The organism is Caballeronia sp. Sq4a (assembly GCF_023170545.1).
Lineage (GTDB): Bacteria > Pseudomonadota > Gammaproteobacteria > Burkholderiales > Burkholderiaceae > Caballeronia.
Genome location: NZ_CP084253.1, coordinates 57,672 through 519,044, shown reverse-complemented (window position 1 = coordinate 519,044; position 461,373 = coordinate 57,672). Strand labels below are relative to the sequence as shown.

Annotated in this window: 375 protein-coding genes and 15 pseudogenes (1 of these 390 cut by a window edge); 212 read left to right on the top strand and 178 right to left on the bottom strand. The window is 63.4% G+C overall.

Features of this window, described 5'->3' with window-relative positions:
• Positions 1-52 precede the first annotated feature (52 nt).
• From LDZ24_RS26780 to LDZ24_RS26760, 5 genes and pseudogenes are all read right to left on the bottom strand, one after another.
• The gene (locus LDZ24_RS26780; protein ID WP_248324802.1) at positions 53-721 is read right to left on the bottom strand and encodes an RraA family protein; all 669 of its coding nucleotides are present in this window, start codon (positions 719-721) and stop codon (positions 53-55) included.
• Positions 721-1,758 (bottom strand): amidohydrolase family protein, encoded by a 1,038-nt coding sequence (locus LDZ24_RS26775; RefSeq protein ID WP_248324380.1) that lies wholly within the window; start codon positions 1,756-1,758, stop codon positions 721-723. The genes LDZ24_RS26780 and LDZ24_RS26775 overlap by 1 nt, the downstream gene beginning before the upstream one ends.
• Positions 1,759-1,797: 39 nt before the next feature.
• Positions 1,798-3,094, bottom strand: a pseudogene (locus LDZ24_RS26770) (MFS transporter).
• A 250-nt stretch (positions 3,095-3,344) separates the two neighbouring features.
• Complete coding sequence (locus tag LDZ24_RS26765; RefSeq protein ID WP_248324379.1) at positions 3,345-4,238, bottom strand: LysR family transcriptional regulator; 894 nt, start codon at positions 4,236-4,238, stop codon at positions 3,345-3,347.
• 116 nt (positions 4,239-4,354) lie between these two features.
• Positions 4,355-4,657: a hypothetical protein gene (locus LDZ24_RS26760; RefSeq protein ID WP_248324378.1), complete on the bottom strand. Its 303-nt coding sequence runs from the start codon at positions 4,655-4,657 to the stop codon at positions 4,355-4,357.
• Between the two features lie 239 nt (positions 4,658-4,896).
• Here LDZ24_RS26760 and LDZ24_RS26755 point away from each other — a divergent pair, with 239 nt between their 5' ends.
• Complete coding sequence (locus LDZ24_RS26755) at positions 4,897-5,118, top strand: YdcH family protein (RefSeq protein ID WP_248324377.1); 222 nt, start codon at positions 4,897-4,899, stop codon at positions 5,116-5,118.
• Between the two features lie 40 nt (positions 5,119-5,158).
• On the top strand, positions 5,159-6,295 hold the full coding sequence (gene ppk2, locus LDZ24_RS26750) for a polyphosphate kinase 2 (protein WP_371747515.1): 1,137 nt from the start codon (positions 5,159-5,161) through the stop codon (positions 6,293-6,295).
• Here ppk2 (LDZ24_RS26750) and LDZ24_RS26745 read toward each other — a convergent pair.
• Entirely contained in the window at positions 6,292-7,176 is an 885-nt protein-coding gene (locus tag LDZ24_RS26745; RefSeq protein WP_248324375.1) for a LysR substrate-binding domain-containing protein, read from the bottom strand. The two genes, ppk2 (LDZ24_RS26750) and LDZ24_RS26745, sit on opposite strands and share 4 nt — an antisense overlap.
• A gap of 81 nt (positions 7,177-7,257) precedes the next feature.
• Here LDZ24_RS26745 and LDZ24_RS26740 point away from each other — a divergent pair, with 81 nt between their 5' ends.
• The gene (locus LDZ24_RS26740; RefSeq protein ID WP_248324374.1) at positions 7,258-8,025 is read left to right on the top strand and encodes a sulfite exporter TauE/SafE family protein; all 768 of its coding nucleotides are present in this window, start codon (positions 7,258-7,260) and stop codon (positions 8,023-8,025) included.
• Between the two features lie 130 nt (positions 8,026-8,155).
• Here LDZ24_RS26740 and LDZ24_RS26735 read toward each other — a convergent pair whose 3' ends face one another.
• Both LDZ24_RS26735 and LDZ24_RS26730 read right to left on the bottom strand, forming a co-directional pair.
• Positions 8,156-8,506: a hypothetical protein gene (locus tag LDZ24_RS26735; protein ID WP_248324373.1), complete on the bottom strand. Its 351-nt coding sequence runs from the start codon at positions 8,504-8,506 to the stop codon at positions 8,156-8,158.
• 358 nt (positions 8,507-8,864) lie between these two features.
• Positions 8,865-9,068 carry a cold-shock protein gene (locus tag LDZ24_RS26730; protein WP_008347993.1) on the bottom strand — a complete coding sequence of 68 codons (204 nt, stop codon included), beginning with the start codon at positions 9,066-9,068 and terminating at the stop codon, positions 8,865-8,867.
• Positions 9,069-9,364: 296 nt separating this feature from the next.
• Between LDZ24_RS26730 and LDZ24_RS26725 the strand changes: the two genes are divergently transcribed.
• The 3 genes from LDZ24_RS26725 (at position 9,365) to LDZ24_RS26715 (ending at position 11,225) form a co-directional block, all read left to right on the top strand.
• Positions 9,365-10,219 carry an oxidoreductase gene (locus LDZ24_RS26725; protein ID WP_248324372.1) on the top strand — a complete coding sequence of 285 codons (855 nt, stop codon included), beginning with the start codon at positions 9,365-9,367 and terminating at the stop codon, positions 10,217-10,219.
• 9 nt (positions 10,220-10,228) lie between these two features.
• On the top strand, positions 10,229-10,786 hold the full coding sequence (locus LDZ24_RS26720) for a M48 family metallopeptidase (RefSeq protein WP_248324371.1): 558 nt from the start codon (positions 10,229-10,231) through the stop codon (positions 10,784-10,786).
• 154 nt (positions 10,787-10,940) lie between these two features.
• Positions 10,941-11,225, top strand: a complete 285-nt coding sequence (locus LDZ24_RS26715; protein ID WP_236572379.1) for a response regulator — start codon at positions 10,941-10,943, stop codon at positions 11,223-11,225.
• 20 nt (positions 11,226-11,245) lie between these two features.
• On the opposite strand, the gene LDZ24_RS26710 is transcribed toward LDZ24_RS26715, so the two are convergent.
• The 3 genes from LDZ24_RS26710 to LDZ24_RS26700 all read right to left on the bottom strand — a co-directional run bounded on the left by LDZ24_RS26710 (position 11,246) and on the right by LDZ24_RS26700 (position 15,169).
• Positions 11,246-11,503 (bottom strand): hypothetical protein, encoded by a 258-nt coding sequence (locus LDZ24_RS26710; protein ID WP_248324370.1) that lies wholly within the window; start codon positions 11,501-11,503, stop codon positions 11,246-11,248.
• A gap of 54 nt (positions 11,504-11,557) precedes the next feature.
• A complete protein-coding gene (locus LDZ24_RS26705) occupies positions 11,558-12,658 on the bottom strand; it encodes a glycosyltransferase (protein WP_248324369.1) in 1,101 nt (366 codons plus the stop codon).
• A 579-nt stretch (positions 12,659-13,237) separates the two neighbouring features.
• Entirely contained in the window at positions 13,238-15,169 is a 1,932-nt protein-coding gene (locus LDZ24_RS26700) for a methyl-accepting chemotaxis protein (protein WP_248324368.1), read from the bottom strand.
• A gap of 411 nt (positions 15,170-15,580) precedes the next feature.
• On the opposite strand from LDZ24_RS26700, the gene LDZ24_RS26695 reads away from it, so the two are divergent.
• Entirely contained in the window at positions 15,581-16,870 is a 1,290-nt protein-coding gene (locus LDZ24_RS26695; protein ID WP_248324367.1) for an MFS transporter, read from the top strand.
• A 49-nt stretch (positions 16,871-16,919) separates the two neighbouring features.
• Here LDZ24_RS26695 and LDZ24_RS26690 read toward each other — a convergent pair whose 3' ends face one another.
• A complete protein-coding gene (locus LDZ24_RS26690) occupies positions 16,920-17,927 on the bottom strand; it encodes a LacI family DNA-binding transcriptional regulator (protein WP_248324366.1) in 1,008 nt (335 codons plus the stop codon).
• A 180-nt stretch (positions 17,928-18,107) separates the two neighbouring features.
• On the opposite strand from LDZ24_RS26690, the gene LDZ24_RS26685 reads away from it, so the two are divergent.
• The 4 genes from LDZ24_RS26685 (at position 18,108) to LDZ24_RS26670 (ending at position 22,525) form a co-directional block, all read left to right on the top strand.
• Positions 18,108-18,938, top strand: coding sequence for an NAD(P)-dependent oxidoreductase (locus LDZ24_RS26685; RefSeq protein WP_248324365.1), 831 nt, complete (start codon positions 18,108-18,110; stop codon positions 18,936-18,938).
• Positions 18,935-19,843 carry an SMP-30/gluconolactonase/LRE family protein gene (locus LDZ24_RS26680; RefSeq protein ID WP_248324364.1) on the top strand — a complete coding sequence of 303 codons (909 nt, stop codon included), beginning with the start codon at positions 18,935-18,937 and terminating at the stop codon, positions 19,841-19,843. Before LDZ24_RS26685 ends, LDZ24_RS26680 begins: the two co-directional genes overlap by 4 nt.
• 157 nt (positions 19,844-20,000) lie before the next feature.
• The gene (locus LDZ24_RS26675; RefSeq protein ID WP_175946086.1) at positions 20,001-21,344 is read left to right on the top strand and encodes an MFS transporter; all 1,344 of its coding nucleotides are present in this window, start codon (positions 20,001-20,003) and stop codon (positions 21,342-21,344) included.
• A 203-nt stretch (positions 21,345-21,547) separates the two neighbouring features.
• Positions 21,548-22,525 (top strand): aldo/keto reductase, encoded by a 978-nt coding sequence (locus tag LDZ24_RS26670; RefSeq protein WP_248324363.1) that lies wholly within the window; start codon positions 21,548-21,550, stop codon positions 22,523-22,525.
• A gap of 36 nt (positions 22,526-22,561) precedes the next feature.
• Here LDZ24_RS26670 and LDZ24_RS26665 read toward each other — a convergent pair whose 3' ends face one another.
• The 5 genes from LDZ24_RS26665 to LDZ24_RS26645 form a co-directional block, all read right to left on the bottom strand.
• Positions 22,562-23,917 carry a TAXI family TRAP transporter solute-binding subunit gene (locus LDZ24_RS26665; RefSeq protein ID WP_248324362.1) on the bottom strand — a complete coding sequence of 452 codons (1,356 nt, stop codon included), beginning with the start codon at positions 23,915-23,917 and terminating at the stop codon, positions 22,562-22,564.
• A 137-nt stretch (positions 23,918-24,054) separates the two neighbouring features.
• Positions 24,055-24,942, bottom strand: coding sequence for a hypothetical protein (locus tag LDZ24_RS26660; RefSeq protein WP_248324361.1), 888 nt, complete (start codon positions 24,940-24,942; stop codon positions 24,055-24,057).
• A 536-nt stretch (positions 24,943-25,478) separates the two neighbouring features.
• Positions 25,479-25,916, bottom strand: a complete 438-nt coding sequence (locus tag LDZ24_RS26655) for a hypothetical protein (protein ID WP_248324360.1) — start codon at positions 25,914-25,916, stop codon at positions 25,479-25,481.
• A gap of 153 nt (positions 25,917-26,069) precedes the next feature.
• Positions 26,070-26,993, bottom strand: coding sequence for a DNA-3-methyladenine glycosylase (locus LDZ24_RS26650; RefSeq protein WP_248324359.1), 924 nt, complete (start codon positions 26,991-26,993; stop codon positions 26,070-26,072).
• 267 nt (positions 26,994-27,260) lie between these two features.
• The gene (locus LDZ24_RS26645) at positions 27,261-28,004 is read right to left on the bottom strand and encodes a GntR family transcriptional regulator (protein ID WP_248324358.1); all 744 of its coding nucleotides are present in this window, start codon (positions 28,002-28,004) and stop codon (positions 27,261-27,263) included.
• Positions 28,005-28,168: 164 nt separating this feature from the next.
• On the opposite strand from LDZ24_RS26645, the gene LDZ24_RS26640 reads away from it, so the two are divergent.
• The 7 genes from LDZ24_RS26640 to LDZ24_RS26610 all read left to right on the top strand — a co-directional run bounded on the left by LDZ24_RS26640 (position 28,169) and on the right by LDZ24_RS26610 (position 38,239).
• A complete protein-coding gene (locus LDZ24_RS26640; RefSeq protein ID WP_248324357.1) occupies positions 28,169-29,389 on the top strand; it encodes an alanine--glyoxylate aminotransferase family protein in 1,221 nt (406 codons plus the stop codon).
• 38 nt (positions 29,390-29,427) lie between these two features.
• A complete protein-coding gene (locus LDZ24_RS26635; protein WP_248324356.1) occupies positions 29,428-30,177 on the top strand; it encodes a 2-keto-4-pentenoate hydratase in 750 nt (249 codons plus the stop codon).
• 73 nt (positions 30,178-30,250) lie between these two features.
• Positions 30,251-33,292, top strand: coding sequence for an FAD-binding and (Fe-S)-binding domain-containing protein (locus LDZ24_RS26630; RefSeq protein ID WP_248324355.1), 3,042 nt, complete (start codon positions 30,251-30,253; stop codon positions 33,290-33,292).
• A gap of 252 nt (positions 33,293-33,544) precedes the next feature.
• On the top strand, positions 33,545-34,834 hold the full coding sequence (locus LDZ24_RS26625) for an MFS transporter (protein ID WP_248324354.1): 1,290 nt from the start codon (positions 33,545-33,547) through the stop codon (positions 34,832-34,834).
• A gap of 71 nt (positions 34,835-34,905) precedes the next feature.
• Positions 34,906-35,688: an enoyl-CoA hydratase/isomerase family protein gene (locus LDZ24_RS26620; protein WP_248324800.1), complete on the top strand. Its 783-nt coding sequence runs from the start codon at positions 34,906-34,908 to the stop codon at positions 35,686-35,688.
• 79 nt (positions 35,689-35,767) lie between these two features.
• Positions 35,768-36,955: a CaiB/BaiF CoA-transferase family protein gene (locus tag LDZ24_RS26615; protein ID WP_248324353.1), complete on the top strand. Its 1,188-nt coding sequence runs from the start codon at positions 35,768-35,770 to the stop codon at positions 36,953-36,955.
• Positions 36,956-37,090: 135 nt separating this feature from the next.
• Positions 37,091-38,239: a DSD1 family PLP-dependent enzyme gene (locus tag LDZ24_RS26610; RefSeq protein WP_248324352.1), complete on the top strand. Its 1,149-nt coding sequence runs from the start codon at positions 37,091-37,093 to the stop codon at positions 38,237-38,239.
• On the opposite strand, the gene LDZ24_RS26605 is transcribed toward LDZ24_RS26610, so the two are convergent.
• The 4 genes from LDZ24_RS26605 to LDZ24_RS26590 form a co-directional block, all read right to left on the bottom strand.
• Entirely contained in the window at positions 38,236-39,264 is a 1,029-nt protein-coding gene (locus LDZ24_RS26605) for an aromatic acid exporter family protein (RefSeq protein WP_248324351.1), read from the bottom strand. The two genes, LDZ24_RS26610 and LDZ24_RS26605, sit on opposite strands and share 4 nt — an antisense overlap.
• 53 nt (positions 39,265-39,317) lie before the next feature.
• The gene (locus tag LDZ24_RS26600; RefSeq protein ID WP_248324350.1) at positions 39,318-39,956 is read right to left on the bottom strand and encodes a LysE family translocator; all 639 of its coding nucleotides are present in this window, start codon (positions 39,954-39,956) and stop codon (positions 39,318-39,320) included.
• A gap of 59 nt (positions 39,957-40,015) precedes the next feature.
• Positions 40,016-41,596: a diguanylate cyclase gene (locus LDZ24_RS26595; protein WP_248324349.1), complete on the bottom strand. Its 1,581-nt coding sequence runs from the start codon at positions 41,594-41,596 to the stop codon at positions 40,016-40,018.
• 240 nt (positions 41,597-41,836) lie between these two features.
• Positions 41,837-42,715, bottom strand: coding sequence for a hypothetical protein (locus LDZ24_RS26590; RefSeq protein ID WP_248324348.1), 879 nt, complete (start codon positions 42,713-42,715; stop codon positions 41,837-41,839).
• A 973-nt stretch (positions 42,716-43,688) separates the two neighbouring features.
• On the opposite strand from LDZ24_RS26590, the gene LDZ24_RS26585 reads away from it, so the two are divergent.
• Genes LDZ24_RS26585 through LDZ24_RS26570 form a run of 4 tightly spaced genes read left to right on the top strand, consistent with a single transcriptional unit; the run spans position 43,689 to position 47,815 of the window.
• Entirely contained in the window at positions 43,689-44,783 is a 1,095-nt protein-coding gene (locus tag LDZ24_RS26585; RefSeq protein WP_248324798.1) for an efflux RND transporter periplasmic adaptor subunit, read from the top strand.
• 1 nt (position 44,784) lies between these two features.
• Entirely contained in the window at positions 44,785-45,477 is a 693-nt protein-coding gene (locus tag LDZ24_RS26580) for an ABC transporter ATP-binding protein (protein ID WP_248324347.1), read from the top strand.
• 4 nt (positions 45,478-45,481) lie between these two features.
• Entirely contained in the window at positions 45,482-46,636 is a 1,155-nt protein-coding gene (locus LDZ24_RS26575) for an ABC transporter permease (RefSeq protein ID WP_248324346.1), read from the top strand.
• Positions 46,637-46,648: 12 nt separating this feature from the next.
• Complete coding sequence (locus LDZ24_RS26570; protein WP_248324345.1) at positions 46,649-47,815, top strand: ABC transporter permease; 1,167 nt, start codon at positions 46,649-46,651, stop codon at positions 47,813-47,815.
• Here the strand turns inward: LDZ24_RS26570 and LDZ24_RS26565 are convergent.
• A complete protein-coding gene (locus LDZ24_RS26565) occupies positions 47,812-48,486 on the bottom strand; it encodes a DUF2278 family protein (RefSeq protein ID WP_248324344.1) in 675 nt (224 codons plus the stop codon). The two genes, LDZ24_RS26570 and LDZ24_RS26565, sit on opposite strands and share 4 nt — an antisense overlap.
• A gap of 249 nt (positions 48,487-48,735) precedes the next feature.
• Between LDZ24_RS26565 and LDZ24_RS26560 the strand changes: the two genes are divergently transcribed.
• Together LDZ24_RS26560 and LDZ24_RS26555 are read left to right on the top strand one after the other, a co-directional pair.
• Positions 48,736-51,066 carry a TonB-dependent receptor gene (locus tag LDZ24_RS26560; RefSeq protein ID WP_248324343.1) on the top strand — a complete coding sequence of 777 codons (2,331 nt, stop codon included), beginning with the start codon at positions 48,736-48,738 and terminating at the stop codon, positions 51,064-51,066.
• 85 nt (positions 51,067-51,151) lie between these two features.
• Positions 51,152-51,451 carry a hypothetical protein gene (locus tag LDZ24_RS26555; protein WP_248324342.1) on the top strand — a complete coding sequence of 100 codons (300 nt, stop codon included), beginning with the start codon at positions 51,152-51,154 and terminating at the stop codon, positions 51,449-51,451.
• A 7-nt stretch (positions 51,452-51,458) separates the two neighbouring features.
• Here LDZ24_RS26555 and LDZ24_RS26550 read toward each other — a convergent pair whose 3' ends face one another.
• Genes LDZ24_RS26550 through LDZ24_RS26530 form a run of 5 tightly spaced genes read right to left on the bottom strand, consistent with a single transcriptional unit; the run spans position 51,459 to position 57,573 of the window.
• Positions 51,459-53,936 (bottom strand): glycoside hydrolase family 2 protein, encoded by a 2,478-nt coding sequence (locus tag LDZ24_RS26550; protein WP_248324341.1) that lies wholly within the window; start codon positions 53,934-53,936, stop codon positions 51,459-51,461.
• A 58-nt stretch (positions 53,937-53,994) separates the two neighbouring features.
• Positions 53,995-54,987 (bottom strand): DUF1839 family protein, encoded by a 993-nt coding sequence (locus LDZ24_RS26545; RefSeq protein ID WP_248324340.1) that lies wholly within the window; start codon positions 54,985-54,987, stop codon positions 53,995-53,997.
• Positions 54,984-56,057: an amino acid--[acyl-carrier-protein] ligase gene (locus tag LDZ24_RS26540; RefSeq protein ID WP_248324339.1), complete on the bottom strand. Its 1,074-nt coding sequence runs from the start codon at positions 56,055-56,057 to the stop codon at positions 54,984-54,986. The genes LDZ24_RS26545 and LDZ24_RS26540 overlap by 4 nt, the downstream gene beginning before the upstream one ends.
• A 2-nt stretch (positions 56,058-56,059) precedes the next feature.
• The gene (locus tag LDZ24_RS26535; protein ID WP_248324338.1) at positions 56,060-57,325 is read right to left on the bottom strand and encodes an acyl-CoA dehydrogenase family protein; all 1,266 of its coding nucleotides are present in this window, start codon (positions 57,323-57,325) and stop codon (positions 56,060-56,062) included.
• Positions 57,322-57,573, bottom strand: a complete 252-nt coding sequence (locus LDZ24_RS26530) for an acyl carrier protein (protein ID WP_206470911.1) — start codon at positions 57,571-57,573, stop codon at positions 57,322-57,324. Before LDZ24_RS26530 ends, LDZ24_RS26535 begins: the two co-directional genes overlap by 4 nt.
• 236 nt (positions 57,574-57,809) lie before the next feature.
• Here LDZ24_RS26530 and LDZ24_RS28230 point away from each other — a divergent pair, with 236 nt between their 5' ends.
• Complete coding sequence (locus tag LDZ24_RS28230) at positions 57,810-58,352, top strand: hypothetical protein (protein ID WP_371747499.1); 543 nt, start codon at positions 57,810-57,812, stop codon at positions 58,350-58,352.
• A 22-nt stretch (positions 58,353-58,374) separates the two neighbouring features.
• Here LDZ24_RS28230 and LDZ24_RS26520 read toward each other — a convergent pair whose 3' ends face one another.
• A complete protein-coding gene (locus tag LDZ24_RS26520) occupies positions 58,375-58,788 on the bottom strand; it encodes a hypothetical protein (RefSeq protein ID WP_248324337.1) in 414 nt (137 codons plus the stop codon).
• A 462-nt stretch (positions 58,789-59,250) separates the two neighbouring features.
• Between LDZ24_RS26520 and LDZ24_RS26515 the strand changes: the two genes are divergently transcribed.
• Together LDZ24_RS26515 and LDZ24_RS26510 are read left to right on the top strand one after the other, a co-directional pair.
• Positions 59,251-60,006, top strand: coding sequence for a FadR/GntR family transcriptional regulator (locus LDZ24_RS26515; protein ID WP_248324336.1), 756 nt, complete (start codon positions 59,251-59,253; stop codon positions 60,004-60,006).
• Between the two features lie 134 nt (positions 60,007-60,140).
• Positions 60,141-60,692 (top strand): hypothetical protein, encoded by a 552-nt coding sequence (locus LDZ24_RS26510; RefSeq protein ID WP_248324335.1) that lies wholly within the window; start codon positions 60,141-60,143, stop codon positions 60,690-60,692.
• 18 nt (positions 60,693-60,710) lie between these two features.
• On the opposite strand, the gene LDZ24_RS26505 is transcribed toward LDZ24_RS26510, so the two are convergent.
• Together LDZ24_RS26505 and LDZ24_RS26500 are read right to left on the bottom strand one after the other, a co-directional pair.
• On the bottom strand, positions 60,711-61,961 hold the full coding sequence (locus LDZ24_RS26505) for an amidohydrolase family protein (RefSeq protein WP_248324334.1): 1,251 nt from the start codon (positions 61,959-61,961) through the stop codon (positions 60,711-60,713).
• Positions 61,962-61,994: 33 nt separating this feature from the next.
• Positions 61,995-63,413, bottom strand: coding sequence for an MFS transporter (locus tag LDZ24_RS26500; protein WP_248324333.1), 1,419 nt, complete (start codon positions 63,411-63,413; stop codon positions 61,995-61,997).
• A 100-nt stretch (positions 63,414-63,513) separates the two neighbouring features.
• Here LDZ24_RS26500 and LDZ24_RS26495 point away from each other — a divergent pair, with 100 nt between their 5' ends.
• Together LDZ24_RS26495 and LDZ24_RS26490 are read left to right on the top strand one after the other, a co-directional pair.
• The gene (locus LDZ24_RS26495) at positions 63,514-64,509 is read left to right on the top strand and encodes a LysR family transcriptional regulator (protein WP_248324332.1); all 996 of its coding nucleotides are present in this window, start codon (positions 63,514-63,516) and stop codon (positions 64,507-64,509) included.
• A gap of 168 nt (positions 64,510-64,677) precedes the next feature.
• On the top strand, positions 64,678-65,424 hold the full coding sequence (locus tag LDZ24_RS26490) for a glucose 1-dehydrogenase (protein WP_248324331.1): 747 nt from the start codon (positions 64,678-64,680) through the stop codon (positions 65,422-65,424).
• 84 nt (positions 65,425-65,508) lie between these two features.
• On the opposite strand, the gene prpF is transcribed toward LDZ24_RS26490, so the two are convergent.
• The 4 genes from prpF to prpB form a co-directional block, all read right to left on the bottom strand.
• On the bottom strand, positions 65,509-66,711 hold the full coding sequence (gene prpF / locus LDZ24_RS26485) for a 2-methylaconitate cis-trans isomerase PrpF (protein WP_248324330.1): 1,203 nt from the start codon (positions 66,709-66,711) through the stop codon (positions 65,509-65,511).
• 31 nt (positions 66,712-66,742) lie between these two features.
• Positions 66,743-69,340 (bottom strand): Fe/S-dependent 2-methylisocitrate dehydratase AcnD, encoded by a 2,598-nt coding sequence (gene acnD / locus LDZ24_RS26480; protein ID WP_248324329.1) that lies wholly within the window; start codon positions 69,338-69,340, stop codon positions 66,743-66,745.
• Positions 69,341-69,510: 170 nt separating this feature from the next.
• Positions 69,511-70,680, bottom strand: coding sequence for a 2-methylcitrate synthase (gene prpC / locus LDZ24_RS26475; RefSeq protein WP_248324328.1), 1,170 nt, complete (start codon positions 70,678-70,680; stop codon positions 69,511-69,513).
• Between the two features lie 24 nt (positions 70,681-70,704).
• Complete coding sequence (gene prpB, locus LDZ24_RS26470) at positions 70,705-71,583, bottom strand: methylisocitrate lyase (protein WP_284506636.1); 879 nt, start codon at positions 71,581-71,583, stop codon at positions 70,705-70,707.
• 205 nt (positions 71,584-71,788) lie between these two features.
• On the opposite strand from prpB, the gene prpR reads away from it, so the two are divergent.
• A complete protein-coding gene (gene prpR / locus LDZ24_RS26465; RefSeq protein WP_248324326.1) occupies positions 71,789-73,735 on the top strand; it encodes a propionate catabolism operon regulatory protein PrpR in 1,947 nt (648 codons plus the stop codon).
• Between the two features lie 30 nt (positions 73,736-73,765).
• On the opposite strand, the gene LDZ24_RS26460 is transcribed toward prpR, so the two are convergent.
• The 4 genes from LDZ24_RS26460 to LDZ24_RS26445 all read right to left on the bottom strand — a co-directional run bounded on the left by LDZ24_RS26460 (position 73,766) and on the right by LDZ24_RS26445 (position 76,709).
• Entirely contained in the window at positions 73,766-74,320 is a 555-nt protein-coding gene (locus LDZ24_RS26460) for a YdcF family protein (RefSeq protein ID WP_248324325.1), read from the bottom strand.
• A 103-nt stretch (positions 74,321-74,423) separates the two neighbouring features.
• Positions 74,424-75,065 carry a dual specificity protein phosphatase family protein gene (locus tag LDZ24_RS26455; RefSeq protein ID WP_248324324.1) on the bottom strand — a complete coding sequence of 214 codons (642 nt, stop codon included), beginning with the start codon at positions 75,063-75,065 and terminating at the stop codon, positions 74,424-74,426.
• Positions 75,058-75,567: a hypothetical protein gene (locus LDZ24_RS26450; protein ID WP_248324323.1), complete on the bottom strand. Its 510-nt coding sequence runs from the start codon at positions 75,565-75,567 to the stop codon at positions 75,058-75,060. Before LDZ24_RS26450 ends, LDZ24_RS26455 begins: the two co-directional genes overlap by 8 nt.
• Positions 75,564-76,709 (bottom strand): glycosyltransferase, encoded by a 1,146-nt coding sequence (locus tag LDZ24_RS26445; protein ID WP_248324322.1) that lies wholly within the window; start codon positions 76,707-76,709, stop codon positions 75,564-75,566. Before LDZ24_RS26445 ends, LDZ24_RS26450 begins: the two co-directional genes overlap by 4 nt.
• A gap of 325 nt (positions 76,710-77,034) precedes the next feature.
• Here LDZ24_RS26445 and LDZ24_RS26440 point away from each other — a divergent pair, with 325 nt between their 5' ends.
• The 14 genes from LDZ24_RS26440 to LDZ24_RS26375 all read left to right on the top strand — a co-directional run bounded on the left by LDZ24_RS26440 (position 77,035) and on the right by LDZ24_RS26375 (position 94,793).
• A complete protein-coding gene (locus LDZ24_RS26440; RefSeq protein ID WP_248324321.1) occupies positions 77,035-78,642 on the top strand; it encodes an ABC transporter substrate-binding protein in 1,608 nt (535 codons plus the stop codon).
• 10 nt (positions 78,643-78,652) lie between these two features.
• Positions 78,653-79,642 (top strand): ABC transporter permease, encoded by a 990-nt coding sequence (locus LDZ24_RS26435; protein ID WP_248324320.1) that lies wholly within the window; start codon positions 78,653-78,655, stop codon positions 79,640-79,642.
• Between the two features lie 24 nt (positions 79,643-79,666).
• On the top strand, positions 79,667-80,623 hold the full coding sequence (locus LDZ24_RS26430) for an ABC transporter permease (protein WP_248324319.1): 957 nt from the start codon (positions 79,667-79,669) through the stop codon (positions 80,621-80,623).
• Complete coding sequence (locus LDZ24_RS26425; protein ID WP_248324318.1) at positions 80,620-82,317, top strand: ABC transporter ATP-binding protein; 1,698 nt, start codon at positions 80,620-80,622, stop codon at positions 82,315-82,317. The genes LDZ24_RS26430 and LDZ24_RS26425 overlap by 4 nt, the downstream gene beginning before the upstream one ends.
• A 33-nt stretch (positions 82,318-82,350) precedes the next feature.
• On the top strand, positions 82,351-83,574 hold the full coding sequence (locus LDZ24_RS26420) for an acyl-CoA dehydrogenase family protein (RefSeq protein WP_248324317.1): 1,224 nt from the start codon (positions 82,351-82,353) through the stop codon (positions 83,572-83,574).
• A gap of 38 nt (positions 83,575-83,612) precedes the next feature.
• Positions 83,613-84,971 (top strand): LLM class flavin-dependent oxidoreductase, encoded by a 1,359-nt coding sequence (locus tag LDZ24_RS26415; protein ID WP_248324316.1) that lies wholly within the window; start codon positions 83,613-83,615, stop codon positions 84,969-84,971.
• Between the two features lie 139 nt (positions 84,972-85,110).
• The gene (gene deoC, locus LDZ24_RS26410) at positions 85,111-86,118 is read left to right on the top strand and encodes a deoxyribose-phosphate aldolase (protein ID WP_248324315.1); all 1,008 of its coding nucleotides are present in this window, start codon (positions 85,111-85,113) and stop codon (positions 86,116-86,118) included.
• A gap of 26 nt (positions 86,119-86,144) precedes the next feature.
• Complete coding sequence (locus tag LDZ24_RS26405) at positions 86,145-88,535, top strand: aldehyde dehydrogenase family protein (RefSeq protein WP_248324314.1); 2,391 nt, start codon at positions 86,145-86,147, stop codon at positions 88,533-88,535.
• Between the two features lie 75 nt (positions 88,536-88,610).
• Positions 88,611-89,084, top strand: a complete 474-nt coding sequence (locus tag LDZ24_RS26400; RefSeq protein ID WP_248324313.1) for an RbsD/FucU family protein — start codon at positions 88,611-88,613, stop codon at positions 89,082-89,084.
• Positions 89,081-90,016 (top strand): ribokinase, encoded by a 936-nt coding sequence (rbsK, locus tag LDZ24_RS26395; RefSeq protein ID WP_248324312.1) that lies wholly within the window; start codon positions 89,081-89,083, stop codon positions 90,014-90,016. The genes LDZ24_RS26400 and rbsK overlap by 4 nt, the downstream gene beginning before the upstream one ends.
• Entirely contained in the window at positions 90,013-91,056 is a 1,044-nt protein-coding gene (locus LDZ24_RS26390; protein WP_248324311.1) for an ABC transporter permease, read from the top strand. Before rbsK ends, LDZ24_RS26390 begins: the two co-directional genes overlap by 4 nt.
• Before the next feature lie 66 nt (positions 91,057-91,122).
• Positions 91,123-92,127, top strand: a complete 1,005-nt coding sequence (locus LDZ24_RS26385) for an autoinducer 2 ABC transporter substrate-binding protein (RefSeq protein WP_175945355.1) — start codon at positions 91,123-91,125, stop codon at positions 92,125-92,127.
• A gap of 78 nt (positions 92,128-92,205) precedes the next feature.
• On the top strand, positions 92,206-93,735 hold the full coding sequence (locus tag LDZ24_RS26380; protein ID WP_248324310.1) for a sugar ABC transporter ATP-binding protein: 1,530 nt from the start codon (positions 92,206-92,208) through the stop codon (positions 93,733-93,735).
• Complete coding sequence (locus tag LDZ24_RS26375; protein WP_371747498.1) at positions 93,732-94,793, top strand: ABC transporter permease; 1,062 nt, start codon at positions 93,732-93,734, stop codon at positions 94,791-94,793. Before LDZ24_RS26380 ends, LDZ24_RS26375 begins: the two co-directional genes overlap by 4 nt.
• Before the next feature lie 43 nt (positions 94,794-94,836).
• Here the strand turns inward: LDZ24_RS26375 and LDZ24_RS26370 are convergent, their stop codons facing one another.
• The 6 genes from LDZ24_RS26370 to LDZ24_RS26345 all read right to left on the bottom strand — a co-directional run bounded on the left by LDZ24_RS26370 (position 94,837) and on the right by LDZ24_RS26345 (position 100,072).
• Positions 94,837-95,565: a DeoR/GlpR family DNA-binding transcription regulator gene (locus LDZ24_RS26370; RefSeq protein ID WP_206470872.1), complete on the bottom strand. Its 729-nt coding sequence runs from the start codon at positions 95,563-95,565 to the stop codon at positions 94,837-94,839.
• Between the two features lie 131 nt (positions 95,566-95,696).
• Positions 95,697-96,125 (bottom strand): hypothetical protein, encoded by a 429-nt coding sequence (locus tag LDZ24_RS26365; protein WP_248324309.1) that lies wholly within the window; start codon positions 96,123-96,125, stop codon positions 95,697-95,699.
• Between the two features lie 109 nt (positions 96,126-96,234).
• Complete coding sequence (locus LDZ24_RS26360) at positions 96,235-97,065, bottom strand: alpha/beta fold hydrolase (protein WP_248324794.1); 831 nt, start codon at positions 97,063-97,065, stop codon at positions 96,235-96,237.
• Between the two features lie 87 nt (positions 97,066-97,152).
• Positions 97,153-98,415 (bottom strand): LysR family transcriptional regulator, encoded by a 1,263-nt coding sequence (locus tag LDZ24_RS26355; RefSeq protein WP_248324308.1) that lies wholly within the window; start codon positions 98,413-98,415, stop codon positions 97,153-97,155.
• 59 nt (positions 98,416-98,474) lie between these two features.
• The gene (locus LDZ24_RS26350; protein ID WP_248324307.1) at positions 98,475-99,314 is read right to left on the bottom strand and encodes a siderophore-interacting protein; all 840 of its coding nucleotides are present in this window, start codon (positions 99,312-99,314) and stop codon (positions 98,475-98,477) included.
• Positions 99,311-100,072 carry a PadR family transcriptional regulator gene (locus LDZ24_RS26345; RefSeq protein WP_248324306.1) on the bottom strand — a complete coding sequence of 254 codons (762 nt, stop codon included), beginning with the start codon at positions 100,070-100,072 and terminating at the stop codon, positions 99,311-99,313. Before LDZ24_RS26345 ends, LDZ24_RS26350 begins: the two co-directional genes overlap by 4 nt.
• A gap of 231 nt (positions 100,073-100,303) precedes the next feature.
• Between LDZ24_RS26345 and LDZ24_RS26340 the strand changes: the two genes are divergently transcribed.
• The 3 genes from LDZ24_RS26340 to LDZ24_RS26330 all read left to right on the top strand — a co-directional run bounded on the left by LDZ24_RS26340 (position 100,304) and on the right by LDZ24_RS26330 (position 103,703).
• Entirely contained in the window at positions 100,304-101,467 is a 1,164-nt protein-coding gene (locus tag LDZ24_RS26340) for an MFS transporter (protein WP_248324305.1), read from the top strand.
• A 108-nt stretch (positions 101,468-101,575) separates the two neighbouring features.
• Positions 101,576-103,312 (top strand): histidine kinase famiy protein, encoded by a 1,737-nt coding sequence (locus LDZ24_RS26335; RefSeq protein WP_248324304.1) that lies wholly within the window; start codon positions 101,576-101,578, stop codon positions 103,310-103,312.
• Positions 103,302-103,703, top strand: coding sequence for a response regulator (locus LDZ24_RS26330; RefSeq protein WP_248324303.1), 402 nt, complete (start codon positions 103,302-103,304; stop codon positions 103,701-103,703). Before LDZ24_RS26335 ends, LDZ24_RS26330 begins: the two co-directional genes overlap by 11 nt.
• A gap of 54 nt (positions 103,704-103,757) precedes the next feature.
• Here LDZ24_RS26330 and LDZ24_RS26325 read toward each other — a convergent pair whose 3' ends face one another.
• Both LDZ24_RS26325 and LDZ24_RS26320 read right to left on the bottom strand, forming a co-directional pair.
• Positions 103,758-105,119: an SLC13 family permease gene (locus LDZ24_RS26325; RefSeq protein WP_248324302.1), complete on the bottom strand. Its 1,362-nt coding sequence runs from the start codon at positions 105,117-105,119 to the stop codon at positions 103,758-103,760.
• Positions 105,116-106,150, bottom strand: a complete 1,035-nt coding sequence (locus LDZ24_RS26320) for an amino acid ABC transporter substrate-binding protein (RefSeq protein WP_248324301.1) — start codon at positions 106,148-106,150, stop codon at positions 105,116-105,118. The genes LDZ24_RS26325 and LDZ24_RS26320 overlap by 4 nt, the downstream gene beginning before the upstream one ends.
• Before the next feature lie 293 nt (positions 106,151-106,443).
• Between LDZ24_RS26320 and LDZ24_RS26315 the strand changes: the two genes are divergently transcribed.
• The 11 genes from LDZ24_RS26315 to LDZ24_RS26265 all read left to right on the top strand — a co-directional run bounded on the left by LDZ24_RS26315 (position 106,444) and on the right by LDZ24_RS26265 (position 119,200).
• Positions 106,444-108,942, top strand: a complete 2,499-nt coding sequence (locus LDZ24_RS26315; protein WP_248324300.1) for a glycogen/starch/alpha-glucan phosphorylase — start codon at positions 106,444-106,446, stop codon at positions 108,940-108,942.
• 25 nt (positions 108,943-108,967) lie between these two features.
• Positions 108,968-111,031, top strand: coding sequence for a glycogen-debranching protein (locus LDZ24_RS26310; protein WP_248324793.1), 2,064 nt, complete (start codon positions 108,968-108,970; stop codon positions 111,029-111,031).
• Between the two features lie 92 nt (positions 111,032-111,123).
• On the top strand, positions 111,124-112,713 hold the full coding sequence (locus LDZ24_RS26305; protein WP_248324299.1) for a TrkA C-terminal domain-containing protein: 1,590 nt from the start codon (positions 111,124-111,126) through the stop codon (positions 112,711-112,713).
• Between the two features lie 22 nt (positions 112,714-112,735).
• A complete protein-coding gene (locus LDZ24_RS26300) occupies positions 112,736-113,731 on the top strand; it encodes a 2-hydroxyacid dehydrogenase (RefSeq protein ID WP_248324298.1) in 996 nt (331 codons plus the stop codon).
• A 5-nt stretch (positions 113,732-113,736) separates the two neighbouring features.
• Complete coding sequence (locus LDZ24_RS26295; RefSeq protein ID WP_248324297.1) at positions 113,737-114,429, top strand: hypothetical protein; 693 nt, start codon at positions 113,737-113,739, stop codon at positions 114,427-114,429.
• 472 nt (positions 114,430-114,901) lie between these two features.
• A complete protein-coding gene (locus LDZ24_RS26290) occupies positions 114,902-116,134 on the top strand; it encodes a DUF3300 domain-containing protein (RefSeq protein WP_248324296.1) in 1,233 nt (410 codons plus the stop codon).
• Positions 116,135-116,143: 9 nt separating this feature from the next.
• The gene (locus LDZ24_RS26285) at positions 116,144-117,076 is read left to right on the top strand and encodes a DUF2950 domain-containing protein (protein ID WP_248324295.1); all 933 of its coding nucleotides are present in this window, start codon (positions 116,144-116,146) and stop codon (positions 117,074-117,076) included.
• Positions 117,077-117,133: 57 nt separating this feature from the next.
• The gene (locus LDZ24_RS26280; RefSeq protein WP_248324294.1) at positions 117,134-117,607 is read left to right on the top strand and encodes a glycine zipper family protein; all 474 of its coding nucleotides are present in this window, start codon (positions 117,134-117,136) and stop codon (positions 117,605-117,607) included.
• A 43-nt stretch (positions 117,608-117,650) separates the two neighbouring features.
• Positions 117,651-118,238 carry a hypothetical protein gene (locus LDZ24_RS26275; RefSeq protein ID WP_248324293.1) on the top strand — a complete coding sequence of 196 codons (588 nt, stop codon included), beginning with the start codon at positions 117,651-117,653 and terminating at the stop codon, positions 118,236-118,238.
• 37 nt (positions 118,239-118,275) lie between these two features.
• The gene (locus LDZ24_RS26270; protein ID WP_248324292.1) at positions 118,276-118,788 is read left to right on the top strand and encodes a hypothetical protein; all 513 of its coding nucleotides are present in this window, start codon (positions 118,276-118,278) and stop codon (positions 118,786-118,788) included.
• Positions 118,789-118,801: 13 nt separating this feature from the next.
• Complete coding sequence (locus LDZ24_RS26265; protein WP_371747497.1) at positions 118,802-119,200, top strand: RT0821/Lpp0805 family surface protein; 399 nt, start codon at positions 118,802-118,804, stop codon at positions 119,198-119,200.
• Between the two features lie 21 nt (positions 119,201-119,221).
• Here the strand turns inward: LDZ24_RS26265 and LDZ24_RS26260 are convergent, their stop codons facing one another.
• The gene (locus LDZ24_RS26260; RefSeq protein WP_248324790.1) at positions 119,222-120,136 is read right to left on the bottom strand and encodes a hypothetical protein; all 915 of its coding nucleotides are present in this window, start codon (positions 120,134-120,136) and stop codon (positions 119,222-119,224) included.
• A gap of 305 nt (positions 120,137-120,441) precedes the next feature.
• Here LDZ24_RS26260 and LDZ24_RS26255 point away from each other — a divergent pair, with 305 nt between their 5' ends.
• From LDZ24_RS26255 to LDZ24_RS28225, 6 genes are all read left to right on the top strand, one after another.
• On the top strand, positions 120,442-120,654 hold the full coding sequence (locus LDZ24_RS26255) for a DUF2964 family protein (protein ID WP_248324291.1): 213 nt from the start codon (positions 120,442-120,444) through the stop codon (positions 120,652-120,654).
• 99 nt (positions 120,655-120,753) lie between these two features.
• Entirely contained in the window at positions 120,754-121,011 is a 258-nt protein-coding gene (locus LDZ24_RS26250; RefSeq protein WP_248324290.1) for an RNA-binding protein, read from the top strand.
• Positions 121,012-121,082: 71 nt separating this feature from the next.
• The gene (gene ppk2 / locus LDZ24_RS26245) at positions 121,083-121,901 is read left to right on the top strand and encodes a polyphosphate kinase 2 (protein WP_248324289.1); all 819 of its coding nucleotides are present in this window, start codon (positions 121,083-121,085) and stop codon (positions 121,899-121,901) included.
• Between the two features lie 48 nt (positions 121,902-121,949).
• The gene (locus tag LDZ24_RS26240) at positions 121,950-123,656 is read left to right on the top strand and encodes a SulP family inorganic anion transporter (RefSeq protein ID WP_248324288.1); all 1,707 of its coding nucleotides are present in this window, start codon (positions 121,950-121,952) and stop codon (positions 123,654-123,656) included.
• A gap of 99 nt (positions 123,657-123,755) precedes the next feature.
• Complete coding sequence (locus LDZ24_RS26235) at positions 123,756-124,694, top strand: phosphate acetyltransferase (RefSeq protein WP_248324287.1); 939 nt, start codon at positions 123,756-123,758, stop codon at positions 124,692-124,694.
• A 4-nt stretch (positions 124,695-124,698) separates the two neighbouring features.
• Positions 124,699-124,965: a hypothetical protein gene (locus LDZ24_RS28225; RefSeq protein ID WP_350029445.1), complete on the top strand. Its 267-nt coding sequence runs from the start codon at positions 124,699-124,701 to the stop codon at positions 124,963-124,965.
• 44 nt (positions 124,966-125,009) lie between these two features.
• On the opposite strand, the gene LDZ24_RS26225 is transcribed toward LDZ24_RS28225, so the two are convergent.
• Entirely contained in the window at positions 125,010-125,600 is a 591-nt protein-coding gene (locus LDZ24_RS26225; protein ID WP_248324788.1) for a YSC84-related protein, read from the bottom strand.
• A gap of 430 nt (positions 125,601-126,030) precedes the next feature.
• Here LDZ24_RS26225 and LDZ24_RS26220 point away from each other — a divergent pair, with 430 nt between their 5' ends.
• Both LDZ24_RS26220 and LDZ24_RS26215 read left to right on the top strand, forming a co-directional pair.
• Positions 126,031-127,131, top strand: coding sequence for an AI-2E family transporter (locus tag LDZ24_RS26220; protein ID WP_248324286.1), 1,101 nt, complete (start codon positions 126,031-126,033; stop codon positions 127,129-127,131).
• 201 nt (positions 127,132-127,332) lie between these two features.
• The gene (locus LDZ24_RS26215) at positions 127,333-128,391 is read left to right on the top strand and encodes a 3-keto-5-aminohexanoate cleavage protein (protein ID WP_248324285.1); all 1,059 of its coding nucleotides are present in this window, start codon (positions 127,333-127,335) and stop codon (positions 128,389-128,391) included.
• A gap of 57 nt (positions 128,392-128,448) precedes the next feature.
• On the opposite strand, the gene LDZ24_RS26210 is transcribed toward LDZ24_RS26215, so the two are convergent.
• A complete protein-coding gene (locus LDZ24_RS26210) occupies positions 128,449-129,450 on the bottom strand; it encodes an AraC family transcriptional regulator (RefSeq protein ID WP_248324284.1) in 1,002 nt (333 codons plus the stop codon).
• Between the two features lie 266 nt (positions 129,451-129,716).
• Here LDZ24_RS26210 and LDZ24_RS26205 point away from each other — a divergent pair, with 266 nt between their 5' ends.
• The 10 genes from LDZ24_RS26205 (at position 129,717) to LDZ24_RS26160 (ending at position 140,949) form a co-directional block, all read left to right on the top strand.
• Positions 129,717-131,045, top strand: coding sequence for an MFS transporter (locus LDZ24_RS26205; protein ID WP_248324283.1), 1,329 nt, complete (start codon positions 129,717-129,719; stop codon positions 131,043-131,045).
• Between the two features lie 60 nt (positions 131,046-131,105).
• The gene (locus tag LDZ24_RS26200; RefSeq protein ID WP_248324282.1) at positions 131,106-132,086 is read left to right on the top strand and encodes a quinone oxidoreductase; all 981 of its coding nucleotides are present in this window, start codon (positions 131,106-131,108) and stop codon (positions 132,084-132,086) included.
• A 10-nt stretch (positions 132,087-132,096) separates the two neighbouring features.
• Positions 132,097-132,945, top strand: coding sequence for a TauD/TfdA family dioxygenase (locus LDZ24_RS26195; protein ID WP_248324281.1), 849 nt, complete (start codon positions 132,097-132,099; stop codon positions 132,943-132,945).
• 18 nt (positions 132,946-132,963) lie between these two features.
• Entirely contained in the window at positions 132,964-133,524 is a 561-nt protein-coding gene (locus tag LDZ24_RS26190; RefSeq protein WP_248324280.1) for an alpha/beta hydrolase, read from the top strand.
• Positions 133,525-133,624: 100 nt separating this feature from the next.
• A complete protein-coding gene (locus LDZ24_RS26185) occupies positions 133,625-135,253 on the top strand; it encodes a 3-(methylthio)propionyl-CoA ligase (RefSeq protein ID WP_248324279.1) in 1,629 nt (542 codons plus the stop codon).
• 82 nt (positions 135,254-135,335) lie between these two features.
• On the top strand, positions 135,336-136,481 hold the full coding sequence (locus LDZ24_RS26180) for a porin (protein ID WP_248324278.1): 1,146 nt from the start codon (positions 135,336-135,338) through the stop codon (positions 136,479-136,481).
• Between the two features lie 30 nt (positions 136,482-136,511).
• Positions 136,512-136,889 (top strand): BON domain-containing protein, encoded by a 378-nt coding sequence (locus LDZ24_RS26175; protein ID WP_248324277.1) that lies wholly within the window; start codon positions 136,512-136,514, stop codon positions 136,887-136,889.
• 44 nt (positions 136,890-136,933) lie between these two features.
• Positions 136,934-138,736, top strand: coding sequence for an acyl-CoA dehydrogenase (locus tag LDZ24_RS26170; protein ID WP_248324276.1), 1,803 nt, complete (start codon positions 136,934-136,936; stop codon positions 138,734-138,736).
• A 16-nt stretch (positions 138,737-138,752) separates the two neighbouring features.
• On the top strand, positions 138,753-139,946 hold the full coding sequence (locus tag LDZ24_RS26165) for an acetyl-CoA C-acyltransferase family protein (RefSeq protein ID WP_248324275.1): 1,194 nt from the start codon (positions 138,753-138,755) through the stop codon (positions 139,944-139,946).
• A gap of 169 nt (positions 139,947-140,115) precedes the next feature.
• On the top strand, positions 140,116-140,949 hold the full coding sequence (locus tag LDZ24_RS26160) for a class II glutamine amidotransferase (protein ID WP_248324274.1): 834 nt from the start codon (positions 140,116-140,118) through the stop codon (positions 140,947-140,949).
• A gap of 55 nt (positions 140,950-141,004) precedes the next feature.
• On the opposite strand, the gene LDZ24_RS26155 is transcribed toward LDZ24_RS26160, so the two are convergent.
• On the bottom strand, positions 141,005-142,573 hold the full coding sequence (locus tag LDZ24_RS26155; protein WP_248324273.1) for an acetolactate synthase large subunit: 1,569 nt from the start codon (positions 142,571-142,573) through the stop codon (positions 141,005-141,007).
• Between the two features lie 388 nt (positions 142,574-142,961).
• On the opposite strand from LDZ24_RS26155, the gene LDZ24_RS26150 reads away from it, so the two are divergent.
• From LDZ24_RS26150 to LDZ24_RS26115, 8 genes are all read left to right on the top strand, one after another.
• Positions 142,962-143,756, top strand: a complete 795-nt coding sequence (locus tag LDZ24_RS26150; RefSeq protein ID WP_248324272.1) for a triacylglycerol lipase — start codon at positions 142,962-142,964, stop codon at positions 143,754-143,756.
• A 52-nt stretch (positions 143,757-143,808) separates the two neighbouring features.
• Positions 143,809-144,303: a phasin family protein gene (locus LDZ24_RS26145; protein WP_248324271.1), complete on the top strand. Its 495-nt coding sequence runs from the start codon at positions 143,809-143,811 to the stop codon at positions 144,301-144,303.
• Positions 144,304-144,374: 71 nt separating this feature from the next.
• Positions 144,375-145,970: a wax ester/triacylglycerol synthase family O-acyltransferase gene (locus LDZ24_RS26140; RefSeq protein ID WP_248324270.1), complete on the top strand. Its 1,596-nt coding sequence runs from the start codon at positions 144,375-144,377 to the stop codon at positions 145,968-145,970.
• Positions 145,971-146,162: 192 nt separating this feature from the next.
• Positions 146,163-147,524 (top strand): MFS transporter, encoded by a 1,362-nt coding sequence (locus LDZ24_RS26135; protein ID WP_248324269.1) that lies wholly within the window; start codon positions 146,163-146,165, stop codon positions 147,522-147,524.
• A 27-nt stretch (positions 147,525-147,551) separates the two neighbouring features.
• On the top strand, positions 147,552-148,166 hold the full coding sequence (locus tag LDZ24_RS26130; protein ID WP_248324268.1) for a hypothetical protein: 615 nt from the start codon (positions 147,552-147,554) through the stop codon (positions 148,164-148,166).
• Positions 148,167-148,209: 43 nt separating this feature from the next.
• Entirely contained in the window at positions 148,210-148,716 is a 507-nt protein-coding gene (locus LDZ24_RS26125; protein WP_248324267.1) for an MOSC domain-containing protein, read from the top strand.
• 440 nt (positions 148,717-149,156) lie between these two features.
• The gene (locus LDZ24_RS26120) at positions 149,157-149,993 is read left to right on the top strand and encodes an alpha/beta fold hydrolase (protein ID WP_248324266.1); all 837 of its coding nucleotides are present in this window, start codon (positions 149,157-149,159) and stop codon (positions 149,991-149,993) included.
• 436 nt (positions 149,994-150,429) lie between these two features.
• A complete protein-coding gene (locus LDZ24_RS26115; RefSeq protein ID WP_248324265.1) occupies positions 150,430-152,136 on the top strand; it encodes an AMP-binding protein in 1,707 nt (568 codons plus the stop codon).
• Between the two features lie 57 nt (positions 152,137-152,193).
• Here LDZ24_RS26115 and LDZ24_RS26110 read toward each other — a convergent pair whose 3' ends face one another.
• The 6 genes from LDZ24_RS26110 to LDZ24_RS26085 all read right to left on the bottom strand — a co-directional run bounded on the left by LDZ24_RS26110 (position 152,194) and on the right by LDZ24_RS26085 (position 161,695).
• The gene (locus LDZ24_RS26110; RefSeq protein ID WP_248324264.1) at positions 152,194-153,252 is read right to left on the bottom strand and encodes an NAD(P)-dependent alcohol dehydrogenase; all 1,059 of its coding nucleotides are present in this window, start codon (positions 153,250-153,252) and stop codon (positions 152,194-152,196) included.
• 42 nt (positions 153,253-153,294) lie between these two features.
• Positions 153,295-154,758 (bottom strand): acyl-CoA reductase, encoded by a 1,464-nt coding sequence (locus LDZ24_RS26105; RefSeq protein WP_248324263.1) that lies wholly within the window; start codon positions 154,756-154,758, stop codon positions 153,295-153,297.
• A gap of 10 nt (positions 154,759-154,768) precedes the next feature.
• Complete coding sequence (locus tag LDZ24_RS26100) at positions 154,769-156,214, bottom strand: hypothetical protein (RefSeq protein WP_284506630.1); 1,446 nt, start codon at positions 156,212-156,214, stop codon at positions 154,769-154,771.
• Positions 156,215-156,791: 577 nt separating this feature from the next.
• Entirely contained in the window at positions 156,792-157,925 is a 1,134-nt protein-coding gene (locus LDZ24_RS26095) for a formylglycine-generating enzyme family protein (protein WP_248324262.1), read from the bottom strand.
• A 56-nt stretch (positions 157,926-157,981) separates the two neighbouring features.
• Complete coding sequence (locus tag LDZ24_RS26090) at positions 157,982-159,649, bottom strand: sulfatase-like hydrolase/transferase (protein ID WP_248324261.1); 1,668 nt, start codon at positions 159,647-159,649, stop codon at positions 157,982-157,984.
• Between the two features lie 243 nt (positions 159,650-159,892).
• Complete coding sequence (locus LDZ24_RS26085; protein ID WP_248324260.1) at positions 159,893-161,695, bottom strand: acyl-CoA dehydrogenase; 1,803 nt, start codon at positions 161,693-161,695, stop codon at positions 159,893-159,895.
• 224 nt (positions 161,696-161,919) lie between these two features.
• Between LDZ24_RS26085 and LDZ24_RS26080 the strand changes: the two genes are divergently transcribed.
• Complete coding sequence (locus LDZ24_RS26080) at positions 161,920-162,606, top strand: helix-turn-helix domain-containing protein (RefSeq protein ID WP_248324259.1); 687 nt, start codon at positions 161,920-161,922, stop codon at positions 162,604-162,606.
• 222 nt (positions 162,607-162,828) lie between these two features.
• Positions 162,829-163,188: a BON domain-containing protein gene (locus LDZ24_RS26075; RefSeq protein ID WP_248324258.1), complete on the top strand. Its 360-nt coding sequence runs from the start codon at positions 162,829-162,831 to the stop codon at positions 163,186-163,188.
• A gap of 92 nt (positions 163,189-163,280) precedes the next feature.
• Here LDZ24_RS26075 and LDZ24_RS26070 read toward each other — a convergent pair whose 3' ends face one another.
• From LDZ24_RS26070 to LDZ24_RS26055, 4 genes and pseudogenes are all read right to left on the bottom strand, one after another.
• Positions 163,281-164,726: a tyrosinase family protein gene (locus LDZ24_RS26070; protein ID WP_248324257.1), complete on the bottom strand. Its 1,446-nt coding sequence runs from the start codon at positions 164,724-164,726 to the stop codon at positions 163,281-163,283.
• A 394-nt stretch (positions 164,727-165,120) separates the two neighbouring features.
• Positions 165,121-165,813 carry a hypothetical protein gene (locus tag LDZ24_RS26065; protein ID WP_248324256.1) on the bottom strand — a complete coding sequence of 231 codons (693 nt, stop codon included), beginning with the start codon at positions 165,811-165,813 and terminating at the stop codon, positions 165,121-165,123.
• Positions 165,791-167,818, bottom strand: a complete 2,028-nt coding sequence (locus tag LDZ24_RS26060) for an alkaline phosphatase family protein (RefSeq protein WP_248324785.1) — start codon at positions 167,816-167,818, stop codon at positions 165,791-165,793. The genes LDZ24_RS26065 and LDZ24_RS26060 overlap by 23 nt, the downstream gene beginning before the upstream one ends.
• Before the next feature lie 454 nt (positions 167,819-168,272).
• Positions 168,273-168,422 (bottom strand): annotated as a pseudogene (locus LDZ24_RS26055) (aliphatic nitrilase); the annotation flags it as partial.
• Between the two features lie 328 nt (positions 168,423-168,750).
• Between LDZ24_RS26055 and LDZ24_RS26050 the strand changes: the two are divergent.
• Together LDZ24_RS26050 and LDZ24_RS26045 are read left to right on the top strand one after the other, a co-directional pair.
• Complete coding sequence (locus tag LDZ24_RS26050) at positions 168,751-170,064, top strand: MFS transporter (protein ID WP_248324255.1); 1,314 nt, start codon at positions 168,751-168,753, stop codon at positions 170,062-170,064.
• A 31-nt stretch (positions 170,065-170,095) separates the two neighbouring features.
• Positions 170,096-171,601 carry a M81 family metallopeptidase gene (locus LDZ24_RS26045; protein WP_248324254.1) on the top strand — a complete coding sequence of 502 codons (1,506 nt, stop codon included), beginning with the start codon at positions 170,096-170,098 and terminating at the stop codon, positions 171,599-171,601.
• A 424-nt stretch (positions 171,602-172,025) separates the two neighbouring features.
• Here the strand turns inward: LDZ24_RS26045 and LDZ24_RS26040 are convergent, their stop codons facing one another.
• Positions 172,026-172,922, bottom strand: a complete 897-nt coding sequence (locus LDZ24_RS26040) for a LysR family transcriptional regulator (RefSeq protein WP_248324253.1) — start codon at positions 172,920-172,922, stop codon at positions 172,026-172,028.
• Between the two features lie 108 nt (positions 172,923-173,030).
• Here LDZ24_RS26040 and LDZ24_RS26035 point away from each other — a divergent pair, with 108 nt between their 5' ends.
• The gene (locus tag LDZ24_RS26035) at positions 173,031-173,738 is read left to right on the top strand and encodes an SDR family NAD(P)-dependent oxidoreductase (RefSeq protein WP_248324252.1); all 708 of its coding nucleotides are present in this window, start codon (positions 173,031-173,033) and stop codon (positions 173,736-173,738) included.
• Between the two features lie 1,688 nt (positions 173,739-175,426).
• Here the strand turns inward: LDZ24_RS26035 and LDZ24_RS26030 are convergent.
• The 3 genes from LDZ24_RS26030 to LDZ24_RS26020 all read right to left on the bottom strand — a co-directional run bounded on the left by LDZ24_RS26030 (position 175,427) and on the right by LDZ24_RS26020 (position 178,343).
• Positions 175,427-176,005, bottom strand: coding sequence for a hypothetical protein (locus tag LDZ24_RS26030; RefSeq protein ID WP_248324251.1), 579 nt, complete (start codon positions 176,003-176,005; stop codon positions 175,427-175,429).
• A 286-nt stretch (positions 176,006-176,291) separates the two neighbouring features.
• A complete protein-coding gene (locus LDZ24_RS26025) occupies positions 176,292-176,543 on the bottom strand; it encodes a hypothetical protein (RefSeq protein WP_248324761.1) in 252 nt (83 codons plus the stop codon).
• A gap of 138 nt (positions 176,544-176,681) precedes the next feature.
• Positions 176,682-178,343, bottom strand: a complete 1,662-nt coding sequence (locus LDZ24_RS26020) for a carboxylesterase/lipase family protein (protein WP_248324783.1) — start codon at positions 178,341-178,343, stop codon at positions 176,682-176,684.
• Positions 178,344-178,698: 355 nt separating this feature from the next.
• Between LDZ24_RS26020 and LDZ24_RS26015 the strand changes: the two genes are divergently transcribed.
• Positions 178,699-178,914, top strand: a complete 216-nt coding sequence (locus tag LDZ24_RS26015; RefSeq protein WP_248324759.1) for a hypothetical protein — start codon at positions 178,699-178,701, stop codon at positions 178,912-178,914.
• Between the two features lie 114 nt (positions 178,915-179,028).
• Here the strand turns inward: LDZ24_RS26015 and LDZ24_RS26010 are convergent, their stop codons facing one another.
• From LDZ24_RS26010 to LDZ24_RS25995, 4 genes are all read right to left on the bottom strand, one after another.
• The gene (locus LDZ24_RS26010; RefSeq protein ID WP_248324757.1) at positions 179,029-179,544 is read right to left on the bottom strand and encodes a flavin reductase; all 516 of its coding nucleotides are present in this window, start codon (positions 179,542-179,544) and stop codon (positions 179,029-179,031) included.
• A gap of 28 nt (positions 179,545-179,572) precedes the next feature.
• Positions 179,573-180,763, bottom strand: a complete 1,191-nt coding sequence (locus LDZ24_RS26005; protein WP_248324755.1) for an acyl-CoA dehydrogenase family protein — start codon at positions 180,761-180,763, stop codon at positions 179,573-179,575.
• 32 nt (positions 180,764-180,795) lie between these two features.
• Positions 180,796-182,148: an MFS transporter gene (locus LDZ24_RS26000; protein WP_371747514.1), complete on the bottom strand. Its 1,353-nt coding sequence runs from the start codon at positions 182,146-182,148 to the stop codon at positions 180,796-180,798.
• 765 nt (positions 182,149-182,913) lie between these two features.
• The gene (locus tag LDZ24_RS25995; RefSeq protein WP_248324781.1) at positions 182,914-183,822 is read right to left on the bottom strand and encodes a LysR family transcriptional regulator; all 909 of its coding nucleotides are present in this window, start codon (positions 183,820-183,822) and stop codon (positions 182,914-182,916) included.
• An 88-nt stretch (positions 183,823-183,910) separates the two neighbouring features.
• Here LDZ24_RS25995 and LDZ24_RS25990 point away from each other — a divergent pair, with 88 nt between their 5' ends.
• The 17 genes and pseudogenes from LDZ24_RS25990 (at position 183,911) to LDZ24_RS25910 (ending at position 200,819) form a co-directional block, all read left to right on the top strand.
• The gene (locus LDZ24_RS25990) at positions 183,911-185,533 is read left to right on the top strand and encodes an ATP-dependent acyl-CoA ligase (protein ID WP_248324752.1); all 1,623 of its coding nucleotides are present in this window, start codon (positions 183,911-183,913) and stop codon (positions 185,531-185,533) included.
• Positions 185,534-185,643: 110 nt separating this feature from the next.
• On the top strand, positions 185,644-186,999 hold the full coding sequence (locus tag LDZ24_RS25985) for an MFS transporter (RefSeq protein WP_248324750.1): 1,356 nt from the start codon (positions 185,644-185,646) through the stop codon (positions 186,997-186,999).
• A gap of 24 nt (positions 187,000-187,023) precedes the next feature.
• Positions 187,024-188,190 (top strand): thiolase family protein, encoded by a 1,167-nt coding sequence (locus tag LDZ24_RS25980; RefSeq protein WP_248324748.1) that lies wholly within the window; start codon positions 187,024-187,026, stop codon positions 188,188-188,190.
• A complete protein-coding gene (locus tag LDZ24_RS25975; protein ID WP_248324746.1) occupies positions 188,187-188,492 on the top strand; it encodes a Zn-ribbon domain-containing OB-fold protein in 306 nt (101 codons plus the stop codon). Before LDZ24_RS25980 ends, LDZ24_RS25975 begins: the two co-directional genes overlap by 4 nt.
• Positions 188,493-188,605: 113 nt before the next feature.
• Positions 188,606-190,095 (top strand): annotated as a pseudogene (locus LDZ24_RS25970) (2-hydroxymuconic semialdehyde dehydrogenase).
• Positions 190,092-190,517 (top strand): RidA family protein, encoded by a 426-nt coding sequence (locus LDZ24_RS25965; protein WP_248324745.1) that lies wholly within the window; start codon positions 190,092-190,094, stop codon positions 190,515-190,517. Before LDZ24_RS25970 ends, LDZ24_RS25965 begins: the two are co-directional and overlap by 4 nt.
• Positions 190,518-190,565: 48 nt before the next feature.
• Entirely contained in the window at positions 190,566-191,099 is a 534-nt protein-coding gene (locus tag LDZ24_RS25960; protein WP_248324743.1) for a 3-hydroxyanthranilate 3,4-dioxygenase, read from the top strand.
• Between the two features lie 25 nt (positions 191,100-191,124).
• The gene (locus LDZ24_RS25955; RefSeq protein ID WP_248324741.1) at positions 191,125-192,159 is read left to right on the top strand and encodes an amidohydrolase family protein; all 1,035 of its coding nucleotides are present in this window, start codon (positions 191,125-191,127) and stop codon (positions 192,157-192,159) included.
• On the top strand, positions 192,149-192,862 hold the full coding sequence (locus LDZ24_RS25950) for an SDR family NAD(P)-dependent oxidoreductase (RefSeq protein ID WP_248324739.1): 714 nt from the start codon (positions 192,149-192,151) through the stop codon (positions 192,860-192,862). Before LDZ24_RS25955 ends, LDZ24_RS25950 begins: the two co-directional genes overlap by 11 nt.
• Before the next feature lie 52 nt (positions 192,863-192,914).
• Positions 192,915-194,153, top strand: a complete 1,239-nt coding sequence (locus LDZ24_RS25945) for a dienelactone hydrolase family protein (RefSeq protein ID WP_248324738.1) — start codon at positions 192,915-192,917, stop codon at positions 194,151-194,153.
• 127 nt (positions 194,154-194,280) lie between these two features.
• A pseudogene (locus tag LDZ24_RS28220) lies at positions 194,281-195,383 on the top strand (porin).
• 113 nt (positions 195,384-195,496) lie between these two features.
• The gene (trpC, locus tag LDZ24_RS25935; RefSeq protein WP_248324737.1) at positions 195,497-196,282 is read left to right on the top strand and encodes an indole-3-glycerol phosphate synthase TrpC; all 786 of its coding nucleotides are present in this window, start codon (positions 195,497-195,499) and stop codon (positions 196,280-196,282) included.
• A gap of 59 nt (positions 196,283-196,341) precedes the next feature.
• Positions 196,342-197,139 (top strand): 2-keto-4-pentenoate hydratase, encoded by a 798-nt coding sequence (gene mhpD, locus LDZ24_RS25930; protein WP_305854740.1) that lies wholly within the window; start codon positions 196,342-196,344, stop codon positions 197,137-197,139.
• A complete protein-coding gene (locus LDZ24_RS25925) occupies positions 197,136-197,903 on the top strand; it encodes a 2-keto-4-pentenoate hydratase (protein WP_248324735.1) in 768 nt (255 codons plus the stop codon). The genes mhpD and LDZ24_RS25925 overlap by 4 nt, the downstream gene beginning before the upstream one ends.
• A gap of 48 nt (positions 197,904-197,951) precedes the next feature.
• Positions 197,952-198,914, top strand: coding sequence for an acetaldehyde dehydrogenase (acetylating) (locus LDZ24_RS25920; RefSeq protein WP_248324734.1), 963 nt, complete (start codon positions 197,952-197,954; stop codon positions 198,912-198,914).
• Positions 198,911-199,974: pseudogene (gene dmpG / locus LDZ24_RS25915) on the top strand (4-hydroxy-2-oxovalerate aldolase). Before LDZ24_RS25920 ends, dmpG begins: the two are co-directional and overlap by 4 nt.
• 26 nt (positions 199,975-200,000) lie before the next feature.
• Positions 200,001-200,819 carry an MBL fold metallo-hydrolase gene (locus LDZ24_RS25910; RefSeq protein WP_248324732.1) on the top strand — a complete coding sequence of 273 codons (819 nt, stop codon included), beginning with the start codon at positions 200,001-200,003 and terminating at the stop codon, positions 200,817-200,819.
• Positions 200,820-200,848: 29 nt separating this feature from the next.
• On the opposite strand, the gene LDZ24_RS25905 is transcribed toward LDZ24_RS25910, so the two are convergent.
• From LDZ24_RS25905 to LDZ24_RS25865, 9 genes are all read right to left on the bottom strand, one after another.
• Positions 200,849-202,429 carry an IS66 family transposase gene (locus LDZ24_RS25905; protein WP_248320381.1) on the bottom strand — a complete coding sequence of 527 codons (1,581 nt, stop codon included), beginning with the start codon at positions 202,427-202,429 and terminating at the stop codon, positions 200,849-200,851.
• Between the two features lie 30 nt (positions 202,430-202,459).
• Positions 202,460-202,813 (bottom strand): IS66 family insertion sequence element accessory protein TnpB, encoded by a 354-nt coding sequence (gene tnpB / locus LDZ24_RS25900; protein WP_045463971.1) that lies wholly within the window; start codon positions 202,811-202,813, stop codon positions 202,460-202,462.
• Positions 202,789-203,313 carry a transposase gene (locus LDZ24_RS25895; protein ID WP_248320380.1) on the bottom strand — a complete coding sequence of 175 codons (525 nt, stop codon included), beginning with the start codon at positions 203,311-203,313 and terminating at the stop codon, positions 202,789-202,791. Before LDZ24_RS25895 ends, tnpB begins: the two co-directional genes overlap by 25 nt.
• 617 nt (positions 203,314-203,930) lie before the next feature.
• Positions 203,931-204,245 (bottom strand): hypothetical protein, encoded by a 315-nt coding sequence (locus LDZ24_RS25890; RefSeq protein WP_248324730.1) that lies wholly within the window; start codon positions 204,243-204,245, stop codon positions 203,931-203,933.
• Positions 204,246-204,658: 413 nt separating this feature from the next.
• The gene (locus LDZ24_RS25885; RefSeq protein ID WP_248324728.1) at positions 204,659-205,927 is read right to left on the bottom strand and encodes an MFS transporter; all 1,269 of its coding nucleotides are present in this window, start codon (positions 205,925-205,927) and stop codon (positions 204,659-204,661) included.
• Positions 205,928-206,011: 84 nt separating this feature from the next.
• Positions 206,012-206,923: a LysR substrate-binding domain-containing protein gene (locus tag LDZ24_RS25880; protein ID WP_248324726.1), complete on the bottom strand. Its 912-nt coding sequence runs from the start codon at positions 206,921-206,923 to the stop codon at positions 206,012-206,014.
• Positions 206,924-207,150: 227 nt separating this feature from the next.
• Complete coding sequence (locus LDZ24_RS25875; RefSeq protein ID WP_248324725.1) at positions 207,151-208,851, bottom strand: tannase/feruloyl esterase family alpha/beta hydrolase; 1,701 nt, start codon at positions 208,849-208,851, stop codon at positions 207,151-207,153.
• A 530-nt stretch (positions 208,852-209,381) separates the two neighbouring features.
• Positions 209,382-210,176: an alpha/beta fold hydrolase gene (locus LDZ24_RS25870; protein WP_248324723.1), complete on the bottom strand. Its 795-nt coding sequence runs from the start codon at positions 210,174-210,176 to the stop codon at positions 209,382-209,384.
• Positions 210,177-210,246: 70 nt separating this feature from the next.
• The gene (locus LDZ24_RS25865; protein WP_248324721.1) at positions 210,247-210,579 is read right to left on the bottom strand and encodes a DUF4148 domain-containing protein; all 333 of its coding nucleotides are present in this window, start codon (positions 210,577-210,579) and stop codon (positions 210,247-210,249) included.
• A gap of 429 nt (positions 210,580-211,008) precedes the next feature.
• Here LDZ24_RS25865 and LDZ24_RS25860 point away from each other — a divergent pair, with 429 nt between their 5' ends.
• From LDZ24_RS25860 to LDZ24_RS25835, 5 genes and pseudogenes are all read left to right on the top strand, one after another.
• Positions 211,009-211,395 (top strand): response regulator transcription factor, encoded by a 387-nt coding sequence (locus LDZ24_RS25860; protein WP_371747509.1) that lies wholly within the window; start codon positions 211,009-211,011, stop codon positions 211,393-211,395.
• Between the two features lie 39 nt (positions 211,396-211,434).
• Positions 211,435-212,973 carry a sensor histidine kinase gene (locus LDZ24_RS25855; protein ID WP_248324719.1) on the top strand — a complete coding sequence of 513 codons (1,539 nt, stop codon included), beginning with the start codon at positions 211,435-211,437 and terminating at the stop codon, positions 212,971-212,973.
• The gene (locus tag LDZ24_RS25850; RefSeq protein WP_248324718.1) at positions 212,954-213,598 is read left to right on the top strand and encodes a response regulator transcription factor; all 645 of its coding nucleotides are present in this window, start codon (positions 212,954-212,956) and stop codon (positions 213,596-213,598) included. Before LDZ24_RS25855 ends, LDZ24_RS25850 begins: the two co-directional genes overlap by 20 nt.
• A gap of 1,348 nt (positions 213,599-214,946) precedes the next feature.
• Positions 214,947-215,315, top strand: coding sequence for a hypothetical protein (locus LDZ24_RS25840; RefSeq protein ID WP_248324717.1), 369 nt, complete (start codon positions 214,947-214,949; stop codon positions 215,313-215,315).
• Positions 215,316-215,458: 143 nt separating this feature from the next.
• A pseudogene (locus LDZ24_RS25835) lies at positions 215,459-215,724 on the top strand (transposase); the annotation flags it as partial.
• Here LDZ24_RS25835 and LDZ24_RS25830 read toward each other — a convergent pair.
• Positions 215,724-215,921: pseudogene (locus LDZ24_RS25830) on the bottom strand (acyl-CoA dehydrogenase family protein); the annotation flags it as partial. The pseudogenes LDZ24_RS25835 and LDZ24_RS25830 overlap by 1 nt on opposite strands.
• An 18-nt stretch (positions 215,922-215,939) precedes the next feature.
• Positions 215,940-216,686: pseudogene (locus tag LDZ24_RS25825) on the bottom strand (acetyl-CoA C-acyltransferase); the annotation flags it as partial.
• A 366-nt stretch (positions 216,687-217,052) separates the two neighbouring features.
• Here LDZ24_RS25825 and LDZ24_RS25820 point away from each other — a divergent pair.
• The gene (locus LDZ24_RS25820; RefSeq protein WP_248324716.1) at positions 217,053-218,807 is read left to right on the top strand and encodes an MOSC and FAD-binding oxidoreductase domain-containing protein; all 1,755 of its coding nucleotides are present in this window, start codon (positions 217,053-217,055) and stop codon (positions 218,805-218,807) included.
• A gap of 177 nt (positions 218,808-218,984) precedes the next feature.
• Here the strand turns inward: LDZ24_RS25820 and LDZ24_RS25815 are convergent, their stop codons facing one another.
• Entirely contained in the window at positions 218,985-219,632 is a 648-nt protein-coding gene (locus LDZ24_RS25815; protein ID WP_248324715.1) for a cysteine hydrolase, read from the bottom strand.
• Between the two features lie 484 nt (positions 219,633-220,116).
• Positions 220,117-220,320: a hypothetical protein gene (locus tag LDZ24_RS25810; protein WP_248324714.1), complete on the bottom strand. Its 204-nt coding sequence runs from the start codon at positions 220,318-220,320 to the stop codon at positions 220,117-220,119.
• A gap of 370 nt (positions 220,321-220,690) precedes the next feature.
• Here LDZ24_RS25810 and LDZ24_RS25805 point away from each other — a divergent pair, with 370 nt between their 5' ends.
• The 3 genes from LDZ24_RS25805 to LDZ24_RS25795 all read left to right on the top strand — a co-directional run bounded on the left by LDZ24_RS25805 (position 220,691) and on the right by LDZ24_RS25795 (position 222,868).
• Positions 220,691-221,605, top strand: coding sequence for a MerR family transcriptional regulator (locus LDZ24_RS25805; protein WP_248324713.1), 915 nt, complete (start codon positions 220,691-220,693; stop codon positions 221,603-221,605).
• Positions 221,606-221,633: 28 nt separating this feature from the next.
• Entirely contained in the window at positions 221,634-222,368 is a 735-nt protein-coding gene (locus LDZ24_RS25800; protein WP_248324712.1) for a DUF4397 domain-containing protein, read from the top strand.
• Positions 222,369-222,613: 245 nt separating this feature from the next.
• Positions 222,614-222,868 (top strand): DUF378 domain-containing protein, encoded by a 255-nt coding sequence (locus LDZ24_RS25795; RefSeq protein WP_248324711.1) that lies wholly within the window; start codon positions 222,614-222,616, stop codon positions 222,866-222,868.
• Positions 222,869-223,004: 136 nt separating this feature from the next.
• Here LDZ24_RS25795 and LDZ24_RS25790 read toward each other — a convergent pair whose 3' ends face one another.
• The 3 genes from LDZ24_RS25790 to LDZ24_RS25780 form a co-directional block, all read right to left on the bottom strand.
• Entirely contained in the window at positions 223,005-223,466 is a 462-nt protein-coding gene (locus LDZ24_RS25790; RefSeq protein WP_248324710.1) for a MarR family winged helix-turn-helix transcriptional regulator, read from the bottom strand.
• A gap of 71 nt (positions 223,467-223,537) precedes the next feature.
• Positions 223,538-224,419, bottom strand: a complete 882-nt coding sequence (locus LDZ24_RS25785) for an NmrA family NAD(P)-binding protein (RefSeq protein ID WP_248324709.1) — start codon at positions 224,417-224,419, stop codon at positions 223,538-223,540.
• Between the two features lie 442 nt (positions 224,420-224,861).
• Entirely contained in the window at positions 224,862-225,830 is a 969-nt protein-coding gene (locus LDZ24_RS25780) for a LysR family transcriptional regulator (protein ID WP_248324708.1), read from the bottom strand.
• Positions 225,831-225,964: 134 nt separating this feature from the next.
• On the opposite strand from LDZ24_RS25780, the gene LDZ24_RS25775 reads away from it, so the two are divergent.
• From LDZ24_RS25775 to LDZ24_RS25750, 6 genes and pseudogenes are all read left to right on the top strand, one after another.
• Complete coding sequence (locus LDZ24_RS25775; protein ID WP_248324707.1) at positions 225,965-226,906, top strand: hydroxymethylglutaryl-CoA lyase; 942 nt, start codon at positions 225,965-225,967, stop codon at positions 226,904-226,906.
• 10 nt (positions 226,907-226,916) lie between these two features.
• Entirely contained in the window at positions 226,917-228,068 is a 1,152-nt protein-coding gene (locus LDZ24_RS25770) for a CaiB/BaiF CoA-transferase family protein (RefSeq protein WP_248324778.1), read from the top strand.
• 38 nt (positions 228,069-228,106) lie between these two features.
• Positions 228,107-229,182 (top strand): annotated as a pseudogene (hppD, locus tag LDZ24_RS25765) (4-hydroxyphenylpyruvate dioxygenase).
• 86 nt (positions 229,183-229,268) lie between these two features.
• The gene (locus LDZ24_RS25760; RefSeq protein ID WP_248324706.1) at positions 229,269-230,708 is read left to right on the top strand and encodes an MFS transporter; all 1,440 of its coding nucleotides are present in this window, start codon (positions 229,269-229,271) and stop codon (positions 230,706-230,708) included.
• 50 nt (positions 230,709-230,758) lie between these two features.
• The gene (locus LDZ24_RS25755) at positions 230,759-232,732 is read left to right on the top strand and encodes an aconitase family protein (protein ID WP_248324705.1); all 1,974 of its coding nucleotides are present in this window, start codon (positions 230,759-230,761) and stop codon (positions 232,730-232,732) included.
• Positions 232,733-232,911: 179 nt separating this feature from the next.
• Positions 232,912-233,025 (top strand): annotated as a pseudogene (locus LDZ24_RS25750) (homogentisate 1,2-dioxygenase); the annotation flags it as partial.
• A gap of 273 nt (positions 233,026-233,298) precedes the next feature.
• Here LDZ24_RS25750 and LDZ24_RS25745 read toward each other — a convergent pair.
• Positions 233,299-233,952, bottom strand: coding sequence for a transcriptional regulator (locus LDZ24_RS25745; RefSeq protein WP_248324704.1), 654 nt, complete (start codon positions 233,950-233,952; stop codon positions 233,299-233,301).
• A gap of 51 nt (positions 233,953-234,003) precedes the next feature.
• A complete protein-coding gene (locus LDZ24_RS25740) occupies positions 234,004-234,990 on the bottom strand; it encodes an ornithine cyclodeaminase family protein (protein WP_248324703.1) in 987 nt (328 codons plus the stop codon).
• A 165-nt stretch (positions 234,991-235,155) separates the two neighbouring features.
• On the opposite strand from LDZ24_RS25740, the gene LDZ24_RS25735 reads away from it, so the two are divergent.
• On the top strand, positions 235,156-235,938 hold the full coding sequence (locus LDZ24_RS25735) for an ABC transporter substrate-binding protein (protein WP_248324702.1): 783 nt from the start codon (positions 235,156-235,158) through the stop codon (positions 235,936-235,938).
• A 21-nt stretch (positions 235,939-235,959) separates the two neighbouring features.
• Positions 235,960-237,201: an FAD-binding oxidoreductase gene (locus tag LDZ24_RS25730; protein ID WP_248324701.1), complete on the top strand. Its 1,242-nt coding sequence runs from the start codon at positions 235,960-235,962 to the stop codon at positions 237,199-237,201.
• Here LDZ24_RS25730 and LDZ24_RS25725 read toward each other — a convergent pair.
• The 3 genes from LDZ24_RS25725 to LDZ24_RS25715 form a co-directional block, all read right to left on the bottom strand.
• Positions 237,198-237,626, bottom strand: coding sequence for a helix-turn-helix domain-containing protein (locus tag LDZ24_RS25725; protein ID WP_248324700.1), 429 nt, complete (start codon positions 237,624-237,626; stop codon positions 237,198-237,200). The two genes, LDZ24_RS25730 and LDZ24_RS25725, sit on opposite strands and share 4 nt — an antisense overlap.
• Positions 237,627-237,816: 190 nt before the next feature.
• Entirely contained in the window at positions 237,817-238,116 is a 300-nt protein-coding gene (locus LDZ24_RS25720) for a hypothetical protein (RefSeq protein ID WP_248324699.1), read from the bottom strand.
• Positions 238,113-238,442, bottom strand: coding sequence for a helix-turn-helix transcriptional regulator (locus tag LDZ24_RS25715; protein ID WP_248324698.1), 330 nt, complete (start codon positions 238,440-238,442; stop codon positions 238,113-238,115). The genes LDZ24_RS25720 and LDZ24_RS25715 overlap by 4 nt, the downstream gene beginning before the upstream one ends.
• 87 nt (positions 238,443-238,529) lie before the next feature.
• Here LDZ24_RS25715 and LDZ24_RS25710 point away from each other — a divergent pair, with 87 nt between their 5' ends.
• From LDZ24_RS25710 to pelG, 19 genes and pseudogenes are all read left to right on the top strand, one after another.
• Complete coding sequence (locus tag LDZ24_RS25710) at positions 238,530-239,627, top strand: NADH:flavin oxidoreductase/NADH oxidase (protein WP_248324697.1); 1,098 nt, start codon at positions 238,530-238,532, stop codon at positions 239,625-239,627.
• 718 nt (positions 239,628-240,345) lie between these two features.
• Positions 240,346-241,683, top strand: coding sequence for an NRAMP family divalent metal transporter (locus tag LDZ24_RS25700; protein ID WP_248324696.1), 1,338 nt, complete (start codon positions 240,346-240,348; stop codon positions 241,681-241,683).
• 557 nt (positions 241,684-242,240) lie between these two features.
• Positions 242,241-243,711: pseudogene (locus LDZ24_RS25695) on the top strand (argininosuccinate lyase).
• A 482-nt stretch (positions 243,712-244,193) separates the two neighbouring features.
• A pseudogene (locus LDZ24_RS28215) lies at positions 244,194-244,262 on the top strand (hypothetical protein); the annotation flags it as partial.
• A gap of 217 nt (positions 244,263-244,479) precedes the next feature.
• Entirely contained in the window at positions 244,480-245,898 is a 1,419-nt protein-coding gene (locus tag LDZ24_RS25690; RefSeq protein ID WP_248324695.1) for a hypothetical protein, read from the top strand.
• Between the two features lie 1,311 nt (positions 245,899-247,209).
• Positions 247,210-252,030 carry an autotransporter outer membrane beta-barrel domain-containing protein gene (locus tag LDZ24_RS25685; RefSeq protein ID WP_248324694.1) on the top strand — a complete coding sequence of 1,607 codons (4,821 nt, stop codon included), beginning with the start codon at positions 247,210-247,212 and terminating at the stop codon, positions 252,028-252,030.
• Positions 252,031-252,244: 214 nt separating this feature from the next.
• Entirely contained in the window at positions 252,245-253,555 is a 1,311-nt protein-coding gene (locus tag LDZ24_RS25680; RefSeq protein ID WP_248324693.1) for an SGNH/GDSL hydrolase family protein, read from the top strand.
• Between the two features lie 265 nt (positions 253,556-253,820).
• Positions 253,821-254,699, top strand: coding sequence for an NmrA family NAD(P)-binding protein (locus tag LDZ24_RS25675; RefSeq protein WP_248324692.1), 879 nt, complete (start codon positions 253,821-253,823; stop codon positions 254,697-254,699).
• A gap of 123 nt (positions 254,700-254,822) precedes the next feature.
• A complete protein-coding gene (locus LDZ24_RS25670; RefSeq protein WP_248324691.1) occupies positions 254,823-255,107 on the top strand; it encodes a hypothetical protein in 285 nt (94 codons plus the stop codon).
• A gap of 464 nt (positions 255,108-255,571) precedes the next feature.
• Positions 255,572-259,699: a chemotaxis protein CheB gene (locus LDZ24_RS25665; protein WP_248324690.1), complete on the top strand. Its 4,128-nt coding sequence runs from the start codon at positions 255,572-255,574 to the stop codon at positions 259,697-259,699.
• A 198-nt stretch (positions 259,700-259,897) separates the two neighbouring features.
• Positions 259,898-260,077 carry a CsbD family protein gene (locus tag LDZ24_RS25660; RefSeq protein ID WP_248324689.1) on the top strand — a complete coding sequence of 60 codons (180 nt, stop codon included), beginning with the start codon at positions 259,898-259,900 and terminating at the stop codon, positions 260,075-260,077.
• Between the two features lie 161 nt (positions 260,078-260,238).
• Positions 260,239-260,622 carry a response regulator gene (locus LDZ24_RS25655; RefSeq protein WP_248324688.1) on the top strand — a complete coding sequence of 128 codons (384 nt, stop codon included), beginning with the start codon at positions 260,239-260,241 and terminating at the stop codon, positions 260,620-260,622.
• A gap of 166 nt (positions 260,623-260,788) precedes the next feature.
• Complete coding sequence (locus LDZ24_RS25650; RefSeq protein WP_248324687.1) at positions 260,789-263,743, top strand: bifunctional glycoside hydrolase 114/ polysaccharide deacetylase family protein; 2,955 nt, start codon at positions 260,789-260,791, stop codon at positions 263,741-263,743.
• A complete protein-coding gene (locus LDZ24_RS25645) occupies positions 263,718-268,163 on the top strand; it encodes a tetratricopeptide repeat protein (RefSeq protein ID WP_248324686.1) in 4,446 nt (1,481 codons plus the stop codon). Before LDZ24_RS25650 ends, LDZ24_RS25645 begins: the two co-directional genes overlap by 26 nt.
• Before the next feature lie 46 nt (positions 268,164-268,209).
• Positions 268,210-268,755 carry a penicillin-binding protein activator LpoB gene (locus LDZ24_RS25640; RefSeq protein ID WP_248324685.1) on the top strand — a complete coding sequence of 182 codons (546 nt, stop codon included), beginning with the start codon at positions 268,210-268,212 and terminating at the stop codon, positions 268,753-268,755.
• A gap of 4 nt (positions 268,756-268,759) precedes the next feature.
• Positions 268,760-270,217 carry a PelD GGDEF domain-containing protein gene (locus LDZ24_RS25635; RefSeq protein WP_248324684.1) on the top strand — a complete coding sequence of 486 codons (1,458 nt, stop codon included), beginning with the start codon at positions 268,760-268,762 and terminating at the stop codon, positions 270,215-270,217.
• 73 nt (positions 270,218-270,290) lie between these two features.
• A complete protein-coding gene (locus tag LDZ24_RS25630) occupies positions 270,291-271,259 on the top strand; it encodes a lipopolysaccharide N-acetylglucosaminyl transferase (RefSeq protein ID WP_371747513.1) in 969 nt (322 codons plus the stop codon).
• Entirely contained in the window at positions 271,256-272,836 is a 1,581-nt protein-coding gene (gene pelF / locus LDZ24_RS25625; protein WP_248324682.1) for a GT4 family glycosyltransferase PelF, read from the top strand. Before LDZ24_RS25630 ends, pelF begins: the two co-directional genes overlap by 4 nt.
• 16 nt (positions 272,837-272,852) lie before the next feature.
• Positions 272,853-274,223: an exopolysaccharide Pel transporter PelG gene (gene pelG / locus LDZ24_RS25620; protein WP_206470830.1), complete on the top strand. Its 1,371-nt coding sequence runs from the start codon at positions 272,853-272,855 to the stop codon at positions 274,221-274,223.
• Between the two features lie 6 nt (positions 274,224-274,229).
• On the opposite strand, the gene LDZ24_RS25615 is transcribed toward pelG, so the two are convergent.
• Entirely contained in the window at positions 274,230-275,153 is a 924-nt protein-coding gene (locus LDZ24_RS25615; protein ID WP_206470829.1) for a LysR family transcriptional regulator, read from the bottom strand.
• A gap of 114 nt (positions 275,154-275,267) precedes the next feature.
• Between LDZ24_RS25615 and LDZ24_RS25610 the strand changes: the two genes are divergently transcribed.
• From LDZ24_RS25610 to LDZ24_RS25600, 3 genes are all read left to right on the top strand, one after another.
• Positions 275,268-276,011: an SDR family oxidoreductase gene (locus LDZ24_RS25610; protein WP_248324681.1), complete on the top strand. Its 744-nt coding sequence runs from the start codon at positions 275,268-275,270 to the stop codon at positions 276,009-276,011.
• A 207-nt stretch (positions 276,012-276,218) separates the two neighbouring features.
• Complete coding sequence (locus LDZ24_RS25605) at positions 276,219-276,671, top strand: DUF2231 domain-containing protein (RefSeq protein WP_175945446.1); 453 nt, start codon at positions 276,219-276,221, stop codon at positions 276,669-276,671.
• A 25-nt stretch (positions 276,672-276,696) separates the two neighbouring features.
• Positions 276,697-277,983, top strand: a complete 1,287-nt coding sequence (locus tag LDZ24_RS25600) for a sorbosone dehydrogenase family protein (RefSeq protein WP_371747512.1) — start codon at positions 276,697-276,699, stop codon at positions 277,981-277,983.
• Between the two features lie 95 nt (positions 277,984-278,078).
• Here the strand turns inward: LDZ24_RS25600 and LDZ24_RS25595 are convergent, their stop codons facing one another.
• Entirely contained in the window at positions 278,079-278,270 is a 192-nt protein-coding gene (locus tag LDZ24_RS25595; protein WP_248324680.1) for a hypothetical protein, read from the bottom strand.
• Between the two features lie 655 nt (positions 278,271-278,925).
• Here LDZ24_RS25595 and LDZ24_RS25590 point away from each other — a divergent pair.
• The 4 genes from LDZ24_RS25590 to LDZ24_RS25575 all read left to right on the top strand — a co-directional run bounded on the left by LDZ24_RS25590 (position 278,926) and on the right by LDZ24_RS25575 (position 283,979).
• Positions 278,926-280,668 carry a hypothetical protein gene (locus LDZ24_RS25590; protein WP_248324679.1) on the top strand — a complete coding sequence of 581 codons (1,743 nt, stop codon included), beginning with the start codon at positions 278,926-278,928 and terminating at the stop codon, positions 280,666-280,668.
• Between the two features lie 190 nt (positions 280,669-280,858).
• Complete coding sequence (locus LDZ24_RS25585) at positions 280,859-281,920, top strand: sugar-transfer associated ATP-grasp domain-containing protein (RefSeq protein ID WP_248324678.1); 1,062 nt, start codon at positions 280,859-280,861, stop codon at positions 281,918-281,920.
• A 101-nt stretch (positions 281,921-282,021) separates the two neighbouring features.
• Positions 282,022-283,323, top strand: a complete 1,302-nt coding sequence (gene otnK / locus LDZ24_RS25580) for a 3-oxo-tetronate kinase (RefSeq protein WP_248324677.1) — start codon at positions 282,022-282,024, stop codon at positions 283,321-283,323.
• Entirely contained in the window at positions 283,320-283,979 is a 660-nt protein-coding gene (locus LDZ24_RS25575) for an aldolase (RefSeq protein WP_248324676.1), read from the top strand. The genes otnK and LDZ24_RS25575 overlap by 4 nt, the downstream gene beginning before the upstream one ends.
• 16 nt (positions 283,980-283,995) lie before the next feature.
• Here LDZ24_RS25575 and LDZ24_RS25570 read toward each other — a convergent pair whose 3' ends face one another.
• The gene (locus LDZ24_RS25570; RefSeq protein WP_248324675.1) at positions 283,996-286,989 is read right to left on the bottom strand and encodes a response regulator; all 2,994 of its coding nucleotides are present in this window, start codon (positions 286,987-286,989) and stop codon (positions 283,996-283,998) included.
• A 260-nt stretch (positions 286,990-287,249) separates the two neighbouring features.
• Between LDZ24_RS25570 and LDZ24_RS25565 the strand changes: the two genes are divergently transcribed.
• Both LDZ24_RS25565 and poxB read left to right on the top strand, forming a co-directional pair.
• On the top strand, positions 287,250-288,320 hold the full coding sequence (locus LDZ24_RS25565; protein WP_248324674.1) for an SDR family oxidoreductase: 1,071 nt from the start codon (positions 287,250-287,252) through the stop codon (positions 288,318-288,320).
• An 82-nt stretch (positions 288,321-288,402) separates the two neighbouring features.
• Entirely contained in the window at positions 288,403-290,124 is a 1,722-nt protein-coding gene (gene poxB / locus LDZ24_RS25560; RefSeq protein WP_248324673.1) for a ubiquinone-dependent pyruvate dehydrogenase, read from the top strand.
• Positions 290,125-290,183: 59 nt separating this feature from the next.
• Here the strand turns inward: poxB and LDZ24_RS25555 are convergent, their stop codons facing one another.
• Together LDZ24_RS25555 and LDZ24_RS25550 are read right to left on the bottom strand one after the other, a co-directional pair.
• The gene (locus LDZ24_RS25555) at positions 290,184-291,551 is read right to left on the bottom strand and encodes a tyrosinase family protein (protein WP_248324672.1); all 1,368 of its coding nucleotides are present in this window, start codon (positions 291,549-291,551) and stop codon (positions 290,184-290,186) included.
• 434 nt (positions 291,552-291,985) lie between these two features.
• Positions 291,986-292,783 carry a PilZ domain-containing protein gene (locus LDZ24_RS25550; protein WP_248324671.1) on the bottom strand — a complete coding sequence of 266 codons (798 nt, stop codon included), beginning with the start codon at positions 292,781-292,783 and terminating at the stop codon, positions 291,986-291,988.
• Positions 292,784-293,161: 378 nt separating this feature from the next.
• On the opposite strand from LDZ24_RS25550, the gene LDZ24_RS25545 reads away from it, so the two are divergent.
• The 3 genes from LDZ24_RS25545 to LDZ24_RS25535 all read left to right on the top strand — a co-directional run bounded on the left by LDZ24_RS25545 (position 293,162) and on the right by LDZ24_RS25535 (position 295,995).
• Positions 293,162-294,907: a methyl-accepting chemotaxis protein gene (locus LDZ24_RS25545; RefSeq protein ID WP_248324670.1), complete on the top strand. Its 1,746-nt coding sequence runs from the start codon at positions 293,162-293,164 to the stop codon at positions 294,905-294,907.
• A 132-nt stretch (positions 294,908-295,039) separates the two neighbouring features.
• Entirely contained in the window at positions 295,040-295,267 is a 228-nt protein-coding gene (locus LDZ24_RS25540) for a hypothetical protein (RefSeq protein ID WP_248324669.1), read from the top strand.
• A gap of 47 nt (positions 295,268-295,314) precedes the next feature.
• Positions 295,315-295,995: a dihydrofolate reductase family protein gene (locus LDZ24_RS25535; protein ID WP_248324668.1), complete on the top strand. Its 681-nt coding sequence runs from the start codon at positions 295,315-295,317 to the stop codon at positions 295,993-295,995.
• 17 nt (positions 295,996-296,012) lie between these two features.
• On the opposite strand, the gene LDZ24_RS25530 is transcribed toward LDZ24_RS25535, so the two are convergent.
• From LDZ24_RS25530 to LDZ24_RS25520, 3 genes are read right to left on the bottom strand one after another with little or no spacing between them, the layout of a single operon-like run.
• The gene (locus tag LDZ24_RS25530) at positions 296,013-296,921 is read right to left on the bottom strand and encodes a transglutaminase family protein (protein WP_248324667.1); all 909 of its coding nucleotides are present in this window, start codon (positions 296,919-296,921) and stop codon (positions 296,013-296,015) included.
• Complete coding sequence (locus LDZ24_RS25525; protein ID WP_248324666.1) at positions 296,921-299,503, bottom strand: circularly permuted type 2 ATP-grasp protein; 2,583 nt, start codon at positions 299,501-299,503, stop codon at positions 296,921-296,923. The genes LDZ24_RS25530 and LDZ24_RS25525 overlap by 1 nt, the downstream gene beginning before the upstream one ends.
• A gap of 37 nt (positions 299,504-299,540) precedes the next feature.
• Positions 299,541-303,023, bottom strand: a complete 3,483-nt coding sequence (locus LDZ24_RS25520; protein WP_248324665.1) for a DUF2126 domain-containing protein — start codon at positions 303,021-303,023, stop codon at positions 299,541-299,543.
• Positions 303,024-303,148: 125 nt separating this feature from the next.
• Here LDZ24_RS25520 and LDZ24_RS25515 point away from each other — a divergent pair, with 125 nt between their 5' ends.
• Positions 303,149-304,210, top strand: a complete 1,062-nt coding sequence (locus LDZ24_RS25515; RefSeq protein ID WP_248324664.1) for a putative zinc-binding metallopeptidase — start codon at positions 303,149-303,151, stop codon at positions 304,208-304,210.
• Positions 304,211-304,219: 9 nt separating this feature from the next.
• Here LDZ24_RS25515 and LDZ24_RS25510 read toward each other — a convergent pair whose 3' ends face one another.
• A complete protein-coding gene (locus tag LDZ24_RS25510; protein ID WP_248324663.1) occupies positions 304,220-305,302 on the bottom strand; it encodes an alpha-E domain-containing protein in 1,083 nt (360 codons plus the stop codon).
• A gap of 43 nt (positions 305,303-305,345) precedes the next feature.
• Positions 305,346-306,818, bottom strand: coding sequence for a circularly permuted type 2 ATP-grasp protein (locus LDZ24_RS25505; protein ID WP_248324662.1), 1,473 nt, complete (start codon positions 306,816-306,818; stop codon positions 305,346-305,348).
• Positions 306,819-307,253: 435 nt separating this feature from the next.
• On the opposite strand from LDZ24_RS25505, the gene LDZ24_RS25500 reads away from it, so the two are divergent.
• The 3 genes and pseudogenes from LDZ24_RS25500 (at position 307,254) to LDZ24_RS25490 (ending at position 310,193) form a co-directional block, all read left to right on the top strand.
• Entirely contained in the window at positions 307,254-307,958 is a 705-nt protein-coding gene (locus LDZ24_RS25500; protein WP_248324661.1) for a YceH family protein, read from the top strand.
• Positions 307,955-308,671: pseudogene (gene mnmD / locus LDZ24_RS25495) on the top strand (tRNA (5-methylaminomethyl-2-thiouridine)(34)-methyltransferase MnmD); the annotation flags it as partial. The gene LDZ24_RS25500 and the pseudogene mnmD, both read left to right, overlap by 4 nt.
• 55 nt (positions 308,672-308,726) lie before the next feature.
• Positions 308,727-310,193 (top strand): amidase, encoded by a 1,467-nt coding sequence (locus LDZ24_RS25490; protein WP_248324660.1) that lies wholly within the window; start codon positions 308,727-308,729, stop codon positions 310,191-310,193.
• 25 nt (positions 310,194-310,218) lie between these two features.
• Here LDZ24_RS25490 and LDZ24_RS25485 read toward each other — a convergent pair whose 3' ends face one another.
• The gene (locus LDZ24_RS25485; protein ID WP_248324659.1) at positions 310,219-310,647 is read right to left on the bottom strand and encodes a DUF3331 domain-containing protein; all 429 of its coding nucleotides are present in this window, start codon (positions 310,645-310,647) and stop codon (positions 310,219-310,221) included.
• A 321-nt stretch (positions 310,648-310,968) separates the two neighbouring features.
• Here LDZ24_RS25485 and LDZ24_RS25480 point away from each other — a divergent pair, with 321 nt between their 5' ends.
• Positions 310,969-311,238 carry a DUF1488 family protein gene (locus LDZ24_RS25480; protein ID WP_175945490.1) on the top strand — a complete coding sequence of 90 codons (270 nt, stop codon included), beginning with the start codon at positions 310,969-310,971 and terminating at the stop codon, positions 311,236-311,238.
• Positions 311,239-311,262: 24 nt separating this feature from the next.
• Here the strand turns inward: LDZ24_RS25480 and LDZ24_RS25475 are convergent, their stop codons facing one another.
• From LDZ24_RS25475 to LDZ24_RS25425, 11 genes are all read right to left on the bottom strand, one after another.
• A complete protein-coding gene (locus tag LDZ24_RS25475; RefSeq protein WP_248324658.1) occupies positions 311,263-312,555 on the bottom strand; it encodes a cytochrome c in 1,293 nt (430 codons plus the stop codon).
• Between the two features lie 11 nt (positions 312,556-312,566).
• Positions 312,567-314,807 carry a xanthine dehydrogenase family protein molybdopterin-binding subunit gene (locus tag LDZ24_RS25470; protein WP_248324657.1) on the bottom strand — a complete coding sequence of 747 codons (2,241 nt, stop codon included), beginning with the start codon at positions 314,805-314,807 and terminating at the stop codon, positions 312,567-312,569.
• A 1-nt stretch (position 314,808) separates the two neighbouring features.
• Entirely contained in the window at positions 314,809-315,264 is a 456-nt protein-coding gene (locus LDZ24_RS25465) for a (2Fe-2S)-binding protein (protein WP_175945496.1), read from the bottom strand.
• Between the two features lie 336 nt (positions 315,265-315,600).
• On the bottom strand, positions 315,601-315,972 hold the full coding sequence (locus LDZ24_RS25460) for a hypothetical protein (protein ID WP_248324656.1): 372 nt from the start codon (positions 315,970-315,972) through the stop codon (positions 315,601-315,603).
• A gap of 17 nt (positions 315,973-315,989) precedes the next feature.
• Entirely contained in the window at positions 315,990-317,081 is a 1,092-nt protein-coding gene (locus tag LDZ24_RS25455) for an alcohol dehydrogenase catalytic domain-containing protein (RefSeq protein WP_248324655.1), read from the bottom strand.
• 35 nt (positions 317,082-317,116) lie between these two features.
• Positions 317,117-318,151, bottom strand: a complete 1,035-nt coding sequence (locus LDZ24_RS25450; protein WP_175945501.1) for an NAD(P)-dependent alcohol dehydrogenase — start codon at positions 318,149-318,151, stop codon at positions 317,117-317,119.
• A 67-nt stretch (positions 318,152-318,218) separates the two neighbouring features.
• Positions 318,219-318,965 carry an SDR family oxidoreductase gene (locus LDZ24_RS25445; RefSeq protein WP_248324654.1) on the bottom strand — a complete coding sequence of 249 codons (747 nt, stop codon included), beginning with the start codon at positions 318,963-318,965 and terminating at the stop codon, positions 318,219-318,221.
• A gap of 7 nt (positions 318,966-318,972) precedes the next feature.
• Positions 318,973-319,953 (bottom strand): sugar-binding transcriptional regulator, encoded by a 981-nt coding sequence (locus LDZ24_RS25440; protein WP_248324653.1) that lies wholly within the window; start codon positions 319,951-319,953, stop codon positions 318,973-318,975.
• A 35-nt stretch (positions 319,954-319,988) separates the two neighbouring features.
• On the bottom strand, positions 319,989-320,870 hold the full coding sequence (locus tag LDZ24_RS25435; RefSeq protein ID WP_248324652.1) for a carbohydrate ABC transporter permease: 882 nt from the start codon (positions 320,868-320,870) through the stop codon (positions 319,989-319,991).
• Entirely contained in the window at positions 320,867-321,808 is a 942-nt protein-coding gene (locus LDZ24_RS25430) for a carbohydrate ABC transporter permease (protein ID WP_248324651.1), read from the bottom strand. The genes LDZ24_RS25435 and LDZ24_RS25430 overlap by 4 nt, the downstream gene beginning before the upstream one ends.
• A 29-nt stretch (positions 321,809-321,837) precedes the next feature.
• Positions 321,838-323,208: a sugar ABC transporter substrate-binding protein gene (locus tag LDZ24_RS25425; RefSeq protein WP_206470805.1), complete on the bottom strand. Its 1,371-nt coding sequence runs from the start codon at positions 323,206-323,208 to the stop codon at positions 321,838-321,840.
• Positions 323,209-323,477: 269 nt separating this feature from the next.
• Between LDZ24_RS25425 and LDZ24_RS25420 the strand changes: the two genes are divergently transcribed.
• Positions 323,478-324,599, top strand: a complete 1,122-nt coding sequence (locus LDZ24_RS25420; RefSeq protein WP_248324650.1) for an ABC transporter ATP-binding protein — start codon at positions 323,478-323,480, stop codon at positions 324,597-324,599.
• Between the two features lie 321 nt (positions 324,600-324,920).
• Positions 324,921-325,787: an EAL domain-containing protein gene (locus LDZ24_RS25415; RefSeq protein WP_248324649.1), complete on the top strand. Its 867-nt coding sequence runs from the start codon at positions 324,921-324,923 to the stop codon at positions 325,785-325,787.
• Positions 325,788-325,840: 53 nt separating this feature from the next.
• Here the strand turns inward: LDZ24_RS25415 and LDZ24_RS25410 are convergent, their stop codons facing one another.
• The 5 genes from LDZ24_RS25410 to LDZ24_RS25390 all read right to left on the bottom strand — a co-directional run bounded on the left by LDZ24_RS25410 (position 325,841) and on the right by LDZ24_RS25390 (position 330,890).
• On the bottom strand, positions 325,841-326,137 hold the full coding sequence (locus tag LDZ24_RS25410; protein WP_248324648.1) for a DUF4148 domain-containing protein: 297 nt from the start codon (positions 326,135-326,137) through the stop codon (positions 325,841-325,843).
• 88 nt (positions 326,138-326,225) lie between these two features.
• Entirely contained in the window at positions 326,226-326,669 is a 444-nt protein-coding gene (locus tag LDZ24_RS25405) for a MarR family winged helix-turn-helix transcriptional regulator (RefSeq protein WP_248324647.1), read from the bottom strand.
• A gap of 94 nt (positions 326,670-326,763) precedes the next feature.
• Complete coding sequence (locus LDZ24_RS25400) at positions 326,764-328,830, bottom strand: bifunctional diguanylate cyclase/phosphodiesterase (RefSeq protein WP_248324646.1); 2,067 nt, start codon at positions 328,828-328,830, stop codon at positions 326,764-326,766.
• Between the two features lie 117 nt (positions 328,831-328,947).
• On the bottom strand, positions 328,948-330,219 hold the full coding sequence (cls, locus tag LDZ24_RS25395; RefSeq protein WP_248324645.1) for a cardiolipin synthase: 1,272 nt from the start codon (positions 330,217-330,219) through the stop codon (positions 328,948-328,950).
• 68 nt (positions 330,220-330,287) lie between these two features.
• Entirely contained in the window at positions 330,288-330,890 is a 603-nt protein-coding gene (locus LDZ24_RS25390; protein WP_248324644.1) for a DUF4410 domain-containing protein, read from the bottom strand.
• Between the two features lie 296 nt (positions 330,891-331,186).
• Here LDZ24_RS25390 and LDZ24_RS25385 point away from each other — a divergent pair, with 296 nt between their 5' ends.
• Complete coding sequence (locus LDZ24_RS25385) at positions 331,187-331,975, top strand: SDR family NAD(P)-dependent oxidoreductase (protein ID WP_248324643.1); 789 nt, start codon at positions 331,187-331,189, stop codon at positions 331,973-331,975.
• On the opposite strand, the gene LDZ24_RS25380 is transcribed toward LDZ24_RS25385, so the two are convergent.
• From LDZ24_RS25380 to LDZ24_RS25370, 3 genes are all read right to left on the bottom strand, one after another.
• Entirely contained in the window at positions 331,972-333,405 is a 1,434-nt protein-coding gene (locus LDZ24_RS25380; RefSeq protein ID WP_248324642.1) for a UdgX family uracil-DNA binding protein, read from the bottom strand. The genes LDZ24_RS25385 and LDZ24_RS25380 overlap by 4 nt on opposite strands.
• A gap of 2 nt (positions 333,406-333,407) precedes the next feature.
• Entirely contained in the window at positions 333,408-334,619 is a 1,212-nt protein-coding gene (locus LDZ24_RS25375; RefSeq protein ID WP_175945527.1) for a putative DNA modification/repair radical SAM protein, read from the bottom strand.
• Positions 334,620-334,713: 94 nt separating this feature from the next.
• On the bottom strand, positions 334,714-334,992 hold the full coding sequence (locus tag LDZ24_RS25370; protein ID WP_248324774.1) for a DUF3140 domain-containing protein: 279 nt from the start codon (positions 334,990-334,992) through the stop codon (positions 334,714-334,716).
• 257 nt (positions 334,993-335,249) lie between these two features.
• On the opposite strand from LDZ24_RS25370, the gene LDZ24_RS25365 reads away from it, so the two are divergent.
• The 3 genes from LDZ24_RS25365 to LDZ24_RS25355 all read left to right on the top strand — a co-directional run bounded on the left by LDZ24_RS25365 (position 335,250) and on the right by LDZ24_RS25355 (position 336,594).
• The gene (locus LDZ24_RS25365; RefSeq protein WP_248324641.1) at positions 335,250-335,471 is read left to right on the top strand and encodes a hypothetical protein; all 222 of its coding nucleotides are present in this window, start codon (positions 335,250-335,252) and stop codon (positions 335,469-335,471) included.
• 144 nt (positions 335,472-335,615) lie between these two features.
• Positions 335,616-335,939, top strand: coding sequence for a hypothetical protein (locus LDZ24_RS25360; protein ID WP_206470796.1), 324 nt, complete (start codon positions 335,616-335,618; stop codon positions 335,937-335,939).
• 358 nt (positions 335,940-336,297) lie between these two features.
• A complete protein-coding gene (locus LDZ24_RS25355; RefSeq protein WP_248324640.1) occupies positions 336,298-336,594 on the top strand; it encodes a hypothetical protein in 297 nt (98 codons plus the stop codon).
• A gap of 71 nt (positions 336,595-336,665) precedes the next feature.
• Here LDZ24_RS25355 and LDZ24_RS25350 read toward each other — a convergent pair whose 3' ends face one another.
• Together LDZ24_RS25350 and LDZ24_RS25345 are read right to left on the bottom strand one after the other, a co-directional pair.
• A complete protein-coding gene (locus LDZ24_RS25350) occupies positions 336,666-337,580 on the bottom strand; it encodes an aldose 1-epimerase (protein ID WP_248324639.1) in 915 nt (304 codons plus the stop codon).
• A 41-nt stretch (positions 337,581-337,621) separates the two neighbouring features.
• On the bottom strand, positions 337,622-338,422 hold the full coding sequence (locus LDZ24_RS25345; protein WP_248324638.1) for a phytanoyl-CoA dioxygenase family protein: 801 nt from the start codon (positions 338,420-338,422) through the stop codon (positions 337,622-337,624).
• A 191-nt stretch (positions 338,423-338,613) separates the two neighbouring features.
• Between LDZ24_RS25345 and LDZ24_RS25340 the strand changes: the two genes are divergently transcribed.
• The 5 genes from LDZ24_RS25340 to LDZ24_RS25320 all read left to right on the top strand — a co-directional run bounded on the left by LDZ24_RS25340 (position 338,614) and on the right by LDZ24_RS25320 (position 344,437).
• Entirely contained in the window at positions 338,614-339,717 is a 1,104-nt protein-coding gene (locus LDZ24_RS25340; RefSeq protein WP_244140237.1) for a LacI family DNA-binding transcriptional regulator, read from the top strand.
• Positions 339,718-339,836: 119 nt separating this feature from the next.
• The gene (locus LDZ24_RS25335; protein ID WP_248324637.1) at positions 339,837-340,844 is read left to right on the top strand and encodes an ABC transporter substrate-binding protein; all 1,008 of its coding nucleotides are present in this window, start codon (positions 339,837-339,839) and stop codon (positions 340,842-340,844) included.
• Positions 340,845-340,912: 68 nt separating this feature from the next.
• Complete coding sequence (locus tag LDZ24_RS25330; protein WP_248324636.1) at positions 340,913-342,475, top strand: sugar ABC transporter ATP-binding protein; 1,563 nt, start codon at positions 340,913-340,915, stop codon at positions 342,473-342,475.
• Entirely contained in the window at positions 342,472-343,479 is a 1,008-nt protein-coding gene (locus LDZ24_RS25325; RefSeq protein ID WP_248324635.1) for an ABC transporter permease, read from the top strand. Before LDZ24_RS25330 ends, LDZ24_RS25325 begins: the two co-directional genes overlap by 4 nt.
• Position 343,480: 1 nt before the next feature.
• A complete protein-coding gene (locus LDZ24_RS25320) occupies positions 343,481-344,437 on the top strand; it encodes an ABC transporter permease (RefSeq protein WP_248324634.1) in 957 nt (318 codons plus the stop codon).
• Between the two features lie 31 nt (positions 344,438-344,468).
• Here the strand turns inward: LDZ24_RS25320 and LDZ24_RS25315 are convergent, their stop codons facing one another.
• Positions 344,469-344,957, bottom strand: a complete 489-nt coding sequence (locus tag LDZ24_RS25315; protein ID WP_248324633.1) for a low affinity iron permease family protein — start codon at positions 344,955-344,957, stop codon at positions 344,469-344,471.
• 81 nt (positions 344,958-345,038) lie between these two features.
• Positions 345,039-345,953, bottom strand: coding sequence for a tetratricopeptide repeat protein (locus tag LDZ24_RS25310; RefSeq protein WP_248324632.1), 915 nt, complete (start codon positions 345,951-345,953; stop codon positions 345,039-345,041).
• Between the two features lie 558 nt (positions 345,954-346,511).
• On the opposite strand from LDZ24_RS25310, the gene LDZ24_RS25305 reads away from it, so the two are divergent.
• Complete coding sequence (locus LDZ24_RS25305; protein ID WP_248324631.1) at positions 346,512-351,380, top strand: response regulator; 4,869 nt, start codon at positions 346,512-346,514, stop codon at positions 351,378-351,380.
• A gap of 1 nt (position 351,381) precedes the next feature.
• Here LDZ24_RS25305 and LDZ24_RS25300 read toward each other — a convergent pair whose 3' ends face one another.
• Positions 351,382-353,178 carry a phosphodiesterase gene (locus LDZ24_RS25300; protein ID WP_248324630.1) on the bottom strand — a complete coding sequence of 599 codons (1,797 nt, stop codon included), beginning with the start codon at positions 353,176-353,178 and terminating at the stop codon, positions 351,382-351,384.
• A gap of 118 nt (positions 353,179-353,296) precedes the next feature.
• Positions 353,297-354,415, bottom strand: coding sequence for a 3-deoxy-7-phosphoheptulonate synthase (locus LDZ24_RS25295; protein ID WP_248324629.1), 1,119 nt, complete (start codon positions 354,413-354,415; stop codon positions 353,297-353,299).
• Positions 354,416-354,582: 167 nt separating this feature from the next.
• Here LDZ24_RS25295 and LDZ24_RS25290 point away from each other — a divergent pair, with 167 nt between their 5' ends.
• From LDZ24_RS25290 to LDZ24_RS25275, 4 genes are all read left to right on the top strand, one after another.
• Positions 354,583-355,257 carry an HAD family hydrolase gene (locus LDZ24_RS25290; protein WP_248324628.1) on the top strand — a complete coding sequence of 225 codons (675 nt, stop codon included), beginning with the start codon at positions 354,583-354,585 and terminating at the stop codon, positions 355,255-355,257.
• 75 nt (positions 355,258-355,332) lie between these two features.
• Entirely contained in the window at positions 355,333-355,725 is a 393-nt protein-coding gene (locus LDZ24_RS25285) for a hypothetical protein (protein ID WP_248324627.1), read from the top strand.
• Complete coding sequence (locus tag LDZ24_RS25280) at positions 355,722-356,624, top strand: DMT family transporter (RefSeq protein ID WP_248324626.1); 903 nt, start codon at positions 355,722-355,724, stop codon at positions 356,622-356,624. The genes LDZ24_RS25285 and LDZ24_RS25280 overlap by 4 nt, the downstream gene beginning before the upstream one ends.
• A 208-nt stretch (positions 356,625-356,832) precedes the next feature.
• Entirely contained in the window at positions 356,833-356,994 is a 162-nt protein-coding gene (locus tag LDZ24_RS25275) for a hypothetical protein (protein ID WP_175945321.1), read from the top strand.
• A 67-nt stretch (positions 356,995-357,061) separates the two neighbouring features.
• On the opposite strand, the gene LDZ24_RS25270 is transcribed toward LDZ24_RS25275, so the two are convergent.
• The 6 genes from LDZ24_RS25270 to LDZ24_RS25245 all read right to left on the bottom strand — a co-directional run bounded on the left by LDZ24_RS25270 (position 357,062) and on the right by LDZ24_RS25245 (position 363,722).
• On the bottom strand, positions 357,062-357,679 hold the full coding sequence (locus LDZ24_RS25270) for a hypothetical protein (protein ID WP_248324625.1): 618 nt from the start codon (positions 357,677-357,679) through the stop codon (positions 357,062-357,064).
• Positions 357,680-357,735: 56 nt separating this feature from the next.
• Complete coding sequence (locus LDZ24_RS25265; RefSeq protein WP_248324624.1) at positions 357,736-358,872, bottom strand: porin; 1,137 nt, start codon at positions 358,870-358,872, stop codon at positions 357,736-357,738.
• 174 nt (positions 358,873-359,046) lie between these two features.
• A complete protein-coding gene (locus tag LDZ24_RS25260) occupies positions 359,047-360,555 on the bottom strand; it encodes an ATP-binding cassette domain-containing protein (protein WP_248324623.1) in 1,509 nt (502 codons plus the stop codon).
• The gene (locus LDZ24_RS25255) at positions 360,552-361,487 is read right to left on the bottom strand and encodes a branched-chain amino acid ABC transporter permease (RefSeq protein WP_248324622.1); all 936 of its coding nucleotides are present in this window, start codon (positions 361,485-361,487) and stop codon (positions 360,552-360,554) included. Before LDZ24_RS25255 ends, LDZ24_RS25260 begins: the two co-directional genes overlap by 4 nt.
• 14 nt (positions 361,488-361,501) lie before the next feature.
• On the bottom strand, positions 361,502-362,377 hold the full coding sequence (locus tag LDZ24_RS25250; RefSeq protein WP_248324621.1) for a branched-chain amino acid ABC transporter permease: 876 nt from the start codon (positions 362,375-362,377) through the stop codon (positions 361,502-361,504).
• Between the two features lie 85 nt (positions 362,378-362,462).
• Complete coding sequence (locus tag LDZ24_RS25245) at positions 362,463-363,722, bottom strand: ABC transporter substrate-binding protein (RefSeq protein ID WP_248324620.1); 1,260 nt, start codon at positions 363,720-363,722, stop codon at positions 362,463-362,465.
• Between the two features lie 274 nt (positions 363,723-363,996).
• Between LDZ24_RS25245 and LDZ24_RS25240 the strand changes: the two genes are divergently transcribed.
• From LDZ24_RS25240 to LDZ24_RS25210, 7 genes are all read left to right on the top strand, one after another.
• A complete protein-coding gene (locus LDZ24_RS25240; protein ID WP_248324619.1) occupies positions 363,997-364,623 on the top strand; it encodes a glutathione S-transferase family protein in 627 nt (208 codons plus the stop codon).
• Between the two features lie 29 nt (positions 364,624-364,652).
• Positions 364,653-365,288, top strand: a complete 636-nt coding sequence (locus LDZ24_RS25235; protein ID WP_248324618.1) for a glutathione S-transferase family protein — start codon at positions 364,653-364,655, stop codon at positions 365,286-365,288.
• Positions 365,289-365,319: 31 nt separating this feature from the next.
• Positions 365,320-366,963, top strand: a complete 1,644-nt coding sequence (locus LDZ24_RS25230) for an acyl-CoA synthetase (RefSeq protein WP_248324617.1) — start codon at positions 365,320-365,322, stop codon at positions 366,961-366,963.
• Between the two features lie 13 nt (positions 366,964-366,976).
• Complete coding sequence (locus tag LDZ24_RS25225; protein WP_248324616.1) at positions 366,977-367,762, top strand: enoyl-CoA hydratase; 786 nt, start codon at positions 366,977-366,979, stop codon at positions 367,760-367,762.
• Between the two features lie 244 nt (positions 367,763-368,006).
• The gene (locus LDZ24_RS25220; RefSeq protein ID WP_175945578.1) at positions 368,007-369,401 is read left to right on the top strand and encodes an OFA family MFS transporter; all 1,395 of its coding nucleotides are present in this window, start codon (positions 368,007-368,009) and stop codon (positions 369,399-369,401) included.
• Between the two features lie 38 nt (positions 369,402-369,439).
• On the top strand, positions 369,440-369,568 hold the full coding sequence (locus LDZ24_RS25215) for an oxalate:formate antiporter (protein ID WP_159834252.1): 129 nt from the start codon (positions 369,440-369,442) through the stop codon (positions 369,566-369,568).
• Positions 369,569-369,956: 388 nt separating this feature from the next.
• The gene (locus tag LDZ24_RS25210) at positions 369,957-370,262 is read left to right on the top strand and encodes a high-potential iron-sulfur protein (RefSeq protein ID WP_206470772.1); all 306 of its coding nucleotides are present in this window, start codon (positions 369,957-369,959) and stop codon (positions 370,260-370,262) included.
• 18 nt (positions 370,263-370,280) lie between these two features.
• On the opposite strand, the gene LDZ24_RS25205 is transcribed toward LDZ24_RS25210, so the two are convergent.
• Positions 370,281-370,739 (bottom strand): DUF4019 domain-containing protein, encoded by a 459-nt coding sequence (locus LDZ24_RS25205; protein ID WP_241270126.1) that lies wholly within the window; start codon positions 370,737-370,739, stop codon positions 370,281-370,283.
• A 157-nt stretch (positions 370,740-370,896) separates the two neighbouring features.
• Here LDZ24_RS25205 and LDZ24_RS25200 point away from each other — a divergent pair, with 157 nt between their 5' ends.
• Complete coding sequence (locus tag LDZ24_RS25200; protein WP_248324615.1) at positions 370,897-371,769, top strand: endonuclease/exonuclease/phosphatase family protein; 873 nt, start codon at positions 370,897-370,899, stop codon at positions 371,767-371,769.
• Between the two features lie 6 nt (positions 371,770-371,775).
• On the opposite strand, the gene LDZ24_RS25195 is transcribed toward LDZ24_RS25200, so the two are convergent.
• Together LDZ24_RS25195 and LDZ24_RS25190 are read right to left on the bottom strand one after the other, a co-directional pair.
• On the bottom strand, positions 371,776-372,969 hold the full coding sequence (locus LDZ24_RS25195) for a M20 aminoacylase family protein (protein ID WP_248324614.1): 1,194 nt from the start codon (positions 372,967-372,969) through the stop codon (positions 371,776-371,778).
• Positions 372,970-373,063: 94 nt separating this feature from the next.
• Entirely contained in the window at positions 373,064-373,960 is an 897-nt protein-coding gene (locus LDZ24_RS25190) for a LysR substrate-binding domain-containing protein (protein ID WP_248324613.1), read from the bottom strand.
• Positions 373,961-374,167: 207 nt separating this feature from the next.
• Here LDZ24_RS25190 and LDZ24_RS25185 point away from each other — a divergent pair, with 207 nt between their 5' ends.
• On the top strand, positions 374,168-375,484 hold the full coding sequence (locus LDZ24_RS25185) for an MFS transporter (RefSeq protein ID WP_248324612.1): 1,317 nt from the start codon (positions 374,168-374,170) through the stop codon (positions 375,482-375,484).
• Positions 375,485-375,714: 230 nt separating this feature from the next.
• On the opposite strand, the gene LDZ24_RS25180 is transcribed toward LDZ24_RS25185, so the two are convergent.
• Complete coding sequence (locus tag LDZ24_RS25180) at positions 375,715-376,401, bottom strand: nitroreductase (protein ID WP_248324611.1); 687 nt, start codon at positions 376,399-376,401, stop codon at positions 375,715-375,717.
• 369 nt (positions 376,402-376,770) lie between these two features.
• Between LDZ24_RS25180 and LDZ24_RS25175 the strand changes: the two genes are divergently transcribed.
• From LDZ24_RS25175 to LDZ24_RS25160, 4 genes are all read left to right on the top strand, one after another.
• On the top strand, positions 376,771-377,373 hold the full coding sequence (locus LDZ24_RS25175) for a (2Fe-2S)-binding protein (protein WP_248324610.1): 603 nt from the start codon (positions 376,771-376,773) through the stop codon (positions 377,371-377,373).
• A gap of 10 nt (positions 377,374-377,383) precedes the next feature.
• Complete coding sequence (locus LDZ24_RS25170; protein ID WP_248324609.1) at positions 377,384-378,388, top strand: xanthine dehydrogenase family protein subunit M; 1,005 nt, start codon at positions 377,384-377,386, stop codon at positions 378,386-378,388.
• Positions 378,389-378,418: 30 nt separating this feature from the next.
• The gene (locus LDZ24_RS25165; protein ID WP_248324608.1) at positions 378,419-380,656 is read left to right on the top strand and encodes a xanthine dehydrogenase family protein molybdopterin-binding subunit; all 2,238 of its coding nucleotides are present in this window, start codon (positions 378,419-378,421) and stop codon (positions 380,654-380,656) included.
• A 189-nt stretch (positions 380,657-380,845) separates the two neighbouring features.
• Positions 380,846-383,020 carry a malate synthase G gene (locus tag LDZ24_RS25160; RefSeq protein ID WP_248324607.1) on the top strand — a complete coding sequence of 725 codons (2,175 nt, stop codon included), beginning with the start codon at positions 380,846-380,848 and terminating at the stop codon, positions 383,018-383,020.
• 51 nt (positions 383,021-383,071) lie between these two features.
• On the opposite strand, the gene LDZ24_RS25155 is transcribed toward LDZ24_RS25160, so the two are convergent.
• From LDZ24_RS25155 to LDZ24_RS25135, 5 genes are all read right to left on the bottom strand, one after another.
• Positions 383,072-383,257 carry a 4-oxalocrotonate tautomerase gene (locus LDZ24_RS25155; protein ID WP_175945609.1) on the bottom strand — a complete coding sequence of 62 codons (186 nt, stop codon included), beginning with the start codon at positions 383,255-383,257 and terminating at the stop codon, positions 383,072-383,074.
• A gap of 23 nt (positions 383,258-383,280) precedes the next feature.
• Positions 383,281-384,057 (bottom strand): class II aldolase/adducin family protein, encoded by a 777-nt coding sequence (locus tag LDZ24_RS25150; protein WP_248324606.1) that lies wholly within the window; start codon positions 384,055-384,057, stop codon positions 383,281-383,283.
• Positions 384,058-384,206: 149 nt separating this feature from the next.
• Complete coding sequence (locus LDZ24_RS25145; RefSeq protein WP_248324605.1) at positions 384,207-385,088, bottom strand: urea transporter; 882 nt, start codon at positions 385,086-385,088, stop codon at positions 384,207-384,209.
• A 139-nt stretch (positions 385,089-385,227) separates the two neighbouring features.
• Positions 385,228-385,431, bottom strand: a complete 204-nt coding sequence (locus LDZ24_RS25140; protein ID WP_248324604.1) for a hypothetical protein — start codon at positions 385,429-385,431, stop codon at positions 385,228-385,230.
• A gap of 105 nt (positions 385,432-385,536) precedes the next feature.
• A complete protein-coding gene (locus LDZ24_RS25135) occupies positions 385,537-386,676 on the bottom strand; it encodes an iron-containing alcohol dehydrogenase (protein ID WP_248324603.1) in 1,140 nt (379 codons plus the stop codon).
• A gap of 113 nt (positions 386,677-386,789) precedes the next feature.
• Here LDZ24_RS25135 and LDZ24_RS25130 point away from each other — a divergent pair, with 113 nt between their 5' ends.
• Both LDZ24_RS25130 and LDZ24_RS25125 read left to right on the top strand, forming a co-directional pair.
• Positions 386,790-387,728 (top strand): LysR family transcriptional regulator, encoded by a 939-nt coding sequence (locus tag LDZ24_RS25130; RefSeq protein ID WP_248324602.1) that lies wholly within the window; start codon positions 386,790-386,792, stop codon positions 387,726-387,728.
• A 266-nt stretch (positions 387,729-387,994) separates the two neighbouring features.
• Positions 387,995-390,469 carry a PAS domain S-box protein gene (locus LDZ24_RS25125; RefSeq protein ID WP_248324601.1) on the top strand — a complete coding sequence of 825 codons (2,475 nt, stop codon included), beginning with the start codon at positions 387,995-387,997 and terminating at the stop codon, positions 390,467-390,469.
• Between the two features lie 16 nt (positions 390,470-390,485).
• Here the strand turns inward: LDZ24_RS25125 and LDZ24_RS25120 are convergent, their stop codons facing one another.
• Entirely contained in the window at positions 390,486-391,259 is a 774-nt protein-coding gene (locus LDZ24_RS25120) for a DeoR/GlpR family DNA-binding transcription regulator (RefSeq protein ID WP_248324600.1), read from the bottom strand.
• Positions 391,260-391,547: 288 nt separating this feature from the next.
• On the opposite strand from LDZ24_RS25120, the gene LDZ24_RS25115 reads away from it, so the two are divergent.
• The 4 genes from LDZ24_RS25115 to LDZ24_RS25100 all read left to right on the top strand — a co-directional run bounded on the left by LDZ24_RS25115 (position 391,548) and on the right by LDZ24_RS25100 (position 396,881).
• Positions 391,548-392,555, top strand: a complete 1,008-nt coding sequence (locus LDZ24_RS25115) for a 2-keto-3-deoxygluconate permease (protein ID WP_248324599.1) — start codon at positions 391,548-391,550, stop codon at positions 392,553-392,555.
• Positions 392,552-393,868 (top strand): four-carbon acid sugar kinase family protein, encoded by a 1,317-nt coding sequence (locus LDZ24_RS25110; protein WP_248324598.1) that lies wholly within the window; start codon positions 392,552-392,554, stop codon positions 393,866-393,868. The genes LDZ24_RS25115 and LDZ24_RS25110 overlap by 4 nt, the downstream gene beginning before the upstream one ends.
• Before the next feature lie 34 nt (positions 393,869-393,902).
• The gene (gene pdxA, locus LDZ24_RS25105; protein ID WP_248324597.1) at positions 393,903-394,904 is read left to right on the top strand and encodes a 4-hydroxythreonine-4-phosphate dehydrogenase PdxA; all 1,002 of its coding nucleotides are present in this window, start codon (positions 393,903-393,905) and stop codon (positions 394,902-394,904) included.
• Positions 394,905-395,501: 597 nt separating this feature from the next.
• Complete coding sequence (locus LDZ24_RS25100) at positions 395,502-396,881, top strand: CoA transferase (protein ID WP_248324596.1); 1,380 nt, start codon at positions 395,502-395,504, stop codon at positions 396,879-396,881.
• 360 nt (positions 396,882-397,241) lie between these two features.
• On the opposite strand, the gene LDZ24_RS25095 is transcribed toward LDZ24_RS25100, so the two are convergent.
• From LDZ24_RS25095 to LDZ24_RS25075, 5 genes and pseudogenes are all read right to left on the bottom strand, one after another.
• The gene (locus LDZ24_RS25095; protein ID WP_248324595.1) at positions 397,242-397,622 is read right to left on the bottom strand and encodes a DUF1801 domain-containing protein; all 381 of its coding nucleotides are present in this window, start codon (positions 397,620-397,622) and stop codon (positions 397,242-397,244) included.
• 42 nt (positions 397,623-397,664) lie between these two features.
• A complete protein-coding gene (locus LDZ24_RS25090) occupies positions 397,665-399,374 on the bottom strand; it encodes a PQQ-binding-like beta-propeller repeat protein (RefSeq protein WP_248324594.1) in 1,710 nt (569 codons plus the stop codon).
• Positions 399,375-399,732: 358 nt separating this feature from the next.
• Positions 399,733-402,327 (bottom strand): annotated as a pseudogene (locus tag LDZ24_RS25085) (glucose/quinate/shikimate family membrane-bound PQQ-dependent dehydrogenase).
• A 150-nt stretch (positions 402,328-402,477) separates the two neighbouring features.
• Positions 402,478-402,801, bottom strand: a complete 324-nt coding sequence (locus LDZ24_RS25080) for a hypothetical protein (protein ID WP_248324593.1) — start codon at positions 402,799-402,801, stop codon at positions 402,478-402,480.
• A gap of 54 nt (positions 402,802-402,855) precedes the next feature.
• A complete protein-coding gene (locus tag LDZ24_RS25075) occupies positions 402,856-403,104 on the bottom strand; it encodes a hypothetical protein (RefSeq protein WP_248324592.1) in 249 nt (82 codons plus the stop codon).
• Between the two features lie 136 nt (positions 403,105-403,240).
• On the opposite strand from LDZ24_RS25075, the gene LDZ24_RS25070 reads away from it, so the two are divergent.
• Entirely contained in the window at positions 403,241-403,621 is a 381-nt protein-coding gene (locus tag LDZ24_RS25070; protein ID WP_248324591.1) for a hypothetical protein, read from the top strand.
• A 22-nt stretch (positions 403,622-403,643) separates the two neighbouring features.
• Here LDZ24_RS25070 and LDZ24_RS25065 read toward each other — a convergent pair whose 3' ends face one another.
• Together LDZ24_RS25065 and LDZ24_RS25060 are read right to left on the bottom strand one after the other, a co-directional pair.
• Positions 403,644-404,840, bottom strand: coding sequence for an amino acid aminotransferase (locus tag LDZ24_RS25065; RefSeq protein ID WP_248324590.1), 1,197 nt, complete (start codon positions 404,838-404,840; stop codon positions 403,644-403,646).
• A 22-nt stretch (positions 404,841-404,862) separates the two neighbouring features.
• Positions 404,863-406,257 (bottom strand): amino acid permease, encoded by a 1,395-nt coding sequence (locus tag LDZ24_RS25060; protein ID WP_248324589.1) that lies wholly within the window; start codon positions 406,255-406,257, stop codon positions 404,863-404,865.
• A 293-nt stretch (positions 406,258-406,550) separates the two neighbouring features.
• On the opposite strand from LDZ24_RS25060, the gene LDZ24_RS25055 reads away from it, so the two are divergent.
• Together LDZ24_RS25055 and LDZ24_RS25050 are read left to right on the top strand one after the other, a co-directional pair.
• Positions 406,551-406,847, top strand: coding sequence for a hypothetical protein (locus LDZ24_RS25055; RefSeq protein ID WP_248324588.1), 297 nt, complete (start codon positions 406,551-406,553; stop codon positions 406,845-406,847).
• 44 nt (positions 406,848-406,891) lie between these two features.
• Positions 406,892-407,050, top strand: coding sequence for a hypothetical protein (locus LDZ24_RS25050; RefSeq protein WP_248324587.1), 159 nt, complete (start codon positions 406,892-406,894; stop codon positions 407,048-407,050).
• Between the two features lie 21 nt (positions 407,051-407,071).
• Here LDZ24_RS25050 and aroQ read toward each other — a convergent pair whose 3' ends face one another.
• Positions 407,072-407,509, bottom strand: a complete 438-nt coding sequence (gene aroQ, locus LDZ24_RS25045) for a type II 3-dehydroquinate dehydratase (protein ID WP_206470746.1) — start codon at positions 407,507-407,509, stop codon at positions 407,072-407,074.
• 219 nt (positions 407,510-407,728) lie between these two features.
• Here aroQ and LDZ24_RS25040 point away from each other — a divergent pair, with 219 nt between their 5' ends.
• Positions 407,729-409,294 (top strand): sensor domain-containing diguanylate cyclase, encoded by a 1,566-nt coding sequence (locus LDZ24_RS25040; protein ID WP_248324586.1) that lies wholly within the window; start codon positions 407,729-407,731, stop codon positions 409,292-409,294.
• Positions 409,295-409,306: 12 nt separating this feature from the next.
• Here the strand turns inward: LDZ24_RS25040 and LDZ24_RS25035 are convergent, their stop codons facing one another.
• The 13 genes from LDZ24_RS25035 to pssA all read right to left on the bottom strand — a co-directional run bounded on the left by LDZ24_RS25035 (position 409,307) and on the right by pssA (position 428,552).
• The gene (locus LDZ24_RS25035) at positions 409,307-412,603 is read right to left on the bottom strand and encodes an ATP-binding protein (protein ID WP_248324585.1); all 3,297 of its coding nucleotides are present in this window, start codon (positions 412,601-412,603) and stop codon (positions 409,307-409,309) included.
• Positions 412,603-413,268 (bottom strand): response regulator transcription factor, encoded by a 666-nt coding sequence (locus tag LDZ24_RS25030; RefSeq protein ID WP_248324584.1) that lies wholly within the window; start codon positions 413,266-413,268, stop codon positions 412,603-412,605. The genes LDZ24_RS25035 and LDZ24_RS25030 overlap by 1 nt, the downstream gene beginning before the upstream one ends.
• 217 nt (positions 413,269-413,485) lie before the next feature.
• Positions 413,486-413,914, bottom strand: a complete 429-nt coding sequence (locus LDZ24_RS25025) for a hypothetical protein (RefSeq protein ID WP_248324583.1) — start codon at positions 413,912-413,914, stop codon at positions 413,486-413,488.
• Between the two features lie 484 nt (positions 413,915-414,398).
• A complete protein-coding gene (locus tag LDZ24_RS25020) occupies positions 414,399-416,159 on the bottom strand; it encodes a methyltransferase domain-containing protein (protein ID WP_248324582.1) in 1,761 nt (586 codons plus the stop codon).
• Positions 416,160-416,166: 7 nt separating this feature from the next.
• Entirely contained in the window at positions 416,167-418,044 is a 1,878-nt protein-coding gene (locus LDZ24_RS25015; protein ID WP_248324581.1) for a peptide transporter, read from the bottom strand.
• 69 nt (positions 418,045-418,113) lie between these two features.
• Positions 418,114-421,080, bottom strand: a complete 2,967-nt coding sequence (locus LDZ24_RS28080) for a filamentous hemagglutinin N-terminal domain-containing protein (protein ID WP_305854739.1) — start codon at positions 421,078-421,080, stop codon at positions 418,114-418,116.
• Between the two features lie 496 nt (positions 421,081-421,576).
• Positions 421,577-422,260 carry a response regulator transcription factor gene (locus LDZ24_RS25000; protein WP_248324580.1) on the bottom strand — a complete coding sequence of 228 codons (684 nt, stop codon included), beginning with the start codon at positions 422,258-422,260 and terminating at the stop codon, positions 421,577-421,579.
• A gap of 67 nt (positions 422,261-422,327) precedes the next feature.
• Positions 422,328-423,005 (bottom strand): response regulator transcription factor, encoded by a 678-nt coding sequence (locus LDZ24_RS24995; RefSeq protein WP_248324579.1) that lies wholly within the window; start codon positions 423,003-423,005, stop codon positions 422,328-422,330.
• 445 nt (positions 423,006-423,450) lie between these two features.
• Positions 423,451-425,790, bottom strand: coding sequence for an EAL domain-containing protein (locus LDZ24_RS24990; RefSeq protein WP_248324578.1), 2,340 nt, complete (start codon positions 425,788-425,790; stop codon positions 423,451-423,453).
• Between the two features lies 1 nt (position 425,791).
• On the bottom strand, positions 425,792-426,403 hold the full coding sequence (locus LDZ24_RS24985; protein WP_248324577.1) for a methylamine utilization protein: 612 nt from the start codon (positions 426,401-426,403) through the stop codon (positions 425,792-425,794).
• Positions 426,400-426,840: a group 1 truncated hemoglobin gene (locus LDZ24_RS24980; RefSeq protein WP_248324576.1), complete on the bottom strand. Its 441-nt coding sequence runs from the start codon at positions 426,838-426,840 to the stop codon at positions 426,400-426,402. The genes LDZ24_RS24985 and LDZ24_RS24980 overlap by 4 nt, the downstream gene beginning before the upstream one ends.
• On the bottom strand, positions 426,840-427,769 hold the full coding sequence (locus LDZ24_RS24975; RefSeq protein WP_248324575.1) for a DUF3034 family protein: 930 nt from the start codon (positions 427,767-427,769) through the stop codon (positions 426,840-426,842). Before LDZ24_RS24975 ends, LDZ24_RS24980 begins: the two co-directional genes overlap by 1 nt.
• 174 nt (positions 427,770-427,943) lie before the next feature.
• Positions 427,944-428,552: a CDP-diacylglycerol--serine O-phosphatidyltransferase gene (gene pssA / locus LDZ24_RS24970; RefSeq protein WP_248324574.1), complete on the bottom strand. Its 609-nt coding sequence runs from the start codon at positions 428,550-428,552 to the stop codon at positions 427,944-427,946.
• A gap of 167 nt (positions 428,553-428,719) precedes the next feature.
• Here pssA and LDZ24_RS24965 point away from each other — a divergent pair.
• Together LDZ24_RS24965 and LDZ24_RS24960 are read left to right on the top strand one after the other, a co-directional pair.
• Positions 428,720-429,289, top strand: a pseudogene (locus LDZ24_RS24965) (MerR family transcriptional regulator).
• Positions 429,286-430,839 (top strand): MFS transporter, encoded by a 1,554-nt coding sequence (locus LDZ24_RS24960; protein WP_248324573.1) that lies wholly within the window; start codon positions 429,286-429,288, stop codon positions 430,837-430,839. The pseudogene LDZ24_RS24965 and the gene LDZ24_RS24960 overlap by 4 nt, the downstream one beginning before the upstream one ends.
• 13 nt (positions 430,840-430,852) lie before the next feature.
• Here LDZ24_RS24960 and LDZ24_RS24955 read toward each other — a convergent pair whose 3' ends face one another.
• From LDZ24_RS24955 to LDZ24_RS24930, 6 genes are all read right to left on the bottom strand, one after another.
• Positions 430,853-431,194, bottom strand: a complete 342-nt coding sequence (locus tag LDZ24_RS24955; RefSeq protein WP_248324572.1) for a GFA family protein — start codon at positions 431,192-431,194, stop codon at positions 430,853-430,855.
• Complete coding sequence (locus LDZ24_RS24950; protein WP_248324571.1) at positions 431,191-431,604, bottom strand: ester cyclase; 414 nt, start codon at positions 431,602-431,604, stop codon at positions 431,191-431,193. The genes LDZ24_RS24955 and LDZ24_RS24950 overlap by 4 nt, the downstream gene beginning before the upstream one ends.
• Before the next feature lie 75 nt (positions 431,605-431,679).
• Positions 431,680-433,599: a DNA-binding protein gene (locus tag LDZ24_RS24945; RefSeq protein WP_248324570.1), complete on the bottom strand. Its 1,920-nt coding sequence runs from the start codon at positions 433,597-433,599 to the stop codon at positions 431,680-431,682.
• A 105-nt stretch (positions 433,600-433,704) separates the two neighbouring features.
• On the bottom strand, positions 433,705-434,739 hold the full coding sequence (locus tag LDZ24_RS24940) for a YhcG family protein (RefSeq protein WP_248324569.1): 1,035 nt from the start codon (positions 434,737-434,739) through the stop codon (positions 433,705-433,707).
• Between the two features lie 149 nt (positions 434,740-434,888).
• Positions 434,889-435,314, bottom strand: coding sequence for an NUDIX domain-containing protein (locus LDZ24_RS24935; RefSeq protein WP_248324568.1), 426 nt, complete (start codon positions 435,312-435,314; stop codon positions 434,889-434,891).
• Positions 435,315-435,490: 176 nt separating this feature from the next.
• Positions 435,491-436,108 carry a DJ-1/PfpI family protein gene (locus LDZ24_RS24930; RefSeq protein ID WP_248324567.1) on the bottom strand — a complete coding sequence of 206 codons (618 nt, stop codon included), beginning with the start codon at positions 436,106-436,108 and terminating at the stop codon, positions 435,491-435,493.
• 553 nt (positions 436,109-436,661) lie between these two features.
• Between LDZ24_RS24930 and LDZ24_RS24925 the strand changes: the two genes are divergently transcribed.
• The 7 genes from LDZ24_RS24925 to LDZ24_RS24895 all read left to right on the top strand — a co-directional run bounded on the left by LDZ24_RS24925 (position 436,662) and on the right by LDZ24_RS24895 (position 446,334).
• Entirely contained in the window at positions 436,662-438,908 is a 2,247-nt protein-coding gene (locus LDZ24_RS24925) for a polysaccharide biosynthesis tyrosine autokinase (protein ID WP_248324566.1), read from the top strand.
• A 91-nt stretch (positions 438,909-438,999) separates the two neighbouring features.
• On the top strand, positions 439,000-440,277 hold the full coding sequence (gene tviB, locus LDZ24_RS24920; RefSeq protein WP_248324565.1) for a Vi polysaccharide biosynthesis UDP-N-acetylglucosamine C-6 dehydrogenase TviB: 1,278 nt from the start codon (positions 439,000-439,002) through the stop codon (positions 440,275-440,277).
• A 20-nt stretch (positions 440,278-440,297) separates the two neighbouring features.
• Positions 440,298-441,401: an SDR family oxidoreductase gene (locus LDZ24_RS24915; RefSeq protein WP_248324564.1), complete on the top strand. Its 1,104-nt coding sequence runs from the start codon at positions 440,298-440,300 to the stop codon at positions 441,399-441,401.
• Between the two features lie 85 nt (positions 441,402-441,486).
• Positions 441,487-442,782, top strand: coding sequence for a murein biosynthesis integral membrane protein MurJ (murJ, locus tag LDZ24_RS24910; protein WP_248324563.1), 1,296 nt, complete (start codon positions 441,487-441,489; stop codon positions 442,780-442,782).
• Entirely contained in the window at positions 442,779-443,969 is a 1,191-nt protein-coding gene (locus tag LDZ24_RS24905; protein WP_248324562.1) for a glycosyltransferase family 4 protein, read from the top strand. Before murJ ends, LDZ24_RS24905 begins: the two co-directional genes overlap by 4 nt.
• Positions 443,966-445,141 carry a glycosyltransferase family 4 protein gene (locus tag LDZ24_RS24900; RefSeq protein WP_248324561.1) on the top strand — a complete coding sequence of 392 codons (1,176 nt, stop codon included), beginning with the start codon at positions 443,966-443,968 and terminating at the stop codon, positions 445,139-445,141. Before LDZ24_RS24905 ends, LDZ24_RS24900 begins: the two co-directional genes overlap by 4 nt.
• Positions 445,138-446,334 carry a glycosyltransferase gene (locus LDZ24_RS24895; protein WP_248324560.1) on the top strand — a complete coding sequence of 399 codons (1,197 nt, stop codon included), beginning with the start codon at positions 445,138-445,140 and terminating at the stop codon, positions 446,332-446,334. The genes LDZ24_RS24900 and LDZ24_RS24895 overlap by 4 nt, the downstream gene beginning before the upstream one ends.
• A gap of 119 nt (positions 446,335-446,453) precedes the next feature.
• Here LDZ24_RS24895 and LDZ24_RS24890 read toward each other — a convergent pair whose 3' ends face one another.
• From LDZ24_RS24890 to LDZ24_RS24880, 3 genes are all read right to left on the bottom strand, one after another.
• Positions 446,454-446,684, bottom strand: a complete 231-nt coding sequence (locus LDZ24_RS24890) for a hypothetical protein (RefSeq protein ID WP_248324559.1) — start codon at positions 446,682-446,684, stop codon at positions 446,454-446,456.
• Between the two features lie 199 nt (positions 446,685-446,883).
• Positions 446,884-447,972 (bottom strand): hypothetical protein, encoded by a 1,089-nt coding sequence (locus LDZ24_RS24885; RefSeq protein WP_248324558.1) that lies wholly within the window; start codon positions 447,970-447,972, stop codon positions 446,884-446,886.
• Positions 447,973-448,578: 606 nt separating this feature from the next.
• Positions 448,579-449,763 carry a GNAT family N-acetyltransferase gene (locus LDZ24_RS24880; protein WP_248324557.1) on the bottom strand — a complete coding sequence of 395 codons (1,185 nt, stop codon included), beginning with the start codon at positions 449,761-449,763 and terminating at the stop codon, positions 448,579-448,581.
• A gap of 390 nt (positions 449,764-450,153) precedes the next feature.
• Here LDZ24_RS24880 and LDZ24_RS24875 point away from each other — a divergent pair, with 390 nt between their 5' ends.
• On the top strand, positions 450,154-451,278 hold the full coding sequence (locus LDZ24_RS24875) for a GNAT family N-acetyltransferase (protein WP_248324556.1): 1,125 nt from the start codon (positions 450,154-450,156) through the stop codon (positions 451,276-451,278).
• Positions 451,279-451,351: 73 nt separating this feature from the next.
• On the opposite strand, the gene LDZ24_RS24870 is transcribed toward LDZ24_RS24875, so the two are convergent.
• Entirely contained in the window at positions 451,352-452,434 is a 1,083-nt protein-coding gene (locus LDZ24_RS24870) for an EpsG family protein (protein WP_248324555.1), read from the bottom strand.
• A 91-nt stretch (positions 452,435-452,525) separates the two neighbouring features.
• Positions 452,526-453,527: a right-handed parallel beta-helix repeat-containing protein gene (locus LDZ24_RS24865; protein ID WP_248324554.1), complete on the bottom strand. Its 1,002-nt coding sequence runs from the start codon at positions 453,525-453,527 to the stop codon at positions 452,526-452,528.
• A 141-nt stretch (positions 453,528-453,668) separates the two neighbouring features.
• On the opposite strand from LDZ24_RS24865, the gene LDZ24_RS24860 reads away from it, so the two are divergent.
• Positions 453,669-454,235: a serine O-acetyltransferase gene (locus tag LDZ24_RS24860; protein WP_248324553.1), complete on the top strand. Its 567-nt coding sequence runs from the start codon at positions 453,669-453,671 to the stop codon at positions 454,233-454,235.
• A gap of 394 nt (positions 454,236-454,629) precedes the next feature.
• Positions 454,630-455,757 (top strand): glycosyltransferase, encoded by a 1,128-nt coding sequence (locus tag LDZ24_RS24855; RefSeq protein ID WP_248324552.1) that lies wholly within the window; start codon positions 454,630-454,632, stop codon positions 455,755-455,757.
• Between the two features lie 19 nt (positions 455,758-455,776).
• Here the strand turns inward: LDZ24_RS24855 and LDZ24_RS24850 are convergent, their stop codons facing one another.
• Positions 455,777-456,796 carry a polysaccharide deacetylase family protein gene (locus tag LDZ24_RS24850; RefSeq protein WP_248324551.1) on the bottom strand — a complete coding sequence of 340 codons (1,020 nt, stop codon included), beginning with the start codon at positions 456,794-456,796 and terminating at the stop codon, positions 455,777-455,779.
• Positions 456,797-456,835: 39 nt separating this feature from the next.
• Positions 456,836-458,017 carry a hypothetical protein gene (locus LDZ24_RS24845; RefSeq protein WP_248324550.1) on the bottom strand — a complete coding sequence of 394 codons (1,182 nt, stop codon included), beginning with the start codon at positions 458,015-458,017 and terminating at the stop codon, positions 456,836-456,838.
• A 247-nt stretch (positions 458,018-458,264) separates the two neighbouring features.
• On the opposite strand from LDZ24_RS24845, the gene bluB reads away from it, so the two are divergent.
• Complete coding sequence (bluB, locus tag LDZ24_RS24840) at positions 458,265-458,912, top strand: 5,6-dimethylbenzimidazole synthase (RefSeq protein ID WP_248324549.1); 648 nt, start codon at positions 458,265-458,267, stop codon at positions 458,910-458,912.
• A gap of 4 nt (positions 458,913-458,916) precedes the next feature.
• Here bluB and LDZ24_RS24835 read toward each other — a convergent pair whose 3' ends face one another.
• The 3 genes from LDZ24_RS24835 to LDZ24_RS24825 all read right to left on the bottom strand — a co-directional run.
• The gene (locus LDZ24_RS24835) at positions 458,917-460,131 is read right to left on the bottom strand and encodes a YeeE/YedE family protein (protein ID WP_248324548.1); all 1,215 of its coding nucleotides are present in this window, start codon (positions 460,129-460,131) and stop codon (positions 458,917-458,919) included.
• An 88-nt stretch (positions 460,132-460,219) separates the two neighbouring features.
• Positions 460,220-461,305, bottom strand: a complete 1,086-nt coding sequence (locus LDZ24_RS24830) for a carotenoid 1,2-hydratase (protein ID WP_248324772.1) — start codon at positions 461,303-461,305, stop codon at positions 460,220-460,222.
• A 26-nt stretch (positions 461,306-461,331) separates the two neighbouring features.
• Positions 461,332-461,373 carry the final stretch of an FtsX-like permease family protein gene (locus LDZ24_RS24825; RefSeq protein WP_248324547.1) on the bottom strand. It continues 2,520 nt past the right edge of the window, so 42 of the gene's 2,562 nt are visible here — the last part of the coding sequence; the start codon falls outside the window, past its right edge; its stop codon occupies positions 461,332-461,334.

The window sequence follows — 461,373 nt, the reverse complement described above, 5'->3', positions numbered from 1 at the left end:
GAACCGGGCGCTTTTACTGATTGACTTCCGATATGTATGCGCAATCACGCGGCTAGACTTTCATCGCCCGCTCGATCTGGCCGTTCACCCACGACCGGTCGAACGCGCCCTCGCAGATGGAACGCAACGCCTGCGCTTCCTTGATCCCTTGCGCACGAGCGCCTTCGAGCACGTCTTGCGCGTCGGCTTGGGCGATGGCGAGCACGCCGTCTTCATTGCCGACGACGATATCGCCCGGATGCACCACCATGCCGCCGACGGTGACAGACACATTGATCTCGCCGGGGCCGTTCTTGTACGGCCCGCGATGCGTGACGCCGCGCGCGTACACCGGAAAGTCGCGGGCGCGCAGCGAAGCGACATCGCGTATCGCGCCGTCGATCACGAGACCTCTCACGCCGATACTTTCCGCGTAGCTCGCCATGATGTCGCCCATGAGCGCCTGATGCAGGTCGCCTCCGCCATCGATCACGAGCACGTCGCCGGGGCGGCAGAAATCGAAAGCGGCATGAATCGCGAGGTTGTCGCCGGGACGCGTGCGCACGGTCACCGCCGTACCCGCCATGACGCGCGGCCGATGGTAAGGCGCGAGGCCCACTGTCCCCGACGCGCGCGCCATGTTGTCCGACAGGAGCGATACGGCAAGCGACGCGAGCGCGTCGAGCAACTCGGCGCTCGCTTGCGGCGCGGACGGATTGTGCCGCCATCCGGGACGATTCATCATGCGACTCCTTGAATGGATGTGTGCTGTTCGAGCCGGGCGGCGAGGCGCGGATACACGGCGCGCGCATTGCCTTCGAAGATGCGTTGTCTGTCGTCGTCGCTGAGCCAGCGAATGCCGTCGATATAGCGGCGCGTATCGTCGAAGTGATGGCCCGTCTCGGGATCGATGCCTTGCACCGCGCCGATGGTTTCGGAAGCGAAGAGAATGTTCTTCGCGGGTATCACGCGCGCGAGCAGTTCGGCGCCGGGCTGGTGATAGACGCAGGTATCGAAGAACACGTTGTTGAGCAGGTAGTCGGACAGAAGCGGGCGCTTCATGTCCTGCGCGAGCCCGCGATAGCGTCCCCAGTGATACGGCACCGCGCCGCCGCCGTGCGGAATGATGAGCTTGAGCGTGGGGAAATCGGCGAACAAGTCTGCGGTGAGTAGCTGCATGAAGACGGACGTATCGCCGTTGATGTAGTGCGCGCCCGTTGCATGGAAGTTCGGGTTGCACGACGAAGACACGTGAATCATCGCGGGCACGTCCAGTTCCACGAGCGCTTCGTAGAGCGGATACCAATAACGGTCCGTCATCGGCGGACCGGACCAGTGACCGCCCGACGGGTCCGGATTGAGATTGCAGCCGATAAAGCCCAGCTCTTCGACACAGCGCCGCAATTCGGGAATGCAGTTCCTCGGATCGACGCCCGGTGCTTGCGGCAACTGACACACGCCGACGAAATGCTGCGGAAACAACGACACGACGCGATGAATCAGGTCATTGCATTCGCTCGACCATGCCGCGTTGGCCTCTGCATCGCCCAGGTGATGGCCCATGCCGGCGGCGCGCGGAGAGAAGATCGTCAAGTCGATGCCGCGCTCCTGTTGCACTCTGAGCTGCGCATTGCCGATGGTCTCGCGGATCTGATCGTCGCTGATACGCGGGCGGGGCGGCACCGGCGTGCCGTCGGCGAGCGCCTGTATCTGGCGCGTTCGCCACGCCTCGTGTTCCGGCGGCGAAGTGGTGTAGTGACCGTGACAGTCGATAATCATGGATGGCTCGTGTAAGTGTCGTGGAATCGAAACGAATGCTCAGGCGCTGCGGCGCGCGTCGTCGGTGCGTTCTTCTAGCGCTGCATCGTCGGACGGACGCACGCGCATGACGAGCGCGATGATCGTCGCGACGACCAGGAACGCGGCGATGGTCACGAGCGCGAGCTTGAAGTTGCCCGTCGCGTTGCGCACGAGCCCGATGCTCCACGGTCCCACGAGCCCGCCGAACTGCGCGATGGTGTTGATGAGCGCAATCGTCGCGGCGCCGGCCGCGCCGGTGCGAAACGAGGCAGCGAGGCTCCAGAAGAGCGGATTGCCCGCATAGATGAAAAGACCGGTCACGCACAGCAGCACATAGGCGATGACGGGCGAGGGCGCGTAGGCGCTCGCGGCGATCGCCACCGCGCTCATGCCATAGACGAAGGCGAGGTGCTTCTTGCGAATCACCCGTGCGGTCCGAGCTGCGGCTGATGATGAAGGTGCCGAGCACGCCTAAGAGCGGCGGCGCCGCCGAGAGAAAGCCCACTTCGATGTTCGTGAGATGGCCGAGTCCCTTGACGATCTGCGGCAGCCACAGAAAGAGCCCGTAGATGCCGACGAGCGCGCACCCGAAGAGGCATGCAAGACTCCACACGCGGATATCGCCGGCTACGCGCCACATCGACACATGCGCGTCGCCGCCGCGCTGCTTGCGTTCCGCCTGAAGCGTGCTTTCGAGCCATTGCTTCTCTTCGGCCGTGAGCCAGTTGGCATCGGCAGGGCGCTCCTGCATCGCCTTCAGCGTGACGAAACCGAGCAGGATGGCGGGCACGCCTTCGCAGATGAACATCCATTGCCAGCCCGCGAGGCCGAGCAGGCCGTTGGCATAGGTCATGAGCGCCGTCGAGATGGGACCGCCCAATACCGCCGAGAAAGAGCCCGCGATGATATAGCCGCCCACCGCGCGCGCCCGGTAGCGCTCGGGAAACCACTTCGTCAGATAGACGGCCACGCCCGGCAGAAAGCCCGCTTCCATGACGCCGAGCAGAAAGCGCACGGTATAGAAGCTCGTGTCGTTGAAGACGAAGGCCGTCGCCGCCGCGACCGCGCCCCACGTGATGAGAATGCGCGCGATCCATCTTCGCGCGCCGACGCGATGCAAGAGCAGATTGCTCGGCACTTCGAGGAGCATGTAGCCCACGAAGAACACGCTGCCCGCGAAGCCGAATACGGCGGGGCTGAAGTTGAGCGCGTGATTCATGTCGAGCGCTGCGAAGCCGATGTTGATGCGATCGAGATAGTTGAAGAACATCATCGCGAAGAGCAAGGGCATGAGGCGGCGGTACACCTTGTGCATCGTCGCGGATGCGGTCGCGGACTCGATCTCGGAAGCAGGCGCGCGTGTCATCGTCGTCTCCATGCGCCGGCTTCTTGGCCGACGTCGTTCGATGGCTGTTTGATAACTGTTCGATGATCCGAAGCGAGTGCTTCTGCGCTTCGGCCACGAACGGTCATCATAGGGACGCGACAGGTCCGCCGTCCAAGACGGAATCCGCATGCTTCCATAGGCTTTTGCTTATAGCGGCCGCAAGCGCTGCCGCGTTGGGTCAGCGTGGCGTGTCGGCAAGAGGAAGGCACGCAAGAAACGCCTGCACATGCGGCGAGGCGTCAGTGCTTCGAAAGGTCGCCGTGAGCGACGTGACCTGCGCCGCGCCCGGTCCCGCGAGATGCCGATAGACGACGTCGGAGCGGCCGTGCAGCGCCACCGATTCGCCTACATACGTGACGCCGAGTCCCGCGGCGACGAGCGCAATGGCGGTCTGTATTTCGTAGGCCTCATGCGCGACGTTGGGCGTGGCGCCCGCATCGCGATACAGCGAAGCGATGAAGCGCGGAAAATGCGCGGCGGGATGCTTCGGATAAACGATGAGCGGCGTCTGCGCGAGCTCGTCGATGCGAACCGTGTCGCGTTTCGCGAGCGGATGATCGGACGCGAGCACAGCCATCACGCGTTCCTGCAACAGCGTGCGCGTCGCGCAGCCGGGCCGGTCCGGCGCCTGTCTGCCGATGCCGATATGGATGCGCGCATCGCGGAAGGCATCGGCTTGTTCTTCGGTCAACATTTCGAAGAGCTTCAGCTCGACTTTCGGATACGCTGCGTGAAATGCCTTGAGCGCCGGCGGCAGCACGCTATACATGGCCGAACGGGTAAAGCCGATTGCAAGCCAGCCGAGCGTGCCGGCGTCGATCGCGCGCACGCCGAGCGTCGCCTGCTCGCAGCGTTCGAGAATCTGCCGTGCTTCCGTATAGAAATAGCTGCCCGCTTCCGTGAGACGCAAGGGCCGGCTGCCGCGGTCCACCAACTGGCTGCCGAGACGTTCTTCGAGCGAACGGATCTGTTGTGATAGCGCGGGCTGCGCAATGTGGAGGCGTTCTGCCGCCCGGCTGAAGTTGAGCTCTTCAGCGAGCACGATAAAGCACTGCAATCCCCGGAGGTTCATTCATGCGCTCCTGGCCGCCGGCACGTTCGCGTTCGGAGCCGACCGGGGGCGTCCGCCCGATCGGCGGAACATGATAACGAAGCGCACCGGCTCCGCGCAAAGCGGAGCCGTCTGTACTATTTGCCGCTGCCCGCAGCTGCGCCTGCGCGAGCGGCGGCGCCAGTGTTCGCGGCCGCATTCGACGGATTCTGGCCGTTGACGCCGTTCGCCGTGTTGCCGTAAGTGCTTCCGGTGGAGGTCGAATTGGAATTCGAATACGCGGGCGCCGATTTCGCCGGTTTCGGCTGAAGCGTCTGATTGATGACGCCGATCTGTCCGAGCTTGTGGGCAGCGGAATTGTCTGCCTGCGAAGCGGTGGCAAAAACGAGGCCGCCAGCGCCGATCGCGAACGCGACGACGGAGGTAAGGGTTGTCTTCATGATGTCTCCCTGCGGGAACGCGTGGTCCCGAACGACTATTGTGCGCGGCGGATCGGTCGGCGGGCAGGAGGGTTTTCGCCTACGGCTCGCATGCGGTCTTTCTCTGCCGCATTAGGGATGCGGCGATATTACGCAGCATGGAAGCGGCCGGCGAGCGGCGAAACAGCAGCGCCAATCGGTAAGATGTACTACGTAGTGTTGAATGACGTTCTCGTCCGTACCGCATGGAGAATCGCAGCATGTTTCCCGAATACCGTGACCTGATATCCCGCCTCAAGACCGAAGACGCGCACTTTGCGAAGCTCTTCGACCGGCACAATGCGCTCGATCATGAAATCCGCAACATGGAGACCGGCGTCACGCCGGCCGATCCCTTTGCAGTCGAAGCCTTGAAGAAAGAGAAGCTGCTGCTGAAAGACAAGCTGTACGTCGTATTGCGTAAGGCCGCCGAAGCGGCTTGACGAGACGGCTTCTCGCACGCGCCGCCGCATACGCTGCGGCATTAGGGAGAAAAGGACTTTGAAAAACGCAAGACCAACCGGGGCGCCCGCAGGCCCGACTTCTCGACGCGAACCCCACGAACAGGACGGCGACGTGAGCGTTGCCGAAGCGTCCGAGGCTATTCTCAAGCAGGAAACGCAGGACGCAGTGGATGCGGCCAATGAACTCATCACGAGCGGCATGGCGGACGTGCTCGCGTATGCCGCCTCGAACAGCGAAAGCACCGAAACGCGCATCGACACGCTCAAAGCCATCATAGGCGGCCTGTCTCCGGACGAGGCGGCCACCTTGCGCGCGTATCTGTTCGAGGCTACATCGCTCGTGGGAGCGCCGGCATCGCGCAGGCAGCGTCAGGACGAAGAACTGTCGGCGGGCTGGCGTCACGGGGAATATCCGTACAAGCATCTGATGTCGCGTCAGGCGTACGAGAAGCAGAAGTACCGGCTTCAGGTCGAATTACTGAAGCTGCAGGCGTGGGTGAAAGAGACGGGTCAACGCGTCGTGATCCTGTTCGAAGGGCGCGATGCGGCCGGCAAGGGCGGCGCCATCAAACGTTTCATGGAGCATCTGAATCCGCGCGGCGCGCGCGTCGTGGCGCTGGAGAAGCCTTCGGAACGCGAACGAGGGCAATGGTATTTCCAGCGCTATGTCGAACACCTTCCGACTGCCGGCGAGATCGTGCTGTTCGACCGTTCGTGGTACAACCGCGCAGGCGTCGAGCGCGTGATGGGCTTCTGCACGAATCAGGAGTACGACGCCTTCATGCAGCAGGTGCCGGCATTCGAGCGGCACCTCACGCAAAGCGGCGTGCATATCATCAAGTTCTGGTTCTCCGTGAGCCGCGCGGAACAACGCCGCCGTTTCAAGGAGCGCGAAGTGCATCCGCTCAAGCAATGGAAGCTCAGTCCCGTGGACCTCGCTTCGCTCGACAAGTGGGACGACTACACCGCCGCGAAGGAAGCCATGTTCGCGCATACCGACACAGCCGATACGCCGTGGACCGTCGTGCGCTCTGATTGCAAGAAGCGCGCGCGCCTCAACGCCATGCGCTATGTGCTGCATCGGCTGCCGTATGCGAATCGCGATATCAGGACCATCGGTCCGGTCGATCCGCTGATCGTCGGGCGGGCGTTCTAGGCCGCAGCCTCGATCAGTTGATGCGCGAGCAGACTCGCATGAGGCGTCAGCGCATCGAAAGCGCGCGCGCAGAGCAGCAGGCGGCGCGTGGCCCAAGGCTCCGATAGCGGCACGATCGCGAGACCGGGCCGCCGCAACGCCTGCGCCGATACATCCGAAAGAATCGCGATGCCGATGTCCGCTTCGACCAGCATGCCGACGTTGTCGAGGCTGCGCATGTGAATGCGGTAGTCCAGTTGCTTGCCGAGCCGCGACGCGCGTTCGGCAAGATGCATCTCCAGCGCGGCATCCGCGAGTCCGACGTACGCTTCGCTCACGATATCCGCAAATGCCGCGGCGGATTGCTGCGCCACGCGATGCGAGCAGTGCGCGACCACAACGAGTTGATCCTGCGCGATCACATGCGTCTGCAAGCTGGCGAGGTCGGTGATATCGGCCACGATGCCCAGGTCCGCGCGGCCTTCGGCGAGTGCCTGCACGATATCGACGCTCGGCCGTTCATCGAGGTCGATGGAGAGATCGGGATGCGCCGCGAGAAAGCGCGCGAGTTGCATGGGCAGGAAGGCGGCGAGGGCAGCCGTATTCGACAGCAGTTTGATGCGGCCTTTGAGACCGGTTGCGTAATGACGCAGCTCGCCCCGCATCTGTTCGACCTGAGCCAGAATCACGCGGGCATGCCGCACGAACGCTTCGCCCGCGGCGGTCGCCTGCACGCCCCGGCGATTGCGTTCGAGAAGCGGCGCGCCGAGCGCCGCTTCCATGCCGGCAATGCGTTCACTCGCCGATGCCAGCGCAAGATGCATGGCCTGCGCGCCGGCCGTGATGCTGCCGCGCTCCAGCACGGTCAGAAAAAGCCGCATGTCGGTAAGGTCGAAGCGCATGCCGTGCCTTCGGTCGCGCCGAAGCCTCGCATTGGAATTGCCAGATTGTAAGCGCGCAGGCCGCCCGCTACGATCTGCCGCATGGAACCTCTTATCGTTGTGACAGGCGCGGGTTTCCTCGCGGGCGCGATGAATGCGCTGGCGGGCGGCGGCTCGTTCGTGAGCCTGCCCGCGCTCATTGCAGCGGGCTTGCCCCCGGTTCAGGCGAACGCTTCGTCGACCGTGGCGCTCTTTCCCGGCGGCGTGGTCAGCGCGTGGGCGTACCGCGACGGCTTGAGCCCGGTCGGCCCGGTGTCGCTTCGCGCGATGCTTGTCATCACCGTGATCGGCGGGCTGATCGGCGCGGCCTTGCTGCTCCGCACGTCGTCATCCACGTTCTCGTTCTTGTTGCCGTGGCTCATGCTATGCGCGAGTCTCGCGCTCGCATTCGGCCGCACGCTTGGCGAAGCGTTGCGGCGAAGGTGGCGCATCGGCGCGCCATCGGTTCTCGCGATTCAGTTGGCGCTCGGCATCTATGGCGGCTATTTTGGCGGCGCGGTCGGCATCATGATGATGGCCGTCTGGGGCTTGCTCGACGCGCGCGATCTCAAGAGCCTGAACGCGCCGCGCACGTTGCTCGTCAGCGCAGCGAACTCGGTCGCGGTGGTGACGTTCGCACTGGCGCACGCGGTGCGCTGGCCGGAGACCGTTGCGATGCTCGTCGCGGCCATCGCGGGCGGATACAGCGGCGCGCAGCTGGGGCGTCGCGCGCCGCCTGGCGCCATTCGGGCCGTGACGCTGCTGCTGAGCGCAGGCATCACCATCGCCTTCTTCGTGCGAACGTATGGGCCGATGCTGTCGCATCGATGAAACATCATGATCGCCGCTCTGTTAGAAACGATTGGCGTGCTGTCCGTGCTCGCGAGCGTGGCCGCGAAGATCGCGTGGGCGCGCGACCGTGCCGATCAAACGCCGCAGACAGATCAGCCGGGCGCGCCGCTCATTGAAGCGGACTTGCATAAGGCGGCAAGCCAAGCGCCTTCGCCGCCGATTCATACGCGCGGACGAAGCGGGGGTCGTCGGCCGCTTCGCGCGCCATCCACGCGCCGAGCTCTTCGCTGCAAGCGGCCTGCGCGATGGAGTCGAAACATGCCGACTTCTCGGACATCATGCTCGCTGCCCAATAAAAGCCGAAGAGCGTTCGCTTCTCTGCGGGAGCCATACGGATTGCGTCGGGATCGGCGCCGGAAAACCAGTGCGCGAGTTTCATCTTGAGCGTGGCATCGGTCTCGTGAGCGTCATAGGAGAACAGATAACCGCCGCCTGATTGAGCCGTATGAAAGTCGTCCATCACGACCGCGCTAACGAAACGGGCCGCGCGCGCATTCAGGGCAAACGATTGCGCGTGTGCGCTAGCGAACACACACCAGAGCATGATGAGCAACGCATGAACGGTGTACCGTGGCCAGACACGGCGCTTTTCTAGGCTGCTTCGCGGATTCACGCCAATGAAGATCCAGGAATGTCGCTGCTTTTTCTCGCAGCTTTGAATGTGATGCGTGAATTCTACTGACTTATTGCCCTTGCCGCGATGCTGTTGAAGCGGCGTCATCGCCAAGAGAAAGAAGCTACAGAGCAAAGCTACAGTGCAAAAATAACAAACGGCCCCGAAGGGCCGTTGTGCGCCGAGGCAGCCTGCTATAACTGATTTACAGCGGCTGGATCGTCGAAGCTTGCTTGCCCTTCGGGCCTTGCTTGACTTCGAAGCTCACCTTCTGGTTTTCCTGAAGCGACTTGAAACCCTTGGACTGGATTTCGGAGAAATGTGCAAACAGGTCCTCACCGCCGTCATCCGGCGTAATGAAACCAAAACCCTTTGCATCGTTGAACCACTTGACGGTACCTGTTGCCATTTTTCCAACCCTAAGAGACGAATTTCGTTGAAGATGCGCCCGTGATGTCGAGCGAATACATTTTTACCATGACTCGTGTTTTTGGTCCAATACGCGTTTCTGCTAAGCATGTGGACTTACGCACGTCACAATAAACAAAATTACTTGGCCTCTCTCAGACGTCGGTTTAATTTGCCGCTTTTAGTTCGAGAAGCATGAGATGTGTCCATTACGCCGTACAGCGGCAGCGTCGCGAGCACGTTCACGGCATTGCGCTCAGAATGACTGACATACCGCTATCTTTCACGGAGAAGCTAATGTCGGCATCAAGCAGCGATTCACCCGTGTGGTTCATCACAGGGTGCTCGACGGGCTTCGGCCGCGAGCTTGCCACGGCCGTTATCGATCGCGGATGGCGGGCGGTGGTCGCCGCGCGCGATCCGAAGAGCGTCGAGGATCTGATCGAACGCGCGCAGGGCCGCGCGCTTCCCGTGCAACTGGACGTGACCCGCGCGGACCACATTGCGGCCGCCGTCGCTGCGGCGCATGAATCGTTCGGCCATATCGACGTGCTCGTGAACAACGCCGGCTTCGGTTATCTCGCTGCGGTGGAAGAAGGCGAGGACGACGAAGTGCGCGCCATGTTCGAAGCGAACTTCTTCGGCGCGGCGGCGATGATCCGCGCGGTCCTGCCACGCATGCGCGAGCGCCGCGCGGGGCATATCGTCAACATCACGTCGGTGGGCGGTCTCGTCGGCAATCCGGGCAGCGGCTATTACGCCGCGACGAAGTTCGCGCTGGAGGGGCTCGGCGAGGCGCTGGCACGCGAAACGGAAGGGCTCGGCATCAAGGTCACGGCAGTGGAACCGGGACCGTTCCGCACGGACTGGGCGGGGCGCTCGTTGCGTCAGACGCGCAAGCCGATCGACGATTACGCCGATGTCGCAGGCCGTCGTCGCGCGGGCATCGCGCAGACGAGCGGCAAGCAGCCGGGCGACCCGGTCCGCGCCGCGCAAGTCATCATCGAAGCGGTGCAATCCGCCGAGCCGCCCGCGCATCTGGTGCTCGGCAATGCCGGCATGGAGCTCGTGCGCACCAAACTCACGCGGCTCGCGCGTGACCTCGACGCTTGGCAGGCGCGCAGCGCGTGGAGCGACAACCCAGTGGAATGACATTGCGACATGGATCGGGCGCAGCAACTGGCATCGCGGCTCGTCGCGCAGTATGCGCAGGCGCTGGGCATCGCGACGCCCGGCGTCCGGTTCGTGGAGACGTCGTGCGGGCCGTGCTATGACGCCTTGTTTGATCGCATCGAAATCGATTCACGCACGCTCGGGTTGCCCGAGCCCGCGCTTCGCCTCGTTCTCGCGCACGAAGTCGCGCACGCGACGCAACGCGCCGCGTTGCTCGCGGACTTCGTGGCGACCCTGTTCGGCGTGAGCTTGATCTTCGCGGTGCCATGCGTCCTGTTCGCGGCGTTGCCGGACGGTGAGCTTTGGCGCGTGTCCGTTCCCGGTGCAGGCTTCGCGCTGATCGTGTTAGCGTCACGCAAAGCAAGGCGCGCACGTGCCGACGCGCGCGCGGCGAGATTGGAACGAGATGCGGATGCCAAGGCCACGCGCCTTTGCGGCTCGCAAGCGACGCTCGACGCGCTGAATGTGATGGTCACCCGCGGCTATATCGACGCCACTCGGCTTCACGCCCTGCAGCATCAGCTTCCACTCTCACGGCCTGAATAGAGGCCGAGAAAATGGCTCGGTTCTTGCGTGCGTTCATTGCCTGACGCCTCGGCCTCAAGCGCGACGCGAACCCACGCCTTCCGGATGACCGATCATGTATGTCCTGTTTGTAGAAGATGACGCCCGTCTTTGCGATGCATTCAGAGACCTCGCCGTGTCTCTCGGACACGTCGCGCATGTGGCCTACGACGGTCATCAGGCGATGCTGCTCGCGGCGGAAAACCGCTACGACACCATCTTCATCGACATCGGCTTGCCGGATGTGGACGGCCGCGACCTGTGCCGGCGATTGCGCGCGGCGGGACCGAGCCAGCTTGCGTGCGTCGTGGCGGTCACCGGCGACGATCGCCACAGGAACGAACTGCACGAGCATTTCGACGGCTATTTCCTGAAGCCTTTCACCGCCGACGGTTTTCGCGCGGTGCTCGACGCCTGCTGAACGCGCGAACACACTGACGTTCAGACGTCCAGATCGTCGGCCTTCTTGCGCTCGCGGCGTTCTTCGTTCGCGCGGCGCGCGCGCAGGCGTTGCCGCGACAACTCGGCAATGACTTCGCCCGTCGATGCGCCCGCCGGAATCTCGTTGCGTATGACCTTGGGAACCATGGGCAAGCCCATGCGTTGCCTGCGCAGCGCGCGGGCGATGGCGGTGCGGCATGTTTGTCCGTGACAGTCCCATTCGTCGCGGATTCTTTCGCAATAGGGGCACTTTTCCATGCGTGCAGTTTACTGCGAAACGCGGGAAGCTCGCCCGCGCTGCCTCGCGCGACCTCAAACGCGTGAACGTTCGGTGATGCGCAGCCGTTCTCTGCGAAGCGGCCGCCGCTCCCGCTGATGACGATCGAGGCTGCGCCTCAGGACTTTCTTCACGAGCGACTTGAGGAAGTGAATCGATCGGTCCGTGCGCACGTTGAGGTCGAAAGGCTTGAGTTCGACCACTGTGCGTCCGTTGCGTTCGGCAAGCCTTGCGCGCGTGCTTCGATGATCGGCCGCCATGGCGGACAGGATTTCCGACGCCTCGCGAAACGATGCGCGATCGACTCGCGCGCAGACGTGGCAGGCGCGCTGGAAGACCTTGTCGAACACGGCGAGCCAGAAATCGTCCATCTCGCCGCCGTCGCAGCGCGCGAGCGCCTCGACGCCGTTCACCTGCAGATCGCGCATATCGTGCAGCGTGGCTTTCTGCGTGATGCTGCCGAACCGTCTGCGATAGCCGATCAGCGGCTCTGCAATGCGGTAAATGCGATTCGCGAGCAGGTACAAGGACGGCATGAGCGCCATGTCTTCGTAATGGCGGCCGACGGGAAACTGAGTGGTCTTGAACAGGTCCGTGCGATACACGCGCGCCCAGACGAACGTGTGGAAGGTATCGGCGAAATGCAGTCGCGCATCGCGATCCACCGCATGATCGCCGCCTTCCGTGTCGCTCACCAGGACGAGTTCGTCCAGCTGGCGCCCCTCGTCGTCGATGATGCTCACGTTGTACTCGACCATGTCGTACTTACCTTCCGCGAGGCGCGGAATGATGGCCTCGGTGAATCCTTTGAGGTAGATGTCGTCGCCGTCCAGGAATCCGACGTAGGGCGTCTTCACCGCGGCGAGACCCAGATTGCGGGCGGCGCTGACGCCGGCGTTCTGCTGCCGGATGAGCTCGATATGCGCGCCGCCGTCGCGCTCGATCATCAGTTGGACTGCGGAGTTGGTCTCGTCATGAGACCCGTCGTCGACGACGATGATGCGCATCGCGTCGATGTGTGGCTGGCTCAGTAGCGACTCGAGCGCTTCTTCGATGTACCCCTCGACGTTATAGGCTGCAACCACGATGGTGAGCAGCGGACTTGTGTCTGACCCAGGGTCACGCTCGAAAGACATAGGGACGCTCCGTCTAAATCGGGTTGAAGGAAGCGCCGCCGAAAGGGCGACGCCGTGGCGCGAAACGTCGCGCTCCCCGGACGAATCTTGTGGTCGGTCGCATCGCAGACATTGGCGTGGCATGCCGCTGACAAGCGGCACGTTGCTGGTTGCGATGTCTAGTTATACATGTTGGCGGGCCCGGCCGCATGTCGAGGCAGTGGTCGACCGGGTGGATGCCTTTGCATCGAAGCGCATGCCCCGATGTGATGCACATCATGTCAACCGCGCCACGCAATAGAGCACCTTCGCTGCGGTGGGTTCCCCGAATGAGCCCGAGATCACGCCGATGCGTCGATTCACTGGCTCCTAGCATCCTAGCCGTTCTAAAAGAAGGATGCGCGGTCGTCGTTTAAATACTAGGTTGCCTCCCGCAGGTCAAGTTCGCGCCGGGTATGGCTCGAGGACGAGGGAGCAAGGACAGTGCCAAGGCGGGGGGCAGAAGACGGAGGCGCGGGGACGCTCTAAACACTGGCCTGCGAAGGCGTTAAACAAGCGACGTGAGCCGCTTGCTTACAGTGGTTCGAAGTCACGCGTTCGTCACACGCGAAACATGCTGACTGCGTGTGCCAGCCGCTCGGCGTGCTCGCGCAGCTCGGCGGTCGAATGTTCCGCTTCGCCGACGAGCGACGCGTTCTGCTGCGTCGCCTCGCCGATCTGCATCACGGCCGTGTTCACCTGCTCGATACCGCTAGCCTGCTCGCGCGAGGCGACACCGATCTCGCCGACGATCGCATTCACGCGCGCCACCTGATCGACGATGCCGCGCATGGTGCCGCTCGCTTCCTCCGCAATCCTGAAGCCGTGCGAAACCTTGGTCGCGGACTCCGAGATCAACGCTTCGATTTCCTTGACCGCGCCCGCACTGCGTTGAGCCAGCGCGCGCACTTCCGATGCGACGACCGCGAAGCCCTTGCCGTGTTCGCCCGCACGCGCCGCCTCGACGGCTGCGTTGAGCGCAAGAATGTTCGTCTGGAATGCGATGCTTTCGATCGTCGCGGTGATGTCGGCGATGCGTCGCGAGGATGCATCGATCTCGCTCATCGTCTCGACGACGCGCGCCACGGCCTCGCCGCCCGCGCGTGCCGCGTCGGATGCGGATGCCACCAGCGTGCCCGCCTGCTCGGTGTTCGCTGCGTTCTGCTGAACGGTCGATGTGATCTGTTCCATGCTCGCCGCGGTCTCCTCGACGCTCGATGCCTGCGTCGCGATGCGCGATGCGATGTCGCTGCTGCCGGACGCGATGCGCGCGGTGCCGTCCGTCATATCGGCGGATGCGCTGCGCACTTGCGCGACGATGCCCGCGAGCCCTTGCGATACGCCGTCGATCGCGCGCATCAGACGCCCGATGTCGTCCTGGCGCGCCGTGTCGATGCGCACGGTGAGATCGCCCGCGGCGATGCGTTCGGAAGCGCGCGTCACTTCGTCGATAGGCGCGCCAACGAGCCTGGAGACGGCATAGAGCAGCGCGGCGACGAGCGCGGCGATCACGACGAGGCCCAGCAACAGGAAGCGATTGCGGCTTGCGCGAATGCCGGAGAGCAATTCATCGCGATAAGCGATGCCGCCGATCATCCAGTTCCATTCCGGCACCGTCGTGAAGACGATCTCCTTGGCGCCGCCGTGAACATGCGCGTCGGCGCCGGGGATGTCGGCGGCATCGAACGCGAGCTGGCCTTCGCGGGTTTCGAGCATGTGCGCGAACGGTGCGACGCGCTCATCCGCGACTTGTCCTTCGTTGCCGGGATGCACGAGCAGCTTGCCGCGGTTCGGCCCGTTCGACGCATCGACGACGAAGTGATAGCCGCTCTCGCCAACCGTCAACTTGCGGATGTCGTTCTGGAGCGCGGTCATTTCTGCCGTCACGTCGACGCCCACGAAAAGCGCGCCGATCACGCGGCCTGTCGCATCCTTCACGGGCTTGTATTCGGTGATGTATTGCTTGCCGAAGAGCGTAGCCATGCCGATATAGCTTTTCCCGGCCAGCACCGGGCCGTAAGCGGGGCCCTTGCGGTCGAGCATCGTGCCCACGGCGCGCGATCCGTCCTGCTTCTTGAGCGACGTGGTCACGCGGACGAAGTCGTCTCCCGTGCGGGCGAAGATCGTCGCGATTGCGCCGCTTTCATCCAGAAATGCATCAGGCAGGGAGAAGTCGCCGTTCAAGGGCTTGTCGCCCGCGCTCAGGAGCGGCGTCGCTGTGCCGGCGACCTCGACCGTATGCGTGTCGTCGAGCGTGAATTCGTTAGGCAGACGATGCGAAAAGATGGTCATGAAGCGCGTGACTTCCGCGCTCACTGCCGCGTCGTACAGGCGGATCATCGTCACGATCGAGCGATTGTCGCTTTCCACGCGGGCGAGCGCGTGGGCGTCGACTTGCTCGCCCGCGGAACGCGTGACGGCAAGCGTGAAACAGGCGACGACGATAGCGGCGAGCGTGCACGCGAGGACGGCGAACTGGGTCCCGGCGTTCATGCGGGCGAGACGTTGGAAGAGCATAGGTGCCTAGATCTTGGGAAGGTGTCCGGTGTTTATCGGCAAAAACTGGACGTTTCTTTAGCGAATCGGGTTTTTTCTTCCATCGCCGTCCGCGCTCTTCCGCCGGCATCTTGCATGCGGCATGCGGCGCGCAAAACACCAGTGAGCCGCGTCCGCGAGAAAAACGATTAACAGAGACTTGTCGTAGCGGCCCCACGTCCGACCGCGTACGGGACTGGTTAGGGTAAGTCCCGGGGTAGGCGTTACCCGTGCGATCGCTATATCCTTCGAAAAACGTTTTCCAAGAAAGCGCAGCGCGGCAGTCTCGCCGACGCATGCAAACGGCGCCCGTCGCCTTCACGAACTGACACGCGGCACGACGAGCGCCGCCGCGTACCGGAGACATTCATGCAAACAGCCGTCGTCGGCGTCGCACGCACTGCCAGCAGGTATCGGTGGATCGTGTGCGCATTGCTCTTCTTCGCGACCGTGATCAACTACATGGACCGGCAGATCCTGGGTCTGCTCGCGCCTCTGCTTCAGCATGACATCGGCTGGACGCAGATACAGTACGGACGCATCGTCATCGCGTTCTCGGCGTTCTACGCGGTCGGGCTGTTGTGCTTCGGGCGTATCGTCGACTGGCTGGGCACTCGCCTGTCGTACGCGCTGGCGATGTTCGTCTGGAGTCTGGCCGCGATGCTGCATGCGGCGGTCGGTTCGGTGATGGGATTCGCGATGGTTCGCGCGCTGCTCGGCATCGGCGAGGGCGGCAACTTCCCGGCAGCGATCAAGACGACGGCCGAATGGTTTCCGCGCCACGAGCGCGCGCTCGCCACTGGCATTTTTAATTCAGGCGCGAATATCGGCGCGGTGTTCGCGCCCGCCATCATTCCGGCGCTCGCGGTGGCGATGGGCTGGCGCGCGGCATTCGTGATCGTCGGCGCCATCGGCCTCGTATGGCTCGTGGTCTGGTTCTTCATGTATCGCCAGCCGGATAGCCGCACGCACGACGACGACCTTTCGCACGAAAAGGACGAAGCGGAAGCGGCGGACGCAGGCCATGCGAAGGCGGGCGCGCCCGGCTTCAAGGTGCTGATCCGCAAGCGCGAAACGTGGGCGTTCCTCATCGGCAAGTTCCTGACGGACCCGGTGTGGTGGTTCTACCTGTTCTGGCTGCCGAAGTGGCTCAACGAATCGCGCGGCATGGACATGCAGCACATCGGCCTGCCGCTCGTCATCATCTATGCGATCACCACGGTGGGCAGTATCGGCGGCGGCTGGATCTCATCGGCGCTGCTGCGCGCGGGCTGGAGCGTGAATGCAGCACGCAAAACCGCCATGTTGATTTGTGCATGCTGTGTACTGCCGATTGCATTCGTTTCGCAGGTGCACGATCTGTGGCTCGCGGTGGCGATCGTCGGACTCGCGGCGGCGGCGCATCAGGGATGGTCGGCGAATCTCTTCACGACGGCTTCGGACTTGTTCCCGCGTCGCGCGGTGGGGGCCGTGGTCGGTATCGGCGGCATGGCAGGGTCGATCGGCGGCGTGTTGTTCTCGGAAGTGATCGGTCAGGTATTGCAGCGCACCGGTCAGTACTGGGCGCTCTTTGCGATCGGCGCGCTGGCTTACCTCGTCGCGTTCGCCGTCATGCATGTACTGACGCCGAAGATGGCGCCCGCCAGACTCGACGCCTGAGCGCATCGTGCGACGCATCGTGAACGACATCGCCACGATGCGTCGCGTGTCACTCGGTCGTCGTGGCCGCGGCCGGAGCCGTCGATTCGCGCACGATCAAGCGCGGCTCGAACATGGAGTTGCCGGGGTCCGGATGGCCGGCGAGCGCGTCGATCAGCTTCTGCATCGCGAGTTCGCCCATCTTCTCGCTCTGGATATCGACGGTGGTAAGTCCGGGCGCGGCGTATGCGCCGTACGGCACGTTATCGATGCCCGTGACCGAGACGTCCTGAGGCACGCGAATGCCGAGCGTCGCGGCTTCCTTCATGAAGCCGAGCGCGATCAGGTCGTTGTAGCAGATGACCGCTTGGGGGCGTTTCGGCCCGAGCATGACGCGCGAGCAGGCGTGTTCGCCGGCAAGCGAGGTCGGAGCGTGGGCGTCGTGGACATCGAGTTCGAGTCCTGCCTCTTGAAGACACTCGCGCACGCCGCGAATCCGTTCATCGTTGATGCGCGCCTGGCCGAAGCCGAGGTATGCAATATGCCGATGCCCGAGATTGAGCAGATGCCGCGCGAGCATATGCGAGGCGAGGCGGTTGTCGATGCCGACGCTCGGAATGGGCAAGGCCTCGGCATTGCGCAGGAGCACGACCGGCTTGTCGAGATCGAGCATCCAGCGCGCGTCTTCGTCGGAGAGGCGCGAGCTGACGATCAGGCCGTCCACGCGCTGCGACAACGCCTCGATGAGCGGACGCTCGCGCGCCTGGCTTTCGTCGATATCGACGAGCAGCAGCGTGTAGTCGTGTCTCAGCGCAATGCGATTCGCGCCTTTGACGACGTTCGTGAAATGCGGATTGCTGATGTCGAGGATGGTGAGACCGATGGTGCGCGTGCGGCCGGTGATCATCGAGCGCGCGAGCGGGTTGGACCGGTAGCCGAGCGAGTCGATCGCGGCTCTGAGCCGCGCTTCCACGGGCGCGGAGAAGCGCTGCGCGCCGTTCATGTATTTGGATACCGTCGCGACCGACACGCCCGCTGCGGCGGCAACATCGCGAATGGTCGGAGAGGTCTTCTTCATGTGGGTAACGTTTTCGTGCGTTTTCCAAGTTTCCGGATTGTCGCAGAAAACTCGAACGTAGAATGGTGTTTTGAATACCGCATGCAACACGCCGGCTGAGCGCGGACGGGCGCTTGCCCGGCGCAACGGGGCCGAAAAACGTTTTACCGCATTGCATTCAATCTTAGTAGAGGAGTTTCGATGAACAACACCAACGCAACGGGGAAACCCTTCAGGCGTCTGCTGCTGACCGGTGCTGCCGGCAATCTCGGCCGTCAGATGCGGGGCGCGCTTGCACAGTGGGCCGACGTCGTGCGCGCATCCGATATCGCCCCGCTCGACGATGCCGCAGCGCATGAAGAAGTCAGCTCGGTCGATCTCGCGGACCGCGACGCGGTCATGCGCCTCGTGGAAGGCGTGGATGCGATCGTGCATCTCGGCGGCATATCGGTCGAAGCGCCTTTCGACGACCTGATCGAGGCGAACATTCGCGGCACGTATAACATCTATGAAGCCGCGCGCCGTCATGGCGTAAAGCGCGTCGTATTCGCAAGCTCGAATCACGCGATCGGCTTCCATCCGGTGACGGAAGTGCTCGACGCCGACGCGCCGCAGCGCCCCGACAGCCTCTATGGCGTGACGAAGTGCTTCGGCGAGTCGCTGTCGCGTTATTACTTCGACCGCTTCGGCATCGAGACGGTGTGCCTGCGCATCGGCTCTTCGTTCGAGGAACCCAAGAATCCGCGCATGCTGGTCACGTACCTCAGTTATCGGGATTTCATCGAACTGGTGCGTTGTTCGCTATTCACCAATCGCGTCGGACACACCATCGTGTATGGCGCATCCAACAATCCGCTGAAGTGGTGGGACAACACGAAGGCGGCTTTCCTCGGGTTCAATCCGCAAGACAGTTCGGCCGAGTTCAATGACCGCTTCCCGGTCACCGCGCCGACAGCCGAGCGTGACGATCCCGCGCAGCAGTTTCAGGGCGGCGCGTTCGTTCTCGGCGAGCCGATGGAGCGCAGCCAATGAGCGCTGCGCCGCGCGTCGAGCGGCTGGAGGCGGCTGGGCGCGCGACGGTCGGGGAGTGTCCGGTCTGGCATGCAAAAGACAGCGCGTTGTATTTTGTAGACATCCCGGACCGGCGCATCGTGCGGCTGCACGTCGACAGCGGGCGGCGCGCCGACTGGACGCTTCCCGAGCAGATCGCGTGTTTTGCATTCAATGCCGCGGGCGCGATCGTCGCCGGCATGGAAAGCGGGCTGCACGCGGTGGCGCTGGAGCATGCAGGCGAAGCTCGGGTTGCGCGCCTTGCCGCGCCCCGTTTCGCCGCGCCTGGCATGCGTTTCAACGATGGGCGTTGCGACCGGCAAGGGCGTTTCTGGGCGGGCACGATGGTGCAGGACATGTCGCTCGCCAGTCCGGCGGGCGCGCTCTATCGCTATGGCGCTGACGGCGTGTTGTCCGAGCCGGTCGTCGATGGTCTCGTCACGCAGAACGGCCTCGCGTTCTCGCCGGACGGCGCCACGATGTACCTGTCCGACTCCCACCCGACGCGGCGCCTGATCTGGGCATTCGAGTACGACGTCGCCACCGGCACGCCGCGCAATCGCCGGGTGTTCGCCGATCTGCATCACCACGCGGGGCGTCCCGACGGCGCCGCTCTCGACGCAGACGGCTGTTACTGGACGTGCGCCAACGATGCGGGCCGCCTGCTGCGCTTCACGCCAGAGGGCAAGCTGGACCGTTCGATCGCATTGCCCGCGGTCAAGCCGGCGATGTGCGCATTCGGCGGCGGCGATCTCGGGACCCTCTACGTCACGTCGATTCGCCCATCCGTCAACGCGACCGACGACGACGGTTGCCTCTTCGCTTTGCGCCCCGGTGTGCAAGGATTACCGGAACCGGAGTACGCCGGTATGTTACCGGTCGCATAAATGCCATGAAAACGCGGCAATCGACCCCCGCGAAGCGTGTGGTCGCTTACCGCAGCACAGGCTAAACACCAGTTCTGTACTTCCTCCGTAAAGAGTAGGCTGGCAAGTCGTAACCTAAATCAACGACCATCCGCTTGCCCATTCGGAGGAGAACTTGATGGACCTTGAAACTCGCACCATGAAGCACGTGATGGTACGGCTCGTTCCGTTCCTGATCGTGTGTTACTTCGTTGCCTATCTGGATCGCGTCAACGTCGGCTTCGCTGCATTGCAGATGAACAAGGCGCTCGGCTTCTCGGCGAGCGCCTTCGGCTTCGGCGCGGGCATCTTCTTCATCGCTTACTTCTTTTTCGAAGTCCCGTCCAATCTCTTGCTCGAACGCTTCGGCGCGCGGCGGTGGATCGCCCGCATCATGTTCACATGGGGCATTCTGGCGGCGGCGATGGCGTATATCCCGCACATCGCGCAAGCGACCGGCTTGTCCAATGCGTACGTGTTTTATGGCTTGCGCATTCTGCTGGGCGTCGCCGAGGCTGGCTTCTTCCCCGGCATCATCTTCTTGCTCACGCTGTGGTTCCCGGCGAAGTATCGCGGACGCGTGGTGGGATACTTCATGGCTGCGATTCCGCTCTCCACGGTGATCGGCGGACCGATTTCCGGGGCGCTTCTGCAACTGGACGGTCTCCATGGCATGGCGGGCTGGCAGTGGCTCTATCTGATCGAGGCCTTGCCCGCGCTGCTGCTCGCGTTCGTCGTGTACTTCTATTTGACGGACAAGCCTGCGGATGCGCACTGGCTCGCCGACGACGAGCGTCAGTGGCTCGTGGACCGGCAGGCGCACGAGCGCGCGCATCGCGAGGCAGTGCATTCGTTCAGCGTCAAAGAGGCGCTCTTCAACCGTCGCGTGCTGGCCATTGCGTTGATCTATTTCGGCGCCAATGCAACCAACTATGGTTTGAGCTTCTTCCTGCCGCAAATCGTCAAGGCATTCGGTTTGAGCAACGTACAGACCGGCTTCGTGACATCGCTGCCGTATGCAGTCGGCGTCATCAGCATGGTGCTGTGGGGACGTCATTCGGACCGCAAGCTCGAAAGACGCTGGCACGTCGCGATCGCGCTCCTGGTCGCCGCAGGAGGCATTGCAGCGTCGGCCGGACTCGATAACCCGGTGCTGAAGATGATTGCGTTGTCGATCGCGGGCTTCGGCATCTTCGGCTGCCTGCCGGTCATCTGGACCTTGCCTGCCGCGTTTCTTTCCGGCGCGGCGGCTGCGGGCGGCATCGCGGCCATCAATTCACTCGGCAATCTGGCGGGCTTTTTCGGTCCGTATGTGATGGGCTGGATCAAGGACAGCACGGGCGGCTTCGGCGCGGGCCTGCTGTGTCTGTCGGGAGCGGGGCTGATCGGTGTGGCGGCGGTGTTGCTGCTGCATCACGATACGGCGCTCGAAACCATATCGGGCCCGCAGGACATGGAAGAAGGGGAGCCGGTGAGGTCCTGATTCAATACCGTTTCTAATCTGCGTAGTTCCGAGTGCCCGCCACCGCGCGGGCACTTTTCCTTGTGCGAATGACTCACTCCTTTGCGTGGACGACAAGGTCGCGGCCAGCAGCGCATTGCAACCTGCGCTAATGTCATTGTCTTGGCCTCACACGCGATGACGCCATCTTTCGAAACTCATTCGACTGCAAGGAGAATGTCTCAATGGACTATGTGAAACTCGGTACAACCGGTCTGGAAGTATCGCGCCTGTGCCTTGGCTGCATGACGTTCGGTATCCCCGAACGCGGCACGCATCCCTGGACGCTGGATGAAGAGAAAAGCCGTCCCATCATCCAGCAAGCGCTCGATGCAGGCATTAATTTCTTCGACACTGCGAATACCTATTCGGACGGGACGTCGGAAGAAATCGTCGGACGCGCGTTGCGCGAAATGACGACGCGCGATGACATCGTGATTGCGACCAAGGTATTCAATCGCATGCGGCCGGGCCCCAATGGCGCGGGGCTGTCGCGCAAGGCGATCATGAACGAGATCGACAACAGCTTGCGACGGCTCGGGACCGATTACGTGGATCTCTATCAGATCCATCGCTGGGACTACACGACGCCGATCGAAGAGACGCTCGAAGCATTGCACGATGTCGTGAAGGCGGGCAAGGCGCGCTATATCGGCGCATCGTCCATGTATGCGTGGCAGTTCAGCAAAGCACTCTATACGTCGCGTGCCAATGGCTGGACTGAGTTCAAGACCATGCAGAATCATTTGAACCTTCTCTATCGCGAGGAGGAACGCGAGATGTTGCCGCTATGCGCGGATCAGGGCATCGGTGTGCTGCCGTGGAGTCCGCTTGCACGAGGACGTCTCACGCGCGATTGGGATGCGACCTCAGAGCGTCAGCAAACGGATACGTTCGGCAGCACGCTTTATCAAACGCATGATGCAGATCGCGCGGTGGTCGAGGCAGTGGCAGCCGTCGCTAAGGCACGCAATGTTCCGCGCGCTCAGGTCGCGCTGGCCTGGGTAGCGCAGAAAGCGCCGGTGACCGCGCCGATCATCGGCGCCTCGAAGCCTCATCATGTGAGCGATGCGGTCGCAGCGTTGTCGCTGAACTTGACGCCCGAAGAGATCGCGCAATTGGAAGCACCGTATGTGCCGCACGCGGTGGCGGGCTTCAAGTGATGCGTTGATCGCGGCTCAGGCGATGCGCGGCCAGCGTCAGACGGTCTGCTTGTCTCGTCTGCCCGCAGTACTCAACCGCGAGCGCACGAAGCCGATGTGCTCGCGAAGCACATAGAGCGCATCCGTATAGGCGAGCGGCAACTTCAGCGTATCGAGTGAAGCTTCGATGTCGTCCAGTTCCACAAGCAGCGCGCGCCGTTCGTCATCGCTCGAAAGATGCATCGCGCCGCGTTCCACTGCGATGAGTGCGCCGTAATAGCGATAGATGCGCGATCGCACGCGCCACCGATACAACGCCGGCACGATCCGAAGCGCCGGAAAAATCAACACGGCCACGGGCAGCAGCAACACGAGCGCGCGATCGGCCACGTTCGCCAGCCAGAACGGCAGCGCGCGATAGAGGAAGCTCTTGCCGGAGCGGTAATAGCGGCTCGCGTCCTCACTGATCGGAAACTCGTGCGCGACCGGGCTCGGAAACTGACCCGCGCGCTGCAATAGTCCCGCCTTGCCGTGCACTTCCTGCGCCGCTTCGATCAACAAGTCGGACAGCGCCGGATGCAGGCTCGTGCGAGCCACCAGTTCGACGGTTGGGCTGATCAGATGCACGGCTTGCGGCGGAATGCGCCGGCCGAGATCGAGGACGCCGGGCGGCAATTCGATCTGGTTGAGATAGGGAAAGAGGCGGGTATAGGCGTCCGCTTCGTTGAAGTCCATCAACGAGATGCCGGGCACTTTGAAGAGGCGCAGCATCAACGTGCGCGTCGCGGAATCGCCGCTCAGAAACACTGCGTCGGCCTCTTTGCTGACGAGCTGCGTGGCAGCCTGAAGTCCATCGGTCGATAGCAATTGCGTGCTGCCACCGGGCGTGATGCCGTTCGCTTCGAGCAATTTCAGCGACAACGTCCGCGTGCCGCTGCCTTCGCGTCCGATAGCCACACGCTTGCCTTCGAGTTGCGAGAGCAGCGTCAGGCCCTTGCCGCGATAGAACACGACCAAGGGCACGTAAGCCACGCTTCCGAGCGACATCAGCGACGACGCTTGTTCCGGCGTGGCGATGCCCCCTTGCACGAGTCCGAGATCGACGTGAGCCTTCGGATCGAGCAGGCGTTCGACGTTCTGCACCGAGCCGTCGGACGGCAGCACCTTCAGCGCGACGCCGTTACGTGCCAACAGCTTCGCGTACTCCCCGGCGATCTGATACAGCGAACTATCGGGCGGCCCCGCCGTGATGGTGATGGATCGCGGTGGCGCGGGATTGACGAGCCACACGACTAGCGCAATGGCGAGAGCGGATGCGAGGACCAGCGGCCCGACTGACCAGGTGAGGTCGTGGAGGACTCGCCTCGCATGATCGCGCGCGAAGTGCGAGCGTGGCATGCGAGGCCGCGTCATCGGCGGACCGCCTTTGCATTTTGCATACCGCGGAAGCCTTCACGCATGTCGAGTCCGTTCGAAAGCTGCGTTGACTCGCAGTGTACCGCCAGGCGCGCCCGCGACGGCAGTGGCTTGCTTGCGATTGCATTTTGCGTTCAGGCCCAGTGCGCCGGAATCCACACGGTCCCGACCCAGTGGCCCGGAACCCAGACGGCGGGACGCGGCGCGGGCGCGGCATACACCGCGACCGGCTGGGGCGGCGGCGGGGGCGCAGCGACAACGACCGTCGCGGGCGAAGGAGGCGGAGCGACCACCACCGTGGACGAGGGCGGCGGCACCGCGACGACCGTCGTGCCGCCGGTGACGGTGCCGCCTGACACGACCGTCGCGCTGTGCGTGCCCGTGGTGGCGGTGACGGTGCTCGACGTGACAACGACGCCCTGCGCGACGCTCGTCGCGCTGCCCGCATGAGTGACCGTGCCGCCGTTCGATGTGTCGATCGTGCCCGAGCGGTTGCATGTGTAGCCGGCGCAAGTCGTCGATGCGCTGTGCGTGGATGTGTTCCCGTTCGGTCCCGTTATCGCGCCCGAAGACGAGTACTGGCCCGGCGCGCTACGCGTCACCGTATCCGCGGTCGTTGCGGTTTTGCCGTTCGGGCCGGTCACGTTGCCGGTATGCGAGCATGAACCGCCCGCGCACGTGGTGTCGCCAGCGTGTTGCATGGACCGTCCATAGGGGCCGTAGGCCGTGCCCGAGTTCGAGAACTGGCCGGGGGCCGTGCGCGTCACCGTGCCGGAATTCGTCGCGACGTTGCCCCACGGGTTCATGACGCCGCCCGCATGGGAACAGCTTCCACCGCCGCACGCGCCCACGTGCGCCCCGCTATAGGCGCCGCGGCCGGTATATGCCGTGCCGCCGCGCGCCCAGCCCGCGAACGCCGAACCGCTCGAGAGCGCGAGCGCTGTCGTCGCGACGGCGATCAGCAGCCGGCGCAAGCCCGCCTTCGAAGAGAGTGAGCCAGCGAGATTGAATTTTTCGTTCACGGTAGTTCTCCTCGATGAGTCGGCCACTTGACGTTGCGTGTGGCGACGTGGTGACTATAGGAAAACGCCCGGGCAATGTCCCGCGCAAACTTGTTTCATGCGATGTCATCCGTTGCTACGGTCAATGCGGAGGCCGTTTGCATGCTGGCGCAGGGTGGCTTACGGCAAGTCCTGCGACAACCCGTTTAATGCGCGCGGCTATCGCACGAGGAACGCATACAGAATGCAGCGTAGGGGGTTCTCTCGCAGATGCGGGCGTTGACGTGACGCTCCCGATGACATCAGCGCCTGGCGAATTTATCTGCAGGAGAGTAGGTCGGCATCTGCGCACATATGCGCGGGGGAGTGTCAGCGCGTCGTCCTAACTGTTTATGGCGCCGCGTACGAGGGACAACGCAGGAGACACCAGTTCGACGCGCGGCCGTTCGAAATGGTGCTTCTCGTGGCGTGGCGGCGGCATGCGCCCAGCGTTCATGGATGTCGGTTAGCACATACGGCAACCCTCAACATGCTCGGCGCATCAACCGCAGGTTTCGTCAATCTTTGCCGTAGGACGGCGGCTGCGGATTGTGGGCCGGATTCGTATCCAGTTTGGTAACGTCGATGATGGCGTCGCTGAATTCTGCTTTGAGCCGCAAGAGATCGGCCTCCAGCGAATCGGCTAGCGCTTTGTCGTATATCTCGTCGCCATGCACGTAGAGTGTAAAGGCTTCGAGATACTTCGCTTTTTTAGCGGGATTCTCGATCGTTTCGCGCGTCCATCGATAGAGCGGATAGTGCTGCGTGCCTTCGCGTTCGGCTTCTGCGACGTAATCGGCGAAGGCGTCGAATTGGCACTTCAACACCGCGTCGTGCTTATTCAGCAGCGCATTCAGCGCCGACAGCGCAGCGTCTTCTGGTTCTTTGCGCACCAGTTGCGCGTAGTACGGGCTGAGGCGAATGCGCACCTGGTACTGCCACGTTTCGTCGTTCATGGGCTTCTCCTGTCGCGCGTCAAGCAGACTATACGCCTGCATAGCGTTCCGGTTCGCCGACGAGCGGCCGAACGTGGCTGTCGTCGCTCTACGGTGAGTTGCATGCGGTATGCAAGCGTCCGGCATGCGGCATTCAAAAGACTTCACGCAAAATCACCCGCCCTTGGCGCGCCCGGCTTGCATGGCAACGCCGTTCCATAGATGCATCGCGGCGTAGGCACGCCACGGGCGCCAGCGATCGGTGAAGGCTCTTTGTTGAACCGATGTCGTGAGCGACGGCTCGTGCCGCGCGATCGCCTGCATGAGCACGAGGTCGGCATCGGGCCACGCGTCGGGATCGCGTAGCGCCCGCATGGCAACATAGCCGACCGTCCACGGTCCGATGCCGGGCATCGCGAGCAGATCGCGTTTCAGTTGCTCGCGATCGATTCCCGGCGTGTCGATGGGTAGTGCGCCCGTCGCCACGGCTTGCGCAAACCGCTGCACGGTCTCGACGCGTTTGCCCGGCATGCCGATCTGGCCGAGCTCGGCGGCCGCGAGTTCCGCCGGCGTCGGGAACCGCCAGGCCGTGCCTTCATGCGCATGACCGTCGATACGCCGCCCGGCGCGCTGAACAATCCGCGCCATGATCGTCGATGCGCCTTTCACGCTCACCTGCTGGCCGACGATGGTTCGTACGACGAGCTCGAAGCCCGACCAGGCGCCCGGAACACGCAAGCCGGGCGCGGCTTCGACGAGCGGCGCGAGCAGCGGATCGCGCGCGAGCGACCGACCGATAGCGCGCGGATCAGCGGCGACGTCGAACATGCGCGACAGCGGCTCCGCGAGTTCGTCGGCGTGCCGATGAACATCGCCCTGGACCGTTACCACCAGACGATGCTTACGCTCATGCGGCCTCACCTCGACGATTCCATCGTCGCCGCGCCATTCGATCGCGCGACGATACACGCCGCCCTCGACCGTCTCCACGCCTGCCGATGCTCGTCCGCCGATGAAGGCGCACAAGCGAGTCCAGTCGAAAGGCCGGATGATAGGTAGTTCGATGACAGTGGCAGCGGCGCTTTGGGTCGATTGCATGCTGAATGCCGAATGAAGAATGCCGGAGATGGGGCTTTGGGCGTTGTCGAGGTGGACAGGGGTCCCGAGTACGGCGGAATCGAACGAGCACCATCGGAGCGTCCCTGTGCGCTTCGCACGGATGCGCATGAGCGGCATGCACGAGACATTGAATGCGCTCGATTAGCGCTGCGCCTCGTCGAGAAAACGCACCTTCGGCCTGCGGGCGGTCTTCGGCGGATCTGGACTCGACGCCGCAGCGAAGCATCTATCTCCACTTGGCATTCATCATGCGTCTTTTTCGCGGCGCTTCGCCGGAACAGCAGGCTTGACTGTCGTGAGCGTGCGTTCAGCAAGCACCGCATCGCGCTTGCCTAACAGATGGCGACGCAGAATCGCGGCCATGCGGGGGCCGTCGCGCGTTTCCAGCGCAGCAATCATCTCCTCGTGCTCGCGAATGGCGCTGTCCCACTTCGGCGTCTGAAAGTTGGAGCGAAATCGCAGCGCCTGCAAACGACGATTGATCGACACGTAGGTTTGCCGCAGCGCAGTGTTTCGCGCGGCCTCGTTGATCTTGTCGTGAATGGCCCGGTTCCGTGCGTAATAGCCGGAGAGATCGTTTTGCGCGCGACATTGAACCATCTCTTCATGCAGCGCCTTGATGTCCGCAATCTCGGCAGGCGTGATGCGTTCGCAAGCCAGTTCGCCGGAGAACGCTTCGAGCCCGCTCATTAGTTCGAACATCTCTCGAATTTCGAGGTCGCTCATCTGCGCTACAGAGGCGCCTCGGTTGGGCGCTATCTCGATCAGCCCTTCGGCCGCCAGTACCTTGAGTGCTTCACGCAGCGGTGTGCGCGAGATGCCCAGCGTCTCGCAGAGCTTGCGCTCGTTGAGCTTGACGCCCGGCGCAAGCGAGCCCTCGACGATGAAACTGCGCAGGTTGTCCACGACGGTGTCGTGGAGCCGTAGCCGTTCTAGCTTGGGCAGCAAAGCGGATGGCAAGCGGGCTTCCGGTAGATCCAGGTTTTGCATTCAATACCTCGAAATTCGTTTCGGCAATTCTAGCTCACCAATTGCCCGAAAAACCGCTAACGGGTTATCCCTAGGCCATTTGGCCTAATAAATCCTTTGCCGGCGCGAGTCACTGCGTTAGAGTATTTTGCATGCAAAATTCAATTTCTTGAGGATGCGCACTGATGCTGACGCTCGACTTCCATCCCGCTGGCCGTCACTTTTTGCAGATTCCAGGGCCTAGTCCCGTACCCGATCGCATTCTGCGTGCAATGAGCTACCCGACCATCGACCATCGCGGTCCGGAGTTCGGCGCGCTCGGCCTGAAGGTGCTGGACGGCATCAAGCGGATCTTCAAAACGACGCAACCGGTGGTGATCTATCCGGCGTCGGGAACGGGCGCGTGGGAAGCGGCGCTCTCCAATACGCTGAGTCCGGGCGATGCCGTCCTTATGTACGAGACCGGCCACTTCGCAAGCCTATGGAAGAAGATGGCCGAGAAGCTCGGCCTCGAACCTGAGTTTCTTGGGTTGCCGGGCATCGAAGGCTGGCGTCGCGGCGTGCAGCCCGACATGATCGAGAAGCGTCTGCGCGAAGACATGCAGCATGCGATCAAGGCCGTCTGCGTCGTCCACAACGAGACGTCGACCGGCGTGACCTCCGACATCGCCGCAGTGCGCCGCGCGATGGATGCCGCCGGCCATCCCGCGTTGCTACTCGTGGACACCATCTCGGGCCTTGCATCCGCCGATTACCGCCATGACGAGTGGGGCGTCGACGTTACGGTGTCGGGCTCGCAGAAGGGCCTGATGCTTCCGCCGGGCATCAGCTTCAACGCGGTCTCGCAGAAGGCGCTGGAAGCATCGAACGAGGCGAAGCTGCCGCGCGCGTTCTGGGACTGGAAAGAGATCATCGAGATGAACAAGCAGGGCTATTGGCCCTACACGCCGAACACGAACCTGCTTTACGGCCTCCTGGAAGCGCTCGACATGATTCTCGGGGAAGGACTCGACAATGTGTTCGCGCGTCATCAGCGGCTTGCCGCGGCGTGCCGTTCGGCGGTCACGGCGTGGGGACTCGAAATTCAATGTGCCGATCCCGCCGTCTACTCGCCGGTGCTCACGGGCGTGATGATGCCGGAAGGCGTCGATGCCGACTCTGTGCGCAAGCTCATCTATGAACATTTCGACATGTCGCTGGGCACGGGCCTCGGCAAGCTGAAGGGTCGCATGTTTCGCATCGGGCATCTGGGCGACTGCAACGATCTCACGCTGATGGCCGCGCTCACGGGCTGCGAAATGGGACTGAAGCTCGCGGGCGTGCCACTGAAAGACAGCGGCGTGGCCGCAGCGATGAACCATCTGACGAGCCATATTGCAAAGCCCGAACTGAAGGTGGCCGCGTGAGCGCCCGGTTCGACGCTGAAGCTGCTGCCCGGCTTTTCATGCAAGCGAAGGCACACCGCGCGAAGCTCGACACCTTGCCCGAAGGCGCGCGACCTTCCACCGCGGACGAAGCCTACGCTGTGCAAGAGGCGACGTTGCGCGCGCTCGGAGCAAGCGCCGGGGATGCCGGTCATGCGGGGGTGATCGGCGGCTGGAAGGTCGGTGCGAAGTCGGCAGACGGTCCCATTCAGGGTGCGCTCCTGCCGGCCGACGGCGTGCATCGCTCGGGCGCGCGCCTTTCGATGCAGGCATTCGGCAAGGCCGCGCTGGAACTCGAAGTGGCGTTCACGTTCAAGCGGCGCTTCGAAGCGGGTAGTGGTCCCTATGACGACGCGCAAGTGCTGGCGGCTATCGATTGCATTCATTCGGCAATCGAAGTCGTCGCGAGCCGCTTCGCCGCATGGCCCGATGTCGACAAGCTCTGGCAACTCGCGGATTTGCAGAACCACGGCGCGTTGGTGCTCGGCGAAGGCGTGCCCTATGACGAGTCGTTCCCCTTCGTATCGCCGACGATGACCTTTACGTACGACGGCCGGCCGCTCTTCGACGCGACCCCTGCGAATCCCGCAGGCGACCCACGGCGGTTGCTGGCCTGGACCATCAATCATGCGGTGTCCCGCGGCCTCGCGGTCGAGAATGGCGTAGCGATCACGGCCGGTTCTTATAGCGGCATGGCGTTCCCCGACGGACCAGGCACAGCGATCGGCGCAATCGACGGTCTTCCTCCGGTTCAACTGCATTTCGAATGAAGCATTAGGCATTAGGCATTAGGCATTAGGCATTCCGCATTCGAAAGTCAACGGCCCTTCAGCGATAGCGACGATGCTCAACTCAACCACCGACCGTCTAGTCAAGCCGATACATCTTGTGCCCGCGTCTGCGCGAGCGCGGGTTGGCTCGGCGCCTACGCCTTTGCAGGCCCGCTTGCAGCGCGAGTTGAAGGGAGATGTGCTGTTCGACCGCGCCTCGCGCGGGCGCTATGCGACCGATGCATCGATCTACCAGATCATGCCGCTCGGCGTCGCGGTTCCGCGAGATCAGGAAGATCTTCGCGTAGCGCTCGACATCGCGCGTGCACAGGGCGCGAGCGTCCTCGCACGCGGCGCGGGTACCAGCCAATGCGGACAAACCGTCGGCGAGGCGCTCGTCATCGACACGACGAAGTGGCTGAACAATATCGTCCATTTCGACAAAGACGCACGCACGGTGACGGTGGAGCCGGGCGTCGTGCTCGATCATCTGAATGCCTGGCTCAAACCGCATGGCCTGTGGTTTCCGGTCGACGTATCGACGAGCGCGCAATGCACGATAGGCGGCATGGCCGGCAACAACTCATGCGGCTCGCGCTCGATGGAATACGGCATCATGGTGCACAACGTCGACGCGATCGACGCGATCCTCGCTGACGGACATGAAGCGCGTTTCGGCAGGCTATCCGCGATGCAATTCGATGCACGCATGCGCGATCTAGTGGATGGCGTGCGCAGCATCGCTATGCGCGAACGCGATGAACTGCGCGAGCGCGTTCCCAAGGTACTGAGACGCGTGGCCGGCTACAACCTCGATCTGTTCGATTGCCAGAGCCCGCTGCCTTTCAGCGACGGTGAGCCGAACCTCGCCAACTTGCTGGTCGGTTCCGAGGGCACGCTTGCATTCAGTCGGCAATTGACGCTCAAGCTTTCGCCGATTCCCGCGCATAAGACGCTCGGCGTCGTCAACTTCCCGAGCTTCTACGATGCGATGGACATGACGCAGCACATCGTGAAGCTCGGGCCAGTTGCAGTCGAACTCGTCGATCGCACGATGATCGATCTCGCGATGTCCAACCCGTCGTTCCGTCCGGTCGTCGAGAAGGCGCTGGTCGGCAATCCCGAGGCAGTGCTACTCGTGGAATTTGCAGGCGCCGATCGCGACACGCAGTTGATGAAGCTCGCGCAGTTGGTCGAGTTAATGGGCGATCTGGGCTTGCCCGGATCGGTCGTGCAGATGCCTGAAGCCGGCCCGCAAAAGGCGCTATGGGAAGTGCGCAAGGCGGGGCTCAACATCATGATGAGCATGAAGGGCGATGGCAAGCCGGTGTCCTTTATCGAGGATTGCGCGGTCCCGCTCGAACATCTCGCGCAATACACCAGCCGTCTGACTGAGGTGTTCAGAAAGCACGGCACGGAGGGCACATGGTATGCACATGCAAGCGTCGGTACGTTGCATGTGCGGCCCATTCTCGATATGCGGCGCGACGGCGCGCTGAAGATGCGCGCGATAGCGAAAGAGGCCGCAGCGATGGTGCGCGAATACAAGGGCGCTTATTCAGGCGAACATGGCGATGGCCTCTGCCGTGGTGAATGGGTCGCGTGGCAATACGGGCCGCGCATCAATGAAGCGTTTCGCGACATCAAGCGGCTTTTCGATCCGGATAACCGCATGAGCCCGGACCGCATCGTCGCGCCGCCGAAGATGGACGATGCCACGCTATTCAGGTTTCCGCCGTCGTATCGCGAGCGAGAGACTACGCCGCAGCTCGACTGGTCTGCATGGAACGTGACGCGCGATCCGGCAACGGGCATCGAAGGCATTGCCGGCTCGGGTGGCGACCTCACGGGCGGCCTCGCGAAAGCCGTCGAGATGTGCAATAACAACGGCCATTGCCGCAAGTTTGATGCGGGGACGATGTGCCCGAGTTACCGCATCACGAAGGACGAGCAGCATGTCACGCGAGGTCGCGCCAATACGCTTCGTCTTGCGCTCTCCGGTCAACTCGGCGAGGCCGAAGAAGGGCTCGCGAGTCAGGAAGTCAAAGAGGCGCTCGACCTCTGCGTTTCCTGCAAGGGATGCAAGCGGGACTGTCCGACAGGCGTCGATATGGCGCGCATGAAGATCGAAGCGCGTGCGGCATGGACGGCGCGTCACGGTCTGCGCCTGCGCGAAAGACTCATTGCTTACCTTCCGCGCTACGCGCCTTTTGCGAGCCGCATGCCGTGGCTCGGCAACGCCCTCGAAAGGAACATGCCAAGCACTGCGCGCTGGCTGAAGCTCAAGCTAGGACTCGCGCCACAACGCGCGTTTCCCCGAATCAAGAAGCCATTTCTCGACGCAGCGGCGAGCAAACGGGTCGCATCGGCGACCAAGGAAGTGCTGCTCTTCGTCGATACGTTCAACAACTACATGGAGCCGGAGAATGCTCGCGCCGCGCAGCGGGTGCTGCAAGCGGCTGGCTATACGGTGCATCTGAACACGAAAGCAGGCGAGCGACCGATTTGCTGCGGGCGGACTTTCCTTGCCGCGGGACTCGTCGATGAGGCGAAAGCCGAAGCGCGCCGGACGCTCGATACGCTGCTGCCATACGTAGAACGGGGCGTGGCCATCGTCGGGCTGGAGCCGTCTTGCATATTGTCCTTGCGCGACGAGTTTCTCGGTTACGGATACGGCGATGCGGCTAGTAAGGTATCCGAAGCATCGTTCCTGTTCGAAGAGTTCCTCGTTCGGGAACGTGCCGCCGGACGCTTCGAGCTTGCGCTGAAGGCGCTCGACAAGCCCAGGGCGCTGCTGCACGGTCATTGCCATCAGAAGGCATTCGACGCCGTGCGCCCAGTCGAAGCCGTGCTTGCGTGGATCCCGCAGCTGAACGTCACGACTATCGAGTCGTCATGCTGTGGCATGGCCGGTAGCTTCGGCTACGAGGCGGAACACTACGAAGCATCGCAAGCCATGGCGGAATTGTCGCTCTTGCCGGCGGTGCGGCAGGCACGCGACGCGCAAGACGCCATCGTCGTGGCCGACGGTACGAGTTGCAGACATCAGATCAGCGATGGCGCACAGACCGAAGCGTGGCATGTGGCCCGTGTTCTCGAGCGTGCCCTCGCATGAATCATAGCGAGCGAAGTAGAGCGTAGAGACAAGCGATTCATTCATCGACACCATGACAGCGGACACTTCATCGATCCGCGAACAGGAGACGAAGCCATGAAACCATCGTACAAACCGCACAGTCGCCGTTCACGCCGACGAGCGCCATAAGCACGCGCCAGTCTTTCGTCCTAAGCAACAAGACGCTGTTCCGTAAGTCGTGACAGGCGCCGTCGTGCGCCCGGCTCACGCACGCGACCACTCAAGGAGACGATGATGTTCCGTCGAGCCACCACGCGCGTTCTATTGCTGCTATGCGCGATGTATTTCATCACTTATATCGACCGCGTGAACGTCAGTACCGCTGCCAGTCAGTTCGGCGCGGAACTTGGTCTTTCGCATACACAGATCGGATTCGTGTTCTCCGCTTTCGCGTATCCCTATCTGGTGTTTCAAATCATCGGTGGATGGGTGGGCGACCGCTTCGGGCCGCGCCGAACGCTCACAGTCTGCGCCATTATCTGGGCGGGGGCGACGGTGCTGACAGGCATGGCTGGCGGCTTCCTTTCGCTGATCGTCGCTCGCGTTCTTCTCGGCCTGGGCGAAGGCGCTACCTTTCCGACCGCAACGCGCGCGATGTCCAACTGGATGCCGGCCGATCAGCGCGGTTTTGCACAAGGTATTACGCATGCAGCATCCCGCATCGGGAATGCAGTCGCGCCACCGCTGATCGTATGGCTGATGCTCGCGACGAGCTGGCGCGGCGCGTTCATCATCACCGGCATCATCAGCTTTCTGTGGGCGCTCGCATGGGTGTTCTACTTCCGCGACAACCCGCGCGATCATCCCCGCATCACCGACAGCGAATGCCAGACGCTTGCCACTTACTCAGGCGTGAAGGAACGCAAGGCCGTGCCGTGGCGCACGTTGCTCGGTCGCATGGCGCCCGTGACCGCCGTTTATTTCTGCTATGGCTGGGTCCTCTGGCTGTTCCTCGGCTGGATCCCTCAGTACTTCCTGCACAACTATCACATGCAGCTCGGCAAGTCCGCGCTATTCGCGTCGGGCGTGTTCTTCGCGGGCGTGCTGGGTGACTGGCTCGGCGGCTCTCTGACGGATCGCATCCTGCGCAAGAGCGGGAACGTGAGACTAGCACGCAACATGATGGTCGGCGTATGCATGCTGCTGACGCTGCTATCGCTTGCTCCGATCATGCTGGTGTCGAATCTCTCCATAACGCTCGTAGCGCTGTGCCTGTCGGCGGGATTCTTCTTCAACGAAATGACGATCGGCCCGATGTGGTCAGTGCCGATGGATATCGCGCCGAAGCATTCGGGCACGGCCGCTGGCATTATGAATTCGGGATCGGCGCTGGCGGCCATCGTCAGCCCGGTCGTCGGCGGATGGATCATCGATCGCACCGGCAACTGGAACCTCCCGTTCACGGTCTCGATGATCCTGATGGCGGCCGGCATCATTCTCTCGTTCGCCATGCGCCCCGACCGCACGCTGGAAGTAGAAGATGAAAAGAACGAGACAGCGCATGCGAGGAAGTTCGTGTGACTTGCCGGGTGGGCCGTTCCGACGGTGAGTCGGCGGCCCAAAGTGCATGCAACATTCAATCAGGAGGCAAAGTGGCGGAAGCATCCATCGTGACGACGCGCGACGGCGATATCGCGACGGTCATCATCGACCGGCCCGAGAAGCTCAACGCAATGACCAAGCACTTGTGGCAATCGCTGGGTGAAACCATCGAGGCGCTGTCCCGAGACGATGCGCTGCGCTGCATTGTCCTGCGCGGCGCGGGTGAAAAGGCATTCTCACCGGGCAACGATATCGCTGAATTCCGCACCGACCGGTCCAACGTGGAGCAGGCGCGGGCTTATGGCGCGATCATGCATCGAACGCTCGGGGCGTTGAGGAACTGTCGTCACCCGCTGATTGCGATGATTCACGGCATATGCGTCGGAGGCGGTCTCGAGATCGCGGCGATGTGCGATCTGCGCATCTGCGGCGAGTCGAGCCGCTTCGGAGTGCCCATCAAGAACCTGGGCCTGGTGATGGCTCATGCGGAAATGGAGGGGCTTGTTCAGTTGGCGGGGCCCGCGGTCGCGCTGGAGATCTTGCTCGAAGGACGAATTTTCGGCGCGAGCGAGGCTCTCGCGAAAAGACTGGTGACACGCATCGTTCCGGATGGCGACGTGACATCGCATACGTATGAAACGGCGCGCCGCATTGCCGATGGCGCGCCGCTCGTCGCGCGCTGGCATAAACGATTCGTCCGTCGCGTGATGGATCCGACACCGCTCAGCGACGACGACCGTGACGAAGGGTTCGCCTGTTTCGGCACCGACGATTTCCGCACGGGATACGAGGCGTTCTTGAGCAAAACCAAACCTGAATTCAAGGGGCGTTGAGATGGCATACGAAATACCAAACGACGCGTCTAAGCGGACGACGGAATCGGCAGGGACGGGGAAGGGACCGTTAGCGGGCATGCGGGTGATCGAGCTCGCGCACATCATGTCAGGCCCGATCTGCGGGATGATGCTCGCCGACATGGGCGCGGAAGTCATCAAGGTGGAAAAGATCCCGAACGGCGACGATTGTCGGCGGTTCGCGCCGATTCTCGCGAGCGGCGAATCGGCATCGTTCATGATCGTGAACCGGAACAAGCGAGGCATCGCGCTCAACCTGAAGACCGAGGGCGGCAAGGAGGTGCTCAAGACGATGCTCGCGACCGCCGACGTCGTCACTGAAAACTATCGGCGCGGCACGATGGAAAAACTCGGCATGGGCTATGAAGCGCTACGCGCCGTCAACCCGGGTCTCATCTACTGCGCGATCTCGGGTTATGGTCGCAGTGGGCCGATGGCGGACAAAGGAGGCTTCGATCTCATCGCGCAAGGCATGAGTGGCCTGATGAGCATGACCGGCGAGCCGGGGCAGGCGCCAATCAAGGCGGGATCCCCTGTCACTGACATCAACGCTGGCATTCTCGCCGCGCTCGGCATCAGCGCGGCCTATGCGCGAAAACAGGTCACCGGCCTGGGGCAAATGGTCGATACGTCGCTCTTCGAAGCCGGGTTGCAGCAGATGTACTGGGCCTTCGCCAACTACTTCGCGGACGGGACGGTGCTGCCGAAGGCAGGCTCGGCCAACCCGACGAGCGCGCCTTATCAGGCTTTCCGCACACGCGACGGATGGGTGAACATCGGCGCGGCCAACCAGAGCAACTACGAGCGATTGGTCGGAGTACTGAACATTGGCGGATTGGATCAAGACGAGCGTTTTCAGACCAACGCCGGACGGCTCAAGCATCGGGAAGCACTCGTCGAAATTCTCACTGCACGCCTCGTCGAGCGGACCACGGACGAGTGGCTCGCCGCATTCGACGCAATCGGCTTGCCGAGCGGACCGGTGCTCAGCGTTCCCGAGGCGTCGTCACATGAGCAAGCCTTGGCGCGGGGCATGATTGTCGAGACGGAGCATCCGCTTGCGGGCCGTATGCGAGGCATCGGCTTGCCGATCCACTTCTCCGATTCTTCTACTCAGTCGTCGCGTCCCGCACCGCTCCTTGGTCAGCATACGTCCGAACTGCTCCATGAGTATGGTTTCGACGACGAGCGTATCCAGGCGCTGAAAGATGAAGGAGCCATTCTGGAGACCGAAGTCGCGGCGTGAGTCTTTGGCCGCTTCGCGTTCCGCATGGGGCACTTTGTCTGCGGCACTTTGCATGCGGCATTTTGCGTGCCGCATCCGTCCGAGCGGCGTGTCACGCGATAAGATGACTCTTCCTCACCTCACGTGCCCGCACCCATGACGCTCGCTCCACCGCCCGCAGCCCGCATCGGCGACACGCTCGCCGAGGTCGCGACGCCTTCTCTCGTGCTGGACCTAGACGCTTTCGACTCGAATCTCGCGCAGATGAACTCGTTGGCGGCACGACACGGCGTCGCGTTGCGCCCGCACGCAAAGGCGCACAAGTCCAGCGCCATTGCGCGACGTCAGACGGACGCTGGCGCGGTCGGCGTTTGCTGCCAGAAGTTGTCGGAGGCGTACCCGTTCGCAGCGGCCGGCATCCCGAGCATCCACATTAGTAACGAGTTCGTCGGGGCGGACAAGGTGTCGATGGCCGTCGAACTGGCATCGCACGTAAGGCTGTCGGTCTGCGTCGACGCATTGGCGCAAGTCACCGCGCTCGGAGACGCGGCGGCACGCGCGGGCGTCCACATCGACGTATTGGTCGAAGTCGATGCGGGCCAGCATCGATGCGGCGTAACCACCGACGATGCGCTGATGTCGCTCGCCGATGCGATCGCCGCGCAAAAGGCGCTCTGTTTCTCCGGTATTCAGGCCTACCACGGTGGCGCCCAGCATATTGTCGACTGGCAGGCCCGCAAGACCGCAGCGGGTCGTGCCGCTGAGCGCGCCGCGCATTTTGCATGCACGTTGGAGGCACGTGGCATCCAATGTACCGTCATCACCGGTGGCGGAACCGGCACTGTCGAGTTCGATGCAGCCAGTGGCGTCTATACCGAATTGCAGCCCGGGTCCTACCTGTTCATGGACGGCGACTACGGTGCGCTGACATGGAGCGACGCACAGCGCTGGAGGCAAAGTCTCTTCGTATTGTCGACGATCATGAGTGCCGCGCGGCCCGGCATCGCCGTGTGCGATGTAGGACTCAAAGGACTGGCGGTGGACTCGGGACTACCGCGCAGCGTGCAAGCGCTCGATGCGTCCGACGAGCGCATCTTCACCTACATTGCCGCGAACGACGAGCACGGCATGCTGGACGTACAGCTTGCGCGATACGACGACACGGAAGTGCTGCTAGGCAAACGCATTCTATTGCCGCCAGGCCATTGCGATCCGACGGTGAATCTCTACGATGAATTTGTGTGCCATCGCAACGGACGAGTCGTCGATGTGTGGCCGATAGATGCGCGGGGACTGTCGCGCTAACGCGTCCTTGGATGGTCGCTTGGATAGATGGCCGTGGTTAGCGCGTCGAGGTCCGTCACGATGAGGCCGACGACGAAGTAGGCGACGTCCCGCCCCGCGTCATCCGCCCGATTGTCCTCGAGCGCCTTTTTGAGTTGGCGCATGCACTCGCGCACGCGCTCCAGCTTCGACGGGTCCTGCTTCCTGTCGTTGAGGGCGTCCGCGAGTGCTGCGAACGGGGCCTGCAGCGCGCGGCGGATCTCCCGAAAATGCATTCTGTATTCATCCGGCTGCCCATTCGACAGCGCCTTCCCAAGAAACAGCGCGTCACTATGTAGTCGACGCAGAAACGGCGCGGCCTTGTCGATTGCATCCGAACGATGACTACGCAAAGGCACGATGATGTGCTCGCGCTCGGCTTCGTGAAGCGCATCGTCGAGGGCCTGCTGCGCCTGCACACTGAGAGCTTCGAGACGGGCGGCCCTGTCTTCGTCGGCTTGTCCTGAGAGTTGTAGGTCGATGAGTTGACGAAGGCTTTCCAGGGTATCGGCGACCCGTCGATGAGCGGTGAGGAGCGCGCGATTCGGCCAGATCGCCGAAACGATGAATGCCGCCGTCACGCCAATAAGAATCTCGAGTACGCGATGCAACGGCCGCTGAAAGGGCGGTCCGGAGCCCGCCGGTATCAAGACGACAATCACGAGAGTCACACAGGCGAGCCGCATGGCCGGACGCTTCGCGGTCAGAGCGGCGAGCGGTATCAGCGCGACCGCGAACACATCAAGCGGCGCAGCGCCCCGCTGAATCGCCATCACGCCGATCACACCCGCCACGCCGCCGATGCAGGCCCCGATGACTTGATCGCGTGCGGTGCCGAGGGCTTGCGTGAGACTCGGTTGAGTGACGACGACCAGAGTCGTAATCAGCGCCCAATAGCCTTCTGGAAGCGCGGCCAGGCGAGCGCCCGCATAGCTGATTGTGCACGCGACGAGCGTACGCACGAAACGGCGCGCTTCCGGTACACCGAAGGACAGCCAGGTGGGCATATTGGTATTCCGAATTCGTTATCGTTGTGTCGGAATTCTGAATGCAATCTAGCTCAGAGGCCGTCCTTTCCAGCAGCAACGATGAGTCGCAAGCCGAGCGTTGCGACCATCGTTGCCGCGATGCGGTCAATCCACCCTTTCGCGCGCAGGTACACATCACGCGGCCGACGGCTCGAGAAGCAGAGGGCGACGACCGTGTACCAGCCGAACTCAATGCAAAATACAAACGACGGCAGCACGAAGTAACACCAGAGCGGCGGATGCTGCGGCAGGAGTGCCGCGAAGATACTGCCGTACCAGATTGCGGTCTTCGGGTTGCTTAGCTGGGTAGTCAGGCCGAGCAAGAACGAGCGGCGCAGACTGCCGGTGACTTGTGCGCCGCGAGTCTGCATCGATAGCGGCTGCGAGGCGCCGCGCCATATGCGCAGCGCGATGTACACGAGATAGAGTCCGCCGGCTATCTTCAACGCGACATAGAGCCATTCGACGGCGAACAGCAGCGTGTAGAGACCCGCTAGCGCGATACCGGCGAATGCGATACCGCCCAGGCCCATGCCGAACGCCGTGGCGAGGCCGTCGGCCCGCGAAAGACTGATCGCGTTGCGCGCGACCATGACGAAGCTCGGTCCGGGAATCATCGCGCCGAGAAGAATCGCCAGCAGGATCGCGGATATGACCGCTGACGTTGTCATTGGGTGGCTCCTTCGTATGCAAAATGCCGCCGTGTTCGCGTAAGCCAGGTTAAATGTGCTCAAGCGTTGCCGCTCGCCATGCTGTTTTCGTGAACCGCCCGATTGCGGCCGGCGCCTTTCGCGCGATAAAGCGCGGCATCGGCGCTGTTGAGCAGCTTGAGCGCATCGTCGCCTTGTCGCGGATGAACCGTTGCACATCCGATGCTGATGGTGAGTACGCCCTTCAGCGACCTGCTGTTCGGAATTTCGAGGGCCTCTACGTTGGCGCGCAGGCGCTCTGCGAAGACGACGGCCGCGGGCGCGGAGGTGCCGGGAAGGACGATCACGAACTCCTCTCCACCGTAGCGCGCGACGATATCGCCGGGCCGCTGGACGGCATTCTGCATGCAATCGGCAACAGCCACCAGTGCATCGTCGCCCATCGCGTGACCGTAGGTGTCGTTATAGAACTTGAAGTGATCGACGTCGATGAAGAGCGCCGAGATCGGATAGTCGGCGCGGCGCGCGCGACGCCATTCGTCGCCGAGACGTCGATCGAGCGCGCGACGGTTGCTCAGGCCCGTCAGCGAATCCGTGCCCGCGAGCCGCTGCAGCTTCTCGAGCGCGATGGCGCGCGAACGCAGCGAAATCGCGAGCAGCCAGGAGATGGCGATAAAGCCGCCGCCGAACGTCAGTGTCAGGCCGCCGATGACCGTGCTGCGTTCCCGCCAGCCCGCAAGTACGTCGTTCTCCGCGGGTGCGACCGCGGCGATCAGGTTCGTACCCGGCACGCGTACGAAGGTGTACAGGCGGCGCACGCCATCGAGTGGAGAGGTGGAAATGTACGAGCCGGAGCTTTCCTGCTTCATCGAGGCGAACGTCGGCGATGCCGATACGTTATTCGCTCCGTCGCGAGGCAACGGCGGCTTGCGGGCGAGCATGAGACCGTCGCGTTGCACAATGAATACCGATCCGGAGCGTCCAACGTTCACGCGCGACAGCAGGGAATCGAAGTAACTAACGTTCATCGTAATGACCGCGACGCCTGCGAACGAGCCGTCGGGCGCGTTGATACGCCGGCTCAACGCGAGAGAACGTTGACCGCCGCGCAACCGGGAGCGATACGGCCCGGAGATGTATAGCCCGACGTCCGGTCGCTCGACGTGGACCTTGAAGTAGTCGCGGTCGTTGAAGAGGAGATCGGCATGTCTGGAAGGATCGCGTTCGTCGACAATGCGCCCTTGGGCATCCATCACGAAGGCGCCGCCGATGTAGCTCACGGCCGTCGCGCCGTCGAAGAGGACCAGCCGGCGCAGTTCCGGAGACAGGCCGGACACGACTGGATTTTGCATGCCACTCACGATCGTGCGCAACGACAGGTCGCTCGATTCGATATTGCGTGCAATGTCCGCGCTCAGTGTGGCGACCACGTTCGACGATGCCTGATGCGCGTTCTCCAGCGCCTGTGCACGACCTTGCCATAAAGCGGCGAACGAGAGCACGGCCATCGAAAGCGCCACTGCCGTGCCAATCGCGCCCGCGAGGAGCGGGAACTGCGAGAAGACATCGGCTATGCGCATCCATGCATGAGTATTGCGGCGAAAGAGCCGTCGCCGGACGGCCCGGCCGCTCTGGCGTACGGCCCTGATTCTACGGCGCATTCATCTCTCCGTGACGCGAGCGTGTTTCCGATCGATCCGCGACGTGCGTTCCTTGCGTTCGGGATGTTCGGGCGCAGCACTCCTACGTATGCCGGTCACGAGCGAACCTACGCGCTCGTATTCCTCGATTGTAGATGGGTGCCGGTGCGTTTCGACCTTGGTTCGGTGTTTTGCATGCACTTCGAGAAGTGAAGCTAACAGCCGCCGGCGCTTGCAGAAGTTTTGTCCGCGGGCGGTCGCCTATTTGACGAGACGCAGACGCCTTGTTATGACCGTGCCGTCGTTCCGGTCCACCAGCCACAGCGCATCGATGCGACCGTGCAATGTCGATGTCCTCCTCGTGATGTCCGTGGGCTCTTCGTCGGTCGGCTCACTGTGTTCCGTTCGGTCCGAGAGATAAGGTGGTTCCAGTGAGCAGACGACCACGATCGCGAAATCATCACTGCCGCGCGATGCGTCGAACGTCGGTACGACGGCCCGCCCCCGCACGGTAGTCTTGGTGCGCGCACCGGTTTCGAGCTGGATCGTGTCGATGGTTTGAACGAAGCCCTTCGCCTTGGCTTCGGGCGCGATCACCAGTTTGCGTCCGCTTTGTCCGTGGACTTCCCGTTTCAGGAGGATGGCGTCCGGCTGATCAGGTGCGGCAAGCGATACATCGACCGACAGCAGCTTCTTCTTGGATTCAAAACGCACGCCGTAGGCAGCAGGAATAACGAATACAAAAGTTCTGTCGGAACGCGATGCGTCGTCGATCGACGGCCGGGCGCCACTCGGGCTCTCCGGCCGGTGCCCTGCCGCCACGAAGGGCCGGGACAGAAAGCTGCGAACACGACTGGTAATGGACGGGTTCGACGTTGCCGCTTGCTGTCCGGACGAGGTCGCCGCCGACAACGCATCTCGCACATGCTCTGGATCGTCGCCGGCGAAATGAGGCGGCAGCGATTCGGCCGAAAGAATGCCGGCGGCGGTAGCGCTCGGGGCGCTCGCGGAAAGACCCGCGCTTGCAACGTTTCCTTGCGCTGCGCTGAGCGCTGCCTGCGCATGCAAAGCGATCGAGAGGCAGAGCGCCGTGCTAGCGGCGCACGCCACGGTGTTGCGGCCTGATAGTGGGAAAAACACGTACTTACCCCTGGCAAACGTCGCCGAGTCACGGAGAAGCGGCTATCTTAAAATAAAAGCAGGGGAATCGGCCGAGCCGGTTGCATTTCGCGTTTTGCATGCAACGGAGCAGGGGCGAAACGGGCGTCTATGTGCTCCACGGTGCGTTGCAAGCCTCCGCTGCGCGGGGAGTGAAGCGGGCGACCGCGGTGCGCATCTTATTGCGGACAAGGAACGGTGCGGCGCCTTCGACGGTCTGCGGGCGTCTGATATCTTGCTGTAGGCCGGTGACTAACTGCAGTCTGGCCTCGGGCGTCGAACAGCTGCATTCGCCTAGACGAAGCTAGTCATCACGCCGCTGCACTGGCGCCAGCCCCACCGCGCTCGATGAACGCGCACACTGCGGCCGACGCTTGCGCAGTCATTGCGTCACCGCCGAGATCGCGGGCGTACAACGATCTGTCCGCCGTCGCGGCTTCGATCGCAGTCATCGCGCACCGTGCCGCTTCTTATTCACGCAGACAAGCGACCGGATTGTGCCGAGCATTCGGATGCCGAGCCGTGAATGGCAGACCGCCGCAAGCGCGGCGGCGAGGTTGCTCAGGCTTGGGCACAGATGGAGCGCTGGCATATCCCATCTGCCGTCCAACTTCACGATGCCGCACCATGCGACGGTGAATGCGATCGCTTGCGCGTTGCATGCAGAATGCCACGCGATGTCCCCCGATCGCAAAGCCAATGAGAAGCCGCCAGCGCGAAGCGTAAGCACCTGTAAGCTCCGGCGCTATACTGAGCATCCCTTCACCGCAACACGCGCCGGACCGCTGCCTCGAGCAGCCATCTCGCTGGCACTCAACGGCGCTTACGTCAGAAATTGGCTGAACACGACCTAGAAAAATTAAGAATCGATCGGACGACGGGTCCGGGCGCCGTGGCGCCGCGGAGGCGGCGCAATTGGCTGCGCTACGCGGGTGTCCTGGTCCTCGTCCTCGCGATGATCGGCGTCGGTCTTCGGCTCGCTGGGCCGCAGACTGTCGAGACGACCACCGTTACATCCGTGTACCCATCGCAGAGCTATACCATTTTGAATGCAACCGGCTATGTGGTGCCGCAGCGGAAGGCGGCGGTGGCATCCAAGGCGCAAGGGCGGGTCGAATGGCTCGGCGTACTCGAGGGGACGCCGGTGAAGGAAGGGCAGGTCATTGCGCGGCTCGAGAGCGCGGATGTGGCCGCGGCGCTGGCTCAGGCGCAGGCGCAAGTGAAAGTCGCTCAGGCGAATCTGCAGTTGCAGCGCGCCGAACTCGAAAACGCATCGGCTAATCTGAAGCGTTCACTCGTACTCGCTCCACACGGCGCAATCTCCGCTTCGCAATACGACGCCGACCGCTCTCGTTTCGATAAGGCGAAAGCTTCGATCAACAGCGAACAAGCGGCCATTCAGTCTGCGCAGGCGAATGCGCGCGCGGCTCAGGTCGCCGTCGATCAGACGGTGATCCGCGCGCCGTTCGATGGCGTCGTGATCGAGAAACACGCTAACGTCGGCGACAACATCACGCCGTTCTCGTCAGCATCGGACAGCAAAGGCGCGGTCGTTACGATCGCAGACATGAAGACGCTGGAAGTCGAAGCCGATGTGGCGGAGTCGAACATCGGGCATATCGCCGTCGATCAGCCTTGCGAGATTCAACTCGACGCGCTGCCGGATACGCGTTTTGCGGGCCGCGTATCGCGCATCGTGCCGACCGTCGATCGATGGAAAGCCACCGTGCTCGTGAAGGTGCGTTTCGTTGAGCGCGATGAGCGCGTCCTTCCCGACATGAGCGCGAAAGTCGCCTTTCTCTCGAAGCCAGTCCCTGCGGCGCAGAAGAAAGCCGTCGTGGCCGTGCAGCCGGCCGCTGTCGTCACACGCGAGGGCAGAAACGTGGTGTATGTGGTCGACAACGATAAGGTGCGCGAAGTGCCAGTGGCAACAGGCGAGCGCATCGGCGACCTGTTGGCCGTGTCAGGCGTCAAGCCTGGCGATACGCTCGTGCTCGCGCCCGGCGACAAGATCAAGAACGGCGCGAGCGTCACCGTGGCGAAGAAATAGCGTGAGCACGGCGCCCCTGATTCAGATCAGCCACGTCGCGAAGTCGTACCGGCGCGGCGTGCAAACGGTACCCGTGCTGACCGACATCACCTTGTCCATCACCGAGGGTGACTTTGTCGCGCTGATGGGGCCGTCAGGTTCGGGCAAGAGCACGTTGCTCAATCTCATTGCCGGCATCGACCGGCCGGATAGCGGCGAGTTGCGCGTCGGCGGGCTCGACATTACCCGCTTGCCCGAGGCGGCGCTCGCGGAGTGGCGCGCATCGAATGTCGGCTTCATCTTCCAGTTCTATAACCTGATGCCGGTGCTCTCCGCCTTCGAGAACGTCGAGCTTCCGCTGATGCTCACGCGCCTTTCGCGTGCAGAGCGGCGCGAGCGTGTCGCGATGGTGCTCGACATGGTGAACATGAGCGAGCGCATGAGCCATTATCCGTCGGAGCTATCGGGCGGGCAGCAGCAACGCGTCGCGATCGCGCGTGCGGTCGTGACCGATCCGAAGCTGATCGTCGCTGACGAACCGACCGGTGACCTCGACCGCACGTCCGCGTCCGAAGTGCTGACCATGTTGCAGCGTCTGAACGATCGCCTCGGCAAGACGATCATCATGGTGACGCACGACGCGCATGCGGCGAACGCAGCGAGAAAGCTCGTGCATCTGGAGAAGGGTGAACTCATCGATGCCGAGGCGCGCTGACACAATGTATGCGCTCAAGCTGATTCTTCGCAATGCGACGCGCCATCGATTGCGTACCGCGTTGACTGTCCTCGGCTTGACCATTGCCGTGCTCGCGTATGGTTTGCTCTATACGGTCGTCGATGCATGGTATGCCGGTGCGGCGGCTGCTTCCAACGCGAGGCTCGTCACGCGCAATGCAATATCTCTCGTATTCCCGCTGCCGCTCGCCTATGAGAACCGCATTCGCGGCGTCGAGGGCGTCACGATGGTTGCGCGTTCGAACTGGTTCGGCGGCATCTACCGGGACCCGAAGAATTTCTTTGCGCAGTTCGCCGTATCCGACAACTACCTCGACCTTTACCCAGAGTTCGTCATAACGCCACAAGCGCGCGCCGACTACCGTCGCGATCGCAAAGGCTGTCTCATCGGACGTCAGCTTGCGACGCAATACGGCTTCAAAGTGGGCGATGTCATTCCCCTTAAGGGCACCATCTATCCGGGCACGTGGGACTTCGTTGTGCGCGGCATCATGGAAGGGCGCGACGAATCCACCATTACGCGGCAACTCGTTTTTCACTGGGAATATCTCAACGAAACGATTCGAAAGACCACGAAGCGCAACGTCGATCAGGTGGGCGTCTACGTCGTCGGCATCGACGATCCGGATAAGGGCGCGACGGTTTCGCGTAACATCGATGCGGTTTTCAAAAACTCGCTCGCGGAGACATTGACCGAAACGGAGCAGGCTTTCCAGCTTGGTTTCGTCGCGATGTCGAATCAGATTATCGCGGCGATACGCGTAGTGTCCTATGTAGTTATCCTTATTATCATGGCCGTGATGGCGAACGCCATGGCGATGAGTGCGCGCGAACGTACAGTCGAGTATGCGACGCTCAAGGCGCTCGGGTTCGGACCCGCGTTTCTGTCGGCACTGGTGTTCGGTGAATCGCTCGCGATCTGTGCCATCGGCGGCGGCATCGGCATTCTCGCCACTCCGCCCGCTGCGGTGGTCTTCCAGCATGCAACCGGCGGCGTGTTTCCTGTCTTCAAGGTGTCGCATGAAACCATCTTGTTGCAGGCCGCATGCGCATTCGTGATTGCGCTTTCTGCGGCGATCGTGCCGGCGGTGCAGGCCAGCCGCGTGCGTATCGTCGAAGGCCTGCGGGCGATTGGTTGAGGACATACGGCGATGGCTATTCCTGTCACGTATGTCGCACGCAACTTATGGGCGCGTCGTCTTACGACGCTTCTGACCGCTAGCGGCCTCGCGCTCGTCGTGTTCGTTTTTGCCACCGTGCTCATGCTCGATGCGGGCCTGAAGAAAACGCTCGTCTCGACAGGAGAGCGCGATAACGTGGTGGTGATCCGCAAGGGCGCGGAGACGGAGATACAGAGTTCCGTCGATCGCGCGCAAGCGAACGTGATGGCAATGCATCCGTCGGTCGCAATGAATGGCGATGGTCAGCCTCTGGCATCGAAAGAGACTGTCGTGCTGATCTCTCTCATCAAGCTCGGGGCGAATACGCCTGCCAACGTGGTGATACGCGGCGTTTCGCCAATGGGTCTCGAATTGCGCCCGCAGGTGAAGCTGTCGGCAGGCCGCATGTTCAGGCGTGGATCGTCGGAGATCATAGTCGGCAGCAATATCACGAAGGGCTTCGCTGGTACACGCATCGGCGATCACTTGCGCTTTGCGCAACGGGACTGGACGGTGGTCGGTCATTTCGATGCAGGCGGCAGCGGCTTCGACTCGGAGATTTGGGGCGATGTGGACCAACTCATGCAGTCCTTTCGCCGAACGAGCTACTCGTCGATGGTCGTGCGCCTCGTTCGCAGCGACGCGCTCGAACGCTTCAGGACCGATATCGACACGGACCCGCGCCTCGCGGACGAAGCCAAGCGCGAGCAAGTCTTTTATGGCGATCAGTCGAAGGCTCTGTCGACGTTCATCAACATACTCGGCTTCACTCTCTCCATCATCTTTTCAATTGCAGCGATGATTGGGGCAATGATCACGATGTATGCGTCGGTCGCCAACCGCGTGGCCGAGATTGGAACCCTGCGTGCGCTCGGCTTCAAGCGATTCGACGTGCTGCTCGCGTTCTTGCTGGAGGCGCTGTTGCTCGGCCTCGTAGGCGGCATGGCGGGCCTATGCTGCGCTTCTTTGATGCAGTTCGCCTCCTTCTCCACAACGAACTTTCAGACGTTCTCCGACCTCTCGTTCCGTTTCATGCTCACGCCTTCGGTGGTATTGCAGACTGTCGTCTTCTCGCTCGTCATGGGCATCGTGGGCGGCTTTCTGCCGGCGCTCAGGGCATCGCGAATGGATATCGTCGATGCGTTGAGAGCGCATTAAACGGGCTTAGAGGGATTACCGTTCTCGTCGGTCTCAGTCGCCTGCGTCGCGAACCGTACGAAAAGGGCAAACGTCTCACCGCCTGCGAAACGGATAAACAGCGCTCCGTCACCGTTGATGCGGTTGTCGTCCGCGAATTTGCCTGAGTTGCCCTGCATCATATGAATGTCGTGCACGCCGCGGCCAAGCGAGAAGGCGAGCGGCTCGCGTGTCGCGTAGTCGTCGAACTTGTCACCGACGGCGAGCACCACCGCTTGCTTATCGTTCTTCGCGCGCTGTATCTGTCCGTCGAGAAGGGCGGACATCGTGCTGCCGTTACCATCGGCGGCGATGGGCCTCATTTGATCCAGCGGGAAGAGATGATCGCGTAGATAGTCGAGTCCCTCACCTTGCTTGCCTGTCGCGAGCGGGGTGAAACCGTGCGGTCCCGACATCCGTTCGGATATGCCGAGCTTCGTCTCGTTCGTGTATTGGTTACTGCTGTAGGCGAGCACTTCGCTGCCTTCGACGGAACGGATATTGACCGCAACGCGATACGGAGTCTCCGCCGCGTCGACAAGAATCTCGTAATGCGGTGAATTGCCGTTAGGGTTCTCTTTCCCATCGGTAATGCGTCCGACGAGGGCGCCGTACACATACTTTGATGTTGCGGGGCGGAAGCGTTCGATCATTGCGGTCCTTGCATTGTCGGCTGAGACAGCTCTACTCAAGTCATCGCAGCTCACCAAACCGGCGTACGACGATTCATGTTCGCATGCTGCATCCGTAGACATGCGCACGAAGCCGCGCTGCCGCCTTCGGGAGAGATTCCCGGCGCGATCGGGAAAAAGTCCCGGCGCGCGCACCCTTCGTCATGCGACTCTTTCGAAGTCAGAACAGCTCACGTGTATCTTGACAAAATAATATGACGGGAGACGACGATGAGGAGCAATTCCTGCACCCTTAGGCAGGCGCGTTCGCCTACGCGCCGCGCGAGATATAAGGTGGCAATCGGCGGCGCGCTGGCGAGCATGACTGCGGGGGCATGGGCGCAAGCGGCGAGCGCGCCCGACGCGGCATCCACTGCGAACACGGAATTGCCGACCATCGTGGTCGTCGGAACTACGCCGCTGGTGGGCGTCGGCACTCCGCTGGAAAAGGTGCCTGCTAATGTCCAGACCATCAAGGGCAGTGAATTGCAAGCGCAACATTCGTCCACCACCTCGACCATAACGGACTACATGCAGAGAAACGTGACGAGCGTGGACACCAACGACGCACAAGGCAACGCTTCGCAAACCGACATTCTCTATCGCGGATTCACTGCTTCGCCTTTGCTGGGCACGCCGCAAGGCCTGTCGGTATTTCTCGACGGCGTGCGAGTGAATGAACCGTTCGGCGATGTGGTCAACTGGGACCTGATTCCGCAAGCGGCCATTCAGACGATGCAGATCATCCCGGGCTCGAACCCGACGTTCGGACTCAATACGCTCGGTGGTGCGGTGGCCGTCACGACGAAGAACGGCCGTAGTAATCCTGGGGGAAACATTGATGTAAGCGGCGGATCTTGGGGAAGAAAAGCGGCGCAGATCGAACAGGGCGGTGTCATTGGCCATCACCTCGACTATTACTTCACGGCCAACATCACGAATGACAACGGCTGGGCCGAGCACAATTCGAGCCGCTTGCGTCAGGCATTCGGGAAACTCCGTTACACCGATGGGGATACCACCGTTTCGATGTCGATAGGCGGCGCCGACAATACACTCAACGGATCGCAAACCATCCCCAGATCGTTTCTCGACAACTTTCGCCAGGCGTACACATATCCCGACACGAACGAGAACCAACTCGGCTATATCACGATCAATGCCGAGCACTATCTCTCGCCCAATGTGCAACTGAGTGGAAACGTCTATTACCGGCACTATCGCAACAAGAACACGAGCAGCAATGTCAACGACGCCTATAACCCGGTGACGGCCGGCGGCGATAACGATATCGACCTCGTACAGGCCACCAACCAGCAATCCGTCGTACTGACCGACAGTTATGGCGCGAGCCTCCAACTTACGCTGCTGAACAAGCTATTCGGCAACGACAACCAACTCGTGCTCGGGGCGGCAGGCGACTTCGCCAACACGCACTTCACGCAGGCGACGCAGCCGGCGGAATTCACGGACACTCGCGCGACGCTTGGCACAGGCCCGTTCGTTTCCGCCACGAACGCGAGGACGCGCAACGAGAACTGGGGCATCTATTTCGAGAACACCTTCTCTTTCACCGAGCAATGGTCGATGACGCTGGCGGGACGATACAACTGGTCCAAAGCGACTATCGGCGATGAGAGCGGCGTGCAACCTCTGCTCGACGGAAATCACACGTTCTCGCGTTTCAACCCTGCTATTGGCTTCAATTGGAATCCGACGCCGTGGCTTACTGCGTACGCCACCTATAACGAAGGCATGCGCTCGCCCACTGCCATCGAACTCGCTTGCGCGGACCCGAACGCACCATGCTCTCTACCGAATGACTTCATTGCAGACCCGGACCTCAAGCCGGTGATCTCGCGTACATTCGAAATCGGTGCGCGCGGCCGCATCGGCAACGCGACGAGCTGGAGCGCTGCGGCATACAGCACGACGCTGTCCGATGATATTCAGTTCGTCAGCAGTCAAGGCGCAACGAGCACGCTCGGGTATTTCCAGAACGTGGGCAAGACGCGTCGCCAGGGCTTCGAGCTCGCAGGCCGAACGCAATGGGGGCCACTGGGCGTCGGCGCGAGCTATAGCTATGTCGACGCGACCTATCGTTCGACGTGGGTCGAGCATAGTCCCAGCAACTCGAGCGCCGACGGTAACGGCAACATTACCGTACATTCGGGCGACCGCATTCCCGGCATTCCGTCTAATACCGTGAAGCTTCGTGTCGACTACTCTCCGGTCTCGCAATGGAATGTCGGTAGCAACCTGACTTACCGTAGCAATATTTTTTCGCGCGGGGACGAGAACAATCAGGATGTGAATGGCAGCGTCGCAGGCTACTTCTTGATAGACCTCGACACGACTTATAACGTGACCAAGCAGTTACAGGTCTACGCAACTGTGAAGAACCTTCTGAACAAGCGCTATGCGAGCTTTGCCATTCTCGGAGAGAACGCTTTTAATGGACCTAACCATACATTCAGTGGAACGGATACGACGAATGAACAATTCCTGGGCGTGGGCGCGCCGCGTGGCGTCTGGGTAGGGCTTCGCTACGCATGGAAGTAAGGTGTAACGCGCTTGGTCGCTGCCTAATAGTGGCGGCCGTAGTGAGCCGTGCTATTGTGAGGAGGTCCAAACGTAATCAACCCGCATGCGCAGCCATCTGATCAATGGCGCAGCCAGATCGGCGCTCGATGCGCAGATCCTGGACTTCGTGTCGAAACACGCGACCTGCTTGCCGGGGCGGCGCGCGCGCATGCGAGTCGGAATCAAGAACGAATCAGGGGCGCTCTATCGAATCATTGCAGCGGAAGGCGTGATCGAGATGATTCGTATCGACAAGTTTCTTCTGCGCATGGGGTGCACGGAGGAATTCACAGACTCATTAGATGCATTATATGGCGTTCCTCAACGTGTCGACCAGGAGAAGCCCCGTAAAGCAGCAGAATAGCAACGCCTCACGCTCTATACGACGCACCCGCAGTCCCGTTCAATGCGATGACTTCGCCTTCCGGCTTCGAAGAAACGTCCGGGCGACGCGCGACAAGCGGAACGCGTCGCGTGCTTCCGGGCGCGAGATGAAACCAGTCGACTTCCGCATAGTAGTTTGGATCGTCGACATGGACCCAGCGTGCGAGTCTCGTGCTGCTGATGTCGAGGCACCATCCCGCCGCATGCTTCTCAACGGTCACGCCGAGGCCAGGATCGCGGCGGTCTGCAACGCCGAGATCGGGAAAATGAAAAGCCTCTGACAATACTTCACCTGTGGCGACGTCGCTTAGAACGACATGAGTCGCATCGTGTGCGCGTGGGCCGAAGCGATAGGCATAGGTCGTATCGAAGAACGCACCCAAGAGAGCATTCGAGTTGATTCGCTCGACGCCGCGAGCGGGCAACGTGATCTCGCACGAACCGCCCGCCACTTTGATCGCGCCATCGCGCAGGCAACTCAGCATCACACGGGCGCGAATGTCGTGCGCCGTTTCGTTCACGAGATGAAGATCGAGCCCGTCGAGGCCTTCGTCGGTGACCAGAACTTGCACCGGCTGAAGCACGCGAGCGAGTCCATGCAGAGGACTTTTCGGAACGCCGTGGACATCGATGATTCCCCATCCCGCACCGGGCCGCACGTCCAGAAGATTCCACACGATGCCACCGGCACAGGACGAGCCTTTGCGTCGCCATTCGGAAAAGACTGCGCCCATTACGTCGGCGACGACGGCGCGCGACAACGTTAGATACCGCTCAGGATCTTCATACCGCAAACGCGCCACGTCGACGCCGTAGACGGTGCGCAAGTAGTGCTCACGCACGTCGTCGAAGTCCCAGGCAGCGCCCGGATCGCGCGGCACGCCGGCTTTCCAACGTGGCTCATGCGGCCGCGAGGCGTTCGACGCGAGCCGCAGCGCGGCGTTATCCGGAACATTGGCAAAGGCGAGGCATTCGCTTGCGAAGCGCACTTCAGCACGGCGCGCATCGTCGAACGAGCGCTGATATGCGCCGACGCCGTAGTAGTGCGTGATGCCGCCGCGCGTGCCGAACGGCATCGACGACGTATCGCCGGGCGCGGCGCTCGGAGAGTTCACAACGTATGGCACGTCGGGACGCATTGCTGCGACGATCGAGGGCAATTGCTCAGTGAAGAGCGGTTGCTGATAGGCGTCGAACGGAAGCCCGAGCATGGCGGCTTGCTGATGCACTTCGCTTCCGCCGCATAGTACGGCAAGCGACGCAAAGCGCCGCGTGCGCGCGAGGAACTGCTCGGCTTCCTGCTGCACGGCGCGCTGAAAGCGCTCGTCAGTCGGGTAATCGAAATTGGCGAAGGCAAAGTCTTGCCAGACCAGAATGCCGTATTCGTCGGCAAGCTCGTAAAACGTGTCCGATTCATAAAGCGTGGTGCCGCTCACGCGAATGATATTCAGACCCGCGCGACGACATGCGTCGAAGATCGATGCAAGCTTCTCTCGCGATGCCTCCAGAGCAACGATATCGGCAGATGTCCAGCACGCCCCGCGCGCGAAGACCGGCACACCATTCACGACCAGTTGGAAGCCGGCTTTATCCGCACCCCGGTCCACTTCGATCGTGCGAAAGCCGATCTCGCCCAAAGAGACGACGCCTGCCGATGCGCCGATGAGCTGCACGGCATAGCGTGCAGGTTGTCCGTGAGTATGGGGCCACCATAAGCGCGCTTGTGGCACGCGTACGTGGCCCGTCAACGTGTGCGCATCCTTCCACACCAGCGTAGTCGACGCCTCGCCACATTGCAGGCGCATATCATCCGGTGCTTGCGCGTGAAAGAAGCGCACCGTTACATCGAGGACGCCATCGCCGTGTTCTACACGCGACGCTAGATCGACGCGATCAATCGATTCAGGCGACTCGCCGATCAACTCTATGGGGCGCCAGGGTCCGGCAGGTTGCACTGGCGGACACCATCCCGGCATATGGCCGAGCAGGGTCGTACGTATGTTGCGCAGCGTCGCGGGTTGCGCGAGCCTCGGACGCCACCGAGCTCGCCCGCGTTTCGCCGCAAGTGCAGGCGTAATAGACCTGAAGCAAAGGTGAAGCGTGGTCGTTCCCGTGAATTCGTAGTCGATTTCATGCGTGATGAACATCGAGTCCGACTCCAATAGCTTGCAGTCGTCTATCCAGACTTCGGCTATCGTGGCGAGTCCATTGAAGCGCACGCGTCGTTTTCCTTCGGCGTGCAGCGTCAGACGATACCAATGGTCCGAGAGCGCGAATGGTTGAGCGAGTGCTTCGTCGTCCACGCCTGCTGCGCGATGCGCGGAAGCAACCGTGCCGGGCACTTGCGCATCGAGCCACTTGATGCAGGCGTCGAGCGCCATGGGAGTCGCATATGCGCCGGCAGGCGTGCTGGCGCATTGCCACCCTGCGTCCAGGCGGCGAGGCGCGAGCGGGGAGCCATTCATATCACAACCTTCGGGGATGAATGAGAATCCTGTGCCGCGTCGAGGCGCGGCACAGGTTCTAAAGAAGAAGCAAGGCGAGCGGCTCGATGACCTTTTCGTACGCCGCTTCGAGTGAGTCGAGGCAGTCGTTGCATGAGTCCGGACGCGAACGCATACGTGCCCGCGCAAGCCGGAACTGCATGACCATCGCTTCGCTGGCAATCGCCTGTGCGTTGCTCCGAATGTCCTCTGGCACAGTGACGCCGTTCGCACTCAGCCAGGTCAGATATTTCGATAGCAATTCGAAATTCGAACCTAGCTGACGCATGACGTTGAACGTGTACAGATGGTAATAGGCGACGTCGCGTTCGAGGAGTCTCTGCAAATGCTGGGGGAATTCAGTGCGCCATTGCGTGATGGGATTCACGCCCGGCCGATCTACGAGACGCAGCTTGAGTAGTTCAAGCGAACGTTGCACCAATGCTCGACCCTGGAGCGGCGCCCTGGCGCGCTTGACGAATTCGACGTATGGAAATAACGCAAGCACATCGCTCGCGAGATTTGGCATCAATCGAAAGACGCCGTCATAGTCCTCGCCCGATAGCGCGAAATAGCCTGCGTTATGGAAATACGTGAGGCGTTTTGCTTGAGCGTCGATCGAGTCGATTGCGATGGTCGTCTTCGAGTGCGTCTGACGATAAGCGGTGGCGCGCGTATCGGGCAGATAATGCGCGTCCACTTCGGCGACCACTACATGCCCGCGTTTCGTCTGCTCGCAGACGTGTGCTTCGAGCGTATCGTAGATGGCGAGCTCTTGCGCTTGCAGGCCGTAAAGCCTGCCGATATCGTCGAGAGAGAACTTGGGAAACGTGAACTGGTCTCCCTCGAACGCTTGCGTCACCGTGAAGCCGAGCGCAGCATGCGGATCACAGCCGAAGTGATGCAGTAGCTCGATCCACAAATCGACATAGCAATTGGTTTCGAGCCAGACGCGCTCGCCGCGATGCAATGCATGGCGGCTTGCTTCGTCGTCCGCGCCAGTCAACGCTTCTGCAGGCGAGCGCGCGTTCATGCGTCTTGACCCATGTTGGCAAGGCCATTGGAGATGATCGGCGCTGCATCGCCCCAAAGCAACTCACGCACGGGCGCAGGCCACGCCTTGACATCGAGACCGTGATGGCGGAACAGGGCCAGCGTCGTGCGCTCCATGCCGAAGCCGACGCATGCCGTATGCGCGACGGCGTCGTCTGCCTGGCGAATGTTCCAGAGCTCGCCGAAGTGTTCCATGTGATAGTTGAACGACAGGCATGCGGTTGGACGATCGGGCGTCGCGACCGGAACGAGCAGTTCGAACTTCAATTGCTGCGCGCGCTGGCTATCCGCGACGATCTTGCCGCCGCGCCCGAAGAAAGGATCGTTGGCGAGATCGATTTCAAAGGGCAACTGCAAGAGATTCACGAGCAGCGAGCCGCGTTCGATCCACTTCTGGCGGAACGCCATCACCTGTTCGGGACTGCCGACGCGAATATATTCACGCATGCGGAACATCTGCATGCGGCCCGGATCGATGGACGGCTCATGACGGAAGCAGTAGGAGAATGCGTCGAACGTTGCGCCGTCCTCTGCGAGGTTTCCGCGTTTGGCAACGAGCGGATAGATCGGATAGCAGGCGGCCGGAGTAAGTACGAGGCGAGTGGGTTTTTGCTGGTCCATCCATTCGTCGGAGCGTTCTTCCTCTTCGCCGATATGAACGATCTTTTCGAGCGCTTCCAGCAGGCGATGATGCCCGCGATCACTGCCCTGGAACGAATGAATCGTACCGGCGAGATTCGGAAAGCTCTTCAGATACTCGCTGTCTTCGAAGTCGCGGCGGCGCATGGCGGGCGGAAAACGCAGCACTTCTGCGTGCTGGTCCGCGCCCAGCAACGTAATGGCCTGATTCAGGCGTTCGACGATATCTTCAAAAATCGCACTGCGGCCATAGAGTCCGTCTTCGCCAGTATCGATAAGAATGCCCGCTTCGATCAGGCGGTCCCGCAACGTGACGTCCGACTTGTCGTAGTGTGTTTGCGTCGCGTTCGATTGTGTTTGCGCGGTTGCTTCAGCCGGCACCAGCGCGGCTTGTTCCGTCGGCATGTTCATGGTTACAGGTCCCCGGTTGCGGCGCGCTGCGCGAGCAGCAGATTCGCCGTGTTCAATTCAATGCGGTCGTTGCTGATCATGAGCGGCGCGGAATGCAGGTCGCGCAAATGCCGCCCCACGCTGAAAGGCGTGTCGTTTTTATAGCCGGCCATTCCACAGATCATCAGCGTCTCTTGCACTACATGCACAGCCGATTGTGAAATCGAGAGCTTGAGCATGTTGAGGTCCGATGCAAGACCGATGGATGCGGTGAGCGGCGCATCGATGTCGTCTGCATGGCTTGCCTGACGTATCACGCGTTGACGCTGCGACGCTTCGACCGCCGCGAGCGATTCACGCAGGCGCGCCTGCATCATGCGAATGAGCGTGACGGCCTGTGCGAGCCGCGACGCCGACGGCGGCAAGGCGCCCGGCTTGCCACGCGCCTGATTGCGAAAGAATTGATGCGCGCGATTCACTGCATCCGCTGCAATGCCGATCCATACTGACGACCACAGCGTATGCGATACGGGCAGCATGCTTTCGTCGGCGATCTTCGAAAACGGTACTGGGAGAATCTGCTCTGCAGTCCCGCTTGCGACGAGGCGATGGCCTTCGCTGCATGTGCCGCGCATGCCGAGCGTGTCCCATGTGCCGCGCTGTTCGAGCGTACACGTCTCGCGCGGCGCGACAATCAATACCTGATCAGAGGGCGGGGCATCGGGATGACGGCGTGCGGTAACGAGAATGCAGTCGGCGTACTTGCCATATGAGATCGTCGGCGCGAGCTTCTCGATCGTGAACGCGCCATCGACGAGATCGACCGCGCACGCGCTCGTTCGCATGTTGCCGCCGATCGTCTCCTCGGAGGTCGCGGAGGCGAGCAGCAATTGCTCGCTCACCATGCGCGTGAGGAAATCGCGCTGCCATTGCACATTCGCGCCGTGATCGACGATACAGATCACCTGGCTCTGATGCATCGCATAGATCATGGCGGCGGACGCGCAGCCTTGCGCGATCGTTTCGCACAGGCGAGCGACGCCTGAAAGCGAGAGGCCGTCGCCACCATGAATCACGGGCACCATGGCGGAGAAAAGCCGTTCGTCACGCATCGCGGCGACGGCCTCTGCGGGAAAGCGCGCTTCTTTGTCGACGGCGCTCGCGTGTGTCGCCGCAATCGCGGCGACGCGACGCGCGGCTTCGAGCAACTCAGTCTCGCTACGGGCGCCTGCGCTGCGATCGAGTTCGGCCAATTGCGACGCTTCGGCTTCCTGCGCGGCGGCGTTCATGCTGCCGCCTGCTGACGACGAAGTTCCTCCACGGCGGCCGCGAGCGAATCCACGCTGGAAAAGAGCCGGCGCGTAAGCATGTGGTCCGGGATTTCGACGCCGAACTCATCTTCGATCGCAAGCATCACGTGAACCGTGGCAAGCGAAGAAAGACCGGCGGCATAAAGATCGTCGCTGTCGGAAAGAGTATCGATGGGCACGTCGAGGCGTGCGGATTCGGAAAGGATGCGGCGCAATTCAGTTTTCATTATGTCTGGTCCCTTGTACCTGGCCAACGGTGCGACCGGCCAGTTAGGCGCTCAAGGGCATTCCCCTCAACGAACGCCATTTACGTTATTCAAACCGGGGCGTACGGGCGGCGGTGTATTCGCTCAGTGAACGACATTCGATCCACTGAACCCTCGCACTCGCCATCGAGGTTGTTTGATCGTATTTAACGGATTCCGCGGGGTGTACGTCCGTGCGATGGCGCACGGTGCCTTCGATGAGCGATGTCTTCGTCCTTGCGAAAGCGCTGTCTGTAATCAAACAGAAAGTCAGCGGTCCAAAGGGCGTTAATCGGCAGCATGCTTTGCATACGGACGAGGGGAACGAGCACGAAACCTGCTGTAAGTCTCTCGGCGGTTCGGACGGCGGCTCGTCGGCGAGCGAATTCGAGCTCGCCACCGGCTCAGTCTTCTATCGCGAATTGCATACTGTGTGCTGCGTGCCGCATAAAGAATGCAAAGAATCGACAGAGCAGGCGCGTGACAATCAACCTCGACAAACGGAGCAAACGATGAGAACGAGCAGACTGGCAGGGCTGATCGCGTTGGCGGCCAGCATAGCGCTGGCCTCGGGCAGCGCGATGGCGCAGGCGGGCGGCAATGGCAACGGCGGCTCGGGCGGCGGCAACGCGCACGGGGCGGCGACCGCCGGGCCGACGGTGGGCGGAGACAATACGTCCGCACCGGGAAGCACGCACAAGGGCGGCTTCCATTTCAAGCACAAGAAGAAGGCGAAACCTGCGGATACGACGCCGCAGTAGCCGCCGCATCGAGCGCGGCGGGTCAGACCGCCGCGCTTTCGGCGTCGATATCGTCGGTGCCGAGACGCGAGAAGATGTCGCACACGGCACGCATCTCCGCTTCGTCACGAATGCTGACGATGACTCGCGTCACCGTGCCGAGGCTTTCAGCGTGGCCGGCCGCATCGCGATCACGAAAGTCCGGAAGAATATCGGCGGATGGCGATTCAGCGCCGATCGCGTCGTATTCGAAATACGGCGCATAACCGGCATGTTCGGCGGTGATCCACTGCGTGGGCGAACTGGCGCTGAGCGCGATCGACATCTGGATTTCCGCGAGGGGCTCCACGCAGGCCACGCGGATACGGTCGCCCGCAATGCCTTCAGCGCGCAGGTCTTCCAATGCTTCGTCCAGCTTGCGCGGGCCGCAGAACGCCCCGGTTACTTCACGCATCATTGCTCGTCTCCTTGCCGTCCCGTATTGCTGATGCATCGCCCGCCAGTTCGTACGAGGGGATGCGGACTTCCGGCCACCCGCGATCGCGCTAGTTCGCGCCTGAATGTTGAATGCAATACGCCGCGGCGGCCGAAATCCGCATCCTTCGATAGCTCGCGCGTGCGCGGAAGATGGCGAATCCAACGGATGCGGACATGGGATTCACGAGCCCCGAGAGGAAGCAAACAAAAGATGTGCGGTAGGGTCGGGAGCACATGGCGTTCACTTCATGCAGTACGTGAACTCTACGCCCCAACTTTCGGCATTTCAATGCGTAGTTTCAGGCATCCATTACCGTCGTAACGATTGCACTTTGCATACAAGCGGCGCGTCGGACGGCGCATGGCTGGTGTGCAATAGTCATCGTACAAGCGGGTCTGCGCCCTATAATGGGCCATTGGCCTTTCTACGACCGGTTCACTCATGTCTCCTGCACTCGCGCCTGGCGCGCTTCGCCGTTCCCGCAATCTGACCGAGGAGGTCGTCGCCGAACTGTCCGAGCGGATTCGCAGCGGGACGCTTCAGCCCGGCGACAAGCTGCCCACTGAATCCGAGATCATGGCGCAGCTCGGCGTGAGCCGTACCGTCGTGCGCGAATCGATTTCGCGGCTGCAGGCGGCGCGGCTCGTGCAGACGCGGCATGGCATCGGTACCTTCGTGCTGGAGGCGGGCGACCACGACCGATTCCAGATCGAAGCCGCCGGCGACCTGACGATCCGCGACGTGATGGCGATCCTCGAACTGCGCATCAGTCTCGAAGCGGAGGCCGCGGGGTTGGCGGCGATGCGCCGCACCGACGAGAACCTCGCGCAGATGCGTCGCGCGCTGGATGAGTTCGAACGGCACATCGCTTCCCGCACGGAAAACGCGGTTGCAGCGGACGTCGCATTCCATCTCGAACTGGCGAAGGCAACCGGCAACCGCTACTTCCACAGCATCCTGAGCCAGCTCGGCAATACGATCATTCCGCGCACGCGAGTGAATTCGGCCGCGCTCGCGCACAATGATCCGGGCAGTTACCTCGACCGCGTGAATCGGGAGCACGAGGATATCTACGATGCCATCGAGCGTCGCGATCCGGAGGCGGCGCGCGCCGCGATGCGCATGCACCTCTCGAACAGCCGCGAGCGGCTGCGGCGCGCGCAAGAGGCGTCGGCGAAGACTTCAGACGCAGGCTGACACCGATACTCCGGCTTTCCTGTCTGTAAGGCGAGGCTCTTGCTGTGCGCGTTTTGCATGCTGCGTGCCGCATGCATGCGTCTGCATGCAAAACGCAAAGCATCGACCGAACCCTATCGAAAGGAGAAGCACGGATGCACTGGATCGACCCTGACTGTTTGCCGCAAACACGCGGCACGGTCACGCGATTTCTGCTCAATCCCCACGGCGAGCTGGACGGATTCGTTCTGGACGACTCGCGGCAAGTTCATTTCCCGCCGCATCTGTCGAAGCAATTGGCGCGCAACGTGAAGATCGGCGATGCCGTCACCGTGCGCGGCATCAAGCCGCGTGGCGCGGACATGATCGCGGCCGTCGCCGTCATGACGAAGGCGGGCCGCACTATCCTCGACGAAGGCCCGGACTCGGACGGCAAGCATCATCCGCCCGAAGTCGAAATGCGCCAGATGGAAGCGTCGGGCGAAGTGCTGCTCTCGCTCCACGGTCCGAAAGGCGAGCTGCGCGGCGCCCTGCTCGACGATGGCACGTCGCTGCGCATGCCGCCGCACGCGGCCGAGGCGCTGTCGGACTATCTGACGCCGGGCGCCCACGTGCATGCGTGGGGATATGGCGTGAAGAACCGGCTCGGCCGGACCATCGAAGTCGACGAGATCGCTCATCTCGTCGACGAAGACGCCGGGAAATAAGCGCCTGGGCGCGAGGCGTCAGCGCGCTTCGAGTTCGTCGAACTGGATCTCGCCACCCTTCATGACCAACGGTATGCGCTCGCCCTGTCCCAGCATGCAGGAAATGTCTTCGAGCGGGTTGCCGTCGATCACGATCATGTCTGCCCACGCGCCGGGCGCGATGCAGCCGAGCTTCCCGGGCAGGCCGAGCACTTCGGCGGCCGTCGTCGTGGCGGCCGCGAGCGCCGCCGCATTGCCGAGCACGTCGGATCGAATGCGAAATTCATCGCTTTGCAGCCGCTGCGAAGGTCCGAGCAAGTCCGAGCCGAACCCCATCTTCACGCCTGCCTCGCGATAGATTTCGAGCGATCGCAGACCCGCCTCGCGCACATCCTCGATCTTCGCGACGCTTTCCTCGCCGAGTCCGTACTGCGCGCCCTCTGACGCCAACGCTTCGTAGGTCACGAGCGTCGGCACCACGTAGGCGCCGTGTTCGGCCATCAGCTTCGCGGTGGGCGCATCGATCAGGTTGCCGTGCTCGATCGTGCGCACGCCCCAGCGCACGACTCGCGCGATGGCATCCGCCGTGTACGCGTGCGCCATCACATACGTATTGCGGGCGCGCGCTTCCTCGACGATGGCGCGCACTTCATCCTCCGCATAGCCGTATGCGCCGACAGGATCGGTAGGCGATGCCACGCCGCCCGACGCCATGATCTTCAGATGATCGGCGCCCATCTGCAATTCCTCGCGCGCCGCGCGGCGCACCTCGTCCACGCCGTCCGCGACGCGCGCGAGCGCGCCCACGCGCACGCAGCATCCGCACGGCGCGCTGTCGCCCATGTAGTCGGACCGGGCGCGCATATCGCCGTGGCCGCCGGTCTGGCTGAGCGCGCGTCCGGCGACGAACAAGCGCGGGCCCACGGCCAGACCGCTTTCGACCGCGAGCTTGTGCGGGTGGCCCGCGCCGCCGGCATCGCGCACGGTGGTAAAGCCGCGCCGCAACATGCCGCGCATGATCGGCACCGAGCGCAGCGTGACGAGCACATTGGGCATATGCACCTGTTGCGACAGATTTAATTGCACGGCCACGACATGCACGTGCAGGTCGATGAGCCCCGGCATGAGCGTCTTGCCCTTGAGATCGATGACGCGCGACGACGCGCTCTTCAGCGGCTTGTCCGATATCTCCTTGACGACGCCGTTCTCGACGAGGACATGATGCCCGTCGAGCACTTCGGCTCGCGCGGGATCGAGCAGGGCGGCGTTCTGGAAAAGGATGCTTTGCACGGGTGAGTCTCCGGGGAAAACTTGCATTCGGCGTTATGTATTCAACTCTACGTATTCAATACTTGGCGGCGTGCGTGACGGATGCACGTCTTCCGCCTCGCCCGCTGCGATGTCTTCGAGCGAGCGTCCTCGCGTCGGCACGCCCATCACCACGACCGCCAGCGCGCCGAGCAGCAGCACGACGGTCGTCGCGCCGAACACGCCCGCAAAGCCGGAGATGGGATACAGATAGCCGACCAGAATCGGCGAGACGATTGCGCCGATCCGGCCGATGGCCGACGCCGTGCCCGCGCCGGTCGTCCGCACGGCGGTCGGAAAGACTTCGGCCGTGTATGCATAGACGCCGGCATACGTGCCGTTCATGAAGAACGACAGGCAGATGCCCGCCAGCATGATCTCGCCGTTGGTGCTCGCGAACGCCATGCCGAGCGCGCAGGCGCCGCCGCACAGCATGTACGAGGCGATCGTCGCTTGCCGGCCGATGCGTTCGTTCAACCATGCCGCCGTGAAGTAGCCCGGCACTTGCGCGACGTACATCGCGAGCGAATAACCGAAGCTGCGCGTGATGCTCATGCCGTGCTGCACCAGCAGGCCGGGAATCCATGTGAAGAACGCGTAATAGCTGAACGTGATGGAGAGCCACATCAGCCAGGTCATGACGGTGATGCGCGCCTGCCGTCCTGCCCACAGCGCGCGGAAGTTCGCGACGAGCGCGCCGGTGGGCGCGGGCGGCGCGCCGGTCGGACCGACGGCTGCGGCGGCGGGCAGCGCGATGCCTTGCCGCGCGAAATCTGCTTCGATGTCGGCGAGCACGCGGTCGGCGTCGTCGTGACGCTTGCGGCTTTCGAGCCAGCGCGGCGACTCGGGCAGCGAGCGGCGCCACCACAAGAGCATGACCACGGGAAGCGCCGTGATGAAGAGCACGGTGCGCCAGCCCGAGGGAAACGCCGGAACGACGAAATAGCCTAGCAGCGCGGCCGCGACGAAGCCGAACGAAAAGAAGCCGGCGAGCGCGCCCGTGAAGACACCGCGATAGCGTTTCGCGACGAACTCCGCGAGATACGGCGCGATGATCGCGCTTTCCGCGCCCGTGCCCATGCCAGCGACGATGCGCGAGGCGAGGAACGTGGGCCACGAATCGGTCATCGCGCTGACGACCGACGCGACGCTGTAAAGCAGCAGTGCATACATCATCACCTTGCGCCGGCCGATCAGATCGCCGAGCGTGCCGGCGAACAGCGCGCCGAAGAAGTAGCCGATGAAGTTGCCGCTGCCGAGTACGCCCGTCTGCACGCTGGTCAGCGCCCAGTCGTGCCGCAGCACCGGGAGGACGAACGCGACCGCTGCGGCGTCCATGGCATCGAAGGCATAGCCGAAGCCGCCCATCATCAGAAGGCGCCAATGAAAGCGTCCGAAAGGAAGACGTTCGATGCGCGCGGATACATTCGACACAGGGTTCTCCAGGCAGGCGACGATCCGCTCATTCTATGGCGCGTGCATCTTCAACCATATTTATAATCGTGATCCTGTCCATTGACGAGCTGAATGGTTCATGAGCTTCCGTACGCTTGACCTGAACTTGCTGAAAGTATTCGAAGCGTTGATGACCGAAGGGGCGGTCACGCGCGCAGCCACCAAGCTGTCGCTCACGCAGCCGGCCGTCAGCAACGCGCTCGGCCGCTTGCGCGAGGCCTTTGGCGACCCGCTATTCGTGCGCCACGGCGCGGGCGTCGCGCCGACTCAGCGCGCGATGGCCTTGTGGGGGCCGATTGGGGAGTCGCTCGCCCGCATCCGCGGCGCGCTCGACGAGCAGACCTTCCTTCCATCGCTCGCCGACGTGAACTTCAGCCTGTCGATGTCCGACTACGTCGCGGGCATCGTCATGCCGCAACTCATCACGCGCTTCGGCAAGACTGCGCCCGGCGTGCGCTTTCATACGGTGCCGAACATCCTGCTCGATGCGCCCGCGCTGCTGGAGGGCAATCGCGTGGATTATCTGATCGGCGTCTATGTGAACGAAACGCTGCCGCCGGCGCATATCCGTTCGCGGTCGTTATGGACCGTGGATTATGGATGCATCATGCGGCGTGATCACCCGCTCGCCGAAGCGGGCAAACTGACGACGCGACGCTTCCTGAACGCGCGTCACGTCGATGTCAGCCTCGCGGGGCAGACGCAGCCTACGTTCGATACCTTTCTCGCGTCACGTGGACTCCGGCGCAACCTCGTCGCGACGGTGAACCATTACACCGTGGCGTGCGACATGATCCGCGCGAGCGATCTGATCGGCGTACTGCCGAGCGATCTGTGCGAACGGGCGGCGGCAAGCGGCGAACTAATCAGCGTGCGCGCGCCGCTGGAGGCGCCGGATCGCGTCATCAGCCTCTTCTGGCATCAGCGCAACGAAACACTGCCGGCGCACCGTTGGCTGCGCGAGCAACTGGTCGATATGTTTGCCGCGCCGCAACTGGCGGCGCCCGCAAGCGGCGGACGGCGCAAGACATCGGCGAGACGAAACGGGCGGACTTCCGCACGCCCGGTTGTCTGATGTCTTCGGTCTTTTGCATGCATTGTTCATTATTGCCAGCCAGTCAATTCGTTTCCGGCCGCTTTATCGTCATGCGCGAGATGTCTACATTGGCGACGTGGCGCTTCGACGCGGTGAGCCGAACGCCAAGTCCATCTTCGCGGTATTCAATATTCCAAGGAAATGATCATGAGCAAGCTCGCAGGCAAAGTGGCCGTCGTCACGGGTGCATCGAAGGGTATCGGCGCTGCCATCGCCAAGGCGCTCGCGGCGGAAGGCGCATCGGTGGTGGTGAACTACGCAAGCAGCCGGAATGGCGCGGACGCTGTCGTGGCCGATATCGTCGCGGCTAACGGCAAGGCCATCGCCGTCGGCGGCGACGTGTCGAATGCAGCGGACGCCAAAGGCATCGTGAATGCGGCGGTGGAAACGTATGGCCGCCTCGATATCGTCGTGAATAACTCGGGCATCTATGAGTTCTCGCCGATCGAGGAAATCACCGAAGAGCATTTCCATAAGCAGTTCAATGTGAACGTGCTCGGCGTGCTACTCGTGACGCAGGCCGCTTCGAAGCATCTGGGCGAAGGCGCGAGCATCATCAACGTGAGTTCGGTCGTGAGCCGTATCACTCCGCCCGCGAGCGCGGTTTATAGCGGCACGAAAGGCGCCGTCGATGCAATCACGGGCGTGCTGGCGCGCGAGCTCGGCCCGAGAAAGATCCGCGTGAACTCGATCAATCCCGGCATGGTGGCGACCGAAGGCACGCATACGGCGGGCATCATCGGCTCGGAGATGGAAACGGGCATCGTCGCTCAGACGCCGCTCGGCCGGCTCGGGAATCCGGACGATATCGCGTCGGTCGCGGTGTTCCTCGCATCGGACGATGCGCGCTGGCTGACGGGCGAGAGCATCATCGCGAGCGGCGGGCTGCGCTAACACCGCGTCTCGCGCTTCTCCATAGGGAGCAGCGAATCGGCGGCGCAGCGAGCCTTGCGATGGATCGCGCGCCGCCTCAAGTGGCTACTCGGCCACGCTATCCCGAGAGTCGGGCACGCGCACGAAGCCTTCGAAAAGCACCCGCGCGCTGCGGCTCATGATGGCTTTCTTCACTGACCATTCACCGTTCGCTTCGACCGCTTCCGCGCCGACGCGCAACGTCCCGGACGGATGACCGAAGCGCACCGACTGACGCGCGCCGCCGCCCGCCGCGAGATTGACGAGCGTGCCGGGAATCGCGGCGGCCGTGCCGATGGCGACGGCAGCGGTGCCCATCATCGCGTGATGTAGCTTGCCCATCGACAACGCACGCACGAGGACATCGATATCTTCCGCGCCGATGCGCTTGCCGCTCGACGCAAAATAGTCCGCCGGACGCGCGACGAACGCGATCTTGGGCGTGTGCTGGTGTTGAGCGATCTCATCGAGGCTCTTGATAAGCCCCATGCGCAGCGCGCCGTATGCGCGAATGGTTTCGAAGCGCGTCAATGCCGCATTGTCGCCGTTGATCGCGTCCTGAAGCTCGGTGCCCTTATAGCCGATGTCTTCCGCATTCACGAAGATGGTCGGAATGCCCGCGTTGATCATCGTCGCCTTGAAGGTGCCGATGCCTGGCACTTCGAGATCATCGACGATATTGCCTGTGGGGAACATCGCGCCTTGCGCGCCTTCTTCCTCCGCTGCGGGATCGACGAATTCGAGCTGTATTTCCGCGGCCGGAAACGTTACGCCGTCCAGTGCGAAGTCGCCTGTCTCCTGCACGGCGCCCTTGGTGATCGGCACATGCGCGATGATCGTCTTGCCGATGTTCGCCTGCCAGATACGCACGATCGCGATGCCGTTGTCCGGCACGCGCTCAGCATCGATAAGGCCGCTCGCGATGGCAAACGGTCCGACCGCCGCCGAGAGATTGCCGCAGTTGCCGCTCCAGTCGACGAACGGCTTGTCGATGGAGACCTGCCCGAAGAGATAGTCGACATCGTGATCGGGCCGCGTGCTCTTCGACACGATGACGGTCTTGCTCGTGCTCGACGTCGCGCCGCCCATGCCGTCGATCTGCTTGCCGTACGGGTCGGGGCTGCCGATGACGCGCAACAGCAGCGCATCGCGCGCGGGTCCCGCCACGCGCGCCGCTTCGGGCAGATCGTTCAGGCGAAAGAAGACGCCCTTGCTAGTGCCGCCGCGCATGTAGGTCGCGGGGATCTTGATCTGAGGTGCGTAAGCCATGTGATTCCTTTGTTGGATGCAGCGTGCGCGATCAGGCCGCTGCCTTCGCCGATTCGAGGAAGTCCTGAGCGAAGCGTTGCAACACGCCGCCGGCTTCGTAGATCGAGACCTCTTCCGCGGTATCGAGGCGGCACGTGACCGGCACTTCCACGCGCTCGCCATTCTTGCGATGGATGACGAGCGTGAGATCCGCGCGCGGCGTGCGCTCGCCGATCACGTCATAGGTCTCGGTGCCGTCTATGCCGAATGTCTGCCGATTCATGCCCGGCTTGAACTCGAGCGGCAACACGCCCATGCCGATCAGATTCGTGCGATGGATGCGCTCGAAGCCTTCGGCGACGATCGCCTCGACGCCCGCGAGCCTCACGCCCTTCGCGGCCCAGTCGCGCGACGAGCCTTGCCCGTAATCCGCACCTGCGATGATGATGAGCGGCTGCTTGCGTTCCATATACGTTTCGATGGCTTCCCACATGCGCGTCACCTTGCCTTCAGGTTCGATGCGCGCAAGCGAGCCTTTCTTCACTTCACCATTCACGACTGCCATCTCGTTGACGAGCGTGGGGTTCGCAAACGTCGCGCGCAACGCCGTCAGATGATCGCCGCGATGCGTCGCGTATGAATTGAAGTCCTCTTCGGGCAAGCCCATTTTTGCGAGGTATTCACCGGCCGCGCTGGTTGCGAGGATGGCATTGGACGGCGAGAGATGGTCCGTCGTGATGTTGTCGCCGAGCACCGCGAGCGGGCGCATGCCCTTGAGCGTACGTTCGCCCGCGAGCGCGCCTTCCCAATAGGGCGGACGGCGGATATAGGTGCTTTGCGGGCGCCAGTCATAGAGCGGGCTGATTGACTCATTGCTCGCGGCGTTCAGCGCGAACATCGGCTCGTAGATCTTGCGGAACTGCTCGGGCTTCACGCTCTGTCTGACGATATTGTCGATCTCTTCATCGCTCGGCCAGATGTCCTTGAGATAGACAGGCTGGCCGTCCTTGCCGATACCGAGCGCATCGCGTTCGATATCGACGCGTATGGTCCCCGCAATGGCATAAGCGACGACGAGCGGCGGCGACGCGAGAAACGCCTGCTTCGCATACGGATGAATACGTCCGTCGAAATTGCGATTGCCGGAGAGCACGGCGGTGGCGTACAGATCGCGATCGACGATCTCTTGCTGAATGACGGGATCGAGCGCGCCGGACATGCCGTTGCACGTCGTACATGCGAACGCGACGATGCCGAAGCCGAGTTGTTCGAGTTCCGGCAACAGGCCGGCTCTGTGCAGATACAGTTCGACCACTTTCGAACCGGGCGCGAGCGACGACTTCACCCACGGCTTGCGCGTGAGCCCTTGCGCATTCGCATTGCGCGCGAGCAGCGCGGCTGCAATCACGTTGCGTGGATTGCTCGTGTTCGTGCAGCTCGTGATCGCCGCGATGATGACCGCGCCATCCGGCATCTGGCCGGGCGTGTTCACCCATTCACGCGCGATGCCACGGGCCGCGAGCTCGGAAACCGGCAAGCGTCGATGCGGATTCGACGGACCGGCCATGTTGCGCACGACGGTGGAGAGATCGAAGCGCAGCACGCGTTCATATTGCGCATGCGCGAGCGAATCGGCCCAGAGGCCAGTGGTTTTTGCGTATTGCTCGACGAGACTCACTTGCTTCTCGTCGCGGCCGGTCAGGCGCAGATAGTCGATGGTGCGCTCGTCGATATAGAACATCGCCGCGGTCGCGCCGTATTCGGGCGCCATGTTCGAGATCGTCGCGCGGTCGCCGAGCGTGAGGCTCGATGCGCCTTCGCCATAGAACTCGAGGTATGCGCCGACCACTTTCTCCTTGCGAAGGAACTCGGTCAGCGCGAGCACGATATCGGTGGCCGTGATGCCCGGCTGGCGCATGCCGCTCAACTCGACCCCGACGATATCCGGCAGCCGCATCCACGACGCGCGGCCGAGCATGACGTTCTCGGCTTCGAGGCCGCCCACGCCAATAGCGATGACGCCGAGCGCATCGACGTGAGGCGTGTGACTGTCGGTGCCGACGAGCGTATCCGGATACGCGAGCCCATCGACCGCGTGAATCACAGGCGACATCCGCTCCAGATTGATCTGGTGCATGATGCCGTTGCCCGGCGGAATCACTTCAACATTTTTGAATGCCTTCTTGGTCCAGTTGATGAAATCGAAGCGATCCTCGTTGCGCCGGTCTTCGATGGCGCGGTTCTTCGCGAACGCATCCGGATCGAAGCCGCCGCATTCCACTGCGAGCGAATGATCGACAATCAACTGCACGGGCACGACCGGATTCACTTGCGCGGGATCGCCGCCCTGGTCCGCGATGGCATCGCGCAAGCCCGCGAGATCAACGAGCGCCGTCTGCCCGAGAATGTCGTGACAGACGACGCGCGCGGGAAACCACGGAAAATCGCGTTCGCGCTTTCTTTCGATGAGTTGCATCAGCGATGCATCGAGGATCGCCGGATCGCAGCGGCGAACCAGATTTTCGGCGAGCACGCGCGATGTGTAGGGCAGCGTGTCATACGCTCCCGGCGCGAGGGCTTCGACGGCTGCGCGCGCATCGAAGTAGTCGAGCGAGAAGCCGGGGAGGGGTTTGCGGTTTGCGCTATTCATTGCGGTGTCTCGGTCATTGCATGGTCTTTAGCATGCCACGCTCGAAGGGTCATGCAAAAGGGCGACCCTTCATTCGAACATTCAGGCTATTGTAGGCGCCGCCAGCGCCCGACTCGGTGAAGGCATCACCGAATCGAGCGCCGGGCTGAGACGGGGCGTTCAGCGAAGCATCACGAACGCTTTGCCAGTGGGACGAATTCGAGGTTCTCCGGTCCCGTGTAATTGGCGCTCGGCCGGATGATCTTGTTGTCGATGCGCTGCTCGATGATGTGCGCGCTCCAGCCCGACGTACGCGAGATGACGAAGAGCGGCGTGAACATGGCGGTCGGCACGCCCATCATGTGATACGACACCGCGCTGAACCAGTCGAGATTCGGGAACATCTTCTTCGCGTCCCACATGACGGTTTCCAGGCGTTCCGCGATATCGAAGAGCTTGGTGTTGCCCGCTTCTTTCGACAGCGACTTCGCCACTTCCTTGATGACCTTGTTGCGCGGATCGGAGATCGTATAAACCGGATGCCCGAAGCCGATCACGACTTCCTTGTTCTCGACGCGACGCTTGATGTCGGCTTCCGCTTCGTCGGGTGTCTCGTAGCGCGATTGAATCTCGAATGCGACTTCGTTCGCGCCGCCGTGCTTCGGACCGCGCAGCGCGCCGATTGCGCCGGTGATCGCCGAATACATATCCGAGCCCGTGCCCGCGATCACGCGACCCGTGAACGTCGAGGCGTTGAACTCGTGTTCGGCATACAGGTTGAGCGAGACATGCATCGCCTGCACCCACGACTGCGACGGCTCCACGCCATGCAGCAGGTGCAGAAAGTGGCCGCCGATAGAGTCGTCATCGGTTTCGACTTCGATGCGCTTGCCATTGTGCGAGTAGTGGTACCAGTAAAGCAGCATCGAGCCGAGCGAGGCCATCAGCTTGTCGGCGATATCTCTCGCGCCCGCGATGTTGTGATCTTCTTTCTCCGGCAAAATCGTGCCGAGCACGGAGACGCCGGTGCGCATGACGTCCATTGGATGCGCGGAGGCGGGAATCCATTCGAGCGCGGCCTTCAGGTTCGCGGGCAAGCCGCGCAGCGCCTTCAGCTTCGTCTTGTACGCCTTGAGTTCCGCGACGTTCGGCAGCTTGCCATGCACGAGCAGATACGCGATCTCTTCGAACTCGGACGTGGTCGCCACATCCAGAATGTCGTAGCCGCGATAGTGCAGGTCGTTGCCGGTCTTGCCGACGGTGCACAGCGCGGTATTGCCCGCTGTCACGCCCGACAGCGCGACGGATTTCTTCGGCTTGAATGCGCCTGCGGTTGCAGTGCTGTTATCGGCTTCGCTCATCGTGTTCGTCTCCTTCCCAAAGGGTTATTTCTTCGCAGCAAAGAGCTGGTCGAGTTTATCTTCGTAGGCGTGATAGCCCAGGTATTTATACAGGTCGGCACGCGTCTGCATGGTTTCGACTGCGGCCTTTTGCGTGCCATCGCGCTTCACGGTCTCATAGAAGTTGAGCGCGGCGGCGTTCATCGCGCGATATGCGCCGCAACAGTACAGCGCGATATCGACATTCGCTTCCTTCAGTTCGTCGACGGTGAAGAACGGCGTCGAGCCGAATTCGGTGAGATTGGCGAGAATGGGCACGCGCACGGCCGCCTTGAAGCGGCGATAGTCGTCGAGCGTCTTCATCGCTTCGGGGAAGATCATATCCGCGCCCGCTTCGACATACGCCACCGCGCGTTCGATCGCCGCATCGATGCCTTCGGCGGCCGCCGCGTCGGTGCGCGCCATGATGACGAACGCGTCGTCGGTGCGTGCATCGACCGCGGCCTTCACGCGATCCACCATTTCGCCGGTCGGCACGACTTCCTTGCCCGGCCGATGACCGCAGCGCTTTTGCCCGACCTGATCTTCGATATGCACCGCCGCCACGCCCGCCTTGATGAACGAGCGGATCGTGCGCGCAATGTTGAAGGCGCCGCCCCAACCCGTATCGATGTCGACCAAGAGCGGCAGCGACGACGCGTCGGTGATGCGGCGCGCATCGATCAGCACGTCTTCCATCGTGCTGATGCCGAGGTCGGGCATGCCGAGCGAGTTGGCGGCCACGCCGCCGCCCGACAAATAGAGGGCTTTGAAGCCGACCGCTTCTGCCATCTTCGCGGCGTAGGCGGTGATCGCGCCGACGACCTGCAATGGCGATTCTTCCTCGACGGCTCGGCGGAACCGCGCCCCTGCGCTTTTTGGCATTTGGTATTCAGAACTCACATTCGTCTCCTGCTGAAGGTGCGTCCTTAAAGCAACTATCTTGCCAGGCCGTTACAAGCCCGTAACTCCTTGATTTTTCACGGCCAGCCCGGATGACTCTTGCGCAATGGTTTCGGCTGTGAATTGACGATTCCAAAAGTGAAATCGTGGTGCATACTGCATGCTCCCACCCGGCATTCAAAACACCATGCAAACCGAAACCACGTCTCGTCCTCGCATCTGGGCGGTGGGGATCAGCCGGCTAAGGGCCTTGTTCATCGATCTCGCGGGCGCGTACGAAAATCGGGCCGAGCTCGAAGTCGTGCCGCTCGCCTATGAAGATGCCGCGCGCAGCATCGAATCCGCGCGCGATGGGCGGCCGGATGTCGTCGTGGCGGGCGGCTCCAACGGTGCTTATCTCAAGAGCCGGGTGTCGGTGCCGGTGGTCGTCATCAGCCCGACCGGCTTCGATGTGATGCACGCGCTGACGAAGGCGCGACGCGAGGGCGCGAGCGTCGCGCTCGTCACGCACGGCGACACGCCCGATGAGATTCGCCGCTTCCTGGCCGCCTACGGCATCGAGGTGATCTGCGAGTCGTACCGGTCGGCGCAGGACGCGGAGAGCCTCGTGCTGGACCTGCGCGACCGCGGCGTCGACGTGGTAGTCGGCCCGGGGCTCGTCGCGGACCTCGCGGCCGAAGCGGGCATGAGTTCCGTGTTTCTCTATTCGCGCACGTCCGTCGTCGCGGCGTTCGAGACCGCGCTCGAAGTCGCGCAGGCGATGCGTGGCGAGGCCGCCCGCCGTAATCGCCTGGACAATCTGTTGCAGCATCTTCGCGATGGCGTCGTCGCGGTCGATGCAGAAGGGCGCATCGAAGCGATGAATCGTCAACTCGCCGCCGCGCTTGGCATTTTAGATGCATCGCGGGTGGTCGGCCGGGCGCTCTTGGATGTCGCGCCCGAACTGCAAGGCGTGTTGCCGGCTGCCGACGGCGACGTGTTCGGCGCGGTGCGCGGCGTGAGCTACGCGATTCATCGCGGACCGCTCGCGAGCGGCGGCGCATCGGACGGCACCATCTTCACGTTCCAGGAATCGCGAGCGGTCGAGAGGCTCGACAGAAGCCTCCGATCGCGGCGAGGCGCGCAGGAGTTCGTCGCGCGCTATCGGCTGGAGGACGTCGTCGGCGAGTCGGAAGGCATCGAGCGGGTCAGGGCGCTCGTGCGCCGCTACGCGAAGTCCGATGCAACCGTGTTGATTCTCGGCGAGAGCGGCACGGGCAAGGAAATGGTCGCGCAAAGCATGCATCGCCTGAGCCGTCGCAAAGACTTCCCGTTCGTCGCGATGAACTGCGGCGCGTTTCCCGAGGCGCTGCTCGAAAGCGAACTGTTCGGCTACGAGGAAGGCGCGTTCACGGGCGCGCGCAAGGGCGGCAAGGCGGGCCTCATCGAGGCGGCGCATCGCGGAACGCTCTTTCTCGACGAAATCGGCGAGATGCCGCCTTCGCTGCAAAGCCGCTTGCTGCGGGTGCTGCAAGAGAGAGAGGTCATGCGTCTCGGATCGACGGAGCCGACGCGCGTCGACATCCGCGTGATCGCGGCGACGCATCGCACGCTCGTCGAAGGCGTCGCGGACGGCTCGTTTCGCGCCGACCTTTTCTATCGCATCAATATTCTGAGCCTGGCGTTGCCGCCGTTGCGCGCGCGCGCGTCGGACATCGTGCCGTTGGCCATCGAGCTGTTGATGCAGGCGGCGGGGCGCGACAAGGCGCTGGCGCTGCGCGTGCGCAGCCGCGAAGCGGCGGCGCGTGTTGTCGCGCCGCTCGAACAGGCGTTGACGCGTCACGCGTGGCCCGGCAATGTACGCGAGTTGCAGAACATCGTGGAACGGATTGCCGTCGAGATATCCGACATGCCGCTCGACGGGGATCGCCCCGTCGCGTTGACGCCCGACGATCTGCAAGTGATCGCGCCCGAGCTGTTCCCCGCGCAAGCCGAGGCTGCGGCGAATCCGTCGCTTCGCGACATGAGCCGCTCCGTCGAAGCGGATCAGATCCGCGCAACGCTCGCTGCGTTCAATGGCGATCGCGACGCGGTCTGCAAGGCGCTCGGCATCAGCAAGACGACGTTGTGGCGCAGGCTCAATGCGAAGCGGTGAAGCGCGGGAGCACGTCGCACTTCGGGCTCCTCAGTGACCGCGATCCCGAAGCAATCCGCGGATGAACCACACCGGCCGAATCGATACCGGCTGCGCGTCCGGATCGAGCGCGAGGCGAACGAAATAGACCGCGAACGCAGGCACTTCGCGCCAACTCGAATACACATCCATCGCTCGAAAGCGACGCGGATAGGCGCCGAGCACGATGTGAGCGCCCGCCTTTTCGAACGCAAGCCGCGCTCGCGGCAGGTGGTAGTACTGCGTGATGAGCATGACGCGATGCATGCCGCGCTCACGCATGAAGGCCGTCGCGTTTCGAGCCGATGCGAGCGTGTTGTCGCCTCGATTGTCGAGCACGATCGCGCCGTCCGCGACGCCACGCTCGCGCAGCCACGCGCGCATCGCCTGAGCTTCGTCGAGACCGGGCCCGTCGATACTGCCGCTCACGAAGAGCACCGGACACTGCCCCGCGCGATGACATTGCAATGCCGCTTCGAGGTGCGGCCGCAGAATCGAGGCGGGCGTCCCGTTCCGGTTCAGAGCATTGCCGAACACGACCGCCACATCCGCACTTTCCTGCGGCATGGCGAGGCCGCTCACGCAAATGCACACGGCCGCCAGCATCCAGCAGCCCAGTACCGCGATGCCGATGCGCCCAGCCCATCGAACGAGCCCCGATAACGTCACCTCAGCCCCGCCGCGGCGTTGCGCCTACTTGCCGCCTCAGCCAGTCGACATCGACCTGTTCGAGGTATCGCTTGATATTGCCCCAGACGGGATGAAAGCCGTAGCCGCCATTGAGCAATTCGTCTTCCGCGGCCTCTTTGCTCCATCCCTGATAGACCACGCGATACAGCGCGGACACGAGTCCCGTGCGATCCGCGCCGTGCTGACAATGAATCAAAACCGGCCCCTCGCGATCCACGTCGCGCAGCGCCCTGAGCGCGGCGATCATGTCTTCATCGCGGATATCCCACGTATTCATCGGGATGCGCTGCAACGCGATGCCGCTTCCGGCGAGCAGGTCCTCGTCCGAATGAAACGAGCGAAAGCTCACGATCTTGCGGATGCCGAGCGCGCGCAATTGCGGCAAATCGCTCTCCGAAATCTGCGCGCTGCGATACAGCGAAGGCGTGATGCGATGCAGGTTTTCGATGCGCGTGAACAGCATCGGCTCCGCCCAGTTCAGCGGCCGTGGGGCTGGGGTCAACTTCGCTGGCGTCAACTTCGCTGGCGTCGGTGCGAGGGCGCCGGTCGCCATCGATGCGACGACACTCGACACGACCGTCACGCCTGCCGCATAGAACAGCGCGTTGAAGACCCTACGCATCGCGCGTCGCTTCGGTAGTCGTATCCGCTCGTCGCGATACGAAGAACAGCACGCACGCCGCCGCGCTCATCGTCCAGTAATCCGTCGGCGCGAACGCGACCCAATGCTTGTGCCAGGGCACATGAAGCGGATCGAAACGCGTTAGTCCATATGCCGGATTGAGCACGAACCACAGGAAGTCTTCGATGAGCCAGAAGGCCATGATGCAGGCGACGATGCGCGCCTCGATGCGCCATGACCATCGGGCGAAGAAGATCGCGGGCATGTGAAAGCACAGCGCCATGAACGGAAAGACCCAGGCGTGATAGCCGGTCATCGGGCGGCCGCCCCAAAAGATATCGAGCAGCCAGTGATGTTCGATGCGCCACGTCGGCAGATTCGCGGCCCAGCCCGCGCTGCCTTCGATCTGAATCTCGACGTTGGCGAAGAAGAAGCCCAACAGCGCGACCCATGCGACGAGCGCGAGCGTGCGTACGCCCGGCAACCAGCGACACGCCTTCATGCCGCCTCCGAAGCCGCAGACGACAACGCATGCAGCACCGTGTCCAGCACGAACCGTCCGGCGTGCGGCCGCGCGAGCGGCGCGATCCGGCGGCGCATGTCGTCGAGTTGCGAAGGATCGCGCAAAAGACCACGAACGCGATATTCGAGCCCGACTGCATCGACGGCCTTGAGCGCGACGCCCTGTTCGAGCAGGAAGTCGGCGTTGCGTTCTTCCTGGCCGGGAATCGGCGCATTTAGGATCATCGGCAGATGCATCGCAAGACACTCGGAGGTCGTCAGTCCGCCGGGCTTCGTGATGACGAGGTCCGAGCAGGCCATCAGGCGTTCGACGCTGGGCGTGAAGCCGGACGCGTGGAGCCGTCCCGGATAGCTGCCGCTCAGTTCCTGCAACGCCCGCAGCATCGCCTCGTTCCGGCCGGCAAGGGCAATCAGCTGGAAGTCGCCGTCCATGCGCAGCAGGCGCGCGGCGAGCGTATCGAGCGCGCCCAGGCCCGCGCCGCCGGACATCATCAGAAGCGTGCGCCGTTCGGGATCGAGACCGACTTCGGCAGCGCATGCCGCGCGGTCCAGCTTCTCGCTGAACGCAGGCATGACGGGAATGCCGCCCACATGAATCGACGCCGCCGGCACGCCGCGCGCGGCCATGCGCCACGCCACTTCGTCGTTAGCGGCGAAATAGCCCTGCATGCCCGGCACCACCCACAGGCGATGAAGATCGAAGTCCGTGACCTGCACCCACACCGGCGTGCGCAGATTCCCTCGCCGACGCTCACGCGACAACAATTCCGCAGGCAGAAAATGCGTGCAGACGATGGCATCGGCTTGATGCCGCTCGATCTCTGCTTGCAACGCTCGGCAGTTCAGGCGCTCGACGGCGCGTCGCAGCCGCTCGCCGAACGATCGCGGCGACGCATGATCGGTCTTCTGGTAGAGATAGCTCCACAACGCCGGCTGATGCGCCACCAGCTTGATGTAGAAATCGGCGTAGAGCGCCTTGAAGCTCGCGGGCACGTAGTCCATGACATCGAGATGCACGGCTTCGACGCCCGCCGGATGGACCGCCGCATACGCGCACAGCGCCTCGGCGGCGCGCACGTGTCCTGCGCCAGCGCTGACGCTCAGAATAAGGAGCTTCGGCATGGGAAACAACTCAGATGGATTTCGTCAGGATGACGTTGCAATTTCGACCGGGGATCATAGCGGTAATGAGGCGTCGCATACCGTGGCGCATCGATTTTCACAATTGGTCGGTGCCGGCCTGGACTTCCACCTCCGGCAGCATGCTTCTTCGCAAATCTCCCGCCGCCTGCTTTGCATATGCCGAACGCTTGGTTTGCGTTCGGCGGCTGCCGTTCTATGGTGTCGGCTTGCGCGGATCACGCGGCGGCGCAGCATTCGCACCGCAGGCGGCGGTTCGTCGCGATCCCCTCCAACCGACGAACGCAACGCACGAGAACGGCATCGCATGACAGGCATCAACCGACGACACTTCCTTCTTTCCACGGGCGCCACGCTGGCGTCGGCAAGCCTCTCCTCGCTGTCTTTCGCACAGAGCAAGGACGCCGGGGCGCCGCGGCGCGGCGGCACGCTCAACATGCTGATCAATCCCGAGCCGCCGGTGCTGGTGTCGATCTTTCAGACAACCGGCCCCGCGCTCGTGGCGAGCTCCAAGGTGCTCGAAGGTCTGCTCGCCTATGACTTCGATCTGAAGCCCAAGCCGCAGCTTGCGACCGCATGGAACGTGGCCGACGACGGCCTCAAGTACACGTTCACGCTGCGCGAGAACGTCAAGTGGCACGACGGCCAGCCGTTCACGTCGGCGGACGTCGCGTTCTCGATCGACCTGCTGAAGTCGGTGCATCCGCGTGGCCGCAGCACGTTTGCGAACGTCACGCGAGTCTCGACGCCCGATGCGCGCACGGCCGTCATCGAACTGGCGAAGCCCGCGCCGTACCTGCTGAAGGCGCTGTCGGCGGGCGAGTCGCCTATCGTGCCGAAGCACCTGTACGCATCCGGCGATCCGCTCTCGAATCCGCACAACAACGCGCCCATCGGCACGGGGCCGTTTCGCTTCAAGTCGTGGACGCGCGGGGCGAACATCGTCTACGAGCGCAACCCGGATTACTGGGACGCGGGCAAGCCCTACATCGATTCGCTCGTTCTAAAAGTGATTCCCGATGCGGCCGCGCGCTCGGCCGCGTTCGAAACCGGCGCGCTCGATCTGGGCGGAGAAAATCCGGTGCCGCTCACCGACTTGCCGCGTCTCACGCAACTGCCACAACTCGTGACGGAGACGCGCGGCTATCGCTTTCTCGAACCGCTGTCGGAAATCGACTTCAATCTCGATCACCCGATTCTGAAGGACCTGCGCGTGCGGCAGGCAATCGCGCATGCGATCAACCCGCAGATCGTGCAGAAGACGATCGCGTACGGATACGCCGACCTCTCGCCCACGCCGATCACGCCGGGCTCGCCGTATCACGATGCGAAGCTCGCGCCGTATGCGTTCGATACCGCCGCCGCCGAAAAGCTGCTCGACGCGGCGGGTTATCCGCGCAAAAACGGCGGCCCGCGCTTCCAGCTCACGCACGACTTCCTGCCCTACGGCGACATGTACCGGCGTCAGGCGGACTATGTGAAATCGGCGCTCGCGCGCGTGGGCATCGACGTGACGGTGCGCTCGCAGGACTTGCCGTCGTTCCTTAAGCGCGTGTATGCGGACCGCCAGTTCGACTTCACGAGCATCGGCGTCAATACGCTGTTCGATCCGAGCGTGGGCGTGCAGCGGCTCTACTGGTCGAAGAACATCCGGCCCGGCGTGCCGTTTTCCAATGCGCCGCATTACAGCAATCCCGACGTGGACCGGCTGCTCGAATCGGCATCGACCGAGGCGGACGACAGCAAACGCGTCGCGCTCTTTCAGCAGTTTCAGCAGATCGTCTATCGCGACCTGCCGATCCTGAATCTCGTCGCGCCGCGCATGGTGACGCTCGCGAACCGGCGCGTGCGCAATCACACGGTATCGGCGCAGGGTCTCGAAGGCAATTTCGCCGACGTGTATCTGAGCGCGTGAGGGCAAGCGCATGAACCGAGGGAACCGACGCGCGCGCCTCGCCGCGATCGCCCGACGCACCGCATGGCAGGCGGTGCCGACGGTGCTGGCCATCGTGATCCTGAACTTCTTTCTGCTGAAGCTGATGCCGGGCGACGCCGCCGACGTGCTCGCGGGCGAATCCGGCTCCGCGACGGCGGAAACGCTCGCCGCGCTGCGAGCGAAGTTCGGGCTGGACCAGCCGCTTCTGCATCAACTCGGCGCGTACCTGTCGCATCTCGCGCATTTCAGTCTCGGCTACTCGCCGCGATACGACGCGCCGGTGATGCAGCTGATTCTCTCCCGCTTGCCGAACACGCTGATCCTGATGGGCAGCGCGCTCGCGTTCGCGATCGTCGCGGGCGTCGTGCTCGGCGCGATCATGGCGCACTGGGCGGGCAAATGGCCCGACCGCGTGCTGTCGGTGCTCGCGTTGCTGCTCTATTCGACGCCGGGCTTCTGGATCGGCCTGCTCGCGATCATCTTGTTCTCGGTGCGACTCGGCTGGCTGCCGAGCGGCGGCGACGTCACCGTGGGCGCGAATCTGCACGGCCTCGCGTATGTGGCCGATGTGGCGAAACACGCGCTGCTGCCGGCCGCGACGCTCGGCACGTTCTTCGTGGCGATCTACGCCCGTCTCACGCGCGCCGCGATGCTGGAAGTGCAGCGTCAGGATTTCGTGCGCACCGCGCATGCGAAGGGGCTGCATCCTTTGCGGGTGAGCGTGCGTCATGTGCTGCGCAACGCGCTGATGCCGCTCACGACGATGGTCGGCATCCACTTCGGCACGCTGCTCGGCGGCGCGGCCGTCACAGAGACGGTCTTCAGCTGGCCGGGCCTCGGCCGCCTCGCGCTCGATGCCGTCATGGCACGCGATTTCAGCGTGCTGCTGGGCGTACTGCTGCTGTCGTCGCTGCTCGTGATGGCCGCCAATCTCGTGATCGATCTGCTGCAGGCGTGGCTCGATCCGCGCATCGCCTAATCCTCTTTTTCCTTCGGCTCAAGCATGGCAACCGACTCTTCCGAACTCGTCACGGCGCAAACATCCGCCGGGTCCGCCTGGCGGCGTCAACTCGCAGGCGCGGTGTTCGGCGCGCGCCGCGCGCAGGCCGCCACGCCACGCGCCACGCGCGGCGTGTGGCGCGCGTTGCTGCGCAATCCGTCGGCGCTCGCGGGCATCGTGCTGCTCGTCGCGCTGCTGGCGCTCGCGCTCGCCGCGCCGCATCTGTTCCCCGGCGATCCGCTCGACATGGTCGCGCCGCCGTTCGAGTGGCCCGGCGCCGATCCGCTCTACACGCTCGGCACCGACTCGCTCGGGCGCGACGTGGCGGCGGGCATCGCGCACGGCACGCGCGTGTCGCTTGTGATCGGCGCGTCGGCGGCCGGCATCGGGCTCGTCATCGGCACGCTCGTCGGCGCGCTCGGCGGCTTCTTCGGAGGCGTCATCGACGATCTGCTCGCGCGCGTCACCGAGGTCTTCCAGACGGTGCCGTCGTTTCTGCTGGTGATCGTCATCGTCGCCATCGGCAAGCCGAGCGTGACGGTCATCGCGCTCGCCATCGGCATCGCGTCGTGGCCGACGGTCGCGCGCATCGTACGCGCCGAGTTCCGCACGCTTCGTCAGGCCGATTTCGTGCTCGCGGCGCGCAGTCAGGGCTTCTCCGATGCGCGCATCATCTTCGGCGAAATCCTGCCGAACGCGCTGCCGCCGGTGATCGTCACGGCCTCCGTGATGGTCGCAAGCGCGATTCTCATCGAATCGTCGCTGTCGTTCCTCGGCATGGGCGATCCGAACGTCGTCAGCTGGGGCGGCATGATCGGCGCGGGGCGCGATTCGCTGCGCACCGCCTGGTATCTGACGGCGCTGCCGGGCGCGGCCATCGTGACCGCGGTGCTCGCGCTGAATCTTCTCGGCGACGGCCTGAACGACGCGCTCAACCCTCGTTTGCGGGAGCGCGCATGAGCGACGCCAAGCTGCTGCAAGTGCGCGACTTGCGCGTGAACTTCGGCGCGCATCAGGCGGTGCGCGGCGTCGATTTCGACATCGCGCAAGGCGAGACGCTCGCGCTCGTCGGCGAATCGGGCTGCGGCAAGTCCGCGACGGCGCTCTCGCTGATGCGGCTCGTGCCGGCGCCGGGCATCGTCACGGGCAGCGTGCGCTTCGCCGGCCGCGAGTTGCTGACGCTCGCGCCGCGCGAGATGCGCGGGATTCGCGGCGCGCAGATCTCGATGATCTTTCAGGAGCCGATGACCTCGCTGAATCCGGTGCTGTCCATCGGCGCGCAGATTGCCGAGACGTTGCGCCAGCACGAAGCGCTGTCAAAGCAGGCGGCGCTGCGCCGTGCCGTCGAACTGCTCGACCTCGTGCATGTGCCCGAACCGCAGCGGCGCGTGTCGGATTATCCGCATGAACTGTCGGGCGGCCAGCGTCAGCGCGTGATGATCGCGATGGCGGTGGCGTGCCGACCGCACCTTTTGATCGCCGACGAGCCGACCACCGCGCTCGACGTGACGATTCAGGCGCGCATTCTGGAACTGCTCGACGAACTCAAGCGCGAATTGTCGATGTCGCTTCTGCTCATCACGCACGATCTGGGCGTGGTCGCGCAACACGCGGATCGCGTCGCCGTGATGCTGGGCGGCGAGAAGGTGGAAGAGGCGCGCGTGGAGACGCTTTTCGCTGCGCCGGCTCATGCCTACACGCGCGGTCTCTTGGGCGCGTCGCTGAATCTGTCGGGAGAGATTCACTATCGGGACTGGACGCTGCCCGAGATTCGCCACGGCAGCCGCGAGGACGGCGACGCCGCGTTCAACGTGACGCCGCTCGCGCCGCGCACATTCGAGGCAGCGACGCCTCCCGCCGATGCGCCGCTCCTGTCGGTGGACCGGCTCACGGTGGACTATGCGCATCGGCACGGCAAGGGCACGCTGCGCGCGGTGGACGGCGTGTCGTTCGACATCGCGGCCGGGGAGACCGTCGGCCTCGTCGGCGAATCCGGTTGCGGCAAGTCGACGCTTTCTCGCGCGATTCTGCGGCTCGCGCCCATCACCGGTGGCTCGATCCGTCTCCAAGGCACCGACCTCGTGCCGCTTACCGAACGTGCGCTGCGCCCGCATCGGCGACGCGTGCAGATGGTGTTTCAGGACCCGTATGCGTCGCTCAATCCGCGCCGCACCGTCGGCGAGATTCTCGATACGGTGATGGCGGTGAATGGCATCGGCGGCGATCGGCGCACGCGGCGCGCCCGCGCTTTGGCCATGCTCGATCGCGTCGGCCTGCCCGCCGCCGCGCTCGCTCGCTATCCGCACGAGTTTTCCGGCGGACAGCGGCAGCGCATCGGCATCGCCCGCGCGCTGGTGCTCGAACCGGCGCTCCTGATCTGCGACGAACCGGTGTCCGCGCTCGACGTGTCCATTCAGGCGCAGATCCTCAATCTGCTCGTCGAGCTGAAGCGCGACCTGGGGCTCGCGTATCTCTTCATCTCGCACGATCTCTCCGTGGTGCGCTATATCGCCGACCGCGTGCATGTGATGCACGGCGGCAGGATCGTCGAGAGCGGCGACCATCGCGACATCTGGCGCGCGCCGCGGCACGCCTACACGCGCGCGCTGCTCGATGCGATTCCCGCAGGGCGCCCGAACGCGCGCGCGGCCTGACCTCTCTGCAAGATTCACCAACAAGGAAGAAAGATGTCGACACTCGCACGCATCCGCACAGAGCCGGATCACGCATTGCAGGACGCGCTCGATGCGCTGCCGGCGCTCGCCCGGGAAATCGGCGAAGAAGCCGCCGCCCGCGAGGCGCGCCGCGAGTTGCCATTCGAAGCGTTCGCGCGCTTTCGGGCCTCCGGCTTAGGCAAGCTGCGTCTGCCGGTGGAGTGGGGCGGTCTCGGCGGCTCGCTCGAAGACGTGTTCCATGTCATCTCGACGCTCGCCGCGCATGAAAGCAACGTGGCTCATGCGCTGCGCATCCACTTCGACCAGACCGAGGCGTTGCTGCTTTCGCCGCGCACGCCGTTCAACGCGTTGCAGATCGAGCGCATCGTCGATGGCGCGATCTTCGGCGGCGCTTCGACCGAAGCGGGCACGTCGCGTCCGGGAGAGATCACGACGCAACTCACGCGCGACGGCGACCACTACCGCCTGAGCGGGCGCAAGTACTACGCGACGGGCACGGCCTTCGCGGACTACGCGCGGCTCAATGTGCAGGATGATCGCGGCGAACCGGTCGTCGCGATCGTGCCGGTGCGGCGCGAAGGTCTGCACGTGCTCGACGACTGGGACGGCATGGGTCAGCGCATGACGGCAAGCGGCAGTCTCGTGTTCGATTCCTTGCGCGTGCAGGCCGACGAAGTCGCGCCGCGCAATCTGACGACGCTTGCCGGCCGCCACACGGGCGCGCTGCGGCAGCTGCATCTGGTGGCGGTCGCGGCGGGCATCGTGCGCAACGTGCTCGCCGATGCCAAACGCTACGTGGTGCAACACGGACGCCCCGCGCTGCATAGTCCCGCGCCGACCGCGCGCGAGGATGCGTTCATTCAACAGGTCGTGGGCGATCTGTCGTCGCACAGTCATGCAATCGATGCTCTCGTGCGCGAGAACGCCCGCGCGCTCGACCGCTCGTCGCGCGCGGTGCGCGACGGCGACGCGCGTGCCGATGCGCTCGTGCTCGAAGGCGCGCTCGTCACCGCGCGCACGCAGCTCGTCGTGAGCAAGCTCGCGTTGCATGCGGCGGAGCGCATGTTCGAAGCGGGCGGGGCGTCGGCGACGTCGCGCGCGCACAACTTCGACCGCCACTGGCGCAATCTGCGCACCATCTTCAGCCACAACCCGCTGCTGCATAAATCGCGGGTGATCGGCGATTACGAACTGAACGGCGTGACCACGCACCTGACCGAAGGGCGCGTGTTCTGAGCGCCGCGGCCATCATCATCGAAACGGAGTGACCAGTCATGAGCGCATCTCTTCCGCGCCAGTTGCATCTCAACATCAACGCGCTGCATTCGGGCTTCGTGCCGTCGGCGTGGCGCGTGGCACAGGCCGATCCGCGCGCGTTCATCGACGTGAATCATTACGTGCGGCTCGCGCAGACCGCCGAGCGCGCCTGCCTCGACGCGATCTTTCTGGCAGACAACGCGGCGATCTCCGATCAGCTCGACATGCGTCCGATCACCGCGCTCGAACCGACGATGCTGCTCACGAGCGTGGCCGCCGCGACCACGCATATCGGACTGATCGCGACCGCGTCGACGAGCTATAACGAGCCGTACAACATCGCGCGCCGGTTCGCGACGCTCGATCTGATCAGCGGCGGGCGCGCCGGCTGGAACATCGTGACGACGGCCGATCTGCCGTCCGCGCGCAACTTCGGTCTCGACGCGGTGCCGCAGCACGCGGAACGCTATGCCCGCGCCGATGAGTTCGCGACGCTCGTGAAATCGCTCTGGAATAGCTGGGAAGACGATGCGCTGGTGGCGGACAAGGCCAGCGGGCGTTTCGTCGATCTGGACAAGCTGCATCCGGCGCAGCATCGCGGGCGCTTCTTCGGCGTGCAGGGCGCGCTCAACCTGCCGCGTTCGGCGCAAGGGCATCCGGTGCTGGTGCAGGCGGGCGCATCGGGCGATGGACGCGAACTGGCCGCGCGTCACGCGGAGGCCGTGTTCTCGGCTTCGCAGTCTTTCGACGAATCGCGCGCTTACCGAGCCGATCTCAACGAGCGGGCGGCGCGCCACGGACGCGGCCCGAACGCCGTGAAGGTGCTCGCCGGGCTGACCACAATCATCGGCGCGACGGAAAGCGAGGCACTGCGCCGTCGCGATGAACTCGTCGATCTGATCCCTTGGCGCTACAGCCTCAACCGCCTTGCCGGAACGCTCGGCGTGCCCGTCGAATCGCTGCAACTCGATGCTCGCCTGCCCGCCGATCTGCCGCTGCCCAACGACGGCAACGGCAATCACACGTTCTTCAACGCGACGCTCGCGCAGGCGCGCACGCACGGCTATACGGTGCGCGAACTGGTGCGTGCGCTGGCGGGCGGCGGCGGGCATCGCGTGATCGTCGGCACGCCCGAACAGGTAGCCGACGACATCACGCACTGGTTCGAAAACGGCGCGGCCGACGGTTTCAATCTGATGCCGGACGTGCTGCCCGATGGTCTGGAAGCGTTCACCGAAGGCGTCGTGCCGATCCTTCAGCGCCGCGGCATCTTCCGTCGCGCTTACGAGGGCACGACGCTGCGCGGACACTTGGGACTCGCGATACCGGCGGGCCGGGGCGCGCCTGCGGTGGAGCCCGAAGCGCGGGCGGCCTGACGTCGACAAAAGGCGGTACGCCGAAGCCGCCCATCTCCGCACTTTCCCTATGTTACGATCGTAACAACGTTGCGATAGACTGAGATCAATCTATCAAAAAGCTGTTGTGCGTTGCGCAAGCGCACAGCCTACCGATCTCATGCTGGAAACCGCATCGAAGTCCATCGTCGCGTGGCCCGGAACCGCTCACCCGGCCACGCGCGCGCGCAATCCCGGCGTCCCTTTCGACCTCGCATGGCTCGAAGGACTGCGCGTCAATCAATCGGCGGTCGCGCGCCGGGCAGCGAGCTTCGGCCTGCGTCGCTCCGTCAAGAAAGACGCGCAGGCGGCGTGGCTCTTGAAGGCGATCACCTGCATCGACCTCACGACGCTAAGCGGCGACGACACCACCGCGCGCGTGCAACGGCTCTGCGCCAAGGCGCGCCGCCCGCTGCGCGAGGACTTGCTCGACGCGCTCGGCATGTCGGATCAGCCGATCACGACAGGCGCCGTGTGCGTCTATCACCGCTTCGTCAAGACGGCGGTTGACGCGCTCGCCGATAGCGGCATTCCGGTCGCCGCCGTGTCCACCGGATTCCCCGCCGGCCTGAATCCGCATGCGCTCAAGCTGCGCGAGATCGAAGCATCGGTGGCGGACGGCGCGAAGGAGATCGACATCGTCGTGACGCGCGAGCACGTGCTGACCGGAAACTGGCAAGCGCTCTACAACGAGATGCGCGACTTCCGCGCGGCTTGCGGCGACGCGCACGTCAAGGCGATTCTCGGCACCGGCGACATCCGCACGCTCTCCAACGTTGCAAAGGCTTCGATGATCTGCATGATGGCCGGCGCCGATTTCATCAAGACATCCACGGGCAAGGAAGGCGTCAATGCGACGCTCGACGTGTCGCTCGTGATGGTGCGCATGATTCGCGAATATCTGGCGCGCACGGGGATCGCGATCGGCTTCAAGCCGGCGGGCGGCGTGTCGACCGCGAAATCGGTGCTGAACTATCAGATTCTCATGAAGGAGGAACTCGGGCGCGAATGGCTCGAAGCGGACTTGTTTCGCATTGGCGCGTCCAGCCTGCTTGCCGATATCGAGCGGCAACTCGAACATCACGTGAGCGGGCGCTATTCGGCGTTCAACCGCCATCCGGTCGCCTGAACCAGCCCAATACAGACACAAGCCTCATGAGCGTAGCCCACTACTTTTCTTCGATGGAATACGGACCCGCACCGGAAGACGATCGCGCCGTGCGCGCATGGCTCGATCAACACGCCGGACGCTTCGGCCATTTCATCGACGGCGCATGGCGAGACGGCGGGGACGAACATCGCTTCGATTCGCGCGAGCCGGCGACGGGCCGCGTGCTCGCGTCGATTGCGCAAGGATCGAGCGGCGACGTGGATGCCGCCGTGCAAGCCGCGCACGATGCGCTGGAAGCATGGCAAGGCATCGGCGGTGCGGGCCGCGCGCGGCACCTGTACGCACTGTCGCGCATGGTGCAAAGGCATAGCCGCCTCTTCGCCGTTCTCGAATCGCTCGATAACGGCAAGCCGATTCGCGAATCGCGCGACATCGACATCCCTCTCGTCGCAAGGCATTTTCTGCATCACGCGGGCTGGGCGCAATTGCAGGATCGCGAGTTCGCGGACTGGGCGCCGCTCGGCGTGATCGGGCAAATCGTGCCGTGGAATTTTCCGCTGCTGATGCTCGCGTGGAAGATCGCGCCGGCGCTCGCGCTCGGCAATTGCGTCGTGCTCAAGCCCGCGGAATACACGTCGCTCACGGCGTTGCTGTTCGCGGAACTCGCGCACCGCGCCGGCTTGCCCAAGGGCGTGCTCAACGTCGTGACCGGCGATGGCCGCACGGGCGCGGCGCTCGTCGAGCATCCGCACGTCGCGAAGATCGCGTTCACCGGATCGACCGAAGTCGGCCGCCAGATTCGCTCGACGACAGCGGGCTCGGGCAAATCGCTCACGCTGGAACTGGGCGGCAAGTCGCCGTTCATCGTGTTCGACGACGCCGATATCGACTCGGCTGTGGAAGGCGTCGTCGATGCGATCTGGTTCAATCAAGGCCAGGTGTGCTGCGCGGGTTCGCGTTTGCTCGTGCAGGAAGGCATCGAAGCACGCTTTATCGACAAGCTCAAGCGCCGCATAGAAACGCTGCGCGTCGGGCCGTCGCTGGACAAGGGCGTCGACATGAGCGCCATCGTCGATGACGTGCAACTCGAACGCATCCGCGCGCTCGTGGCGAAGGGCGAAAGCGAAGGATGCGAGATTCATCAGCCCTCGCGTCTCGCGTTGCCCGAAGGCGGGGCGTTCTTCGCGCCGACGCTGGTGACCAACGTCGCGCCGGCATCGACGCTTGCGCAAGAAGAAATCTTCGGGCCCGTGCTCGTCTCGATGAGCTTTCGCACGCCCGACGAAGCCGTCGCCCTGGCGAACAACACGCGCTATGGCCTCGCCGCGAGCGTCTGGAGCGAGAACATCAGCCGCGCGCTGGACGTCGCGCCGCGCCTGCAGTGCGGTGTCGTATGGATCAACGCGACGAATCTGTTCGATGCGGCAGTGGGCTTCGGCGGCTATCGCGAGTCCGGTTTCGGGCGGGAAGGCGGACGCGAGGGCATATACGAATATCTCAAGCCGCGCGCATGGTCCAAGCTGCCGATGCGCTCCGACACGCAAGCGCCGCCCGTCGAGCCGGACTCGCTGATGGAGTCGGCTAATGTCAGCGCGATCGACCGCACGGCGAAGCTCTTCATCGGCGGCAAGCAGACGCGGCCGGATAGCGGTTACTCGCGGCTCGTTCGCTCGCCTGCGGGCGAGATCGTCGGCGAAGTGGCCGAGGGCAATCGCAAGGACATTCGCAATGCTGTGGCGGCGGCGCGCGGCATGACGAAATGGGCGGCAGCGAGCGCGCACAACCGCGCGCAGGTGCTGTATTACCTCGCGGAGAATCTGAGCGCGCGAGCGGAGGAATTCGCGCGCCAACTCGTGACGCGCGCGGGTTCCGGCGAACGCGATGCGAAGCGCGAAGTCGAGGCGTCGATTGCCCGCTTGTTCACGTACGCAGCGTGGGCCGACAAGTTCGACGGCGCGGTGCATGCGCCGCCGTTGCATGGCGTCGCGCTGGCGATGCACGAGCCGGTCGGCGTGATCGGCGTCATCTGTCCGGACGAAGCGCCGTTGCTCGGTTTCGTCTCGCTGATCGCGCCCGCGCTCGCGCTGGGCAATACGGTCGTGGCGGTGCCGAGCATGACGTGCCCGCTCATGGCGACAGATTTCTATCAGGTCGCGGATACGTCCGACGTGCCGGGCGGCGCGCTCAACATCGTGACCGGCGACGCGCGCTCGCTTGGCGAAACGCTCGCCCAGCACGATGACGTCGACGCGCTCTGGTGCTTCAATGGCGCGGCGCTTTCGGCGATGGCCGAGCGCGAATCGGTCGGCAATCTGAAGCGAACCTTTGTCGATCACGGACGACTGTTCGACTGGCATGATGCATCGAGTGAAGGTTTGCCCTTCTTGCGCCAAGCCGTGCAAGTCAAGAATATCTGGGTGCCGTATGGAGATTGATTTGCGGCACTCGTAATCCGAGGTTCAACGGCGCAGATCCGAAAACAGGACGCGCCATGCATGGAGGAGACGCTCTTGCTGAAGAACATTGACCCGCTTCTGAACGCCGACATTCTCTACGCGCTCGCCGCGATGGGACACGGCGATGAAGTCGTCATTTGCGACGCGAACTTTCCCGGCGATTCGGTCGCGCGCCAGACGGTGCTCGGCAAGCTCTTGCGGATCGACGGCGCGAATGCGCCGCGCGTCGTGCGCGCGGTGTTGTCGGTGATGCCGCTGGACACGTTCGTGGACGATCCCGCAGGCCGCATGGAAGTCGTCGGCGACGCGACCGCGTTACCCGCCGTGCAGCGCGAAGCGCAACGCGAAGTCGATCACGCGGAAGCCCGCGAAGTGGCGTTCGCGCCGATCGAACGCTTCGCGTTCTATGAACGCGCGAAGAAGGCGTATTGCGTCATCCGCACGGGCGAGACGCGCGGCTACGGCTGTTTCATCTTCAAGAAAGGCGTGCAGCTCGCGCCGGATGCGCCGCAAGGGGACGCGCCATGAGCGGCAGCGTCGTCATCCTCGGCATCTATGTGACGGACCTCGCTTTTCGCGCGCAGCGCATGCCCTTGCTTGGCGAAACGGTGGCGGGCTCCGCGTTTGCGATGGGACCGGGCGGCAAGGGTTCGAATCAGGCCGTGGCCGCCGCTCGCGCGGGCGCGGACGTCGTCTTCTGCACGCGCATCGGCAACGATGTGTTCGGCAAGATCGCGCAAGCCACGTGGGCGGCCGAAGGCATCACATCGCGCGCCAGCGTGATAGACGATATCGCGACCGGCGCCGCGCATATCTATGTGGACGAGAACACCGGCGGCAACGCGATCATCGTCGCGGCGGGCGCGGCCGGCACGCTCGGCCCCGATGACGTGGATGCGATCGAAGCGGACATCGCGAAGGCAGCCGTCTTTGTCACGCAACTGGAGCAGCCGGTTCCGGCCGCGAAACGCGGGCTCGAACTGGCCCGGAAGCATGGCGTGACGACCGTCTTCAACCCGGCGCCTGCGCTCGCGCTCGACGACGATATCTATCCGCTTTGCGACTACATCACGCCGAATGAAACCGAGGCGGCGGCGTTGACCGGAGTCGCCGTGAAGTCTGTCGACGATGCGCGTCGCGCGGCTAATGTTCTGTTGAGCAAGGGCGCGCGCGCGGCGATCATCACGTTGGGCGAGGCGGGCGCGCTTTTGCATAGCGCGAACGAATCGGTGCTGGTTCCTGCGTTCGAATGCGGGCGCGTGGTCGAAACGGCCGGCGCGGGCGATGGCTTCACCGGTGGTTTCGCGGCGGCGCTCGCGCGCGGCGACAGCGCGCTCGATGCGGTCCGCTTCGGATGCGCGTTGGCGAGCATCTCGGTCACGCGGCCAGGCACCGCGCCCTCGATGCCTCGCCTCGACGAAATCAATGCATTGTTGAGCGAAAGGAGCGTGACGCAATGAAGGCGTCGAAGTGGCTCGCTGACCGGCAGTTCAACTTTCTGATCGGCGTGAATCTGCTGGTCGTGATCGTCGCGACATGGCTTTCGCACGGCCAGTTTCTCGACATCGACAATCTTCAGTCGATGGGCGGCCAATTGCCCGAACTCGGCTTGCTCGCGCTCGGCATCATGTTGTCGATGGTCTCGGGCAATGGCGGCATCGACCTCTCGGGCGTCGGCCTCGCGAACCTCTCGGGCATGGTCGCGGCGATGGCTCTGCCGCATATCGTCTCCGCCGACGATTCGCCCGCGCTCTATACGGCCGTGTTCGTCGGCATCGTTGTTGCGATGGGCGTGGTCGGTGGCCTGCTGAATGGCGTGGTCATTGCCAAGCTCAGGCTGACGCCGATTCTCTGCACGCTCGGCACGCAGTTGCTCTTCACGGGCATTGCCGTCGTGTTGAGCAACGGCGCATCGGTGCGAGTCGAATATGTCGATCCGCTCTCGAACATCGGCAATGGCACGTTTCTTCAGGTGCCCATTTCGCTGTGGATCTTCATTGCGGCGGTGCTCGGGCTCGGCTGGGTGCTCAAGCGCACGCCGTTCGGCCTGCGGCTTTACCTCATGGGCACGAATCCCAAAGCCGCCTTCTATGCGGGCATTCCGCGCGCGCGCATGCTGATTCTGACTTACGGCATGTGCGGCGTGCTCGCATCGCTGGCGGGTCTCATCAGCGCAACGCATACGTCCAGCGCGAAGTGGGATTACGGCAACTCTTATCTCTTGATCGCGATCCTGATCGCGGTGATGGGCGGCGTGAATCCGGCGGGCGGCTATGGACGCATTGTCTGCGTGTTTCTCGCGGCAACGGTCCTGCAATTCCTGTCGAGTCTCTTCAATCTGCTCGGCGTCTCCCAGTTTTTCGGCGATTGCGCGTGGGGCTTCCTGCTGCTCGCGTCGCTCGCCTTCGCGGGTGGCGAACGCGTGCGCGCGATCTTCGGCATCGGCGGCGCCAGGCCCACATCCAAGATTCCACCGCCGCCAGCATCGACGGGACGTTGACCACTCGCTGTGTGATTGCTTCAAAAGACCATCGAACGACATTCCAAACATAAAGGAGACAACACGATGAAGCTCAAGACTTTCGGCACCGCGCTGACCGCCATTGCGCTCGCTGCCGGCGCGGTCATGGCCGCCCAGGCCGCGACGAACGAAACCATCGTCACGGTCGTCAAGGTGACCGGCATCAACTGGTTCAATCGCATGGACGACGGCGTGAAAGAGTTCGGCAAGGCGAACCCGAACATCAACGTCTATCAGACCGGACCCGGCCGCGCCGACGCCGCGCAGCAATTGAAGATCATCGAGGACTTGATCGCGAAGAAAGTCACTGCGATTGCAGTGGTTCCGTACGATCCGCCGACGCTCGAACCCGCGCTCAAGAAGGCGATGGATCGCGGCATCAAGGTGGTCACGCATGAAGCCGACAACGCAAAGAACACGATGGTCGATATCGAAGCGTTCGACAACACGGCATACGGCGCGGGCCTGAACGAACGTCTCGCGAAGTGCATGGGGCAGCAGGGCAAGTGGGCGGTGCTGGTCGGCTCGCTCGGCAGCCGCTCGCAGGTGCAATGGGCGGACGGCGGCATCGGCAACGCAAAGGCGAAGTATCCGAAGATGGATCTCGTCGAGCCGAAGCTCGAAACGAATAACGACGGCGAGCGCGCGTATCAGGTCGCGAAGGAAGTGCTGCGCAAGCATCCGGATCTGACCGGTTTTCAGGGCTCGTCGTCACTGGATGTGATCGGCATCGGGCGCGCGGTGGAAGAGGCCGGCAAGGTCGGCAAGATCTGCGTGTACGGCACGGGTCTGCCCACCGAAGCGGGCAAGTTCCTCGAAAGCGGCGCCATCAACGGCATCGCATTCTGGGACCCGAAGCTCGCCGGCATCGCGATGAACAAGGTGGCGCAGATGCTCGTCGACGGCAAGACGGTGGAGAACGGCGCGGACCTCGGCATTACCGGCTATAACAAGGTCACGGTGAGCAAAGGGCCGGGCAAGGGCGTGATCGTTCGCGGCACCGGCTGGGTGGACGTGGACAAGACGAACTACAAGCAATACCCGTTCTGATGCGACTGATGTGATGTTCGCGGCGCACAGCGTTCGACGTTCGACGTTCGACGCGCGCGCCGCCCGAATCCATACGCCATGACCCAAGAGACACCGCTCCTCGAAGTCGTCGATATCCATAAACGCTTTACCGGCGTCTATGCGCTGCGTGGCGTGAGCCTCGCGTTTCAGCGCGGGCAGATCTATCACCTGCTCGGCGAAAACGGCTGTGGCAAGAGCACGCTCATCAAGATCATCTCGGGCGCGCAGCCGCCGGACGAAGGCGAGCTCGTGATCGAAGGCGCGCGTCATGCGCGGCTCTCGCCGCTCGAAGCATTGTCGGCCGGCATCGAGACCGTGTATCAGGACTTGTCGCTCCTGCCGAACATGAGCGTGGCCGAGAACGTCGCGCTGACTTCCGAGCTCGCGGAGCACGCGGGCAAGCTCGCGCGCACGTTCGACCGGCGCGCGCTCGCGACGACCGCCGCACGCGCGCTCGAAGCCGTGGGTTTGCCGGGCGATGCGGAGTTCCAGAAGACGCTGATCGAACAATTGCCGCTGGCGACGCGCCAACTCGTCGCCATCGCGCGCGCCATTGCGAGTGAAGCGAAGTTCGTCATCATGGACGAGCCCACGACCTCGCTCACGCAGAAAGAGGTCGACAACCTGATCGCGGTGCTTGCGAGACTGCGCGCGCAAGGCGTGGCCGTGCTGTTCGTGAGCCACAAGCTCGACGAGTGCTACGCGATCGGTGGCGAAGTCATCGTGCTGCGCGATGGTCAGAAGATGGCTCAAGGACCGATCGAGCACTACACGAAGGCGCAGATCAGCGAGCTCATGACGGGCAAGCATCTTTCGACCGACCGTTACCGCGAAGAAGGCGAGGCGCGTGCGTCGAACGTCGTGCTCGATGTAAAGGAACTCGGCCGCAAGGGTCAGTTTGCCGACGTATCGTTCGCTCTGCATGAAGGCGAGATACTCGGCGTGACGGGACTGCTGGACTCGGGCCGCAATGAACTGGCGCGCGCGCTCGCGGGCGTGGCGCCTGCGGACAGCGGCGTCGTGACGCTCGACGGCATGCGTGTTCGCCTGCAATCGCCCGCGGATGCCAGAACGCAACGCATCGGCTATGTGCCGGAAGACCGCCTGAACGAAGGGCTTTTTCTCGACAAGCCCATCCGCGATAACGTCGTGACCGCGATGATTGCGAGCCTGCGCGACCGCATCGGGCAAATCGATCGCAAGCGCGCGCAGGCGCTAGCCGAGCGCACCGTCAAGGATCTGCAAATCGCCACGCCCGATGTCGACAAGCCAGTGCAGTCGCTTTCCGGCGGCAACCAGCAGCGCGTGCTGATCGGCCGCTGGCTCGCGATCAATCCACGCGTGTTGATTCTGCATGGGCCGACAGTCGGCGTCGATGTAGGCTCGAAGGACATCATTTACCGCATCATGCAGCGGCTGTCGAAGGAGGGCATCGGCATCATTCTCATCAGCGATGATCTGCCCGAACTGCTGCAAAACTGCGATCGCATTCTGATGATGAAGAAAGGCCGCGTCGCCGGCGAATATCGCGCCGATCGTCTGACCGAGGCCGATCTGTATCACGCGCTACTTTCTGAGGCAGCATGAGCATGAGCGAATCCATCCGCGGCGCCGCAAGCGAGACCGTGCCGCAAGCCGTGAGCAATGTCGCGCCGCGCGTGCGCAAGGGCAGTCTCTACGCGCAGTTGATGCGCAAGCCGGAGTGGTTCACCGTCGGGCTGATTCTCGTCACGTGCCTGATCGTGGGTAGCCTCAACCCGCGCTTCTTCCAGTTCGCGACGCTCTTCGACATGCTGCATTCCGCGACCACGGTGTCGCTGTTTGCGCTCGGGACGCTCGTCGTGCTCGCGTCGGGCGGGATCGACGTATCGTTCACCGCCATCGCTGCGTTGACGATGTATTCGATCACCAAGGCGGTGTTCGCATGGTGGCCCGAATGTCCGTTCGCGCTGATCGTGTTGACGGGCGCATTGGGCGGCGTGCTGCTCGGCGTGGTCAACGGCATGCTCGTGCATCGGCTGAAAGCGCCTTCGCTGATCGTCACCATCGGCACGCAATACCTGTTTCGCGGCTTGTTGCTGACCTTCGTCGGCACGCAGTTCTTCATGAACATTCCGCACAGCATGGATGTGTTCGGCCGCTTGCCGCTTTTCTATTACCACACGGCGGACGGCTTGCGCGCGGTCCTTCCTGTGTCGGTGCTGGCGCTCGTGATCGCGGCGATCGTTACATGGTGGCTCCTGAATCGAACGATGATGGGCCGCGGCGTCTATGCGATGGGCGGCAGTCTCGCCATTGCGGAACGGCTCGGCTATAACCTGCGCGCGATCCACTTATTCGTATTCGGCTACACGGGTTTGCTCGCCGGCGTAGCGGGCATTCTGCATGTATCGACGAACCGGCTCGCCAATCCGTTCGATCTCGTCGGCACGGAGCTCGATGTCATCGCTGCGGTGATTCTCGGCGGCGCGCGCATTACCGGCGGCACGGGAACGGTGACGGGCACGCTGCTCGGCGTGGTGCTCGTCACGCTCATCAATAGCGTGCTGATTCTCGTGGGCGTGCCGAGTACGTGGCAGAAGGTCATCATCGGCGCATTCATTCTCATCGCAGGAACGCTCTTCGCATTGGGTCGCAGGCAGTAGCGCAACGCGCGGCGCATTTGGACTTACGGGACTTACGCTTCTGCTATTCGCGTGAGTCCGTGCGCCGTTGCCCTTCCTCGGTGATGACGGAGTCGAAGTCGGAGATCTGCGAGAAGCGCACCGCTTTCACCTTGCCGAACTTACTCGCATCGACCACAAGATGCCGTTCGACGGAGCTCGCCATGGCCGCCTGCTTGATGGCGACTTCATGAAAGTTCCAGCACGTCACGCCCCGTACTTCATCGACACCGCCGGCCGACATGAATGCCTTATTGATTCCCATGCGCCTAAGCGTTTCGACGCTTTCATCGCTGGCGAATGATTCCGACGAAGGCACGTACACGCCGCCAAGCAAAATCATGCGTATGTTGGGCTTGCGGCGCAGAATCTCCGCGACGTTGAGCGAATAACACACCACGGTCAGATGCATCTCAGCGGGAATCTGCCGTGCTAGTGTCGTCAACGTCGTGCCGCAGTCGATGAACACAGTCTCGTTGTTCGTGAGCAGGCGGGCGGCATGACTCGACGCAATGGCTTTCGCTTGCGCGAAGTGATCCTTCTCTTCGTCGATGGTATAGCCCGCTGCATTCGGCAAGTCCGCCGCGCTCACGATATAGCCGCCCAGGTAAGTGAACTGCCCGGGGTTGGCCGCAACGTCTCTGCGCACCGTCATTTCGGAGACACCGAGAAGCGCGGCGGCATCGCGCAGACGCATCACGTTTTGTTTTTCTAATGCGCTCGAGAGCGTGCGGAGGCGGTCGATCTTGGCCATCGTTTTGCAGTGCTTTCCACGCGTCGCCGAATGTGAGTTTCTGGTCTTACGTTGATAAGATTATAACAACGCAAGGCGCGTCGAATGCGCGCCTCGCGTGAGTTCACGGGTAAATACGGAGCGCGTGCCGCTTATGCGCCTTCGTTCTCTTCGAGCATCACTGCGAGCGTGCCGGCTTCGCTTTGCACGCCGGCATCGAGGTCGATTTCATTGGGCGTCATCTTTGCAATGGCGCGTAAGAGGCGCGGCGAAAATGTTGCGCCGAACAGCGCGATGGCGTCATCGCGGCGCCGGTCGTCGGCATGCGCGAGCGAGCGCAGTTCGCTGAGCGGAAGTCCGACGAACAAGTCGAGCGGATACGGCGGAGCAGCAAGTGCGGCCGCCGCGGCCGTTGCCGCCGTCGCGCCCGGAGCGCGCACGCGCAAGCCCGGTTGCAAATGTTCCGCGAGTTCCATCGTGATGTCGTAGTCCGCCTCGAATTCGAGGGATGTTCGCGCTTCGCTCTGCAGGAACGGCGCAACGGTTTCCAGACGAGCGAGTTCTTCATCGGTAAGCAGCATGGCATTTCTCCTTCGATAAACGCAGACAAGGTTTCCTTTATCGGACACTTAGCTAAATGCTTGCCCGGTAGCCGAACGAACCCCGAACGCCTCTGGCGGAAAAATTGACTCACGCAGTGCGCTGTGCATCGAAGAAGGCTGCGATGGCTTCATTCACTGCTTCGGCTGCGTCGCGGTGAGGCGAATGACGGCAGCCCGGCAGTTTGACGAGATGAGCGTGAGGAACCGCTGCCTTGATCTTGTCGATCTGCTGCATGGACGCGTATTCGTCGTCGTAGCCTTGAATGGCGAGCAGCGGCCGGCGGATGGATTCGAGCGTCGTCGTAATGTCCCAATGAAGGAACGCGGGATCCAGCCATGCGTCGTTCCAACCATAGAAAGCGGAATCCACGTTCTGATGGTAGGGCTCAAGCCGCGAGCGCAAGGCGCCGCTCTCATAAGCGCTTCGTGCCTGAGTGATCGCCTGAACGGTCATCGGCTCGACGAACACATGCGGGGCCAGCACCGCGACCCCCGCCAACGACTCGGGATAAGCACTTGCATAAAGCAAGGCGATCGACCCGCCGTCGCTATGCCCGATGATCCACATGCGTGCGCGCTCGCTCTCGTTTATGCCGATTGCATCCAGCAGCGCAGGCAGCACGACCTGCGCTTGATGATGCAGAAAATCGCCCGCCCAGTGCTCGTCTGCGCGACGCGGCGTCGAACGTCCATAACCCGGACGCGAATACACGAGTCCGCGGCAACCGAGGCGATCACATAGCGACTGCGGCCAGTCTTTCCATAACGCAATGGAACCCAGTCCTTCGTGCAGAAATACCGCAATAGGCGCGTCTTTGAGTTCGGGGTTGAGCCATTGATATTCGATGGATAGCGGATACAGGCTACCGGTCACCTGAGCATATTGGATAGCGTCGATAGCGCTTGTGGGGTCATTCATGGCTTGAAGTTTCGCGCGAAGAATCACTCATTGAGTTTCAAGAGTACCAGACGAGTAATGGATGAAACGGTCGGCAGCATCGCCGCATCATGCCGTATGTTTCGATATCTTCGCGACGCCCGCCGAATGCGCGAGTTGATCGACAGTCAGGCGAATCGCGTCGATCAGCGCGCGGGCGGCCGGAGAAGGCGTGCTGCCCGCGCGTAACGTAAGCCCGATATCGCGCCGTGTGTTCTGCATCGCGATGTCCAGCACGACGAGCTGCCTCGACTCGCATTCATAGAACAACTGCTGGGCCGATACGACCGCGAGCATGTCGGTGTGCGTGAGCAAGCCACGGATCACGGCAAGGTCGGCGGTCTCGACCGTCGGCATCGGCGGTTTGAGCCTGAGCCGCTTGAATTGCGCCTCGAACATGCCGCGTGCGGGCGCGTGACTACGCGGCAAGACCCATTGCGCGGCGCTCAACTCTTTCAGTGTCAAAGCCTTGGCCTTAGCCAGCGGATGATCGCGCCGCGCGATGACCACCATGTCCTCCGACATCAGGCGCTCGTTGGTCAATCCGCTCGATGCATCGTTCGGCCTGAGCGCGCCCAGAACGAAGTCGATATCGCCCGCTCTCAAGCCGGCCACGAGCGGTTCGTAGGCGCTCTCATCCGTGGCGATGCGTACGCCCGGATACTGCGAGGCCACGCGCGCGATCGCCCCCGGAAGAATCAGCGTCCGGCCGAGCGGCAGCGCGCCGACGGTCACATAGCCTTGAATGGTGCCGCGCAGAGCCGCGATATCGTCCGGGATGTGGCGCAGTTCGTTGAGCGCGCGACGTACGTGCAGCACGAACGTCTCGCCTTCGCTCGTGAGCAACAGGCCGCGCGGGCTGCGATAAAACAATTGCATACCTGCGCCCGTTTCCATGATGCGGATCGCGCTGCTGACTGCGGGCTGACTGATGCCGAGCGTCTGCGCGGCGCTCGGCATGTGCCGATGACGCGCCAATGCCGAGAATAGCTGTAACCGCCGCGTATTCAGCAGGAACGCAGGCAACGCGTTGCCGTTAGCCGAGCGTCGCCGTGACTGCCGTGCGGTGCACCATTGACCCAGCGCTTCGAGCTCCGCGAAGATCCGTTCGCAACGGAGAAGAACGGCGCGACCTGCAGGTGTCGGCAACATGCCCGACGGGCGACGTTCGAACAGCGTCTCGCCTACGGCTGCTTCCAGTTCCTGCAAGGAGCGCGTGACAGCGGACTGCGCGCGAAAAAGGGCGGCGGCCGCGCGCGTCGCGCTGCCCGTCTGCGCCACGAGCCTGAACGCGCGCAGATAAGCGAGGTTGAGCAGTTCGCGGTTATCCATGGCTATGCTGAAAGAGTTATAGCCATCAGTTTAGTTTATCGGCACGCCGGGACGCGAGTTCAGTCTTCGATCGTGCCATGCACGCCTTGCTCGCCGCGCTTCCAATAGGCGGAGGCGCGAATGCGGCGCTTGTCGATGCCTCGCTCATTGCACAACAGCTGGCGCACTGCGCGCATGAGCGCAGCCTCGCCCGCGGCCCACACGTATCCCTCGCCGTCGGGAAGATACGTTCCGCGCAACGCGAGCAAGAGATCGCCGCCCGCGTACGCGGACTCGCTGCGGTAGCACCACTGCACATACAGATTGGCGCGTGTATCGAATTCGATTCGCGCGGAGGGATCGGCGACTTCGAGCAGCGCCGCCACGCGCGTGCCGGCCGGAAGCTCCTCCAGGCGACGGGCGATGGCGGGCAGCGCGGTCTCGTCGCCTACCAGCAGATGCCAGTCGAACCGCGTCGGAATGACGAACGAGCCGCGCGGCCCGCCGATGCCGAGGTAGTCCCCCGGCGCGGCCTTCGCGGCCCACGCGGTCGCCGGGCCGGCGTCGTGAAGCGCGAATTCAATATCCAATTCGCGCGCCGCCCGGTCGAAGCGCCGAGGCGTGAAGTCGCGGGCAATGGGTCGCGGCTTGGCGGGATCGAACACGGGACCGTCCGGGCCGGCCTCCGGCACCACCGGCATGCTTCCGCCCGGCTGCGGAAAGAAGACCTTCACGTGGTCGTCGAAAGAGGCGCTCTCGAAGTCTGCGAGCGCCTCGCCCGTCAGGGTGATGCATACAAAATGCGGATTAATCGGCCTGACTCGCTTGACCTGAAGCAAGCGGAATTTCAGCGGGTGACGCACGCGCGTGACTTCCAGTTCGGAGCGGCCTTGTTGTGCTTCGACGAGTGAATGGCTCATTCTGTCGTTCCTTTTGCCTGTTTCGGCGCATTGTCTTGTTCGATGTCGGCCGTCGCGCGTTCAAGAATCGCGGCGATGCGGCGCTGCTCTTGCGGCGATGCATCGGTGCGCAGGAGTAGCGCCCGCTTCAGGGCGCGTCGCGCTGCGATGAGTTCGGGCACCCAGCCGCCGTCGCCGGCATCCTCGTCGGCCTGCTCGCCCGCGTAGGCACGCCGTACCAGGTCCATCTTGCGTGCAAAATGCAAAAGCTTCGCGAGCATCAGATCGACCCGTTCGCGATTCGCCGCGAGATATTCACTGCCCGCATCCGACAGCGCGTAGCGCTTGCGGTTGCCTTCCATCTCGACCGTCGCATAGCCCAGTTCTTCCAGATACGTCAGCGCGGGATACACCATGCCGGGGCTTGGCGCATAGAAACCGTTGGAGCGATCCGCCAGCGCCTTGATGAGCTCGTAACCGTGGCGCGGCGCCTCGGCCAGCATGGCGAGCAGCAAGAGTTGCAGGTCTTCGGACGAGAATTTGCGGCCGCGCGGCATGCCGCCCATGTCGTCGGGACCCCCGCCGAAACCGCCCGCACCACCGGGGCCGCCCGCGCCGAAGCCGCCGCCAAAGCGCCCGCCGCCGCTGTGCCGATGACGTCCGATCATCTCCCAGCCGCGCCACGCAAGGCGATCGAGGCGGTCCAGCGCATCGAACGGAAGACCGGAACCGAAGCCGCGCGAATCGTCGCGCTTGCCGTGAAAGCAACGTGATCTCATGACACACTCCCTTTATGTCGTAAAACATATCTAAAGATATATATCGTAAGAGTCTCTGTCAAGGCGTTCTTTTTCGCACCGGAACGTGGCGAGGGGAGCGCTCGCGGCATGAGGCGTCCTTGAAGCCGGTATTCAAAAGACAGCATCCATCCGCCGGCACGCGAAAAGTTCGGTGCGTGCACGGAGCGTGCTAAAGCACCCGCATCCTTCGACAAATAGACCCACCTCTGCATGCCGGCTTATCTCGCACTGGCACTGGTATTCATGATCAACATGGCGGGCACGACGTTGCCTACCGCGATCTATCACGACTATCAGACGACCTACGGCTTCAGTCCCGCGACCATCACGGTCATCTTCGCGGCCTACGCGATCGGCGTGCTCGGCGCGCTGTTGGCGATGGGCAGCTGGTCCGATCAACTCGGGCGCAAGCGCATGCTCAAGGCGGGCCTTGCTGCCGCCGCCGTCTCTGCGCTGATTTTTGTATTTGCCGACGGCCTCCTCATGCTCTTGCTCGGTCGTCTCGTCTCGGGCATCTCGGCGGGCATCTTCACGTCGACGGCGACGGTCGCGGTGATCGAATCAAGTCCGTCCGACTCGCGCTCGAAGGCGATGCTCGCTGCAACGTCGTCGAACATGCTCGGGCTCGGCTTGGGACCTGTCCTCAGTGGAGCGCTTGTCGAGTTCGCGTCCTGGCCCATGCGTCTTTCGTACCTCGCGCATATCGCATTGCTGGTGCTCGCCTTCCTATTGCTACGCGCCGCGCCTGAAACGGTGCGCGTGGCGGATCACCCGAAATTGCATATGCAACGCATCTCGCTCCCGCGTGAGGTGCGTGCTGCGTTCGTGCCGGCAGCGTTGTCTGGATTTGCGGGCTTCGTCGTTGTCGGATTCTTTACCGCCGTTTCGCCGCAACTCATGCGCAACGTGCTCGGATATCACAGCGGCTTGCTGATTGGCCTGGCTGTGTCTTTTATCTTTCTCTGCTCGGCGATCGGTCAGGCGGTCGAGAAACGTATCCCGCAAAGATGGCGACAACCTGCTGGTTCGGTCGCGCTTGTCGTCGGTCTCGCGCTGCTTGCGCTATGCGCATGGCAGCGTTCGTCCACCGCCTTTGTCATCGGGACGATGCTATGCGGACTCGGGCAGGGCATCAGCTTTCGTGCTGCACTCGGCGAGCTATCCAATCGCAGTCCGGCCGAGCGCAAGGCGGAAGTGACCGCGGCGTTCTTCGTCGTGCTGTATGTGGCGATATCGCTGCCCGTCATAGCGATAGGCGTCGCGGTGCAACGTATCGGCATCACACCCGCGACGATCACGTTCGCCGCGATCACGGTCGTTATCGTGCTTATTTCGCTCGCGTGGCTGCACCGCGTCGAGAAGGCGCAGTCATAGCAAGGAACGAGTCTGCATCGAGTAAAGGGTACTATCCGAAGGTTGCCGGCATCCCCTCGATGCATCTTCCGCGATGGGGCCAACATCACACACACTGGCGAATAAGATATGGCAAAGGGCAGCGACAAAGACGAAGTTTTGAGCAAGCACGGCGATGAACAGGGAGATGGCCAGAGCATCGGCCGGCCGGCAGACGGCGAACTGGAAGGCAGCGCTTATTCACCGTTAGGCAATCCCGGGATCAAGCACTGGCAGGCAAGCCAGATTTCCCGCCCTGGACTGGACGACCGCAGCAATATCTTCTTCGCTGCCGTCGAAATGACGCGAATGCCGATGGTCGTATCCGACCCGAATCAACCGGACAACCCTGTCGTTTTCGCCAACCGCGCGTTTCTCGACCTGACCGAGTACACCGAGGAGCAGGTTCTCGGACGCAACTGCCGATTCCTGCAGGGCGCGGAAACCGATGCGCGCGCTGTGGAAGAAATCCGTAACGCCCTGCGTGAGCAGCGGGCAGTCGCAGTGGACGTGCTGAACTACAAGGCGAGCGGCAAGCCCTTCTGGAATGCGTTATTTATCGGCCCCGTGTTCAATAAGGATGGGAAACTACTCTACTATTTCTCATCGCAGATGGACATTACTCGCCGCCGGATCTCGGAGCAGTCCTTCCTGCAGGCGCAGAAGATGGAGGCCATCGGGCAACTGACCGCGGGGCTCGCGCACGACTTCAACAACCTGCTGCAGATCATCACGGGGAATTTGGAACTGGCCGCAGCGTCTCTGCACGACAGGCAGGCAACCCGCGAAGCAATCGGGCGCGCCATGTCGGCGGGAGAGAAGGCGGGCAAACTCACTCAGCAACTACTCACGTTCGCTCGCAAGCAACGCCTGGAACCCAAACAACTCAATCTGAATACGCTGGTGGTCGAGTTCAGTGAGATGTTAGTCAGAACGCTCGGCGACAAGATCGACCTGCACCTCGATCTGAAGCCCGGCTTGCCGGCTTGCACCCTCGATGCCACGCATATGGAAATGGCATTGCTGAATGTGCTCATCAATGCTCGCGACGCGATGCCGAAGGGTGGGAGAGTCACGGTCGCCACCTCGGTCATCAATGACGCTGAGCGAATCGAGGCGCATAACCTGACGCCCGGAATCTATGTCGTGATCTGCGTGATCGATCATGGAGAAGGCATGACGCCGGACGTCGTGAGACGGGCCACCGAGCCGTTCTTCACGACCAAAGGGCCGGGCACGGGTCTTGGACTCGCAATGGTTCATGGCTTCGTACAACAGTCGCATGGCCGACTCGAAATAGACAGCACGCCCGGACAGGGAACGACCATACGCATGATCTTCCCGGTGGTCAGTCAGGCGGAAACCGATGTCAGCCAGAAAGGCGACAAATCTCTGAACTGGAGCACCGAAGCCATTCTCGGCAAGCATACGGTGCTGGTCGTGGACGACAACCGCGACGTTCGGGAACTCGCGTATGGCCATTTGAAGAATCTCGGCTATCGCGTATTGTCCGCGCAGAGCGGCGAGGAAGCACTGAAAGTCATCGAGCGATATGGCGATGTCGATTTGCTTTTCACTGACATCATCATGCCGGGAGGAATGAATGGGTTGCAGCTCGTGGAGCGAGTCAGAGAGCGACAACCGGATATCGCCGTGTTGCTCGCGACGGGCTATATGGATCAGCTTCCCGCCGCGAACGTGTCCGCAGCGCCCATCACCACGCTCACGAAGCCTTATCGGGTGAGCGACCTGGCCGAGCACGTGCGCGCCTCGCTCGAGAAGAAGTTTCCGTCGCAGGCAGCTGATGGTTTTCGCCATGAAGGATGAGACCCGAACAAGGCACGTACTGATTGTCGATGACGAGGTCGCGATCGCCTATGTTTTTCAGCGCTACTTCGAGTTGCGCGGATTCCGTGTTTCTGCGGCCTACGATGGAAACGCCGCGCTTGCCATTAGTCAGAGCGAGACCATCGACGCACTCGTCACTGACTTTCGTATGCCGGGGATGAACGGGCAAGAGCTTATCGAGCGTCTCAGGCAGACGGCCCCGCATCTGCCTGCGATCATCGTATCCGGGTTCGGTAGCGAGATTAGCGGACGTCCGGCTGGAGTGCGCGTTATCGGCAAGCCAGTCGAGCCGGCCTATCTCGTCGAGTGCGTCAGAGAAATGATCGCTGATGCAGACACCGTGCAGTGGTTGAACAACCCGAAAGATTGATGGAAAGAAGAAGCCCAGCGTAGCAGCGTGAGTTCAGCAATCGTTCATACGAAGTCAACGCAGTATCTTCGACAGGACCATCACATAAGCCGCTGTCACCGCGAGTTGACACAGCGTGACGGGCAAGCCATAGCGCAGGAAGCGGGCGAACGTGACCGGGCGTCCTTCGTTCGCGCAGACACCCGCGGCGACGATGTTCGCCGCCGACCCGATCAGCGTGGCGTTCCCCCCGAGCGTCGCGCCATACATCATGCCGACGAATACGGGTATCACTGTTTGGGGCCACTGTGTGAATTGATCGGCCATCGCCGCTTCAGGGACGAATTCGGCAGTCACAAGATAGGCTTTCAACATCACGATGGAAGCTGCCGCAACCGGGACGTTGGCCAATAACGACGACAGCAGGCCGATGCCGCTAATCATCGCGAGCGTGACGAGCGTCAGATTGGTCCCGAACCATTCATGAAGCCTGAGCGCCATCACCTGAAGCAGGCCGGTTTTGACCATTGCTTGCACGAGACAAAAGATGCACGCGAGAAACACGAGCGTTTTCCAGTCGACGTCGCGCAGCACGCGATCGGTCGGCTCGATCTTGAACGCATAGGCCACGAGAAGCGCGAGCGCGCTCGCGATCACGGCGACGGCTGGCGGAACGATGCGCGTCGGCAGTTCCTCGCCCAGGATGAATAGCAGCATCATCAGCGCGAGCACGACAAGGGACAGCGCTGCATAAACCGGCCTTTGCAACCTCGCATGTTGGACGCGCTTCGGCACGGGCCTGACGACGCCCCATATGTCCCGCATGATAAGCGGCAACAACGGAATGACCGCGACGATGGACAGCAGGCCGCCGAGACTCGCGTACCTGAGGTACTCGCCGAAGGTCATGCCGATAGAACTGCCGACAAGAAACGTGGCGGGGTCGCCGACGAGCGTCAGCAGCCCCGCAGCATTGCTGAGCATGGCGGTGAGAATAAGCGGCGACGCAATGTCCACATCCAATGCACGGGCCACGCGAACGATGATTGGTGCGAGCAGGATCACTGTCGTCGCGTTCGGCAAAAGGGCGCACAACGGCGCGACCACCACGATCAGCAGTAGCAGGAAGCGCTTGCCGCTTCCCGCGGTGGCCCGTAGATAGATGTCGCCGATCACGTCGAAGAGGCCAGTGGTCGCCAGAATACGCGCCACGACCATGCCGCCGAAGAGCAGGCTGATAGGGCCCGCCGAGGTTCGCGCGGTGGCGAGCAAGTCCTGTTCGTCGAGAATGCGCAGCGCAATGAGTATGCTGGCCCCGACGAGCGCCGCCACGGTCATGTCGATGACATTAAAGGCGATCACGAGTATGACCGCCGAGAAGACCCCGACGACGAGATAGATCTGCCAGTCGCTCACGATGCGTTCTTCCCTCTTCATTGCATCGGCGGGGCGTACATCAGGCCGCCGCGCGTCCATGAGTCATTGAGTCCTCGCTTCATCTGCAGAGGACTTGCACTGCCCAGATTGCGATCGAACATTTCTCCGTAGTTACCGGCACTGTTCAGCGCTCTTGCTGTCCAGCCGGGCTTTAGGCCGAGCATGGTCGTCACTGCTGCATCCGGAACCAGCGCGCGAGCCACGCGCGGATCGCGCATGCGTTCGACATGATTGGCGCGCGTCACGCCGAGTTCTTCGGCAGCGATCAACGTGAAAAGAACCCAACGCACGACGGTAAGCCACGCGCTATCGTCGTCTCGCACGACAGGGCCGAGCGGCTCCCTCGATATGCGTTCGGGAAGAATGACAACCGACGATGCCCCGCCCGGCGCGCGAGCTTGTAGGGCAGCGAGTAGCGACGCGTCCCCCGTGGACGCACTGCATTGGCCCTCGAGGAACGCGCGCTCTAGCGCATCCACCGATCCGACGACGAGCGGCTTGATATCCAGCGCATTCGCTTCGGCATACGTGGAAAGATTGCCCTCGCTCGACGTGTCGCGCAGCACGCATACGGTCGCGCCATTCAGGGACGAGGACGCGCGTATGGGGTTCTTCGTCCACACCATGAACGCCTGTGCGTCGTAGAAGAGAACGCCTGCGAACTGCACGCCGAGCGTCCCCTCGCGAAGCAAGGTCCAGGTCGTATTGCGCGCGAGCAGGTCGATGCGGCGCGTTCGAAGTGCGGGAAAGCGTGCGGACGTCCTGAGAGGAACGAATGCGACCTTGTCAGGATCGCCGAGGGCGGCGGCAGCCACGGCACGGCAGAAGTCGGCATCCATTCCCGTCCAGCGCCCGGACGCATCCTGAGCCGAGAAGCCGGCTATGCCTTCGCTCACGCCGCACCGCAGTGCGCCTCTCGCCTCGATCTGAGCGAGCGTCTCTGAACCGGCGGCCAGGGATGCGGCCGGCAACGCGAGCATGAGGAGGGCTGCGAGGACGACCGCGCAGATGCTTTCGGCAGCTCTTTTCATTGACTTCCCGGTTGAAGAACCGAATGCGTGGCCGGTCCGTTAGACATGGCGCACGGAACAATGCATCGCGCATTTGTCGTTAGGCCGTGAATACGTTTTAGGCGAATCAGTGTTCGTTTCAAGGCGCCTTTTCCTGAGAGTGTGGCCTTGCTCTCTGACGTCATTGAGAGAGATGTTGTAAGTGAATGAATAGTCTTCGTGGAGAAAGTGGAGCGTGAAAGCGCCAGAGTTCAAGCGCTTGAAATTTGTAGCTCCTAACATATCCTTGCAACGTATCGAATGACGAGGCGACCATGAACGATGCTCCTGTCCTAGACGCAGCCTCCCGTCGCGCGTCAGCGACGAATGAGCTCGCCGATAATCCGTTGCAGCACGACATCGTAAGGAACCTGATTTGTCGTCAGGCGCGCTACCCGGACATCGCTACTCGCCAAGACTGGTACATGGCGCTCGCGTTCAGCGTGAGAGACCGAATGCTGGCGCGCTGGGCCGCATCGATGAAAATCTATGCGGCGAAAGACGTGAAGGTCGCGTGTTATCTGTCGGCTGAATTCCTGATCGGTCCGCAACTCGGCAATAACCTGCTGAATCTGGCCATGCAGGACGAGGCTCGCAATGCGTTGAATGCGCTCGGCCAAGACCTCGACGCCCTGCTTGCGGTCGAAGAAGAACCGGGCCTCGGTAATGGCGGACTGGGGCGCCTCGCTGCCTGCTACATGGACTCGCTCGCTACTCTCGAGATACCCGCGATCGGTTATGGCATTCGCTACGAGTTCGGCATCTTCGATCAGCAGATCCGCGATGGCTGGCAGGTCGAGGTCACGGACAAGTGGCTCGAGAAGGGCAGTCCATGGGAAATCGCGCGGCCGGACGTGTGCTATTACGTCGGCTTTGGAGGACAAACGACACAGCGCACCGACGATCAGGGCCGTCTTTGCATCGAGTGGAAACCGGCGCAGCAGGTCAAGGGCGTGGCATGCGATTTCCCGGTGCAAGGCTACCGCGTGGACACCTGCAACGTGCTTCGGCTGTGGAAGAGCGAGGCAGTCGAGTCATTCGACTTTCAAGACTTCAACGCCGGCCAATATTACGAGGCGGTGCAGGAGAAAGTCTTGTCGGAAACGTTATCCAAGGTGCTATATCCGAACGACGAACCGGAAATAGGCAAGCGACTGCGACTCGCGCAGCAGTACTTCTTTGTATCGTGCTCGCTGCAGGACATGTTGCGGCTAATGACAATCAAAGGGACGTCGGTACACCATTTCGCCGATCTTTTCGCTGCCCAACTGAACGATACGCACCCGTCCATAGCGGTAGCCGAATTAATGCGTCTGCTTCTCGACGTGCACGGCCTGCCGTGGGACGAAGCGTGGGACATCACACGGCGCACGTTCGCCTATACCAATCACACCCTGTTGCCCGAAGCGCTCGAAACGTGGGGCCTGCCGCTCTTCCAGAGCATGCTGCCGCGCGCGCTCGAAATCATCTATGAAATAAACAGCCGTTTCCTGGAAGATGTACGGCGCGCCTTTCCGGGCGACGATGCCCGCGTGGCGCGCATGTCGCTCATCGACGAGGCCGGCGACAGAAAGGTGCGCATGGCGCACCTCGCCACGGTCGGTAGTCATGCAGTGAACGGCGTCGCAGCACTGCATTCGGATCTACTCAAGCAGACGGTGATGCGGGACTTCGCCGACATGTTTCCCGAACGGTTCTGCAACGTGACCAACGGCGTGACGCCGCGCCGCTTCTTGATGTTGAGCAATCCCGGACTGACACGTCTGCTCGACACGACCATCGGCGACGGATGGGCCACTGATCTATCGAGGCTCGATGCGCTGACAGCGCTCGCGGATGATCGCGGGTTCCATGACGCGTGGCGTTCCGTGCGGCGCGAGAACAAAGCGGCGCTCGCGGAGCGCATCAGGGATGCCACTGGAATCGTCGTCGATCCCGACGCGCTCTTCGACATACAGGTCAAGCGAATCCATGAATACAAGCGCCAGCATTTGAATGCGCTGTATATAGTGAGCTTGTACCGTCGCTTGTGCGCGAACCCGGACATTCCCTGTGCGCCGCGCTGCTTTATCTTCGGCGGAAAGGCTGCTCCCGGTTATGCGATGGCCAAACTCATTATCCGTTTGATCACGGGCATTGCGGATGTCGTCAACAACGACGCCGCGATCAGGGGGCGGCTGAAAGTCGTTTTCTATCCGGATTTCAATGTCAAGAACGGGCACTGGATCTATCCGGCGGCCGACCTCTCCGAGCAGATTTCGACGGCGGGAAAAGAGGCGTCGGGCACCGGCAACATGAAGTTCATGATGAACGGGGCGCTGACAATAGGCACGCTGGATGGCGCCAACGTGGAGATTCGCGAGGAAGCGGGCGCCGAGAACTTTTTTCTCTTTGGACTCACTGCTCAACAGGTCGAGCAGGCAAAGCGCGAAGGATACCGGCCCGCTCAATACATGGAGTCGAATGAAGTTTTGCGCGATGCAGTCGAAGACATCGCGCAAGGGCGCTTTTCGGGCGGCGACAAGAATGTATTTCGGCCGCTGGTCGACAACCTCGTGCAATTTGACCCGTTCCTCGTATTGGCCGACTTCGCGGATTACTGCGCATGCCAGGAACGCGTAAGCGAAACATGGGCAGATGTGCAGCAATGGACTCGCATGTCGATCATGAACACCGCGCATTCGGGCAAGTTCTCGTCAGACCGCGCGATCAGCGAATACTGCAAGCGCATCTGGAAAACGTCGGCAGTGAGGATCGACCTTGCTCAGAGCTAACGTCGACAGCGCGCACAGCTATCGTGTGCAGCCGGGTTCGCGGTTTCCTATCGGCGCGACAGTCGCAGAGGGCGGCGTCAACTTTTGCCTGTTCTGCCGGCACGCGACAGGCATGGAGCTGTTGCTCTACGCTTCGACGGAAAGCACCGAGCCGTTCCGGATTGTCTCGCTCGCGCCCGAGGTGAACCGGACGTTCTATTTCTGGCATGTCTTTGTCGAAGATCTACCGGTTCACTGTTGCTACACGTGGCGTGCCTGCGGTCCACATGGCGTACCCCAAATGGATGACGCTGCCGCCAGCCGCAAGGAACTGCTCGATATACACGCGCGGGCGGTCAGCGAGCGTTTCTGGAACCGCCAGCAGGCTTCGGAGGCGCAAGGCGCGCCACACGCATCGTTGAGAGCCATCGTCACGGAACCTCTCGAAACGCGGGACGACGTCGACATTCGCACGCTGGACGATGCCATCATCTATGAGTTGCATGTAGGCGGCTTCACGCGGCATCCGTCGAGCGGTGTCCGATGTCCCGGTACGTTCGCCGGCGTGATCGAGAAAATCCCTTATCTGAAGGAGTTGGGCGTCACGCATGTCGAGTTGCTTCCGGTCATGGCATTCGACGAGCAGGACGTTCCGCCTTCCGCAGCCGCAAAAGGACTCACGAATTTCTGGGGCTACAGCACGCATAGCTTCTATAGTCCGCATTCGCGCTATTGCGTGGAAGCGGCACGAGCGCCGCAGGAATTTCGCGCGCTCATCGACGCCATGCACGCGGCGGGCATTCGCGTGCTGCTGGACGTCGTGTTCAATCACACTGCGGAGGCCGGTGCAAACGGTCCCGTCATCAACTTCAAGGTGCTCGCGAACGATATCTTCTATCACGTCGATCCAGCCGATGGCGGCCGTTACCGCGACTATACGGGCTGTGGCAACACGATCAACTGCAATCATCCGCTGGTGTGCGCGTTCATTCTGCGATGTCTGGAGTATTGGGTACGCGACCTCGGTGTCGATGGTTTCCGGTTCGATCTCGCGAGCGTCTTCACGCGCGGCGAGGGCGGCGGGCTAATGCGCAACCCGCCGTTGCCTTGGGCGATAGAATCGTCGGAAATGCTCTCGCGCGTGCCGCTGATTGCCGAAGCATGGGACGCGGGCGGCCTCTATCACGTAGGCGCGTTTCCGGGGATGGCGTGGGCCGAATGGAATGGACGCTACCGCGACGTGATTCGACGCTTCGTGCGCGGCGACCCCGGGCTCATCGGGCAAGTATGTACGTGCATGGCGGGAAGCGCGGATCTCTACCAGGCGGATGGCAGGCTGCCCGCCAACAGCATCAACTTCGTCACCTGTCACGACGGCTTCACGTTACTCGATCTCGTGAGCTATAACGCGAAGCACAATGAGGCAAACGGCGAAGACAACCGCGACGGCACCAACGATAACCTCTCGTGGAATTGCGGCGCGGAAGGCGAGACGCACGATCACGCGGTCATCGGTCTGCGTCTCAAGCAGGCGCGCAACTTCATGGCGATCCTGCTTTTGAGCCAGGGCGTACCGATGATTCTCGCGGGCGATGAAGTCCTGCGCAGCCAGCGAGGCAATAACAACGCGTTCTGCCAGGACAATGAGCTGTCGTGGCTTGACTGGCGTACCTCGCGCGATGCGCTCGACATGTTGCGCTTCGTGCGCGAATTCATCGCACTGCGCAAGCGGCACGCGAGCCTGCGCCGCCGACGCTTCTTGACGGGGCGGCCTGCGAACGGCGACGTTTATCCCGACGTTGCATGGCACGGCGAGCGACTGGGCGAGCCGCCGTGGCATGACCCCGCCGCACGTCTCGTCGCCTTCACGCTTGCCGCGCAAGCACCGGGCGAAGCCATGTTGCACATCATCATGAACATGAACGACGACGCGCGTATCGTCGCGGTGCCTGTCCTCGACAAGCAAACTTGGCGGCGCATCGTCGATACATCGCTTGCATCGCCGCTCGATATTGTTTCGGATACCGTAACAGCGAAGGCGGAATCGGATGCCTGCCATGTCGCGCCACGTAGCGTGGTCGTCCTAGAATCGCACCGAAACGCAACTTGACCGTGCTCGTCAATACCGCTGGACTGCTTCAGACAAACCGCCTTTAATGATTCTGTATCGCTGCGTTGCCTGATTCATTAACGGGAGGCCGCATGGACGCAGTCAGAACGTTTCTCGAAAGCCAGTCGCTCTTCGCATTGTTTCTCACGATCGCACTCGGCTATCTCATCGGCGAGATCACGATCAAAGGCGTCGCGCTCGGCTCGGGGGCCGTGCTGTTTGTCGGACTCGCCATCGGCGCCTTTGCGCCAAAGTCGGCGCCGCCGGCCTTGCTCGGCACGCTCGGCTTGCTGCTGTTTCTATACGGCATCGGCATTCAGTACGGCGCGCAGTTCTTCAGAGGGCTCACGAGCCGCGAAGGGGCGAAGGCGAACGCGGCCGCTTGCCTCGGCGTCATTGCGGCCGGTCTCGTCTCATGCGCTTTTATCCGCTTCGGCATCACGCTCGCTGATGCGTTGGGCATGTTCGCAGGCAGCGGGACCAGCACGGCAAGTCTTCAGGTCGCCATTGCTTCGATGAAGAGCAATGATGCGGCCGTGGGCTATAGCGTCGCTTATCCGTTCGGCGTGGCCGGTCCCATTCTCTTTCTCTATGCGCTTAACGTATTGCTGAAAGTCTCGATTCCGAAGCCGCCAGCGAAGGTACTCGAAACGGCAGAGATCGCGCTAAAGAACGCGAGCTTCTTCGGGCTGCGCCTATCGGAACTATTGAGCCGCTTGCCGCTGGGCGTGTCGATTGCGGCGGTGCGGCGCGCGCATCGTAATCAGTTGCCCGCCGACGACTTCATCGTGCAGTCCGACGACGTGCTGCTTGTCACCGCCACGGACAAGCGCTTGCTCGACGAGGCCACGGCATTATGTGGCGAGTCGCAGCCAGGACGCATCGCGAGCGATCGCGAAGACATCGACTATATGCGGGTGTTCGCATCGAATTCGGCGGTGGTCGGCATGCCGCTCGGCAAGCTGCGATTTCCCGGCGGCGTGAACTGTTCGATCGCGCATGTGCGCCGGGGCGACGCCGATTTACTCTCGACGCCCGATCTCATTCTCGAAGCAGGGGACCGCGTGGGCGTGCTCGTGAATCGCGCGCATCGCGCGACGATTCGGGCGTTCTTCGGCGATTCGATCAAGGGCACAGCGGACCTCAGCTTCATTTGCCTTGGAATCGGCGCAGCGGCGGGGCTGCTGCTAGGGGCCGTTCCGTTGCGGTTTCCCGGCCTCGGCAGCTTCAGCCTCGGTCTCGCTGCGTTGCTGCTGCTCGCGCTGTGCCTTGGCAAAGCAAGGCGCAACGGACCGTTCGTGTGGGTCATGCCGCTATCGGCGAATCTGGTTCTGCGCAATCTCGGGCTCACGATCTTTCTTGCGCAGGTCGGAATTTCATGCGGGCCGAAGTTCGTGGCGACCGTGGGCACAGCGGGGCCGCTGCTGCTTCTTTATGGCGTGATCACGCTGCTCGTGCTCGTGGGCGTAACGGCCGCGTCGTGCCTATGGCTATTCAAGCTGCCCTTCGATACCTCGGCCGGCGTCGTATGCGGCGCGACCGGTAATCCTGCCATTCTCGCGTTCGCCAATCGTATCGCGCCCACGGATCAGCCCGACGTCATGTACGCGATGATTTTCCCGTCGATGACCATCGTCAAAGTGCTGTTCGTGCAGATCGCAATCTCGCTGGCTAGCGGCTAGCTCTCGTATCGGAGATGAAATCATGGACGTGGCGATATTCAGTTCGACGCGTTATGAGCGCGAGTTTCTGGACCAGGCGAACGAATCCGCGCACCACAGGCTCAAATACCTCGACGTGTCGCTGAATCGCGATACGGTCGGGGAGGCTGCGGGATTCGGCGCGGTGTGCATCTTCGTGAATGACAAGGCAGACGCCGCCGTTCTGGAGGCGCTGAAAAGCGGCGGCACCGGATTGCTCGCGCTGCGCTGCACGGGCTTCAACAACGTCGACCTCGAAGCCGCCGCGCGGCTCGGGCTGAAGGTCGTTCGCGTCGTGACGTATTCGCCGAACTCAGTCGCCGAACATGCCGTCGCGCTGTTGCTCGCGATCAATCGAAAGGTGCATCGCGCCTACAACCGTACGCGCGATTCCAATTTCTCTCTCGACGGACTCATCGGCTTCGATCTGTGCGGCAAGACGGTGGCCGTCGTGGGCACCGGTAAGATCGGCTGCGTCTTTGCGAAGATCATGCTCGGCTTCGGCTGTACTGTCATCGGCTACGATCCGTATCCCTCGCAAGAATTCGAGGCGATGGGCCTGCGTTATGCGCAGCCAGGTGAGATCGGGGAAAAGGCCGATGTCATTTCACTGCACTGTCCGCTGACGCCTGCGACGCATCACATCATCAATGCGGACACGCTTCAGCGTGCCAAGCGCGGCGCCTTGCTCATCAATACGAGCCGGGGCGCGCTTATCGACACGGGGGCCGTGATCGAAGCACTCAAAAGCGGGCAACTAGGCGGACTCGCGATCGACGTGTATGAGCAGGAGGCGGACTTATTCTTCCGCGATCTGTCCAATGAAATCATTCCGGACGACATCATTCAGCGGCTCATCTCATTCCCCAATGTGATCGTGACCGGGCATCAGGCGTATTTGACACGCGAGGCGCTATCGACTATCTGTGAGACCACGCTCGCGAGCATCACCGCGTTCGAGCATAACGAACCGCTCGTGAACGAAGTCAAGACCGGGTGATATTCATGCTGCCGGACACCACCGCCGACGCCGCACTCGTCGAACCGCGCGGCAACACGCGAGCGCCCGTGCTGGACACGGTCGACCGCGTTTCCGAACTATGTTTCGGATTGTTCATGGCGCTGACGTTCGTCGGTACGGTGTCGGCAGCGACGAGCGGCGAAGATGCCGGCCGCAAGATGCTGTACACGGCCCTCGGCTGCAATCTTGCTTGGGGGCTCGCGGATGCCGTCATGTATCTGATGCGCACGCTCGTGAACCGAGGGCGGCGGCGCACGCTCGCGTTTGCGATCAGGCGCGAACTCGACGCGGCAGAGGGCGTGCGAGAACTGCGCGCGAGACTACCGCCGTTTCTCGCGCCATTCTTCACGGACGCCGAGCTCGAATCGATTCGCAGCCGGATCGCTCGATACGATGCGCTCCCTGAGCGTCCCTCGCTGGAGCGCGACGATATTCTTGCCGCGCTCGGCATCTTCATCCTTATCGTGCTGTCCACGTTTCCGGTCGCCGCTCCGTTCGTCATCATCCGGCATGTTCCCACTGCGTTGCTCGTGTCACGTGCGCTGACGCTCGTCATGCTATTCGGATGCGGCGTTGCTTTGGGATCCTATGCTGGATGGGGCGCGCTGAAAGCGGGGTTGGCGATGGTGACGTTGGGCGTGCTTCTGACGATGGCGATCATCGCGCTGGGCGGGTAAGTCAGATCGATCGGTCAGCCGATGAATGCATCTAAATGACCGCGCCCGAGTCTTGAATTCGCCAAAGGGTTCGCATATCTTTCAATCACTATCTCGTGCTCATGGCCGCGCTCTTTAGCGCGTTGCGCTACAAGCGGCGAAACCAAAGTAACGAATGACGACGCTGCTTTGCTCGTGTATTTCCTTGCGGATCACCTCGTTTTCCAGAGTGCCCGACGCCACGCGATTCATCTATGACCAGAAGAAGGCGGAAGCCGCGAAGTAACGTGACGCAGCTATTGCCGCCGCCCATCATGACTCGGCTCAATAAGGTATTCAAACGCCCTTAAGCTTTTCTTAAGCAAGAGTGAATGAGTTTGTCTCACTGTCTTGAACGATCGGTGAAAGACCCAATGCGCTGCGGGGTACAGCTTGCGCTTTGGGCGAATGGGTAGAACAGGCGAGAGACGGCCACCTCGGTGGTAAGACAACAATGCCCAAGTTCATCAACGTGCTTCTGGTCGTGTCGGCGCTCGCAGGTGGCACGCATGCGCTCGCTCAGGCGCCGGCGGCAAGCGTCCCGCCGCCCGCGGCAATGAGTGCCGCGGATCTGGACAAGCTCGTCGGTCCCATCGCGCTCTATCCCGACGACCTCGTTGCGATCATTCTTCCCGCTTCGACGTATCCGGTCGAAGTGGTGCAGGCCGACCGGTTTCTCGAACGCAGAAAGACGGACAAGAATCTTCCGGTCGATGAACGCTGGCAAGACTCGGTGAAGGCGCTGCTCAACTATCCCGAGATCGTGAAGAAGATGAGCTCGGATCTCGACTGGACGGTTGCGCTCGGCGAAGCAGTCGTGGCGGATCAGAACGCCGTCTTGCAAGCCGTGCAGCGTTTTCGCCGGCAAACTCAGTCGGTCGGCAACTTAAAGAGCGACGACAAGCAGACGGTCGTGGTCGAGAAGGAAGTGATCAAGATCGTGCCGTCTAACCCGGAAGTCATCTATGTACCGCAGTACAACCCGTCCACAGTGGTCGTGAGCAGTCCGACGCCGGTCTATACGTACGCTCCGGCGCCTTACCCCGTCTACTACTATCCGTATGCACCCGGCGCGGCCTTCGCCACCGGCATGATCTGGGGCGCGGCCATCACCGCGGCGTGGAACGGCGGACGGTACGAGGCCAACTATAACGGCGGCAATAACACCATCAACATCAACCGCGAACAGAACGCCAATCGAGCCGACGTGCAGAACAACCTGAGCAATCGCGCGGCGAACCGGTCGGGATCGGGTGCAACGCAACAGTCGAGCACATGGCGCTCCGAGAAGAAGCCGGGACAGGTCTCCGGCACGGGCGGACGGTCCTCGATGCAGCGCGTGGGCGACGCGCCTTCGCGTGGAAGCGGAGCAGGCGCGGGTTTCGGCGGGGCCGGCGGCACCGAGCGCGCGTCCGCACGCACGCAACCCGCCATGCAGAACACGCCTCGCGCGCAGGGCGCGTCGAACTTTCAGGCGCGCGGGGGCGATGCATTCAGCGGCTATGGCTCGGGCCAAAGCGCCCGCGCGGACAGCGCGCGCGGGGCCGCGAGCCGGCAGTCGATGGCAGGCGGCCAGGGCGGTCGCAACTTCCAGGGCGGCGGTGGCGGCTTTGGTGGTGGCGGAGGCGGTGGCTTCTCAGGAGGCGGCGGTCGCAGCTTCGGCGGCGGCCGCGGGGGTCGTCGCTAGGGGATGCCTATGAACACTCATCGAACCGATGGCCGGTTGACTCGTCTCGTCATTGCGTTTGCGACAGTCGCGATGTTGCTCGCGCCCGCGACGCTCTTCGCAGCGACCGACCAGCAGACCTTCGCGACACCCGAGGAAGCGGTGAGCGCACTCGTGCAGGCGCTCAAATCGGACGATGACGCCGCGCTCATCGGCATCTTCGGCAGCGCGCACAAGCGACTCGTCGTGACATCCGACGAAGCCGAGAATCGCCAGTTGCGCGCCAATGCGCTCGCCGAATTCGAGGCGTTTCACCGGCTCGAAGAGGCTTCGCCCGACCGCCGCATTCTCGTGATCGGCGACGATGCGTGGCCAATGCCCATTCCGCTCGTTCGAGAGAACGGCGTCTGGCGCTTCGCCACGGAAGAAGGCGAGCAGGAGGTGCTGGACCGGCGTATCGGCGCGAACGAGCGCGAGGCGATCAAGGTGCTGCGCGCGTATCTCGATGCGCAGCGCGAGTACGCTTCCCAAGATCGCATGGGGGACGGCGTGTTGCAGTACGCGCGCAAGCTCGGCAGTTCGCCCGGCAAGCGCGACGGACTCTATTGGCCGGCGGATGCGAGTCGGGGCGAAGAACAAAGTCCCTTCGGTCCGTTGATCGCCGCGAGCTCGACCTATTTCACGGACCGTCACGCGGGCGACCCGTATCACGGCTACCACTTTCGCATTCTCACGCGGCAAGGCAAGAACGCGCCGGGAGGCGCTTTCAGCTACATCATCAATGGACGCATGCTGGCCGGCTTCGCGATGGTGGCGTACCCGGCGCAATACGGCGAGAGCGGCGTCATGACATTCATTGTCAATAACAACGGCGTGGTGTATCAGAAGAACCGGGGCCCGTCTGCGCAACCGCTGACGGAATTCGATCCGGACCCGACGTGGACGCGCGTGAACGAACCGTGACGGAGGGCTCGCTGCGTCGCGATGCAGGCTGAAAGTCTGACAATTGAAGGAGTCCATATGAACGCACTGTGTTTGCGCGCGCTCTGCGCCATTGTGATCGCCTCGCTCGCCCTGGAAGCTCTTGCGCAAAGCAAGCCAATCGCGTATCCGTCGAAAGGACAAAGCGCGCAACAACAACAGAAGGATGACGGCGCGTGCTACAGCTGGGCGAAGAGCAACACGGGTATCGACCCCGCGACCGCATCGACGGCGCCGCCGCCGCAATCGGGCCCGGCTGTCGGCGGCGGCGAGCGCGTGGCCGGCGCGGCGCGCGGCGCGGCCGGTGGCGCGGTGATCGGCGCGATCGCGGGCGATGCCGGCAAGGGCGCGGCCATCGGCGCGACAGCCGGCACCATGGCGGGCGGCGTGAGGGCCCGTCAGAACCGGCGCGCGCAGCAGGCCAACGCGCAAGCGCAGAGCCAGGGCGCCATGGATACCTATAACCGCGCGTGGGCCGCATGCATGCAGGGGCGCGGCTATTCGATCCAGTAGCGTTAGCGAGGTTTCTTGCGTCAATCGAATGAGGAGTGTCGAAATGAAGCGTGTCAGTCTGGTCGTCATCTCGTGCCTTGTCCTTTTCACAACCGCATTCGCAGCCGAGCCGCAAACCGACGCGACCATTACGCGGGACGCAAACAGCGCTACCGTGCAAGGCGTGTCGAAAGTGACCGCGACCATCGTCGGCATCGACCGGGCCACGCGCACCGTGACGCTCAAGACAGCGGCCGGCAAGGTGATGGAACTGGAAGTGACCAACGAGGCGCGCAATTTCGACCAGCTTGCGGTGGGCGATCTCGTGACCACGCAGTATCGTGAATCGCTGACGCTGAGTCTCGTCGACAAGAAGACGTCGCCATCGGCGTCCGAGAAGGCGACGGCCGAACGCGCGCCCGTGGGCGCGAAGCCGGGTGGGGAGATAGGCCGCGAAGTGACGATCATCGCCGACGTCGTGGCAGTGGACCGGCATGCGAAGACCGTCACGCTGCGCGGACCGCGAGGCGATACGGTCGATCTGCATGTGGAGGACCCGGACCGGCTCAAGCGCGTGAAGAAGGGCGATCAGGTGAAGGCCGTCTATACGGAGGCGCTCGCGATATCCGTGGAACCGGCCGCGAAGAAATAGGGTGCAGCGCGCGACCATGGATTATCCGGGCATAGCCATGCCAGAACGCATCGCAGTGGCGTTATCACGCGGCGCATGCATCGCCGTGCTTGCGCTCGCAGGCTGCGCGCAGCCGGAGCAGCACGTCGAGCCGGGTATGGATCAGCAGGCTATCGTCGCGCGGCTGGGAACGCCGAAGGAAACGTATGATTTGCCGGGTGGCGGCAAGCGGCTCATGTGGCCCACGCAGCCGATGGGCAGCACTACCACGGCCGTCGATGTCGATGCATCGGGCAAGGTGGTGAGCGTCCGGCAAGTGCTTCAGGACAACGAGTTCTACCGCGCGGAAGTAGGCAAATGGACGCGCGATGACGTATTGATGAACTTCGGCCGCCCGTTCGAGACGGCGCACTACAAACGAATGAATCGCGACGTGTGGTCGTATCGGTACATGGAGAACAACATCGATCATATGCTGTTCCACTTTTATTTCGACGAACAAGGCGTGCTGCGCCAAACGCAGAAGCAGCCCGACCCGAAGTACGATCCGAGCCAACGCAACGTGTTATGAACGACACCGAACCATGATCCGGCTATCGCGCGGTCTCGCATACACGGTCGCCAAATGCAGCGTCGCGGCGACGCTCTCGATGTCCTGCGCCTGCGCGTTCGCCAACAATCTGAACTTCCTGCGCGACACGCCGATCAGCTATATGAAGCCCGCTGACCGCCAGGCGCTCAACCGTGCCGCCCAGCATGCGCTCGACACGCAGAAGGACGGGCAGTCGGTTCCCTGGAACAATGAAGGCACGGGCAATCCGGTTCACATCGAAGGCACCGTCACGCCGCGCGACACCACGCAAAGCGGCGGCGAAACGTGCCGCAGCGTGACGCTCGTTGCTGTCGCGAAGGGGCAGACGCAGAGCTGGACACCGGTCGCCTGCAAGAAGGCAAGCGGCGAATGGCGTATCAAGAAGCGGTGAAGGCCGCATGTGGCGACAGAGTCAGAAGCTAACAGCGAATCCAAAGGACACGCCATGCACGTTGTGTCCGAAGACATACCGCACCATGGCGCGCGTGCGCGTGATGACGATCGGGTACTTGCTGCTGTCGAGTTCCAGCCCTACGCCGAGCGAGGTGAGGTCGTTGAAGCCGAGCGCGCCGGCGCTGTCGCCGAAGTAATGCGAGTACGCGGTTTCGAGCACGTAGCGAAGCGGCCTGTCTAACGCGCTCAGGCCGGTCGGCGCGCGCCAGCGAGCCCACAGGCTGAATTGCTGCGCGGTCGCGGATCCCTGCACGGCGTCGGACGACGAGCCGAAGCTGCGTAGATAGATATCGGTCGCGCGCAGTTCCACGTCGACTTCGTAATGCTCGCGATAGTGCTCGAGATCGAGCATCAGCGACCCGCCGACGCCATAGGCGTTGAGCACGCCGTCTTCGAGGAATTGCAGGTTCGCGTCGGCCACATGGTTGAAGACGGTCTGCGCGATGCGCAGGTCGCTCGCCACGCGGCCCACCATGCCGTTCACGATCGGCCGCAGGCGCAGTTCATCGGTAATCGGAAAGTCCCAGCCGATGCCCACCGTCGTGCTCGCCGTGTTCCATTTGGTCGGCACAGGACGTTCCTGATTGCCGTCGGTGGCGATGAAGGTCGGATCGTAGCGGCTATAAGCGACCGTGCCTTCGAGATAGAGCGGAAACGACCTGCTGATGGTGAAGCCGCCGCCGAATTGCGTCTGACCGAATCCCGGGTTGCCGGTGGTGCCGCTATTGATGGAGAGCGAGCTCGTGGTCACGTCGGGCACGGCCGTGTACGACATGATGGCGAGCACGGCGTCCGCGTACTGCTTGACGTTCGCGCCGACGAACGTGCGGCCCGGCGCCTGCGGTGGCGTGTTCTGAGCCTGTGCGTGATCCATCGCTATCAAGAGAACGAGCGAGAGCAACGAAGCCACGAATCCATGCAATCGGCCGTGCTTCAGAATCGCGTTCGGCATGTTCGGCCTCTGTTGAGATGCACGGCTGTCCAAGTCGTACCTGCATCCTTTCGCGCCGCCGGTGGCGCTCGCAGGACCGGCGCAGTGGCTCGATTTCAGTGGCAATACGCTAGCAATTTAGTCCAACGCGCCGAACGCGCCAAGCGGATTGCAGCAAGTGTGTCCACAGGACCACTCAGAATTTCCTAAACTGAAGTATCCGATGCATGGCAACCGCGGAGGCATGGATGAGACGAACCGAGGTTCGAAGCGTGTGTGCCGCAATCGGCGTTTTCATCTGGCTGGGCGGACTGTATGCCACGATTCACGGTCTTCTGTATGACACCACATCCGAATTCCGCTATGGCATGCTGGCGCTCGCATTGGGCATCGTCATATTCGTGAGCGCGCTCAATCCGCTCGCGCAGCGCAAATCTAAGGCGCGGGACGAACGCGGTTGATTCGTTAAGCACATCACGCAGCCGACGCGCGACACGACCAGGCACGCGGCTCGTCGAACTCACCTGGCTCTAACCGGTGCATTGAGGGAGGACATCGCGATGAGTGATCTCTGGCTAGGCAATGTCGAACCGAACACGACGGACGATGAAATTCGCGATTTTCTCTGCAAGTACGGGTTTCCTGCGTTCGACGCGATAGAGCGCGTTCCCGGCACCGGCGAACGTCCCGCTGCGGTCGTGAGCTTTCACTCGCTCGAGCCGCACATGTTGCGCACGCTCCAGCCGCGCGTCCACAACATGTTCTGGAAGGACCGCACGCTCGTGGCGCAGGTCATGCCCGAGCGCAACGAAACGTGAAGCACGCGTGCGTCGCTTGAAACGAGCGCCACGCATGACTACAGCTCGAGAACCAATGAGGAGCCAACGCGATGGAAGACAAGGTTGCCGGGGAATCGGAAGGCGCGCGCTCGGGAAATCGTCTGAGCGGAAAGCAGTACGAGAAGGAACTGGCGCGCCTGCATGTGGAACTCGTGAGACTACAGCAGTGGACCGTGCATACCGGCGCGAAAATATGCGTGGTGTTCGAGGGACGCGACGGCGCGGGCAAGGGAGGCACCATCAAGGCACTCACGGAGCGCGTGAGTCCGCGCATCTTTCGCGTGATCGCGCTGCCGGCGCCCACGGAGCGCGAGAAAACGCAGATGTACTTTCAGCGGTATATCCCGCACCTTCCCGCCGCAGGCGAAATCGCGCTATTCGACCGTAGCTGGTACAACCGTGCGGGGGTGGAGCGCGTGATGGGGTTCTGCACGCCCGAGCAAGTGCAGACCTTCTTGAAGGGCGTGCCGCTCGTCGAGCGCGCGATCATCGACTCCGGAGTGATCCTGCTGAAGTACTGGCTCGAAGTGAGCGAAGAAGAGCAGACCCGCCGCCTCGAAGCGCGCATCCACGATGAGCGCAAGATCTGGAAACTCTCGCCGATGGACCTGCGGTCCTATAGCCGCTGGTACGACTATTCGCGCGCGCGTGACGACATGTTCGCTGCCACCGATACCGACGATGCACCGTGGTACGTGGTGCGTTCGGACGACAAGCGGCGCGCGCGACTCAATCTCATCAGTCACCTGCTCGATAACTTCCCTTACACCGTGCTTCCCCGCGAAAAGGTGAAGCTGCCGAAAAGGCAGAAGCCGGAGGGCTATCGCGAGAGCGATCATCCGCTCAGGTACGTGCCCGAGCGGTTCTGACGCCTGTTTCCGTCGACGCCGCACCGCCCGCCCACCGAGGGAGTCGTCATGCCGGAACGCGCATCCGCCGCTCGCGCCACCCGCGCCGGGATGATCCCCGAGTGGCTGTCGCGCTACGACAGGCAGTGGGCGCATGCCGACGTGATCGCGGGCGCGACGGCTGCGGCTGTCGTCATTCCGAAGGCGCTCGCTTACGCGACGATCGCAGGCTTGCCCGTGCAAGTGGGCCTCTACACAGCGTGCGTGCCGATGCTCATCTACGCGCTCACGGGCGCGTCGCGCGTGCTGAGCGTCAGCACGACCACCACGCTGGCGATTCTTGCGGGCGATACGCTCGGCATGATGAGCAATGCCGGCGACCCGCAGATGCTCGCGACCCTGAACGCCACGCTGACCGCTCTCGTCGGCGGCATGCTCATGGCGGCGGCCGTGTTGCGAATGGGCTTCGTCGCGGACTTCATTTCCGAGCCTGTGCTCGTGGGATTCAAGGCAGGCGTGGCCATCGTGATCGTCGTGGATCAGTTGCCGAAGCTATTCGGCATTCATTTCCCGAAGGAATCGTTCTTTCACAACGTGGCGTCGTTGATCGGCAACCTCCCGCACGCGTCGCCGGTCACGATGGCGCTCGCGTTCATCAGCATCGCCGCGTTGATCGCGCTGGAGCGCTGCGTGCCGCGCGCGCCTGCGCCGCTCATCGTCGTGGGGGCGGCGATTGCGGCCGTCGCCGTCTTTGGCTTGCGCTCGCGCGGCGTGGAAACCGTGGGCGCGGTTCCCGCAGGACTGCCCTCGTGGGTGAAGCCGGACCCGGCGCTTGCGCTTGCGCTGTGGCCGCACGCACTGGGCATTGCGCTGATGAGTTTCACCGAAAGCATTGCGGCGGGCCGCGCGTTCGCGCGCAACGACGAGCCGCCACCCAACGCCAACCGCGAACTCTTCGCGACAGGTATCGCGAATGTCGGAAGCGCGCTCTTCGGAGGCATGGTAGCTGGAGGCGGCACGAGCCAGACCGCCGTCAACCGCCAAGCCGGCGCACGCACGCAATGCGCGCAGATCGTCACGGCACTCATCGCGCTAGCCGTCATGCTGATATTCGCGCCGCTGATGGCGTTGATGCCGCACGCAACGCTTGCCGCAGTCGTCGTGTATTACTCGATCGGCCTTTTCAGCGTGGCCGAATTTCGGGCGATCCTGAGAGTGCGCAAGACCGAGTTCGTCTGGGCGCTCACTGCATGCGTGGGCGTCGTGTTGCTGGGAACGCTCGCGGGCATTGTCGTCGCCATCGTGGTCTCGCTGCTGATGCTCGCGCATCAGGTGTCGAATCCGCCGCTGTACGTGCTCAAGCGCATACCCGGCACCAACGTATTCCGGCCGGCATCGGCGCGACATCCCGACGACGAAACGTTTCCCGGCATGCTCCTGCTTCGTCCCGAAGGACGAATCTTCTTCGTCAACGCGCAGCGCGTGGCCGACAAAATTCGTCCGATCGTTCAGGAATCCGATGCAAACATCGTCGTGCTGGATCTGAGCCGTGTTTTCGACCTCGAATACACCGCCCTCAAGATGCTGGCGGAAGCCGAACAACGCCTGAGCGCAAACGGCACCGTGCTATGGCTCGCGGGCTTGAATCCGAGCGTGCTCGACAGCGTGCGACGTTCGCCGCTCGGCGAGTCGTTGGGCGAGGCACGCATGTTCTACAACCTGGAGCATGTCGTCGCCAGATATCGCGAGACCGTTGCAACGAGCGAGTCGCGTTGACCGTCGGCATGGCGGCATCGTTGGGCGTCATCGGGATCGCCTTAAAGGTCACGTCATGAGCGCGCCTGCGCTCCCTTGAAATTCCTGCTGGAGGCATTCATGGAGCATACGCATGAGAAGTATCAACGGCTGATCGAGATTTGCACGACGCTGCCGCCGCTTGCCACTGCGGTCGTGCATCCGTGCGACCGGACGTCGCTCGAAGGCGCGGTGAAGGCGGCCGAAATGGGGCTGATCGCGCCGCAACTGTTCGGGCCGAGCGACCGTATCCACGAGATAGCCTGCGAGTGCGGGCTCGACATCTCGCGCTATCCGCTAGTCGACGCGCCGCACAGCCACGCGGCCGCGCAGCTGGCGGTGGACAGCGTGCGCGAAGCGCGCGTCGAAGCGCTCATGAAAGGCAGCCTGCACACCGACGAAGTCATGGCGGCGGTCGTAAAGCGCGAAGGCGGCCTGCGCACCGCGCGGCGCGTGAGCCACTGCTTCATCATGGACGTCCCGGGGCATCAGAACGCGCTCATCATCAGCGATGCGGCGATCAACATCGCGCCGACGCTCGCGGATAAAGTCGACATCGTGCAGAACGCAATCGATCTGGGCCATGCATTGCGCCTCGAGGAAGTGCGCGTGGCGATTCTCTCGGCGATGGAAACGGTGAACCCGAAAGTGCCGTCCACCATCGAAGCGGCGGCGCTCTGCAAGATGGTGGACCGGCATCAGATCACGGGTGCGCTCGTCGACGGGCCGCTCGCGCTCGATAATGCCATTGATCTCGAAGCCGCGCACACGAAGAAGATCGACTCGCCGGTCGCGGGGCGCGCGAACGTGCTTATCGTGCCGGATCTCGAAGCGGGCAACATGCTCGCGAAAAGCCTGTCGTTTCTCGCGGGCGCGGATGCGGCGGGCATCGTGCTCGGGGCGCGCGTGCCGATCATCCTGACGAGTCGCGCCGATTCGCTGCAATCGCGGCTGGCTTCGTGCGCGATCGCCTCGCTGGTCGCGGCCAAGCGCCGCGAAGAACTGCACGTGACGGGGTGAAAAGATGGCCGACGTCATTCTGGTTCTGAACGCGGGTTCATCGAGCATCAAGTTCAGCGCATTCGACGCGCAAAGCCCCGATCTCGCGCTCGTTTCGCGCGGGCAAGCGGAAGGGCTCTTCGGCTCGCCGCGCTTCGCCGCGTTCGACGCGCGCGGAGAAACACGCATCAGCACGGCGACGAGCAAAGTCGGCGCGTGGGTGATCCCCACGAACGAAGAACTGATGATCGCGCGTCACGCGCGCAGCGTGATGGATCGCGCATCCCGTTGATGCGGGCGCTGCGCGATCTCATGCTCGTAGGAAGCGACGCGGACTTATTCGTCCAGTCGGCTTATTTTCGTGCCCTGAAGCGAGGCATCCGCCATCAGGCCGGCGTTCGTCAATACGATCGCGTTCACCGGTTTGGTGGCGGTGGTGGTATCGATCGTGCCGTTCGCGCCCATCTTGAGAAGCGCCACCGATGCATCCGCTCCCGCCGACCAGCCCTTGGAGTTGCGGAAGTTGTCGAGCGCCTCCTGCGTCATGAAGAGGAAGATGAGCGCCTTCGATTGCGCGCCGGCCTGCAGGCCGAACGAGCCCGAAGTCGTGCTGTAGTAGCCGACTGTGTGGCCGCCTACGCGAAGCGCGCCCTTGCCGTATTGCGCGCCGACCACGAGGCCGGCCTGAAGTACCGACGGAAACACGAGTACGCCGCGGGCCTTGCCGACGAGTTCCCGCGACCCGGGTACGCTGGCATAGAGCCGCTGGATGGTGCTGTCCACATCGGCGTCGATGGAGCGCCGCTGGTCGGCGGCACCCGCCGCTTGCTCGGTGCCCGCGTTTCTGTTCGTGGTGCAGCCAGTCAGTGCGAGGCAACTCAGCGCCAGGACGGCGGAAGATGCCGTCACGAGAATTCGTCTTTGCATCATGGTTTCCACCGTTTGGCTAACGAAGCGTTGAATTGAGACACGGGGTGCAAGGAAAGTTATAGCACATGGACCCGGAAGCGCGACCCTCGCTTGTCCCTACGGCGCGTTGAGTTGTGCTGCGGATGCCATGCGCGTGTCATAAGCCGTTTTCTCCGCGCCAAACGATTCCCGATTACAACGTGGCACGTCCCGTCGCTGCATTGCACTGGATTTGTTTGAGAAGTCGGATTGTCCGTCCTAGACTTGGACGGGGAACGCTTTTCTCAGCGCCTCTGCGGGTGCACGTCGTATCCGCGTCGTGCGATCAGTGGTCGCATCTTGTCGGACCGGCGCTGTGTTCGCGAGCCGGCGCGCTCATAGTCGATGGTCCCGGCAACCGTGGTCAGCCGTGCGTCACGCTCCGCGGCAAGCCGCGAGGAGGCACGAAATGCTCACTCCCGTTACCGAACGCACGCTCTCGCGCGAGTTACTCGATGTCCTGATTCGCGCAGGTCTCGTCGCCGTTCTCGCCGTCTTCTGCTTTCGCGTCTTCGTGCCATTTCTAAATCTCATGGTCTGGGCGCTCATCCTGGCTGTCACGCTGTATCCGCTACAGGTCAAGCTTCGCGGTCCGCTCGGGGGCAGGAACGGGCTCATCGCGTCGCTCATCATCCTCGTCGCGTTCGCTGTGATTCTGGTGCCGACGTACCTGCTCGGCGTGGCAATAGCGAATTCGATGGACCACGCGATGTCCATCATCCGGAGCGGCACGCTGCATATTCCGCCGCCGGCCGAATCGGTGGCCGCATGGCCGTTCGTGGGCCGACACGTCTATGACTTCTGGGCGCAAGCATCGACCGATATCACCGTTCTCGCACAGAAGTTCACGCCTCAGTTGAAGCAAGCGGGGCTCGCGGTGCTCGGCACGATTACCGGTCTCGGTGCGGGACTCGTCGTGTTCTTCCTGGCCTTGATCGTCGCTGGCATATTCATGGCGCACGGCGAGAAAGGCTATCAGAGCGCAGTGTTGATCGCATCGCGGATCTCAGGACCGGAGAACGGACGACAGATCGCCGATCTGTCCACGGCCACGATCCGCGCCGTCGCGCAGGGCGTGGTCGGCATCGCGTTCATTCAGATGTTGTTGATCGGCATCGCGTTCATCGTGATGGACATTCCCGGTGCCGGTCTGCTCGCGCTGGCCGTGCTGCTCATCGGAATCATGCAGCTTCCCGCGACCTTCATCACGCTGCCGGTCATCGTCTATGTCGTGCTGACCGAGGGCTTCAGCGCGGCGACGATTGCTTTCGCGATCTACGTCTTCATAGCGGGGCTCGCCGATAACGTGCTCAAGCCTCTGCTGCTGGGCCGTGGCGTGGCAGTGCCCATGCCCGTGGTTCTGATCGGCGCGCTGGGCGGCATGGTGACGGGCGGGGTGATCGGACTCTTTATCGGCCCGGTCATGCTCGCGGTGGCGTACAAGCTTTTCTGGCGGTGGGTGAAGGACCAGCCGGAACGCGAGTCGATCGTGCAGAAGGAAAAGGTTTGACCGGGGCGAAGTCTTTGCGAAGAATGCGTGAACGTCGGTGTAAACGCTGACTGGCACCGAAGCCTAAATTCTTGGCGCGCCGGCCTAAATCCCATTCTCGGGCAGCCTGTAACTTAGTCGCGCGGGTTCGTTCGCCGCGTGCGACACCGGCGAACGCTCCAATCCTTTCCCGGCTTGCAGCCTGTCCTTTGAGACCACGCCATGAACTTCCTCGACGGTTCCCTCTACACTGAAAATCAGCCGCCCCTCGTCATCACAGCCGCGCCGTATGCGCCGGCATGGGTGCCTTCCGACTTCCCGGAAGACATTCCCGTCACGATGGACGAGCAGATTCAAAAAGCGGTGGATTGCTATAACGCCGGCGCCACCGTGCTTCATCTGCACGTGCGCGAACTCGACGGCAAGGGCAGCAAGCGGCTGTCCAAGTTCAACGAACTCATCGCCGGCGTGCGCAACGCAGTGCCCGACATGATCATCCAGGTCGGCGGGTCGATCAGCTTCGCGCCGGAATCCGAAGGCGCCGCAGCGAAATGGCTGAGCGACGACACGCGCCATATGCTGGCCGAACTCGATCCCAAGCCCGATCAGGTCACGGTCACCATCAACACCTCGCAAATGAACGTGGTCGAGCATTGGGAAGACGACGACGTCAAGGGAACCTCGATGGAGGACCCCGAAGTGTATAACGCATATAAAGAAATGACCGTGCCGGCGCAGCCGGGATGGGCCGAGGAGCACATTCGCCGCCTCAACGCGGCGGGCATTCAGAGCGCGTTTCAGTGCTACAACATCAACAGCTTCGAGTCCGTCGAGCGATTGATCCGGCGCGGCGTGTACAAAGGCCCGCTCGTCATGAACTGGGTGGCCATCGGTGGCGGCATGGACGCGCCGAACATCTATAACCTCGCGAACTTCCTGCGCGCGACGCCCGATGGCGCGGTGCTGACCGTGGAAAGCTCGATGCGCAACGTGCTGCCGATCAACATGATGGGCATTGCCATGGGCCTGCACGTTCGCTGTGGCACCGAAGACAACCTGTGGAATCAGTCGCGCACGCGAAAGATGAGTTCCGTCGAACAGATCGAGCAACTGGTGCGCATCTCGCGCGAATTCGGCCGCGATATCGCCACCGCCGATGAAGCGCGAGCCATCAACAAGATCGGCGTGTTCTATGACACGGTCGAGGAAACCTTGGTCGCGAACGGTTTCGCGCCCAACCGCAACGGCGGCACGCAGGGCTTCTTGCGCAAGGCCGTCTGACGGCGCGGTATCGCGAAGTACCGATATCGACTCCGCGCATAGAGCAGCCGGCGCCGATCAACGCCGCCGGCTGCTCCGCCAGTCGCGCGGCGTCATGCCGAAGCGCGAGGTGAACCAGTTCGTGAACGATCCTTGCTGGTTATAGCCCAGTAGCGCGGCGACGCGTCCTATCGGATAGCGCGGGTTGCTCATGTAGCGCACCGCGAGTTCGCGGCGCACTTCATCGACGAGTTCGGAGAAGCTGGTGCTCGCCATCTCGAGCTGGCGCTGCATCGTGCGCACGCTCAGTCCCAGTTGCCGCGCAACGGGTTCGACCGTGCCTTGTTCGAGCGGCAAGAGCAGGTATATCGCCTTGCGCACTTCCAGCGTGATGGAATCGCCCTGCGCTTGCTTGAGCGGCGCGGCGAGACTCTCGGCGTAGCGGACGAGCTCCGGGTCGGCGGCAGGATTCGGGTAGTCGAGATCCGTTGCGGCGCATACAAAGCCGTTGAAGTCGCTTCCAAATTCCATAGGACAACCAAAGAACCGTCGGTGGTACGTGAGGTCGGCGGGGCCGGCGTGCGTGAAATGGACGGTGCGCGGTTTCCAGTGCGCGCCTAAGAGAGCGCTCGAATGGCGCGCGAGCACGCCGAGTGCGAGTTCGATTGCCTGGTTGGTCGGCGTGCCCGGCGCAACGACGAGTTCCTCGCGGATCGTGACCGTCGCGCCGGCGTCCTCCACGTAGATCGCGAGCGCTTCGTTGAGCAGGTGCCGATATTCGGCCGCGGCAAGCAACACCTCGCGCAGCGTGCGCTTATGGGCGAGCAGCAGGTTGACCACGCCTGTGCCGAACTTGTGCCGCGTTTCGGCCATTTGCAATGCAAACGTGGGACACGACGCGGCGTCTGCCGTCAGTTCGAGTAGCCGGCAGCAGGCGGCAGCTGAAACGCGACTGTCCGGATTCGCGAGCGCGGAAGGATCGATGCCGACGCGCTGCGCCATATCGACCGCGCTGATGCCGAGCCGCCGCGTGACTTCGAAATAACCGCTCATCGCGATCGACCGGAGCATCGTCTCCATGGCTTTCCTTCGGTGCGTGTATGCGTTGCCGCTTGCCGCCCGCGCCGCTCATCGGTGTTTTCACGGAGTGGCACGGAAACACAAAAACATGGCGCTCAGCACGAAATTGTAGTTTGCCGTTCCCGTATCGTGCAATGACGGCGCGGTTGTAATCAGATAGCTTCGTAAGCGGCTGTGCATGCGCGAGGCGGTGAACGACTTCACCGACGAACCCTTGCCGCTAGTGAAGACGACCGGTAACCAGCCAGACGTGAAGGAGACAAACAATGCTTGTTCAGCATGCGCAGCCCGCGACGGGCGATGTTGCGGTATCGGAAGCGGACGTGCCCGGCTATGCCTGGGTCGTGTTCGCATTGACGGTCGGATTGCTGCTGTCCGATTACATGTCGAGGCAGGTCCTGAACGCGGTATTCCCGCTACTCAAGGCGAACTGGGCGTTGACCGACACGCGCCTCGGGTCGCTCAGCAGCGTGGTCGCGTTGATGGTCGGCGTGCTGACCTTTCCGCTATCGGTGCTCGCGGATCGTTGGGGGCGTGTGAAAAGCATTCTTCTGATGGCGGCGATCTGGAGCTTCGCGACGCTCGGCTGCGCGCTCGCCACCAACTATGGCGAGATGCTGGTCGCGCGTGCATTCGTCGGTATCGGCGAGGCGGCCTACGGCAGCGTCGGCATCGCGGTCGTGCTGAGCATCTTCCCGGCACGGCTACGCGCGACGCTGACCGGCGCGTTCATGGCAGGGGGCGCGTTCGGCTCGGTGCTGGGCATGGCGCTCGGTGGCGCGGTGGCGGCTCATCTCGGCTGGCGCCCGGCGTTCGGCGTCATGGCCGCGCTGGGTCTCGTGCTCGTCGTCGTGTACCGGTTCGTCGTGACCGAAAAACGGCTGGCACCGCTTCAGCCCGCGAGCGTGAGCGTGAACCGCGGCCCGCGCGAAGTCGGCATGCGCCTCAGTCTGCGCGCTTTGTTGAAGGGACTGTTCTCCACGAAGTCGGTGGTGTGTGCCTATATCGGCAGCGGCATTCATCTGCTCGTTCCCGCCGCGATGTGGGCATGGATGCCGAGCTTCCTCAACCGCTATTACGGCATGCCGGTCGGCAAGGCCGCGATGAGCGCAGCCGCATTCGTTCTGGTGACCGGCCTCGGCATGGTGGTGTGCGGGAATCTGGCCGACCGCTTGAGCAAGCATTCGCGAGAAACCAAGTGGGCCGCCGCAATCGCCTTTTGCGTGACATGTGCCGCGTTGCTCGCTATCGGTTTGCGCATGCCGGCCGGGCCCATGCAACTCATCGTGATCGGCGCTGGCATGTTCCTGAGCGCAGGCGCAAGCGGTCCGGCCGGCGCGATGGTCGCCAATCTCACGCCGCCGTCGATCCACGCATCGGCATTCGCGACGCTCACGCTGGCGAACAACCTGTTGGGCCTCGCGCCCGCCGCGATTCTCACCGGCGTCATCGCCGACCGGATCGGCTTGCTGGGCGCGTTGCAACTCGTGCCGTTCGCGCCGCTCGTCGCCGGAATTGCGTTCTACATCGGCAAGCGCAACTACGCCGGTGATCTGGATCGCCTGAACACGCTGCGCGAGCAGGCCGTGCGTTGAACGCGCCTGCATCGACGGCCAAATTGATTGAGCAGTTACGTAATCGAGAGGAGATTGAACATGGCTAAAGCGATTCGCTTCCATGAAACCGGCGGTCCCGAAGTCTTGCGCTACGAAACGGTCGCAGTAGGCGATCCGGGTCCGGGACAGGTCCGTTTGCGTCATGAGGCCGTGGGGCTGAACTTCGCCGACACCTATTTTCGCAGTGGTCTTTATCCGGTGCCGCTGCCTTCGGGTATGGGCGTCGAAGCCGCGGGCGTGGTCGAAGCTGTCGGCGCGGGCGTGGAGAACGTCGCGCCCGGCGACCGCGTGACCTACACAGGCTTCATCAATACGCTCGGCGCCTATAGCACGGAGCGTTTGATCGCCGCTGCGCCGCTCATCAAACTGCCCGCTGCGATCTCGTTCGAAACCGCTGCCGGCATGACCATGCGCGGTCTGACGAGCGCGTACCTGATGCGCCGTATCTACGACTTCAAGGCCGGCGACACGATTCTGCTGCATGCGGCGGCGGGCGGTGTCGGCCTGATCGTGTCGCAATGGGCGAAGCTGCTCGGACTCACCGTGATCGGCACCGTATCGACGGAAGCGAAGGGCGAAGTGGCGCGCGCGCATGGCTGCGATCACGTGATCGACTACAGCCGGGAAGACGTCGCGGCGCGAGTGCGCGAACTGACTGACGGAGTCGGCGTGAACGTGGTGTTCGATAGCGTCGGCAAGGACACATTCGACGCGTCGCTCAATTCGTTGAAGCGCCGCGGCCTCATGGTCTGTGTCGGCACGGCATCCGGTCCGGTCCCGCCCTTCAATCCGCAGATACTCGCGATGAAGGGCTCGCTCTATCTGACCCGCCCCGCGCTCGCCGATTACATCGCCGATGAAGCAGAGAAAAACGAACTCGCCGCCGAACTCTTCGCGCATGTGGCCGCGGGGCGTATCGATATCCAGGTGAATCAGCGCTATGCGCTCGAAGACGCGGTGCAAGCTCACCGCGATCTCGAATCGCGCAAGACGACCGGTTCATCGGTGTTCATCATCTAAGGAGGCCATGATGCGAATCGAACCTCTCACATGTGCAATCGGTGCGGAACTGTTCGGCGTCGATCTGGCCGACGGCATTCACGACGACGGACTCTTCAGCGAGATCAGAGCGGCGCTGTTGAAGCATCGCGTGCTGTTTCTGCGCGAACAGGACATCACGCGCGCCGAGCATGTTGCGTTTGCGCGCCGCTTCGGTGAACTGGAAGATCATCCGGTGGCAGGCAGCGACCCCGAGTATCCCGGGCTCGTGCGCATCTACAAGACACCCGATCAGCCGAACGACCGGTATGAGAACGCATGGCACGCGGACGCAACGTGGCGCGAGGCGCCGCAATTCGGCGCGGTGCTTCGTTGCGTGGAATGTCCGCCCGTCGGAGGCGACACGATGTGGGCGAACATGGCGCTCGCGTACGAGAACCTGCCCGCGCACATCAAGACGCAGATTGCCGACCTGCGCGCGCGTCATAGCATCGAGGCGAGCTTCGGCGCTGCAATGCCGACGGAAAAGCGCCATGCACTCAAGGCGCAGTTCCCGGATGCCGAACATCCCGTTGTGCGCACGCACCCCGAGACCGGAGAGAAGATTCTGTTCGTGAATGCCTTCACGACGCATTTCACCAACTATCACACGCCCGATCGCGTGCGCTTCGGCCAGGACGCCAATCCGGGCGCAGGCGACCTGCTGCGCTATCTGATCAGTCAGGCATACATCCCCGAGTATCAGGTGCGCTGGCGCTGGCAGAAGAACAGCGTGGCCATCTGGGACAACCGGAGCACGCAGCACTATGCGGTCATGGACTATCCGCCGTGTCATCGCAAGATGGAGCGCGCGGGAATCATCGGCGACAAGCCTTATTGATAACAAAAAGGCCGCTTCATGAATTCACCTACGATGCCGACCGTTGTCATGGTGCCGGGCTTGCGCGGTCATGTCGCCGAACACTGGCAAACGTTGCTGCAAAAAGAATTGCCCAAGTCCGCCTGCGTGCCGCCGCTCGAACACGACACGCTCAGTTGCGCGGCGCGCGTGGCGGCGCTCGATGCAACGCTCGCGAAGATAGACGGTCCCGTGATTCTCGTCGCGCATAGCGCGGGCGTGATGATCACCGTACATTGGGCGCAGCATCGCCGGCGCGAGATCCACGGTGCGGTGCTGGCCGCCCCGGCCGATCTCGAGACGCCGCTGCCCGCTGGCTATCCGACGCTCGAAGCGTTGGCGCAAAACGGCTGGCTTCCGATTCCGCGCGGGACGCTGCCGTTTCCGAGCATCGTCGCCGCGAGCCGCAATGACCCGCTTGCGCGCTTCGAGCGCGTGTCCGGGATGGCGAAGGACTGGGGCAGCCGACTCGTCGATCTCGGCGACGTGGGACACCTGAACCCCGCGTCGGGCTTCGGCGAATGGAAGATGGCGCACCGTCTCATTCAGGAACTCGTGTGAACGGATGCGGGCAGTCTGCACCGCATGCCGCGTAGTGTCATAACCCGTTGAAAGCGCGCGCCGGAACGTCAGCCGTGATGCGCCATCAGGAGAACGAATCATGCAAGGCTTGATGATGCAGCAACCGCTGCTGGTCGCTTCGCTGCTCACCCATGCCGAACGGCATCACGGTGCCCGGGAAATCGTGTCCCGGCGAGTGGAAGGGGACATTCACCGCTACACGTATCGGGATCTCGCGCAACGCGCGCGCCGCATGGCCAACGCGCTGGCCGCGCTCGGTATTCAGCCGGGTGATCGGGTGGCCACGCTGGCGTGGAACGGCTACCGGCACATGGAACTGTATTTCGCGGCCTCCGGCTCGGGTGCCGTGTTGCACACGCTGAACCCTCGGCTCCACATCGACCAGCTGGCCTACATCATCGATCATGCGCAAGACCGCGTCGTGTTCTTCGACATGACGTTCATGCCGCTCATCGAATCGGTCGCGTCGCGCGTCAAGAGTCCGAAGGTGTTCGTCGCGATGACGGACCGCGCGCACATGCCACAGACGCACGGTCTGTCCACCATGCTGATGTGCTACGAGGATCTGATCGACGCAAGCAGCGACGCATTCGACTGGCCGCTCCTCGATGAGAACAGCGCGTCGTCGCTCTGCTACACATCGGGGACCACGGGGCATCCGAAAGGCGTGCTGTACAGCCACCGCTCGACCCTGTTGCATACCTTCGCCGCCGCGCTGCCGGATTCGCTCAATTGCTCGGCGCGTGACTCGATACTGCCCGTGGTGCCAATGTTCCACGTCAACGCATGGGGCTTGCCGTATATCGCCTGCATGGTGGGCGCGAAGCTGGTATTCCCCGGGGCCGCCCTCGACGGCGCGTCGCTCTATGAACTGATCGAAAGCGAGCAGGTCACGCTGTCCGCTGGCGTGCCGACCGTGTGGCAGGGGCTGCTCGCGCATGTCGACGAAACGAAGGGCAGCTTCTCGTCGATGCGACGCACGGTGATCGGCGGAGCACCGTGTCCGACGGCGATGGCTACCGCCTTTCAAGAGCGTTATCAGGTGGACGTGCTGCATGCGTGGGGCATGACCGAACTGAGTCCGCTCGGCACCGTATGCAGCTTCAAGGCGCATCAAGTCGCGCTGCCAGACGCTGACCGCTACGCGCTTCAGGCGAAGCAGGGCCGCGCGGTGTTCGGCATCGACATGAAGATCGTCGGTCCACAAGGGTCGGAACTGCCGTGGGACGGCCGCAGCGCCGGCGATCTCATGGTGCGCGGCCCGTGGGTCACGCGCCAGTACTTCGGCAGCGACGATGCCTCGCCGCTATCCGACGGCTGGTTCCCGACCGGAGACATCGCGAAGATCGACCCCGACGGGTTCATGCAGATCACGGACCGCAGCAAGGACGTCATCAAATCGGGCGGCGAATGGATCAGCTCGGCCGAGATCGAAAACATCGCCTGTCTGCACCCGGACGTGACGACTGCGGTGTGCATCGGCGCGAGGCATCCGAAGTGGGACGAGCGGCCGTTGCTGCTCGTCGTGAAGAAGCCGGATAGCGCGGTGACCGAACACGAGCTGCTCCGTTTCTTCGACGGACGCTTGGCCAAGTGGTGCATGCCGGACGCGGTGGTCTTCATCGATTCGGTGCCGCACGGCGCTACCGGCAAGGTCCTTAAACATCGACTACGCGATCAATTCACGGACTACTTCGTGCCGGGCTGACACCGGCCCGCATCGACGCAGATTCGTTCCGGCACTACTCACACAAGACCGCTCGCATGCGGCACATCGTTGGAGACACGCAATGAAATTGAAGTTGAGCGGCGCCGCGGCGCTGCTGATGTTCGCGACTGCGGCGCACCCGCAATCGTCGGTCACGCTGTATGGCGTGCTCGACAGCGGGCTGCTTTATCAAAGCACGTCAGCGGCGACGTTCCTGCCGACCGCGCGCAACATGGGGCATGTGTATCAACTCAAGGACGGCGGCATCTACGCGAGCTTCTGGGGCCTGAAGGGCAGCGAAGACCTCGGCGGCGGCTACAAGATCAACTTCAAGCTGCAAGGCTCGTTCAACAGCGCGAACGGCCGCACGGGGCTGCCCGATACTCCCGGCACGACAGCGATCTTCAACCAGTACGCGACTATCGGCGCATCGGGGCCGTTCGGCACATTCGACGCCGGCCGGCAGATCATCCCGATGATCTACGCGATGGCGGAAACCGACGTGCGCGGCGCGCAGTACTTCGGCAGCATTCTGACCGCGTGGCTGGGCGTGAATCAGGCTGCGGGCTGGCCCGGCACGAGCACGAATGCGCCCATCGGCGCGCTGTATGACAGCAACGCGCTCGTCTACACGACGCCGAAATTCTACGGCGCATCGCTTGCGCTGGAATACGCGCCGGGCGGCGTCGCGGGCCAGTTTCAGGGCGGCACGCGCGAATCGGCCGTGCTCAAGTATTCGAATTACGGCCTCAACCTGTCCGCCGTCTACTACAACGGACACGACACCAATCCGTATCCCATCAACTATCCGGCTGCGCCCGCCATCACGCCGACCGGACAGGACAACAACCGCTTCTATTACTTCGGCGCGATGTACACCATCGACGGCGTGTCGATTTCCGCGTCTTACGGCATCGGCAAGAACCCGTCCAGAAGCAACACCGTGAACTTCGAGATGGCATCCGGTGGTCTCGGCTATCAGTTCCACTCGCGTTTCAAGGTGACATCCGGTTTCTACTACCTGAAGGACCGGAACAATTCGGCTAACCATTCCAGCGAATTCTCACTGGGAGCCGAATACAGCGTATCTCCCCGAACCCGGGCGTACGCGCAAGTCGGTTATGTCGACAACAAGGGCACCATGAACCAGACGATCATTTACGGCGCACCGGTGGCGCCGGGCGTCTCTACCACGGCCGCGATGGTCGGCATTCGCCATGTGTTCTGAACGCGCCACCCTAAACGACGGGAGAAACCCATGAAGCATGTCCGCGCCCTACAAGTCGCTGTGGCGTCATTGATCGCAATAACGTCCGCGAGCGTCTGGTCTCAGACTAACAATGCATCCGGCGCACAGGCCGCCTCAGCGACGGCGGCTTCCGCCAGCGCAGCGCCCGAAACCGGCAGAAAGGCGAATCGCGCGCTGCGCAGAAAGGTGTATGCGGCAATCGGCAAGCACAAGGAGATCAGTGCCGGTGATCTCAGCGTCATCGCGAAAGACGGCGCCGTGACGCTCGGCGGCACGGTCACGGACGCGCAGCAGATCAAAGAGGTCGAGGACATCGCGAAGGCGGTTCCCGGCGTGACGTCGGTGACCAACAAGCTGACCGTGAGAAAGCCGCTTGGCGGCATGTAGTCGTCCTAACGAACATCACTTTGCAACACCTGGACTAAACGAATATGACTTACGCCGCACCATTGAACGAGATGCTCTTTACGATGACCGAGCTTGCGGGCCTCGACGATATCGCCACCTTGCCCGGCTTCGAAGATGCAGATCACGATACGGCCCGAGGCGTGCTCGAAGAATGCGCGAGGCTGTGCAACGAGGTCTGGGCGCCGCTCAACGCAGAAGGCGACCGCAATCCGAGCACATGGAAGGACGGCGCGGTCGAATCGACTCGGGGCTTTCGGCAAGCCTTCGGCCACTTCGTCGAAGGCGGATGGCAAGGCGTGCATCATCCGCAAGAATATGGCGGACAGGGGCTGCCGAAGCTGATCGCAGCCGCGTGCACCGAGATGCTGAACGCGTCGAACCTGTCGCTCGCGCTGTGCCCGCTGCTGACCGATGGCGCGATCGAAGCGCTGCTTATCGCGGGCAGCGATGAACAGAAGTCGACCTACTTGCCCAAGCTCGTCTCGGGCCAGTGGACCGGCACCATGAATCTCACCGAACCGCAAGCGGGGTCCGACCTCGCGCTGTTGCGCACGCGGGCGCAGCGGCAGAGCGACGGCACGTACCGCATCTTCGGCACGAAGACCTTCATTACGTGGGGCGAGCACGACATGGCCGAGAACATCGTGCATCTCGTGCTTGCCCGCACGCCCGAGGCGCCGGCAGGCGTGAAGGGCATCTCGCTCTTCATCGTGCCCAAGCGGCTCGTCAACGCGGATGGTTCCTGCGGCGAGCGCAATGACGTGACGTGCGTCTCGATCGAACACAAGCTCGGCATCAAAGCGAGCCCGACCGCCGTGCTTCAGTTCGGCGATCACGGCGGCGCGACAGGCTTTCTGGTGGGCGAGGAAAACCGTGGCCTCGAATACATGTTCGTCATGATGAACGCGGCTCGCTTCGGCGTGGGCGTGCAGGGCATCGGCGTGTCGGAGCGCGCGTATCAGAAGGCCGTTGCCTACGCGAAAGAGCGCGTGCAGGGCCGCCCCGTCGACGGATCGTCGAGCGAGCCGGTGCAGATCATCGCGCATCCGGACGTGCGCCGGATGCTCTTGACGATGCGCGCGCTGACGGAAGGCGCCCGCTCGCTCGCCTACGTCGCGGCGGCGCATGCCGACCGGGCTCACGCACATGCGGACGCGAAGGTGCGTGAAGCGAACCAGGCGATCTATGAGTTTCTGGTGCCTATCGTGAAGGGGTGGAGCACGGAGATGGCGCTCGAAGTGACGAGCCTCGGCATTCAGGTTCATGGCGGCATGGGCTTCATCGAGGAGACTGGCGCTGCCCAGTACTACCGCGACGCGCGCATCCTCCCGATCTACGAAGGCACGACCGCCATTCAGGCGAACGACCTGATCGGTCGCAAGACGCTGCGCGACAAAGGCGCGGTGGCGATGCGTCTTCTCGCCCGCATCGAAGAAACCATCGTGACGTTACAGAGTCACGCGTCTTTCAACACGAGCGCGGCGTTCCAGTCGATGCACGCGCATCTTCTCGCGGGCCACGACGCGCTTGCGCGTTCGGTGTGCTTCGTCGTCGACAACGCGCGCCGCGAACCGAACGCCGTGTTCGCGGGAAGCGTGCCGTACTTGCAGCTGGCGGGCATCGTGCTCTGCGGCTGGCAACTTGCGCGCTCATTGATCGCCGCCACGGACAAACAAGAAAGCGACCCTGCTTTCCATGACACGAGAATCGCCACGGCGCATGCCTATGCGACACACGTGCTGCCGCGAGCGATCGCACTCGAAGCGGCCGTTGTCGCCGGGCTCGACGTCGAAGGCGTTCCCGCGTTGCAGGGTGAACAGTTCTAGTTCGAAGGAGTGAACAATGCGAAGGGATGTCGTCGTGGTCAGCGGTGCGCGCACCGCAATCGGAAAGTTTGGTGGCAGTCTCAAGGACCAGCCGCCCACGGCGCTAGGCGCGCACGTCGTGCGCAACGTGCTGGCCAAAACCGGCCTGCCCGCGCAGGACGTGGGTCGGGTCGTGTTCGGCAACGTCATCGCTACCGAGCCTAGAGACCTGTATCTGGCGCGTGTCGCCGCGCTGGACGCCGGCCTCGCCGAGCACACGCCCGCGATGACCGTCAACCGTCTATGCGGCTCCGGACTGGAAGCGATCATCTGCGCGGCGCAGGCCATTTCGCTGGGCGATACCGACGTCGCGATCGGCGGCGGCGCCGAGAACATGAGTCGCGCGCCCTACCTTGCGACGGACGCTCGCTTCGGCGCGCGCATGGGAGACAGCCGGCTCATCGACATGATGCTCGGCGCGTTGCACGACCCGTTCCACTCGATCCACATGGGCATGACCGCGGAGAACGTCGCGCGCAAGTACGGCATCACGCGCGAGCAGCAGGATGCGCTCGCGCTGGAGTCGCATCGGCGGGCGGCGCGCGCGATAACCGAGGGCCGCTTCGCAGGCCAGATCGCTGCAATCGCCACGCACGTCAAGGGCAAAAGCACCGTCTTCGATACCGACGAACACGTGCGCCACGACCTCCGGCAAGGCGAGCTTGCCGGCTTGCGTCCCGCGTTCCTGAAAGATGGCGGAACGGTGACGGCGGGCAACGCCTCCGGAATCAACGACGCGGCCGCTGCGATTCTGATGATGGACGCGCAGACGGCGAAAGCGCGCGAGATTCGGCCGCTGGCACGTCTCGTTTCGTATGCGCACGCGGGTGTCGATCCGCAGTACATGGGCATCGGTCCGGTGCCCGCGACACGCGCGGCGCTCAAGCGCGCCGGTCTGCACGCGACCGATCTCGACGTGATCGAATCGAACGAGGCATTTGCGGCTCAGGCGTGCGCGGTGACGAAGCTGCTGGAACTCGACGCGCGAAAGGTCAACCCGAACGGATCGGGCATATCGCTCGGGCACCCGATCGGCGCGACGGGCGCGGTCATCACCGTCAAGGCGCTTCACGAACTGGAGCGCATCAACGGACGCTACGCGCTCGTGACGATGTGCATCGGAGGCGGGCAGGGCATCGCGGCGATCTTCGAGAATCTTCGGAGGGCTTAAGCCGTCGCGAGTGTCTGGCTGAGTGCCAGGCACGGCACCTATCCTCAGGCGAAGGCAGCGCGCGAACAATCGGTGTATCGTCGATTCTGCCGGCGCGGCTCGAACTGATCGTCCGGCCCGCTGCGGCAGACTTCGGCCGCCGACTCACGCCCCTTCCACAGGAAAGATCATGTGCCGCTGGCTCGCCTATTCGGGCAATCCGCTTCAGCTCGAAACCGTGCTCTTCAACGCGAAACATTCGCTCATCGACCAGAGCCTGCATGCGCGGCTCGGCCAGACCACCACCAACGGCGACGGCTTCGGGATCGGATGGTACGGACATCCGACCGACATTCCCTTTCGCTATCGTTGCATTCAGCCGGCGTGGAGCGATCGCAACCTGCGCGAAGCCGCGCGCGCCATCCACGCACCGCTGTTCGTCGCGCACGTGCGCGCGGCGACCGGCACGCCGTCGCAGGAAACCAACTGTCATCCGTTCCGTTACGGCCGGTGGCTCTTCGTGCACAACGGCCTCGTGCGCAACTACCCGGTGTTGCGCCGCGATCTGATGGTGGCGGTCGCGCCCGAGCTGTTTCCGTCGATCGAAGGATCGACCGATTCGGAAGTGCTGTTCTTTCTCGCGCTCACGTTCGGCCTGGCGCATGCGCCTGTCACCGCGCTCAAGCGGATGGTGGCATTCGTCGAGGACACCGCCCGCCGCCACGGCGTAGCCGACCCGCTGAACATGACCGTCTGCGCGACCGACGGCGAGCAAATCGTGGCCGTCCGCTATTCGAGCGAGCGGCAGTCGCGCTCGCTCTTTCACAACACGTCGTTCCGTCACTTGCACGCGTTGTATCCCGACGATCCGCGCATCGCGATGGCCGGAGAGGATGCTTTCCTCGTCGTGTCCGAGCCGCTCGCCGATTTGCCCGGATGGTGGCAGGAGATTCCGGAGAGCACCGTGGTCGTCGCGCAGGGCGGCGAAGTCGAGCAGTTTCCGTTCGAGCCGCAAGCGGCCTGAGTCGTGCGTCCGGACGCGCGGTTCAACGGCTGATCACTTTGCGACTTCGCGCGCCTCAAATGCAAAGCTCGATCAGGAACGGGCCGGGACGTCGCACGGCCATCGCGAAGAGTTCGTTGAAGCGCGCCATGTCGCTCGCTCGGTCCGCTTCCACGCCCATGCCGCCGGCGATCTTCACCCAGTCGAGATCCGGATTGCCGATGTCCAGTATGTCCATCGCCGTCTTGCCCGCCGTCGCGCCCACGCTGGCGAGCTCGTGCTGGAGGATGGCGTAGCGGCGATTCGCGAGCAGCACCACGGTGACGTCGAGCTTTTCGCGCGCCATGCTCCACAGGGCTTGCGGCGTATACATCGCCGAACCGTCCGCCTGAAGCGCAATCACGCGCCGGCCCTTCGCGGCGACTGCCGCGCCCAGCGCGAGCGGGAGGCCATCGCCGATGGCGCCGCCCGTTAGCTGAAGCCAGTCGTGCGGCGCGGCGTGAACCGTCCCGGGATAGAAGGCGTGTCCGAAGCTCACGCTTTCGTCGACGACGATGGCCTCTTCCGGCATCAACGCGCTCAAGGTTTGCGCCACGGCCTGAGAACTTATCGCGCCTGTGCCGACGCGCGGCGTGGCCGAAGCGAACGCGGGAACGCGCACGGCCGGCGCCTTCAGCGCGTCGGCGAGACGCGCGAGCGCGTCGGGCAGATCGTCCTCGGGGCGCGCGAGGACGTGGATCGCCGCATCGTCCGGAAAGGGACGCGCAGGCTTGCCCGGATAGGCGAAGAAGTTGGCGGGCGCAGGCGTGCCCACCAGGACCACCTGACGAATGCTCGAGAGCCGGGCGCGTGCGGCATCGCCGGAGTAGGGCATGCGCTCGATCGGAAAGCGCCCGCGGCCACGCGGCACGCGTGCGTTGAAGGTCGTCGACATGAGCTGCGCGCCCGTCGCGGCCGCGATGCGATGGGCACAGGCCAACGCGTGTTCTTCGAGCGCCGCGCCGGCGAGCAGCAGCAACGACGGCTGATCCTGCCGCAACACACGCGCGATGCGCTCGATCTCGTCCGGCGACACGCTCGCCGCGCGATCGGGTTCGAGCGGCGCGGCAATCACGCCGCCGCTGTCCCAGCAGACATCCGACGGCAAGATCAGACTGGCGACTCCGCCGGGCGCGGCGCGGGCCGCCTGCACCGCGGCGGCGGCGGCCGCGCCGACGGCATCGGCCTGTTCGACGGTTCGGGTCCACACCGAGACGGGGCGCGCCCACGCTTCTGCGTCGGTGGTGAGCGGCGCGTCGTACTGACGGTGATGCGTCGCCTGATCGCCGATGAGGTTGACCACCGGCGTCTGCGCGCGCCGCGCGTTGTGCAGGTTCGCGAGACCGTTCGCGAGGCCCGGACCGCAGTGCAGCAGCGTGGCGGCCGGCTTGCCCGCGATGCGCGCATACCCGTCCGCCGCGCCGGTCACGACGCCTTCGAACAGGCCGAGCACGCAACGCATGGCGGGAATGCGATCCAGCGCCGCGACGAAATGCATCTCGCTCGTTCCCGGATTGGCGAAGCAGGTATCGACGCCGCAGGCCAGCAGCGTCCTGACGAGACTCTCGGCGCCGTTGATGGTGCTACACGCTTCGGACGTTGTCATGGGTCGTTCCGGAAAAGGGGGCTTGCGGCTCTGATCCGCACTGACCCGAAAGTATGAGCAACGAAGCTCGCGCGCGATTCCGGATTCGGGCGTCGGCCAGAGCCCGCAAAGCCGGGCCATTGCCATGACGAGCGTTGCGACTTCGGCGGCGCGTTCCGCGTTTCGCTGACGCGGCCGGCCTCGCATGGCATCGGCTAAAACGATCGCCCCGCGCGACGAGGCGCGCGATACCCCTATCTTCGAGGGGGTGTGCGCGCTGCGATTCCTGCCTATTCTCGACGCACTTTCCGCCTGTTGATCGCCGTCACGCACGGCGACGCTGCGCTTCGGCATGCAACAGACCGTTCGACATGCGCGGCGGCAACCCTCAATCAAACAAGGAATGCTCATGGATTCCCCGTCCGACCCTTCAGCGCCGCCGTCGAGATTTCTTCTGATGCTCGAATCCCGCGCGATCTGCGAGCTCGGCGCCTTTTACGCGGCCGTCCCGTTCCTCCAATTCGCGCCGACCGGCGACGGGCATCCGGTCCTCGTGCTGCCCGGCTTCGGCGCGAGCGACTTCTCGACCCGGCTCCTGCGGATGTTCCTGCGCAATCGCGGCTATCACGCGCTCGGCTGGACGCTCGGCGCGAATCTCGGCCCGCGCTCCGGCGTCGAAGACAACATGCGCGCGCAACTCGCCGACATCGCCGAGCGTGCCGGCCGCAAAGTCAGCGTGATCGGCTGGAGTCTCGGCGGCGTGTTCGCGCGGGAGCTTGCCCGCCATGCGCCGCAACTCGTGCGCAGCGTCATCACATTGGGCAGTCCGTTCGCGGGCGAGCCGAGAGCCAATCACGGCTGGCGCTGCTACGAGCACTTAAGCGGGCGCAAAGCCGACGACTGGCCGCAACGCGAACTCATGAAAGAGCCGCCGCCCGTGCCGAGCACGGCGATCTACAGCCGCAGCGACGGCGTCGTGGCATGGCAGGGCTGCCTCGAACGCGTGAGCGCGACCTCCGAGAACATCGAGGTCGAAAGCAGCCATTGCGGTCTCGGTCACCATCCCGCGGTGCTGTACGCAATCGCGGACCGACTCGCGCAGCCGGAAGGCCAGTGGCGGCCCTTCGACCGCGAGGCCGGCTGGCGGCGTTTCGTGTACGGCGACCCGGCTCGTGGGGACGGCCAGCGGCCTGCCGCCGCCTGAGTTCCCGCATTCAAAGCGTTCCACACCTGTACAACCCGCTCGAGGAGGATGCATGGCAAGCACGACGACGCAGGACCCTACGCCGCAAACCGAACAGCCGGCGTTTCCGCCGGGCCTGATCGCCTATGGCAATTTCATCGAACGCCTCCGGGCGCGCTATCTCAACTGGTCGGCGATGGCCGAATCGCATCGCAAGGATATCGACGCGCTGCTTCAGGCGAACCGCGATGCCTACGACGGCTTCCATGCCATCGTCGAGCGGCGCAACGCGCTGCTGCTCGAAGAACTGGCGCAATGGACCGAACTCATCAACGGCCTGACGGGTCCGCAGGCAATCGCACAGCGCGCCGAGATCGGGCAGAAGTCGCTCGCGCGGGCCATGCAGGGGATACGCGAGCTGATCGAGCTGGAAGGGTCCGTGCGCAACAGGACCTGGAAGGTGCTGCAAGACCGTGTGCAGGAAAGGGTCACGAATCTGCAAGGATCGTTGCAGCCGTCGGAAGCGCAGCAGCAGTCGCAAACGTCGCAGACGTCGCAAATGTCGTAATGGCCATCGGCAGGCGTACCCGGAGCGAGAGCGATCCGGGTCACGGAGTGCCATCGGCATCAGAAAACTATATGAATACGAGAGACACGGTAATGGACCATCTGAGCAGCACGGACGCTTCGTATCTGCATCTGGAGACACCCGAGACGCCGACGCATATCGGCAGTCTGATGCTTTTCGAGCTTCCGGACGGCTATAACGGCGATTTTTTCGAGGACGTCAAAGCGGTGCTCGCCAAGCGCCTGCATCTGTGCAGCCTGTTTCACCGGAAGCTCGCGCAAATGCCGTTCGAACTGGCCGATCCCATCTGGGTGGAAGACGACGATGTCGATATCGACTATCACGTTCGCAGTCTCACGTTGCGTCGGCCGGGCACCATGGCGCAACTGGAGCAGCTGGTCGCCCGGCTGCATTCGTCGCTCCTGGATCGCAGCCGGCCGTTGTGGGAAGCGTATGTGATCGACGGCCTGGAAAACGGCCAGATCGCGTATTACACGAAGGTGCATCACAGCACCATCGACGGCAAGGCCGCCGTGGAAATGGGCAAGGTGCTGTACGACGTTTCTCCGGTGATCCGCGAGGTGCCGCCCGCGCGCCGCACGCGCCGCAGCCACGCGAACCCGCTCGGCGTCATTGAACTGTTGCAGGCCGCTGTCTCCAACACCACGAAGATGTACAGCGACATCGGCGCGTTGCTGCCGACGGCTTTCATGGCGCTCGGCACCGCGACGCAGGCGGTCGCTTCGCGCAAGCTGACCGAGGACAAGCGCAGCCTCGACCTCGGGATCGCGCCGAAGACCATTTTCAATGCGTCGATCACCAATCAGCGTTCGTTCACCACCATGTCCTTGCCGTTCGAGGAGATGAAGTCGCTCAGCAAGGCGGTGGGCGGCACGGTGAACACGCTCGTCATGGCCATGTGCAGCGGCGCGTTGCGGCGCTTTCTGGCCGAGCGCAACTTGCTGCCCGACAGCTCGTTGATCGCGATGGTGCCGGTCAGCCTGCGCAGCGACGACGACCGGTCCATGAACAATCAGGTGTCCGCGGTTCGCGTCGATCTCGCGACCGACATTGCCGACCGCGCCGAGCGCTTCAAGGCGATCCACGCGTCGTCGGAGTCGGCGAAGGCCATCGTCCGCGAATTGAAGCCGGTGCTCGGCGCGCAGGTGCCGGTCTTCGGCGCGCCGTGGCTGATGACGGGCATGGCTTCGCTCTTCGGGCGAACCGATTTGCAGAGCCGCTTGCCGAGCGTCGCCAATGTGCTGATTTCGAACGTTCCCGGCCTGCCGACCACGCTTTATATGGCCGGCGCCCGCATGGTGCATTACTACCCGGTGGCGATTCCGTATCACGGGCTCGCGGTGAACATCACCGTGCAAAGCTACGCCGGGTCGATGGAATTCGGCATCACGGCGTGCAGGCATGTGCTGTCGCAGGAAGAGTCGCAGGAACTCATCGGGCATCTCGTCGCGGAACTGGAGGCGATTCGCCGACTGAAACCCGCAGAGACGCAGGCCGTTGCGACCGAGCCCGCCGTCATGCAGGAAGAGGTGGCATCGGCAAATGAAGCGCCCGCGCCAGTGGACGCGCCCGTCCGACGCGCGCCCGGCCGAAAGCGCGCGCAGAGTCTCGCGGCAACGGAACCGTCGCAAGCCGCATCGAAATGATGTTCGCGACGCGGCGCGCGTGCGTGTCCCGCGGATGCGCATGACGCCTGCATGCACCGCTAGATAGACGGCGGTGCATGCGAGCGACGCATCGAGGCATGACGCAATTCAGGCACGCGTTTAATACATCGAAGTACGAAGCATTATCCTTCTACGCAAACCAGAACATATCAACATGTGAGGAGCAGCTTCATGAGCCAGTTGAACGAACCGGCCGCGCTGTCAGGCGGGGCTATGGTGCAGGAGGAGAGCGCGGCTTATCGCAAGGTGATCGGACGCCTGATGCCGTTTCTGCTCATCGCGTTCATGATCAACGCGATCGACCGGGTGAACATATCGTTCGCGAAGCTGGGCATGGCGCACGACATCGGCCTGAGCGACGCCGCCTATGGCCTGAGCGCAGCCGTGTTCTATCTGGGATATGTGCTGTTCGAAGTCCCGGCCAATCTCTATCTGCAACGTGCCGGCGCGCGGGCCACGCTCACGCGCATCATGATCCTGTGGGGCGCGGTCACGATGCTGACCGCGTTCGTGAAGAGCCCGAATCAGCTCATCGCGATGCGCTTTCTGCTCGGCGTCGCGGAGGCAGGCTTTCTCTCCGGCATGATCCTGTATCTCAGCTACTGGTTTCCGTCCGCGTTGCGCGGGCGCATTACCGCTGCGTTTCTGATGTCGGGCGTGGTGGCGGGCATCCTCAGCGGACCGTTCGCTGGCTGGATCATGACGCATGTCGGCCACGACGCGTGGCTGCGCGACTGGCAAGCGCTCTTCGTCGTCGAAGGCATGCCCGCGGTCGTCATGGGCGTCGTCGCGTGGTTCTGGCTGACGGACCGGCCCGCCCGCGCGCAGTGGCTCACTGACGCGCAGAAGCAGGTGATCGCCGCGGCGCTGGCCGCAGAGCATCAGCAAGCGGCGGGACACGCATCGTTCGCGCAGGTGCTGCGCAACCCGATCGTCTACGTGATGGGACTCGTGTACTTCTGCATCTACGGCGGATCCAACACGGTTTCCTACTGGATGCCGACGCTGATCCGCAGCATGGGCATCGATAATCTGAGCACGATCGGGGCGTTAGCCAGCCTGCCCTATGTAGTGGCGCTCGCCGGCATGTACCTTCTCGGGCGCAGTTCCGATCGCCGTCAGGAAAGGCGCTGGCATCTCGCGCTGACCATGTGCGCCGGGGCCGGCTGCTTCATCGCGCTGGGCTTCGCGCGCGGCCATCTGGCGTTGTCCATCGCGCTGATGAGCGTCGGCTGCGCGGCGGCACTGTCGGCAATCTCGCTCTTCTGGACGATCCCGCCGGCCTTGCTCAAACCGGGCGGCGCGGCGGGCGGCATCGCGATGATCAGCAGCATCGGCACGACGGCGGGCATCGTCAGTCCTGCGGCGGTCGGCGCGATACAGTCCGCGACGGGAAGCCTGTACGTGGCTTTCGACGTGATGGCGTTCGGTCTGATCGGCGGGGCGCTCGTGCTGTTGGTCGCATTGCGGCGCGCTTCGGCTCCGGCCACGCTTGCCGTCGCGCCAACCGGCAGTCAACGCGAATCCGCATGATGGCTGGCGCCGCGCGCCCCGCATCTCATGGGCACGCGGCGTGCTCCGTGCCTCCAGCCTCAACATCGAAAGCGAAGTGGCATGAACATCGTCTGTGTGGCTTGGGGGTCGTTGCTATGGAATCTAAAAGGGTTCCCCATCGACGGAGAATGGCGCGAGGGCGGTGCGCTGCTTCCGCTGGAGTTCGCGCGTCATTCGGACGGCGAGATCGTGAGTCTGGTCGTCCTGGAATCGGGACCGTTGCAACCCACATTTTGGGCACGGGTCGCTCTCGACTCCCTCGACGCCGCGCGCGAGGCGTTGCGCGCGCGCGAGGATGTCCGCGCCAATGTAGTCGAATGGATCGGGAGCATTCCCGCGCCTCATGGCATGGCGTATCCGCAATCGCATGCCATCGCGTCATGGCTCGAACGCAACGGGGCCGACGCCGTGATCTGGACGGCGCTGCCGCCCAAATCGCGCGAGGTCAACGGCCGCATGCCGAGTGTCGATGAAGCGGTGACCTACCTCCAATCGCTCGGCGAAGAAGAACGCATCCGCGCCGAAGCCTATGTCCGGCAATCGCCCGCCGGCATCCGGACGCCGTTTCGCGAGCGCTTCGAGGACGCGTTCGGCTGGACGCCGACCAGCGCCGATAGCTGAACCGCGCGAGAATGGCCCACTGCCGCGCTGCGCTCATTCACCGATGCCGCTCAATCCCGATTCCCCGCTGACTCGCCTCATGCTCGCGCCGGTTCGCTCGGGCCATGTAGTCTGGATCGGCCTGCGCGCGGCGCGGCGCGCGCCGCTCGTGGAAGTGCGCTCGGTTCGCGCATCGACGAACGAAGGGCTCGAAGGCGATCACTACAGCCGCACGCGCGGCAACCGACAAGTCACGCTGATCGCAGCCGAAAGTCTGCGGGCGATTGCGAGCCATCTCGGGCGCGAGCACGTCTCGCCACTGGATCTTCGGCGCAACATCGTCACCGAGGGCATCAACCTGAACGCGCTGAAGGACCGGCAGGTCCGCATCGGCGGCGCGGTTCTTCTGGTGACGGGTGAATGTCATCCCTGTTCGCGGATGGAAGAAACGTTCGGTGTCGGCGGATACAACGCGGTGCGAGGTTTCGGAGGCGTCACGGCTCGCGTCGTGGAAGAGGGCGTCATCGAGACCGGCAGTCTGGTCGAGCCGGTCGGTACTACGCAACTGTGACGCGCAACGGCGGACGACGGCAGGCATCTCATCGGCCGCGCATAGCGGACTCACCGCAAGACGTTCGTCAACCGGCTTACTGCTGGTGCACGACAGGCGCAGCAATCATGCAGATATCGCTGAATCAGTGAACACTCGCACCGGCTTCGCGCACGGCGGCGTCATCGTGCGCAACGCGCCGCGCCGTTCATTCGGCTAAGCGTTGAGCATCGCATCGTCCCCAACTCTGTTATCCGGACACCTTCGTTGCAAGGCACGTCGCACCAGTGCAACAATGCATTGCATCCGCCGCTCTTCCACCAAGATGCCGGCGTCCGTACTCTCCCCACATCGCGTTGCGTACTTCGTCGTACCAGCCGCCACTCACGGTAGCGGTTGTCATATTGGCGCCGGAAAATGATCGCCGGCTCATGCTCTATAACGTCAAAAAGGAAACGACCATGCCGTACGTCACAACGAAAGACAACGTCGAAATCTTCTACAAGGACTGGGGTCCGAAGGATGCGCAGCCGATCGTCTTCCATCACGGCTGGCCGTTGTCTTCCGACGACTGGGACGCGCAGATGCTCTTCTTCGTGCAGAAGGGTTATCGCGTGATCGCTCATGACCGGCGCGGTCATGGCCGCTCGACGCAGGTCTCGGAAGGGCACGACATGGACCACTACGCGGCGGACGCCTTTGCCGTCGTCGAGGCGCTCGACCTGCGCAATGCGGTGCATATCGGCCATTCGACGGGCGGCGGCGAAGTGGCGCGCTATGTGGCAAAGCACGGCGAACCGGCGGGGCGCGTGGCCAAGGCCGTGCTCGTCAGCGCCGTGCCGCCGCTCATGCTCAAGACCGAAGCGAATCCCGAAGGTCTGCCGCTCGACGTGTTCGACGGCTTTCGGAAGGCGCTCGCCGACAACCGCGCGCAGTTTTTCGTCGATGTTCCCGCAGGCCCGTTCTACGGATTCAATCGTCCGGGCGCGACCGCGCATCAGGGCGTGATCCAGAACTGGTGGCGCCAGGGCATGATGGGCAGCGCCAAGGCGCACTACGACGGCATCAAGGCGTTCTCCGAGACGGACCAGACGGAAGACTTGCAATCCATCTCCGTGCCGACGCTCGTGCTGCACGGCGAAGATGATCAGATCGTGCCCATCGCCGATGCCGCGCTCAAGTCCATCAAGCTGCTCAAGAACGGCACGCTGAAGACGTACCCCGGCTTCTCGCACGGCATGCTGACGGTCAACGCGGAAACGCTCAACGCCGACCTGCTCGCGTTCATTCAGTCCTGAGCGACAGGTTCAGGCGACCCATGCCGGGCTCGCGCAAGCGAGCCTGCGCTGCACGCGGCGGCGCGCGGCTCCGTGAGGAGTCCGCGGCTGCCGCGTTCGTCATTCAGGCACCGCTGCGTGCCACCGCGCCCCGGCCGCCGGGCGCATGTTCCCGAATACAATCCGAGTCCGAGCTCGCCCTAAGCTGCGCCGCTCCCGCTTAAGCACGCGCTTCATCCATTTCCGCTGCCGCGTCCCCCCTATTTACGGGTGGGCGACGCAGAACGGTATCAGCGTATTGTTGTGTCAGCTCGCGTACGACGGCGGCGCGCCCGCGACGGCATTGCGCCGGCACCGTTGCAGCGAGCGAGCGTCAGCCTTCGGCCGAGGCGGCACGCGCGGCAGACGCCCACCAAGCCCGGACGCGGCACATCATCAAAAAATAATGGGAGACATCATGAGCGGTACGAATTCGGGAACTCTGGTTCATCGCTTTCTGCACTGGGAGCAAGCGCAACCCGACGCGATCTATCTGACCGAACCGACGCCGGACGGACACGTCGTCGACTACACGTGGAAGGACGTCGGCGACGAGGCGCGGCGCATGGCCGGCTGGCTGCGCTCGTTACAGTTGCCGCCAGGCAGCTCCATCTCCATCGTCGGCAAGAACAGCGCGCACTGGATCATCGCGGATCTGGCCATCTGGCTCGCCGGGCACGTTTCGGTGCCGCTCTATCCCACGATCAATCCCGATACCGCCCAATACGTCTTCGAGCATTGCAACGTGCGCATGGTATTCGTCGGCAAGCTCGACGGCGTAACCGACGCATGGAACGCCATCCGCAAGGTGGTTCCCGCGAACGCGCGGCTCGTCGGACTGCCGATGTCGCCGCCCACGCCCGATGCGTCGTGGTGGAGCGATATCGTCGCCGACACCGCGCCGCTCGAAGACGTGCATCTGCCTTCGCCCGACGAACTCGCGACGATCATCTACACCTCGGGCAGCACCGGGCGTCCGAAGGGCGTCATGCACAGCTTCGGCACCATCTACGCCTACGCCACGCGTTCGGGCGACTTCGGCGGCTACACGCCGGCCGACCGCGTGCTCTCTTATCTGCCGCTCGCCCACACGGCGGAGCGTTCCTTCGTCGAGTCCAATTCGCTGTGCCGCGGCTTTCGCGTGTTCTTCAACGACAGCCTCGCCACGTTCGCGCAGGACTTGCTGCGGGCGCGGCCCACGGTCTTTATCTCCATGCCGCGCCTGTGGACCAAGTTCTATCAGGGCATCTGCGCGAAACTGCCGCAAGAGCAACAGGCGGTGCTGCATACGGACACGCCCGAAGCCGCCGCGCTCAAGCGCCGGATTCTGACCATGCTCGGCCTCGACGCCACGCGGCTCGCGTTCACCGGCTCCGCGCCGCTGCCGGAGCAGATCACGAACTGGTATCGCGCGCTCGGGCTCGAACTGCTGGACGTCTACGGCATGACGGAGAACTTCTCGTATTCGCACTACAGCCGCCCGGGCCTCGTGCGCCTCGGCTATTCCGGTCAGGCGATGCCCGACGTCGAATGCAAGATCGCCGAAAACGGCGAGATTCTGCTCAAGTCGCCCACGATGATGCTCGGATACTATCGCCAGCCCGAACTGACCGCCGAGAGTTTCACGGAAGACGGCTTCTTCAAGACGGGCGATCGCGGCGAGCTCGACGAGATCGGCCGGCTGAAGATCACCGGTCGCGTGAAGGAGATCTTCAAGACGAGCAAGGGCAAATACGTGGCCCCGGCGCCGATCGAAAACCGGCTGAGTCATCCGAAGGTGGAAGCGGTCTGCGTCACGGGACCGGCGTTCGCGCAACCGTTCGCGCTCATGATGCTGTCGGCGGCGGCACAGGGCGACCTCGACGCCCCGGCGACGCGCGAAGCGTTGCGCGCGGAACTGAGCGCGTTGCTGGACAACGTGAATGCGACGCTGGAAGACCATGAGAAACTGGACTTCATCGTGGTGGTCAAGGATTCGTGGCGGATCGACAGCGGCCTGCTCACGCCGACGATGAAGATCAGGCGCGGCAGTATCGAGGAGCGTTACCTGTCGGCTGCCCGCGCGTGGGCCGAACTCGGGCAATCGGTCATTCTCGAAGACGAAGTGCTGCAAGCGCAACACTGACGCTGCGGGAGCGTCGCCCGGAACGCCGCGCGCTTCTGAAAGCGCGCGGCGTTTTGCTTATCGAAGCGCGTCCTTCATCGAGGCCATGTCGATCACGAAGCGATATTTCACGTCGTTCGCGAGCATGCGCCTGAACGCCGTGTTGATCTCACCGACGCTCACCATCTCGCAGTCCGGCACCACCTGATGCTCCGCGCAGAAGTCCAGCAACTGCTGCGTGGCAGCCAGACCGCCCATCAGGGAGCCGGCAATCGAGCGATTGTTGATCATCAGCAACGCGCCGTGAATGGGCGCGAGCGGCTCCAGTGCGCCGACCAGCGCCAGCACGCCGTTGCGGCCGAGCAGCATGAGATACGGGTTGACGTCGTGCTGCTTAGGGATCGTGTCCAGCACGAGATCGAAGCGGCTCGCCGCCGCCTTCATGGCTTCGGCGTCTTTCGCGACCAGAACGTGTTGTGCGCCGAGCGCATGCGCGTCGCTCATCTTTCCCGGCGATGTCGTGATGACGGTGACTTCCGCGCCGAGCGCGACGGCGAGCTTCACCGCCAGGTGCCCGAGCCCGCCGAGACCGGCCACCGCGACTTTCGAGCCCGGTCCGACGCCGTGCTTGCGAAGCGGCGTCCATACGGTGATGCCGGCGCACAGAAGCGGCCCGGCGAAACGCAGGTCGAGCGCCTCCGGCACGCGCAACACGAACTTCTCGCGCACCACGATGTGTTCCGAATAGCCGCCGTACGTGTCTTCGCCCGTGTGCCGGTCGCGGCCGTTATACGTGAGCGTCGGACCGTGCGCGCAGCTTTGCTCCTCGCCTTCGGAGCAGGGCGCGCAATGTTGGCAGCTATCGACGAGACAGCCCACCGCCACGCGGTCGCCCACCTTGTACTGCCGCACGTCCGAACCGACCGCCGTCACATGGCCGACGATCTCGTGGCCCGGCACGAGCGGATAGCGCGAGCTGCCCCAGTCGTTGTGGACATAGTGCGCGTCCGTGTGGCAGATGCCGCAATAAGCAATGGCGATGGCGACGTCGTCCGGGCGCAGTTCGCGCCGTTCGATACTGAGCGGAGTGAAATCGGCGTGAGCTTCGGGTACGCCGAAAGCGGTGCATGATGTCATGGAGTCCTCGGTGGTTGGATTGTTGATGCGCGCGCGCGGCGCTCAGAGATCGATCGACGGCCGCATCCACGGCGCGGGCGTCGCATCGGGCGATGCAATCTGGTGGGAAATCCACTTGCCCATGCGACGCATCGGCTCGATGGCGTCTTGCGGCGCCTGCCACTTCATCGCCGCTGCGTAGCCGAGCGAAACGATGCGCTGCGCCCCGTAAAGCGGCAGCACGTTCTTCAGCGCGTCCTTGATGCTTTCCGGATAGACGCCGACGGTTTGCGTGTAGGCGTCGACCGCGTCCATCACTTCGTCGAGCGAATCGACGGGAACGAGGTTCGCCGTGCGGTCGTCGAGACTCGCGGCGAACGGCACCGCTTCGGGAAGCTGCGAGCAGATGATCGCGCCTTCGCCATCGGCGCCGCCGATCACGCGATACCACTCGTCGTCGACGCGCAGCGCGTCCACGTGCGCCTTGAGCTGCCGGTCGTAATGCCGCGGCTTCGTCGAGAGCGTGTTCGGAAGTCGGGCGAGGGCGTCGTAGACGTATCGGCCGAAGGTGTTGAGCCGTTGCAGGCCCGCCGCGTCGGTGCCGCTTTGCACGTACACGACGCGCGCGCACACGCAGCCTTTCTGGTTCAGCGCGCCGATATCGCTCGCGAGCCGCAGCGCCGCTTCCTGCATCGCGCGCTCGTCGTCGAACGTCTCGCGGCCGATGATGCTCGCGCTGCGCTTCGGGTCGAGCGAAATGAGTTCGAGGCCCGGCTGGATATAGCGCGTGACGTGCCGCAGCGACGCGAATCCGCCCCACGCGACGATCTTCTCGATGTTGTGCGGCTGATAGAGCCGCGCCTCGAACGCCTCGTCGCCGCCCTTCCAGTACGCGACGCTCAGGTGACGCGTGAGCGGATGATCGGGCGCCATGTCGACCATCGTGCGCGCGATGGCGAGCGCGGTGAACGGATCGTTCGACGGCGCCTTGATGATCGCGTCGCTGCGCAAGACCATGTTGCGCAGAATCGTGATGAGCGACAGCGGCACCGCGTTGCCCGCGACGATATGCAGCGTGCGCGCGCCGAAGCAACGGGTTTCGAGCTCGGTGCCGTCGAGCAGGCGCTCTCTCACCCAGCCTTCGAGATAGCGAATGCCCACGGTTTTCTCGACCATCTCCGTGATGAACTCGCGGCCGAGCAGGTTCCTGAGACCTATGTACGCGCCCTTGACGATGCTCGGCGTCACGGGCGCGGTCAGATACGAGAGCTCGCAGGCTTCCTGAAGGTAAGGGTTCTTCGCGAAGTCGAGACGCTCGCCGAGGGCTTGCGCATAGTCGAGGATGTCCTCGAAGCGCAGCGCGTACAGGTCGGCGAGGCGCGCGGGGTTGGAAAGCGGCAGCGCGTCGGCGTAGCGGTGGGCGTCGGGCGTGAGGAACGCGAGATCGCCGCCGCGCCCGCCCACTTCGATCAGATTGTCGGTGATGACTTCGCCGCGAATGATCATCGGGGCGATGGGCATGGACATGTGCATGGCTTCAGTTCTCGAGACGGTTCAGAAAATCCATGGCTTCCTGATGCGAGCTTTCGGTCGCCGCGCAGGTGATCTTGTCGTCGCCGCCGTTTTTCTCGCTGTATCGCTGGATCGGCCCCACGACGTAACGCGCGGGCCGCCCGCACGCGCACGGCTCGTCCCAGTCGATCGTGATTTCATCGCCGGTGATGAAGCCGCCCCAGCGCGCATCGGCGCCCAGATCGAAGAAGGCGGCGCGCCCGGTCACGCGTCCGGCGCGCGGCAGCGGCCGGCTCGTCTCGGGATCGAGCAGATACGGAATGACGGTCGGCGCGAAGTGAAAGTGGCCGTGCTCGCAGCGCGCGTGCGAGCCGCCGACGATCTCGGACATCGCATAGGTCTCGTTCAGGTGCTTTGCGCCCGTGAAGCGCAGCACGTCCTCGCGCCAGCCAGCGGGCGGCGTCACGCCTTTCGCGCCGCCGGTCGTCGTGATGTACGAATCGGCATGGAACACGGCTTCGAGTCCGCGTTCCAGACCGGCCTTCGCCATGGCGTGCAGCAGGTTCCACGTCGCGCCGATGAACACGCGCTGGCCGCGCAAGTCCGACGCCATCTGCTCGAAAAAGCGCGCGAGGTGCCCCGGCATGTCGGCCTGAAGCTGGTCGAATGCTTTCTTCTTCGCCATCAGTTCCGGACTGATTGAGAGGCGGTCGAGCGTGCCTTTCGCCTGATGAGCGCGAATCTTCGCGCCGAGATGCAGCACATCCGAGGACAGCGTGGCGGGATAGGCGCAGTGAAAATGCGCTTCGTCGGGCAAGAGCGCCGGAATCAGGAACTCGTTGGCGCGGACGTGCGACAGATAGCCGTGCCGATAGTACGGATAGACCGTGTGCAGTTGCGGCGAAGGCGTATCGGGACCGGCCGTATTCCAGACGATCATGCGGCGCAGGGCCGCCGTCTTCTCCCATTCCCGCGTGCTGTTCGGCAGAAACGACAGCGTGCCCGACGTGCCGGACGTATGGCTGATGCGAAACTGTGGCACCGCGCGATCCATGGTTGCGAACCAGTCGTCGAGGCCGGTGCAGCGGCTCACGTCGGCGGCGGCGATGGCCTCGGCCAGTTCGGGCGTGACGAGCTTGCCGATCCACCGGTTGATCTGCGCGAACTGCTTTTTCTCCAGCAGCGACGGCGGATACGACTTGTACATCGTGTGTTCGAAGAGCAGCGGCACGATGTCGTCGAACTCATCGACGCTTTCGATGCCTTCGCCGTCCGCCAGCTTCTTGAGCGTCGGGACGCGGTCGCGCAGGTCGGCGAAGCGCTGTTGCAAAGCCGCGAGTTGGAGTGCATCCACTTCGGCGCGCGGCATGTGGTTCCAGCGCTGATGCGAATAGTCAGCGAGTGCGGCGGGCGCGTTGAGAAGCAGGGACACCTTGCTTTTTAGAGATGTGTCTTCGGTTGGCAGAGTCATGTCGAGAATGGATTCGGGCGGCAGCAATGACGGAAAGGCGGCGCGCGGACGCGCGCCGCTCTGATGGTCGTGCCAGACAAGTATCTGCGCGCGAACGTCAGCGGGATTCCGGATTCGCCTTACCGCGAGCGCCCGAGCCGACGCGCCTGTGCGACGGCGATGCGTCGTGCATTCGGAATTTTGCTGAGGCGGGGTTGTGGCGCGCGGTTAGAAGAAAGCCGAAGTCGAGTCGGGGGACAGATGTTTTGCTGTCGCCCGACGGCGAACGCCGGTCGTTGCGGACATTAACGCGAATGATCAATTCGGATGCCGAATGACTTACACGGCGCTGCACCCGAAGGTCCCGGCCAGCGCGGTCGTGCTTCAAGGGGCAGAAAGCAAATGCGCTGCTGCTAATAGAGCGCCGAGGGCCAGAACCCTTGCGCTCGCCCGACCGCGACCGCGGGCGGTCCCGGACTCGGCTCGGATCGGCGTTTCGGAAAGATAAAGACATGCGCCGCGCCTGACGCTCGCCGCCGACGTCCCGCGCCGTTCCGACTCCAAATCCGGCCAGCATAAGCGCGGCCGGATCCTGCCATCAACGGCTATTCGCCCGCTCCGCGTTCCACTCGCTTTGGTCCATCGCCAGGCGGAAACCGAGGTGCGACATGCCGTTCATCGGATCGGTGCCGCGCCGTGCGCTCACGCGGTAGCTCTGGCAATACGTTTCGCTGCACAGAAACGAGCCGCCGCGCGTCACGCGTTCAGGCGCGTAGGCGGTGGGGCCGTTCTCCGGATCGAAACTCTGCGAGGGTCCAGCCGGATTGCTCACGATACCGCCGCGAGCCGCCTCGATGCGAAACGCGTCCGCGCGATACCAGTCCGCGACCCACTGCCACACGTTGCCCGCCATGTCGAAGAGGCCATAGCCGTTCGCCGGAAAACTGCCGACCGGCGACGTGCCGACCTGCACCTTCTCGTGCGCGTCCGGCAGATTGACGGGAAAGACGTGGGCGCTGTCGTTCCAGGTGTTGGCCATCTGCCGGCCGCCCGGCGCGAATTCCGCGCCCCACGCGAAGTCCGCCTGTTGCAAGCCGCCACGCGCGGCGTACTCCCATTCGGCCTCCGTCGGCAGCCGCTTGTGCGCCCAGCGCGCATAGGCGAGCGCGTCCTCGTACGACACCTGCACGACCGGATGATTTTCCTTGCCGGCGATGCTGCTGTCCGGCCCGGTCGGATGCCGCCAGTTCGCGCCGGGCACGAACTTCCACCAGCGCGTGTAGTCGTTGAGCGGCACCGGGGCGTCGGTGCCGGTGAAGACGAGGGCGCCGGGGACCAGCGTGCTCTCGGGCGGCCGAGAAGTGCCCGGCGGCAACTGCACTTGCAGATCTTCCCAGCGAGGCTTGCGCTCGGCCGTGGTCACATAGCCGGTCGCCGCGACGAAGCGCGCGAATTCGGCATTCGTCACGTCGTGTCGATCGATCCAGTATCCGCCGAGCTTGACCGTGTGCGCCGGGCCTTCGTTCGGCAGGGCGTGCGGGTGAGCGCTGCCCATCGTGAACGTGCCGCCCGGTATCCACACCATGTCGTTCGGGCCGCTGCGGCCGTCGCCGACGGTGAGCGCCGCCGGCTCGCGCCGCTCGTATTCGTAGTACGCGAGAGCGGAGCCCGCCAGCGCGACGGCAAGCGCGACGACGCCCGCACAGCGCCGTTGTCGAATCGTGAGCTTCATGTCGAGTCTCGTTCAGGCCGTGGCGCCCGCCTTCGCGCGAACGCGGGCGCCGCGGATTACTTCAGCGAAATCTGGTGCCGCGGCGGATATTTCTTGAGCACGTCGCGATACCGCTGCATCTCCATCACGAGCGGCACCGAAACCGGAATGTGCCGGACAGCAATGGACTCCTCTTCTTTCGGGTCGCTGTACAGGTTGAAGACGAGCCCGGCCCACGCCGACTGCATCGTGCCGGAAAAGCCGCCGTTGTAGCCTTGCCGCGTGACGGAATCGCCCACTTGCATCTTCTGCATCAGCTTGAATTCGTCGACGCGCACCGCCGAGAGTTCGTCGTTCCAGAAGTAGAAGATGCTACGCCGGTTCGACACGCCTTTGTCGGCGAGCAGGAACGAAGTCTGATCGATGCCGTCGATATAGCTGCTCGCCGGCACGAGCTTCGACACAGCCGCGCCGGGCTGACCGGCGAGCGCCACCGACGTGTTGAAGATGTCCGCGAAATCGAACAGGCCGTCCGAGCGGCGCGGCTCGATCATGCCTTTCCAGTAGACGAAGAACGGCGAGCGCACGCCACCTTCCCAGGTCGACCCCTTGCCGCCGCGAAACATCGTGCGTCCGGCGGGCTGCACTTCCTGTTCGGGCCCGTTGTCGGAGGCGAAGAAGATGATGGTGTTCTCCAGCTCGCCATTGGCTTCTAGCGTGTCGATCATCTTCTTGAAGATGTCGTTCACCTCGACGATGCAGTCGCCGTAGTTCGTGCGCGCCGCCGAACGGCCGCGGTAGTAGTCGTTCGGATAATTGTCGAAGTGACAGGCGCGCGGCGCGTAATAGAGAAAGAAGGGCTTCGCGGCGTCCTTCTGCCGGTCGAGGAACGCGACCGTGTAGTCCAGCCACTTCTGGTCGAGATCCTTGATGGTGTCCGTGTTGATCTCGTAAAGGTTTTCGATCTTGCCGCCCTTCACCGCATGAACGTCGCTCTTGTTGAACGGCAGGTTCAGGACATAGCGATACCGCTCCGGACTAAGCGCGACCTCGGGGTTGTACTGCGGATCGCGCCATTCCGTGTACATGTCGGAGACGGAGAGGAACCCGCGGAAGTCGTCGAAGCCGACGTTCTGCGGCTGCGAACCTTCGTTCTCGCCGATATGCCACTTGCCGACCGCCTGGGTCGTATAGCCCGCACGCGACAGCAGTTCGGGCAGGGTGGTGAGTCCCGCCAGTCCGCCGGGCTGACCGTACATCGGCGGCACCTGAATGCCGTGATGCGCCATGTTCTGGCCGGTCATGATGGTGGCGCGCGTGGGCGAGCAGCTCGGCTGCGAATACGCCGAACTCAGAATGAGACTTTGCTTCGCGATGCGGTCGACGTCCGGCGTCGCGTTGCCCACGGCGTCGCCGCCGCCGTTGAAGCCGAAGTCGCTGTAGCCGACGTCGTCGAGCAGAAAGACGACGATGTTCGGCCGCTTGCCGGTCTTGCCGCGCAGCGCCGCGAGCTTTTGCGCTGCCTCGTCGGCCTGATCGGCGTGCTCGACGACGGGCTCCATGTTGTCCGCGATCTTCGTGGCGCGGCGCGCGAGATACTGGTTCGGCTGGTTGTAGCCGGGCAGGTTCTCGACCCGCGTGGGCTGCGTGATGGAAGGGCTGACGGATGGCGCCGCGAGCGTCTGGCTCGCCGCGATGACGGCCGCCGACGCGGCCAGCAGCAGAGCCGGGATGAAACGTTTCATGCTGTCTCCGATGGTTGTGTGCCCGCCGGACGGGCGGCGAGTCAGTGCCGGCGAGCGCGGCGCGCGACGCGCTGGCAAGCCGATGCCGCAAGCCCGACGCGCGATGTTCGCGTCGCTGCTGGCGCCGGCGATGCGGCACGTTGCGAGAATAGCAATGCTGAACAATGCGCCGCCCCCCTCCGAAATGGGGGGCGGCGCGTGCAGTGCTTGCGGGGCCTACGCTGCGAGCGAAAGCGCCTTCGCTCAGAACTGCTCGTCCCGCAGCGCGAGCACGCCGTCGTCGCCCCGCGCGCTGAGAATCGCGATTTCGAGCGTCAGGGCGCGCGGCAGAATATGCGTCGCGTAGAAGTGCGCGGTCGCCTCCTTCGCGCCGTAGAAGAGCGGATCGCCCGCTTCCAGCGCCGCTGCGGCCATGAGCGCGCGCGCCATCTGCCAGCCGCACAGCACGGTGCCGGACAGCATCAGATAAGGCACGCTGCCCGCGAAGACCGCGTTCGGATCCGACTTCGCATGCGTCAACATGAAGTCGATGGCGCGCGCGAGCGCGGCGCGGCCCGCATCGAGATGGTCGTGCATCGCCGCGAACGCCGGTCGAATGCCGAACGCCGGATGCGCGCGCAGTTCACTGAGCGTCCGGTCGATGCGCGCGAGCATCTGCGTGGCGACCGCGCCGCGATCGCGCAGCGTCTTGCGGCCGAGCAGATCATTCGCCTGAATGGCCGTGGTGCCTTCGTAGATCGGCAGAATGCGCGCGTCGCGATAGTACTGCGCCGCGCCAGTCTCTTCGATGAAGCCCATGCCGCCGTGCACCTGAATGCCGATGCTCGTCACTTCCACCGACAGCTCCGTGCTGTAGCCCTTGACGATCGGCACGAGATATTCGTAAATCGCGCGGTGTTCGGCGCGCACGGCGTCATCGGCATGGTGCTGCGCGATATCGTGATGCGAAGCCGCTGCGTAGGCGAGGGCGCGCGCGCCTTCCGTGAGCGCGCGCATGGTGGCGAGCATGCGCTTCACGTCCGGATGGCGGATGATCGGAACCGCCCGCTCCGACGAGCCGTCCACCGGGCGGCTTTGCACGCGTTCCTTCGCATACGCGGCGGCCTTCTGGTAAGCCCGGTCCGCCATGCCGATTCCCTGCAGGCCGACAGCGAAGCGCGCCGCGTTCATCATCACGAACATGTATTCGAGGCCGCGATTTTTGTCGCCGATGAGAAAGCCCGTCGCGCCGCCGCCGTCGCCGAATTGCAGCACCGCTGTCGGGCTCGCGCGGATGCCGAGCTTGTGTTCGAGCGAGACGCAGTGCACGTCGTTGCGCTTGCCGAGCGAGCCGTCCGCGTTCGGCAGGACCTTCGGCACGAGAAAAAGCGAGATGCCCTTGATGCCCTCGGGCGCGTCCGGCGTGCGGGCCAGCACGAGATGGACGATATTCGACGCCATGTCGTGCTCGCCCCATGTGATGAAAATCTTGGTGCCGAAGATTCGATACGCGCCGTCGTCCGTCGGTTCGGCCCGCGCGCGCAGCAGGGCGAGATCGGAGCCGGCTTGCGGCTCAGTCAGGTTCATGGTGCCGGTCCACTCGCCGCTGATGAGCTTCGGCAGATACCGCGTTTTCTGCTCGGCCGAGCCCGCGAGCAACAAGGCGTCGATGGCGCCGTCGGTCAGCGACGGGCAGGTGCCGAACGACAGGTTGGCCGCCATCAGCATTTCGAGGCACGGCGCAGCGATCAACTTGGGCAGCCCCTGACCGCCGAACTCCACCGGATGCATCAAGCCTTGCCAGCCGCCTCGCACGAATTGGGCGAAGGCCTCGGCGAACCCCGGCGACGCGCTCACCTCGCCGTCGCGCCAGATTGGAGGCTGACGGTCGCCCGCCGCGTTCAAAGGCGCAAGCACTTCGCCGCACAGCCTCGCGCCTTCTTCGAGAATGGCCTGCGCCGTGTCGCACGTGGCATCGGCGCAACCCGGCAGCGCGACGACCGTATCGAGTCCGGCGAGCTCGGTCATCACGAACATCATGTCGCGGATGGGCGGGGTGTAGCTCATGGTTCTTCCTGAGTGGTCTGAGTGCATGACGACGCCGGCCTTCACGCTTCTGATGGCGGCGGACGACGACTCCGCGGCCGTGCCGGTTGTGACCGGCATGGTGGCGCATGTGACCGACGCTGCCGCCCCTCGAAACGAGGGGTGAGCGCGCCCCGGCGGCTGCTTATAGTCGAGGCGGACATGTCGCGGACCGCAGCGCGCGGCCGCCATCATCGGGAGAAGGGATGCATCGAACGGATTGTCCGGTGGCAATGGCCGAGCACGACTGCGTGGTCCGCGTGAAGCGGCCGCGCGGCCTTCGGAAGGCGCCGCGGCAGGCTCGCTCCGTGGCGCTCGTCACGGCGTTGAAGCAGACCGGCCGCAGCATTCTGGAAAACGAGGGACGCGAAGCGCTGACGGCGCTGCGCGTGGCGGAAAGCGCGGGCGTCGCGATCAGTTCGCTGTACGAATACTTTCCGACGATGGATGCGCTGATCGGCGCCGTGTTCGACGACTACCGCAACGAATCGCGCGATGCGCTGCTCGCGGGCATCGCCGCATTGCCGCCCAGCGCGACGCTGTTCGACGGCATCCTGCTGACGCTGACGGTCGGGCTCGGCGTGCATCGCAAGAAGATGCTGCTCGATCCGGCCTTCAACGTGCGCTCGATCCACTACGACGAACTCGTGCGGCTCGATCTCGTCAAGGCGGAGGAAATCTGGCATCCGGGCGCGACGCCGGCATTGATGGCGCGCTTCCAGTCGGAAATCCGCGTGCGCGATGCGGAAAAGGCGCGGTTCATGGTGCTTCACACGCTGCTTGCGCTGCCCCGCGCGATGGTGCTCGAACGGCCCGACTATCTCGCCGCGCCGGACACGCCGTATCTGCTCGCACGAATGATTCATGCGCTGCTCACGACCGAATCGCGGTAAGGCGCGGCCTTCCGTCCCGCGCTCGCCAGTCGCGCCCCCTATTCACGAGGGGGGCGGGACATCGGACAATGCGCCTATCCTTGCGGTGCAAAGAGGATTGCGGGCGACGGCGTTTCGCGATCCGAATGAATTCGAGTTCGACAGCGGACGGGCGTTGCAGGTCCAGCGCTGAAGAACATTTGCCGCGCCTGCATCGACTGGCGCGGTCATTTCAGGGGAAACATGTTGAAGAATTTGAAGCAATACCTCCTTCTTCCGGTGTTGTGCGCGACGGTCGCGCTGGCGCATGCGCAAGCCGCGAGCGACGTTCCCGCGAGCGCGGACGCCGCCTCCGCCGCTCGTCAGCAAGACAAGACCGCGGATCGCGCGCTGCGCAAGGACGTCATCCGCTCGCTCACCCGCACGAAGGGGCTCAACACCGCGCGCATCACGGTGCGAGTGAAAAACGGCGTCGTGATGCTGCAAGGGTCGGTCGCGGACCAATCGGAGATCGACTTGGCCACGCGCGCGGCGTCGAACACGCCGGGCGTCGCGTCGGTCAAGAACAGCCTCACCATTCAGGGGCCGATGGGTAGCGAGTAGGCCGGGGCGCTCGGGTGACGAGAAGCGCGAGCACAAAGAAAAAAGCCCGTCGCAATGCGACGGGCTTCTTCGCTTAGATGCCGCCAGCAGCGTCAGTCGGCAGTCGTCGCGAGTTCGAGGCGCAGTTCGTTCATCGACATCACGACGCCCGTCGGCGAATTGTCGCCATTCACGCGCACGAGCGAGACGACGACCTGCTTCAGTTCCGCGGGCGTCAGGCCGCGCAGCGCATCGTTGGCAGGCAGCATCAGCGTGCCGCCGGCATGGTGCATGGCCGCTGAGACTTCGAACGGTCCGATCGTTCCGACGAAGCGGGCTTGCGCGCTCGGATCGGCGTCTCCGGCAGACGGCAAGTTGACGTACACGTTATAAAAGTAGCCGCCTTGCTTGCCGAGCGACGTGACCGTGACGGTGTCGAGCACGATCTTCGCGAACTTGGCCTGGCCGGGCGCTGCCTGGGCGTTCGGGTTGGCGTTCGTGGCCGCGGGAGTGGTCAACGGCGATGTGACCGCGGTTTGCAGAGCCGTCACATCCGACGATGCCAGCGAGACCGCCGCGCTCACCGAATGCTCGTTGAGCTTCAGATTCGCCACGCCGCCGAGCGAGCGGCGGCCGTTGCCGATGGAGCGGGGCCCCGTCGCGCTGAAGTTGCCGATGGCCGGACGCGTGCGGATCGGCGGAATCTGCGCCTGCACGCGGATGATTCTGCCCACCTGCGCGCTCGGCGGCATGGACGACGGCAACGAGTTGTTCGCGTACGAATAGCCCAGCAGCGAAGGCTGGTAGGTCTTCGACTTCGCTATCGTGAGTCCGGACGCATACGTGAACGAGCCGCTCCAGTACGAATCCGTCGGCGACGGATAATTGGTTCGCGCGAGGCCCGCCCATCCGTCGAACAGGCGGTCGACGTTTGCATGATGCAGGTAGAAGATCGGATCGGTCGGCGACTGCATGTCGGCCATCCATCCACCGATAATGTCGTGCACCGGATTGTGCGGCGCATTTTCGAACGACGCTTCGTACGAGTTACTGGTGCCGCGCTGGAAGTTATTGACCTGCGTCGAAAACGGCGCCATGGTCAGCGCGTTATAGACGTTCGAGTTCGCGCGGCCGGACACGTATAACGGATTACCGGTCGCGCTATCGAGAAACTCGCTCGGAATGGTCGGGTGCGCGTAGTAATCCCAATAAGGCAACGTGAGCGAGCTGTCTCCGCTAACGGTTCGCAGTTGCTGTTCGAAGTAATAGAGATAGCCGCGGTGCCATGCGAAGAAGTACGGCTTCATGTGCGGGCAGTAATTCACGTGCACATTCACCCAGTAGTTCCACGAAGTGGGCTTGCTGGCGTCGGTGACGGCCTTCATCAGCTTGATGGCATTCAGAAAAGACGCATATTGCGGCGTCGTTTTGAACGTTTGCCATTCCACCCGGACGTGGCCCGTGGTAGCGGTCATGCCGGGAATGGGAAGCGACATTAACGCCGCTGCGGACGCGGAGCTTTTCAGGAAAGTCCGGCGGCTATAGGGGTTCTTTGCCATATTGATTCTCCTACGGCTAAATCGATGTTTTGTGCGCGGGGACGCGTTAGGGCCGTGTGCACCGGCAGATGCACAGGCGAAGTCATGAGTGCGGTATCTGACCGACCGGACATACGATACCCGTCATCGCGCGCGCGGTGCGCCGCAGTTGCCGCCCGAATGTGGCACGGCGCACACTATGCGGTTCTGCAAAGCCCCGCGTGAAGGGCATTTGTAGGAAAGAGCCCGAGGAGGGTGCAATCCGACCGGTCGGTCGCGAAAGCGCGCCGCGGCTCTCGCGCAACACTTTGTACGTGTGCGCTCCGGTAAATCCCCGGCTGACTGAGAGGTGAGTGGCGCGCCGGCCCGCTCTGCGCTTGTATTGGTTCTATTGAGCGGCGGGCCTTAGGCGCGTTCAGTCGTTGTCAAGCTCGGCGTTCGCATCATTGCGCACGAAGCCGGCATCGTGTAATTGGAAGGTATCGCGCGGCAGACGTTCACGGTCGACCGCCGTCACCCGCCAGACGACGCCCTGCGCACTGGACCAGATCACGAGCGGCAAACGGTCCTTCTCGCTCCAGCAGACGCGATGCGTCTCGCCCGCCTGCTCGATCCCATACCACCGGCAGCTCGCCAAAGGCGCGTCGGTGTTCGGCGGCGCCTCGGCCGGCACGATGCGGTACGCGCCGACCGGATGCCGCAATCCGTGCGAGAGATCGAACCAGTCCGAGAAGCGCCCGAGACGCACCAGGTTGTTCCGGTCGATGCGCGTCGTGATGCGCTTGTCGTAGTCGACGACGATCATCTGATAATCCGTCGGGTCCGACGCGTCGCGAATGACGTACGTATCGACGGCATCGTCGGTGCGGCGGCGCAGGCGCGACTCGCCGTCGCGCCAGACCTGCATCGTGTGGAGCCCGTCGCGCGCCGCATACTTCACCGTGAAGTGAAGCGTCGGCGGCTCGCCTTGCGCGGAAAACGCGGACTCGAACGTCGGCGCATGGACCTTCTTCGGCGAGCCGTGCGCGGGAGAACAGATCAGGAGCGCGCCGCACAGCGATGCGAGCATCGCCGCGCGGCCGCGCTTAATGGCGAATGGCCTTGGCATAGTCGAAGTAGCGATAAGTCTTGTTGTCCACGGTCAGATCCTTGACCGCGAGGTTGATCGTGTAGGTGCCCTGCGCAAGCGACGTGTCGGCGGTGGCGCCGGTCGGGTCCGTGGGCAGTTCGAAGCGCAAGCCCGTCGCGACCGAAGGCGGCGTGACCACCGACGCCGCGACGCTCGGCGTCGCGCTGCTCGCGGCAGTCTTGAGCGATTCGTTGATGATGCGCCCGTCGGCCTGCGGCATCGAAAGACCGAGCAGGTAGGCTACCGTCGGCGCGACATCGACGTTGCCGGTCGGCGTGCTGACGACCGTCGACGGCTTGAACGACGGACCGTTCGCAATGAGCGTGTTGTGCACGTCGTTGATGCCGAAGCTGCCGTGCATGCCGCGCTGTCCGCCCACGCTCTCGAACTCGATGCCCGGCATGCCCTGAACGCTCGTCTGGTCGTCCCACGTGAAGCTCGCGACGACGTCCGGCTGGCCGTTGTTCTGGCGCTGGGCGTTTTCGAGGTTGACCATCGACATCGGCAGGGTGCCCGGCAGGTTGCCGTAGCGGCTATCGACGAAAATCGCGCCGAACTCTTCGCGCTGTTGCAGCACTTGCACGAGCTTGCGGATGGTGGCGGGATCGTGGCCCGGCACGTAGAAGTAGTCGGAGCCGCCGTTCGCCGCAATGACGATGCCGTTCGCCGGCAAGCTGCCGACGGCCGGCACCTTGAAGCTCGCGACGGGCGCGGGCAGGTTCGCGCTGATCGCCTGATACTTCGTGTTGGCCGCGCCGCACAGCGTGCCGGTTGTATCGTTCTTCACGGGCACGGTGGGCGTGCCGTTCGCCGTCAGACCGTACATGGCCGAGGTGACGCAGCCGGAGCCGTCGTAGGCGTTGAAGCCGCGGAAGGTGAGGAGGTCGGCCGAGCGCACGTCGCCGGAGAACGAGTAGCCGTTCGCGTTGACGGCGCCCAGCGCGGCGGCGTCGCTGCCGCTCGTCGAGCCGTTGACGGGGCTGCCCGAAGGCGGCGTCGCGGACGGCGTGATCGCGCGCAGCGGATACAGCGCGAGCGGACCCGACACCGTCGAATGCCCGTGGTCCGACACGACGACGATGTTCGTCGTCTCGTAGAGATTGTTGGCTTTCAGGCCTGCGATCAGCTCGCCGAGCCGCGCGTCTTGCGAACGCAGGCCGGCCTTCATGTTCGACGTGCCGGGGCCATAGCCGTGCTCGACGTTATCCGGCGTGCGGAACCAGATGAGCGACAGCATGGGCTGCTTCTTCGGCAGGATGTACTGCGTGAAGACGGACATCATGTACTTGTTGGCCGCGTCTTCCGGCGCGCCTTGCGTCGTGTCGGCGCTGTCGCGCGCGGCGACCGTGAGCTTGCCCGCCGGGTCGTAGGCCGTCGTGTTGAACGTGACGTAGCCGGCGCGCGCGGTCGGATCGCCGTTGCTGGACGCGAGCGTGACCGCGTCGTTGCCGGAATAGCCGAACACCGTGTTCTTCGGCACGGCGATGTTCGCGGCCTGCAGCTCGGACACGAGGCTGCGCGGCTGCACGGTGTTTTCGTCGAGGAAGTAACCGCCCTGATTCAGATTCTGGATGTATGCCGCGCCGGACTTGCCGATGGCGGCCGTCACCATGCCGGCGGCCTGCGCGGTGGCGAACAGGCTTTTCACGAGCAGCAACTGGCCGCTGTAGTAGTTATTGAGCGTGGTCAGGACTTGATAGTCTTCGGTGAACACCGGATCGACGTAATCCTGACTCCCGCCCGAAGCCGACTTGCCGACGGGAATGGTGTTCGACGCGCCTTGCGGCGGTGTCCAGAACGTGTTGCCGTAGAAGCCGCTCGTCTTCGGGAACGAGCCCGTCGCGAACGACGAGCCGTTCATCATCGTGAAGGTCGGATACGTCGAGTGATTGTCGGTGAAGTTGACGCCGGCCTGACGGAGCGCGTAGAGGTTCGGCGTATCGGCCTGAGTGACCGAGTCGGGGCGCAGTCCATCCCACACCATGATGACGGTGCGCGTTGCCTGCGGAGGGTTCGGATGCGACGCGTCATGTCCGCCGCAACCGAGTAGAGACACACTGCCCACCAGGGCCATTGACCAGAAACGCAGGCTCGCCATTCGATTCACTCCGTTAGTCTTAGACATCGTTTAGAGGAGCGAGGCTAAAGACGCCGGATTACAAGGAAGTGACAAAGCTTGCGATTGTGGGATTTCGGCGCTGAGTGGATTACTAAAGCCGTACGTTTGGATGGACGTCGGGTGGACAGAGGGGCTAATAAGGTTGAGACCGTGCTGGTGCACCTGGAGCGATGATGGATGCCGTGGAGAACGTGGCATTCTGCGAAGCTGCCGTGCGCAATGGGCTCTCGCGGAGTACGGTTGTATGAATGGTGCTGTAAGGCTGGCTTTATGCCGATGGCTTTGAGATGCCTATTCACGCTACCGAAGCGCGATGGTCTTAGGCGACGGATTCGCTTCCCAGCGCCGGCGCCGACAGCGTCGCGCGTTCATGCACGTGAGCCATCGGCGTGCGGTCGATCATCAGACTGAGCAGTTCGGGACGGTTGTAATGGCCGGCTGCGTCCATCAGCATCTTGCGGCGGTCGATCTTGCGCTCTTTCCCGCCTGACCGACGCGAGTTGCCTGGCGACTTCCAAGCGCAGCTTCCCGACGTAGACCCTGGCGACTCCCTGTTCAACGGCGGCTGCTGAGCCCGGGCGATGACCGGATCATCTGCACCGTCCCGCCGCGATCATCATCGTTGGCCAGTCTCCGACCGTCGTGCTGATCGGTCTCGCGCGTGAACCGGGCGTCCGATTCGAAACCTTGCGTTGCTCGAAAGACAACGACATGTGAACTTAGTTGCTCTTGCTCGCACGGCTGCATGCGTCGACTATGGTCTCACCCGACGAGGGAAGACCCAATAGGAGACGCGGATGTCGACCATTCAGATGTTGCGCGACGGCCAGGCCGTTTCGGCGCTCTATAGCAGAATCAATTGGCGGCTTTTACCGCTGCTCATCGCGTGCTACATGTTCGCGTATCTGGATCGCGTGAACGTAGGGTTCGCGAAGCTTCAGATGCAAAGCGACCTCGGCTTTTCCGATGCCGCATACGGCGTAGGCGCTGGGATCTTCTTCATCGGCTACGTGCTGTTCGAGATTCCAAGCAACCTGATGCTGCCGAAGCTCGGGGCGCGCCTCACGTTCAGTCGCATTCTGGTTCTCTGGGGCGTGACGTCGGCATGCATGCTGTTCGTGCGCAGCGTGCCCGCGTTTTACGCAATGCGTTTTCTGCTCGGCGTGTTCGAAGCGGGCTTCGCACCGGGCATGATCTATTACCTGTCGCGCTGGTATGGACCGACGCGCATGGCCCGCGCCATTGCGATCGTGTTCGTCGCGGGGCCGCTCGGCGGCGTGATCGGAGGGCCGCTTTCGGCGTGGCTGATTTCATCGCTCTCGGGCGTCGGCGGACTGGCCGGCTGGCAGTGGATGTTTCTCGTCGAAGGCCTGCCGTGTATCGCGCTCGGCGCGCTCGTGTGGTTCGTGCTCGCTGATCGTCCGTCTGATGCGCGCTGGCTCACGCAGGACGAACAACGTGTCGTCGAAGCGGAAGTCGACGCGCACGCAAGTTCTGAGCATCGCATCGAATCGTTTCGCGAGGTGCTGCGCAATCCGCGCGTCTATCTGCTCGCACTCGCGTACTTCTGCATCATCTTTTCGATCTACGCGATCAGTTTCTGGCTGCCGACGCTGCTCAAGGAACAGGGCGTGAACGACACGATCCGCCTCGGCTGGTTCGTGGCGATTCCGTATCTGGCCGCCGCGATCGCCATGTATGCAGCCGGCCGCCGCTCCGACAAGCTGGGCGAGCGGCGCTATCACAGCGCACTTCCGGAGCTTGCCGCTGCCGCGTTGTTGGTCGCGACGCCTTACGCGTCCGGGCATCTCTTCGCGACCCTCACGCTGCTCACCCTCGCCACCGCCTGCATGTGGATGGCCTACACGGTCTTCTGGGCGATCCCGTCGGAAACCATCGCGGGTCCCGCGGCGGCGGGAGGCATCGCGTTCATCAATACGATCGGGCTTTCCGGCGGGTTCTGGGGGCCGGCGGCGCTCGGCTGGGTGAAAGCCGCGACCGGCAGCACGAACGGCGGACTGCTCCTGATGGCAGGCATGGCTGCGCTTTCATGCGTGCTGATTCTTGCCAACAAGCGAACGGTCGCGAGCGCAAGAATGCGCGCAGCCTGACTCTCTATCGACAGATACACGGACCACGGACATGAAGATCTTGATCGCAGGATTTCAGCACGAAACGAACACCTTCGCGCCGACGAAGGCAAGCTACCAGAGCTTCATTCAGGGCGAAGGTTTCCCGCCGATGGCGCACGGCGCCGAAGTGCTCGCGCTGCGTGACGTGAATGTGCCGATCGGCGGCTTCATCAAGTGGGCAGAGGCGCAAGGCCACGAATTGATCCCGGTGATCTGGGCTGGCGCGAGCGCATCGGCGCAGGTGACGGAGGACGCGTATGAACGCATCGCGGGCGCCATCGTCGAGCAGGTGAAAAAAGGCGGCTTCGATGCAATCTATCTCGATCTGCACGGCGCGATGGTGACCGAGCATCTCGATGACGGCGAAGGCGAATTGCTTGCGCGCGTGCGGCGCATCGTGGGCGACGACATGCCGCTCGTTGTGTCGCTCGACCTGCATGCGAACGTCACAGCAAGCATGCTGGAACTCGCTGATGCGCTCGTCGCGTATCGCACGTATCCACACGTCGATATGGCCGAGACCGGGTTGCGCGCAGCGCATCTCCTCGCGCAGCGCGTCGCGCACGGCAGGCCGTTCAAACGCGCGATGCGACGCGTGCCGTTCCTGATTCCGGTGAACGGTATGTGTACGCTGGTGGAGCCGGCGCGCGGCATGTACGGTGCGATCGAGGCGCTGGAAAAGACGGTGGTGTCGCTATCGTTCGCGCCCGGCTTTCCGGCATCGGATTTCGTCGCGTGCGGTCCGGCGATCTGGGGATATGCGCTCGATCAGGCAAGCGCGGAGCACGCGGTCGATGCGTTGTACACGCGGATCACCCACGACGAAGCGCGTTGGGGCGTGTCTTTCCTTTCGCCTGACGAAGCCGTCCTGGAAGCCATCGCCGCCGGCCGCGCTGCGACAAAGCCCGTTGTCATCGCGGATACGCAGGACAATCCCGGCGTCGGCGGTGATTCGAACACGATGGGCATGGTGCGCGCACTGTTGCGTCACCGTGCGCGCGACGCGGCCGTAGGCGTCATCTGGGACGAGCAGGCAGCGCGGGCGGCGCATCGCGCAGGCGTGGGCGCGCGCATCAGACTCGCGCTCGGCGGCGGCTCGAATGTACCGGGCGATTCACCGGTCGAAGGCGAGTTCGAGGTCGAGTCTGTGTCGGATGGACGATTTCGTTTCGACGGCCCGATGCTTCAAGGCATGAAAGGCGAACTCGGGCCGACCGCGTGCCTGCGCATCGAAGGATTACGCATCGTGGTAAGCAGCATCAAGATGCAGGTGTTCGACCGAAATCTGTTTCGCGTCGCGGGCATCGAGCCGGAGCATATGAAAATCGTCGTGGTCAAGAGCTCGGTGCATTTTCGCGCCGACTTCGAGCCGATTACCGCGCGCATTCTCGTTGCAAAAGCTCCCGGCCCGATGGCCGCCGATCCTGCGGATCTGCCCTGGCGCCATCTGGATGCACGCATGCGCTTGCGACCGAAAGGGCCGACGCTCGAGGCGCTGCGTGCATCGGCTGCATGATGGTGTTTGGGTTTGCGGCTCGACGCGATCATGAAAGGGACGAGCGGTAGTCAGTCTTTGCATGATGCGGGAAGCCTTTGCAGGTTTTCAGCTTGCCGTTTCTCGGCAGCTTGACCGAAGAGGCCGCGAGTCGGCATAGGGCGCGATCGGATCGTCGGCGTCGTGCATTGCGAGCTGGCCGATGGCTGTCCTGCAAGCGATGGCACGGAATGACGGTTCCACTCCAATGAAAACGGCGACTGCGCGACCGGCTGCAACAGGTCGCCTAGAGCCGACCGCAGCCGGTGGCACGCGGCCATGAAGCGTCAGTCGATGCGCCATCGCTCGGACGTTTCGACGTAATGTTCGCCCTCGAGTGCAGCGGTTGAGGGCCGAGATCGACTGGCCGGGGCAAGGCGATGGTAGGCCAACAGGCCATCGCCTGTCATGCGTTGAAAAGCGCCTCACTTTCCTTGAATGAATCGATCAAGTGCTGCGTAACCACCCTTAGCGTCGGCACGTTACGGTCCTGCCTGCGTATGAGAAGCCACATATCTCGCGGGGGAGGCAGCGGCCCTAGAGCGGACAACCGCAGCCCAGACAGACTTCGCCCTAGATAATGGGGCAGCAAAGCTAAACCCGCGCCGTCCCGAGCCGCAATAGCTTGCAGTATGTGATTTTCAGCGCGGAATGAAACGCGACAGTGAGGGAAATGCTGCGACAACCAGCTCGTGCCGGGCATGTCGGCGCTTTCCTCGTTGAAACTCACGAAAACCGGCGGCTCTCCTCGTTCGACTCGTTCACACTGCGCGGTTGTGCCATAGAAGCCGAACGACATGAGGCCGAGTGACTTGGCGATCAGGTCCGCGTCGGCAAGGCGACCCACGCGCACCGCGATATCTGCTTTGTGACGATCGAGACTGACCGAACGAAGGTTCGTCGCAAGATCGATATCGATACCGGGGTAGGACTCGGTGAGGCGGGTAAGGCGGGCAAGTATGAAGCCCTGCGTCAGCGCGGGCGGTGCATTGATACGCACCAGGCCTCGAAGGCTGCCGTCTCCATCGCTCGCCTCGGCATGCTTCATTCTCTGCGCTGCAGCTTCCATCTCCGCTGCAGCCTGCAACGTATTTCTTCCCGCAGGAGTCAGTACGTATCCTTCTGGCCTGCGCTCGACCAGCTTCTGACCCGTGCTCTCCTCGAGAGACTGAACACGGCGGGCGACCGTTGCATGATTAACGCGCAGTGCGCGTGCCGTAGCAGACAGGCTTCCGTAGCGTCCAAGCGCCAGAAAAATCCTGATGTCCTGCCAGTCGAGTTCTGTGCGTTTTTTATCAGTCATTGCGCAAGGATAGCGACTCCCCGTTCACGAAGTCCAGCGCTAACCTCCTGTCCATACCACGAGATGCCAACGGCATCCCAAGTTCAGTCAACAGCCAGGAGAAATACCATGAGTCAGAAGAAAGTAGCCATTGTCACCGGCGCTTCCCAAGGTATGGGCGAGGGGATCGTCAAGGCTTTTCGCGCGCGCGGCTACGGCGTGGTTGCGACGTCGCGCTCCATTCAGCCCTCAGCCGACCCGGACCTTGTGACCGTCGCGGGCGACATCGGTGACCCGGAGACCGGCAAGCGTGTGGTCGCTGCAGCGCTGGACCGCTTTGGCCGAATCGACACGCTGGTGAACAACGCCGGCATTTTTATCGGCAAGGCATTCACTGAATACACCGAAGAAGATTATCGTCTCAAGCTAAAGACCAACCTCGACGGTTTCTTTTTCACGACCCAGCAAGTCATTCCGGTGATGTTGAAACAGGGCAGCGGACACGTTGTCCAGATCACTGCCTCGACGGCGGAGTTTGCGAGCTCTCGCTCTCCCGCTTTCCTCGCGATGCTGACCAAGGGCGGGATGAATTCCGCCACCAAGAGCATGGCGATCGAGTACGCCACACGCGGCATTCGCGTGAACGCAGTGGCGCCGGGCGTCATCCGCACGCCCATGCACGATCCGAGCATGGTGGAAAAGCTGGCTGCCTTTCACCCCATGAACAAGCTAGGCGAGGTCGAAGATATTGTTCGAGCGGTGCTCTACCTCGAGGACGCAGCCTTCTCGACCGGCGAGATTCTCCACGTCGATGGCGGCCTTATCGCAGGGCGCTGAACTTAAGGGAGGCGCGCAATCAGCGCCTCCCTTTCTCTTGGAGAACCGTATGCCGATTGTGAATATTCTCGTGACTCGTGAAGGCACACTCCCTCACGAGGAACGTACGATCCGTGAGCAGAAAGCCGCAGTCTCTGCAGCGCTCTCTCTTTCAAGCGATGGCACTCCATCGACCCGTCCACGGTGCACCGAGCCGCGCACTAGTCGGGCAACCTTCGTCGAGTCACTGAGTGGGAGCGCTGCGAGCGAGCCTACGTCGGCGAACCGGCCTTTGGGACGAAAGCCAAGCTTTGGGCTGGGATCACTCACGCCGAAGTCACAGGCGGGCCTCGATCATTCATCGCAGGGGCGCGACGCACTTCGGCTAACTGACATGCTCGGCGACATATGATCGACCGCTTGCCTTGCATACCGAGTAGCGGCCGGTCCTCCCCATTGGTGCCCGCAGCGAATCGCCGAGCATTCAATAGTGGATCGTAAGTGGCTCCGGGTAGTCGAGCGGGTAAGCTGACTCAATGCCCCACGCTTCAGCCGTGTAAGGTGGGGGACCGGAGTGACCTCCCGGGTAGGTATAACAGGAGCCCGCGCCCGAACTCGAATGAACGACTATGGTCGTGGTCGGGCCGTCGGGCGCGAGATAGAGGGTTAGCTTCGCGCCATTCCTGACCAGAGTGGAAGGCCTCAGCACTGGCCAGGCATTGACGATCGCGGGGGGGCCGCTACAGTCTGCGGTTGGAAAGGAGAATCCGCCTGCCGACCAAGCGTACTCCGACGCATGTTGCCGGCCATGTTCGTCGAAGGGTCGATAAACGCCTACGAACGTCCGCGCTCCTCCGACTGTCAGAACCACGCCTTTGCCGACGCTATCGATTGCGAGCGGGCCGACCGCATTGCCCCTGGCGTCGAGAACCTTGAGGACATCGTGCCCGTGCCGTCGGCCGTCGCCATGGACACCGTCTCCGTCGTGGTCACTGCCGGCGAATGCTGGCGTGGCGATGAACAGGAGCGTAACGACAGAAAGCAATTTGCACATCTCGGTCTCCCGTCAATGGGACTCTTGCGAGCTACCGGACGGTCAGCGGCTCAGGGAAGTGCTCGGTGAGCGAGAAGCTGCTCTCGGGCGTCCAGCCTTCCTCTCGACCAACGGGCATGATGCTTATGCACGAGCCGTCGACATACCGCGTGGAGCGTACCGACGGTGCTAAGTCGGACGAAAATGAGTCGGGCGCTATGTAAAGCGTCGCTTCGCCGCCCTGCCGCGAAACGGCTACAGGGCGTAGGTTGCCGGCTGGCTCTCCCCGTACGAAAGGCGGGCCGCTGCAGTCGCTCGTTCGGAAGGAGAACGCGTAAGACACATCGCCCCAGACGTACTGCGACGCGACGGTATGGCCGTTCGCATCGCTCGCCCGGTGAATCGGTACGAATACAATGGCCCCGTTCACCGTCAGAACCACACCCGGGGACGAGTTGCCGAAGAAGTCAGTGTGACCGGACGTTAAGGTGCCTACGAAACTTCCGCGCGCATCGACAACTCTCAGAGAGCGATGCTCACCTTCATGCCGTGTACCTACATCGTCGGCAGATCCGCGGCCGCTCCACATCGAGGCAAGGGCCACTACAATCACCGCAGTCTTGACTGTAGCTTTCACGAGAGACTCCTTCGCGTACTCGCAGTCCTGTCATCGCGTTCAATAGTGGACGGTGAGCGGCTCAAGGAAATACTGAGTTAGTGAATAAGCAAACCCAGTCATCCAGACCCCTCCCACGCCTGGAAGGTCATAGGCGCTGCATCGATCTTTAGCGTCGGAGTAGGACCTGAGGTCGACCGAAGCCGTGTCAGTATCCGAAGCAATGTAGGCTGTCACATCGGTGCCGCGTCGTACGACTTCTAGCGGTCTTAGCACGGCGAAGGTGTCGATGATCACCGGGGGCCCGCTGCAATCAGTTGTTGAGTACCACGGTTTTCCTTCCGCCCACGCATATTGAGTGGACGAGACGTGACCGCCGCTATCCGTCATCCGCCTTATGGGGACAACGACATTCGCGCCGTTGACAGTGATGAGAGCACCACTCGAGAAACTCGAGAATGGAGCATCAACGAGTGGTCCGACCACAATGCCCCTGCTGTCGAATACCCGCAGCTTTCGAGGACCATCGTGGCGATCGCGGTCGCTCTCACCGACTCCACCGTCGTGCGCAAATGTCTTCGACGGGACAGTCAGCAAGACAAGCAAGACACAAGAGAGCTTTCGCAGGTCGAGTTTCATGGTGTCGGATCGTACAACGCTGATCGCTTGATCAACCTGCTGTGTCGTCTGATCGAGAGTCGCCAGGCATGTGCACGAGACTAGCTGTTGCTCTCGACACAGAGGGCCTGCGGGGAAGGCTATCTGTTAAGAATATAGGATGCGCGCGACGACTAAGCAAACGGCGAATGTCGGCGAGCCGAGGCAGTCTTGAACAAAGTAATGCGCAACGAAAGTGCTAGTTATCCGGCGCGTCCGGCGAATGCATCGGCGACTTATGTCCCTATCGGCGAATTCGAAACGCGGTCTAACGCAGTGACCTCACGAGGTCAATCATTCTGAAGAAGTTTCGGTGTCGGCCATGAAGCGTCATTAGCACAGTCAAATTTGATCTGATTTCCAGGCGTCGCTTCCGCCTGCGGAAACAGCCGAACGCGTCGAGTTGCACCAGCATGCGCGCGCCCGTGTCCTCGGCGATCTGGATCGTGACGCCGGACAACTCGTATTGATCTGCATAAAGTGCGGGCACCGCATCCGCCGTACCGCGTTCAGCAAACACTGCGCACTCCGCTCCGACAGCAAAAAAGGGGCAGCAGCGCGCCGCTCACGCTCGAGTTGATCGGCGACCTCGCTTTAGATCACGAGGGTCGATGGCAGCCGCGCATAGCGACCTCATCGGCCCAGTCATGCGGATCAATTACTGATACTGCCGATTTACCGTTTGATTTGCGTCATTAAGCGGCTCAACAAGATCGAGTTGCGCTTTCAACGGATTCGGCTGGTTCACCTGCAAGGTGCCTGCTGCATTGAACTCCAATTGGTTGTCGAGTGCAATGTTGTATGCCGGCCAGTTTGTTAGACCTGCGTTAGACGGATTTCCCGTTTTTGCGAACGCAGTCCAGTAGGCGATCATGTTACGCGCCACCTGTTCGTCTTGACTCGTGACAGCTGTCCCGTAGATAGAGGAAAGGGTATCAAATACGTACGGAATCTCGGCACCATGCGTGGCGCCGGCGACGCTATTTTTGATCGACTGAGCGACATACGAGAAGCGATAGAGATACGTCGGCGCGCCGTTGGACGTAAAGATTCGGGCGACAAAGCGTGCGGGCTCATCCATCGTAATGACACGAGAAATTTGGCTCTCAATGGACGCCACAGAGGCGGTGCCGGTCGGATCGAACGCCGCAGCGGCAGCGCTCAAGTTTTGAGGACCGAAGATCGCGTACGCCTGCTCCTTCGTCGTAATGCCTTGAGTCGAAAATCCGAGGTCGGCACTGTTCACCCCAATCATGAGCGGGATCTTCGCAAAGTGTCCCGCCTTGTACTGATTCTCCGGTTCGTCAACCACAAGTTTACCGTCGATGACCGCGCCGCCTGAGAACGTGGCCAGGCTATGCGATGTATTCAACGTTGAGGTGTCCAACCCGCCGAGAACTTGATCTGCCGAGAGGGCACGTAGGGCGTCCAGCGAACTGGCATCACTCCCGTTGATTCCCAGTCCACTGGCGAATGAAGCACCCTGTTCTTCAGCCGACGCCCCAACCGTCTTGGCGTTACGCGTGAGCGTACGGCCATAGTACTGGTTGACGCGTCCATTGCCGGACTCATTGATCGCCTTCGCAAACAGTCCTGATGCCAACGGCGATGTCAGCAGGTTGTGGATAGCTTCACCTCCAGCCGATTCCCCGAATATCGTGACGTTCGTGGGGTCGCCGCCGAAATTGGAGATGTTACGCTGCACCCATTTCAAGGCGGCGATCTGGTCCATATAACCGTAATTAGCCAACGTTTCGCCGGACTGGGCAGCGGCCGCGGTGAGTGCAGGATGTGCAAAGAAGCCGAAGCGGCCGAGCCGGTAATTCACAGTGACGATAACGACGCCTTCTTTGGCGAACTGTGTGCCGTCATATTTCGGCATCGATGTTCCGCCAACGACGTAGGCACCGCCGTAGATCCAGACCATCACAGGCAAGTTCTTGCCAGTGCTGTTTTGCGGGCGCCAGACGTTGAGGTACAGACAATCTTCCGACGGGGCGACCGTCAGTGCGGAATTCGGGCCGCTCGTTTGCATGCAGTCATGAACAAAAGACGTGGCCTGCCGCACACCGCTCCATGCAGAGACGGGCTGGGGCGGGCGCCAGCGCAAGCTCCCGACGGGAGGAGCCGCAAAGGGAATACCCTTGTACGCCACCACGCCGTTAGCCGCCACGCCCTGCACGGCACCATCGGCCGTCATCGCGATTGTGGGATCGGCGGAATTCGAAGAGCCGCCACCTCCACAAGCAGACAGCGCCGCAGCGAGAATGGGGAAGGTAAGCAATGCGGGCAAGCGCATCGATGTGTCTTGCTTTAGCATAGCCTGTTCGATTTTTGCTGGAGCTTTACGTCTCTGTGTAGTCATGATGCCATCGTCCCCTCTATGATCCCGGATACCTTACCGCCATGACCCGTTGCTGCGGCGGGCTCTGCGGCGCAGAGCGGAATCGAGTATCGAAGAGTGAGTTTCTGCCGTCAAATTCAGGACATTAATGGGCTATATGAATTGCTTTCATACGGTCCGATAGTAAGGAATGCGACGTAACGTGCCTTGTAATCGAGCCCATAAGCTCGGCAAGGCGTACTGTGAGAGCTTTCCCGCCCGCATCATTCGCAGCACGTAACGCACGTAAACGAGCGGGCGTCCCGTCATCCGACAGGACGCCCGCGTAGGCGTGATTGAACTCAGTGGTTATTCCCCGTTGTGCGATGAACAGCTTTATGAATTCATCGGACTGACTAGGCATGCCTTTCTCGACACTCTGGCGGTAGAGAATTACAGCTCCAGGCACCTAAATGACATCGGCGAACCCTTGAAAGATGATGAGCTTGCCGCCATGCGTCGCGAATGCGGAGAGGTGAGGATAGGACGCATTATCTGCGAAGTCTAGGGTGTCGTGCATCACATCAACGGCCGCGCAAGCCGCCGATGTCCTTCAACGGCGCGACATCTCACAGCGCCGCTTATCCGCTTGCACCTATAAGAAGCGGGCAGACTTGCATGATCACGCTGCCTCGCAGGAAGCGGGGCGGGGGAGCCGATGAAACTGCCGCCCGAAATACACGAGACCATCGCCGTCGTTGCGCGAGCCAATGTGCTCGACCTGCACGAAAAGCACCGAATGCGAACCGACCTTCTTACTGTCGACGATACGGCCTTCAAGACTTGCGATCGCGTCATCGAGCACGGGAAGTTCCAGTGCGCCCGGCCGCGAGCCGCAGCGGGCGAAGCGTTCGTCCATCGAGCATCCATCCATGCCCGCAAAAACGCGCGCCAGTTCCTGCGCGTGCGCGCCCAGCACGTTGATGCACGCTCGACCATTATTGAGCAGCACGTCGTGAACATAGCTCGCCTGATTGATGCAGATGAGCATGGTCGGCGGCGTGTCGGTCACCGAGCATACGGCGCTCGCCGTGATACCGCAGCGTCCGTGCGGGCCGTCAGTGGTGATGACATTGACGGCCGCGCCGAGCGAGGCCATTGCGTTGCGAAACTGTGTGCGCGCTTGATCGTTCGTCATGGCTGTTGTCCTTTCGACGTTTGCAAGTTCAGGGATAAGGCGTGACCGGCGGAATGCCGACGAAGATCGCGCCTGATGCGTCGTAATTGCCTTCGCCGAGGAAGGCGTGTTGCGTGACGACGATCGAATCGCGCACCAGACGCTGCATCCGGTTCTCGCGATAGATCGCGCCGACGCCCGCCATCTTGTACGCCTGCATCACGATATCGGCGCAGGTGTGGGCCGCGTGCGTCGCCGACAGACGCAACAGGTTGGCTTCTGCGGGCAGCACCGGATCGCCCGCGAGCACCGTGCGCCACGATGCTTCCGCGGACTCGAAGAAGAATGCCCGCGCGCTGCGCAGTTGTGCTTCCGCCTGCGCGAGCCCCGATCGATAGTACGCGCGATCGGCAAGACGGGGCGCACCCGTCGTGGTCTTCGTTACTCCGGACATCCCTGCCAGCAGGTCGAGGGCGGCGCGCGCCAGGCCAAGGTTCACTGCCGCATGCACCTGCGCCTGGTAGGCGATGGCGGGATACCGATACAACGGTTCATCGATCAGCGGCGCGCCCCCGCGCACGAAGGTCCATTGTTCCTCGACGTACTTATCCTTCAGACGCAGATCGTGGCTGCCCGTGCCTTGCATACCGACCACATTCCAGTTATCGACAATCTCGACGTCGCCCGCCGGAAAGACCGCAGTGAACGGCTTGCCGGCGTTCTTGTCGTCAGCGCCGGCAGGCACCCCACCGATTCCGACGCCGATCCAGTCCGCCCCCTTGCAACCGCTCGCGAAGCGCCACTGCCCCGACACGAGGAAGCCGCCCGGCACTCGTTCGGCTTTCTGCAGCGGATACAGGCCGCCCGCGAAGACCTGATCGGGACCGGTCGCATAGATCTGCGCCTGCGTTTCGACTGGCAATGATGCGAGGTACGTGCTAGCGGAGCCGAACGCTGCGACCCATGCAGTCGACCCGTCCGCTATCGCAATGCGTTCGAGGATCTCAAGAAAGCGCGCGGGCGGAAGCGGCTCTCCGCCGAAACGCTTAGGAGTGCTCGAACGGAAAATTCCCGCGCGCTTCATCTTAGCTACCATATCGCGCGGCACATGCGACAGGGCGTCGAACTCGTCGCGGCGGCGCTCGACTTCTTCGATCAGCGCGTCGAGCGACAACGGTCCTGCATGCTCGGGATAGTCGTTTAACGAATCGATGATTGCGTCGCTTTGAAGGGCTTGCATAGGTGATACCTCTCGGTCGATGTATGCGGATGTCATTCGGGCTGCCGACGTGCAGCGACGCGCATCGCTTTGGGAAACGTCTCCCGTGCGAGCAACGTAGCGACGACCGTAATGAGCCCCAGTGCGCCCAGATAGATGGCGACCGGCACGGCGCTGCGATAGTGGGCGAGCAGCATGGTGGCGATCATTGGAGAAAGGCCACCACCTAGTACGGAAGACACTTCCCGGCCGATGCCAAGTCCAGAGAAACGCAAACGCACTGGCAACATTTCGCTGATGAACGCGGGTTGAGCGCCCTGAAGAATGCCCAGCGTGATGCTGTTGGCAAGGACGAGCGCCGCAACCACCTTCCAGTACTCGCCTGTGCCGAGCAGGGCGAAGTAGGGCCATCCGACAAGCACGATGGCGACCGCCCCCGCGAGATAAACCGGCTTGCGCCCAACTTTGTCGGTCGCCCAGCCAAAGAATAGCGAAACGGGGACCATCAGCAGCATCGAAATGCACAGGCCGCTCAGGATCCAGCTCGACTTGATGCCGAGAAACTGCCCGTATGCGATCGAAAACGCGAAGAAGAGGTAGGACGCCGCGCCCTCGCCGAAGCGCAGGCCAAAGACGGTGAGCACTTCGCGCGGACATTGGCGCAGCACCTCGATGACAGGCATCCGGCTTTCGTGGCGCGTGGCTTTTGCTTCGGCGAATGCGGCGCTTTCGCCGACCGAGCGGCGCATCCACAGGCCAAGGACAACGAGTGCGACGCTAGCGAGAAACGGAAGGCGCCATCCCCAGCTCTGGAAGTCGCCCGCCGGCAAGTTCTGCACGAGCAGGAACGCAGCGGTGGACAGAACGAAGCCCAGTGCCGCGCCGCAGGGGCTCCATGCCGAGAGCGCGCCGCGCTTCGATTGCGGCGCGTTCTCGTGAATCAATAAGATGCTGCCGCTCCATTCGCCTCCGGCCGCGAGTCCCTGAAGAGTACGCAAAAGGACCAGCATGATTGGCGCCGCAATGCCGACTTGCTGATACGTTGGCAAGACGCCCATCAAAGCGGTTGCGGTGCCCATCGTGAGCAATGTAAGCATCATCACGACTTTGCGACCGTATCGGTCACCGATATGTCCGCATAACATTCCGCCTATAGGTCGAGCGATAAAACCAACCGTGAAGCCACCGAATGCAGCGATGGTGCCCGTCAATGGGTCGGTGCCAACCGGAAAGAACAGCTTGCCGAAGACAAGTGCGGCGGCGGTGCCGTACAAGAAGAAGTCATACCACTCGAGAATTTGGCCGAGTACTGCCGTAGTGACGGCACGGCGCACGTTGCTCGCAGGACGGGCGGATCGAGTTTGAACGAGCGTACCTAGATCAGGATTCAGAGCTTCAGGGTTCATGGTGGAGGGAAACATGAGGTGATAGTTCCCGCTTCCCTGAGGCTCAAGAAGCGGCGCGGGTCGTACCGATGCGATGGGCCCACGATATGAGCCAGGACAGGGCTCGGTCAAATTCGGGACAAAAATACCCGCTATGAATCTGATGCATAAGCTTTCGGTGTCGTAGGTACTAACCCGTGATTTGTCGTGGGTTTCATCGCGCTTTTTGCCCGTTTTTTCGCTTCTTGGCCGTAAGGCACGAGCGGACACGCAGTGAGTGGCGCTTCATTTGCCGTACTGCCGTGAATACGCACGTATGAGACTTGCCTTCGTGACTTCTTACGGCTGTTCGCGGTTGCGGGCGCAACACACGCATAAGCCGCGGCGCCCCTGTGCGGCATTGTCGAGATCGCTTCAACCGGACTTGAACCTAGCGCTGCTAGAACCGAGCGGCGTTATTGAGCGCAGCCCTTGCGGCTGAGGGTTCCCTGATTGCGCTCCAGAGCGGCTCTATCTTGAGTGACGACTCGCTCGCGCGAAAGAGGCTCGGCCGAACGAAGGGCTTAATGTTCGGATACCACGCTTGCGCGGCTTGCCGACGCACTTCCGCCATTGCCCTACGCGTTCTCCCATTCGCCAATGGCGGCTTCAAGCACGCTATTGGGGTTGCGCTCGGAAGCCGCTGCGTTCGGTTGCTGAGCGCAATCGGGCTGAACGCCGCGACTGTTCGGCGGTTCACCGAGCAAAGTTGAAGCTAAAGCACGAGAGGAATGAGTGAGCGCGCGCTTAGTCGCGATGCAGCGTATCGATGACCAATTCGCGGAACCAACGGATCCCTTCGTCATTGTCGAAGTTGCGATGCCAATGGACGGTGGATTCGATGTCAGGGATTTCCGCCGGCATTGGATAGATCATGAAGTGGCCGGTCTCATTGAACATTTGGGCGGCTCCACGGTGAAGCGTCACCATCCAGTTCGTGCGCTGCAAAATGTGCGGAACTACCGTGAAATGCGGCACGCGCAATGCAATCCGCCGATGTAGACCTTGACTGCGCAAGACCTCGTCGATCGTCAGATGGCTACTGTCACTCGTCGTCACGGTGACATGTAAGAACTCCAGAAATTTTTGTCTCGATAGCGTTCGAACTGGCAACCCAGGGCGCTTGCGCGTCATGCAGACGAACTGATCGCGGAACAGCAGCGCGTGGTTCGTGACCGGCATCAGCGACGGAAGATTACCTATGGCGAGATCGATCTGGCCGAGTCGCATTTTTTCCTCTACGTCGCGCACCGGTATCTGCTCGGTCGACAGACGGACGTGAGGTGCTACGCGCTGAAGTCTTTCGCAGATAGGCGGCAGAAAGACATGTTCACCGATATCAGACATCGACAAGCGAAATTCACGCGTGGTCGTCGAAGGATCGAATTGTTCGCTTTCGCGCAGCGCTTCGCGAATGGAGGCAATGGCGCTGCCAAGAGGCACCGCCAGTCTCTCAGCAGTAGGGGTCGGAAGCATGCCGTCCGGCGTGCGCACAAACAGCGGATCATCGAACAACGACCGCAGGCGCCCCAGCGAATAGCTGATCGTTGGCTGCGACAACTCGAGTCTTTGCCCAGCACGCGTGAGACTGCGCTCTTCGAGGATCGCCTGGAAGACGCGTAGCAAGTTCAAATCGACCTGATGGAAATTGACCATGTCGATATGGGGTAAAAAATTGATTGATTTGACCGATATGCTATCGGATTCTAGAGTGGGATCCAACATTGAAAGAGGTCCCAAGCTCATGGAATTGACAGAAACAGTCGTCGAACAGCGCGCAGAGCAGCCGAGGCTCTTTTCATCACGCACGTTGCCGGCCTTGCTTGCAGCGCGCGCGGCGCGAAGCGGTAACCAACCTCTCTTTTCTGATGGATCGACGGTATGGAGCGGTGCCGATGCCCTCGAGATCGCATCGCGCCGCGCCGGTTCACTGGCCGCGCATGGCGTGAAGCGGGGCGATCACGTCGCGCTGCTCTGCGGGAACCGGATGGAGTTCATGGAGATGGTCCTAGGCTGCGGATGGCTTGGAGCTGTCGTCGTTCCGATCAACACGGCCTCGCGCGGCCCGCAGCTCGAACATATCCTTCGTAACAGCGGCGCGCGCTTGCTCGTCGCCGAAGCGCATCTCGTCGATGTTGTTCATGCGCTCTCCGCGAACGACCTTCCGCTGCAGCGCATCTGGATCATCGACGAACCTACGGCAGACTCTCATTCCCCTGCGTACGAGACGATTGCGCTTCCACCGGCGGCGGAACCTATCGCAGCGGGCGAAATCGGAGACGGAGATCCGTTTGCGGTGCTTTACACGTCTGGCACCTCGGGTTTATCCAAAGGCGTTATCTGCCCACACGCCCAGTTCTACTGGTGGGGACGTAACACAGGCGGTGGTCTTGGCGTGGTCGCGGGCGACGTGCTGTACACCTGCTTGCCGCTCTTTCATACCAACGCGCTGAACAGCTTCTTTCAGGCGTTGGTGAACGATGCACATCTCATTGTTGGCCGGCGTTTCTCGGCGAGCGGCTTTTTCGACGCGCTGGTGAACACGCAAGCGACCGTTACCTACGTTCTCGGTGCAATGGTGCCGATCTTGTTAGGGCGGCCAGTAACGGCCAACGAGCGACGCCATAAAGTGCGCGTCGCGCTTGCGCCGGGCGTGCCGGGGCATTTCCAGAAAGAGTTCACCGACCGCTGCGGCATCGCATTGATCGACGGATACGGCTCGACGGAAACCAACTCAGTGATGGGCGGCGACGTCAGCGCTCACCGCCCTGGATACATGGGCAAGCTGAATCGGGGCTTCGATGCACGAGTCGTAGATGAACATGACCAACCGGTGGCGGACGGCGAGCCTGGCGAACTGATCCTGCGTGCCGATGAGCCGTTCTCCTTCGCGAGCGGCTACCTGGGCATGGCGGGCGAGACGGTCAAGGCGTGGCGCAATCTATGGTTCCACTCGGGCGACCGTGTGATCAGGGAATCCGATGGCTATTACCGATTCGTTGATCGCCAGAAGGACGCCATTCGCCGGCGCGGCGAAAACATCTCTTCGTACGAAGTCGAACAAGTGTTGTTGAGCCACCCTTCGGTCGAGACCGCTGCGGTCTTCGCCGTCAAGTCGACGCTCGCCGAAGACGAAGTGATGGCCGTAATCGGCCTGCGCGATGGCGAGGCGTTAGAACCGCTCGATCTGGTCCGCTATTGCGAACCGCGACTGCCTTACTTCGCCGTACCCCGTTATCTCGACTTCGAACAAGAACTGCCGAAGACGGAGAACGGCAAGATCCAGAAGTTCAAATTGCGCGAGACCGGCGTCACGGCGACGACATGGGATCTCGAAACTTCCGGATATCGGCTCAAACGTCGATGAAGTGACTGCGGACTGTTCACGGAGGCCTTCGAGAAGCTCCGGAACGGGACGACCTGCGCAACGCATGCCAAGCGAGAAAGCAACATCGAGTACATCCGACGGATGTACACATGGAGACTCTGATGACCAGCACGCGAACGTTTCCTGCAGCAATCACGCCGCCCCAGGAGGCAACCCAGCCTCTGGCCGCCCTCGTCGATGAACGTTCCCTGAGGCGCATCGTATTCGCGTCCGTCGCGGGCAACGCGCTGGAATGGTACGACTTCTTCCTGTACAGCACTGCGGCTGCGCTCGTATTCGGTGATCTGTTCTTCCCGAAAGGAGGCGACCCGCTTATCGGTACGCTTGCGGCATTCGCGGGCTTTGCCGTCGGCTTTGCCGCGCGTCCATTCGGTGGCGCCATCTTTGGCCACATCGGCGATCGCTATGGCCGCAAGAGCGCTCTGGTGTGGACGTTATCGATGATGGGCGGCGCGACGTTTCTGATTGGCTTCTTGCCGACTTACTCGCAAGTCGGACTGTGGGCGCCAGCGTTGCTGATGCTTCTGCGAATCGTGCAAGGCATTGCGGCCGGTGGCGAATGGGGCGGGGCCGTACTGATGATCAGCGAATCGGCACCGCCGGAAAAGCGCGGCTTCTATGCATCGATGAGCCAGATCGGCGTCGGCGGCGGCTTCGTGCTGTCTGCTAGTGTGTTCTTCCTCGTCCAGATGCTGCCCAAAGAAGCGCTCCTGACGTGGGGCTGGCGCATTCCTTTCCTGCTTTCGATCGCCATCTTCGGTGTAGGCGTCTACGTTCGGTCGAGACTGCCCGAAAGCACAGAGTTCGCCAAGGCCGAGGCTGCCGGAAGAAAAGCGCGCATGCCGGTTCTCGACGTGATTCGCAGATTCCCGAAGCGAATCCTGATGGCGATGGGGCTGCGCGTTGCGGAGAACGGCACGTCGTACATTGTCATCGCCTTTTCTCTCGTGTACGGCAAATTCATCGGCGTGCCCAATCAGATCATGCTGGCCGGTGTGATCGTGTCGATGGCTGTGGAACTGGTCACGCTGATCCTGTGGGGCCGGCTGTCAGACCGTATAGGTCGCAAGCCCGTGTACATGATGGGCGCGGTGGGCGTCGTCATCGTTGCGCTTCCGTTTTTCTGGCTTCTCGATACCAAGATTCCGGCACTCATTTGGCTCGCATTCTTGCTGGGCAATGCTGTCTGCCACGGCGCCATGCTCGGCACGCAACCCGCGCTGATGGGCGAACTATTCAGCACGGAGGTCCGTTACTCGGGCATGGCCCTCGGACACGAGGTCTCCGCGGTCTTTGCCGGCGGCTTGTCACCGATGCTGGCGACGGCACTGCTCGCTCACTATCACGCAGCATGGCCGGTTGCCTTGCTCATGGCTGGGCTCGGCATGATCACCGTGATCTCACTGCTCTTCACACACGAGACGGTTGCCCGTCGCGAGCATTGATCGTCAGGCCCAAGGAAATTAAAGATGACACTCGATACACGCGACGAAGCATTGCTGACAGCCGGCGTGGAAGTGCCGTACCGGCGACAGGCGACGTCGGAGTCCACAGGCGACTTGCTGGCCCGCGCGTTCGCCGCCGCCCTCGACGAATCGGGATTCTCGGCAAAGGACGTCGATGGGCTCGGCGTAGCGTCTTTTACGCTGGCTCCCGACCATGCCATCGATCTAGCCTGGCGGCTGGGGCTCAGTCCACGCTGGTGCATGGACGATTGTCACGGTGGAGCAAGCGCCATCAACATGCTGCAACACGCGATACGCGCAATCCAGCATGGCGATGCGAACGTCATTGCGCTCGTGTCCGGCGATCGGTTCGAGCCGGCTGACTTCAAACGCCTGGTCGACCACTACAACGTGACGACGCGCAACTGGTTGCGGCCGCTGGAGTTCGGCGGGCCGAACGGACTGTTCGCGATGCTCACGCAGCGTCACGCGAAGCATTACAACCTCACCCGCCGCGACTACGGAGCGCTTTGCGTGGCGCAACGCGCGTGGGCGGGAATGAACCCGAGCGCAGTCTACAGAACGCCGCTGACAATCGACGAGTATTTAGAAGCACCAATGATCGCCGATCCGTTGGGCCGATTCGATTGCGTACCCGTGGTCAGCGGGGCGAACGCAGTGATCATCGCCCGCGCCGATCTCGTGCGTCGCGCCCGAAACGTTCGTGTGCGCGCGCTGCAATGCCGTTACAACAGCGATCATCAAACAGGGGACGGCACACAGACTGCATTGGCCTCGATCGCCGGCGATTTATGGCGGCAGGCGAGTGTCACGCCGGACGACATCGACATGGTCTCGGCCTACGACGACTACCCCGTAATGGCGATTGCACAACTGGCCGATCTCGGCTTCGCGCCCGACGGCGATCTTCGCGCGATGATCGCGCGCATCGAATCGCGTGATCTGCCAGTGAATACATCGGGTGGTCAGCTGTCCGCGGGACAAGCAGGCGCCGCAGGCGGCATGCATGGTCTCGTGGAGGCGCTGACCCAGTTGCGCGGGCGTGCGGGCGAGAGGCAGGTGCCGAATGCGCGACTAGCGGTCGTGAGTGGCTATGGAATGGTCGAGTATCGCTATGGCATGTGCGCGAATGCCGTGGTGCTCGAAGCGGTCGAGCGAGGTGTGCAATGACACTCAAAGTCTTCCAATGCGAACAGTGCGGTTCAACCGTGTTCCCTGCGCGCTATCTCTGCTTTGAATGCGGTGGCGCCGAGTGGCGCGAGCGAGTGGCCGAACGCGGCAGTGTCGACGAATTGACAACCGTGCGCCGTCGCGTCGGTGCACAAGATGGCGGGGACGTAGTTATTGCGAGCGTGACTACGGATGCAGGTCCGATCGTCATCGCGCGACTCAAGGGCGTCGTGCGCGCTGGCGAGACCGTCAGGCTTGCAATCGACGAACAGAACCGCGTTCTTGCCTTGCCGATCGCCTGACCGACGCGGCAATCGTTCGTGGAACGACGCGGGCAGAGCGTGGTAGGGGTCAGGGTCCATGCAGCTTCGAAGAAGTGCACGGAAAGGCAAATTCAATCGAGCAGGAGAAGGGTGTGACATCTCAATTGGCTTCAACGTCGCGCGACCGGCAACTGTTGCGCCATTACATCAACGGTGAGTTCGTCGCGAACGGCACGACCTTTCCGAACCTGAGTCCGGTCGATGGTCGCAAGCTAGCCGATGTTTGCGAAGCAGACGCCGCGCTGGTCGATAGCGCCGTATGTGCGGCTCACGCGGCTCAGAAGGCTGGCTGGCGGGACACCACGCCTGCCCAACGGGCCGCATGGCTGCATAAGATCGCAGACGGCATCGAAGCCCGCTTCGATGAGTTCGTGGCCGCCGAAGTCGCCGATACCGGTCGACCCGTCGCGCAGGCTCGCACCCTCGACATCGCACGCGGCATTGCCAATTTCCGGACCTTTGCGGATCTTATCCGCACTGCAGGCGGTGAATTCTTCGAGACGCACGCGGCGGACGGCAGTGAGTTGATCAACTATGTAACGCGCAAGCCACTCGGCGTGATCGGCATCATATCGCCGTGGAATCTGCCTCTCTTGTTGTTCACCTGGAAGGTGGCGCCGGCGCTGGCCATGGGCAACTGCGTCGTTGCCAAGCCTTCCGAGGAGACGCCAAGCTCTGCAACGTTGCTCGCCGAGATCATGCACGATGTCGGCTTGCCGCCCGGCGTCTTCAATCTCATTCATGGGCACGGTCAGAACGCGGCTGGCGAATTCCTGACGCGTCATCGCGATATCAGTGCAATTACCTTCACAGGCGAGTCGCGCACCGGCAGCGCGATTTGAAGGCCGTTGCGGACGGCGTGAAGGAAGTGTCGTTCGAACTGGGCGGCAAGAACGCGGCCGTCGTATTCGCGGACGCGGACTTCGATGCGGCGGTCGCGGGTGTTCTCAAATCCAGCTTCACGAATGCGGGCCAGGTTTGCCTCTGTAGCGAGCGGGTGTATGTGGAGCGGCCAATCTTCGAGCGCTTCGTCGCGGCGCTCAAGGAACAGGCGGAAGCACTGCGCGTCGGTGCGCCGGACGATCCTGCTACCACGATGGGACCGCTCATTTCGCGCGGCCATCGCGACAAGGTGCTCTCGTATTTCCGCCTTGCCGTCGAAGAAGGAGCGACTGTCGTGACCGGCGGCGCTGCACCGAGTTTTGGCGACGCGCGGGACGAAGGTGCCTTCGTGATGCCGACTATCTGGACGGGCTTGCCCGATTCCGCGCGATGCGTACGAGAAGAGGTGTTCGGACCCGTCTGCCACATCGCGCCGTTCGATAGCGAAGACGAGGTTGTGAAACGCGTCAATGACAGCGCGTATGGCCTTGCCGCAAGCATCTGGACGACACAGCTTGCGCGTGGACATCGGGTCGCAAAGCAGATCGAGACGGGGATCGTATGGGTCAATGCCTGGTTCGTGCGCGACCTGCGCACGCCGTTCGGCGGCGCCAAGCTGTCGGGGCTCGGACGTGAGGGCGGCCGCCATTCGCTCGACTTTTATTCCGAATTGACGAACGTCTGCGTGAGGATCGCATGAATCAGACCATTGAGGGGCGCGTAGTGCCGGGCAAGGCGACGCCGCGGGGGCGCTTTCCGCACATCACGCGAGCCGGTGACTTCCTGTTCGTATCGGGGACCAGTTCTCGACGTCCGGACAACACGATCGATGGCGCATTCGCTGATGAATTCGGCACTGCCGCGCTCGATATCCGTCGACAGACGCGCGCGGTGATCGAAAACATGCGCGACATACTCAAGAGCGTGGGCGCGGACCTTTCGAACCTCGTCGAAATATCTGCCTTCCTCGTGAACATGAGCGATTTTCGTGGCTACAACGAGGTGTATGCGGAATATTTCGACGAGACAGGTCCAGCCCGAACGACTGTCGCCGTTCACCAGTTGCCGCATCCACATCTGCTTGTCGAGATGAAGGCCGTCGCTTATTTGCCGGTACGTTGAAAAACAAACCGCACGCATGACATATCGATTCCTTTGAGTGAGACAAGCATGCTGAGTTACGGAAAGCCGTTCAATTTCGAACGTTGGATCGACGAGCACGCGCACCTTCTGAAGCCGCCGGTGGGCAACCAGCAGGTATGGCAAGACAGTGACTTTATCGTCACGGTGGTGGGCGGGCCGAACTATCGAACCGATTACCACGACGATCCACTCGAAGAGTTCTTCTATCAGCTGCGCGGCAACGCATACCTCAATTTGTGGATCGACGGCAAACGCGAGCGCGTTGAGCTGAATGAGGGCGATGTGTTCTTGTTACCGCCGCACGTACGCCATTCACCGCAGCGACCGGAGCCGGGTAGCGCGTGCCTTGTGATAGAGCGTCAACGCCCGGAAGGCACACTGGACGGGTTCGAGTGGTATTGCGATGCATGCGGAGAGCGCGTTCATCGCGTCGAGCTGCAACTCAAGAACATTGTCAACGACCTGCCGCCGCTCTTCGACGCTTTTTACGCATCGGAAGACAAGCGTCGCTGTCCACGTTGCGGCGTCGTTCATCCGGGCAAGCAAGGCCGAACCGATTAACCGAACCTGCCGAAAGCGAATCAACATGACAGTTCGAATTGACATGCATTCCCACTTCTTTCCGCGCATTTCGCAAAACGAAGCAAGGGCGCTTGACCCACACCATGCACCATGGCTCAGGATCGGGGCCGACGGGGAAACCGGGATGATCATGACAGGCGAGCGTGACTTTCGACCCGTCTATCGCGCTTTGTGGGACCCCGCCACGCGGATTGCCGAAATGGACAGATGCGGCGTGGACATTCAGCTCATGTGCGCGACACCCGTGATGTTCGGGTATCGATACGACGCGGTAGCGGCGCATGAATGGGCCATGCGAATGAACGATCGCGCGCTGGATTTTTGCTCGCACGCGCCGCAGCGCCTGATGCCGCTGGCTCAAGTGCCGCTGCAGGACGTGGAACTCGCATGCCGCGAAGCTACGCGCGCACACCGTGCCGGTCATCGGGGCGTGCAGATCGGCAATCACCTCGGCCCGCGCGATCTCGACGACGAGCACCTGGTGACGTTCCTCACGCATTGCGCTAACGACGATATACCGGTGCTGGTGCATCCCTGGGACATGATGACGGACGGGCGCATGAAGAAGTGGATGTTGCCCTGGCTCGTCGCCATGCCGGCTGAAACTCAGTTAAGCATAGTGTCGCTGATTCTCTCGGGCGCGTTCGAACGCATCCCCAAAACGCTCAAGCTTTGCTTCGCCCACGGCGGCGGCAGTTTCGCGTTCTTGTTGGGGCGCGTGCAGAACGCGTGGGAGCAACGAGACATCGTTCGAGAGAATTGCCCGAATCCACCAGCTTCGTACGTCGATCGATTCTATGTCGATAGTGCGGTCTTCAGCGATGGCGCACTGCGCTTACTCGTCGAGACGATGGGCGAAGACCGTGTGTTGCTCGGCTCCGACTATCCGTTTCCGCTCGGCGAAAAGAGGGTTGGCGACCTGGTCTCGAATCACCCGCAACTAAGCGACGCAGCGAAGGAGAAGATTCTCGGCGTCAATTCCCAACGTTTTTTCAATCTGGCGCGTCCGTCCGGTTCAGGAGGTTGTGATGCAAATTGAAGGCTGCGTGGCATTCGTGACAGGCGCCGACCGTGGGCTCGGTGCGGGACTGGTCGAAGCGTTGCTGAAGCGAGGCGCGAGCAAGGTCTATGCGGGCGTCAAGGAGATGGGAGGCGTTGCTGATGGCGATCCGCGCGTCGTACCGGTTGAAGTAGACATCACGAACATCGGACAGGTGGCGAGGGCGGCGTCGAACGCCAAAGACACCACGCTACTCATCAACAACGCAGGGCTGAACCGAACCCAGCGGGTATTAGAGGCCGATGACGCAGAAGCGGCACGCGCCGAGATGGAAGTGAATTACTTCGGGACGTTGAACATGATGCGCGCATTTTCGCCCGCGCTCAAATCGGACGGCGGCGCCATCATCAATGTTCTCTCGATACTCGCACGCGTCGCCCTGCCTTCAATGGCGTCGCTAAGTGCATCGAAGGCTGCGGCCCTTCGCATGACGGAGGGCGCGCGAGCCGAACTCGCGCCGCATCGCGTGCGGGTTATTTCTGTCCTTCCCGGACCGATCGACACGGAAATGAGCCGGAACGTCCCGCCCCCGAAAATCCCGGTCGGAGAAGCAGTCGACGCCGTGCTTGCAGCATTGGAAGGCGACGCGGACGAGGTCTACATGGGAACGATGGCACAGGAAATCGCTCGTGGACTGGCCGCGGATCGTCAGGCCCTGCACGCGCGCCTTTTGACGCTCTGAGGACTCTCGGGAGCCGCAATCACGTTGTATTGAGTAACGAACGAGGAAGATCATGAACGGTGAATACATTGGCATTGACGCTGGAAACGGCCAAACCTTCTGTGCATATCTCGCGCGGCCCCGGCAAGGTTCGGGACCTGGCTTGATCCTGTTGCAGGAGATTTTTGGCATCAACGCCTACATGATGGATATGGCGGATCGATTCGCCGAAGAAGGCTACGTCGTGCTGGTGCCTGATCTGTTCTGGCGCATGAAGCCTGGCGTCAATCTCGGCTACACCGGCGAGGACTTCGCCACGGCGCTGCGATATAACAACGAGTTCGATGTCGATCTCGCGATGAGGGACATCTCGTCGACAATCAAGAGCCTCCGTTCGCTCGAGCAACACGTTGGAAAAGTCGGCGCGGTGGGCTATTGTCTAGGCGGCAAACTCGCGATGCTGGCTGCCGCCCGCACCGATCTCGACTGCGCCGTGAGTTACTACGGTGTGGGGCTCGATGCGTATCTGGAAGACGTTTCGTCGATCCGATGCCCGATGGTTTTTCATTTCGCCGGGGAAGACGCACTTTGTCCTGAGGCAACACGCGAGACGATCCAGTCGGCACTCTTTAAGGTACCTGGAGTCGAACAGTACGTGTATCCAGGGTGTGACCACGCTTTTGCGACTCCGCAACGTGAACACTTCGACAAGCCGGCCGCGATGATGGCTTATTCGCGCACTATCGCGCTGTTGCGCAAAGTGCTCGGTCCCATCTATGACCTGAATTCTCTCTGGGAACTGCACTGCTACCACGAGTTCGATTCGCGCGATATCGATGCGATCTTGCCAACCATGGTGGCCGCGCCGTATGTCAATCACGTGCCGACCATGACGGGCGGAGTAGGCTACAAGGATCTGAAACGGTTCTACAAGTATCACTTCGTTCACGCCAATCCGGCGGACACGCATTTCATTCCAGTCTCGCGCACCATCGGCGCGGACCGCATCGTCGATGAGTTCATTTTCTGCGCCACTCACGATCGCGAGATTGACTGGATGCTTCCCGGGCTAGCGCCGACCGGCAAGTACATCGAGATTCCGATGCTCGCCGTGATCTGCTTCCGAGGCGACAAGCTCTATAACGAGCACATCTACTGGGATCAGGCGTCGGTCCTGGTACAGATTGGCGTTCTCGATCCCACAGGGCTGCCGGTCGCCGGAATTCAGACCGCCAAGAAAATGATCGATGAGACCCTGCCAAGCAACGCGCTCATGAGGAACTGGGAGTCGAGCGCAGGAAAGCCGATCTGAGGGATAAACCAGTGGACCGTACGTAACGGCAATAGCGGAACTGTCACGGCTCAATCCAACAGCAAGAAGTCTTGCTCCAGTGCAGAGCACCAACCCAAAAGGCGTCGTCATGAGGCTAAAGTTAGGTATGCTTGTCGTGTCGTTCTGTGCGTCTGCGACCGCGTTAGCTCAGAGCTCGGTAACCTTGTACGGGATCATCTCGAACGGGCTCGGTTACTTCAGCAACCAGGGCGGGCATAGCAACTGGACGATGATCAGCGGCGCCAACCAGAATAATCGCGTTGGATTCAAGATAGGCGAAGATCTGGGCGGCGGCTTATCCGCGGTTGGAACGCTCGAGAACGGCTTCGATAGTAACAGCGGCAAGCTTGGGCAAGGCGGGCGAATGTTCGGCCGGCAGGCGTTTGTCGGATTGTCGAGTTCGACTTACGGGACGCTCACTGTCGGTCGACAGTACGACATGCTATGGGACTACCTGGACCGTATCGAACCACAGGCGATGGGCCCGGGCCTCGGTGTCAGCGTAGGTAGCAACGACAACATCGAAGGCAATTTTCGGTACAGCAACTCGGTCAAATATGCGAGCCCAGTATGGGGCGGATTTGGGTTCGAGGCGCTATATGCGTTCAGCAACAAGGCGGGCAGTTTCCAGCAGAACCGCGCATTCAGCGCCGGGCTCAATTACGCCCTTACCAGTCAGCGATATTCGCTCGTCTATTTAGAATCGACCACCCCGGAACTGCGAATCCGAGCGGTGCGGTATCGGACGATTATGCTGGTGCGCCCTTTCAACTGTTCCATACCAGTCCTCTCAGCAACTCGGTCGGCGTACGCAAACAGCGCGTAGCCGCCGGTGGGGCAGAGTATAACTTCGAGAAGTTCAGCCTGGGAGGCATCGTCTCTGATGTCCGGTACAACTATCTCGACAACACAAGTCTGCATCTCGACAATCTCAGCGTGGTCGGTCAGTACAGAGTGACGCCGGCCTTCTTTTTGTCCGCTGCATATCTCTATACCCACGGCGCTTACGGGGGCGTATCGTCCAACCCGCACTGGAACCAGGGGCAGGTGAGTGTGGAGTACTTCCTTTCCAAGAGAACGGATGTATTTGCGTTCGCCAACTATATTCGTGCGTCAGGATCGAACGCACCAGCCGTCCTGTTCTTGTCCTCTCCATCGAGTACAAAGGAACAAGTGGCCGTAGTGGCCGGGATTCGTCACAAGTTCTGAAAGGCCGGATGCGGTCTGACGCCGACTTGCCGTTCCACTAACGAGTCGCACGCGTTGGACGTAGCACAAACCAATAACGTGATGTTGGAAGGACGAAGGCTTCGGATATCGGCATGAGCACCATTCTAGAAAGAATTGTTCAACTCAAAACTCAGGAGGTCAGGCTGGCTGGCGAGCGCATGCCGCTTCCCGAACTGCAGAAGATCGCGACGACCGGAGATGTCAGAGATTTCGCCGGTGCGTTGCGCGCGAAGACTAGCGCGGGGCTGCCTGGCGTCATAGCCGAGGTGAAAAAGGCCAGCCCGGCGCAAGGCGTTCTGCGGCCGGACTTCGATCCTGGCAGCATCGCGCGCTCATACGAGCGGGCGGGGGCGGCATGCCTCTCGGTACTGACGGATCGGGAGTTCTTCGGCGGAAGCGCATCCGATCTTCGTGCCGCGCGTTCGGCCACACGCCTTCCCGTGCTTAGGAAGGACTTTATCGTCGACGCGTACCAGGTCTGGGAGGCGCGTGCTATGGGCGCCGATTGCATTCTCCTCATCGCAGCGCTGCTCGATGTTCACGCGATGAAGGAGCTCGAAAGCGTTGCATCCGACCTTGGGGTGGCGGTGATCGTCGAGGTGCACGACGCTGCGGAGTTGGAAACGGCGCTTGCGCTGAAGACGCCTCTCATCGGTGTGAATAACCGCGATCTCACAACGTTCGAGACGTCCGTTGCGACAACCATTGCACTTCGTCACCTGATACCCGAGGACAGAACCGTCATCTCGGAGTCCGGCATTCGATCCCGAGACGATGTGCAGACGCTACGTTCAGTCGGGGTGAACAATTTTCTCGTTGGGGAAGCACTGATTCGAGCCGAGGATCCCGGGGCGGCGCTTGAGAGCATGTTCTTTTAGGTCGTGTCCCCATCGCAGCAATGACGTTCGTTGTCGACTTTGGAGAGATTAGGAAGCTTATGGACACTCAACAGGCTGCGGCCGCGCTGCGCGATGCAGCAATGATAGGTGAGTGTATCGCGCCACTGCGTGAGACCTATGAACAAATGAGCATCGACGATGCTTACGCGATCCAGCGTATCAATACTGATCATCATCTTGCCAACGGTCGCCGCCTCGTAGGGTGCAAGATTGGCTTGACCTCGCTGACTGTGCAGAAGCAACTCGGAGTCGATCAGCCCGACTTTGGCATGTTGTTCGACCACATGGGCTATGGCGACGGAGAACCCATTCCCGCAGTGATTCTCCACCAACCGAAGATCGAGGCGGAGATCGCTTTCGTCATGGGCCGAGATCTCGAAGTGCCGAATCCGGGCCACGTCGACCTTCTGAATGCGATCGAATACGCATTGCCAGCACTCGAAATCGTCGGTAGTCGCATCGCCGACTGGAATATCCGCATTACCGATACGATCGCTGACAACGCATCGTCGGGTGCGTACGTGCTAGGCAGCGCGCCGCGCAAGCTATCGAGTTTCGACTTGCGTCTTTGCGGGATGTCGATGGAACGGCAGGGCGGTCTCGTATCCGTAGGTGCCGGAGCGGCATGCCTGGGAAACCCGCTCAATGCTGCCGTCTGGCTAGCCCGAACGATGACTGCGCGTGGCACGCCCTTGAAGGCGGGCGACCTGGTTCTATCAGGCGCATTAGGGCCTATGGTCGGCGTCAACCCGGGCGACGCCTTCGAGGCACGGATAAACGGTCTCGGTTCCGTGCGCGCACTTTTCGATCACGACGTGAGTAAGGCACATCAATGAGCAATGTTTTGGAATATGCAATGCTGCTCGATGAGGCGGCAGTGAATGCGACAGAAGTTTCGCAGTTCGACCCTGAAGGGCGTCTGTCGCTTGATACGGCGTATGCCATTCAGGCCGCGTCCATCCAACGGCGCATCGAACGAGGCCAGCGGCGCGTAGGTGTGAAGATGGGCTTCACCAGCCGCGCCAAGATGGCTCAGATGGGCTTGTCGGACGTGATCTGGGGGCGTTTGACGGCCGACATGCAAATTGAGGAGGGCACGGCAATCGACTTCTCGCGCTTTGTGCATCCGCGCGTTGAACCGGAGATCGCTTTCATCTTGAAGCGACCGCTTGAAGGCGACGTGACTGGCCCACAAGCGTTGGCCGCAGTCGAAGCTATCGCTCCCGCGCTTGAGATCATCGACTCGCGATACAAGGACTTTAAGTTCTCACTGCCAGAAGTAATAGCGGACAACGCGTCGTCTAGCGGCTTCGTAATCGGTGCCTGGCATGACCCGCACATCGATTTTTCGAACCTTGGTCTAACCCTGAACATCGATGGGCGCGTCGTACAAGTCGGATCAACGGCTGCATTGCTTGGTCATCCGCTCCGTTCACTGGTAGCCGCGGCGCGTGTTTCCGCTCGAGCGGGAGAGCCGCTGCAAGCGGGGTGGATTGTGATGGCCGGCGGCGCGACTCCGGCTGAATGGATCAGGCCCGGACAACATGTTTCGGTCGACATGGAACAACTGGGATGCGCGAGTTTCAACGTCAAAGACTGAAGTAACGCCCTGTGTTGCTTTTGCGACCATTCACATTTGGAGTCACACATGAACGACAAGGTAAAAGTCGCCATTATCGGGCCTGGCAACATCGGAACCGATCTAATGATAAAGGTGATGCGTAATAGCAGACACCTGCAGATGGCTGCTATGGTCGGCGTCGATCCGAGGTCTGAAGGATTGGCTCGTGCGGCACGTATGAATGTAGCGACGACCGCGGAAGGCGTCGACGGTCTCTTGAAACTCGATGTGTTCAAGGAAATCGACATCGTATTCGATGCGACGTCAGCAGGGGCGCACAGACGCCACAATAACATATTGCAGGCTCATGGTATCCAGGTGATCGACCTGACTCCTGCCGCGATCGGCCCGTATGTGATTCCCGCGATCAATCTCGAAGACGAGAACGCGACGAATATGAATATGGTCACATGCGGCGGTCAGGCCACTATTCCTATCGTCGCTGCGGTCTCGCGTGTTGCCAAGGTCCACTATGCGGAGATCGTTGCATCCATCTCCAGCCGATCGGCAGGGCCAGGCACGCGCGCTAATATCGACGAATTCACGGAAACGACACGCGCTGCGATCGAAGCGTTGGGAGGTGCGGCACGCGGTAAAGCCATCATCGTGCTGAATCCGGCAGAGCCGCCGTTGATGATGCGTGACACCGTTTTCGTCTTGTCCGAACAAGCCAATAAGGCAGTCATTGAGGCAAGCATCGCTGAGATGGTGCGAAAGGTACAGATGTACGTTCCAGGATACCGCCTCAAGCAGGCGGTGCAGTTCGACGAAATCCCTCCGGACACGCCGCTCAACGTGCCGGGGCTTGGATTGAAGCACGGTCTCAAGACATCGGTGTTTCTCGAGGTGGAAGGCGCAGCGCACTATTTGCCTTCGTATGCAGGCAATCTCGACATCATGACGTCGGCTGCACTCGCCTGCGGTGACATGATGGCAGAGCGCCGGATCGCCGCTGGCATCGCGCGCGGTTACAAGGAGACGACGCAATGACTTCTGTTAGCAAAACACTCTACATTTCCGACGTTACCCTGCGCGATGGAAGCCACGCAATCCGTCATCAATACAGCATTGCGCACGTCAAATCGATCGCTGCGGCGCTCGACGACGCCGGGGTCGACAGCATCGAGGTTGCCCACGGTGACGGTATCGAAGGATCGAGTTTCAACTATGGATTCGGCGCCCACAGCGACGTCGAGTGGATTGCCGCCGCAGCCGAAAGCGTCAAGACTGCGAAAATCGCCACACTGCTGATCCCAGGCATCGGCACCACTCACGATCTGCGCCATGCCTTCGACGCAGGTGCGCGCGTGGTACGCGTCGCGACGCATTGCACCGAAGCCGATGTATCGCGCCAGCACCTCGAGTTTGCTCGCGAACTTGGAATGGACGCGGTCGGCTTCCTCATGATGAGCCATATGACGACGCCCGAGAAGCTCGCCGAACAGGCCAAGCTGATGGAAAGTTTCGGCGCGACGTGCGTGTACGTCGTCGATTCTGGGGGTGCGCTAGGCATGAACGATGTCAGAGATCGGTTTCGCGCATTCAAGGATGTGCTCAACGCCAGTACGCAAACTGGGATGCATGCGCATCACAATCTAAGTCTCGGCGTAGCGAATTCGCTGGTTGCCGTGGAAGAGGGGTGTGATCGCATCGATGCGAGTCTGGCCGGATGGGCGCCGGCGCGGGCAACGCCCCACTAGAAGTTTTTGTTGCAGCGGCCGAGCGACAGGGTTGGAATCATGGCTGCGATCTATACCGGCTCATGGACGCTGCCGATGATCTCGTCCGACCGCTGCAGGATCGGCCGGTACGTGTGGATCGCGAAACGCTTGCGCTCGGCTATGCCGGCGTCTATTCCAGCTTCTTGCGTCATGCCGAACTCGCGGCCGACAAGTACGGCCTGAAGACCGTCGACATTCTCGTCGAATTGGGCAGACGCAAAATGGTGGGCGGTCAAGAAGACATGATTGTCGATGTCGCACTGGATCTGCTCAAGAACAGGTCACGGCAACCAGTGCGTCAAGCGTTGTCCGCGAACGAAGCAGCGTGACTGTCGTGGCGGCGTCTCTGCCGCCAATGACTTTCATCACCTCTTCACAGCGCGGCATTGATCTACCACCCCCTTTGCGTTGCGTCATCATGCACAGTCTATTGGCTTCCCATCAGCATCAGCCGCTCGTATATCAACTTCGAATAGGGGATGTCAAAGTCACTGTGATCGCTGAATCAGTGGCACCCCTGTTGCGATGGCAGGAGATTTATCCTGACGCAACGGAGCAATCGATATCGGCATCCCGAGCGTCTTCTGATCCCAATCTGTACGACGTCGGCAGCGGGCGGCTCGTCATCGCGATACAGGCTTTCCTCGTTGAAAGCCAGGGTATGAGGTTGATGGTGGATACGTGTGTCGGAGATTGCAAGAATAGAGCGCGGCCCGAGTTCAATCACGCGAGGTTCGGCTGGCTGGATCGGCTCGAGGCCGCGGGCGTCGGCGTCGACGATATTGATCTGGTGCTGGCCACGCATTTGCACGTTGACCACGTGGGGTGCAACACGTACTACGAAGACGGTAGATGGCGACCTACTTTCCCGAAGGCGCGCTACCTTTTCGTTAAAGAAGAGTTTGATTTCTGGACGAGCGAATCGGCCAAGTCGCCACTCGAACGAACGGGAGACTACATCGGAGACAGCATTCTGCCGCTGTTTGAGGCGGGGCAGGCCGATATGATCGGTCATCGACATGTCATCAATTCGTCGATTCACTTGATTCCACTTCCGGGGCATACGCCAGGTCACGTCGGAGTTTGCATCGAAAGCGGTGGTCGGCGGGCAGTCATATCTGGCGATCTATTCGTAAGCGATCCACGAACGACGCCGCTCAGAGTAAGGTGGTAGAGCGCCGTGATACGTGATAGCGAAGTGGGTCAGCGGAGATCTGCGGGCATCTTCCAGGGAAGCAGCGCGTCGTAGTCGTCGACGGTCTTCGCCAGCGGAAGGCGCTGGAATAACCAGTGGAGGTAACGATAAGGATCGATGCCGCCGGCTTTGCACGTTTCGATGAGGCTGTAGAGGTTTGCACTAGCGTTTGCCCCTGCAACCGTGTCGCTAAAAAGCCATGAACGGCGCCCAACGACGAAGGGGCGAATCGCGTTCTCACAAGGGTTGTTCGAGATAGGCCAACTGCCGTTCTCGACATAGCGGATCAGCTTCGGCCACTGCTCGCGTAGATAGGTCAGTGCCTTTCCAAGCAGACTTTTTGGCACGATGCCGGGCGACTGCGCGAGCGCCAAGGCGTAGATGGCGTCGAGGATGCGCGTGCTGTATCGCCGTCGCAATCGCTGTCGTCGCTCAGGCTTCCATTTCTTAGAGCGGGCCTCTGCAGCGAACAGCTTGCCGATCAGCGTGATGAAGCGTGTCGCGAGCAGATCGGGCGAACGGGCGACTTTGGGCACGTTGTCCTCCGCTTTGATGAAGTACCGCCTCAGGTGCGCCCAACATCCGAGGTGCACGAGGTCGTAGCGTTGAGCGATGTCGTTGTAGGGCTCGTAGCCGTCAGTTACTAGAACGGCGCCCTTGCGGATGCCCGTGAACAGCTTGTCGGCCAGCTTGGCGCCGCGTCCAGGTGTATAGCTGAAGCAGCGGATAGGGACGCCCGAGCCGGTCATCTGCGCCCAGAGGTAGCTCTTCGTTTGTGGTTTTCTCCCTTTCTCTTTCAGTACCTGGAACGTTGTTTCGTCGCAGTAGATCAGCTCTGCCTCGAGCAACGCATCGCGCATCAAGTTGATCACGGGCTGGGTCGCGAGGCCAACGCGAACCATGCTGGCGGCGATCGTGTTCGACGAGATGTCACCGCCGAAGCGACACAGCAAACCAGCCTGACGATACAGCGGCATGCCGAACTGATACTTGCCGGTGGCGATCCATGCAAGCGCTGATTCGCTGAACAGTCCGCGCGCGATGATGCGCGGCGGCGCCGGCGTGACCTTGATGCCGAGGTCACAGCATGGGCACGCATATTTGATGCGCTGGTGTTGGATCACCCGAAGCTGCTCGGGGATCACATCGAGCTGCTCACTGATCTCCGCGCCTATCTCGACGAGCGCGTGCCCATCGTTCGTGCAGAAGCGTTCGGCTTCGGGCAGTTCGTGTCGCACGACCTCGCGCGGCAGATTCGGATCAAGCGGCTTGCGATGACCGCGCTTCTTGCGCTTGTGCGCGGCGACCGTCGTCTCCGGCGTGTCTTCCTGCGCGGGCGCGCTGTTCGCGCCGAGCGTCTCGGCTTCGTTGAACAAGCTAGGTTGATCAGAATCTCGTGCTTCACTCTTCGCGCCGAACAGTTCGCGACGATAGGCTCGAAGGCGCTCCTCAGCGAGATCGCGCTCGGCCGTCACGAGCCGCAAGGCGCCGCGTAATGCCTCCTGTTGCTCTCGCAATGCACGTGCAGCATCGCGCTCGGCAAGCAACGCCTTCAGTTCCTCGGCGGTGATCGTGACGTTGATCGGCATGGCGGTTAGACCTGCACGCCGCCTCACTGTTCAGCTCACGCGATGATATTCCTGCTTGGGATGCCGTCGAATCGCGGTGATGTCATCGCCGTCGAGTAGCGCGTGCAGCACGTTGGTGGTCATCGTCACGATCTCAGCCTTGTTGTCGGGCCAGATGAAGTGGCTTCTCTCCAATCGCTTTATGAGAAGCCAGAAACCACTGCCATCCCAGCCAAGGATTTTTATCCGATCGCGACGCCGGTTTCCGAAGATGTATAGGGAAGTGTCCATCGGATTCAGGCGCATCGACTGCTCGACGAGAATCGACAGGCTATTCATGCCGTAGCGGAAATCAACGGGATCGCGGTGCAGATAGACCTTCAGATCGTCGTCGAACCGGAACACGGCATCCTCCCCAGAATCTGAACCATGGTCGTCAATTCGTCGATGGTCGCGATTGCCCCGCCAAGTTCAAGCTCGACGCCGTTCGACAGACGCACATGCAAGGCAAGTGTCATCGATGGCGGTGTGGACGGTTGTGTCGGCGACGCTGAAACGACCGACACGAACGCAGACGGCTTTACCGCGACCGGGACGGGTTGGTGCGACCCTGGCAGATCGACGGCCACGTCATTAATCGACTTGTCGGGCTGAGGCGGGTTGTATTCGTCGTTGCCATTATGCTGCGACGCTGGCGAAATGCCATTCTCGCGCTCCACCAGGTACTTCGCGATCCACTTGCGCAGCAGATTGGCGTTGATGCCGTGCTGCTGAGCCAGACCGGCGACTGATACTCCGGGACGAAGTGCTGCTTCAATCAAGGCGCGTTTACTTTTTTCGTCATAGCGGCGACGGCCATCGCTGCTGCGACGCACTACTGCCAACTCTGAGTCCATGCCAGTCATAGGTGTCCACCTCCAAGATAGGTGGACACCTATGGTCCTCGCTACTGTCGCTCACTGCCAGACGTCGAAGATGGACCGCTTACATCTATTCCACACTCCCTTTCAATGCGAAAACCCAGACTGGAACACTAGGTTCTGTGTAGATCCTGTCCAGTCTCGCCAATCGAGACGCGCGTTCTTCGAAACCCACGCTGACACCGAAAGCATAATCATGCCCGCGCACTTTCCTTACCCATGTGCTGGTTCTATCCATCGCACTGGTAACGGTGCTTATGAGTTTCGATTCATCAGCGTTGACGAGATTTTGAATATTCTCTAGCAGTAGAAGGTTTCCAGAAGGCTAAGCGACTGTTGACCGGCCGACACCGACGGTTCATACAGTCGGCGGACACCCATAGTTACCCGCCCGCCCGGCATTGGCACAACTGGACTTCACCGCATGTTGAAGTGGCCTGGAATCCTGACAGAGCCGTCTTTCGGCGCATTCGGCGAGTTTGTCGACAACGAATGGCGTTCATCACGAAGTACTCAATCGGTGGGCGCAACCGAAATCGTGTTTAGTGTGCGCTTCTCCGCAGGCTTGGGCACCGGGCCTACGAGATGCTCGTGCACTTGCTTTAGTCGTCCAGCGGCATGCCTGCAACGAGGGCGACACCGTTCGCAACCTGCGTGCCGACAGCTCCAGCTACCTGTTGGATCGTCCGGTATCCTGTTGGCATCCAATAGAGCCAAGTATCCTCGTGGACGTTGAAGCTAGCGTCTCCCACGCTGACCGTTCCGGATACCCATTCCGCTCCGCCTAAAAAGTTGAACGCCATCCGCGCCGCGTCAGACTTTGATCGAACACCCGTGATGTGAATTGTTACTGGCACTCCGTTCGGATCGATTTGAAGTCCGAGTTGAGTTGCGCGAATAGCAAAAGCAGACATCATCGCGCTGCGGATCCACGGGGTTACCAAGAATCCGTTTGCGTCGATCTTCGGACTCTGTATTCCGCGTGCGATCTGAACTCTTGTCTGTGCGTTTCCGGACCGCTCCGTCTCAACGCTAGGAACCGTTGTCAAGCATCCGGAGAGAAGGATTGCGAACGCAAGGGCAGTTATTGTTTTTGTGCGGAAGGTCATGCTTTTGGCGGAGAATGGTCGTCTACCATCGCGATAACGGCCTGCACGACTATAACTTGAGCCTTTGTGCAGGTCCGGCTAGTTTGAGGCGAAGCTTCACGCATTTCGTCGAAAGCGCCGTGCTCTCGTGTGAGTCGCTCACGTGTTACCTGCGACGCCCGCATTACGCCGGACGGGGCATTGCGTCGTTCTAGGCGGTAGAGGCGGTCCGTTCCGCCCCATTACGAGGCCACAAGCGAAGCCTCGCCGACCGCCCGGTCATCGATCGGAAAATGCAGCAGCGCCGCAACGAGTCCCGCAACGGCCGTGGCGCCCCAGATCAGCGAGTAAGAGCCGGTCGTGTCGAAGACATAACCGCCGAGCCATGCGCCGAGAAACGATCCGAGCTGATGACTCAGAAACACGACGCCGAACAGCGTCCCGAGATGCCGCGTGCCGAACACCCTCGCGATCAGCCCGTTGGTGAGCGGCACCGTGCCGAGCCACGTCAGCCCCATGACCGCGGCGAAGATCACGACGGACACGCTTGTCGTCGGCAACAGGACGAAGAGAGCGATCGCGCCCCCGCGAATCAGATAGAGCCACGCGAGCACGTAATGTTGCCGCCAGCGTCCGCCGATCCACCCGCATCCCCAACTGCCGATCATGTTGAAGAAGCCGATCAGCGCGAGCGCCGTCGCGCCGAGCCCGACCGGCATGTGACAGAGCAGCAGATAGCCCGGCAGATGCGTGGCGATGAACGCAAGCTGAAATCCGCATGTGAAAAAGCCGAGCGTCAGCAGCCGATAGCCGCGATGACGCAACGCATACCCCAACGTCTCGCGCAACGGCATCGGGCGCGATTCGTTCAAGCCAGATACCGGCACCGCCATCGACGCGTTGCTCCGGCGGCTCGCGCGATGCAGCACGATGCCGAGCGGCGCAGCAAGAAGCAGCAGGAAGGCGAGGGCATATAACGACGCCGCCACGCCCGCATGCACACGGACTTCCTGCGCGAACGGCACCATCAGCACTTGCCCCAACGATCCGCCCGCGCTCGCGAGGCCCATCGCGACGCTGCGGGCTTGCGGCGACGCGACGCGTCCGACCGTCGCGAGCACGACGCCGAAGCTCGTGCAACTGATGCCGATGCCAACGAGCAATCCGAGCCCGAGGACCAGCATCCATCCGGAAGTCGCGGCGGCCGCCAGCGCGAGGCCCGCTGCGAACGTGGCCGCGCCCATCGCGACGACGGGGGCGGCGCCGTATCGGTCGGCGGCGGCCCCGGCGAACGGCTGAGCGAAGCCCCAGACGAGGTTGTGTAGCGCGATGGCGAAAGCGATCAGCGTGACGGGCAAGCCGCGATCGAAGGAGAACGGCCCGATGAAAAGCCCGAAGGTCTGGCGCACGCCCATCGCGGCGCTCAGTATCAGCGCGGCGGCGCCGATGAGCGCCCAAGTTGTGACCCGGCTCGTGCTCGTAGTGTTCGCAGTGCTTGGCAGTGACGGCATGGCGCAAATCCTCCTTGCGGCCATCGTCGCAAACGAACGCCCGTGCCGACAAACGAAAACTTTTCGCGGGCGGATGAGCGCAGTTCAACCGTCGCCGTTGCTATTGACGAACTCCGCCGCCTGCTCGGTCAGCCAGTCGCGAAACGCGGCGGTGTCCGCGCGGGCGCTGGCTTGCGGCGTCTCGCAGAGCCAGTAAGCGGTTTGCGTCTGGACGCTCGTCGCCGAGGCTTCCACGAGCGTGCCCGCCGCCAGTTCGCGATCGACGAGCGGACGACGGCCGACGACCACGCCGAGCCCGGCCGCCGCGGCATCGAAGGCGAGTTGAACGGTATCGAAACGCAGGCCGGCCTGCAGATCGAGGCCGTCGATGCCCGCGCCGTCCATCCACGCCTGCCAGTCCTCGCTCGCCGTATCGACATGAATGAGCGCGGCGCGCGCCAGATCAGGCACGCCGTCCGCGCCCGTCAGCCAAGCGCGATACGACGGACTGCACAAGGGCACGAGCCGCTCGCCGAATAGACGCTGCCACGATGCGCCATCCACGGGACCACGCGAGAGGCGCAGGCCGAAATCGAAGCCATCGACGGGAAAGCCCGCCTGACGGCGTGATGTGTCTATCGTGATGTCGATGTCGGGCCAGCGCGCGCGGAAATCCGCGAGGCGCGGGACGAGCCAGCGCGCGGCAAGCGTCGGCGCACACGTGACGGCGATCGTGCGGCGCTTATGTTTGCCGGGCAGCGTCTGCGTGCCGATCGCAATAAGCGAGAATGCTTCGGCGATGTACGGCAGATAATGTTCGCCCGCGGCGCTCAGCGACAGTCCGCGCGGCTCGCGGATGAACAACTCGACGCCGAGCATGTCTTCCAGCGCGCCGATGCCGTGACTCACCGCGCCAGGTGTCACGTTGAGTTCGGCGGCGGCGAGCTTGAAACTGCGATGTCGCGCAGCGGCTTCGAAGAGACGGAGGGCATTGAGCGGTGGCAGGCGCTGGGGCATGTCGGCGTATGGGATCGACGGCGTGTGCGTCTATATTGCCATCGTTAGGGCGCCGCTTGTCGCCGCGCTCTAAGCAGCTAGCGAGCGCCGCCAGCAACAACTCCGTCGGACTCTCGTCGATCGAGGCGAATGCCTCGACCTTCGGCGGACCAAGAGAGCGTCGGGAACGGGCATTCGAGCGCGATCGAAATGCACCTCCTTGCCCGCGTCCGACGGCGCTGGGGTGCTCAATGCACACACCGAAACGAAGCAGCGTCATTGACGTCGCCGCCTTCGTAGCGGGCCCACTTCGGATAGTCGCATAGCGGTCGCGTGCGGCCCGGAACGCCGGCCGTATCCCTTGTCACTTGCGCGACTGGCGCCTTGTCTCGCTCGACCCATTCGGCGAGCGCCGACAAAGAATCCCAAGTGGCATTGAAGGTACTGCTGGCAGCGTGTCCCATGCCGGGAATCTCGTAGAAACGCACGAACGAATCGACGCGATCATCGCCAAATCGCGCTTGCAGCCGCCGATAGTACAACTCCGTGGCGCGGGTGCTGACGAGTACATCGGATTGTCCGTGAACGAGCAGGAGCTTGCCGCCACGCCGCCGGAACGCTGAGATATCAGTGCTGGCGTCGAGTTGCTGACTCAGATCGCTGATGCGGTTGGCCCACACGCCCGGTTGTTCCGGGTCGAGCGACAGAGAATGGAAGTTCGGATCGCGCGTGACCGAATATTTGATCCACTGGTCGGTGAGAACGCTGATGTACGGCGCCGTGAGCGGCATCGGATCGGCCGGCTGCGATGTTCCGAATGCAAGGAACGTGACCACCGGCTCGACCGGCGAAGTGCGGGTCGTGATTCCGAGGTCGGCGCCCCACACGTTGTAGCCGGGATAGTAGGTTTCGCCACTAGCCGGTCGAAAGCGCAGCAGCGTTGGGGTATTAATTGTCTTCAACGCCTCGATCTGCGCGTCGGACAGGCAATGGTCGCCGCTGTCCGCGCCCTTGGGGCAGCGCAGCGGCGCACCGTTGAGCGTAGCGACCGACGGATCGAATCGCTCATTGCATTGCCGCTGGTCGCTGATCAAGCCGTCGGCCACGCCGTCGAGCGCATCGCATGCCTGCATCGCCGCGTCGTACACGGCCTGGCGTTTCGCCACCGACAGATACGCGCCCGGTTTCGCCAGGGCGCGGCTCATGCGCTGCCCTCCGAGCAGGGCGGCAGCATCGTCCCATGCCGGGTACCATGCGATGGCACCGTCCCAGTCTGACGGCCAGCGCTGAATGGCCGTCACTGCTTCGCGCCCGCCAGTCGAGCCCCCGGCAAAATAGGCCTCGCGGGGCAAATGCGCATAGCGGGCTTTGATGATCGCCAAAGCCGCGTCGTGGGTCTTCTTCAGCGCGTCGCCGCCGAAATTTTTCACCGCCTCGTCGTTCGCACCGAAGCGTCCGTCCTGAGAGCCCAACGCGTTGGCCTGATGGCCGGAGTCGCTGGCGAACGTCGCGTAGCCGCGACCAAGCGGCACAGCTGCATCGACGGGACCATTGGGTACGTTGCCTGCCACATTGGGGATAGTGCCGTCGAATCCGCCGCCGCCGAACATCAAGACCTTGCCGTTCCACTGGGCGGGAAGCGCGACTTTGAACTGGATGTCGGGCGCGAACCTGTCGACCGGCGATATCTTGCCTGTCACTTCACAGTAGTCCGGTAACGCGCTTGCACCGCTTCCGCTCGCGGTGACCGGCTTGACCGCAGTTACGCTCGCTCCGGATGTGGGCTCGCCAATTTCCGAAGCCGGCACCACGAAGCCCTGAAGACGTTGGCAGGCGGCTTCGTGTCCCGCTGGCGGCGTCGCACCGATGCTGTATGCCGAAACCGCGGAAGTGACGACAGCCGCGATCACGCGCGCGGCCCTCGCAATGCACCACTGACCTGTTGCCATAACGTCTCCTTATAGATAGCGCCTAACGTGGGCGTGGCTTGTTTAGCAGTAACGGCATTAGCCGCGAACTGGCTTGACCCGTGAAGCGCGACCGACGCATGCCACCAGTCGAAGCCATTCGATAGTAGTGGCGACATCTGGGCAGCGCGAGGTCAGATTCGGACTCGAAAAGGTGCTACGAGGACAATTTCTGCATGCTCGTCGCGAACGAGCGCGGCTAGCGATCCTGGCAAGTTCTGGCAGAACGGCGCGGAGGCGATGATCCCCGATGTCGCGCAAGGCAAGCGCTTCGCCGTCGGTGCCGGCGTGGGGCACTAGGCGGCCAGACCGCGCTGGCGATGGCCGTCAAGGGCAGCGTCAATGCGACCGTGCGGGCGCTTCGTCTAGCTGGTAAGCCCGACGACTCGCGATCGCAACGGAAGCCCAGCTAACGTCAGAAAGCACTCATCCGCATGGCCGGACGCTGACGCGGGACCGGCCATCTTCTTTCTGTCACGCGCGCGCATAACGAGAAGAATCAGTGGCCACCGCTACAGCTGCGCATGCCGCGCCGCATCCTCGATGACCGCAGCGACCTCTCGCGGACGCGACTCATACACGGCATGACTTGCGCCCGGAATCACGGTCATGTGGCTATGCGCACGCGCGTAATACCAGCGCTCGAGATCGGGATTGATGATCTTGTCATCCCCCGCGACGATGCCCCAGCTCGGTTTCGACGTCCACGCCGCAGCCGTCAACGGCGTCGAGAAAACATTCGCCGCGGTCAGCATCTGGGCATGCGATTCGAACCTGGCTTTCGCCGGGGCCAGGTCGGCCGCGAAGTATTTGGGAAACACCGCCGGATCGAGGAACGTGTAGCCGTCCGCGGTCTTCTCGATCGCGCCGGATTGCTTCGACGTGTAGCTCGGCATGCCTTTGCCGAGCGCGCTCTCATTCTCCCCCACGGCAGGCGCATGCGCCGCGACATAAACCAGTCCGACGACGTTCGAATGCGCGCCGGCTTCCGTGATGACCGAGCCGCCATAGCTATGCCCGACGAGTATCGTCGGCCCGTGCTGCAAGTCGAGCACGCGGCGGGTGGCCGCCACATCGTCCGCCAGCGATGTCAACGGTTCCTGCACCAGACTGACGTGATATCCGTCTTTCACGAGGATGTCGTAGACCGGCTTCCATCCGGAACCATCGACCCACGCGCCGTGGACCAAAACGATATTTTTGACTGGCGCGGGTTTGGGCGCTGAAACAGGCGTAGCGGCGAGCGAAGAAGCGGCGAAACCAGTAGCGAGCGCGAGCGCCACGGCTGCATGCGGAAGAACTTTCACGAGAGTCTCCATCAACGGATACGAGAGGTTGGACATGCTCCGGCCGGGCGCGAGACCCGGCCGAGACGAATCAACTTCCGAAGTAGGGCGTGCAGAAACCCGCCGGTCCGACGCACGTCGATGTCATCGACACGCGTGCCGGGCCGCCCGACGACGTGCGCTGCTGCGCGCCGCCATAAGCGGTGCTCGCCTGTTCAGCGGCGACCTTCGCTTCGGCGGCCTGGATGTCGTCGGGATAGTGCGGATCGCTCGCAAGCGCCGGGTTGTATCCCGCCTGCTCGACGCGCACCAGATCTGCACGGACATCCGCCCGGGTGACTGGATCGCTGGACTGCGCAAAGCTCAGAGCGGGCGCGGCGAGGGCACTGGCGGCAACGGCGAGGCAAACGACGAGCTTCTTCATGATTGATACTCCCTGGTTGAGTTGAACGAGTCGAATAAGGCGTTGAAGTGCCTGAAACGTACGAGGCGATGCTTCGAGCGGCTGACCGTGTCGTCGATGCAGCCGTGAGTGAAATGTAGTCGCGTGTGGCCTGCCGCCCCATCGTACGAAGGCGCGCAACCGGCCATGCAGGCGTTGGCTCCGCGTGACCTTTCGGATGGCCGCGCATGGCATTCAGACGGCGCGCGGATGACGCGCATCGACCGTACGTTCAGCGGCAGTATCCCGGGGCATGATGCCCTCATACCAACGTATGACCCGCCCCCCGTCGCAGCGAAAAGCTATACGCACATATGATGTGCGGCAGCCGGGATGCTCGCTAAGATGGCATTACACGAGCAGGACCGCATGCGCGGCTTGCGCTGACATCACATGATAGAGGACATGCACTTGGCCGCCCCTCCACTGGTCTCAGTCATCGACGACGACGAATCCGTTCGCGCCGCCACGTCGAGCCTGGTGCGCTCGCTCGGATGGGAAGTGCATCTTTACCCGTCTGCGGAATCGTTTCTGGAATCCGGGCATTTCGACGAAGTTGCGTGCATCATTAGCGACGTGCAGATGCCAGGCATGACCGGCTTGCAGTTGCAGCAGCGGCTGCGCGAACTGGGTCTCGCCTTGCCCATCATCTTCATCACCGCGTTCGCATCGGATGCGGTACGCAGGCAGGCGCTCGACGGCGGCGCGCTGTGCTTCCTCGGCAAGCCGGTGGATGGCGCGGTCGTACTAGAATGCCTGAGCACATTGCAGCAACGGTTCGATTCCGATGCCCGGTAAGCGCACGCATTCGTCAAGTCAACGCCCACTCGACTGCCCATGCACACACCGCTTGATCCGACCGATTCCCGCAACCAATCGAACGAGCCGGCCGGCATCGTGCGGTCCGATGCGCGCATCGCATGGACGCTCGCCGGTGTGCTCGCGCTCGCCGTCTTTCTGATCGATGCGCTCACGCCGCTCGACATAGCGATCGCCGTGTTTTACGTCGTCGTCGTGCTGCTCGTTGCATCGTCGGGCGGGCGCAAGGCAACGGTCCGCGCGGCGTGGGGCTGCGTGATCCTGACGCTCGCGGGCTTCGTCCTCTCTCACGACGACTCGGTGTCTACCGGGGCCATCGCCCGTTGCGCGGTAAGCCTGCTCGCGATCGCGACCACCTCCTGGCTGGCGTTGAGAAATCAGACCGCGACGGCCAATCTGCGCGAGCAGGTCGAGGAGCGCAAGCAGGCGGAACGCGCGCTCGCGCGCACCGAGGCGTTTCTCGTCGATGCGCAGCGCCTGAGCCGCACGGCGAGCATCGCGACGCGCTTGCCCGAAGGGACGATGTGGTGGTCCGACGAGGCGTATCGCATCTTCGACTACACGCGCGACGTGACTCCATCGATCGATGCCATCCTCGCGCGCACGCACCCCGACGATCTCGCGCTCGTGCGCGGCGCTTACGAAGCCGAGCAGGGCGGCGCGCCGGTCATCGACGTGCAGCATCGGCTGACGATGCCCGATGGCGGCATCAAGCATGTGCATTACGTCGCGCATGTGGTGCAGCGGACCGGTGAACTGGAATATGTCGGCGCGCTCATGGACATCACCGAGACGAAGCTCGCGCAAGAGGCGCTGGCGCGGTCGACGGCGGAACTGGCGCACGTAACCCGCGTGTCGATGCTCGGTGAGCTTGCCGCATCGATCGCGCATGAAACCACGCAGCCGATCGCGGCCATCGTGACCTGCGGCGATGCGTCGTTGCGCTGGCTGAACCGGCCGCAACCGGATCTCGCGGAGGCGAAACAGTCGATCGCGCAAATGATCCGCGATGCGAAGCGCGCGAGCGACGTGATCCGGCGCATCCGCGCGATGGCGAAGAAGCACGAAGGCTCCGCCGCGGTGCTGGCGCTGAACGAAACCGTCGAAGAGGCGCTCGAACTGGTGCGCAGCGAACTCGAACGTCACGGCGTGGCGGTGGGCGTGCAGCTCGCGCAGCCATCGCCTGTGGTGTGCTGCGATCGCGTGCAGTTGCAGCAGGTGCTCATCAACGTCATCATGAACGGCGCGCAGGCGATGGCCGGGCAGCAGGCGGCGCGGCGCCTGAGCATCACCACGCGCATGTTCGATGAACATCACGCGCAGGTCATCGTCGAGGATTCGGGACCGGGCATCAGTAACGAGAGCGCGGGCCGCATTTTCGACGCTTTCTTCACGACGAAGCACGACGGCATGGGCATGGGCTTGTCGATCTGCCGCTCGATCGTCGAGGCGCACGCGGGCCGCATCTGGGCAGAGAAGGGTGCGGAGGGTGGCGCGTCGTTGCAGTTCATCTTGCCCGTCGATAGGGGGACATGTCATGAGCAGCAGGCCGGATGATGCCGCGAGCAATGCGATGGTCTACGTCGTCGACGATGACGACTCCATGCGCGAGGCCGTCGCCATGTTATTGCGCTCGGTGGGACTCGCGGTGCAGACGTTCCCTTCGGCGCAGGAGTTCCTTGCGTGCGAGATGCAGGACGTGCCGAGCTGTCTGATCCTCGACGTGCGCCTGAAAGGGCAAAGCGGACTCGCGGTGCAGGAGCAGATTGCGGCGAGCGAACTGGGCTTGCCGATCGTCTTCATGACCGCGCACGGCGATATCGCGATGACGGTCAAAGCGATGAAGGCAGGCGCGCAGGATTTTCTTGCGAAGCCGTTCAGAGACCAGGACATGCTCGATGCCGTCGCGAACGCGCTGGCTCTGGATGAGAAACGGCGAACGTCGAGCCGCTCCGTCGCGACTCTGCGGGCGTGCTACGAATCGCTGACGCCGCGAGAACGCCAAGTGATGGCGTTCGTCGTGGCGGGGCTCATGAACAAGCAGATCGCGTCGGAAATGGACCTGAGCGAAATCACGGTGAAGATTCATCGCGGACAGGCGATGAAGAAAATGCAGGCGCGCTCGCTTGCGGATCTGGTTCGCAAGGCAGAGGCGTTGGGGGTTGGTGCGGAGCGGGGTTGAGGGCCGATGATTGCTTGGCCGGCTACGGGGCTTTTAGATCAGGCCCGCTGCGCCAATCGACTCGATAGCGGTTGGCCAGCCGCTCGACTTGCCGTCGACTCATGCCCAGGCGTTCGGCGGCACGCCCTGGCTTGAGTTGGCGCTCGGGAACGGACTGAATCACCTTGAGTCAGTCCAGTTCGCGCATCGACATCGTGATGGTCCCAGTCGAGTTCATGGTCCGTGCTCCAGAAACGCTTGTCTGGCCACGAACCTACGGCAAAGTGCGACATCTCTACTTAGCAGAAACACGACATTTGAACTTGGGACCTACAACCGGAAATGTGCTAATTGATATTATGTAAAACGGAAGAGATCGTTTGCGTCAAGGGTGGCGGTGGGTGCAGAGAGCCCGTTAGTGACGCGTCGCGCACGCTCCAAGTCACCTACGGGCGATCGCCAGAATGCCGTCGCCCCCGGGGCCGACCGAGAACGGAATGCGCGTAAGCGGTCGTCACTTCTTCCCGGCGCTGCCGCCAAGTTCCTCGACTTGCGACAGATGCACAAGGTTCCAAGGCATGCCGGGATTTCGATACATTCGTTCTTTCAGGCGAGGATAATCGCAAACGTCGTGGGAGAGCGGGCGCGAGCCCGCACAACGGGACGAACTCCTAACCCGTCACCTTGTCGAACTAATGCCGCCGGAGTTGACCTCATGACGCCCGTTCGTTCGATAGTTGCCCTCGCCATAATGACTGCGGGCTGCGCCACATGGCCGGTAGCGAATGACCAGATGGCCCAGCGAATTCCCGCCGAGTCTAATGCCTACAGCCCGCGTCCCAACGACGGTGCGGCGACCGGCGAAGCGACCGCAAAGCCACCGAGACTAAGCGTTGGCGTGAGTTATTACGATACGCAACTGTTCTTGCCTTGGTTCCTCACTTACTTCATCAACGCGGTCAACGACCCCTAGCCTGCAGCGGTTTTTATTGACCCGCTAGGTCGATCGGCAGCACGCCGACGCGGACGCCGCTCATCCGCAGTCGCCGGCACCCGCGGTTCGCTTCGGCGGTAGCGCCACCGCAGCGAACCGGCGACGCAGACACATCAGTTCGTGCGGCTCGTGTGTCCGATTCCGGTGTGCCAAAATCTCTGCGACCTGCGTTTGGGGCCAAATGAGCGTCCAAGCTGCGCACCGATTGGTCATGATTTGTGCTACAAGCGACCGATAAGGCCGCGCAAGATGTTGACCCGCAGCATCGGAGGCGGCGCGAGCTCCGGTTGAAGTATCGCGTTTCCTCATTCAATTGGGATGGGACTCCGGATTGAAGCATTCTTGCTTCGAGTAAACAGCACCAAGGAGGCGGTTATGAACGACGATCGTCGACCAGCGCGGCTGCGCGCCCCGCTTGTTGGTTTGGTCGGTGTTGCTGCGCTAAGCTTTGCCACGGCAGCCACCGCAGACAGTCAGGCACTGAAAAAGTTTGGCCAGATAACCGTGATTAACCAAACGCTTCAGCCGAAACCGGTCAAGTCGGCGCCCGCCGCTGCGCCTGCGCCGCCTGCGAATAACAATCCCAATGCGTCGAACACTGCGACGCCGAACCCAAATATCAGCCCGAACCGCGGCGCCGCCCCGTCGTATGACTGGAACAAGATCAACGCGGCGAATGCAGCGAACGCAGCGGCTGCCGCCCGCGTCAACGCGATCCCTGGCGCACCTCCGGTCAAGAAATAACGGTTCGTTCGCGGCACAGTTAGAACGACGCCTCAACGACAAAGCTCCTGAACGCAAGTGCGAACAGGGGCAGACGCGGGATTGACCTGCTCCCCGCGTTTAGTACGGTGACGGTGTAGAGTCGGTTCCAGAGAGGAACGGCAATGAAGAAGCGCTTCACCGAACAACAAATCATCGGCATCTTGAAGGCAGCCGAGGCTGGCCTGAAGCCGGCGGAACTGTGCCGCAAGTACCGCATCTCAGAAGCGACCTACTACAACTTGAAAGCGAAGTTCGGCGGGATGACCGTCTCCGAAGCGCAGCGCCTGAAGGAACGCGAGCAGGAGGCCGATTCGATGCTCGACAACGCCGCGTTGAAGGACCTGTTAGGTCGAAAGTAGCAAGCCCGCAGGCAAAGCGCCAAGCGGTTCCGGGGCCGCCGTACTCTTTCGGCCAGTGATTCGCGAGCCAGCCCTTCTCGTTGAGAATGGCATGCCATTCGACCATTTCGTCGCGCGTGAGGCGCACGCCATTGCGCGCCGTCTCGGTAAGCCGCGCGGGCAGCTTTTCATTTAGAAAGCGTATGACGCTTGCGCGAAATGCTTCGTCTTCGGGAGTGAAGTTCAGATCCTCGAATCGCTTTCCTCAATAGATTTCGAAGAGACCAGCGGCGCCCATGCCGCCGGCCATGCACATCGTGACGACCGCGTATTTCTTGGCGCGCCGCCGTCCTTCGATGACCACGTGCCCGACGAGGCGCGAGCCTGTCATACCGAACGGGTGCCCGATTGATATCGCGCCGCCGTTCACGTTGAGACGATCGTGCGGAATCTCGAGCTTCTTCTGGCAGTAGATCGCCTGCGACGCGAACGCTTCGTTCAACTCCCACAAACCGATGTCGTCGACTCTCAGGCCGTGACGCGCGAGCAGCTTCGGCACGGCGAGCATCGGACCGATGCCCATTTCATCCGGCTCACAGCCGGCCACCGCGAAGCCGCGAAACGCACCGAGCGGCGCGAGGTTCGCGCGTTCGGCGGCCTTCGCTTCCATCAACACGCAAGCCGATGCTCCATCCGCGTTCTGCGATGCGTTGCCCGCGGTGATGAACTTGTCCGGTCTTTTGACGGGTACCGGATTCGCAAGCGCGTCGTAGGTCGTGCCGGGGCGGTTGCAGGTGTCGGCGGATACCGTCACTTCGCGATAGCTGACGAGCTTCGTTTCCTTGTCGGTGACGGACATCGTCGTCGTAACGGGCACGATTTCATCGGCGTATCGGCCCGCGCGCTGGGCTTCGGCCGTGCGCCGCTGGCTTTCCACGGAAAAGCGGTCCTGCGCCTCGCGGCTGATGCCGTAACGCTTTGCGACGATATCGGCGGTATCGATCATTGCCATTTACTTAAACGCCTCAACCAAATGGCCAGGCACCATGTACGTCATCGGTTGCTTATCAAGTTCTCGGGACTTCCTCAAGCTTACTAAGCAACTGTTGGAGAAACCCGGTGCCCGCGCATACCGCCAATTGCGCAGGCAGCAGAGAGGCGCGCCGGCAGCTGCCGGCGCCAAGCGGCTGCGACGCACGAGGAAGCGCGAGCGGTGCCGCAGCGTTCGCGAATAGCGGCTCAGTGTCCAGAAAAGCGCTCTCCACACTTGTCCGTACTATCATTCACGCTGAAAGACGGACCCGAGATCGTGGCTCAGCGAATCGGGCTTCACTCCGCGCGGGCAAGTGCCGTGCGAACACATCGAGCGGTGACGACCATGGCGCGACTACTATCGGTGAATGTCGGGCTTCCGCGCGACATCGAGTGGAAGGGCCGCACGGTGCATACCGGCATCTGGAAAGAACCGGTGCGCGGCCGATGCCGCGTCGGACGGCTGAACCTTGATGGCGACGGCCAGGGCGATCTCGCGGGCCACGGCGGCGAGCAGCGCGCCGTCTTCGTCTACCAGATCGAATCGTCGCGCTACTGGCAGACGGAGCTGAAACGCAACGACCTTGCCTGCGGACAGTTCGGCGAAAATTTCACCATCGAAGGACTGCCCGATTCCGATGTGTGCATCGGCGACCGCTATCGGATCGGCAGCGCGCTGTTCGAGGTCACGCAGCCCCGCGTGACCTGCTATCGCGTCGGCATCCGCATGAACGAACCGCGGATGCCCGCCCTGCTCACATCGAGCGGACGACCCGGCTTCTACTTGCGCGTGCTGCAGGAAGGCGACGTGGGCGCGGGCGACGAGATCGTGAAGATCGGCGAAGCCGAAGAACGCATGAGCGTCGCGCAAGTCAATGCGCTGCTTTACTCGGCTCACCATCCACGCGATCAGCTGGAGCGAGCGTTACGGATCGAAGCGCTGTCGCCGGGGTGGCGGCGGTCTTTCGAGGCGCTTCTGAAAGACGGCGCGAAGGGTGGAAATCCCGGGCTCGCGGCGGCAGCGGCAGCGAATGCCGCCGCACCGGGTTTCCGGCCACTCAAGGTCTCCGCACTCAAACCGGAATCCGCCGACGTGCTCTCGATCAGCTTTACAAGCGCGGATGGTGAGCCGCTGCGCCCCGCTCTGCCAGGGCAATACCTGGTGTTGCGTCTGCAGCGAACGGCCGGCGGACCGCCGCTTTACCGCAGCTATTCGATCTCAGGCGGGCCTTCGCCGGAGAGCTACCGGATCAGCGTGAAGATCGAGCCGGATGGCGCAGCCGGGTCCTATCTCCAGCAACACGTGCGCGTGGGCGATACGATCAACGTCAGCGCGCCGCGCGGCAGCTTCGTTCTGCAGCCGGGCGACGGACCCGTCGTGCTGCTCAGCGCGGGCATCGGCGCGACGCCGGTTCTTTCGATGCTGCATGCGCTGTCGACGGCGCGCTCGACGCGGCCGGTCTTGTGGATGCACACCGCGCGCGATGGGCAGCATCATCCGTTCGCCGCCGAAGTTCGCGCTCTGGTGTCTACGCTCGCGCACGGACGAAGCCACGTCTGTTACAGCAAGCCCGCCGCGGGCGACCGCGAGGGCGTGGATTTCGATGCGACGGGGCGCCTGTCGCAAGCGGTTCTGAGCGTGGCCGGTATCACGCGCGACGCGGACATCTATCTCTGCGGACCGTCGCGCTTCATGGAGGATATGAAAGCGGCGCTCGCCGGCCTAGGCATCGCGCCGGAACGGATTCACGCCGAAATCTTCAACGGCGGGGAACCGCTGAATCCGGGCATCGTCGGCGCCGCGAAACGCAGTCCCCATTTGCCGAAAGACGATGCCGACACGGGGCCGCTGGTGTCGTTCGCGAAGAGCGGCATTGCCGCGCACTGGAATCGCTCGGTCTACCAGAGCGTTCTCGAACTGGCGGAAGCCTGCGACGTTCCCGTGCGGTGGTCGTGCCGCACGGGTGTCTGTCACAACTGCGAAAGCGGTCTGGTGTCGGGCACGGTGGCCTATGAGCCGGAGCCGCTCGACCGACCCGCCGAAGGCAACCTGCTGATCTGCTGCGCGCAGCCGGTTCGGGACATCGTCGTCGATCTCTGAGCTGGAGGCTGTTCGACCCACACGACGGAAGACTGCTAGTAGATTCAGCGCATACCAGTCGTTGCTCGACCCAGCACATTAGGATCACCGACCGATTCAGGAGTTGATGAACCATGAGGGTCGCAAGACGCCGTTCAGGCCGACAGGGTATTCGACTGACAATCGGGCTTGCTGGCGTCACTCCATCGAAGACACTGCTTCGTCTGTAGTCATCACACCGTGGGCAAGAAACGCGTAGTTGACCATCGCCGCCTTGTAGCCGTCTCCCCAAACAGGATGACGCGGTCCGGCCGTTGCATCGCTAACGACATACACCTGGAATCCCTGTTCGAGCAGATCACGAAGATGTGACTCCACGCACATGTTGGCAAGCATGCCTCCCAGTATTACTTTCCTGACGCCTCGCTTGCGCAGTTGAAGGACGAGATCGTTGGTTTGCGGTCCGAAGACCTTATGCGGACTCGCAACAACCGTCTCTCCGTCGTTGATGTAAGGCTTGAATTCGTCGAGCCAGTCGGCTCCGGAGCCTTCGAAACCTTCTAGATTGAGCTGACCGCTACGCGCGAACGTCCCGCTCGCGAATTCGTCCGACTCCAACGGCCCGTTGAAGCACCATGCGCGGTCCGTCGTAAAGAAGTAATGTGGCGATATAAAAACCGAAATCTTCGCGGACTTCGCCGCCTTGAAGATTCGCAGCATGTTCTCGACCGTTCTGTTCTCCGTCACGCTTGCTCCCACCGCGCCCCAATTCTTGCCATTCTTGCTCAACACATCGACCTGCGGGTCGATGAAAACCACGGCTGTCTCAGTTCGATCAAAGGACACTTCGGCCTCCAATAAAGTGCACGATGGCGCAGCAACTCTCCTCGCTCCAAGCCTGCCCGATCAGATTAGAAAACGAAAAGTTGAAAAGCAACGACCGTCCGGCAGATTGCGTTGCGCATGCAAGGCTCTCGCGCACGAGCGCTGGGCGACGGGGCGCTTGAAGCGCTTCGCCTGTTCAGCGCCACGTGCATGCCATTAACAAGCTAATGATTAAGACGACAATGCGACAGGGTGAATTGCGGGCTGAGCCGTTGCAAAGTGTCGCTGACGCCGGCCGGAACGTCTGCGCTGCGATACGACGATGCCGAGTTCACATCACCTCATTATGGGCGACAGTCGAAGGATGAGAGAACACCGGAGACTCTAGCGCGCGGTCGAGCGGGTCCAGTGCGCGACGAAGTTCGCTTAACCGTCTTGCAGTCGGCCGGCTGTGGTCTGAGCAGACAATCGCGAGTTGGATGACTTCGTGTCTTACCTATTCCGCTCACGATGACCAATGTCCACCAGCTTCGCGCCGCAAGCGCTTCCCCGCCTTTTTGCTAACGTAGTCGTGATTCCCTTCGAAGATCGGGCGCGCCACGGCAGCGAGCAGTTTCATCCAGCCACGGCCGGTGCGCACGCGCCAGGCGTATCGGTCGGCGGTGTGTTCATCGCTCGATGAGAACGCCCAGCGCGCGAGCCATTCCACGTGGCCGCTCGTCACGCTTTCGAGCAATGGAGCGGCTTGACCCGCGTGCCGCCCATAAGGAAGCGCACGCGATACGGCAGGCGCCGCCTGACCACGTAACGATGCAATTCGCCCACGCCATCTAGACCCGCCGTGTCTCGACGCGCGATGCCAGTTATGTGTTATGCGGCAACTCGCCAGTCCGCATCGACCAACAATAGTGCCTCAATGTGTGTAGTGAATAGGATTTGAATAACGCTGGGAAAGTGCATTCATACACCGACATTCGGCGCTGTCGCAGGCTTTTGGCTGCGAGAAGCACCGCCATGCGTAAAGTCCTTGACATCCTCTGTCCGCTGACTAACCTTTGCATAAGACACGCGCGACAGCCATGAACTCCTCGAACGACGAAACCTTGCCAATCCGCACGATCTGCGCGCTCACGGGAATCAACCCGATGACACTGCGCACCTGGGAGCGACGGTATGACCTGATTCAACCCGCGCGCACCGCAAGCGGACACCGGCTATACACGCACCGCCACGTCGAGCAGATTCGCCGCGTGCTCGCGCTGATTGAGCGCGGCGTACCGATCAGCCAGGTGCGGGAGCATATCGACGCCGAGCGGGCGATGCCTCGCGCTGGCGCCCTCGTGCGAAGGCCATGGCGGGAATACTTCGACGGCATGGTTCAGGCCTGTACGCGCTTCGACGAGCCGGAGCTGGACCGCGTGTACGACGAAGCGCTGAATCTCTACCCGATCGAGCAGGTGACGCGTCAACTGCTACTGCCGCTGCTCGCCCATCTCGGCGAACGCTGGAGAGATGTGCCGGGCGGAATTGCCGAGGAACATTTTTTCGCGACGTATCTGCGCAGCAAACTCGGCGCGCGATTGCAACGCCGGGCAGTCTATGCCCGAGGGCCCCGTCTGCTTGTCGCATGTGCGCCCGGAGAGCAGCACGAGATCGGCTTGTTGCTGTTCGCGATCGAGGCGCAGCAGGCGGGCATGCGCGCCATCGTGCTCGGTGCCAACATGCCGCTCGAAGAGTTGGCGGGGGCGGCAATGCGTGCTTGCTGCGACGCCGTGGTGATCTCCTCGTCGCTCGAGCCGGCCGAGGGTTTGATCGAACGCTCGTTGCGCAGCCTGGTCACGCAAATCAGCGTGCCAGTATTCTTCGGCGGCCCGACCGCCGTGCGCCACCGGCAATCGATCGCGTCGACGGGTAGCATTCCGGTTGGTACCGACCTCGAGGATGGCGTGCGGCTGATCGCGGCCACGCTCGCCGAACGACGCTGCGAAGCTTAATTTTAACGTCGTCATTTAGGAGTCCATCATGGACGCTTATCGCAAGTTGTTCGTCGCCCTCTTTACGATATCGGCGCTGCTCACGGGCTGCGGCGGGAGTGACAGCGGGTCGCCCAGCGCGTCGCTGCGCGTAGCCCACTTCGCGCCCGACGTGCCTGCAGTGGACGTTTTTCTCAAGGCACCAGGGGCTGCGAACTCGACAAGCAATCGGCTGCTCCAGAATGTGACTTTCCCAGCGGCGACGGCTTACTCGAGAGAGAACGCAGGCACCTACGACGTGTCGGTCGCATTGGCAGGCACGCTCACCGGCGTGCTGAACCTCAACGGCGCCAACCTCGCCGCAGGCTCCAGCACCAGCGTGTTCGCCACCGGCTTGCTCAGCGGCACCGGCACACAGGCGCTTGCCTTGCACGCCTATGCCGACGACCGCACGCCCGTGAGCGGCAAGGCGAAGGTACGGGTGATCCATCTGTCGCCCGACGCGCCGGCCGTTGACGTCGTGGTGCTGGCCGGCGGCGCAATTGCCGCACGGCCGGTGACCAACCTCGCCTACCCGAACGCCGCGCCCACGCCGCTGATGCTCGATCCGGGCACCTACACGCTGGCCGTCGTGCCGACCGGGACGACTACACCGGTGCTGCCAAGCGCCGCCGGCGTGCCGGTGACGCTGGCCGCCGGGGATGTGGACACCATCGTCGCTATTGGCGCGCTCGCGGTGCCGGGCGCGCAGCCGTTCCAGCTGAAGGTGCTCGACGACCGCTAGGCACGTGGAAAACACTGGCAAGGACCAACCACTGTTGGCCCCTAACGCGGGCGAGCGCCGCTCAGACCGCGTCCGATCGAAGTCCATATGACCACCGAAGCCAGCTACGGCGCGGGACAGGCAGTCAACTATCCAAACTTTTTTGCGGGACGCCTGGGCGGCCGATGAAGTGGCAGCCCAGGCGAGAGGTCAACGCCGAAGACGGCGCATTCACACAAGCACTTTTGTCAACATGGAGCTCAGTTATGCCAACTGCCACCTCAGAAGGAACCGTCAGTGTTCGTCGCAGCCCAGTAGACTGGCTGGCGGGCGCACTCGTCGTCATCGGCGCGCTGAATTGGGGCCTCGTCGGGCTCATGAAGCTGGACCTCGTCGCGGCGATTTTTGGCGCGGGATCTCCGGGCGCACGCATTGTTTACGTACTCGTGGGACTTGCAGCGGTATATTCGTTGGTCCGGGCGTTCATGCCGGCGCGCGAGCATCGCCTTGTGCATCACTGAACGGCGCGCCGCGCGGGTCGTGGACGCGCGGCACATCTTTCCAGAGGCGACGCGGACAAGGCGGATTCATAGCCCTTCCCTCGAATGCCCACTGGTTTCACGACCTCATGTCGTGGCCGCAAATGCATCTAAAGGCTCAGTCTTCCGACGAACGCATCGACACGTCGCCCACGACCACCCCTCTCAACCCCTCCCGCAACGCCGTGACATTGTCTACGCCGTTCAGTTGCTCGAACTTCCGTTGCGCTTCCTGCCAGAGAGGGGCCGCCCTTTCGTGCAGGCGTCGTCCTTCCTCGGTGAGCTCGATGAGGCGGCTTCGGCCGTCCGTGGGCGACGGCTTGATCGTGACGTAGCCGTCGCGTTCCAGAAAGCCAACCATTTTCCCCATCGCCGTTCGCTCGATATCGAGCCGTTCGGCAAGCGCGTTGACCGGCGTGCTTCCCACCTCGTTCAAGGCGACCAAAGTGAGGAACTGCGTGATGCGCAAACCAGCGGGCTCGAGATGGCTATCGTAGAGGCGGGAAATCTGCCTGCTCGCCTTCCTCACGGCGAAGCAGTTGCATTGATCGATTCCAAGCGGCTGGTTGACCGGCAACATCTGTTTCACTCCTGATTTCGATCACGAGACTGCACAATACTGAGCTGACCAGCTCCGCGTGAGCCGCCAGTTTACGCGAATGCGGCGCGATTCTTGGCGATAAACTCGTGGACAGAAAGCGGTGGCTTTCCGGTGATCCTCTCGATGACATCGTTGGTGCCGGAGAAGATTCCGTCGCGGTAGTTCTGGGCTACCTCGACCAGATGCTGCGTGAGAAAAGGCGGAAACTTGTAAAGTGTTTCCATCTTCGTTCGGAATTCCTCAATGGATGTGGGCGCATATTCGATGCGTGTGCCAAGCACCTCGCTCATCGCGGCGGCGATCTCCACATGGTTCATCTCCACCGGTCCGTGGAGCGTGTATGTCTTGCCCTCGTGACCTTCAGGCTTGCAGAGCAGATGCGCAATGACCCGTCCCTGATCATCTGTGGCGATGGGCGCGTGACGTCCGTTGCCAAAGGGAAATTCGATCTTCTTCGTGGCCCAGATTTCCTTCGCAAAGTGCGGATAGACGAGCCAATCGGCAAAGAATGTGGGGCGCAAATGCGTCGTCGCGACGCCTGACCAATCGAAGACCCGCTCGGAAATCCAGTGATCCTGTGCTGCATGGCTCGCGGACTCACGCCTTGCGGAAATCTGCGACATGTTGACGATTGCCTTGACGCCCGCTTCCTTCGCTGCCTGTGCAAAATAAGCCGCGGCTCCGATGATTCCTGGCGCGATCGGATGAAGGAAATAGGCCGATCGGATTCCTTCCATCGCTGCCCGAATGTCGTCGATGTCGGTGAAATCTCCAATCGCAACATCAACACCGCGCTGCCTCAGGGCGGCCGCTCGGTCGTCGTCTGTACGCACATAAGCCCGCACGCGTCTGCCCATTCTGAGCAGTTCGTTAATGGCGGTACCTCCTGTCCGTCCAGTCGCACCGCTTACAAGAATTTCAGCTTGGGTCATCGCTTCAGTCCGTTCGGTCACTTAGGAGCATATGCTCCATTGACATCCATATTATGAGCATATGCTCCTATCGTCAAGGCGTTTTTTGTTCTTGGTGTTTCCAGTGCATCTAGCGCCCAAAAGCGTCACAGTTCCGAGCTCGCTGGCTGCAACATGTCGCTGCCGGCTAGCAAACGCACTCTGACCGCGCAAGGTCGCCCGATTCTCGGCGGTCCGACCGCAATGCGACGTGGACAACCGCCACTGTTCGATCTGCGACGCGCGTTTTTTCGCCACGTCGCCTCATCAGGGACTGCTAGGCGGAAAGGTCGTGACACAGTCGGCAGCGGACGGATACGGACACGTGCAGCGGTCGCTCGAACGACGGCACAAGGCGGCCGGCCCTAGCCGACGTTAAGCCGACGTCGGTGACAACTCGACCTGTGCGTGCCTTACTTGACCCCTAACTGTCATTGGCCAACTGGAGACGTCCGCGACCCATCGAATCCTTCACCAACTGACCGTCGCTCCGGGGTTGGACCTGCTTCGAAAGATAATCGACGATGCGTTGCGCGGGAGGCTGCAGCGCTTCGAAATCCTTGAAGCACACGACGAACTGACGTTGCACCCATGAATCGGTGAGAGGGATGATCTTGATTGCAAGCACCGGTTTATATGTCTCGGCCACTTCCACCGGCACGACGCTTATGCCGAGGCCGGCCGCCACCACGCGAAAAGCCGCATCGAAGCTGGACACGATCACTCGATAAGAGACGGTTCTGCCTACGCTCGCAGCCGCCCGCCGCAGCATCGTATGGACAGCCGTGGACGGCAGCAGGCCGACGTGCTCATGTTCCAGCGTCTGCTTAAAGCTGAGCGACGCCTCTTTTGCGAGCGGATGATCCTTATGAACCGCCAACGCGAGCCGGTCCTTACGGTACGGCCGGTAATCGAGCCCCTGAAGGTCGACGTTATCCCAGCACACGCCGACGCTCGCCGCTCCTTCGCGGAGTTGCCGCACGAGATCGAACGATAGCCGCTCTTCGACATCGACCCTGATGTTCTGATACTCGGGCTCGCGCATGAAAGAGGCGATGTCGTCGAGCAGCGCCTCCGCAATGGCCGAAGCCGACGCACACACGCTTACGCGACCCTTCAGCCCGCCGCCGAACGCGATAACGTCGCTCGCAATCCGCTCCATCGTGAACAGTACGTTGCGGCCATGCTCCAGGAGCGCGTTGCCGGCCGCCGTGGGCTGTACGCCGCGCCGCGAGCGCAACAGCAGCGGAACGCCAAGCTCACTCTCCAGTTGCGCAATTCGCTTGCTGATCGCGGAAGGCTCGATATGCGCCTCCTCCGCCGCGCGCGCGATGTTGCGGTGATCACACACGGCCACGAACAATCGCAGCGTTTTCAGATCGATGTCGCGCATGCAGGTCTCCGCGCTGTGACATTCCCGTTGGGAAGCCTGACGCTTCCAAAATACCGCTTCATGGATCATCAGGCACGTCTTAACTTATCACAACGCCGACGACCTACGATCGGCAACGATAACGGAGACAGCACATGCCCACGTTCCCCGCGAACGTCGCCATCCGGGAAGTCGGTTTGCGCGACGGTCTGCAAAGCATCCGGAGCATTGTTCCTACCGAACGAAAGATCGAATGGATCGACGACGCATACGCCGCCGGTCAGCGGGAGATCGAAGTCGGCTCGTACGTTCCAGCCCGGCTTTTGCCCCAACTCGCCGATACCGCGGAACTCGTCGTTCACGCAAAAACGCTGCCGGGCCTGGTCGTCTCGGTGCTCGTGCCGAACCTGCGAGGTGCCGAGCGCGCGATCGAAACCCGCGCCGATGTATTGCTCGTGCCGCTTTCCGCGAGCCACGAACACAGTCTGGCGAACCTGCGCAAAACGCCCGATGAAGTTATCGCCGAAGTGGCGCGCATCCGCGCGGCTCGCGACGCGTCCGGTTCGAAAACGTTGATCGAAGGCGGTATCGGCACGGCTTTCGGCTGCACCATCCAGGGTCGCGTCGAGCAAAGCGAAGTGCTCCGCTGCATGCAGGCGCTGCTCGATGCGGGCGCCGACCGCGTCAGCATCGCCGATACGGTCGGCTATGCCGGTCCTGCCGCCGTGCGCGAGTTGTTTGAGAAGGCGCGCAAGATCGCCGGCGAACGCTTCTGGTGCGGCCATTTCCACGACACGCGCGGCCTCGCGCTCACCAACGTCTACGCGGCGCTTGAAGCTGGCGTCGCGCGCTTCGACGCGAGCCTCGCTGGCATCGGCGGCTGTCCGCATGCGCCGGGCGCGAGCGGCAACGCATCGAGCGAAGACCTTGCCTTCATGCTCGCCGACATGGGCATCGAAACCGGTATCGACATTCCCGCATTGCTGACGTTGCGCGCGAAAGTTGCGGGCTGGCTCGAAGGCGAATCGCTGCACGGCGCGCTGTGGCTCGCGGGTCTCCCCAAAACCTTCGCTGCTCCGGCTGCGCTCGACGCTTGAGGTCAACATGATGAATACTCCCGCAAGACTTCCCTTAGACGGCGTGCGCGTCATCGAATTCACGCACATGGTCATGGGGCCGACGTGCGGCATGATCCTCGCGGATCTTGGCGCCGAAGTGATCAAGATAGAGCCGCCCGGCGGCGACAAGACCCGCAAGCTGCCGGGTCTCGGCATCGGGTTCTTTCGCTCGTTCAATCGCAACAAGAAGAGCGTCGTGCTCGACATCAACACGGTGGAGGGCAAGGAAGCCGCGATCGAACTGATTGGCACGTGCGACGCGATGCTCGAGAATTTTCGACCGGGCCTGATGGCGAAACTCGGCCTCGACTACGACACGCTGTCGAAGCGCTATCCCGGTTTGATCTACGTGTCGCACAAGGGCTTTCTGCCGGGACCGTACGAGAAGCGTCTCGCGCTCGACGAGGTCGTGCAGATGATGGGCGGTCTTTCCTACATGACGGGTCCGGTCGGCCGGCCGCTGCGCGCGGGAACTTCGGTCAACGACATCATGGGCGGCATGTTCGGCGCGATCGGCGTGCTGGCCGCGCTGCGCGAACGCGAGCAGACCGGGCGCGGCCAGGAAGTGCAGAGCGCGCTCTTCGAGAACTGCGTGTTTCTCTCGGCCCAGCACATGCAGCAATACGCGATGACGCGCGAAGCACCGCCGCCGATGCCCTCGCGTGTATCGGCGTGGAGCGTCTACGACGTCTTCACGCTCGCCGATGGCGAGCAGCTTTTCATCGGCGCCGTCAGCGACAAGCAGTTCGTCACGCTATGCGACGTCCTCGATCGCCCCGACCTGCCGGCCGAGCCGCGTTTCCAGACGAACGCGCTGCGCGTTGCGATCCGCTCCGAACTGCTCGAAGTGCTCGGCGCAATCCTCAAGGAGCATCGCGTTGAAGAGCTATCGCCGAAGCTCGAAGCGGCCGGCATTCCTTATGCGCCGATCGTGCGGCCCGAGCAACTGTTCGACGATCCGCATCTGAAGACGAGCGGCGGGCTCGCGCCGATGGAGACGGATGATGGCAGCGTGACCGAAGTCGTGCTCCTGCCGCTGACCATGGGCGGTCGTCGTCCCGGCGTGCGCCATGCGCTCGCGCGAGTCGGCGAGCATACGCACGAAGTGCTGGCGCGCCTCAAGAGTCGGGTGATCGCATGAATTTCGCCGCCATTGCATCGAATAACGGAGCGAATCAAATGGAATCTCTTTTCGACAACCCGATGGGTCTCATGGGATTCGAATTCGTCGAATTCGCGTCGCCCACGCCGAATACGCTCGAACCCGTGTTCGAGAAGCTCGGCTTCACGCTGGTCGCGCATCACCGATCCAAGGACGTCGTGCTGTACCGGCAAGGCGGGATCAATTTCATCGTGAATCGCGAGCCGAAAAGCCCAGCTGCTTACTTTGCGGCCGAGCACGGACCGTCCGCGTGCGGCCTCGCGTTTCGCGTCAAGGATGCCCATGCCGCTTTCGCGCGCGCCATCGACCTCGGCGCGCAGCCTCTTGAGATGCCAACCGGCCCAATGGAGTTGCGCCTGCCCGCCATCAGAGGAATCGGCGGCGCGCCGCTCTATCTCATCGACCGCTTCGAAGACGGCGAGTCGATCTACGACATCGACTTCAAATTCCTCGAAGGCGTCGACCGGCGGCCCGAGGGTTATGGACTGAAGCTCATCGATCATTTGACCCATAACGTCTATCGCGGACGCATGGCTTTCTGGGCCGGCTACTACGAGAAGCTCTTTAACTTCCGCGAGATTCGCTACTTCGACATCTCCGGCGAGTACACCGGCCTTACCTCGAAGGCGATGACCGCGCCCGACGGCAAGATTCGCATTCCGCTAAACGAGGAATCGTCGAAGGGAGCAGGACAAATCGAAGAATTCCTGATGAAGTTCAACGGCGAAGGCATCCAGTTGTGGCCTTGCTGTCAGACGATCTGCTTAGCACCATCGACAAGCTCGCGATGGCGGGCGTCCCGCTAATGACTGCGCCGAGCGAGACCTACTACGAGATGCTCGAAGAGCGTTTGCCGGGGCACGGGCAGCCGGTGTCCGAGTTGCGCACGCGCGGCATTCTGATTGACGGCAACACGAGCGGCGGTAATCCGAGGCTATTGCTGCAGATCTTCTCCGATACGCTGCTCGGACCCGTGTTCTTCGAATTCATTCAGCGCAAGGGCGATGACGGCTTCGGCGAAGGCAACTTCAAGGCGCTCTTTCAGTCGATCGAACGCGATCAGGTTCGACGAGGTGTCATCGGGCAGCAATAGTTCTCGATACGCGGATCATCACTTTCATGTCGGCAGGCGTTCGCCCAAAAGAGACGCCGCCGATGCAAAGAACAGGAGACATAGACATGCAGCAGACCGTCACCGCGGACAGCCCCCCGCTCTTCGCGCCGAACGCTCGCGTCGGTATCAATCCGGGTGCTGAAATCTCAGCGCGGATGGACCGATTGCCGATTACCCGGCATCTTTGGATGCTCGTGTTGCTCATCTCCCTCGGCGGGTTCTTTGAAGTCTACGACCTGATCTTCACTGGCTATATCGCGCCGGGCATGGCCAAAAGCGGCCTCCTGCGAACCACTACACATTCATTCTTCGGTTTCAACGGAATAGCGGCGTTCATCGCGGCAACGTTCGCCGGCCTGTTCGTCGGCACCTTCGGTTTCGGCTGGATGCCGGATCGCTACGGGCGCCGCACCGTCTTTACGTTCTCTCTGCTGTGGTACTCGGTCGGCTCGGCGGTCATGGCCTTCCAGACGACGCCCGAAGGCGTGCTGCTGTGGCGCTTCATCACAGGCATCGGCGTGGGCATCGAGATCATCACCATCGACAGCTACGTGACCGAACTCGTGCCGCAGTATATGCGCGGCCGTGCCATGGCGTTCAACCAGATGGTGATGTTCGCTGCTGCCCCGGTCGCCGCGATTCTCTCGTACTGGCTCGTGCCGACGACGCTGTTTGGCATCGACGGATGGCGAATCGTGGTGCTCGCCGGATCGGTGGGCGCGGTGCTCGTGTGGTTCATCCGCCGGGCGGTGCCGGAAAGCCCGCGCTGGCTCGCGACGCATGGCCGCGTCGAGGACGGCGAGCGGATCGTAGCGAAGATGGAGAGAATCATCGCGAGTCAAAGCGGTGAACCGCTGCCGCCGCCGCTCGCGGTGATCGAGCAGCCAGTGCATCGCCGGGCTTCGTTTTCGGAACTGCTGCAGCCGCCGTACCGTTCGCGCCTCATCATGCTGATCGTCTTCAACTTCTGTCAGGCAATCGGCTATTACGGGTTCGTGAACTGGGTTCCGACGTTGCTGATCGGACAGGGCATCACCGTGACGAAGAGTCTGTTGTACTCGTTCATCATCGCCTTCGCCATGCCGGCGGGTCCGATGCTCGCGATGCTTTACGCCGACAAGATCCAGCGCAAATGGTTGATCGTGGGCGGCGCGCTCGCAGTGGCCGCTTGCGGATTGACCTTTGGACAAATGAAAGAGGCCACGCCGCTGATCGTGCTGGGCGTCCTGATCAGTCTGGCCGGGCAGACGATTTCCGTCGCGTTCCATGCTTATCAGGCGGAACTCTTCCCGACAGCGGTGCGGTGCCGTGCAAGCGGCTTCGTTTTCTCCATCAGCCGCATCGGCGCGATGTTTTCAGGGTTTTTCATTGCCTTCCTCCTACGCAATTTCGGGGTCGTGGGCGTCTTCACGGGCATCACCGGTTGCATGCTGGTGGTTGCAATAGCGATTGGCGTCTTCGGACCCCGGACCAATGGTGTCCGACTCGAGGAACTCAATCACTAAGTCGTACGACCGCCCCAGTTCTCTGCACCATTTCAGTATCGGAGACAGACATGTCCCAATCACCTTCCTGGCGGTCTGAACCGTCGAAGACCGTGCGCTTCGATGGTCGTGTGTTGTTTCTGTCGCAAAGCGCAAGCGTCATCGAGCGCCAGTTGCTCGGTGAAGACGTCACGCTCGAAGATGCAGGGCCGCTGCGCAACGACATCTCCACCGATGAGATTACGCCCGCCTACATCTGCTACTACTACGACGAGAAGCTGGGCGAGTACCCTTACCTTGGCCTCGACTGCATGGCCGCTCGGCCAGTCAGACAAGGCAGCGTCAAGGCGGGCGGCTTCGCAGTCACTGTGGCAGGTCGCCGCTATGGAAAAGGATCATCGCGCGAGGCCAGTCCGTTCGCCGAGTGGTGCGCGGGTATCCGTCTGGTCATTGCCGAGAGCTTCGAGCGGATCTACCGGCAGAACTGCCATAACCTTGGCATTTTCACTTCGACGGACTTTGGCCTGATTGCGCGGATCCGTCGAGGCGAGAACATTCCGGTGGAGGAATTCACCCGCGGAGAAGATGCGCTCACGGTGGAACTGATTCGGAGGGGCGGATTGTTCCGCTTGACGGAGGCCAGGCGGAATGGATGGCGGCCTTCGGAGCAACCTCTCGGGTCACGGCCCATGACCTACGCCGAGAAGATTATCAGCCGAGCGGGCGGCTGCTCGGGCGTCGCGCCGGGTCAGAGCTTGTTCGCGAAGACCGACTGGCGTTACGCGCACGAGTACGTTTCTCCGATGTCTATCAGCTTCCTGCGCCGGGAGTGCGGCGACAAGATCGAACTGCGCGACCCCAGCAGCATCGTGTGCTTCTCCGACCATCTGACATTCATCCACCGCAGCATGCCACCTGAGCGTCGCGCGCTTGGCCTGCTGGACATTGCGCAAGCGATGGGGCAGGTGCAACAGCGCTTCTGTGAACAATACGGGCTGCGCCATCATGGGCTGTTGACTGACCGGGAAGGCTCGGAGGGAATCAGCCACTCCATCATGGCCGAGCGGTATGTCAAACCGGGGCAGCTTGCCGTCGGCACCGATTCTCATACTCCGCATTGCGGCGCATTGGGCGCACTTGCGTTCGGGATTGGCGCCACTGAAATGGCCAACGCGTGGCTCACCGGCGACGTCCGTGTGAAAGTACCCGAGACGTGCCGAATAAACTTCAATGGAACCTTGCCGGCTGGAGTGGAAGCGAAAGACATCGTCCTGCACCTGCTTCGCTTGCCCTATTTTCGTGAGGGTAATGCGATCGGGCAGATATTCGAATATCGTGGGGAGACCCTCACGTCTCTATCTACCGACGAGCGGGCGACCTTGACGAACATGGTCGCGGAAATGGGTGGCTTCAGCGGCATCATCGCTCCTGACGATGAAACGCAGCGCTTTCTGCGCGAGCGCCGGGGGATTGATTTCGAGATCGAGCCGTGGATGCGCAGCGACGACGATGCGGTGTTTGCGCATACCATCGACGTCGACTGCTCCCGACTGGAGCCCATGCTTGCGCGCCCGGGCGACCCTGGCCAAGGAATCGCCCTGTCCGAGGTTCGCGACTCGATACCGGTGGATATCGCTTACGGCGGCTCCTGCACGGGTGGCAAACGCGAGGATTTGCAGCGCTGCTACGAGGTGTTGAACTGGGCGTTGAGCCGCGGCTTGAGGGTTGCCGAGTCGACTCGCTTCTTTTTGCAGTTCGGCAGTCAGGACGTGCGCGACTACTGCAGCCGCGCAGGAATGCTCGATGTTTTCACGCGTGCCGGAGTCGAGCTCATCGAACCCGGGTGCGGTGCATGCGTCAACGCGGGTCCCGGAGTTTCGGAACGGCCCGACCAGGTGACGGTCAGCGCCATCAATCGAAATTTTCCCGGCCGATCTGGACCCGGGATGGTGTGGCTAGCCAGCCCTTCGACCGTTGCCGCAAGCGCGGTAGCCGGGCGGATTATCAGCTTCGAACGACTGCGAGCATCGGTCGGCGAACCATGACAATGCCCTCACACATTCCATCCCTCGCTCGGCTCTCACCTGCTGACGAACCTGGCGCGATGGCCGTGCGACGGATCCCAAGCGCGGTCGACTCTTGGTCACACAGGTTGAATCCTCCGCAGTGCAACGCCGTGCTGCTGATTAACGGAATGAGGAATGACATGCCGAAGAGCGGACCCGGCATGCTCGATGTCGAATCGCAGGAGATCGCGGTGATTCCGCGCGGCGTGCGCGTCACGGTCGCGCTGCCCGACGGGCGCGCGCGTGGTTACGTCTGCGAGAACTTCGGCGCATAGTGAGATCGATTCACAGAATCGCGTGCGCGGATTCTCGTATTGGCTTGGCGAGGCGACAGCCGTCGATCGAGCTTTAGGCAGGTACAGCTCGCCCCGCTGCGACGCGGCGCGAGCTCGTGCCTGGCCGCGCCGTTCAGTGTCGGGCAATACCACGGCCGCCATGGAGTTAGCGTTGACGATCGCTGAATGCTTACGGTTGCATCCTTATCCATAGAAAACTCAACCGCTAGCCGCAAGCCGCGCGGGCTCCCTGCCGGCGCAGGTTACCACTTAGACGCTGTTTTTCATCTCACGCAGATGCTTGTAAACGGTCGCGCGTCCCATGCCGAGCACTTTGGCCACGTAGTTCGCCGAACTCTTGCCCTTGAACGCGCCCTGCGCGTGCAGCGCCTCGACAAGCTCACGCCGATGTTCGCGCGTGAGCGAATTGAACGCGATCTGCCGCTCGCGCAGCCAGCCGTGCAGAAACGTGTTGATGCGCTCCTGCCAGTCGTCTTTGAATAGCTCGACGGGCTGCTCGACGACGCCCGCACCGCGCAGGAAGAGATCGAGCGTCGAACGCATTTCCTCGAAAGCCGCGATGTTGAAGTTGATGCACATGACGCCGGCGGCGTTCCCTGCGTCGTCAAACAGCGCCGTGCTCACGCAGCGCATGCGGCGGCCATCCCAGTTCAGCTTCTCGTAGGGACCGACGAGCCGGTCGCGCGCGGTGTCCTCGACATCCTCGAGCGCGGAGTCGTCGCCGATCTCGCGCTTCGACAGATTGTTCGACAGATACGCGACAGTCTGATCTGACAGGTCGTGGATTACGACTTCCGCATAGGGAAAGAACAGCGTCGTGATGCTGTCCGCAATGTGCGCATAGCGCGCGAGGAGCGCCTCCCGCGCGATGGCACCGGGCTTCGGCGTCTTGCGTCGTGACATTGACTGGGATTGGGGCATGAGTTCCAAAACGTTGAAGGCCGATGATACTGCTTAATCCGCGGCGCGCGGCTTCGCGAGATGAACGTAGAGCGCGTGCGCGATCGCAATGTCTTCGAGGCCGAGGCCAATAGAGCGGAAGAACACGCTGCGCTCGAAAGAAGGCGCCGGGCACGCGCCGCGCACGAGTTCCGCGAGATCTCCGCGAATCGTATTGGGCGACCAGCCGTGACACTCTTGCGCGATCACCATTTCGCCCGCGCTCGACGGCGTCGTCTGCCGATAGTCGCAGTAGACGTCGAGAGCATTCAGCGCGGCCGGATCGATCTCGTGCGCTCGAGCGACGTTCGTGCTGATCGAGGTGATGAGCGCGGGCTTCGTGAGCGCATCGAGCGAGAGCACCGGCGTACCCGACGACGTGCACAGCAGCACGACATCCGCATCGCGCACGCACTCGGCGACCGATGCCGCGACGTGCACGCGTGCGTCGAGCGCCCGCGCTTCGTCGGCGCGTTCGTGGTCGTTCACCAGGCGCGGCGAATGGATGCGGATCTCCGACCATGCGCGCAACGGTGCAACGTGCCGCAGATGCGCAAGCGCGACGCTCCCCGAGCCGATGATCGCGAGACGCTCGCTCGACTCGCGCGCGAGCCGCGCGACCGCGAGCGCCGTCGTGCCCGCCGTGCGCTCGGTGGTGAGGAGCGCGGCATCGCACCACATGAGCGGCGCGCCGGTGTGCATCGACATCAGCGCGGTCCAGGCGGTGACGATCGGCGCGCCGGGATGCACGATATACGGCGAGAGCTTTGCGCCGAAGACGCCGTGTTTCGCGAGCGCGCCGAGATAAGTGATGAAATCGCCAGCGCCGCCCGGAAAAGGCGTGAGCGTCTGCGGTGGCTGCACGGCACCGCCGCCGCCGAGCGCGTCGAACATGTCTTCGAGCGCCCCGTTGATGTTCAGCGACGGCAGGGCTCGCCGCACGTCGTCTTCGTGAACGATGAAAGGCGTCTTATCGCGCGTGGTTTCGGACAGCGAATTCATGCGGAAGCCTCCGGTTCGCGCGGCCATGGTCTCGCCATACAGCCGCTCTAGGTTGAGTAGACATTTTTGTCTATTCTAGACTTTTATTCTGATTTTCGACTATATTTCCCATGGGCGCTCGGCGAAGCCTGGGCGGCGGACTACACACGAACTTGGGTGGCGACAATGAACTGGAAGATGATTTGCTTCGCGGGCGCGGCGAGTTTCGCATTCGCATTCGGCGTGGCGCACGCGGATTCGCAGACCTTGCGCTTCGGGGTCGAGGCGTCGTATCCCCCGTTCGAGAGCAAGACCCCGGCAGGTACGCTTGAAGGCTTCGACATCGACATCGGCAATGCCGTGTGCGAGCGGGTGAAAATGAAGTGCGTGTGGGTGGAGAACAGCTTCGACGGACTGATTGCCGCGCTGCAGGCCCGCAAGTTCGACGCGATCAATTCGGCGATGAACATCACGGCCAAGCGCAAACAGGCCATCGACTTCACGCCGCCCGTCTACGTGATGCCGATCGAGATGGTCGCGAAGCGCGGCTCGCATCTGGAGCCGACGCCCGCAAGCCTGAAAGACAAGCGGGTCGGCGTGCTGCAAGGCTCGACGCAGGAGGACTACGTGCGCAAGCACTGGGCGGGCGCAGGCGTGCAAGTCGTGACGTACCAGAGCCAGGACCAGATTTTCGCGGATCTCTCGGCCGGGCGGCTCGACGGCGCGGTGCAGGAAGTGCAGACGGCGATCGACGGCTTTCTCGCGAAGCCCGAGGGCAAGGCCTTCGATTTCGCGGGCGGCCCGCTGACCGATCCGTCCACGCTTGGCGAAGGCACGGGCATCGGCTTGCGAAAGGACGACGCCGCGTTGAAAGCGAAGGTCGTCGCCGCGCTCGATTCGCTGAAGAAGGACGGAACCCTCAGCCAGCTCTCGCAAAAGTACTTCAAACGCGACATCATCGCGAAATAACCATTTCACCAGGCTCTGCACATGGCTCATGACGTGATCGTGCTCGGCGCGGGTATCGTGGGAGTGAGCGTCGCGCTGCATCTGCAGCAGCGCGGATGGGAGGTGACGCTCGTCGACCGGCGCGCGCCCGGCGAAGCGACGAGCTTCGGCAATGCGGGGCTGATCGAGGCGTCGGCAGTCGTGCCTTATGCGTTTCCGCGAGACCTGCGCACCGTGTTCAAGTTCGCGATGAACCGTTCCACCGCCCTGCGCTACGACCTGCGTTCCCTGCCCGCCTATGGGCCGTGGCTCGCGCGCTACTGGTGGGAGTCGGCGCCGGCGCGTCTCGCCGCCGCCGCGCGCGACATGCTTCCGCTCATCCGCAACAGCGTAGCCGAGCATGAGAAGCTGATCGCGCGCGCAGGTCTCTCCGATCTCGTGCGGCCCACGGGCTGGCTCGAAGCCTATCGCTCGCGTGAGCAGTTCGAGCGCGAGGCGAGCGGCGCCGAGCGCATCGCGAGCGAGCACGGCCTGGGCATGAAGGTGCTCGATGCGGCCGCGCTGCATCGGCTGGAGGGATCGCTCGCAGACGGATACGCGGGCGCAATCCACTGGACCGACCCACGCAGTGTCATCGATCCCGGGGCGCTGACGAAAGGATATGCGGCCCTGTTCGAGCGCCAGGGCGGACGCATCCTGAGCGGGGACGCCGCGACGCTCCAACGGTCGGGCAGCGGCTGGCGCGTCATGACGTCGAGCGGGCTTGTGGAGGCGCAGGCGGCGGTCATCGCGCTCGGCGTCTGGTCCGGGGATCTCGCGCGCAAGCTTGGCTACCGCATTCCGCTGGTGGCGAAGCGCGGCTATCACATGCACTACGCGAGCGACGGCCGCGCTGCCCTATCCCGGCCTGTCGTCGATATCGAGCACGGCTATGTGGTCGCCCCAATGCGGCGCGGGCTGCGACTCACGACCGGCGTCGAACTGGCGTGCCGTGATAGGCCGCCGAGTCCAGTGCAACTCGAACGAGCGGAGCGCGTTGCTCGTCCGATGTTCGGCCTCGGGGCGCGAATCGACGACGCGCCGTGGGTCGGGATGCGACCCTGCACGCCGGATATGCGGCCGGTGATCGGACCGGCGGACCGTCATCCGGGTCTCTGGTTTGCGTTCGGACATGCGCATCACGGACTGACGCTCGGGCCAGTGACGGGCAGGCTGCTGAGCGAGTTAATGGACGGAGAAGCGGGGTTCACCAGTCCACATCCCTACCGCGCGGGGAGGTTCTAGCACTGCCCAGCTGGTGATGTGGACTCGGGGTACCCTCTGACCGCCGACAACTCGGCGTGATGCCTCATCCGATACCCCTGCGGCGTCACACCATAGACGCGACGAAATTGTCGCCCCATATGGGAGGCATCGAAAAAGCCGCAGTGGCCGGCAATGTCGCTAACCGTTCGATGCGTACCGGCGAGCAGCCACGCCGCCGTTTTCAATCGAATGCGAAGCGCATACGCCAGCGGTGACTCGCCGGTTCCCTCTTTGAAAAGGCGCTGAAGCTGCCTTGGCGATGTATCGAGACGAGTTGCTAATGCTTCGACACGCAGCGGTGCGCCTATGTGCTGCTCGATCAAATGAACCGCGCGCCGCAAACGCGGATGGCACAGCAAGTCCCGTTGCAAACGACAGGACTCGAACGCATTTGCCGGCGCCATGACGTGTCGCTGGCTACTGCTGCCCTGCTTTTTCCGCTGCGGCGTCCGGTGATAAGCACGATCGTTTTCGGTGCGACGACCCAGACGAATTCAATGAGTCTGTCGCGCGTCTCTGTAAAACCTCGTCCGACCAGTTCTGGAAGGAACTGGACGCATTCCTAGTCGAGGCAAAGGATTGGGAGAAGTATGATTAAGTAATTATTGCTTTACGCAGGACTCCGCCATCCGTGCTTTCGCGTTTGAACACAACATAAGCAGCCATCGCGCTGTGCGCCTGATATGCGCGTTTAGGACAACTCAATAGTTCAATGGCACGAATAAAACCTCGATCAACAACGTCGGCGGAAATGAAATCGCTGAGCACTTTCCCAGCACGGATCAACGTTGCCGGAGGCGCTTCGAAAGTTGCCGGCGGATGATCTATAAAACGCTTATCGGCGTGGCGCGGTCCGCGCTCGCGGCCATCTTCCACGACCTTCAGTCGACTCACGATGCTTCGCTCGGTACGGAATTGCTGACGATCTGCTTGATGACCGCCTCCATCAAGCCGGGAAAGCGGGCATCCAACTCCGCGCGCCGCAGTGAATTCTGATGCACGGTGCCGGCAACGCGCGTGCGCACCAGGCCCGCTTCGCGGAGGATCCGAAAATGATGGGAGACACTCGACTTCGGTCGGCCGCCGTCGAGCTCGCCACAGGTCGCCTCGTCTACCGTCGATAGTTGACGAACGATCTCGAGGCGCACCGGGTCGCTAAGAGCGTGGAAAAGCCGCCCGAGCGTGAAGTCCTCGGCGACAGGATGGGTATAGGCGCGCATTGTGCAAACAGTAATGGGTTCTGCGATACTCGCAAGTTCGATATTTATCGAAATAACGTACAAGCCTCACAACGGGAGTTTAGCCTGATGTCCGCATTATTTCAGCCGTACCAGCTCAAAGACGTTTCCTTGCGCAACCGCATTGCAATTCCGCCGATGTGCCAGTACACCGCCGAAGACGGTTTGATCAACGACTGGCACCGCGTGCACCTGGCCGGTCTCGCTCGTGGGGGCGCGGGGCTGGTGATCGTCGAGGCAACGGCGGTGTCGCCCGAGGGCCGGATTACGCCGGGCTGCGCGGGCATCTGGACCGACGAGCAGGCGCAGGCGTTCGCGCCCGTGGTCGCATCCATCAAGGCGGCGGGCGCGGTGCCGGGCATTCAGATCGGTCACGCGGGCCGCAAAGCCAGCGCCAATAGGCCCTGGGAAGGCGACGATCACATCGCCGACAGCGATCCTCGAGGCTGGCAAACTCTTGCGCCCTCGGCAATCCCGTTCGGCGGCGGTCTGTCGAAAGTACCCAAAGCGATGACGCTCGACGACATCGCGCGCGTTCGCGAAGATTTCGTCGCCGCCGCGAAGCGTGCGCGCGACGCGGGCTTCGAGTGGCTCGAATTGCACTTCGCGCACGGCTACCTCGGCCAAAGCTTCTTCTCAACGCACTCCAATCAACGCGACGACGCGTACGGCGGCAGCCTCGAGAACCGCAGCCGCTTCCTGCTGGGGACGCTGGCCGCCGTACGCAAGGTGTGGCCGGAGCACCTGCCATTGACGGCGCGCTTCGGCGTGATCGAATACGACGGCCGCGACGAAGAAACGCTCGCTGAGTCGATCGAACTCGCGAAGAATTTCAAGCGCGAGGGACTGGACATGCTGAGCGTCAGCGTGGGCTTCTCCACCCCGACCGCGGCGATTCCGTGGGCGCCGGCGTTTCTCGCGCCGATCGCGGAGCGCGTGCGCCGTGAGGCCGGCATTCCGGTTTCGTCGGCATGGGGCATCGACACGCCCGAACTGGCGGACCGTTCGGTGAAGAACGGGCAACTGGACCTGGTGATGGTTGGCCGCGCGCACTTGGCCGATCCGCACTGGCCGTACTATGCGGCGAAGAAGCTGGGTATCGAGCGTCCGTCGTGGACGCTGCCTGCGCCGTACGCGCATTGGCTCGAACGCTATGCGGTTGCGTGAGTTTACGCGTCGGTCGTGATGTGCTGATGTGCTGATGTGTCGTTTGCCTTGAGCTTGGAGCGTCAGGGCAGACGGCACATTGGCTTGCTTCCTCGTGTGCGCCCAACGCTCAATCCTTTTTCCTAAGCACGGCGGGGCTTTTTCACTCCTCGCCTGCATTAACTCCATACCTTCTTGTTCGTGCAGCAAACGAGCGAATTTAATATCACGCCAGTGCCTTACAGCTTGCGCACGGCGCTCGAGTCGCTCGGCGAGATGGATCACAACTCGCTCGCTATCGAAGCCGGGACTGGAGCGATCCAGCGTCGCGGAAGTGATTCCGCGACTCAACGCGCGCCGGCTCGTCAGCCGCACGCAGGCGGAACACGACAAGCGGCTGCGGCTTGTCAGGCTCACGCCCGCTGGCAAACGCCCGGTCAGGAGACGGCCCCCGCAGTGCAGCGCGCGCACGAGCGCACGATCGAACATCTGTCGCCCGTCGAGCGTGATTTCTTCATCTGCAAACGATCCGGCTGGTGAAAGCCAACAACGCGGATAACCTCGTACCCTTCCGGCTGCCCGATAGCCAGTTGCTCGCGCAGGACAAAAGGGAAGCCGACGCCACGTGAACATTGCGCGCCGCCAACATGCAGCCTGCAGGTAGTCGAACTTGGTTGGCTGAAGCCGCAAAACCACAACGGCCGAGACTGCATGCCAGTCCACGCGCTAGGAACGGTTCATGCATGCGCTCGATGAAAACGCCCGCGAGTGTCTCATGTTCATTCCTCATAACAAGCCGACAACGGACAGCGACATACGAGGAAGCGCGCGCCGCGCGCATTCATGGTCGGCGCATGTCGGCCCGGGACTCGTCACGATCGCCTCGGACAACGATCCGAGCGGCATAGCCACTTACACGCTCGCGGGCGCGTGGTATGGCTTCGACCAGCTCTGGGTGTGCGTGCTCTCGTACCCGTCGACCGTCGCATTGCAACTCATTGCGGCACGCGTCGCCGCTATTACGGGGCGCGGCCTGACTGCGAACATGCGCAAGCACGACTGGCCTCCGTTCTTTTACTTCGCCGTCGCGCGCTTCCTGATCGCCAATACCTTGAACATTGCCGTCGATGTGCTCGCTATGGGCGCCGCTCTGCGCGCATTGACCGGCGGGTCCCTCGTCTGGCTCACGCTGCTATCCGGCTGCGCAGCGCTCGTTCTGCAATGGAGCATCGCTTACGCAAGCTACGCGAGGTTCCTCAAATGGCTGACGCTCGCGATGTTCGCGTATGCAGGCGTCCTTCTGCTCGTCGATGTGCCCTGGCATGCAGTCGCAAGGCGAATGATCATTCCGCGCGTCGTCTGGTCGGAACACTATGTGACGACGTTGATCGCCGTGCTGGGCACGACGGTCAGCCCCTACCTGATGTTCGCGCAAGCCGAACAGGAAGCGCGGGACATCAAGAAGAGCGAGGTTTCCCGGCGGCAGGCATTGGATCGAAAGATGGGCGGCATGCGGCGCGAGGTAGTGATCCGGACCTTGCTGTCCAATGCAGTCTCGGTCTGTGTCATGATCGCGGCGGCCGCGACGCTGCATCTCATGCAGTCGACGCCTCCGGGCGAGTTCGTGCAACTGGATCGCGTGCTCGAGCCGCTCGCGCATGGTCATGCGGGGCACGTGCTCGCGCTTGCACTTCTCGGATCGGCCCTTCTTGCGCTTCCGCCGCTGGCGGGCTCGGCTGCGCAGGCGGCCGCGAGTTCATTCAACTGGGAGAACGGCGAGCGGCGCGATACCCGTATTGCGTGGCTGCTCGCCGGGACGATCGCGCTCGGCATCGCGGTCGCCGTGAGTCTGACGTTCTTTCATGTCGAGCCTGCGCGAGCGCTCTACTGGAGCGCGGTGCTCAACGGTATGACCGTCACGCCCGTTCTCGTTCTGCTCGTCTTGCTCAGTTCGAGCCGTAAAGCCGTAGGCGATCTCGCTGCGCACTGGGCTTTGCGCGCGCTCAGCTGGCTTGCGGCGCTAGCGACCGCAGCGGCGCTCGTCGCGCATTTCGTGCTGGAGTTCGTGTCACGATGAATCCGCGCGCCCCGTCGAAGACGGGACACGGTGGCATCGGCGCCGCGGCGTTAGTCGTCAACCGTTCGAGAACTTCTGACTTGGCTCGCGGGAAGGCCGATAGTCGGCTCTTATCTGCGCGGACGAGCAGACGCGGGAGGTGCCTCGTTCGATGTTCGCCGAATCAAATTCCGGTCGATGCACCTGAACGGCGCTGTGCATCACGTCGCTGGAAAAGAGCGCCGTTTCGCCGCGCGAGCACATCTGCAGGCAGCCGCTCCGCCGATGCGCGAATGATCGAGTTCGCTCCGATACATCAACAAGCTAAATAGGGTCGCGCTGCTGCGCTGTCTCGGCCAACGCGCCCTATCGCAGTTGTGCTAGCAAGGTTCGCCACGGCGCCCTTCTCCGCCAAGCCCTAATCGCCGTGTCGCCATGCGCAGTCAGCCATCCGCCCGCCGTGCTATAACCGACACCCACGCGGACGGTGCCGTCGGCGTCCTGTTGCATCGGCCTACCAACACGAGATCGAGGCTATGTTCCGGAAGCGAGCCATTTCCTTAGCTGCTTTATTGCTGATGCACGCCGCGGCTGTCACCGCACAGGCCGAGCAAACCCCCGCCCGCGACGAGTTCTACTGGCTGGGCGAAATCAACAAGGCTACCGCCGTCATCAACACCGACGAGGGCTTGCTGGACAAGTCGCTTGCGCCGCGCATCGCGGCCGGCGTCGCCAAGGTGATTCACGACGGAAACCAGCCGGGGGCGAAGCGTCCATCCACCGTCATCACGTTCGAACCGCTGATGATCCAGGCCGCCGGCATGGATGTGACGCTGCTTCACGCTGGGCGCTCGAGCCAGGACATGCACGCGACCTACCGCGCGGCGATCCTGCGCGACGACATGCTCCGTCTGGCCGACCAGCTGAACACGACCGCGACGACGATCGTAAAGCTCGCGCAACAGCACGAACATACCATCGTACCGAACTACACCAACGGCGTGGCGGCGCAGCCCAACAGCTACGGACACTACCTGCTAGGCTACGCGGCCGCGCTCGACCGAGACGCGCAGCGCATCCGCGAGGCGTATGCGCGCGTCGACCTGAGTCCGATGGGCACCACGGTCCTCAATGGCACGAGCTGGCCGCTGGACCGCGCGCGCATGGCGAAGTATCTGGGCTTCCCGGGCATTGTCGACAACGCCTATGACGCGCATCAGATTGCGGCGGTCGATCATCCCGTGGAAGTCGCCTCGATCGTAACGAGCATCGCGTTGCATGCGGGCAGCTTCATCGAGGATGTCATGACGCAGTACGCGGAGCCGAGACCGTGGATTCTGCTGCTAGAGGGCGGCAGCAATACCTACGTGTCGAGCGCCATGCCGCAGAAGCGCAATCCTGGATTGCTGAACTCCACGCGCGCCGACGCGTCGAGCGCTATCACGCTCGCGATGGGTCCAGTCATCCGCGCGCATAACATCCCGCCGGGCATGCCCGACGCCAAGGACGTGCGCGACAACAAGGAGATGATCGACAGCGCGATCACTGTGCTGAAGAAGTGGGACAAGATCATGAACGCGCTGGTCATCGACCAGAAGCGCGCGCTGGAAGAACTGGACAGCGACTGGACGGCGTCTCAGGAAGTCGCAGATGTACTCATGCGCAAGTACAAACTGCCTTTCCGCCTCGGACACCACTTTGCGTCGGAGGTCGTCGAGTACGCGCGCGCCAACAACATCAAGCCGAGCGACTTCCCGTACGACCAGGCCCAGCGGATTCTACGCCGAGACGACGAAGGCTTATGCCGAGAGCAACGGCGTGCTGCCCATGAGCGAAGCGGAGTTCCGCGCGACGCTGGACCCGGTTGCGATCGTCAACGACCGGCGTACCACAGGCGGGCCGCAGCCTGTGGAGATGGAGCGCATGCTGAAAGAGGCAAACGGGAAACTTGCGCAACGAAGCGACTGGATCGCGGACCAGCGGAGGACCATCGATTCGTCGTTGGCCAAGCTCGATCGCGATTTCGACAAGCTCCTGCCGAAGCAATAAGCGAAACGAGCGTCGATCCTGTCGTCTTCGCCTACTGTTGTCTGGATCAGTTCGCGGAATAGCCACTCTCTCGATCTCTCGACCTCGCTCGGCTTCTGCCGGATTCACCGTTGCGACGAACGGGGGAGCCTATCGGCTTCGGAAACGAGCCGAGATCGGTCTACCTCCAGACGTGCGTAGAACACCCTGCGAAAGGGGGACTATTTTCTTTCGGCCGAAGGTCTATCGTTTTGGATGTCACCCGCTTTCGTTCTTGGCCGTCGTAGGCGCGTGCCTTTAAGCGAGTCACTGGACGATGAGTGGCATGCGTGAATCGGCGACGACGTCGGCCTCGCCGCGCCTGGACTGGCTGTTCGATCCCGGAATACGGCAATTGTCCGAATTGCCCGATTAGCGCGTCGCGCGCCAGGGATCCTTGAAGGAACCAGCCATGCACGAGGAGCGACCTCCGACAAGGCGACAGCAGCAACGACGGGAAGGCGTTGCAGCGAGCACTAGCGGAATACGGATTCAGCCGGGGCCCGCTCGACAGCGACTACCGGAAAGGACGGGTTGCGGCAGTCATCGCATTTCAGAGAACTGGCGGATCAGTGTTCGACGGCGAGCGGGACCGCGCACCTTATTCGCACTCGGCCACGCCGGCCCAGAGAGATTTCCGTCCGGCATTGCCGCCTCGCTCGCTGCAAAGAGGCCTGCCGGCGCAGCGCGTCGTCGATTCGCGATTCGCGATTCGCAGTGCGACCGAAACATCTATCGGAGGGATAAGCCATGAACTCCATACCTGTGAATCCGGTACCGGAAGACAACAGCGCCTCTTCTTCATCGGTAACGCCGATCAAGCCCGCAACGGAGCCTGCGCCGTCGACCACGTTCGAGCAGTCCAGATTCCCAGCGGAGCAACTGATTCTTCAGCGCGACCTCAATGAAGTCCTGCTGTTGCTGGATTTCATTTCGGGACGTCCGGATGTGCACATCTGGGATATCGGAGACATCAAGTATCCGGTTCGCCAAAACGCCGAGGCCAACGCGAACGCTGAGAACGGCAATCGCGTAACGAGTCCGCCGTCCGTGCTGCCGCCAATCGAAGTGATCAGAAGAATATGCGCCTTGCGTTATCCGCCGGAGCCGAACCAAAGCCTGAACGATCGCGCCGACGACGCCGCCTTGCTTCTGTGCGTGAAGGACAAAGTCAACTCGATTGCCTATCCCGCGAACGGGGTCACGATTGCCTACACCTACATGTTTCTCGAAGAGAGGTCTAGGGCGAAGCGCAACTCGCCGGCGCCGCTGGAGAACGGCGTTACGCTCGACAGAGAGACTCGCGCGGTCGTCGCGAGGTCGGCTTATCCGGGGCTCATTCCGAGCGCAAAGCGCTTCCGCTGCTTTCACAGGAACGTTTCGCGTGTCGGCGCGGCGGTCACGTTTTTCTCCGCGATCCTGCTTTGGCTCGTCGTGTACGGCTTGCAACTGACGTCCCGCTTCGAGGACGATCAGAAGAGCACCGCAGACCTGACCAGCCAGATCTACGCGGCAGTAGACAAAGAGAATTCGTCGCTCGCACAAGACAAGCAGAAGCACGACAGCGTACCGGTGCGTTGCGACTCGAAAATCGATCAGCAGAGCAGCCAGATCCGGCTGCTGTGCAACCGCTGGTCGTACTATCAGGCGCGTTACGAGAAATCCATCAACGATGCGGCGGCATTCGCCGAAACGTCGCCGTCGTCATGGCTCACCATGCCGTTTCCGATTTCCTCGATGCTGCTTACGAAGAACAAAGGCGGCAACACTGTAGCGGCGCAGGAAAACATCCAGTCCATCACGCTGGTTCTGTCAGCCTACGCGAGCTATGTATTGCCGGTGCTGTTCGGCCTCGTCGGCACCATTGCCTCGTTTTTGCGCGATATCAGCGACCGGATCACGCGAAGCATTCTGGCGCCGCGCGATGAAACGCTCGCCATCATTCGCCTGATCCTCGGCGCCATCGCAGGGCTCGCCGTCGGACTGTTCTTCACGCCCGGGTCAGTGGCGCAGACGGTGAGTTCAGGCTCGGGCGCGCTCACGCTTTCCGCGTCGGGAATCGCTTTTATTGCGGGTTATGGCGCGGACGGCTTCTTTCGGATGATCGATGCGATGATCGTGCGTGTTTTCAGCCTCGATCGCCCGGACAAGCCGTCGCAAGCGAAGTAACGACCGGAAGCCGCCAGCGGCTACCTAACAGCCGAGGGGTCCCCCCGCGCCGTGACCTAAGCGCTCCACTTCTGGCTAATACGCTGCCGTGTCTGATCGAGCAAGGCACGGATGGCGTCGAGCTTCGAGAGGTGCGCCACCGCGACGCCACCTGAGTGGCGCCGGGCTCGAACATCCGGCGCGCGTCGTGCGCATCGTAGCGGGCCATAATCGGAGCGCACATCGCAGTTGCTTCAAGATGCCGGTGGCTTTGCAACAGCAACGGAAATGCATAATCCACGCGCCATCCCGCGCGTTAAGACACCGTGCCGGCGGCGGTCTCGAGTACGCGTGACGGGTTGAGCCCGCTTGCTCGCGGCGCCTGCCGCGTCGGTGCATTGGGGCACAGAGAGGCCATTTCCAGAGTAGTCGATCGCGCCGTTTGTACGCGTCGGCGAGGACCGCTTCGAAAGTCGCCTATATGCACGCCTTAGTGCTTGCAAAGCGCGAATGGCGCTCTTGCCAAAACGGGGGCATCCATTAGCACGCTCACGGTGAGTTCGAACTGCGCAGCCGAAGGCGGCATGGCGTGGCGGCGCAACGATTTGTCTGCGAGCGATGATGCCGGTGTCCGGCAACTGATGCGCGGATACATCCACAGACATGCAGAGATTGCTGGCTCACGCGCGACGCCAAAGTCCGAGCCCGCGAGCCCGCAACGCATGTCGCTGGTCCACGTAAATGAGTCGACGAGTCGCCTGACTTACTGAGACGCAGCGTGACCGCATTTAGCCTTCACTTTCGGACGACGCGCCCTTGGCTGAAACCTACGGCAAGCGCTATCGGGCATATTCGCAATCACCGAGCGCGCCCTTTGCACGCCTCGCCGTTGGCTCAAACGAAGCAACACGGACCAATCATTGTCCCGCCTCATGCGCGAATCGCTGCGGCGCCCAACACGCGCGTTTACCTATACTGCCATTGCTCATTGGCCGTCGCGCAGGGTCTCCTATGACTCCGTTCTACGCCCGGGCCATATATTAGAAACAGCGGCGCGCATCGTTGCGTTCCCGCGTAACAGTGTGAGGCGATGGTATGTGCAGACAGCGCAATAATAAGCACATCTATGTAATTAACACTGTCCCTGTCCGCCCTCTGGCCGCGGCGATCCTCATCGGGCTTCCGTTCCCCCTTCACGCGCTGACGGTAATTACATCGAGCGACACGTCGCAGACGCTTTCGACTGATTCCGTTTATCAAATCGAAGCAGGAACGGTCATCACGACCACGTATCAGAATGCGATCAATGTCGACGGCATCGCTCCCGTCACGATGACAAACGGGGGCTCGATAACCAGCTCGGTCGACAACCTGGCCGCCGCCGTGCGATTCAACGTGCCCGGCACGCTTTCCAACCTTTCATCGGGGCGCTTGCTCGGCAACACCTTTGGCGTCGTCTTCACCTCGGGAGATAACAACGCGCTCTCCAATCAGGGCGACATCAGTGCGCGCACGAGTCACGCCGTTGCCTATCAGTCGGGAGCGGGCGGCGTCGTCGACAATTTCGGTACGTTGAACGGTAGTCCGTCGATAGGCACGACACCCAACGGCGTCTATGTGCAGACGTCCGGTCATGTGGTGGTGAACAATCACGCTGGCGGCGTCATCAAAAGCGGCACCTCGGACGGTACGTATGGATCCGGCGTACTGGCCGATGCAGGCTCGATCACCGTCAACAACGACGGGCTGATCGACGGATATCACGAAGGCGTCGGTGTGAAAGGAGCCAGTTCGGCGAGCGTAACCAACAGCACCACCGGCACCATACGCGGCCATATCGACCCGGGCGTGACGCTCGGGCCCGGCGGCACGCTCGACAACCGTGGCGTTATCTCGAGCGCGTCGCAATCGGCGGTGTTGATGAGCGGCGCAAACGGTACGGTGACGCTTGGAACAGGATCGCTCTTGAACGGCGGCAACGGTACGGACGTGCTCAGCCTCGCGCCCGGCAACGCCATCATCCTGAGCGGCTCGGGCACGGAGACAGGCAGCTTCGATACCAATTCGCCGTCCAATGGATTCGCCGCCTTGAGCGCGGTTGCAGGCAGCAATTGGACGCTCAACGGCTTCGTCAAGATGTCGAATCAATCGTCGGCGGCTGTCGTTGTGGACGGAACGCTGACACTCGCCAACACATTGACCAACGACGTCGGTAGCACGACGGTATCTCCTGGCGGCGTGCTCACGCTGGGCACGGGCGGTAGTAGCGGCAACGTGACAGGCAACATCGTCAACAACGGATTGCTGCGCTTCGATCGCGGCGACCTTTTCAGGTTCGACGGCACGCTATCCGGCGGCGGCACGCTCATGCAGATCGGCAACGGCACGACGTTGCTGTCGGCCGCCGGTTCGTCGCAAGGCGCTGTGAGCGTGAACTCCGGGGCGTTCTGGCTGGCCCAGCCGGGCGCGTTTTCCGCAAACACCTATACGACGCAGACGGGCGCGCTGACCGTCATGTCCGCCGATTCGACATTGGCCGTCGCCAACAGCTTCAATCAGCAGCCGGGTTCTACGCTCATCGTGGGACTGCGCACGGCCGAGCCGGTCATCACTGCGTCGAGCGACACCCTGGACGGTGCGCTGCTGATCAACGGCTTCGCCCCTTCGGTGCCCGTGTCAGCGACTGGTCTTTTGAGTACCGTATTTAACGTCGTGCACACGTCGAGCCAGGCCGGCCTGTCCGGGGATTTCACCAGCGTACGTTTCGGAGGATCCATTCCCGTCGACTATCTGATACCGGCAGGCGCAAAGACGCCCGACGCACGAGATTACGACGTCCGCCTCGGCCTGACGTGGCGCGCGGGTGCAGCGCAGGGCAACGGCACGTTCACGCTTGCCAGCGCCGCCGATACTTTCGACGTCGACGTCCCGCTCATCGATCAATCGGGATCGTTCGCCAGCGGTTGGGATGGTCGCACGCTGACGAAGAACGGCGCGGGCCTGCTGATTCTCTCGGCTGCGAATGCCTACACCGGCGCAACGCTCGTCAACGATGGCATTTTGCGAACCGGCGTGGCAAACGCCCTCTTCAACAGCGGGAGTGTCAACCTCGGCAGCGGCGCGACGCTCGACCTCGCCAGCCTGCCGCAGCAGATCAACAACCTTAGCGGCAGCGGCCGCGTCCTGCTCGGCAACGCGAACCTGACCGCCCAGAACTCCGCCGACTCCGCTTTCGACGGGGCAATCGTCGGCAGCGGCCGCCTCATCAAGAGCGGCGCGGGTGCACTGGCGCTCGGTGGCATCGACACTTACAGCGGCGGCACGGATGTGCTGGCGGGCACGCTCGTCGCGCAACGCAGCGGGGCGCTCGGGACCGGCCCGGTCAGTAACGGCGCAACGCTGCGCCTCGATTTCGCGAGCGCGGGCATCGTGCCTAACGTGCTGTCGGGGCCGGGCGCGCTCGTCAAGACCGGCAGCGGCGCGGTCGCGCTCCTGGCGGCGGGATCGCAGCAAGGCAGCGTATCGGTCGATGCAGGCACATTGAGCTTCCTGCGCAGCGGCGTCTTCACGACCACCGGCGATTTCGTCACGGCACCCGGCGCGACGACGCTGGTCTCGTCGCAATCGCAACTGGCCGTCGGCGGCAGTTTCTCGATGAACGGCACGCTGGACGGCATAGCCGGCCCGGCTGACGCGGTCGTCGCAGCGAATACTGCATCCATCGCACCGAATGCAATATTCAATCTGGCGGGCTATTCGGCGCCCGCGTCGGCGAGCGCGCACGAACTTGCCAACAGCGTGTTCACGGTGATTCGGGTCGCGTCGCCCAGCGGTCTCACCGGAACGTTCGGTGCCACGCGCATCGGGGGATCGGTCAGCGCGCCGGATTTCCTGACCCTGACGAGCGGTTACACGCCGCAGACCTTCGTGGTCGCCGTCGCGCCGACGTGGTACGCCGGGCTCGGCACAACGCCTCAATTAGCCAACGGCGTGTTCACGTTGCCGGACGCGGGCGATTCTTTCGACATGGACATCGTCCTGGCCGATCAGGCCGCCAACGCCGCGACGGGCTGGGACGGCAAGACGCTTACCAAGGCCGGCTCCGGCACGCTCCAGTTGTCGAAGGCGAACACCTATACCGGCGCCACTTCGGTGACTGGCGGAACGCTCGTCGCGGGCGCGCCGGACATCATCGCCCGCAGTTCGCAACTGAGCGTGGCCTCGGGCGCCACCTTCGACCTGGGCGGCTTCGCCCAGCACGTCAATCATCTCACCGGTTCGGGCAGTGTCGCGCTCGGCGGCGCGGCACTGAACGTGAACAGCGCGGCCGATTCCACATTCAGCGGCGTCATCAGCGGCGAGGGAAGTCTCACGAAAACCGGCGCAGGCACACTGACGCTCGCGGGCGACAACACCTTCGCGGGCGTCACGACCATCGCCGCCGGAAGGCTGCAGTTGGGCGCCGGGGGCGCAAGCGGGAGCGTCGCGGGTGATATCGTCGATGACGGCACGCTCGTATTCGATCGCAGCGGCAACGTCGCGTACGGCGGCGCGATCACCGGATCGGGCGACGTCGTCCAGCAAGGCAGCGGCACGGTGACGCTCACGCGCACGCACACCTACGGCGGCAACACGGCGGTTAACAGCGGCGCGCTGGTGCTCGCGGGCGGCGCGCAACTTGCGAATACCCGGCAAGTGACCATCGCGCCGGGAGCGACCTTCGGCGGCTACGGCGCGGTAGGCGGCAACATCGTCAACAACGGAATCTTCGCGGTCGCCGATGCCGCGCCTGGCTTCGCAAGCGGGCCGGCCGGTCAGTTCGCGGTAGAAGGAGTGCTAGTCAATAATGGCGAGATCCGCATGGCCAGTCCGGCGCCCGCGAGCGTGCTGACCGTGAACGGCAACTATGCGAGCAATAGCGGAACGCTCGCGCTGTCCACCGTGCTCGCCGGCGACGGATCGGCCACGGACCGGCTGATCGTGCGCGGCGACACGTCCGGTCAGACGCGCGTCAAGGTGACGAACGCGGGCGGCGCGGGGGCGGCGACGACCAAGGGCATCGACATCGTAGAAGTCGATGGCCAGTCGAGCGGCGTCTTCAAGCTCGACGGCCGCCTCGTCGCAGGCCCGTACGAATACGTATTGCAGCAAGCCGGCGGCGACTGGTATCTGCGTTCGCTGTCGGACGGCCCCTCCCCCGCGCCGCGTCCCGAGCCCGGCGCATACCTGGGCAATCAACAGGCGGCGGCCAGCATGTTCAGGATGACGCTGCATGACCGCGCCGGTTTCGCCGATCCCTTGGCCGCGCAGCACGAGGGCGGCGGCGCATCGACCGCATGGGCGCGCACCCGCGGCGCGCATGTCGACGGCGAAGCGGCGGGCGGAAGAATCGGCGAATCGACTGATACGGCCATCGTCCAGGCCGGCATCGACGTGCTCAACCGCGTGCGCGACGGACATCGCTGGCAAGTAGGCGTCATGGCAGGCTACGGCTCGTCGACGACGGATGCAACAACGCGCAACGGCGGCGCGCAAGCACGAGGCAACACGAATGGTCTGAGCGGCGGGCTGTACGCGACATGGCACGGCAAGGCGTACTCCCTAGCCGGTCCTTACGTCGATACGTGGCTGCAGTACGGCCACTTCGACAACAGCGTGAAGGGCGATGCGCTCGCCGGCGAAAGCTACTCGAGTCACGTGTGGTCGGCATCGGTGGAAGGCGGCTGGGCGCTGCCCCTCGGCCAGACGTCGACTGGTCCGGTATTGCTCGAACCGCAGGCGCAACTGGTCTACAGTTATTATGACGCGGACGATCACACCGAGTCCGGCGGAACAGTCGTCAGCACTCCGAACGGTAGCAACTGGACGACGCGGCTCGGCATGCGGCTCTTTCATGCGCCGGGGTCGACGTCCGCACCAGGATGGCTGCCCTTCGTCGAAGTGAACTGGCTGCACGACACGCGAGTGGCGAGCGCGGCGTTCAACGGCTTCACGGTGTCGCAAGACGGCCCCAGGAACCGCTTCGAAGCCAAGATCGGTGCGCAAGGGTTGATTGGCCGGCAGTGGCGGGTGTGGGGCAACCTCGGATATCAGCAAGGCGCGGGCGGCTTTCACGCATATGAAGGCTTGCTCGGCGCGCGCTACGTCTGGTGAACGCCCGGCGTTCGTCATAACGAAGCTCCGCCGTGCCTGCCACGGCCCTACTATCCTTCCCCAACGACATGGGCTTCGCGGAAAAAAATGCCTGTTCCTTCGACCCTCAGGTCTTTTATCGTCGCGGGTAAACGATAGTGACATCGGCCGATGTGTGGTCCATATTTACTTCGTTTTCCTGATGTAATTAACACGAACGAATACGGAGGGACACATGGTGGACAGATTCTTTACACGGGCCTCCAGCCGTGCGCTGGCTGCATGCAGTGCGACCTTGTTGATGCTCGTCGCGCCACTGGCATCGGCGGACAGACCGGATGCCGAAGCACGAGACGGCTGGGTCGCCACCTGGACCGCCAGTCCGGATCGCAACAACAACATCACGACGCCGCAGAACTTCCCCGCCGCGACCACCATTCGTCAGATCGAGCATGTGAGCGTCGGCGGCGATCGCGTGCGCGTGAGGCTCAGCAACGAGTTCGGGACCGCGCCCGTGACCGTGGGCCCGGTCCATATCGCGCTATCGGCCGGCGGCGCGAAGATCGCGCCCAACACCGACCGCACGCTGACGTTCGGCGGCAAGACCACGGTGACGCTGTATGCGGGCGCGCCGATTCTGAGCGATCCCATCGAGATGCGGCTCGCGCCTTTGTCGGATGTCGCGATCAGCTTCTTCCTGCCCGACGCCACGCCCGCCTATACCGTGCATCAGCTCGCCGTGCAGAACGCTTATGTGTCGAGCGGCGACAACACCGCCGCGCCCGACCAGCCGTCTCCTCACAAATACACCAATCGCTTCTTTTTATCTGCGATCCTAACGGATACGGATCGCCCGACGCGCGCGGTCGTCACCTTCGGCGATTCGATCACGGACGGCTTTGCGTCGACCGTGGATGCGAACCGCCGCTGGCCCGACAATCTCTCCGCGCGCCTCAACAGCGCGGGGCCGCGGCGCGGCTACGCGGTGCTGAATCAGGGCATCAGCGGCAATCGCGTGGTGAGCGACGGCGCAGGCGTGAGCGCGCTCGCGCGGTACGACCGCGACGTGCTGAGTCAGTCGGACGTCAAATGGGTCGTGTTCCTCGAAGGCATCAACGATATCGGCTGGCCGAACACCGCGCTGGACCCATCGGGCCGCGTCGTGTCGGCGGGAGAGATCATCGACGGATACCGGCAGATCATCGCGCGTACGCACCTGCGCGGCATCAAGATCATCGGCGGCACGCTGACGCCCTTCCGCAACGCGCTGCAAGGCACCGCCAACGAAGGCTACTGGACGCCGCAAAAAGAAGCCATCCGTCATGCGGTGAACCACTGGATTCGCACGAGCGGCGCATTCGACGCAGTGGTCGATTTCGATGCGGTGCTGCGCGATCCGGCGCATCCCAACGACATGCAGGCCGTGTACGACAGCGGCGACCATCTGCATCCGAACGACGCCGGCTATGTGGCGATGGCCAACGCCATCGACCTGTCCTTGCTATTGCGCGGCAACGGCGACCGGAACGGTGATCGAGGCGACTGACTCGCATGAAAGCGCGATCGTCGCGGTGGCGTGCGCGCTGCTGCGACGATCGCGCGGCATCTGCCAAGCATGCTTTCCCCAATTCCCCGCAATCACACTCTCCTGCCCTGCGCTTCCGGCAAGAACTCACGCGGCCCGACATACTATCGAGCCTGACATCGCCCTTGCGGCTTGTCATACCATCGTCCTCGTGATCGGCGACGATCATGGCCTGCGCCCTCCGCACGACGGATGGGCGTTCCTCGACCCTTCACGGAAACCGAATATGACCATTCTCGTCACAGGCAGCACCGGCGTCGTCGGCAGTCAGATACTCGATCATCTCAAGGCGAGCGGCGCGCAAGTGCGTGCATTGACGCGTACGCCCGAGAAGGCGCGGTTGCCCGAAGGCGTCGTGGCGGTGCGTGGCGAGCTGTCCGACATCGACGGCTTGCGCGACGCGCTGAAAGACGTGAGCACGCTGTTTCTGCTCGCGCCGAACGCGCCCGACGAATTGACGCAAGCCATTCAGGCGCTGTGCATCGCGCGCGATACGGGCGTAAAAGGCATCGTCTATTTGTCGGTGTTCAAGGCGATGGAATACGCGGACGTGCCCCACTTCACGAGCAAGTTCGCGGCGGAAAGAATGATCGAGCAGTCCGGCCTGCCCGCGACCATTCTGCGCCCCGCGTACTTCATGCAGAACGACGTCCGCCAGAAAGAGCCGCTCATGACGCAAGGCGTCTATGCCATGCCCATCGGCGCGAAAGGCATTTCGATGGTCGATGTACGCGACATCGGCGATGCCGCGGCACGCGAGTTATTGCGCCGCGAAGAAGCGAGCGAGCCGCTGCCGCGCGAGCTGTACGAACTCGTCGGCCCGGACGCGGTGAACGCGGACTTCGTGACGGCGGCCTGGAGCGACGCGCTCGCGCGGCCCGTTCGCTACGGCGGCGACGACATCGACGCGCTCGAAGCGCGGCTCAAGGGCGCAGCACCCGCATGGCTCGCGTTCGACATGCGTCTGATGATGCAGCGTTACTTGGCGGACGGCGCGGTCGCGACGCCGCAGCAGATCGAGCGCATGACGTCGCTCCTCGGGCGTGCGCCGCGGTCGTATCGCGACTTCGCGGCCGAGACCGCGAGTGAATGGGCGAGCCGATAGCGCGTTTTCGCCGATGTGCACGACGCGACGCGCAAGCCGCCGCGCTGCGGCACAAGGATTGCATTACACGGCACCGGCCTGCATGACTTCCTGCGGGTGACCATCCTATTTCCGAGAGGACCTATGAAGACGGCAAAGATGAGCATTCTCGTTTCCGCACTGGTGCTGGCCGTATCGAGCGGCGCGTTCGCGCAAGGTTCGGGCGGCGGCCTGCCGGGCGGCAACGGCGCGGGCCAGGGCGGCGTCGGCGTCGGAACGCCGAACGGCAACGGTGAAACCGGCTCGCCGGCCGGCCCGACGGGCAAGCACGCGACGCGCAAGCACTCGAAGAGCAAGAAAGCGCACGCCTCGGGCGACGGCTCCACGGGGTCGAGCGGCTCGACCGGCTCGACCACGACGACGCAATAAGCGAAAAGCCGCGAGCCGCCTGCGCTGGCGTTATCCGCGGCGCAGCGGTGCGGCGTCTCCAGCGTGAGCGCAGCATCGGCGCACGTGGGCGGCGGCATGCAGCGTCGCAGCAACTGCGACTCGCGCACTGGTCCGGAGCCGACAGAGGCGCGTTACAACCCGCCACCCAGCGGCCATGCGAGCGCATAAGATCGATTCCAGCGCAGCGCAGACTCCCCCGGAACATGCCCACAATAACAACATGGTAGACACCGCCTCGACAGCACCGAACCTGTCATCGCGTCATGCGCGCCGCTTAGACGCCCATCGCCCGATCACTTCGCCCGTCACCGGCTGCAACTGACCGCAAAGCACTGCACGCCGACGCCGTCAGCGTCCGCTTCGCGCAATGTCGTTGCGTATCCGCCCCATACATAGCACAGTAACGAAGCCGGCCGGTGCCCGGTCAGTGCGGAGGCCAGACAATGGAAGCAAAGGCAACAGACCACCCGAAAGGCTCGGGCCTCGACTTCTCGGTCGTGGGAATCGGCGCGTCGGCCGGTGGCGTTCAGGCGCTGTTGCGGCTCTTCGAGGCGGCGCCCGCGTCGCCCGGCGTGGCTTTCGTGGTCGTGCTGCATTTGTCGCCGAATCATGCGAGCCATGCGCACGAAGTCATTCAGCGCGTGACGCCCTTGCGCGTGCGCCAGGTGAACCAACCGGTCCTTCTGGAGCCGGACACGGTCTATGTCATCCCGCCCGGCAAGTTTCTTTCGATGATTGACGGCCACCTGCGCCTGAGCGAGCCGGACCTGCCGCGCACGCCGCCGACGTCCATCGACGTCTTCTTCCGCAGCCTGGCCGACGCGCACGGCTCGCGCGCGTTCGCGGTCGTGCTCTCGGGATCGGGCGCGGACGGCTCGGTCGGCATCTCGCGCGTGCGCGAGCGCGGCGGCGTCACCATCGCGCAGCAACCGGACGAAGCGGAGTACGGCGAAATGCCGCGCAGCGCCATCGGCACCGGCGATGTCGACCTGGTCCTGCCGCTCGACGAAATCATCCCGAAGGTGCTCGCGCTTTCGCTGAACGCGAAGAAGATCGAACTGCCCGCGCCGTCAGACGACGAGTCCGCGCAGGACGACCTCATGCCGGACGCGCGGATCGACGCCATCAACGACGTCCTCGATCTGCTGCGCGCGCGGACCCGGCATGATTTCGCGAGCTACAAGCGCGGCACCATCGTGCGACGCATCGAGCGCCGCATGCAGGTGAACGGACTCGCGACCGCGGCCGCGTATCGCGACTATCTTGCGCGGCATAGCGAAGAAACGCCGAAGCTGCTCGCCGACCTTCTCATCGGCGTCACGAATTTTTTTCGCGACGCGGACGCCTTCGCCGCGCTCGAAAACACGATCATTCCCGACCTAATGCACACGCTTCACGGCCGCGACAAGGTGCGCGCGTGGGTTCCGGCGTGCGCGACGGGCGAAGAGGCTTTCTCGATCGCGATTCTCCTCGACGAAGCCGTCCGCCGTTTGCCGCATCGCGTTCAAGTGACCGTCTATGCGAGCGATATCGACGAGCGCGCCATCGCGGTCGCCCGTTCGGCAAGTTATCCGCTCGCCATCGAGAACGACGTCGGCCCGGCCCGCCTCAGCCAGTATTTCACGCGAGACGGCAACCGCTACCGGCTCGTGAAGTCCCTGCGGGATACGGTGATCTTCGCCGCTCACAACCTGTTGCGCGATCCGCCGTTCTCGCGCATCGATCTGGTCTCGTGCCGCAACGTGCTCATCTACATGGAACGCCGCGCGCAAAAACAGGTGCTCGACACCTTCTTCTACGCGTTGCGTCCGCATGAAGGCTTCCTTTTTCTCGGCACCGCCGAATCGGCCGACTTCGCACAGGAACTGTTCCGCCCCATCGACAAACAAAGGCGGATCTACCGCGCGCGGCCCACCTCGGCGGAGCCGGTCGCCACGGCCACGAGCGGACTGCTCGCCGACAAGGACGAAAGCGCAGGCCACGCTTTCCGCGGTCAGACCTTCTTCCACGATGCGACGGACGTGCACCGCGTCGATCCGCGCCTACCGAGCCAGGCGCGCGCGCTCGACATGTTCGGCCCCGCCGTCATCGTGATGCGCGCCGACGGCACCATCGTGCATCGCTCGGCGCGCGCCGACACGTTCACCGAAAGCGTCCGGCACACGCGCGTGACGAACCTCTTCGACATCGTGCGCCGGGATGCCGAGGAGCGCGTGCGGCAGGCGGCAGAGCGTTGCATCGCCGGCAAGCAGCGCGAAGACGAGCGCTCCGTTCCCTTCGTGACCGCGGCGGGCGAGATCCAGGCGGATCTCTCGCTGCGGCCGTATCGCGATTTCGCGTACCGGCAGCAGCTCGTGTCGGTGATCTGCGACTTCGCCTCGCCCGGCGACGCGACGGATACGCCGCGCGCGTCGACAGGCGTGGACACGCTGGACTCGCTGAGACAGGCGCTCGAAGGAAGCGAAGAACGGCTGCGCACGTCGATCGATCATCAGCAGTCCTCGAGCGAGCAGTTGCGAGCCTCCAACGAGGAACTTCAGGCGATGAACGAGGAACTGCGTTCGGCGACTGAAGAACTGGAAGCGAGCCGTGAAGAATTGCAGTCGCTTAACGAGGAACTCCTGACGGTCAACGCCGAATTGATGTCGAAGGTGCAGGAATCGTCGCGCGTCAGCGACGACCTCCAGAATCTGATCGCGCTCGTCGGCGTGGCGACCGTGTTCGTCGACCGGACGCTGAGAATCAAGCGCTACACGGCGCCTGCCGATTCGTTCTTCAACATCCGTCCGATCGATCAGGGACGGCCGCTCGAACATTTGACGCACCAGCTCGATTATCCGGACATGCTCAAGGACCTTCGCGAGGCGTTCGAACAGTTGAAGCGTTCGGAGAAAGAGGTCAAGAGCAAGGACGGCCGCACGCTGCTTGCCCGCGTGCTGCCTTACCGCACCGACGACGACCGCATCGACGGCGCGGTGCTCGCGCTCATCGACATCACGGAACAGAAGGCCGCGCAGGATCAGGCGCAAGCGAGCGAAGAGAAGCTGAGGCTCGCGGCGCACGGCACGCATGACTGCGCGATCATCGTGATGGACGAGGACGGCACCATCGTGAGCTGGAACGTCGGGGCCACGCGCATTTTCGGATTCGACAGCGCGGAAATGGTCGGCAAGCATCTGGACCCCATCTTCACGCCGGAGGACCTCGCCGACGGCGTGCCCGCGCGCGAACGCAGGAAGGCGCGCGAGCGCGGGCGCGCCGAGGACGAACGCTGGCACGCCACCAAACGCGGCACGCCTGTGTTTTGCAGCGGCTTTTTGAGCCGCATCGACGCATCGGGCTTTTCCGGCTATGCGAAGATCGTTCACGACGCGACCCAGCGCCGCCTCGCCGAAGGCCGCAAGGACAACGTGATCGAGCAGGAGCGCGCGAACAACATCGAGATACGCAAGTTGAGCCGCCTGAAGGACGAGTTCATCGCGGTGCTGTCGCACGAGCTCAAGAATCCGCTCAATCTCATTCACATGAAGGCGGAGATTCTCGCGCGCATTCCGGAAGCGCGTCATATCGGCCGCGTTCAGGAAGTGTCGGATGCCATTCAGAAGTCGGTGCTCGCGCAGGCGCAGATCATTGACGACCTGCTCGACTTCTCGCGCATCCAGACGGGCAAGCTCTCGTTGCGCTTCGCCCCGACCGACGTGGCGGCCATCGTCCGCTCGGTCACCGATGCGATGCAGCGCGATTTCGACGAAGGCGGCATCGACCTGAGGCTTTCGCTCGCCGAGTCGCCGATGCTGATTCGCGGCGATGCGATCCGCGTCGAGCAGATCGCCTGGAACCTTCTGAGCAACGCGCTCAAGTTCACGCCGCGAGGCGGGTGTGTCACCGTGACGCTCGAACAGCGCGACGATATCGTGCGGCTGCACGTGATGGATACCGGCTGCGGCATCGCGCCTGCCGCGATCACGTCCATCTTCGACATGTTCCAGCAGACGCCCAACGTGCCCTACCGCGCGCGGCCCGGCGGACTGGGCATCGGCCTGTCGCTCGTGCGGCAACTGGCGCAACTGCACGGCGGCAACGCCGAGGCGTTCTCGGATGGCGAAGGACGCGGCACGCGCTTCGTGGTGTCGCTTCCCGCCGATGCGTCGTTCGCCCACCGGCAGGCCGGCGACATGCCCGCCGATCTCACCGTGTTCAAGGACTTGCGCATTCTGCTCATCGAGGACTCGGAAGAGTCGCTGACCGCGATGGCCGACCTTCTGTCGCTCTACGACGCGCACGTCGTTTCGTCGGCGAACGCGGCCGATGCGCTGCAAAGGGCGTCGGAAATGCAGTTCGATCTCGTCGTTACGGATGTCGGCCTGCCGGACATGGACGGCTATCGGCTCGTCAGCGCGCTCAGGAAGCTGCCCTTGTGCGCGGCGATTCCCATTGCGGCGCTGACGGGCCGTCCCGTCACGCAGGAAGAAGCGTTCGCGCAAGAGGCCGGATGCGACGCGTGTCTTGCGAAGCCGTTCAATTTGCAGGCCCTTGCGGATGTCGTCCACCGGCTCAGTCCTCGTCGATGAGGCCAACGGTTCGCTCGCGCGAACGCAGCCTCTGCTTGCAAGAATTGCCCGAATTCGCCGCGAAAAGCGCGGGTTTCCACCGGCTTGGAGAGCCCCGAGCCCTGTAATGCTCGGGCTTTTGGGCATCACGAACAACAGGCCCGATCCTTGCTCATACAAAAGCGTGGTCACCCCCACGTAACCGATAGGAGAAACACCATGAACAAGGACCAGGTCAAGGGTACCGCCGAGAAGGTGAAGGGGAACGTCAACGAAGCCGTCGGCAACATGACAGGCGACACCAGCCAGGAAGTGAAGGGCCAGGTGCAGCAGGGCGTAGGCGAAGCCCGCAAGCAGTACGGCGACGTGAAGGAAGACATCAAGAAGGACCAGCGCTAGCCGCAGCCCCGCAGCCATGCGGGCTTAAACCACGAGCCGCGTGCCGGACAGACGCGGCTTTCGCACATATGGGCCGCGGCGTAATGCGCGATGACTTTGAAGTTTCTCCCAAGTGTGCGATCTGGACGCGCCGCCGATGTCATGGCGCGCTGCCGCCTCGCGTGCTTGTCGTCGACGACTATGTCGATACGGCCGACGCCATCGGGATGGTGCTGGCCCTCGATGGCTTTCCGACCGAAGTCGTTTATAGTGGCCAGCAGGCCATCGAGGCATCGGAACGCTGGCGGCCCGACATCGTGCTGCTGGATATCTGGATGCCCGATTTGTCGGGATTGCAGGTCGCCGCCAGCCTGCGCGCATCGGCCACGCTTGCGCAACCGGTACTCGTCGGCCATTCGGCGCTTTCGACACCGAGCGATCTGCAGGCAGCGAGGCAAGCCGGTTTCGATGCTTACTGCGCCAAGCCGACGGACGCGGACAAACTCGCTCCGTTACTGCGATATCTGTGCGACGCCGACCGTGCTTGCAGTGCGCCGCCCTCGTGACACATTGAACAGGACTCCATGCAAACCGTGAAGGCCCGAGCGATATGAAACCAACGCACATTCACTCCGAGCCCGTTGCAATACAAGGAGCCGCCGACCGGGCCGGCCCCTGCCCTGCATAATGCGCGAGGCAAGCGTTGGCGTGCGACGCGGCCTCTGGCGCAAGATGGCGGCACTCGTAGCCGCTTCGTTGACGTTCGCCTGCGCGCGCGCGGATGACTCGACGTCCCCGCCTTCCATCGCATTGTTCTATGGCGCGCCGGTGCCGGTCGGGCAGCTCGCTTCGTTCGATCACGTCGTCGTCGAACCGGACAGCGGCTTCGATCCCGCCGCGCACGCGCCGGCTTCCGGCTCGTCGAAGTGGCTCGCCTATGTGAGCGTCGGCGAAGTGACGCCCTCGCGCGCGTACTTCAAGGACATGCCGCCGGCGTGGCTCAAGGGCAGCAATGCGGCGTGGGCGTCGCGCGTCATCGACCAGACCGCGCCCGGATGGCCGCAGTTCTTCGTTCAGCACGTCATCGCGCCGTTGTGGGACAAGGGCTATCGCGGCTTCTTTCTGGACACGCTGGACTCGTACCAGATTATCGCCACGACCGACGCCGAGCGTTCCCGCCAGCAAACAGGACTCGTCGCCGTCATTCGCACGCTGAAGGCGCGTTATCCCGAGGCGCGGCTCATCTTCAACCGCGGCTTCGAACTGATGCCCGACGTGCACGATCTGGCCTATGCAGTCGCGTTCGAATCGCTGTATCGCGGGTGGGATCAGGCAAGGAAGCGTTACGTCGCGGTCCCCGAAGCGGAACGCGACTGGCTGCTGGCTCAAGCCCGGACGCTGCGCGAGCGATACGGCCTGCCGGTGCTGTCGATCGACTACTGCCCGCCCGCGGACCGCGCCTGCACCAACGGCGCGATCCGCAACATCACCGCGCAAGGCATCGTTCCGTATGTCACCGACAGCGCTTTGTTGACCGTTGGTGCCGGCCCGGCACGCGCGCCTTCGGTCACGAGCGAGGTCGCCGCGCCGTTGTCCGCCGCGCCGCTTTCCACCGCGCTGTCCGCATCCGATATCGCCGCCCGGCGCGACGTCCCGCGCACGATCCTCGTCGTGCAGAACGTGCAGCCCGGCGCGAGCCTCAACGTGACCGCCGGCGTGCGTTACGTGTCGATGCCGCTCAACTGGCTCGGCTACCGCGTCGAGTTCGCGGATATCGCGAAGCCGCTGCCCGAGGGCGACTTGTCGAGCCGGTACGCCGGCATCGTCATGTGGCTGGACTCGCCCGCGCCGGATCGCACGGCGTTTCACGACTGGCTCGAAACGCAGGTCGATCATCACGTGCCCGTCGCGATGCTGACGACATTCGGCATCGACATTCAGGGCGACCTCGCGCAAAAGCTCGATCTCGTGCCCGTCGCGGGCCGGCCGGGCAATCGTTTGCGCGTCGAGTCGATGGACGCGTCGATGATGGGCTTCGAGATGAAGCCGCAGCCCGATCCGCACGACACGACCAACGTGCGCGCCGGCCCGCGCAGCCATTCGCTGCTCAGGCTCGCATCGGCGGATGCGGGCAACGACTTCGCGATCGACGCCGCCGCGATCACGCCGTGGGGCGGCTACGCGATGCGCCCGTTCGCCGTGTTCGACATGCCGATGGCGAACGAAGCGCGCTGGGTGCTGCAACCGATACGCTTCTTTCGCGCGGCGCTGCGCCTGCCCGACGACATGCCCGCGCCCGATCCCACGACGGAGAACGGCCGGCGTCTTCTGATGACGCATATCGACGGCGACGGCCTCGCCTCGCGCGCCGAATTCGACGTGAACGGCGGCCCGATGAAGGTCTCGACATCCGCCCCGCCGCAGTATTCCGGCGATGCGCTCTACAAGGTCATCCGTCAGTTCGGCCTGCCAACGACCGTGTCCGTCATCGAAGGCGAGATCTCCGACGACGGCCCGTATCCAAAGGATGCGCCGCGCCTGCGCGCGATCGCGCGGGACATCTTCGCGCTGCCGAACGTCGAGATGGCGAGCCACACGTACACGCATCCGTTGCAGTGGATGCGCGTGACCGGCCTCGGCAAGTCCGGCGGCGACACCGACACGGCCGAGGGCGGCAGCCGCGCGAACTACAACGGCCTGTCCATCGACATTCCCGGCTACCGCTACGACACCGATCGCGAGATCGGCGGGTCGATCCGCTATATCGACCGGCTCGCGCCCGCCGGCAAGCGCGTGAAAGTGCTGCTGTGGAGCGGCGACTGTCAGGTGCCCGCCCCGGTCATCGAGGCAGCGGACAACGCGGGCGTCTACAACATAAACGGCGGGGACACGCTCATCACGAAACGCTATCCGAGCTGGGCCGCCATTGCGCCGCTCGGCGTGGACAAGAACGGCTTCTTCCAGGTGTTCGCGCCGAATCAGAACGAGGAGGCGTACACCGCGCTCTGGCAAGGTCCGTACTACGGTTACGAACGCGTGCTGGAAACCTTCGACATGACCGAGCGCCCTATCCGCTTCAAGCCGGTCGATGTCTATTACCACATGTTCTCGGGCACCAAGTACGCGTCGGTGAAGGCGTTGTCGGACGTGTATCGCACGCTGTCGGCGCAACCGCTGATGCCTGTCTACGTCTCCGAATACGCGCAAAAGGTGCTCGACTTCGAGCGCATGAACATTTCGCGCGATGGCGACTTCTGGCGCATTCACGGCAGCGGCGCGCTGCGCACCGTGCGGCTGCCCGAGGGACGCGCGCCCGATCTCGCGAGTGCCGAGGGCGTGGCGGGCTATCTGCCGGGACCGGGCGGCGTGTATGTGCATCTGACGGGTGCCGACGCCCGCTTTCGCGTGATCGATGCCGCGCGCGCCGCGAAGATGCCGTATCTCGCGGAAGCCAACGGCGTGATCGATCACTTCGCGCGCACGCCGCGAGGCTTCTCGTTCGATCTCGCGTCGCACGCCGCGCCGCGCTTCGCCATCGGCGGCGAGGCGCGCGCGAACGCCTGTATCGTGAAGGCGGATGGCCGCCCGCTCGCGCCCGGCATGTCTCAGGGGCGGCGCGTGTATTCCCCGTCCGGCCCTGCTCACGCAACGAATTCCGTTCATGTCGATGTCGTCTGCGCAACCTGACCGCCAGCGGCTTTTCTCGCCGTTCGTCGTCGCGGCTTTCGGGCTGCTGGTCGGGCTCATGCTCGTGCTCGCGTTTCCTCGCGAGCGGCTCGAAGAGCGGCTGCTGGAAGGCCGCCAGGTCGATACGCTGACCGTCGCGTATCTCGAAGCGTGGCTGCGCATCGAGCCGGACAACGCCGAAGTGCTGACCGAGCTGACGCAGGAGTATCTGAAAGCGCAGCGCATCGCGGACGCGCAGAAGATGCTGCGCCGCCTGTCCGTTTCGTCCGATCCGCAGGCGCAGTCGAGCGCGTTGCGCACGCGCATCAACCTCGCCGAGACGCAGGCGTATGCGCTGAAGCCGGGCGATCCGGCCCGCGCGACGCGGCTTGCCGAACTCGATGCCCTGCTCGCCGAGGCGCTCGACAAGCCGTGGGATGCGGCGCAGATGCAAACCTTCGCGAAGAAGGCGCGCGCGTTGAACGACAGCGCGCTCGCCGGGCAGTACTACGAGCGGCTCGCGCGGATGGAGCCGGCGCAGGCGCCGCGCTGGCTCGCAGAGGGCGCGCGACTGAAGCTCGCCGCGAGCGACTACGCCGGTGCCGCCGATGCGTTCTTCGCGGCGCAGGCTCACGCCGCGACGCGCGAGGACGAGCGACGCCTCTTCCTGTCGGCGTTGCAGGCGTTGCAGTCGGCCAACCGTCCCGCCGATGCGTTGGCCGCCGCCGACGCGCATCTCGGTTCGCTCGCGCGCGACCGGGAGACGCTGCGCTATCTGACGCGGCTCGCGCTCTCGGCGGGCCGGCCGGATATCGCGGACCGCTACGCGCGACGCCTGCTCGACATGTCGTCGCGCGAGCGTCGCGACGGCGGGCCGAGGCTCGCGGGGTGGCGTCGGGGGCGCGAAGCGGGGCTGTCGCGCGAGGGGGTGAGCAGCGCGGCGAGCGCGGAGAATGCGGTGTACGCGTCGAAGGCTTCGCCCGTTGTAGTCCCGGCGGGCGCCGTGAGCATGGCGAGCGTGGTGAACGCGAGGACTGTCGGGAGCGCGGCCAGTGCCGCGAGCGCAGTTAGCGCTACGAGGGTAGCGAACGCGAACAGCAAAGAAGACGCAGCGATTGAGGGGAGCGCTGCGCCCGCGGCAATCCCAGCGGGCGTGGCAAGCGCGGCGAACGCGGGGACTGTCGAGAACGCGGCGATCGCGGGGAGTGCCGCGAGCGCAGGGAGCGCTCGGAGCGTAGTGAACGCGAAGAGCATAGAGAATGCAGTGATCGCGTCTAACGCTGCGCGCACGGTAAATCCGGCGGGCGCGGTAAGCATGGCGAGCGTGGTGAAGGCGGGAACGGCGGGCAACGCCGCGAACGCTGCGACCGTGGTGAAGGCGGCGAGCGCGGCGAGCGCGGAAAGCGCAGTGCGCGCAAGCTACGTGGTGAGCGCAGCGCCTGCGATAAGCGCAGCAAGAAACACGACGAACGCAACAAAGCCTAAGACCGCTGCATCGCAAGCGCCGTTTCTGTGCACACGCGCCTGCATGACCGGCCGCGCCCACGCGATGCCCGCCGTCCTCCGCGCCCGCGACGCCTTCTCGATCCTCCGCATAGCAAATCAGGAACCGTCCGCGCCCATCGAAGCGTCGGACTACGAACTCGGCTTCAAAGTGTTCCTGGCCAACGGCGATCTCGCGAGCGCGCAGCGCGTCGCGCAGGACGCGGTGAAGCGCGACCCCGCATCGACCGAATGGCGCGAGCGGCTCGCGCAGGTCGCCGAGTGGAACCACGCGCCCGATGTCGCGCTCGCCAACTATCTCGCGCTCGCCCGCACGCGCAACGACGAGCGCGACTGGAAGCAGGTCGAGCGCCTCGCGCCCGCGCTCGGCGACAACGACGCGATGCTCGCCGCCGCCATCCACGAAGCGGACCGCGCGCCGGGCGACATGAAACAGCTCGACCGCGTGGTGAGCGCGTACGAAGCGCAGGCCGATCCCGACGCCGCCCTGCGCTTCCTGCAAGCCCGCGCGAACGGCGCCTATCGTCGGCCGGTACTGGAACGCTACGCCCGGCTCGCCGAACGCAAGGGCGACGACGACCTCGCCATCGCGACCTACGAGCGCCTGATGCGCGAGTTCGGACCCGATCCGGCATACGCGCTGAAACTGAGCCTGATGTACTACACGCGCACGCAGTTCGACCGCTCCCTCGCCGTGCTCGATTCCGCAAAGCGCGACGCTCCCGCATCGGATGCCGACTTCTGGCGCTTCTATGCGATGCTCGCGACGGTGGATCAGCAGGAAGGCAAGGCGCGCGAAGGCTACGGCAAGCTCGTGCAGGCGGGCGTCGCGACGCCCGACGATCTCTCCGCGATGGTGTCGCTGTACGACAATCAGCCGCTCGAAGCGGGACGCATCGCGGAGTTCGCGTATCGCAAGACGGGCAACGAGCGCCTGCTGGAACTCGCCGTCTACGACTATCTGCGGGCGCGCGCGACGGGTCGCATCCGCGCGTTGCTCGCCTCGCTCGATCCGGCCTCGCTCGCCGCGGCCGAGCGCTCGCCGCGCTTCTTGCTCGCTCGCGCGCAATACCTGCGTCGCGCGGGCGATCCCGACGGCGCGCTCGCCGACACGCGCGCGGCCGCCGCGCTTGCTCCGGGCGACGACGAGGCCCGCGCCGCGCTCATCTGGGCGCTCAACGAACGCGGCAGCAACGCGGAACTGCGCGCGACGCTCGCCCGCCACGCCCGCGACGCCGAGCGCGACAGCACGCTCTGGGCGCCGTACGCGGCGTCGTATCTGCGTCTGGGCGACGCACGCGGCGCGCTCTCCATGATGCACAAGGAAGCCGCCTTGCGCCGCGACGACCCGCTGTGGGCGCTCGGCTATGCGGACGCGCTGGAATTGAACGGCCGCATCGACGATGCCTGGCGCGTGCGCAACGCCGTGTGGAAAAAGCAGATGGCGCAGCGCGCGGAAGGCAAACAGCCGGTGACGCTCGACGACGAGCAGCGCGAAGACCTGCGCGCGCGCATGGTCGGCCTCACGGACCAGTTCGCGGGCGGCGACGCGTCGCGGCAAGTGCTGATCGAACTGCTGCGCGCCGATGGCGGCGATCATGCGGACGAAGAACCTGCGCAACCGCCGTTCGCCTCCACCGGCGACGCGATGCAAAGCGTCGCGCATCGCGACGACAAGCGGCGGCGCGTGTACTCAGCGGTGGCGCGCGAGGCCGCGCTCGGCTGGCTGCAATCGCACGACGCCTACGACGCCGAAAGCCTCTGGCTGCTGCGCCAGTACATCGACAGCGCGACGCGTCCCGTGTATGCGGAGGTGACCATCGCGCTGGCCGAGCACGACCGCGCGACGCTCAATCGCCTGCTCGATACCGAAGCCGACTGGATTCCGCGCCAGAATCGCCTCGACGCCGAAGCGACGACCGGACGTTTTGGCGACGTGCAGACGCATGCGTACGAGCAGCAGTTCGCGCTGCCCGACGACGAAATCGTCAATCAGATTCTGCGCGAGCAGTTGCTGCGCAACGCGCAGGCCATCGCGCCGCGCTTTCGCGTGGTGGAGCAAGGCGGGCTGTCGTATACGGAGGCGGGCATCGGCGCGGGCTTGCGGCTTTCGCCGACGCAATCGCTCGCGCTCGATTACGCCGAGCGCAATCAGCACGGCGACGCGTCTTTGCCGAACGTGCCGCGCCACGACCGCCAGTTGTCGCTCGCGTGGCGGCATCTCGGACTCGACGACACCGAGCGCGTGAGAGTCGGCCGGCGCAACGCGCTCGACGACTTCACCACCTTCCGCCTCGACGGCACGCTTTTTGAGCAGCAGAACCTGAGCTTCAACTACGCGCTCGGCTTCAATCAGATGGCGACCGAAACGAGCCAGCTGATCGTCGGCGGCGTGAAGCATCTGGCGAGCGTGGGCGTGAATTATCGGCCGGACCCGCATGTGTTCGCGGGCGGGCGCGTGGAATATGCGCGTTTCTACGGACAGGACAAGTCGTTCCTCGGCACCGGCGCCGTCGCGGACTTCAACGCGGGCTACAAGCTGCGCGTCGATTATCCGGACTACACCGTTCGCGCCGTGCTCACGCACGGGCAGTACAGCGCGTCGGGCAATCCGGGCGGACAACTCGCGCGTCTGTTGCCCGCGGGCGCGCCGCTCATCGCGCAGCAGTTCATGCCGCAGACCTTCACGCAGGAAGGCCTGCTGTTTTCGTTCGGCGACGATCTGGAAGAAGGCTACACGCGGGCGTGGCGGCCGTTCTTCGCCGCCGGGCCGATTCACGATTCGAATCAGGGCTGGACGGCGCAGGTGCGCGTGGGACTGGCGGGCAGCGTCTTCGGCAACGATCAGGCGACGATGTATTACGAGCACGCCGGCGTCACGTCCGGCCGCACGCAGGCTTTCACGGAGTACGGCGTGCGCTATCGCTGGCTGTATTAGCCGCGGTCGCGTCACGGGCATCGAAAACGAGGCAAGCGGAGCACACATGAAAACGACACGACAATTCGAACGATGGGCGGGCCTGTTGAGCAGCGTGTGGGTCGCGCTCGCGTTGAACGCCTGCGCGGTGGTGGATCGCAGCGACAACGCAAGCGCCGCGCTCGACAAGAACGCAAGCTGGACCGTGCTGCCGATCACCAATCGCACGGAAACGCCGCAGGCGGGACTGCGCGCGTCGGCCATCGCGCAGAGTCTGCTGACGTCGGGCGGCGTGGCGCTCACGCGCTATCCGGATAGCGGCGACGAGGAGACGCTCTTCGATACCGCGAAGCCCGGCATCGACACGAAAGCGCTCGCGTGGGCGCGCTCGCAGAACGTGCGCTATGCGTTGACCGGCACGGTGACGGAATGGCGCTACAAGGTCGGCGTGGATGGCGAGCCCGCCGTGGGCCTGACCTTCGATGTCGTCGATGTCGCGAGCGGCAAGGTCGTCTGGAGCGCGGCGGGCAGCCGCACCGGCTGGAGCCGCGACGCGCTCTCGGGCGTGGCGCAAAAGCTCGAGAAAGAGCTGCTCGGCGCGTTGACGAAGTAACGCCATGGGTACCGTCGACGGCAAACCGCAGGCATCGGCCAAGCCGGGCGGCGCGGCGCGCCCGCGACGGCAACGCGCGGCGCAAAGCGGGCAGTCGGTCTCGCGCGACATGCCGTGGGCGCGCGTCATCGCGCCTTCGGGTATTTCCGGCAGGCGGGCGGCGTTCATCGCGATGGAAGTCGCCGTCGCGACCGTCGTCATGGCCGGCGTCTGCTGGTTCATCGATCCCGCCGATCCGCTGCTGTTGCGCACGGGCTTCGGCTGGGTGTGGCTCCTGCCGGTCGTCTTCGCTCTGCGCTACGGCACGCTCGCCGGCATGGCGAGCGCGCTCATGCTGCTGCTCGCGTGGTATGTGTCGGACGCAGCCGGCCCGCCGCACCCGCACGCTGTCTTTCCCGGCAGCTTCTTCTTCGGCGGATTCGTGCTGACGCTTCTATGCGGCCAGTTCGGCGATATCTGGATCGGCCGACAGCGGCAGGCGCGCATCGCCAACGACTATCTCGCCGAGCGTCTCTCCATTCTCACGAAGAACCAGTTCCTGCTGCGCCTGTCGCATGAACGGCTCGAACAGGACGTGCTCGCGCGCCCCGCCACGCTGCGCGATTCGCTCGCCCGCCTGCGCACGCTCGCGCTCAACGACGAGGACGACGGCCCGCTCATCGGCGCGGCGCGCTTTCTGAAGACGGCCGCGCAGGCGTGTCAGCTGGAAACCGCGAGCCTCTTCGTCTGGAACGGCAACACGGTGCAGACGACGCCGGTCGCGAGCGTCGGCGAGCCGTTCGCGCTCGATCTCGCCGATCCGCTCGTCGCCGAGGCGCGCGAAACGCTCGCGCTCACGCATCCGGAATCCAGCTCGGCCTCGGGTGTGGCGGGCGCGGAAGCGAGCACGCGATACCGCGCCGTCGCGCCGCTCCTCGATGCAGGCGGCCGGCACGTCGCGCTGCTCGTCGTCGAGCGCATGCCGTTTCTCGCGATGACCCGCGACAACCTTCAGTTCCTGCTCGTGCTCGGCGGCTATTACGCGGATAGCGTGCGCCACGCCGAGATCAGCCGTTCGGTGTTGCAGGCGTTTCCCCGCTGTCCGTACGACTTCGCGCTGGATTACGCGCGCCTCGTGCGTCTGTTGCGCGATACGGGCGTGGAGTCGTCGCTCGTCGCGCTCGTCTTCGATGCCAGCGAGTTCGGCGTCTCGCTGCACGAACACGTGCTGCGGCTGCGGCGCTCGCTGGATGCGCAATGGCCCATCGTCACGCCGACACAGCGCGTCGTGCTCACGCTGATGCCGCTCTCCGGCGAAAGCGCGGTCGCGGGTTATCTGCTGCGCATCGAGGAAAACCTGCGCGCGCAGTTCGGCACGGACTTCGAATCGGCCGGCGTCGCGACGCATTCGATGCGTGTTTCCGCCGATTCGCCGATCGACGCGCTGCATCAGTTCCTGAGGCTGTGTCATGCCGACGCGTGAACGCCCGATCCATCGCGCGACGGCATGGCTCGCGTGGCTCGCGGCGCTACTCGGCGTCGCGGTGCAAATCGGCATGTTCGTGCTCGCCTCGCGCGCCGGGCCGCCGACGCGCGTGCTGCTCGTCTGCCTCGCCGCGCAGGCCGTGGCGGCCACGCTGCTCGCGTTCGCGTGCTGGCGGACGCTGCCCGCGCGCTATCGCTCGAAGGGCGCGTGGTGCTATCTGTGGATGTTCGTGTTCGCGGTGCCGGTGGGCGGCGCGCTCGTGTCCGTCGGCGCGATGGTGCTCGCGCTCGCGTTGCCGCGCCGCGTGACGGCAAAAGGCATCGCCTATATCGAAGAACCGGAGTTCGCGACGCATCTGATCCCGCATGTGTCGTACGGACGCGGCGCGCGCCTCAAGGCCGAGTTGCAGAACGCGGAAGCGGCGACGTCCCTGCGCATGACGGCGCTGCTCGCCATGCAGTCGATGCCCGCGCACACCATCAGTCCGCTGTTGCGCGGCATGCTCGCCGATCCGCTCGACGATATTCGCCTGCTCGCCTACGGCATGCTCGACAGCCAGGAGAAGCGCCTCACGCAGCGCATCCTCGCCCAACGCCCTCGCCTGTCTGAACCGCTCACGCCGCGCGAGCGTTACGAAGTGAACAAGACGCTCGCCGAGCTATACGGCGAACTGATCTACGCGCATCTCGTGCAGGGCGACGTGTATCGCAACGCGGCGGAACAAGCCGATGCCTACGCCGCCGCCGCGCTCGATATCGAACCGGCTGACGCGGCGCTGTGGCGCATGCGCGGACGGCTCGCGCTCGATCGCGGCGACCTCGACGCCGCGGACATGCTGCTCGAACGCGCGATTCAACACGGCTTCGCGCGCGACCGCATGCTGCCTTATCTGGCCGAAGCCGCGTATCTGCGCGGCGACTTCGCCCGCGTCAAGACGCTTCTCGGACAGATGAGCCCGTCCGCGGTCCTGCCCGTCATGAAGCCCGTACTCGATTACTGGCGCGGCTCGCTCGCCACGCTGCGCAAAGGCGCCTCATGAACGCAAACATCGCCGATATTCCGCACACATCGTGGCCCGCGTTGACGACGACGCTGCCGAAAGCGCCGCGTGCCGACGTCGTGCTGCTGCTCGAAGGCACGTTCCCGTATGTGAGCGGCGGCGTGTCGAGCTGGGTGAATCAGATGATCCGCGCGTTCCCGGACCTGAGCTTCGCGCTGTGCTTTCTCGGCAGCCGTCCGCAGGACTATCCGAAGGCTTCGTATGCGCTGCCGGAGAACGTCGTGCATCAGGAGAATCACTTTCTCTACGACTTCGCCGCGAACCCCGAAGTGGCGAAGCGCCGCGGCGATCGGGCGGCCTTCGCGCAATCGGCGGATCTGCACGAAGCCATGCGCAATCCGGCGATGCGCGCCGCGGCCGGCTCCATGCTGCGCGACATGCTGAAAGACCTGGCGCCGGACGGCCGTCTCTCCGAGAGCGAATTCCTCTACTCGCGCGAGGCGTGGAACTACGTGACGGAGCAGTATCGCGAGCGATGCACCGACCCTTCGTTCGTCGATTATTTCTGGACCGTGCGCGTGATGCACAAGCCGCTCTGGCTGCTCGCGCGCATCGCGGACGGTCTGCCGGATGCGGGCGTCTATCACACGGTGTCCACCGGCTATGCGGGCTTTCTCGGCGCGCTCGCGCACTATCGCACGGGCCGGCCGCTGCTCGTGTCGGAGCACGGCATCTATACGAAGGAACGCAAGATCGACCTGTTTCAGAGCCAGTGGATACGCGACAACCGCAGCATCTTCGAGCGCGACGTGTCGCAAGTCGGCTACTTCCGCGATCTGTGGGTGCGCTTCTTCGAAACGCTCGGGCGCGTGTGCTACGACGCGGCCCACGACATCATCGCGCTCTATGAAGGCAATCGCCAGCGGCAAGTGGCCGACGGCGCGCCCGCGCAAAGGACGGCGAGCATTCCGAACGGCGTCAACCTGCCGCGACTCGCGCCGCTGCGCGAAAAGCGCGCGCCGGGCGTGCCGAAGACGCTGTGCCTGATCGGGCGCGTGGTGCCGATCAAGGACATCAAAACCTTCATTCGGGCGATGCTGACCGTCGTGCGCAAGGAACCGCTCGCGGAGGCGTGGATCGCCGGTCCGGAGGACGAGGATGTCGAATACGCGAAGGAATGCCGCAGTCTGGTCGACAGTCTCGGGCTCGAAGGCAAGGTGAAGTTTCTCGGCTTCCAGAAGATCGAAGAACTGCTGCCGAAATGCGGCGTGCTGGTGCTCAGTTCCATCTCCGAGGCGCTGCCGCTCGTGGTGCTCGAAGGCTTCGCGGCGGGCGTGCCTTCCGTGACGACGGACGTCGGCTCCTGCCGACAACTGATCTACGGTCTGCCCGGCGAAGACGCCGCGCTCGGCGCAGCGGGCCGCGTCGTGCAGATCGCCGATCCGCGCGCGCTCGCCGACGCCGCGCTCGATCTGCTCGACGAGAACAACTGGCGCGCGGCGCAGGCGGCGGGCATCGCGCGAGTGGAACGCTTCTATACGCAGGAGCGGATGGTGGGCGCGTATCGCGTGCTGTACGAGCGGCTCATCGCCGACGAAACGCGCGACAAACAATAGAGGATACCTAAACTTCATGGCGGGAATCGGCTTCGAACTGCGCAAGATGCTTCGGCGCGACACGCTCGTCGGGCTGATGCAGGCGTATGCCTACGCGGGCCTCATCAGCGCGGGACCGTGGATTCTGTCGATCATCGGCATGCTGCTGATCGGCATTCTGAGCCTGCCGTTCGTGCTGCCGACCGGACTAATCACGCAGTTTCAGGTGTCGGTGACGTACCTCATTTCGCTGTCGCTCGTGCTCACCGGGCCGCTGCAACTCGGCTTCACGCGCTTCACCTCCGACCGCCTCTTCGAAAAACGCGCCGACATGGTGCTGCCGAACTATCACGGCGCGGCGCTCGTTTCGACCGTCGCCGCGACGCTGCTCGGCGGCATCGCAGTCGTCTTCCTGTTTCGCGATCAGTCAGCGGCGTACCGTCTGCTGATGCTCGCCGGCTTCGTCGTGATGAGCAACATCTGGCTCGCGACCATCTTTCTCTCCGGCATGAAGCAGTACATGTCGATCCTGTGGGTCTTTTTCATCGGCTATACGCTGACGGCGGGCGCGGCGATCACGCTGAACGTGTTCGGCCTGACGGGGCTGCTCGGCGGGTTCGTGTTCGGGCAGACGGTGCTGCTCGCGGGCTTGCTCACGCTCATTTATCGCGATTACACGAGCGACCGCTTCATCGCGTATGACTTCTTCTCGCGGCGTTACCGCTATCCGACGCTGATGGCGACGGGCTTTCTCTACAACCTCGGCATCTGGGTCGACAAGTACATGTTCTGGTACGCGCCGGGCACGGGGCAGACGGTGATCGGACCGCTGCGCGCGTCGATCATCTACGACATTCCCGTGTTCCTCGCCTACCTCGCGATCATTCCCGGCATGGCCGTGTTTCTGATGCGCATCGAGACGGACTTCGTCGAGTACTACGACGCGTTCTACGGCGCGGTGCGCGAAGGCGCATCGCTGCAACACATCGAGCGCATGCGCAACGCAATGGTCGAGGCGCTGCGCAATGGGCTCTACGAGATCGTCAAGGTGCAGGCGACGGCCGCCCTGCTGCTTTTTGCGATCAGCGCGACGCTGCTCAGCTGGCTGCGCATTTCGACGCTCTACTCGCCGCTGCTTTATGTCGATGTGATCGCCGCGAGCCTGCAGGTGCTCTTCATGGGCGTCATCAACGTGTTCTTCTATCTGGACAAGCGGCGCGTGGTGCTGGCGCTCGTCGCATTGTTCGTCGCGTCGAACGTGGTGCTGACGGGACTGACGCTCATGGCGAATCCCGGCTGGTACGGCTTCGGATTCGCGGGATCGCTGCTCGTCGTGGTGCTCGCGAGTCTCGTCTGGCTGGATCGAAAGCTCGATTCGCTCGAATACGAGACCTTCATGATTCAGTGAGCGCGGCTAGCGCGAGTCGAGGCGCGCGTTGATCCGCCCGGAGCGAAAAGCGTCCACCACGAAATCGACGAACACGCGCGTTTTCGGCGGCAAGAGCTTCTTGCTCGGATAGTACAGACTGATCGCGCCGAGCTCGGCGAACCAGCCCGGCAACAGACGCATGAGGCTGCCTTGCTGGAGCCAGCGCGCGGCGTGCGGCATCGGAATCAGCGCGATGCCGAGTCCTTGCATGGCGGCGGCGGCCATCGCTTCGGGGTCGTCGAAGATCAGGCGCGTGCGATGCCGGACGAGACACTGTTCGCCCACGGCGTTGCGCAGCTTCCATGCGAAGACGCGGCCCGACGACACCGAACGGCGCGCGATGCCGTCGAACGCTTCGAGTTCGGACGGATGCGCGGGCATCGGCTTGTCCGCCATGTACGCGGGCGACGCCACCACGATCACATGCGCCGGCGCGAGTTCGCGCGCCACGACGCCTTCGTTCAGTTCGATGCCGCCGCCGATCGCGGCGTCGTAGCCCTCGCCGATGAGATCGACAGGCCGGTTGTCGAAATGCACGTCCGGGACGATGGCCGGGTAACGGTCCAGAAATTCCCCGAGGATCGGCACCAGATACTCGCGCCCGAAACCGACGCCGACGCTCACTTTCAGCGTGCCGGACGGCGCGCCGTTTTGCTCCGCCGCGTGCGAGACGGCGTCGCGCAGCGCGTCGAACGGCGCGCGCACTTCCTGATAGAAGCTCTCGCCGCTGTCGGTCAGCGTCAGGCTGCGCGTGCTTCGATGAAAGAGCCGCAGCCCGAGTTGCTGCTCCAGCCGCGCGACGTTCTTGCTGACGCCGGCCGGCGTCATGCCGAGCCTGCGGGCCGCCGCCGAGAAACTGCCGGTCTGCGCCGTGACGACGAACGACTCCAAAAAGTTGAACGATTCCACGGCGCCCTCGCCTGATACTGCCGGTTGAAACTGCTTGCCCTCATTATGCGCTACCGGGCGATGAATCCGACGGCCATACTGGCTTCACTTTCACTCAACCAGCAGGAGCAGATCATGGCAAACAGTCTCAGCGGCAAGATTGCTTTCGTCACGGGCGGCGCGCGCGGCATCGGCGCGGCGGTCGTCAGCCGGCTCGCGGCCGAAGGCGCGGCAGTCGCGTTCACGTATCGCGGATCGACGGCGCAGGCATCGGCGCTCGCCGCGAAGATCGAAGAAACCGGTGGCCGCGTGCTCGCGATCCAGTCCGACGCCGCCGACGCCGACGCGCTGACTCTCGCGATCGATCAGGCCGCGCGCCACTTCGGCAAGATCGACGTTCTGGTCAACAACGCAGGCGTGCTGTATCTCGGCCCGGTCGATGCGTTCTCGCTCGACGACTTCGACAAGACCGTGGCCGTGAACGTGCGCGCCGTGTTCGTCGCGACGAAAGCGGTGCTGCCGTACATGCCGGCTGGCGGACGAATCGTGAACATCGGCAGCACGAACGCGGATCGCATGCCGTTCCCGGGCGGCGCGGCCTACGCGATGAGCAAGGCGGCGCTGCAAGGTCTCGTGAAGGGTCTCGCGCGCGATCTCGGCCCGAAAGGCATCACCGTGAACAACGTGCAGCCCGGTCCGGTCGACACCGACATGAACCCGGAGCAAGGCGAGTTCGGCTCCGCGCTGCACGCGCTGATGGCCGTGCAACGGCACGCCAGGGCCGATGAAATCGCCGCGATGGTGGCGTACGTCGCGGGGCCGGAAGCGTCGTTCGTGACGGGCGCGAGCCTGATGATCGATGGAGGCTTCAGCGCGTGACATGCAGCTTCGCCGGCAGCGTTACGTACGGGCTCCGTAGCGAATTGTCGGCGTTGCGTCGGCGTTGCGTCGGGCGGACGGAATCTTCGCGTAAGCCTCGCGCGAAGCGGTGGTTGGACGGAAGAAGGTGGCAGCTTACGGGCACGCGCCGTGCGTGGCGGCATGGCGCTTCTCGCCCGTTCCGTTCAACTACAAAGAGGCTCGTTCATGAAACCGATTCGCCCGCGCTACCGCTCGCGCCTGGCCACGGCGCTTTTCGAGTGGCTCAATCCGATTCCATATGGTCTCTTCGTCGGCACGCTGATCTTCGACATCATCTATGCGATCAACGCCGTCATCTTCTGGGCGAAGGGCGCGGCGTGGCTCGTCACCGTGGGCCTGCTCTTCGCGATTATTCCGCGGTTCATCAATCTCGGTCACGTCTGGTTCGGCGGGCGAGGCACGGTCACGAGCCTGGAACGCACCGACTTCTGGCTCAATCTGCTCGGCATCATCGCGGCGGTGGTGAACGCATTCGTTCACTCGCGCGACGCCTACGCGATGGTCCCGCTCAGCGTCATCCTCTCGGTCGTCACGGTCGTCCTGCTGAGCGCCGGACAAGTGATGCTCGCCTTCGACAAGTTCAACCGCTTCAACCTGCCGGAGGCCGTCCGTGAATAACATCATGCGCACAAGCCTCGTTTCGATGGCCGTTGCGGCCTGCCTCGCCGGATGCGACGAACACGCGTCCTACGAATCGCAGCAGCAGGCCGGCGCGAATCCGCCGCTGCCGAACGCGCGCAACTTCCTCGCCCCGCCGATGCAGGTGCCGAAGCACGTCGGCTGGAAAAGCGGCGAGACACCCAAGGTTGCGGACGGGCTGAAGATAGAAGGCATCGCGTCGGGACTGGAGCATCCGCGTCAGGTGTACGCGCTGCCGAACGGCGACATCCTCGTGGCGGAATCCAGCAGTCCTGACGAAGAGCCGGTCACGACGCCGAAGCAGCTCATCGCGGGCATGGTGCAGACGCGCTCGGGCAAGGAAGCGAAAGGCGGCAACCGCATCACGCTGCTGCGCAAGCCCGCGAACGGCAGCGGCGAATGGGAGAAGCACGTCTTCATCGACCATCTGCATTCGCCGTTCGGCATGCAACTGGTCGGCAATACGCTCTTCGTCGCCGATACCGACGCGATTCTCGCGTTCCCGTATCAGACCGGCGCGACGCATATCGACGGCACGGGCGTCGAGCTTACCGATCTGCCGAGCACCATCAACCATCACTGGACGAAGGCGCTGCTTGCGAGCCCCGATGGCAAGAAGCTCTACGTGGGCGTCGGCTCGAACAGCAATGTCGGCGAGAACGGACTGGAAGTGGAATACCGCCGCGCGGCCGTGCTGGAAGTCGACATTGCGACGGGCGGCAGCCGCGTGTTCGCCTCCGGCATCCGCAATCCGACCTCGCTGCAATGGGAGCCGAAGACGGGCAAGCTGTGGGCGGTAGCGAACGAACGCGACGAGATCGGCGCCGATCTCGTTCCTGACTATCTGACTTCGGTGAAGGAGCACGCTTTCTACGGCTGGCCGTATAGCTACTATGGACAGCACGTGGACGAGCGCGTGCATCAGCAAAGACCCGATCTCGTCCAGAAAGCCATCAAGCCGGATTACGCCATCGGGTCGCACGTCGCGCCGCTCGGGCTGCTGTTCTATACCGGCGGCAATCTCCCCGAGCAGTATCGCGGCGGCGCGTTCATCGGCGAGCACGGCAGCTGGGACCGTTCGCCGCTCGCGGGCTATGCGGTCGCGTACGTCGCGTTCCAGGACGGCCAGCCGGTCGGCGCGCCGAAGCCCGTCGTCACCGGATTCGTGTCGGCCGACGAGAAGCAGTTGCGCGGCGCGCCGGTCGGACTGGCACAGGACAAGGACGGCGCGCTCCTGATCGCCGACGACGCCGGGAACGCCGTCTGGCGCGTGACCAAGGCAGGCGGCTAGCGCGTCTTTCGTGCGGAAGCGAACACGGCGGGCCTTCGTTTCGAGGGCCCGCTGTGTTTTGCGGTCGTTACCGCCCGTTATCGTTCGTTATTGCGTCAGGTTCTGTTCGGGTACGCGATATCGCGATCACGCGACACCGCGCCCGGATGACCTCGCTCGCAACGAGCGGCCATGCGGTGTTGAAGCCAGTCGCGCGCGAGCACGATGCGCAAGGTGCTCATTGCGACCAGCCAGATGAAGCCCGATGCGAGCGCATCGAACAGGCGTATCAGCGTCGTCCTTTTCATTCACGATCCCCGAGAAACGTGCGGTCTTTCGCATCTTTGCCGGCGTGCTTCGTTTTTGTATGGCATGTGATCGCGCGGCTGTGCGTTTGTGCTGACGAGTCTAGCCCGGTTGTGGTGTTCGCCGTTATCTCTTTGTCAAGTTGTGAGCGGTCGCGAACGATTCAGCGCCGGGCGCGGGGGTCGGCGCGGATCTGCATTTTGAATGCGGGTTCGCACACGCATATGTTCGAAGACACGTGCTAGTGCAGTCGCGCGGTTTGGTGAAGCGCGGCGCCATCTATTGGCAGTTACCGCTTCGTTTCTTCCCGGCCACTTCGAGAACCTGACTTCGGCGCTCCAGGAGCGGCCGCTTCGAGCGCGTTCGCACTCTCGCATGTCTTTCGCACTTCGAACGATGACCATGCGAAGAAGATGCGAATTGTCCTACCTCATTCTGAATTCACGTTAAGATAAATCCGAGTTTCGCGTCGAGCTATTGCTTGCTTTTAGGCAGCTGTATCGATCGAAACATCGACACTTCGGATTGCTTGCCGACGAGCAGCAAAGACGCTCAAGACGATCGGCTCGCGACCACTTGCGATATCGATAGCTCGTCGTTGCTGCGATTCGCAGCAACCCGGCTTTACAGATGCATAAAAAATACACGAGGGGAAAATTGAACAATAACGACGCATCTGCCACGCCCTTTTTCAAGCTGTTCCGCCAGATGCGAAGCTGCGTCTGCGCGATCGTTTTTTGCAGCGTCCTGCCCGGATGCAGCGGAAGCAATAACGCCAGCGATGCGACCGTCTCCGCAACGACGGCAGCGCCCGTTGCATCGCCCGCGCCTGCTTCACAAGTCACCACCGCCGATACCGGCTACTTGCCCATTTCGATCGAAAGCCTCAGCTATCCGATCAACTTCCTGCAAGCCTTCGGCCCGACGACGCAAGCGGCGCAACAGCGTCTCGTCGGCCAGGTCGGCGCGATGTGGTCGTCGGGTTACAGCGCGCAGCTCGGCATCTACTCGATGTCCTACGCGCCCGCGTACCGCCTCTACTTCATGCCCGCCGGATGGACAGGCGCCGGCGCCGACTATCCCGCGACGCAACTCGGCTGGCTGTACTACCACCATCCGGACTGGATCGAATACGGCTCGGACGGCAACGTGCTCTACGAATTCGGCGACACGCGCTATCCGGTCGTCGATATCGCGAATCCCGCCGTCCGTCAGCACCTGTTCCAGTCGATGGCGGCGCTCGCGAGCGGCTATCAGGCGCTTTCCCTCGACAACGTGAGCACTGCGAACATCAGAAACGGAGCCGTCTATCAAGCCGGGCACTATAGCGGCACCGTTTCCCCGTGTCCGGCTTCGTTGCGTCCTGCATGTGGCGGAACGTTCGTCACGCAATACACATCGGCCGACGATGCCAACTGGAGCGCAGCGAACCTCGACTACATCAAGTATCTCAGCGCGCAAGCGAAAACAATGGGCCTTGCGACGGTGGCCAACGTAAGCTATCAAGGCGGCGTCAAGTGGACCGACATCGCCGATGCAGTGAGCGGCGTGATCGAAGAAAACGTTCCGCAGCATCAAGGCACGACCTTGGCGAACCGGTGGTACAACGGCTTCATGATCGACGATCTCTTCGCCGCGCATCTCTACAACGCCGAACGCGCGAGCCAGAAGTTCTACGGCGCGATCAGCTATCTCGACGGACACGACACCGGCGGCATGACGCGCGCCGAAGAGACGTGGGCGACGGCATGGCTGCTGCTCGTCACGCAGGGCACGCAGAACTACCTCTCGGCCGGACAAATCTCGTCGCGCGCGGCGCAAGCGTATCCGCCGTCGATGGGCGGCTACGTCGACCTTGCGCTGACCGGGACATTGGCGCGCGGCAGCGCGACTGTCACTGGCCTTTCCGGCACGCGCGGCCTCGCGGCGGGACTTCACGTGAACGGCGCGGGCATCGCGCCGGGTTCGACCATCGCAACCGTGGACTCATCGACGAGCGTCACGCTCGACACCGCGGCCACCGCAAGCGCCACGAGCGAGAGCCTCGCGTTCAGCGGTTTCCCGCGGCTGCCAGTCGGCCGGCCGGTTGCGCCGCCGCCTTCGGTCGATCCGTACGGGTCGCCGCCTTCCGGCGCATGCGGCTGGGTGAACGGCGCCAATGCCGGCGTCTGCGCGCGGCAATATTCGAACGGATGGGTCTACGTAAATCCGGTGTGTCAGTACGACGGCACCGCATGCGCGGTTGCATCGACCTCGGTCACGATACCGCCAGCCGCGTCCGGAGGCAGTTGGTACGACCAATACTGCAACGTGGTGCCTGACGGACGCTATGCGCTCGCCGCTGCAACGGCGCTCGTGATCGCGCGCGGTTCCGCAGACGTGTGTCCGTGGCCGCAATGACGTGCGCGCAACGCATCGCCACTACCGTATTCGTATGCCGAAAGCCGCCGTATTGTCTGCTCATGCCGCCCGCCAAAAGTCAGCCGTTTCTCGCCACGATCCCGTTCCTTAAGGGTTTCGTCAGTTACGGCCGGTAGGCTCTGTTGCTCGATAAAGTCAAACAACAAAGCTCAGTCAGAGCGGAACCACCATGCCCGCACCGTACGTCGAAAGCCTCGTCAAGATCTCGTGGAAGAACCTCTCGCAACATCGCTTTCATCGGAAGCATGCGCGGGAGGCGCGCGAGGTGCTGCGTAGCATCGAGAGCAGGCAGGGCAAAACGAATGCCGCGCAACTGCGGCTCGCGGATGCGTACGCACGCGACGTGCTCGGCGACGCCTGCTATGCGCCGTGGCTCCACGTCTACACGGCGCTGAACGGCGAGTTCAAGGAAGGCTGGATTCCGGACAACTACTACGGCTGGATCGTCGTTCCGAAGATGAAGGGCCTCTACGGGCAGATGTCGCACTTGAAGCCAGTGTCGCGGCTGCTCTTTCAGGACGACGCGTTCCCCGATCTCGGCTACTACGTGAACGGCATCTTCTACACGGCCGATCACACCGCCATCCACAAGTCTCAGGTCGCGAACTTCGTTTTCAGCACGACGGACCGGATCGCGTTCAAGCTCGATCACTCGATGCAGGGCAAGGGCGTCTTTCTGATGGACCGCAAGGACTTCGATGCCGAGCGCATCAGCCAGCTCGGCAACGGCGTGCTGCAACGCTTCATCGTCCAGCACGCGACGTTCGACCAGTTCGCGTCGAAGGCGGTCGCGACGGTGCGCCTGACCACCGTCGTCGACGATGCGGGCCATATCTCGCTGCGCGCCTGTTTTCTGCGCCTCGGCCGGTCCGCGGACACGTACATTCGCCCCGACAGCGAAGTGTGCGTGCCGGTGCATCTGGAAAGCGGGCGACTCTTCAGCACGGGCTATCTGAGCGACTGGACCCGCGTCGACGCGCACCCCGATTCGAAAATCCGCTTCGACGGCGTGACCTTGCCCGCGTTTTCAAAGTGCGTGGAGAAAGTGATCGCGCTGCATGCGAAGGCGCCGTTCGCGCGCTGCGTCGGCTGGGACCTGACCGTCGATATCGATGAAAACGTGCTCGTGATGGAGTGGAACGCCGAGCATAACGACGTGAAGTTCAGCGAGGCCACGCAAGGGCCGTGCTTCACCGATCTGAAGTGGGAAACGTTGCGGCCGATGGCATAAGCGTCTTTGCGTTATGGTCTGAGCGAATGCGTGGTTCATAGTCCATTGCGCCACCGCTTTCGCACCGATCGCCCGTACAATCGTCGCAACGGAGGTCGCACATGCACACATCCACCCGGCATCCCGTCCTGGGATGCATCGCCGACGACTTCACCGGCGCCACCGATCTCGCGAGCATGCTCGTGCGCGGCGGCATGCGCACGGTTCAGACCATCGGCGTGCCCGCCTCGAACACGCGCCTCGACGCCGACGCCGTGGTCGTCGCGCTCAAATCGCGCACGATCGAAGCGGCCGATGCGGTCGCCCAATCGCTCGCGGCGCTCGACTGGCTGCGCGCGCAGGGTTGCCGCCAGTTCTTCTTCAAATACTGTTCGACGTTCGATTCCACCGATGCGGGCAACATCGGCCCGGTCGCCGAGGCGCTGCTCGATGCGCTCGCCGGGCAAAGCGGCGCGGACTTCACGATAGCCTGCCCTGCGTTTCCCGAGAACAAGCGCACGGTCTATCGCGGGCACCTCTTTGTCGGTGACGCGCTGCTCAGCGAATCGGGCATGGAGCACCATCCGCTCACGCCGATGCGCGACCCCAACCTCGTTCGCGTCCTCCAACGGCAAAGCAAATCGAAGGTCGGTCTGATCGCGAGCGATACGGTCGCCGCGGGCGCCGATGCCGTGCGCGGCGCGATTGCCGCCTTGCGTGCCGACGGCGTGCGTCTCGCCATTGCCGACGCGCTCACCGACGCCGACCTGCGCACGCTCGGCGCGGCCTGTGCCGATCTCGCGCTCATCACGGGCGGCTCGGGCGTCGCCATCGGCTTGCCGGAGAACTTCCGGCGCGCCGGACTCATCGAGCCGAACGACAAGGCAGCGGACCTGCCCGCCGTCGAGGGCGCGGCGCTTGTCTTGGCGGGCAGCGCATCGAACGCGACCAACGCGCAAGTAGCCGAATGGATCGCGACGCGGCCGGCGTTTCGCGTCGATCCGCGCGCGCTCGCACGGCGCGAGGCGGTCGTCGACGAGGCGCTCGCCTTCATCGACGCGCACGCGCCGCAGCCGGTGCTGGTCTACGCCACGGCTTCACCCGACGAAGTCAAAGCGGTGCAGCAAGAGCTCGGCAGCGCGGCGGCGGGTCAGCTCGTCGAGGATGCGCTCGCCGCCATCGCCCGTGAAGCCCGCGCGCGCGGCGTGCGCAAGTTCGTCGTCGCGGGCGGCGAGACATCGGGCGCGGTGGTGCAGGCGCTCGGCGTGCAGATGTTGCAGATCGGGCCGCCCATCGATCCGGGCGTGCCGGTGACCGTCAGTGTCGGCGACACGCCGCTGGCGCTCGCGTTGAAGTCCGGCAATTTCGGCGCGCGCGATTTCTTCGACAAGGCGTTGCGTTACATAGAAGGAGAGCGCGCGTGAGCGACACCGTCATCGCATCGGCCAGCGACGCGAAGCTGCGCGAGGAAATCTGCACGGTCGGCGAAAGTCTGTACGCGCGCGGCTACACCGTGGGCACGGCGGGCAACATCAGCGCGCGCTGCGACGACGGCTGGCTTATCACGCCGACGGATGCCTGTCTCGGCCGGCTCGATCCCGCGCAGATCGCCAAAGTGGATGCGCAGGGACGGCACGTTTCCGGCGCGCGGCCTTCGAAGACACTGGAGTTGCATCGGCGCATCTACGAGGGCAGCGTCGAGACGCGCGGCATCGTGCATACGCATTCGACGTCGCTGGTTGCGCTGACGCTCGCAGGCGTCTGGAGCGACGAGGACGTGCTGCCGCCGATCACGCCTTACTACGTAATGAAGGTCGGCCACGTACCGCTCGTGCGCTACCGCCGCCCCGGCGACCCGCAGGCGGCGGCCGAGATCGCGGCGCGCGCGGCCGACGTGCGCGCCGTGCTGCTGGAGCGGCTCGGGCCCGTGGTGTGGGAGCGCAGTGTCTCGCATGCGTCGTATGCGCTCGAGGAACTCGAAGAAACCGCCCGCCTCTGGCTGATGACCACGCCGCGGCCCGCGCCGCTCGACGACGCCGCCATCGACGAACTGCGGCAGAGCTTCGGCGCGCGCTGGTAGCCCGCGACTAAAGCGCCTATACCGAGCCGTCCGCGGCGGCGTGTCCGTCCGATGCCGCTTCGGAAAACTGCGCGAGCACCGCGTTCAGGCTCGCGAGCGTATAAGGCTTCGCCAACACCGTGCCGCTGCTGTCGGCGCCCGCTTCGATCGCCTCGCCGTAGCCCGTCGCATAGATGACGCGCAGGCCGGGCTGCTCTGCCTTGAGCCTTCGCGACAGCGCGACGCCGTCCATGCCGGGCAACCCGACATCGGTAAAGAGAATGTCGAAGTCGTCCTTGGCGAACGACGCGAGCGCTTCCTCCGCGCTGGCGGCCGCCGTCACCCGATGCCCCAACGCCCGAATGAGTTCGACCGCCATCTCGCGCAATTCCGGGTGATCCTCGACGACGAGCACGCCGAAGCGCTGCGGCAACGGCGCGACCGGAGCCACCGTCTGCCTCGCCGGCTGTGAACGCGCAAGCGCGACCTGCTTTCGGTTCGACAGCATGTGCCGGATCTTGCGCGCGAGTTGTTCGCGCCGATAAGGCTTCGTCAACAATTGCACGCCGGCGTCGAGCCGTCCGCCATGCACGATCGCGTTTTGCGTGTACCCGGAAGTGAACAGCACTTCGATGTTCGGCAAGAGCGCCTTCGCGCCTCGCGCGAGCTCGGGACTGCGCAGCTTGCCGGGCATCACGACATCGGTGAACAACAGGTCGATGGCCAAGCCGCTCTGCAAGATGCCGAGCGCGCTCTCGGCGTTGTCGGCCTTGAGCACCTGATACCCGAGCTCGCGCAGCATTTCGACGACGGTGGTCTGCACGGCGCGATCGTCTTCCACGACGAGAATCGTCTCCGTGCCGCCGACGACTGGCGCCGCCGCGAGCGACGTGGTCTGCACCACGGCTTCATGCGAGCGCGGAAGATAGATCTTGATCGTGGTGCCGTGCCCTATTTCGCTGTAGATCTTGAAGTGCCCGCCGCTTTGCTTGACGAAGCCATACGCCATCGAGAGGCCAAGCCCGGTGCCGACGCCTTCCGGCTTCGTCGTGAAGAACGGATCGCATGCGCGTTCCATCACTTCGCGCGTCATGCCGGTGCCGGTATCGGAGATGGCGAGCATCACGTACTGGCCCGGTTCGAGATCGGCGTCCGATGCGACGTAGTCGTCGTCCAGCATCGAATTGCTCAGTTCGATGGTGAGCTTGCCGCCGTCGGGCATGGCGTCGCGGGCGTTGATCGCGAGATTCAGCACGACGTTTTCGAGCTGATGCGGGTCGACCTGCACGTTCCATAGCCCGCCCGCCAGAACCGTCTCCATGACCACCGACTCGCCCAGCGCGCGCCGAAGCATGTCGTCCATGCCCGCGACCACGGGCGCGAGATTCGTGACGACCGGCTGCAATGGCTGACGCCGCGCGAACGCCAGCAGTTGCGAAGACAGTTTAGCGCCGCGCTCCACCGCGCTCGCCGCAGTGTCCACGCGCTTGATCGCCGTCTCGTTGCCGGCAACAGAAGCGGACAACAGTTGCAGATTGCCGCCGATCACCTGCAGGATGTTGTTGAAGTCATGCGCGATGCCGCCGGTGAGCTTGCCGATCGCCTCCAGCTTTTGCGAACGCTGCAACGCGGCTTGCGTCTGTTCGAGTTCGCGCGTGCGCTCTTCGACCAGCGCTTCGAGGCTCGTTTGATAGCGCTCCACTTCGTCCTGCGCGAGCTTCTGCACCGTGACGTCCTGGCCCTGAACGAAGATGCCGACCACTTCGCCGTCGTTGCCTGCAATGGGCTGATAAACGAAGTCGAGAAAGCGCGTTTCGAGCGGCGCGCCGTCGCGCGGGCGGATCATGACCGGCACGGCCTTGCCGACGTAAGGCTCGCCGGTGTCGAAGACGCCCGACAGCACCTCGATGAAGCCTTGTTCGACCACTTCGGGCAACGCATCCCGCACGCGCTTTCCGACGAGATCGCGATCGCCCGTCAGGCTGCGATACGCCGCGTTCGCCAGTTCGAATATGTGCTCGCGCGTGCGCAACACGCAGACGAAACCTGGCGCCTGCTCGAAAAGCCGCAGGAGGCGCGCGTTGTCGACGTGCAGTTCCTTCGCCAGTTCCAGCGCCCGGCTCGTGCTTTCCAGCGCCTCGGTGCGCTCGACGATGACCTGTTCCAGTTCCCCTTGCTTGCGCCTGAGCGCCTCTTGCGCCGCGACCTGATCGGTGACGTCGTTGCCTTGCGAGAAGATACCGACGACCACGCCCGCGTCATCGACGATAGGCTGGTACACGAAGTCGATGAAGCGCACTTCGCTCTCGCCGCCCGCGAGCGGATCGACACGCAACGGCACGGCGCGGCCGACATACGGGCGGCCCGTTCGATACACCTCGTCGAGCAGTTCGAAGAAGCCTTGCCCTGCGAGTTCGGGCAACGCCTCTCTCACAGGCTTGCCGATAATCGGCCTGAATCCCGCAAGCCGATGATGCGCTCCGTTCTGTAGCTGGTAGACATGATTCGCACCCCGAAAGAAACACACGAAGCCGGGCGCCTGCTCGAAGAGCCGCAGCAACTCGTGATATTCGCGCGTGCGGGCATCGAGCGCCAAGGCTTTCTGACGTTCGGCGATCTGCCTCGCTTCGTGTTGGGCAGTGATGTCGCGCGTGATCTTGGCGTAGCCGACATGATGCCCCGAATCGTCGAACAGGGAATCGAGCACGACATGTGCCCAGAAACGCGAACCGTCCTTGCGCACGCGCCAGCCTTCCGATTCGAATTTGCCTTCGCGGACCGCAATCTCCAGCGCGCGCAAAGGCAGGTCCGTCGCGCGGTCCTCTTCGGTATAAAACCGTGAGAAGTGCTGACCAATGATTTCCTCGGGCGCATAGCCTTTGATGCGCTCGGCACCGACGTTCCAGCTCGTGACCAGACCGGTCGGAGAAAGAAGATAGATCGCGTAGTCCCTGACCCCCGCGATCATGCGCTCGAAGTGTCCGCTGCCCGAACCGGCAGAACCGACGAGACCTTGATCCTTGACATCCATTTGGCGATACCCTGGCACTTCGGCGTTTTTCGAGTGCTGCATTTTACTGCGCCTGGGGAGCGATCGCGCATGGCTGACGGCGTTGCGCGAGACGATGGCGTTCCGGCGTCGCGCGTCGAGTAGTTCTTACATCGGCGATGCAGGCAACAGGACGGTTTTGCCGCCCGCGTCTCATGTCCCCGGCGAAAAGCGCAGCGTTCAGCAAGGATCATCGCTATCCGTCACACTGGCACATCGATCAATCGACTCGCAAGGCTGCAATGAACAAACAAGCACTCATCATCGGCGCGACCGGCGTCATCGGACGCAATCTCGCCGAGCATCTTCAAACGCGTGGAGACTGGTCCATCACCGGCGTGTCGCGCGGCCGCACGCCTGCGCCCGCCGGCGTCGAATCGATCGTCGCGGATCTCACGTCGGCGTCATCGGTCGCGCAGGCATTGAGCGGACGCGACTTCACTCACGTCTTCTTCACCGCATGGTCGCGGCAGGCAACCGAAGCGGAAAACATCCGCGTCAACGGCGCAATGGTCGCCAATGTCCTCGCGGCATTGGGCCCGTCGGGCGCGCTCGAACATGCGGCGCTCGTCACGGGCCTCAAGCATTATCTCGGGCCCTTCGAGGCCTACGCCAAAGGCGAGATTCCGGCCACGCCCTTCCGCGAGGAACAAGGCCGGCAGCCCGTCGACAACTTCTACTACGAGCAGGAAGACCGCTTGTTCGATGCCGCGCGGCAGTTCGGCTTCGGATGGAGCGTGCATCGGCCGCATAGCATCATCGGTTTCGCCATCGGCAATGCAATGAACATGGGCGTCACCCTCGCCGTCTATGCGAACTTGTGCAAGGCGACCGGCGAACCGTTCCTGTTTCCCGGTTCGGCCGCGCAATGGAACGGCCTGACCGACATGACGGACGCGCGTCTTCTCGCGCGCCATCTCGAATGGGCCGCGACGTGGCCGGAAGCGCGCAACGAAGACTTCAACGTCGTGAATGGCGACGTGTTCCGCTGGAAGTGGATGTGGGAGCGCATCGCCAATTACTTCGGTATCGAGCCCGCGCCTTTCGACGGCGAAATCAAACCACTGGAAGGCCGCATGCAGCATGCCGGCAAGACGTGGGCGGAGATCGCGGCACGGCACGCACTGGCAGAGTCGAACGTAGACAAGCTCGTCTCCTGGTGGCATACGGATGCCGACCTCGGACGTCCGATGGAAGTCCTCACGGACATGACGAAGAGCCGCAAGGCCGGCTTCCTCGATTATCAGAGCACGCCTGATGCGTTTTTCGCGCTGTTCGACCGTCTGAAGCGCGAGCGCATCATTCCGGAGTGAGTTTGTCAGGTTGGCTTTCTAGCGACGCCTTCTGAGTCGATCACATCGCGCATGGTGCGCGTTTTTCTTCGGAGGAAAGCACATGGCCAAGCAATCAATCGCGGACTATCTGGCAAAGACGCTCGCGGCAGCGGGCGTCGAGCGCATCTGGGGCGTGACGGGCGATAGCCTCAACGGGCTCGCGCACAGTCTCGACGAACTGGGCACCATTCGCTGGATGCATACGCGGCATGAGGAAGCGGCTGCATTCGCCGCAGGCGCGGATGCGGCGACCACCGGCCGGCTCGCTGTATGCGCGGGCAGTTGCGGACCGGGCAATCTGCATCTCATCAACGGGCTCTACGACTGTCATCGCAATCGTCAGCCCGTGCTGGCCATCGCGGCGCATATACCGTCGACGGAAATCGGGCTCGGGTATTTTCAGGAAACGCATCCGCAGACGTACTTCAGCGAATGCAGTCACTTTGTCGAACTGGTATCGAACGCTTCGCAGTTTCCGCGCGTGCTGGAGCGCGCCATGCGCACCGCGCTGGAAGAGCGCGGGGTCGCGGTGATCGTGCTGCCGGGCGATGTCGCCTTGTCCGAAGGCCCCGATGCCCCCGCTCGCTGGACACCGACGGCCCCGCATACCATCGTGCCCGCCGACACTGAACTCGACAAACTCGCGCACATGCTGAATGGTTGCGATGCGGTCACGATCATGTGCGGCAGCGGCGTCGCGGGCGCGCATGACGAAGTGGTCGCGCTCGCGGACACGCTCGGCGCGCCGATTGTTCACGCGTTGCGCGGCAAACCGTTCATCGAATACGACAATCCTTTCGATGTCGGCATGACGGGACTCATCGGCTTCAGTTCGGGTTATCACGCGATGATGTCGTGCGACACGCTGCTGCTGCTCGGCTGTGACTTCCCGTATCGGCCGTTTTATCCGCCGAACGCGCAGGTCGTGCAGGTCGACAACCGTGGTTCGCAATTGGGCCGGCGCGCGCCGCTCGCGCTCGGCCTCATCGGCACGGTGAAGGAGACGGTCACGGCGCTCATGCCGCGGCTGCAACGCAAGACAGAGCGGCGCTTTCTGGAAAACGCGCTGAAACACTATGCCGATGCGCGCAAGGAGCTCGACCATCTCGCCACGCCGTCCGCGCCTGATCGCCCCATCCATCCGCAATATCTGACCAAGCTCGTCGACGAGGCCGCAGCGGACAACGCCATCTTCACCGTCGATGTCGGCACGCCCACGCTATGGGCCGCGCGGTATCTGTCGATGAACGGCAAGCGTCAGTTGCACGGATCGTTCAATCATGGCTCGATGGCGAACGCCATGCCGCAGGCGCTCGGCGCGCAGGCGGCGAATCCGGGGCGGCAGGTGGTGTCGCTTTCAGGGGACGGCGGCCTGTCGATGCTGCTCGGCGATCTGCTCACGGCCGTACAGCATGAGTTGCCGATCAAGGTCATCGTCTACAACAACAGCCTGCTCGGCTTCGTGTCGATGGAGTTGAAGGCCGCGGGGTATCTCGACACCAACGTCGATCTATCCAGAACGGACTTCTCGCAGATCGCGAAGGGCGCGGGCATATGGTCCGTGCGCGTGGAGCAATCGGAGCAACTGGAAGGCGCGCTCAAGGACGCGTTCGCGCATCCGGGTCCGGCGGTCGTCGACGTGGTGACGGCCAAGCACGAACTCGCGATTCCGCCGACCATCAACTATGCGCAGATGAAAGGCTTTAGCCTTTATATGCTGCGCGCGGTGTTCAGCGGTCGCGGCGATGAACTGATCGAACTGGCGCGAACCAACCTGCGCTGATACGCCGAGGAATGGATCGCAACGCGGCGAGTGGTTCGCCGCGTCGCGGTCATCTTCGACTACGGCCCGTCCGTGCCGAGTTCGATGCGCGCCTCGTTGATCGAAACAGCCATGCCCTTCGGCGCGTTCGCCCCGCTCACGCGCACGAATGAAAGCACGACGTCGCTCACATTGGAAATGCCGAGACGCGCGAGCACGTCAGTGACGTCATAGTCGATCTCGCTCATGCCGTGATGCGCAGCGGTGGCAACCTGAAACGCGCCCAAGGTACCGATGAAGTGCTGCGACTTCACGGCGTCGACGTCGCCGCTCGCAGGCAGATTCAGATAGACGTTATAGAAGAAGCCGCCTTTTCGGGCCGCCGCAGGCATCTTGACTCCGTCGAGCACGACCTTCACGTACTGGAACCCGCTACTTGCTTGCGGCGTGGCCTGCGATGCATCCGAGGATTGACTCAGTCCGACAGCCGGCGAAGTGGCCAGCACATCCTTCAATGCGGTGGCGTTCGCGGCCTGCAGCGGAATGCTCGCGCTGATCGAGAACTCGTCCAATACGACGCCCTTTACGCCTCCCAGGGAACGGCGCGTCGATGACACCGTGCGCCCGGGACTCGCCGTGAATGGGCCGGTCTTCGGCCGCGCCTGAATGGCGCCGATCTGTGCTTGCACGCGAATAATCCTCCCTTGTTGCGCCTGGGGCGGCAGCACAGCGGGCATGGTGTCGTTGGCGTAGTCATAACTCAGCCCCGTGGTCGTGCGCGTTTTCGACTTCGAGATAGTCAAGCCTCTCGCATAGGTGAAGCTGCCGTTCCAGTAGCTGCTCGTGGCCGACGGCACGCGGCTCGTCGAGCGCAGCGACCATGCGTTCCACAGACGGTCGATGTTGCAGTGATGCAGGTAGAAGATCGGATCGATCGGCGCCGTGGCGATATCGGCCATGTTATTACCGATGATGTCATGAACCGGATTGTGCGGCGCGTTTTCCAGCTTGGGCTCGAATGCGTTGTTGGTGCCGCGCTGGAAGTTGTACACGCTCGACCCGAAGGGACCGAGATCGAGCGCCTGATAGACGTTGGTGTTGATTCGCGACACATAAAGCGGGTTGCTACGCGCGGTATCCGTGAATTCAGAAGGAATCACCGGATACGAGTAGTAGTCCCAGTACGGCAACGTGAGCGTTGCGTCGCCTGATACGGTGCGCAACTGTTGTTCGAGGTAGTACAGGTAACCGCGATGCCACGTCAGGAAGTACGCCGTGCTATGCGGGCAGTAATTGTTGTGAACATCGACCCAGTACTGCCACGATGCTGGATTGGTTCTGTCGTTGGTGGCTTTCATCGTGCGCACGGCGTTGAGATACGACGCGTAGTGCGGCGTGGTTTTAAACACTTGCCATTCGAGTCTGATGAACGGAGCAGTGGCCGCCATGCCCCACCGTGGAAGCGATGCAACTGCGAGTGCGGACGCCGTTCCCTTCAGGAACGCGCGTCGCTTAGTCGAATTGGAGACCATACACCCCCCAGGGAGCGCACAAAGAGGACCTGCAAAGCGGCCCGGAGCGGGTGCGTTGCAGCAAGAACGGACGGCCGGTTTCTACGCTGCACCGGCGCTTAGAGTATGGACCACTGCAAGCAACGTTCAATGCGTTATTTGCAATCCGAACTATGGAATGTGCGGTAGGCCACAGAGCTGGCTACGCATGTGTGCATGCGTTCGGTCATTGCGCCGCGCGGCGTATAAGCTCGACCGTTCGAATGTGACGACGTGTTTGCTTGTAGCATTTACGTAAGCGCGCGTTTCGTTAGAAGTACGGCCTTGCGCGGTGTTCTTCAGTAATGCAAAAGACCTCCGAGCAGTCTAAGTCATTCCGACGCGCTGCCCGTCGCCGTCTCGAACATGTGGATTCTGAGCAGCGCGGTCGTATCGACGGACCGGTTACTGAACTCTGCGCCGACAAGCACGGCGCCCGCCGCTCGACGCAAATTGCGCACGATGCAGTTGAACACCACCGCGTGAACCTTGCCGTCGGCGCGCAGGCGCAACGCGAGCTTGAAGTGCTCGTCGACATTCACGAGCGCGTCCGCCAGGCGCAACGCCACGCCGCCGAGGCTGACGTTGACCACGGCGACGTCGAAGCCCGCCGCGACACAATCGTTCCTGATGAGACGACCCGCCAGCTCGGTCGACACTCGCACGTCTTTGCGCACGACCTGCGTCTGCACGGTTTGCGGATACGCGAGATAAGCGACTTTCACAGGCGACTCGCTTCGTCCGATCACCGTGCTGGAGAAACGATAGATCTTGCGCCCGAGCAGCCCCTTGCATTCGACGGACATACCCGCGTCCAGCAACTCATGCACGCTGCCTGCGGTCACGACCAACGCGCTGCCTGCAACGGAACCGACGAATTCCGCCTGCACCGGCGGGTGATCGCAGCCGACCAGCGTCAACTGCATGCTTTCCAGCGTCTTCGGCAGGGTGCCGGTGACGGCGGCCGCGCGATCGAGCTTGGGACGGTTCGCGGGCGCGTCGTGCTTCGCGGTCGATATCAGCAGCTCGCTCGACATGACGCCTTCCCCGTGCGGCCGCTCGATCGGCGCGTCTTCGTCGCGGAACCCGCCGGCTGCGAGAATCCTGTCGCGCTGGCCCTCGGATCGCACGCAGTAACCCCTCGTCAAAAGAAGTTTGCCGCTCGCCGAGTAGACGGCGAACGGAAGGGGCGTGCCGACTTGAAGTTCCTGTGCGCTCAGTTTGACCAATACCATGTTCGTACCTTGATGAGACAGATGCCATCCCTCTACGCGGGGATGATTCGTATCTGCCCGCATACGTTAGCGCGCAGGCAACGCCACTTAAGTACGGTAACGCGCATTCATCAGACGATATGAGGCACGGCGTGCTACTTTGCTTTTCCCGACCAAACAGTCCGCAGTCGCCGCCCTCCGCCGGCCTGAAAGCAAACGTTCAACTTTCCGACAAACGAGCCGATATCTACCCTGTCGGCAAATTATTCAACGTTGAACGCAAGGGCGAGACAAATGCAGAGAATGAGCTTCAAGGCAACACTGTGGAGCACCGTGGGATTCGTGTGGCTGAGTTTGATCGTGCTCTCGCTGTTGAGCGCGACCATGACGCGCACGTTGATGATGAAGGACCGTCAGGAAGCGCTGGCCGAGCAGGTTCAGTCCGCGGTGAGCGTGGTCAACTTCTATGTGCAGCAGGCGCAAAGCGGCGCGATGCCAGCCGAAGACGCCAAGCGCGCGGCCATCGCGCATTTGCGTCCGGTGCGCTATGGGCAGAGCGGCTATTTGCTCGTCGTCGACTCGACGATGCTGCAATTGCTTAACCCGATGCGTCCCGAGACCGAGAACAAGATCAACGATCTGGTCGACAAGACCGGCAAGCACTTCACCGCCGCGATCGTCAAACACGGACTCGACGGCACGCACGTGACCGATTACCTCTATCCGAAGCCGGGACAAACGGAGGCGCTGCCGAAGATCGCTTACGGCGAGTATGTTCGCGCGTGGGACTGGCACGTCTATACGGGCGCTTACGTCGACGACATCAATCGTGAATTCGGCCAGCGCCTGCTCGCGATGCTTGCGATCGTCGGCATGGTCGGCCTTGCGTTGACCGTGGCAATGGGCTGGATCATCCGCAATGTGCTGCGCAAGCTCGGAGGCGATCCGAAGGACGTCGCGGAGGCATGCAAACGCATCGCGGCGGGCAATCTCACGCAAGCTGTGCCTGTCGCGGCGGGCGACGATGCGAGTCTCATGGCATCGGTGCGGGCGATGCAGGACCGGCTGCTGCAAACGATGAGCGCGGTGACTTCGTCCGCCAACGCGATTGCCGGCGCAACGAAGGAGATCGCCGCCGGCAATACGGACCTGTCGTCGCGCACGGAACAGCAGGCTGCATCGCTGCAGGAGACGGCGGCGAGCATGGAACAACTGACCTCGACGGTGAAGCAGAACGCCGACAACGCGCGTCAGGCCAGCGGTCTCGCCGAGAACGCGAGCGCCGTCGCGAACGAAGGCACTGCGATCGTCGGACAGGTCGTGGAGACGATGGCCGGCATCGAAGAAAGCTCGGAGAAGATCGCGGAGATCATCGGCATGATCGAGGGCATCGCATTCCAGACGAACATTCTCGCGCTCAATGCCGCAGTGGAAGCCGCGCGCGCCGGCGAACAAGGCCGGGGCTTCGCGGTCGTGGCAGGCGAAGTGCGCAGCCTCGCGCAGCGTTCGTCGAGCGCGGCGAGGGAAATCAAGGCGCTGATCGAGACGTCGGGCAGCCGCGTCGGCGCAGGCACCGAGCTCGTCGCGAAGGCAGGCGAGACCATGCGCAGCGTGCACTCCGCGATTCAGCGCGTGACCGACATCATGGGCGAAATTGCGTCCGCATCGCACGAGCAGAGCCGCGGCATCGAGCAGGTCAATCTGGCTATCTCGCAGATGGACGAAGTCACGCAGCAGAACGCCGCGCTCGTCGAAGAAGCGGCCGCCGCGGCCGGCTCGCTGGAAGACCAGGCTGAAGCGCTTCGCAAAGCCGTCAACGTCTTTCGCACGAGCCCGAGCGCAGCTGTGGCTTCCGCTCACGCGGTGACGCCCGTGTCGAGCGAAAGCCGCCCGCGCCCGGCGACGGCTCCGACGGTGCAACGCCCTGCTCCTCAGGCATTGCAGCGAACGAAGGCGACGCCGACGGCGAAACACGTCGAAGCCACGGTGCAGAAGCCCGTGGCAACCGCGACGGATGGCGGCGACTGGGAGACGTTCTGAAACTGCTAGTTAGCCCTCCTATACAGTTCGCCCGACGACGCGCTTCTGATCCGGACCCGATACCGCGCCGGAGGGTTGGCTTGCGGCTTGCTACGAGTCTGACGTGTCCAATTGAACCCATCGGAGGATACGATGACGACGCATGCCGGACGATCGCAGGAAGACCGCATTCAGGCGGAGAAGGGAGAGAAACTGCCCGCGCAGGAGCAGGCAGGCGGCAAGATGGCCGTTGAAGGCACCGAAGCGGGCAAGGACTCGAGCAGCGGCAAGCTCTCGGAAGCGGGTAAGGACGTCTGGCGTCAGGGCAGCACAATCGACCAGGAAGGCCCTTTGCCGCCGGACGAGAAGCCCGACGCTTGAGACGCCGACGTTACGCGAGTTCAGCGCAACACCGCAAGGGGAAACCGATGTACATCGTCTGCCACATGATGTCTTCAGTGGATGGCCGAAGCCTCACGGACGGCTGGCATCTCGACTTTGCCAGCCCATGCTATGAAGAGACGGCTGCCAGCTTCAACGCCGATGCGTGGGTATGCGGCCGCGTCACGATGCAGGAAATCTCGCACGCGAAGGATCGTGAATATCCACGCGGTCTCGCCAAGAGCCCGTTGCCGCGCACGGATCATTTCGCCAAGCGCGACGCGAGCCAGTACGCCGTGTCGATCGACCCGAAAGGCCGCGTCGGCTGGAAGAGCGATACCGCGCTCGACTCGCATATCGTCGAAGTCGTGGCGGAGAGCGTGGAGGACGACTATCTCGCGCACCTTCAGTCGATCGGCGCGTCGTATCTTTTCGGCGGAAAGGACGACATCGATCTTCACCGCGTCGTAGAAACGCTCGGCCGCGAACTGAAGATCGACAAGCTCATCGTCGAGGGAGGCGGTCACGTATCCGGGGCATTCGTCAACGCGCAACTCGCGGATGAAGTCAGCGTGTTGCTGATGCCGCTCGTCGATGGGCGTGACGCGCATCCTTCATCATTCGAAGTAGCAATGGATAAGTGGCAGAAGCCCGCCTATCTGAAGCTGGAGTCGGTCGAGAAGCGGGATAACGATGTCGTTTGGGTCCGCTACAAGCGCAAGACGTGAGGTTGGGGTTCGCTGTTTTATAGCGCTAGAACGTTCACGGCGACGTCGACATGATGCGATCCGCCACCAAGGATCATGCCGCGCAATAACGACACGTCGCTGTAATCGAGACCAGTTGCAAGCGTCACGTGGTCGAGATCGGCGAGCACGTCGTTGGTCGGATCGAGGTCGATCCATCCGCTTTGCGGGCAATGCACCGACACCCACGCGTGCGAGGCATCGGCGCCGATCAGTCGCGGTTGACCCGGCGGCGGGTCGTTACGCAGATAGCCGCTCACATAACGCGCCGGCAAGCCTAACGTGCGAAGGCAGCCGATCATGACTTGCGCGAAGTCCTGACATACGCCCTGGCGCAGTTCGAAGGCGCGTGTAGCGGGCGTATCGAACGTGGTCGATGAAGGCCGGTACGTGAAGTCGGCATGGATGCGGTGCATGAGGTCGATCGCGCCCGCGATCAGCGCCGTGGCCGGCGCAAAACTCGGCAACGCGTATTCGCGCAACGCCTGGGTCAACTGAATGTTGGGCGACGCATAACAGTACTCCGATTCGCGGACAAACGGCGAACCCGCCGTGTAGCGCAGCCGTCGTGCGACCTCTTCCCACGGCGGCGTCGCCCGAGGGTCCAGCTTCGTCCAGCGTGGGCTGAGACGCACCGTCGTTTCACTGGTCATCGAGAGACGCTCATGCGGCGCATCCAGCGAGAAATAAAGCAGGTCGTTGCCGAATGCATCGACGCGGCTATGTACATACGATGGAGCCGGTTCGATGCGCTCGGAGTGAGCGATGACCTGCTGCCACGGCGTATGCAGCGGACGGATGGTCGCGAGGTGCTGAGCGATTTCGACGGGCGTGGAGTACCGATATGTCGTGCGATGCGTGACTGCGAGCGTCGTCGATCTGGACGCTTTGTCGATCGTCGCATTCATTAGGACACCTGCGCAGCAATGGGATTGGCATGACTGAAGTAGTGCGCGCTGACTTCGTTCGATGCCGCGCTCACCGATGCAAGCAGCCGATCGCAAAGCTGGACGAGCGTGCCGAACTGCCCGCCTTCGTCGGCTTTGCACAAGGCATCGAGGGGCGGCAAGCTATCGAGGTCGAGTGAAATACCGATGAAATGCGCGCGCCGCGCTGCGCCGGCGGTCTTCACCATCTCATCGAGCTTCGCGCGTAAGCGGACCAGCACGCCATAGAGTCCGCGCGGATTAGTCGGGTCCACGACGATCAGGTCGATCAACGCGGCCGCTTCGAGCCGGCCGGGATAAAGCGAGCGATACGTGAGCGTGGTATCGAAAAGGTGCAACAGCAAGTCGAAGCCGGCCGGATGCGTCAACGTGCCTTGCGCCGCGAAGATTCGCAGAAACGTAGCCATCGTCGACACGCGCTCGATCATCCTGCCAATGAAAATCATGCGCCACGCTTCATCGCGTGTCATGCGATCACCTTGCGCGCCGCTGATCGCGAGCAGTTGAGTCGCAAGATGTTCGAGCGCGCCGCTCAACATCACGCGGTCATAATCTCTCGGCACGTCGGGCGTGATGAGGCCGAGGCGCGCGAGCGCATCGCGGAAGTCGTTGCGCGCCGCGAGAATCGTGCGCCAGTGATCGGTGGAAAGCCGGTCGCGAATCTCGCCGCATGCATGCGCCTGATTCGCGAGATTGCCGCCGATGCTCGTTGCCGATGCCGTCTCCGCCAGTCCCGCGACGAGCACGCGCTCGAATGCGTGTGGCGAACTTCGCGCAAGCGTATCGATGGACGGAATGAGGCCGCATTGCGCGGCCAGTTCGACGAGCGTGGAGAACATCTCGTCGGCATCATTGGCTTCGAGCGTGCCGAGCAACAGGCGGCAGAGACGCACGTTGTTCTCGGCGCGCTCGCCATAGCGTCCGGCCCAGAACAGATTTTCCGCCGCGCGACTCGATACCACGCGATGCTTGCGCAAATCACCGGGCTGCATCGGCGATGGACGCAGTGGCACAGCGGGACCGGGATGAGTAGCCAGCACCCATGTATCCACGCTGCTGCCGCCGAACTGCATCGACACCGTGGCGCGCTTGTCCGCTGCAAGGCGTGTGAAGCCGCCGGGCATCACGCTCCAGCTTCCGTCCGGACGCGCGATGGCATAGGCACGCAAGACACATGAGCGAGAGCCGAGCGCGCCATCGTGAAAACGCGGGGCGCTAGAAAACGGCAGGTCTTCGTGTACGGTGAACATGTCGGGCGCGCGCTCGATGCGCTCACGCCAGTCCGCAAGCACCTGCGATCCCGCTTCGATGCCGGGCGCGCCATCCTCAAACGTGCCGGGCCAGGTGGGAACCACGAAAGCGCGATCGAGCTTCTCGAAAGCTTCGCGTCGCGCTGAGTCTTCGCCGCACCACCACGTCGGCACGGTCGGGAGATGCAAGTCCTCATTCAGCATCGCACGCGCGATGCCGGGCAAGAACGCATGAAGCGCAGGCGATTCCGTGAAGCCCGCGCCGGGCACATTGGAGACCGCCACGTTGCCCGCGCGCATGACCTGCAACAGTCCGGGAACGCCGATGGTCGAATCCGCGCGTAACTCGACCGGATCGCAGAACGCATCGTCCAGACGACGCAACACGGCATGCACGCGCGAGAGGCCGGCTAGCGTCTTCAGATAGAGCTTGTCGTGACGTACTGTCAGATCCTTGCCTTCCACGAGCGTCACGCCCAGATAACGCGCAAGAAAGATATGCTCGAAGTAAGTTTCGCTAAAGGGCCCCGGACTCAACAGCGCAATATGAGGCGCGTCGCCACCGCCACTTTCATCATTGCGCATGATGCCTCGGGCCGCCTGCGCAAGCGTCGCGACGAGTTGCGAATACGTCGATGCAAGCCCGTTGATGCGCAGCGTCCGGAACGCATCGTTAAAGAGACTCGCCACGATCATGCGGTTTTCGAGCGCGTAGCCCAAGCCCGACGGCGCCTCCGTGCGATGCGCGATGACGGTCCATTCGCCCGACGGCGCACGCGCGAGATCCACCGCGACGATCTGCAGATAGCCTCCGTTCGCGGGCACGAAGCCTTTCACCGAACGCAGATAACCTGGATGCCCGAACACGAGCGCAGCAGGCAACAGCCCTCGTTGCAGAAGCGTTTGCGCGCCGTAGACATCCGCGACGATTGCCTCCATCAAGCGGGCGCGTTGCGCGACGCCGCGTTCGATGACGGCCCATTCGCGCTCGTCGATCAATAGCGGCAAGAGATCGAGCGACCATGCGCGCGGCTCGCCGTTATCGGCATAGACGTTGTACGTGATGTCGTTATCGCGTACCTGTCGCGCGACGGCGGCCACGCCGTCGTCGAGACGCGCAATGCCCTGCTCGCCGAGCAATTCGAAGAACCGCCGCCACGGCTCGCGCAAGTGCCCTGAAGCATCGCGCAACTCGTCCCAATGCCCTTCGCGCACAGGCAACGCGCGCAAGAGCGCTAAAGCGTCGGTACGCGCGGCCGTGGTATCGAAAGGCAATGTCGATTGGAACGCCAAGATGGCCTCACTTGTCATGCTTGCGCTTCAACGGCTTTCATGAGCGGCGCAAGTCGAGCGTGAACGGAAACTCGAGGCTGGGCTCGCGCGTTTCGACATGCATCGCGCCCGGCGTATGACCGCTCGCGAAAAAGCGCGCACGCCGGCGACTCTCCGCTTCATAGGCGTTCACGGGGAACGTCTGATAGTTGCGGCCACCCGGATGCGCGACGTGATACTGACAGCCGCCGATCGCGCGACCGGTCCATGTATCCACGATATCGAAAGTCAGCGGCGCATGCACCCCGATAGTCGGATGCAAAGACGTGGCATGCGACCACGCGCGAAACCGCACGCCCGCGACGTACTCGCTGACGCGCCCGGTCGGCTGCAACGGCAAGGGCTCGCCGTTGACAGTCACGACATGTCGACTGCCGTTGAGACCCAGCACGCGTACTTCGAGCCTTTCGACCGACGAATCGACATAGCGCACGGTGCCGCCGATCATGCCCTCCTCGCCCATCACGTGCCACGGTTCCAGCGCGTGGCGAATCGTCATCGCGATGCCGGCTGTCTCGTACGCACCGACGACCGGGAAACGGAATTCAAAATGCGGAGCGAACCAACGCTTGTCGAAGGCGAAGCCCGCGTCGCGCAGTTCGGCGATCACGTCGTCGAAGTCCATCTGCACGAAAGTGCCGAGCATGAAGCGATCATGCAACTCCGTGCCCCAGCGCGTGAGCCGCGCCGTATAGGGCTTCTCCCAGAAGCGGGCGACGAGCGCGCGCAGCAGCAATTGCTGCACGAGACTCATGCGCGCATGCGGTGGCATTTCGAATCCACGCAGTTCGAGCAAACCGAGGCGGCCGGTCGGACCGTCGGGTGAATACAATTTGTCGATGCAGAATTCCGCCCGATGCGTATTGCCGGTCACGTCGATCAGGATGTTGCGCAGAATGCGGTCGATAAGCCAGGGCGGCACTTTGGCGCTGCCGCGTCCGCCAAGCAGGTCGACTTGCCGCTGCAATTCGGCGAACGCGATCTCGAGCTCGTACACCTGATCGTTGCGCGCTTCGTCGATGCGCGGCGCCTGGCTCGTCGGTCCGATGAACAGCCCCGAGAACAGCATCGATAGCGACGGATGGTTGTGCCAGTACGCGATCAGGCTCGCCAGCAAGTCGGGGCGTCGCAGAAACGGGCTATCGGGCGGCGTCGCTCCGCCGAGCACGAAGTGGTTGCCGCCGCCGGTGCCGGTATGCCGGCCATCGAGCATGAACTTCTCCGGCGTCAGATACGACTCGTGCGCGGCGTTGTAGAGGTATTCGGTGTGCTCGACGAGTTCCGCCCAGTTAGACGCCGGATGAATGTTCACTTCGATCACGCCAGGGTCGGGCGTCACCTGAAGCACCTTGAGGCGCGGGTCGCGCGGCGGCGGATAGCCCTCGATGATGACCGGAATGCCGAGATCGGCGGCGGTCGCTTCCACGGCCGCGAGCATGTCGAGATAGTCGTCGAGCGCAACGAGCGGCGGCATGAACACGTGCATCAACTTGTTGCCTTGGCCAGACTTTGCGAGCGTTGCCGCTTCCACTTTCGGACCGGCCGCGCGCGCCGGGTCGCGTGCTTCGACGCAGATCGCGGTACGCGCGATCCAGCCGGCAGACTCGCCGCGCTCGGGCATTCGGCTCTTCTTGTCTGCAATGGCGGCAGTGGCGGCAGTGGCCGCTTGCGTTGCTTCGCCGGTCGAGTCCTCAGTCGCGTCGCTCGGAATTTTGCGTGCTGCATGCTGCATGCCGAATGCATCATTACGGTCTGCGTACTGCATGCGAAGTTCGGCTGCGCGACGCAGCGGCACGGAAGGCGCGAAAGGATCGTGCTCGTGCTGCCACGGATAGTCCGCTTCCGCGACCCACGGCAGCGAGTCCAGCGGCAAGCGATAGCCCATCGGCGAATCGCCCGGAACGAGGTACATCCGCTCATCGCGGAAGAACCACGGGCCGGTCGTCCAGCGGCCCGGCCGGCCCGCCGCGCTTTCCTCCCGCGCGATCGGCAACGCGTAACCGGTGACCGAGGGCAACCCCGCGTCGAATACCCGGCGCAAGCGCACTCGTTCGAGCTCGTCGTCGAGGCGGGAATCGAAAGGGTCGACATTGACAGGCAGACGGCGTTCGCGCCACAGGTAGTACCACGTGTCCTCGTAGCCCGGCTGAATGTATTCTGCATTCAAAGATAGTTTGCCCGCGAGGTGACGAATGAAGCGGGCGGCATCGTCCGCGGTGTAACTCGCGGGCTGCCGCTCGTCGGCGAAGAGCGCGGGATTGTGCCAGCAAGGCTCGCCGTCCGCGCGCCAAAAGAGCGACAACGCCCAGCGCGGCAACTGCTCGCCCGGATACCACTTGCCCTGCCCGATATGCAGGAAACCGCCCGCGCCGTATTGCGCGCGCAGCTTGTCCATCAGCGCGACCGCGTAAGCACGCTTCGTGGGCCCAAGCGCGTCCGTGTTCCACTCCGGTGCATCGCGGTCGCGCACGCACACGTAGGTCGGCTCGCCGCCCATGGTCAGACGCACGTCCGATGCGTCGAGCTGCGCATCGACCTGTTCGCCCATGCGCAGCACGGCCTGCCAGTCCTCCTCGCTATAAGGCTTCGTCACCCGCGGCGTTTCACGCACGCGCTCAATCGACATGGAATGCCCGAACTCGACTTCGCATTCATCCACTGCGCCGGAGACAGGCGCCGCGCTATCCGGCTCGGGCGTGCACGCGACCGGTATGTGGCCTTCGCCCGCGAGCAAGCCGGAGGTCGGGTCGAATCCGATCCAACCTGCGCCCGGCAAGAAGACCTCGCACCACGCGTGAAGATCAGTGAAATCGACGTCGGTGCCACTGGGACCTTCGAGCGACTTTACGTCCGGTGCGAGTTGCAGCAGGTAGCCCGACACGAAGCGTGCTGCGAGCCCGAGATGTCGCAACGTCTCGACAAGCAGCCAGCCCGAATCGCGGCAAGACCCCGCCCCGCTTACAAGCGTTTCTTCCGGCGTTTGCACGCCGGGCTCCATGCGAATCAGATAACGAATCTCACGCGAGAGGCGCTGATTCAATCCCACCAGAAAGTCCACCGTCGGTTGCGCCGAACGGTCGATGCTCTCGACGAATGCGGCGAATCGCGGCGTCAGTTCGCGCTTGATCATGTACGGCGCGAGGTCGTGCAGCAACTCGGGCGCGTAGCTGAAGGGAAACGATTCCGCAGACGGTTCGAGAAAAAAGTCGAACGGATTGTAAACGGCCATCTCGGCCACCAGATCGACCGTTACCTTGCATTCACGCGTTTTCTCGGGGAAAACGAGCCGCGCCTGGTAATTGGCGAATGCGTCCTGCTGCCAGTTGATGAAGTGATCCACCGGTTCGACGCGCATCGAGTAAGAGAGAATCGGGGTGCGGCAATGCGGAGCGGGCCGCAAGCGAACGACTTGCGGCGAGAGACCGACGAGCCGGTCATAGCGATAATGCGTAACATGGTTCAACGCGACACGTATGGACACACCGACTCCTTTTTCGATTTACAGCTAACGACTGAACCCTGAACCTTTGCAAGAGGCACGTTGTTTGCAGCATGGCGCTGACTTCCGGGCAGCACCCGGACCCATCCCTCCTTCCGGCTCACACAATGAAGACCTTTCACTGCAACCGCTGCGATCAGCTTGTGTTCTTCGAGAACACGCACTGCGAAAACTGCGGCGCGAAGCTTGGCTATGTCCCCGAACTGAGTCAGATCAGTGCATTCGACGAGACGGAGGACGGCGCGTGGAAGAGCCTTCATCCGCTCGCCAAAGATCAGCTCTATCGCCCTTGCCATAACTATGCGGTCGAGAATGTCTGCAACTGGATGGTCCCTGCGGATTCCGAGGAGCCGCTCTGTTCGTCGTGCCAGCTGACGAGCACCATCCCCAATCTGGAGACGCCCGGCAATCGCCTTTACTGGTATCGGCTGGAGACAGCCAAACGCCGCCTGCTCTTTACACTCTCGGATCTCGGTCTGACCGTGCAGTCGCGTCAGCAAGACCCTGAACACGGCCTCGAATTCCAGTTCCTCGAAGGAGACGAGGAAGGACGCGGCGTCATGACAGGACACAACAACGGCATCATCACGCTCAACATCGCCGAAGCCGATGACGCGCATCGCGAGAAAGTGCGCTCCGCGATGCACGAGCCGTACCGCACGTTGCTCGGCCATTTCCGCCATGAAACAGGGCACTATTTCTTCGATCGCCTCATCGCGGACACGCCGCGCGTCGCGCCGTTCAGAACCGCATTCGGCGATGAACAGCAGGACTATGCGGCCGCGCTGGATCGCCATTACAAGGAAGGCCCGCCCGCGAACTGGGCAGAGAACTACATTAGCGCGTATGCAACGATGCATCCGTGGGAGGACTGGGCCGAGACGTGGGCGCACTACCTGCATATCGTCGATACGATGGATACGGCCGTATCGTGCGGTCTCGTTCTCGTGCCCGACAGTCCGCATGAACCGACGCTCACGGACACCACGCCCATCGAGGAAAGCACGTTCGATGACCTGATGAAGCGCTGGTTTCCGCTCACGTATGCGCTGAACAGCCTGAACCGGAGTCTCGGCATGCCGGATGGCTATCCGTTCACGCTCGCCCCGCCCGTTATCGACAAGCTGCGTTTTGTTCATCGTGTCGTCGCCGCAGCGGCCAAGCGTTAAGCGCACGGTTCAGCTCGACGAACTCTGTGACTGCACCGGCGATTCCGCTTGCGACTGAGCTTGCGATCCGCCGTTCGTCTGCGTCTGCGTCTGTGTCTGGGTCTGTGTTTGGCTTTGACTTTGGCTCTGACTTTCCGAAGGCAACTCAGCCGCGATAGGCAATAGAAACTCGCGGCTGATGCTGCTCGCGAGCTCATTCACGCGTGCCAGAAAACTCACGAGATACGCGTGCAAGCCCCCTTCCAAGATCTCGCCGATATTGCCGTTTCTCAGTTCCGCACTGAGTTGCGCCGCAAGCCGCACGGCTTCGGCATCGCGTCCCTTCGTCACGTGAATGATGAGTTGCTCGACTTCCGCGAGACTCGCCGCAAGCGAGCGCGGCCAGTCGCGATAGAGAATGAGCAGATCGGCAACGCGCTCCGGCGTGATGACATCTCGATAGACCTTGCGATACACCTCGAAACCGGAGACAGAGCCGAGCACCGCTGTCCAATGGTGATAGTCGAACGGCTGCACGGAGGTGTCCGCGCGCTGCTCCATCATCTCGAACTTGACGTCGAGAATGCGCGCCGTGTTATCCGCGCGCTCGACGAAAGTGCCTAAACGCATGAAGTAGAACGCGTCGTCCTTGACGAGCGTGCCGAGCTGAACGCCGCGCGACAAGTGCGAGCGAAACTTGACCCACTCGAAGAACGTATAGGGCTCGCGCTCCAAGATGCCGTCATGCAGCATGCGCTGACAGTCGAGCCATGTCGTATTGAGCGTCTCCCATAGCTCGCTGTTGGTGGAGCTGCGCACGGCCCGCGCGTTTTCGCGCGCCGCGCGCAGGCAACTGACAATGGACGACGGGTTCGAGATATCGCGCGCCATGAAGTCGATCACGTCGCGGCTTTTCATGCTGCGATGCGCGGCGGAATAGATGCCGCTCAATTCGGAGATCGAGAGCATCGCCCGCCAGCCGAGTTCCGCATATTCGTCGGATTGAGGCAAGAGCGACAGTTGATAATTCGCGTCGAGCATCCGCGCGGTGTTTTCGGCACGCTCGGTATAGCGCGCCATCCAGAAGAGATGATCCGCGGTACGGCTCAGCATGGGTAGTCTCGCGTATGTATTGTGATGGTCTCGAGTGCGTGTATTAGCGTTCCAGTACCCACGTATCCTTGGTTCCGCCGCCTTGCGACGAATTCACGACGAGTGACCCTTCGCGCAGCGCAACGCGCGTCAGTCCTCCCGGTACCATGCGCACGTCCGTGCCCGAAAGCACGAACGGACGCAAGTCGATATGACGCGGCGCGATGCCCGCTTCCACGTAAGTTGGACAGGTGGACAACGCGAGTGTCGGCTGCGCGATGTACTTCTCGGGATTCGCTTCGAGCACCGCGCGAAACTCGGCGATTTGCGCGGTCGTGGACGACGGCCCGACCAGCATGCCGTAGCCGCCCGCGCCGTGCGTTTCCTTGACGACCAGTTCCGGCAGATGATCCAGCACATACTTCAGATCATCGGGCTTGCGGCACATCCATGTCGGCACGTTGTTCAGTATCGGCTCCTGACCAAGATAGAAGCGCACCATGTCCGGCACATACGGATAAATGGATTTATCGTCGGCGATACCCGTGCCCACCGCATTGCACAATGAAACGTGTCCCGCGCGATAAGCCGATATCAGCCCCGCTACGCCCAATGCCGAATCGGGGCGAAAGACGAGCGGGTCGAGAAAGTCATCGTCGACGCGCCTGTAAATGACGTCCACTCGCTGCGGCCCTTGCGTCGTGCGCATATAGACATAGCCGCCGTCGACGAAAAGGTCTTGCCCTTCCACCAGTTCCACGCCCATCTGCTGCGCAAGGAAAGCGTGCTCGAAGTACGCGGAGTTGTACATGCCGGGCGTCATCACGACGATGGTCGGATTGTCCGCGCCGGCGGGCGCAGCCGCGCGCAACGTATCGAGCAGCAAGTCCGGATAATGCGCGATCGGCGCGACGCGGTTACGCGCGAAGAGATCGGGAAAGAGCCGCATCATCATCTTGCGGTTTTCCAGCATGTACGACACGCCGGACGGCACGCGCAAGTTGTCCTCGAGGACATAGAACTCGCCCTGACCGGCACGCACAATGTCGATGCCGGCAATGTGCGCGTAGATATTGCGCGTCACATCGACGCCGCGCATCTGCGGCCGATACTGCGCATTGCCCACGATCTGCGCTTCGGGAATGATGCCCGCGCGAATGATGTCCTGATCGTGATAGATGTCGTGGATGAAGCGGTTGAGCGCGTTCACGCGTTGCCTGAGACCGCGCTCCAGCGCCTTCCATTCATCCGCCGGAAAAATACGCGGAATGACGTCGAACGGAATCGTGCGTTCGGGAATAATGCCCGGTACGTCGCTCTTGCCGTAGACCGCGAACGTAATACCGACGCGCCGAAAATTCAGGTCCGCTTCCGCGCGCTTGAGATCGATCTGTCTTTCGCTTTGCGCGCTCAACCACTCCATGAATTCGCGGTAGTGCATGCGGGGCTCGCCCGCGGCAGGAAATGCCGACGCCGGTACTCCGCGCGCTTCGAGCTCGCTGCGCTCGAACATCTCGTTGAAGAATGCTTGCGTCATGGCGCGTCTTTCCTATCAAGTGCGTGCCGGGAATGGATCCCTTGTGGTTGGTGTTCTGGTTGCACTCGCGATATTGAAGAGCCTGACGACCCGGCGCACCGAATGACCGTGCGATGCATCCGGCTTGCTTGTTTCATAGGCGACCTCGAAGCGCGATGCCTTCGGTCCATGCATGCAGTCCTTGCATCCATTGCGCGGGCGGCCCAGTGCCGAGAATGGAACGAGCAACTTCGATGCCAATGCACGGAAAACCGCTAATTCGTTGAACGCATAGGAGTCGCATCTCGCATCAACGCACCGCTGCACCAAAAGAGCGCGGCACTGCCGCCTCATGCACACTGCCACAAACAGCGCCGTGCCGCACGACGGTGCGTAACATCGGCACGCGTCGGGCGCCGGTATCATAGGGAACCTGGCGAATCATTCTGACCGTTCATGAACACACCTTCTCAAAGCGCCCCTCGTTCCGCGTTGCGCGAACTGACTCCACTCGAAGCGCGGGTGCTCGGCGTGCTCGTCGAAAAGCAGCAGACGGTGCCCGACACCTACCCGCTGTCGCTGAATTCACTCACTGCGGGTTGCAATCAGAAGACTGCGCGTTCGCCCGTGATGAGCGTCACCGAAGACGAAGTGCTGACGACCATCGACGGACTCAAGCGCCTTTCGCTCGTCATCGAGGGAAGCAGCAGCCGCGTGCCGCGTTTCGAGCACAACATCAATCGCGTAATGGGCATTCCCAGCCAGTCCGTCGCGCTGCTGGCGACGCTCTTCTTGCGTGGACCGCAGACAGCGGCCGAACTGCGCGCGAACAGCGCCCGCTTGCATAGCTTCGCCGATATATCGTCAGTCGAAAGCTTCCTCGAAGAGCTTGCCGAAAGCGACCCGCCTCGCGTGGTCAAACTTCCGCGTACGCCGGGCGAGCGCGAGAGCCGCTGGATGCACTTGCTATGCGGAGAAGTGAGTGTGAGCGATGCGCCTTCTCCGGACGCGTCAGCGGGCGCGTCGCATTCGTTGTCGGAATTCGAGGCGCTGAAGGCGGACCACAAGCGGCTTGCTCAAGAGGTAACGCAATTGCGCGCGATGGTTGAGCATATGGCGAGTGAGTTGGGCATTGCATTGGACAAGCCATCGCAGACATGACCACGCCGATCTTGCCCGCGTCGCTCGCCTTTCGCGCCGACGGCACGCCGTTTTGCCCGAGGCACGACGACATCTATCACAGTGCGTCGGGCGCGCTTGCGCAAGCACGCTATGTGTTTCTGCAAGGCAATGGCCTGCCTGAACGCTGGCGCGGGCAAGCCTCTTTCAACGTCATCGAGACCGGCTTCGGCATGGGAGTCAATTTTCTCGCGACGTGGTCTATGTGGCGCACACATCCACATCGCCCGGAAAGACTCGAATTCGTGTCGATCGAAAAGCATCCGTTTAGCGCAGACGATTTGAGGCGCGCGCATGCGGCCATCATCGACGATGCGTCCATCAGCCCGCTCGCGGATGAATTGGCTTGCGCGTGGCCACCGCTCAGTCCGGGCGTGCATCGGCTGATGTTTGCATCCGGCGCGTTGACATTGACGCTGATCTTCTCCGATATCGCCGATGCGTGGCCTTTGACGCTGGCACTCGGCTTCACCGCGGATGCCATCTTTCTCGACGGCTTCGCGCCGAAAAAGAATCCGGACATGTGGACGCCCGACACCTTCGCCATGCTCGCGCGCCTCGCGAAGCCCGATGCAACCTTTGCGACTTACACGAGCGCTGGACTCGTGAAGCGGGCGCTGCTCGAACATGGTTTCGTGTATCGCAAGACGCCGGGCTTCGCAGGCAAGCGCGCCATGCTCACCGGCCAGCGCGCGACATGATAAGCACGCGCTGATGTCCGCTAATGCTTCAGCTAAAAGGAAAGACGCGATGCCCACAACGCACTCTGATTCGCATGCGCAAAACGATATCGTGTCGCTCGATGCCCGCGCGCTATCCCGAGCCATTCAAGCCCGCGACGTCTCATGCGTGGAAGTAATGCAAGCGTATCTCGCGCAAGTGGACCGCCTGAATCCGCGAGTCAATGCAATCGTCGCCATGCAAGATCGCGATGCGCTTCTCGCTCTCGCGCAGGCGCGCGACGCGCAGTTATCGCGCGGTGAAAGTCTCGGCGCGTTGCACGGATTTCCTCAAGCACCTAAGGACATCCTGCCTGTCGCAGACATGGTGACGACCAAGGGATCGCCCATTTTCGCAGGCGAAGTCAGTCAGGCGGACGCCATCGTCTTCGAGCGTATGCGGCGCGCCGGCGCGATCTTCATCGGGCGAACCAACTCGCCTGAGTTCGGCCTCGGCGGTCATACCTATAACCCTGTGTATGGCACCACGCGCAATGCGTTCGATACATCGCGTTCGGCGGGCGGAAGCAGCGGCGGCGCGGCCGTTGCCGTCGCACTTCACATGCTGCCCTTCGCCGATGGCACCGACATGATGGGTTCGCTGCGTACGCCCGCCGCATTCAACAACGTATTCGGGTTCCGCAGTTCGCCCGGATGCGTGCCTTACGGTCCCAGCGACGATGTCTTCTTCCAGCAATTCAGCGTCGTAGGCCCTATTGCGCGCACAGTGGAAGACTTGGGCTTACTGCTATCCGTTCAGGCAGGCTTCGACGCACGCGCGCCGCTCTCTCGTCGGAGCGACGCGCCTTCCGCTTTCTCGTCCGCGCTCGAACGCGACATGCGCGGCACGCGCATCGGGTGGCTCGCAGACCTCGACGGTCATTTGCCGATGGAACCCGGCGTGCTCGAAACCTGCGCGTCCGCGTTGCGCCATTTCGAAGCGGCAGGCTGCTCAGTAGAAGCCGCGCGCGTGGACTTCGATATAGAACGCTTATGGCACGCGTGGCTCGACTTGCGCAGCTTTGCGTTCGCCGGTGTGAACGCGCCGCTTTATCGCGACGAAACCCGCCGCGCGATGCTCAAACCCGAAGCCGTGTGGGAAATCGAGCGGGGGCTACGGCTTTCGGGAGAACAGGTGTATGACGCCGTGCGAGAACGCTCGGCGTGGTATCGAGCGATCAACGCCCTCTTCGCACGCTTCGACTTTCTGGTGATGCCCGCCGCGCAGGTCTTTCCCTTCGATGCGCAGATGCACTGGCCGTCTTCGATCGGCGACCGAAAGATGGACACGTATCACCGCTGGATGGAAGCGGTCGTGCCGGCAACGATGGCTTCGTTACCAGCGCTATGCGCGCCGGCCGACTTCGGTCCCAACGGCCTGCCGATGGGCCTCCAGATTATCGGCGCGGCGCAGACGGACCTTGCCGTGCTGCAGATGGGACTTGCGTATGACCGTGCCAGCGGCTACTCGAAAACGCACAGCCCTTTGCTCGGTTAAGTCGAGTGACAGGGTGAGCCCGACGTCATTCCGTCGACTCGTGAACGGCGGGCGCGAGCGCGAGCGCAAGAATCATCGCGCCGCTATTCAACGGCACCGAACTGCCGACGCGCCGCGGTCGATAGACGGGTTGCCCGCGGCGAATGGCCTGCCCGCTCAGCGCGCAGACGCCGCCCTTGCGCGCAGTGCAGAGCGCCCAGACCTGCTCTGAATAGTTGAACGATGTCGGGTCGTGCCATGAAAGCGCGAGCGTCGATTCGCTCAGGCGCTCGAGTAATCGAATGTTCGCCGCAGGCACGTGACCGTTCGGGGCGTCCACATTGCCGCGCCCGCGGCTCTCGACAGAGCGCGATACCGGCGATGTCGCTTGCGCGGAATGAGTGCAGCGGCCCGAACGATTGTCGAGCATGGCGAGTGTACGGCTCCAGGGATCCAATAGCGAGGGATGCTTCATGCTCCGCTCCGGCTTGTCGCAATGCGCGCCTGTCTCGCATCACGTGTTGACGTTGTAGATAAACACTGCAAGCGCGATGGATCGACTCCGCGCCCGCTCATACGACGACGGTTCTAAGGGTAGTACAACTGAGAAAGCGCTGTTTCACTTTCTTGCCCGGCTTTTGTCGAGCCGGCATGCGCCATCATCGCGCGAACGAACGTTCGAAAAGTGCGCTAGCCGCGTATGGCGGCTGGCGTACGTTGCAACGGAACGAGGATGCGCACACTTCCCGATTTCTGACAGAATAAACGCAGCGAACCGCAAACCTTCTGTCGAATCATGACAAGCAAGCTCTGCATCAATGCGACTATTTCGGCGGACCGTGCCACGGTCAGCTTCGTCGCGTTTTCCCGTGAGCGGGAAATTCACTGCAACATCACGCGCAAGGCGTTAGAGCAATGTTTCTGGGCGCCCGTCGGCGCGAGCGACGAGCGCCTTCTGAAAGCGCTGAACGACGGTTACGAACGCATCAGCGCGCGCGTGCATCGGAAGTTTTTGGCGCATCCGTCCAATTCCATTCACCTGGACGTGATCGATTTTTCTTCCTGACGCCGCGCGCCACAAATTACGCGGCTAGCGCGCTGCCTGCGTTGCCTTGCGCATCTTCGCCACGTCCTCGGGCTGCACAGCCGGCATGTTGTTATTCCATGCGCCGCGAATAAAAGTCACCACATCCGCTATCTGCTGATCATTCAGAACGGGCGCGTAGCGAGGCATCGGATACGGCGCCGGCACCCCTTGAATGACGAGATTCTCCGTGCCGTTCAGCGTCACGTTGATGAGTGAAGAAGGATCCTTCTCCAGCAAGTTCGGATTGCCCGCGAGCGGCGAGAGCATCGGCGCGAAACCCCGCCCGTCGATGCCGTGGCAATGCATGCAGAAGGCCGCATACACTCGCGCGCCGGAATCCGATGCCGGACGCGTCAACGACACTTTCGTCGCCTTCGAATCGTATGAATAAGGCGCGTTGCCGTTGCCGCCCGCGGCCGGCAATGACTTCAGATAGTGCGCCATCGCGGTCACGTCCTGATCGGTGAGCATCTGCGTGCTGTTGTTCACGACGCTCGTCATGGAACCGAATGCAGTCGCGTGCGCGTTTGCGCCCGTCTTCAGAAACGCGACGAGGTCCTGCTCCGACCAGCGCCCGAGCCCGGTGTTGTGCTCTCCGGTCAGATTAGAACCGAACCAGTTGTCGAGCACGCCGCCCGTCAGATAAGCCGTGCTGCTCTCGTCGAGCCCCTTCTCCTGAAACGCAATGCCGCGCGGCGTGTGGCACGCGCCGCAGTGCCCGAGACCTTGCGTCAGATACGCGCCGCGGTTCCATGCCACGTCCTTGCCGGCCTTGTCCTTATAGACGCCTTTGTCGAGAAAGACCGCGTTCCAGAGCTTGAGCGGCCAGCGCATGTTGAGCGGCCATTTGATATCCGCTGCGCGGTTCGCCTGCTTGACCGGCGTGACGCCATGCATGAAGTAAGCGTAGAGCGCATGCATGTCCTCGTCGTTGATCTTCGCGTACGAGGGATAAGGCATGGCCGGATAGAGATTGTGGCCATCCTTCGCGACGCCTTCGCGCAGCGCGCGCGCGAAGTCTTCCTCGGTATAGCGGCCGATGCCCGTATCCGGGTCCGGCGTGATGTTCGTCGTGTAGATGGCGCCGAGCGGTGTCGTCATGGGCAAGCCGCCTGCCATGGGCTTGCCGCGTGGCGCGGAGTGACAGGCGATGCAATCGCCGGCCTTGGCGAGGTAAGCGCCGCGAGCGACGAGCGCGTCGCTCGACGCATCCGCGCGCGCCGTCAAAGGCGCTGCCGCAAGCGCGACGTTCGCCGCGAGAAACGCGGCCGTGAAAGGCCTGAGGGCAAATTTCATGGCGGGTCTCCTTAGGCGCTACGCAACTGGTTGCCGACCGGTAACTGCCTCAGGCGCTTGCCCGTTGCGGCATAGATCGCATTGGTGATGGCGGGCGCGAGCGCCGCCGTCCCAGGCTCGCCGATTCCCCCCGGCGCTTCGGTGCTCTTGACGATATGCACTTCGATAGGCGGCGTTTCGTCGATGCGCAACATGCGGTAATCGGTGAAGTTGCTCTGCTGCACGCGGCCGTTTTCGATGGTGATCTCGCTATAGAGCGCAGCCGTGATGCCGAAGATGATGCCGCCCTGCACTTGCGCTTCCACCGTATTGGGATTGACGACCATGCCGCAATCCACCGCGCACACGATGCGATTGACCCGCACCTCGCCGTCCTTGTTGACGGTGACGTCGGCGACCATCGAAAAGAAACTGCCGAACGCATGCATGACCGATACGCCGCGTCCCTGGCCCTGCGGCATGGATGTCTTGCCCCAGCCGGCCGCCTGCGTCGCGACATCGAGCACATTGCGCGCGCGCGGTGTCTTGTTGAGCAGATCGCGCCGGTATTGCACGGGATCGATCTTGGCTTGCACAGCGAGTTCGTCGATAAAGCTCTCCACGACGAACGTGCCGCGCGTCGGGCCCACGCCGCGCCAGAAAGCAGTCGGCACATGCCGCGGCTCCTGACGCACGTATTCGATCACCTGATTCGGGAAGTCATACGGAAGGTCGGCCGCGACTTCGATGGCGTCCGGGTCGATGCCGTTCTTGTATGCGGGCGGCGCGAACCGCGCCATGATGGACGAACCCACGATGCGATGCGTCCACGCAATGGGCTTGCCATTCGCATCGAGTCCGGCCGAGAGCTTGTCGTAGTAGTACGGCCGGTACATGTCGTGCTGAATGTCTTCTTCGCGCGACCATGTGACCTTCACCGGCGTGCCGAGTTGCTTGCCGATCTTGAGCGCCTGCGTCGCCATGTCGACTTCGAGCCGTCTGCCGAAACCACCGCCCAGCAGATGGTTATGCAGCACGATCTTTTCGCGCGGCAATCCGGTGATGGCCACGCCCGCGTCGACGATGCGCGTCGGCACTTGCGTGCCGAGCCAGATGTCGCAGCCATCGGGGCGTACATGCACCGTGCAATTGACCGGCTCCATCGTGGCGTGCGCGAGAAACGGCTGTTGATACACGGCATCGACGCGTGTCTTAGCGTCATTGAATCCTTTGCCGACATCGCCGTCCTTTCGCGCGACGGCGCCTGACTTCTGCGATGCAACCGCCAGTTCGTCGATGATCTGCTTCGTCGATAGATTGCCGTCCGCGCCCTCGTCCCAATGAATGGACAATGCCGCGGCGCCTCGCTTGGCAGCCCACGTGTGATCGCCGACGACCGCAACGCCGTTGTCGAACTTGATCACTTGCCGCACGCCGGGAATCTTTCGCGCGTTCGTATCGTCGACGAAAGCGAGCTTGCCGCCGAATACCGGGCAATTGACGATGGCCGCATAGACCATGTCAGGCAAACGCACGTCCAGCCCGAACATTGCAGTGCCATCCACCTTTTCCGGTGAATCCAGGCGCCTGACCTTCGTGCCGATGATCTTGAAGTCTTTCGGGTCTTTGAGCTTGATATCTTTGTCTTGCGGAACCGGCATGCTTGCCGCCGCTTGCACGAGCTCGCCATAGCTCGCCGTGCGATCCCCCGATGCATGCACGACCTTGCCGCCTTCTGCATGACATGTCGATGCATCGCATTGCCACTGCTGCGCGGCCGCCGCGACCAGCATCATGCGCGCTGCCGCGCCCGCCTTGCGCATGGGCTCCCACGCGTAGCGCACGGAGGTGGAGCCGCCTGTCAGCTGACCGCCCAATAGCGGATCCATGAAAAGCTTCTCATCGGGCGGCGCATGGTCGATGGTGACGCTATCGATCGGCACTTCGAGTTCTTCGGCAATGAGCATGGGCAACGACGTATAGACGCCCTGCCCCATTTCCACCTTCGGAATGATGAGCACGACCTTGCCGGCCTTGTCGATCTGCACGAATGCGTTAGGCGCGAAGACGCCCGCCTGAGCAGGCTCCACGCCATCGCCGCCGATAACCGACTTGCCTTTGCTCTGATCCTGACTTGCGGCGGGCAAGCTGAAGCCGATGAGAAAGCCGCCACTCGCGGTCACGCTGGCGGTCAGGCCGAGCTTCAGAAACGAACGGCGCGAAAATCCGGCGGAAGCCGCATGACGTCCCGCTTCGAGTAGTCCTCGCGACATGTCACGCTCCCTTCGCTGCTTGCTTGATGGCCGCGCGGATGCGGTTGTACGTGCCGCAGCGGCAGATGTTGCCGGTCATCGCGGCGTCGATATCGGCATCGGTCGGATTGGGCACTGCTGCAATCAACGCGGCAGCGGACATCACTTGTCCGGACTGGCAGTAGCCGCATTGAACGACATCGAGCTGATTCCATGCGTCCTGCACTTTCTTGCCGGCAGGCGTTGCGCCGACAGCTTCGATCGTCGTGATCTTCTTGTCGCCGATGGCCGCGACGGGCAGCACGCAGGAGCGCACCGCGACGCCGTCGAGATGCACGGTGCACGCGCCGCATTGGGCGATGCCGCAGCCGAACTTGGTGCCGGTCAAGCCGACCAGGTCGCGCAACACCCAGAGAAGCGGCATGTCTGGGGGCGCGTCGACGGTGTGTGACTGACCATTGATGGAAAGCGTAGTCATGAGCGGCTCCGGCTTATGCGTTGGTTTTAGCGAATGGCGCGATCGCGGGGCTGCGTGCGACGGCAGTGGCGCCGGACGGTGCTGTGCGTTGACGCCGCTATAGGGCGCCATGAGCCGCAAGGACGCGTGCGGCTGGCTGTATAGGGACGAGAGATTGTAGCGCTGCTTTAAGAAATGAGCGTGAATGAAAAAAACGGCTTTGCTTTACGAAATTGCAATGTGGACCGATACGCTGTCTGATATGAATGGCGCGGACGGCAAAGACCGTTAGTTGCTTTCGAAAGAGAGAGATCGAATCGCTCCATCAGTGAGTTGCGTTCGTGCGCCTCATCCGAATCAGACGATCTCTATGAGGCCCTTGCGCGCGAGTTCTTCGGGAAAGACGGTGGTATTCAGATATTCGTGCAGATCCACGGAGACCGCGCCGCGCATGCGCGGGTCGGCATCGACGAACACAAGCGTGTCGTCCTCTTGATGCGCTTCATAAAGGCCGGGCGCGATTTGAATCCTGATGCCGTCTTCGGCACACCCGGAGAGTGCGTCTGTCAGCACCCGAATATGCAAGAGCGCGTTCACTGCCGTGTCCTGAGAGAGCGGTCCAGCGGTTGGTGGTTTGCTGACAAGAGCAAACCGCGCGCCAAATGGAAGCGTCGTTGCCGTTCTCTCCCAGATCGGGCATGTGAGCAGGTCTTTCGAAGACCAACTCACTCGTCCTCGCACGGCAATTATTTGGGCCGCAAGAGCACCTTGATCGAATCGAGTGAATTGGCGACCTCGATAGCCGCATCCCATTCTTCGAGCGTGAAGCCGTGCGTGACGATTCCCTTCGACGTCACGAGTCCGCGCGCCAGAAGGTCGATGGCGATCGGATAGCAATACGGCCCGAGATGCGCGCCGCGCACGTCGAGCTCTTTGCGATCGCCGATGATCGACCAGTCGACGGTCGTATCGCTTCCGAATACCGAGAACTCGACGAAACGCCCCAGCTTTCGAATCAGTTCGAGACCCTGCGACACACCCGAAGGCGAACCGGTAGTCTCGATATACACGTCACAGCCGTATTGATCCGTGATCGAGCGGATCATCTCGAGCGCGTTGTCGTTCTTCGGGTTGATCGTGACATCCGCGCCGTATTCGCGCGCGAGCGCGAGGCGCTCGTCGACGAGATCGATGACGACGAGTTTCTTCGGCGTCTTGAGATGCGCCACCTGCACCATCATGAGTCCGAGCGGGCCTGCGCCCGCGATCACGACGACATCGTTCAATTGAATATCGCCGCGGTTCACCGTATGAATCGCGCAAGCGAGCGGTTCGATGATGGCCGCGTCTTCGATCGAGATACCGTCCGGTATCTTGTGCACGATGGCAGTCGGCGGAAAGCGCATGTATTCGGCCATGCCGCCGTCGGCGACTTCGCGCTGAAAGCCGAAGATGTTATGCACTTCGCACATCCAGTACTGACCGGACTTGCAATAGCGGCACCTCGCGCAAGGCACGATCTGCTCGGCGATCACTCTGTCGCCGACTTGCACGCCGAAGTGCTCGGCGGCGCCGTCCCCGAGCTCTTCGACATAGCCGAAGAACTCGTGACCGGGTATAACTGGCGCTTTGACCCACGGATTCGGGCCGCCCCAGAACATCTTGGCGCCCGACCAGCACTTGCAGTCGCTCGCGCATATGCCGCACGCAGCAATGCGGATCACCAACTCATTGCGTGCGGCGCGCGGGCGCTTCACGCGTTCGACGCGATAATCCTTCGGTGCGCGGCATACGATCGCCGTCATTTCGTCACTGCTGTCAGCCGATGCCGTGCTCATGATCGCGTCTCCCGTCATGTATCGTCAGCGCTTGCTCATTCCATCACGATCTGAACTTTCACATCGGTCGGCACGCCGCTCGCCGCTTCTTCGAAAGCCTTGATGCCTTCCGCGAACGGGAACGTGCGCGAGATGAAAGGCTTCACGTCCAGCTTGCCCGATGCAATCAACTGAATGGCGCGCGGGAAGATATTGGCGTAACGGAACACGGATTCGATACGCGCTTCCTTGATCTGCACCGCGACCACGTCCAGAGGAATAGCGCGCTGCGGCATGCCGACGAGCACGAGACAGCCACCCGGGCAGAGCAGATCGACAATGCCTTCGAACGCTTTCTCATTGCCGCTTGCCTCGAACACGATATCCGCGCCCCAGCCGTCGGTCAGCCGCGACACGACGTCCTGCACGCGCTCGTCGCGAATGTTCACCGCCGTCACGCCCTGCACGCCGCCGATCAGGTCGAGCTTCTCCTGCACGAGATCGCACACGATCGCGCGGCTGCAGCCACCGGCCAGCGCGGCCAGCGCGCACATCATGCCGATGGTGCCCGCGCCGAGCACCACGGCGACATCGCCGGGCTTGATCGCGGCCTTCTTTGCAGCCTGCAAGCCGATGGAAAGCGGTTCGACTATCGCGCCTTCGGCAAAGCTCACGTTGTCCGGCAGCTTGTAGGTGAACGCGGCGGGATGCACCACGTAAGGGGCGAGACAACCGTGCACCGGCGGCGTGGCCCAGAAGCGCACTTTGGGATCGAGGTTGTACATGCCTTCGCGCGATGCACGCGATTCCATGTCGGGCACACCCGGCTCCATGCATACGCGGTCGCCCGCCTTCAGATTCGTCACTTCCTCGCCGACTTCCACCACCGTGCCGGATGCCTCGTGCCCGAGAACCATCGGCTCATTGACGACGAACGGACCGATGCGGCCGTGCTGATAGTAATGAACATCGCTGCCGCAAATGCCGACCGTGTGAATGCGTATGCGCACGTCGCGCGGCCCCACGACCTGCGGCAAGCTGAACGGGCGCAAGCTGATGCGGCGTGCTTCTTCTAGAACCAGTGCTTCCATTATCGTTCCTTCGTGCTGTTCGTTTGAATCGATTGAGTCGGATTGAATCTGTTCAATGCGTCGCGAGCTATCCCGCCTGAAAGCCGCCGTCGATCGCGAGGCTCACGCCGCTCACCATGCTGGAATCGTCGCCGAGCAAATACGCGATGGTGCGCGCCACTTCCACCGGCTGCACGAAGCGATTGAGCGGAATGCGCGCGAGCATGGGGCCCGATTTCGCGGGATCGCTCCAGGCTTTCTCGGCCATCGGCGTCATGGTCACGACGGGATTGACCGCGTTCACGCGGATGCCGTGCGGTCCTAATTCGACCGCCATCACGCGCGTCATGGCATCGAGCGCGCCCTTCGATGCGCAATACGATGCGTGAAGCGGCAAGCCGACATTTGCCGACAGGCTCGATACGTTCACTATCGCGCCGCCCGCCTTGCGCGCGATCATGCTCCTCGCGCACTCCTGCGCCACGATCATCGCGGCGCGTACGTTGACGTGCATCGTGAGATCGAAGGCATCGACGGTGGTATCGAGAAAAGGCTGCAATTCGACGAGGCCCGCGCAATTCACGAGCAGGTCTACCGGCTGCGCGGCGCGCGCGGCCTCGCGGGCTGCATCGGCATCGGCGAGATCGACGGCGAACGTCTCGCAACCGGTCTCGCTCGCCAGCGCGGCGAGATCCGTCGCGCTGCGGCTCAGCGCAATCACGCGTGCGCCGCGCTCGGTCAGCAGATGCGCCGTCGCATGGCCGATGCCCTTTCCCGCGCCGGTCACGAGCACGGTCTTGCCGGCGAATTCGCGGTTTCTGTCGATCGTCGTCATGGACTCTTCAGGGTTCATCGCACAGACGTCGCGCGGTGTCTTCGTCGGTGACGAGCACCGACGGATAGCGCCCGCGCAATGCCGCACGCGTGACATGAAACTTCTTCGCCCCGCCGCTCACGAGGACCACGCGGCGAATCTTGCGCAAGTCTTCGAGCGTGATCGCCACGGTGCGACGATTCAGCGGATGGTCGATCAACTCGCCGTCTTCATCCATGAAATGACCGAGCATGTCGCCCACTGCGCCCGCTTTTTCGAGCGTGCGCAACTGGTCGGGATTGTCGATGCCATATGTGACGACGAGCGATTCCGTGAGATCTCCGCACGTCAGCAGCGCCAGGTCCGCCGAGCGCGCGAGTTCATACGTTTCGCGCACCGTGCCTTCCTGCAAGATCACGTCACGCGCCTTCTGGCTGCTCACATAGATAGGCGCGGCAAAGAGATACCCGTCCGCGCGGCAGATGTTCGCAAAGTCCGAGACGATGTCGAACGTATTAATGCTCGGGCAATGCGACAAGCCCCCTTGCAGCGACACGGCCGACACCGCGCCATAACTGCGTTGCGGCATGGCACGCAGGACCGCGCGAATCGTGCGGCCCCAGCCGAGTCCAATGGTCTGCCCCGCGACGATCTGCTTGGCGAAGTACGAAGCCGCGCCGATGCCTAAAGCCGTGTTATTCGCCTCGGTATTCGCGCCCGTCGGCACGACGACCGCGCATTCCAGTCCGAACCGCCGTTCGAGCGCGCTTTCCAGCGCCACGCAAGGCGCGATCTTGCTGTTGATGGTAATCTGCACCAGTCCCGATTCGCGGCTCGCCGCGAGCAGCCGGTTCACGCGCACGCGATTGCTGCCGATACGCTGCGCGATTTCCTGCTGCGTCAGATTACCGACGTAGTAATGCCAGGCGACGCGCGCCTGCAGCTCTTCCTCCGAGTCGATGGACTCGTCTGTCTCTGCAATGGCGATGGTCGGCGCTGTCTTGCTCATGTTCTCACTGTGGTCATGCTGTAAAAGGCGCGAGTCTACTTCACCGCGCCCATCGTGAGCCCTTGTACGAGCCGGCCCGACACGAGCAACGCGAACACCACCATCGGCAGCACGATCAGCGTGCCGGTCGCCATGATCTCGCCCCACGGCAACTCATAGCCGCTCATATAGCTCGTCGCCGCGACCGGCGACGTGATCGCCTCGGTACGCGTCAGCACCAGCGCATAGAGCAGATCGTTCCACGAGAAGATGAACGCGAAGATCGCGGAGACCACGATGCCCGGCATCGCGAGCGGAAGATTGATGCGCCAGAACACACGCCACGGCGACGCGCCATCGAGCCGCGCGGCTTCGTCCAGTTCGACTGGAATGTTGCGGAACTGGTCGGTGCAGATCCAGACGACGATCGGCAACGAGAACGTCAGATACAGCAATATCAACACGATATGCGTATCGACGAGATCGAGCTTTGTCGCGATCAGAAAGAACGGCACCGCGAGCACCACAGGACTCACCATCCGGTTCGAGATGAACCAGAACCACAGGTCTTCCTTGCCGCGAAACTCATAGCGTGCGAGTGCGTAGGCGGCAGGCGTTCCGAGCAGAATGGCGAGCACCGTCGTGCAGCTCGCAATGATGAATGAGTTGAGCAAGCTGCCTGCTACGTCGTGCTCGAAAAGCGCAGCGGAATAGTGATGCAAGGTTGGACTGAACAGCCACTTCGGCGGATACGCGAGCGCATCGGCCTGACTCTTCAGGCTGGTCGTCACCATCCAGTAGAACGGAAACACAGACGACAGGAACACGACCACGAGCCCGAGAAAGTGCCATACGGTCGCGCGCTTTCGTGCGGCGCGCGCGCGTCTCGCGCGCTGACTCGTGCCGTTGTTCGACGTTTGCAGAGCCGATGTACTCACGCGGCCTCCCGATAAACAAAGCGAATGTAGAGACGCGAAAGCACGATGGTCAGGATGAGCAGAATGATGGCCTGCGCCGACGCCATGCCTTGATCGAAGAGCCGAAAGCCCACGCGCTGGATATAGACGCTGATGAATTCAGTGGCGGTGCCGGGGCCGCCGCGGGTCATCGTGAAGACGGCGTCGAACATCTTGAGCATGTCGGCCGAGCGAAGAATGAGAATGGCGGTCAAGCCCGGCAATAGATACGGCCGCTGCAAGTGCCAGAGAATCATGCTCCATTTCGGCGTTTCCAAGCGGGCAGCCTCTTCGGCTTCCTTGGGCACCATCGAAAGCCCTGCCAGCATGATGAGCGCGCAAAACGGCGTCCATTGCCACACATCCATGATCATCACCGACACGAAGGCGAGCGTAGGATCGGCGAGCCAGTCCTGCGGTGAAATGCCGAAGAGGCTCGTCAGATAGTTCGCCACGCCGAACTGCCGGTTGAAGATGAGCCGCCCGATCAGACCGACGACCGCATACGTGGTCGCCATTGGAATGACGAGACTCACGCGCGCCGCCGCTCGCATGAAGCGCAGGTCGGTGCGATGCAGCATCAGCGCCGCGAACAGACCGAGCGCCACTTCGATCGGCAACGTCAGGCAAAGGAACAGCGCCGTGCGTCCGAGCGCGCCCCAGAACGAAGGGTCCGAGAGCGTCGCGATGTAATTGTCGAACCCGACGAACGGCGTGCCCGATGCGAGATCCGCGAGCTTGTACTGGTGAAACGAGTTGTAGAGCGCAAGCAATAGCGGATAGATGCCGATGACCGCCAGCGCGAAAATAGCGGGAATCAGGAACCAGAAGGCAGGCGAGCGCGGCAGTAGCGCGAAGCGCCGCGCGCCGTTGCGCGGACCTCGTGCGTGCGTCGCGGGAGTTGCAGTGCTGTTCGCCATCCGTCGTCTCCGGTTCCTGATCGTCGTGCTTACTTCAAGAGCGGCTTTTTGCCGTCGTAATAGCCCGCTTTCTTCAGGATGTCCTCGGTCTTCTGGCCGATGGTCTGCGCGCCTTCTTTCACCGTCACCTGTCCGAGCATCATCTTGCTGCCCCATTCGCCGATAACTTCCGACACAGCGGGCCATTCCGGGAAGCGCGGACGGTAATCAGGCACGCCGCCTTGCCACGACTCCACCATCGGCTTCACGAACGGATACTTGTCCTGCACGGCCTTGTCCTGATAGACCGCCATGCGCGCCGGCACGCCGCCGGCGTCGAGATAGGGCTTCGCCATTGCCTCGGACGTGATCCATTGGATAAAGAGCCACGAAGCCGCCTGCTTCTTCGCGTTCGACTTGGCGTTGACCGCAAGCGAAAAGCCGCCGAGCGCCGGCTTCAGACCCGCCGGACCTTTAGGCTCCGTCGTAATGGCGAGGCAGTTGCCGAGCTTCGACTTGCTCGGATCGGTCAGCGTCGGATAGAACGCAGACCATTCGGTGATCATCGCCACCTGCCCTTGCGCGAGCGCATTGACTGCTTCGGCATGATCGAAGTCGACGATGCCAGGCGGCATGTACTTCATCAGCTTCTGCCGATATTCGAGGCCCGCCTGCGATTGCGGCGACATGAGATTCGACTTGAACTTCGCATCGAGCAGCGAGCCGCCGTTGGGCCACAGCACGCGCATGAAGCTATCCGCCGATTGCGTTTCGCCACGGCGCGACTGCAACGCGAAGGCGAACTTGTCGCCCTTTGTGAGCTTCGGCGCATACGTGTTCAACAATTCGTCCCAGGTCTTCGGCGGCTCGTCGAAGCCTGCGTCCTTCAACATGCACTTGTTGTAGAACATGAGGCCCGAATAGTTATCGAACGGCAGGCCGTAGGTGACCTTGTCCCACGTTCCGAATGAATCGAGCAGGATCGGGAAGAAGCCCTTCAGATTCAGGCTCGGGTCGGCGAGCTTCGCATCGTCCGTGAACTTCTTGATCGGCACGAGCCACTTGTTGCTCGCGAATTCGCCGATCCACACGACGTCGACGAGCACCACGTCCTGGTCCCCGCCGCCGACGAAGTTCAGCACTTCCTTCTCGCGCGTGTTCTCGTACGGAATGACTTCCCAGCGCACCTTGATGCCCGTTTCCTTTTCGAACTGCGGTATCAGGGTTTGTGCGGCCTTGTATCCCGGGCGATCGAGGAATATGGCTTTGATCGTCGTGCCCGAGTACGGCTGAGCCGCTTCTTTCAGTGTCCAGGCATGAGCGTTCGATGCGGCGAACGCGGCGCTTGCGGCAAGCAACGCAATAGCCGCGACGTGTTTGAGCGGGCCAACGTGCTTGGCCGGGATGAAGCGATTGTTCATGCCTGTCTCCTGTTTTTCTTGAGCTGATGGCTTGCGGTTTCTTTGTCTGATTCTTCGTTTGATTCTTCGTCTCTTTTCTTGCGTCCCACCGTGACCGAGTGAAGTTTAAAGCGCGTCGAGCTGCGCCGTTTCACTTGTAATTTGCGTTTTACAATTGTATATTTGGGCCCGAACAGCTTGTCAAGAACTAAATCGACGGAAGCAATTCGATGCTGCACTGCGCGCGATCGAGCAGTTCAGCCTTGCACTCGTTCCGGTAGGAGACACGCATGAGCGCAGTCCATTTGCAGCAGATTCGCAAGTCCTTTGCGGGCGCCGATGTGCTGAAGGGCATCGACATCGAAGTAGCCGACCGTGAGTTCATGGTCTTCGTGGGTCCGTCGGGTTGCGGCAAGTCCACCTTGCTGCGCACCATCGCGGGCCTGGAACGAAGCGACTCGGGACAGGTGATGATCGGCGGCGAAGACGTGACCGACCTCGAACCCTCGCAACGCGGCGTGGCAATGGTGTTTCAGTCGTATGCGCTCTATCCGCACATGACGGTCTACGAGAACATCGCGTTCGGACTGCGCATGCTGAAGCTCCCCGAAGCGCAAATCAAAGAGCGGGTGCAGCGCGCAGCGGAGATCCTGCAGATCGGGCAATTGCTGGAGCGTCGTCCGCGGGCGCTGTCGGGCGGCCAGCGTCAGCGCGTTGCCATCGGGCGGTCCATCGTTCGCGAGCCGAAAGTCTTTCTCTTCGACGAGCCGCTGTCCAATCTCGACGCCGCGCTGCGCGTGCAGATGCGGCTCGAACTCATCAAGCTCCACAAGCAGCTGAACGCAACGATGATCTACGTCACGCACGATCAGACCGAAGCCATGACCATGGCCGATCGCATCGTCGTGCTCAATCATGGCCGCGTGGAGCAGATCGGTTCGCCGCTGGAGTTGTATCGCACCCCGCACAATCGCTTCGTCGCGGGATTCATTGGTTCGCCTAAGATGAACTTCATCGACGTGCGCGTGCTGCGCGCGGATCACGCAGGCGTGACCATCGAGCTGCCGGGTGGCGAGCCGTTGACGCTGCCTTTCGATGCGTCGTCGGTCAAGGTGGGAGAAACACTCACGCTCGGCATACGGCCCGAGCATTTCATCGAGGAGCGAGGCGGCGATATCGACAGCGGTCTCGTCGGCGATGTCATGGTGATCGAACATCTTGGCGGCGAAACGCTGCTGCACGTTAGATTACCGAACGATCTCGTGATCCAGGTGAAGGGTTCGGGTGAATCCACGGCTGTCGATGGCCAACGGCTGAACGTCGGCTTCAGCATACGGCACGTGCATCTCTTCGGCGAAGACGGCAAGGCGCTCGCGCGGGTCCGATCCGTCGCACAAGCCGCGACCATCTGAGTTGCGCGAGTCGTTGCTTGAGTCGTTGCGCTAGTGCGGATTACAAACGATTGCTGAAACGTCAGCAGAAACTGCAAAAGCGTCGCGATCGAGGGCGCGGCGCGAAGATAGTTATTACCGCCGCCTTGCCCAGCGCCTCAGTTTTTTATACTGAGTCGTGCGATCTGTATCGGCTTTGAAACGTTATCGTGTCCCAATCATGCACTCTCTTGAGGCATGCCTCGGGGTTTCCCCTCGCTAATGGCAAATTGCCGGACAAATGACGCATTCGGGCATGAGTCGTGCATTTAAGCGCCTGGTCCACTGGCAAGGCGGCATAGCATGAAGACAACTCCACTCCGCTCGCACGCGCCGAATGTCGCGCTGAAGGCTGGTCACGCGTTGAAAGCGCGGGTGCTGCAAGGGCTGGAAGCCGGCGAATTTTGCATGGCTTATCAGGGAATCTACCGGGTCGACAGTGGCGAGCTCGCGCAGATGGAAGCTCTTATTCGCTGGCGTCATCCGGAGTTCGGCCTGCTGCTGCCGGGCGCATTCCACGAAGCGCTCGATGACGAAGAAGTCATGATCGAGCTCACCGACTTCGTGATGAACGCGGTCTCGCTCGACATCTCGATCTGGCAGGCCAACGGCGGCGCGACGTATCCCGTTGCGATCAATGTCCCGCCGTCGGTTGCCGCGCGGATCGGCTTCGCCGATCGGCTCGAAGCCGTATGCCGCGATCACGGCATCGCGCCCTCGTCGATCGAAGTCGAGTTGTCCGAGAGTCAGGACCTCGCGCGCTTTCCGTCGATCGCGAAGGTCGTGCAACGTTTGCGCGCGCGCGGCATCAACGTCGCAATGGACGACTTCGGCACCGGCTTCGCGTGCCTGGCCGCGCTGGGTCCGATCAGCTTCGGCACGGTGAAGATCGCAAAGGAACTGCTGGCGGAGGCGCCGCGCAATGCGGACGCGCGCACCGTCTTCTCGTCGGTGCTCTCGCTCATGACGCGGCTCAAGCTGTCAGTGGTGATCGAAGGGGTGGAAACGGCCGCGCAGGCGCAATGGCTCGCGCAGTGGCCGCATCTTCTCGCGCAGGGCTTTTACCTCGCGCGGCCGGTGTTCGGGATCGGCAGCGTGCCCGGCGCTCGCGTTACACGGCCAGCCGAGGCGGCGCAGCATCGCGCGATGCCGTTCGCGGACGCCGCGTGAGTCACGCGCACGCGTCGGGGCGTGCGCGAACGTGGCCTGTCCTCCAGGCGTCTTCAGGGCGCCGACGCCGGCGCTGGCTGCCCGGCCTTCTCGGCATTCACGCGCCGCTGCGCATTCTGCAAGTTCTGCGGATAGTCGGTCTGCTCGCCAGCCGGGTTGTAGCCGTTCTTTTCGAGGTCTTTCAGCTCGGCGTTCTTCTTGGCGCGCGCCGCCTTTCGCTCCGCCTTCTTGATCTGCTTCGGCGTGGAAGCGCCCGCATCCTGCGCGTGCGCAGGCGTGCAAGGTATGGTGACGAGCGCGGCGGCGGCCAGCGCGATGACGGCGAGCGGTGCGGTGCGAACGTTCAGCATGACATTCTCCGGTGTGGACGACCGTCGCGGCGGACGGCCCGTTTCTTTGCATGGCGCGTCACGGCCCTGCAAGAAGCGCTCCCAAGCGTTACCGGTCGACGATCCGGCTCAGGTTGCTCCGCACGCGTTGTAACAGCGCGATCAGTTGATCTTTCTCCTGGCGGCCGAGACCGGTCAGCGCTTCCGCCGCGATCTCGTCGCCGACGCGCCGCGCCTTGTCGAGCGCCTTCTGCGCCTTCGGCGTCATGCGCACCTGACGCTCGCGGCGATCTTCGGGATTGTGCCGCCGCACGATCCAGCCGCCCTCCTCCATGCGGTCCAGCAGGCGGCCCGCGGAGATCGGCGCGACTTCGAGCAGCGACGCGAGCCGCGCCTGATTCACTTCGCCGTAATGCGACAGGTACGCGAGCACGCGGCATTGCGCGCGCGTGAGATTGAGCGACGATTTCGCGAGTTCGTCGAAGCGGTTTCCGCACAGACGGTCTACGTCCGCAATCAGAAAGCCGAAGCGTTTGTCGAGTTGAGGTTCCATCGCGCGATTATAGGGACCCGCGCGGCGACCGTGCGCGCACTGGCGCACATTGCATTGCTACGGCGTCCTAACTAACCTCGGACGCCGCCCTGCCTCACACATTCACGCGACCACTTTCGAGCAACACGGCGAATGCGTCGGATGAAAGCGGCCGCGCCAGCAGAAAGCCCTGCATTTCGTCGCACCGCATGTCTTGCAGGCGGCCGAGCTGCGTGCCGGTCTCCACGCCTTCCGCGACGACATCCATATCGAGCGAATGCGCGAGCGCAATGATCGCCGACACGATAGCGTGCCCTTCCTGCCCGTTCTCATCGAGGCCGTTGGTGAAGAAACGGTCGATCTTCAGTTGCTTGGCGCGGAACCGCTGCAAATAGGCGAGGCTGGAATAACCGGTGCCGAAATCGTCGATGGCGATCTCACAGCCGTTGTCTTGAAACGCGCGAATCATCTCGGTGGTGCGCGGCGCGTCCTGCATCGCGACGGATTCGGTGATCTCGAACATCAACTGATCGCTTCGCACGCCCTCTTCGCGCACGATCTGCAGCACGCGCGTGACGAGGTCCGCTTCGTTCAATTGCCGCGGCGAGAGATTGATGGCGACCTTCACCGCCGCCCGCCCGGACTCGCGCCACCGCACGATATGCCGGCACGTCTCGCGCACGACCCAATAGCCGATGTCGACGATCTGCCCCGAACGCTCCGCGATCGGAATGAACTCCATCGGCGTCAAAAGACCGATTTCCGGATGATTCAGCCGAATGAGCGCCTCCGCGCCCGCTAGCTCGCCGTCCCCGCGAAACTTCGGCTGAAACAGCAGATAGAAGTAGCCTTCGGTCAACGCCTCATGCAACGCCTGCTGAATCTGCAGCGTGCGCACCGCCGCCTCGTTCATGCTCGCCTCGAAGAAGCGATACGTGCTGCGCCCGCCGCGCTTCGCCTCATACATCGCGACATCCGCATGCTTGAGCAGCGTTTCGACGCTATCGCCGTCTTCGGGGAAAAGCGCGATGCCGATGCTCGGCATCACTTGCAGCGAATGATCCGCTACGACGAGCCCCTTTCTCATCGCATCGAGAATGCGTTCCGCGAGCTTCTCGGCATCCGTGGGCGTGCCTATTCCTTCGAGCACGACGACGAACTCGTCGCCGCCCAAGCGGCCGACCGCATCGCCGCCGCGCACGCATTGCAGCAGGCGCTTGGCGAACGCTTGCAGCACTTCGTCGCCGATCGAATGGCCGAGCGAATCGTTGATGGTCTTGAAGCCGTCGAGATCCATGAAGAGAATCGCGAAACGGCTGCCGTTGTTCGTCGCGTTCCTGACCGCGCGGCCGATGCGCTCCGTCACGGTCCGGCGATTCGGCAGGTCCGTGAGCGTATCGAACGTTGCCATGTGAACGATCTGCCCATGCAGTCGCGACACGGAACCCGCTAGCAACTCGTTCTGCGCGTCGAAACGCGACAGCACGAGCGTGATGATCAAGATGGCGAACGTGAACAGCATGACCGTCGTGGCGAGCCAATGTACGTCGACGTCGTTGGCCGCGCCGCAAATGGCGCCGGGCAGGAAGTTCGCGGCGGCGTTGCCCGTGTAGTGCATGCCGGTGATCGCGATGCCCATGACGAGCGCCGACACCCCGCGCTTTTGCGTGATGTTCGACTGGTTCGCGTTGGACAGCACGCGCGCGATCCACAGCGCCGCGCCCGACGCGACCACGGCGATCACGATCGACGCGGCGAAAAGCAGCAGGTCGTACTGTATCGCCGGATGCATGCGCATCGCGGCATCGCCCGTGTAGTGCATGGCGGCGATGCCCGCGCCCATGAGCAGGCTGCTCGCGGCGAGGCGCTGAAACGTCAGCCGCGCGCGGTTGATGACCGAGAGCGCGAAGAACGAGACCAGCATCGCGATCACGAGCGACGCCGCCGTGATGCGAAAGTCGTAGCCGAGCTTGATGGGAAGGGAAAACGCCAGCACGCCGACGAAGTGCATCGACCAGATGCCTACGCCCATGGAGGCCGCGCCGCCCGCGAGCCAGACATGCCGCATGCGCGAATGCGACAGCATCGCGATGCGGCCGGAGATGTCGAGGGCCGTGTACGAGGCGAGCGTGGCGACGACGAGCGATGCCGCCACGAGCCAGAAGTTATAAGTGCCGTGCATGAAGTGCCGGAATCGAAGGGGCGTGTTTGCGTAAGCGTCTTATCGGCGCACACTGGCCAATCTTTAGGCCGCTCGAAAGCCTGGTGCAAGAACAGTTTTTGTCCATGCGCCGGCGCATCACAGTTCAGGGTCCAACAATGCCACAACGCGTTCCAGCATGCGTTCTCCGAGCCCGCGACGCTGCCAGTCTTCGAGCGTGATGCGTTTGGAACGCTCGATATCCGCGTCGAAAATCGCGGTCTGCTGGCGCGCGAAGTCGCGGTCGTAGATGTTGAGGTTCGCTTCGTCGTTGAGCTTGAACGACCGGCTGTCGAAGTTGGTCGAGCCGACCGACACCAGAAATTCATCGACGACGATCAGCTTGCAATGAAACATCGTCGGCTGATATTCGTACATCTCGACGCCCGCCGCGAGCAGATCGCCCCAGCACGCGCGCGACGCCTCGCGCACCGTATGCGTGTCGATGCGCTTGCCCGGCGTGATGATGCGCACGCGCACGCCGCGCCGCGCCGCCTCGACAATCGCGTTGATGGTCAGCTTGTCGGGCACGAAGTAGGCGCTCGACAGATGGATGGAATGCGTCGCGGCGGTGATCGCCATCAGATACATGAGCTGCATGTCGTCGCTGCCGCCCGAAGGCGAACTGCTGAACATGTGCGCGAGACCGTCGCCCGCGCGCTCGATCTCGGGAAAATAGTTCGCGCCGTGCAGCACGTTGCCGGTGGCCTTGACCCAGTTGTCCATGAAGACCGCCTGCATCTGCCCGACCGCCGGACCTTGCACGCGAAAGTGCGTATCGCGCCAATGCTTCTCGTCCTGCGCATGGCCTGTCCATTCGTCCGCGATGCCGACGCCGCCCGTGAAACCCGTGCGGCCGTCGATCACGAGCAGCTTGCGGTGCGTGCGGTCGTTCATGCGGCCGAGTCCCGTCCAGTGCGGCTTGTGATACTGAATGACCTCCGCGCCCGCGTCGCGCAGCGTCTGCAAGTAGCGCTTGTCCATCTTGGACGACCCGACCCAGTCGAGCAGAACATGCACCGAGACGCCTGCGCGCGCCTTTTCGGCCAGCGCCTCGGCGATCTGCTCGCCTATCGCGCCCGACCAGTAGATGAACGTCTCGAAGGTGATCGTCTTCTTCGCCGAGCGGATGCCTTCGAGCATCCAGGGAAAGATTTCGTCGCCGTTCACGAGCACCTCGAAGCGGTTGCCGTCCACCACGGGCGGTCCGAGCAGCAGACCCATCGACCGGAGGAACTGCGGATCGTCGCTCGCGTAGAGACGCTCGATCTTGTGCTCGATCTTCTTTTCACCGCTCGTCAGGTTGGCGATCACCAATACCACGATCACGGTCGCGACGACGGTCAACGCAATCAGGGCAAGCGTGGGCATGCAGGGCCTCGCGAATCGAACATCCGTCCGGAACCGGTAGTGTATGTGGTTCCGGAACGCGCGGGCCATCAGGTTTGCGCGGATTGCCCGATCTGCTTGGCAATGGCGTCGCCGAGGCGCTGTTCGTCGGATGAAACGCCTGCGCGCTTCGTTTCGGAAACCGCGTGCAGTCCGCCCGATACGGCGAGCGAGCTCACCGCGTGACCCGCCACCGCGCCGACGCCCGCCGTTTCCGCGACGCCCGGCGCGTGACCGCTGTCGGCGCTGGCATCGAACTGTTCGAGCAATTGCGGCGCGCCGTGCGCCGGCTTGAACACGAGCTGCACGGTCGCCGTGACCTTGCTTTGTCCCGCGCCGAGCCCGATCAGCATGCGGCGGCGGCGATTGCCCGCGTCGATCTTGTCGATGCTGCCGACGACTTCGAGCGCGTTCTGGTCATCGGGCGGCGCGACGTCGGCGCGGACCGCGCGCAGACCCATCGACTGGAGTTTCGCGACGATTTCGTCGGCCACTTCTTCGCGCGCCGCGATGGCGTCTTGCGCCTGCTGCTGCGCCTCTGTGTCGCCGGACATCGCGGTCTTGAGCTTGGACGCGAGACCATGATTGTCGAGCTTCACGTCGCCCGCGTCGCTTGCGAACGGATACACGTAGATCGTGGTGTCCGCAGGCACCGCAGCGCGCGGCGGGCGTGGCGGACGAGGGAATCGAGCGAGGAGACGTTCGTTACATGAGACATGTCGGCACCTGAGTTCGTTGGCTGGATGACGGTCTGCGGGTCTGCGGTGGGGCTGTCGATCACCGTGGCGCCACTATGGACGATGCCCGCCGCGCGCGCCATCCAACATTTATGTCGCCGGGTGTCATGCGTGGCAAAGCCGCTTTTGAGCATGAACACGCGAGTCTCGCTACCATGCGTCGAACGCGCGCTCAAGCGCCGCCATTCAACCCACGCTTCGAAGGAGCAACGATGGACCTGCAAATCGCCAACAAGCTCGCACTCGTGTCTGGTTCGACGAAGGGAATCGGCCATGCCATTGCCGTGGCGCTCGCACGTGAAGGCGCGCGCGTGATCGTGAACGGACGCTCGCAATCGTCCGTCGATGCCGCGCTCGGCAAGCTGCGCCAGCTCGTTCCCGGCGCGCAGGCCGAAGGCTTCGCAGGCGATGTCTCCGACGCGGCGCAAGTCGACGCGCTCGTGCAGCGCTTCCCGGAGGTCGACATCCTCGTGAACAATATGGGCATCTTCGAGCCGAAGCCGTTCGAAGACATCTCCGACGACGACTGGCTGCGCTTCTTCAACGCGAACGTGATGTCGGGCGTGCGGCTGTCGCGCGCCTATCTGCCGAAGATGAAGCAGAAGAACTGGGGCCGCGTGGTGTTCATCAGCAGCGAGAGCGGCATTCAGATTCCCGTGGAGATGATCCACTACGGTCTGACCAAAACCGCGCAACTGGCGCTGTCGCGCGGGCTCGCCGAAACGTGCGCGGGCACCGGCGTCACCGTCAACTCCGTCTTGCCCGGCCCGACGAGTTCGGAAGGTGTGACCGAGTTCGTCGAGAAGCTCTCGGACGGCAAGAGCATGGAGGATGTGCAGAAGTCGTTCTTCGAAGAAGCGCGGCCGAGTTCGCTGCTCAAGCGCTTCATCGCGCCGGAGGAGATCGCGAACATGGTCGTGTACGTGTGCTCGGCGTTGTCGTCGGCGACGAACGGCGCGGCGTTGCGCGCGGACGGCGGCGTGGTGCGCGCCGCGTTCTAGCCCGGCTGCGTCTGCGCGGCGAGCGACCGCGCCTTGGCGAGCGCATCGACGATATCGGCGATGGTCTTGTCGCGCGCGGTGTCGTCGAGTTGCCTGAGCGCATAAGACGGGTGATACGTGGCGACGATCAGCTTGTCGCCATACGGCGTGACGCGGCCGACATGCGCCCGCAACGTCGCGCGCTTGCCGAGCAGCGCGGTCAGCGCCGTCGCGCCCAGCGTGACGATGACGCGCGCGCCGGTCTGCTCCAGCTCGCGCTCCAGCCAGTACGAGCACGCTTCGACTTCCTGCTGCGCGGGCGTCTTGTGCAGCCGCCGCTTGCCGCGCGGCTCCCATTTGAAATGCTTCACAGCGTTGGTCAAATAAACCTGCTCGCGCGGGACCTGCGCCTGGCGCATGGCGTCGTCGAGCAACTGTCCGGCGGGTCCTACGAACGGCTCGCCTTTCAGGTCTTCCTGATCGCCCGGCTGCTCGCCGAGCAGCATGATGCACGCATCGGCCGGGCCTGCGCCGTGGACGGCTTGCGTCGCGTGACGCCACAGATCGCAGCGGCGGCAGGTGTCGAGCGACGTGGGCGCGTCGCGTTCCGGCTGCGCGTCTTCTGCCTCCACCTGCACGATCTTGCCGCCGAGCGCGCCGACCGCCCGCGCCTGCGCGACGCGCCGCGCGCCGCCGCGCGCATCGCTGACGAGCTGCGGAATGAGCGCGCCTTCCGGCAATCCCTTCCAGAAGCGCACCGGCATTTGCTGTTCGAGCACGGATTCGTTCAGGCGCGCAGGGTTGAAGATACTGCGGTAGTAGGTCATCCACAGGTCTTCGGCGGCGTCGGGCGTGTCGGACGCATGGTCCGACGCGAGCGCGCGGCGTCGCTCGATCTGCAAACGCTCGCCGTTCCACATGGCCGCGCCATCCGGCGTCGTGATAAGCCACGTCGACTGACCCATGCGCGCCGCGAAATGCTCCGCGCCCCAGGCGAGCACGTCGTGATCCGGCTCGTACCACGCGACGAATTCCGGCGGTCCGAGCGACGCCTCGCGCTGCCGGAAACGCACGTACGCGATCATGTCGTGCTGCGCGCGGCGCACCGCCTTCGCCATCTTGTAGAGACGCGCGCCGTCTTCATCGGCCGCCGACGCCACCGAGCGGTCGCCATGCGTCCAGCGCCACAGCACGCGATACAGAAAGCCGAAGCGCCGCTCGTCGCGGAAATGCGCGGCGTCCTTGAGCAACGCGGCGAGTTCGCGCGACACGCGCACTTGCGCTGCTTCAGTGGCCGGCGCGGCCGTTTCGGTAGATGCCGCGAATAATGCGGGCGTGCCGCTTTGCTGCGTGCGCCATTCGATCGACTCGGGCTTCAGGTCTCGGGCGAGCGCGTCGAGCGCCGCGCTGCGCCATGCGTCGAAGTCGTCGTCAATGGTGATGACATGCATCGCTAGATGAGCGAAAGCTGCACCGGCTGCGTGGCAAGCGCCTTTCGCAAATGCTCCGACGATGCCTCGGCGAGCGGCGGCCGATAGTCTTCCGTCACGACGAAAGGCTTCACCTTGTCCATCGCGCAGCGTAGCCGCGCGAGATCCGCGTAGCGCACGCGCCGCGCGCGGCGCAGTTCCGCGATGCGTTTCGCGTTGCGCATGCCGATGCCCGGCACCCGCGCGATCATGCGCACCGGCGCGGTGTTCAGATCGACCGGGAAACGCTCGCGATGCGCGAGCGCCCATGCGAGCTTCGGATCGACATCGAGCGGCAGATTGCCTGCATCGCCGAGCAACTCCGCGGCATTGAAGCCATAGCCGCGCATCAGAAAATCGGCCTGATACAGCCGATGCTCGCGCAGAAGCGGCGGCGCCTTCGACGGCACGCCGGACGGACTGTCGGGGATCGGGCTGAACGCCGAATAGTAGACGCGCTTCAACTGATACGAGCCGTACAGCGTTTCGGCGGTGCCGAGAATGGTGCGGTCGTCGGTCTCGTCCGCGCCGACGATCATCTGCGTGCTCTGCCCCGCCGGCGCGAAGCGCGGCGCGCGCGGCTCCGCTTCCGACTCCTCGCGCGCGACGCGAATGTTGCCCATCGCCAGCTTGATGGTGCGGCCGCTTTTTTCCGGCGCGAGGCGCTCGAGGCTGATCTCAGTCGGCAGCTCGATGTTCACGCTCAAGCGGTCCGCATAGCGCCCCGCCTGCGCGATCAGGCCGGGATCGGCGTCCGGAATCGTCTTCAGATGGATGTAGCCGCGGAACTGATGCTTCTCGCGCAGGGTCTTCGCCACGAGCACCAGTTGCTCCATGGTGTAGTTCGAGGACCGAATCACGCCCGAACTCAGGAACAGCCCGTCGATGTAATTGCGGCGATAAAAGTCCAGCGTCAGCGTGACGACTTCTTCCGGCGTGAACCGCGCGCGCGGCACGTTGCTGGAGCGGCGGTTGATGCAGTACTGGCAGTCGTACAGGCAGAAGTTCGTGAGCAGAATCTTGAGTAGCGACACGCAGCGGCCGTCCGGCGTGAAGCTGTGGCAAATGCCCGAGCCCGTGCTCGCGCCCAAGCCTTCGACGCCGCGCGACTCGCGCTTGGGCGCGCCGCCGCTCGCGCACGATGCGTCGTACTTCGCGGCATCCGCAAGAATTTCGAGCTTTTCGGACAGTTCCATCTTGGCTATGATACTGTATATTTATACAGTACGCTAATCGTGTCGCGGGAAGTTTGCAAACCGGCGGTAGGGCAAACATGGCGCCGCCGCGCTGCTATTTCAACGGATCATGGCCCCAGTTCATCAGCGAGTAGCGCCACTTCGTATGCTCGATATCGCCTTGCGGGCGCTGCGCCAAATGGCGTTTCACGTAGCCGATGACCTTGCGCATGTGGCCGTAGTCGTCGGCATGCAATTCGCTCTTCTTCGCGCCGAGCAATTCGATAATGCGCCGCCCGGACTGATGCCCGACCGACTCCGCGTTCCCGTCCTTTTGGCCCACGGCCTGAGATTCATCCGTCGCCAGCCATTTTTCCAGCTGATGCGCCGTCATGTTGACGAGCGCTTTGAACTCGTCGAAGGTCGCCTTGTCATCGCCGTCCGCGGATTGTCCATGCTGCTGTTGCGTCTTCTCTTGCGTCTTCTCTTGCGTCTTTTCGTGCGTGGTCATGAGCGCGCTCCGTTGGTGAGGTCAGCCGCATCACCGGCATCGAGCAAGCACCGCTCCAGCGGTGCTTATTGCACGCGTGTCGGGCCCGGCTTCGGAATGTCAGCCGCGACGCCACGCACTCTCTTGTGGAGAACTTCCTAATGCGTTTTGACTACAAGAATTTTCATATCGACTGTACCGCTCGCCATGATGAAGACGGCAGCTTTTATGCGCGCGCCCGAATCACCAGCGCGCCCAACGAACACACGCCGAACGTGGAAGTCCACGAATCCGGTGATCTCGACTCTTTCCCGAACGAGTGGGACGCACTGCATTGTGCGCGGGCGTGGGCCATTGAATGGTGCGACGAGGCGCTGGCGTAACCGAATCGCCTTGTCTTCCAGATAGCCGCGCTCAGGAGCGCGAACGCTCACGATTGCGGCACACGGATTGCGCCATGTAAGGCGCGACGCCGCGCAGGAAACCGCAGCGGCGCGCGTCACATGACCAAATTCAAGGGAGGCACCATGAAAATCGCCAAGAAGAGCTTACTCGTATCCGCAATGATTCTGAGCCTGTCGGGCGCCGTGTTCGCGCAGGGCGCAGGCGGCGGCGCCGGTGGTGGCGCGGGCGGCGGCGGAACGGGGGGCGGCACGGCAGGCGGCAACGGCGCGGGTCAAGGCGGCACCGGCATGGGCACGCCGAACGCAAATGGCACGACGGGCGCAACGTCGGGCGCAACGGGCTCCTCGACCATGGGCTCGGGCAGCGGTTCCAGCAGCAAAATGAACAAGATGCACAAGAAGAGCGGTTCGGGTTCGTCCGGTAGCGGTACGTCGAGTTCGCAGTAACGCGTTCGCTTTTTGCAAGGCCGCCCGGTCTGCGCCGTTCGTTGCGCGGGCCGGGCGCAACCCCTTCTGAGCTTTATCACTCCCCCCGTACGCATCCCTTCCACATAGGGATTTCGCGTCTTCTTCCCAGACCCTAATGTGTGCCTGCGCGGTTAGTCATCGCGCCCGCCGCATACGACGACATCCCGGCATTTCATCACAAGGGCTCGGTCGTGCCGTCTGCGTCGTTGCTAGGTCGACTGCGGCCGGCGAACGCGCTGGCTTCGCATGGTCGCGGCGCGCCAATTCTTCCACCGCTGCAAGGAGTCCGGGAACGTGTTGCCGGCTGCTTGTGCATTCGCTTCTGAGGAGCTGGAACATGAAGACGAACGTCAACCCGAAATTCATCGCGATGATGGCTGCCTGTGCGCTGGCCGCGGGCATCGGCAACGCCCGCGCGCAAGGCATGCCCGACACGGCGCAACAAGTCGTCCAGACGATGCGTCCGATGGATTCCTCGCACACCGCACGGCAAGCCGACGCCGCGACAACCGACTCCGCATCCGGCGAACAAGCCTACGGCGGCACGAAAGCCGGGACGAGCATGTCGGCTGGCGGACGGACCACCGAAACATGCAGCGGCCTGCCGCAATGCGAGGTGTTCTTCGGTCATTGAGCACACGGCGGCGCGACGAGCGACGTGCATGACGGAAGCACATGCGCTCGTCGCGCCAGCCGCGAACCGTCCTACTCGACCTCAGGCGTCAGCCAGAACCGCGCGCTGACCGACTCTCCCGGCGCAAGCACGCCGCCGCCCTTCAGCGACTGGTCGACCTCGAGATTCACCCAATCCGCGACATTGCTGACCGGCTCGACACACAGCAGCGACCCGAACGACAAAGGCGCATAAATCACCGTGAAGTCGAACGGCGCTTCCGCTCGCAGCGTGACCGACCGATGCTCGCGCGGCCACGCGACCGACGTCTCCCGCGACCAGCCCGTGAAGTTATTGTCGAGATCGAAGGCATCGGCGGACATGCCCTCGCGCGATGCCAGCGCGTCGATGCACGGATGCGGGCCGGCGTGCGTCGGCAGCGGCTCGGGCGTCGTATGCCACATCGACCCGACCCGCGTGCGCACGACCGTGTGCCCGGTGCGCGGAAAATACGGATGATGTCCAAGGCCGAAGGGCATCGGCCGGTCCGACAGATTGCGCAGCGACATGGTCACAGTGAGCGACTGCGCATCCAGCGCGATGTCCTGCGCCGCTTCGAACGCGAACGGCCAATGATGCGCCGGTTCCTGCGAAGGCACGTGCGACAACGTGAGACGGGCGCTCGCCTCGGAGACGGCTTCGACGCGCCACGGCCGCCGCCATCCGTTGCCGTGCAACGCGTGCGGGAACGCGTTGCCGTCGCCGGATAGATCGACGAGCGCGCCATCGAATGTGAAGCGGGCATCGCGAATACGGTTGCAGTACGGCACGAGCGGAAAGCTCGCCATGCCGAGCGGATTGCGCGCGGCGAGCGCATCGACGGTGGCGGGACGCAGCCAGTGCAGCGCGCCGCCTTCGTTGGGCTCGCGGGCGTCGAAGAATGCCGCAATCGCGCCGCCGACGTGCGGGGCGAGCAGCACGCGCCGCGCGCCGTGGCGCAATTCCACGAGCGCTTCGTCCGCGCGCCCGGACGGGGTCCGATCGGCGCTCAATATGCGAACTGCCGGTAGTTTTCGTCGAAGATGCGCTGCGTGCGCTCGACCACCGGGTTGTAGCGCAGCAGTCGTTTCGCGCGCGGCGGCAGGTCGGCGAGCACGGCGCGCGGCACGTCGATATGCACTTCGGGCCGGAAATACCATGCGCGGCTATAGCCGATCACGACCATCGGACGCGGTTCGTCGATGTAGTTCGGCGTGCCGCGATGCAGCCCGCGCACATCGCGGATCATCACGTCGCCGACGCGCATCGGCACGCGCTCGGGCGGGAAGCGTCCATCGGCGAGACCGGCTAGCGCTTCTTCGCGCGAGACGCGGTGCGTGCCGCGCGTCGTTTCCAGCGAGCCGTTGCGCTCGTCTACATCGACGAGCGGAAAGTTCACGGCAAGCTGAAACGACGGCGTCTCGGGCGCGTCGTCGAAAAGCGGCGGCGTATCGCGATGCCAGTCCTGAAAGTCCGAGCCCAGAACCGGCGTATCGGTCGCGAGCTGGCACATGACCGGATCGCGTCCCGCCACGCGCTCGACGATGCCAATGATGTCCTCGTCGCAGATGATCGACGGGTCCGCGAACTCGCCTTCGAACGGCAAGGTCACGTAATAGCGGCCCGGCCCGCGATTGCCGCTCGCCGATGCCTCGCGCGCTGCATCGACATGTGGCTGCAACAGCGGCGCGAATGCCTCGCGCCACGCTTCGAGCTTCGCGCGCTCGAAGTGATCCCGCAACAGCACGAAACCGTCTCGCTCGAACGCTTGTGCAAGCGCGTCTCTCGTCGTCTCGTCGTATCGGCCCATGCGCCGCTCCTTTCGGTCGTCAATCGGTCGGAAAGAGAATGGCACGGCAGTAATCGCGCCGTCAATATTATTAGTAATACTCGGTGAAAACCCTGTGCCGTCCCATGCTGTGGCTAGGTGGTTTCCGTGTTGTTCATCACTAATATTAGTGTTAAGGTCTGTCGCCAAGCCTCATACGCCGCATCCGTCCGATGAAGAAAACCACGCAGCGCCGCCCGACGATGACCGACATTGCGAAGCTCACCGGAGTTTCGCAGTCGACGGTATCGCTCGTGCTCAACAACGCGAGCGGCGCGAAGTTCTCGGACGTCACGCGCGACAAGGTGCTGCGCGCGGCGCAGGAGCTCGGCTATCGCATGACGCCGCGCGAGCCCGCCGCGCTCGACGCCTTCGACACACCCGGCGCGCAGAGCGAGCGCAATCTGATCGTGTATCTCGCCGATGAGATCTCGACGAGCCCGCATCCGGTCGTGTGCATCGACGGGGCGCGCGACGCCGCGTTCGCGCATGGCCGCCTGCTCGCCGTCTATTCGACGCACGGCAACGCGGAGATCGAGGCGCGCGTGCTCGCCGCGACGCTCGACCACCCCAACCTGCTCGGCGTGATCTACGCGACCGTCTACACACGGCTCGTCGCGCTGCCCGCGGCGCTCGCCAAGGTGCCGACAGTGCTGCTCAACTGCTACGCGAGCGAGGCGAACCTGTCGTCGGTCGTGCCGGCCGAGGTTGCGGGCGGGCACACGGCGACGGACTATCTGCTCGCGGCGGGGCATCGGCGCATCGGCTATATCAACGGCGAGCCGTATCAGGACGCGGCGCGCGACCGGCTGAAGGGTTATCGCACGGCGCTCGCCACGGCGGACTTGCCGTTCGCGCCGGAACTCGTGCGCGAAGGCGACTGGAGTTCGGGCGCCGGCTTCGAGCAGACGCTCTCGCTCATGCGCGAGCCGAATCCGCCGACGGCCATTTTCTGCGCGAACGATTTGATGGCGCTCGGCGCCATCGAGGCGCTCAAGCAACTCGGGCTGCGCGTGCCCGACGACGTCTCCGTGGTCGGCTACGACGATCAGGAGATCGCGCGCCACACGCATCCACCGCTATCCACCGTGGTGTTGCCGAACTACGACCTCGGCCGCTGGGCAGTCGAAACGCTTCTGCAAGAGGAACACAACCGCGCCGTCGGCGCGCCGTTGCGGCGGCGCACCGTCAAGCTCGACGGCCCGTTGATCGAGCGCGGATCGGTGAAGGTCATCGCCGAAGCGCATCAGTTCGCAATTAATAATATTAGTGATTAGCCGCCAATAAGACGTTAATACAGAGCGCGCAAGGCAGCAGCATCTCTCGCATCAGACAGACCGGGCAACAACAAGCATCGGCATTACCAACAAGACGAATCATCCTATCGGAGGAAGACATGGTGTCGCTAAAGAAGAATCTCCGCTCGGGCCTGCGCCCGCTCGCCGCCGCGCTCACCGTTCTGACGCTCGCAGCCGGCGCCGGAGCCGCGCACGCCGCCGACGACGCGTTGCCGAAGATCCCGAACAAGAAGCCGCTGCGCGTGGGCTTCGCGCAGACGGAGAGCAACAACCCGTGGCGGCTCGCCGAGACCAAGAGCTTCAAGGACGTCGCATCGAAATGCGGCTGGCAGGTCATCATCACCGATGCGAACAGCTCGGCCGCCAAGCAGGTGTCCGACATCCAGAGCATGATCGCGCAGCACGTCGATCTGCTCGTGTTCCCGCCGCGCGAAGAAAAGCCGCTCGCGCCGGTCGTGTTGCAGGCGAAGAAGGCCGGCATTCCAGTGATTCTCGTCGACCGCAACATCGACCAGTCGATGGCGAAGGCCGGGCGCGACTACATCACGTTCATCGGATCGGACTTCATCGATCAGGGCCACCGCGCCGCCGACTGGCTCGTGAAAGCCACCAACGGCAAGGCGACGATCATCGAGCTCGAAGGTTCGACCGGCGCGTCCGCTGCGAACGACCGCAAGAAGGGCTTCGACGAGGTCATCGCGAAGAATCCGGGCATGAAGATCGTCGCGTCGCAAAGCGGCGACTTCGCGCGCGACAAGGGCCGCCAGGTCATGGAAACGCTGTTGCAGGCGCATCCCGACGTGACCGCCGTCTACGCGCACAACGACGAAATGGCGCTCGGCGCGATCGCCGCGATCAAGGCGGCGGGCAAGCAGCCGGGCAAGGACATCGTCCTCGTCACGATCGACGGCACAAAGGGCGGCCTCGAAGCGATCAAGGCAGGCGAACTCGGCGCGAGCGTGCAGTCGAGCCCGTTCTTCGGACCGCTCGCGTGCGATGTCGCGCAGAAATACGCGAAGGGCGAGACCATTCCGCCGTGGGTCAAAGTCTCCGATCGTTTCTACGACAAGAGCAACGTCGACGCCAGCATGCAGTACGGCTATTGAGCGAAGCAGTCTATGTTGGTTCGCGGGCGCCTTCGGGCGCTCGCTTTTCTAAAGGACGGAAGCGCCGCATGGCCACTGCTCCCCTACTCGACATGCAGGACATCGACATTGCCTTCGGCGGCGTCGCGGCGCTCAAGCACGCGCGCCTCACCGTGGCGGCCGGCGAGGTGCACGCGCTCATCGGCCAGAACGGCGCGGGCAAGTCGACACTCATCAAGATTCTCACCGGCGCGTATCGCAAGAGCGGCGGAACCATCCGCTTCGACGGACGCGAAGTGGATTTCCGCACGCCGAAGGAAGCGCGCGAAGCGGGCATCAGCACGATCTATCAGGAGATCAACCTCGTGCCGTTTCGCTCGGTGGCCGAGAACATATTTCTCGGACGCGAGCCGCGCCGCTTCGGCCTGATCGACTGGAAAACGGTGCAGCGGCGCGCGACTGAACTCCTTGAATCGTTCGGACTCCATATCGACGTGAAGAAGCCCGTGCGCGACTATTCGACCGCCATTCAGCAGATGGTCGCGCTCGCGCGAGCCGTTTCGTCGGTTGCGAAGATGGTCATCATGGACGAGTCGACGTCATCGCTCGATGAGCGCGAAGTCGAACTGCTTTTCGGCGTGGTGCGCCGCTTGCGCGACGACGGGCGCGCGGTCATCTTCGTGTCGCATCGGCTGGACGAACTGTATGCGCTGTGCGACCGCGTCACCGTGATGCGCGACGGCCAGACGGTCGCGGAAAGCACCATGCAGGAGATGGACAAGCTCAAGCTCGTGACGACGATGCTCGGCCGCACGCTCGCCGCCGTCGTGCACGAAGACAGCGCGGTGAAAGAAGAAAATCTGGCGAAGCGCGGCGCGGTCGCGTTGAGCGCGCAGTCGCTCGCGGCGGGCGCGAAAGTCACGAACGTATCGCTCGACGTGCATGCGGGCGAAGCGGTGGGTCTCGCCGGATTGCTCGGCTCGGGCCGCACGGAGACGATGCGCCTTCTGTTCGGCGCGGACCGTCCTTCGCGCGGTGCGCTCACGGTGGCCGGCGAAAGCGCCGCGTTCAAGTCGCCGAAAGATGCGATCACGCGCGGCATCGCGTATCTCACCGAAGACCGCAAGGCCGAAGGCATCGTGCCGGAGCTTTCCGTGCGCGACAACCTCACGCTCGTCTGCCTGCCCGCGCTCACTAAGCGCGGCGTCGTGGACGTTGCGAAGCAGCGCGAAATCGTGGACAGCTTCATCGCGTCGCTCGGCATCAAGCTGCGCTCGCCCGATCAACCGATACGCGAACTCTCGGGCGGCAATCAGCAAAAGGTCTTGCTCGCGCGCTGGCTCGCGACGAATCCGCGTCTTCTGCTGCTCGACGAGCCGACGCGCGGCATCGACGTGGGCGCGAAAGCGGACGTCGCGAAGATCGTGCGCGAGTTGCGCGATGCGGGCATGGCCGTACTGTTGTCGGCGTCCGAGCTAGAAGAACTCACTGCCGTGGCCGACCGCGCAGTCGTGATCCGCGACGGCGAAACCGTGGCGCAACTCGATGGCGCGCAGATGAACGAGGCATCGATCATGGATGCGATCGCCTACGGCTCGGGTGAGACATCGACGCTCGCGCAAGCGACGGCCGCGCAAGGAAACGAGTCATGATCGACAAGACACAACCTGCTGCACGACCCGTAGCGCCGCTCGCAGCCGACGCGCAAACGGCGCCCGCCAAGAAGCGGCGCGGCGTCGCGATTCAGCGCGAGATCATCGTGCTCGTCGCGATGATTCTGTTCAATCTGTTCTTCACCGAGCACTTCTGGTCGCTTCAGACGTTCAACGTGAACCTCACGCAGGTGGTGACGATCGTGATCGTCGGCATCGGCATGACGCTCGTGGTGGCGACAGGCGGCATCGACCTGTCCGTGGGCGCGTCGATGGCGATTGCCGGCGCGCTCGCGCCGATGCTCTTCATGAACATCGAAGGGCCGCTCGGCATTCTGCTCGCCTTCACGCTGCCCGTGATGGCCGCCGCAGTGTGCGGCGTGTTCAACGGACTGCTCGTCACGCGGCTTCGCGTGCAGCCCATCGTCGCGACGCTCGTGCTTTTCATCGCGGGACGCGGCATCGCGCAAGTCGTGACCGACGGCAGCCTGCAGGCGTTCAACAATCCCGCGTTTCAGTGGATCGCGCTCGGCAAGGTCGCGGGCGTGCCGTTCCAGATTCTGCTGATGCTCGCGCTCGTCGCCGTCTTCACGTGGATCGTGCGCAAGACGCTGTTCGGCAAGTATCTGCTCGTCACGGGCGGCAACGAGGACGCGGCGTATCTCTCGGGGATTCCGACAGCGCGCGTCAAGCTGATCGCGTACACCGCATGCGCGGCGCTCGCAGGTCTCGCCGGGCTCATCTCGATCTCGGTGAATTCGTCGTCGGATGCAAACGTCGTGGGCCTCGGCGTCGAACTCGATGCCATCGCGGCCGTCGCGGTCGGCGGCACGGCGTTGACAGGCGGCAAGGCGTATATCACGGGCACGCTGATCGGCGCGCTCATCATCCAGCTATTGCGTTACACGCTGCTCGCGCACGGCATTCCGGACGCCGCCGCGCTCGTGCTGAAGGCCGCGATCATCATCGCCGCCGTGTACGTGCAGCGCCGCCGAGGCTCATGACATGAAGAAGAACCTTCCTATCCTGATCGCGCTCGTCGCGTTGCTCGTCCTGGGCGTCGTGCGCTACGAGCACTTCGCCTCCGCCTACAACGTCACATCGTTCTGGCGCTACAACTCGATGTTCGCGCTGATCTCCATCGGCATGGCGTTCGTCATCATCACGGGCGGCATCGATCTGTCCGTGGGCGCGGTGGCCGCGCTCGCGAGCGTGGTCGCCGCGCTGGCGAGTCCGCACGGCGGCGTGGCGGGCGTGCTCGCCGGAGCGTTCGCGGGCCTCGCGGTGGGCGTGTTGAACGGCATCGTCATCACGCACATGCGCATCCTCCCCTTCATCGTCACGCTTGCGACGAGCCTCGGCGCGCATGGCCTCGCGCTCTTGCTCGGCCATAACGATGCGGTCGCCATCTCGTCCGACACGAACTTCGCCGCCTTCGGACAAGGCGACCTGTTCGGTCTGCCGATTCCCGGCATCGTGTCGCTCGTCGCGGCGGTGCTCGGCTGGATCGCGCTGCGCAGCTCGCGCTTCGGCCGGCATGCGCTCGCGATCGGCGGCAGCGAAGAGGCGTCGCGGCTGATGGGGCTGAACGTCGATCGCACGCTCGTCGCGGTGTATGCGTTGAGCGGCTTGCTCGCCGGCATCGCGGGCGCGATTCTCGCGGCGCAGTTCGGCGCGGGACAGCCGAACGAGGGCGTCGGCTGGGAACTCTTCGCCATCTCGGCGGTGGTGCTCGGCGGCACGCGGCTGACGGGCGGCGAAGGCTCCATCGCGATGACCATTGCAGGCGTCGCGCTGCTCGGGCTCGTGTTCAATCTGCTGAACTTCGAGAACGGGCTCGGGTATATCAGCCTGTCGGCTTACTGGCAGTCGGTGATTCGCGGGCTTTTCTTGTTGCTCGTGATCGTTCTGCAAGCGCGCGTGCTGAACCGGCGCGTCGCGCCGGCGAAAGTCACGCATTGAGTCAACAGGAGCCGATGATCGTCGCGCGGCCTCAATTCTTCTTCGCCGCGCTACCGGGCGACGCTCCGGCCGCCGCCTCGGCGCCTTCCGATGCCAGCCGCAGATACGCCGCCGCGAGCCTGCGCAGTTCTTCTTCGCTCGCGTCCTCGATGCCGATCAGGTGATTGCTCGCCGCGCGATGCGTCGCGAGCAGTTCATTGAGCTTGAGATGCAGCGCGACGCTGTCCTTGTTCTGGCTCTGCTGAATCAGAAACACCATCAGAAACGTGATGATGGTCGTGCCCGTGTTGATGACGAGTTGCCAGCCGTCTGAATAGTGAAAGATCGGCCCGGTGACGACCCACGCGACGATGCTCGCCACCGCGAGCCCGAAGGCGAACGGCGAACCCGCCCAGCGCGTGACGAGGCTCGCGAAGCTATCGAACGCGCGCATCAACGGGTGCGATTTGGCGTAGGCGGGGCTGGACGTGTCGGGAATGGTTTCGAGTTGGTCCGTCGAGGTCCGTTGTTTGCTGATCATGCTCTCCTCCCTTCATTACACAGGGGCGCCAAGCAAGAGCCGTTCCTTTCAGAAGCATTCCGACGCGGTCAGCCATGCGGCTCACGCGGACGGCTTGCGCGGAGCGATCAACGTGTCGACGCTCGTCTGCACGCCGGGACGCGGCTGCGCGCGCGGCAACGCGAGCGTGGCGTTCAAGGCGCTCTGCAGACCTGCGTCGTCGGGCTTGAGCGATAGCGCCTGACGCAGCGCGCCCTCCGCTTCGTGCGCCCGGCCAGCCGCGAGCAGCACGAACCCGAGACCGCGGCTCGCTTCGAAAAAGACAGGGCGCAAAGCCAACGCCTTCTGAAACTGCGCCTCGGCGTCACGCAGGTCAAAGCGACGGTGCGCCACGTTGCCGAGGCCGCAATGCGCTTCGGCCGATTGCGGATTGATCGCGAGCGCCCGGTTGAACGACGCCTCCGACTCCGTCAGCCGTCCCGCCGCGCAAAGGATGTCGCCCATCCACAGATGGCCTTCTATCACGTCAGGCGCCAGGTCGATGCCGCGGCGGCACGCCGTCTCCGCTTCGGGCAGGCGGTTCTGCATGAAGCGCGTCTGTCCGAGCGAGACATGCGCCTGCGCGAAGTCCGGCAGTCCGGCAATGGCTTCCGAAAACGCGTTTGCCGCGTCGTCCAGGCGTTTCTGCGCCTGATACGTGCAGCCGAGCACGAACTTGGCCATCACGGAATCGGGTCGGAGCGACAGCGCCTTGTTCAACGTCGCCTGAGCTTCTTCGATCCTGCCGTCGTCGAATGCAACGAGAGCAAGATTCACCAGAACCTCGGCGGAATCGGGTTGCAGCGCGAGTGCCTGCCGAAGCATCTGCTCCGCTTCCGGCAGTCGGCCCAACAGGCGTAGCACGAGTCCCAGATTATTCGTCGCCGCGAGTGAATTCGGGCGAAGCGCAAGTTCCTGGCGAAGCATGGCTTCACGTTCGGTCAGGCTCGTCATGACGGATTGGGTTGACTGGTTCATGAGCGTTATATGCAACGAATTGAAATGAAGCCGGTTGCTTTTTCGATAATGCTGAATGAGCGCCCGCAAATACGAAGCGCGAACCGGCAATAAGCGGAGAGGGGGAAAAGCGCCAGGTGCCGCATCCGACGGCCTGATAGCGGCTGGATCCGACGCCCGTCGCACCGGGGGAAGCGCGCGAATGATCTGAAAAGCGATTCAATCGACTTTCACAAATCGCGTTATGCGTTTTTCCCGATTCGCGAAGAAAAGAACGATAACGGATTCGATCGAGTATAGTGCAAAAATATATGTCGAATTAGAAAGCCGGCCGCAAAGCGAGCGCGAAAAGAATTCAAAATAAATAGCCGCGAGGGGCAGCCGCTTCCGCCTGACCGCGTCCCGGTCACGCACCTTGCTAGAGCCCTGCGAACGTGCATGCCGGAGCGGACCACAGCCGTTTCCGTGCGAGAATCCGGAAGCCCATCCGGTCGCGCGTTTCAGTCAGCGTCATCCCAAGACACGCCTTTCAACCCCATGCCGCTTGGTCGAGCGACCCAGCGAGGAGATTCAGCGTCGATGACTCCCGAGAATCTGCCCCCGGACACGAGCGCCAGCAGCCTCGACCCCAGCTTTCTGCTCGGCGGCGGAGAAATGGGCGTGCTCATCCGGAGCTTCGACTGGACGCAGACCTCGCTCGGCGCGCCGGAGCACTGGCCGCAGAGCCTGAAGACGGCCATTCGCATCATGCTGACCTCGCGCCAGCCCATCTGGATCGGCTGGGGTCACGAGCTTCTCTTCTTCTATAACGACGCCTACCGGTCGATCATCGGCGGCAAGCATCCACAGGCGCTCGGCCAGCCGACTTCGGTCGTGTGGCGGGAGATCTGGGACGACATCGGGCCGCTGCTCGACACGGCGCTCGCCGGCGTCGAAGGCACCTTCGTCGAACAGAAGCTGCTGATCATGGAGCGCAACGGGTTTCCGGAGGAGACGTACTACACGTTCTCCTACAGCCCGATTCCGGACGACCGAGGCGGCGCGGGCGGCATCATCTGCGCGAATAGCGACGACACGCAGCGTGTGCTGGGCGAGCGGCAACTGACGGTGCTGCGCGAACTGGCGACCTCCGCCGCCGATGCGCGCACCTGGCGCGAGGCCTGCGAGCGCTCGATGAACGCGCTGAAAAGCGCGCCGCGCGATCTGCCCTTCGCGCTGCTCTACGCGGCCGGCCCCGGCAACGAGACGGCGACGCTCGTCGGCGCGTGCGGCATCGCGCCGGGGCATCCGGCGGCGCCCGCGACGCTGAACGCCGATGAGCGCGAGCCCTGGCCGTTTCAGGACGCGCTGCGGGAAAACCGCGCGCTGCTCGTGACGAACCTGCATCAGCACGTCGGCGCGTCGTTGCCCACCGGCGCGTGGAAGGCCGCGCCGACCACCGCCGTGATGGTCCCGATCGCCCCGACCGGCGAGACCGGTCATGCGACCGTGCTGATCGCGGCGCTCAATCCGTATCGACTGATCGACGACGGCTATCGCACCTTCATCAATCTCGTCGCCGGACAGATCGGCGCGGCGATTGGCTATGCGCACGCCTACGACGAAGAGCGCCGCCGCGCCGAGGCGCTCGCGGAAATCGACCGCGCAAAGACGACGTTCTTCTCCAACATCAGCCACGAATTCCGGACGCCGCTCACGCTGATGTTAGGCCCGCTCGAAGAGATGCTCGCGGAGCGCGGCCGCGTGCCGCCCGAAGACATGCGGCTCGTCGAGATCATGCATCGCAACGGCATGCGGCTGCTCACGCTCGTCAACGCGCTGCTCGATTTTTCGCGCATCGAGGCGGGCCGCATCGAGATTCATCGCCAGCGCACGGACATCGCCGCGTTTACCGCCGAACTCGCGTCGCTCTTTCGCTCGGCCATCGAGACGGCCGGGCTTACGCTTCGCACCAACATTCCCGATACGCCGGTGCTCGCCGACATCGACCGCGACATGTGGGAAAAGGTCGTGATGAACCTGCTGTCGAACGCGTTCAAGTTCACCTTCGAGGGCAGCATCGAGGTGGCGCTGTCCGTGCGCGGCGGCGTGATCGAAGCGAGCGTGCGCGATACGGGCATCGGCATTGCCGAGCACGAGCAGGCGCGCGTCTTCGAGCGGTTCCATCGCGTGGCCGGCGCGGCGGGCCGCTCGGTGGAAGGCAGCGGGATCGGGCTCGCGATGGTTCAGGAGCTCATCAAGCTGCACGGCGGCAGCATTGCGGTGTCGAGTCGCCTCGGCGAAGGCACGTGCTTCACCGTGACGCTGCCCGCCGCGCAGGAAAACGCAGCAACGCGCGCCGACGCCCCGCGCGCCGAGGCCAGCAGCCGCGCGCGGTCTTTCGTCGATGCCGCATTGCGCTGGGCGCCGGATGAGGACGCCGCCGCCGACGCGGCCGCGCTCGACGTCGCGGACCTCGACTCGCCGCTCGCGGAAGCGGCGGAAGCCGCCGCGCCATCGGATGCGTTGACGGGCCGCGTGCTCGTGGTCGACGACAACGCCGATCTGCGCGATTACATGCGCCGTCTGCTCGCCGCCGCGGGCCACGACGTGAGCGTCGCCGCCGATGGCCGCGCCGGGCTCGACGCGGCCGTCGCGCTGCGTCCGGACGTGATCGTCTCCGACGTGATGATGCCGCGCCTCGACGGCTTCGGCCTCTTGCGCGCGCTGCGCGACGACGAGACGCTGCGCGAGACGCCGGTCGTGCTGCTATCGGCGCGGGCGGGCGAAGAAGCGCGCGTCGGCGGCCTCGAAGCGGGCGCGGACGACTATCTGACCAAGCCGTTCTCCGCGCGCGAACTGCTCGCGCGCGTGGCGAGTAACCTGCGGCTGTCGCGACTGCGCCGCGAGACCGAGCAGCGACTGCGCGAAGAGTCGCGCGTGCTCGAAGTGCTCAACCGCGTCGGCACCACGGTCGCCGCCGAACTCGATCTCTCGCGCGTCGTGCAGGTCGTGACCGATGCCGCCACGGAGCTGACCGGCGCCGCGTTCGGTTCGTTCTTCTACAACGTGCTCGACGACGAAGGCGGCAGCTACACGCTGTACGCGCTTTCCGGCGCGTCGAAAGACAGCTTCGCGAAGTTTCCGATGCCGCGCAACACGGCCGTCTTCGGGCCGACGTTCGGCGGCCACGGCATCGTGCGCTCGGACGACATCACCAAAGACCCGCGCTACGGCCATAACTCGCCGCATTTCGGCATGCCGAAGGGCCATCTTCCGGTGCGCAGCTATCTCGCGGCGCCGGTCGTCTCGCGCACGGGCGAAGTGCTCGGCGGCCTTTTCTTCGGTCATCCGGAGCCGGGCGTATTCACCGCTCGCGCCGAGCGCATCGTGAACGGCGTCGCGGCGCAGGCGGCCATCGCCATCGACAACGCGCGCCTGTTCCAGGCGGCGCAGAACGAAATCGCCGAGCGCGCCAAGGCGCAGGCCGCGCTGCGCGATCTCAACGAGACGCTGGAGCGCCGCGTGACCGAAGTCGTCGCGGACCGCGACCGGCTGTGGGAACTGAGCGAAGACCTGTTCGTGATCGCGAGCTTCGACGGCGCGCTGTTGCGCGTGAGTCCGTCGTGGTCGTCGGTGCTCGGCATCGATACCGAGCGCCTGCATGCGCGCACGATGCTCGACATCGTGCATACGGACGACCGCGCCGCCGTCGCGCTCGAACTCGACAAACTGCGGGCGAGCGGCGCGCCGGTGCGCTACGAGTGCCGCCTCGGGCGCATCGACAGCGGCTGGCGCTGGATCGCGTGGACGCTTTCACTCGATCCGCGCACGCGGCGCATTCACGGCGTCGGGCGCGACGTCACGGCGGACCGCGAAACGGCCGACGCGCTGCGGCACACCGAAGAAGCATTGCGCATGGCGCAGAAGATGGAAGCCATCGGCAAGCTGACGGGCGGCGTCGCACACGACTTCAACAACCTGTTGCAAGTCATCGGCGGCAATCTGCAACTGCTCGCGAAAGACGTCGCCGGACAAGACAAGTCCGAGCAGCGCGTGAAAAGCGCGCTTGCCGGCGTGGCGCGCGGCGCGAACCTCGCCTCGCAATTGCTGGCGTTCGGGCGGCGCCAGCCGCTCGCGCCGAAGGTCGTGAATCTCGGCCGCTTCGTGCGCGGTCTGGACGACATGTTCCGTCGCGCGCTCGGCGACGGCATCGAAGTAGAGACGATCGTATCGGGCGGCTTGTGGAACACGCTCGTCGATCCGTTCCAGGTCGAGAACGCGCTGCTCAATCTCGCGATCAACGCGCGCGACGCGATGAACGGGCATGGCAAGCTGACCATCGAGGCCGGCAACGCATCGCTCGACGAGACGTATGCGATGCGCAACGCCGACGTCGCGCCCGGCCAGTACGTGATGGTCGCCGTCACCGATACCGGCTCGGGCATGTCGCCGGAAGTGCAGGAACGCGCGTTCGAGCCGTTCTTCACGACCAAGCGCGAAGGTCACGGCACCGGCCTCGGCCTGTCGATGGTGTACGGCTTCGTCAAGCAGTCGGGCGGGCACGTGAAGGTCTACAGCGAGGAAGGCCACGGCACGACGGTGCGCCTCTACTTGCCGCGCGCGCGGCAGGAAGAAGACCTCGAAACGAACGTCGACGCGGGACCGGCGAAAGGCGGCAGCGAAACGATTCTGGTGGTCGAAGACGACGAGGAAGTGCGCGCGACCGTCGTCGATCTTCTCGCGGACCTCGGCTATCGCGTGCTGCGGGCGAAGGACGCGCAGAGCGCGCTCGCTATCGTCGAAAGCGGCGTGCCGATCGACATGCTGTTCACGGACGTCGTGATGCCCGGCCCGTTGCGCAGCACCGAGCTTGCGCGCAAGGCGCGCGAGCGCGTGCCGGGCATCGCGGTGCTGTTCACGTCGGGTTACACGGACAACGCGATCGTTCACGCGGGGCGGCTCGACGAAGGCATCGACCTGTTGAGCAAGCCGTACACGCACGAGGCGCTCGCCCGCAAGATTCGCCATGTGCTCGGGCAACGCGCGCGCACCACTGCCTCCTCTGCCACGGATGCCGCCGATGCCGCCACGCCCGAATCCACCGACAGCCTGCGTGTGCTGTTCGTCGAAGACAACGAGATGGTGCGCACCAGCAGCGCCGAGTTGCTGCGCACGATGGGCCTCGATCTCACCGAAGCGGCGAGCGTCGCAGAAGCCCGCGCGCTTTTCGGCGAGCAACGCTTCGACGTGCTGCTGACCGACGTGAACCTGGCGGGCGAATCCGGCGTCGAGCTGGCGAAAGAGACATCGCGTCAGGCGCCGCGTCTGGGCGTCGTGTTCGTCACCGGCTACGACCTCGAACTGAGCGACGAGGAACGGCAGGCGCTCCCGCATGCGATCCGGCTGCGCAAGCCCTATGATCCGCACGCGTTGATGGAGGCGTTGCGCGCGGCGTCGGCGCGCTGATTCATTCGGCTTCGCGCATGTCCATCACCACGAAGCCGCTCGCCTCTTCCTTCGCCGCGCGCTTGGCGACTGCCGCCGTCGCGCTGACGTGGGCGCTGCCGCGCGCCGTGCCCGGTGCTACGCGCACCGCGCCCGCCGAGAAGCGCACGAAGCCGAAAAACGCGGGCCGCGCGAACCGGTCTTCGCCGTGTATGCCGCCGGCGAGGCGTTCTTCCGGCGAGTAAAAGCGCATCACGAGTTCGTCGAACGCGTGCATGGCGCGCGTGACGCGCTCGCGCCAGTCGTCGCTTTGGAAGAGCAGCAAGAAGTCGTCGCCGCCGATATGGCCGAGAAAATCGCGCGTCGGCTCGCAGACCGAGGCCAGCGCGTTCGCGGCGGTCTTCAGCACTTCGTCGCCTTGCCAATAGCCGTAGCGGTCGTTGAAGGGCTTGAAGTGGTCCAGATCGAAGTAACAGGCGACAAAGGCCGAGCCGTTCGCAATCAACCTGTCGATGTGTGAATTGAGCGGCACGTTGCCCGGCAGAAACGTGAGCGGGTTCGCATAACGCGCCGCCTCCACGCGCACTTCGGTCACGGCGCGCACCATGCTCGCGCCGGTCGCGAGCCCCGCATAACGCCCGTTCTCCGTGACGATGAAGCCATCCGAGAGATCGTGCGGATCGTCGTTCGTGAAAAGCCGGGCGATCTCTTCGAGCGTGGAGCCGCGTTCGACGATCAGCGGCGCGAGATGCGCGAACTGCATGCACGGCCGCTTGCCGAACACTTCGCGGTGATACGGCAGCGCGTACTGATCCATGAACGAGCGTCGATTGATGAGGCCGACCGGACGGCCGTCGTCAAGAATCGCCACCGCATGCAGCGACGGCCTCTCGTTGAAGAGGCGCGCGACGTCGTCGTTGCGCGACTTGACGGTAAGCGTCGGCGCTTCGACGAGCATGCGTTCGAGCAGCACGGCGTTCATGTCGGCGGTCGCGCCCGTGCGCGTGCGGGCCGGATAGACCGAAATCTGCGCGGAGCGCAACGCTCGCGCAACGGCATCCGGCACGCGCGCGCTCGGCGTCGCAGCCGGCTTGCCGAGCAGGAAACCCTGCGCGCAGGCAATGCCGAGATCGCGCACGATCTCCAGATCCGCTTCGTTTTCGATGCCCTCCGCGATCAGAAGCGCGCCGCTCGCGTTCGCGAACGCGACCATCGCCTTGACGGCTTCGAACTTGAGCGGATCACGCGCGATGTCGGAAACGAAGAAGCGGTCGATCTTCACGTAGTGCGGCGCGAGCCGCACCCACAGATTCATCGAGGCATTGGCGCTGCCGTAATCGTCGAGCGCGAACTGCGGACCCGACGCCCGCAGCGCGCGCACGGTCGCGCCGAAGCGCTCGGCGTCCGCAATCACGCTTTGTTCGGTCAGCTCGATGACGAGCCGCTTCGCATCCAGACCGCTGTCGCCGGCCAGATAGCCGGGCGTTTCGCGTTCTCCGAGCGCGGCCTCGATGGCGGCCGCGCTGAAGTTGATGAACAGCAGCCCGCTGCGCGCAAGCTGGGCAAACGCCGCGATGCAGACGCGCGCCGCCGCATGTTCCAGCATGACGCCGCGCCGCTCGCGCGTCGCCTGCTCGAAGAGCACGGCGGGCGATTCCTGCGCGCTGCCGGCCGGCCCGCGAATGAGACCTTCATAGCCGATGACCTCGCCGTCCGCGAAGCGCACGATCGGCTGGAACACGGCCGTCAGCGCATTGGACGCGATGAGTTCTTCGATGCTGGGACACGATGCTTCATTGGCGCAGAGGCTGGCGGACATGGGCCTTTCGATGAGCGGGCTATCGTCCTTGGTAACGGTTCGCGTTTCATCAACTTGAATGAAGCTTTCGTGAAGCGATGCCCTGCGCCGGTGCGCCCATGTCCTTTGCGTGCCGTGTCTAGCGCGCGCGGCGGGCGCGCACGGCGGTGGCGAGCAGTTCGAGCACGGGCTCGGTCTGCGTCCAGCCGAGACAGGCATCCGTGATCGAGACGCCGTGCTTGAGCGGCACGCCGGGCTTCAGGTCTTGCCGCCCTTCTTCCAGATGGCTCTCGATCATCACGCCCGTGATGCGCTTCTCGCCCGCCGACAGTTGACGCGCGATGTCCTGCGCGACATCCACCTGACGCAGGTGCGACTTGTTCGAGTTCGCATGCGAGCAGTCGATCATCACCTGTTCCCGCTGGCCGAGCGCGGCGAGCGCGGCGCAACTCGCGGCCACGCTCTCGGCATCGTAATTCGGGCCTTTCTTGCCGCCGCGCAGAATCACATGGCAGTCGTCGTTGCCGCGCGTTTCGAAGATAGCGGCCATGCCCATCTTCGTCATGCCCATGAACGCATGGCTGGCCCGCGCCGCGACGATGGCATCCGCCGCGACTTGCACGCCGCCGTCGGTGCCGTTCTTGAAGCCGATCGGACACGACAGACCCGACGCAAGCTGCCGATGGCTCTGGCTTTCCGTCGTGCGCGCGCCGATCGCGCCCCACGCGATCAGATCCGCGATGTATTGCGGACTCAGCAGGTCGAGGAACTCGGTCGCCGTGGGCAGGCCGAGGCCGCTCACTTCGAGCAGAAGTTCGCGCGCCCGGCGCAGCCCTTCGTTGATGCGAAAGCTGCCATCCAGACGCGGATCGTTGATATAGCCTTTCCAGCCGACCGTCGTGCGCGGCTTCTCGAAGTACACGCGCATGACGATGCAGAGGTCGTCGGAGAGGCGCTCGGCGACGGTCTTGAGACGCCGCGCGTAGTCCATCGCCTGGCCGTGATCGTGAATCGAGCACGGGCCGACCACGACCACGAGGCGGTCATCGCGGCCGTGCAGGATGTCGGCAATCGCGGCGCGGCTCGCCTCGACGAGCGTCTGCACGGCGGGCGTGACCGGCAGTTCGTCGAGCAGGAGCGCGGGCGAGATCAGCGGACGCACCGCGCCGATGCGCGTGTCGTCGATGCGGGTGGTGTCTTGCGTGGAGTCGGCCACGCCGGCTTCCTGGTCGCGGGCGGGATTGTCGATGCGGCTCAATGTAGGCTCCGTCATGCGTTGTCTAAGCGTGATATGCGCGCGCGATGCGGATTTCGCGCGCGATTGCGGTCTTTCGTTGCGAAGTTCGATTATCGCATTGATGACGATGCGCGCGAACGCGAGCCGCGATCGGTGCGTATGATGGTGCTTCATCCAGGGAGAACACCATGCGAATCGAAACGTCGTTTCTCTTCGACCTCGACGGCACGCTCGTCGACAGCGTGTATCAGCACGTGCTGGCGTGGAAGGAAGCGCTGGATGCGGAAGGCATCGACCTGTCGGTGTGGCGCATCCATCGCAAGATCGGCATGAGCGGCGGGCTCTTCACCAACCAGTTGCTGCGCGAAACGCACGGCGAAATCAGCGCGGAACGGGTGGACCATCTGCGGCGGCTGCATGCCGAGGCGTATCAGCGGCTGCGCGCGCAGGTCTGCCCGCTGCCGGGCGCGCGCGAACTGCTCGCCGCGCTGACCGAAGCCGGCACGCGCTGGGCCATCGCGACGAGCGGCCGCATGGAGACCGCGGCGGTGAATCTGGAGGCGCTCGGCGTGGATGCGTCGAAGCAGGTCGTCGTCACGCGCGACGACGTGAAGTACGCGAAGCCCGATCCCGATCTGTTCCTTGCGGCAGCGGAGCGGCTGAACGTGCCGATCGAACATACGGTCGTCGTCGGCGACAGCATCTGGGACATGCTCGCCGCGCGCCGTTGCCGGTCGCTCGGCGTCGGTCTGCTGTCGGGCGGTTATGGCAGCGACGAGCTCGAACGCGCGGGCGCATTGCGCGTCTACGAAGACCCGGCGGATTTGCTCGCGCATCTGGACGAAGTGGCCGCGCGGCCGTAGGCATAGGCATAGCCGCGTCGTCGAAAAACCGGGGAAGCCGTGCGAGAATCTTGCGGCCACAGGACCGTCTCGCCCATGCCTTCTTCGATTCGCAATTCGCTCGTCTGGATTTTCGAACCGTTCGAGCGCGACGCCACGTTCATCCGCAAACGCATGTTCGGATGCGACGCCGCTTATCTCGACGGCATGCTGTGTCTCGTCGCGGCGGACCGCGAGAAGCCGTGGAACGGCCTGCTCGTGTGCACGTCGCAGGAACGGCACGCCGCGCTCGTCGATGCCATCCCCGCGCTGAAGCCGCATCCGGTGCTCGGCAAATGGCTCTACGTGGCGCAGGAACATCCGGACTTCGAGACGGTGGCGGAACACCTGACGGCACTCGTTCTCGCGCGCGATCCGCGCATCGGCGTGGAGCCGAAGCCGCGCAGGTCGCGCAGCAAGCGCAAGCCCCAAGACGTCGAACCGACATGACCACTTCCCTCGCCGCGCGCAGCGGCCACTTACCGCTCGCGAGCATCGGCTGCATTCTTGCGTCGATGTTCTGCTTCGCCATCGTCGATGCGCTCGCGAAGATCGTCGCGCTACAGTATCCCGCCAACGAAGTGACGTTCTTCCGCATGCTGTTCGGCCTCATGCCCGCGTTAGCGATGTGCTGCACCGGCACGCGGTCTCTCGGCGAACGCATCCGGACGCTCGACCTCAAAGGCCAGACCGTGCGCGCGCTGACGTTGCTCGGCGCGTCGGCATTCTTCTTCGCGGGGCTGCCGTACATGCCGCTCGGCGAAGCGGTCGCCATTGCTTATTCGGAGACGTTGATCGTGGTCGTGCTCGCGCCTTTCCTGCTGCGCGAAAGGATGACGGCGCGCGGCGCGTGCGCCGCCTTCGCGGGCTTCGCCGGCGTGCTGCTCGTGGTGCGTCCCGGCGGCGGCGAATCGCACTGGCTCGGGCCGCTGTTGCTGCTGTGCTGTGCGTTGTTCGGCGCGCTGTCGCTCATTCAGATCAAGCGGATTCGCGCCACGGACGATTCACGCACCACGGTCTTTTTCTTCTCGGCGGTCGGCACGGTCGTGACCGGCTGCACGCTCGCGTTCAAGTGGAAGACGCCGACGCTGCACGCGCTCGGCGTCATGGCGCTCATCGGCGTGTTCGCCACCGCGGGGCAACTGCTGTGCACGGTCGCGTATCGCCGCGCGGATGCCGGCGCGCTGGCGCCGTTCAACTACACGAGCATCGTGTGGGCCGCGTTGTTCGGCTATGCGGTGTGGGGAGAAGTCATCGCGCCGCTGTCGCTCGCGGGCATCGTGTTGATCGTCGGCAGCGCGATCGTCGTCGCGTGGCAGCGCAAGTTGCCCGACGGCCCCAACGCATGAAGCGCGCTTCCAGACAAGCGCGGCGAAGCACGAACGGCCGGGCACGGGCAAATTCGCAACAGCGTCACATGGACATGGCACGCTGTCTTTTTGCGCAGGTACACTGCCGAGCGCAGTTCCGTAGTTCTCCATGTGACCTGTGACGTGCGATGCCGGCAAACGACCGTTCGCCGCTCCGCCGTCCACCACTTTTTTCTGCGAGCTTCCGATGAAAACTGCCGTTAAAAAGACTCTCGTTCTGTTCGTGCTCGCGGCGTTCGCTGCGCCTACGCTGTCGTTCGCTGCGGCCGAATATCCGGCCAACCAGAAGCGCCCCGCTTACAGCAAGACGCATAAGCATCACAAACATCACAAGAAATCGGCGGAGTAAGCCGGAGTCGATCAAGTACTTAGCGAGGCGGCCGCTGATCACGTAGGGTCAGCGGCCGCTTTCGTTTCTAGCCCGCATCCCCCGAGCTAATCACCGACTGCATGCTCGTCAGGAGCTTGCGCAAATAGCGAAGCAGTCCGACCACGTCGCCGAACGCGATAAAGCCTTCTTGCGCGCCTTCGCCCATCAGAGGCTTGCCGTCCAGTGTCTTGTCGATGACGAGGCCGCCGTACGCCGCATGCGGCATGTACTCGTTCTCGGCGATATGAAAGCGGTCCCCGTTCACCGCCGCATCGCGCAGACGCATGAGGAACTGCACTTCGGGCGTACGCGAATTCGACAGCCGGTGCACATCGAAGAAATCCGCCACCGCGAGAATCGCGTTCGTGCAGGGCACGTGCAGCGCGAACGCCATGCGCTCACGCGCGTCGTCGAATGTCGGCCACGCGGGAACGTCGTCGGACGGCTCATGCTTCATCGGCATGCCGTCTTCGCTGTGCGTGTGCGCTTCCGGCCGCGCATGGCGATGCGCGAGCAGCCGCGCGACCGCGCTCAGGTCCGGCGCGCGCTCGCCGTGATCGATCCAGTCCACGAGCAGGCCGGCGTGCGTGTAGAGCGTCATCAGTTGCGCGTCGATGAACGCGACACCGAGCCTGCAAGGGTCATGATGTGCCGTATCGGGCATGGTCGTCTCCGGTTTTTGATGCCGGAGACGCAAAATCCGCACCCGCGCCCGGCGCGTCAGAACAGGTTGCGCAGTCCGACCGATACGCCCGTCTGGTTCGACCGGCCCGGCAGTTCGACCACGCCCGCGCCCGTGACCTTGTTGAAGTCGACGGTGCCATACACTTCCGTGCGCTTGGAAAGCGCGTACTCCGCGAGCGCGACGCCCGTGTAGCGATTGCCGCTGCCCGTCGCGCCGCCGCCGATGGCCGCGTTCTTCATGTGGTCGTAGTAGAACGCGCCGGTGAGCAAGAGCGCGGGCGTCACTTGCCACGTCACGCCGCCGAACGGGCCGTCGTCGCGGCGGCCGGAGCCCTTGAGAATATCGACGCCCGCGACCAGATTGCGCTGCGCGAGCACGCTGTCCACGAAGCCCGTGTCATCGGTCGAATGCAGATAGCCGACGTACACTTTTGCCGGCCCGATGGCATAGACCACGTTGGCGTTCCAGATCTTCTGCTTGTTGCTGGCGTTGTCGCTGTTCTGCTGATAGCCGCCGTCGATGGAAAGCGGCCCGACCGTGTACGACGCGGTGAAGCCGTACATGTTGCCCGCGCCCAGATGGCCCGGCACCTGGCCGGAGAAGCCGCCCGCGCCCGTCGCCGTGGAGTTGGTGCCGAACGAGTACATCGCGCCGAGCGTGAGGCCGCCGAACGTGCCGGTGTACTTGACCGCGTTGTCCGCATAGAGGCCCGCGCCGAGCGCCACCGGCAGCCATGCGTTCTCGAAGTAGTTGCCGACGGTGAGCGGGTCGTAGACATCGCCGAGCATGTCGAAGAGCGGCGTCTTCTGGCGGCCGAGCGTCACCGCGCCGTACTGGTTCGCGAGGCCCACGTAGGCCGCGCGGTTGAATTGGCGCTGGCTGTCCGAGTACTGGCCGTTTTGCAGTTCCACGCCGCTTTCCAGCCGGAACACCGCCTTCAGGCCGCCGCCCAGTTCTTCGGTGCCTTTGAGGCCGAAGCGGCTGTTGGTGACCGCGCCGTTGGTCATGAACACCTTGCCGTCGTTGTTGGCGTTGGCGTTCGTGAGATAGCGCACGCTGACGTCGGCGACGCCATACAGCGTGACCGAGCTTTGCGCGAAAGCGGACTGGCAGGCCAATGCAATGGCCGATGCGGCGAACCCGCTTGCCGCGCGCGAGGTGATCGTCTTCATGAGTGTCTTCTGCGTGTATTTCTATCGATGTGATGCGCTCGTTTTCGGCGCATAGCCAGCGCGCGCTTCGAAAAAAGCACGCGGACTTTTATCACACCAGATATCGCAGTGCACGCATCAATGCAAACAGAAGCTCTATATGTGGTGTTTTGCGCAACGCTTTTCGCACGAGACTCAGGCTCGCACGGCTTGCGTCGTGCCCGACGGCGGAGCGTCGAGGAAGCCTTCGCCCATCTCCTGCTCGAAGCGCTCGGGACTGCCCTCCCATACGATGCGCGCATGTTCCAGCACATACACGCGGTCCGCGTGCGGCAGCGCGAAGGTCACGTTCTGCTCGCCGAGCAGCACGGTAATGGGCGTGGTCTTTTGCAGCTTGTCGAGCGCCTTCGATAGCTGCTCCAGAATCACGGGCGCGAGACCGAGCGTCGGCTCGTCGAGAATCAGGAGCTTCGGCTGCATCATCAGCGCGCGTGCGATGGCGAGCATCTGCTGCTCGCCGCCCGACAGCGTGCGCGCCGTTTGCCCTTGTCGCGATTCGAGAATCGGAAAGAGCTCGAAGAGCCACGCGAGTTGCTCGTCGCGCGCTGTGTTGGCCAGATGATAGCCGCCGAGATCGAGGTTCTCGCGCACGGTCATGTCGCCGAAAAGCTCGCGCGTTTCCGGACATTGCACGATGCCCGCCCGCGCGATCGCCGCGCCGCTCATGCCCTTGAGCGGCTGTCCGCCGAAGCGGATAGTCCCGCTCGACGGCACGAGCCCGCAGATCGCATTGAAAAGCGTCGTCTTGCCCGCGCCGTTGAGGCCGACCACCGACACGAACTCGCCTTCGCGCACATGAAGACTCACGCCGTCGAGCGCGCGCGCCTTGCCGTACAGCACGCCCACGTCCTCTACTTCGAGAATCGGCGCCTTTGTGCTCGATACTTCCGCCGTCCGTTCGCGCGCTTCGATCTTGCCGCCGAGGTAGACGCGCCGCACGGTCTCGTTGCGCATCACGTCGGCGGCCGAGCCTTCCGCGACGTACTCGCCCAGATACATGGCGAGCACGCGATCCGCGAGCGCCGCGAGACTCTTCACGTTGTGATCGACGAGCAGCACCGCGCGCCCTTCCGCGCGAAAACCGCGAATCAGCTCGGAAAACGCCTGCGATTCCGCTTGCGTGAGACCGGCGAAAGGCTCATCGACGAGCACGACCTTCGGATCGCGCGCAATCGCCTTCGCCATTTCCATGCGGCGCAGATCGGCGAACGGCAGCGTCGCGGGATGACGATGCATCACCGCGCCGAGGCCGACGCGCTCGGCAATCTCGCGCGCGCGCGTGTTGACGTGCGGATCGGCGGCGAGCTTGAGCAGCGAATCCGGCAAGAGCGCGAGCTTGATGTGCTCCAGCACCGTCTGGCGATGCAGCGGCCGCGAATGCTGAAACACGATACCGACGCCCGCCCTTGCGATGCGATGCGGCAGCCACCCGGCCATCTCGACGCCGCCGACTTTCACCGATCCCGCATTGGGACGCTCGATGCCCATGATGAGCTTCATCACGGTCGACTTGCCGGAGCCGTTCGGCCCGATCAGCCCGAGTATCTCGCCGGGACGGATGTCGAAGCCGATGTCCTTCACCGCCACCAGTCCGCCGAAGCGCTTGGTGAGTCCGCGCACGGAAAGCAAAGGCGTGTCGTTCATTCGCGCTCCCTCACGCGCAGCAGGTTGCCGAGCAGTCCGTCCGGAAAGAACAGGATGACCGCGAGCGCCACGGCCGCGACCACGAACGTGTTGATCTGCCCGAGCGGACGCAGGAACTCGCCCGCCACGATCAGGAAGATGGAGCCCAGCACCGCGCCGAGTATCGTGCGCCGCCCGCCCAGCACGGCCGCGATGATGATCTGCACGCCCACGCCGAGATCGACCACGGTGCTCACGGATGCCGTGCCCTGATAGAACACGAGCATCGCGCCCGCGACGCCCGAGAACACCGCGCTGATGCAGAAGGCCGCGAGCTTGTGCTTCGTCACGTTGAAGCCGAGCGCCTGCGCGCCGACGGTGTCCTGTCCGCTCGCTTGCAAGATCAAGCCGATGGCCGAACGCGACAAGCCGAACAAAAGAATCGCGCACACGATGAGGAACGCGAGCGCGATCCAGTAGTTATGGTTCGCATCGACGGACATCACATCGGGCACCATCATGCCGATCTCGCCGCCCGTGAGACCCGCGAAAATGACGATGGCGTTCTGCAACAGCAACACGGCCACCAGCGTGACGAGCCCGAAATAAGGACCGCGCAGGCGCAGCGCAGGCACCGCGAGCAGCAGCCCGCCGATCAGCGCCACTACGCCGCCCGCGATCACGCATACGGGAATCGGCGCGCTGAAGTGCGCGTTGAGCATCGCGGCGGAATACGCGCCGAGGCCGATCAGGAACGTCGGTCCGAAGTTGACCTCGCCTGCGAAGCCGAACAGCAGATCCCACGACATCGCGAAGACGCCGAAGTAGTAGGCCACCGTCAGCACGCCGAGAATGTAGCCGGACAGCCACCACGGCAAAGTCGTCGCGATGACGGCGAGCAGCACCGCGGCCCACAGCACGCGCGAACGGAACAAGCGATTGACGTTGTTCATGTGCGTGGCTCCGGTCAACGCCGCCCGAGGAAGCCTTGCGGCCGCACATAGACCACCAGCACCAGCAGCAGCAACGCGGGCAAGGGCCGCAGCGTCGGCGCGATCAGATAAGCCGTGACCGTCTCCAGATAGCCGACGACATACGCCGCCATGAGCGACCCCGACACGCTGCCGAGCCCGCCCAGCACCACGATGGAAAACGCGCTCGCCGTGAGTTGCCCCGTGTTGTTCGTGCTCACGCCGAGAAACGATGCCAGCAGCACGCCCGCGATGCCCGCCAGCACGCCGTAGATGGTCCACGCGAGCAGATAGATGCGCGACAGTTCGAAGCCGAGCAGCGTGAGGCCGCGCGGGTTCATCGACGCGGCGAGCAGCGCCTTGCCCGCCCGCGTACGATTGACGAAGAGCCACAGTAGACCGATCACGACCCAGCACACCACGGCGATCATGATCTCGTTGTAGGGAACCCGCACGCCCGCGATGCTCAGCACGCCGCCGATCAGCGGACGCATGGTGATGGGGTTATCGGTGAACAGATACGCCATGCCCTGCTGGATCATGATGCCCCAGAGCAGCGTGCCGGTGAGCACGAAGATTTCCTTCTCCTCGCGCGGTATGGCGGCGGAGCGCTGAATGGGCCGCACCACCATCAGATAGGTGATGTAGGCGGCGACCATGCCGCATGCGACGCCGAGCAGCGTGCCGAGATAGGTGCCCAGGCCCGCCTCGCCCGCGAACATCCAGCCGAGCAGCGCGGCGACGAGCATCACGCCGCCATGCGCGAGATTGAGCACGCCGGACACGCCGAAGATAAGCGTGAAGCCTATCGCGCCGAGCGCATAGAGCGAGCTGATGGCGAAACCGTCGATCAGAATCTGCAGTGGCAGCATATCCGGCCTTCGATGTGAACACGCGTATCGATGCGGGCGTTCGTCTCATGCGAAGCGCCCGCGCGCCCATGCATCCGGCAATGCCCTACTTCGCCGCCTGCTGCACCTTGACGAAAGCCGGGAACTTGACCTTCGCGTTGGCGATGGACGCCGGCCAGATCGCCACTTGCTTGCCGTCCTGCCATTGCAGGTTGATGCCGGTGATATAGCCCGGGCCGTACTTCAGCGCATGCGTGAACTGATCGTTCTTGCCGTAGAACTGCCAGCGCCCGATGGTGCCCACGTAGTCCGTCTTTTCGAGCGCATCGACCATCTTGTCCGGATCGGTCGAACCCTGATTGCGATGGATCGCATCCGCGAGGATGTACACGAGGTCGTAGCTCGTGAAGCCGTCATACGCGGGCGACACGCCGAACTTCTTCTGATACGCATCGACGAACGGCACCGTCTTCGGCGTCACGGCGACGCCCGGCGCGGCCGCCGATGCGGTGATCACGCCTTCGGTCGCGCCATTGGTGTCCTTCCAGAAGCTCGTCGTGGTGGCTTGTGAGCTCTGGCCCGTCATCGGAATGGGCACTTGCTGGTCGTGCCATTGCACGGTGGGCTGCACGCCGACGTGGCTGATGCCGGTCGTGATCGTATCCGGATGCTTCGCCTCGATCTGGTTGAAGATCGGCGTGAAGTCCGACGTATCCGGATTGAAGCGGATGTGGTCCAGCACCTGAAGCCCCGCCTTCGGCAGACACTCCAGATAGCGTTCGTCGAGCGGCTTGGTCCACGCGGCGTCCTCGCTCATCACGACAGTCGTCTTCATCTTGAACTGGCCGACGAGGATATCGTGCGAGAAGTCGCAGATGGACTGCGCGATGAACGCGGAGGTCATCCAGCCGTGGAACGTGTACTTGTAGTGCTCGTAGTCGTCGTGGACGTGCTTCGATATGTCGTTGCTCGCCGCGCCCGGCGTGATGAACGGCATCTTGAGGCGCGCGGACCAAGGTTCCATCGCGAGCGCGACTTCGCTGATATAGCTGCCGATGATCGCCACCACCTTGTCCTGATTCGCCGCGCGCTGGAACGCGCGCACGCCGTCCGATGCGGAGGAGTGATCGTCATAGGCGACGATCTCGATCTTGCGGCCATCCACGCCGCCGTGCGCGTTGATCTCGTCGGCGGCCATCTGCGCGGACTTGCTGATGGACGCGCCCGCCACCGACGATTCCTCGCTGATCACGCCAATCTTCAACGGCTCCCCCGCCGCATGAGCCGTGGCGATCAAGCCCAGGCCCGTCATCATGGCGCCGGTCGCCATGAAACCATGCAGTCGCCACGTCTTGCACCTGGACATGTCTCGTCTCCTTGTCGTCCAGAGCCGGCGCTCGAACGCGCTCTCTCTGGCCATGCAGGAACTGCGCTTTAATCGTTATGGACCGACGCCATCCCGCAACGTTGCAGCTGTTAAGGATGTGCGCACAACAGTAGCATTCGCTCAATACGCGCTGAATCAGTAGTTACGATAGACAGGACTCTGGCATGTCATGCTGCAAAGCGGCAAAGCACAGCGCGTCATCGTTAGACGCTATGCTTGTCGATAACGAATACTTCGACGGAGGCAATGTCCAATGCTGACCATCTGGGGCCGAGCGAATTCGGTCAACGTTCAGAAGGTGCTGTGGTGCTGCGACGAGTTGAGTCTCGAGTATGAGCGCATCGACGCCGGCATGCAGTTCGGCCGCAATCACGAGCCCGGCTATCTGGCGATGAACCCGACGGGCCGCATACCCACGCTCGTCGATGGCGACTTCGTGCTGTGGGAATCGAATTCGATCATCCGCTATCTGGTCATGCAATATGGCCGCGACGATGCGCTCTATCCCGCCGATCCCAAGGTCAGGGCGAGCGTGGACCGCTGGCTCGACTGGACGCTGTCCACGCTGCAACCCGCAGAACGCCCGGTTTTCTGGGGCTATGTTCGAACGCCCGAAGCCAAGCGTCACGTCAAGCAACTCGAAGCCGATGCAACGGAAGTGGAAAAGCTCTGGCGCATGCTCGATGCGCATCTGAAAGGCCGCGACTACCTCGAAGGCGGCACGTTCACGCTGGCCGATCTCGTCGTCGCGGCGTATGCGCGGCGCTGGTACGGCATCGCGGAACTCGCGCGGCCTTCGCTGCCCGACCTCGAACGCTGGTACGCGCAGCAGTCGGCGCGCGCGGGCTTTCAGCGCTATGTCGCGCACGAAGTGACCTGACTGCGAATCACACCCTGGACCGTACCGCCATGACTATCGAACTGCATACGTGGAACACGCCGAACGGACGCAAGATCAGCGTCGCGCTCGAAGAGATGCAACTGCCCTATACGGTCAGAACCGTGAACATCACGAAGGGCGAACAGCATGCGCCCGAGTTTCTGCGCATCAGCCCGAACAATCGCATTCCCGCCATCGTCGATCCCGAAGGCCCTGACGGTCAGCCGATCAGCGTGTTCGAATCCGGAGCCATCCTGCTGTATCTCGGCGAGAAGACCGGCCAGTTCCTGCCCGCGAGCCTGCGCGAACGCGTGCCCGTGCTCGAATGGCTGATGTGGCAGATGGGCGGCTTCGGCCCGATGCCGGGACAGGTGCATCACTTTCGCATGGTCGAAGCGGAAAGCGACCGGCGCTATGGCCTCAAACGCTATTCCGACGAAACGCGCCGCTTGTACGGCGTGCTCGACAAGCGGCTCGGCGAAGTGGAGTACGTCGCGGGCGCGCTGTCTGTAGCCGACTTCGCGATACTCGGCTGGGCGTGGCGGCACGAGCGCCATCAGGTTTCGCTCGACGATTATCCGAACGTGAAGCGTTGGTACGAAGCGCTGTTCGCGCGTGACGGCGTGAAGCGCGGCTTCGAAGTAAAGCTCGACGATCTGGCTTGATAACCGCCGCATCCGCACGAGGACGACGATCATGAACGCCGGCAAATATGACGAAGGCCTTCCCAAGACCGCCGCCAACTATGCGGCGCTGACGCCGCTCACGTTCATCGAACGCGCGGCTTCCGTCTATCCGACGCGGCTCGCCGTCGTGCATGGCGACGTGCGTCGCACATGGGCCGAGACCTACGCGCGCACGCGACGTCTCGCATCGGCGTTGGCTTCGCGCGGCATCGGCGTGGGCGATACGGTGGCGGCCATGCTGCCGAACACGCCCGAGATGGTCGAAGCGCACTTCGGCGTGCCGATGACGGGCGCGGTGCTCAACACGCTCAACACGCGCCTCGATGCCGCGACGCTTGCCTTCATGCTGACGCACGGCGAAGCGAAGGCGATCATCGTGGATCGCGAGTTCTCGGCTGTCGTGAAGAAGGCGCTCGCAAACGTGCCGCAGCCGCTGATCGTGATCGATGTCGATGACCCGCAGTACGCCGGCGATGGCGAACGCATCGGCGAAATCGACTATGAGACGCTGCTCGCGAGCGGCGATCCGGCGTATCAATGGTCGCCGCCACCGGACGAGTGGAACGCCATCTGCCTGAACTACACGTCGGGAACGACGGGCAATCCGAAGGGCGTCGTCTATCATCATCGCGGCGCTTATACGAACGCGGTGAGCAATATCCTCGAATGGGACATGCCGAAGCATGCGGTGTATCTCTGGACCTTGCCGATGTTCCACTGCAACGGATGGTGCTTTCCGTGGACGGTGGCAGCACGCGCGGGCGTCAACGTGTGCCTGCGCAAGATCGACGCGAAGACGATCTTCGATCTGATCCGCAGCGAACGCGTCACGCATTATTGCGGCGCGCCCATCGTGCAGAACCTGCTCGTCAATGCGCCGGACGACATGAAGGCCGGCATCACGCACAAGGTTCACGCGATGGTCGCGGGCGCCGCGCCGCCTGCCGCGATGATCGAAGGCATGGAGCGGCTCGGCTTCGAACTGACGCATGTGTACGGCCTCACCGAAGTCTATGGACCCGCGACCGTCTGCGCGCAACAGGCCGAATGGAGCGCGCTGGATATCGGGGAACGCGCGCGGCTCAATGCGCGTCAAGGCGTGCGCTATCACTTGCAGGACGCGGTCAGCGTACGCGATCCGCTGACGATGGAGCCGGTTCCCGCTGACGGCGAAAGCATCGGCGAGATCATGTTTCGCGGCAACATCACGATGAAGGGCTATCTGAAGAACGCGAGCGCGACGGAAGAAGCGTTCCGCGGCGGCTGGTTTCATACCGGCGATCTGGCCGTCGCGTATCCGGACGGCTATGTGCGCATCAAGGATCGCAGCAAGGACATCATCATCTCGGGCGGCGAGAACATATCGAGCATCGAAGTGGAGGACGCGCTTTACCGGCATCCGGCCGTGCTCGCCGTCGCGGTCGTCGCCAAACCGGATGCGCGCTGGGGCGAGACGCCCTGCGCATTCGTCGAACTGAAGGCCGGCGCAGAGGCGAGCGCCGAAGAACTGATTGCGCATTGCAAGACGCTGCTTGCCGGGTTCAAAGTGCCGCGCGCGATCGAGTTCTGCGAGTTGCCGAAGACATCCACCGGCAAGATTCAAAAGTTCGAACTGCGCAAACGCGCGGGCTCGGTCGCGGCAATCGACGTTTGATGGAGACCACGCCGTGAGCGATACGGAAGCACTGGTCCACGTCGAACATGACGCATACGGCGTAGAAGGCGCGGTGTCGGTCACGATGAACCGCCCCGCCGCGTTCAATGCGCTCTCCGAGTCCATGCTGGATGCATTGGCCACCGAACTAAATCGCATCGCGCAATCCGATGCGCGCGTGGTCGTCATCGCGGGCGCGGGGCGCGCGTTTTGCGCGGGCCACGATCTCAAGGAAATGCGCGCGACACCGTCGCTTGCCTACTATCGCGCGCTTTTCGCACGCTGCTCGCGCATGATGATGACGATTCAGCGCATGCCGCAGCCGGTCATCGCGCGAGTGCATGACATCGCGACGGCGGCGGGCTGCCAGTTGGTCGCGATGTGCGATCTCGCCGTCGCATCGAACGAAGCGCGCTTCGCTGTATCCGGCGTGAATCTGGGCCTGTTCTGCGCGACGCCGAGCGTGCCGCTCTCGCGCAACGTCTCCCGCAAAGCCGCGTTCGAGATGCTCGTCACCGGCGACTTCATCGATGCGCGAACCGCATGCGAGCGTGGCCTCGTGAATCGCGTCGCGTCGCCGAACGGGCTCGATGAGGCCGTGCGCGCGCTTGCAGCGAGCATCGCACGCAAGCCGCGCGAAGCCGTCGCGGCGGGCAAGCGGCTTTTCTACCGGCAACTGGAAACAGGCATCGAAGCCGCGTACGCGCTCGCTGCCGAGACGATGGCCTGCAACATGATGGACGAGTCCGCGCTCGAAGGCACGCAAGCGTTCATCGAGAAGCGCCCGCCGCGATGGTGACGTCTCACGCGTGTCCACATGCGGGTTGGGGCAAACGCTTATGGCGGCCCGGTTCATATTGCAAAGCGCATCGCTCTTGTCTAACGTCATGCGCAGCCGTGACGGAATGTCGCGCCTATATGTCGTTCCATCGCATGTTTTCCGGAACGCACAGCGGTGCGTCGTACCGCGCACAGCCCACGACAAAGCAAAGACGAGCGCGCCACGCCAGATGTCTCGCGAGCGGCGCGCCACGGAGACCACGATGAACAGCACCATCAAGCAAGGGGCCGCGCACGGCCCGCATGGCTTCTTTTCCAAGGAAGCGACCATCGCCCGGCCCGGCTTCTCGCGCTGGATGGTGCCGCCCGCGGCGCTCGCCGTGCATCTCTGTATCGGTCAGGCGTATGCGTTCTCCGTCTTCAATGCGCCGTTGACGCGCGTGGTCGGCATCACGCAGTCCGCGCCCGACGACTGGTCGCTTACGACGCTCGGCTGGATCTTCTCGCTCGCCATCGTGTTTCTCGGGTTGTCGGCCGCGTTCGCGGGCAAGTGGCTGGAGAAAGTCGGCCCGCGCCGCACCATGTTCACCGCGGCCTGCTGCTTCGGCGGCGGCTTTCTCGTGTCGGCGCTCGGCGTGTACCTGCATCAGATCGTGCTGCTCTATCTCGGCTATGGCGTGATCGGCGGCATCGGGCTGGGGCTCGGCTATGTGTCGCCGGTATCGACGCTCATTCGCTGGTTTCCGGACCGGCGCGGCATGGCCACCGGCATGGCGATCATGGGCTTCGGCGGCGGCGCGATGATCGCCGCGCCGGGCTCCGTCGCCCTCATGAACTACTTCAAGAGCGCGACGAGCGTGGGCGTGGCCGAGACCTTCGTGGTGCTGGGCGTGCTCTACTTCATCTCGATGACCATCGGCGCGCTCGCGATCCGCATCCCGCCGGCGGACTGGAAGCCGGCCGGCTGGACGCCGCCTGCCACCGCGAACAAGATGATCACGAAGAACCACGTGCACATCGATCAGGCGCTCAAGACGCCGCAGTTCTATCTGCTGTGGCTCGTGCTCTTTCTGAACGTAACGGCGGGCATCGGCGTGCTCGGTCAAGCGTCGGTGATGATCCAGGAGAGCTTCAAGTCGTCGATCACGGCGGGCGCGGCGGCCGGCTTCGTCGGCCTGCTGTCGCTCTTCAACATGGGCGGACGCTTCGTGTGGGCGTCGGCGTCGGACTGGATCGGCCGCAAGAACACCTACTTCGTGTTCTTCGCGCTCGGCGCGGTGCTCTACTTTCTCGTGCCGCAGTTCGCGCAGGCCGGCAGTATCGCGCTATTCGTGCTCGCGTACGGCGTGATTCTCTCGATGTACGGCGGCGGCTTCGCCACGATTCCGGCCTACCTCGCGGACATGTTCGGCACGGCGTTCGTCGGCGGCATTCACGGGCGTCTTCTGACCGCGTGGGCAGCGGCGGGCATCGCGGGTCCGGTGCTCGTGAACTACATCCGCGCCTACGAAGTGGCGCGCGGCGTCCCGAAGTCGGACGCTTACACGATGACCCTGCACATCATGGCGGCGCTGCTCGTGATCGGTTTCGTATGCAACCTTCTCATCAAGCGCGTGGACGAGAAACATCACATGGACACGGCGGCCACGGCTGGCTGAATGAACGAGACCCACAAGAGACCCACAAGGAGACCCGCATGAACGATCGATACGAGGGCGGCTCGTCGAACAAGGCGCTGTTGCTGCTTTTCTGGCTCTACGTGCTGATTCCGCTCGCGTGGGGCATCACCAACACGCTCGCGCAAGCGGTCAAGCTGTTCAAGTAACAAAGCGCGCAAGCGCCGGACGCAGCGTTCCGGCGCGGGCCTCGCGCGTCGCCTCAACGGCCGCGCTGGCTTTGCCGGCTCAGGCTGCGTCGCGCGAGCGCGCTCAGAAGGAGCGCGCCAGCCACGAAATCGAACAGATACAAGCCTGCCATCATCCAGTCTGCTTCAGTCATCGTCGTTCTCCTTCGAAGTTAGGTTGCAGCAGCGCTGCGTAGAGTGTTGTACGTTTGCCGTTCTGGCAGGAATAACGGCAGGCGCGCGCGAAGGTTGAGCGGCGTTTCTTCGACCGAAAAAAATCGATCGGGCGTTCGCGAACCACGAGTGCGGCTCGGCGCGAGTCGGCGTATCGTGCAAGATGCTCGATGGCCCTTCATCACTTTCGTTTGCTATGACCACCTCTCGCCGACACTTCCTGATTCTGACGACGGGCGCGGGCGCATCGCTCTGGCTCACGCGAGCCAGCGCCGACGCGCCGCACTTAAGCGAAACCGATCCCGCGGCCATTGCCGTCGGCTACAAGGAAGATGCCGCGAAGGTCGACAAGGCGAAGTACCCGAACTTCGCGGCGGATCAGGCGTGCGCGAATTGTTCGCTGTTTCAGGGCAAGTCCACCGATGCGTGGGGCGGCTGCACGCTGTTCGGCGCAAAGCTGGTGGCCGGGCGCGGGTGGTGTGCTTCTTATACGAATATGTGAGGGGCGGGTGGCGAACCGTCACCGCACCGAATACCCCACGAACCGCCACACCCTGTCCGGATCCAGCATAAACGTCACCACTTCCCGCGCCGACTGTCGCGCCTGGCTAAACTGCGTATCGAACGAAACGCTCATGAACCAGCCCGCGGGCATGTTGCCGGTGCCGTCGAAATGCAGATGCTTCACGCCCATCGGCATGCGCATGCCCGGCGTGCCGAGCGCGGCGCGGTCGCGGGTGACCTTGCTCACGAAGTCCTCGCGCGAGATCACTTTCTTCGCGACGGCCGACCCTGCATCCCACACTTCGCCGGTCTTGTTCTGATCGATCATCTTCACGATGACATCGGCCATTTGCGCGATGTCCTGATCCTGCTTGTCGAGCCCCGCCTGTTGTTCGCGCGTCAGCGAAGGCGCGGGCTGCGCATGCGAGAGCGCCGCCATCGACATCAGCGCCAACGCGGCCAAGCGCTTGTTCATGCGTGTTTTCATAGTGTGAGGATTGCGTATTGGTTCGCAGCAATTGTAGGTCGCGCTTTTATGAGACAGTCTGAAATTCAGCGTTTCGTCAGGCGTACTGGATGCTGTGGTCACGCGCATCTGAGATGCCGGACACATCGTTCGAAGGAGACATGCCATGCGACTGGTCGACTGGAACATGCAATGGGGACGCGGCGTGGACGGCCGCGTCGATGTAGCGAGGATCGTCGCGGAAGCGAAAGCGCTGTGCGATTTCGACGTGCTCTGCCTGCAGGAAGTCACGCGCGGCTTTCACGAGGGCCAGCAGGCGGGCGGGCTAGCGGGAGGCCCGGGCGCGGATCAGTTCGCGGAACTGGCGAGCCTCGTACCGGGCGCGACGGTCATCGAAGGAATCGGCTCGGATTTGCCGCCCGTAGGCTCAGGCACGGCGCGCAGGCAGTTCGGCAACGCCATCGTCAGCCGCCTGCCGGTGCGGCAAGTGCTGCGTCATTCGCTGCCGTGGCCCGCCGATCCCGCGAAGCCGTCGATGCTGCGCGTGGCGCTCGAAGCGGTCATCGAAACGGATGTCGGGCCGCTGCGCGTCATCAGCACGCATCTGGAGTTCTACTCGGAGACGCAGCGTCTCGCGCAGGTCGCGCGGCTGCGTGAGTTCCATCGCGAGGCGTGCGAGCATGCGCGCCGCCCGGCGAAGGCCGAGACGCTCGCGAGCCCGTTCGCCGACACCGCGCGGCCCATGTCGGCGATCGTCTGCGGCGATTTCAACAGCGCTTACGAAGGCGCGGCGTATCGCGCGATGCTGGAGCCGATGACCGACGCGCCCTCTTTCGTCGATGCATGGTCTCGCGCGCATCCGAACGAGCCGCGCGCCGCGACCGTCGGTCTCTACGATCACGAGCAATGGGCGGACGGTCCGTTCGCGTGCGACTTCATCTTCGTGACCGAAGATCTTGCGCCGCGCATCGTGGGCTGCGAGGCGGACCAACATAGCCGGTCATCGGACCATCAGCCCATGTGGCTGGAACTGCGTTAGTGTGCGTCAGCCGCGCGCGAGGTACTTCTCGACGAGCTTGACCCAGTACGTCGATCCGAGCGTCAGGACTTCGTCGTTGAAGTCGTAGCTGCTGTTGTGCAGCATGCACGGGCCGATGCCGTGCCCATGCTCGCGATGCGCGCCCAGTCCGTTGCCGATGTATCCATAGCATCCGGGACGCTCCAGCAGCATGTACGAAAAGTCTTCCGCGCCCATCGTCGGATCGACGTTCGTGTCCACGTGATCCGCGCCCGCGACTTCCCGCATCACGCCGAGCGCGAACTGCGTTTCCGCTTCCGTGTTCACGGTCGGCGGATAGTTGCGCACGAAGTTCACTTCGGCCTTGCATCGGTAGGCCGCCGCTGTTGCCGTCACGATCTCCTTCATGCGCGTCTCGATCAGGTCGAGCACGTCGACGGAGAACGTGCGCACCGTGCCCGCGAGGGTCGCGGTCGTCGGAATGGCATTCACCGCATGACCCGCTTCCATCTTCGTGATGGAGAGCACGGCGGCGTCGATGGGCCGCTTGTTGCGCGTGACGATGCTCTGCAAGCCCGTCCCGATCTGCAACGCGGTGAAGACGGGATCGATGCCATCGTGCGGAATCGCGGCATGCGCGCCCACGCCTTCGATGCGGATCTCGAACTCGTTGCTCGATGCCTGCGTCGCGCCCACGCGCGCGCCGAAGTTGCCCGCGGCCATGCCGGGCCAGTTGTGCAGCGCGAACACGGCATCGACGGGAAATTGCCTGAAGAGGCCATCGTCGATCATTGCCTTCGCGCCGCCGCCGCCTTCTTCCGCAGGCTGGAAGATGAAGACCACGGTGCCGTCGAAGTCGCGATGCTTCGCCAGATAGCGCGCCGCGCCGAGCAGCATCGCGGTGTGGCCGTCGTGCCCGCAGGCGTGCATCTTGTTCTCGTGCTTCGACGCGTGCGCGAACGTGTTGAGTTCGGGAATCGGCAACGCGTCCATATCCGCCCGCAGGCCTATCGCGCGCTGGCTCGTGCCCTTTCTCAACACGCCGACCACGCCTGTCTTGCCGAGCCCGCGCGTCACTTCGATGTCCCAGCTTTCGAGCTTGCTCGCGACGAGATCGGCGGTGCGCGCTTCTTCGTAGCAAAGCTCGGGATGCGCGTGGATGTCGCGGCGGATGGCCTTGAGTTCGTCCTGCGCCTCGGCGATCTCGGGAATGATCGGCATGCTGTCCTCTTGCGTCGAATGAAGAATACGGCATTGTCAGCGGCCGTAATTCACAGGGAAAGCTGATATTTCTTGTCCGTGACTTAAGCAAAAGTCATGGGTCGCGCGCGGTCTCTGCCACGTGCGAACGCGCGCGAATGCTGTCCTGCACCACGCGCATGACAGCGTGCCGGTCGTGAATCTTGCGTTCCAGCATGCCGACGACGCGGCGCGGCGTATTCTTCGCGAGCGGCAGCACGGCGAGCGCGGGGTCGCTTGCCCACGAACCGTATTCGAGCAGCGGCACGACCGACACGCCCGCGCCTTGTCGCACGAGTTCGACGATCACTTCCAGCGAATTCAGTTCGAGGAACTCGTTCACCGCGAGCCGGTTGTGCCGCAGCGCGCGATCGATCAGCGCGCCGGTGCGTTGCGCGCGGTCGAAGCGCAGAAACGGCGCGCTCGCGAGCAACGCCGCTGCGCTGGCGCCCTCGCTCGCCGACGAGCCGATAGCGACCAGCGGCTCTGAATAGAGCGGCGTCCAGCTGAGGCTCGCGGGCGTCTTGCCCGCCATTTCGACGATCACCGCCGCGTCGATCTCGCCGGCTTCGACTTGCGGCGCGAGCGCGAGCGCCTTGCCGGTGAAAAGCCGCACGTCGAGCCGCGGGTACTGCCCTTTCAACTCCGTGACGACCGATGCGAGCGCGCCCATCGCCGAATCCACCGCGCCTATTGATACCGAGCCGGCAATTTCATCGTCGAGGCCAGTGAGACGCATGCTGTCGTACAGCGCGACGATCCGCTCCGCCTGCGGCAACACCTGCTTGCCGATGCTCGTCAGCCGGTTCGTGCGGCCGACGCGATCGAACAGCGGCCGCTTCAGGTCGTCTTCGAGCGACTGCATCTGCATGCTGACGGCCGCCTGCGTCAGCGCGACTTTCTCGGCGGCGGCGGCGAACGAGCCGTAGCGGGCCACGGCGATGAACGTGCGCAAAAAGCGGGTGTTGCTCATGGCGATCTCGCTCGGTATCAGGGAAGCACCTGACGGTGTAATCAGGTTTCCTTGAGTGTCAGTTCAGAAATTCTATATTTTCTTATTTCAGCGAGGCGTACTCTTGTGTGGTCGTTTCAGCAGGTTGAAGCGGATGTCGTCGCACCGAAGCCGGGAGCCACCGCGCTTCTAACCCCACACTCGACCCCAAGCCACGGAGTCCACTCGATGAGCACCGTACTACCTGCTTCGCATGCCGCCGGCGAGAACGCCGCGGTGAATCTTTCAGGGCGACGCGCCATCGTCGTATCGACCATCGGCAACGCGCTCGAATGGTTCGACTTCATGGTGTACGGCTTCTTCGCCGTCATCATCTCGAAGCTGTATTTCCCCGCGACCAGCCCGACCATCTCGCTGCTCGCCACCTGGGCGACCTTCGGCGTGGGCTTTCTCACGCGGCCGCTCGGCGGCGTCGTGCTCGGCGCGGTGGCCGATCGCGTCGGGCGCAAGTCGGCGCTCACGCTCACCATTTCGCTGATGGCGGTCGGTATCGCGATCATCGCGTTCGCGCCGACGTATGCAGCCATCGGCGTGGCCGCGCCGCTTCTGATGCTGCTCGGCCGATTGATCCAGGGCTTCTCCGCGGGCGGCGAAGTGGGTTGCGCGACGGCGTTTCTCGTCGAATACGCGCCCGCGAACAAGCGCGGTTACTTCGGCAGTTTCCAGATGGTCGCGCAGGCCGCCGCGAGCCTCGCGGGTTCGTTCTTCGGCGCAGTGCTCACGCGCACGCTGAGTCCCGAGCATCTGAACAGCTGGGGCTGGCGCGTGCCGTTCGTGATCGGCCTATTGATCGTGCCGGTAGGTCTCTATCTGCGCTCGAAACTGGACGAATCGCCGGTCTTCGTCGAGAAGGCGCAGAAGAACGAACTTAGCGCGAGCCCGATCCGCGATACCGCGACGAAGCATTGGCTGCCCGTGCTGGCCGGTTTGGGACTGACGGTGTTCGGCACCATCGGCACGTATATCTTTTTGTTATACCTGCCGACGCACGCGACGCGCGTGCTGCACCTGGCGCTCACCGACGGCCTCATCAGCTCGACCATCGGCGCGCTGGTCTATCTGGTCTGCTGCCCGGTCTTCGGCAGACTGTCGGACCGTCTCGGGCGCAAGAAGGTGATGGCTACCGCGCTCGCGCTGTCGCTCGTGACCGCGTACCCGATCTTCTCGTTCCTGACCGCGCATCCGAGCCTGCCGACGCTCATTTGCTGCCAGGCGTTGCTCATGCTCTATCTCAGCGCGTATCAGGGCTGCTATCCCGCGTTCATTTCCGAACTGCTGCCGTCCAGCGTCCGCTCGACGGGCATCTCGGTGAGCTACAACGTCGCGGTGATGATCTTCGGCGGCTTCGCGCCGGCTATCGTCCAATGGCTCACGATGACGACGGGCGATCCGCTCGCGATCTGCTATTACGTGATCTTCGGCAGTGCGGTCGCGCTGGTGACGATTCTTCCGCTGCGCGACCGGTATAGCGATGCACTGCGCTAGCGTGCATTGCCGCGCTGCATTGCATTGCTTAAGCCTCGATTAAGAAACGGGTCGTAGTCTGCATTGGACCGACCCACCCCTCCTTCCGGCCGCGCAAGCGGCCGTTTTTTTTGGCTCATGCAATGCAATTGCTCATGCGTCTACTCGCCGTGATCGTCGTGCTCGTCGTCTTCGTGACGGCAGGCGAACTCGTGCTTTCGCTTCTCGCTCGCGGCATCATGCCCCACTGACTAATCGACAAACCGCAGCACATTGTGCAGCGGCTCGCGCGCGCTCTTCAACTGATTCTCCGGCTGCGACCAGTCCGCATAACCGAGGCTCATGCCGCAGACCACCGTCTCGTTCTCCGGCAGTTTCAGGTGCGCTGCGATGATGCGGTGATAGCGGTTGAAGGCCGCCTGCGGACACGTATCGAGGTCGAAGGCGCGCGCCATCAACATCACGTTCTGCAGGAACATGCCGTAGTCGAGCCATGAACCGCGCTCCATCGTGCGATCCGTCGTGAAGATGACGCCCACGGGCGCGCCGAAAAACTCGAAGTTGCGCGCCATCTGCGCATGCATGCCTTGCTTGTTTTCGCGTGTCAGGCCGAGCAGCGTATAAAGACCGATGCCGAGCGCGCGGCGGCGTTCGAGATAAGGCGAGGACCACGTGCGCGGGTAATACGGAAACTCCTCTTCGTGCTCGCGGTCGGCATCCGGATCGTTGAACACGTCGAGTATCGCCTGCGACAGCGCCGCTTTCACGTCACCCGTCAGCACGTAGACCTTCCACGGCTGGATGTTGCTGCCCGAAGGCGCGCGGCAGGCGTGCGTGAAGATCGCCTCGAGCGTCGTGCGATCGACAGGATCGGGCAAGAACGCGCGGATCGAACGGCGCGTGGCAATGGCATCGGCGACGGAAAGGCTTTCGTTCATCGGGCGGAAATAGGCAGTGAAGGCAGTGAAGCGACACTGCGAACGCTACCACGCATTCCGCTGTAAGCCGTGTTTCACGCACCGCCGCGCGATTCGTGAAAGATCCGCCGCGTCTGCCTATACTGGCTGAGTGTCATCTCGTATCACATCGAAAGCCGGAACCGTCCTGACGCCTTCATGCGCAGACCCGTTTCGCGCCGCATCTCCGCACTGGCGGGCGCTCGCCGCGCCCCGCATGTGTCGCCGCTTCTTCGTCTTTTTCAGTCTGGACGCTTCCTGCCGCTTTAGTGCCGCAAGTCGCGCCACTGCCCGCAACCATTTGCATGGGACCGGACGCGCCGCCGCGCCGGTCGAAAAGGAGAACGCTCGATGCAACACCCCGTCCCTCAATCGAACACCACGCGCATCATGCCGCGCACGCCGCCTCGCGTTCCCGAAACAGAGTCCGCCACGCACGCCGCGCCGGCCGAAGTGCTCACGCCGCCATCGACCAAGTCGAGCGATGCGAACGCCAGCGTCACGCTGACCGTGAACGGCCGCAGCATCACGTTGTCGCTCGATCCGCGCACGACGCTGCTCGACGCATTGCGCGAGCATCTGCACCTCACCGGCACGAAAAAAGGCTGCGATCACGGGCAATGCGGCGCATGCACGGTGCATGTCAACGGCCGCCGCGTGAACTCGTGCCTGTGCCTCGCTGCCGCGCACGACGGCAATGCGATCACCACCATCGAAGGCATCGGCGAAGTGGAAGCGCTGCATCCGCTACAGGCGGCCTTTGTCGAATGCGACGGCTATCAGTGCGGCTATTGCACCGCCGGCCAGTTGATGTCGGCGGTCGCGCTGCTCGACGAACCCATCGGCCCGAACGACGAAGACGTGCGCGAAGCCATGAGCGGCAATCTGTGCCGTTGCGGCGCCTATCAGAACATCGTCGCGGCGATTCAGTCCGTGCGCGGCAACAAGGGCTGAGGAGCGCGACATGGAACTGTTCCAGCTTTCCCGCGCGCGCGACCTGCCCGGCGCCATCCACGCGGGCGCGGCCGCGCATACCGCGCAACAAGGCGCGGAAGTGCGCTTTCTCGCGGGCGGCACGACGCTCATCGACCTGATGAAGCTCAACGTCGAGCAGCCCGCGCGCATCGTCGATATCAGTCGTTTGCCGCTCGACAAGATCGAAGCGACGGACGACGGCGGCGTGCGCATCGGCGCGACCTCGCGCAATTCGGATCTCGCGCATCATCCGCTGATACGCGAGCGTTACGCGGCGCTTTCGCAGGCGGTGCTGTCGGGCGCATCCGTTCAGCTACGCAACATGGCGACGACCGGCGGCAATCTGTTGCAGCGCACGCGCTGCGTCTATTTCCGCGATACCGCGTCGCCGTGCAACAAGCGCGAGCCGGGCACGGGCTGCTCCGCGATCGGCGGCTTCAACCGCACGCAGGCGATTCTCGGCACGAGCGAAGCGTGCATCGCGAGCAATCCGTCGGACATGAACGTGGCGCTCGCCGCGCTCGAAGCGACGGTTCACGTCGAAGGCGCGCGAGGCCAACGCGCGATCGCATTCGACGACTTTCATCTGCTGCCCGGTTCGACGCCCGATCGCGAGACCGTGCTCGAACCCGGTGATCTCATCACGCACGTGACGCTGCCGCCGCCGGTCGCGGGCACGCGTTCGCTGTATCTCAAGCTGCGCGACCGCGCTTCGTACGAATTCGCGCTGGCGTCGGCGGCCATTGTCATCGGCGTGAGCGACGGACGCGTCGCGCATGTTCGCGTGGGCCTGGGCGGCGTCGCGACGAAGCCGTGGCGCGCGCGCGAAGCCGAGAACGAACTGCTGAACGCCGCGCCCGACGAAGCGGCCTTCCGCCGCGCCGCCGACGCCGCGCTCGCCGACGCGAAGCCGCAAAGCGGCAACGCCTTCAAGGTAGAGCTGGCGCGGCGCTGCATCGTGCATGCGCTGAAGCTCGCCACACAAGCGTCCTGAACCCGCTGAATCCGATCGAGGAACCGACCCATGTCCACTGCGCCAGACATTCAGCCGTCACCGAACGGCGTCATCGGACGGCCGCAGTCGCGCATCGACGGACCGCTCAAGGTCTGCGGCCGCGCGACTTATACATCCGATGTCGATCTGCCCGGCATGCTGTACGCCGTGCCGGTCTGCAGCACCATCGCGAGCGGCAGGATCACGTCGCTTGAATTCGCCGCCGCCGAAGCGATGCCGGGCGTGAAGCTCGTTCTGCATCGCGGCAATATCGGGCGTCTGTATCGCATACCCGGCAACTCGTTCGAGAACGGTTATGTCGATGAACAGCGCCCGCCGTTCGAAGACGACGTCATCCGTTATTACGGGCAATACGTCGCATGCGTGATCGCGGTCACGTTCGAGGCGGCGAGCGCGGCGGCCGCTGCGATCAAGGTCGGCTACGAGGTCGCGCCGCACGATGTCAGCGCGACGCTGACATCCGACAAGGCGCCCAAGGTCGCGAGCGAACGCGGCGATCCGGATGGCGCGTTCGCCAGCGCGCCGGTGAAGATTGATGAGACGTATGTCACGCCCGTCGAGACGCACAATCCGATCGAGCTGCATTCGACCATCGCGCAGTGGGACGGCGAGAACTACACGTTCTACGAGACGAGTCAGGCGGTGTCCAACCATCGCGGAACGCTCGTGCAGATGCTCGGCGTGCCGAAAGAGAAGGTGCGCGTGATCGCGCGCTATCTCGGCTCGGGCTTCGGCGGCAAGTTGTGGATGTGGCCGCATTCGCTGCTCGCCGCCGCCGCGACGCGTCTGACCGGCCGGCCCGTGAAGCTCGTCGTGAGCCGCAAGATGATGTTCCAGAACGTGGGGCATCGTCCGGTGACGCAGCAGCGCGTGCGGCTCGCGGCGACGCAGGATGGCAAGCTCGTGTCCTTGCAGCACGACTTCCTGAATCACAGCGCGCTCGCCGACGACTACACCGAAGACTGCGGCGAAGCCACGCCGCACATGTACAGCACCGCGAATCTGCGCGTGACGGGCGGCACGGTCAAGCGACACGTCGGCTCGCCCACGTCGATGCGCGGCCCGGGCGCGGTGCCCGGCCTCTACGCGCTGGAATCGGCGATGGACGAGCTCGCCATCGCGCTGAAGATGGACCCGGTCGAATTGCGCCTGCGCAACGAACCTTCTGTCGATGAAAGCAGCGGCTTGCCGTTCTCGTCGCGGCATCTCGTCGAATGTCTGAAGACGGGCGCGGAACGTTTCGGCTGGTCGCAGCGCACGCCGGAAGTCGGTTCGATGAAGCGCGATGGCCTCACGCTCGGCTGGGGCGTCGGCGCGTGCAGCTGGCCGGGGCTGCGCTTCTCGGCGGAAGCGAGCGTCGATCTCCGCGCGGACGGCACGGCGCGCGTCGTGTGCGGCACGCAGGACATCGGCACGGGCACGTACACGATTCTCGCGCAGCTCGTCGCGGAGCAGACGGGCATCGCGCTTGACAAGATCGAAGTCGGCCTCGGCGATACCGCGTTGCCCGTCGGCCCGATCTCCGGTGGATCGGCGGCGACGGCATCGGTGATTCCGGCCGTGATGGACGCCACGCGCACCGCCATCCAGATGGTGCTCTCGCGCGCAACGGCGGCCGAGGGCTCGCCGTTCGCGGGCGCGAAAGCGGACGAACTCGCTTTCAGCCACGCGCGCGTGCATCGCAAGAACGAAGCGCCGGAGAACGGCGTGCCGTTCCCGCGCATTCTGGAGGCCGCGCGCATGCACGCGGCGTCGGGCAGCGCGAGCGCGAAAGGCGGCTTCGACGATCCGCTCAAGAAGAAGTGGTCCATCCACTCGTTCGGCGCGCATTTCGCGGAAGTGACGTGGGAGCCGGAGACGGCGCGGCTGCGCGTGAGCCGCGTGGTCACCGTGATCGACGGCGGCAAGATTCTGAATCCGCGTGCCGCGCGCAATCAGGTGGAAGGCGCGGTGGTGATGGGCGTCGGCATGGCGCTTTTCGAGCACACGGTCTATGACGAGCGCAGCGGCGCGCCGGTCAACAACAATCTGGCCGATTACGTCGTCGCGACGCATGCGGACACGCCCCGCCTCGATGTGACCTTCCTCGACCATCCCGATACGGTGTTCAACGAACTCGGCGCGCGCGGTATAGCGGAGATCGGGCTGGCGGGCATCGCGGCAGCCATCACCGGAGCGGTCTATCACGCGACCGGCGTGCGGGTCCGAAAACTGCCGGTCATGATCGAGGATCTGCTCGGCGCGTAGTCATCGCCCGGCCCGGTCGCGCATTGCCGGCGACGGGCCGGGCTGATCCCACCTCTCTCTTCGGCAATCTACCGCTGCCCGCGCAGGCACATCGCTTGCGCGCGGTCAAGATTCGATCCCGCCCTCGATCCGCGCTACCATAAGCCACCCCGCCCCTATTCTTTTAAGCAGCAATCAGCCGGAGTGCCCATGAACGACATGATTCAACAGCACGGCCTGAAGGTCGCATCGAGCCTCGCCAAGTTCGTCGAAGAAGAAGCGATTCCCGGCACGGGCGTCGATGCCGCAGCCTTCTGGCAAGGGTTCGATGCACTCGTGCACGACCTGGCTCCGAAGAACCGCGCGTTGCTCGCCGAACGCGACCGCATGCAGAGCGAACTCGATAACTGGCACCGCAGCCATCCCGGCCCGGTGCGCGATCTGCGCGCGTATCGCAAGTTCCTGGAGGAGATCGGCTATATCGTTCCCGCGCCCGCGCACGTGCGCGCGACCACGGCGAACGTGGACCGCGAGATCGCCGAGCAGGCCGGCCCGCAGCTCGTCGTGCCGCTGTCGAATCTGCGCTATGCGCTCAACGCCGCGAACGCGCGCTGGGGCAGCCTGTACGACGCGCTCTACGGCACCGACGCCATCGACGAAAGCGACGGCGCAGAGCGCACCGCCGAGTTCAACCCGAAGCGCGGCGCGAAGGTAATCGCCTACGCGCGCGCGTTCCTCGACGACAACGCGCCGCTCGCGCACGGCTCGCATGCCGACGCCACGAAGTACAGCGTCGAGCGCGGCCAGCTGGTCGTGACCTTGCGCGATGGCAAGAGCAGCCTCGCGAATCCGGAACAGTTCGCGGGCTTTCAGGGCGATGCCAGCGCGCCGCAAGCCGTGCTGCTCAAGCACAACGACCTGCACATCGAGATTCAGATCGACGCGAACGACTCCATCGGCAAGACGGATGCGGCGCACGTCAAGGACCTGCTGATCGAAGCGGCCGTGAGCACGATCATCGACTGCGAAGATTCGGTTGCGGCCGTGGATGCCGCCGACAAGACGCAGCTTTACCGCAACTGGCTCGGCTTGATGCAGGGCCAACTGTCCGAGCAGGTCACGAAGAACGGCAAGACCTTCACGCGCAGCCTGAACCCAGACCGCGAATACACCGCGCCGAACGGCTCCACGCTCAAGCTGCATGGCCGCTCGCTGCTCTTCATTCGCAACGTCGGGCATCTGATGACGAACCCCGCCGTGCTCGATCGCGACGGCAACGAAGTGCCCGAAGGCATTCTCGATGCGGTGATGACGACGCTCGGCGCCATGCACGATCTCAAGAACAAGATCAACTCGCGCACCGGCTCCATCTACATCGTGAAGCCGAAGATGCACGGACCTGCCGAAGTCGCGTTCTCGGACGAGCTCTTCACGCGCGTGGAAGACCTGCTCGGCCTGCCGCGTCACACCATCAAGATGGGCATCATGGACGAGGAGCGGCGCACCAGCGTCAACCTCAAGGCGTGTATCGCGGCGGCGAGCGCGCGCGTCGCGTTCATCAACACGGGCTTTCTGGACCGCACCGGCGACGAGATGCATTCGTCGATGGAAGCCGGCCCGATGATGCGCAAGGGCGACATGAAGTCGTCGGCATGGATCAGCGCCTATGAGCGCAACAACGTGCTCGTCGGCCTGAACGCAGGCTTGCGCGGGCGCGCGCAGATCGGCAAGGGCATGTGGGCGATGCCGGACCTGATGCACGCGATGCTCGAACAGAAGATCGCGCATCCGAAAGCGGGCGCGAACACCGCGTGGGTGCCGTCGCCGACCGCCGCGACGCTGCACGCGCTGCATTACCATCAGGTCGATGTGCAGCAGGTCCAGCAGGAAATGGAAAGCATCGACTACGAAAGCGTGAAGAACGGGCTTCTCGACGGACTCCTGACGATTCCGGTCGTCGAGAATCCGTCGTGGTCGGAAGACGATATCCGCAACGAGATCGAGAACAACGCGCAGGGCATTCTCGGCTACGTGGTGCGCTGGATCGATCAGGGCGTCGGCTGCTCGAAGGTGCCGGACATTCATGATGTCGGCCTGATGGAAGATCGCGCGACGCTGCGCATCTCGAGCCAGCACATCGCGAACTGGCTGCGGCACGGCATCGTCACCGAGGAGCAGGTGCGTCAGACGCTGGAACGCATGGCCGCCGTGGTCGACAAGCAGAACGACGCCGATCCGTACTATCGTCCGATGGCGCCCGCGTTCGATAGCTCGTACGCGTTCAAGGCCGCGTGCGCGCTCGTGTTCGAAGGCCGCACGCAGCCGAACGGCTACACGGAGCCGCTCCTGCACAAGTTCCGGCTGGCCGCGAAAGAGACGTCGTAAGCGTTTGGATCAACGCAGCAGCGCCATGCTGCTGCGTTTGCTCTGGCCGGGCTACTGGTCCGACCAGAGCTTGCCGGCCGTCGCCCAGTTTTCGCGCTTCACGTCGGTCAGGATGATGTCCACCGAGCCCGGCTCGCAGCCGAGCGTTTCGCACGTGGTTCGCGTGATCGCCTCGACGAACTTGCGCTTCTCTTCCACCGTGCGGCCTTCGAAAAGCTGGATGTTGAAAGTCGGCATTGCTTCGCTCTCCTGTTGAATATTCATTGGCGGTAAGACGGATCGATGCGGTCGAGCTTGCGCATGAGCGCGGGCCATTCGAGCGCGCCTTCTATGGCGTCGTCGTCATGCAACTGCGCCGCCGTGCGCGCCACCACGTCCGGCGTCGGCACGATCATCTTGCCGACACCGGCCAGCGCGCGCAATTGAATGTCGCACGCTCTCACGAGCGTATCCATGAGCACATAGGCTTCCGCGACGGTGCGCCCGAGCGTGAGCGGGCCGTGATTGCGCAACAGCATCGCCCGATGCGCGCCTAGGCTCGCGACGAGCCGCTCGCCTTCGGACGGCGAGAACGCGAGGCCCTCGTAATCGTGATACGCGAGATGGCCGTGAAAGCGCATCGCGTGTTGCGACGCCGGCAGCAGGCCATGCGGTTGCGCCGATACGGCGATGGCTTCGCGCACATGCAGATGCATCACGCACGCGGCTTCGGCGCGCGCGGCATGCACGGCGGCGTGCAGCGCGAAGCCGGTGGCGTTGACGCTGTGCGCACATTCGCCGATCACGTTGCCTTCGATGTCGATCTTCACGAGGTTGGACGCGGTGACTTCGTCGAACGCGAGCCCGAACGGGTTAATCAGGAAGCACCCCGGCTCGCCCGGCACGCTCGCGGAAATGTGCGTATAGACGACATCATCCCAGCCGTTCAGCGCGACGAGCCGATACGCGGCGGCCAACTCGACGCGCGTGGCGGCTTCGGCGGCGGAACGCGGCGCGTTTTCGTCGATGCGGCGCTCGGGGGTGTGGGTGAATGACATAAGGGTCTCCTGTGGGCCGGGGTTGGCGTGTTAGCGAATCGCCCTGACCTCATCGTTAACACTGGCCCGACGCCGTGCTGTAGTTCGATACCACGCGACGCGCCGAGCCGGCGTTCCACCGTACTCAAGGCTCGACGCCCGAGCCGGCCTTATAGGACACAGTCTTTCCGCGACGCCCGCGCGAGCGCAATCACCGCCCACGACGCGAGCACGAACGGCGCGGTCAGCGCAGCGATGCCGGCGCTATCCGCGATGCGCTCGATCACCACAGCGACCGCGATGCCGATGAACACACACCGCGCGCCGAGCGGCGCGGCAGCCAGCGCCACCAGCGCCGCGTTGAAGCCGCACGCGCCCGACAGCAGCACGGCGTCGTTCGCGCCGCCCAAGCCATGCAGCACCGCGCCCAGCGCGCTGCCCGCAAGTGCCCAGCCCGCGCGCGCGGGCCGCGCGGCGAGCAGTCCCGCGGCGATCAATCCGCCCGCGAGCGCGCCGGATGCGAACACGATGGGCGCGAGTCCCGCAAAAGCGGCCTCGATCAGTGCGTCGACACTCTTGGCGACGGGCCCCAGCGCCCCGACTTCGCCCCGGTCGGCCAGAAGCGGCATCCAGCACCAGGTGACGATGATCGCCGGGCTCGACAAGATCGGCAAGTTCCAGCGCGACAGGCCGCGAGCGAGCGTGCCCGCGAGCATCGTCGCAAAGACGGCGGCGAGGATCGCGACGGCCGCCGCCTGCGACGCGTCCCGAATGAAGGTGAAGGCCGCCAGCGCCGCGAGCGCGCCGTTGAAACCGTAGAGGTCGTCGCGCAGGGCGGGGGAATCGGCAGATTCGGTGATGAGCGTCACGACCTTTCCCGCGAGCGAGCCGATCAGCAAGCCGCAGGCAAGGCGCGGGCTCGCGCAGAGCACGCCTGCCAATACGAATGCGCCGGTCGCGGCGTTGCGCTGGAGGACGATCTGCCCGATGCTGCGGGCGAAGCTGAGAAGGGTTCCGCCGGGATGGGCGTCGGAACGAAGAACGGTGGACATGCGCGGCGGCTGCGTTAAACAGAGCCGCCAGCATAGGACAAGCGGCGCGCGCCGGGCGACGGCGGGCCGAATAGCGAGTATGCGGGAAGGGAGAGCTTGAGCCCGCCGCTTCAGAAGCGGCGGGAGATTGCAATATCGCTCAGTTGAAAGCCATCGGCATCAGGGTCGAGCCGTCGACCGTGGCGGTCGCGTAATTCAGCTCCGAACTCTTCTGGACGAATTCCGTGACGTTTTCGCGGAAGTTCGGGTGCTCTTCCCAGGTGATGTAGCTGGCATCGACGACTGCGGACAGCGTGAGCAACGTAAAAGCGATCTTTTCGAGAATGATGTAACGGTGGCGCATGGCGTTTCTTCCTGAATTTGCACGGTATTGTAACAGGGCCTAGGGGTTTTCCCTAGTGGTCTGTTGCAACGCCGCAAATCCGCCATGCGCCCGGTCGGATGCGGGTTACATCGACGCTTCCAGCATCGCCGCGTAGTCGTCGCTCGTCGCCTCGCGCGGGTTCGTCTTGTGGCTGTGATCCTTCATCGCCCCGGCGATGATGCGGGGAAACAGGTCGCGCGTCACACCCAGTTCTGAGAGGCCGCGCGGCAGCCCGAGCGTCGCGGTCATCGCGCGGATCGCGTCGCCGACTTCGTCGCCGGACGAGAGACTCATCGCCTGCGCGATGCGGTCGAGCTTGCCTTCCTCCTGCATCGACGGCGCGCTGCGATTGAACGCGATCACCGCCGGCAAAAAGATGGCGTTCAGCGTGCCGTGGTGCAGCTTCGGATTGATGCCGCCGAGCGAATGGCTCAGGCTATGCACGCAGCCGAGGCCCTTCTGGAACGCGAGCGCGCCCTGCATCGACGCGCTCATCATGTTCCAGCGCGCCGCTCGGTCGGAGCCCTCGCGCGTCGCCCGCTCGATGTATCGCCATGCGCGCCACAGGCCGTCGAGCGCGATGCCGTCGGCGGGCGCGTTAAACGCCGGCGCCATGAACGTTTCGAGGCAATGCGCGATGGCGTCCATGCCGGTCGCGGCGGTGAGCATCGGCGGCAGGCCGAGCGTCAGCTCGGGATCGCAGATCGCGACTTTCGGCACCACATGTGGCGAGATCACGCCGACCTTGCGGCCGTCATCCAGAATCAGGATCGCGCCGCGGCCCACTTCGCTGCCCGTTCCCGCCGTCGTCGGAATGGCGATGACCGGCGCGGTCGCCGCCGTGATGCGCGCGAGCCCGCCCTCGATCACGGCGAAGCTCTGCAGCGGTCCTTCGTGCGTCGCGCAGACCGCGACGCCCTTCGCCAGATCGATCGACGAGCCGCCGCCCGCCGCGATCACGCCATCGCACCCGTTCGAGCGATATAGCTCGACCGCCGCGCGCACGGCGGCTTCGTTGGGATTCGGCGGCGTCGCGTCGAACACCGGCGCGTCGAACGTGGGACCGAGCGCATCCACGATCTTGTCGAGCAGGCCCGCAGCGCGAATACCCGCATCCGTCACGATGAGCGGACGTCGAATGCCGATGCGTTCGCACTCTCCGGCAAGGAGGCGCACAGCGCCGAAGTCGAACTGGATCTGCGTGATGTAGTTGATGAGCGGCATGGCGAGATGAGGAAAAGTTATAGGCGCATCGGCTGAGTATACGTAGCGGCGCGCGTCCGCGATACTGACGGCATGTGATAGGGGTATAACTTTCCGTCAAGTCAAACCGCAACATGACGCCATCGCTCAATTCGATTCTTTCGCGGCTGCACTTGAGGCAACTGCGTCTTCTCATTGCACTCGAAGAACGTGGCTCATTGCAAGGCGCGGCGAGTCAGCTCGCTCTCACGCAGCCGGGCGTGAGCAAGTCGCTGCATGAAATCGAAACCACGTTCGGCACGCCGCTTTTCGTGCGCACGCATCGGGGCCTCGAGCCCAATGCCGTCGGCCATTGCGTGATCCGCTACGCACGGCTCATTCAGACCGACCTCGCGCATCTGCGCGAAGAAATCGTCGGCATCATGCGCGGCTTCGGCGGGCGCGTATCGGTGGGCGTCATCATGGGCGCCGTGCCGCTCGTCACCGACGCCATCACGGCGCTCGGCGCGCGTCAGCCGGAAATGTCGGTCGAGATCGTCGAGGACACGAGCGCGACGCTGCTCGGTCTCATCGACGCCGGACGGCTCGACGTTGCCGTGTGTCGCACGAGCGTGAGCCAGACGCCGTATCTCTACGACAGCGTGGTCGTGCAGCAGGAGACGCTTGCCGTCATTGCCAACACCGCGCATCCGCTCGCGAAGCGGCGGCGCGTCGCGCTGAAGGATCTGGCGAAGCACCGCTGGGTCGTGTATCGCGCGAACATGCCGATGCGTCTCTTGCTCGAACGCGAGTTCCACGACGCAGGACTGCGCTTTCCGGCGCATCTGCTCGAAACGACATCTGCGTTCGCGACGCTCGCGCTATTGCAAAAGAATCCGTCGCTGGTGGCGCTGGTATCGGTCGATGTCGCCCGCTTCTGCACCGCGCATGGCGTCGTGTGCACGCTGCCGCTCGCGTTTTCGTCGAAGAGCGAGCCGTACGAGATGGTCACGCGACGCGATGCGCCGTTATCGCCCGGCGTGCGGTTATTGATGGAAGAGATCGCGGAAGCGGGACGCGCCGTGGCCGCATGAGCGCGCCGTCCGCCAACGGACGAGATTACCGACGCGCCGCGCGTCGCATGCACGAATTACGCGGTCATACGTCGCAAGAAACGCTTACCGCGCCCCTTTTTTCGTAACACGAAAAGCTGGGCTTTTAGGCAAACGTTTGCGATTCATTTGTGTTTCAATTGAGGCCCTTCTGCCACCGATACGCCGACTTCCCGCGCGCCATGTTCCGCGCTTCATCGATGGGATAAAGAGCTATGCGTTTCCAGTATGAGGCTTCCGCATCCGACATGAGGCACAAGCCCGATCGCCAACGTCAGGCGCATTTCCAGCGGTGGTTCGCAACGTTCGCCAGTCTCGCGCATTCGCGCCTGCCGCTGCCGGCGTATCTGCAACAAGTCACGGACACCTTGCGCGAAGTCGCGTCCGTCGCGTCGGCTGTCGTCGAATGGATCGAAGACGATCAGCTCGTCTATTGCGCAGCGAGCGGCGCGGCCGCGCAGCACGTCGGCGTCCGTCTGCCGAGCGCCGGCAGTCTGTCGGGCCTGTGCATCACGCGTCAGCAGGCGCTCATCAGCCGCAATACCGCAAACGACCATCGCGTGGATCGCGCGGCGTGTCAGGCGGTCGGCGCCATTTCCATGGTGGTTGCGCCCGTTATCTACGACGGCCGCTCCGTGGCGGTGCTCAAGCTCATCTCCGGCGAGCCGGACCAGTTCGACCAGTCCGACATCGCCATCCTGAACGCGTTCTGCGCGTGCATCGCGGAAACCATCGCCCGAGAGGAAGCGGCGCAGGAGAATCGCCAGCTCGTGGCGGCCAACGCCAGCGTGAGCGCGGACTTAAGCATGGAATCGTCGCTGCGCGCGGAGTACGAGAAAAAGCTCGCCGATGCGCTGCGCCGCCGCCGCACCGTGATCGACAACGCGAACGTCGCCTTCATCTCGATGGACGAAGCGGGCATGATCGTCGACTGGAACGAGGCCGCGGCGTCGCTGTTCGGCTGGCGCGCGCAGGAGGCGGTGAACCGCGAACTGGCGCAGCTGATCGTGCCCGAGCGGCTCCGCGACGCGCATCGCACCGGCCTCACGCGCTATCTCGCCACCGGCGAAGCCCGCGTCATCAATAACCGCATCCAGCTTCCGGCGGTGCGTCGCGACGGCACCGAGTTCGCCGCCGAACTGACGGTGAGCGAAGTGTGGTTCGACGGCCAGCGGCAATTCGCTTGCTTCATCCACGACATCACGGACCGGCTGCGCGCGACCGAAGCGAACCAGCGCCTGCGTCTTTTGATCGATTCGGTCAGCGACTACGCGATCTACATGCTGGACCGGCACGGCATCGTGCAATCGTGGAACGACGGCGCGCGCGCCCTCTACGGCTACACGGCGGAAGAAGCGGTCGGGCGGCATTTCGCGCTCTTCTATCCGCCCGACGAACTGGGCCGCGACCGTCCCGACGAGGCCCTGCGCCGCGCGAGCGAACACGGCCGCATGGAGCACGAAGACTGGCGCGTGCGCAAGGACGGCTCCGCCTTCTGGGCGCATGCCATTCTGAGCGCGCTGCCGTCCACCAATGGCCGAGAGCAGAACTTCGTCGCGATCACGCGCGACATGACCGCGCGCCGCCGCCTCGAAGAACTCGAAGCGTCGAGCCGGCGCATGAACGAATTCCTGGCGCTGCTCGGTCACGAGCTGCGCAATCCGCTCGCGCCGATACGCAACGCCGTGAGCATTCTGAAGCTGAAGGCGTCCGACGATCCCGACGTCAACCGCAGCCGCCTGATCGTCGACCGGCAGCTCGCGCATCTGACGAAGCTCGTCGACGATCTGCTCGAAGCGGGCCGCGTCAGTTCGGGCAAGATTCGTCTCTCGACGGAAATCGTGGATATCGCGGATGTCGTGCATCTGAGCGTCGAAGCGAGCCAGCCGTTGTTCGATGCGCGCGGCCAGCGCCTCGCGGTCGAGGAAAGCGGCCAGCGCATGCATGTGACCGGCGATTCCACGCGGCTCGTTCAGGCGCTCAACAATCTGCTGAACAACGCATCCAAGTTCAGCCCGCCCGGGTCGACGGTCACGCTCGAAGTCGGCCCGCGCGGCAATGCGGCGATGCTGCGCGTGACCGATCAGGGACGCGGCATTTCCGCCGATGCGCTCGCCACGGTCTTCGATCTGTTCGTGCAGGAGCATCCGCCGGGCGCGCATCTCGACGAAGGCGGGCTCGGCATCGGCCTGACACTCGTGCGCGCGATCGCGGAACTGCACGGCGGCCATGTCGAGGCGAAGAGCGGCGGCACCGGCAAGGGCAGCGCGTTCACGCTGTGGCTGCCGCTCGCGCAGGCGCCAGCGGACATCGGAGCCACGCCGGCAGAGCCCGCGGCAGCGGCGGATCGGCAACTGGAAGTGCTCGTGGTGGACGACAATCGCGATTCCGCCGACAGCATGACGCTGCTCGTCGACATGCTCGGTCACACCGCGCGCTCGGCCTACGACGGCGAAGAGGCGTTGCAGCAGTTCGGCGCGCGCCGGCCGCAGGTCGTGCTGCTGGACCTGTCGATGCCGGGGCTCACGGGCTTCGACGTGATTCGCGGCATCCGCGAGCAGGCGAGCAGCGATGGCGGCAAGCATGTGATCGTCGCCGCCATGACCGGGCTCGGATCGGACGAAGACATCGCCCGCACGCGCGCCGCCGGCTTCGATGCGCATCTCGTGAAGCCCGTAGATCTCGACGAAGTGGAAGCGGTGCTCGCGCTCGCCGCCAAATGAAACCGACAGCGAGCCGCTAGCGCGCTTCGCTCTCCGCGCGCTCGACGGTCACGTTGCCGCGCTCCGTGAAGCGGTTCGCGGCTGCCGGGTCGGCGAGCGAATCGGTGATGAGCGTCCACTCGCGTTCGAGCGGCGTCCAGTGCTGCTGGCTCGCGCGCCCGAGCTTGTCGGACGTGACGAGCACGAACACGCTCGCCGCCTGCGCGACGATGCACTCCTTCAGAAACGCCTGCTCCGCCGTGGCTTCGCATAGCCCGCGGCCCGCCACCACGCCGTCCGCGCCCAGAAAAGCCAGGTCATACGTCACGCGCGACAGGGCAAGCTGCGCAATAGGTCCGAGCGTGCTCATGCTTGACGGCCGCACGTCGCCGCCGATCAGCGTCACGCGCACTTCCGCGGACGCGAGCGCGCTCACCGCCAGCAGATTGTTCGTCACGACCTGAATGTCCTTGCGCCCCGCGAGGCAGCGCGCGAGCGCGGCGGTCGTCGTGCCGCCGTCCAGAAAGAGCGTGTCGCCGTCCTGCACGTGCCGCGCCGCCGCCCGCGCGATAGCTTCCTTCTGTTCCCGGAAACTCCCCCGACGCGTATCGAGCGATTCTTCCGGCTCGTGCACGCCGACCGACGCCGCGCCGCCGTACGTGCGCACGATGCGGCGTTCCTCGGCGAGCGCGCGCAGGTCGCGCCGCACCGTCGCCTCGGACATGCCGAAGTGTTCGCACAGCGCGGCCACATCGTTCATGCCGGACAGCACGGCCTTCAACATGGCTTCGCGGCGTTTCTCGACTTTCATGCGGTTCCTGTTCGTTTGAGCGTGATGACGCGTGCCGCGTGCGGCGGACCGCAAGTTTAGCGAATCGGGCGGCGCTTTCGGGCTCGGGCAATGCTAATCGACACCTCACAAGCGCACGCTGCCGCTTTTGATCGGTCCGATCATTAATCATCACAACGTTTGCGCGGTTCGACCAGTGTAAACGCCTAGAAGCGTCGAATTGCGCGCGATTCGATCAAAGGATACACTCGCAAATGATCGATGCAATCATTTCTTGATCGAACCAGACAAGACCTCCTGGAGACACCCATGGCCCAGATTCCCATCAAACGCGCGGTGGAGCGCGTACCCGGCGGCATGATGATCGTTCCGCTTCTGATCGGTTCGCTCATCGCGACGTTCCTGCCGGGCATGCCGAAGTTCTTCGGCTCGTTCACGAACGCGCTCTTCACCGGCGCGCTGCCGATTCTCGCGGTCTTCTATGTCTGCATGGGCGCGGGCATCGACGTGAAAGCGACGCCCTACCTGCTCAAGAAAGGCGGCGCGCTCTTCGCCACGAAAGTCGGCATGGCGATTCTCACGGGCATCGTGCTCGGACATTTTCTCGGCGAGCAGCCGATCAGTTCAGGCATGTTCGCGGGGCTCTCGACGCTCGCCGTCGTCGCCGCGATGAACGACACGAACGGCGGCCTCTACATGGCGCTGATGGGCCAGTACGGACGCTCGGAAGACGTCGGCGCATACACGATCATGTCGCTCGAATCGGGTCCGTTCCTCACGATGGTCACGCTCGGCGTCGCGGGCCTCTCGGCGTTTCCGTGGCCGACGCTCGTCGGCAGCATTCTGCCGCTCGCCATCGGCATGTTGCTCGGCAATCTGGACCGCGACATGCGCGACTTTCTCGGCCGCGCGGTGCCGGTGATGATTCCGTTCTTCGCGCTGGCGCTGGGCGCGAGCCTCGACTTGCACAAGGTCTGGCAGGCTGGCCTGCTCGGCATCGGCCTCGGGCTCGCGGTGGTCGTCGTGACGGGCATTCCGCTCTACTTCGCGGACCGTCTGACGGGCGGCACGGGCGTGGCGGGCGCGGCGGCGGCGAATACCGCAGGCAATGCGGCGGCGGTTCCGGCGCTGATCGCGGCGGCCAATCCGGTCTACGAATCGGCCGCGAAGTCGGCGACCCTGCTCGTCGCGGCATGCGTGGTCGTGACGGCCATCGTCACGCCGATCGTCACGGCCGCGATTGCCAAGCGCGTGAACGCACGCAGCGATGCGCGCGTGGCGGTCGGCGCGCGCGACAAGCGGGGAGCCGCGCAATGAGCGCGCAGCCTGCCCAAGCAGCAAGCATGCTGATTCTCGCCGATGACCTCTCGGGCGCCGCCGACTGCGCCATCGCGTTCGCGGCGTCGGGGCGCAAGACGGTCGTGACGCTGGACGTCTCGTCGCCCGCCGAGGACGCCACGGTGATCGCCGCCGACACCGACACGCGCCGCCTCGCGCCCGCCGACGCCGGCGCGCGCGTCGCGGATGCGTGGCAGGCGCTGCGCGCGCCCGGCCGGCGTTTGTACAAGAAAATCGATTCGACGCTGCGCGGCAACTGGACCGCGGAAGTCGCGGCGCTCGCGCGTCTCGCCGGGCCGGCGATCGTCGCGCCCGCGTTTCCGGCCACAGGCCGCGCCGTGCGCGACGGCATCGTGTTCGTGCATGGCGTGCCGCTCGAAGAGACGGAAACGTGGCAGCTCGAACATGCCGGCCGCGACGCGCGCCTCGGGCCGATGCTCGAAGCGGCGGGCCTCTCCACCGCCCACGTCGCGCTCGATACGCTGCGCCGCGAGCCGCAGTCACTCGCCGCGATCATCGCGACGGCGGCGGCCGAAGGCATCGGCGCGTTGATCCTCGATGCCGAAACCAGCGACGACCTCGCCGCGCTCGCGCGCATCACGGCATCGCTCGATACGCCGTTCTTTTGGGTCGGCTCGGGCGGGCTCGCGCGCGAACTCGCGGCGCTGCCCGATCTGTTCGAAGCCGCTGCGGACCTGGCGCCAGCGGCGCGGCACCCGTCCGCAGACGTGGCGCGCGGCCCGGTGCTCGCGCTGGTCGGCAGCCTGTCGGCCGTGTCCGAGCGGCAATGCGCGATGCTGCGCACCGAAGCGGGCCTCGTCGAATTCATCTTGCCGCCGGCGGTGCTGCGCGACGGCGAGCGTCACGCGGACTGGCAAGCGTGGGGCGAGCGCATCGGCGAAACCTTGCGCGGCGGGCAGGATCTGATCGTGCGAATCGGACGCGACGATGCCTTCGACCCCGCCGAAGGCGCGCGCCTTTCGACCGCGCTTGCCGCGCTCGTCGCGCCGCACTTCGACGCGCTCGGCGGGCTGATTGCGACCGGCGGTGAAACCGCCCGCGCGATGCTCGCGGCGGCGAACGTCGGCAGCCTCGAACTGGTGCGCGAAATCGAAGCCGGCGTCGCGCTCGGACGGGCCACCACAGGCGTATCGGACACGGCGGGCGGCGCGGCCATCGTCACGAAGGCAGGCGCGTTCGGCAGCGAGCACGCGCTCTACGGCGCGTATCGTCATCTGCGCGGACTCTCGAACGAACACGCGGAAGCGGCCTCGCCCGTTGGCGCCCGCTAAGAACCACGCGAACCCTCAACATCTATCAATCACCATGACCAACTATCTTCCCGTAATCGGCATCACGATGGGCGACGCGAGCGGCGTGGGCCCGGAAATCGTCGTCAAGAGCCTCGCGCACGACACCGTTTATCAGCAGTGCCGTCCGCTCGTGATCGGCGATGCGCGCCGCCTCGAACGCGCCATCGAGATCACCGGCGTGAAGGCCACCGTGCGGCGCGTCGAGGACGCATCCGAGGCGCGCTATGAACCGGGCGTGATCGACTGCATCGACCTCGGCCTGATTCCCGACGACCTGCCGTTCGGCCAGCTCTCGCCGGTCGCGGGCGACGCCGCTTACCGTTATATCGCCCGCGCGGTCGAACTGGCGCAGGCCAATCAGATCGACGCCATCTGCACCGCGCCGCTCAACAAGGAAGCGTTGCACGCGGGCGGCCACAAGTTCCCGGGACACACGGAGATGCTCGCGCATCTGACCGGCGTGGACGAAGTGTCGATGATGCTCGTCGCGCCGAAGCTGCGCGTGATTCACGTGACGACGCACATCGGCATCATCGACGCGATCCGCAAGATCGAGCCGGGGCTCGTTCAGCGCACGATCGAGCGCGGCGACGCGACGCTGAAGAAAGCCGGCATCGCGAAGCCGCGCATCGGCGTGTGCGGGATCAATCCGCATGCGGGGGAGAACGGTCTTTTCGGCTATGGTGAGGAAGAGGAGAAGATCATCCCGGCGGTGAAGGCGTTGCAGGAACGCGGTCTCGACGTGACCGGCCCGCTGCCCGCCGACACGCTGTTCTATCGCGCGGGACGCGGCGATTTCGATCTCGTCGTCGCGATGTATCACGATCAGGGACACGGCCCCGTGAAGGTGCTCGGCCTCGAAGCGGGCGTGAACGTGACGGTCGGGCTGGATGTGATCCGCACCTCGGTGGATCACGGCACGGCGTTCGATATCGCTGGCAAGGGCATCGCCGATGAAGGCAGCATGCTGGAAGCGCTGCGTCAGGGCGCGGAACTCGCGACGCGGCGCGGGTGATTGGTGGTTGGGCGCGGGGGATGGCCGCTCGGTATCTCGGGCTGGGGCATCGTCGATGAAGGCGGCATGCCGGACTCGCCGTACCGGGGCGCGAAATCGGCGGCACGGCGCGGCTCGGACTGAAGCCGCTACGGCAGGACGTGGCAAGCGGCGTCGCGCGAGCCGCGGCTGAAGGCGCTACGCCTCCGCGCAGGATTCGGCGCACGGCACGGCTCAGTTCGAAGCCGGTGCGGCGAGACGCGCAACCGGCGACGCCGAGCGCCTGCGGCTGAAAGTGCTACGCCCGCGCAGGATCAGCGGCAGGACGCGGTACAAGCCCTAGCTGCTGCGGCCGGGCTCGCAACCGACGACTCGGCACGTGCGGGAGCTCATGGCGATACGCCCGGGCGAGGAGTCAGCGGCACGGCGCGGCTCAGACCGAAGCAACTGCGGCCAGACGCGGAATCGGCGACCACCCGTGCCCGGGGCTGAAGGCGCAACGGCGGCACGGCCCGGCTGCCGCGTCCCAGCGGCCCGGCACCCCCCCTTAAAACTGTAGCGGGAAGCCGACGCGAATCAGCGCGACAATGGCGCATCTTTCGTCGCCGCGTTCCGATCATGACCGCTTCCTTCGATACCCTCGCTTCCCTATGGCGCATCGCCGGTCTCCCCGGCGATGCGCTTTCCTTCGTCGACCTGACCGGGCACGATCCGGTCTTCCCTTCCACTTTCGCCGTCGGCACGGCCGCGCAGTCCACCATCGCCGCAGCGGCGCTCGCCGCCTGCGAGCTCGCGCATGTCCGCGGCGCGCCGCGTCAGCGCGTGTCGGTCGACATGACGCACGCGGCCGTCGAATGCACCGGCTACTTCACGCTCGACGGCAAGGAGCCGGAAACGTGGGGGCCGTTCTCCGGGCTCTACCGCTGCGCCGACGGCTACGTGCGTATCCATGCGAACTTCGCGCACCATCAGGACGGCGCGTTGCGCGTGCTCGGTCTCGATCCGGCCACGGCGACGCGCGCCGACGCCGAGCGCGCGCTCGTAGAGTGGCGCGCGGGCGACTTCGAGGAGGCCTGCGCGCAACGCGGTCTCGTCGTCACCAAGCTGCGCCGCTTCGACGAATGGGACGCGACGCCGCAAGGTCAAGCGCTCGCCAAGCAGCCGCTGATGACGTTCACGCGCATCGGCGATGCGCCCCCGCTCACGCTGCCGCCACTCGCCGCCGATGCGCGTCCGCTCTCCGACGTGCGCGTCCTCGATTTGACGCGCATTCTGGCCGGTCCGGTCGGCGGTCGCGCGCTCGCCGCGTTCGGCGCGGATGTGATGCTCGTGAATTCGCCGCATCTGCCGAACATTTCCGCCATCGCCGACACGAGCCGGGGCAAGCGCTCGGCCCATATCGACTTGCGCTCTGAAGACGGGCGCGCGGCGCTGTGGCGTCTGATCGGCGAGGCGCATGTGTTCTCGCAAGGCTACCGGCCGGGCGTGCTGGCCTCGCTCGGCTTCGGACCGGACGAGTTGGCGGCGCGGCGGCCGGGCATCGTGCAGGTGTCGCTGTCGGCTTACGGGACTCAGGGCCCGTGGGCCGGGCGGCGCGGCTTCGACTCACTTGTTCAGACCGCGATGGGCTTCAACGCGGCCGAAGGCGAGGCAGAAGGCGCAGGCAAGCCTCGCGCGCTGCCGATGCAGATGCTCGACATGGCAACCGGCTTTCTGATGGCGTTCGGCGCGGCGGCGGCGCTGTGGAAGCAGCAGCGGGAAGGCGGAAGCTGGCACGTGGAGGTATCGCTGGCGCAGACGGGGCAGTGGCTGCGCGGGCTCGGCCGGATCGAGGGCGGTCTGAGCGCGAAGAAGCCGGATATCGCGGCGTTTCTGGAGCGCGTGCCATCGGGCTTCGGCGAACTCGAAGCGGTGCGGCCGAGCGCGCAACTCGCGCGCACGCCTGCTGGCTACGACAGGGCGTCGGTGCCGCCGGGGACGTCGGAGGCGCGTTGGTGAGGGCGATAGGTCGATGCGGCCGGATGGCTCTTCATGGGCGAAGCGCGCCTCTCGACGGCGAATTGCAGGCGGCGCGGCCAATTCCGCAACGCAGGCGTACGCCGGCCAGTTGTGACAGCGATTCACGCCCAACCGGCCGATGCCCCCGCGACCCATCACCGGCTACGCGAATCGCGCCGCTGCCGAGTATGAACTCCGCGAAGGAAGCCTCTTGACCGCCGCGCGGCGCGCACTAGCGATCGGGAATCGGGACAGCGACAAGCGCCTTCACGCATACGTCCGCATGCAAATGTCATTCGTTCTACGAAACATTCACGTACTTGAGTCGCGCTGCTCGCGAGAGAAGCGACTCACCCGCCCTCACTTCCCCGACTTCTTCGTTCTCTCTTGATTAAACTCGATCGCCGCGCGCACCAGCCGCGTGAGCCGCGCCGCATCGACCGTATCGCCTTCGAAGAAATCGATGGCCCGCCGCGCATTCCCTTCCAGCCCCGCGTTGAACAGCCCGTCGGGATCGGCAATCGACGCGCCGTGAGCGAACGTCACCTTCACTTTGCCCTTGTGCGCGTTGGCGACCGCGATCATGCCGTCGCGATACCACACCGGGCTTCCCATGTACTTCCACTCCTCGACGATCTCCGGATCGGCATCGAGGATGCTTTCGCGCACGCGGGCGAACGTCTGCCCGCGCCAGTCCGTCAGTTCGGCGATCAACTGGTCGATGCGTTGCGATGCGTTCATTCGATCTCTCTCACTCTCGATGAAGCGATGACAGTACCGAATCTATCGCGAAAGCAATCCGAACACACCCACGCCGCTTCGCGTGCCCACGTACACCTTGCCGTTCGCAATCGTCGGCGTGATGAACTTGTTGCCCTGGCCGAACTGGTCGCGCGCGCCGGCCTGTCGGCTGTTGTACAGCTCGCGCGCGAGATTCGACGCGTCATACGCGTGTAGCGCCGCGATCGTGCCGTTTTCCGCCGCCCACACGATGCCGTTCGCCGCGCCGTTCGCCGACACGCTCGGCGTCGCGCCCGGCGCGCCGAAGCTCGTGGGCGTCTGGCTGGCGGGCGTGGACGAGAGCCGCGCGTCGGTGATCGTGAATGCTTTGATGCTGTCGCCTAACGCGCCGAAGTACACGGTCCGGTTGAAGTACGCGGGCATGCCGAACACCGGCCCGCGAATCTGCCCGACGACCTCCTGATAGATGTGATCCGCGTTCGAATCGAACTTGCCCATCGAATCGCGGTTGACCACGTAGATCACCGAGTTCTTGCCCGCGCCGAGCGCGAGATGGCGGATCGCGCCGCTCGCGTCAGGAAGATCGGGCAACACGAGCGCGCCGCCGGAACCGAGATCCTCGTCCACGCTCGACTGCTGCACCGTGTTCGACGGCTGGAAGTAATCCGTGACGGCGAGCGTCGGCGTCGTGGCGAGCTTCAGGAAGCCGTTGCCGAAGTTGCCGTGAATCGGCATGCCCTGCCCGTCGAGCGTCGTGTCGAAGGTGCCGTTCGCATCGAGAAAATAGATCGACGCGCCATCCGAAGCGAGGCCCGCGCCGCTCATCCAGATCGCGCCCATCTGTCCGTTGGGCGTGACGTTCAGCACGCTCGCCTGTTGCAGCGTGCTCGCGTTGTAGCCGATCACCCAGCCGGTGTACGGCATGATGTCGCAATGCGACGTCCATGCCGTATAGACGACGCCACCCAGCAGCAGCAGCGACGCGCGCTCGGCGTATTGCCCCGGATCGAATACGACGCGCCCGTTCTGGCTGCCCACGCCGGTGCCGGGATACGACGCGGCAATCTCCGTCGGCCCGCCGAAAAGCTCCGCGCCCGTCGCGATGTCGAGCGCATGAATGCGCTGGTGATAGTGGCCCGCGCCGTCTTTCGACATGCCGACGACATACATCGCGCCGCGCGCGCGGTCGATGACCGGCGTCGCCGTGATGCCGATGGTCGGCGCGATTTGGCCGCAGCCGTGGTCGTCGCTCGGCGTCTCGCCGCTTGCGAGCGTGCTCGCTTTCCAGAGCGTGGCGCCGGTGTCCGCGTCGAACGCAAAGACGCTCGCTTTCTCGGTCGCGACATACAGCACGTTGCGCGTGCCGCCCGCGATAGGCACGGCGGCGAGGAAAAGCGGCTGCGCATCGACCGGGCCGTCCGCCGCGAAGACGGCGAGCTTGCCGAACGTGGCCGCGTTGACGTTCGCGGGCGTGAGCACGGATTCGTAGAGCTGCTGGCCGGTGCGCGCGATGTCGTTGTGATAGGTCGCGACGTCTATCGGGTGCGTGGCCGGCTGCGTCGGTGTGCCGCCGCTCGTTCCATCCGATGCTGCGGCCGGACTGGACGCGGGCGCCGCCGCCCCGCCGCCGGCCGCGACGGAACTCGTCGTCGATGAAGAACCGCCGCCGCTGCATCCCACGACGATCGCCGCCGCGATGACCGCCGCGCCCAGCAGGGAGAGCACTGCGCGACCCGAAAAATGCCGACTCATGTGCATTCTCCTTTCACCGGACGAGCGAAACACGCGTTTCACTCGATTATCGCCCGGTGTGCGAAGTTCGTACGGTGGGACGTCGAGCATTGCTATCGCTTGGCGAATGTCTCGTTTGCTGCGTCGCACCAAACCTGCTAATATACGGGTTACTACCTAGGTAGTTAACCTAGAAGCCACCGAATCAAGGAGTAGCCATGGGAATCCTCGCCCCGCTTTTTTCGATCATCGCCGACGCCGTTCGTGACGCACTGAAGGCCCGCGCCAAGGTCAGCGCGCTGATGGCCGAAGCCTATCGCCGCGCGGTCTGAATCCGCTCAGGGCGGCGGTTCAACGCACCGCCGCCCTCGCGCGCGCTTCACGGCAGCGTGTACGCGATCACGTAATCCCCCGCCTTGGTTCCGAGCGAACCATGCCCGCCCGCCGTCACCACGATGTACTGCTTGCCGCTCGCGTCGGCGTAGCTCATCGGCGTCGCCTGGCCGCCTGCCGGCAGACGCGCTTCCCATAGCTTGTTGCCGTTGCGTACGTCGTAGGCGCGTACGTATTGATCGAGCGTGCCGGTCAGGAACGTGACGCCGCCCGCCGTCACGATGGTGCCGCCGAGGCTCGGCACGCCGAGCGGCATCGGAATCGGCAGCGGCGCCTTGTCGCGAATCGTGCCGTTCTTGTGCTGCCACGCGATCTTGCCCGTGCGCAGATCGACACCCGCGATATACCCCCACGGCGGCGCCTGACACGGAATGCCGAGCGGCGACAGAAACGCGTTCAGCTCGAACGCGAACGGCGTGCCGCGCGCCTGCTTGATGCCGCTCGTCTCGCTGCCCTTCTTCTCGCCCGCCTGCTCGTCCAGCTTCTCGCGGGCAATGAGCTTCGACGTGAACGCCATGTAATCCGGATTCGCGATCAGAATCTGCCGCACCGGATCCACCGACACGCCGCCTCAGTCGAATACGCCGAAGTTGCCCGGAAACACCAGCGTGCCCTGCTCGGACGGCGGCGTGAACGGCCCCTCGTAGCGCAGACTCTTGAACTTGATGCGGCACCAGAGCTGATCGAACGGCGTCGTGCCCCACATGTCCGCCTCGCGCACGCGCGGCGGATTGAAGTTGAGCGCGGAGACGGCCTGCGTCGGTGACGTGCGGTCGCCTCGCGCCGCCCCTTGCGGCACCGGCACCTCGTTGATCGGGATGATCGGCTGGCCGGTTTCGCGATTGAGCACGTAAAGGCTGCCCTGCTTCGTCGACGCGATCAGCGCCGGCTGCATGCCCTGCGCGGTTTGCAGAACGACGAGCGTCGGCTGGCCGCCCACGTCCATGTCCCAAAGGTCATGATGCGTGAACTGATAGTTCCAGCGCAGCTTGCCGGTCGCGAGATCGAGCGCGACGACGCCCGCGCCGAAACGCTCGGCCTGCTGCGTGCGGTGGCCGCCCCATTGGTCGGGCGTCTGATTGCCCATCGGCAGATAGACCATGCCGCGCTTTTCATCGACGCTGAAGATCGACCACATGTTCGGCGAGTTGCGCACGTAGGTTGCGCCGGGCGCGATCGGCTCGGTGGCGTCCGGGTTGCCCGAATCCCAGTTCCAGACGAGATGGCCGTCGTTGACGTCGTACGCGCGGATCACGCCGGACGGCTCGTTGTTCGATTCGTTATCCGTCACGTGACCGCCGACGATCACGAGATTGCGCGCGACGGCTGGCGGCGAGGTCGAGTAATAGCCGCCCGGCGTGAACGGCCCGATGTTCATGCGCAAGTCGATGGTTCCGTTTTTCCCGAAGCTCGCGCAGGGCTTGCCCGTGTCGGCGTCGAGCGCGATCAGGCGGGCATCGGCGGTCGGAAGAAAGAGCCGGCGCGGGCATTCGTTCGAAGGCGCGGCGGGTTGCGCGGCGGTCTGATCACCGCTCTGCGCGGGCGCGGCAGCGGCGGCGTCGCTCGATGCGGCCGGCGCGGAGGCGGCGGCATCGCTGGACGCGGCGGGCATGGAGGCAGCGCCATCGCTCGTGGCGGCTGGCGCGGACGCCTGCGCATCGGATGACGCTTCCGGCGCGGCGGACGCTTCGGACGCGGCCGCGGGCGAAGCCGCCGCCGCATGCATCGCCGGATCGTAATACGCGACGCCCCGGCAGGTCATGTGCTCCCAATGCTTGAACCCGACCGCGCTCTGAATCTGCGGATCGAAGTGCCAGCGCTCCTTGCCGGTCGCGGCATCGAGCGCGAACACCTTGCTGTGCGGCGTGCACAGAAAGAGCGTGTCGCCCACTTTGAGCGGCGTGTTCTCGTCGGTGGTTTCGGTCGGATCGTCGGGGCCGGGCATGTCGCCGGTGCGAAACGTCCACGCCGTTTTCAACTGATGCACGTTCTGCGGCGTGATCTGCGCGAGCGGCACATAGCGCTGTCCGAGCGGCGAGCCGCCATAGTCGATCCAGTCGCCGGGTTGGCGTCCGGTCGCGGCGTTCAGGTCGGGCTGGTTCGGGTCGGCGGCCACGCTCACGTCGATGCTGCCCGCGCGATCGTGCGGATCCGTGAAGTACGTGCCGATGCCGAGCAGCACCGCCAGCACGATGGCAGCCGCGAGCGGCACGCGCGCGGCCCGCGCAGTCGAAGGCGGACCGAACAGCGCGCCGCGATGCACATAAGGAATGAGCAGCCACACCGCGAGCAAGACCCAGATCCACAAGCGCGGCAGAAGCTGCCAGAAGTCGAATCGCGCTTCGAACACCGCCCAGATCGTCGAGCCGAACAGCACGAGCGCGAAGAGCAGCAACGCGGAGCGGCGCCGGATGAGCAGCAGGAGGCCCGTCAGCACGATGGCCACGCCGGTGATCGCGTAGTACCACGATCCATTGAGCGTCACGAGATACGCGCCGCCCGCGGCGAGCACGAGTCCGATCACGATGAACGCGATAGCCGTGCCGAACGTGAGCGGATGAAGTCTTGAGGTACTCGCCATGCTGCAACCCTCCCTGAAGAATGGCGGAACGCGGCCGTCGTCAGCCGTGGTTCGGACGTTGCCAGACCGGCCTGGGGCAGCAAGTCACGTGCCGTTCGCGAGCAGGGAGAGCGAAGGAGAAAGAATGCAGTGCTTCGTTGCGACGCAGTTTCAGCGCGGACGCGGCCACTGTCCGCCGTGAACTGTCGCGCAATGCGTGCCGGAGACGAGCGTCGCCTTCAGGTCGCTGCGTTCCGAGAAACGCGGGGCGTCGAACCAGAGAAGAAACTCGTCGCGCCACACGCCCCAGGCGTTTTCGTCAAAGTCGAAATCTTCGTCGATGCATCCGTTATCGCGCAGATACGCGCCGACGACCTGCTTGCCGTTCCAGTATGCAACGGCCACATCGGTCAGATCGGCGGTCATGCCGCGCGGCAGATCGCGAAGCAGCATGGCGAGGTGCGCCCTGAACGATGTGAAGTCGGTCGGTCTCATCGTGTGCTCCGCTTCAAAAAGATGCGTTGAAAACACTTACGCGGCGCGCGCGTTTCAGCCGAACGCGCCCTTATTGAGGTCCTTCTCGAACGCCGCCACCCATGCGGTGCCGTGCCCGATGCGATATTCGCGCTCCTTGAGCGTTGAACGCCGCACGATGTTCACGTGTCCCCGCAGCGGATAAACGTCGTCCACGACATCCGATTCGCCCGCCTCCTGCACGAGGAAGTCGCTCGGGTCGAGCCGGTGGCGCGCGAGAATCGCGAGAAAGTCCGCCTTCTCGTCGGGTGCGATCACTGACATGGCGCCCTCCAACATCGAACGCTGCTCATTCAAGGTAGCACACGCGCGGACGAACGGCGAAGCGAATCGCCTCACACGCGGTACGCACATAACTTGCTGCGGAAGGTGGCCGATTCACTTTTCGGAGGCATCGCCGATGAACGTTTCGCCGTATCGACACGCGGCTTTCTGCGCGGCCCTTCTCGCATCCGCGCACGCGCACGCCGGCCAGCCCGCCTGCGGCGTGCTGCAAGGCGCGTCGGGCAACGCGCTGACGTTACAGGAAGGCGCGCGCGCCGATCTCGTGCAAGGCGACAAGGCCGTGCACGGCGCGCTGCATATCTATCGGGATGACGCGGTGTATCGCGTGTATTGGCAGCCGGATGGAAGCGCGGAGCAGTACGTGCTCGCGAATGCTGGAGAAAGCGCGGGAGAAAACAGCGTGCGATTGATTTCGACGCCGCCGCGCGGCTCGAAAGTGGACGCGGGACCGGGCACGCTGCCGCCGCAGCAGGTGCTGTCGTGTCCCGCGTTGTGATGCGAATGTGTCGGCCGACGCCTTACTTCGCGAGCACTTTGCCGATGGCGTCGGCGACGATCTGCACGTTGCTCTCGTTCAGCCCCGCGACGCACATGCGCCCCGAGCGCAGGATATACACGCCGAATTCCTCGCGCAGACGGTCCACTTGCGGCGCTTCGAGACCCGTGTACGTGAACATGCCGCGCTGCTTGACGTAACGCGACAACGCCTCGCCATGCACGTGCTCGCGCAGGCCGTCGTGAATCGCGCGGCGCATGCGCGCGATGCGTTCGCACATCGCCGCGAGTTCATCTTTCCACGATTGCGCGAGTTCCGGCGTCGTCAGCACCTTGGTCACGATCTTCGCGCCGTGCGTCGGCGGATTGCTGTAGTTGGCGCGCACCGCGCTCGTCAGTTGACCGAGCACGCGATCGGCTTCGGCGGCATCGTCGCAGATCACATGCAGGCCGCCGCAACGCTCGCCATAGAGCGAGAAGTTCTTCGAGAACGAATTCGCGACGAACGCCGGCACGCCGCGGCGCGCAAGCTCGCGCACGGCGAACGCGTCGTCTTCGAGCCCCGAGCCGAAGCCCTGATACGCCATGTCGACGAACGGCAGCAGGTCGCGCTTATGCAGCACGTCGATGATCTTGACCCACTGCGCTTCGTCGAGATCGACGCCCGTCGGATTGTGGCAGCACGCATGCAGCAGCACGACGCTCTTTGCCGGCAACGCGTCGATGGCTTCGAGCATCGCATCGAAGCGCAGGCCGCCGGTGGCTTCGTCGTAGTACGGATACGTGTTCACTTCGAAGCCCGCGCGCTCGAAGATGAAGCGATGGTTCTCCCACGTCGGATCGCTCACCCATACTTTCGACGCCGGAAAGTATCGCTTGATGAAGTCCGCGCCGACCTTCAGCGCGCCCGACCCGCCGAGCGTCTGCACGCTCGCGATGCGGCCTTCGGCGCGCGCCGCGCTGCCCGTGCCGAACACGAGCGCCTGCACGGCATCGCGATAATGCGCGAAACCGGCCATCGGCAGATACGGCTTCGGGCCGAGCTCTTGCAGAATCGAGAGTTCGGCTTCGCGCACCGCCTGCATGACGGGCAAGCGGCCGGCGTCGTCGAAATAGATGCCGATGCTCAGATTGACCTTGTTCGCGCGCGGGTCCTTCTGGAAGTTTTCGTTCAGCGAGAGGATCGGGTCGCCGGGGTAGGCATCGATATGTTCGAACATGGTGTCGGTATCAGGACTGAATTCAGGACGATGGATGAGCGGGACGGCGCGCGGCGGCCCTGGTTTTGAGATAGTAGCCGATTCCGAGAATCGCCAGCCAGATGGGAATGAGATAGACGGATAGCCGCAGGTCCGGCGTCTCGTACATCACCCACACGATGCCCGCGACGAATGCGAGGCACAGATAGTTCGTGAACGGATAACCGAGGCTCGCAAACGTCGTGGCCGCGCCCTGCTCGCGCTTGCGGCGGCGGAACTTCAAATGAATGATGCTGATCATCGCCCAGTTGATGATGAGCGCCGATACTGCGAGCCCCATCAGCAGTTCGAACGCGCGGCCGGGAATGAAGTAATTGATCAGCACGCACGCCGCCGTGACGACGGCCGACACGAAGAGTGCCGCGAGCGGAATGCCGCGCGCGCTGACGCCGCGCAACGCACGCGGCGCGTTGCCTTGCTGCGCGAGGCCGTACAGCATGCGGCTATTGGCATAGACGCCGCTGTTGTACACGGAAAGCGCGGCCGTCAGCACGATCACGTTGAGCACATTCGCGACCACCGTGCTGTTCATCTCGCGGAAAATCAGCACGAACGGGCTGCCGCCGGTGGCGACCTTGTCCCACGGATAGAGCGAAAGCAGCACGCCGAGCGCGCCGATATAGAAAATGAGGATGCGGTAGATGACCTGATTCGTCGCGCGGGGAATGCTGCGCGACGGGTCCTCGGCTTCGGCCGCCGTGATGCCGACCAGTTCCAGCCCGCCGAACGAGAACATGATGACGGCCATCGACATCATGAGTCCGCTCGCGCCGTACGGGAAAAAGCCGCCGAGCCGCCAGAGGTTCGTCACGCTGGCCTGCGGCCCCGCGTGGCCCGACACGAGCAGATAGCCGCCGAACAGGATCATGCCGACGATTGCCGCGACTTTCACGATGGCGAACAAGAATTCGAGCTCGCCGTACGACTTCACGCTCGTCAGATTGATCGCGTTGACGATCGCGAAACACGCGAGCGCCGATACCCACGGCGGCAGCGCCGGCCACCAGTACTGCATATAGATGCCGACGGCGGACAATTCGGCCATGCTCACGAGGATATACACGGCCCAGTAGTTCCAGCCGGACACGAAGCCGGCCGCATGGCCCCAGTATTTGTCCGCGAAATGGCTGAACGAGCCGGCTACGGGCTCGTCGACGACCATTTCCCCCAGCTGCCGCATGATGAAAAACGCCATCAATCCGGCGATGGCGTAGCCGAGCAGCACGGACGGGCCGGCGAGCTTGATGGTCTGCGCGACGCCCAGGAAAAGCCCCGTGCCGATGGCGCCGCCGAGCGCGATGAGTTGTATGTGGCGGCTCTTGAGTCCGCGCCTGAGTGTTTCGTGCTGCGCTGCTGCCGGGTTGTTGCCTGAAGCCATTGTCGATCTCTGCCTGAACTGCCAAGGACGCGCGCCGCTCTGCCGCTGCCCGTCGGGAAACGCGAAAAGTGTTGTTTTTTCGTGCGACGGGCGACTGTACAAAGCGAACACTCGCCGAACCGTGCTGGACGGCGCGCGGAAAAACACGCGATTTTACCGCCCCGGCGCCCCGGAAAGCCTTGTCGGATGGACTCCGCACCCTCATGGGGCGCGAAGGCGCGTCGTCAAGAGATCGAACTGAACCGGGAATCAGGTCTTTTTCGGAGGATTGATTCGGACGCTCCCCGCGCAGAATGGATTCATCCACTTACGGGGAAGCCAACATGTTCCAGACGATGCAAACGAACAGCACGCCGCAGCAGACGGCGATTCTCGGCGCAATCGAATCGCACGCCGGCATGGCGGCTTTCGAAGCCGAACTGCTCGCCGAACTCCGGACGGCATCGGACAACGTGCTGCGCCTCGCCGCGCAGGTCCGTGCGCAGGCCAACGCCGATGCCGCCGACGCCGCCGAAACGCTGGCCGAGCAGCACGCGATCGCGCAAACGCTGATCCGCCGCCTGCTCGCGATGCCCGTCGCAGAAGCCTGAGCACCACGACTCACAAGAATACGCATCGAATCAGGAACACGACAATGAACTACTTGACCCTCATCGCCATCGTCTGGACCGTTTGCGCGCTGTTCGCCGTGCTGTTCATCCGCGGCGCGACGCTGCGCGAGCGCAAGCCCGTGCCCGTGCAAAGCCGCGCGCGCCGCGCCGCCGCCAGCGTGAAAGACGCGAGCCGCGCGTAAGAGCTTAGGCGCGGCGCGGCATCACTTGATCGCCGATACCGCCGCGCGCAGGCCGAGCAGATAGCTTTCCACGCCGAAGCCGCAGATTTGCCCTTTGACGACTTCGGAAAACACGGACACGTGCCGGAACGCTTCCCGCGCATGAACGTTCGACATGTGCACCTCGATGATCGGCACTGTCAGAATGGCGAGCGCATCGCGAATGGCGTAGCTGTAATGCGTCCACGCGCCCGCATTGATGACGACTGCATCGACGTTATCGCTGAACGCCTGATGGATGCGCGAGCACATCTCGCCTTCGATGTTGGTCTGGTAGCACTCGACTTCGACGCCCAGTTCCTTGCCGAGCGCGGCCAGTTGCTCGTCGATCTGCGCGAGCGTCGCGGTGCCGTACTGCTTCGGATCGCGCTTGCCGAACATGTTGAGGTTGACGCCGTGCAGCGTCAGGATCTTTGCCATGGTGTGTCCTCGAAGGATGAGCAGCGGCTTAAGGGTCCGCAGATTCGGATGCGCAGATTCTGAAGGCCGGCTCGCGCGATGACAATAGCGCCGGCTGACCGCTTGCCTCTTTCAGTTTTCGACCGACCTGCCGTAAACCCGCACATGACGGTGCACGCCGGATAAGCCCGCGCTTCACCGATGCCTCCCCCGTATTTTTCCGGTCCGCCGGTATCTCGCATGTCAGGCTCCTCGTCCTTGCTCGATTCCCTTCTGGCGATACCGGCAACGGACGACGGACGCATCACGCCCGGCAATCGCGCCTCGCTGCTCTTCACCCTGCTCGACGACATTAGGCCGCTGCTGCTCGCGGGCGGCTCCACCGCGTTCGTCGCGCTGGTCGCGCTCGTGCGCGCGCATGCGCCGTGGACCGTCGCGTGGTTCGTCGCGGACGCGCTGCTTCTCGCCGCGCGCGTGGCGGTGGTGTGCCGCTACCGCGCCGCGCGGCGCAGGCAGTCGCCGCAGCCCGAGCCGTGGGCGCGGCGCTACGCGCCGTTCGGGCTCATCGCGTGCGGCCTGACCGGCCTGGGCGCGATGGCCTGCGTCATGTCCGGCGACGCCATGCTCGCGTCGCTCGCGATCATGGTGACGGCCGGCATGCTGGGCGGCATCGCGTCGCGCAATGCGGGCGTGCCGCATCTCGCGATCTCGCAGATCTGCGCGGGCAGCGTGCCGATCGGCGTGGGCGCGCTCCTCGGCCCCGCCGGTTACTGGATGCTCGTGCCGCCGCTCGCCGTCTATATCGCTGCAATGAGCATCGTCGTGCGCCGCCACTATCGCAATCTCGTCGCGCTGATGACGGCCGAAGAAGAGCACGCGGAACTGGCCGCGCGCTTCGACGCCGCGCTCGCGCACATGCGGCACGGCCTCTGCACGATCGACGCGGCGGGCGCGGTCGTCATCGCCAATCGCAAGGTGGCGGACCTCTTCGGCGCGACCGCCGACATGCTGCGCATCGGCGTGGCGCTGCCGGAGTTCATCGGCTATCTGGCACTCGCGGGGCACGGCGAATCGCTGCGCGCGAAGTTGAGCGCGCGCTGCGGCGAGTGGCTGAAAGACGCCCGCGCCCCGCTCGATCTCACGCTGCCCGACGGCCGTCGACTCGAACTGAGCCGCGATCCGGTGCCGGACGGCAGCGCCGTCATCATCGTCGAGGACGTGACCGCGCGCCGCCGCGCGGAAGCGAAGATCCTGCACTGGGCGCATCACGACTCGCTGACCGGCCTGCCGAACCGGCGTTATCTGAGCGACCACGCCGAGCGCCTGATCGCGGGCAGCGCGCACCGCGAGAAGGTGATGGTGATGTACGTCGATCTGGACGGCTTCAAGCACGTCAACGATTCGCACGGCCACGATGCGGGCGACGAGCTGCTGCGGCGCGTCGCGGACCGTCTGCGCAACGCGATGCGGCATGGCGAACTCGCGGCGCGTCTCGGCGGCGACGAGTTCGCCGTGGTCGCGACGTACTTCGCGGATGCCGCGAGCATCGCGTTCGCGCGGCGCATCGTGCGCGATCTCTCGCTGCCTTACGAACTCGACGCGGGCATGGTCGTGACGCTCGGCGTGAGCATCGGCATTGCGCTTGCGAAGCCGGGCGAATCGTTCGAGCGCGCGCTCAAGCGGGCCGACATCGCACTCTACGAAGCGAAGACCGAGGGCCGCGGCGGCTACCGCTTCTCGGAAGACGACACGCTCGCCGCGCGCGACGAACCGGACGCGGTCGGCACACCCACGCAGCGGATGTAATCGCCCGGCTCGCTATCTCGGATGCGGGTCCAGCACCGCATGCAGCATGTCGCGCAATTCGATCAGGTCGCCGCGAATGAGCGCCGTGAAGGTATCGACGTCTTCCACCCAGCTTTCCGATTCACGCAGCAATGCGCGCAGTTCCTGGCACTGGTCGTACAGCATGGAGGGACCGAGCACCGTCAGCCCGCCCGCGAGCTTATGCGCCCAGCGGCGCAGCTTGCGCGCGTCCTTTTCCTTGCAGATATCGTCGAGCGCGACGATGTCTTCGTCGATCTGCCCGGCGAGGTCCGGCATGTACGCGGCGGGAATTGGCGGAAAGCGCGGCGGGAGATCGTCGTCCTCCGGCGCTTCGTTCGCGGGTTGCGCATCGGATTCGGGCGCGGCGCCCGCAGCATCAACGCCCGCCGTTTGCAGCACGCCGGCCAGCACCGCGAGCGGGACCGGCTTGGTCAGATAGTCGGTGAAGCCGCGCGCGCGCCCGCGTTCCACGTCCTGCGCGCTCGCGCTCGCGCTGATCGCGTAGACGCGCATGGCGGGATCGAGCGCGCGGGCGGCGACGAGCAGTTCGGCGCCGGACATCTTCGGCATGTCCATGTCGGTCAGCACGATATCCACGCGATGCTTGCGCAAGAGGTCGAGCGCCTCCTCGCCGTCCTTCGCCTCCAGCATGGATGCCCCGAGCGTCAGCAACTGATCGCGCAACAGCCCGCGATTGAGCCGGTTGTCTTCCGCGATCACGACGGTCGGCCCGGCCTTGCGCGCGGCTGGCAGCGCGAGCGCGTCGTCTCCGTGCGGCGAGGCGCGTTGCCGGCCCTTGATGGTCGCGATCGCGTCCTTGAACCCCTTGAGACTGAAGATGCTCACTTCCAGCACGCCGTCGCCCCAATGCACGGGCACGAGCGGGCCGTCCTGCGTCATGCGGATCACGCGCGTGCCGTCCTTCCATGCCGCCTTAATGTCTTCCTCGGTGAACTCGTCCGTGGCGATCAAATACTCGCAGCCTTCCGCGAGCGCCGGGTCGGCGTGGTTCAGGTACGTGACCGAACTGCGCTCCGGGTCGTAGAGATTTTCGAACCATTCGCGATACTCGCTCGCGCGGCACAGAATGGCGGGCTTGCCGTCGAGCAAGGCGGCGTCGCCGGTGTCGGAAGAATGGTCGGCGGCGAGCGGCAGCGACACCTGAATGCGCGTGCCGACGCCTTCGGTGCTGTCGAGCGAAATGCGGCCCTTCATGAGTTCGCAAAGCCGCACGCAGATGGACAAGCCGAGCCCCGTTCCGCGCGCCTGCGTGAGACGGTGCGCGTCGCCCTGCATGAACGGCTGAAAGAGCTTCTCGCGCTGCGACGCCGGAATGCCGATGCCCGAATCCGCGACGCTGAGTTCGAGCGCGTCGTTGATCCATCGGGCGCGCACGACGATCTTGCCTGAATACGTGAACTTGAGCGCGTTGCCGAGCAGATTGTTGAGAATCTGCGACACGCGAATCGGATCGAACAATAGCTTCGCCGGACACGACCGGTCGATTACGACGAACAGGCGCAAGCCCTGACGGTTCGCGAGCGGCGCATGCGCGACCATCACGCGCACGACGAGCGCGCGTATGGAGCCCCATTCTTCCGAGAGCCGCATCTCGCCGATATCCATCTTCGAAAAATCGAGCACGTCGTTGACCACTTGCAACAGCGCGCTCGCCGATGCCTGCATCGCGTGAACGCGCGCTTCCTGCTCGGCGGCGAGCGGCCCGAGCGCGACCAGTTCGAGATTGCCGACGAGCGAGGACAGCGGCGTGCGAATCTCGTGGCTCATCGAGGCAAAGAAGCTGAGCTTGGCTTTCGCGGCGGCGTCGCTGCTTTCCTTCGCCTCGCGCAGCAGCCGTTCCACTTCGCGGTGCTCGGTGATATCGGCGATCGCGCAGAAGAACACGTTGGTCTTGTTGACGACCGCCGCCGCATACGACACCTTCAGATGCAGCGTGCCGTGGTCCGGCTTTTCGAGCGTGTAGTGAAGCTGCCGGATGGCTGCCTCGTGCCCGTCCTCGGCCGCCGCGGTGCCGTGCGCGTGAAATGCATCGCGCAGGCCCGCGGGCAGGCTCGTGGACATTTCGCTCAGATCGAACAGCGAGCGCGCGATCTGATTCGCGGCGATCACATGCAGGTCTTCCTGCAACGCGATGCAAAGGCCCACGGGCGTCGCCTGCACGAGCAGATGGTTGAGAATCTCGCCCTCGACCGCGCGGCATGCCTGCTCGTACGAGCGGGTGAGAAAGCGAAAATTCCAGTAGCGGTACATCGCGAGCAACATGGCGACGAGCGCGCCGGTGACGAAGACCAGAATCGCCATCTGCACGCGCTTCGCGCCCATTTCCGTCGCGACGGGAAGCGCGACGACCACATGCCCGACGCCGAGCGCGAGCGGATCGAGCCGCGCGCCCCAGCCGTGACCGGGCAGCCAGTGGAACCCGCCCGGCGGCGCTGTCGCGAGCCGGTTCTCGATGAATCGGAGATCGGGCGTGTCGTCGCCCGCGAGCACCTGATGGTCGTTGTCGAATATGGCGATCTGCGACTCGAGCGACTCCGGCACCGCGTGGCGCAGCGCCCGGTCCAGATTGAGCCGCGTGAACACGAGCCCGTACGGGTCGCCGTCGCCCGCCACCACCATGAACATGAGGACGGTCGGCGCTCCGAAGCCGATCGAGCGCGGCGCCAGATACCACATGACGCGCCGGTCACGCGCGGCTTCGAGCGGGACGATGTTGTGCGTGTTCATGTAGACCTTCGCCGTTTCAGCGAGCGCGGCGATTCTTTTAGGCGGGGGAACCTTGTCGTCGGTCTCCGTGAAGAATCCGAAGCCCGCCGAGGCGGAACCGTCGAGTCTCGCGTATTGCAAGAGCGGCGGCGTGCTCTCTTCCGGGATCATCTGACGCGCGGCCTGGCACGCTTCGGCAAGCACTCTGTCATGCACGCCGGGCGGATACGGCTCGCACTTCGGCTTGCCCGGACGTTCCGGCACGCCGGCCTTCGGCGCGGACGCGCCCACTTCGAGCAGCAGGCTGCCCGCCGTGAGCATGTTGTATCGGCTGAATATGCTGACGTTCACGCCGCGCATGGCGGCCTGCGCGAACTCTTCTTCCGTCTTCAACGTCGCGGTCAACATGAAGAAGCCGGTGGCCGTCGCGCCGCACAGCGCGGCAAAGATCAAAAGCCCGACGGCGATAGCGAAGATGCGCCGTTCCCGCTTGAGGTTGCTTTCGAGCATCCGCAGCATTTGCAGAGGTGAATCCTGCGATGCGGCGAAGAAACGCTCCATCAGGCCAGCCCTGTTTTCGCGGCGTATTTGACGAGGTCTACGTGGTTCTCCACATGCAGCTTGCGCATGGCGGAGCGCTTTTGGGTCGCCACCGTCGGCACCGAACGGTTCAGCGTGCGCGCGATCTCGGTGACCGAGAGCCCCTGTGCGAAGAGGCGCACCACTTCCAGCTCGCGCGGCGAAAGCGGCTGTTCGCGGGCGAGATCCTTCGTCGTGGAGCCTTCGCGCGCGAGACGATGCTGGATCTTCGGCGAGAAGATGGTTTCCTTCGTCGTCAGCGCGCGCACGCTGATCTGCGCGAGTTCGCTCGCCGGCTCCTCCTTGCTGACGATGGCCGCGACGCCCAGCTTGCAGAGCTCATGGAACATGCCGCCGCTCGTCATCATCGTGAGCACGACGAGCGGCACGTCCGGATACGAGCGGCGCAGCTTGCTCACGAGACGCAAGCCGTCGAGTTCCACTTCTTCGTCGCCCTGCATGACGAGATCGGTGATGACCAGATCGGCCGGCTCCTTTTCGAGCGCGCGCACGAGGTCCGCGCCCGAATTCACCGTGGCCGTGATCGTGAACCCCGCGAGTTTCGAAAACTGATCGGAGACGGCCATCAGAACGATGGGATGGTCATCGGCCAACACCACGCGGATCGGCCCCGTGTGTCCATTCATAGGCACACCGTCGCCGGCGCTTTGCAGATTTGCATCGGAAAACGAAACAGACGCGCTGCTTGGCGCGATTGAAGCAACAGACGAACAGACCCGTTCATCCCCACGTCTCCCGACCGGGCGGACATGCCCTGAAGTCATTCTAGGATACGGGAAATCGCATTGAAAGACGAAGGACAGCGCTTGCATGGACGCAACGCCGACCGGGCGCGCAGCGACACTATTCATTCCGGTCTTCACAGTAGGCTCCAGGAGTCAGGCAGCCGAGGCGAACGCGCCGGCCGCCGCTGCGGCACAGGCGGCAACGCGGCTTCGTACCGTCGCATCGTTCGCCGTCCGCTTGAGAGGGTTCATCCCGTTGCGGCGCGGGCCGAGCCAGGTGACGCAACGGAATCGACGTGACCTGCGACGTCCGCTGCTTCTTGAACTGCCGGCTCTCCGCGAGGATCATGCCCGTGATGACGATCATGGATGCGATGAAGACCACCACCACCGTTAGCGTTATTACGGACTCCGATTTACCCACTCCCAGAACCGCGAGGATCACGAACGACAGCGTGAAGAACACCGGCATCAGGAACGTCGATGCGATTCCCACTGCTTCACAACACTTGCGAAAGACCTGGCTGATCGAATCCGGAACGAACATAAGAGCACCTGACTAGGAATGCGGCTGGCGACGAGCGCAACGACCGCCTCGTCCGCCGCGCTGCATTCGCGGTTCGCCGAGGCTTGCCCCGAGCCCTGCACATGCGGCTTGCGTCAATCCGCTGTGGCATCGACCCATGACTTTAGTCAAACGTTATCGCGCGATATATCGAACAATGTCGATAACGTCCGTCAGCGTGACTGACGCACCGTGTCGTTCGTCGGGCAGTGGTCTCCAGCAAAAAAAAACCGCCCGGGTAAGGCGGCGAACTGGGTCGAAGAAAAAATCGGTGGTCCGGGGCGAATGGGCGCGCGTGGCGATTGCCGCTCTCCTCGCTGGCCATGCCGGCCGCACGCGCCATGAAGACTGGCGCGCACAACCTTTCCCGGACATCGCAGGTCGCTTACATTCTCACGCCTGAGAGACTTCGCACGATATAGACGGATTTCGATTCATTCGATGGAGGCGCCCGATGAGCGGCTCGTCATACGGCCGATGCCTTCACCGCCAACTGATACCGCAGGTGCCCGCCGATGCGCGCGACGACTTCGGCCCAGTCGCCACCATAGCGGCGGCGGAAGAGGCGCATGGTCGGATACCACGGGCTGTCGTCGCGCGTGTAATGCCAGCGCCAGTCGCCATAAAACGGCAGCATCAGCCAGACCGGTTTGCCCATTGCGCCCGCGACGTGCGCCACGGACGTATCCACGGTCAGCACGAGATCCAGCGCCGCGATCGCGCTCGCCGTCTCGGCCATCGTGTTCAGACGAGCGCCCACGTCGTGAAAGTTCGCGCGCTCGTTGGCGTACCGGGCTGCTTCGTCGGCGCCCGCGCCCTTTTGCAGGCTGAAGAACTCGATACCGTCTATCGCGAAGAGGTCGTTCAGCACGGCGAGCGACGGCAGCGAACGATGGCTGTCGTTTTCATGCGTCGGATTGCCCTTGAACACGACGCCGATTTTCAGCTTGCCCGGCGCGACGTCGGGCAGCTTCGACGCAACGGATGCCGGCGCGTGAAGATAAGGCACGGTGCGCGGCAGCGCTTCCAGTTCGAGCGGCAGATAAGCGGGAATCGCATGCGGGAACACCCAGTAATCGACGCCCGACAGATTCGCCGCGTTCTGCACATCGACGACATCCTCGGCGCCGATCGACGCCTCGTACAGTTCGACGAGCGGCGCCTGACACACGACCACCACGCGCTTCGCGCCGCATTTGTCGCGGAAAATCTTCGCGAAGCGCAAAAAGAAGATCTCGTCGCCGAGACCGAACTCGCTCCAGAGGGCAATCGACTTACCCTTCAGCGACTCGCCCTTCCATTCCGGCACGTTGTGCGGCGGCTGCGTTGTGGTGCGGCGCTGCCACCCGAACGGCGCCATGACCTTCTCGCGCAGCGCGAAGCCTTCGCGCAGCTTGCCACGCGCGATCAGATGCAATGCCTCGTAAAGACGCGGCAGATGTTCGCCCGGCAACCGCTCGACGCACTGCGTCCAGATCGCGTCGGCATGTTCGGGCGCGTCCCAGCGCAAGAATTGCATCATCGCGCGATGATAGACATCGAAGCGATACGGATACTGACGCACCGCCGCCTGCGCCGCGGCGATCGCGTCCTCGGCGCTGCGCGCGTGCTCCATCGCATGCTTCATCTCATGCGCGGTAGGCACGGCGCGCTTGCGCAGCACGAGTTCGATCACGCACTCGGCGTAGCTGTCGGCGGTCTGGTCGGCGTCGGGCCGCGCGGCGTCGAAGTTGTCGCGCACCAGCGCAATGCGCTCGCAGTCCGCCACATGCGACATCGCCTGCACCAGTCCGACGACGTTCACCGAGCGCGGCAGCGTGTTCTCGGCCTTATAGATGGTGAAGCTCGTCTTGTGGCCGCCGTTGAAGCGGCTCGGCCAGACGCCCTTTCCGTACAGATCTTCGTCCGGCACGGTCACGATCACATGACCGCCTGGCTTTACGAGATCGAGCCAGCGCGCGAGCGCCTTGTGCGGATTGTTCTGCCGCGCGAGCACATGGCTTGCGTGAACGAAATCGAAAGACGCGTCGCTCGCGCCGTCCATCGTCGAGAGATCGCCCTTGTCGGCGGGCCACGACGTGACCTTGCCCATGCGCGGGAAAACATGCCCGTGCGACGAAAGCGGGTCATCCGTCACGCCGATGTCGAGGCCGTCGCCCACGAGATAGTGCTGCACGAATGCAGGTTCGCGCGAACGGCGCAGGCTTGCTTTGCTGGTTTCCTTCATGATTGCCTCACTTCGCCGCGACAGCAAGAGCCGCCGCGCTTGCCGCGTCAGCGCGGCTCAGGTCCTTCAAGAGCGCCTGAATGCGCTCGCCCAGAATCTCCGGCCGGCCCTTGAAAATGAGCTTCTCGATGGCCTTCTTGCCCGCGAGCGAACGGGCCAGATCGAGCCGTTCGCTGTCGTTCTCGATGAGACGCAGCGCCGCCGCCTTGTACTCTTCGTTGGTCTTCGCGACCATCCATTCGGGGAAACCGAGACGGCGAAACATGCCCTCGTCGATGTGCTCGTGCACTTCGCGCCCGGTCTTGCAGACGCCGACGAGCCCGGCCCACACCGTATCCACGATGCCGTTCGTGTTGCCGAACGGGAACGGGTTCAGGAACATGTCGCAGCCAGCGATCACCTTCATGTAGTTCGCGTAGTCCTGATGCTTGTGGACCACGGCCTTGTCGCCCATCAGGCGGCGCACGAGGTTGCGCACCTGCGGGAACACGAGGCCCGTTGCCTGTCCGACGAGAAAGTGGAATTCCACGGGCACCGACGCCTCTTTGGCGATCTCGGCGCACGTCTGCAGGAAGCCCGGATTGAGCTTCATGGTCGTGCCCGCGACCGCGATCTTCACGGGATCGGCCTTCAGGCGCTTGCGCTTCTTCAGGTCGAGTTCGAGCATGGCCGCAGGCGGTCGATACGGCATGCCGTCCGATGGCAGCTTGAGCAGCTTCTCGCTGAAGCAGGCTTCGTCGCCGACGTAATCTTCTTCGACGACCACGTAGTCCATCGCATGGCCGTGCGTGGTGGCGGGATGGCCGAGCGCCATCATCTGCAGCGGCGCGACGCGCAGGCACGCGAGCGCCATGGTGATCGGGAACATGCCGACGCTCGGCATGTACATGGCCTGCGCCTCGCGCGCTTCGCTGACATCGCGAACCTGGCGCACGTGGTCCCACAGCGTCGCGCCTTCCAGCGCGATGAACTCATCGAATACCTCGCGGCCCGCTTCATCGACGCGGCCTTCATAGCCCACGCCGATCAGATGAAACTTGTCGCGCATCGCCACCATCGTCTGCGAATGCGTGCGATAGATGGAGTGATTCTTCGAGAACCATTCGAGCACCACGAGCAGCACGGGCTTCTCGCCCTTCTTCGCCGGCCGCGCGCGACGCTCCACATCGTGCAGGCCGAGGCTCGCGAGCTTGCGGCGAATCAGCGCATTGATCGGCTTCTTGATGTCGTGCTTGCCGGGCAGGTCCGCATAGCTGCAATGCATGTACATGTCGTGCAGCACGCCGACCGGCAGCGCGTCGAGGCTCTCGATCTGGTCGAGCTTGTCCGGCAGCCAGCGCAGCAGCATTTCACGCTTCTGATGCGCGGCGGGCGTGCCGAGAAAGCGCGAAGACATGATGGTCGTCGCGAGGCTCGCAGTTGCGACCTTGTCGTGATTCCACAGCACGTCCCAGTCGAGACGCACTTCGGACTCGGGCGTATAGAACAACTGGAACTTGCGCATGTCGCCGATGCGCAATTGCACCGAGTGACGCGCTTCTTCATCGAGTCCGAGCGAACGCAGAATGTGATCGGCGTTGCGGAACGGGCTTGCTGCGAAGAGCCCCGCGATCCAGCGTTGAAAAAGCTGCGTCCGGCGAATGCCGTCTTCGGAGAAGCGGAAATCCGGATCGCTCATCAGCGCGGTGATGGCCGACGTGTTGCGCGTGAGCAGGTGATCGTCCATGATGTCGCTCGCTTCGCCCGACTGCGCCCAACTGTCGACATCCATCAGAAGGCCGTAGTTGGCGTCGATGCGCGCGAGCAGTTTCAGCAGCTCGCGGCCGGCGGCTTCCTTCTCACGACGATAGCAAAGGTATTCGAATTTGTTGATGCTGAAATGCATGATGCTGTGTCCCGGTTTTTGCAGCGAATGAGGATCGCCCGTCGGCGTCAGGCCGAGCGGGCCGCGAGCTTAATGACTCCAGGTGACGGAGAGCCAGTACTGCGTCGGCTTCTTGCCCGGCTCGACCCACGAGCTTTCGGAGAAGCGATACGGTCTTGAAACGGAGGCCGATACCGTTGCGCCGATCGGCGTCAGCCAGTCGACGCTCACGCCGTAACCGGCAAGCACGCGGTTGTTGGTCACGCCGCTCACGCCGGGATACGTGTTCTCCCAGTGGTCCCACGGCGAATGGTTCACGCGTCCGTAAGCAAAGTCGTTGAAGAGGCCGACTTGAAGCTGATGACCCGTCGCCACCGGGAACCGTTGATAAAGCCCCACGCTCGCCACGACGCCTTCGTCGGCCGAGCCTTCGTCGGCGCGATACGCGCGCACGGCATCGGGACCGGAGAGGCCGAGCTTCTCGCTCGCATCGAGATTGCGGCTCGCAAGCTGTCCACTAATGCGGCCCGAAGCGAAGAGGTTGCCGCTTTTCGACAGCGCATATGTCCCGAACGCGTTGCTGGTGAGCTTCGCGTAGTTGCCCGCGCGCCGCGTGATCGGCTCCGACGGGTCGTCGTTGCGTTGATGCCCGAGCGTGAGCGCGATCTGCCCGGCCGCGAGATTCGTGCGCAGCGCGCGGGCGCGTTCGCCGTTGTCCGCGGTCAACGAGAGTTGCAGCGAATCGAGCTTGCTGTGCGTGGTCGCGTCGTAGTCCGTGAGATCCGTCGATGTCTGGCTGTGCAACAGCGATGCGCCGCCCCACACGTTCGCGTCGAGTCCGCGGGCGAACGGATACTGCACGCCCGCCTGGGCGGTCGTCGCCACGCCCTTTACAGGCGTTCCCGCATTGATGAAGTACTGCTGGCGCGACACGCCGCCGGTCATGCGCAGGCCGTCGTCGAAGATCGGCGCGCTGCCGGTGAGCGAGCCCGTCCACATCTTCTTGTCCGTGCTCGTGATGGTGAAAGCCGCATCGCCCAGTTCCAGAGTCAGCGGTTGCGCTTCGTCCAGATACATGTGCATGGCGTTTTCATAGATCAGATACGACAGACCGCCGGCCACGCCGAGACCGCCAACCACAGCCGCAGCCGTGCCGCCCGCGGAGCTGCCCGAGCTGCTGTGGGCATTGGTGTTGCCACCGGTGCCGTTGTCGGTGCCGTTGTTATCGCCGCCGTTGGAGCCGCCGTTGTTGCCACCATTGGCTCCGCCGTTGTCGGTCGTGTTGTGGTCCTTGTTGCCACCACCCGTATGGATGATGTCACCGTTGTCGATCACGTTGACCGTGCCATTGCCGTCGGTGTTGAACGTGCCGTTGGTGTCGATCACGCCTTGACCGTTCGTCGAATTGCCCGAGATGTTGGTCGTGCCGTTGTCCGAGGTGTTGATCGTGCCATCGTCGATCACGCCAGCGCCATTGGTCGAGTTACCCGAGATGTTCGTCGTGCCGTTGTCGGTCGTGTTGATCGTCGCATTCGGCTCGATCCAGGTGCCGTTGCCGTTCGTCGAGTTACCGTCGATATTTGTGCTGCCGTTATCCGCGCCCGCCGCCTGCGTGATCGAGCCCGTCGCCGTGCCCGAGCTTGCCGTGGTGATCGTCACATCGGTGCCCGCGTTCAGCGCGTTGTTGATCGTCCCGTTGCTCACCGTCGCGCTCGAATTCGAGCCTCCGCTGAAGCCGCTCGTCACCGTGCCGCTGTAGTTGCTGTCCGCGCTCGTGCTGATGGTCACGTTGGTCGGATCGATCAGCCACTGGCCGGACTTGCCATTCGGCGCTGCTGCGCTCACCGTGCCTTGCACGTCGAGGCTATGGCCCGACGTTTCGACGAAGCCGCCGTTACCATGCGCCGAATCGGCCTTGATGCTTGCGCCTGCGTCCACCTGCGTGTAATCCGCGAACGTCATGCCGTCTTGCAGCATCGATTGCGCTTGCGTGCCCGCGAGTTGATGCAGGCTGTCACCGCCCATGATGACCTTGCCGCCCGCTGCATCGCCGCTCACGTCGACCGTCGCGTTACCAAAGACGCCGACGCGGTTACCCGACAGCACCACCGTGCCGCCCACGCCGCCTGCTGCATTGTTCGATGCATCGACCTTGCCCGTAACGGCGACATCGCCCGTGTTGCCTGCATCGGCCACCACGGTGCCCGCGCGCGTCACGCCATCGAGATTCACCACCGTGTTGAGCAGCGTGTTCGTGCCGCGTGCGGTCAGCAGCACCGAGCCGTTCTGCGCGTTGATCGTGCCGCTGTTCTCCACCAGCGCGTTGGCCGTTGCATTGCTCAGCGTGAGTTGAATGCCTTGGCCGTTCGGCAGCGCCACCGTTGCGCTGTCGCCTGCGGCGAGCACCACTTGGCCTCCCTGCGCCGTGTTGATCGAGCCGGTGTTGCGCACCTGATCGCCCACGAGCGTGACGTAGCCTTGCGCCTGAATCGACCCATCGTTCTCGACGCTCGCGTTCGTGCCCGTCGAGCTCAGTTGCAGCGGGCCACCTGCCATGAACGCATCGGGATTGATCGCCTTGGTCGTCGCGAGCAAGGAGCCGACGTTCACCACCGAACCCTTACCGAACAGCACGCCGTTCGCGTTCTGGATCAACACCTGACCGTTGGCCAGGAGCGAACCTTGAATGTTCGATGCGCCACCGCTCGTCACGCGGTTAAGCGCCTGAGACTGAGCGTTCGGCTGATTAAACTGCACCGTGTTGCCGCTGCCGATGTTGAACGAGTTCCAGTCGATCACGGTGCGCTGGCTACCCTGATTGATGGTCATCGTATCGCTGTTCTGCGAGATGCTCGCCTGGCCTGCGGTCACTTGACCGCCCGTCGGCAACGCTTGCGCGAAGCTCACGCTGGGCTGCGTCGCCAGAAGAGCAGCGGCGAACGCCGTCATCGCGGAGACTACGCGGAACGCGCTTTCAACCGACACCGCGCCCGAAGCCGCGCCTTCGCCCGGCGCCTTGCCCTGGCTGACTACATCTTCAGCGACAGCCACCAACATGCCGAGTCGTTTGCTGAAGACGCGACGAAACCGATTCTTGTTCATGAGAGAAATACAAGTAAAGAGAGATGAGACGTTCCGCGTTGACAGTTCAACCGCGGTCCAATGCGCTCAGCGCAATACACATTGAAAAATTGCGGGAAGGGCTGAGCGCCTCGGCAATCTGGATTCGGCGCCGCTTTGAAGCCTCTCGGCATGTCGCGGCGGGGGACTGACTCGGGTCGCGTTTTGTTGACCGCTGTCAACTCGTCGACTCCGCAGCCCCGACCTTCCTCACCGAATCCACGGAACGAATGGTAGAAACGGGCGCCTTCGGCCCATATAGAAGAACTTCGAATCTCGGAAGGCGCGCGGAGCGCGGGCCGGGGAGGCCCGCCGTATAAGGCATCGCGCGTCCCTCGCGCACGAGGAAACCGCGAAATTGAGAAAGCTCCTAGCCGCAGAACAGGCGTCCACGGCTACCGGTCCGCCTTCGCGTGACCGGTGAAAGCGCTCGTTAGATGGCTTGACTGGCGCGCGCGGCGGCAGAGCGGTCCAGCGACAAACCGCGATCCGCTGCGAAGCGATGCAGGTCCGCCTCCCGCGAGAAGCCGAGCTGCTTGCACGCCGTCACGCGCCGCGCGCTGATGGTGCTCTTGCCGAGACTGAAGAGCCGCGCTGTCTCGACGACGCCCATGCCGCAGAGCATGAGGCCCGTCACCTCCATTTGCCACTTCGTGAGCGACGCGAAGCGCCGCAAGTCCGGCTCCGCATTGAACTGCGCGAGCGCGCACTCGGCCACCGGCGACCGAAAGTGCTTGCCCCTCGCCAGTTCGCGCACCGCGTTCAGCACCACGGACATATCCTCGCGCTTGTTCACGATGCCGGCGACATCGCGCTGAACCAGCGTGCCGACGAGAAACGGATCGTCGAACTCGCTGTACACGAGTATCGGCAAGTGCGGATACTTCGCGGACACGGAAGACAGAAAACGCCAGCCGTCGAGCGTGCCGCCGGTCGGCATCGAATAGTCGGTGACGACGACATCGCAATGGGCGCGTTCGAGCAGCGCCATTAATTCGGAAGGATGCCTAACTGCTTCAATGACATCGATACCGGCGTTTTCCAGTGCGTTACGCAACCCGCAGATAACGAGTGGATGATCGTCGACGATCGCGACGCTGATGCGCTTTTTCAGCATTATTTTTATCCTCAATGAAACGGAGCAGGTCTCATGCTTCCGTTCTTCCTGTCACCATCCAGAGTCGTCACGCGGGCCGAAGCTCGCTTCCCGCCGTCGAACGATCCAGCCACAAGCCATGTCCCACCGCGAAGCGGTACATCTCCGACTCCCCCGAGAAACCGAGCCGCCTGCATGCTTCGGTACGCTGCGCGCTGATGGTGTTCACGCGCCGGTCCAGGAGACGCGCCGTCTCGCAGACCGTGAGACCGCAGAGCATCAGTCCCGTCACTTCCATCTGACGGCGCGTGAGCGCCATGAAGCGCTTGTAATGCGGCAGCGCGCAGAAGCGGTCCAGCGACGCGCTGGCGATGGGCGACAGATAGCGTTCGCCTCGTGCGAGACTGCGGGCCGCGGCCAGCACTTCGTGCATCTCGTCGCGCTTGCTGACGATGCCGGCGACACCACGCTGCACCAGACTGCCGACGAGAAACGGATCGTCGAATTCCGTATAGACCAGCACCCGCGTGTCCGGAAACTGGCTCGACACCGAGGCGAGAAAACGCCAACCGTCGAGCGCCTGATCGCCCGGCATCGAATAGTCGGTGACGACCACATCGCAAGGCACGTCGCGCAGTAGCTTCAACAGTTGCGCCGGACTCGTGACCGCGCCGATCACGTCGAAATCCGCGCCCTCCAGCGTCTTCTCGAGTCCGTACAGCACGAGCGGATGATCGTCGACGACGGCGATTTTTGTCTTTCCCATACCGAATCTCCTGACAGGCCGAGTGAGGCCTCCCCATCAACTGGCTCGCGCAGGTTTCAACCGTTAGCCCGATTGCTCGGCGAGCGTCGCAGCCACGCAAACCGCGCGCTGCGAGGTCGTCACGGCGATACGGTGGAAGCGTCTGTGTATCGACGTTATCTGTACATCCATGTTGTCGTGACTTGCATTGAACGATAAAGGCGCGGGAATTCTGGTCATATAGAACGATGTCGAAAACCCTGTCCCCTTAATTGCGGCGACAAGAGGCGCGTTCTCGCGTGCTTGCAGGCATCATGGCTCGACCATTCGCCCGGCATTGCGCGAAGCGCGCGTGCGGATGAAATGACAGATGCGAAGCCCGCTGTCCATAGAGCGAGTTCTAAACAATGGAGAGTGTCACGCCCGATGCTTGTTCATCGTTATGCGGGCATGTCACCGATGCGCTTTAGGCAGGCAGCGACGGTTCGCTCTCGACGCCGCTCTGCACGCGCCAGCCTTCGAGCCAATCGACGAGCTTGGCGGGCGGCAGCGGCCGGCTCAGGTGAAAGCCTTGCGCGAGATCGCAGCCGAGCCCGCGCAGGCGCTGCATGGTGACTTCGTCTTCGACGCCTTCCGCGACGACCTTCAAGCCCATGTTATGCCCGAGGTCGATGGTCGATCGCACGATGGTCTCGTCGTCCTTGTGATGCGTCATGTTCATGACGAACGACTTGTCGATCTTCAGTTCGTCCACCGGCATGCGCTTCAGATACGTGAGCGACGAATAGCCCGTGCCGAAGTCGTCGATGGACAGACACACGCCGAGCGCATGCAGCCGGTCGAGCGTCTCGATGGCGTGGTTCGGGTCGTCCATGATCGCGCTCTCGGTGATCTCGATGCGAATCCATTGCGCCGCGACGCCATGCCGGTCGAGCAGGCTCTGGAACGTCTCGGGCAGCGTCGACTGAATGAGCTCGCGCGCCGACACGTTCACGGACACGGCCAGCTCGATGCCTTGCGCCCGCCATTCCGCGCACTGCGCGATTGCCTTGTCCGCGACCCAGCGCGACACGGTCTTGATATAGCCGGTCTGCTCCGCGAACGGAATGAACTGATCCGGCGCGATGAACCCGCGCGTCGGGTGGTCCCAGCGCACGAGCGCCTCGACATATTTCACGCGATGCGTCGCCAGATCGATCTTCGGCTGATAGTAGAGCGTGAGCTGATCGTGCTCGACGGCCTGCCGCAGTTCGCTCATCAGCGAGAGACGTTCGGCGCTGTTCTCGTCGTGACGCTCGTCGTAGAGCGCATAGCCGAGGTTCGCGCGCTTGGCCACGTACATCGCGATATCGGCGCGGCGCAAGAGCACATTCATGTCGCTGCCGTTGTCCGGAAACGCGACGATGCCGATGCTCGCGCCCACGTCGACGAGCTGCCCTTCGATCATGATCGGCTCTTCGAGCGCGCGAAGCATGCGCGCGGCGATCGCGCGCGCCGCCGGCAGATCGTCGGCGGGCAGCAGCACGGCGAACTCGTCGCCGCCCAGACGCGCGACCGTGTCCTCCGGACGCTGCAATGTGGCGCGCAGACGCTTCGCGACTTCGCACAGCAACATGTCGCCGATCGGATGCCCGAGCGTGTCGTTCACCAGCTTGAAGCGGTCGAGGTCCATCATCATCACGGACAACGCGCGGCCTTCCACGCGCGCCGCCACGATCGCCTCTTGCAGCCGGTCGTTGAAGAGCGCGCGATTCGGCAGGCCGGTGAGACGGTCCATGTAGGCGAGTTCGGTGATACGCCGCTCGCGCTCGACAATGCCTTCCTGCATCTGATTGAACGCGCTCGCCAGTTCGCCGATTTCGTCCTGATGGCGCACGTCGATCGGCGCGCTGTAATCGCCGTGTCCGACGCGCCGCGAGAACTGCGCGAGCGCCGCGAGCGGACGCGTGACCGAGCGCGCGGTGAGCATGCTGCCCGCAATCGAGACGATCACGCCCAAGATCGTGATGATCAAGAGCGCGGACTGTAAGCGATGAAACGGCGCGAGCGCCTGACTGAGCGAACGTTCCAACAAGACCGCGACGGTCTCGCCTTCGGAATGCAGATGAAGCACGCGCGTCGCGTAGCCATCCTCCGCGAGTTGCGCCTGATTCTTGAGGCCCGCCCGCGCCGCTTCGGGCAGCGAGCTGGCGAGCACGCCCCAACTGCCGCGCTTGTCGACGGTCAGGAACGACACATCGAGCGATGTCAGCGAACTCATCTCGCGGGCAAGCGCGTCGTCGATCGCGAAGCCCATCACGACCCACGCGATCACGATAGGCGCCTTCACCGGCACCGCGACGAGCTGATACGCCTTGCCGCCGATCATGCCGAAGGATGACGCGTCGCCCTTTTGCGCCACCGTCTTGATGAGATGCGGGAACGGGAACGCCGTGCCCTGATGCGCCGCGCCGCCGCTATCGGCGACGAGCGTGCCGTCGAGATCGACGAGCATCACGATATCCGCGTGAATGCGGTCGCCGTGATTCTGCAATGCGGAAGCCACAGTCTTGCTGTCGTGCGTCGCGACCGCCTCGCGAAAACCGAAGTCGGACGCCGCGACGCTCGCCGCCTGTGTCAACTGCTGGCTGTTGCCGCGCAGCACTTGCCCGAAGACGCGCTCGGCCACGGACAACTGCTCCTCGGCGTTTTGGTGCGCGTTCTTCAGAATCACCGAATTGATGACGACGTACGCCGCCGCCTGCGCGACGAGCATCAGCAACACGAACACCAGCGCGATGCGCGCCCGCAGGCTGTGCAGGCGCATGCTATTCGGCGGCCTTCAGTTGCAGCGAGAACTTCGCCGTCGCGTCCGAAGCCGCGGTCAACTTCTGCGTGGGCTGCGCGTTCGCATCGGCCTGGCGGAAATGCCACGCGGTCAGCTTGTAGGCATCGGCGGGCACGTTGTCGATGGTGGCCGCGCCTTTCGCGTCGGTCTTCGCGAAGTACGGGGTATCGACGATCAGCAGATACGCGACCATCGCATCGTGGATATTGCAGCCCATCACGACGAGGCCGGGTTTGTCGAACACGACCGGCGCTCCCGGAATGCCGTGATACAGGTTCAATTCGAAACGCTTAGCTGGCGAGAACGAATAGACGTCGTGCTCGATGTTGTCCTTGTTCGGAAACGTGACCGATGCGCCCGTCTGCACCACGGACACGAGCGGCACGAAGCGGCGTTTCACCTGATCGATCATGGCGCTGGCCGGTTTCGTCGCGGGCAGCTTGCCGCCCGCGGGCACCGCATACACGATGGCGTCCGGCACGGGCGCGCCCGCCTGATCGACCACCTGCACGTGAACGCTCGCCGCGTGCGCGCAGGCCGCGATGAGCGCCATCGCCGACAACAGGGAAGAGATAACGAGGCGGGGTGTCATTCGCGGTCCTGTACGTCGCGGTACATGGGCGCCAGCTTCGCGAGCAGCTTGTTCTGCGCGTGAAACGGCACGCCGTTCTTGTCCATCGCGGCCTGCAAGTCTTCGACGAGCGCGTCGAACGCGGCGCGGTCGATGTTCTGGCCTTCGTGCGTGCGCCGCATCGGGCGGCCGGTGTATTCGCACGGGCCGCCCAGCAGCACGCAGAACTGCTCGACGAGCTTGCTCTTGATGCGCTTGATGGGCGCGTTCTCGAAGTAAAGCGCGGTGCGCGGATCGGCGAGCACGTTGTCGTACAGATCGTCGACGATTCGCGTGAGTCCGGCTTGCTCCCCGAACTGGCGATAGAGCGTGTCGTCGCCGGCATGAGGGGTGCCGCTCAGAGCGGCAAACGCGCAGACGGCGAGCGCGGCATGGCGAAGGATCATCGTCGTTTTCATCAGAACCCCGCCTGCAAGGACACGTACGGCCCGCGCTGATTCTTGATCGTCGCGATATCGCCGAGCGCGACATAGGCCGCCGTCAAGGAGATGTGCTTGTTCGGCGCCCACGCGATGAACGCGTCGTACGCGTCCTGCTCCCGCGCGAACGAGAGGTTGTTCGGCTTCATGCGATATTCGCCGCCAATGGCGACGTTCTTCGTCAGCAGATACGCCACCGACGATTCGAATTCCGGGTGATACGCGTTCGACTTGTCGCCGCCGAAGCCTAGCAAGCCGAACTGGTTCGCCTTGGTGAAGCGCAAGGTGCCGTTGAGCAGCAGGCTTTGCGCGAGCAGCAGCTTGGTCGCCGAGAGATAGAAGTCCGTTCCCGAATTGCTCGCCGCGCCGATCGCCTTCAGCACGCCGCCCTCTTCGTTGTGCTTGAACTGCACGCCGGCCGCGATCTGCGGCAGCCACGTGTCCTGATCGAGCACGGCGTCGCCGAGCAGGCGCACTTTCACGCCGAAGATGTTCTGATTGAACGTGTAGTTCTCGCCCAGCCCGAGCTTCGCGCCGGCTTCGCGCGTGTCGAAGCGCTGGCGCGCGAGCGACAGTTCGACGCGGTTCGCCACGCCGACCGTCAGCCCCCACGTGCCGAGCGCGTAGTCCTGCGTGTGGAGATAGGTGCCGTGAACGTTCGCGCCGAGCTGGCGCGCGGTGCCGTAGCCGCCAATGACGGCCCACGGCGCGAGGCCGCCGCCGGCCGCGCCTTCGACTTGCGACACGCCGCCCGTCAGCAGCAGCTTGCCGCCGGTGAGCGGCACGGCGGGGACGTCGGGTGCAGCGGATGCGTCGTCGGCGCGCGCCGGCGTCGAAAGGGTCCCGAGGCCGGCGCATGCGCACGCGATGGCGCAGGCGAGGCCCGCAGTCTTGCGGATGAATGGCATTGCGTGGATGAGCTCGTGAGACGGGTTCGGCAGAATCCCGTCGGCCGCGCGGGGAATGCCGCGTGCAAAGCGCGGCGAGCCTCGGCGTCTGGGCGGCGCTCACCCGTGCGGGGGCGCCTTTCATCCACGTGTAAACGGCGGTGCTGGGCGAAACTTGATAGACGCGGCGCGACGCTAGGGCTTCGGAATCCGGATACGACTGATCATCAGCGAGCCGGAGAGCGCGTAGATAAGCACGAGCGGATGCAGCGTGAAGCCCGCGATGCGCCATTCGCCGAACCACATGTGCGGCCCGAGCGCGCCGAACCACGCGGCCACCGCGAGCATCAGCACGATGGCGAACGAGGTCGGGATAGGCGTGCCCTCGAAGTGCGTGACCTTGCCGGTGCCGCCCGACATTTCTTCCGTGGTCACGTTATAGCGCGCGAGCCGCGACACGCCGCAGGCGACGAAGTACGCCAGCACCACGCGGTCGTACAGGCCGCGCATGCCGAACCCATAGCCGATGATGGCGGGCGCGACGCCGAACGAGATTACGTCCGCGAGCGAATCCAGTTCCTTGCCGAGCAGCGACGCCTTCTGACGCCAGCGCGCGATGCGGCCGTCGAGCACGTCGAAGACGAGCGCCGCGAACACCAGCGCGCACGCGAGATAGATATGGAAGACCTCCGCGTCGTCGATATAGCTCATCGTCGAGAAGAGCGCGCCCGTGCCGCAGATCGCGTTGCCCAGCGTGAACCAGTCGGCCAGGTGGAAATCCCGGATCATCGAAAAACGTTTCACGCCTTTTTGTCTTTGCTGTATGTCGGTCATTTGCGTCGCGGAAAGCCTCGGAGTCGGGTCAAGTCTATCATCGCGCCCTCTTTCGGACGGGTCGGCGCAACCTGAACGCGAACGTACAGGTTTGCGCTATAATCCGCGGCACGTCTCCATTACGGGCGCTCGCCGCCATGTCTTCCAGCAAACCCGCGCTGCTCACCATTCGCGACGCCGCCGAGCGTCTGAACGTCACGCCTCGCACGCTCAAGTACTACTAGTAACGCGGCCTCGTCGCGCCGAGCCGCAGCGTTGGCCGTTACCGGCTCTATAGCGAGCAGGACCTCGAACGGTTCGCCCGCATTCTGCGGCTGCGCGCGCTGGGCTTCGCGCTACAAGGCATCGTCGAATTGCTGAAGCGGCCGGTCGAGCCCATCGGCGACGGACGCAAAGGCTATTCCAGCGAATCGCTGCGCGACATCGAAGCGGCGCTCGCGCAGCAGGTCGACGCGCTCGACGCGCGCATCGCCGGGGTCCGGCGCGAGCTGAAAGAGGCGCAGGCCGTGCGCGCCGAACTGAACGACGACCTCGACTACATCCGGCGGCGCATCGCCGGCGAAAAGCAGGAAACGCTCTTTCAGGAACGGCTGGCCGCGCGGCAGCGGCGCAAAGCCGAGGGCAGCGAGGGCAGCGAGGGCAGCGACGGCAGCGACGGCAGCGACGGCAGCGACGGCAGCGAGGGCAGCGAGGATACCGCCGAATGACTGCCGTGCCGCTTGCGCGAAGCTCGTTCGCCTCGCGCCTTTTCGACGACGCCTTTCCGTGGGCCATCGCGCTCGCCACCGGCCTCGACTACTTCGACAACGCGGTCTTTTCCTTCTTCACGAGCTATATCGCGGGCGGCATCAACGCATCGGCGGACGAGCTCGTGTGGGCATCGAGCGCGTATGCCGTCGCCTCGGTGCTCGGCATTCTTCAGCAGCAATGGTGGATCGAGCGGCTCGGCTACCGGCGTTACGTCGGCGGATGCCTGCTGCTGTTCGCGGCGGGCGCGGTGGCGGCAGCCGCGTCGGAATCGTCGCTGGAACTGGCGTTCGCGCGTGGATTTCAGGGCTACTTCATCGGCCCGATGATGAGCGCGTGCCGCATCCTCATCCAGACGCAGATCACGCCGCAACGGCGAGCGACTGCGGTGCGTTACTTCCTCCTCATGATCCTGCTCGGCAGCGGACTCGCGCCGCTGATCGGCGGCTATTTCGTCGCGTGGCTCGGCTGGCGCGCGCTCTTTGCATGCGGCGCGGCGGGCGGCGTGGTAATGGGCGTCTTCGCGTTGCTCGCGGTGCCGCATACGGGCCACGTAGAGCGCGAGCAGCGCGGCGAGGCCCACTTCTGGCCGTACATCATCTTCGCGTTCGCGCAGGGCGCGTTGCAGATCGTGATGCAGCAAGTGCGCTTCGAACTGTTCAGCACGTCGCCCGAACTCATCGTGCTGACGGTCGCCGGCGTGCTGTCGCTCGGCTGGTTCGCGTGGCACCAGTGGCATCATCCGCAGCCGCTGCTTCGGCTGCATGCGCTGCGGGAGAAGTCCTTTCGCGCGGGCATCACGCTGTACATCGCGTTCTATTACGTCAGCAACGCGATGAGTTATCTCGTCTCGCGCTTTCTCGAAGGCGGCCTGCGCTATCCAGTGGAAAACGCGGGGCGGCTCGTCGGGCTTTCGTCGCTGTTTTCGGTGGTGATGGCGTTCGTCTATTTTCGCTTTTCGGCACGCATCAAACATAAGAAGTCGATGATCGTGCCGGGCTTTCTGCTGGCCGCGTTCGTCGGTTTGTGGATGTCGAGCATGCCGCCCGATGTCAGCATGCAGTGGCTCATCGCGCCGCTCGTGCTGCGCGGCCTGTTGCTGCTTTTCATCGCGCTGCCGGTGGCGAACGTGACGTTTCGCCTCTTCGCGATCGAGGAGTTCAACCACGGCTACCGCTTCAAGAATATCGTCAAGCAACTGACGTATTCGTTCTCGACCGCGACCATCATCATTCTGGAGCAGCATCGCATGGCCGTGCACGAGTCGCGGCTCGCGGAATCCGTGAGCGCGTTCAATCCGCTGTTTCAGAACACGTACGAGAAGTTGACCGGCGGCTTCGCGGCGCTCGGCTACGGCACGGCGCAGGCGAAGAGCCTGGCGCTCGCGGAAGTGGGACGCATCGTCACGCAACAGGCGAGCTTTCTGAGTTCGCTCGACGGCTTCTACTTCCTGATCGGCGTCGCGCTCTGCGCGAGCGTGGTCGCCGTGTGGCAAAAGCAGATCGACTGATCCGCCGCATCGCCTATTCGGTCGTCTCGCCGCCTTGATACACGCGCGCGCCGGCGACGGCTTCGGGCGGCATCATCCGCGTATTGATGCCCATGACCGGCCGATTCACGTCCACGGCGCGCCAGTGCGTGAGGCATCCGCAGTGCGCGCAGCGGTGAAACTCTAGCCGGCGCGGGCCCCACATGTAGATGTCGGTCGGGCCGCAATCGGACGCGAAGCGCACAGCCGGCAACGGGTAGTACGCCCATCGCGCGCCGTAGCGGCGGCAGAGCGAACACTGGCATTCGTTGATTTCGGCGGGCGGAGCGTCGAGCGTAAAACGGATGGCGCCGCAATGACAGGAAGCGTCGATCATGGCAATGGTCCAGCGGTTCGGAGTTGCGCTTCGATCGCGGCTTTGTCGATCACGGACCACACCTGCGCGATCTTGCGCTCGCGGAATTCGTAGAACACGTTCTCCGCGAAAGACACGCGCCTGCCGTCGATGCGCAGGCCCATGAAGTCCTGCTTCGGCGTGCAGTCGAACCACAGGCGGCTCGCGACGAAAGGCGGATCGGCGGCGAGAAGGCGGATATCGAAGCGAAGATCGGGAATCTGCGCGAAGTCGCGTTCGAGCATGGCCCGATAGCCGGCGAGCCCGATGAACTGGCCGTTGTGGATCACGTCATCGTGAACGAACGCGCCGAGCATCGGCCAGTTCTGCTCGTTCAGACACGCGATGTAGTCGCGGTATATCTCTGCCAGGCCGCTGCGTTCCGTTTGCATGGCAAGCCTCATCGCGGTGATGAAACGCGCGCACCGCATCCATCAGCGGAAGCGGTGCGCGGACACGCGGCGCGTTCAGCCTTCTATCTTCGACATGACGGCCGTCGTGGGATCGTACCGATAGCCCTTCTGCGCAAGCTGCTGCGCGATCTTTTCGCCGATCACCTTCTGCTGCGCCTCGCGGAACACCAGTTCGTGATCCGGCTTCAGCCGCTCCAGTTCCGTCGAGAGCCGGCGCAACAGCGCGACCTCGCCGGTGCTGCGCGCGTCGATGAAAAGGATCTTCTCGTTCGCTACGTCGAGCCGCTGCTTCAGGTCGCGCGCATACGTGACCCATTGCTCCGCGTTGCTGCGAAGCTCGTCATAGGCCTTCGAATGCGTCTGCGCCTGCGCCGAGATGCGGCGCTGCAATGCCGCGATTTCCTCTTCCTTGGCCGCGCCCGCCGTCTGCAACGCGATCTTGTGGTCGCGCAGTTCGTCGCGCATGGCGGCCTCGCTCTTCTCGCGCTCGGCAAGCTGCTGCGTGAGCGTCGCGGCCTGCTGCTGCGCTTCGTCGGCGCGGGCGACGGCGGCGGCGGCTTCCTGCGTCACGCGCGCCAGTTCGCTTTGCGCGACGTGCTTCTCCTGCGTGATCTCGTCGATGCGGGCGCGCGCTTCGTCCAGTTCGCGCGTGGCCTGCTGCAACGCTTCCTGCGCCGTGGATGCCTGTGCGCTGTGCGCCGCGCTCGTCTCGCGCTCTCTCGACAACTCGGACTCCAGCGCCGCGATGCGCGCGTGGCTCTCGTTGATCTGCGCACGGGCTTCGTCGAGTTCGCGCGTGGCCTGCTGCAACGCGTCCTGCGCCGTCGATGCCGCTGCGCTGTGCGACGCGCTCGCCTCGCGCTCTGCCATCAGTTCGGACTCCAGCGCTGCGATGCGGTTCTGGCTCTCGTCGATCCTGGCGCGCGCTTCGTCCAGTTCGCGCGTGGCGTGCTGCAACGCTTCGTGCGCGACCGATGCCGCCTCGTTCGCCTCGCGCTGCGCCGCGAGTTCCGACTCCAGCGCGGCCATGCGCGTCTGGTTCTCGTCGATCTTCGCGCGTGCTTCGTCGAGCTCGCGCGTCGCGCGCTGCAACGCTTCGTCGTGGGCCGCAGCTTCCGCTTCTCGTGCCGCGCCGGCTTCGCGTTCGCTCGCGATCGCGTGACGCGCGGCGTCCAGTTCCGCTTCGAGCGCGGCAATGCGCGCGGCGCTTTCGTTGGCCTGCGCGGTCGCGGTCTCGGCGCGCGCCGACGCCGTGCTGGCTTCCTGCGACAGACGCTCCGCTTCCTGCGAGCTCGCCGCGTGATGCTGCCGCGCTTCGTCGCGCTCTTGAGCGATACGCGCAAGCTCCTCGTTCTTGCTCGCGAGATCGGCGCTCGCGGCTTCGCGCGCCTTGCGCTCCTCGTCGAGCGACAGTCGCGCCGCGCTCAGTTCGGCGTCCTGCGCGGAGACGCGCTGCGCCAGTTCGCCGGCGCGCGCTTCGGCGGCCTCGGCTCGCTCGTTCGCGGCGTTCTGTTGATTCTGCAGACGCGCGACCGCTTCTTCCGATGCGCGCAGCGCGTGCATCAGCTCCTCCAGTTGCCGGCGGCTGTTCGCCGCATCGCCCTCGGTCTGCTGGTAGACGGCGAGCGCCTCGTCGCGCTCGGCAAGCGCCGTCTGGAGCCGTTGCCCGAGCAGGTCGGCGCGGTGCGCGCCCGCGCTATGCGCCTCGTCCCACGACGCCTTCCTCAGCCGATGCGCCGCGCTCATCAGCGCGTCGGCGAGTTCCTGCGGCATTTCGGCCGAAGGCTGCGCGGCCGGCGGCGCGGGCTGCCGGGCGTCGCGCCAGCGTTCGAGCGCGGCGGCAATGGATACGATCGAACCGCGACGCAGTTCCGACCAGACCGTCACGGGCGATACCGGACGACCGGCGTCGGTCAGGCGTTGAACGGTCGAGAAAATCTCTTCATCGGTGATGTTGTCTGCTTCTGTGAACATAGGCGCCTCGAATTACAGGCATCGGGCAACGACTTGCCAGACGAAAGATAGGATTATCCAACAACTTGGCGCTCGCGCCCCGCTTTCGTCGGATGAAGCACCGCTTCAATCCGGTTCCTGCGTGAGAAGGCGCGACCGCGCGGCCTGAATCGACTGATGCAGCTTCGCTTCGAGGGTTTCGCGCGGCGGCAGCACCGTCAGATATTCCGCGACGTGGATGCCGCTTTTGTTCAATTCCAGCAGCTCGATCTGCTCCTGCTTTTTGCCCGCGCACAGAATGATGCCGAGCGGCGGCAGCTCGTCCGGCTCCTGTTCGTGCTTCGCGAGCCAGCGCAGATAGAGTTCCATCTGGCTTTTGTATTCCGCCTTGAACGCGCCGAGCTTCAGTTCGATGGCGACGAGGCGCTTGAGCTTGCGGTTGTAGAACAGCAGGTCGATGTAGAAATCGTCGTCGTCGATCTGGAGGCGCTTCTGACGCGCGACGAACGTGAAGCCCGCGCCGAGTTCCAGAAGGAACTGCTCCATCTCGCGGAGAATCGCGTCTTCGAGGTCTTTTTCGAGGTAATGGTCGTTCAGTCCGAGGAAATCGAGCACGTACGGGTCTTTGAGAAGCGCCGCCGGTTCCACGCGCCCTTCGTCGCGCATCACGGCAATGTCGTGCGCAATGGCGGCTTCCGGCTGGCGCGAAATGGCGCTGCGCTCGAACAGCATCGAATTGATGCGTTCCTGCATTTGCCGCGACGACCACCGCTCGACGCGCGCAAGCTCGATGTAGAAATCGCGCTTGAGCGGATCGTCGATATAGATCAGGGTCTTGAGATGCGTCCAGCTCAATTGTCTCCGCACTGCGGAGACACTTTGCTCGTCCGGAAAGATCTCCGCGAGCCGCATGCAGTGCCGCAGTTGCTTCTCGCTCCAGCCGCGTCCGTAGCGGGCGCCGAGCTCGCGCGCGAGCGTCGCGACCACTTGCCGGCCATATTCGGCACGCGCACCGCCCAGCACTTCGGTGCGTACCCGGCTGCCGATCTGCCAGTAGAGCAGCGTGAGTTCAGCGTTGACGGCGGCCGCCGCGCGCTCGCGGGCGGCATCGATCAGCCGGCGGACTTCGTCGAGAAGCGAAGAAGGAATGAGGTCGCTCATAGGGTGAGGTCGAAATCGGCGATCTGGCGCAGCACCGCGCTCGCCGATTGTCTCCGCGGCGCAGAGACAAACCGGTTGCAGTCCGGCCGGAATGCGGCCGCGCGCCAGTGGCGATCGTAGCGCAAGCCGCGCCGCGCGGCTTTCGCCCCTCAGAACCCCGCCGACGCCCCCGGCGCCGAGCCAATGTCGCGCCACGACGAGCGCGTCGTGCCGCCGCCGGCCGCGCGGTTCAGAATGGCGCGCGTGCCCGGCGTGACCGGCATGGCCGCGAGCTGCGACAGCTCGACCCAGCGCACTTCGTCGATGCCCGCGCGATAGTTCGCATGCGGACGCGCGTCGGCCGGAATCGCCACGCGATAAACGTGATGCACGTGGTGCGCCGACACGTGCTGCCACAGAAACGCCGCTGCGCTTGCCTCCGCGCCGGTCTCCTCGTAAAGCTCCCTGATGGCCGCGCTCATCGCCAACTCGCCGTGACCGACTTCGCCGCCCGGCAGAAACCACGGACCACCCCGTTCCTTCACCAGCAGCACTGCATGTTGGCGAACCAGCAACACCGTCGCCCGAACCCTCATGTCCCCATCTCCAGATGATTGCCGCGTCGCCCCGTTCGCGCGGCTGCCTCGTCAGCGTTGCGGCCGCTGACGGTCATTTCGTTGTAACGCATAACCGGCGGGCCGCGCAATCGGTTATACCGCTTTTTTCGGCATCTGTTTAACGGACCGGAGCGGCTATCGACCGGGCAAAGCGCTCATGCGACAACGCTCGCCGCGTCCAGATACGGCGTCACATTGGCCATCGCGCGGTCCACGTAGGCGTCCTTTTCGCCCACCGGGGCGACATAGTGGAGGGCGCTCCGTGCCGCATCGACGCCTGCGAGCCGCGCAATGACCCACGCCGCCAGATACTGGGATGCCAGGCAGCCGCCCGCCGTCGCGACGTTGCCGCGCGCGAAGAACGGCTGTTCGAGGACCGCGACGCCGGCTTCCTGCACCCACGGCTTCGTCGTGAGATCGGTGCAGGCGGCGACGCCTTGCAGCAAGCCGAGCTTCGCGAGCACGAGCGTGCCCGAGCACTGCGCGCCGACGAGCTGCCGCGCGGGATCGAGCGCGAGCCGCGCCATCAGGCTCGCGTCGGCGACGACTTCGCGCGTCAGCATGCCGCTGCCCACGATGACCGCATCGGCCGTCGCCGCGTCTTCGAGCGATGCCTGCGCCTTCAGCACGACGCCGTTCATCGAGCGCACCTCGGCCGACGGGCTCGCGATCGACACGGTCCAGTCCGGCTTCCTGACGCGATTGAGTATGCCGAGCGCGATCAGCGAGTCGAGTTCGTTGAAGCCTTCGAAGGTGAGAATGGCGATGTGCATGGCGGCTGAGGATCGGCGTCGAGGACTTCGCATGCTAAAGCCACGAGCGGATGCGGGCAATCGGGGCATCCGTGACGACATCTCTATTAGTACTTCGAGACTTTACGCAATCGTCCATTCTTCCGACGAAGCTTTCGCATCGTCGTTCTTTTAAGCGTTCAAAACAAAACCTGCTTATTGCGAAATAGTCGACCGGTTTAATACGAGGGTCATAAACGCACTGAATACGGTTTGAATCATTAGATGGATAACGAGCGTCCGTATAAACACCGACTCGAAGACGCTTGCATTAGTAACCCGAATTAACTAGATGCGAGCGCTCTTTTATATTCCTCAGGCGATTTGATTCGCCGTCCGATATACCCGCAGGCCGGAGTGTGGGGTTCCGCGCATACCCGTGAAATGCAGACTGATACGGTTGCGTCACGCGCAATTCGTCTCATGCGCACACAGAACAATCATCTGTCTTCCTTAGAAACTCACTCGGAGCATCCCGCTGCAGAAGTCCGCCGTCTCTGTCTGAACCGACCATAAGCGCCCGGAACTGCTTAATATGATTGCCAGAACTAAAACGTCCGACGAAGCCGCTACCGAAACCGACGACGAGATTCCTTTTGCCTCTTTAATAGACACGGTGATCAATCACCGCGTGCTGATTACGGTGGTCGTGCTTTTCGCGTTGTTGCTCGGCGCGGCTTACGCGTATCTGAGCCCGCCCATCTATCGATCCGCCATTCTGATCAAGGTCGAAGACAACAAGGACGTATCGAATTCGCGCCCCGGCGATCCGCTGAGCAACATGCTGCCGACGCTCGACGATCGCTCTTCGGCGGAAGGCGAAATGCAGGTGCTCGGCTCGAAGCTCGTGGTCTCGCGGGCGGTCGACGCGCTCAAGCTCTATATCAGCGCCGAGCCGCGGCGCTTGCCGATTTTCGGCAACCGCTTCTCGCATCACAACGGCGAGTTGTCGGAGCCGGGCCTCTTCGGTTTCGGTGACTACGCATGGGGCGACGAATCCATCACCGTTCCCGACTTCGACGTGCCGCGCCAGCTCGAAGGCAGCAAGTTCACGCTGACGGCGCGCAAGGACGGACAGTATGAGTTGAGCAATCCCGCGCTCGGCACGCCGGTCATCGGCACCGTCGGCGAAGTGCTGCTCGTGCAGACGCCGAAAGGACCGGTGCGCTTGCTCGTGACGGCGCTGCGAGGCAATCCGGGTGTCGGCTTCGAGGTCGTGCACTACTCGCGTCAGCTGACCATCGACGCGATCCAGAGTCAGATGAAGATCAGCGAGCAGGGCAATAAATCGAGCGTGCTGAAAGCGACGCTCGAAAGCGCCGATGCCGTGCAGGTGGCCGCGACCATCAACGAGATCGGCCGTCAGTACGTGCGGCTCAATGGCGACCGCAAGGCCGTCATCGCGGAGAATTCGCTGACCTACCTGCAACGCCAGTTGCCCGTGCTCAAGCGTCAGATGGAAGACGCCGAGAACGCATACAACACGTATCGCGACCGGAATTCGCTGCTCGATACCGATGAAGCGAACCGTCTGCTGCTCAAGCAAACCGCCGACGCGAACGCGCAGCTGCTGACGTTGCGCCATTCGCGCGATGAGCTCTCCACGACGTTTTCGAGCGCGCACCCGCGAATCGTCGCGATCGACAAGCAGATCGCCGCTACCGAGCAGTTTCTCTCGAAGCTGAACGACCGCACGCGTTCCATGCCGATGGAAGAGCAAGGCGCGCTGCGCCTCCTGCGCAACGTCCGGGTGAGCACGGACCTCTACACGGCGCTGCGCAACAACATCGAAGAGATGATGCTCATCAAGGCGGGCAAGGCCGCGTCGGTTCAATTGATCGACACGGCGGACGTGCCCGAACTGCCGGTCAAGCCGATCAAGTGGCTCGCGTTCGCCGTCGCGCTCGCGCTCGGCCTCTTCGCGGCCGTGGGCCTCGCGATGCTGCTCGACCGCATCTTCCGCGGCGTCACGGATTCGCAGGAGATCGAAGTCGAAACGGGTCTGAGCGTGTTCGCGACGATTCCGCAGAGCGCGCGTCAGCCGGCGCTTTCCAGCGTCGTGAACGGCACGTCGCCGCGTCAGGCGGTGCTCGCCGCGCAGTTTCCGAAGGACCCGACCGTCGAAGCGCTGCGCATTCTGCGCTCGGCGCTCCAGTTCTCGCTGGTCGGCGCGCGCAACAACGTCGTCATGATCGCCGGGCCGCTGCCGGGCGTCGGCAAGTCGTTCCTGTCCGCGAATCTCGCCACGGTGCTCGCATCGGGCGGCACGCGCGTGCTGCTGATCGACGCCGACTTGCGCAAAGGCTATCTGCATCGGCAGTTCGGCATTCAGCCGGGGCCGGGGCTCGCGAACATTCTGAGCGGCACGCATACCTTCGAGGGCTCGGTGCAACGCAACGTGCTGCCCAATCTCGATGTGCTGCAAGGCGGACCGTATCCGGCGAGCCCGGCCGAGCTGCTGCTGAGCTCGAAGTATCGCGAGGTGATCGCAGAAGCGTCGCGAAGCTACGACATCGTGCTGGTGGACGCCGCAGCCGTGCTCGCCGTATCGGACGCAGGCGCGATCGCTCCGGCGGCCGGCACCATCTTCCTCGTCTCGCTGTATGGACGCACCCGCGTCGGCGAAATCAAGGAGGCGATGAAGCGGCTGAACCAGACGGGCGCGCGCGTGACCGGCGTGCTGCTCAACGGCGTCTCGCTGCATACGGCGAACAAGGCGCTCGCGGGCCGCTACGGCAGCAGCGCCTATGTGGCGCACAACTACGAGTCCGCACCCGAATAAGCTGGCCCGGTCCCGCGCCGCGGGGCCGCAGCAGACGAACCGCCAGGCACCATCCGACCCCAAGCGTTGCTTAGAGACTGGAGAAACCGTCATGCGTTCGCTTACTGACCATAAGATCGCCGTGATCGGGCTCGGCTATGTCGGCCTGCCCCTCGCCGTCGAGTTCAGCAAGCATCATGAAGTCGTGGGCTTCGACGTGAACCGCCATCGCATCGACTCGCTGCGCGAAGGCCACGACGCGACGCTCGAAGTCCCCGACGACGAACTGCGCGCCGCGAAATCGCTCGTCTTTGCCGACGATCCCGCCGCGCTCAAGGACTGCACCGTCTTCATCGCCACCGTGCCGACGCCGATCGACCGGCACAAGCGCCCCGATCTCGGCATGCTGCTGCGCGCGAGCGAAACCATCGGCTCGGCGCTGAAACCCGGCGATGTCGTGATCTACGAATCGACCGTGTATCCGGGCGTCACGGAAGAAGAATGCGTGCCCGTGCTCGAACGCGTGTCGGGCCTGCGCTTCAACGTGGACTTCTTCGCGGGCTACAGTCCCGAGCGCATCAACCCGGGCGACAAGCTGCATCGGCTGCCCGACATCAAGAAGGTCACTTCGGGCTCGACGCCGGAAGTCGCGGACGCGGTGGATGAGTTGTATCGGCAGATCATCACCGCCGGCACGCACAAGGCGAGCAGCATTCGCGTGGCGGAAGCGGCGAAGGCCATCGAGAACACGCAGCGCGATGTGAACATCGCGCTCGTGAACGAGCTGTCGATCATCTTCAACAAGATGGGCATCGACACGGAAGCCGTGCTCCTTGCGGCCGGCACGAAGTGGAACTTCCTCAACTTCAGGCCGGGGCTTGTCGGCGGTCACTGCATCGGCGTCGATCCGTATTATCTGACGCACATGGCGCAATCCATCGGCTACAACCCCGAGATCATTCTCGCCGGGCGGCGCCTGAACGACAGCATGGGCACCTACGCGGTCTCGCAACTGGTGAAGGCGATGACCCGGGCGCGCATCTATATTCCCGGCGCGCGCGTGCTGGTGATGGGACTCGCGTTCAAGGAGAACTGCCCGGACATGCGCAACTCGCGCGTGGTGGATATCGTCACGGAGTTGCAGCAGTACGGCACGAATGTCGATGTCTACGATCCGTGGATCTCGCGCGAAGATGCGTTTCACGAGTACGGCATTCAGCCCATCGAGGAACCTGCGAAGGGCGCGTACGACGCGATCATCGTGGCGGTATCGCATCGTCAGTTCGCGGAGATGGGCGCTGACGCGCTGCATGCGCTCGGCAAGGACCAGCATGTGGTGTACGACCTGAAGTACGTGCTTCCGGCAGACGCCAGCGACCTGCGTCTGTGACGCGTTCACAGAGAACGACCATGCCCGACCCCGACCTTGACCTCGACCGATACGAATCCGTATGCGAAGCGTTGCGCGAGAAGCCGCAGACGTGGCTTGTCACCGGAGTGGCCGGCTTTATCGGCTCGAACCTGCTCGAAGCCTTGCTGGCGCTCGATCAACGCGTGGTCGGCCTCGACAACTTCGCGACCGGACACCGGCGCAATCTGGACGAAGTGCGCAGTGTCGTCGATGAGCGGCAGTGGCAGCGGTTTCGCTTCATCGAAGGCGATATCCGCAACCTCGCCGATTGCAAGGCGGCGCTCGAAGGCGTGGATCATGTGCTGCATGAAGCCGCGCTCGGTTCCGTGCCGCGTTCGGTGCGCGATCCAATCGCGACGCACGACGTCAACCTGAGCGGCTTTCTCAACATGCTGTGCGCGGCGCGCGAAGCGGGCGTCGAGAGCTTCACGTACGCCGCGTCGAGTTCGACATATGGCGACCATCCGGGCTTGCCGAAGGTCGAGGATCGCATCGGCCAGCCGCTCTCGCCGTATGCCGTGACCAAGTACGCGAACGAACTGTATGCGTCGGTGTTCGCGCGGACCTACGACTTCCACGCGACAGGGCTGCGCTATTTCAACGTCTTCGGCAAGCGTCAGGACCCAGACGGCGCGTATGCGGCCGTGGTTCCGAAGTGGACCGCCGCGCTCATCGAAGACGAGGTCATCACCATCAACGGCGACGGCGAAACGAGCCGCGACTTCTGCTATGTCGATAACGTCGTCCAAGTGAATATCCTCGCCGCAATGGCCGCGCGCGAGGCGAAGGGGCAGGTGTACAACGTGGCGGTCGGGGACCGCACGACGCTCAAGCAGTTATACGAAGAACTCAAGCGGGCGCTCGCCCGACATGGCATCACGAGCCGCCGGGATCCGGAGTACGGCCCGTTTCGCGCGGGCGACGTGCGCCATTCGCAAGCCGACGTCTCCAAGGCCGAGCGTCTGCTCGGTTACGGACGCAAGGTCGCCTTCGCGGACGGCATCGAGAGGGCCATGCCGTGGTATGTCCGCTTCCTTTCAGAACAAGCTGACCGCGAGCCAATCAGCGCACAGGCGCTTTCGGCCGCAGGCGGCGGACCATGAGGCCCTTGCGTTGATCTCACAATTTGCGGCACTGAGAGAACGGCTTTTACAGCTTCACCCGGATCACCTGCGCGCCGCGCGCGGGATGGCACGCGTCGCCGTCTTTGTCCTGCTCGGGCGATGCGCCGGCGCGGCCAAGGAAATGGTCATCGCGTATCGCTATGGCATCAGTCACGTCGTGGATGCGTATCAGATCACGCTGACGCTCGTTTCGTGGCTGCCGGCCGCATGCGCGGCGGTGTTCGCAATCGTGCTGGTTCCGGCATTCGTGGATCTGCGCCGCCAGTCGGCGAACGAGGAGGCACAGTTTCTCGGTGAACTCGTGGCATGGGGAATCGTCGTCGGCCTGGTCTTCACCGCGATCCTTTATCTCGTGTGGCCGTACGCGCTTCAATTCATGGCGGGCAGCCTCTCCGCGCAGACGAGGGAGATGGCGCATCAGATGATGCTGGTGATGGCGCCCATCGGGGTACTCATCATGATCGAGACGGCGTACGGCACGCGCTTGCAGTCGAAAGAGCGCCATATCGGCACGCTGCTCGACGGCTTGCCGGCCGTGATGACGCTGCTGCTCGTGCTGTTCATGACGGAAAAGAGCGCGATGGTGCCGCTCATGTGGGGCACGCTGCTCGGCTATGTCGTCTTCGTGCTGGTGGTCTGGCCGCTCGGCGGCAAGGTGGAAGGCCGTTACGCGCGCCTCTCGCTCACGTTCCGCTCGCAGCGCTGGCAACCCATCTATCGCGCAGTGCGCGTCTTCATGCTGGGCCAGCTCGTGGTGTGCTGCTCGCCCGCGCTGGATCAGTACTTCGTCGCGCATCTGGGCGATGGCGCGGTCGCCACGCTCGGCTATGCGAACCGCGTCTTCGGCCTCTTGATCAGCATGGGCGCGCTCGCCATTGCGCAAGGCACGCTGCCCGTGCTCTCCGACATTCTCGGCAAGGACGACGTGACGCGCGCACGGCAGACGGCGTTCCAATGGTCCGTGCTGATGCTGGGCGCAGGGACGGTGTGCGCCGTGATCGCGTATCCGCTCGCGCCGTGGATGGTGCAGGTGCTCTTTCAGCGCGGCGCGTTCACCGCGGGCAATACGCTGCTCGTCGCCGAGCTGATGCGATATTCGCTGGTGCAGTTGCCCTTTTACTTCGCCGCGCTGGTGATGATGAACCTCCTGGCCGTCGAAGGACGCTACAAGGACATGGCGGTCGTCACCGCGCTCGCCTTCGTCGTCAAAGTGCTGGCCAACGTCGTGCTCACGCGCTGGATCGGCATGCCGGGCGTGTTGCTCGGAACCGGCATGATGCACGCGTCGGTGTTCTGCCTGTCGATGATCGTCGCGAAGCGCGTGCCGCCCGCGCGTCCCACGGGAGATCTGGTCGCATGAACATCACGCTGCTCGTGAGTTCGATGGGAAGCGGCGGCGCCGAACGCGTCGCGGCCACGCTCGTCAATGCGTGGAGCGAGCGAGGCGACACCGTCACGGTGGTCGCGACGTATCGTCGAAGCACGCCCTGCTTCTATGCGCTGTCGGACAAGGTGCGCTTCGTGCGGCTGGCCGACCGCGTGAAGCAGCCGCGCAGCGGCGCGCTCGGGTATCTGGAGCGGCAGCGCGCACTGCGTGCGGTCATCGCCGAAAGCCGGCCGGATGTCGTCGTGAGCTTTCTGTACAACGTCAACGTCGCGGGCATTCTCGCGTCGCTCAGGCAACGCGTGCCGCTCATCGTGTGTGAGCACAACGACCCGTCCGTCGACGGCCGCTCGCGGTTCTGGCGGCTCGCCACCCGCCTTGCCTATCCGCACGCGGACGCGGTAACGGTCCTGACCGAGAACGTCGTGGAGCCTTTCCGCGCGATGGTGCCCGGCGTGCGCCACATGGCGGTCATGCCGAACCCGCTGCCGCCGGAACTGTTCCGCGAGTTCGAAAAGACGGCAATTGCCGCTGAGAACGGACGGATGCGCCTTGCTTCGTTCGGGCGGCTTCATCCGCAGAAGAATTATGGATTACTAATTGATGCGTACGCGTCGATTGCGTCGCGCTTCCCGCTGTGGGACCTGACCATTTGGGGCGAAGGCGCCGAGCGCGCATCGCTACAGGCGAAGATCGACGGCTACGGACTCGGCGATCGCATCTTCATGCCCGGCGTGACGAGCGATCCGTGGGCGGAGATGCGGCGCGCGCAGGCGTTCGCCATGTCGTCGCGCTTCGAAGGATTCGGGCTCGCGCTCGCCGAAAGCATGGCGCTGGGCGTGCCCGCCGTGGCAGTCGATTGCAAGAGCGGCCCGCGCGACATCACGCGCAACGGCGAAGACGCGCTGCTCGTGCCGCCGAACGACCGCGACGCGCTCGCCGACGCGCTGGCCCGTCTGCTCGGCGACGAAAGACTGCGCGCCGAACTCGGACGCAAAGGCGCGCAGTCGATGCGCGAGCGTTATTCGGTCGACGCGATTTTGAGGCTTTGGGACGCGCTATTCGAGCGCGTCGGTGTGCGGGCCGCCGGCATCCACGCGCCGCAGAGCGCGAACGTCCGCAATCGTCGGGGCACAACTACGCTGCATGGGACGAGGCCATGAACAAAGTCATCCTGTTTGCGAATACCGACTGGTATCTGTACAACTTCCGCCTGTCGCTGGCCTACCGGTTACGCGATATGGGTCACGAAGTCGTGCTGATCTCGCCGCCGGGCGAATACGGGCCGAAGCTATGCGAACTCGGCTTTCGCTGGCGCGCCGTGCCGATGATTCGCCGCAGTCTGAATCCGTTCCGCGAACTGGCGTTGGTGTTATGGCTCGCCCGTCTCTTTCGCGAAGAAGACGCGGCGCTGGTGCACGGTTTCACGATAAAAAGCGCAGTGTACGGATCGCTCGGCGCGAAGCTGGCTGGCGTGCCCGCGCGGGTGAACTCGGTGGCGGGCCTCGGCTACGTATTCACGAGCCGCGATTTGAAGGCGCGATTGCTGCGCCCGCTCGTTCGACGCGTGCTGCGCGTGGCGCTCGATGGCGACGACTGCGCGCTCATCCTTCAGAATCCCGACGACGTGACGATGTTCAAGACCGCGCGCCTAGTGGATGAGAAAGCGATTCATCTCATCAAAGGCTCGGGGGTCAACTGCTCGCGCTTCAAGGCGCCGCCCGACGACGCGCCGCTTTCGTCGGAGCCGCTGCGCGTGCTGCTCGCCGCGCGCATGTTGTGGGACAAGGGCATCGCGGAATTCGTCGAAGCGGCGCGCGCGCTCAAGCGCGAGCATCGCACCATCCGGTTCGTGCTTGCGGGCATGCCGGACGCGGGTAATCCGGCGTCTATCGAGCGGTCGACCATCGAAGGCTGGGTGGCCGAAGGTCTCGTCGAATGGCGCGGTCATGTGAGCGACATGCCTTCTCTGCTCGCGCAAACCGACGTGATGGTGCTGCCGAGCTATCGCGAAGGTCTGCCGAAATCGCTGATCGAGGCGGCGGCGTGCGCGTTGCCGCTCATCACGACGGACGCGCCCGGCTGCCGCGAAGTCGTCAGTCGCAACGGCGAGGACGGTCTCGTGGTGCCGGTGCGCGATGCGACCGCGCTCGCAAACGCGATCCGCCTGCTCGACGATGATCGCGCGCTCGCGCGCCGCCTGGGTCTTGCCGCTCGCGACAAAGCCTTGCGGGAGTTCGACGAAGCCATCGTGCTCGACAAGACCATCGGCGTGTATCGCACGCTCGCGCCCGCGCCGGAACGCGCGCCTTCTTCGCTGCACATCGCGCCGTGAAAATCGTCCATATCATCACGGCGCTGCCGGCCGACGGCGCGGAGATGCTGCTCTACCGGCTGATACGCGCATCGCGCGGGACCGGCGTTCGGCATACGGTGATCTCGCTTTCGTCCGAAGACACGCTGGCCGCGCGCATTCGCGAAGCGGGCGCCGAAGTGCGCATCCTCGGCATGCGTCGCGGCGTGCCCGGTCCGCGCAAGTTCGCGACGCTGATCCGCTGGCTCGGCGAGCTGGATCCGGATGTCGTGCAGACGTGGCTCTATCACGGCGATCTGATGGGCGGGCTCGCCGTGCATGCCGCGAGCGCGTGGCGACGCATGCGCGGTTCGCGCGCGCCGCGCCCCGCGCTCGTCTGGGGCATCCACCACACCGACTTGCGCTCGACCGGCAGCAACCGCATGACGCGCTGGGTCACGCGAGCGTGCGCGCTGCTGTCGGCGCGCGTGCCGGATTCGATCATCTGCTGCGGCGAAGCGGCCAGACGTTCGCACGCGCACGGCGGCTATTGTCCGACTAAGATGATGGTGATTCCGAACGGCTTCGAGCCCGATCTCTTCAGACCGATGCCGCAGGCGCGCGAGACCTTGCGCCGCGCGCTCGGCTTCGACGCGGATGCGCCGGTGATCGGTATCGTCGGGCGATATCATCCGGTCAAGGACTATCCGAACTTCATTGCCGCGATACGCCGCGTGTCTGAGGCGCTCCCGCATTGCCGCTTCGCGATGGCCGGACGCGGTCTCGACGACAGCAACGGCGAGCTCGTCGCTTGTCTGCGCGAGGCCGGTGTCGGCGACGCGTGCCGGCTCCTCGGCGCGCTGCCGGACCCGCAAACGACGCTCGCGGCGCTCGACGTGTTCTGCCTCTCCTCGCGCAGCGAAGGCTTGCCGACGGTGGTCGGAGAAGCGATGGCCTGCGGCGTTCCGTGCGTGGCGACCGATGTCGGCGATACGAAATGGCTCATCGGCGAAACCGGGTTCGTGGTCCCGCCGCAAGACGCAGACGCGCTTGCAACAGCGCTCATCGCGATGTTGACGCTGAGTGAGGAGACCCGCGCGGCGCTGGGAAAAGCGGCTCGCGAGCGGATAGAGCGCCAGTTTTCCATCGACACGACTTGGCACCGCTATGAGGAAACGTACCGCAGAACCCGCACGATGCCGCGCGGCCCGCGTGCCGAAAGGCTCAATGCCTGAAACGACGCTTTGCTTGCATTACGCGCGTGCGCTGTTGCCCACGACACGACAGACTGACGATTGAAGCTTTGGGTGGCGTTGAACGCGATGACCGGCCGACTTTGAAAAAACTGCAAGCGCTAGTCGGAGTGGCCCGAGCGCGACGACTGAGCCGCTTCGTTCGGCTTCAGCGGCCCGGACTTGTGAAACCGCGCACGCATGCCGCCGAACAATCCGGACGACGCCTCCGCGTTCTCCGATTTCCGGCGGTTGCGCCGCCGCGACGGCAGCAGCACCTCGGCCAGCGCCAGCAAGGCCAGAGCGACGACAGCGAAAAACGCGATCGTGCCGACAGTAGTGGCGAAATTCATGCACTCTCCAGATGATTCGGTGCCCGGGTAAACCGCAATCGGGCCACCCTTTTAGAGCACCATCCATGCCTTAAGTTTTCGGCAAATTTCCCTGGAAGTTTAGTGCGTTGGCGCTGAGTGGAAATCAGAGACAGCCGACAAACAGAAGAGCCGCGACGAAATGGCGGCTCTCCTGTCCATGGCAACGGACGCCTGCCGCTTAGCGCGTGTACGTCATGTTCGTCACTTCGACCGACGGGCCGGCGTTATCCCAGTCCGTCTTGCTGAAGCCGAGCGCCGAATGCGTGTACACCGGGTTGTCGCTGCTGATATGGCCCGTGACCGAGCGACCGTTCAGCTGCAAGCCGCCGACCGCGTACGCCACATGGTTCGAAGCGTTGTCGTGGTGGTTCGTGATGTCGATCGACACGACCTTCGCGACCGGTCCGGGGAACGCGCCGAGGTACACGAGGATGCCGTAGTGGCAGCTGTTCGTCGTCGGGCTGATGATCTTGATGTTCTGCAGCACCGCGTTGTTGTTGTTCGGCTCGATGTCGAGGCCGGCCGAAGGCATCGTGCCGCCGATGGTCGACCACGTCGGCGAGTCGAACGTGATGTTGCTGCCGCTCGTGATCGTCGCGCCCTGACGGCGGCAGCCCGTCGCCACGTGCTTGGTGATCATGACCGCGTTGCTTGCCTTCGTGACCGTGCGATACGAGTTGCCGATGTAGATGCCGTCGCCCCAGCAGTTGATGGTGGTCGGCGAGGTGATCGTGACGTTCGTTCCGCCGGCAATCGAAATACCCATGCCCTGCCCGCCGTCGTTCGGATCGTTCGTTGCCGAATTCAGCTCCTTGCTGCCGTCGAGCGTCGCGTTTTCGATCTGAACGTTATCGACGTCGAACACGCGCAGCATCTGGTAGCTCGCCGTGTTGTGCGCGAGCAGCTTGATCGACGCGCCGCTTGCGAAGCGCAGGTGCGAATTGGAGCGCAGATCGAGGCCGGCCGCGTCGATGCGCACCTTGCCCGAGATCAGCAGAATCTTGCCCACCGAGCCGTCGATGGCCTTTTGCAGCGCGACGCGGTCGTTGGTCACGCCATCGGCCTTCACGCCGAAGGAACTCGCGTTGACGACGGTGCCCGAGGTGGAGGAGCTCGCGGTCGCTTGCGTCGACGATGCCACGCTGGTGCTCGACGCCGCCGACGCGCTTGAAGCGGTCGACGCGCGGTGCCAGCGCTTGTCGGTGGCGGCGAGGTCGTCGGCGCTGCCGCCGCCGCACGCGGCCAGTGCCGCCGTGCCGGCGCCCATGACAAGCGCGGTTACGAACTTGCGGCGCGTGAAAATGCGGTTTTCGGTTTGGGAGGCGGTGTGCTCGAAAAAGGAATTAACGGTTTTTTTAGAAAAGGACATTGTGCTTGACGTTATTGATAGGCGACTAGGAAAAGAACGTTCGTCGAAGACCGATAGATCGGGCGACATTTGCCGAGCGGTTTAACCGGGGCGCTACATTGCCCAAAGCAAGCCACTCCCAATATGCCGGTCAAACTTACTTCATAACGCTCGCGTAACAAGGTATCTAATACCGACACCGGGGACGTATGATACATAACCTTGTATGATCATTAATAATGTTTCGTAACGAGCTGTAACGAAATAGCGGGGACAGGTCATAATGTCGAGGACGTACGTACGCCTCAATCGCACGTCTGGCGGGGGATTCGGGAAAACGCGGGGGATTACTTCTGAGGATTGATATTAATTTCGCACGAGCGGCGAAATTAATCCGTCGTCGCAAAAGGACGACGGTTTTCACGTCTGAGGAAAAGTGAAATTCTTTCTGGCAATATTCCTCTGAATTAATGCGCCGGCTGCGTGTTTTATTGCACGATTTTCCAGCCGGCGGATTTACTCAGATTATTTAGCGGCTTCGCTCGTGCGGGTTTCTACTGATTCACCACGGGTTTTGCCGGATGTGGCATCGCTATTCGGCCGACGCATTCCCGCGCGAATAGCGGCGAGTTTCGCAATGCCTTCCTGCATGGCGAATGCGACGCGTCCCCACGGAGACTGGGCGATCTGAATGCTGACCGCGACCGCGAGATTGCCTTTGCTCCAGTACGGCTTGAACGCCTCTGACCCGACGCCGAGGTCGAAGTCCAGCCGGTGTTCGAGCGCCCAGCGCACCCACGCCTCCGTGGTGATCGCGCCGGGCGCGAGCTTGCTGTGCTGGCGGTCGAAGCCGCCCATCGCGCCGAGAATGCTGTCGGTGCCCATCCCGATCATATTGGCCGCGATGGGCGCCCCATCGAGCGTGAGCACCATCATGCGCGCGCTGGGCTCCGAGTCAGATCCGGCCGGGTAGTTGAGGATGCTCACCAGATAATTGCGGAAGAGCGGCGAATAGAGCCATGCGCCCTTCTTGTCGACGCGCTCGGCCCAGTTGCGCTTGCAGGCGAGCATCCAGTCGACCATGCGGGCGTTCTCGTCAGCGTCGTCGGGGCCGAGAATGCGGATCTCGACCTTGCCCTGCCGCTCCAGACGCCTGAGCAGCGCGCCGGGCTTCTTCCCGGATAGCGTGCCGAGCGGCGCCGAGAAGCTCTCCCAGTCCTTCTCGCGCGAGAGTCGCGCAATGGCGTAGGGATGCTCGTTCGCGACCATCATGCCGTCGTGGGCGCTCGCCAGCCGATACAGATCGCCGGTCTTGTCCAGATAAGGAAGGAGGATAATGTCCGAGGGGCACTGCTCCCGCGCCGCGCGCCAGACGGCTTCGGTCAGCGCGGGCGACGCGTAGTCGGGGTCGGCGAGCACGGTCGTATAGTCGGCGGATTCCGGACTCAACGGACGCAGGATGGTCCAGAGCCGATTGCGCGAGCGCACGAGGGGCCATACCGCGATGAGACGACCTTCGCTACGAACCGCGATGAGCCGCAGCGCGCGCCCGAGCGGTTTTGCGACGCACTCCCAGCTCAGCCACGCAACCGGGAACGATTCGTGATGGCGGCCCTTGGCGCGCTTCCAGAGCGCCTGCCATTCGGGTTCGAGTGCCTTGAATACTTCGGGTGATTTGATGATCTCGATGTGCGGTGCTGGTGCAATCATGAATGTGCCTAAGCCCTTGCTTGGTTTAGGATCGCCCGTGGAACAGGGATCGACGGGTTGGACAAAAGTACGCGAGTCTGGACCCTTGGGTGTCCTGCGCCTGAAATCTTGCATCGGCGAGCAAGGGGCGCAACGTGCGATGCCGTACAGTGGTTCACGCGAATGCTCAATACCCTGCGGTAAAACACCGTAATACGTCGCCCGACGACGTAACTTGACATCGCCGAAAAATATGCATTGCCTCTTTGATCCGATCTCGGCACACGCTTTCCATCCCGCCACGCGAGGCATCGGAAAGTTGTCGACTAACGCGCACAGCGCCTGATCCTGATACTGCCGAAAGGCCCGAATCTAGCCCCATGGCTATCATGAACCGAGTTGCGAGGGACAATGGATAACGAATGCTTTTCTGTCAGTGCTCTACCCGATACGACGAATACCGAAGCAGTCAAAGCCAAACCCAAGACAAAACCCAACAAACCGAACAAACCCAAGGCTAAAGCAAAAGAGGTCGTCACGAGCGCGAACGACAACGCTCGACCGCAAGGAGCGTTCGAACGGTCGATCTTTCATCAGCCGTGGTGGCTCGATATCACCAGCGACGGCAGGTGGGGCATTGCCGAGGTCAAACAGGGCGATGAAGTGATCGGCGAAATGCCGTACACGCTCGAACGCAAAGGCATCTGGCGCATCTCGGCCTTGCCGCCGATGACCCGCACGCTCGGGCCCATCATCAAGCCGCAGAAGTTGGGCACCCCCGACCGCGAATGGTGTTATCGACTGGACATTACGAGGCAATTGATCGCCAAACTCCCGCCGGTCGCGCATTTCCATCAACTGATGGACACGCGCATGTCGGAAGCCGAAGCCTTCGCCTTCATGATTCACGGCTATGACGTGTCGATCGGCTACACGATGGAAATGCCAGCCGAACGGACGGAAGAAGAGGCATGGTCCGGCCTGCGCCGCAATACCCGCAACTGGGTGAGGCGCGCGAGCGAGCAGCTCACCATTCGCGAGATCGACAGCCCGGACGGCTTCACGCGCTTCTACGACGAGAACCTCGCCGTGCGCAAGCGCAACAACGTGTACGGCTCGCAGATCATGCGGCGACTGCTTACCGAGGTGCTTCAGCGCAAGTCGGGCACGTTGCTCGGCGCGTTCGATCAGAGCGGCAAGCTCGTGGCCGAGACCGCTCTCGTGTGGGACGACCGTGCGCTCTATTACCTGCTGTCTTCGCGTCTTCCTGAAGCGCACGGCGGCGCCATCAGCCTGCTGATCTGGGAAGCGGCGCGCGTGGCCCGCGAACGCAAGCTGCTGTTCGATCTCGACGGCATTTCCACCGCCAGCATTCTCGACTTCCTGTCGGGCTTCGGCGGCCGTCTCGTCACGCGTTACGAGATCGAGAAAGTTCGCGCGGACTTCGGCGCGCTGCGTACCGTCCTGCGCGGCGAAAAGACCGCGACCAAGACAGGCGCCAAGCGTCTGCGCAAAATGCCGGTGGAGAAAACGTGATCTGACGTGATCTGACGCGCTCGGGCGTTCGTCATCGACTCGCACATTGCGCCGATGACGAATCGCCCGCGGTCTAGCTGCCGATGAAATACGCGTAGACGCCCTCGAAATAGCTCTTGATGATCTCGGCGGATAGCACCAGCAATACGCCCACGATCCACCAGATCGAGAATGCGTTGCGGAAGCGAATCTGCGCCACGATGAAGGGCAAGAGCAACTGCACGCAATACCAGACGCGCCCCTTGCCGAACGGGAACAGCGCGAACGCGAGCACCAGATAGAAAACCAGCACGATATGCATGGTGGCCAGCTCGGTCCAGACCGTGGGCTGCGCCTTCGGCCTGTTCTTCCATTCCGAATACAGCATGACGATCGATGCCGTCATATAGACGACGAGCAGGATCACGAGCTTCATCGTGAAGTCGTTTTGATAGCCTGCATATTCGTCGATGCGTCGGCCGCCGAAATTGCGGAACAAAAAGCCCGCTGACGATACGAGCACGAGCGCCGTGACGCCCGCGCATGCGAACGATAGCCGCCGGCGGTCGCCGCACGCGCGGATCGCTACGAGCAACAGCGCCGGAACGGCGAACGTCGTGTGGACGAAGCTCGCGAGGACCCAACCCGTCAGAGGCCGCTGATACCGCAGCGAAAGCAGCATGGCGATGGAAAAGCCCATGCCCTGACGAATCTGGAATGTGCCGACCGTGGCGAGCGCCATTGGCACGACCGCCCACAGGCATAGCCCGACGAGCGGCCTGCGCACTTCCAGCAGCGCGATGAAGATCAGCGTGTTGAGCAGCACCACGGTCACGCGCACGCCCGTCTCAGGCGACAAGCCGAGCGCATTCAGCCCGACCACCCATGCGCGCCAGCCGAATTCCTCCGTGACCGTGCTGATGACAAAAGCGAGCGTCGATGTCCGTTGATAATAGGACGTGACGAACCAGTCCCACGTCGTGCGGCGGAAGTATTCGAGGTAGTTGTCCTGGTCGAGCAGCGTGGACACCTCGCGCGGACTCGTCGCCATCAGATAAAGAATGACGAGTGCAATGGCGATATAAGCCCAGCCGCTCGGCGTCGCAAAGAAGTTCTGCGCGCGATGCCCTGTCCGAGACGCCTGTGCGTCGCTCAATCGCATTGCCCGTGCTTTCATCTAAGGATTCCCAAAGGAATATCGTCCGAATACGAGCGTGCGGCGGCGCACGCATCGAGTCTGTACGTTGTCACACAACGCGCGGATGGCACTATCGGACGAGCCGCAGGTCCGTCACGACGACAGCGGGACCGCGCTTGTCGTAGTCCACGTTCTCGACCGACGCAAGCCGGGAATTCACCCACGTAGGCCCGCGACTTTCCACGCGGCCTTTTACGATCCAGCCTTTCGTATCGAGCCCCGAAACGCTGAACGCGTTGTCGGCCGAATTCTCATCGCGATGCCCGCTGATCCGAATATCGACATTCTTCGCCCTCGGTCCCGGCAATTGCGCGAGGAACACGAGAATGCCGATCTTGCAGCGGCGCGTGACGGGATCGACGACGCGGATGTTTTCGAGCACGTCCCGATTCGAGTTCGGCTCGATATCGAGTCCCGCGGAAGGCGCCGTGCCGCCGATGTCTTCCCATACGCCGCGCTCGATGGTGATGTTGCGGCCACTGATGATGGACACGCCTTGTCGCCGGCAACCGACCGCGCGGTGATCGACGAGACGAATGCCATCCGGCGCGGTAGCGCTCGGCCGGTAACTGTTCGCGATGTACACGCCGTCGCCCCAGCAGCCGATGGTCGTTGCCGAGCGAATCGTCACATTGGCGCTGCCCGCCACCGAGATGCCCATGCCATAGCCCTCTTCGTGGCGCTTGGCGGGCGCGGCGTTCAGTTCCTTGCTGCCGTCGAGCATCGCGCCTTCCAGCACGACGTCGTTCACGTCCCAGATGCGGATGATCTGATAGAACGGCGTGTCGTGCCACAGCAGCTTGATGGATGCGCCGGGCCGGAAGCGCACGCGCGATCCGCTCCTGAGTTCGACGCCGCTCGCGTCGATGCGGCAGCGGCCGCCGATCACGAGCGTCTTGCCGACGGAAGCGTCGATGGCCTTCTGAAGCGCGACGCGATCGTTCGTCGCGCCGTCGCCCTTCACGCCGAAGGTGGCGGCATCGACTGTATCGTCGGCCCACGCGAGCCGTGGCGCGACGCTTTTCATCAGGACACCCGAAGCAATCATCTGGATCGCGAGTCTTCTTTGCATACCGTTCAGGCGCATGCGCGCTTCATATGGAATAAGTCAAACGAAATGTGAGTTCTCACACTTATATGCTCGCTCGTCCCCGTTAGGCTAGGCGGCAACGACCGCCCTCTCCGCTCTTCAACTCACACGACAAATCGAGCAATGAAGCCCCTCGACCTTATCAGAAGCGATCTCTACCGCTACGCCGGATCGGTCGGTACCGGCGCATTCATTCGCAAGTTCGTTTCATCCGAAGGATTCAATTACTCCGTGTGGTTTCGCCTTGCATCGGGGTATTCCCGAGGACTGTCCGGCGTACTCCTTAGAATCATATTGCGCCGCAAACAGCGGCAATTCGGCATTGTCATTCCGGTGGGAACGCGTATCGGGCCGGGACTCTACATCGGCCATTTCGGCACCATCGTCGTGAATGAAACAGCGGTGATCGGCGCCAATTGCAATCTCTCTCAAGGCGTGACCATCGGCTCTAATCACGGACAAGCCGCGACCATTGGGGACAACGTATATATCGGCCCAAACGTGTGCATTGTCGAGAACGTATTGATTGGCGATTCGGTGACTATCGGCGCGGGAAGCGTCGTGACCTCGAATGTGCCTTCCAACGTGACGGTCGCGGGCGCGCCTGCTCGCGTGGTCAGCGACGACCTCGCGCGCAAGCGCGAAGGCCGCTATATCGTGCGCCGATGGGCCGCTCCGGACATTGCATGATCGTTCGGTTGTCATGACGGCGACACGAGATATGTCGGCAAGGTCGCTAAAGCACAAACGTAGGCTTTTGCGACCCGCCAATTTTGGATCAATACGAGGTCTAGCCAACATTTCGTCAACGAAAAACCTAGTTACCGAAACGGCTGTCCGCGCGATGATATTCGGACTCCAAACATCCGCGCACGCGCGGGAATTCCCTGATTATTCATAATAAAGGCTTTTCTAAACGGGACTTCGGAGCCCTTATTTATCGGTGTTTCTTTTTTAGCCGAAGCAGGTGTGTTGCATTTGCTTAAACGCACGGCCGGACCGTACCAATTCGCGGCCATCGTTCGCAGGTGCAGCATGTTCCGAACCGAATCGTCCGCACTGTTGACAAAATGAGTAAACGACAATGCTGAACCTTGCCCTCGGCTGCTTCACTTCGTTTTGTCTGACTCTTCTGATCGTCAAATACACGAGCCATGCGGGATCCAGATGGCTCGACAGCGATCTCACGGGAGTGCAGAAAAATCATGCGTTTCCGGTTCCGCGTGTCGGCGGCATCGCAATCATCGGAGGAACGGGTATTACGTTCGTCATGGGCGGCCTGTTCGGCGCCAACCCGCGCGGCGAGTCTCTGTTGCTGCTCGGATGCGCGGCCGTTCCGTTCATGGCCGGCTGCGTGGAGGACCTGACCAAGCGCGTGAGTCCGCGCGCACGGTTGCTCGCGGCGATGGCCGGCGCGATCGGCGGCGTCTACGCGTTGAATGCGGTGATCGGGCGCGTGGACCTGCCCATCGTCGACCGCGGTCTCGCGCTGATGCCGCTCGCCATCGCGCTGACCGTGCTCACAGTCTCCGGGCTCACCAACGCGATCAACCTGATCGACGGGATGAACGGCCTCGCTTCGGTATCGTCCATCCTCATCTTCGGCTCGATAGGCTATGTCGCGCATCAAGTGGGCGACTGGCTCATCATGAGCGTTGCGCTGACGATGATCGGCACCATCCTCGGTTTTGCGGTCTGGAACTATCCGGGCGCCGCGATCTTTCTCGGCGATGGCGGCGCTTATTTCATCGGCTTCGTCATGGCGGAACTGCTCGTACTCCTGATCGCGCGCCACCCGGCTGTTTCTGCGTGGTACGCGGCCGTGGTCGCCATCTATCCCCTCTTCGAGACCATTTTCTCGATCTATCGACGCAAGCTGGTGCGCGGGCGGCCGGTCAGCGAACCGGACGGCGTGCATCTGCATACGCTCGTGTATCGGCGGATTGCGCTGCGCGGCGCCGATTATCGCGATGTACGGCAGCGCGGACGCCGCAATGCGCGCACGTCGCCGTATCTGTGGGTGCTGTGCTCGGTGGGCGTCGTGCCGGCGTCGTTGTTCTGGAACGAGCCGGTCGTGCTATTCGCCACCGACCTCGTCTTCGTGAGCGTCTACGTGTGGTTCTACGCGTGCATCGTGCACTTCAGGACACCGCGCTTTCTGGTCGGCCATTCGTCGATCACGCCGGCCACGTCGCAAGAAACGCGGCGCTAGAAGGAACCGAAGCGGCGGCTCAGTTCGCCGCTTCGGACGCGTTGTATTCGGGCTCGTCCGTCCGATGCCGGGCGGCGAGCGCGCACAGTTCTTCCATGTTCATCGACACGAACCCGTACTTGTCGCGCAGATGCGCGTAGTGGTCCGCGATGCGCTGCAGCAATGCGATGTTCTGCGCCGTGTCGCGTCCGAAGTTGTGCGGATGCCACCACAGGTGATAGAGCCGCTTGTTGATGGCCGCATAGGTCATCGCGTCGGTGATTCGCTTCAAGCGAAGACCGTCCAGCCACGCGGTTTTGCGCTTATACGGCCTCAGGAAACTGCTGGCCGGGAAATTGAACGGCATCGCGCGATAGCAGTCGTCGAGCGCATAGGTGTTGTGGCCTGAGAGGTCGATGTAGGCATCGAGCAGGCGCGTCGCTCGCTTGAGCCGGCTCTGGCCTGCCTTGTCGGAGGCCGCATAGGCGTGCCCCTCTTGCGTGCCGCGATAGCACAGCACCCCGAAGCGCGTAAGCGAAGCGAGGTACGCGTCGTTGCACTGATTGCGCGGAAACACGATGCTTCGCACGGACACGCCCGCGCGTTGCGCCACTTCGACGGCGCGCGCGAGATCGGCTTCGAATTCGCGCACGCCCTGCCCTTCTTCCAGACAATAGTAGTGCGAGTACGTATGCGTGCCGATGGCCTGTCCCGGCTGGCGCGCAATGCGCTCGATCAGTTCCGGCGCGAAGTGATAGAGCGGATCGAGTTCGCGGGCGGCTTCGATGTACTCATAGGGCGAGATGCCGGGGCGCGTATAGCGGGGCCGCGCGTCCGGCAGATTCGCCTTGAGTTCGGCGACATCGCGATGGAACAGGAAGCCTACCGTCGCCCAGGTCGCGTGAATGCCGCTCGCGCCGAACACGCGCAGCATCTCGGGAATGGCGCGCCGCACGCCGCGCAAGTTTTCCCCGTAGCTCTCGATCGTGCGCGTCTCGCGCACGCCCCATAGCAACTCGAAGTCGAGAGAAACGGTGAAGACGCCGTGATCGAATGGCATGAATCGGTCTCCCGACAAAATACGCGCGGCTACGGTGGATCAACGAGCGGAACGGGCCATGGCGTTTCGGTCGCGCAATGGCGTCGCGGCGGGCGTGTCGGGCACATCGCTTCGCGCATCGGCGGTTGCGCCCGCGCGCTCGTACGCCAGCACGAGGGCAATGTTCACGCACAGGATCATTAGAAGGCCGACGATCAACATGCTCAGATTGCGCAATTCATCGTGGAATCCGAACGTGATGAAAAGCGGCACGTTCACGGCGAGCGCGATCCAAACATGACGCCGGAAGACGACCGGCAGCTTGCTCCAGCCGGAGCGCAGCAGAACAACGGCAATCACGATGTTGATGACGTTGAAACCCTTCGACATCACGACGCCATAGTTGTATTCGAAGCGCAGATAGCTCAACGGATGAATCAGAAAGTCGAGGTTATGGAACAGATGGAACTGCGCGACATCGCCGCTATTTCCCGCATATTTCAGCTTGATGGCCAGATTGACCGCCGCCGCAATGGCGAGCAACACCGCTTGCACGATCACGGCGCGACGCAAGGAAAGTCGCGCGTGAAGAAACGGAAACAACGTCAGCGTGAAGAAGAGAAACGATTCCTTGTTCAATGTCGCGATGGCCGTGAGCGGAATCAGCCATAACGCTCGTCCGGTCGCCGCGAGCCATACCGCGAGCATCATGAAAAGGAGTTCGGGGAAGTCGTAGAAATAGGCGCCGTCGGTCAATATCAGCGGGAATATCGCGGCGAGCGCCATCGGCGCGAGCGTGCTTGCGGTTCTGTCCGCCTGCAAGGTCATGCAGACGGCGCGCATCGCGAACATCGCCAGAAAGAGCGCGGTGAACGACATGCCGAAGATCAGGTAATAGCGCAGCGCGTATTGCGGATTACGCGCGTCGACGGCGCTCGGGTAAAACCAAGTGATCGGATGATGCGTGCGGTTGTCGTCCATCAGAAGCGCGTCGACTTTCGTCTTCAGCTTCTCCGGCATGGCGCGTTCGACGCCGTTCGCGAGCATCGGCAATAACTGGCGATAAACGAAGGGACGATCGATCGTGCCATCGAGCATGGCGGGCAACGCCCATTCCGGCGTCTGGTCGCGGAATTGCCACTTCGTGAAATAGCCGTTGTACGATGCCGCCGCGACCACGTAATACATCACGACGAGCAGCATCCAGCGTACACCGCGGCGCAGAACGGGTTCGTTAAACATGGCGATCTCCAGACGATGTGTCGACCCAGCCCCGCAGCTCGGCACGAGACTGATATCGGTCAGGCGACTGTTCCGGACAGCCTCGCGCATGTTCGCTGATTTTCCTCGCCGCGAAGGTGGGCTACCGCACCGTTATGCAAATGCAAGGCGTACTGAGCGAAGGCCGCCGCGACGCTTTCGCGACTGGCGGCCTGTGCGACATCGCGCGATGCGGATAGAGTGGCGCTACCGCAATCCTTTCGAGATCATGGATAACCAGACCTTCAGCGAATCCGAACGCAACGCCGTGTATCGCGCCATTCAGGAGCGCCGCGACATGCGCCATTTCGTGAGCGATCCCGTCGCGCCGGCCGTGATGCAGCGGCTCATCGACGCCGCGTTGCATGCGCCGAGCGTCGGCTTCATGCAGCCGTGGCGCATCGTCCGGATCACGTGCCCCGAGATTCGCGCGCAACTTCACGCGGCGGTCGAGCGCGAGCGCCTGCTGACCGCCGATGCGCTCGGCGAGCGGCGCGATGCGTTCATGAAACTGAAGGTGGAGGGCATGCGCGATTGCGCGGAGGTGCTCGTGATGGCGCTGATGGACGGCCGCGAGCGCCATGTGTTCGGCCGCCGGACGCTGCCCGAGATGGATCTCGCGTCGGTGGCCTGCGCCATTCAGAACATGTGGCTGGCGGCGCGCGCCGAAGGCATCGGCATGGGATGGGTGTCGCTTTTCGATCCGCAGGAAATCGCCGACGTGCTCGCGATGCCCGCAGGCGCGCGGCCCGTGGCGATTCTTTGCGTCGGACACGTCGAGCGGTTCTACGACGCGCCGATGCTGGAAACCGAGGGCTGGGCCACGCGCCGGCCCCACGAAGAATGCGTCTTCGAGAACCGGTGGCCGTCGCGTTGACTTCTTAACAGGCCGTCGGCCTGACGCGTTCCACTTCCAGCCCGAAGAGCGGGCGCAGGCGCGTGCCGAGCACGTTGCCGAAGAACGCCGCCACGAGCCACAGCCAGCCGTGCAGGCTGCCCGACACGATGCCGCTGAAGTACGCGCCGATATTGCATCCGTACGCGAGCCGCGCGCCGTAGCCGAGCAGCAGACCGCCGACGATGGCGGCGATCAGCGAGCGCATCGGCACGCGCCACACCGGCGCGTAGCGGCCCGCGAGCGCGGCGGCGAGCATCGCGCCGAGCACGATGCCGATATCCATCACGGACGTCACATCGTGCGAGACCGGCGCGGCGAGCGTCGCGGCGTTCGGCTTGCTCATCCAGTACGGCCAGCTAGCGACGTCGAAGCCGATGGCGGAGGCCGCCTTCGCGCCCCACAACGCGAACGCCGACGTGACGCCCCACGGCCGGCCCGACAGCGCGAGCGTCGCGAAGTTGAGCACCGCGAGCGCCAGCGCGCCGGCCAAGAGCGGCCACGGACCATGCAGCCACGGCGACGTGTGCGCGGGCTGCACGTGCGCGGCGACGAGCTTGCCGTGCCGGCGCTTCTCGATGACGACCGTCAGCGCGGCGATCAGCGCGAACACGATCCAGTTGACCGCGAGCGCGGGCGCGAGGCCCAGCGACTTCACGAGCGAGATGGGCTGCAACGAAGGCAGCGCGGTCCAGAACGGCATATGCGCGGTCGCGATCACCGATCCGACGATGAACGCGGCAAGCGTCACGATCATGCGCGTGCTGCCGCCGCCGACCGTATAGAGCGTGCCGGATGCGCAGCCGCCGCCCAGTTGCATGCCGATGCCGAACAGAAACGCGCCCACGATCACCGACGTGCCCGCAGGCGACACGAGCCCGGTCACGGGCATGCCGAAAAGCGACCCGGCCGACAGCGCGGGAAAGAACAACGCGACGCCCACGGCCAACATGAGCATTTGCGCGCGCAGGCCGGCGCCGCGGCCATCGGCAATGAAAACGCGCCACGCGGACGTGAAGCCGAAAGCGGCGTGATAGAGCGCGACGCCGAGCAGCGCGCCGACCACATACAGCGCGGCCTGACGCGCGCCGGCAGTCTGCGCGAGATAGAGCATACCGGCAAGCAGAAGGAGGCCGGCAACGGTCAACGGCTTCGGGTTGATCTCGGTGCGGCGGCGAAGAGGGCTGGCTAAGTCAGACATGATGAGTCGAGGCGGTGAATTTGCGTAAACCCCTATATTGTCGGCCTATTTCGGGGTTCTTGCTGACGGCCGATCGGTCGCCGCTTGGTCACCGCTTCCCTGCTTCGGCCTCCTTGCCGTAGCCCGTGAGTTCGAGATAGCCGCGTCCGCCCTTGCCTTCCGCCTGGCCCTGGCCCGTCACCGTCACGGCGCCTTCCCAGTACACCGCGCCGGTGGAATCACGCGAGTCGAGTTCCTGATCGTCGATGAGCGGCGCGAGACGCCAGCGCATCGCGCCGACGCGCACGGTCATCGCGACCGGATAGCGCGTGTTCGTGCGCGGCGAGCGCCACTGGCGTTCCGGCGTGAACTCGACATCGCCGGGACTGAACTGCGTCGTGCGGCCATCGCGGTCGCGCAGCGCGGCGTGCGCCCAGACCGCGCGGCCGTCGCGGCTGCGGACCTTGAACGCCATCAGCGCGGAACCGTCGTCGAGGTTCGCGCCGAGCCAGTCCCAGCCGGCGGCGTCGGCGGGTAGCAAGGTGCTCGACCACTCGTGATCCAGCCACGCGCTGCCGGTGACATCGACCGTATCGCCCGGGCCTTTCGCCGACGGCCGCGTGACGCTTCCCGTCACCTGCAATTGCGGTTCGCTGTAGTAATAGCTCGCTTCTTCCGGCGACGGCCCCTTGCGCGAATAGCCGCGCTCGCCCTGAATCATCGGCGGCTGCGTCGGCGTGAACGTGAGATGCAGCGCGAAGCCGGCGGCATCCGCGCTCACGGTGTAGCGGCCATCGGCTTCGCGCACCATGCGCCATGCGTCGAGCTTGACGTCGGTGTTGCCGTTCGCCGCATACGCGAGCCCGAAGCCCTGCCGCGCGATGTCCTGATCGTGCACGAGCCGCCCGAACGCCGGATCGGAGAGCGCGGCGTGCGCGACGATGACCTGCGACGGATCGAACGCGCCGCCGCCGGCCTTGCCCGTATTCGAGCGAAAGAACGTGATCTGGAAACCGAGCGGCTTCTTGTCCGGCGTCTGCAGCCAGCCGGTCGCATACCACCACTCCGTGCGGTACGCGGGATGCGCGCCGCTGTCCTGCGGCCAGTCGATCGCCCGGCCCGGCACGACCGCCGCGAACGGCGCATCGGCGGCGAGCGCGCTCGTCGAAAAAAATGCGGCGAGCGCCAGGAGCATCGCGATAAAGAAGCTGAAGCCGCGCATCACCAGTCCTCCCGCACGGCGCGCACCGCGTCGACCGATAC

Bases quoted from the DNA above. Each gene is read 5' to 3' on its own strand.
- LDZ24_RS26780 (WP_248324802.1), bottom strand. From the start codon at position 721: ATGAATCGTCCCGGATGGCGGCACAATCCGTCCGCGCCGCAAGCGAGC.
- LDZ24_RS26775 (WP_248324380.1), bottom strand. From the start codon at position 1,758: ATGATTATCGACTGTCACGGTCACTACACCACTTCGCCGCCGGAACAC.
- LDZ24_RS26765 (WP_248324379.1), bottom strand. From the start codon at position 4,238: ATGAACCTCCGGGGATTGCAGTGCTTTATCGTGCTCGCTGAAGAGCTC.
- LDZ24_RS26760 (WP_248324378.1), bottom strand. From the start codon at position 4,657: ATGAAGACAACCCTTACCTCCGTCGTCGCGTTCGCGATCGGCGCTGGC.
- LDZ24_RS26755 (WP_248324377.1), top strand. From the start codon at position 4,897: ATGTTTCCCGAATACCGTGACCTGATATCCCGCCTCAAGACCGAAGAC.
- LDZ24_RS26745 (WP_248324375.1), bottom strand. From the start codon at position 7,176: ATGCGCTTCGACCTTACCGACATGCGGCTTTTTCTGACCGTGCTGGAG.
- LDZ24_RS26740 (WP_248324374.1), top strand. From the start codon at position 7,258: ATGGAACCTCTTATCGTTGTGACAGGCGCGGGTTTCCTCGCGGGCGCG.
- LDZ24_RS26735 (WP_248324373.1), bottom strand. From the start codon at position 8,506: ATGGACGACTTTCATACGGCTCAATCAGGCGGCGGTTATCTGTTCTCC.
- LDZ24_RS26730 (WP_008347993.1), bottom strand. From the start codon at position 9,068: ATGGCAACAGGTACCGTCAAGTGGTTCAACGATGCAAAGGGTTTTGGT.
- LDZ24_RS26725 (WP_248324372.1), top strand. From the start codon at position 9,365: ATGTCGGCATCAAGCAGCGATTCACCCGTGTGGTTCATCACAGGGTGC.
- LDZ24_RS26720 (WP_248324371.1), top strand. From the start codon at position 10,229: ATGGATCGGGCGCAGCAACTGGCATCGCGGCTCGTCGCGCAGTATGCG.
- LDZ24_RS26710 (WP_248324370.1), bottom strand. From the start codon at position 11,503: ATGGAAAAGTGCCCCTATTGCGAAAGAATCCGCGACGAATGGGACTGT.
- LDZ24_RS26705 (WP_248324369.1), bottom strand. From the start codon at position 12,658: ATGTCTTTCGAGCGTGACCCTGGGTCAGACACAAGTCCGCTGCTCACC.
- LDZ24_RS26700 (WP_248324368.1), bottom strand. From the start codon at position 15,169: ATGAACGCCGGGACCCAGTTCGCCGTCCTCGCGTGCACGCTCGCCGCT.
- LDZ24_RS26695 (WP_248324367.1), top strand. From the start codon at position 15,581: ATGCAAACAGCCGTCGTCGGCGTCGCACGCACTGCCAGCAGGTATCGG.
- LDZ24_RS26690 (WP_248324366.1), bottom strand. From the start codon at position 17,927: ATGAAGAAGACCTCTCCGACCATTCGCGATGTTGCCGCCGCAGCGGGC.
- LDZ24_RS26685 (WP_248324365.1), top strand. From the start codon at position 18,108: ATGAACAACACCAACGCAACGGGGAAACCCTTCAGGCGTCTGCTGCTG.
- LDZ24_RS26680 (WP_248324364.1), top strand. From the start codon at position 18,935: ATGAGCGCTGCGCCGCGCGTCGAGCGGCTGGAGGCGGCTGGGCGCGCG.
- LDZ24_RS26675 (WP_175946086.1), top strand. From the start codon at position 20,001: ATGGACCTTGAAACTCGCACCATGAAGCACGTGATGGTACGGCTCGTT.
- LDZ24_RS26670 (WP_248324363.1), top strand. From the start codon at position 21,548: ATGGACTATGTGAAACTCGGTACAACCGGTCTGGAAGTATCGCGCCTG.
- LDZ24_RS26665 (WP_248324362.1), bottom strand. From the start codon at position 23,917: ATGACGCGGCCTCGCATGCCACGCTCGCACTTCGCGCGCGATCATGCG.
- LDZ24_RS26655 (WP_248324360.1), bottom strand. From the start codon at position 25,916: ATGAACGACGAAACGTGGCAGTACCAGGTGCGCATTCGCCTCAGCCCG.
- LDZ24_RS26650 (WP_248324359.1), bottom strand. From the start codon at position 26,993: ATGCAATCGACCCAAAGCGCCGCTGCCACTGTCATCGAACTACCTATC.
- LDZ24_RS26645 (WP_248324358.1), bottom strand. From the start codon at position 28,004: ATGCAAAACCTGGATCTACCGGAAGCCCGCTTGCCATCCGCTTTGCTG.
- LDZ24_RS26640 (WP_248324357.1), top strand. From the start codon at position 28,169: ATGCTGACGCTCGACTTCCATCCCGCTGGCCGTCACTTTTTGCAGATT.
- LDZ24_RS26635 (WP_248324356.1), top strand. From the start codon at position 29,428: ATGCAAGCGAAGGCACACCGCGCGAAGCTCGACACCTTGCCCGAAGGC.
- LDZ24_RS26630 (WP_248324355.1), top strand. From the start codon at position 30,251: ATGCTCAACTCAACCACCGACCGTCTAGTCAAGCCGATACATCTTGTG.
- LDZ24_RS26625 (WP_248324354.1), top strand. From the start codon at position 33,545: ATGATGTTCCGTCGAGCCACCACGCGCGTTCTATTGCTGCTATGCGCG.
- LDZ24_RS26615 (WP_248324353.1), top strand. From the start codon at position 35,768: ATGCGGGTGATCGAGCTCGCGCACATCATGTCAGGCCCGATCTGCGGG.
- LDZ24_RS26610 (WP_248324352.1), top strand. From the start codon at position 37,091: ATGACGCTCGCTCCACCGCCCGCAGCCCGCATCGGCGACACGCTCGCC.
- LDZ24_RS26605 (WP_248324351.1), bottom strand. From the start codon at position 39,264: ATGCCCACCTGGCTGTCCTTCGGTGTACCGGAAGCGCGCCGTTTCGTG.
- LDZ24_RS26600 (WP_248324350.1), bottom strand. From the start codon at position 39,956: ATGACAACGTCAGCGGTCATATCCGCGATCCTGCTGGCGATTCTTCTC.
- LDZ24_RS26595 (WP_248324349.1), bottom strand. From the start codon at position 41,596: ATGCGCCGTAGAATCAGGGCCGTACGCCAGAGCGGCCGGGCCGTCCGG.
- LDZ24_RS26585 (WP_248324798.1), top strand. From the start codon at position 43,689: ATGATCGGCGTCGGTCTTCGGCTCGCTGGGCCGCAGACTGTCGAGACG.
- LDZ24_RS26575 (WP_248324346.1), top strand. From the start codon at position 45,482: ATGTATGCGCTCAAGCTGATTCTTCGCAATGCGACGCGCCATCGATTG.
- LDZ24_RS26570 (WP_248324345.1), top strand. From the start codon at position 46,649: ATGGCTATTCCTGTCACGTATGTCGCACGCAACTTATGGGCGCGTCGT.
- LDZ24_RS26565 (WP_248324344.1), bottom strand. From the start codon at position 48,486: ATGATCGAACGCTTCCGCCCCGCAACATCAAAGTATGTGTACGGCGCC.
- LDZ24_RS26560 (WP_248324343.1), top strand. From the start codon at position 48,736: ATGAGGAGCAATTCCTGCACCCTTAGGCAGGCGCGTTCGCCTACGCGC.
- LDZ24_RS26555 (WP_248324342.1), top strand. From the start codon at position 51,152: ATGCGCAGCCATCTGATCAATGGCGCAGCCAGATCGGCGCTCGATGCG.
- LDZ24_RS26550 (WP_248324341.1), bottom strand. From the start codon at position 53,936: ATGAATGGCTCCCCGCTCGCGCCTCGCCGCCTGGACGCAGGGTGGCAA.
- LDZ24_RS26545 (WP_248324340.1), bottom strand. From the start codon at position 54,987: ATGAACGCGCGCTCGCCTGCAGAAGCGTTGACTGGCGCGGACGACGAA.
- LDZ24_RS26540 (WP_248324339.1), bottom strand. From the start codon at position 56,057: ATGAACATGCCGACGGAACAAGCCGCGCTGGTGCCGGCTGAAGCAACC.
- LDZ24_RS26535 (WP_248324338.1), bottom strand. From the start codon at position 57,325: ATGAACGCCGCCGCGCAGGAAGCCGAAGCGTCGCAATTGGCCGAACTC.
- LDZ24_RS26530 (WP_206470911.1), bottom strand. From the start codon at position 57,573: ATGAAAACTGAATTGCGCCGCATCCTTTCCGAATCCGCACGCCTCGAC.
- LDZ24_RS28230 (WP_371747499.1), top strand. From the start codon at position 57,810: ATGAGCGATGTCTTCGTCCTTGCGAAAGCGCTGTCTGTAATCAAACAG.
- LDZ24_RS26520 (WP_248324337.1), bottom strand. From the start codon at position 58,788: ATGATGCGTGAAGTAACCGGGGCGTTCTGCGGCCCGCGCAAGCTGGAC.
- LDZ24_RS26515 (WP_248324336.1), top strand. From the start codon at position 59,251: ATGTCTCCTGCACTCGCGCCTGGCGCGCTTCGCCGTTCCCGCAATCTG.
- LDZ24_RS26510 (WP_248324335.1), top strand. From the start codon at position 60,141: ATGCACTGGATCGACCCTGACTGTTTGCCGCAAACACGCGGCACGGTC.
- LDZ24_RS26495 (WP_248324332.1), top strand. From the start codon at position 63,514: ATGAGCTTCCGTACGCTTGACCTGAACTTGCTGAAAGTATTCGAAGCG.
- LDZ24_RS26490 (WP_248324331.1), top strand. From the start codon at position 64,678: ATGAGCAAGCTCGCAGGCAAAGTGGCCGTCGTCACGGGTGCATCGAAG.
- prpF (WP_248324330.1), bottom strand. From the start codon at position 66,711: ATGGCTTACGCACCTCAGATCAAGATCCCCGCGACCTACATGCGCGGC.
- acnD (WP_248324329.1), bottom strand. From the start codon at position 69,340: ATGAATAGCGCAAACCGCAAACCCCTCCCCGGCTTCTCGCTCGACTAC.
- prpC (WP_248324328.1), bottom strand. From the start codon at position 70,680: ATGAGCGAAGCCGATAACAGCACTGCAACCGCAGGCGCATTCAAGCCG.
- prpB (WP_284506636.1), bottom strand. From the start codon at position 71,583: ATGCCAAAAAGCGCAGGGGCGCGGTTCCGCCGAGCCGTCGAGGAAGAA.
- prpR (WP_248324326.1), top strand. From the start codon at position 71,789: ATGCAAACCGAAACCACGTCTCGTCCTCGCATCTGGGCGGTGGGGATC.
- LDZ24_RS26460 (WP_248324325.1), bottom strand. From the start codon at position 74,320: ATGCCGCAGGAAAGTGCGGATGTGGCGGTCGTGTTCGGCAATGCTCTG.
- LDZ24_RS26455 (WP_248324324.1), bottom strand. From the start codon at position 75,065: ATGCGTAGGGTCTTCAACGCGCTGTTCTATGCGGCAGGCGTGACGGTC.
- LDZ24_RS26450 (WP_248324323.1), bottom strand. From the start codon at position 75,567: ATGAAGGCGTGTCGCTGGTTGCCGGGCGTACGCACGCTCGCGCTCGTC.
- LDZ24_RS26445 (WP_248324322.1), bottom strand. From the start codon at position 76,709: ATGCCGAAGCTCCTTATTCTGAGCGTCAGCGCTGGCGCAGGACACGTG.
- LDZ24_RS26440 (WP_248324321.1), top strand. From the start codon at position 77,035: ATGACAGGCATCAACCGACGACACTTCCTTCTTTCCACGGGCGCCACG.
- LDZ24_RS26435 (WP_248324320.1), top strand. From the start codon at position 78,653: ATGAACCGAGGGAACCGACGCGCGCGCCTCGCCGCGATCGCCCGACGC.
- LDZ24_RS26430 (WP_248324319.1), top strand. From the start codon at position 79,667: ATGGCAACCGACTCTTCCGAACTCGTCACGGCGCAAACATCCGCCGGG.
- LDZ24_RS26425 (WP_248324318.1), top strand. From the start codon at position 80,620: ATGAGCGACGCCAAGCTGCTGCAAGTGCGCGACTTGCGCGTGAACTTC.
- LDZ24_RS26420 (WP_248324317.1), top strand. From the start codon at position 82,351: ATGTCGACACTCGCACGCATCCGCACAGAGCCGGATCACGCATTGCAG.
- LDZ24_RS26415 (WP_248324316.1), top strand. From the start codon at position 83,613: ATGAGCGCATCTCTTCCGCGCCAGTTGCATCTCAACATCAACGCGCTG.
- deoC (WP_248324315.1), top strand. From the start codon at position 85,111: ATGCTGGAAACCGCATCGAAGTCCATCGTCGCGTGGCCCGGAACCGCT.
- LDZ24_RS26405 (WP_248324314.1), top strand. From the start codon at position 86,145: ATGAGCGTAGCCCACTACTTTTCTTCGATGGAATACGGACCCGCACCG.
- rbsK (WP_248324312.1), top strand. From the start codon at position 89,081: ATGAGCGGCAGCGTCGTCATCCTCGGCATCTATGTGACGGACCTCGCT.
- LDZ24_RS26390 (WP_248324311.1), top strand. From the start codon at position 90,013: ATGAAGGCGTCGAAGTGGCTCGCTGACCGGCAGTTCAACTTTCTGATC.
- LDZ24_RS26385 (WP_175945355.1), top strand. From the start codon at position 91,123: ATGAAGCTCAAGACTTTCGGCACCGCGCTGACCGCCATTGCGCTCGCT.
- LDZ24_RS26380 (WP_248324310.1), top strand. From the start codon at position 92,206: ATGACCCAAGAGACACCGCTCCTCGAAGTCGTCGATATCCATAAACGC.
- LDZ24_RS26375 (WP_371747498.1), top strand. From the start codon at position 93,732: ATGAGCATGAGCGAATCCATCCGCGGCGCCGCAAGCGAGACCGTGCCG.
- LDZ24_RS26370 (WP_206470872.1), bottom strand. From the start codon at position 95,565: ATGGCCAAGATCGACCGCCTCCGCACGCTCTCGAGCGCATTAGAAAAA.
- LDZ24_RS26365 (WP_248324309.1), bottom strand. From the start codon at position 96,125: ATGCTGCTTACCGATGAAGAACTCGCTCGTCTGGAAACCGTTGCGCCG.
- LDZ24_RS26360 (WP_248324794.1), bottom strand. From the start codon at position 97,065: ATGAATGACCCCACAAGCGCTATCGACGCTATCCAATATGCTCAGGTG.
- LDZ24_RS26355 (WP_248324308.1), bottom strand. From the start codon at position 98,415: ATGGATAACCGCGAACTGCTCAACCTCGCTTATCTGCGCGCGTTCAGG.
- LDZ24_RS26350 (WP_248324307.1), bottom strand. From the start codon at position 99,314: ATGAGCCATTCACTCGTCGAAGCACAACAAGGCCGCTCCGAACTGGAA.
- LDZ24_RS26345 (WP_248324306.1), bottom strand. From the start codon at position 100,072: ATGAGATCACGTTGCTTTCACGGCAAGCGCGACGATTCGCGCGGCTTC.
- LDZ24_RS26340 (WP_248324305.1), top strand. From the start codon at position 100,304: ATGCCGGCTTATCTCGCACTGGCACTGGTATTCATGATCAACATGGCG.
- LDZ24_RS26335 (WP_248324304.1), top strand. From the start codon at position 101,576: ATGGCAAAGGGCAGCGACAAAGACGAAGTTTTGAGCAAGCACGGCGAT.
- LDZ24_RS26330 (WP_248324303.1), top strand. From the start codon at position 103,302: ATGAAGGATGAGACCCGAACAAGGCACGTACTGATTGTCGATGACGAG.
- LDZ24_RS26325 (WP_248324302.1), bottom strand. From the start codon at position 105,119: ATGAAGAGGGAAGAACGCATCGTGAGCGACTGGCAGATCTATCTCGTC.
- LDZ24_RS26320 (WP_248324301.1), bottom strand. From the start codon at position 106,150: ATGAAAAGAGCTGCCGAAAGCATCTGCGCGGTCGTCCTCGCAGCCCTC.
- LDZ24_RS26315 (WP_248324300.1), top strand. From the start codon at position 106,444: ATGAACGATGCTCCTGTCCTAGACGCAGCCTCCCGTCGCGCGTCAGCG.
- LDZ24_RS26305 (WP_248324299.1), top strand. From the start codon at position 111,124: ATGGACGCAGTCAGAACGTTTCTCGAAAGCCAGTCGCTCTTCGCATTG.
- LDZ24_RS26300 (WP_248324298.1), top strand. From the start codon at position 112,736: ATGGACGTGGCGATATTCAGTTCGACGCGTTATGAGCGCGAGTTTCTG.
- LDZ24_RS26295 (WP_248324297.1), top strand. From the start codon at position 113,737: ATGCTGCCGGACACCACCGCCGACGCCGCACTCGTCGAACCGCGCGGC.
- LDZ24_RS26290 (WP_248324296.1), top strand. From the start codon at position 114,902: ATGCCCAAGTTCATCAACGTGCTTCTGGTCGTGTCGGCGCTCGCAGGT.
- LDZ24_RS26285 (WP_248324295.1), top strand. From the start codon at position 116,144: ATGAACACTCATCGAACCGATGGCCGGTTGACTCGTCTCGTCATTGCG.
- LDZ24_RS26280 (WP_248324294.1), top strand. From the start codon at position 117,134: ATGAACGCACTGTGTTTGCGCGCGCTCTGCGCCATTGTGATCGCCTCG.
- LDZ24_RS26275 (WP_248324293.1), top strand. From the start codon at position 117,651: ATGAAGCGTGTCAGTCTGGTCGTCATCTCGTGCCTTGTCCTTTTCACA.
- LDZ24_RS26270 (WP_248324292.1), top strand. From the start codon at position 118,276: ATGCCAGAACGCATCGCAGTGGCGTTATCACGCGGCGCATGCATCGCC.
- LDZ24_RS26265 (WP_371747497.1), top strand. From the start codon at position 118,802: ATGATCCGGCTATCGCGCGGTCTCGCATACACGGTCGCCAAATGCAGC.
- LDZ24_RS26260 (WP_248324790.1), bottom strand. From the start codon at position 120,136: ATGGATCACGCACAGGCTCAGAACACGCCACCGCAGGCGCCGGGCCGC.
- LDZ24_RS26255 (WP_248324291.1), top strand. From the start codon at position 120,442: ATGAGACGAACCGAGGTTCGAAGCGTGTGTGCCGCAATCGGCGTTTTC.
- LDZ24_RS26250 (WP_248324290.1), top strand. From the start codon at position 120,754: ATGAGTGATCTCTGGCTAGGCAATGTCGAACCGAACACGACGGACGAT.
- ppk2 (WP_248324289.1), top strand. From the start codon at position 121,083: ATGGAAGACAAGGTTGCCGGGGAATCGGAAGGCGCGCGCTCGGGAAAT.
- LDZ24_RS26240 (WP_248324288.1), top strand. From the start codon at position 121,950: ATGCCGGAACGCGCATCCGCCGCTCGCGCCACCCGCGCCGGGATGATC.
- LDZ24_RS26235 (WP_248324287.1), top strand. From the start codon at position 123,756: ATGGAGCATACGCATGAGAAGTATCAACGGCTGATCGAGATTTGCACG.
- LDZ24_RS28225 (WP_350029445.1), top strand. From the start codon at position 124,699: ATGGCCGACGTCATTCTGGTTCTGAACGCGGGTTCATCGAGCATCAAG.
- LDZ24_RS26225 (WP_248324788.1), bottom strand. From the start codon at position 125,600: ATGCAAAGACGAATTCTCGTGACGGCATCTTCCGCCGTCCTGGCGCTG.
- LDZ24_RS26220 (WP_248324286.1), top strand. From the start codon at position 126,031: ATGCTCACTCCCGTTACCGAACGCACGCTCTCGCGCGAGTTACTCGAT.
- LDZ24_RS26215 (WP_248324285.1), top strand. From the start codon at position 127,333: ATGAACTTCCTCGACGGTTCCCTCTACACTGAAAATCAGCCGCCCCTC.
- LDZ24_RS26210 (WP_248324284.1), bottom strand. From the start codon at position 129,450: ATGGAGACGATGCTCCGGTCGATCGCGATGAGCGGTTATTTCGAAGTC.
- LDZ24_RS26205 (WP_248324283.1), top strand. From the start codon at position 129,717: ATGCTTGTTCAGCATGCGCAGCCCGCGACGGGCGATGTTGCGGTATCG.
- LDZ24_RS26200 (WP_248324282.1), top strand. From the start codon at position 131,106: ATGGCTAAAGCGATTCGCTTCCATGAAACCGGCGGTCCCGAAGTCTTG.
- LDZ24_RS26195 (WP_248324281.1), top strand. From the start codon at position 132,097: ATGCGAATCGAACCTCTCACATGTGCAATCGGTGCGGAACTGTTCGGC.
- LDZ24_RS26190 (WP_248324280.1), top strand. From the start codon at position 132,964: ATGAATTCACCTACGATGCCGACCGTTGTCATGGTGCCGGGCTTGCGC.
- LDZ24_RS26185 (WP_248324279.1), top strand. From the start codon at position 133,625: ATGCAAGGCTTGATGATGCAGCAACCGCTGCTGGTCGCTTCGCTGCTC.
- LDZ24_RS26180 (WP_248324278.1), top strand. From the start codon at position 135,336: ATGAAATTGAAGTTGAGCGGCGCCGCGGCGCTGCTGATGTTCGCGACT.
- LDZ24_RS26175 (WP_248324277.1), top strand. From the start codon at position 136,512: ATGAAGCATGTCCGCGCCCTACAAGTCGCTGTGGCGTCATTGATCGCA.
- LDZ24_RS26170 (WP_248324276.1), top strand. From the start codon at position 136,934: ATGACTTACGCCGCACCATTGAACGAGATGCTCTTTACGATGACCGAG.
- LDZ24_RS26165 (WP_248324275.1), top strand. From the start codon at position 138,753: ATGCGAAGGGATGTCGTCGTGGTCAGCGGTGCGCGCACCGCAATCGGA.
- LDZ24_RS26160 (WP_248324274.1), top strand. From the start codon at position 140,116: ATGTGCCGCTGGCTCGCCTATTCGGGCAATCCGCTTCAGCTCGAAACC.
- LDZ24_RS26155 (WP_248324273.1), bottom strand. From the start codon at position 142,573: ATGACAACGTCCGAAGCGTGTAGCACCATCAACGGCGCCGAGAGTCTC.
- LDZ24_RS26150 (WP_248324272.1), top strand. From the start codon at position 142,962: ATGGATTCCCCGTCCGACCCTTCAGCGCCGCCGTCGAGATTTCTTCTG.
- LDZ24_RS26145 (WP_248324271.1), top strand. From the start codon at position 143,809: ATGGCAAGCACGACGACGCAGGACCCTACGCCGCAAACCGAACAGCCG.
- LDZ24_RS26140 (WP_248324270.1), top strand. From the start codon at position 144,375: ATGAATACGAGAGACACGGTAATGGACCATCTGAGCAGCACGGACGCT.
- LDZ24_RS26135 (WP_248324269.1), top strand. From the start codon at position 146,163: ATGAGCCAGTTGAACGAACCGGCCGCGCTGTCAGGCGGGGCTATGGTG.
- LDZ24_RS26130 (WP_248324268.1), top strand. From the start codon at position 147,552: ATGGGCACGCGGCGTGCTCCGTGCCTCCAGCCTCAACATCGAAAGCGA.
- LDZ24_RS26125 (WP_248324267.1), top strand. From the start codon at position 148,210: ATGCCGCTCAATCCCGATTCCCCGCTGACTCGCCTCATGCTCGCGCCG.
- LDZ24_RS26120 (WP_248324266.1), top strand. From the start codon at position 149,157: ATGCCGTACGTCACAACGAAAGACAACGTCGAAATCTTCTACAAGGAC.
- LDZ24_RS26115 (WP_248324265.1), top strand. From the start codon at position 150,430: ATGAGCGGTACGAATTCGGGAACTCTGGTTCATCGCTTTCTGCACTGG.
- LDZ24_RS26110 (WP_248324264.1), bottom strand. From the start codon at position 153,252: ATGACATCATGCACCGCTTTCGGCGTACCCGAAGCTCACGCCGATTTC.
- LDZ24_RS26105 (WP_248324263.1), bottom strand. From the start codon at position 154,758: ATGTCCATGCCCATCGCCCCGATGATCATTCGCGGCGAAGTCATCACC.
- LDZ24_RS26100 (WP_284506630.1), bottom strand. From the start codon at position 156,214: ATGACTCTGCCAACCGAAGACACATCTCTAAAAAGCAAGGTGTCCCTG.
- LDZ24_RS26095 (WP_248324262.1), bottom strand. From the start codon at position 157,925: ATGAAGCTCACGATTCGACAACGGCGCTGTGCGGGCGTCGTCGCGCTT.
- LDZ24_RS26090 (WP_248324261.1), bottom strand. From the start codon at position 159,649: ATGAAACGTTTCATCCCGGCTCTGCTGCTGGCCGCGTCGGCGGCCGTC.
- LDZ24_RS26085 (WP_248324260.1), bottom strand. From the start codon at position 161,695: ATGAGCTACACCCCGCCCATCCGCGACATGATGTTCGTGATGACCGAG.
- LDZ24_RS26080 (WP_248324259.1), top strand. From the start codon at position 161,920: ATGCATCGAACGGATTGTCCGGTGGCAATGGCCGAGCACGACTGCGTG.
- LDZ24_RS26075 (WP_248324258.1), top strand. From the start codon at position 162,829: ATGTTGAAGAATTTGAAGCAATACCTCCTTCTTCCGGTGTTGTGCGCG.
- LDZ24_RS26070 (WP_248324257.1), bottom strand. From the start codon at position 164,726: ATGGCAAAGAACCCCTATAGCCGCCGGACTTTCCTGAAAAGCTCCGCG.
- LDZ24_RS26065 (WP_248324256.1), bottom strand. From the start codon at position 165,813: ATGCCAAGGCCATTCGCCATTAAGCGCGGCCGCGCGGCGATGCTCGCA.
- LDZ24_RS26060 (WP_248324785.1), bottom strand. From the start codon at position 167,818: ATGGTGTGGGATGGACTGCGCCCCGACTCGGTCACTCAGGCCGATACG.
- LDZ24_RS26050 (WP_248324255.1), top strand. From the start codon at position 168,751: ATGTCGACCATTCAGATGTTGCGCGACGGCCAGGCCGTTTCGGCGCTC.
- LDZ24_RS26045 (WP_248324254.1), top strand. From the start codon at position 170,096: ATGAAGATCTTGATCGCAGGATTTCAGCACGAAACGAACACCTTCGCG.
- LDZ24_RS26040 (WP_248324253.1), bottom strand. From the start codon at position 172,922: ATGACTGATAAAAAACGCACAGAACTCGACTGGCAGGACATCAGGATT.
- LDZ24_RS26035 (WP_248324252.1), top strand. From the start codon at position 173,031: ATGAGTCAGAAGAAAGTAGCCATTGTCACCGGCGCTTCCCAAGGTATG.
- LDZ24_RS26030 (WP_248324251.1), bottom strand. From the start codon at position 176,005: ATGAAACTCGACCTGCGAAAGCTCTCTTGTGTCTTGCTTGTCTTGCTG.
- LDZ24_RS26020 (WP_248324783.1), bottom strand. From the start codon at position 178,343: ATGCTAAAGCAAGACACATCGATGCGCTTGCCCGCATTGCTTACCTTC.
- LDZ24_RS26010 (WP_248324757.1), bottom strand. From the start codon at position 179,544: ATGACGAACGATCAAGCGCGCACACAGTTTCGCAACGCAATGGCCTCG.
- LDZ24_RS26005 (WP_248324755.1), bottom strand. From the start codon at position 180,763: ATGCAAGCCCTTCAAAGCGACGCAATCATCGATTCGTTAAACGACTAT.
- LDZ24_RS26000 (WP_371747514.1), bottom strand. From the start codon at position 182,148: ATGAACCCTGAAGCTCTGAATCCTGATCTAGGTACGCTCGTTCAAACT.
- LDZ24_RS25995 (WP_248324781.1), bottom strand. From the start codon at position 183,822: ATGGTCAATTTCCATCAGGTCGATTTGAACTTGCTACGCGTCTTCCAG.
- LDZ24_RS25990 (WP_248324752.1), top strand. From the start codon at position 183,911: ATGGAATTGACAGAAACAGTCGTCGAACAGCGCGCAGAGCAGCCGAGG.
- LDZ24_RS25985 (WP_248324750.1), top strand. From the start codon at position 185,644: ATGGAGACTCTGATGACCAGCACGCGAACGTTTCCTGCAGCAATCACG.
- LDZ24_RS25980 (WP_248324748.1), top strand. From the start codon at position 187,024: ATGACACTCGATACACGCGACGAAGCATTGCTGACAGCCGGCGTGGAA.
- LDZ24_RS25975 (WP_248324746.1), top strand. From the start codon at position 188,187: ATGACACTCAAAGTCTTCCAATGCGAACAGTGCGGTTCAACCGTGTTC.
- LDZ24_RS25965 (WP_248324745.1), top strand. From the start codon at position 190,092: ATGAATCAGACCATTGAGGGGCGCGTAGTGCCGGGCAAGGCGACGCCG.
- LDZ24_RS25960 (WP_248324743.1), top strand. From the start codon at position 190,566: ATGCTGAGTTACGGAAAGCCGTTCAATTTCGAACGTTGGATCGACGAG.
- LDZ24_RS25955 (WP_248324741.1), top strand. From the start codon at position 191,125: ATGACAGTTCGAATTGACATGCATTCCCACTTCTTTCCGCGCATTTCG.
- LDZ24_RS25950 (WP_248324739.1), top strand. From the start codon at position 192,149: ATGCAAATTGAAGGCTGCGTGGCATTCGTGACAGGCGCCGACCGTGGG.
- LDZ24_RS25945 (WP_248324738.1), top strand. From the start codon at position 192,915: ATGAACGGTGAATACATTGGCATTGACGCTGGAAACGGCCAAACCTTC.
- trpC (WP_248324737.1), top strand. From the start codon at position 195,497: ATGAGCACCATTCTAGAAAGAATTGTTCAACTCAAAACTCAGGAGGTC.
- mhpD (WP_305854740.1), top strand. From the start codon at position 196,342: ATGGACACTCAACAGGCTGCGGCCGCGCTGCGCGATGCAGCAATGATA.
- LDZ24_RS25925 (WP_248324735.1), top strand. From the start codon at position 197,136: ATGAGCAATGTTTTGGAATATGCAATGCTGCTCGATGAGGCGGCAGTG.
- LDZ24_RS25920 (WP_248324734.1), top strand. From the start codon at position 197,952: ATGAACGACAAGGTAAAAGTCGCCATTATCGGGCCTGGCAACATCGGA.
- LDZ24_RS25910 (WP_248324732.1), top strand. From the start codon at position 200,001: ATGACTTTCATCACCTCTTCACAGCGCGGCATTGATCTACCACCCCCT.
- LDZ24_RS25905 (WP_248320381.1), bottom strand. From the start codon at position 202,429: ATGCCGATCAACGTCACGATCACCGCCGAGGAACTGAAGGCGTTGCTT.
- LDZ24_RS25895 (WP_248320380.1), bottom strand. From the start codon at position 203,313: ATGACTGGCATGGACTCAGAGTTGGCAGTAGTGCGTCGCAGCAGCGAT.
- LDZ24_RS25890 (WP_248324730.1), bottom strand. From the start codon at position 204,245: ATGATGTCTGCTTTTGCTATTCGCGCAACTCAACTCGGACTTCAAATC.
- LDZ24_RS25885 (WP_248324728.1), bottom strand. From the start codon at position 205,927: ATGCCGTCACTGCCAAGCACTGCGAACACTACGAGCACGAGCCGGGTC.
- LDZ24_RS25880 (WP_248324726.1), bottom strand. From the start codon at position 206,923: ATGCCCCAGCGCCTGCCACCGCTCAATGCCCTCCGTCTCTTCGAAGCC.
- LDZ24_RS25875 (WP_248324725.1), bottom strand. From the start codon at position 208,851: ATGGCAACAGGTCAGTGGTGCATTGCGAGGGCCGCGCGCGTGATCGCG.
- LDZ24_RS25865 (WP_248324721.1), bottom strand. From the start codon at position 210,579: ATGAAGAAGCTCGTCGTTTGCCTCGCCGTTGCCGCCAGTGCCCTCGCC.
- LDZ24_RS25855 (WP_248324719.1), top strand. From the start codon at position 211,435: ATGCACACACCGCTTGATCCGACCGATTCCCGCAACCAATCGAACGAG.
- LDZ24_RS25850 (WP_248324718.1), top strand. From the start codon at position 212,954: ATGAGCAGCAGGCCGGATGATGCCGCGAGCAATGCGATGGTCTACGTC.
- LDZ24_RS25840 (WP_248324717.1), top strand. From the start codon at position 214,947: ATGAACGACGATCGTCGACCAGCGCGGCTGCGCGCCCCGCTTGTTGGT.
- LDZ24_RS25820 (WP_248324716.1), top strand. From the start codon at position 217,053: ATGGCGCGACTACTATCGGTGAATGTCGGGCTTCCGCGCGACATCGAG.
- LDZ24_RS25805 (WP_248324713.1), top strand. From the start codon at position 220,691: ATGAACTCCTCGAACGACGAAACCTTGCCAATCCGCACGATCTGCGCG.
- LDZ24_RS25800 (WP_248324712.1), top strand. From the start codon at position 221,634: ATGGACGCTTATCGCAAGTTGTTCGTCGCCCTCTTTACGATATCGGCG.
- LDZ24_RS25795 (WP_248324711.1), top strand. From the start codon at position 222,614: ATGCCAACTGCCACCTCAGAAGGAACCGTCAGTGTTCGTCGCAGCCCA.
- LDZ24_RS25790 (WP_248324710.1), bottom strand. From the start codon at position 223,466: ATGTTGCCGGTCAACCAGCCGCTTGGAATCGATCAATGCAACTGCTTC.
- LDZ24_RS25785 (WP_248324709.1), bottom strand. From the start codon at position 224,419: ATGACCCAAGCTGAAATTCTTGTAAGCGGTGCGACTGGACGGACAGGA.
- LDZ24_RS25780 (WP_248324708.1), bottom strand. From the start codon at position 225,830: ATGCGCGACATCGATCTGAAAACGCTGCGATTGTTCGTGGCCGTGTGT.
- LDZ24_RS25775 (WP_248324707.1), top strand. From the start codon at position 225,965: ATGCCCACGTTCCCCGCGAACGTCGCCATCCGGGAAGTCGGTTTGCGC.
- LDZ24_RS25770 (WP_248324778.1), top strand. From the start codon at position 226,917: ATGAATACTCCCGCAAGACTTCCCTTAGACGGCGTGCGCGTCATCGAA.
- LDZ24_RS25760 (WP_248324706.1), top strand. From the start codon at position 229,269: ATGCAGCAGACCGTCACCGCGGACAGCCCCCCGCTCTTCGCGCCGAAC.
- LDZ24_RS25755 (WP_248324705.1), top strand. From the start codon at position 230,759: ATGTCCCAATCACCTTCCTGGCGGTCTGAACCGTCGAAGACCGTGCGC.
- LDZ24_RS25745 (WP_248324704.1), bottom strand. From the start codon at position 233,952: ATGTCACGACGCAAGACGCCGAAGCCCGGTGCCATCGCGCGGGAGGCG.
- LDZ24_RS25740 (WP_248324703.1), bottom strand. From the start codon at position 234,990: ATGAATTCGCTGTCCGAAACCACGCGCGATAAGACGCCTTTCATCGTT.
- LDZ24_RS25735 (WP_248324702.1), top strand. From the start codon at position 235,156: ATGAACTGGAAGATGATTTGCTTCGCGGGCGCGGCGAGTTTCGCATTC.
- LDZ24_RS25730 (WP_248324701.1), top strand. From the start codon at position 235,960: ATGGCTCATGACGTGATCGTGCTCGGCGCGGGTATCGTGGGAGTGAGC.
- LDZ24_RS25725 (WP_248324700.1), bottom strand. From the start codon at position 237,626: ATGGCGCCGGCAAATGCGTTCGAGTCCTGTCGTTTGCAACGGGACTTG.
- LDZ24_RS25715 (WP_248324698.1), bottom strand. From the start codon at position 238,442: ATGCGCGCCTATACCCATCCTGTCGCCGAGGACTTCACGCTCGGGCGG.
- LDZ24_RS25710 (WP_248324697.1), top strand. From the start codon at position 238,530: ATGTCCGCATTATTTCAGCCGTACCAGCTCAAAGACGTTTCCTTGCGC.
- LDZ24_RS25700 (WP_248324696.1), top strand. From the start codon at position 240,346: ATGCATGCGCTCGATGAAAACGCCCGCGAGTGTCTCATGTTCATTCCT.
- LDZ24_RS25690 (WP_248324695.1), top strand. From the start codon at position 244,480: ATGAACTCCATACCTGTGAATCCGGTACCGGAAGACAACAGCGCCTCT.
- LDZ24_RS25685 (WP_248324694.1), top strand. From the start codon at position 247,210: ATGACAAACGGGGGCTCGATAACCAGCTCGGTCGACAACCTGGCCGCC.
- LDZ24_RS25680 (WP_248324693.1), top strand. From the start codon at position 252,245: ATGGTGGACAGATTCTTTACACGGGCCTCCAGCCGTGCGCTGGCTGCA.
- LDZ24_RS25675 (WP_248324692.1), top strand. From the start codon at position 253,821: ATGACCATTCTCGTCACAGGCAGCACCGGCGTCGTCGGCAGTCAGATA.
- LDZ24_RS25670 (WP_248324691.1), top strand. From the start codon at position 254,823: ATGAAGACGGCAAAGATGAGCATTCTCGTTTCCGCACTGGTGCTGGCC.
- LDZ24_RS25665 (WP_248324690.1), top strand. From the start codon at position 255,572: ATGGAAGCAAAGGCAACAGACCACCCGAAAGGCTCGGGCCTCGACTTC.
- LDZ24_RS25660 (WP_248324689.1), top strand. From the start codon at position 259,898: ATGAACAAGGACCAGGTCAAGGGTACCGCCGAGAAGGTGAAGGGGAAC.
- LDZ24_RS25650 (WP_248324687.1), top strand. From the start codon at position 260,789: ATGGCGGCACTCGTAGCCGCTTCGTTGACGTTCGCCTGCGCGCGCGCG.
- LDZ24_RS25645 (WP_248324686.1), top strand. From the start codon at position 263,718: ATGTCGATGTCGTCTGCGCAACCTGACCGCCAGCGGCTTTTCTCGCCG.
- LDZ24_RS25640 (WP_248324685.1), top strand. From the start codon at position 268,210: ATGAAAACGACACGACAATTCGAACGATGGGCGGGCCTGTTGAGCAGC.
- LDZ24_RS25635 (WP_248324684.1), top strand. From the start codon at position 268,760: ATGGGTACCGTCGACGGCAAACCGCAGGCATCGGCCAAGCCGGGCGGC.
- LDZ24_RS25630 (WP_371747513.1), top strand. From the start codon at position 270,291: ATGTTCGTGCTCGCCTCGCGCGCCGGGCCGCCGACGCGCGTGCTGCTC.
- pelF (WP_248324682.1), top strand. From the start codon at position 271,256: ATGAACGCAAACATCGCCGATATTCCGCACACATCGTGGCCCGCGTTG.
- pelG (WP_206470830.1), top strand. From the start codon at position 272,853: ATGGCGGGAATCGGCTTCGAACTGCGCAAGATGCTTCGGCGCGACACG.
- LDZ24_RS25610 (WP_248324681.1), top strand. From the start codon at position 275,268: ATGGCAAACAGTCTCAGCGGCAAGATTGCTTTCGTCACGGGCGGCGCG.
- LDZ24_RS25605 (WP_175945446.1), top strand. From the start codon at position 276,219: ATGAAACCGATTCGCCCGCGCTACCGCTCGCGCCTGGCCACGGCGCTT.
- LDZ24_RS25600 (WP_371747512.1), top strand. From the start codon at position 276,697: ATGGCCGTTGCGGCCTGCCTCGCCGGATGCGACGAACACGCGTCCTAC.
- LDZ24_RS25595 (WP_248324680.1), bottom strand. From the start codon at position 278,270: ATGAAAAGGACGACGCTGATACGCCTGTTCGATGCGCTCGCATCGGGC.
- LDZ24_RS25585 (WP_248324678.1), top strand. From the start codon at position 280,859: ATGCCCGCACCGTACGTCGAAAGCCTCGTCAAGATCTCGTGGAAGAAC.
- otnK (WP_248324677.1), top strand. From the start codon at position 282,022: ATGCACACATCCACCCGGCATCCCGTCCTGGGATGCATCGCCGACGAC.
- LDZ24_RS25570 (WP_248324675.1), bottom strand. From the start codon at position 286,989: ATGGATGTCAAGGATCAAGGTCTCGTCGGTTCTGCCGGTTCGGGCAGC.
- LDZ24_RS25565 (WP_248324674.1), top strand. From the start codon at position 287,250: ATGAACAAACAAGCACTCATCATCGGCGCGACCGGCGTCATCGGACGC.
- poxB (WP_248324673.1), top strand. From the start codon at position 288,403: ATGGCCAAGCAATCAATCGCGGACTATCTGGCAAAGACGCTCGCGGCA.
- LDZ24_RS25555 (WP_248324672.1), bottom strand. From the start codon at position 291,551: ATGGCGGCCACTGCTCCGTTCATCAGACTCGAATGGCAAGTGTTTAAA.
- LDZ24_RS25545 (WP_248324670.1), top strand. From the start codon at position 293,162: ATGCAGAGAATGAGCTTCAAGGCAACACTGTGGAGCACCGTGGGATTC.
- LDZ24_RS25540 (WP_248324669.1), top strand. From the start codon at position 295,040: ATGACGACGCATGCCGGACGATCGCAGGAAGACCGCATTCAGGCGGAG.
- LDZ24_RS25535 (WP_248324668.1), top strand. From the start codon at position 295,315: ATGTACATCGTCTGCCACATGATGTCTTCAGTGGATGGCCGAAGCCTC.
- LDZ24_RS25530 (WP_248324667.1), bottom strand. From the start codon at position 296,921: ATGAATGCGACGATCGACAAAGCGTCCAGATCGACGACGCTCGCAGTC.
- LDZ24_RS25515 (WP_248324664.1), top strand. From the start codon at position 303,149: ATGAAGACCTTTCACTGCAACCGCTGCGATCAGCTTGTGTTCTTCGAG.
- LDZ24_RS25510 (WP_248324663.1), bottom strand. From the start codon at position 305,302: ATGCTGAGCCGTACCGCGGATCATCTCTTCTGGATGGCGCGCTATACC.
- LDZ24_RS25505 (WP_248324662.1), bottom strand. From the start codon at position 306,818: ATGACGCAAGCATTCTTCAACGAGATGTTCGAGCGCAGCGAGCTCGAA.
- LDZ24_RS25500 (WP_248324661.1), top strand. From the start codon at position 307,254: ATGAACACACCTTCTCAAAGCGCCCCTCGTTCCGCGTTGCGCGAACTG.
- LDZ24_RS25490 (WP_248324660.1), top strand. From the start codon at position 308,727: ATGCCCACAACGCACTCTGATTCGCATGCGCAAAACGATATCGTGTCG.
- LDZ24_RS25485 (WP_248324659.1), bottom strand. From the start codon at position 310,647: ATGAAGCATCCCTCGCTATTGGATCCCTGGAGCCGTACACTCGCCATG.
- LDZ24_RS25480 (WP_175945490.1), top strand. From the start codon at position 310,969: ATGACAAGCAAGCTCTGCATCAATGCGACTATTTCGGCGGACCGTGCC.
- LDZ24_RS25475 (WP_248324658.1), bottom strand. From the start codon at position 312,555: ATGAAATTTGCCCTCAGGCCTTTCACGGCCGCGTTTCTCGCGGCGAAC.
- LDZ24_RS25470 (WP_248324657.1), bottom strand. From the start codon at position 314,807: ATGTCGCGAGGACTACTCGAAGCGGGACGTCATGCGGCTTCCGCCGGA.
- LDZ24_RS25465 (WP_175945496.1), bottom strand. From the start codon at position 315,264: ATGACTACGCTTTCCATCAATGGTCAGTCACACACCGTCGACGCGCCC.
- LDZ24_RS25455 (WP_248324655.1), bottom strand. From the start codon at position 317,081: ATGAGCACGGCATCGGCTGACAGCAGTGACGAAATGACGGCGATCGTA.
- LDZ24_RS25450 (WP_175945501.1), bottom strand. From the start codon at position 318,151: ATGGAAGCACTGGTTCTAGAAGAAGCACGCCGCATCAGCTTGCGCCCG.
- LDZ24_RS25445 (WP_248324654.1), bottom strand. From the start codon at position 318,965: ATGACGACGATCGACAGAAACCGCGAATTCGCCGGCAAGACCGTGCTC.
- LDZ24_RS25440 (WP_248324653.1), bottom strand. From the start codon at position 319,953: ATGAGCAAGACAGCGCCGACCATCGCCATTGCAGAGACAGACGAGTCC.
- LDZ24_RS25430 (WP_248324651.1), bottom strand. From the start codon at position 321,808: ATGGCGAACAGCACTGCAACTCCCGCGACGCACGCACGAGGTCCGCGC.
- LDZ24_RS25425 (WP_206470805.1), bottom strand. From the start codon at position 323,208: ATGAACAATCGCTTCATCCCGGCCAAGCACGTTGGCCCGCTCAAACAC.
- LDZ24_RS25420 (WP_248324650.1), top strand. From the start codon at position 323,478: ATGAGCGCAGTCCATTTGCAGCAGATTCGCAAGTCCTTTGCGGGCGCC.
- LDZ24_RS25415 (WP_248324649.1), top strand. From the start codon at position 324,921: ATGAAGACAACTCCACTCCGCTCGCACGCGCCGAATGTCGCGCTGAAG.
- LDZ24_RS25410 (WP_248324648.1), bottom strand. From the start codon at position 326,137: ATGCTGAACGTTCGCACCGCACCGCTCGCCGTCATCGCGCTGGCCGCC.
- LDZ24_RS25405 (WP_248324647.1), bottom strand. From the start codon at position 326,669: ATGGAACCTCAACTCGACAAACGCTTCGGCTTTCTGATTGCGGACGTA.
- LDZ24_RS25400 (WP_248324646.1), bottom strand. From the start codon at position 328,830: ATGCACGGCACTTATAACTTCTGGCTCGTGGCGGCATCGCTCGTCGTC.
- cls (WP_248324645.1), bottom strand. From the start codon at position 330,219: ATGCCCACGCTTGCCCTGATTGCGTTGACCGTCGTCGCGACCGTGATC.
- LDZ24_RS25385 (WP_248324643.1), top strand. From the start codon at position 331,187: ATGGACCTGCAAATCGCCAACAAGCTCGCACTCGTGTCTGGTTCGACG.
- LDZ24_RS25380 (WP_248324642.1), bottom strand. From the start codon at position 333,405: ATGCATGTCATCACCATTGACGACGACTTCGACGCATGGCGCAGCGCG.
- LDZ24_RS25375 (WP_175945527.1), bottom strand. From the start codon at position 334,619: ATGGAACTGTCCGAAAAGCTCGAAATTCTTGCGGATGCCGCGAAGTAC.
- LDZ24_RS25370 (WP_248324774.1), bottom strand. From the start codon at position 334,992: ATGACGGCGCATCAGCTGGAAAAATGGCTGGCGACGGATGAATCTCAG.
- LDZ24_RS25365 (WP_248324641.1), top strand. From the start codon at position 335,250: ATGCGTTTTGACTACAAGAATTTTCATATCGACTGTACCGCTCGCCAT.
- LDZ24_RS25360 (WP_206470796.1), top strand. From the start codon at position 335,616: ATGAAAATCGCCAAGAAGAGCTTACTCGTATCCGCAATGATTCTGAGC.
- LDZ24_RS25355 (WP_248324640.1), top strand. From the start codon at position 336,298: ATGAAGACGAACGTCAACCCGAAATTCATCGCGATGATGGCTGCCTGT.
- LDZ24_RS25345 (WP_248324638.1), bottom strand. From the start codon at position 338,422: ATGGGCCGATACGACGAGACGACGAGAGACGCGCTTGCACAAGCGTTC.
- LDZ24_RS25340 (WP_244140237.1), top strand. From the start codon at position 338,614: ATGAAGAAAACCACGCAGCGCCGCCCGACGATGACCGACATTGCGAAG.
- LDZ24_RS25335 (WP_248324637.1), top strand. From the start codon at position 339,837: ATGGTGTCGCTAAAGAAGAATCTCCGCTCGGGCCTGCGCCCGCTCGCC.
- LDZ24_RS25330 (WP_248324636.1), top strand. From the start codon at position 340,913: ATGGCCACTGCTCCCCTACTCGACATGCAGGACATCGACATTGCCTTC.
- LDZ24_RS25325 (WP_248324635.1), top strand. From the start codon at position 342,472: ATGATCGACAAGACACAACCTGCTGCACGACCCGTAGCGCCGCTCGCA.
- LDZ24_RS25320 (WP_248324634.1), top strand. From the start codon at position 343,481: ATGAAGAAGAACCTTCCTATCCTGATCGCGCTCGTCGCGTTGCTCGTC.
- LDZ24_RS25315 (WP_248324633.1), bottom strand. From the start codon at position 344,957: ATGATCAGCAAACAACGGACCTCGACGGACCAACTCGAAACCATTCCC.
- LDZ24_RS25310 (WP_248324632.1), bottom strand. From the start codon at position 345,953: ATGAACCAGTCAACCCAATCCGTCATGACGAGCCTGACCGAACGTGAA.
- LDZ24_RS25305 (WP_248324631.1), top strand. From the start codon at position 346,512: ATGACTCCCGAGAATCTGCCCCCGGACACGAGCGCCAGCAGCCTCGAC.
- LDZ24_RS25300 (WP_248324630.1), bottom strand. From the start codon at position 353,178: ATGTCCGCCAGCCTCTGCGCCAATGAAGCATCGTGTCCCAGCATCGAA.
- LDZ24_RS25290 (WP_248324628.1), top strand. From the start codon at position 354,583: ATGCGAATCGAAACGTCGTTTCTCTTCGACCTCGACGGCACGCTCGTC.
- LDZ24_RS25285 (WP_248324627.1), top strand. From the start codon at position 355,333: ATGCCTTCTTCGATTCGCAATTCGCTCGTCTGGATTTTCGAACCGTTC.
- LDZ24_RS25280 (WP_248324626.1), top strand. From the start codon at position 355,722: ATGACCACTTCCCTCGCCGCGCGCAGCGGCCACTTACCGCTCGCGAGC.
- LDZ24_RS25275 (WP_175945321.1), top strand. From the start codon at position 356,833: ATGAAAACTGCCGTTAAAAAGACTCTCGTTCTGTTCGTGCTCGCGGCG.
- LDZ24_RS25270 (WP_248324625.1), bottom strand. From the start codon at position 357,679: ATGCCCGATACGGCACATCATGACCCTTGCAGGCTCGGTGTCGCGTTC.
- LDZ24_RS25265 (WP_248324624.1), bottom strand. From the start codon at position 358,872: ATGAAGACGATCACCTCGCGCGCGGCAAGCGGGTTCGCCGCATCGGCC.
- LDZ24_RS25260 (WP_248324623.1), bottom strand. From the start codon at position 360,555: ATGAACGACACGCCTTTGCTTTCCGTGCGCGGACTCACCAAGCGCTTC.
- LDZ24_RS25255 (WP_248324622.1), bottom strand. From the start codon at position 361,487: ATGAACAACGTCAATCGCTTGTTCCGTTCGCGCGTGCTGTGGGCCGCG.
- LDZ24_RS25250 (WP_248324621.1), bottom strand. From the start codon at position 362,377: ATGCTGCCACTGCAGATTCTGATCGACGGTTTCGCCATCAGCTCGCTC.
- LDZ24_RS25245 (WP_248324620.1), bottom strand. From the start codon at position 363,722: ATGTCCAGGTGCAAGACGTGGCGACTGCATGGTTTCATGGCGACCGGC.
- LDZ24_RS25240 (WP_248324619.1), top strand. From the start codon at position 363,997: ATGCTGACCATCTGGGGCCGAGCGAATTCGGTCAACGTTCAGAAGGTG.
- LDZ24_RS25235 (WP_248324618.1), top strand. From the start codon at position 364,653: ATGACTATCGAACTGCATACGTGGAACACGCCGAACGGACGCAAGATC.
- LDZ24_RS25230 (WP_248324617.1), top strand. From the start codon at position 365,320: ATGAACGCCGGCAAATATGACGAAGGCCTTCCCAAGACCGCCGCCAAC.
- LDZ24_RS25220 (WP_175945578.1), top strand. From the start codon at position 368,007: ATGAACAGCACCATCAAGCAAGGGGCCGCGCACGGCCCGCATGGCTTC.
- LDZ24_RS25215 (WP_159834252.1), top strand. From the start codon at position 369,440: ATGAACGATCGATACGAGGGCGGCTCGTCGAACAAGGCGCTGTTGCTG.
- LDZ24_RS25210 (WP_206470772.1), top strand. From the start codon at position 369,957: ATGACCACCTCTCGCCGACACTTCCTGATTCTGACGACGGGCGCGGGC.
- LDZ24_RS25205 (WP_241270126.1), bottom strand. From the start codon at position 370,739: ATGAACAAGCGCTTGGCCGCGTTGGCGCTGATGTCGATGGCGGCGCTC.
- LDZ24_RS25200 (WP_248324615.1), top strand. From the start codon at position 370,897: ATGCGACTGGTCGACTGGAACATGCAATGGGGACGCGGCGTGGACGGC.
- LDZ24_RS25195 (WP_248324614.1), bottom strand. From the start codon at position 372,969: ATGCCGATCATTCCCGAGATCGCCGAGGCGCAGGACGAACTCAAGGCC.
- LDZ24_RS25190 (WP_248324613.1), bottom strand. From the start codon at position 373,960: ATGAGCAACACCCGCTTTTTGCGCACGTTCATCGCCGTGGCCCGCTAC.
- LDZ24_RS25185 (WP_248324612.1), top strand. From the start codon at position 374,168: ATGAGCACCGTACTACCTGCTTCGCATGCCGCCGGCGAGAACGCCGCG.
- LDZ24_RS25180 (WP_248324611.1), bottom strand. From the start codon at position 376,401: ATGAACGAAAGCCTTTCCGTCGCCGATGCCATTGCCACGCGCCGTTCG.
- LDZ24_RS25175 (WP_248324610.1), top strand. From the start codon at position 376,771: ATGCAACACCCCGTCCCTCAATCGAACACCACGCGCATCATGCCGCGC.
- LDZ24_RS25170 (WP_248324609.1), top strand. From the start codon at position 377,384: ATGGAACTGTTCCAGCTTTCCCGCGCGCGCGACCTGCCCGGCGCCATC.
- LDZ24_RS25165 (WP_248324608.1), top strand. From the start codon at position 378,419: ATGTCCACTGCGCCAGACATTCAGCCGTCACCGAACGGCGTCATCGGA.
- LDZ24_RS25160 (WP_248324607.1), top strand. From the start codon at position 380,846: ATGAACGACATGATTCAACAGCACGGCCTGAAGGTCGCATCGAGCCTC.
- LDZ24_RS25155 (WP_175945609.1), bottom strand. From the start codon at position 383,257: ATGCCGACTTTCAACATCCAGCTTTTCGAAGGCCGCACGGTGGAAGAG.
- LDZ24_RS25150 (WP_248324606.1), bottom strand. From the start codon at position 384,057: ATGTCATTCACCCACACCCCCGAGCGCCGCATCGACGAAAACGCGCCG.
- LDZ24_RS25145 (WP_248324605.1), bottom strand. From the start codon at position 385,088: ATGTCCACCGTTCTTCGTTCCGACGCCCATCCCGGCGGAACCCTTCTC.
- LDZ24_RS25140 (WP_248324604.1), bottom strand. From the start codon at position 385,431: ATGCGCCACCGTTACATCATTCTCGAAAAGATCGCTTTTACGTTGCTC.
- LDZ24_RS25135 (WP_248324603.1), bottom strand. From the start codon at position 386,676: ATGCCGCTCATCAACTACATCACGCAGATCCAGTTCGACTTCGGCGCT.
- LDZ24_RS25130 (WP_248324602.1), top strand. From the start codon at position 386,790: ATGACGCCATCGCTCAATTCGATTCTTTCGCGGCTGCACTTGAGGCAA.
- LDZ24_RS25125 (WP_248324601.1), top strand. From the start codon at position 387,995: ATGAGGCACAAGCCCGATCGCCAACGTCAGGCGCATTTCCAGCGGTGG.
- LDZ24_RS25120 (WP_248324600.1), bottom strand. From the start codon at position 391,259: ATGAAAGTCGAGAAACGCCGCGAAGCCATGTTGAAGGCCGTGCTGTCC.
- LDZ24_RS25115 (WP_248324599.1), top strand. From the start codon at position 391,548: ATGGCCCAGATTCCCATCAAACGCGCGGTGGAGCGCGTACCCGGCGGC.
- LDZ24_RS25110 (WP_248324598.1), top strand. From the start codon at position 392,552: ATGAGCGCGCAGCCTGCCCAAGCAGCAAGCATGCTGATTCTCGCCGAT.
- pdxA (WP_248324597.1), top strand. From the start codon at position 393,903: ATGACCAACTATCTTCCCGTAATCGGCATCACGATGGGCGACGCGAGC.
- LDZ24_RS25100 (WP_248324596.1), top strand. From the start codon at position 395,502: ATGACCGCTTCCTTCGATACCCTCGCTTCCCTATGGCGCATCGCCGGT.
- LDZ24_RS25095 (WP_248324595.1), bottom strand. From the start codon at position 397,622: ATGAACGCATCGCAACGCATCGACCAGTTGATCGCCGAACTGACGGAC.
- LDZ24_RS25090 (WP_248324594.1), bottom strand. From the start codon at position 399,374: ATGAGTCGGCATTTTTCGGGTCGCGCAGTGCTCTCCCTGCTGGGCGCG.
- LDZ24_RS25080 (WP_248324593.1), bottom strand. From the start codon at position 402,801: ATGAGACCGACCGACTTCACATCGTTCAGGGCGCACCTCGCCATGCTG.
- LDZ24_RS25075 (WP_248324592.1), bottom strand. From the start codon at position 403,104: ATGTCAGTGATCGCACCCGACGAGAAGGCGGACTTTCTCGCGATTCTC.
- LDZ24_RS25070 (WP_248324591.1), top strand. From the start codon at position 403,241: ATGAACGTTTCGCCGTATCGACACGCGGCTTTCTGCGCGGCCCTTCTC.
- LDZ24_RS25065 (WP_248324590.1), bottom strand. From the start codon at position 404,840: ATGTTCGAACATATCGATGCCTACCCCGGCGACCCGATCCTCTCGCTG.
- LDZ24_RS25060 (WP_248324589.1), bottom strand. From the start codon at position 406,257: ATGGCTTCAGGCAACAACCCGGCAGCAGCGCAGCACGAAACACTCAGG.
- LDZ24_RS25055 (WP_248324588.1), top strand. From the start codon at position 406,551: ATGGATTCATCCACTTACGGGGAAGCCAACATGTTCCAGACGATGCAA.
- LDZ24_RS25050 (WP_248324587.1), top strand. From the start codon at position 406,892: ATGAACTACTTGACCCTCATCGCCATCGTCTGGACCGTTTGCGCGCTG.
- aroQ (WP_206470746.1), bottom strand. From the start codon at position 407,509: ATGGCAAAGATCCTGACGCTGCACGGCGTCAACCTCAACATGTTCGGC.
- LDZ24_RS25040 (WP_248324586.1), top strand. From the start codon at position 407,729: ATGTCAGGCTCCTCGTCCTTGCTCGATTCCCTTCTGGCGATACCGGCA.
- LDZ24_RS25035 (WP_248324585.1), bottom strand. From the start codon at position 412,603: ATGGAGCGTTTCTTCGCCGCATCGCAGGATTCACCTCTGCAAATGCTG.
- LDZ24_RS25030 (WP_248324584.1), bottom strand. From the start codon at position 413,268: ATGAATGGACACACGGGGCCGATCCGCGTGGTGTTGGCCGATGACCAT.
- LDZ24_RS25025 (WP_248324583.1), bottom strand. From the start codon at position 413,914: ATGTTCGTTCCGGATTCGATCAGCCAGGTCTTTCGCAAGTGTTGTGAA.
- LDZ24_RS25020 (WP_248324582.1), bottom strand. From the start codon at position 416,159: ATGAAGGAAACCAGCAAAGCAAGCCTGCGCCGTTCGCGCGAACCTGCA.
- LDZ24_RS25015 (WP_248324581.1), bottom strand. From the start codon at position 418,044: ATGCATTTCAGCATCAACAAATTCGAATACCTTTGCTATCGTCGTGAG.
- LDZ24_RS28080 (WP_305854739.1), bottom strand. From the start codon at position 421,080: ATGTTGGTGGCTGTCGCTGAAGATGTAGTCAGCCAGGGCAAGGCGCCG.
- LDZ24_RS25000 (WP_248324580.1), bottom strand. From the start codon at position 422,260: ATGCTGAAAAAGCGCATCAGCGTCGCGATCGTCGACGATCATCCACTC.
- LDZ24_RS24995 (WP_248324579.1), bottom strand. From the start codon at position 423,005: ATGGGAAAGACAAAAATCGCCGTCGTCGACGATCATCCGCTCGTGCTG.
- LDZ24_RS24990 (WP_248324578.1), bottom strand. From the start codon at position 425,790: ATGCGCCTGCACAGCCTGCGGGCGCGCATCGCGCTGGTGTTCGTGTTG.
- LDZ24_RS24985 (WP_248324577.1), bottom strand. From the start codon at position 426,403: ATGACACCCCGCCTCGTTATCTCTTCCCTGTTGTCGGCGATGGCGCTC.
- LDZ24_RS24980 (WP_248324576.1), bottom strand. From the start codon at position 426,840: ATGAAAACGACGATGATCCTTCGCCATGCCGCGCTCGCCGTCTGCGCG.
- LDZ24_RS24975 (WP_248324575.1), bottom strand. From the start codon at position 427,769: ATGCCATTCATCCGCAAGACTGCGGGCCTCGCCTGCGCCATCGCGTGC.
- LDZ24_RS24960 (WP_248324573.1), top strand. From the start codon at position 429,286: ATGACTGCCGTGCCGCTTGCGCGAAGCTCGTTCGCCTCGCGCCTTTTC.
- LDZ24_RS24955 (WP_248324572.1), bottom strand. From the start codon at position 431,194: ATGATCGACGCTTCCTGTCATTGCGGCGCCATCCGTTTTACGCTCGAC.
- LDZ24_RS24950 (WP_248324571.1), bottom strand. From the start codon at position 431,604: ATGCAAACGGAACGCAGCGGCCTGGCAGAGATATACCGCGACTACATC.
- LDZ24_RS24945 (WP_248324570.1), bottom strand. From the start codon at position 433,599: ATGTTCACAGAAGCAGACAACATCACCGATGAAGAGATTTTCTCGACC.
- LDZ24_RS24940 (WP_248324569.1), bottom strand. From the start codon at position 434,739: ATGAGCGACCTCATTCCTTCTTCGCTTCTCGACGAAGTCCGCCGGCTG.
- LDZ24_RS24935 (WP_248324568.1), bottom strand. From the start codon at position 435,314: ATGAGGGTTCGGGCGACGGTGTTGCTGGTTCGCCAACATGCAGTGCTG.
- LDZ24_RS24930 (WP_248324567.1), bottom strand. From the start codon at position 436,108: ATGCACATCGCCATTCTCACCTTCGAAGGCTTCAACGAACTCGACTCG.
- LDZ24_RS24925 (WP_248324566.1), top strand. From the start codon at position 436,662: ATGATTGCCAGAACTAAAACGTCCGACGAAGCCGCTACCGAAACCGAC.
- tviB (WP_248324565.1), top strand. From the start codon at position 439,000: ATGCGTTCGCTTACTGACCATAAGATCGCCGTGATCGGGCTCGGCTAT.
- LDZ24_RS24915 (WP_248324564.1), top strand. From the start codon at position 440,298: ATGCCCGACCCCGACCTTGACCTCGACCGATACGAATCCGTATGCGAA.
- murJ (WP_248324563.1), top strand. From the start codon at position 441,487: ATGGCACGCGTCGCCGTCTTTGTCCTGCTCGGGCGATGCGCCGGCGCG.
- LDZ24_RS24905 (WP_248324562.1), top strand. From the start codon at position 442,779: ATGAACATCACGCTGCTCGTGAGTTCGATGGGAAGCGGCGGCGCCGAA.
- LDZ24_RS24900 (WP_248324561.1), top strand. From the start codon at position 443,966: ATGAACAAAGTCATCCTGTTTGCGAATACCGACTGGTATCTGTACAAC.
- LDZ24_RS24890 (WP_248324559.1), bottom strand. From the start codon at position 446,684: ATGAATTTCGCCACTACTGTCGGCACGATCGCGTTTTTCGCTGTCGTC.
- LDZ24_RS24885 (WP_248324558.1), bottom strand. From the start codon at position 447,972: ATGGGCGCCGGCACGGCGGCACTGGCCGCGTGCGGCGGCGGCAGCGCC.
- LDZ24_RS24880 (WP_248324557.1), bottom strand. From the start codon at position 449,763: ATGATTGCACCAGCACCGCACATCGAGATCATCAAATCACCCGAAGTA.
- LDZ24_RS24875 (WP_248324556.1), top strand. From the start codon at position 450,154: ATGGATAACGAATGCTTTTCTGTCAGTGCTCTACCCGATACGACGAAT.
- LDZ24_RS24870 (WP_248324555.1), bottom strand. From the start codon at position 452,434: ATGAAAGCACGGGCAATGCGATTGAGCGACGCACAGGCGTCTCGGACA.
- LDZ24_RS24865 (WP_248324554.1), bottom strand. From the start codon at position 453,527: ATGCAAAGAAGACTCGCGATCCAGATGATTGCTTCGGGTGTCCTGATG.
- LDZ24_RS24860 (WP_248324553.1), top strand. From the start codon at position 453,669: ATGAAGCCCCTCGACCTTATCAGAAGCGATCTCTACCGCTACGCCGGA.
- LDZ24_RS24855 (WP_248324552.1), top strand. From the start codon at position 454,630: ATGCTGAACCTTGCCCTCGGCTGCTTCACTTCGTTTTGTCTGACTCTT.
- LDZ24_RS24850 (WP_248324551.1), bottom strand. From the start codon at position 456,796: ATGCCATTCGATCACGGCGTCTTCACCGTTTCTCTCGACTTCGAGTTG.
- LDZ24_RS24845 (WP_248324550.1), bottom strand. From the start codon at position 458,017: ATGTTTAACGAACCCGTTCTGCGCCGCGGTGTACGCTGGATGCTGCTC.
- bluB (WP_248324549.1), top strand. From the start codon at position 458,265: ATGGATAACCAGACCTTCAGCGAATCCGAACGCAACGCCGTGTATCGC.
- LDZ24_RS24835 (WP_248324548.1), bottom strand. From the start codon at position 460,131: ATGTCTGACTTAGCCAGCCCTCTTCGCCGCCGCACCGAGATCAACCCG.
- LDZ24_RS24830 (WP_248324772.1), bottom strand. From the start codon at position 461,305: ATGCTCCTGGCGCTCGCCGCATTTTTTTCGACGAGCGCGCTCGCCGCC.